Raw genomic sequence first — 453,026 nt, 5'->3', positions numbered from 1 at the left:
GGCCATCGAGGGTGTGCTGGTACTCGCGCACAGGTTGCAGCGCGACGATGCTGAACGCCGCACTCTTGCCGCCGAGCAGCTTGACCTCGACGTCATAGACGAAGAACTCGTCGCCGTCGTCCTGGCGGATCCGCGCGAATTCGTTGCCACGCCCGTCATAGCGGGGTTGATAGTTGATGTGCTTGTCGGCGGTGGCGCGTGAACGCCAGACCAACCGGCCGTCACGGTCGAAGATGTAGCCGAGCAACCCCATGCTGGGCAGGTTGTAGCGCTCGTCGGGCAGCAGCTCGGGCATCTGCAGATGCCCATGCTCGATGCGCGCCGCCGAGATCATGGTGGTGACATCCGAGGCCAGGCGCTGCTCGATCGACTCCTGCAGGGCCAGGCTGAAGGCCTTCTGCAGCGCCGGCAACAGCGCCAGCATGAACAGCAGGGCCAGCAGCGCTGCGGCCAGCATCAGGCGCAGGCGCAGCGAGCGGATCATCGGCAGCGCTCGGTGAACAGGTAGCCCAGGCCGCGCACGGTGTCGATGGGTTTGAAGCCGTTGTCGCCCTCGAGCTTGCGGCGCAGGCGGCCGACCAATACTTCGATGACGTTGGGATCGCGCTCCTCGTCGTCCGGGTAGAGCTGCTCCATCAGACGGTCCTTGGCCACCACCTGCTGGTGATGACGCATGAGGTATTCGAGAATCCGGTATTCATAGGCGGTGAGCGCCAGGGGCTGCTCGTCCAGCGTTGCCTGTTTGCGATTGAGGTCCAGCACCAGCGGGCCTGCAGCGATGGTCGACTGGGTAAAGCCGCTGGAACGACGCAGCAACGCGTTCAGGCGCGCCTCCAGCTCTTCGAACTGGAAAGGCTTGACAACATAGTCGTCGGCACCGGCGGCCAGGCCTTCGACCTTATCCTGCCAGTTGCCGCGGGCGGTGAGAATCAGAATGGGGAAGGTCTTGTCCTGGCTGCGCAGCTGGCGGATCAGGTCCAGCCCGCTCATGCCCGGCAAGCCCAGGTCGATCACGGCGAGGTCATGGTTGTACTGCTCGGCCTGGTAAAGCGCCTCTTCGGCATCGCCCACCGCCTGCACCACATGCCCGGTCTCGCCAAGACGCGTATACAGGTGATGGCGCAGCAGCGCCTCGTCCTCGACCACCAGCAATTTCATGCTGCATCTCCTTTGTCTATATCTCCCGGACCGCCGAGCGATCAGGGCCGGCACAGCATAACAGCGAACCGGCACGGGAACCCCCTGCCGGTTCGATGAGCCTCGACCTTAGAACTTGTAGCTGGCGGCGAGGTAGGTCTGGGCGCTGCTCTTCAGGCGCAGGGTGCCATCCTTCGGGCCACCGTGCGAAGACAGTTCGGTGGCGGCATTGCTGGTCAGGTAACGGTAGCCCAGTTCCACCGAGGTATTGTCGGTGACCTGTTGCAGAACACCGGCCTGCAGGCCGAGTGCGTAGCCATAGTCGGTGTCGCGGCTATAACCGGAGGAAGTCTGGGTCAGCTTGGTGACGCCCACGCTGCCACCGCCGAACAGCTTGGTGGTGTCGGTGATCGGCAGGAACACATCGTAGCTGCCAAGCAGATTTTCCTGACGCAGCTTGACGCCGCTGTGATCGCCGGAAACGTTGTCGTAGGTCAGGTAGTAGCGGCCTTGATCGTTGATCTGGCCGACACGCAGGCCCCAGGTGCTGTCCTTGCCGATGATGCCGTCGGCGTTGAAGTTGTCGGTGTTGCGTTGCAGCAGGCCGGACTTGCGGACCTTGTCGCTGGTCTGGCCGTAGGTCAGGCTGGCGAAGGTGTCGTCGGCCTGGGCGGTGGCGGTAACGCCAGCTGCGCAAACAGCCATGGCAACCATCAGGGTGTTGAGTGCTTTCATGCTTTGTTACTCCAGTAGGTGCGCTGTTTCGGTCTGGGGGCTAGAGTAAGCAGGGCGCCCTGAACCGCTCCTGAACCCCGGCTGAACCTTGGCTGAACGAACCCGATACGGCTGCATCTTTCCTGGAGACCCCCTCATGCGTTCACTGCTTGCCCTGGCCCTGATGTGCAGCGCCGCCTTCGCCCAGGCGGCGGTACAGACCCGCGAGATCCGCTACCAGGACGCCGACGGCACTGCGCTGATCGGCTACTACGCCTACGACGACGCCATCGAGGGCAAGCGCCCCGGTGTGGTCGTGGTGCATGAATGGTGGGGGCTGAACGACTACGCCAAGCGCCGCGCCCGCGACCTCGCGGCGCTGGGCTACAACGCGCTGGCCATCGACATGTATGGCGACGGCAAGCACACCGAGCACCCGCAGGACGCCCAGGCGTTCATGGCGGCAGCGCTCAAGGATCCAGCAGCAGCGGCGCGACGCTTCGACGCCGGGCTCGAACTGCTCAAGCTGCAACCCAACACCAACAAGCACCAGCTGGGCGCCATCGGCTACTGCTTCGGCGGCAAGGTAGTGCTCGACGCTGCACGCCGGGGCGAGAAGCTCGATGGCGTGGTGAGTTTCCACGGCGCGCTGGTCACCCAGACACCGGCCAAACCGGACGTGGTCAGGGCGAAGATCCTGGTCGAGCATGGCGAGGCCGACAGCATGGTCACGGCCGAACAGGTCGAAGCCTTCAAGAAAGAAATGAAGGATGCCGGAGCAGACATGCAGTTCGTTGGCATTCCCGGGGCCAAGCATGGCTTTACCAACCCGGATGCGGACCGCTTGAGCCATGGCGCGCATGGCGGGCCGGACATCGGCTATGACAAGGCGGCAGATGAAAGCTCCTGGAAGGACATGCAGGCGTTCTTCAAGCAGGCGTTCAAGTAGGGGCCCAAGCCCCTACGAATTCTTTGCGCACCTGCAGGAGCGGGCTTGCCCGCGAAAGGGCCGGAACTGGCACAATACCGCCCATGGACAGACTCCCCACCTGCTGCACCCCACTCCAGCACCACTGGCCTCTACCCCAGCCCCTCCCCGGCGCGGTGCTGGTCAGTTGCGCCTTCGACCCCAAGCGCCTGGCCGCCGACGACTTCCAGCGCGCCGGCATCGCGCAGAGCCCCAGCCTGCAGCGCTCGGTGGCCAAGCGTCAGGCCGAGTACCTGGCCGGCCGAGTCTGTGCCCGCGCGGCACTGCAACGCCTGGATGGCCGCGACTATGTTCCGGACAGCCACGAAGACCGCTCACCGGTCTGGCCCGCCGGCATCCGAGGTTCGATCACCCATGGCCAGGGCTGGGCCGCTGCCGTGGTCGCCCATGAAGGCGCCTGCCAGGGCATCGGCCTGGATCAGGAAAGCCTGCTCGACGACGAGCGCGCCGAGCGCCTGGCGGGCGAGATTCTCACCGCCGACGAGTTGCAGCGCCTGGACCGTTCAAGGATTGGCCTCGGTGTGACGCTGACCTTCTCGCTCAAGGAAAGCCTGTTCAAGGCCCTCTACCCCCTGACCCTCAAGCGCTTCTACTTCGAACACGCTGAAGTGCTGGAGTGGGACGCCGCGGGCCACGCACGCCTGCGCCTGCTCACCGACCTGTCGAGCGAGTGGCACCACGGCCGCGAACTGGATGGCCAGTTCTGCCTGCAGGACGGCCACCTGCTCAGCCTGATCAGCGCCTGAGCCTCACCCCGGCGCCTGCTGTCGTGGCCAGTTCAGACTGAAGCAGGCGCCACCCAGCGCCTCGCTGCGCCCCACCTGCGCCCGTCCACCGTGCCAATAGATGATCCGCCGCACGATCGACAGGCCCAGGCCATGCCCTCCCGAGGCGCGGGTACGGCTGTCGTCCAGGCGCGTGAAGGGCGTGAAGATGCGGTCCCAGACGCCTTCGGGAATCCCCGGACCGTCGTCCTCGACCTCGATGCGGCAACGTTGCTGGCCGAGCTGAAAGCTCAGGCGCACCTCGGACTCGGCGTGGCGCATGGCATTGCTCACCAGGTTCTGCAGTGCTCGATGCAGGTAGCGCGGTTCGGCCTCGACCCAGGCCAACTGGTCTTCGCCCAGCTCACACGCCCCGCGAGTCACCCGCACATCCGCGCGTAGCGGCGCCAGTTCATCGATCACCCGATCGAGCAGGCTGTCCAGGTCGATCCGCTGGAACTTCAGGGCCGGCGCGCCCTGCTCCAGGCGCGCGTAGGTGAGCATCTCGTCGACCAGCCGGTCCAGGTCCTGGATATCGCTGTCCATGCCCGCCAGGTGTTTGCTCCGCGCCTGCTCGGTGCTGGCGCTCTCGATCATCTCCAGGCCGAAGCGCAGGCGCGCCACCGGCGTGCGCAATTCGTGGGACACCGCCCGCACCAGCTCACGCTGCATGCTCAGCGAACGCTGCAAATGCTCGGCCATGCCATTGAACGCCGCCGCCAGACGCCCGACCGAGTCTGCATCGCCCGCCGGCACGCGGGTTTCCAGGCTGCCCTGGGCGATGCGCGAGGCCGCCATCTCCAACCCCGAGACACGGCGCTCGAGCTGGCGCACCAGCAGGTACACCACCAACCCGATCAGGCACAGGCCGAGAAAGGCGATCAGGATCAACAATTGCGGTGGATAAGGGTTGAGCTGGTACAGCGGGCCGATTTCCAGCACCCATGGCGAGCCGGACAAACCGGCGAATACGCGGATCGAATCACCATCGCGCCCCAGCGCCATCACCGTGTCGCCTTCCTCTACCCGGCGCCGCTGATCGTCGTCCAGCCCTACCCGCTCGATCCGCTGCAGGGCGATGTCGAAACCAAAGCCCTTGCTCTGCCTGATCTGTGCCAACCGCTGCTGCTGCTCGGTCACCGGGTAGCGCACCAGTTCGTCAGCCAACAGATAAAGCGTGGCACGGGCCAACTGCTCGCTGACCTGCTTGACCTGCGCGACCAGCACAACATCCTCGTGCGCCACCTGGCGCAAGACCTTGGCCGCATGCGGGCCGGTCTTCTCCACCACCACCAGGCCACGCGCCAGGCGGCTGCGCTGCCCGGCATCGAGGGTCTGCATCGACAGCGGCGCCAGGTCCAGCGGCACCCCGAGCAAGCGTTCCCAGATCACCAGCGACCGCTTGCGCTCCACCTCGTTCTGCATCGCCAGGTTGTCTGCCATCAGGCTGAAGGTGCCTTGCGCCAGGCCCTCGCGGTGCTGGCCTGCGCGCACCTCGTTGACCAGGTGCAGGCTCAGCACGCCAAGCACCGCGACCAGCACCAGCACCGCGAGCATGCCGCCATAGACGCGCAGGAAGATCGAATTCATGGGGTAGCATCGCCGACGAACAGGTAACCCTTGCTGCGAAGGGTCTTGATCAGGCGCGGGTGGATGGGATCGTCACCGATCTTGGGGCGAATCTTGGAGATGCGCACATCGATGGAGCGATCCTGGCCGTCATAGCCCACCCCGCGCAGCGAGGTGGAGATCTGCTCGCGCGACAGCACCCGCCCGGCGTTGCTGGCCAGCAGCCAGAGCAGGTCGAACTCGGCACCGGTCAGGTCGATCGGCTGCTCGCCCAGCCAGGCCTCACGCAGGCGGTTGTCGATGCGCAGCCCTCCAAAACTGAGGTCGTGCCCCTTGCCCTGCGGCGCATCGCTGCGACGTAACAGCGCATTGATGCGTGCCAGCAGCAGGCGCGGGCGCACCGGTTTGCAGATATAGTCGTCAGCCCCCAGGTCCAGCCCCTGGATCTGGTCGAGTTCATCGCTGCGCGCGGTGAGCATGAGGATGGGGTTGGGGAACTGCCCGCGCACCCGCCGGCAGATGCTCAGGCCATCCTCTCCGGGGAGCATCAGGTCGAGGATCACCAGATCAGGCTGGCTGTCGATGATGCGCCGCACCGCCCGCCCGCCATCGCCCTCCACCGCCACCTCGAAGCCATTGGCCTGCAGGTATTCGGCTGTGAGTTCGGCCAGGCGCTGGTCATCCTCGACGATCAGGATGCGGTTGTTGGGCTGGTCCATCGCCGGTCACCTCTTGTTCATGATTTTGGTGTCGGTGCGCTACGGTGGGTGCAGGCTTGCCCCACGATGGGGCTGCTGCCGCCCTTCACCAAAGGGCAACATATCCCCCGGATACTACGTCCCGCCCCAGGCACTGCCAACCACGCGAAAAATTCTGTCACAGGCCTGAAACCGGCAAAAACCTCTTGCGACAAGGCCTACAGCGAATACCCACCTTTCACACACAAAGTACTCACAAGTTATCCACAGCGGCTCGCCTTGCAAAGACCCCAATACCGCATTATCTTGTATCCCCATTGCAGCGAACCACTACATGTTGTGGCTTCGCCCCAAATCACAAACACAAGTCCAGGCAGAAACTCAAGCGTTTTTTCAGCCGGAACTTACGGTGATTTCAGCAGCCAAACCGCTCCTGCGGAGGCGCGACCGAGGCAAGCCCGTCAGGGCCTTGTTCGGGTATGGGTGTTGCAGGCATCGCCTGGCACCCGACAGCAACAGTTTTTGGGCGTGACCCAGAATCTTTGACTTCGGCCAGGGAGCGGCAAGTGATTGCCCCTTATTCCTGAGTCTGTCCCGAAGTCGGTGAGCCCGAGCGGGCGGATGCACGTGCGCGTGGCATCCCCCGCCTGGGCCGGTCGAACTGATGGATGGAACGGTGGGCGCCCACAAGGCGCCTGAACAATATAGAAACTGTGGAGACACCCATGCAAACCGACACAACTCGCGAGAACCCGCAGGCCAAGGCGCCGCAGGCCGCTGATTCGAACCAGGATCTGGCTGCGACCGCTCCGGGCCAACTGCGTGTGATCAAGCGCAACGGCACTGTCGTCCCCTACACCGACGACAAGATCACCGTTGCCATCACCAAGGCGTTCCTTGCAGTTGAAGGTGGCACCGCCGCCGCCTCGTCGCGCATCCACGACACCGTCGCGCGCCTGACCGAGCAGGTCACTGCCACGTTCAAGCGCCGCATGCCATCGGGTGGCACCATCCACATCGAAGAAATCCAGGACCAGGTCGAACTGGCCCTGATGCGCGCCGGCGAGCAGAAAGTCGCCCGTGACTACGTGATCTACCGCGACCAGCGCGCAAAAGAGCGCGCCACCCGCGCCCACACCGACGCCGTGGTCGAGCCGCACCCAAGCATCCGCATCACCCTGGCCGACGGCAGCCTGGCGCCGCTGGACATGGCACGCCTGAACACCATCATCAGCGAAGCCTGCGAAGGCCTGGCCGAAGTCGATGGCGACCTGATCCAGCGCGACACCCTGAAGAACCTCTACGACGGCGTGGCCATCAAGGACGTCAACACCGCCCTGGTGATGACCGCCCGTACCCTGGTCGAGCGCGAGCCGAACTACTCGTTCGTCACCGCCCGCCTGCTGATGGACACCCTGCGCGCCGAAGGCCTGGGCTTCCTGGGCGTGGCCGACAGCGCCACCCACCACGAAATGGCCGAGCTGTACGCCAAGGCCCTGCCGGCCTACGTCGAGAAAGGCGTCGAGTTCGAGCTGCTCGACCCAGCACTGAAGGGCTACGACCTGGAGCGCCTGGGCAAGGCCATCAATCACGAGCGTGACCAGCAGTTCACCTACCTGGGCCTGCAGACCCTCTACGACCGCTACTTCATCCACAAGGATGGCGTGCGCTTCGAGCTGCCGCAGGTGTTCTTCATGCGCGTCGCCATGGGCCTGGCGCTGCAGGAGAAAGACCGCGAAGCCCGTGCGATCGAGTTCTACAACCTGTTGTCGTCGTTCGACTACATGGCCTCGACCCCGACCCTGTTCAACGCCGGCACCCTGCGTCCGCAGTTGTCCAGCTGCTACCTGACCACCGTTCCGGACGACCTGTCGGGCATCTACAAGGCCATCCACGACAACGCCATGCTGTCCAAATTCGCTGGCGGCCTGGGCAACGACTGGACCCCGGTACGCGCCCTGGGCTCGTACATCAAGGGCACCAACGGCAAGTCGCAAGGCGTCGTGCCGTTCCTGAAAGTGGTCAACGACACCGCCGTTGCGGTCAACCAGGGCGGCAAGCGCAAGGGCGCGGTCTGTGCCTACCTGGAAACCTGGCACCTGGACATCGAGGAATTCCTCGAGCTGCGCAAGAACACCGGTGACGACCGTCGCCGTACCCACGACATGAACACCGCCAACTGGATCCCGGACCTGTTCATGAAGCGCGTCTTCGACGATGGCAAGTGGACCCTGTTCTCGCCAAGCGAAGTTCCTGATCTGCACGACCTGACCGGCAAGGCCTTCGAAGAGCGCTACGAGTACTACGAAGCCCTGACCGAGTACAACAAGATCAAGGTGTTCAAGACCATCCAGGCCAAAGACCTGTGGCGCAAGATGCTGTCGATGCTGTTCGAGACCGGCCACCCATGGCTGACCTTCAAGGACCCGTGCAACCTGCGTTCGCCGCAGCAGCACGTGGGCGTGGTCCACAGCTCGAACCTGTGCACCGAGATCACCCTGAACACCAACGCCGATGAAATCGCCGTGTGCAACCTGGGTTCGATCAACCTGCCGAACCACATCGTCGATGGCAAGCTGGACACCGCGAAACTGGCGCGTACCGTCAAGACCGCCGTGCGCATGCTCGACAACGTGATCGACATCAACTACTACTCGGTGCCGCAGGCACAGAACTCGAACTTCAAGCACCGCCCGGTCGGCCTGGGGATCATGGGCTTCCAGGACGCGCTGTACCTGCAGCACATCCCGTACGGCTCGGACGCTGCCGTCGAGTTCGCCGACAAGTCGATGGAAGCGGTCAGCTACTACGCCATCCAGGCCTCGTGCGACCTGGCCGATGAGCGCGGCTCCTACGAGACCTTCCAGGGTTCGCTGTGGTCCAAGGGCATCCTGCCGCTGGACTCGCAACAGATCCTGATCGAAGCCCGTGGCGCCAAGTACATCGACGTCAACCTGGAAGAGTCGCTGGACTGGGCTCCGGTCCGTGAGCGCGTACAGAAAGGCATCCGCAACTCGAACATCATGGCCATCGCGCCGACCGCAACCATCGCCAACATCACCGGCGTGTCGCAGTCGATCGAGCCGACGTACCAGAACCTGTACGTCAAATCGAACCTGTCGGGCGAGTTCACCGTGATCAACCCGTACCTGGTCCGCGACCTGAAGGCCCGTGGCCTGTGGGACTCGGTCATGATCAACGACCTGAAGTACTACGACGGTTCGGTACAGCAGATCGAGCGTATCCCGCAAGAGCTGAAGGACCTGTACGCCACCGCGTTCGAAGTCGACACCAAGTGGATCGTCGATGCCGCCTCGCGTCGCCAGAAGTGGATCGACCAGGCCCAGTCGCTGAACCTGTACATCGCCGGCGCTTCGGGCAAGAAGCTGGACGTCACCTACCGCATGGCCTGGTACCGTGGTCTGAAGACCACCTACTACCTCCGTGCCCTGGCCGCGACCAGCACCGAGAAGTCGACCATCAACACCGGCAAGCTCAACGCCGTTTCCAGCGGCGGCGACAGCGCCCCGGTCCAGGCCGCGGGCCCAGCCCCGGTACCGAAGGCCTGCGCCATCGACGAGCCGGATTGCGAAGCCTGCCAGTAAGGCTTGGCTGAGGCTTCCCCCGGGAAGCCTCAACTTTCTGTGCCATAGCACAGCACCCTGCAGGAGCGGGTTTACCCGCGAAGAGGCCACCACCTCTCCTGCAGACAGACATAAAAAGCCGCTGCCCAGTTCAGCGGCCAGCCCTCAAAGGGCGCTTCCGATTTGCGTGCACCGCACCGCAACCAAGATCCACCGGCCATACTCCATAGATGGCCCTCAAGCAGGAGAACCTCACCATGCTGAGCTGGGACGAATTCGATAAGGAAGACGGCGAAGTCGCCGCCAAAGGCAACACCCCTGCGCAGGCCAATGCCAGCGCCACCCTCGACAAGCTCGACAGCGCCGGCGGTGCCGCCGCCCTGGAAGCCCGCGCCGCCACCGCGACCGACTCCGACGCGGTCAAGCGCGCCAAGGCTGCCCTCGACGCTCTCGACGTCGCCGAAGGCCTGGCCGAGCTCGAAGGCTCCTCGGCCCGCGTCGCGGTCGACGAGAAGCGCATGATCAACTGCCGCGCCGACCTCAACCAGCTCGTGCCTTTCAAGTACGACTGGGCCTGGCAGAAGTACCTCGACGGCTGCGCCAACCACTGGATGCCGCAAGAGGTCAACATGACCGCCGACATCGCCCTGTGGAAGAGCATGGACGGCCTGACCGAAGACGAGCGCCGCATCGTGATGCGCAACCTCGGCTTCTTCTCCACCGCCGACTCGCTGGTTGCCAACAACCTGGCCCTGGCCGTGTACCGCCTGATCACCAACCCCGAGTGCCGCCAGTACATCCTGCGCCAGGCCTTCGAAGAGGCGATCCACACCCACGCCTACCAGTACTGCATCGAGTCGCTGGGCATGGATGAAGGCGAGATCTTCAACATGTACCACGAGATCCCATCGGTCGCGAAGAAAGCCGCCTGGGGCCTGAAGTACACCCGCGCCATCTCGGATCCGGAGTTCAACACCGGCACTGTCGAAACCGACAAAGAGCTGCTGCGCAACCTGATCGCCTACTACTGCGTACTGGAAGGCATCTTCTTCTACTGCGGCTTCACCCAGATCCTGTCGATGGGCCGCCGCAACAAGATGACCGGCGTTGCCGAGCAGTTCCAGTACATCCTGCGCGACGAGTCGATGCACCTGAACTTCGGTATCGACGTGATCAACCAGATCAAGATCGAGAACCCGCACCTGTGGGATGCGGCGATGAAGGAAGAAGCGACCCAGATGATCCTGCAAGGGACCCAGCTGGAGATCGAATACGCCCGCGACACCATGCCTCGCGGCGTGCTGGGGATGAACGCGGCGATGATGGAGGATTACCTCAAGTTCATCGCTAACCGTCGCCTGACCCAGATTGGTCTGAAGGAAGAGTATCCAGGGACGACCAACCCGTTCCCTTGGATGAGCGAGATCATGGACTTGAAGAAAGAGAAGAACTTCTTTGAGACGCGCGTGATCGAGTATCAGACTGGTGGGGCGTTGAGCTGGGATTGATCGCCTGGCGATTCGGAAAGGCTGCCTTCGGGCAGCCTTTTTTATTGCCCGAATTTCAGGTCAGGACATCTCCTACACGCATCTCGCTAATTGCCCAACGGCAATCCAAGTAGTTTGTCGGAGCGCTAAGAACGCTCACATGGCGGAATCCCGTTCCCGTTAGAAACGGCTTTTCCTGGTCTGGATAGCCCATCATGACTTACTGCTCCCCCACCCTCTTCACCCGCCACAACCGTCACCTCCACACCCTCTGGCTCGAATCCCAAGCCTGGTTCTGCGCCCACGAACTCGGTCGGATGACCGGGCGTTTCTTCGACGAACACGGCATCCGCAAGCTCGACCCGGACCAGCATCGCACCGTGCAACTGCTGCGCTACGGCAAGTATCAGAAGACCGCCATGGTCAGCGAGTCCGGGGCCTACACCCTGCTGGCCCATCATCACATTCCGGAGAACCGTCACCTGCGGCGCTGGCTGACCCACGAGGTAGTGGCAGTGCTGCGTGACGGGCAGATGAATGGGGATGAAGCGCCGCGACTGGGTCAGATGTGCTGGCCTGGAGGGCGGACGGCGACATTGCTCTATTGGCAGAGCGAGCCCTGGATGAAGATGCGGGATATGCCGGTGATGCTGGCTGGGGATGAGGCTGAGGTGAGGGTGAAGCGCAGGATGAGCTGGATGGAATGCGCCCAGCGGGCTTTGCGACTGCATGGGGTTTAGCTGAGCTTGCAGTATTTCGCAGATGCCGGAAAGTTCGCAGTCCCCCCTGCTGGAGCGGTTTTATACGGGCTCGGAACTACCGCGAACACCGGCCAACCCGGTGTCATCCTGAGCAGCACGGATACGCTGTCAACCACGCCTTCACCTTGTCGGTATTGTGTGTCGCGTAGTTGTCCATTACCAGGTTACCAGGCATGTCCTCTGGTACGTTGGCGTCTACCTCTTTTGAGGAAAGCGAGAAACTCCCTACTTCTATGGCGACGCTTCAGTCAACTACCACAGCGCCGACAATGGAACGTTCAAAGCCAACTACAGCTAGCCAGCGCGCTGCATCACAAACCGCACGAAGGCGTCGAGTTTGGACAACGCGCTGCGCTGGCGCAGGTAGACCAGATTGACCGGGCGAGTCGCCGGCAGGAAGGGTTCGAGCAACGAGACCAACCGCCCCTCGCGCAGGTCATCGGCCACCAGGAATTCCGGCTGCATGAGGATGCCGTTGCCACTGATCGCAGCCAGGCGCAGCGCCTGGCCGTCGTTGCTCTTGAGCGTCCAGTGTTCCGGCCAGGAGTATTCACGCCCAGCGTCCTGCAGCGGCCAGCTAAAGCGATGGGTCCAACTGGAATGGACAAGCAAGCGGTGCTTGCCGAGATCGGCCGGCACCGTGGGCCAACCCTGTTCGTCCAGATAGGCCGGGGCCGCACAGATCACCATGCGATAGGGGCGCAGCGGCTTGGCGACCAGATCGACATCTCCCAGCTCGCCGATACGAAACGCCAGGTCGAAACCCTCGGCCATGAGGTCGACTACACTGTTGCTCAGGACCAGATCGACGCGCATCTGCGGATGCTCACGCAGAAACTGCGCCACGATCGGCGCCACCAGCGCCGAGCCCAAGGTCATCGGTGCACTGATTCGCAGCAGGCCGCTGGGTGCCTTCTGCAAGCTCTCGACTTGCTCGTAGGCCCGGCGCACCTGCTCCAGCGTCTGGCGAGACTCTTCATGGAACACCCTTCCCGCCTCGGTGACACGCATGCGCCGGGTACTGCGCTGGATCAACTCCACCTGCAGCGCTTCTTCCAACCCCCGGATGTATTTGCTGACCATCACGGTCGACAGCCGCAGGTGCTCGGCAGCCGCGCTGAAGCTGCCTTGCTCCACCACGGTGACGAAGACTTCCATTGCGCGCAGACGATCCATATTTAACTCTCAGTTAAAATTAATTGAACAAAACCTTTATTTATTAACAAATAATTTTCCAATAACGTGTCGTCGTCAACTCACAACCACGGTGCTTCATCATGAGGACGCTCATCTCACAGCTCGAACAGTTCCCACGCACGTGCTTGATTGAACAGGCCACGCCCATTCAACGCCTCGTCGCGCTAGAACAGATCTTGGGGCTCGAGGTGCGTGGTATCCGTCTGTTCGCCAAGCGGGACGACTTCATGGCGCTCGGTGGCGGTGGCAACAAGCTGAGGAAACTCGAGTTTCTGCTGGGCGCAGCCCTGCATGACGGCATCGAGCATGTCATCACCGTCGGAGGCCTGCAGTCCAACCACGCGAGGTTGACCGCGGCGGCCTGCGCATCACTGGGCCTGCCCTGCGAACTGGTGTTGTCGCGGGCAGTCGCCAAGGAGGGTGAAGAATACGAGCAAAGCGGCAACGTGCTGCTGGACGAGCTCTTTGGCGCCAAGGTGCATATCAGCCCCGACGGGATCAGCGCGCTGCATTCGGCCGAACTGCGGGCAGCGCAGTTGGAGAAGGCGGGCCACAAGGTCAAGGTGATCCCTACCGGCGGCTCTACCGCCCTGGGCTGCCTGGGGTATGTCAGGGCCGCACAGGAAATCGCCGAGCAGGAGCAGGCCCTGGCCCTGAAGTTCACGCGGGTGCTCACGGCCAACGGAAGCTCCGGCACCCATGCCGGCCTCAGTGCAGGATTCGCCGCCCTCGGACGTGGCGCCAACCTGGTGAAATCCTACGCGGTACTTGCGGACGCGAGCACTGCACAACGCCAGACCTTGGATTTGTCACACCATGTCCAAACCCTGCTCGGCCTGCCAGCCGACATCGAAGCGCACGACATCGAGGTGGATGGCAATTACCTTGGCAAAGGCTATGGGTTACCGACTCCCGAGATGCTCAATGCTCTGCGCCTGATGGCCCGCCATCAGGGCCTGCTGCTGGACCCTGTGTATTCCGGCAAGGCATTCGCCGGCCTGATCGCCGACCTGCAGAGCGACCGCTATGTGCGCGGCGACAACCTGCTGTTCGTCATGACCGGCGGAACACCTGGGTTGTTCGCCTATCGCGATGCCCTGCAAGACGCCTGATCGACTCGCTGACTACCTAACCGCACGTCCCCCATTCCAACAAGACATCTCACGCCCCGGCATCGCCGGGGGCGTGCTGATACCTCCCTCTGCACGCAACACGACGCCCGGCGATGATGCGCGTCAGTCGCTGGCAAAACGGCGCCTGCGCCCCACCTCGCGCACGGCATCGACCAGCGCGCGGGTCATCGGTGTGGGCTTGCCGGTGAAGGCGTGGAAACGTGCCGTCGCCAGCGGCGGCAAGCCTTCGCTTTCGTCCACCGCACGCAGCCCGTGGCGCAACTGGCTCTGCGCCACGGGGCTGACGGCGAAGCCAGCCTGCGCCGCAGCCAGGCAACCGGCCATGCTGCGGCTCTCGAACGCCAGGCGCCAGTCAACATCCGCCGCCGCCAGGGCATTGATCGCCGACTCGCGGTACACGCACGGCTCGGGAAACACCGACAGCGGCACGGGCTCATCGGACGGCAAGGCGGTGTGTTCGGCGAAGGCCCACACCAGAGGCTCTTCCCACAGCAGTTCACTGTCGTCTTCGATGCGTGCGCAGCGCTTGCCGAACACCACATCCAGTTCACCCTCCGCCTGTTGGCGCAGCAGTTCGGTAGTGATGCCCACCCGCAGCTCGATGGCGATGCCCGGATGCCCCCGGCGAAACACCTGCAGCACCTGCGCAAGCCAGGTGCCGGCGAAGTCTTCGGAAGCACCGATCACCAAACGCCCGGCGGACGACTCACCTCGCAGGCGCGCCCGCACCTCCTGCTCCAGGTCGAGGATATTGCGGGCGTAGGTGTAGAGCGTCTCTCCGGCTGGCGTCATGTCCAGCTGGCGGGTGGTGCGCTGCAACAGGCGCGTCCCCAGGCTCTCCTCCAGGCGCTTGATGTGGCCGCTGACCGCTGACGGCGTCAGCGCCAGACGATCGGCCGCAGCGGCGAAACCGCGCAGGTCGACCACCGCAAGGAAGGTACGCAACAGCACGATATCCAGCGCAAGTGCCGACGACGAAGGATGCGAAGACATGGGGATCTCAACTCATCACGAAATATGATCAGTAAATATTAATTACTCACGAATCACAACGATCGACAGCCGTAGCATTGAACGGTCATCAATACATTGGCCAGGACACATCATGAACACCCCATCCAGATCTTTGATAAAGACCGCGGTATCGGCTGTCCGTCGACTGGCGATCGCACTGTCGCTGGTGTGCGTCGGGATGCTTCGAAGCGGCACAGGCGCGGGGTTGACGCAGAGTATGCGCACAACGAGTACCCGAGGCTGAGCCGTTCGAAGTGATTGGGCCGCGCCGTGAGCGGCCACGGCGTGAAGTTCGAATTTCACGCCGTTTTTTTTACCTAGGCACTTGGCACCCGGACCAACGGCCTTGTAGCGTGACAGCACCGTTACGCGTCCCGGAGCCGACAAGCACCCATGGAAATCCGCCATTTCCGCTACTTCCTGAGCGTTGCCCAGCACGGTCACTTCACCCGTGCCGCAGAGCAGTTGGGCATCGCTCCGCCAACGCTGAGCCGGCAGATCCAGGACATGGAAAACGAACTGGGTGTGCGCCTGTTCCAGCGCAACCAGCGGGCCGTGCGTCTCACCGCGGCGGGTGAAGCGCTGCGGGTCGAAGCATTGCAGGCGGTGCGCCAGTTCGATGCTGCGCGACTTGGCGCGCAGCGGGCCGGGCGGGGTGATGTGGGGCGTATCGAGCTGGGTTATGTGGCTTCTGCGGCGTACTCGGGGCTTTTGCAGCAGCAGGTGACGCACTTCAGTCAATCCTGCCCCGGCGTCCAGCTCAATATTCGCGAGGTGGGCATGATGGCCTCGCCCGAGCTGGTTCGTGACGGGCTGCTTGACCTCGCCTATGTACGAATGCCCATGGAGCTGCCAGAAGAACTGAACGCCATCACGCTGCTGGAAGAAGGCTTCGTCCTCGCCCTGCCCTCCAGCTCCCGCCTCAACGAACTGCCGCAGATCAACGCCGCACGGCTGGCCGGGGAAACCTTCATCCTGCCCGAGCAGATCTCCGGCACCTTGGCGGTAGCCGCACAGGGCGGCTTCACCCCCCACCTGGGGCCGCAGCCCGGCAGCCTGGTGGCGGTGGTCGCCCTGGTGTCGCTGGGCCAGGGCATCGCGGTGGTGCCGGAGTCGATGGTGCGCCGGGTCAGCCTGCCGCAGGTCAACTACCGGCCGATCGAAGATTGCCAACCGCGCTCGTGCCTGGCCCTGCTGCATCGCCGCTTCGAAAAGGCGCCGGCGGTGCAGCGCTACATCGAGATGCTGCGGGCGGACCAGTATCGAGCCCTGGATCAGATCCCGCTGAACCAGTTGTACCCCTGATCTTCCCAATACCCGCCAGGATTATCGTTGCTGACGTAGATCTCGACGATGTGCTTGGGGTTCTTGAACCCCAGCTTGGTCGGCACCCGCAGCCGCAGCGGATAGCCATACTCCGGCGGCAGTGCGACCTCACCATAATCCAGCGCCAGCAGGGTCTGGGGATGCAGCGCGGTGGCCATGTCCAGGCTGGAGTAATAGCGATCGGCACATTTGAAGCCGACGTACTTGGCCGTGGTGTCTGCCCCGATATGTTCGAGAAAAATCCGCAGCGGCACGCCGCCCCACTGCCCGATCGCGCTCCAGCCCTCCACGCAGACCAGCCGGGTGATGTCGGTGCGTTGGGGCAGCTTGCGCAGGCCGTCGAGGGTCCAGGGCGACTTGTCGCGCACGCGGCCCGAAACGCTCAGGGCGTAGTCGGACAGGTCCACTTCGGGAATGTCGTCCTGTCCGTAATAGGCGTTGAAAGGGAAAGGCTGGGTCATCTGCGCCTTGCTGAACGTCGGGGCGAGCCGCTGGCCGCTGAACAGCCAGGCCTGGACTCGATCGTTCCAGCGCGACATGGCCCACAGCACACGGTCGACCTGATCGCCATCCTGCAGATTGCAGCCACTAAGCATCGCCATCGCGCCGACCGTGAGCCCGCCACGCAGGAAGTTGCGACGCTGGATGTTCTCCAGTTGCAGGCGTTGGGCGGGCTCGAGCTGGATGCGCGGGCCTTTTTTCGAAGCGCTCATGCCTGGCGGTCTCCTATTCGAATCGGCCGCGTGCCGCCAGTGATCATCGGCAACAGGGTCTTGGGCACCAGCAACACCAGCACCAGATGCACCACGACGAAGGCACCGATGGCCGCCATCGCGGCGAAGTGAACGTAGCGCGCGGCATCGTAACCGCCGAACAAGGCGGTCAATTGCTGGAGCTGAATCGGCTTCCAGATCGCCAGCCCCGACAGCACGATCAGCACACCGGCCGCCAGCACCAACCAGTACATCAGGCGCTGCACCGCGTTGTAGACGCCCTTTTCGTGTACCAACTTCAGGCGCAACGCAGCACTCATGTCACGTGCAACGGCACGGGGCGAAACCGGTAGCAGGTCGCGCTGGAAGTGTCGGCTGAGCAGGCCATGGAGCACATAGGCCAGGCCGTTGATCGCCAGCAGCCACATGAATGCGAAATGCCAGGCGAGCGAGCCGCCGAGCCAGCCGCCGACGGTCAGTTCGGCGGGAAACCTGAAACCGAACAGCGGCGAGGCGTTGTAGATCGCCCAGCCGCTCATGAACATGCACACCATGCACAGGGCATTGAGCCAGTGCATCAGGCGGATCGGCCAGGAATGAATACGGGTATTCTTCATACTGCCCCCTTCGCGAAGGCCACGGCAGCCGCCCAGCGACAGCGGTCGTGGCGCTGCCTCTGGGTGGCCGAGGTGGTTACATCGGCGGCTGGAAGCCGTCCTTGCCGACGGCGATGCCGCGTGCGTTCTTGCCGTCTTCAGCCGGGAACACCACGACCTTGGCGCCCTTGACCAGCTCGGCAGCGCTGCCTGGCTCGACGAAGGCGATCGGCACGTCATCCGGCACCACCAACTGTTTCTCGCCGCCCTTGTAATTGACGGTCAACGTGCGGCCATTGGCGCTGGAGAGCTTGCCCACGGTGCCGTTGGTCATGGTGCCGGTGCTGCCGTCGGCGTTCTCCCAGCCGTAATGGCCTTCGCCGCTGCCCTTGAGCCTGGCGTCGAAGACGGTCACTTCCAGGGCCTTGAGGGTGCCGTTGGCCTGGGGAATGGCGGCAGAACCGACAAAGCTGTCGGTCTTGATCGAGGCGAGGTCGGCCTTGGAGGCACGGACTACGCCGGTCTTGTCGGTCAGGCCGATGGTTTGCTGCGCGCCGGTGCGGGTCTTGAAAGTCAGGGCGTTGCTGCTGACATCTTCGATCACGCCACGCAGTGGCTTGATCACAGGCATGTCGGCGGCGCTGGCAAGCACGGTGGCGCCGGCCATCAACAGGCCGAACGCGGTGGACAGGGCAGTCTTGGTCTTCATTGCGACACATCCTCAGCGGTTTGAAGTGCCGCTATCTTTGGTGTCGCCTCGGGACCTCAGAATGACCGGCCGATTACATTTCTGTCATTCGTCCTCGGCACCGCCAAATGACAGAAATGTAACCGACAGCAGCTTGCCGTGCTGGTTACACTGCCTCTTCGCCTGCCCGCCACCCGAGGCCCGAGCCCTGCCCCCATGCATATCCTGTTGATCGAAGACGACACCAAGACCGGCGAGTACCTGAAAAAGGGCCTCGGCGAATCCGGCTTCAACGTCGACTGGACCCAGCACGGCGCCGATGGCCTGCACCAGGCGCTGGAGACGCCCTACGACCTGATCGTGCTGGATGTGATGCTGCCGGGCATCGACGGCTTCCAGATCATCGAGCTGCTGCGCGCAAGGCAGGACGTGCCGGTGCTGTTTCTCACTGCGCGCGACCAGTTGCAGGACCGCATCCGTGGCCTGGAGCTCGGTGCCGACGACTACCTGGTCAAGCCGTTCTCCTTCACCGAACTGCTGCTGCGCATCCGCACCATCCTGCGCCGGGGCGTGGTGCGCGAGGCCGATCATTTCCACCTCGCCGACCTGGAACTGGATCTGATCCGCCGACGGGTCACGCGCCAGCAGCAGGTGATCGCGCTGACCAACAAGGAATTCGCCCTGCTGCACCTGTTCCTGCGTCGCGAAGGCGATGTGCTGTCGCGGGCGCAGATCGCCTCGGAGGTCTGGGACATGAATTTCGACAGCGACACCAATGTGGTCGACGTGGCGGTGAAGCGGCTGCGCAACAAGATCGACCTGCCCTATCCGCTGAAGCTGATCCATACCGTGCGCGGCATCGGCTATGTCTGCGAGGTACGGCCATGCGCCGACGACGCGCCCCGTCCCTGACCCTGCGCTCGACCCTGGCGTTTGCGCTGGTGGCAATGCTGGTAGTGGCCGGGGCCGGCCTGTACCTGTACGACTCGATGCGCGTCTCGGTGATGAAGAGCACCGACTACTCGGTGCTCGGGCGCCTGGATCATTTTCGCAAGCTGCTGCGCTATGACCTGGAGCTGGACCGGTTGCGGGTCAACCCGCAGATCCTGGAGAACATGCTCAACAATGAAGAGGACATCTTCATCATCGAAGAGCCCGGGCAGGCACCGCTGATCAAGGTCAATCCGCTGAAGGCCGTGCTGCCGCAACTGGACGAGGTGGGCCCCGACACGCCGTTGAAGGTGAACGACCTGCGCGACGGCACCACCGCCGCTGGCGTGCCGTTGCGTGCAGCCAGCGTGATGACGATCTCCGGCGGTCGTGAGGTAAAGCTTACGGCGGCGCACATCATGACCAAGGAAATGGCCATGCTCGAAGCCTTCCGCCAGCGCATCTACCTGGCCGCAGGCCTGGCGTTCCTGTTGACGGCAGTGCTGGGCTACCTGTCGCTGTACCGTGGCCTGCGCCCGTTGCGCAAGATGGCCGCGCACGCGGCAAGGATCACCCCGCAGCGGCTGGACAGCCGCATGGACAGCGACGACACGCCGGTCGAACTGCTGCGCCTGAGCCACGCGTACAACGCCATGCTCGACCGCCTCGCCGCCGGCTACCAGCGCCTGAACCAGTTCTCCGCCGACCTTGCCCACGAGATTCGCACCCCCGTGGGCTCGCTGATGGGGCATTGCCAGGTGGCCTTGCGCCAATCACGCAGTGAAGATGAATACCAGGCCCTGCTGGCGTCCAACCTCGAGGAGCTGGAGCGTATCTCGCGGATGGTCGAGAGCATCCTGTTCCTCGCCCGCGCCGACGAAGCGCAGGCCGTGCTGGAGCGCCAGCAGCTGTCGCTGCACGATGAACTGCAGCGGGTGGCGGGGTATTTCGAAGGGCTCGCCGAAGAGCGGCAACTGTCGATGCAGACCTCGGGCAACGGTACGGTGCTGGCCGACCCTCTGCTGCTGCGCCGGGCGTTGAGCAACCTGGTGGCCAACGCGATCCGCTATGCCGATGAGGGCAGCACCGTCCTGATGCAGGTGCGTGCCGTCGAGAACGGTATGCGCATCGAGGTGCAGAACCAGGGCCCGACGCTGGGCGAAGCCACCTTGGGCAACCTGTTCGACCGTTTCTACCGCGGCGATGCCTCGCGCCATGAGCGTTCCGACTCCAATGGGCTGGGGCTGGCGATCGTCACCGCGATCATGCAGTTGCACGGAGGAACGGCTAGCGTGGAGCAGCCACAGCCGGACACCATCCGCTTCATATTGTTTTTCCCGACGCGCTGAGCGCACCTGTGCTTTAGGCTCGCTATGGATTGACCAGCCTACCATCTGGAAGGTAGGCTTTTTGCGCTGTCGCAATCTCTCTGTCCAAGACAAGGTGAACACATGCAAGAAAAGATCTGGCCAGACCTGCACGAGCTGCCCGAGAACACCGTCACCCCGGCGCAATACAGCTACCGTCAATTGGCGCGCAGCGATGTCGAGCGGCTGAGCCAATTGGTCAGGCGCTGGCACCCGGATGTGGGCGTGGGGATCGGTCGGGTCTTCAGCGACCCGCAGTACTACTTGCAGAACGTGTCGCTCGCCGGCGAAGCCGACAAGGACACCATCGTCTACGTCGGGGTCTACGAGGGCGAGATGATCTGCGTCATGTGCCTGGAGATCAATCTGCTCAACCGCACCCTGTTCAACAAGTTCGGTGCGTGTGCACCGCAACACAGGGGCACCGGCGCCACGCTGTTCGCAGGCTACGCCATCGATGCGCTGGCAGCGAAACTGGACATCGCAATGGCCTGGGGTTACGTCACCACGAAGACCCGCGGTATGCAGCAGATGGTCGAGCGGGCCGGATTCAATCCGGTTGGCGTGGTGAAATTCTCGGATATCGAGCTCAACGCCGAGGGTGAGCAGAGACCTGTGACTGAAGCCATCTACGCCAAGTACTACAAACAGCACGACGCTCTCGAGCCGATCCGGGAAGCCAACCTGACCCCAAAGTTACGTGCCCTGTGCCAGGCACTGGATGTTCAAGTGCTCGAATGATCACGACGCGGTGCTTTGCACACCCGTCGTGGAAAGATCCCACAGCCGCATCACCTGAGTGATCGCGCGCTCCATCGCTTCGATGCCGATGTTGTCCCGCGCCAGGGTCGAAAGCCCGACCAGAAAGCTGTCGAACATCACGCTGAGCCCCTGGACATCGACGTCCTGGTGCAGCTCACCCGTTTCGAGCGCACGGCTGACGCAGCCGGCGATACCGGCGCGGGTGCGTGCCCGGGAGCGGTTCAAGGGTGCGGTGACCTGCGCCAGTTCCGCAGAGGGTGCGCTCATCACTGCCAGGCCGACCATGCAGCCCTTCGGGTGACCGTCCTCACACTGCATGCGGGCGGATTGGCGCAGTGCCTGCTCCAGCGCCTGACGCGGAGGCAGGTCCAGGTTCCACAGGCATTCGGTGACTTGCGCATAGGTTGCCAGGTAGCGCTGGGCACATTCCTGGAACAGCGCCTCCTTCGAACCAAAGGCTGCGTAGAAGCTGGGCGCGGAAATGCCTGGGCCAATCGCCGCCTTCAATTGCGCCAGCGATGTGGATTCGTAGCCGTGCTCCCAGAACAGGTGCATGGCCTGGTCGATCGCGTTATCGCGGTCGAAGGTTCTGGGTCTGCCCATCCGCGCCATCAACTGCTCCTCCAAATGACATAGATACTATTCGATACATAAGTCATTGACAACGACACGCGAGCGCTCCTAATTTATATACCGATCGATATTTAAGTCTGGGGCGGCTCGATGCCGTCGGGTGAGTGCTGCCTCACTTATGTATCGATCGATATATTTTAACCAGCAATCACAGGAGCTCTCGTGACCTCTTCTACCGCCACCACGCTCGACACGGCTGAGCCCTTGCCGGTCTCTGCCTTGCTGGCCCTGGCGATGACAGGCTTCATCTGCATCGTCACCGAAACCCTGCCCGCAGGCCTGCTGCCACAGATCAGCGACGGCCTGTCGATCACCTCGGCAATGGCTGGCCAGACCGTCACCGCCTATGCAGTGGGCTCGCTGGTCGCCGCCATCCCGCTGACCATCCTGACCCGAAGCTGGAAGCGTCGCAGCGTGCTGCTGTCCACGATCATCGGCTTCCTGGTGTTCAATTCGCTCACCGCCCTTTCACCCGACATCTGGTTGACGCTGATCGCCCGATTCTTTGCCGGAGCTTCGGCGGGGTTGGCCTGGAGCCTGCTGGCGGGCTATGCCCGGCGGATGGTTCTGCCGCACCAGCAGGGCAAGGCCATGGCGATTGCCATGGTCGGCACGCCGATTGCGCTCTCGCTGGGCGTGCCGCTGGGCACCTGGCTCGGCAGTGCAGTGGGTTGGCGCAGCGCCTTTGCCATCATGTCGGCCCTCACCCTGGTGCTGATCGTCTGGGTGCTGGCGAAAGTGCCGGACTACCCAGGCCAGACCGACCGCCAGGCCATGCCGCTGCGTCGCGTGCTGAGCACGCCGGGCGTACGACCGGTCCTGGCCACGGTAATCACTTGGATGTTGGCGCATAACATCCTCTACACCTACGTCGCGCCATTCGCCGCCCAAGCCGGCCTGCTCGAGCGCGTCGACCTGGTGCTGCTGGTGTTCGGGGTTGCGGCGCTTGTCGGCATCGCCATCACCGGGCGCCTGGTCGATCGGCACCTGCGCAGCGCCGTGCTGGGCAGCCTTGGCGCATTTGCGCTGGTCGCACTGATGTTCGTCTGGCTGTCGAGCGCGCCCCTCGCCGTGCTCGTCGGCATTGCGGTCTGGGGCGTGTCGTTCGGCGGCGCCGCGACGCTGCTGCAGACCGCCCTTGCCGATAGCGCAGGCGACGGCGCGGATGTGGCGCTGTCGATGAACGTCGTCGCCTGGAATGGCGCGATCGCCGGCGCCGGGCTGCTGGGCGGCGCGCTGCTCGACGGCTGGGGCGCACGCGCCTTCGCACCTGCCGTACTCATCCTGCTGCTGATCGCCTTCGCCATTGCCTGGACTGCCCGCTCACACGGATTTCGCCCCGGCGCGCGCGCTGCCGGCGCCAGCGCGGCCAGCGGCCACTGAACGATCAAGCCACGATTTCCAACCACCCCAGAGGTTCATCACCATGCTTCGCCAATTACTGCGCTCCCTGGCCTTGACTGCCGCCACCACGCTTGCCGTCGGCGCCCACGCCGCCGACGAGTTCCCAGTCCCCAAAGGCTTCACCAGCCACTACCAGACCGTCGATGGCGTGAAGCTGCACTACGTCAAGGGCGGCTCGGGGCCCCTGGTGTACCTGGTCCACGGCTTCGGCCAGACCTGGTACGAATGGCACCAACTGATGCCGGAACTCGCCAGGCATTTCACCGTTGTCGCGCCAGACCTGCCTGGCCTTGGCCAGTCGCAGACACCGCCGTCGTATCGCGCAACGGATGTGGCGCCGCTGCTGTACAAGCTCGCCGCACAGATGAGCAATGGCCAGAAGTTCGACCTGGTGGCCCACGACATCGGTATCTGGAACACCTTCCCCATGCTGGTACAGAACCAGGCGAACATCCGTCGAGTGATCTACATGGAAGCGCCGATTCCCGACGACAGCCTCTACCAGTTCCCCGCCTTCACGCCGCAGGGTGAGTCGCTGGTCTGGCATTTCAGCTTCTTCGCCGCCGAGCCCAACCTGGCCGAGACGCTGATCGCTGGCAAGGAGCGGGTGTTCTTCGAGCATTTCATCAAGCAGCACGCAACCAATACGTCGGTGTTCACACCGCAATTGCTCGATCTCTATGCCAAGTCATATGCCAAGCCGCATAGCCTCAACGCAGCGTTCGAGTACTACCGCGTGCTCAACCAGAATGCCCGCGACAACAAGCAACTGAGCAAGACCCGCATCATCATTCCGGCGTTGGCCATCGGTGGTGGCGGCAACGGTGGCCTGGGTGAGTTCCAGGCCGAGCAGATGCGCCGCTACGGCACCGATGTGACCGGCAAAGTGCTGGAAGGCTGCGGGCACTGGCTGCCGGAGGAATGCAGCGGCGCCCTCAATGCCGAGGTGACAGGCTTCCTGTTGGCGCCATGACAGGGATTGATCAGCAGTAGGGCAATTGTGCTTTTCGCGGGTAAACCCGCCCACAGGGATGGGGCCAGCTTGTACCGGGGTGCAGGTGTTTACCCGCGAAAAAGCAATGGGACTTCGGAAGACAAATCATAGTTATAGGATCTCTTTGCCGTAACCGATCTAGAGCCCTTCCTTTGCAATTTGGCAAAAAAAACCTCTGAAACACTCGGTATAGCCCATCAATTCCTTTGCGCAAAAGCGTTGACAGCGTTTTCATCGGTTGTTAATAATCGCCGCAGTTGTACGACAACACACAACAAAAACAACAATCAGTGAAGCCCATCATGTCGACATCCTACCCACGCTATTCGCCTCCCCCTCTTTCCAACATTCGCCGCCGCGCCACATCGCTGGCAGCGACGGGTACCTGAGCGCCCGATCCGCGCGCTGCACCTTGGCCCACGACGGGCCATCAACCCCACCGCCCCTGTCATCGGTCGCTTGCGCGCGCCTGGCAGGCGGCTGCCTCACTGCTGGGAGCACAACAATAATGAAAATCCGCCAGACCCTGCCCTTCGCCCTGTTCGGCGCCACCGCCCTGGGATCACTGTCCGACGCTGCACTGGCCGCCGGCTTCATCGAAGATTCCAAGGCGACCCTGAACCTGCGCAACTTCTACATCAACCGCAACTTCGTCGACCCGAGCAACCCGCAAAACAAGGCCGAGGAATGGACCCAAAGCTTCATCCTCGACGCCCGCTCGGGATTCACCGAGGGGCCGATCGGCTTCGGCGTGGATGTGCTGGGGTTGTGGTCGGTCAAGCTCGACGGTGGTGGCGGCACTTATGGCACGGCCCTGCTGCCACGCCATGACGACGGCCGCCCGGCAGACGATTTCGGACGCCTGGCCGTGGCAGGTAAAGCGCGCATCTCCAAGACCGAGCTGAAGATCGGCGAGTGGATGCCGGTACTGCCGATCCTGCGCTCCGACGATGGCCGCTCGCTGCCGCAGACCTTCCGTGGGGGTCAGGTGACGTCCAGCGAGATCGCCGGTCTGACGCTCTACGGCGGGCAGTTCCGCGGCAACAGCCCACGCAACGATGCGAGCATGGAAGACATGAGTTTCGGCGGTGGGGTGTCCGACCGCTTCAACTTCGTCGGCGGCGAGTACAGCTTCAACGACAAGCGCACCCTGGTCGGGCTGTGGAATGCCCAACTCAAGGATGTCTACCAGCAGCAGTACCTGCAACTGAGCCACAGCCAGCCACTGGGCGACTGGACCCTGGGCGCCAACCTCGGCTACTTCCAGGGCGAGGACGACGGCGCCGAACGCGCCGGCAAACTGGACAACAAGACCTACTCGGGCATGTTCTCGGCGCGCTATGCCGGCCATACCTTCTGGGTCGGCCTGCAGAAGGTCAGCGGCGATACCTGGATGCGGGTCAACGGCACCAGCGGCGGCACCCTGGCCAACGACAGCTACAACGCCAGCTTCGACAACGCCAACGAACGCTCCTGGCAGGTGCGCCATGACTTCAACTTCGTCACTGTCGGCATCCCCGGCCTGAGCATGATGAACCGCTACATCAGTGGCCGCGACGTGCACAGCGGCGCTGTCAGCGATGGCAAGGAGTGGGTGCGTGAATCGGAACTGGCCTACGTGATCCAGAGCGGGCCGTTCAAGGATCTCAGCGTGAAGTGGCGCAACTCCAACATTCGCCGCAGCTTCAGCAACAACGAGTTCGACGAGAACCGGCTGATCTTCAACTATCCGCTGTCGATCCTGTAAACCGATGCCATCCATGCATTGACAAGCCGCGAATTCGCTGTCGATAATCGACCCATGTCGTACGACAACCTACAACAATCAACGACAAGAGCTGGCCATGACCACTACTCCCTTCAAACGCCTGCTGCTCACCGGAGCGGCAGGCGGCCTGGGCAAGGTGCTTCGCGAACGCCTCAAAGGCAGCGCCGAAGTCCTGCGCCTTTCCGATATCGCCCCGATGGCACCTGCTGCCGGTCCGCATGAAGAAGTGATCACCTGCGACCTGGCCGACAAGGCTGCGGTACACGCGCTGGTCGAAGGCGTCGATGCCATCCTGCATTTTGGCGGAGTGTCTACCGAGCACAGTTTCGAGGATATCCTCGGCCCCAATATCTGCGGGGTGTTCCACATCTACGAAGCGGCGCGCAAGCACGGTGTAAAACGCGTCGTCTTCGCCAGTTCCAACCATGTGATCGGCTTCTACCGCCAGGACGAGCGGCTCGATGCCCACTCCCCTCGCCGCCCCGATGGCTACTACGGCTTGTCCAAGAGCTACGGCGAGGACCTGGCCAGCTTCTACTTCGACCGCTACGGCATCGAGACCGTCAGCATCCGTATCGGCTCGTCCTTCCCGCAACCGCAGAACCCACGAATGCTCTGCACCTGGCTGAGCTACGACGACCTGCTGCAACTCATCGAGCGCAGCCTGCGCACCCCTGACGTCGGCCACACCGTGGTCTATGGCGCCTCCGACAACCGCACCGTCTGGTGGGACAACCGCCACGCCGAACACCTGGGCTACCAGCCCAAGGACAGTTCGGAGGTGTTCCGCGCCGACGTCGAATCAAGGCCCGCGCCTCCCGCCGACGATCCCAGCATGGTCTACCAGGGCGGCGCCTTTGTCGCTGCCGGCCCCTTCGACTGACCGCCACTGCGTGCAAGGAGCAGCACCATGCAGCACTGTGAACTGATCGTCGACGCGCGCAACGCCACCGGGGAAAGCCCGGTGTGGCATGCCGGCGAGCAGGCCCTGTACTGGGTCGATATTCCCGCCCGCCAACTGCACCGCTGGCGCCTGGCCGATGGCAATCAAAACGTCTGGCAGGGCGATGAAATGCTGGCCTGCATCGCCCATGGCGCACAGGGCTGGATCGGGGCGATGGAGAGCGGCCTGTTCACCCTCGACCCGACCGAGGATGGGCGCCTGCTCGGCACCCGCCTGGCCAGCGTCGAGCACGCTCGCGAAGGGATGCGCTTCAACGACGGGCGCTGCGACCGCCAGGGCCGTTTCTGGGCCGGCACCATGCTGATGGACATGCAGCAGGGCGCCCAGGTCGGCGCGCTGTACCGATACGACGGCCAGCGTCTGCACCGCCAGCTCGAGGGCATGATCGTGCCCAACGGCCTGGCCTTCAGCCCGGACGGCACGCGCATGTACCTGTCCGACTCGCACCCGACGGTGCAGACGATCTGGTCGTTCGACTACGACATCGACAGTGGTACGCCCCATAACCGGCAGCTGTTCGTCGACATGCGCGAGCATCCCGGCCGCCCCGATGGTGCGGCTGTCGATCAGGACGGCTGCTACTGGATCTGCGGCAACGACGAGGGGGTGATCCACCGCTTTACCCCCGATGGCCGCCTGGACCGCTCGCTGCGCGTGCCGGTGAAGAAGCCGGCGATGTGCGCCTTCGGTGGCACCCACCTCGATACCTTGTTCGTCACCTCGATCCGCCCCGGCGGCATCGACCTCGCCGACCAGCCCCTGGCCGGCGGCGTGTTCGCCCTGAACCCCGGCGTCAAAGGCCTGGAGGAAACACCCTGGCAGGGCTGAGCGCCCACCTCACCAACACCTGCACGACCGAAACCAGATAATAAAAACCACGGAGTTTCATCATGACCTTCAAACGCACGTTGCTTCTTGCCGCCCTCCCCTTGGCCCTCGGTCTGTCCAGTGCCGCCAGCGCACTGGACATCAAGTTCGCCGAGATCCACCCAGCCGGCTACCCGACCGTGGTCGCCGAGCAGAACATGGGCAAGAAACTCGAACAGGCCAGCAATGGCGATATCACCTTCAAGATGTTCGCCGGCGGGGTGCTCGGCTCGGAAAAGGAAGTCATCGAGCAGGCGCAGATCGGCGCGGTGCAGATGACCCGCGTGAGCCTGGGCATCGTCGGCCCGGTGGTGCCGGATGTGAACGTGTTCAACATGCCATTCGTGTTCCGCGACCAGGCGCACATGCGCAAGATCATCGATGGCGAGATCGGCCAGGAGATCCTCGACAAGATCACCAACTCCGAATTCAACCTGGTGGCCCTGGCCTGGATGGATGGCGGCTCACGTAGCATCTACACCAAGAAGCCGGTGCGCAGCATCGATGACCTCAAGGGCATGAAGATCCGCGTGCAGGGCAACCCGCTGTTCATCGACATGATCAACGCCATGGGCGGCAACGGCATCGCCATGGACACCGGCGAGATCTTCAGCGCCCTGCAGACCGGGGTGATCGACGGCGCCGAAAACAACCCGCCGACCCTGCTCGAGCACAACCACTACCAGAGCGCCAAGTACTTCACCCTGACCAACCACCTGATCCTGCCGGAGCCGGTGGTGATGTCCAAGACCACCTGGAACAAGCTCACGGCCGACCAGCAGGCGCTGGTGAAGAAAGTCGCACGTGAAGCTCAGATGGAAGAGCGCGAACTGTGGGACGCCAAGTCTGCCGCCAGCGAACAGAAGCTCAAGGCCGCGGGTGTCGAGTTCATCGCAGTGGACACCAAGCCGTTCTATGACGCCACCGCCCCGGTACGCGAAAAATACGGTGCGCAGTACGCCGACCTGATGAAGCGTATCGACGCGGTCGAGTAAGCCACTTCTTCCAGACGACCCCGGCAGCACGGTGCCCGCCGTGCCGCCGCCTTGGTGATGCCCATGAAAACGTTTTTCCTGCGCCTGAACGACAGGCTCTACAGCAGCTGCATCTGGATCGCTGGCCTGTCGATCCTGACCATGTCGCTGATCATTCCCTGGGGCATCTTCGCCCGTTACGTACTCGGCACCGGCTCCAGTTGGCCGGAGCCGGTCGCAATCCTGCTGATGGTGGTGTTCACCTTCGTCGGCGCCGCCGCCAGCTACCGCGCCGGCGCACACATGGCGGTGGCGATGCTCACCGATCGCATGCCCGCCCCAATGCGCCAGCTGGTTGCCGTGCTGGTGCAGGTGCTGATGATCGTGGTGTGCCTGTTCATGACCTGGTACGGCACCAAGCTGTGCATCACGACGTGGAACCAGTTTCTGGCCTCGCTGCCGGGTGTGCGGGTGGGCATGACCTATGCGCCGATCCCGGTGGGCGGCGTGCTGACCTTGATCTTCGTGCTGGAAAAACTCGTGCTGGGCGATCAGAGCAACCGCAAGGCGGTGCGCTTCGACCTGGTGGAAGAAAGCGAAGGAGCGGCATAAATGGATGCGTTCATTCTGTTGGGCAGTTTCATCGCGCTCATCCTGCTGGGCATGCCGGTGGCTTATGCCCTGGGGCTCTCTGCACTGATCGGTGCCTGGTGGATCGACATTCCGCTGCAGGCGATGATGATCCAGGTGGCAAGCGGGGTTAACAAGTTCTCGCTGCTGGCCATTCCGTTCTTCGTGCTGGCCGGTGCGATCATGGCCGAGGGCGGCATGTCGCGGCGCCTGGTGGCCTTCGCCGGGGTGCTGGTGGGCTTCGTGCGTGGCGGGCTGTCGCTGGTCAATATCATGGCCTCGACCTTCTTCGGCGCGATTTCCGGCTCCTCGGTGGCCGACACGGCCTCGGTCGGTTCGGTGCTGATCCCGGAGATGGAGCGCAAGGGCTATCCGCGTGAATTCTCCACGGCGGTGACCGTCAGCGGCTCTGTGCAGGCATTGCTCACCCCGCCAAGCCACAACTCGGTGCTCTATTCGCTGGCCGCAGGCGGCACGGTATCGATCGCCTCGCTGTTCATGGCCGGGGTGATGCCTGGCCTGCTGCTCAGTGCGGTGATGATGGGCCTGTGCCTGTTGTTCGCCAAGAAGCGCAACTACCCCAAGGGCGAAGTGATCCCGATGCGCCAGGCGCTGAAGATCGCCGGTGAAGCGCTTTGGGGCCTGATGGCCATGGTGATCATCCTCGGCGGCATTCTCTCGGGCGTGTTCACCGCCACCGAGTCGGCGGCCGTGGCGGTGGTGTGGTCGTTCTTCGTGACCATGTTCATCTACCGCGACTACAAGTGGCGCGACCTGCCCAAGCTGATGCATCGCACGGTGCGGACCATCTCCATCGTGATGATCCTGATCGGCTTCGCAGCCAGCTTCGGCTATGTGATGACGCTGATGCAGATCCCGTCGAAGATCACCACCGCGTTCCTGACCCTGTCGGACAACCGCTACGTGATCCTGATGTGCATCAACTTCATGCTCCTGCTGCTGGGCACGGTGATGGACATGGCGCCGCTGATTCTGATCCTCACCCCGATCCTGCTGCCGGTGATCACCGGCATCGGCGTGGACCCTGTGCACTTCGGCATGATCATGCTGGTCAACCTCGGTATCGGCCTGATCACCCCGCCGGTGGGGGCGGTACTGTTCGTCGGCTCGGCGATCGGCAAGGTCAGTATCGAGTCGACGGTCAAGGCGCTGCTGCCGTTCTACCTGGCGCTGTTCCTGGTACTGATGGCGGTGACCTACATCCCTGCCATCTCGCTGTGGCTGCCAAGCGTGGTGCTGTAAGTTCGCGGACAGCCGCTCTATCCCGGTGTGAGCGGCGGTTCGGCGCCCCGACTTGTCCCGCGATCACCGGCAGAGCGGGTGGCCATGCAGTGCGGTGTCCTTGGCGTAGGCCCCCGCTTCTGCAAGCCCTCACTGTCGACCACTTTTGCAAATGGACCCTGCACATGGCTGTTCCCGCGTCACCTTCCCTCTTCCCACGCAAGCTGGCCATCGCCCTCCTGGCGCTGCTGGCCTGCTCGTTCGCCGGCAACCACATCGCCGCACGCATCGCTTTCGATGACGGCACCGGCGTGCTGCTGGCGATTCTCTGCCGCTCGGGCATCACCTTCCTGGCCCTGGCCAGCCTGGTGCTGTGGCAACGCCAGGCCGTCGGGCTGCCCAGCGGCACCCGGCGCTGGCAATTGCTGCTGGGGTTGCTGATCGCCACTCAGAGCCTGTGCCTGTACTCGGCGGTGGCGCGCATCCCGGTGGCGTTGGCACTGCTGGTGGGCAACACCTTCCCGATTCTGCTGGCACTGCTCAACTGGGCGCTCAACGGCGTACGTCCAACCGGGCGCACAGTGATGTTCATGGCCCTGATCCTCTGCGGCCTGGTGCTGGCCCTGGATGTGCCGGGACGCCTGGTCGACAGTGGCACGAGCAATCCGCACTGGACCCTCGGGGTCAGCCTGGCCTTCTGCGCCGCCTGCGTGTTCGCCTGTGCGTTGTGGATCACCGACAACAAGCTGGCCGCTGTGCATGGCCCGGTCCGCAGCCTGCTGACCTTGCTGATCGTGTTCACCAGCATGCTGGTGGCAGGCGCTGGTGGTTGGGTGCCGGCGGGCCTGTCGTTGCCGGGCAGCGCAGGTGGATGGATGGCCCTGGCCAGCCTGGTGGTGCTGTACGGGGTGGCATTCACCCTGCTGTTCGTTTGCGTGCCACGGCTGAACATGGCGCAGAACGCGCCAGTGATGAACATCGAACCGATCGCCACCCTGCTGCTGGGATGGGCCCTGCTCGACCAACAGTTGAGCGGCCTGCAACTGCTCGGGGGGGCGGTGGTGGTCAGTGGCATCGTGCTGCTGACGTACCGCCGTCAGCCCGCGGCGAAATGATCACGGCCCTGCCGGAGAACAGCGCAATGACCGAACTGCACCTGCAGGACCGCCTGACCCGCCTCACCCTGGCCCCCGCGCTGGGCGCCAGCCTGGTCAACTGGCAGGTCAAGGCCACCGGCCAGGCGTTGTTGCGCCACAGCGACGCCGCAGCACGCGCCAGCGGCTCACCCCGGCGCCTGGCCTGCTATCCGCTGGTGCCCTGGTCCAATCGCATCGCCGCAGGCGGCTTCGCCCGCCCGGACGGCTGGCAGGCCCTGGCCGCGAACACCGACCACGATCCCTACCCGATCCACGGCAGCGCCTGGCAGCAGCCGTGGCGCGTGGAGCACCACAGCCAGCGGCGAGCACGGCTGGTCCTCGACAGCCAGCAGCCCTTCGCCTACCAGGCAATGCTGGATGTGCACCTGCACGAGGGGCGTCTTGACCTGGAGCTGCACGTCACTCACCTTGCCGCTCAGGCGACCTGGCACGGGCTGGGCCTGCATCCGTACTTTCCGCGGTATCCGGACACCCGCCTGCAGGCGTCCGCCAGCCAGGTGTGGCTTGGCGAGACCGGCGAGTTGCCATCACGGCTGGCGCCCATTCCGCAGGCCTGGCGCTTCGACAGCCCCAGCCACCTGCCACCGACCCAGATCGATCACGCCTTCGCAGGCTGGACAGGCACGTGCACCATCGAACAACCCGACGCGGGTTATCGCCTGGAATGCCAGGCCAGCGGCGCCGAGCACTTTCTGTTGTTTTGTCCGCAGGATCGCGACTTCTTCTGCTTCGAGCCGGTCAGCCACCCGATCAACGCCCATCACCTGCCCGGGCGCCCGGGGCTGCGCTTGCTGCAACAAGGTGAGCAGACCAGCCTGGGGTTGCGCCTGCGTTATCTGCCAGGCTGACGGACAGTCAGTCCAGGCCCTTGGCGCGCACGTCGGCGGCGAGCATGTCGATGAACGCGCGCACCTTGGCCGAGCCGTACTTGCTCTCGCGGTGCAGGATATGGATAGGCCAGGGCGCCTCCTCGAAATCGGCGAGCACCACCTGCAGGCGACCGCTGGCGATCTCCTCGACCACTTGGTACGACAGCAGCCGGGCGATACCCAGGCCTGCGCATGCTGCGGCAATGGCACCGTCGTTGCTGGTCACGGTCAGGCGCGGCTTCATGCGCACCATGGTCGGCTCGTCGGTCACCCCGAAGCGCCAGCCTGCACGTGGCGACAGGTTGGTGGTGGCGATCACCACATGCTCATGCAGTTCGGAGGGGTGAGTCGGTACGCCGTGCCTGGCAAGGTAATCAGGCGAGGCGCAGAGCATGCGCCTGACCTTGCCCACACGCAGGGCCTTGAGCCCGGAGTCGGGCAACTGGCCGATGCGCACTGCCACATCCATGCCCTCCTCGACCATGTTCACCACCCGATCGAGGAAGTAGGCCGACACGTCAACCTCAGGGTACTGCTGCAGGTAACGCACGATGCTCGGCATGACGAACTTCTTGCCGAACAGGATCGGCGCGGTCACCGCCAGTTCGCCCTTGGGGGTGGCATTGACCCCAGCGGCCGCCTCGTTGGCCTCGGCGATGCTGGCGAGGATGCTGCGGCAGTCTTCCAGATAACGGCCACCGGCCTCGGTAAGGCGCACGCTGCGGGTGGTGCGCAGCAGCAGCTTGACCCCCAGGCGTTCTTCGAGGGCGCTGACCGCGCGGGTCACCGCAGCGGGCGACATGTCCAGCCGCCGTGCCGCGCCAGCGAAGCTTTCCAGCTCGCCGACGGCGACGAATACCTTCATCAGGTGGATGTGGTCCATGCCCTGCCCTTCTGCCTGGAAACGATGTGCGATTATTTCAGCAGCCGGGGCGAATGAGTAGGTCGGGATGAGTGATGACCTGCGGCAGCAGGTAACTGGCCTCACACTCTGCAGCACAGGGCAGCGCCGGGACATCGAGCGTGTCGATATCAGGGCAGCTGTCCCCAGGCCACGCGGCATACCTCTCGAGCGGTTCGACGACGTTCATCACTCATCTCCTGTCGCGTGGATCACGCCTCGGCCTGCAGCCCTACCGCAGTGCGCGGCATCGCCACGAAACCGTCCAGCGCCTCGATCCGCGCCAGCCATGCTCGCACATTCGGGTAGGCCTCCAGCGACACGTTGCCTTCCGGCGCATGGGCGATATAGGAGTAGTTGGCGACGTCGGCGATGCTCGGCTCGCTGCCGGTGAGGAACGGCGTCTTGCTGAGCTCAGCGTCCAGCACCTTGAGCAGGTTGTGGGCACGACCGATGACTTCGTCGGCATTGAAGCCTGCACCGAACACGGTGATCAGCCGGGCAGCGGCAGGTCCGAAGGCGACGGGGCCGGCGGCGATGGACAGCCAGCGTTGTACACGGGCTTCACCGGCAGCGTCCTGGGGCAACCAGCGGCCCTGCCCATAGGTCTTGGCCAGGTAGACGAGGATTGCGTTGGAGTCGCCGATGACGGTGCCGTTGTCGTCGATCACAGGCACCTGCCCGAACGGGTTGAGGGCCAGGAACTCAGGCTTTTTCTGCTCGCCCTTGGCCAGGTCGACGAAGATGACTTCCGGCTGCAGCTTGAGCAGCGACAGCATCAGCAGGGCGCGATGAGCGTGGCCGGACTTGGGGAAGTGATAGAGCTTGATAGGGTTGGACATGGTCTGGACTCCGGTTCAAAGGGTTGAGGTCTGAGCGCCGGTATCCAAGAGTGGCGCTGCTGGAGTGAATCCTGCACCTGTTCGCCGTTCAACAGAATCCGTGTGGCCAGCAATCCATAATTTCGCTGACCGGAATAATACAAGCTCTGCGCTGCCTAAAACTCGGTGAGAGCGAGCTTGCCCGCGAAGCAGCCGCGGCAATACATGTCAGCGGTAGCAGGTCGATGGCCACCGGTTGCTCTGAGTCTCGACTTCGCCATGAAGCGCCAGTGATCAGTTGCGTACCAGCTTCTGATAGCGATACAGACCGCGGGCCGCCTCGATCACGCCTGGCACGCAGGCCTGATGTTCGTCGAAGCTCATCGCATCGAGCAGCTCGAAATTGTCTTCCAGGCCATGCAGGGAAATAGCCTTGAGCAGGGCGTCCTGCTGCGCTGGCAACTCGCTCCACTCGGCAACCTGGGTGCCGCGCATGTAGCCGAAACACCACTCTTCGAGAATGATCGCTGGCCCTTCCTCGCCCTCGCTTTCCTCGAACAGCGGCTCGAAGCCGTCGAGGTTCTCGGCCAACTGCTCGGCGACCTGGTCGGCGTAGCGCAGCATCAGCGCAGTGTAGGCTTCCTCGTGGGCGGGCTTCTTGAACTTGGGCACCTTGCCGCCGGCAACGGCTGGCAGCCATTGCTCGGGATTTACGCTGACAGGGGAGCTGGCCAGCGCAGTGAAGAAACCGTTGAGCTCGGCGAGATTGAGTACCGAGTAATCGTTGCCGTAGGTGATCAGGAGGTCTTCGAGGCGGTCGAGTTCTTTTTCGCTGAGCGGCGGGAGCATGGTGCGGGTGTCCTGAAAAGCGGAGATGCGTGCACCCTAGCACAGGGAAAAATAAGGTGAAGGGTTTGTTGCCCACCACAATGCAATCGCGGGCAAGCCCGCTTCCCCAACCTGCTGGGAAGCCGACTTGCCCGCGAAGACACCTCAGGCCTTACACCGCCAGCGCGCGCTCACGCAGCTCGCTGTTGAGGATGCGGTCGTTCTCGCTGTAGTCGACCGGGCAGTCGATCACGTGCACGCCGGGGGTCTTGATGCAGTGCTCGAGCAGCGGCAGCAGGCCTTCGGCGCTTTCCACGCGGTGGCCATTGGCGCCGTAGGCTTCGGCATACTTGACGAAGTCCGGGTTGCCGTAGTCCAGGCCGAAATCGGTGAAGCCCATGTTGGCCTGTTTCCAGCGGATCATGCCGTAGCCGTCGTCACGCAGGATCACCACGGTGATGTGCATGCCCAAACGCACGGCAGTTTCCAGCTCTTGGCTGTTCATCATGAAGCCGCCGTCGCCGCACACCGAGATCACCGGACGGTCCGGGTACACCAGGTGCGAGGCCATGGCCGATGGCAAACCGGCGCCCATGGTCGCCAGGGCGTTGTCCAGCAGCACGGTGTTGGGCTTGTGCGCCTTGTAGTTGCGGGCGAACCAGATCTTGTAGATGCCGTTGTCCAGAGCGACGATGCCTTCGGATGGCAGCACGCGACGGATGTCGGCAACCAGGCGCTGCGGGTACACCGGGAAGCGGTCGTCGTCGGCACCTTCGGCGATCTGCGCCTCGTTGGCTTCACGGATCGCCATCAGGCGGGTGAAGTCCCAGTGCGAGGTGTCGGTCAGCGCTTCACTGATCTGCCACACGGCGTTGGCGATGTCGCCGATCACTTCGACCTGTGGGAAGTACACGGCATCGACTTCGGCGGAGCGGAAGCTGATGTGAATGACCTCGGTGCCGCCACGGACCATGAAGAATGGCGGCTTCTCGATCACGTCGTGGCCGATGTTGATGATCAGGTCAGCGGCTTCGACAGCGCGGTGTACGAAGTCACCGGACGACAGCGCCGCGTTGCCCAGGAAGCGCGGGTGGCGCTCGTCGACCACGCCTTTACCCATCTGCGTGGTGATGAACGGGATGCCGGTCTTGTCGATCAGTTGCTTGAGGACCTTGGCGGTCATCTTGCGGTTGGCACCGGCACCGATCACCAGGATCGGGTTGCGGGCGTTCTGCAGTTTCTGCACGGCGGCTTCGATGGCCACGTGCTCGGCCAACGGGCGGCGGTGCAGGCTGCGCGGGATCGGCAGCGCGTCGGTCTGCTCGGCAGCGATGTCTTCAGGCAGTTCCAGGTGCACGGCGCCGGGCTTTTCTTCCTCAGCCAGGCGGAAGGCCTCGCGCATGCGCGCCGGGATGTTGTCGGCCGAGGCGAACTGGTGGGTGTACTTGGTGATGGGGTCCATCATGCCGCACACGTCGATGATCTGGAAACGGCCCTGCTTGGACTTCTTGATCGGCTTCTGGCCGGTGATCATCATCATCGGCATGCCGCCCAGGTAGGCGTAGGCACTGGCGGTCACCAGGTTGGTCGCACCAGGGCCGAGGGTCGACAGGCTGACGCCGGTCTTGCCGGTCAGGCGGCCATAGGTGGCGGCCATGAAGCCTGCGGATTGCTCGTGGCGGGTCAGTACCAGCTTGATCTTCGACTTGCGCAGGGATTCGAGCAGGTCGAGGTTCTCCTCGCCGGGAATGCCGAACACATACTCGACACCTTCGTTTTCCAGGCATTGCACAACGACATCGGCGGCCTTGGCCATCTTGCTTGTTACCTCAATTGATTGGACGTGGGTGGAGTCCAGGGACGGTCAGCGCGGTGCGCTGACATCGGTCTGTCCGGTGGCCAGCAAAGCCCCCCGAACAAAGCCTTGACGCAGGCAACGCTCGACAAAGTCACGTACGAATGCTGCCGAATTGTCGCAGCCCCTCGGAACAGCCATGGCCTGGCGGATCGCGGTGAACGCACCGTCGAGCACACGGTAGCGTGGATCGGCGTCGGCGACCTTCTGCAAAGGCTGGCGCACACCCGCGGCGGCGTCGAGGTTTTCTTCGACAAACAGATCGACGGCAGCGGCGGAGGTGTCGGCGCGGCACAGTTCGGCATGCTGCAGGGTGCGGCTGAGGTAGAGGTCGTAGGCCGCGCCCTTGCCGACGGCCAGGCGCAGGCCGGATTGGTCGAGCTCGTCGACGCGCTGGAAGGGGGCGTCTTTCCTGACCAGGTAGGTGCCCTCGATCAGCACGTAGGGCTCGCTGAAGGCGATCTGCGTCTCGCGCACCGGTTCGATGGCGAGGAAAGCCAAGGTCCAGGCGCCCTCCTCCAGCGCGGCGAATACCTTGCCCGCGGCGTCGAAGGTGCGCATCTCAAGGCGCACGCCCAGTTCTTCAGCCAACTGCCTGGCCAGGGCGACCGAGACGCCCTGGGGCTCGCCATCAGGGCCGCGTTGGGCGAGGACCGGGTTGCCGTAGTTGATGGCAGCACGCAGGACGCCATCGGGGGCGAGTTCTTCGAGGACGGCCTTGGGGATAGTGAGAGTCATTGGAACTCCGCTGGGCTATGAGTGGGACTGATGATTACAGCGACTGGCTGTGGGACCGGGCTTGCCCGCGAAAAGGCCCTCACCGATCCAGGAATCAGCTCAGGCAGAAAAGACCATGCACACCGGGCTGCCGGTGGACACCGGGAAACCGGTCTGGCGCAACCTCCCCTGCTCGGGATCGACGGCGAAAGCCACGATGCTGTCACTGTCTTCGTTGAGCGCGAAGAGGAACCGCTGATTGGGAGTGAGGGCGAAGAAGCGTGGGGTCTTGCCGCCACTGGGCTGCACTTCGATCAGGCTCAGCAGGCCGCTGGCGACATCGACCGCATACACGGCAAGGCTGTCATAGCCGCGGTTGGAGGCGTAGACGAAGCGACCGCTGCGGTCGATCTCGATCTCCGAGGCACGGCTGTTGCCGGTGTAGCTCGACGGAAGCGACGGGAGTATCTGCAACGGCTGCAGTGCCCCGCTGTGGGGGTCGAAGCGGTAGGTGGTGACGGTCGAATCCAATTCATTGATCACATAGGCGAACGGCGCCTTCGGGTGCAGTGCGACATGACGCGGTCCGGCACCTTCTCGGGTAGTGACGAAAGGCTGCTCGGCGGGATGCAGCCGGCCGTTGTCGAAGCGAAAACTGAATATCCGATCCAGCCCCTTGTCCGGCACCAGGACGAACCGGCCCGAGGCATCGAAGAGGTTGAAGTGCGGCTTGGCAAAGGGCTGCTCGATACGATGCGGGCCGATCCGGCCCTCGAGCTCGAGCAACTGGTTGAGGGTGCCGAGGCGGCCGTCCTGTTCGACATTGAGCACGGCAAGCGTGCCGGTGATGTGGTTCGAGACCAACAGGAAGCGCTCGCTCGGGTCCAGTGCCAGGTGCACCGGATTCTTGCCTTCGCAGCGCTGCCGGTTGAGGAACGTGAGCCGACCAGTGGCCTTGTCGACGGTGAAGGCGCTGACCTCGTCGAGGTCGCCATGCACCGTATAGAGCCGGTCCCCGGCTCGATTCAGCGCCAGGAAGGACGGGTTGACCAGGTCGCCGACGACCTGGACCTGCTCCAGGCTGCCGTTGGCCTGATCGAGGCGGTAGACGGTGATGCCATCGCCGCGGGCGTTGCGCTCCCGGGTGGTGCGCGAACCGACATAGGCGTACATAAGGGTCGTTCTCCCAGTTGCGGATAGGTGGATCACCTGGCTGGCTGCCCATGGTCAGGGACGCGGAGCTGCCAGGCAAGTCCGCGCCCTGTTCAACCGTTCGTGCCGGGGCCTCAGCCGCGGGTGCGTTGCACCACCTTGCGAATGACGTAGGGCAGTACACCGCCATTGCTGAGGTAGCGGATCTCCTGCTGCGAGTCGAACCGTGCGATGAGCTCGGCCTCATCGACACCACCATCGATGCGGCGCACCTGCAGGCGGATACGGTTGTCACCGACCCTCAGTTCGTCGAGGCCGATGAAGTCGAACTGCTCGCTGCCGTCGAGCTGCAGGTCTTCGACGCCCTGCCCTGTCGGGAACAGCAACGGCAGCACACCCATGCCGATCAGGTTGCTGCGGTGGATACGCTCGATGCTGCGCGCCACCACGGCTCGCACGCCGAGCAATGCCTGGGCCTTGGCCGCCCAATCGCGACTGGAGCCCGCACCGTAGTTGATACCGGCGAACACCACCATGGGGGTACCGGCATAGCTCTGCGCGGCTTCGTAAAGCGGCAGGCACTGACTGTGGTCGGCATTCCAGGCCCAGGCGCCGACGCCTGGGTGGGTGTCACTGAGCAGACGGTTTTTCACCGACTTGTTGGTGAAGGCACCGCGCAGCATGACTTCGTGGTTGCTGCGCCGGGTCGAATACTGATTGAGGTCCTGTGGTTGTTCGCCGCGAGCCAGCAGCCACTGGCCAGCCAGGCTACTGGCGGGAATCGCGCCGGCCGGAGAGATATGGTCGGTGGTGACATTGTCCCCCAGCACCATCAACGTGCGGGCGTTCTCGATGGCCAGGCTCGCCTTGGGTTCGGCCTGGATATCGGCCAGGTACTGCGGGCGGCGCAGGTAGGTCGAGCGCGCATCCCAGGGGAACAGCACGCTGCCCTCGGCCGAGAGGGCCTGCCAATGATGGGTGCCGTCCCACACCGTGGCCAGGCGCTGCTGGAAGAACTCGGGCTTGACCACCTGGGCCACCAGCGCCTGCACTTCGTCATCCGCGGGCATCAGGTCGTGCAGGTGAATCGGGTTACCGCCGCTATCCTGACCGAGCGGTTCGCGGGTCAGGTCGATATCGATGCGCCCGGCAATGGCGAAGGCGACGCACAGTGCAGGCGACGCCAGGTAGCCTGCAGGTACCTTGGGGTTTACCCTACCTTCGAAGTTGCGGTTGCCCGAAAGCACCACCACCCCCTTCAGGCCTTGATCGGCAAAGGCCTCGACATGCGTCTCGAGCTTGCCGGAGTTGCCGATGCAGGTCATGCAACCGAACCCGGCCAGGTCGAAACCCAGGGCGGAGAAGTCCTGCAGCAAGTCGGCTTCGCTCAGGTAATCAGCCACCACCTGCGAACCGGGCGACAGCGAGGTCTTCACCCAAGGCTTGCGCTTGAGCCCCAAGTGCCGCGCGCGACGGGCCAGCAGACCGGCCTGGATCATCTGCGCGGGATTGGCGGTGTTGGTGCAACTGGTGATGGCCGAAAGCACCACCGCGCCATGGTCGATGGCCTCGCCGAAGCTGGGCTCGAGGTAGCGATTACCGATCAGCTCGCTTCCGCCCAGCACCTGTTCACGGAACGACTCACCGGCGCGCGACAGCGGCTGACGCTGGTGCGGCTGGTAGGGGCCTGCGACGCTGGGCTCGATGCTGGCAAGGTCGAGCTCGATCAGTTCGTCGAACTCAGGCTCCGGCAGGTCGTCGTGGCGATAGAGCCCCTGAACCTGCAGGTAGGTGGCGGCCTGCAGGCACAGCTCGGCGGAGCGACCGCTGAGCTTGAGGTAATCGAGGGTCTGGTCATCGAAGGGGAAGAACACCACGGTGGCGCCATACTCGGGCGCCATGTTCGATACCGTGCCACGCGCAGCCCAGCCGAGGTTCGATAAACCCGGGCCTGTGAACTCGACGAACTTACCCACCACCGAACGCTGGCGCAGGATCTCGGCCACGTGCAGCGACAGGTCGGTGGCGGTCACCCCAGGGCGCAGGGCGTTGCTGACGCGAAAACCGATAACCTGAGGGAAGTTGATCGGCACCGGCTCCCCCACCATCGCCGCCTGCCCTTCCAGGCCACCGACACCCCAGCCAAGCACGCCGATGGCGTTGATCATCGGCGTGTGGCTGTCGGTGGCAACCATGTCGTCAGGGTGCAGCAAACGCTGACCCTCGGCGGTGCGGGTTTCCCACACCACCTTGGCCAGGGCCTCCATGTTCATCTGGTGGATGATGCCTGTACCCGGTGGAATGACAGCAAAATTGTCCAGGCTCTTCTGCGCCCATTTGATGAAGCGATAGCGCTCGCTGTTGCGACGAAAATCGATCTCGAGGTTCTGCTCCACCGCATCGGCTTCTGCGTAGTGTTCGACGATCACCGAATGGTCGATGGTCAGCACCGCAGGAATAAGCGGGTTCATCGCCGCCGGGTCGCCGCCGAGCTCGGCGACCACATCACGCATTCCAGCAAAATCGGCCAAGGCCGGCAGGCACGTGGTGTCGTGGAACATCAGGCGGTTGGGCTGGAATGGCACCTCGCAGTCCGGTCCATCGCCGACGGCGCGGGCAAGCACGGCATCCAGCGCCTCGGGAGCGCAGCGCGCCACGTTCTCCAGAAGGATGCGGATGGCGTAAGGCAGGCGTTGCAGTTGGGTGGGAGCCAGCAGTTTCTTGAGATCGAGGTAGGTGAAGCGATCCTGGTCGATCTGCAGGGGGCTCATCAGGTGGGCATTGTCGATCATGCGCGTGTCGCTCGGCTTCTTGTCGTTGTCATGTCGTCGTCCAGGCGACGACGCTGCAGGTCGGCCAATTCTAGGCGCTGGAGCGCGGAGTGAAAATTGATCGATTACCACGTCAGCGTTCTCCATCGGAGAACGCTCGAAGGGATGTTATGGCTGGGAGGGTGCGCGCAGGTGATCGATGAAGGTCTTGAGCGTCGGCGAGGCGACCTCGTACTTCTTGAATACCAGCAGCAATGAACGATGGGCCCAGGGCTCCGACAAGGTCACACGCTTGAGGCGATGGCTGCGCACGTAGGGCTCAACCGCGCTACGCGGCAGAACGGTAATACCTAGGCCATTGGCGACCATGCGACACATGCAGTCGAAGCTGCTGATACGGATGCGTAGCTTGAGCGGTTGCCCCATTGTTTTGGCCTGTTCGGTGAGCAGGCCGTACAGGGTACTGTCCAGGTGCGGGCCAACGAACTCATACGCCAGCACCTCGCTGAACTGCACGGTGCGGCGCTTGGCCAGATCGTGCTGTGTTGGCACCACCAACACCAATTCATCGTGCCGGTAAGGCAGGGTTTCAAGCCCCAACGGGGCTGTGTGCGAGGAGATGATACCGAGGTCGGCGTGATCGTCGGCCACAGCCCGGACGACCGCCGAGCCAATACCTTCCTCGATATCGAACTTGATCTGTGGGTAAAGCTGGGCGAAGCCAGCCATGTCCTGGGGCAGGAACTGCGACAGCGCCGAAGTGATGGCGTGGATGCGGATATGACCCTTGACCCCTGCGGCGAACTCGCTGAGTTCGTTGTCCAGCTGTGCCATGGTCTGTTTGAGCTGACGGGCGTAATAGAGCAGGGACTGGCCGGCAGGCGTCAACTCGACACCGCGCGCGTTGCGAATCAGAAGCGGCGACCCGATCTGCGCCTCGAGTTCGCTGATGCGCTTGCTGATCGCCGAGACTGCCAGGTGCTTGATACCGGCAGCGCGCGTTAGATTGCGCTCCTGGGCGACAGTGATGAACAGGTCCAGGCTGGTGAGGTCGTAGCGCATGCGAGCCGGGTCAGGGAGGAATAGAGGTGCACCATACCCTGTAGAGGCAGGCTTGTCCCGTGGCGTGCATGGTGTCGGCGTGGGGGAGCGATGCGACCTGGCGAACGCCAGAAAGACAAAACCCCTACCTGCTCGCGCAGATAGGGGTTTTGCGAAATGAATCTTGACGATGACCTACTCTCACATGGGGAAGCCCCACACTACCATCGGCGATGCATCGTTTCACTGCTGAGTTCGGGATGGGATCAGGTGGTTCCAATGCTCTATGGTCGTCAAGAAATTCGGTTGCCAGTGCGTCTTTGCAGACACGCCAGCCAATTCGGATATGTGATCTTTGTGGGTCGCTTCGAACTTTCGGTTCGTTTCGTCTTCACCACCACAATCTGCAAGGCAAATTGCTTGGGTGTTATATGGTCAAGCCTCACGGGCAATTAGTATTGGTTAGCTCAACGCCTCACAGCGCTTACACACCCAACCTATCAACGTCGTAGTCTTCGACGGCCCTTCAGGGGATTCAAGATCCCAGTGAGATCTCATCTTGAGGCAAGTTTCCCGCTTAGATGCTTTCAGCGGTTATCTCTTCCGAACATAGCTACCCGGCAATGCCACTGGCGTGACAACCGGAACACCAGAGGTTCGTCCACTCCGGTCCTCTCGTACTAGGAGCAGCCCCTCTCAAATCTCAAACGTCCACGGCAGATAGGGACCGAACTGTCTCACGACGTTCTAAACCCAGCTCGCGTACCACTTTAAATGGCGAACAGCCATACCCTTGGGACCGGCTTCAGCCCCAGGATGTGATGAGCCGACATCGAGGTGCCAAACACCGCCGTCGATATGAACTCTTGGGCGGTATCAGCCTGTTATCCCCGGAGTACCTTTTATCCGTTGAGCGATGGCCCTTCCATACAGAACCACCGGATCACTAAGACCTACTTTCGTACCTGCTCGACGTGTGTGTCTCGCAGTCAAGCGCGCTTTTGCCTTTATACTCTACGACCGATTTCCGACCGGTCTGAGCGCACCTTCGTACTCCTCCGTTACTCTTTGGGAGGAGACCGCCCCAGTCAAACTACCCACCATACACTGTCCTCGATCCGGATCACGGACCTGAGTTAGAACCTCAAGGTTGCTAGGGTGGTATTTCAAGGATGGCTCCATGAGAACTGGCGTCCCCACTTCAAAGCCTCCCACCTATCCTACACAAGCAAGCTCAAAGTCCAGTGCAAAGCTATAGTAAAGGTTCACGGGGTCTTTCCGTCTAGCCGCGGATACACTGCATCTTCACAGCGATTTCAATTTCACTGAGTCTCGGGTGGAGACAGCGCCGCCATCGTTACGCCATTCGTGCAGGTCGGAACTTACCCGACAAGGAATTTCGCTACCTTAGGACCGTTATAGTTACGGCCGCCGTTTACCGGGGCTTCGATCAAGAGCTTCGCTTGCGCTAACCCCATCAATTAACCTTCCGGCACCGGGCAGGCGTCACACCCTATACGTCCACTTTCGTGTTTGCAGAGTGCTGTGTTTTTAATAAACAGTCGCAGCGGCCTGGTATCTTCGACCGGCATGGGCTTACGGAGCAAGTCCTTCACCCTCGCCGGCGCACCTTCTCCCGAAGTTACGGTGCCATTTTGCCTAGTTCCTTCACCCGAGTTCTCTCAAGCGCCTTGGTATTCTCTACCTAACCACCTGTGTCGGTTTGGGGTACGGTTCCCAGTTATCTGAAGCTTAGGAGCTTTTCTTGGAAGCATGGTATCAACCACTTCGCACTCTAAAGAGCGCTCGTCATCAGCTCTCGGCCTTGAAATCCCGGATTTGCCTAAGATTTCAGCCTACCACCTTAAACCTGGACAACCAACGCCAGGCTGGCCTAACCTTCTCCGTCCCTCCATCGCAATAACTGGAAGTACAGGAATATTAACCTGTTTTCCATCGACTACGCTTTTCAGCCTCGCCTTAGGGACCGACTAACCCTGCGTCGATTAACGTTGCGCAGGAAACCTTGGTCTTTCGGCGTGCGAGTTTTTCACTCGCATTGTCGTTACTCATGTCAGCATTCGCACTTCTGATACCTCCAGCAAGCTTCTCAACTCACCTTCACAGGCTTACAGAACGCTCCTCTACCGCATCACCAAAGGTGATACCCGTAGCTTCGGTGCATGGTTTGAGCCCCGTTACATCTTCCGCGCAGGCCGACTCGACTAGTGAGCTATTACGCTTTCTTTAAAGGGTGGCTGCTTCTAAGCCAACCTCCTAGCTGTCTAAGCCTTCCCACATCGTTTCCCACTTAACCATGACTTTGGGACCTTAGCTGACGGTCTGGGTTGTTTCCCTTTTCACGACGGACGTTAGCACCCGCCGTGTGTCTCCCATGCTCGGCACTTGCTGGTATTCGGAGTTTGCATCGGTTTGGTAAGTCGGGATGACCCCCTAGCCGAAACAGTGCTCTACCCCCAGCAGTGATACATGAGGCGCTACCTAAATAGCTTTCGAGGAGAACCAGCTATCTCCGAGCTTGATTAGCCTTTCACTCCGATCCACAGGTCATCCGCTAACTTTTCAACGGTAGTCGGTTCGGTCCTCCAGTCAGTGTTACCTAACCTTCAACCTGCCCATGGATAGATCGCCCGGTTTCGGGTCTATACCCAGCGACTAAAGCGCCCTATTAAGACTCGCTTTCGCTACGCCTCCCCTATTCGGTTAAGCTCGCCACTGAATATAAGTCGCTGACCCATTATACAAAAGGTACGCAGTCACCTAACAAAGTAGGCTCCCACTGCTTGTACGCATACGGTTTCAGGTTCTATTTCACTCCCCTCTCCGGGGTTCTTTTCGCCTTTCCCTCACGGTACTGGTTCACTATCGGTCAGTCAGTAGTATTTAGCCTTGGAGGATGGTCCCCCCATGTTCAGACAAAGTTTCTCGTGCTCCGTCCTACTCGATTTCATTGAAAAGAGACTTTCGTGTACGGGGCTATCACCCACTATGGCCGCACTTTCCAGAGCGTTCCACTAATCTCAAATCAACTTAAGGGCTGGTCCCCGTTCGCTCGCCACTACTAAGGGAATCTCGGTTGATTTCTTTTCCTCAGGGTACTTAGATGTTTCAGTTCCCCTGGTTCGCCTCTTGCACCTATGGATTCAGTACAAGATACTCAGCTTATGCTGAGTGGGTTCCCCCATTCAGAGATCTCTGGATCACAGTCTGTTTGCCGACTCCCCAAAGCTTATCGCAGGCTACCACGTCTTTCATCGCCTCTGACTGCCAAGGCATCCACCGTATGCGCTTCTTCACTTGACCATATAACCCCAAGCAATCTGGTTATACTGTGAAGACGACATTCGCCGAAAATTCGTGAGAACTCACAAATTTTACCTTAGCCTGAACTACCAGCAGTGAAACTGGCATTCAGTCTATTTCTATCACATATCCGAATTTTTAAAGAACGATCTGACAAAAGCCAGAAATCAACATTCATCAACGAATGTTCATTTCTAGGTTCTGATCAAGGTACAGCGTAAGTGGTGGAGCCAAGCGGGATCGAACCGCTGACCTCCTGCGTGCAAGGCAGGCGCTCTCCCAGCTGAGCTATGGCCCCGCATATTGGTAGGTCTGGGCAGATTTGAACTGCCGACCTCACCCTTATCAGGGGTGCGCTCTAACCAACTGAGCTACAGACCTATATAGGGTCTTGATCGTCTTCACAATGAATCAAGCAATTCGTGTGGGAGCTCATCAGCAGGCTGATGTCTTCGATTAAGGAGGTGATCCAGCCGCAGGTTCCCCTACGGCTACCTTGTTACGACTTCACCCCAGTCATGAATCACACCGTGGTAACCGTCCTCCCGAAGGTTAGACTAGCTACTTCTGGTGCAACCCACTCCCATGGTGTGACGGGCGGTGTGTACAAGGCCCGGGAACGTATTCACCGCGACATTCTGATTCGCGATTACTAGCGATTCCGACTTCACGCAGTCGAGTTGCAGACTGCGATCCGGACTACGATCGGTTTTGTGAGATTAGCTCCACCTCGCGGCTTGGCAACCCTCTGTACCGACCATTGTAGCACGTGTGTAGCCCAGGCCGTAAGGGCCATGATGACTTGACGTCATCCCCACCTTCCTCCGGTTTGTCACCGGCAGTCTCCTTAGAGTGCCCACCATAACGCGCTGGTAACTAAGGACAAGGGTTGCGCTCGTTACGGGACTTAACCCAACATCTCACGACACGAGCTGACGACAGCCATGCAGCACCTGTGTCAGAGTTCCCGAAGGCACCAATCCATCTCTGGAAAGTTCTCTGCATGTCAAGGCCTGGTAAGGTTCTTCGCGTTGCTTCGAATTAAACCACATGCTCCACCGCTTGTGCGGGCCCCCGTCAATTCATTTGAGTTTTAACCTTGCGGCCGTACTCCCCAGGCGGTCAACTTAATGCGTTAGCTGCGCCACTAAAATCTCAAGGATTCCAACGGCTAGTTGACATCGTTTACGGCGTGGACTACCAGGGTATCTAATCCTGTTTGCTCCCCACGCTTTCGCACCTCAGTGTCAGTATCAGTCCAGGTGGTCGCCTTCGCCACTGGTGTTCCTTCCTATATCTACGCATTTCACCGCTACACAGGAAATTCCACCACCCTCTACCATACTCTAGCTCGCCAGTTTTGGATGCAGTTCCCAGGTTGAGCCCGGGGCTTTCACATCCAACTTAACGAACCACCTACGCGCGCTTTACGCCCAGTAATTCCGATTAACGCTTGCACCCTCTGTATTACCGCGGCTGCTGGCACAGAGTTAGCCGGTGCTTATTCTGTCGGTAACGTCAAAACAGCAAGGTATTAGCTTACTGCCCTTCCTCCCAACTTAAAGTGCTTTACAATCCGAAGACCTTCTTCACACACGCGGCATGGCTGGATCAGGCTTTCGCCCATTGTCCAATATTCCCCACTGCTGCCTCCCGTAGGAGTCTGGACCGTGTCTCAGTTCCAGTGTGACTGATCATCCTCTCAGACCAGTTACGGATCGTCGCCTTGGTGAGCCATTACCTCACCAACTAGCTAATCCGACCTAGGCTCATCTGATAGCGCAAGGCCCGAAGGTCCCCTGCTTTCTCCCGTAGGACGTATGCGGTATTAGCGTTCCTTTCGAAACGTTGTCCCCCACTACCAGGCAGATTCCTAGGCATTACTCACCCGTCCGCCGCTGAATCAAGGAGCAAGCTCCCGTCATCCGCTCGACTTGCATGTGTTAGGCCTGCCGCCAGCGTTCAATCTGAGCCATGATCAAACTCTTCAGTTCAATACTGCTTGGGTTTTTAAGAAACCCTAAACTTGGCTCAGCAATCTCAAATGACTATGTGATTTCTCGCATGGCCACTTGTGATGCTGATAATCTTGGCGACTATCAGTCCGTACTCACAAGCACCCACACGAATTGCTTGATTCGATTTGTTAAAGAGCGTTTGGTTAAGAGCCTTTCGTCTCAACCGAGGCGCACATTCTACGCTTTCCTCACTTGCTGTCAAGCGTTTATTTTGAAGTTTTTTCAAACTGCTTTCTTTCAAAAGCCTTCAACGTCAACGACTTACCGACTGCCGCGCTGCGTTCATCGCTGCGAGGAGGCGAATAATACGTGGTTTGAAATCAGAGTCAACACTTTGATCCAAAAAAACTTTTATCCGCCTCCATGAGCTCACCGGCAACTAATTCGAGCGCAATCGATCTGTAGAGAAACATCCCAGGAGCGCGACACGATGAGCCAAGCGCAGAACGAGAAAACCCCGGGCCTGTCGGCAGATGAAGAGCAGGAAGTCAGTCATAACCAGCCACCCCGCGCAGCAGTACTGCACGAGATCATCCGCGCCCAGGGCGATCAGGAACTGGAACGCACCCTGGCAGCCCTGTGGTGGTCGGCACTGGCCGCCGGCCTGACCATGGGCCTGTCGCTGATGGCGATGGGACTGTTCTATGCACGCCTGCCAGACAACGACAGCAGCCAGGTGATTGCCAGCCTCGGCTACGCCGCCGGTTTTCTTGCCGTGATCCTCGCTCGCCAACAGTTGTTCACCGAAAACACCCTGACTGCCGTGCTGCCGGTAATGACCGCCCCTACCCTCGCCAACCTCGGCCGCCTTATACGCCTGTGGACAGTGGTCCTGATGGGCAATCTTGCCGGCACCTTGCTGGTGGCCTGGGTGATGCTCGAGCTGCCGATCTTCGACAGCAAGACCGATGTGGCCTTTCTCGAAATCGGGCGCAAGGTGATGCACAAAGATCCGAGCCAGATGTTCGCCAAGGGCATCATCTCGGGCTGGATGATCGCGACCATGGTCTGGATGATCCCATCCATGGAGAACGCCAAGATCTGGATCATCCTGATGATCACCTACCTGATGGCCCTGGGCGACTTCACCCATATCGTCGTCGGCTCGGTAGAAGTGTCTTATCTGGTCTGGGCCGGAGAGCAGACCTGGCCCAGCTTCTGGCTGGAGTTCGCCCTGCCGACCCTGGCCGGCAACATCATCGGTGGCAGCTTCATCTTCGCCCTCATCAGCCACGCCCAGGTACGCAGCGACAGCGGCAAGCCGCCGTCGAAGCTGCTGGATGATGAACAAGAGTCGCCAATAAAGAAGGGCCGTGAAAGCTGATACTCAGCGCACCGCCACTGCACGCTCGGTGCTGTCGCCTCGCTGACGCAAAGGCCTGGGCTGCCACCAGTTCTGCCCTGCATGGGGCGAATCCAGACTGACGCGCTCGCCCATCTGTGGCGTGCTCAACGGTACCTGGGCCTGCGCCGCCAGCGCGACGATGCGCTCGAAAGGCTCCTGCCAGCTGTGCAGGGAGAGATCGAACGTTCCGTTGTGGATCGGCAGCATCCAGCGTCCGCGCAGATCCAGGTGCGCTTGCAGGCTCTGCTCAGGCTGCATATGCACATTGGGCCAGGCCAGGTTGTAGGCACCGGTCTCCATCAATGTCAGATCGAAGGGTCCGAAGCGCTCGCCGATTTCGCGAAAGCCTTCGAAATATCCGGTATCACCACTGAAGAACAGGCGCAGCCCTTCATCGATCACCACCCACGACGCCCACAAGGTGCTGTTACTGTCGAACAGGCCGCGCCCAGAAAAGTGCTGCGCCGGTGTGGCGACGAAACGCACGCCTGCGACTTCGGTTTCCTGCCACCAGTCCAGTTGACGCACCTTGTCGCTCGGCACACCCCACTCGACCAAACGATCGCCCACGCCCAGCGGTGCAAGAAACTGGCCGGTGCTTGGCGCCAGCTGGCGTATGGCCGACTCATCGAGATGATCGAAATGGTCGTGGGACAGAATCACCGCTGCCAGCGGCGGAAGCTGGTCGATTGCCAGCGGCGAAGCGTGGAAGCGCAGCGGGCCGGCCCATTGCACGGGCGAGGCGCGTTCGGCAAATACCGGGTCTGTAATGAAGAAGTGCCCACGCAGTTTTAGCAGTACCGTGGAATGGCCCAGACGCCAGAGGCTGTGGTCCGGGGCATCGAGTACCTGCTGGCGGGTCATCGGCTGCAGGCTCGGGGGAGTGGCAGGACGTGTCTCGGGAGGTTTGCGCAGCAGCAGATACTTGAGGCCGATACGCAATTTCTTGAGCACGCCATCCTTGGGCAGCTCGGCCTGGTTGTAAAAACGCCCATCCCTGTAAGGTGCCGGCTCGCCGGCGGGGGAAGCCATGGGGGCCATGAGCAGGAGCACTCCGAGGAGAAACAAAGGCTTCATGCTACCTCACAATGATCGGATCAACCGTGAATTGGCTTGTAAGGTCATTTTTCCGCCATGAATCATTGTTCAACAATATTCATGCAACTTATGCGATAAACGGCTTCTGCAGAAAAAGAACGATAGACATGATCGACAACAGAAGCGGCAAGGGGCTCTCCTTCGTCAGGCGCATCTATCTGCCGCGGACCATCGGCATGGGCATCGGCCTGTTCAGCGTCATGGCGGCACTTGCCCCGCTGCAACCACCCACCTGGGTGTGGCTGCTGATGCTATTCAACGGCCTGGCCTGGCCGCACCTGGCTTATCAATGGGCGATCCGCTCCCCTGCCCCCTACCGCGCCGAACAGCGCAACCTGTTGCTCGATTCGCTGAGCGGCGGTTTCTGGGCTGCAGCCATTCATTTCAATCCGTTGCCGACCGTGACCATCCTGTCGATGATGACCATGAACAACGTCGCTGCAGGCGGCAAGCGCATGGTACTGCGCGGGTTGGTCGCGCAACTGACAGGCATGCTGCTGGCCATGGCGCTGTTCGGCCCCGGGCTGCAACTGCAAGCCACGGCATTGCAGGTCTATGCCTGCCTGCCAATGTTGACGCTCTACCCGCTGGCGCTCGGTTGGGTCTGCTATCAATTGGCGATCAAACTGGCCGACCACAAGCGTCGACTGAGCGCCCTGAGCCGCACCGACAGCCTCACCGGGCTGCTCAACCATGGCTCATGGAAAGACTTGCTGCTGCTGAGGTTCCAGATCTGCCACCAACAGCAGGCCCCAGCAGTCATCGCCCTGATCGACATCGATCATTTCAAGACCATCAACGACACCTTCGGCCACGTGGTCGGCGATTGCGTGCTGCGCCAGCTGAGCCACGAGCTCAAGCGCGTCCTGCGCGACGATGACCTGGCCGGGCGCTACGGCGGTGACGAGTTCTGTCTGATCCTGCCTGCCACCGATCAAGACCAGGCCGGCGTTGCGATGGAGCGCCTGCGTGAGCAGGTCAGCGCCTATCGCAACCCGCAACTGCCGGAATTGCGCATCAGCCTGAGCATAGGCCTCTCGGCCTATCACCCCGGACTGAAAACGCCCGAGCAGTGGCTTGAAGACGCCGACAAGGCCCTCTACACCGCCAAGCATCAAGGCCGCAACCAGGTCAACGTCGCCCGCAGCGAGGCTGGTCCTCTCAAGCTGGCCTACCCCGACTGAACCTGCTCGCTCAGCGCAGGCTACGCTCGGCGACGATCTCCGGCAGGTCGGTGCGGCGCAGATAGATCCGCAGCGGCTCGCCAATGTTCAGGCGATCGTCCACATGCTGTCGCAGCAACAGTGCCAGACGCTCACGGCAGAGCGCCATACGCCGCCCCGACTCGGGACGCCAGACGAACTCGCTGCAGGGCGTGATGCTCGCATCCGCGACATCCATACCGAATGCGTCCTCGGAAAAGCGCACGATATGCGTGCCACGCTTGCCGTGAAAACCGACGAAGCCGTTGAGCTGCTCGGCAGCTGTGCAGATATCCTGGGATGTAATGGCCATGACGTTACCTCGCAAAGAAATCGGAAGGAACGCACGCCAGGCGGGAACGGTTGCCTCTGTCGGGCAACGCGCAGATCGTTTGTTGCGCAGACTAACGCAACCTGCGCCGCCTTCGCCAAGGTTTTTCAGCGAGCGCCGGACACCGCCGGATCGAGCTGATCGGTCAACAGCGCCTCCATCCATCCCATGAACGCCTGTACCCGGCGCGGAACATGCCGCTGGCGCAGGTACAGCATCGTCACCGGCATGGCCCGGGCCTGCCAAGGTTCGAGCACCCGTACCAGATCACCGCGCCGCACGTCCTCGGCAACCCCCGCCGCTGGAACCTGGATCAGCCCCAGGCCGGCCAGGCCCGCGGCCGAATACGCCACGGCATTGTTCACCGTGAGCACACCCCTCATGGGCAGAAAACGCGATTGCCCGTCGACTTCGTACTCGAACCCCGGACTCTGCGCACCGAGCCTGGAGACGTAGTGCACGAGCTGATGCGTCGCCAGATCGTCCAGCGTGTGCGGCACGCCATGCCGGGCAAGGTATTCGGGGCTGGCGCAGTTGCACATGGTCATGCGCCCCAGTGGCCGGGCGGCCACATCCGGGTCACCCAGTTCGCCCACCCGCAGTACGCAGTCAAAGCCACCTTGCAGCAGGTCGACACGCTGGTCGGTGCAACTGAGCTCCACTTCCAGGCGCGGATAGCGCAACAGAAAGCCTGAAAGGGCCGGCATCACCACCTTGCGCGCCATCATGGTCGGCATGTCGATACGCAGACGCCCGGCCAGCTCGGCCTCGTCGCTGCGAAACAGGCTCTCGATCTCGTCCATGCCTGACAGCAAATCCTTGCTGCGCTCGTAGAGCAGCAGGCCGTCCTGCGTCGCCTGCACGCGGCGCGTGGTGCGGTTGAGCAGGCGCGTGCCAAGCAAGCGCTCCAGTGCCCGGACCTGCTCCGAGACAGTCGAACGTGGCAAGCCAAGACTCTCACCCGCCAGGGTGAAACTGGACAGTTCACTGACCCTGACAAAGGTACGCAACAATTCCAGCTTGTTCATCGAGCCGCCTTGATAGTTCGAATATGGCGAACAGTATTTCCAAAACAGCAGGATTTAACAGCCTTTTGTCGACCAATAACCTGTGAGCACAGACTCCATCGACGAGGTAATCCACATGACCCGTAAAATCGCTCTGCTCACTGGCGCCAGCCGCGGCCTTGGCCGCAACACCGCCGAACATCTCGCGGCCCGCGGCATCGATGTCATCGGCACCTATCACAGCCGGGCCGACGAAGCCCAGGCCCTGGTCGAGCGCCTGGAACAGGCTGGGGTGCGTGCCGCCATGCTGCAACTGGATGTCGGCGACAGCCAAAGCTTCGCCGACTTCGCCGAACGCCTGGCGCACACCCTTGATCAACGCTTTGCCCGCCGACAGTTCGACTTTTTGGTGAACAACGCCGGTGTCGGCATACATGCACTGTTCAGCCAAACCACCGAGGCGCAGTTCGAGCAATTGCTGAACATCCACCTCAAGGGCCCGTTCTTCCTCACCCAACGCCTGCTTCCGCTACTGGCCGACGGGGGGCGCATCGTCAACATTTCAAGTGGCCTGGCACGCTTCTCGCTGCCCGGTTACTCCGCCTACGCGGCAATGAAGGGCGCCATGGAGGTGCTCACCCGCTACCAGGCCAAGGAGTTGGGTGAGCGCGGCATCCGGGTGAACATCCTGGCGCCGGGCGCCATCGAGACCGATTTCGGGGGTGGCACCGTGCGTGACAATCAGCAGGTCAACGCCTTCGTGGCCAGCAATACTGCCCTGGGCCGCGCCGGCCTGCCCGACGATATCGGCGCAGCCATCTCCCTGTTGCTTGAGGACGGTAATGGCTGGATTACCGGGCAGCGTCTGGAAGTCTCCGGCGGCATGTTCCTCTAACCCAGGCTGCTGCCGCTCAGCGCCTGCTGCAAGCTCGCCAAGGCAGGAATGTCCAGCGCCTGGGCGGCGTAGCACAACCCGACCCGACGCCTCAGCGCCGGGCCGGGCCCTGGTTGCCAGTAGACCCCTGGGTGGCGCTCGGCCAGCGACTGCGGCAACCAGGCCGCGCCCAGTCCGGCGGCGACCAGCGCCAACGCCAGTTGCAATGATCCGGCCTGTGCCACCTGCTCACCCTCGCCATATAGCCCCATCAGGCGCTGGTGCGAAGGATGCTGCGGGCAGGTGATCCAGCGACCGTCGGCCTGGCTGCCGGTGGCCATGACCAGGACAAACGACTCTTCCCACAGCGCCAGGAAGAGCTCATCCTCACAGCGCTCAGCTTCATCGGCCAACCGCGCATCGCCCTCGCAACCGTCCAGCAACGTCAATTGCAACCCAGGCACGGCCTGAGCCGCAAGACACACGCATGCTTCGACCTGGGCCGGGGCGATATCGGCCTCGATACCCAGCACGAGCGGGACACGCTCCTGCTCCTGGCGAAAGCGCAGGCGCAGCGCCTCGGCTTCAGCAACCATGCGGCACGCCTGCGGATACAGCGCCCGCGCCTGCTCGCTGACGTCCACACCGCGGGCCTGGCGCAGGAACAGGATGACGCCGAGGTCCTCCTCGAGTTGCCGGATGGTCACTGACAATGTCGGCTGAGCCACGCACAGGCGCTGCGCGGCCAAGGTGATGTTGCGCTCTTCGAACACGGCGATGAACGCCTTGAGATGACGAATATCCATAGATAAAACCGATGCCAGCCAGAGGAATAAGCCGTTTTTCATGGCCTGGATCGATGCTTACAATTCTGGCCATCGAAAACGATTATGCCTTGGAGGCGCTCATGAACAAACCTCTGATCATCATCACCGGCGCCAGCTCCGGTATCGGGGCCGCCACGGCCCAGCAATTCTCGGCCGCAGGTCACCCGCTGCTGCTGATCGCTCGTCGCCTGGAACGTCTCGAAGCATTGGCCCTGCCCAATTGCCTGTGTCGCGCCGTGGACATTCGCGACCGTGCCGCACTGGTGGCGGCGGTGAACGAAGCCGAAGCCGTGTACGGCCCGGCCGATGCGCTGGTGAACAATGCCGGCGTGATGCTGCTGGGCCAGGTGCACGAGCAGGATCCAGAGCAGTGGGACCGGATGATCGACATCAACGTCAAAGGCCTGCTCAACGGTGTGCATGTACTGGCCAGCGGCATGGTCGCACGACGCGCCGGCACCCTGATCAACGTCAGCTCCGTCGCCGGGCGCAAGACCTTCCCCAACCATGTCGCCTACGTCGGTACCAAGTTCGCCGTGCATGGCCTGTCGGAAAACCTGCGCGAAGAGCTGGCGCCACACAACGTGCGTGTCGTCACCATCGCGCCGGGCGCGGTCGAGACCGAGCTGCTCGGCCACACCACCGACGAGGGCATCAAGCGCGACTACGAGTCGTGGAAAGCCAATGACATGGGCGGCGTAGTGCTCAAGGCCGAGGATGTGGCCGGGGCGATCGTCTGGGCGTACCAGCAGCCGCAACATGTGTGCATCCGCGAGATCGTCCTGGCAGCCACTGCCCAGCAACCCTGATGGCAAGCGCTCCCACGGGCACGCCGGGCGTCCGTGGGAGCTGGCTCAGCGCTGCACCTCATCCTCCCGCACCTGCACACTCGCGGTCATCCCGGCGCTGAGATTCACCCCCGCGGGGATATCGTCCAGCCTGATCCTCACCGGTATCCGCTGCGCCAACCTGACCCAGTTGAAGGTCGGCTCCACCTCCGGCAACAACTGTCCGTCCGGGGTCGAGTTGCGGTCAGTGATGCCCCGGCTGATGCTCTCCACATGCCCATGCATGGCCTCCCCCGCCCCCATCAGCCAGACCTTCACCGGATCCCCGACACGAATGCGCGGCAGCTTGGTTTCCTCGAAATAGGCCTGGATATAGAAGGTCGAGTCGTCCACCAGCGCCATCATCGATTGCCCGGTATTGACGTAGTTGCCTTGGGCCAGTCGCAGGTTGGTGATGTGACCGTCGCGCGGTGCGCGCACTTCGCTACGGGCCAGGTTGATCTTGGCCACCTGCAGTTGCGCTTGCGCCTCGTGCAGTTCGCCACGGGCGATGGCAGCATTGATCTGGGCGTTCTCGCGCAGCTCGGCGCTGATCGCCTCCGGCCCAAGGGCCGTGCGCCGAGCCGCTTCGCGCTCACGCAGGCGCAACTGCTGGGTGCGGGTTTCAGCCACGGCACTGGCCTGGTCGAAAGCCGCCTGGAAGCGCTCGTGATCGATGATCATCAATACATCGCCGGCCTTCACCGGCTGGTTGTCGTGTACCCGCAGTTCGCGCACCCAGCCGGACACGTCCGGGGCGATCACCACCACATCGGCCCGCACCCGCGCATCGCGCGTCCAGGGGGTAAGCATGTAGTACTGCCAGAGGTGATATCCGGCAAACACGGCAATGGCCACCACGCACAGGGTGACCAGGGTACGTACCGCTGTACGCATGGACTGACTCCTTACAAAGGTCCCAACAGATGTACCACCAACGACAGCACACAGACGAACAACGCCGCATCGAACAGCGCTTCATGCCAGATCCAGCGACCGAGTGGCGTCGCCTGCACCACCCAGCGCAACAGCCCGGTAAGCACCAACGCCATCAACACGTAGATCAGAAACGGGCTGAGCAATACGCCGCCCAGCGCCCACTCACGCAACCCCATGGACTTCCTCCTGCCAACGGCACCACTTGCCCCAGCTCTTCTGCAATTGCAGGACCGCGCCGATAGCCAGGCGCAGCGGGTCGCTCGACGGCTGGCGGCGCAGGGCCTCGATGAACTGCTCGCTGGCGGCATCCAGACGCTGGCCGCGCCCAGGCGCAGGGCCACTGGCCAGAACCGCCTCCAGTTGCTGCAGGTACTGGCGCTCGGCACCGGCCAACGGTACCTGGGCCACCGCCAGGCACATGCGCAGGTGCACCAGTTCGTCACCGATGTCCAAGCCATGCAGGCCATCGTCCCAACGCTTGCGCTCGGCCTCGGGCAACTCGCTGGCATGACGGGCCAACTGCATCAGGCGATCGGCCATGCGTCCACCAAACCAACTGTCGGCGCCCCGCAGGTCGCGATGGGTCAGGCGAACCAGGTCGCTCTGGGTGGCGGCCCTCAGGCGCCGACCCAGCCACTTCGGATGACGCAGCACGACCAACCGAAACGCCAGTACCGCCGCCCCCACACCGATGAGCATGGCCTGGGCGCTGTTGAGCATGCTGGCCACGTCGAAGTGCATGGCGTTCAGAGGCGCCACCAGCACGATGAAATGCAGGCAGTACGAAGTCGCCGTCGGCCCCGTGCGCGGATGAGCCATGCCCAGCGCACCGAAGAACAGCGGTACGCCCATGCCAAGACACAGCAAGGCGAAACTGCTCCATTGTGGCAACAGGATCTGCCCAACGAAAAACGCCACCGGAATCGCCAGCAAGATGCCACGCAGAAAGCTCAAGCCGATCTGCGCGCCGTTCTCGCGGCTGGCGAACAGGCTGCAGACCACGCAGGTCAGCACCAGGCCTCCGGGGGCCGAGGGCCAGGCCGTGGCCAGCCAGAAACTGCTCATGACCAGAAACGCCAACGCACTGCGCGAACCGAACAGCAGCGCCAGCGGCAGGTCGCGATGCGCCGCCAGGCCCAGCGATACATCCTTGGGCGTTCGCCCCTCCTCTACATCCAGCAGCGCCTGGGTGGCGGCCATGGCGAAGTCCAGCAGCAGGGCCAGGCGCGCCAGGCAGAAATGCTCGGCGGGGCTGATCTGTTCGTCGTGGGCTGCGTCCCAGATACGTTGGCGCAATAACAGAAGGCTGGGCTGATCGGGGTTGGCCAACTGGGTCCGGACCTCCTCCAGCCAGGGCGCCAGGTGCGCCGCTTGCTGTTCGTCGAGCTGACGCCACTGACGACGCACCGAACGCGAAATGCGCAGCAGCACCATCAGCTTCTGGCTCAGGCCACGGATTGCGCGGGCCCGCTGGCGGCCACGACTGCCTTCGAACCAGGCATGTTCACGCTGAACGTCGATGGCGACGATGCGCCCAAGGATGTCCAGCAGCCCCTGGCGCGCCTCGTCTTCACCGCCGAGCATGGCGCTGGCGGTCTGCATGCCGTTCTGCCAGGCCTGCCGCGCCTGGCCGCCGAGTTGCTGCTCGACGCGCATCGGCCAGATCAGCGCGCTGGTGGCTGTGGCGCAGACGATGCCCAGGCAGATTTCGGTGCAGCGCGCCACCGCCTGGTCGAACACCTGTAAAGGGTGGTCGATCGCTGGCAATGCGATGATCGCTGCGGTATAGCCAGCCAGCACAAAGGCGTACGCCCAGGCACTGCGCAACTGGGTTGAAGCAGCGGTACAGAGCGCCAGCCACAAGGCAAGGGTCAGCAGGAACAACCACGGGGTCTGGGCGAACAGGCCGATGAACACCACCGACATGAACGTACCGACCAGGGTGCCGGCCAGTCGCGCCAGCCCCTTCTGCACCACCATGCCCGACAGCGGCTGGGCCACGATGAACGCCGTCATCAAGGCCCAGGCCGGTTGTTCCAACCCCCAGCGCAGCGCCAGCCACAGCGCCAGTCCACCGCCCAGCAGGGTCTTGATGGCGAACTTCAGAGCAGGGCTGGTGGGTGCGAACAGGGCCTGGAGGGTGATGGGCACGAAGCGGACCTTGCGGGGGGATATTGAATAGAACGATAGACAACGAACGGAAGAATAAAATGCAATCAACTAATTAGCTAGCTAATCATCTTTTAAAAAGATAAAAAAATAGGCGACCGAAGTCGCCCTAAATGCCTTGCGTGCTCATACCCGGAAGGATCAACGCGATTTGCGCTTGTTCGCATCCTTCCAGATGAAAAGTCCCAGACCGGCAAAGAACGTCAACATCAACCCGACTGTCACCACACCGGCGATCACCACGTTGTCGAAGAACATGTCGGCCTCCCGATTCGTTGCCGTTGTCCGATGTGTGCAAGGTAACGAATGTGCGGGGAGGAGAAATTGACCAGGGTCAATAGGGCCCGGGACCGGGCACAGGAGGGGGCGCAGGTTTGACCTACATCAGTTTTCAGCGCTTCTTGGGCTTGCTTTTGCCTTTCTTCTTCTTGCTTTTGCTCAACGGCATGGCCTGTTCGAAGGCCTGGCGCATTTCATCCAGGCGCTTGTCCTTGATGTCGTGGATGCGTTTGGCGCGCTCGGCGCCGAAGTCGATCAGGTTGTCTTGGCTCATGGGCGGGCTCGACTGACAGCGGATGCGCTCATGATGAAGCCTGATGGCGACGCTGAACAGCCCCGCCTCAGACTTCGATGTCCACCAGCAACCCCTGGCGTGGCCGCTCACCGAGCGGCGCAACCGGCACGGTATTGTCGGCATTGAGTTCATCGCCGGGCATTGCGCTGTAGAGCTCTTCCTGCTCGTCCTGGCGGCGTTGCTGACGGCGCTGCTGCTGGCGGCGTTGTTCCTCGCGCAGCCGATAGGCTTCATCCTGCGGGTCGCGCTGCTGCTTGAGGTCGATGGTGCCATCGCTGGAGGCAGGCTGGGCCGGAACCACCGGAGGAATATTGGGGCTCTGCTTGACGGGGTCTTGTTGCGAGGTCACGGGCACGGCACTGAGCGGAATGATCGGCGGCAGCATGAGTCGGTTCTCCTGTAGCCACTGTGTCGGCCAGCCACGGTACGCCTTGAGCACATGGGCAAGGGATTGTGCGGCCGGTCACAATACCGTTTGCAAAGTATAGACCGCGATCATTCGCCTTCGTCGTCGGGATCGTCGTCAGCGGGCTGGCTGGTTTCGCTCCAGGGCCGCTTGTAGACCTGTTGCCAGACCGCGTCCATGTGTTCGCGCAACACCTGCGGCGCACTCTTGAGCGACGCACTGTCCTCGCGCTCGCCACCGATGGGCTCCTCGCCCGCCGGGCTGATCTGCGACTGACCACTGATGCTGTAGATCGCCTCGCCTTCGCGCATTTCGATGCTGATGTCGTGCGGGTCGATGCCGCCGCCACAGAAGGCGTGGCTGGCCACGGTGACTTCGGCGACACCATCCTTGTTCAGGTCGGTGACGTCGCTGACATCGGTATAGAAGTCGACATCCAGGTCCAGCCCCGGGCACGTTGTCTCCTGATCGATCTGCCAGCGTGGCTTGAACGCCTCGCTTTCGCTCGCACGCCCATAGAGCGTGGCCTTGAGCACGACCTTGTCGACTTCCTGTTCGCTGTCGGCATCGGTCGCCTGGCCGTCCACACGGCTGAGCACCAGCAGACCTTCGCCTTCGCGGTCGTGGAAATGCACGCTCTTGAGCGGCGTCTGAACGCCCAGGGCTTCCAGTTGCTCGACCGGAATCGGCGCGAGGATCTCGAACTTCTTCTGGTCACAGGCTGCGAGCAGCGCCAGGCTGCCCACGGCCAGGGAGAGGTTCAACCAGCGGTGCGTGACAGGCATGTTGGCGCAAGGCCCTCGTTGACTAAAGGGTATTCGTCGATGAAGTGGCTGAACGCTTTGGTCCGCCGGGCCTATCCGTTAAGATAGTGCGCTTTTTCATCGCGGGAGTTCAGGCAGTATGGCGCAGCAGTATCAACCGGGGCAACGCTGGATCAGCGACAGCGAAGCCGAGCTCGGCCTGGGAACCATCCTGGCGCAGGATGGCCGCCTGCTGACCGTGCTCTATCCGGCCACTGGCGATACCCGCCAGTACTCGCTACGCAACGCGCCGCTGACCCGCGTGCGCTTCTCGCCGGGTGACCAGATCACTCACTTCGATGGCTGGAAGCTGACCGTGCGCGAGGTCGAGGATGTCGATGGCCTGCTGGTCTACCATGGCCTGGACGGGCAGAACCAGGCGCGTACCCTGCCTGAGACGCAACTGTCGAACTTCATCCAGTTCCGCCTGGCCAGCGACCGTCTGTTCGCCGGGCAGATCGACCCGCTGTCGTGGTTCTCGCTGCGCTACAACACCCTGCAGCACAGCAGCAAGCAGATGCTCTCCTCGCTCTGGGGCCTGGGTGGCTGCCGCGCCCAGCCGATCGCCCACCAGTTGCACATTGCCCGTGAAGTCGCCGACCGTATCGCCCCGCGGGTATTGCTGGCCGACGAAGTAGGCTTGGGCAAGACCATCGAGGCGGGCCTGGTCATCCACCGCCAATTGCTGACGGGCCGTGCCAGCCGCGTGCTGATCCTGGTTCCGGAAAACCTTCAGCACCAGTGGCTGGTCGAAATGCGCCGGCGCTTCAACCTGCAGGTGGCACTGTTCGACGCCGAGCGTTTCATCGAGAGCGATGCCAGCAACCCGTTCGAAGATGCCCAACTGGCGCTGGTGGCGCTGGAGTGGCTGGTCGACGATGAAAAGGCCCAGGACGCCCTGTTCGCCGCCGGCTGGGACCTGATGGTGGTCGACGAAGCCCACCACCTGGTATGGCACGAGGAGCAGGCCAGTGCCGAATACGCGCTGGTCGAGCAGTTGGCCCAGGTCATTGCTGGCGTGCTGCTGCTCACTGCCACCCCCGAACAGCTTGGCCAGGACAGCCATTTCGCCCGCCTGCGCCTGCTCGACCCCAACCGTTTCCACGACCTGGCCGCCTTCCGCGCCGAGAGCGAGCACTATCGCCCAGTAGCCGAAGCCGTCCAGGAGTTGCTCGACGAAGGGCGCCTGTCGCCCAAGGCCCACGCCACCATTCACAGTTTCCTTGGCGCCGAAGGCGAGGCCCTGCTGGCCGCAGTCAGCGATGGCGACAGCCAGGCCAGCGCACGCCTGATTCGCGAATTGCTCGACCGCCATGGCACCGGCCGCGTGCTGTTCCGCAACACCCGCGCCGCGATCCAGGGCTTCCCCGAGCGTCAACTGCACCCCTACCCGCTCGCCAACCCCGAACCTTACAGCGCGCTGCCCGCCGGTGAGCGTGCCGAGCTGTACCCGGAAGTGGCCTTCCAGGCCCAGGGCGAAGGCAGCGACGACGAACGCTGGTGGCGCTTCGACCCACGGGTCGATTGGCTGATCGACACCCTGAAGATGCTCAAACGCACCAAGGTTCTGGTGATCTGCGCCCATGCCGAGACCGCCATGGACCTGGAAGACGCCCTGCGTGTGCGCTCCGGCATCCCCGCGACGGTATTCCATGAAGGCATGAGCATCCTTGAGCGTGACCGCGCCGCCGCGTACTTTGCCGACGAAGAATTTGGCGCGCAGGTGCTGATCTGCTCGGAAATCGGCAGTGAAGGCCGCAACTTCCAGTTCGCCCACCACCTGGTGATGTTCGACCTGCCGGCGCACCCGGACCTGCTCGAGCAACGCATCGGTCGCCTCGACCGGATCGGTCAGAAACACACCATCCAGCTGCACATCCCGTACCTGCAGGACAGCCCGCAAGAGCGCCTGTTCCAGTGGTACCACGAAGGCCTGAATGCCTTCCTCAACACCTGCCCGACCGGCAGCGCCCTGCAGCACCAGTTCGGCACGCGCCTGCTGGCGCAACTGGTCGGCGGCGACAATGCCGCCTGGAGCGCCTTGGTCGCTGAAGCCCGCGGCGAGCGCGAGCGCCTGGAGGCCGAGCTGCACAGCGGCCGCGACCGCCTGCTGGAGCTCAACTCCGGCGGCGCTGGCGAAGGCGAGGCACTGGTCGAGGCGATTCTCGAGCAAGATGACCAGTTCGCCCTGCCTATCTATATGGAAACCCTGTTCGACGCCTTCGGCATCGACAGCGAAGACCATTCGGAAAATGCGCTGGTGCTCAAACCCAGCGAGAAGATGCTCGACGCGAGCTTCCCGCTGGGCGACGACGAAGGCGTGACCATCACCTACGACCGTGGCCAGGCCCTGTCGCGCGAGGACATGCAGTTCCTGACCTGGGAACACCCGATGGTGCAGGGCGGCATGGACCTGGTGCTGTCCGGCTCGATGGGCAACACCGCCGTGGCGCTGATCAAGAACAAGGCGCTCAAGCCTGGCACCGTGCTGCTCGAACTGCTCTATGTCAGCGAGGTGGTGGCACCGCGTAGCCTGCAACTGGGTCGCTACCTGCCCTCGGCCGCCTTGCGCTGCCTGCTCGATACCAATGGCAACGACCTGGCGCCGCGGGTTGCCTTCGAAACCCTCAACGACCAGCTCGAAAGCGTACCCAAGGCCAGCGCCAACAAGTTCATCCAGGCCCAGCGCGATGTCTTGGCCAAGCGCATCGCCGCTGGCGAGGCGAAGGTACTGCCGGTGCATGACGAGCGTGTCGCCGAGGCGCAGCGTCGCCTGGCCGCTGAAGCCGACGAGGAGCTGGCTCGCCTGACGGCGCTCAAGGCAGTCAACCCGAGCGTGCGTGACAGCGAGATCGATGCCCTGCGCAAGCAGCGCGAACAGGGCCTGGCGATGCTCGAAAAGGCCGCGCTGCGCCTGGAAGCGATTCGCGTGCTGGTGGCCGGCTGACAAAACGGCGAGCCCGCTCCCGCAGCGTTGTACATGCAGGAGCGGGCTTGCCCGCGAAGCACGCGCCGCCTCATCTGTTTTTATAACCTTCCGCTATTGACCTCATGTCCAAATGGTAGAGATCAAACTGCCATTAATCAGGAAGGCCTAGCTCCCCTTTCCTATACTCCGGTTTCAACGGTCTCCACCACGCTGTTTGGGGACGAGTGCAAACTCGACGAAGAGACAGGCAATGGAGTGGCTGGGACTTCAATTGTTCGCCGAGCTTCCGGCGAGCGGACAAATCATCCTCGACTGCCGTCATAACCCTTTCCTGGTCATGCTCGCCTACCTGGTGGCCTGCGCTGCATGCTTCGCCACCCTGGACATGGCCGAGCGGCAAAGTCACAGCGAGGGGCTCAACGCCCGCCGCCAATGGCGGATTCTGGGTGCCTGCTGCCTGGCCAGCGGTATCTGGGCCATGCACTTCATCAGCCTGCTGGCGTTCCAGGCGCCGCTTGAAGTGCATTACGACATGCCGCTGACCGCCCTCTCGCTGATCATCGCCCTGCTCGCCGCGTGGCTGGCAATGAACAGCCTCGATCGCACTGTGATGCAGTGGCGTCATTACCTGCAGGCTGCGCTGGCGATCGGCCTCGGCATCACCGTGATGCATTACGTCGGCATGGCCGCCCTGCAGACCAGCGCCCTGCAGTACTACCAGACCCCACTGCTGGTCGCCTCGCTGGGCATCGCTGTAGTCACCAGCCTGGTGGCGCTGCTGATGGCCCGACACTTTCGCAGTGGCAGCGGCACCCTGCATCTGGTGATGAAGTACGGCGCCAGCCTGATGATGGCGGCAGGCATCGTCCTCACCCACTTCACGGGCATGGCGGCACTGTCGCTGGTCATTCCAGACAACCTGCCCCTGCAACTGCCCTCGGCCAACAACAGCCTGCAGTTGGGGCTGACCATCGCGTTCATCACCCTGCTGATCAGTGGCAGCAGCATCAGCGCTGCACTGGCCGACAAGAAGCTGCAAAGCAAGGAACATGACCTGCGGCGGGTCAATGTGCTGCTCAGCCAGCTCGACCAGGCCCGTGCCTCGCTGCAACAGGCCGCCCACTACGATGCCTTGACCAACCTGATCAATCGCCGCGGCTTCAACCAGGTCTTTGCCGAACGCCTGGCCGAGCAGACCGCAAGCGAAGGCATGCTGGCCGTGATGTTCCTCGACATCGACCACTTCAAGCGCATCAACGACAGCCTCGGGCACGCCGCTGGCGACGAACTGCTCAAGGTGATCGCCGGACACATCAAGGCGGCGACCCGCTCCCAGGACGTGGTGGCGCGTTTTGGCGGCGATGAGTTCTGCATCGTCACCAGCCTGCACAACCGCGACGAAGCCCGTCACCTCGCGCAACGCATCATGCAGCGCATGAAGGAGCCCATCGATCTCGGTGGGCGACGCATGGTCATGACCACCAGTATCGGTATCAGCATCTTTCCCGACGATGGACGCAGCGCCGAGGAGCTGCTGAAGAATGCCGACCTGGCGCTGTACCAGTCCAAGGGTGGCGGGCGCAACAACCTGAACTTCTTCAACAGCAGCCTGAAGACCCGCGCCACGCTCGAGTTGCAACTGGAAGAGGAACTGCGCGTGGCGCTGCTCGATGAGCGCGGATTGTGCGTGCATTACCAGCCGATCTTCGACCTGCACAGCGCACGGGTCGCCAAGCTGGAAGCCCTGGTACGCTGGCAGCACCCGCAGCATGGCCTGCTCGGCCCCGACCGCTTCATCGGTATTGCCGAAGCCAATGGCCTGATCGCCGAACTCGATCTCTGGGTACTGCGCCGCGCCTGCGAAGACGTGGCAGAACTCAACCGCCTGGGCTACGGACACCTCAAGGTCACGGTCAATTGCTCCGCCGTGACACTGGGGCGCGAGGAACTGGCCAGCGAAGTGGAGATGGCCTTGTTCCAGGCCGGTGTGGCTGCTCGCCAACTGGAACTGGAAGTCACCGAAAACGCCCTGATGGGCGATATCCACCGCACCATCAACCTGCTCAAACGCATCCGCGCCCAGGGCGTGGCCCTGTCGATCGACGACTTCGGCACCGGCTATTCATCGCTGGCCTACCTCAAGCGCCTTCCCCTGGACGTGCTGAAGATCGACCGCTCGTTCATCCAGGATGTGCCAGGCAGCCAGCAAGACCGAGAGATCGTCCAGGCCATCATCATCATGGCCCACACCCTGCACCTGCAGGTCGTCACCGAGGGCGTGGAAACCGACGAGCAACGCGCATTTCTCGCCGCCCAGGGCTGCGATTTCCTTCAAGGCTACCTGCTCAGCCGTCCGGTACCGTTGACCGACCTGCCGCCGGTGCTGGAGCGGCTCGACAATCTGGACAGCGACTTCATTCCCGAGCGCGGAACAGCTCTACCAGGGTCGCCGGATCGTTTTGCAGATGCCCCTGGCTGCCGTGCAGGCGCATCAGTTGCGCGGCGAGGCCACTGATGGGTGTTGCCGAACCTTGCTCGCGGGAAAACTTCACTGCAGTGTCGAGGTCCTTGAGCAAGGTGCGCACATGCCATTTGACCGGGGTGTAGCGACTTTGCGCCATCTGTGGCGCGAGGATCTGCAGCGGCCGGGAGTCGGCGAATCCGCCGCAAAGCGCTTCGGCGATCAGGCTGGCATCCACCCCTGAACGTTCGGCCAGGGCCACCACCTCGGCAATCACCAAGGCATTGCAGGCAACGATCATCTGGTTGCAGGCCTTGGTCACCTGGCCGGCACCAACCGCCCCCATGTGCGTCACGCGCTGGCCGAGGGTCAGCAACACCGGGCGCACGCGCGCCAGGTCCGCAGCGTCACCGCCCACCATGATCGCCAGGGTACCCGCCTCTGCGCCTGGCGTACCGCCGGACACTGGCGCATCCAGCCAGGCCATGCCGCACAGGGCCGCAAGCTCCGCGGCCATGTCGCGGGTGGCGGTTGGCTCGAGGCTGGAGAAATCCACCAGCAACTGGCCGCTGCGCCCGCCCTCGGCGATGCCTTGCTCGCCGAACACCACCTCGCGGACCACGCCCGTGTCGGCCAGGCACAGCAGCACGATGTCAGTGTCACGGCACAACGCCGCCGGGCTCTCGGCCAGGCGTGCGCCAGCGGCGACCAGCTCGGCGCACTTCTGCGGGCTGCGGTTCCACACGGTCAGCGGGTAGCCGGCAGCCAGCAGACGACGGCACATCGGCAGGCCCATCAGGCCGATCCCGGCGAATCCCAGGGAAGGCAATGCAGTACTCATGAACGACTCCAGGCAAGGATTAAAGAAGCGCGACCTTCGGACGATGCAGTGCAGATGCCAGCGCGAACCCCTAACGACCATAGGGTAAACCCCTATCGCATAGGCAAAAGGCGCACTGCTACAGTCGCCGGATTTACGTAATGGCCAGATGACATATCTTCCGACCGTCCACCACTCCAGGCAAATGGCGCACTATGACCTCCAATAATACTTCTGCCAATGCAGTGCCCGAGCCCTCCACCAACAGCACCTCGTTGACCCTCGGTGGCGGCCAGGCCACCCGCAACGTCCCCGCGCAATACCTGTACTTCACCGAGAGCGATATCCAGCGCATCCTCGACAACCTCGACGGCCTGCGTGACCTGGTATTCCCGCAGGGCCTGCACGCGGAAGACGAAAGCCAATTGCGTCTGGACCAGCAGTTCCCCTCGGTATGCCTGATCGGCCTGGGGCGCTGTGGTTCGAACATTGCCCTGGACGTGGCGGAACTGGTGTACAACGCGCGCACCTTCTTCCTCAACGAGTTCAACAACGAAGACCGCAACAGGAACGAAGGCGGCTACAGCCCTGCACGCTGGATCCGACAGAACCTGCGCCTGGTACAGAACAAGGGCGCCAAACCGGTATTTCTGGTCGAGCCACTGGTGATGCTCGGCGATCTGGACAAGGACATCGCCGGGCGCATCCGCTTCTCGCGCAAGGGTGAGCGCGGCGGGTTCCTGCGCGACTACAGCAAGATGAAGATCATGGACCTGTCCGAGGTGCACGCCGGCGGCGCCGGCAATGCGCCGATCCTCGGCCAGTACCTGGCCAAGATCATCCTCAACAAGGATACCCAGCGCTTCTCGAGCGCCGACTGGAAACTGATCCACTCCTACCTGATCGATTCCTGCGGCATCAAGGCCAACCAATCGCGCCTGTACTTCTACATCTTCAGCGCCGGCGGCGGCACCGGCTCAGGGATGGCCTCGGAGTTCGGCCTGGCCCAGCAGTACTCGTACATGAACAAGACTTTCGACACCAAGCCGGCTGACGAGAACGACGGCAAGGGCGGGCATTCTTTCGTTTTCGAGCCGATCTTCACCAGCGGCATCTGTGTGCTGCCCAATGCCTCCGACCACCGCAGTGAAATGTCCGAGGCCTTGCACATCAATGCCGGGCGCCTGTTGTGCAAATACTTGTCCGAAGAATGGGATTTCTCGTACAACTTCGATAACGAAGACAGCAGCGAAGCCAGCGTCATGGGGCGCATCCGCCCGTGGAACGCCATGATGCTGATCTCCAACGACATCATGCGCTACGCCGAAGAGAGCGATGACGGAACGATCCAGAACATCGACGTCAATGCCATGGAGAAGCACGCCAACCAGTACATCTCCCAGCAGATCTTCAACATCCTCACCGCGCAGGCCGTGACCACCGACTACGACCAGAACTACTTCCGCCGCGCCGGCATCGACATTGGCGAAACCATCCGCCTGGACGCCAACGACCTCTTCATGAGCCTCGCGGGCCCGGTAGCCATCGCCTATGCCGAATCGGTAGTGCCGGAGGCGCCCGCGCAGGCCTCGGACAAGTTCAAGGTGTTCGAACGCGAATCGCCGCGCCTGGACATCGACGACCTGTTCTTGCGCTCCATCGACCTGCCCCACTTCAACAAACAGACCCAGGCCATCGAGGGCATCAGCCTGCTGCCCATCGAGTCGCGCCGCTATCGCGCGGCACTGGAGCAGTACCAGGCCTCGGGCTTCGACGCGGCGGCCCTGCACGACCTGCATTTCTTCAAGAACTGCTCGTCAGTGGTATCGATCGTGTCGCTGCCCAAGGACTACAAGCTGTCGTACATGGACCTGAACCGGCTCAAGACCCACCTCAACAGCCTGTTCCCCAACACCACGCTCAAGCGCTACGCGTTGGTGATCGGCGCCTCGGCCAACCTGTCGCTGACCACCCTGATCGCCAAGAGCCCATGCCTGTCGGACGACTTCCTGACGCTGATCGTGGCCTTCATCAAGCGCTGCTTCGCGCGCACACCCTACCGTTTCGACGACACGCTGGACAACGCCATCCTGGAATTCATCACCAGCGAACATTTCGATGAAGACCGTATCGATGACCTGCTAAACGAGTTCGAGAATCCGGCGAAAATACTCGATACCAACTGGTATGCGATCAAACCGATGTACGAGAAGAAGTACCGCGAGCTGATCAACGACAAGAGCCGCTTCGTCTCGATCAACGACATCCGCCTGTCGCGCGAATGCGTGAAGAAAGCGGTGAAGTACCTGCGCGAGATCTTCAGGCATCGGATCGGCAAGACCCGGGTGATTTCGCTCAACAGCCATACCGGGCGGGTGGATTACTGAGGGCTGGCACGTCACTGCTGCAGGAGTGGCGGTTCGCCACTCCTGCAGGGGGTATTACGCATCCCGTAAACTGTTACCGCACTGGCGAACGCCCCGGCGACTTGTTACTTACTTCCACCTTACGTCAGCGTCAACGCGCACCAACAAGGTGCGATCAACTCCTTTTTCGCACTAAAAACGCCCGCGATTATTCCGCTTTCTTCATCTGGATCACGATGAACGGCGAAACCACCACCGCCCAGATCTCAGGATCACGGGTTTGCAGGTCTAGCGCCTGCTCTGCAGTGAGCGGTCCGACAACGCCATCATTACGCCACTTGGCGAAGATTTCGCTGCGATTCTCGGCCATCGCCTCGGCAACAGCGATCAGGTCAAGGCTGGGGTCGACCCAAATCAGGTCACCCTTGGCCCAGAAACGCTCCAAGGCTTTCCACTCGATAATCGCGGTCTCGCCGAGCAATTTGGCATAGAGGGTGCTTGTGTGATCAGTCATGGGGGTTCCTGCCGACAGAATGGCCGTTTGTAAAAGGCCGGCATTTTTGCAGAAAAACCCGGTTTCAAATACGTAATTTGATCGACGGGCCCCGGTTGTATGGGGTTGGGCCCAGGATAGAGGCAAAGTGATGGCGCTTTTCTGTATCTTTATGTCGATCATGCGACACCCCGGGAAACAGGCGCTTTTTGCCCGCTTTTCAAGCGCTCGAACAGCGCTCTACACTGTACCGGTACAGTTCCGGGACATGTTCCGGGGGAAGGTGGGCTTGCGACATGGCACGAGCGTGCCGCAAATCCCGCCCGGTCTGTAGCCCTGGCCGCCAGGACTATAAGAATTACAACAGAATGAGTGGAGCACTATGATCAAGATTTCCAAGCTGTTCGCCGCAATGGTCCTGGCCGGGGTAGCCAGCCATTCGTTTGCCGCCGACACCATCAAGATCGGCATCGCCGGTCCCAAGACCGGTCCGGTAACCCAGTACGGCGACATGCAGTTCATCGGCGCCAAACAGGCCATCAAAGACATCAACGCCAAGGGTGGCGTCGACGGCAAGATGCTCGAGGCCAAGGAATATGACGACGCGTGCGACCCGAAACAGGCCGTTGCAGTCGCCAACAAAGTGGTCAACGACGGCGTCAAGTTTGTCATCGGCCACCTGTGCTCCAGCTCCACCCAGCCTGCGTCCGACATCTACGAAGACGAAGGCGTGATCATGATCACCCCCGCCGCCACCTCCCCGGAAATCACCGCCCGTGGCTACAAGCTGATCTTCCGCACCATCGGTCTGGACAGCGCCCAGGGCCCGGCAGCCGGCAACTACATTGCCGACCACGTCAAGCCCAAGGTCGTTGCCGTCCTGCACGACAAGCAGCAGTACGGTGAAGGCATCGCCACCGCGGTCAAGCAGACCCTCGAGAAGAAAGGCACCAAGGTCGCCGTCTTCGAAGGCCTGAACGCCGGTGACAAGGACTTCTCCTCGATCATCCAGAAGCTCAAGCAGAACAACGTCGACTTCGTCTACTACGGTGGCTACCACCCAGAGCTGGGCCTGATCCTGCGCCAGGCGCAAGAGAAGGGCCTGAAAGCCAAGTTCATGGGTCCGGAAGGTGTCGGCAACGACTCCATCTCGCAGATCGCCCAGGGCGCTTCGGAAGGCCTGCTGGTCACCCTGCCGAAGTCGTTCGACGCTGATCCTGAGAACAAGGCAATCGTCGACGCCATCAAGGCTGACGGCAAGGATCCTAGCGGTCCGTTCGTGTTCCCGGCCTACTCCGCTGTCGAGCTGATCGCCAAGGGTATCGAAGCCGCCAAGTCCGAAGACACCGACAAGGTGGCAGCCGCCATCCACGCCGGCAAGTTCAAGACCCCGACCGGCGAGCTGTCCTACGACGAGAAAGGTGACCTGAAAGACTTCAAGTTCGTGGTCTACGAATGGCACTTCGGCAAGCCGAAGACCGAAGTCTCCCCTCAGTAACTGCGTGACTAATAGCTGACCGAGAAGCCCACTGTGCGAGCAGTGGGCTTTGTTTTACGAGGTTCATGGACCTGATTCCCGCGATCCGGGAGCCGGTTCACCTGAAAATCTTAAAACCGTCACCCGCGGTTTCCTGGCTGTGCCCACTGACTTGGCGAAGACCACGAAACGGGCCGGGCCCATCGCCCGCCAGCGAAATGCAAATCAGGTTTTTAGGAGCGCTGTAATGCCTGAGATCTACCATTTCTTCCAACAACTGGTTAATGGATTGACCATCGGCAGCACCTATGCCTTGATCGCCATCGGTTACACGATGGTGTACGGCATCATCGGGATGATCAACTTCGCCCACGGCGAGGTGTACATGATCGGATCCTATGTGGCCTTCATCGCCCTCGCGGGCCTGGCCATGATGGGTATCCACTCGCTGCCGATCCTCATGACCGTGGCCTTCGTCGCAACCATCTGCGTGACCAGTGCCTACGGCTACAGCATCGAACGGGTCGCCTACCGGCCGCTGCGTAACAGCAACCGCCTGATCCCGCTGATTTCCGCCATCGGCATGTCGATCTTCCTGCAGAACACCGTGCTCCTGTCGCAGGACTCCAAGGACAAATCCATCCCCAACCTGATTCCGGGCGCCTTCTCGTTCGGCCCGGGCGGTGCGGAGGAAGTGCTGGTGTCCTACATGCAGGTGCTGGTATTCGTCGTCACGCTGGTGGCCATGACCTGCCTGACCCTGTTCATCTCCCGTTCCCGTCTGGGCCGCGCCTGCCGCGCCTGCGCCGAGGACATCAAGATGGCCAACCTGCTGGGCATCAACACCAACAACATCATTGCCCTGACCTTCGTCATCGGCGCCGCCCTGGCAGCCGTGGCGGCCGTGCTGCTGAGCATGCAGTACGGGGTGATCAACCCCAACGCCGGCTTCCTGGTAGGCCTTAAAGCCTTCACCGCAGCGGTTCTGGGCGGCATCGGCAGCATCCCGGGCGCCATGCTCGGCGGGCTGGTGCTGGGTGTGGCCGAAGCCTTCGGCGCCGACATCTTCGGCGACCAGTACAAGGATGTGGTGGCGTTTGGCTTGTTGGTTCTCGTCTTGCTGTTCCGGCCGACCGGCATCCTGGGCCGTCCGGAGGTTGAAAAAGTATGAACAGAAATCTCAAACAGGCGTTCTTCAGCGCCTTGCTGGTCTGGGCCGTCGCCTTCCCGGTGCTGGGCCTGAAGCTGAGCATCGATGGCATCAGCCTGATCGTGCACAGCCAGGGCAGCTTCACCATCAGCATCATTGCCGTGTGTTCGATACTGATGTTCCTGCGTGTGCTGTTCGACAAGCAGTGGAGCTCAGTGATGGGCGGGCGTTCCGATCGCAAACTGATCCCGCCTTCGGTAAGCAACTTCCTGACCCTGCCCAAGACCCAGCGCTGGATCATCCTGGGCCTGATCGTGGCCGCCCTGATCTGGCCGTTCTTCGGCTCGCGCGGCGCGGTCGACATCGCCACCCTGATCCTGATCTACGTGTTGCTGGGCCTGGGCCTGAACATCGTGGTCGGCCTGGCCGGCCTGCTCGACCTGGGTTACGTCGGTTTCTACGCCGTCGGTGCCTACAGCTACGCCATGCTCTCGCACTACCTGGGCTGGAGCTTCTGGGTCTGCCTGCCGATCGCGGGCCTCATGGCCGCAACCTTCGGTTTCCTGCTCGGCTTCCCGGTACTGCGCCTGCGCGGCGACTACCTGGCGATCGTCACGCTCGGCTTCGGCGAAATCATTCGCCTGTTCCTGCGTAACCTCACCGACTGGACCGGCGGCCCCAACGGCATCAGCAACATCCCCAAACCCGAGTTCTTCGGGCTCACCTTCGAACGCCGTGCGGCAGAGGGCATGCAGACCTTCCATGAGTTCTTCGGGCTGGAATACAACTCGATCAACAAGGTCATCTTCCTCTACCTGGTCGCCCTGCTGCTGGCATTGCTCGCGCTGTTCGTGATCAACCGCCTGCTGCGCATGCCGATCGGGCGTGCCTGGGAAGCGCTGCGCGAAGACGAGATCGCCTGCCGCGCGCTGGGCCTGAACCCTACCGTGATCAAGCTCTCGGCCTTCACCCTGGGCGCCTGCTTCGCAGGTTTCGCCGGCAGCTTCTTCGCTGCGCGCCAGGGCCTGGTGACGCCGGAGTCGTTCACCTTCATCGAGTCGGCGATCATCCTCGCCATCGTCGTGCTTGGCGGCATGGGCTCTCAGTTGGGCGTGATTCTCGCGGCCATCGTGATGATCCTGCTGCCTGAGCTGATGCGTGAGTTCAGCGAATACCGGATGCTGATGTTCGGTGCGCTGATGGTGTTGATGATGATCTGGCGTCCGCAAGGCCTGCTGCCTATGCAACGTCCACACATGGAGCTGCGTCGATGAGCCGCGAAATTCTGCAAGTCAGCGGCCTGAGCATGCGCTTCGGCGGCTTGTTGGCGGTCAATGGCGTGGGCCTGACCGTCAAGGAAAAACAGGTGGTCGCCCTGATCGGCCCGAACGGTGCCGGCAAGACCACGGTGTTCAACTGCCTGACCGGCTTCTACAAGCCAAGTGGCGGCACCATCCTGCTCGACGGTCAGCCGATCCAGGGCCTGGCCGGCCACCAGATCGCCCGCAAGGGCGTGGTGCGGACCTTCCAGAACGTACGTCTGTTCAAGGAAATGACCGCGCTGGAAAACCTGCTGATTGCCCAGCACCGCCACCTGAACACCAACTTCTTCGCAGGCCTGTTCAAGACCCCGGCGTTCCGCCGCAGCGAGAAGGAAGCCATGGAGCGGGCCCAGTACTGGCTGGAGAAGGTCAACCTGACCGAGTTCGCCAACCGTACCGCCGGCACCCTCGCCTACGGCCAGCAGCGCCGCCTGGAAATCGCTCGCTGCATGATGACCCAGCCACGGATCATCATGCTCGACGAACCGGCAGCAGGCCTGAACCCCAAGGAAACCGAAGACCTCAAGGCCCTCATCGGCTACCTGCGCGAATCCCACAACGTGACCGTGCTGCTGATCGAGCACGACATGAAACTGGTGATGAGCATTTCCGACCACATCGTGGTGATCAACCAGGGCACGCCCCTGGCCGATGGCACGCCGGAGGAAATCCGCGGCAACCCTGATGTGATCAAGGCCTACCTGGGGGAAGCGTAAATGCTGAAGTTCGAGAACGTTTCCACTTTCTACGGCAAGATCCAGGCGCTGCACAGCGTCAACGTGGAAATCAACCAGGGCGAGATCGTCACGCTGATCGGCGCCAACGGCGCCGGCAAGTCGACCCTGCTGATGACCCTGTGCGGCTCGCCACAGGCACACAGCGGCAGCATCAAGTACCTGGGCGAAGAGCTGGTCGGCCAGCCCTCCTCGCACATCATGCGCAAGAGCATCGCGGTGGTGCCGGAAGGCCGCCGCGTGTTCGCCCGCCTGACCGTCGAGGAAAACCTGGCCATGGGCGGTTTCTTCACCGACAAGGGCGATTACCAGGAGCAGATGGACAAGGTCCTGCAACTGTTCCCGCGCCTGAAGGAGCGCTTCACCCAGCGCGGCGGCACCATGTCCGGCGGCGAGCAGCAGATGCTGGCCATCGGCCGGGCGCTGATGAGCAAACCCAAGCTGCTGCTGCTCGACGAGCCGTCGCTGGGCCTGGCGCCGATCATCATCCAGCAGATCTTCGACATCATCGAACAACTGCGCCGTGATGGCGTGACGGTATTCCTGGTAGAGCAGAACGCCAACCAGGCACTGAAGATCGCCGACCGCGCCTATGTGCTGGAGAACGGCAAGGTGGTGATGCAAGGGACTGGTGAGGCATTGCTGACCGATCCGAAGGTGCGTGACGCGTACCTGGGTGGTTGAATGATCAAAGGGCCTGCGGGCCCTTTTTTCATGATCCCGCGAAATACGACACTGGGTGATGACCCTTGTGAAGCCAACGCTCGCTGGGTAACGTGACTCCCCTCGATACCCGCGACCCCGGAGTCTGCACGATGCGTCTCACCCCTCCCCTGCTGCTCGCCGCCCTGCTGCCCCTGTTCGCCGGCTGCCAGATGCTCGCCGAACAACCGAGCGACCCGAACGTCGGCACTACCCGCATGCAAGGCGAACTCAGTGCAGCCAATGGTCAGTTGCTGTTCAAGCCCTGCAGCGAGGCACGTCGCTTCGTGGTCAAGGATGCCGCTGGAACCGGCATCCTGCAGGAAGCCGCCAACCTCGCCAGTGGCCCCAAGACAACGCTGTTCGCCGATATCCGTGGGCGCCTGGCCGGCAGTCGCGAGGCCAACAGTGACGGCCAGCTGGACGTTACCCGGCTGTACCGAGTCGAAGCCTCGGCCAGTGCCTGCGAAGACCCCAACTTCAAGCAACTGACCCTGCGTGCTGGCGGGCACGCACCCGACTGGGACATCAAGGCCAGCGGCAAGGGCATGGTGATCAACCGTGAAGGCAAGGATCCGCTGCCGCTGCCGTTCCTCGAAGAGCAGATGCCCGGCGGCGGCCTGAGCCTGTCCAGCGAAGCCAACGGCCAGCGCGTCGAGCTGTGGGTCGCGCCGCAGCGCTGCGTGGAGCCTGGCACTGGCGCCGTACGTCACCTGCGCGCCGAACTGCGCATCGATGGCCAGGCCCTGCAAGGCTGTGCTTACTACGGCGGTGCGCGCGACAACTGATCATCGGGTACTTTTATCCTGCCAGTCGGGGCGGCGAACAGCTTATACTTGGCGGTTTGAGTAAAGCCGCCGGCCGCCCCATGGCCGGGATACTGGACCCTGCCATGCTACGAATCACCGAACTGAAGCTGCCCCTGGACCATCCCGACGAAGCCTTGCGCGAGGCTATCGTCCAGCGCCTGGGGATCCGCGACGAGCAACTGCTCGGCTTCAACCTGTTCAAGCGCAGCTACGACGCACGCAAGAAGAACAGCGAACTGCTGTTCATCTACACCATCGACCTTGAAGCCAGCAACGAAGCCGAGCTTCTGCACAGGTTCGCCGATGATCGCAATATCAGCGTGGCGCCGGACGTCAGCTACAAGTTCGTCGGGCATGCCCCGGCCGATCTTCAGCAACGTCCGATCGTGGTCGGCTTCGGCCCGTGCGGCATCTTTGCAGGCCTGCTGCTGGCGCAGATGGGCTTCAAGCCGATCGTGCTCGAGCGCGGCAAGGAAGTACGCCAGCGCACCAAGGATACCTGGGGCCTGTGGCGCAAGAGCGTGCTCAACCCTGAATCCAACGTGCAGTTCGGCGAAGGCGGCGCCGGCACCTTCTCCGACGGCAAGCTGTACAGCCAGATCAAGGACCCGCAGCACCATGGCCGCAAGGTGCTCGAAGAATTCGTCAAGGCAGGCGCACCGGAGGAGATCCTCTACATCAACAAGCCGCACATCGGCACCTTCCGCCTGACCAGCATGGTCGAGAAGATGCGCGAGGAGATCATTGCCCTGGGCGGTGAAATCCGCTTCCAGGAGAAGGTCACCGACCTGCTGGTCGATGGCGAACAGCTCACCGGCGTCGTTCTGGAAAGCGGCGAACAGCTGCACTCGCGCCATGTGGTGCTGGCCCTGGGGCACAGTGCCCGCGACACCTTCCGTATGCTCCACGCCAGGGGCGTGTTCATGGAGGCCAAGCCCTTCTCGGTGGGCTTCCGTATCGAGCACCCGCAATCGCTGATCGACAAGGCGCGCCTGGGCAAGTATGCCGGGCACCCGAAACTCGGCGCCGCCGACTACAAGCTGGTCTACCACGCCAAGAATGGCCGCTCGGTCTACAGCTTCTGCATGTGCCCGGGCGGTACCGTGGTCGCCGCCACCAGCGAGCCGGGGCGCGTAGTCACCAACGGCATGAGCCAGTATTCGCGCAATGAGCGCAATGCCAACTCTGGCATCGTCGTGGGCATCGACCCTGAGCGTGACTATCCGGGCGGCCCGCTGGCCGGCATCGAGTTGCAGGAGCGCCTGGAAGCCCACGCCTATGTCATGGGCGGCAGCAACTACCAGGCGCCGGCGCAACTGGTCGGCGATTTCGTCGCAGGTCGTGCGTCCACGGCGCTGGGCAGCGTCGAACCTTCCTACAAACCAGGCGTCACTCTCGGTGACCTGGCTCCCAGCCTGCCAGACTTCGCCATCGAGGCGATTCGCGAAGCGCTACCGGCCTTCGATCGCCAGATCAAGGGCTACAACCTGCACGATGCAGTGCTGACCGGCATCGAGACACGTACCTCGTCGCCACTGCGCATTACCCGTGGCGAGGACTACCAGAGCCTGAACCTCAAAGGGCTGTTCCCGGCCGGTGAAGGGGCAGGCTATGCCGGCGGCATCCTGTCGGCGGGCGTCGATGGCATTCGGATCGCCGAAGCGGTCGCGCGCGACATACTGGGAATCAAGGCCTGACGCCCCGAGCCAGGCCAGTTGCACGGGCTATTGCCGAGTACTGCGGTTCTTGCGGTACTCGGCCACATAGCCCAGCTTGCGGCTCGCAGTCTTGTCCAGTTCCTTGCGGTCAACGCTGTGATAACCACCCAGTTGGCGCGCAGTGAAGCCGCTGTCGCCAACAACCTCGTCCGGGGCCAGCGTCACCATCAACCTGGCGGCTGCGGCAACCGCCTGCCGATAACCGCTGCGCTCATCAAGATCGAAAGCTGCCAGGGGCAACGTTCCCCGCAGCCAGTTGCCCCAGTAAAACTCGAGAAACTCAGGCGCCACGTCACCGGAGCGCGGCTTGTCGTAGCCAACCTTGCGGGCGAAGTACACCAGGGACCGATACGGGTCATCGGCCATATCACTCAAGCCAACATGGGCGGGTAGCTGGGCAGGTGTGATCGGCTTGCCGTCAGCATCGCGCAGCCAGGTCTTGCGGGCCTGCTGCATGCGCTGCCAGAACTGCGCAAGGTCGGTGCTGTCGCTGAAATCGTCGGTAACTCTCACCCAGACCTTCAAGTCACGACCGGCCCACTCGGCGAGGCTGGTGAAACCATGGTGACCATCGGTGAGATAAAGGCGCCCGCCCGGGCCGACGACGACCGTCTTCATGTCGGCCTTGCGAGTACCTATGGCGGCCTCACAGACAAAGCTGTCAAGATTGCTCAACTCGGCGCCTTTGCCCACCGCACGAGCCTCGCCCTGCCCGTTGACTTCACAATAGTCATCGAAGGCTCTTTTCGGCTCGGCGGCATAACGACCCAGCTTGTAATAGATCTGGTCGAATCCGATGACAGCCTGGGTTGGGTGCACCTGCTCGATGCTGACCTCCAGCAGCTGTCCGATGCGGACAGGCTCGCCATCGGCTCGGGCCTGGGCACAGAGCAGAAACAGCGCCAAAACGGTAGTGCAGAAGCGGATCATGGTATTCCTCGCGGTCAGGCAAGCCCCGGAGCACCGGGGCTGCTACATGTCTGGTCCAGGCCTCAGAAAACATACTGCAGGCGCATCGCCACGGCGTCGCCAGAGTCATCACCGGCCTGGTTGCTGATGCCATCGACGTTTGTTTTCACATAATTGGCCGAAACCTTGACCTGATCATTTACATACCAGTTGACGCCCAAGGTGTGCAGCTTCGCCCGGTTACCCAGGTAACCGCGCTCTTCGACTCGCGCGGCATCGAAGCGGTAGAAGACCTCCCATGCCCCCAGTTGCTTGTCGGACGGCTTGACCTTGTCGAACTTGCCACCGTTGAGTTTGTAACCCCGAGGCTCGCCAGTGAGGGTGTAGGCCAACTGGCCGTAGTACCCCTCAGCTTTTCGATCATTGCGCCTGGTATCCGATACTGCATCAAGATCCCGGCGCAGGTACTCGCCCTGCACCGAAAAAGCCCCCCGCGCCCAGGCGGCTTCCAGCCCCCAGACCGCATCACCGTCGTAGGCTCCGGCAACACCGGGAGCAAGGTCCACGCGGTTGCCGTTGACAGCGTCCTCGGAGGTTGCGCGCGCGCCCAGGCGTGAACGGATACGGCCGTTGCTGGCAACCTTGTCCATATCACTCATGGCGTAATCGACACCAAAATGCAGCACATTGCCAGGCTCGGCCCAGGGCGCGACGACGGCGCGGAGGTTATAGATGTTGGTGTTCTTGCCGTTCTTGTCTTCCTGCCCCTTGGGGCGATTGACACTGGCGACGCCATAGAACAGATCGGTGCTGGCGCTCAATTGCACGCCCATGCCGTCTGCATGGTCGGCTACCCACGGGGCCAGATCGCCGAGCAGGCTACGCTCCATGGCGGTTGTCCATTTGGAACTGGTAGCTTGCTCCAGCCCGAAGTCGGGATCAAAACGCCCCAACTTGATCGTCACCGGCTCCAGCGCCAGGTAGCTGACAGAGGCTTCCTTCCAGGACGTCGCACCGTCGTCGGCGAAATCGATGGAGAACTCATAGGACCAATCACCATAGGCCTTGCCATTGAGCTCCAATCTGGCACGACGCAGGAAAGCCTCGTTCGCGCGCTTGCCATTCTTGCTATAGATACCGTCGAACTCACTGTAGTCAGCCTGCAACAGGCCACCTATCTGGAAAGCGAATTGCTTGTCGGTCGTGGCAACTTCAAGCCCCCCCTTGGTCTTGATGACGATATCAGCCCCATCGGTTGTAACGGTACCGGCTGCTGCCTGGGTGCTGACCATCAATCCCAGAGCGCCCGCAGCAAAGCCGAAACGACAGCTTGCCAGGCGGTGAATAGCGTTCATGCAACTTCTCCCAAAGTAATGGTTTTCTACCGCCGGACCACAGCCGATCGGTGGCCGCAGAGCCTGTTGGGAGCGCATTACAGTTAGGTTTCCTTGAAATAATTAGCCAATAAAATCAGAGAATTAGTGAGTTTTTTTGAAATTTCACCAGCCATGTTCTTGGAAGGCAGACACCCAATTCTGTAGAGAGCGGGGGAACGATCCGAGCAGGATGTAGGCCAATGCGCAGTCCCCAACTCCCCCTCCGTGACGCCTGTTTCGAAGAAAAGCGTTGCAGCACAGATTTCAACGGTAAAACGGCTCGGCAGTTGGCTGAATATTCCTGGAATCCAGAGGGATACCTCCGCCCAGGAGTCAGATAGCCAAAGCGCAATCATTTATAACAAAAAAGAATATAGTTTTTGTTTTAAAGAATATCGCCGCACGTTAGGGTGTACGCCCGTTCCGTTCAAATACGTACTGGAGACGCTCGCCCGTGCGCAGCCTTATCAATCGTTTCCTGCAGCTGGAGTCTGCCAGCGGCCTGCTGCTCATCATCGCGGCGGTCATTGCCCTGATCGTCAACAACTCACCCCTGTCGCACCTGTACATGGGCTTTCTCGACGTTCCTGTCGCGGTGCAGATCGGCGCCCTGCAGATCGCCAAGCCGCTGCTGTTGTGGATCAACGATGGCCTGATGGCACTGTTCTTCCTGCTGATCGGCCTGGAGGTCAAGCGCGAGGTACTCGAAGGCCAGTTGTCCAAGCCCTCGCAGATCATTCTCCCTGCCACTGCGGCGGTCGGCGGCATGCTGGTACCGGCGCTGATCTACTGGTTCATCAACCGTGACAACCCCGCCACACTGGCTGGCTGGGCCATCCCTACCGCCACCGACATCGCGTTCGCCCTTGGCGTGCTGGCGCTGCTCGGCAAGCGTGTGCCGGTATCGCTCAAACTGTTCCTGATGACCCTGGCGATCATCGACGACCTCGGCGCGATCATCATCATCGCCCTGTTCTATTCCGGCGAGCTTTCGAACATGGCATTGATGCTTGCCGGAGCTTGTCTGCTGGCGCTGCTGGGCATGAACCGCCTCGGGGTGAAGAAGCTTGCGCCGTACCTGATCGTCGGGCTGGTCCTTTGGGTCTGCGTGCTGAAGAGCGGCGTCCATGCCACCCTCGCCGGCGTGGCGCTGGCAATGTTCATTCCCCTGGGCACCGGCGACAAGAAAAATGCCTCTCCACTGCTCACCCTGGAGCACGCGCTACACCCCTGGGTGGCCTACGCGATCCTGCCGCTGTTCGCGTTCGCCAATGCTGGAGTATCGCTGACCAATGCCAGCGCGGAGAGCTTCACGCATTCGGTGCCCATGGGCATCGCCATCGGATTGCTGCTGGGTAAGACGGTTGGTGTGTTCGGCCTGACCTGGATGGCCATCAAGCTGCGCCTGGCCGCCCTGCCCGCGGGCGCCAACTGGGGCCAGGTGTTTGGCGTCGCGATTCTGTGCGGTATCGGTTTCACCATGAGCCTGTTCGTTGGCTCCCTGGCCTTCCCATCCGGTGTCAGCGAGTATGCCGGGGAGGACCGCATGGGCATCCTCACCGGCTCGCTCTTCGCGGCGTTGATCGGCTATGCCGTGACTGCGGCGGCCAGCCGCAAGCGACAAGTATCGGTTGCAACCAGCTGATAGCATCAGGCACAAAAAAACCCCGACCGGCCTCGCCGGATCGGGGTTTTCTTTGCGCTGCGAAATCAGTGAGTGACGCGGCTGGTGCCATCGACGGTCATGATGCGCACACGTTCACCAACGCGGAAGATCTCGTTCTGCTGCACTTGCTGCACATAGGCGCGCATGCTGCCGTCGTCTTCACGAACGGTAATTTCAACGCCTTGGGTGCGGGTCAGGCCTTCTTCAGCGGCCGAGCCTGCCAGGCCACCGGCCACGGCACCGATCACCGCAGCAACGATACTGCCGCGACCACCCCCTACGGCGCTGCCCGCGACGCCACCGACAATGGCACCGGCGCCACCGCCGATCGGAGTCTTGGTACCCTCGATCTTGACCGGGCGCAGGGATTCGATCGTGCCCATGCGCACAGTCTGCACGCGACGGGCTTCATCTCGAGAGTAACTGTCACCGGTCAGGCTGGACTGGCAGCCACCGAGCAACAGCGCCATGGTGGTGAAGCTTGCCACCATCAAAACGGATTTACGCATGGGGAATCTCCATAAGTCAGGTGTCTATTAGACTCCCCGTGTGGATGGGTGTCACGACACAAACGTTATTAAATTGTTTTCATTCAGCTCGAGTACAGGCGCCAAGCAGCTTGCCGCCCACTTCACCAATGAGACCAAGAATAGTCGTGGATTACTTCATCGTCGCAATGACAGGGGGCGCTGGACTGTGTTTTCGCCGCTGAAGACGGGATGAAGATCAAGCCGTACCGGGTAATGGCGAGGGCCGCAAGCGGCCCCCTGGCAATCACGGAGCCAACCGCTCTCGCTGCCACTGACCATCGACCAGCCGGTAATTGAGGCGATCGTGCAAGCGGCTGGAGCGCCCCTGCCAGAACTCGATCCGCTCAGGTAGCAAGCGGTAACCACCCCAATGGTCCGGGCAATGCGGCTGAGTGTCGGAGAACCGCGCCTCGGTAGCCTTGACCAAACCTTCGAGCGCTGCGCGATCGGCGATCACTCGGCTCTGTGGCGAGGCCCAGGCCCCCAGCCGACTGCCCAGAGGACGTACCTGGTAGTAGTCGTCCGACTCTTTTGCGCTGACTTTTTCCACTCGCCCTTCGATGCGCACCTGGCGCTCGAGCGCCGGCCAGAAGAACGTCATCGCAGCGAACGGATTGACCAGCAATTGCTGGCCTTTGGCGCTTTCATAGTTGGTGAAGAACGTGAATCCGCGCTCATCGAGCCCCTTGAGCAACAGCACCCGACAATGCGGACGCCCTTCACCGTCAACCGTGGCAAGGGTCATGGCATTGGCCTCGACAGGCGGCTGTTCGGTCTTCACCGCGTCGCCGAACCAATGGTGAAACAGCGCGAACGGCTCACCCGGTGCCTGGGCCTCGGCCAGGCCATCACGGGTGTAGTCGCGCCGCATGTCGGCCAGGGATTGAGTCATGGCTGCGTTTCCTTAGACGATCAATTGGTCTTCGCAGGGCTGTTGGCGGCGACTTTCTTGTCGGCAGCAGGCGCCGCTTTCTTGGCTGCGGGCTTGGTTGCTGGCTTTTTCGCGGCCGGCTTGGCTGCAGCCTTGGCGACAGGCTTTTTCGCAGCGGGCTTGGCTGCAGCCTTGGCAACAGTCTTCTTCGCGGCGGGCTTGGCATCAGCGGCCTTGGCGGGTGCCTTGGCATCCTGGGTGGCAACCATCGCCGCAGGTACCGGTGCCGGGGCTGCCTGCTGGTACTTGGCCAGCAAGGCGACCATGGTGTTCTGCGGGGTCAGCAGCATTTCCACACGGCGGTTCAGGGCTCGCCCCTCGACGCTGTCATTGGCCGCGCGTGGCATCACGGCGCCCATGCCCTTGAGGGTCAGGCGGTCACGCTGCAAGCCGCTCAAGCGGAAGATCGCCGAGACCGACGCGGCACGCTCGAGGCTGAGCTTCTGGTTGGCGACGGCGACACCGCTGGTATCGGCATGGCCAAGTACGAGCACGGCAGTCTTCGGGTCGCCTTCGACGATCTTGGCCACACGGGTGATCGGGCCCAGAGAAGACGGCAGCAGCATGTTCGGGCGGTCCGGGTTGTAGGAGCCGTCGACCGGCAGGGTCACCGCAAGCACGTTGTCACGACGCTCGATTTCAAGCTTGCTGTCTTTGGCGGCCTCGCGCAGCTTCGGTTCGTACTCGTCCAGCCAGGCCTGGGTAGCCTTCTGGTCGATCTTGGGCACTGCCGGCGCCTCGGCCTGCTTGTCGCTCGAGCCGAACGGCCACCACCAGCGGCTGCTGCTTTCAGACTTCGCATCGGCTTGGACGACCTTTTCGGTCACCGCGTCCTTCACGTCCTGTTCGGCAACCTTGTCCGAACCGAAGGGCCACCAGCTGAGGCCGCCGTCCTTCGAAGCGTCCTGGGAGTGGCTGGCGCAGCCGGTCATGGCCAGGCACAGGGCAAGTGCTAAGGTTTTTTGTGAAGACATCAGCGATACACCATGAATTAGAAAGAAATTTTGCCCACACACACGAGGCGTTGGCATTGAGGATAGTCAAAGGAATCGGGCATTACCCGCATTACCCGATCAAAGGCAACTACCCAGTACCCGCACCAGTTTCTGCGCACGGGGGTCCATCAATACGTAGGGGCCAAGGGTATTGGTGACGAAACCGAAGGCCACGTCGTGCTCGGGGTCGGCGAAACCGACCGATCCACCCGCCCCCGGATGACCGAAAGCCCGAGCACCCAGGCCGAAGGTGGCGTTGGCGACATCCGGCTGGTCGAGCATGCAGCCCAGGCCAAAACGGGTCTGGGTCAACAGGGTGCGATCCTGCCCAAGGCTATGCTCGCGGGTCAGTTCATCGAGCAGTTCGGATTCCAGCAGGCTGCCATCGAGCAGGCCGGCATAGAAGCCCGCCAGGCTGCGGGCATTGCCGTGGCCATTGGCAGCCGGTTGCTGCATGCGGCGCCACTCGGGTTTGTTGGTGCTGGTGAGGATCGCTGGCGGATTGGTGAAAGCACGGGTCGACAACGCCTCAGGCTCGCGCATGGTCACCTGCAGCAAACGCTGGGCTGCGGCATCACCAGGATTACCCTTGCCACGGGCGATATGCGCCACGCGGTGGAACTCCTCATCGGCCAGCCCCACATGAAAATCCAGCCCCAACGGGCGCGCAGTGCGGGCGACGATCGAGTCACCAGGGCCACGGCCATCGGCGCGGCGGATCAGTTCGCCGATCAGCCAGCCATAGGTGATGGCGGCATAGCCATGCTCGCTGCCAGGGGTCCACCACGGCGTTTCGGCCGCCAGGGCGTCGACCATGACCTGCCAGTCGTAGAGGGCCTCGGCCGGCAACAACTCACGGATTGCCGGCAGGCCGGCGCGGTGGCTCAGCAACTGGCGCAGGGTAATGCCGTCCTTGCCCGCCTGGCCAAACTCCGGCCAGTAACGGGTCACCGGCACGTCCAGGGCCAGCTTGCCCTCACCCACCAATTGCAGCGCAGTCACAGCAGTGAAGGTCTTGGTGCAGGAAAACAGGTTGGCGATGGTATCGCTGTGCCACGCCTGCTGGCCGTCCTTGTCGGCGCTGCCGGCCCACAGATCGATGACGGTTTCGCCACCAACCTGGATGCACAGCGCCGCGCCACGCTCCTGGGGATCATCGAACAATGCGGCAAACGCGTCGCGCACCGCTTCGAACTTCAGCTCATAGTGGCCCTGGATCTGCACCCGCCTACTCTCCGTACGACCTGTCTCACAAAGTCGTGCATTGTTTCAGTAGTTGGCGGGTTTGCCTACTGAATGTGGCTGGAAGGTTGTAAGCAAAACCCCAGAGGTTAGGCGGCCAGTACTGGCCGGAACCCAACTGCTGTGCTCAGGGCGCCATGACCTCAAGCCCCCTGCGCAATTGCTCCAACGCCTGCTGGTTGCTCCGCCTTACCGCCTCGACAAACCCCGGATAGGCCACGTCGGTAATACCGACCAGGCCCAGATGCCCATTTTCCCCGTCGAGCAGACGCCCGCTGGCTGGCTGGTCGAGGTATTGGAACCAGTGAGCACCCACGATCATCGGTTGAGCGAGCGCTGCCTTGAGGAAATTGCCGTAGGCAGGCCCACGGTCCTCTTCACGCGCGACCTCGAGCGGCCCTGGCCAGAACGGGCCACGGTCACGGGAGCCGAACTGGAACTCCGAGACCAGCACCGGCTTGTCCAGCTCGGCCAACCGGGCGAAGTCGTAGCCGTCCTCGGGCTTGAGGGTATAGAAGTTGAAACTGAGCACATCGCAGAACTCGGCACAGGCCTTCACTGCCTCAGGTGTACTGACCGCGTAGCGTCCACCCAGCAACAAATGGTTGGGCGCATGCCATTTCAGCGCATCGGAGATGGTCTTGAAGTAAGTCTGTGCAAACACCTGTTGGAAGTACTGATAGTCACGCTCGATTTCCGGGTGCTCAGGGTTGGGCAGTGGCGCCTCGAAACCGGGGTCCTCCATGAGCTCCCAGGCTTTCAGTTCGATACCCCACGCCTTCGACAGCCCCTCCTGGTTTCGGTACTTGTCACGCAACTGCTTGAGGAAGGCGCGTTTGGCCGGCACATCGGTGGTCAGGCGCAAGGTGCCGTAAGCCAGGCCATACCGTGCCTTGGGATCATCGCCCGGCGCCGCCCAGGCCAGCTCGTTGTCCGCGAAATAACCGATCAGCCACGGGTCGTCGCGATGATCCCGCGCGGCAATGGCCACCGCACGTTCTGTAGCCATGGCAAATCGCGGGTCGAACGGGTCGGGCATGCGCCCCCACCAGTCCATGCCGGTGCTGATACTGGCATAGTCACCGACGATCGACAGCGGCAGGGTGTACGGCATGCGCCTGGCCTGGCTCAGGGCCGGATCGCTCCAGTTCCCCAGGGTGTTGAACCCCCAGGCCTGCAAACGATCGAGGCTGTGCACCTGCCAGCGTTCGGCATCGACACCGGCGGCCGGGCAGTCCACCGGAGGCTGCCCCTCGGGCGCCGGGGCGCAGGGCTTGGCATAGGTGCGCTGCAGATTGGCAGCATAGAAGTCATACCAACGCCCTTGCTTGAAGCCACGCCCTTGGGAAGACGCATTACCGTCGTCATTGTTGCCTTGGCCATAGAACGCCGCGAGCGGATCGCCCTCCCCAGGCAACCCTTTGAACATCGATTCTCGGCCCTCGACGTAGGTGCGCCCGCCATCGGCGGCCACCGCGTTGACGCCCAGTGAGTAGAACGGGTGCCCCTGCGGGGTCACCAGGAACCAGCGGCCGTCGCGCTTTTCAGTGCGGAAGAAGCCGGTGGCTTCGAAGGTCGGTCCGGCCACCAGGCCGCCGTACGTGTCCAGTTTCTGCTTCTCGCGCTCGGCCAGCCAGGCCTTGAGTTGCTGGCGCTCACGGGCATCGGCGGCCTTGAGTTGCTCATCGTTGACGATTTTTTCCGGCCAGCGACCTCGGGTGGACTGGCCATAGGCATCGATCAAATCGCCGTAGGCCGCCCGGTATGCCTGGTCATCATCCTGTATCCCGACCTTTTCGATCAGCAGGTTCTGCGCGACCTTGGGTCGGGGAATGCTCAGGCTGATCGAAACCACCTGTTTGAGATCTACTTCGCCCGTACTGCTGGTCAACAGCACGCGTTGCCCTTCGTACGTCCAAGGCATCGGCGGACCGGCACGCATGCCCTGACTCAACGGAGAACTGGCCTTTAGCGGCACCACCACCGTTTGCGCCGGGCCCGCTGGCAGGTCGATGCGGCTGGTGAGCGTACGCCCATCGCTGCCCAGCAGCGTGACATCCACGGTCAAGGCCCAGTCCATCGCACTTTGCAGGCGTAGCGTCAGAAACTGCCCTGTCGACCAGTCCCAGGTCCCTGACTGCGGGCTGAGGCGCAAGGTCGGGCGCTCCACCGGGTTGAATACCACGCGCCGCAGCACTTCGCCTTCGGCTGTTTGCTCCGCGTTGTACTGCGGCATCCCCGTGTCTTCGGTGGTCACGGTGACGACCGAAGTCGGGCGCACGAAGCTGAACAACGTCTGCTGGGCTGCCAGCAACGGGGTACTGAACAACAAGGTGAAAACGACGGGCAAGGTACGGCGGATCATGTGGACGTGGCTCTCCTTCAAGGCCCTCATGGACCTGGTCGAGTCATGGACAACGGGCCGGGCATCATGCTCCGGCCGTTACTGGATCTCCCGCCGGAAGGGCGGCAGCGCATTGAGAATAGCCTTGCCGTAGCGCTGGGTGACCAGGCGTCGATCGAGCAAGGTGATGACACCACGGTCCTGCTCGGTACGCAGCAGACGACCGCAGGCCTGGATCAGGCGCAGGGAGGCGTCGGGCACGGCGATTTCCATGAACGGGTTACCGCCACGCGCCTCGATCCACTCCGCCAGGGCCGCCTCGACAGGGTCGTCCGGCACGGCGAACGGAATCTTGGCGATGACCACGTGCTCGCAATAAGCACCTGGCAGGTCGACGCCTTCGGCAAAACTGGCCAAGCCAAACAACACGCTGTGCTGACCGTCATCGACCCGGGCCTTGTGCTTGTTCAGCGTCTCCTGCTTGGACAGGTTGCCCTGGATCAGCACCAGCTTGCGCCAGTCGCGGTCCAGGCCATCGAACACGTCCTGCATCTGCTTGCGCGAAGAGAACAGCACCAGCGCGCCACGGGCGTCTTCGACGATGTTCGGCAATTCGCGGATGATCGCCGCAGTATGGCCCGCCGCATCGCGCGGGTCGGCGCCCAGGTCGGGCACCCGCAGCAAGCCGGCATCGCCATGGACGAATGGGCTGGGCACGACGCAGGTCACCGCATCACGCGGCAGCCCGGAGCGCATGCGGAAGCGGTCGAACTTGCCCAGAGCCGTCAAGGTCGCCGAAGTGACCAGTGCACCATGGGCAACGCTCCACAGGCTGCGGCGCAGCATTTCGGCGGCGAGAATCGGGCTGGCGTTGACCTCGATGTCGAACAGCGCCCCACTCTCGGCCAGGGTCAGCCAACGCGCCATGGGCGGGCTGTCTTCCGGGTCTTCGGCGGTGAAGGCGGTCCACAGCTCCCAGTTGCCCTGGGCACGGGTGACCAGGCTGCCGAACAGCGGGTACCACTCTTCGGCCTGGTGGCTGGCGATGCCGATGTTGACCTCACCGTCCATGCCTTCCTTTAACAGGTCGGCAAGCCGGGTGAACAGATCGTTGAGGCGGGAGAAGCCCTTTTTCAGCTCGATGCCGACCTCGCGGATCTGCTCCGGCACCACGCCCCCCTCGAAGCGGTAGCGCGGGCGATCGCGCCCCTCCATGTCTTCACCGGGCCGGAAATCGGCAACCTGTTCGCACAGGGTGAACATGAACTGCTGCTGGGTGCGGATTTCCCGCGCCAGCTCCGGCACCTGCTCGATCAGCTTGCCCAGGTCGCCTGGCAACGGGTGCTGGGCCAACAGCTTGGTGAGGTTCTTGGCCGTCTGCTCCAGCCAGTCGGCTGTGGAGCGCAGCCGCGAATAATGGGCGAAATGGCCGATGGCCTTGTCTGGCAGGTGATGGCCTTCGTCGAACACGTACATCGTGTCGCGCGGGTCGGGCAGTACCGCGCCACCGCCCAGGGCCAGGTCGGCCAGGACCATGTCGTGGTTGGTGACGATCACATCGACCTTGCCCATGCCTTCGCGCGCCTTGTAGAACACGCACTGCTGGAAGTTCGGGCAATGTCGGCCGGTGCACTGGCTGTGGTCGGTGGTCAGGCGCGCCCAGTCCTGGTCCTCGAGGGTTTCCGACCAACTGTCCCGGTCGCCGTCCCAGCGGTTGCCGGCAAGTTTCTCGATCATGCTGTTGAACAGCTTCTGGCTGCGCTCGTCGACTTCGATGTGGAAGCCTTCTTCTTCGAACAGCTGGGCGGTCGCCGACTGGGCGTGGCCCTCCTGCAGCAGCACGTCGAGTTTGGACAGGCACAAGTAGCGCCCACGCCCCTTGGCCAGGGCGAAGCTGAAGTTCAGGCCGCTGTTGCGCATCAGGTCGGGCAGGTCCTTGAAGACGATCTGCTCCTGCAGGGCGACGGTGGCGGTGGCGATCACCAGGCGCTTGCCGGCGGCCTTGGCGGCGGGAATCGCGGCGAGGCTGTAGGCGACCGTCTTGCCGGTACCGGTGCCGGCCTCGACCGCGACCACGGCAGGTTCGCCGGCCCGGCGACCTTCATCATCGCAGGCGATGTCGCCGAGTACCTTGGCCACTTCGGCGATCATCAGGCGCTGGCCGTAACGCGGCTTGAGGCTCTTGGCTTCGAGAAAACGCGAATAGGCGCCCTGGATGGTGGCTTTGAGTTCGTTGCTGATCATGGTCTGCGGGCGCCCGAAGGGCTGGATATATTTTCAGTGTTTCGCATGGGGCGGCTATCATACCCCGCTATTGCCCTTTGTGCCGCATGGAGATCCGGATGCTTGCCTTTGCCCTGCCCTACACACTGCATGTCCTGGCCGCCCTTGTCTGGGTTGGCGGGATGTTCTTCGCCTGGCTGGTACTGCGCCCGGCAACGGTCGCAGCGCTGGAAGGGCCCGCGCGGCTGCGGCTGTGGGTGGAAGTATTCCGACGCTTCTTCGGATGGGTCTGGCTGGCCATAGGGGTGCTGGCGATAAGTGGTATCGGCATGTTGCACCTGCGATTTTCCGGCTTCGAGACCGCGCCCCGCTATGTACAACTGATGATGGGCGGCGGGATCGTGATGTTTGCCTTGTTCCTGCGCGTGCAGGCGCTGCTGCTGCCGGAACTGCGCGCTGCGGTGCAGGCCGAGGACTGGCCGGCGGGTGCCGGAGTGCTGGGCAGGATCCGACGGATGGTGGGGATCAACCTGCTGCTGGGCATCGCCGTGGTGGCAGTGGCCAGCGCTCGCGTCATGTTCTGAAGTCGTTGACTGGGGGCCGCAACGCGGCCCCTGGGAACGCAAACGCTTGAGAGCGCAACGCGCTCCCCGTCAAAGCCGCTGCAGAATCAACTCCCCCGCGGTACCGGCAAGCCCCGGTTGCCCTGGCAGGCCCGGACGACCGTTGGCACCGGCCTCGGTGCGATACACCAGACACCCTTTGCTCGCACCACCCTGCCCGGCCTTGCCGGCAGCGCCCGGCTTGCCCGGCGCACCACCATCGAGGCGTACCTGGATACGCTCCTGCGGGAAGTCTGCCGGCAGGGCCAGGCGAATCCGGCCTCCGGCCGCGCCGTCATGCCCATTTCCTCCGTTGTCACCGTTCGCGCCACGGCTGGCGGTGCCCCAGGTACACCCTCCGGCCGTGCCATTGCCGCCATCGAGGCCGGCATAGCCCGGTGCCCCGGCGCCGCCACGGGCGTCGATCGACAGCTGCTCGGCCTCCAGCGTTTGCAGGCGCAAGTCGAGGTCACGACCGGGACGCGCCGCACGCTCGTAGCTGCCCGGTGCCCCCGGCGCGCTGATTTCACTACCGACACCCAGCACGGCACTGCTCGCTTCGATGCTCAAGGCGCTTTGCGCCGGAGCGATGGCGATGCGCGCGTCACGGCCCAGTTCGAGGTGGTCGATCTTCAATGCGGTGAGCGTGGCGGGCAACAGCAAGGTCGCCGAATCAGCCACCTGCACGCGCTCCAGGTGCACGCTGGACGCCTTGTTCGGCAGGCGCAGCATCGAATGGGCAGCGACTTCGAGACTCTCGGCCTGGGCCAGCGGGGTGGCCAGCGCGGCCAGCAACATCAACTTACGCATGGCGCGAAGCCTCCTGCGGACGGGGAATGGACATGACATGGAAGATGCCGGTCAGCAGGATCTGCAAGCGATCGAACCAGCGATGGCTGCGCCCGCGCAGGCTGGCGTTGAAGAACAACACCTCCAGCACATGCAAGCCCAGCAGCGTGATGCCTGCCGCATTGATCAGCAGATTGAACGGCAGGGGTTGCGGCATCAACAGATTGACCAGCACCACCCACCAGAAAACCACCGTCAGGGCCTTGCCCAGGCCCAGGATGAACTTCATACCCCGCCCCCCGACTGTCTTGTACTGTCTTTGTTATGTGCGCGCGGCCCGTTCGAGCGGGCCGTGCGCACAACAGTACCGCCGCGCCAGGGCGCGCGCCAGAGGCGATTCAGTTCAGATGCAGTTCCACCCGTCGGTTCTGCGCTCGCCCTTCGTCGGTGTCGTTGTCGGCCACCGGCTCGCTTTCACCGCGACCTTGACTGGTCACCTTGGCCGGCGACAGTCCTTGCCCGATCAGGTACTGCGCAACACTGGCGGCGCGGCGTTCGGACAGGCCCTGGTTATAGTGGTCGGCGCCTACGCTATCGGTATGTCCGATCACCCTGATGGCCGTCACGCTGGGGTCGCCAAGTTTCGGCAACAGCGCTTGCAGGCGCTGTTGGGCTGGGGCCGACAGCTGTGCGGAGTCGAACGCAAACAGCACCTGGCCCTGATCGTCGAGGGTGATCACCTCAGGCGCAGGTGCTGGGGCCTCAGGTTTGGGCGTCGAAGGCGGATACTGCGGGAGCGGGCAGCCCATGTGGTCGACTGCCGTACCTTTGGGGGTGTCCGGGCAGCGATCACGACGGTCGAACACACCATCGCCATCTTCGTCACCATCCTGGGCGTAACAGATCAGGCCACCGGCGATGGCTCCGGCAACACCGGCACCGGTCGCCCAGCTGGAGCTTTCGATCGCGCCCAGACCGCCACCGACCAGCCCGCCGAGCAGGCTGCAGACCGGCCAGGTCCGTTGATTCAGGGGGGCGCTGCCATCACTGTGGGTGGCGCACCCGTTCAGCAGGCTGGAGGCCAGCAGCAGCGACACAGCCGTCTTCGACAAGGTATTCATGGGTCAGGTCCCCGGTGAATGCGCCCACGCCACGGCTAAAGACGTGGGCGCGGGCGGTCAGCGCTGGATCTTGATCTCGGTGCGGCGGTTCATGGCGCGGCCATCGGCCGTGGCGTTGTCGGCCACAGGCTGGGTCTCGCCAGCTCCCACTACCGAAACGAAGCTGCTGCGCGGTACGCCGCTGGTCACCAGATAGTCGGTCACTGAATGGGCACGACGCTCGGAGAGCTTCTGGTTGTAGCTGTCGGAGCCGACGCTGTCGGTATGGCCGGTCACGCTCAGGCGAGCGCTGGGTGCCTCCTGCTTCAGGCGCGTGGCGATGGTGTTCAGGCGCTCCTTGTCGGTTGCGGTCAGGCGCGCGGAATCGAACTCGAAGTGCACGTCACGGATGACGATGACTTCCTCCTTCTCGACCACGACGACTTCCTCGACCACGGCGACCGGCTCGGGTGGGCAGCCGTTGGCATCGACCTGCACGCCACGCGGGGTGCCTGGGCACTTGTCGCGGCTGTCGGGCACGCCATCGCCATCTTCGTCGCCATCGCCATGGGCCCAGCAGTAGCCCGCCGCCAGGCCACCGCCGAGCAACGCGCCCCAGCCGGCCCAGCTGGAGCTTTCGATGGCGCCCAGGGCTGCGCCACCCACGCCCCCGACGGCAGCACACTTCGGCCAGTCGGTTTTTTGCAAACCTGCACAACCAGTCAACACACTGGTGAGCAGAACCAGGGGTATCGCTGTGCGTACTATGCTCATTTTCGTTGCTTCTCCTAGGGGGATCGGTGCAGAACCGATGCTCTGGGAGTAAAGACCGCCTATTCCCTCTCTGCCAGCAATTAGCCACGACGCGATGCTGCGCCTCTTTGCCGTCGGAGCTGGGACCGCTAGTCTTGAGCGACCTGAACGAGGATTGGCAATGACCGACGGTTTTTCCCAGCGTACCCCCCAACAGGCCCTGGCGGCCCTTCTCGAGCGCTTCGCACCCGCGCGCCTGCTGTTGGTCGGCACACGTTTCCCGGCCCTGGAGGCCTTCGCGGCAGCTCACCCGACGGTACAACTTTCGGTGGCTGCGCCTGGTCCATTGCCTGCCGACCTGGCGGCGCAACGCTTCGACCTCGCGGTGCTGGTCGATTGCCTCGAGCACTTGCCCAAGCGCAGCGGGCTGGAACTGCTCGGCGGCATCCGCAATCTGAATGCCAGCAAGGTCGCGGTGCTGGCCGACCTGGCCGCCTGTGGCTGGCAGGACACCGATTTCTTCGCCCTGGCGCTGTCAGCCAGCGAGAAATTCCGTCGCGACGAGCAGGTACTGAGCCTGTTCACCTATGATCTACATGACTACAAGCAGGTCCCGGACTGGCTCAATGCCAAGTTCTGGGCGAATCCGCAAAACTTTGGCAAGTACTGGTGGTGATTTCATGAGTCTCTCGGTCTGCCCCTGTGGCAGCGGCAATCTTCTCGACGCATGCTGCGGGCACTACCATGCCGGCACCCCGGCACCGGATGCCCAGACGCTGATGCGCTCGCGCTACAGCGCCTATGTGCTGGGGCTGGTGGATTACCTGGTAGCCACCACGCTTCCCGCCCAGCAGGCCGGGCTGGACCGCGCCGGCATTGCCGCCTGGAGTGCACAGAGCACCTGGTTGGGGTTGGAGGTGGAAAGTGCGCAGGTCCTGGGGGGGCAACCGGAACATGCGTTCGTCACCTTCACGGCACGCTGGCACGACCAGCAGGGTGACCACCAGCACCGCGAGCGCTCGGCTTTCGTGCAGAACGCCGGGCGCTGGTACTTCATCGACCCGACCGTCGAGCTCAAGGCGGGGCGCAACGACCCCTGCCCCTGCGCCAGCGGGCAGAAGTTCAAGAAATGCTGCGCCAGCTACCTCGGTAACCGATGATGAATGCCCTGGCCCGCCTGCTCCTGCTTGGTCTCACCCTGGCCCTGCTGGGGGGCTGTGCGGGATGGGGCGGCCACGACTGGCGCGAGCCGGAGGTGCACCTGGTCAGGGTGGAAACCGTCAAGGCGCGTCTGCACCAGCAGGAGTTCATCCTGCACCTGCGTATCGACAACCCCAACGACAGCCGCCTGTTCATCCGCAGCCTGTCGTACGCAATCCGGCTCAATGACCTGCTGCTGGTGCAGGACGAGACCAGTGTCTGGCGCAGTGTCGGCGGACATGCCCGGCGTACCTTCAAGATCACCGCGCGCACCAACCTGTGGCAGCACCTCAAGCCCCTCGCCAAACTGCTGAAAAGCGGCAATCCGCTGCACTACACCCTGCAAGGCGAACTCAATACCGGCCTGATCAGTCGACGGGACCTGCACTCGTCGCGCAGTGGTGAGATAATCCCCGGCGATCTTCAACCGGAGTAACCCGCAATGACCCAGCAACCCCATGTCCATGGCCCCGACTGCAACCACGGTCACGATCATCACCATGATCATGACCACGGCCATGTGCACGGCCCCCACTGCAACCACGGCCACCAGGAACCGGTGCGCAACGCCCTGAAGGACGTCGGACGCAACGATCCATGCCCGTGCGGCAGCGAGAAGAAATTCAAGAAGTGCCACGGCGCGTAACACGGCTCCGGGTGGCGCTGCGTTTGCCGCTTGCAGCCCGACGCGCGCCGCCCTACCTTTAGCGCCTTTCCGACCCCGCCACGCCCCCCAGGAGCCTTCGTCATGGCCGCCCCCGTGTTTCCTCCCTTCCGCCCTCGGTTCGGCACCAGCGCAGTGCTGCTCGGCATGCTCGGGCTCGCCGGCTGCCAGATGGGCGGCTACCAGGACAGCGTGCCACCGACCACCGGCGTCCAGCCACTCAAAGGCCTGGCGCAGAACGTCTCGGTCCGACGCAACGCCATGGGCGCACCGTTGATCGAGAGCAGCAGTTTCCACGATGCGCTGTTCAGCCTCGGCTACGTCCATGCTGGCGACCGCATCGAACAGATGGTCGCCATGCGCCTGCTCGCCCAGGGGCGACTGGCCGAGATCGCTGGCTCCGAAGCCCTGGACATCGACCGCCTGATGCGCGCCGCCAACCTCAAGCAGAGCGCCGGCCAGCTGTACGCCGACGCCTCGCCGCGCCTGAAGCGCTTCTTCGAGGTCTATGCCCGCGGGGTCAACGCCTATCTGTTCCGCTACCGCGACAAGCTGCCGGCCGAACTCGCCCGCAGCGGCTATCGCCCCGAATACTGGAAGCCCGAAGACTCGGCGCTGATCTTCAGCCTCTACGCCTTCAGCCAATCGGTGAACCTGCAGGAGGAACTCTCGGCCCTGACCCTGGCGCAGAAGGTCGGCAGCGACAAGCTCGCCTGGCTGCTGCCAGGTGCACCCGACGAGCCTCTGGCCGAGGCCGAGACCGACAAGCTCAAGGGCATCAACCTGGCCAGCCAGATCCCCGGCCTGAACGACGTCGCCGCCGCCAGCCAGAAGCTCGCCGACCTCGACTTGCTGGGCAGCCCCGGTTCCTCGAACCTGGCCCTGGGCCCCCTGCGCAGCCGCAGCGGCAAGAGCCTGCTGGCCAGCGACAGCCGCGCCGCCTTGGCGCTGAGTCCGGTACAGATCCACACCGGCAAGTACCAGGTCGCCGGCCTGTCGCTACCCGGCCTGCCGATCGTGCTGGCCGGCTACAACGGCAAGCTGGCCTGGAGCAGCAGCGCCGTGATGGCCGACAACCAGGACCTGTTCCTTGAGCAACTGCGCCGCCAGGGCAGTCAACTCACCTACCTGGCCGACGGCAAGTGGCAGCCGGCCCGCGCGCGTAACGAAACCTTCTTCGTGCGCGGCCAGCGCCCGGTGCGCGAAGTGCTGTACGACACCCGCCATGGCACCCTGCTCGGCCAGCCCGGCAACGGCTATGGCCTGGCCCTGCACCTGCCGCAGCTCAAGGACGACAAGAGCCTCGATGCGCTGTTCGACCTGACCCGCGCCAGCAACCTCGAACGCGCCTTCGACAGCACCCGCGAAATCGGCGCCGCTGCGCTGAACTTCGTCTTCGCCGAGCCCGAGCACATTGGCTGGCAGGTCAGTGGCCGTTACCCCAATCGCCGCGAAGGCCAGGGCCTGCTGCCTTCGCCGGGCTGGGACGGACGCTTCGACTGGGATGGTTTCGCCGATGCGATGCTCCACCCCTACGACCAGGACCCGCCCAGCGGCTGGATCGGCCATGCCAACCAGCGCAGCCTGCCCAAGGGCTACGGCATGCAGCTGTCCAGCACCTGGTACTACCCCGAACGCGCGGAGCGCCTGGGCCAGTTGGCCGGTAACGGGCGTCATGACAGCCGTAGCCTGATGGCCTTGCAGAACGACCAGGTCACCCTGCTGGCCGACAAGCTCAAGCGCATGTTCGACGCCCCGGGCATGGCCCAGCCGCTCAAACAGGCCATCGATGCCCTGCCCGCCGAGCAGCGCGACAAGGCCCGTGAAGCCCTGACCCGGCTCAAGGCTTTCGATGGCCGCCTGAGCCCAGTCTCGGCCGATGCGGCGCTGTACGAACTGTTCCTCCAGGCCGTCACCCGCCAGACCTTCCTCGACGAGCTTGGCCCCGAGTCCAGCCCGGCCTGGCAAGCGTTTGTCAGCAACGCCCGGCTGTCGTACTCGGCCCAGGCCGACCACCTGCTTGGTCGCGAAGACAGTCCGTTCTGGGATGACCGCAACACGCCGCAGAAAGAAGACAAACCGACCATCCTCGCCCGCAGCCTGGCCGGCGCGGTGGATGCCGGTGTCGCGCAGATGGGCGCCGACCGGCGTGCCTGGCAATGGGGCAAGCTGCACCAGTACCGCTGGCCAGCAGCGAATTACCACGGGCTCGGCGATACCGTCAGCCGCGCGCCGATGGCCACCGGCGGTGACTTCAGCACCCTGGTCCTGACCCCTTACGCCTGGGGCAACGGTTTCGAAACCAGCCTGCCAGCCTCCGCACGCATGGTCGTCGACTTCGGCCAGGCCGAACCGCTGCAGATCCTGACCAGCAGCGGCCAGTCCGGCAACCCGGCCAGCCCTCACTACAGTGACGGCCTGGACGCCTGGTTCAAAGGGCGCTTCATGAGCCTGCCCGTGCAACCGCAGAACTTTGCCCGCGCCTATGGCAGCCAGCGCCTGACGCTGGTGCCGGGCAAGTAGGCGGCAACCCCGAGCGGCTCGTCCGGGCCGCTCGTCAGCACCACGTCATCCGAACTTCCTGGCCAGCGCTGCGCTCCTAACTTGTAACCTCAGCCAGCGCGAACGCCATGGACCTCGTCATTGCCCGCCCCGAAGGGCTGTACTGCCCGCCCGGGGACTTCTACATCGACCCCTGGCGCCCGGTGGACCGTGCGGTGATCACCCATGGCCACGGCGATCATGCGCGCACCGGCAACGGCCACTACCTGTGTGCCGAACCCGGCGCCGGTATCCTGCGCAGCCGTCTTGGCCAGGACATCGACTTGCAAACCCTCCCTTATGGAGAACGCCTCCAGCATCACGGCATCACCTTGAGCTTCCACCCTGCCGGCCACGTGCTCGGCTCGGCCCAGGTGCGCCTTGAACACCAGGGCCAGGTGTGGGTCGCCTCGGGCGACTACAAGGTTGAGCCAGACGGAACCTGCGCGCCGTTCGAGCCGGTGCGCTGCCACACCTTCATCACCGAATCCACCTTCGGCCTGCCGATCTATCGCTGGCCCTCGCAGGCCGAGGTGTTCGAAGGCATCAATGCCTGGTGGCGTGCCAATCGTGACCTGGGCAAGGCCAGCGTGCTGTTCTGCTACGCCTTCGGCAAAGCCCAGCGCATTCTCCACGGGCTGGACGCAGATATAGGGCCGATCGTGGTGCACGGCGCGGTCGAGCCGCTCAACCGCGTGTATCGCGAAGCCGGGATCGCCCTGCCGGAGACCCTGTACGCTGGAGATCTGCCACGCAACGATCCACGCCTGCGCCAAGCCCTGGTGCTGGCACCACCCTCTGCAGGTGGCAGTAGCTGGATGCGCCGTTTCGGCGACTACAGCGATGCCTTCGCCAGTGGCTGGATGCTGCTGCGTGGCACCCGGCGCCGGCGTGGCGTCGATCGCGGCTTCGTACTTTCCGACCATGCCGACTGGCCTGGGCTGCTGTGGGCGATCGGCGAAACCGGTGCGGAACGGGTCATGGTCACCCATGGCTCGGTCAACGTGCTGGTGCGCTACCTGTGCGAACAGGGCCTGGACGCCCGAGCCTTCGCCACCGAGTACGGCGAGGAAGACGACACGCCCGCGCCGGAGAGCGCCACATGAAGGCCTTCGCCGAACTCTACCTGCGCCTGGACGCCACCACTTCGAGCAACGCCAAGCTGCAGGCCCTGCGCGACTATTTCGCCGAGGCTCCCGCCGCCGATGCGGCCTGGGCGGTGTACTTCCTGGCCGGAGGCCGCCCGCGCCAACTGGTGCCGACCCGTCTGCTACGTGAGCTGGCCACGCAGTTGGCAGACCTGCCCGACTGGCTGTTCGAAGAGAGCTACCAGGCTGTCGGCGACCTGGCCGAGACCATTTCCCTGCTGTTGCCCCAGCACCGACACGATACCGACGAGGGCCTGGCCGTGTGGGTCGAGCAGCACCTGCTGCCCTTGCGCGGGCAACCGGCGGATGAGGTGCGCCAGCGCTTGCCGACACTCTGGGAGAGGCTGGACCGCCCCAGCCTGATGCTATGCCTGAAGTTGATCACCGGCAGCTTCCGTGTCGGCGTCTCCAAGCTGCTGGTCACCCGTGCGTTGGCGCAGTTGTCGGGGCTGGATGCCAAGCGTGTGGCCCAGCGCCTGGTCGGCTACACCGACCTGGCTCATCGCCCCGTTGCTGAAAGCTACCTGAAGCTGATTGCCCCCGAGTCCGACGACGAACACGCCCAGCGCGGCGGCCAGCCCTATCCGTTCTTTCTCGCCCACGCCCTGCAGGCGCCACTGGAACAGTTCGAGACACTGCTCGGCCCGGTCGATGACTGGCAGGCAGAATGGAAGTGGGATGGCATCCGCGCCCAGGTGGTCAAGCGCGAGGGCCAGCTGTGGATCTGGTCACGGGGCGAGGAACTGGTCACCGAGCGTTTTCCCGAGTTGCACAGCCTGACAGAGACATTGCCTGATGGCACCGTGCTCGATGGCGAGATTCTGGTATGGAAGCCCGGCGCCTGCGACGACAGTCTGGCAGTGCAGCCCTTTGCCCTGCTCCAGCAGCGGCTGGGCCGCAAGACCCTGGGCCGCAAACTGCTGGCCGATGCACCGGTGGTGCTGCAAGCCTACGATCTGCTGGAATGGCACGGCGAGGACTGGCGCAACCGCCCACAGCACGAGCGCCGGGGGCAACTGGAACGCGTGCTGGTCGAGTACCCCTTGGCCCCCGTGCTGCTTTCACCCCTGGTGCAGGCACCGAACTGGATAGCCCTGGCCGAGCAACGTGAGCAGTCGCGCAACCTGGGGGTGGAAGGGCTCATGCTGAAGCGGCGCGATGCCCTGTACGGCGTCGGCCGCACCAAGGACCTGGGCCTGTGGTGGAAATGGAAGGTCGACCCGTTCAGCGTCGACGCCGTGCTGATCTACGCCCAGCGCGGCCATGGCCGACGCGCCAGCCTCTATAGCGACTACACCTTCGCCGTCTGGGATGCGCCTCCAGGAACAGCGCAACGCAACCTGGTGCCCTTCGCCAAAGCCTATTCAGGCTTGAGCGACGAAGAGATGCGCAAGGTCGATGCGATCATCCGCAAGACCACTGTGGAAACCTTCGGCCCGGTACGCAGCGTCACCCCGACGCTGGTCTTCGAGTTGGGTTTCGAAGGCATCGCCCTGTCCAAGCGTCACAAGAGCGGCATCGCCGTACGCTTCCCGCGCATGCTGCGCTGGAGGCTGGACAAGCCGGTCGAGGAGGCCGACGACCTGGCAACCCTGCAGAGCTTGCTGGGCCCTGTATAGCTGCATCTACGCACACCAGCATGCACAAAGCCCTGGTTTGTGCTTCTATTTCCAGTCGCCCATGTTCAACGCCCAGCGCAGACCAGGACCCCCATGCACCACTCGACCCACGAACTGCTGTCCCCCGTACCCGGCATCTGCCGCCAGTTGCACAGCTTTCACTTCGGCCCACGCGGTGGCGGCAAGGTGTACATCCAGGCCTCGCTGCACGCCGACGAATTGCCCGGCATGCTGGTGGCCTGGCACCTCAAGCGGCGCCTGAACGAACTGCACCAGCAAGGTCTGCTGCGCCGCGAAGTGGTGCTGGTGCCGGTGGCCAACCCGGTGGGTCTGGAACAGGTGCTGCTGGACGCACCGCTGGGGCGCTTCGAACTGCAGAGCGGGGAAAACTTCAATCGCAACTTCGTCGACCTGTCCGACAGCATCGGCGACCAGATCGAAAGCCACCTCACGCAAGACCCGGCACACAACCTCGCGCTGATCCGGGAATACCTGCGCCGCGGGCTCGACAGCCACCCCGCCGTCACCCCCCTGCAATCCCAGCGCCTGGCTTTGCAGCGCCTGGCCTGCGACGCCGACATGGTGCTGGACCTGCACTGCGACTTCGAAGCCGTCGAACACCTCTACACCACGCCCGAAGCCTGGCCCCAAGTCGAGCCGCTGGCGCGCTATCTCGGCGCCCAGGCCAGCCTGCTGGCCACCGACTCCGGCGGGCAGTCGTTCGACGAGTGCTTCAGCCTGGTGTGGTGGCAACTGCAGCAGCGTTTTGCCAAGCGTTTCCCGATCCCCATGGGCAGCTTCTCGGTGACCGTCGAGCTGCGTGGCCAGGCCGATGTCAATCACGAGCTGGCAAGCCAGGACTGCCAGGCAATCCTCGACTTCCTCACCCACTGCGGGGTGATCGAAGGCCAGCCCGCAGCATTGCCGCCGCTGCGCCACCCCGCCACCCCGCTGGCTGCCGTGGAGCCATTGATCGCACCGCTGGGTGGCCTGCTGGTGTTCCACGCAAAACCGGGGCAGTACCTGGAGCCTGGGCAACTGATCGCCGAGGTCATCGATCCGCTCAGCGACCGGGTGACGCCGATCCGCAACGTCCAGGGCGGGCTGCTCTACGCCCGCAGCGTCCGGCGCATGGCCACCACCGGTATGGTGATCGCCCATGTAGCAGGGGAAAAGGTCTGCCGCAGCGGCTATCTGCTGGCCAACTGATCCCGATCAAACCAAAGCACCTTGCGGCCGGTCTGTAGAAGCACAGCCTTCGACGAGACCGGCCGCCGATGCCATCCCCTTCCGACCTCGCCAGCACCTGGTTCGCCTCCCGCAACTGGAAGCCGTTCGCCTTCCAGCGCAGCGTCTGGGCGGCGATCCAGCGCGGCGAGTCGGGCCTGCTGCACGCCAGCACCGGCAGCGGCAAGACCTACGCCGTCTGGCTCGGCGCCCTGCGCGCTTTCGCACAGTTGCACGACGCACGCCGACCGGCGCCACTCCAGGTGATGTGGATCACACCGATGCGCGCCCTGGCCAGCGATACCGCGCGCGCGCTGCAAGCACCGCTGGATGAATTGGGGCTGAACTGGACCATCGGCGTACGCAGCGGTGACACCACCAGTGCCGAACGTGCACGCCAGGCCCGGCGCCTGCCCAGCACGCTGGTCACCACTCCCGAAAGCCTCACCCTGCTGCTGACCCGCGAACAGGCTGCCGCCGACTTCGCCAGCCTGCGCCTGGTGGTGGTCGATGAATGGCACGAACTGCTCGGCAACAAGCGCGGCGTGCAGTTGCAACTGGCCCTGGCCCGGCTGCGGCGCTGGCAGCCGCAACTGGTGGTGTGGGGGCTTTCGGCCACCCTGGGCAACCTGCCGCACGCCCTTGAAGTCTTGCTGCCTGCCGGCGGGCGACTGGTTCAGGGCCGTCAGGACAAGCGCATCCTGGTCGACACCCTGGTGCCGAGCGCGATCGAACGCTTCCCCTGGGCCGGGCACATGGGGCTGAAGATGCTCCCTCAGGTCAGCGCCGAGATCGAGGCCAGCGCCAGCAGCCTGGTGTTCACCAACACCCGCGCCCAGGCCGAGCTCTGGTACCAGGCCCTGCTCGAGGCGCATCCCGAGTGGGCGGGATTGATCGCTCTGCACCATGCCTCGCTTGCCCGGCACGCCCGTGACTGGGTCGAGCGCAGCCTCAAGCAGGGCACGCTGAAGGCAGTGATCTGCACCTCAAGCCTCGACCTGGGTGTGGATTTCCTGCCCGTCGAACGCGTCCTGCAGATCGGCTCGGCCAAAGGCATCGCCCGCTTGCTGCAACGTGCAGGCCGCTCTGGGCACGCACCTGGGCGTACCTCACGGGTGACCCTGGTACCGACCCACAGCCTTGAACTGGTGGAAGCGGCGGCGGCACGCCAGGCGCTGGCTTCCGGGCATATCGAGGCACGCTATTCGCCGCGCCTGAGCATGGACGTGCTGGTCCAGCACCTGGTCAGCATGGCGCTGGGCAGTGGTTTCCGACCGGCCGAACTGTTCGAGGAGGTTCGCAGCACCTGGGCCTTTCGCGATCTCGAAGAGAGCCAGTGGCAATGGGCATTGTCATTTGTGCGCAATGGCGGCAGCTCGCTCACCGCCTACCCGGACTACCAGCGCGTCGCAGCGCACCCCGACGGCATCTGGCGCGTGGCCAGCGAGCGCCTCGCCCGGCGTCATCGTCTGGGTATCGGCACCATCGTCAGCGACGCCAGCCTGCAGTTGAAGTACTGGAGCAAAGGGGGCGGTGGCAAGTCGCTGGGCAGCGTGGAGGAATCTTTCATTGCCCGTCTCAAGCCCGGTGACGCGCTGTTGTTCGGCGGACGTATCCTGGAGTTGGTAAGGGTCGAGAACATGACCGCCTACGTGCGCCGCAGCACCGCGCGCAAGGCGGCGGTAGCACGCTGGAATGGCGGACGCATGCCGCTGTCGAGCGAGCTGGCGCAAGCGCTGGTCGAGCGTCTGGATGCAGCAGCCCACGGCCGCTACGAAGGCGCAGAAATGCACGCCGTTCGCCCTCTGCTGACACTTCAGGCGAGCTGGTCGGCCCTGCCCACACAGCGCACATTGCTGGCCGAAACCCTGCACTCGCGCCAGGGCTGGCACCTGTTTCTCTATCCCTTCGCCGGGCGCATGGCCAATCTGGGCCTTGCCAACCTGATCGCCTGGCGGGTCAGCCGCGTGCAGCCGCTGTCGGTATCGATCGCGGTCAATGACTACGGCTTCGAACTGCTCGCAGCGAGCCCTGTGGACTGGGCCGCGCACTTGCCCGCTGCACTGGCTGCGGACAATTTGCTGGAAGATGTGCTGGCCAGCCTGAATGCTGGCGAGATGGCGCTGCGGCGCTTTCGTGAAATTGCCCAGATCGCCGGGCTGGTATTCGGCGGCTATCCCGCCGCGCAGAAAAGCACTCGCCAGCTCCAGGCCTCCAGTGGTCTGTTCTACGAGGTGTTTCGCAAGCATGACGCTGGCAATCTGCTGCTCGGCCAGGCGCGCGACGAGGTGCTGCGTGAGGAGCTGGAGATCGAGCGCCTGCATCAGCAGTTGCAGAAAATGTCAGGATTGCGCCTCGATCTGCACGCATTGCGCCGGCCCGGGCCGCTGGCCTTCGCCCTATTGGTCGAGGGCATGCGCGAAACCCTGAGCACGGAAAAACTGGCAGACCGCATCGCCCGGATGGTGGCGGATCTCGAAAAGGCGGCGAGCCGAACCATGAGCGACCTTGCGGGAACTGAACGGAGGAAATCCTGAACGTGCACCACCTGGTGATCGAACATTGCGGCGAAACGCTGTGGCTGTTACCTGAAAAAGCGCTCTACTGGCCAGCCCGGCGCGCGCTTCTGGTTGCCGACCTGCACATTGGCAAGGCCGCCAGCTACCGCGCCCTGCACCAACCGGTGCCACGCGGCACTACCCAGGCGACCCTGGATCGCCTGGACACGCTCTTGCAGCATTACGCTTGCCAGCAGTTGATCGTGCTCGGCGACTTTCTCCACGCACGTACTGCGCGAGCACCTGCCACCCTGGCCCGTGTAGCTGCATGGCGCGAACGGCACCCAGGGTTACGGGTGGTCCTGGTGCGAGGCAATCACGACCGTCATGCTGGCGATCCGCCGCAGGAGCTCGCCATTGAAGTTGTCGACGAGCCTTTGCTACTGCCGCCATTCGCGCTACAGCACGAGACCGGCGCTCACCCTGAGCATCCGGTGATCGCAGGCCATGTCCATCCGGCGTGCGTCCTGCGCGGTCGTGGCCGCCAACGCCTGCGCCTGGCGTGCTTCATGTTCCACGCAAAGGTCAGCCTGCTGCCGGCGTTCGGCGAATTCACCGGCGGTTGGACGGTACAACCAGAGCCCGGCGCCCGCCTGTTCGTCGTGGGCGATCAACGGGTCTGGGCAGTGCCGGCCTGATCAGGCGACTGGCGCTGGAGGCGGCTCGTCGGGCAAGGTCGGCTCGCCCGGCTCCATCGGCGGGTGCTCGCCAGGCTCGGGGGGTTGCGGGGTATCGGGATCAGGCTGGTGCGGGACGCCACCGGCGTGCAGATCCGTCGGCGGATGCGGGTGCGCGAGCAGAGTCCAGGCCATCATGCCGATCTGGTTCGGCTGCAGGACGGCCAGCTTCGCGCTGATTGCAGGATCGAGTTTCATGGGCTGCTCCTGACGAGGGCCGGCGTACGTCATGCACGCCGGGGACTTACCTCGTTGGAGTGGCAAAAGGGGAACTAATTCCCCCAGCTCGTCGGCTCAGGTACGTGGCAGCGTGACGCCGCGCTGGCCCTGGTATTTGCCGCCGCGATCCTTGTACGACACCTCGCACTCTTCATCGGATTGCAGGAACAACATCTGGGCCACGCCTTCGTTGGCGTAGATCTTGGCCGGGAGAGTGGTGGTGTTGGAGAACTCGAGGGTGACGTGCCCCTCCCACTCCGGCTCCAGGGGGGTGACGTTGACGATGATGCCGCAGCGGGCATAAGTGCTCTTGCCCAGGCAGATGGTCAGGACATCGCGCGGAATGCGGAAGTACTCGACAGTACGGGCCAGGGCGAAGGAGTTCGGCGGGATGATGCAGACGTCGCTCTTGATGTCGACGAAGCTGCCGGCATCGAAGTTCTTCGGATCGACGGTGGCCGAATTGATGTTGGTGAACACCTTGAATTCATCGGCGCAACGTACGTCGTAGCCGTAGCTGGAGACACCGAAGGAGATCACCCGGCTGTCCTGTTCGCCACGCACCTGGCGCTCGACGAACGGCTCGATCATGCCGTGTTCCTGCGCCATGCGGCGAATCCACTTGTCCGATTTGATGCTCATGGCGGGATGTCCTGAAAGTACGAGGTGAAAAAACGAGATGCGCATCTTACCGGTCCTGGCCCGCGCGTTAAAGTTCCCTGCCCTTATCCCGCGCCGGACGGGGGCTGGCCACCCGCCGATCCGAATTTCATCAAAGCCGCTGTTGGCCATTGGCAGCTTGCGGAAAGTGGGGTAAGGTGGCGCCACTGTGCTGCACGTGACACCGAGAATCTGTTTGATGCACGATCCTGATCGGCCCATCGCTGAATTTTCCGCTCTCTTTGCACTCAGTCCCGGCCAGGGCAATTCCTGAGCCGAAATCTACTTTGTCCAAGGAGACAGACACATGTCCAATCGCCAATCCGGTGTTGTTAAGTGGTTCAACGATGAGAAGGGCTACGGCTTCATCACTCCTCAGTCGGGTGACGACCTGTTCGTACACTTCAAAGCCATCCAGGCTGACGGCTTCAAAACCCTGAAAGAAGGCCAGGCTGTTACTTTCGTCGCTACCCGCGGCCAGAAAGGCATGCAGGCTGAAGAAGTTCAAATCGCCTAAGTCGATTTAGCTTCCTCGCTTTCAAAAAAACCCGCCTTCCGGCGGGTTTTTTTGTGCCCCAGTGTAGGAGCGGTGCCTGTAAGAGCGGGCTTGCCCGCGAAAAAGACACCGCGTTGCCTGGCACGGGCTACGCCCGTGTTCGCGGGACCAGTCGCAGCGGCGAACCGCCGCCCCCACAGGGATTTGGGCTGGTCTTTAGATTTTGAGCAAGACAGTTGCTGCTACACGGGGTTGGCCAGCAGCGGATCAGTCCTCGCTGATAGTGATGCTCGGCATTGCCGGCGCCGCCGCTTCCTGTAGCACGATCCGAGCCCCCACCTGACGGGCCAGCTCCTGGTAGACCATGGCAATCTGGCTTTCCGGCTCGGCGATCGCTGTCGGCTTGCCGCTGTCTGCCTGCTCGCGAATCAGCATCGACAGCGGCAACGACGCCAGCAACTCGACGCCATACTGCGCCGCCAGCTTCTCACCGCCACCTTCACCGAACAGGTGCTCGGCATGACCGCAGTTCGAGCAGATGTGCACCGCCATGTTCTCCACCACACCGAGGACCGGGATGTTGACCTTGCGGAACATCTCGACACCCTTCTTCGCATCCAGCAGTGCCAGGTCCTGCGGGGTGGTGACGATCACGGAACCGGCTACCGGCACTTTCTGCGCCAGGGTCAGTTGAATGTCGCCAGTGCCCGGCGGCATGTCGATCACCAGGTAGTCCAGGTCGTCCCAGGCGGTCTGGGTCACCAGTTGCAGCAAGGCGCCGGAAACCATCGGGCCACGCCAGACCATCGGTGTGTTGTCGTCGGTCAGGAACGCCATCGACATCACCTCGACGCCATGGGCCTTGATCGGCACGAACCACTTCTGCTCGCGAATCTGCGGGCGGGTACCTTCGGGGATCCCGAATATCACACCCTGGCTTGGGCCGTAGATGTCCGCATCGAGAATACCGACCCTCGCGCCCTCGCGAGCCAGGGCCAAGGCCAGGTTGGCAGCTGTGGTCGACTTGCCGACGCCGCCCTTGCCCGAAGCCACGGCAATGACATTCTTCACATTGGCCAGCGCAGGCACCTGGGCCTGGGCCTTGTGTGTGGCGATCAGCGTATCGATGCTCACCTGCGCCGACGTCACGCCTTCGAGGTTCTCGATCGCCGTTTGCAATACCTGAGCCCAGCCGTTGCGAAACAGTGCAGCGGCATAGCCCAGCTGCAACTGCACACTGACCTGCCCACCTTGAATGTCGATCGCCCGCACGCAACCGGCGCTGACCGGGTCCTGGTTCAGGTAGGGGTCGGTGTACTGGCGAAGCACGCCTTCAATGGCGGCACGTGTGACGGCACTCATGGAGACTCCCGTGGCATTCCGAAAAAAGTGAATCAGGCGCCTATGCTAACCCGTCAACCGTCAGCAGATGCGTGTGCGGGGTGAAATATATTTCCCAGCCCTTTATAGTGGCCGATCATCCTCAATTTTTACCCGTCGCCAGATAAGTAGCCGAGCCACCATGTCCGAGCCACGCCAGATTCTCGTCACCAGCGCCCTGCCCTATGCCAATGGATCCATCCATCTTGGCCATATGCTTGAGTACATCCAGACGGACATGTGGGTACGCTTCCAGAAACTGCGTGGCAACCAGTGCATCTATGTCTGCGCCGACGACGCCCACGGTTCGGCGATCATGCTGCGCGCAGAGAAAGAAGGCATCACGCCCGAGCAGTTGATCGCCAACGTCCAGGCCGAGCACAGCAGTGACTTCGCCGACTTCCTGGTCGAGTTCGATAACTTCCACTCCACCCACAGCGAAGAGAACCGCGAGCTGTCGAGCCTGATCTACACGCGCCTGCGTGAAGCCGGGCACATCGCCAATCGCTCCGTGACCCAGTACTACGACCCCGAGAAGGGCATGTTCCTGGCCGACCGCTTCATCAAGGGCACCTGCCCCAAGTGCGGGACCGAGGACCAGTACGGCGACAACTGCGAGAAGTGCGGTGCCACCTACGCCCCCACCGAGCTGAAGAACCCCAAGTCGGCGATTTCCGGTGCCACGCCAGTACTGCGCGACTCCCAGCACTTCTTCTTCAAGCTGCCCGACTTCCAGGCCATGCTGCAGCAGTGGACACGCAGTGGCACCTTGCAGGACGCGGTCGCCAACAAACTCGCCGAGTGGCTGGATTCCGGTCTGCAGGAGTGGGACATTTCCCGTGACGCGCCGTACTTCGGCTTCGAGATTCCGGGCGAGCCGGGCAAGTACTTCTATGTCTGGCTGGATGCGCCGATCGGCTACATGGCGAGCTTCAAGAACCTCTGTGATCGCCGCCCGGAGCTGGACTTCGACGCGTTCTGGAACGCAGACTCCAAAGCCGAGCTGTATCACTTCATCGGCAAGGACATCGTCAACTTCCACGCTCTCTTCTGGCCCGCCATGCTCGAAGGTGCAGGTTTCCGCAAGCCGACTGCCGTCAACGTGCACGGCTACCTGACCGTCAACGGCGCGAAGATGTCCAAGTCTCGCGGCACCTTTATCAAGGCGCGCACCTACCTCGACCACCTGCAGCCCGAGTACCTGCGTTACTACTACGCAGCCAAGCTGGGCCGTGGGGTCGACGATCTCGACTTGAACCTCGAGGACTTCGTGCAGAAGGTCAACTCCGACCTGGTCGGCAAGGTAGTCAACATTGCCAGCCGCTGCGCAGGCTTCATCCACAAGGGCAATGAAGGCGTAATGGTTGCTGGCGACGCCGCACCGGAGCTGACCGAAGCCTTCCTGGCCGCCGCACCCTCGATCGCCGAAGCCTACGAGGCCCGTGACTTTGGCCGTGCCATGCGCGAAATCATGGCCCTGGCCGACCGCGCCAACGCCTGGATCGCCGACAAGGCACCGTGGTCGCTGGCCAAGCAGGAAGGCAAGCAGGATGAAGTCCAGGCCATCTGCGCCCAGGGCATCAACCTGTTCCGCCAACTGGTGATCTTCCTCAAGCCGGTGCTTCCAGTGCTGGCCGCCGACGCCGAGGCCTTCCTCAACGTCGCACCGCTTGAGTGGAACGACCTGCAGTCGCGCCTGGAAAACCACAAGCTGAACCCGTTCAAGGCCCTGATGAGCCGCATCGAGCCGGCCAAAGTCGAAGCCATGGTCGCCGCCAGCAAGGAAGACCTGCTGGCCGCCGAAGGCAAGGCGCCTGCCGGCAACGGCGAGCTGGACAAGGACCCGCTGTCGGCCGAGATCGAGTTCGACACCTTCGCCGCCGTCGACCTGCGCGTGGCGCTGATCGTCAAGGCCGAGGCCGTGGCCGGTGCCGACAAGCTGCTGCAACTCACACTCGACATCGGCGACGAGCGTCGCAACGTGTTCTCCGGCATCAAGTCGGCCTACCCGGACCCATCGAAGCTCGAAGGCCGACTGACCATGATGGTAGCCAACCTCAAACCTCGGAAAATGCGCTTTGGTGTTTCCGAAGGCATGGTCATGGCCGCCGGCCCTGGCGGTGAAGAGATCTACCTGCTGAGCCCGGACAGCGGCGCCAAGCCAGGTCAGCGTATCAAGTAAGACCCTCTTGCCCAGGGGGTCGTCCTGCGATCCCCTGGCTTGCCTCCTCTTTGGGCATTTCCAATGCCTGCTCCCTGCCGGATAATCGTTCCATCCCCGGCCCTCGGCACCTCCATGAGCGATTTCGTCCTGGTTCTGGTCAGCGCCGCGCTGGTCAATCACCTGATCCTGCACAGCGGCACGCCCGACCGTGCACGCCTGCACCTGCTCGGCCTGTGCAGCGCACTGTCGATGCTGTTGATGGTGCCCGCAGCCCTGTTGCTGCGCCAGCCGCAGCTGGCAGGGCTGCAAATGTTGCTGGCGTTGCCATTGCTGGCGCTGCTGGCGTGGGGCATCCCGACGGCACTGGCGCGCCTGCGCCCTCATTGGCCGGTACAGAACCTGGCGCCGCTGCTGCTGGGCAATGTCGCGGTGCTAGGCTTGCTGTTGCACTTGGCCACATCGCAATCCAGCCCAGCCGCTACTGGCGCCTGGGCGCTGGCCCTGGGAATGGGGTTCTGGCTGGCACTGGCATTGTTCGACGACCTGCGCCAACGTCTCGATCATCCTGACATGCCCCGCGCTTTTCGCGGCCTGCCGATCGAGCTGATCAGTGCTGGAGTCATGGCCATGGCCTTTTCTGGCCTCAACGGACTGTTCACACAATGAACCTGATTCACCGCATCGACGCCCTGCTACCGCAGACCCAGTGTGGCAAATGCGATCACGCAGGCTGTCGACCTTACGCAGAAGGCCTGGCGGCGGGCGAAGCGATCAACAAATGCCCGCCTGGCGGCAGCGAAACCATCGCCGCCCTGGCCCAGCTGCTGCAGGTGCCAGTGATCGCCCCGGACCCCGAGCGCCGTGCGGCGCCAGCGCAGGTCGCCTTCATCCGCGAAGCCGAGTGCATCGGCTGCACCAAGTGCATCCAGGTCTGCCCGGTAGATGCCATCGTTGGTGCCAGCAAGCTGATGCATACCGTGATCGCCAGCGAATGCACCGGCTGCGACCTGTGCCTGGCGCCCTGCCCGGTCGACTGCATCGAGCTGCAGCCACTGCCGGACAACCTGGTGCCGATCGTCGGTGGACTGGCGCAGACCGCCGAGCATCTGGTCGCTCGCAGCCATCGTCGCAATCAGGCGCGATTGCGCCACGAACAACGAACCGTACGCCTGCAGCGCGAAGAAGCGCGCCGCCAGGCCGAGCGCCAAGCCCGAGTTCAGCGCATCACCGGCACGCAAGGGGCTGATCAGGAGAGCGCGCTGAAACGGGCCAAGATCGCTGCGGCCATGAGCCGTGCTCAGCTGAACGCCGCGCGTGGCGCCCTGGGCGCGACAGTGGACCAGGCACAGCATGCGCAGGTCCAGCGACTGGAGGCGGCAGCGCAGAAGGCGCAGCAACAGCTCGATGCGCTACTGGTCGGACCGGGCCATGCAGACGCCTGACAGCCGCCAGCGCAATGCCATGGGCCAGGTGCTGCTGGCCTGTGTCCCTGGCCTGCTATGCCTGCTCTGGTTGCAGGGTTGGGGCGTGCTGTTCAACCTGCTGTTGTGCAGCGCAACGGCACTGACCTGCGAGGCGGTATCGCTGTATCTGCGTGGCCAGCCAATACGCCCGTTCCTCAGCGACGGCAGCGCGCTGGTCAGCGCCGTGCTGCTGGCGATCGCCCTGCCCACCCTGGCTCCCTGGTGGCTGCCGGTGACCGCGGTGCTGGTGGCGATCCCCCTGGGCAAGCACGCATTCGGCGGCGTCGGGCGCAATCCCTTCAACCCGGCCATGCTGGGATACGCCTTCGTGCTGCTGAGCTTCCCGCTGCAAATGACCCACTGGCCGACGGGCAACCTCCAACTGGCAGACAGCGTGAGCCTGGTATTCGGCGACGGCACGCAGATCGATGCCTGGGCCAGTCCCACGGTACTCGACGTGCTGCGCCACAACCGCAGCCTGACCCTCGACGAGCTGTTCGCCAGCAACCCCGGCTTCGGTAACCTCGGTGGGCGCACCAGCGAATGGCTGAACCTGGCATTCTTGCTGGGCGGCATCTTTCTCCTGCAGCGCCGCGTGTTCAGCTGGCATGCCCCAGCGGGGCTACTGGGTGCGCTGCTGGTCGTCAGCCTGCTGTTCTGGAACGGCTCGGGGTCGGACTCTCACGGCTCACCGTTGCTGCACCTGTTCAGCGGATCGACCATGCTGGCGGCCTTCTTCATCGCCACCGAACCGGTGTCCGGCCCTCGCCTGCCGCTAGCCCGCCTGTTGTTCGGCATCGGCTGCGGGCTGCTGATCTACTTGATACGCACCTGGGGCAGCTACCCCGACGGCACGGCCTTCGCGGTAGTGCTGATGAACCTGGGAGCGCCGGCGCTCGATCGCCTTGCAGCCCGGCGCCAGGCCCTCACATCATGAACGCGAGGCTGCGCGACCTGCTCTACCTTGCCTTGGTCGCCGTCCTGGCCGTCGCTGCCACCCTGGTCTGGCGGCAGTGGACATCTGCGCCCATTGCCGATGCCGCACGAGAGCTGCAAGAACAACAATGGCTGGCGGTGCTGCCCCCACAGCGGTACGACAACGATCCACTGCAAGCGCCTCTACCTATTACCAACACTGAACTGCAGCACAGCCGGCTACTGGGCGGCTACCGCGCAACCCTGGTCGGCACTACCAGTGCCATCGTGCTACGCAGCCAGACCCAGGGATATGCTGGCCCCATCATGCTGTCGATCGCCATCGATCCCAATGGCCGCCTGATCGCGACACGGGTGCTGACACAGGAAGAAAGCCCGGGGCTCGGCGGGCAACTAGGCGACCCTGCGAGCCACTGGATTGAGCAATTCGACCGGCAAGGCGCAGAGGCCAACTGGGCGGTGAAACGCGATCAAGGCGACTTCGACCAGTTGGCCGGCGCCACCGTCACCTCACGCGCAGTGATGGCGGCCTTGCAGGATGCCCTGCGCTACTTCGATGCACATCGCAGCAGTCTGTTGGAGCACACCACCGATGAATAGGTTCTGGCTGCTGGGCAGTGCCCTGGCCCCTTTGCTCGGCGCCACCCAGACGCTGGCGAACGCGCTGGCAATCGGATTGTCGACCCTGTTGCTGGTACTCGGCCACCAAGCGCTGATGCGACCTCTGCGCCGCATGATCGGTGCCCCGCGGATTATCGCGAGCCTGATACTCGCCGCCGCCCTGGCGAGCTGCCTGCAATTGGGCCTGAACGCCTGGGCGCTCCCGCTGGCGCTGAGCCTGGGCCATTACCCTGCCCTGCTGAGCCTGCACTGCGTCGCTGTGGATGTCCTGGCACCGCACACTGGGCGGTGGCCGGCACTCATCCGGTATCTGCTGGGCCTGATGGGCCTGTACCTGATATTGGGTGCCTGCCGCCAATGGCTGGGACAGAGTGCCGGCATCCACCTGGCGGTACTGACACCCGGCGCATTGATACTGCTCGGCCTGCTCCTGGCCTTGTACAATCGCCTGCGTCCGGCCCCTGCCACCTCAAGCCGTCAAGGAACGCTTTGACCCCATGAATGCCGCCAAACGCCTGGAGATCTTCCGCAGGCTGCACGAAGACAATCCTGAACCAAAAACCGAATTGGCCTATACCACGCCCTTCGAACTGCTGATTGCCGTCATCCTTTCCGCGCAGGCGACGGATGTCGGCGTCAACAAGGCGACCGCGCGGCTCTTCCCTATCGCCAATACGCCCGAGGCTATTTATACCCTGGGGGTCGAGGGTTTGAGCGAATACATCAAGACCATCGGCCTTTACAACAGCAAGGCGAAGAACGTCATCGAGACCTGCCGCTTGCTGATAGAGCAACACGGCAGCGAAGTCCCGCAAACGCGCGAAGCACTAGAGGCATTGCCCGGCGTCGGTCGCAAGACTGCGAACGTGGTGCTCAATACCGCCTTTGGCCAACTGGCCATGGCGGTCGATACGCACATCTTCCGCGTCAGCAATCGCACCGGCATCGCGCCGGGCAAGACGGTACTGGACGTCGAGAAGAAGCTGATGAAATTCGTACCAAAGGATTACCTGCTCGACGCTCACCACTGGCTCATTCTCCACGGGCGCTACGTCTGCCAGGCACGCAAGCCACGCTGCGGCAGCTGCAGGATCGAAGACTTGTGCGAGTACAGGGACAAGACCTCTGACGATTGAGGCAATAGCGAAAAACCAACCAATTCGATTGAAAAAATCTTTTTTACCGACTCCGTGATTCTCGCTATAAGGACGGCCAATGGCCCTTTGGCTTGGAGTGACACATGAGCACCGATAAAGACGAGCTGATCGAAGATGATTTCCCTGCGCAGGACGAAGACGAACCCCAGGTAGAAACCGCGAAGACCAACCTCAGCAAACGCCGCACCATCGACAATCTGTTGGAAGAACGGCGCCTGCAAAGGCAGCTGGCTGATTTCGATTACGATCTGTAGCGCCGCGAAAAAGCCTCCCGCAAAGGAGGCTTTTCTGTTTCAGGCCAAGCCATGACGCTGGGCCAGCTCGATCAGATCGACCAATGACCGGGCATTGAGCTTGAGTAGCAGTCGGGTCTTGTAGGTGCTGACAGTTTTGTTGCTGAGAAACATGCTGTCAGCGATTTCCTTGTTCGTGCGCCCCCTTGCCAACTGTTGCAATACCATCATTTCACGCCCCGAGAGGCGTTCGACCATCTCCGTCTCACTGCCGCCAGTGACACCGCTGCGGGTCTTGTGCAACGCCTGGTTGGGGAAGTAGCTGTAACCCGACAGCACGGCCTTGATTGCACTGAGCAGCTCGGTCAATTCCTGCTGTTTGCACACATAACCTGCAGCCCCGGCCTGCATGCAACGCATGGAGAAATGCCCCGGTGCCTGCGATGTCAGTACCAATACCTTGCTGCCCGGACTTGCAGCGGTCATCCGCGCGATCACTTCGAGGCCGTCGAGTTTGGGTATACCGATATCGAGCACGACGATATCCGGCAGACACTCTCGGGTCAGTTGCAGCGCATCCACCCCATTGTCCGTTTCCGCCACCACTTCATATCCATGCCGCTCCATCAACATACGTACGGCCAAGCGAATGACCGGATGATCATCCACGATAAGTACTTTATTCATGGGATATCCATTGATCCATTATTCTAGTTTTGACACGCCAAGATAACCGAGCCAATAGCGTAATGGCGCAGCCATTCCCTGATAGAGAGCACTCAAAGATGAAACTTACATCGTTAATAGAAACTTCCTACACCCATTGCGCAGCACGAATCGATGTCTATCCATTCGGCAACATGCTCGTGAAAACTAGCATGAACAGGAAAAGCGACAGGTGGGGATAACGCCTCAAAGCGGTGGGACATTTCGATCTTCTGATAAAGAAACATTTATTGCCCTGCCAGCAAACCGGTGTTCTTTCCTGATGAGGAAAGAGCAGACGTTTTCACAGGGAGCCAGAAGCGATACAGATGCGCTGACACCAGGAGATCGAATGCCATGAATAATCCCGCAAAGATCACCCCCTTGGGAATTATCGCCATCTTCGCCAGCGTCATCGAAGCATCGGCGATCGCCTCGCTACCGTTTCTGAACCCAGAGAGCCAGATGATGTACACCTGGTTTCTAATAGGGTTTCCGTTCTTTCTGACAGTACTGTTCTTCCTGACCCTCAACTTCAACTACGAATCGCTCTACACGCCGGAACACAGAGCCGTACACCGGTCAGCCGACGATCATGGCGAGGGTGAAGCAGCCACGCTGTTCGGGTCGGATGTGCGCCAGACCATCGAAACCGAGATCCTGCCCGAGCTGATTAAACCCCCACAGCACGAACGGCGCTGGACGCTCTATAACCTGAGCGCCCACTCCTGCATCCAACTGTCGGTGCGTGCCATCAAGAAAGGAGAAAAGATTGCGCTTTAGATACAGAAGGGCAAAAAAAACCCGGCCAACAAGGGCCGGGTTTTTACAACCTGCCAAAACTCAGAGCAACGAACGGCCCTTGTTGGCGGCAATGCGCATGCGCAGTGCGTTGAGCTTGATGAAGCCGGCAGCATCGGCCTGGTTGTAGGCGCCGCCGTCTTCCTCGAAGGTCGCGATGTTGGCGTCGAACAGCGAGTCATCCGACTTGCGACCCACCACGGTGACATTGCCCTTGTACAGCTTCAGGCGCACGACACCGTTCACATTGGTCTGCGAAGCGTCGATCATCTGCTGCAGCATCAGACGCTCGGGGCTCCACCAGTAGCCGGTGTAGATCAGGCTGGCGTACTTGGGCATCAGCTCATCTTTGAGGTGAGCGACTTCGCGGTCCAGGGTGATCGACTCGATGGCGCGGTGAGCACGCAGCATGATGGTGCCACCAGGCGTCTCGTAGCAGCCGCGCGACTTCATGCCGACGTAGCGGTTCTCGACGATGTCCAGGCGACCGATGCCGTTGGCGCCGCCGATGCGGTTGAGGTCTGCGAGCACGGTGGCCGGGGTCTTCTCGACGCCGTCGATGGCGACGATGTCACCATTGCGGTAGGTCAGCTCGATGTAGGTGGCCTGGTCAGGGGCGTTCTCCGGAGAGACGCTCCAACGCCACATGTCTTCCTCGTGCTCGGTCCAGGTATCTTCCAGGACACCGCCTTCGTAGGAGATGTGCAGCAGGTTGGCGTCCATCGAGTACGGCGACTTCTTCTTGCCGTGACGCTCGATCGGGATGCCGTGCTTCTCGGCGTAGTCCATGAGTTTTTCGCGGGACAGCAGGTCCCACTCACGCCATGGTGCGATGACCTTGACACCTGGCTTGAGCGCGTAGGCACCCAGCTCGAAACGCACTTGGTCGTTACCCTTGCCGGTGGCGCCGTGGGAAATGGCGTCAGCGCCGGTTTCGTTGGCGATTTCGATCAGGCGCTTGGCGATCAGCGGACGGGCGATGGAGGTACCCAGCAGGTACTCGCCTTCATACACGGTGTTGGCGCGGAACATCGGGAAGACGAAATCTCGCACGAACTCTTCGCGCAGGTCGTCGATGTAGATTTCCTTGACGCCCATTGCCTGTGCCTTGGCACGGGCCGGCTCGACCTCTTCACCCTGGCCAAGATCTGCGGTGAAGGTCACCACTTCACAGTTGTAGGTGTCTTGCAGCCACTTGAGAATCACCGAAGTATCAAGGCCGCCGGAATACGCCAGTACGACCTTTTTTACGTCCGCCATGCCATCACTCCACGGGGTTGTACGGAAAGCCGTCGATTCTACCGATCTCGCGGGGGAATTTACAGTGGCGCGACAGCTTGTGATGACAAAGCGACAGGAAATGTCGTGAGCGCGACCCGTGGTCGCAGTCAGACTTTCTTCGCACCCGCCGGCAATGCCGCAGGCACGCTGGCCGGCGTAGCGGCCGCCGGCTGCGCCGGTGCGGCAGGTGTTGCATCGCGAGGCTTTTCTGTAGGTTTCTCGATCGGCGTTACACGGTCGAGCTGGATGTTGACCCGGCGGTTGCGGGCGCGGTTGGCGGCTGTATTGTTTTTGGCCAGCGGGTAGCGCTCGCCATGGAAACGTACGGTGATCTGCTCTTCCGGCACACCGTGGGCCTTGAGGTATTCAGCCACCGCCAGCGCGCGACGGCGCGAAGCGTCGCGATTGGTCAGGCGGTTACCGCTGTTGTCGGAGTGCCCGTCAAGCTCGATGTGATTGACCGATGGGTCGGCCTTCAGATAATCGAGTATCACGTCCAGGCGCGCGCGCGCCGCACTGTCCAGATCGAAGCCGGTGCCGGGGAACGGCACCTGCGTCTGGCGAATCTGGTCATAGTTCATCGGCAGGAGTTTGGCGGCACACAATTGGTAGTCGCTATAGGCCTTGGCGAAACTCACCGGCAGCACATGCACCTCCATCGGCCGACCGCCCTCGCCGGCGTAGTTGCGCACCACGGTGCTGCGACCGTCCAGCAGACCATTGATCAAGCGGCTGGCCTGGCCCTGCGAAGTGCTGAACAGCACGCCATTGCGGCCCATGCGCACCGCCCCCAAGTTGATGTCGCCACGCCCGGGCTGCCAAGGGGCAGCGGCGGCCAGCAGCGTTGCCGATCCTGCGCCCAGTGCATTGCTGTCCGAACGCAGCTGGAAGACCGGCTGCTCACCTGCACGACGCACGAACTCACCGCTGCCAAAACCGTCGATCGGCTGGATCAGCCGGCACTCGAACTGGTCGCCCTCGACCTTCCAGGCAATGTTCTCCATGCGGGTCTGGAAGGTAAGTGCTCCGGCCGGCAGGCTGGCACACAGGCTGAACAGGAGTAGGTAACGCTGGCGCACGGGCGGCTCCACAGATTCTGACGGCTTACCTGCAGGCTATCGGACGCTCGTCGGAAAACTTGATAGCCGTGCTGCCCACTGGGTTTTCCGGTAGCATTGACGCCTGAGTTCGAACCGCCTGGAAACCCCAATGTCCGATCGCCTGACCCTCCTGCGTCCCGACGACTGGCACATCCATCTGCGCGATGGTACTGTGCTGCAACATACCGTCGGCGACGTGGCGCGCACCTTTGCCCGCGCCATCATCATGCCCAACCTGGTTCCGCCGGTACGCAACGCCACCGAAGCCGACGCCTACCGCCAGCGCATCCTCGCCGCCCGTCCGACGGGCAGCCGCTTCGAGCCGCTGATGGTGCTGTACCTGACCGACCGTACCAGCCCCGAGGACATTCGTGCAGCCAAGGCCAGCGGCATCGTCTACGCCGCCAAGCTCTACCCGGCCGGTGCCACGACCAACTCCGACTCGGGCGTGACCAGCATCGACAATATTTTCCCGGCGATCGAAGCAATGGCCGAGGTCGGCCTGCCGCTGCTGGTCCACGGTGAAGTGACGCGCTCGGAGATCGACGTGTTCGATCGCGAAAAGCGCTTCATCGACGAGCACATGCATCGTTTGGTCGAACGTTTCCCGACGCTCAGGGTGGTGTTCGAGCACATCACCACCAGCGATGCCGCGCAGTTCGTCGCCGAGGCGCCCGCCAACGTCGGCGCCACCATCACCGCCCAGCATTTGCTGTACAACCGCAACCACATGCTGGTCGGCGGTATCCGCCCACACTTCTATTGCCTGCCGATCCTCAAGCGCAACACCCACCAGGTGGCATTGCTTGACGCGGCCACCAGCGGCAACCCGAAATTCTTCCTCGGCACCGATTCGGCGCCACACGCCAAGCACGCCAAGGAAGCTGCCTGCGGCTGCGCCGGCTGCTACACCGCCTACGCGGCCATCGAGCTGTACGCCGAAGCCTTCGAACAGCGTAATGCCCTGGACAAACTGGAAGGTTTCGCCAGCCTGCACGGCCCGGCGTTCTATGGCCTGCCGGCAAACACCGACACCATCACCCTGGTGCGCGAGGACTGGACCGCCCCGGCGAGCCTGCCGTTCGGCGACACCACCGTGGTTCCGCTGCGCGCTGGCGAAACGCTGCGCTGGCGCCTGCTGGAGGACAACGCGTGAGCGAAGACCTTTACGATGACGACCAGGACGGTCAGGTAAGCAGCAGCTCGCGCCACCCGATGGCCGAGCGTTTCCGCGGCTACCTGCCCGTGGTAGTGGACGTCGAGACCGGCGGCTTCAACAGTGCCACCGACGCGCTGCTGGAAATCGCCGCCGTCACCATCGGTATGGACGAGAAGGGCTTCCTGTTCCCGGAACACACCTACTTCTACCGTGTCGAGCCTTTCGAAGGCGCGAATATCGAAGCGGCGGCGCTGGAGTTCACCGGCATCAAGCTGGACCACCCTCTACGCATGGCCGTGAGCGAAGAAAGCGCGCTCACCGATATCTTCCGCGGCGTGCGCAAAGCACTGAAAGCCAATGGTTGCAAGCGGGCGATCCTGGTTGGCCACAACAGCAGCTTCGACCTGGGCTTCCTCAACGCGGCGGTGGCGCGCAACGATCTCAAGCGCAACCCCTTCCACCCGTTCTCCAGCTTCGACACCGCGACGCTGGCCGGCCTGGCCTATGGCCAGACCGTACTGGCCCGGGCCTGCCAGAGTGCCGACATCGACTTCGATGGGCGCGAGGCGCATTCGGCACGTTACGACACCGAGAAGACCGCCGAGCTGTTCTGCGGGATCGTCAACCGCTGGAAAGAGATGGGCGGCTGGCGCGACTTCAACGACTGAGTCGAAATCCGGGAGTGCACAGCGCTCCTTGGATACCAGACACAAAAAAACCGGCCACATGGGCCGGTTTTTTTTGCGCGTGGCGATTACAGCTTGCCAGCGTTCTCGCTCAGGTACGCCGCAACACCTTCTGGCGAAGCGTTCATGCCCTTGTCGCCTTTCTTCCAGTTGGCCGGGCAGACTTCGCCGTGCTCTTCGTGGAATTGCAGGGCGTCGACCAGACGCAGCAGCTCGTCCATGTTGCGGCCCAGTGGCAGGTCGTTGACGATCTGCGAACGGACAACGCCGTTCTTGTCGATCAGGAAGGCGCCACGGAAAGCTACGCCGCCTTCGGACTCGACGTCGTAGGCCTTGCAGATTTCGTGGGTGATGTCGGCAGCCAGGGTGTACTTGACCTGACCGATACCGCCGTTGTTGACCGGGGTGTTACGCCAGGCGTTGTGGGTGAAGTGCGAGTCGATCGAAACGCCGATCACTTCCACGCCACGGGCTTCGAAGTCAGGAATGCGGTTGTCCAGGGCGATCAGCTCGGACGGGCAGACGAAGGTGAAGTCCAGCGGGTAGAAGAACACCAGGCCGTACTTGCCCTTGATGGCCGAAGCCAGGTTGAAGCTGTCGACGATCTCGCCGTTGCCCAGCACGGCTGGAACGGTGAAGTCCGGGGCTTGTTTACCAACGAGCACGCTCATTCGTTATCTCCTGATGATGGTGAAAAACCGTTGCCCGGGCGAGGCTTGCACGCCCGGCATCCAACAAAGGCCGACCATCATACACGGCTTATCGTGACAGACCGAATCGAACCATCGGTCGCGGGAAGATGAAGCTTTCTTCAAGTGCTTTGACAAGCATTCTCATTACCATTAAGCTCCACTCCATCGACTCAACCAGCGATGGTCTGACCTTATGTATGTATGTCTCTGCGTCGGCGTGACCGATGGACAGATCCGTGATGCGATCTACGAAGGATGCTGCAGCTACAAGGAAGTCCGTGCCGCCACCAACGTCGCCAGCCAGTGCGGCAAGTGTGCATGTCTCGCCAAGCAGGTGGTCCGCGAAACATTGACCGATCTCCAGCTCAGCCAACAGGCCGCCCTGCCTTACCCGGTAGAATTTAACGCCGCCTGAAACACCCGATCTCGAAGAACCGGACCTCGCGTCCGGTTTTTTTATGCCTGTAATTCAATAAGTTAGCCTTCGAACGCGGTTCACAAACATTCTTATTCCTATTAATTTTCACTTATTATTCAAGAACTTAGGTTTGACACGCGAAGTTGTCGGGCTCAAACTTCCTGCATTGGCACACTTCTACAGGGCAGGAACCCGATCATGAAAGGCGACGTAAGCGTCATCCAGCATCTCAACAAGATCCTCGGAAACGAGCTGGTCGCGATCAACCAGTACTTCCTGCACGCACGCATGTACGAAGATTGGGGCCTGAACAAGCTCGGCAAGCACGAGTACAAGGAATCCATCGACGAGATGAAGCACGCTGACAAGCTGATCAAGCGTATTCTCTTCCTCGAAGGCATTCCCAACGTGCAGGACCTGGGCAAGCTGCTGATCGGCGAGCACACCAAGGAAATGCTCGAGTGCGACCTGAAGATCGAGCAGAAAGGCCTGGTTGACCTGAAAGCCGCCATCGCGCACTGCGAAACGGTCGGCGACTTCGGCTCGCGCGAATTGCTCGAAGACATCCTGGAGTCCGAGGAAGAGCACATCGACTGGCTGGAAACCCAGTTGGGCCTGATCGACAAGATCGGCATCGAGAACTACCTGCAGTCGCAGATGGGCGAAGAATAAGCCTCCCTGGATAGCACCCATGAAAAAGCCCCGCCTAGGCGGGGCTTTTTCATGCCGGCGAAAAACCTGGATCAGGCTTCGGAAGCCTTGGCCTTGGCGGCTGCGTCCTTGATCAGGGTCTGCAGCTCACCCTTCTCGAACATCTCCAGCACGATGTCGCTGCCACCAACCAGCTCACCACCCACCCACAGCTGAGGGAAGGTTGGCCAGTTGGCATACTTGGGCAGGTTGGCGCGAATTTCCGGGTTCTGCAGAATGTCGACGTAGGCGAATTTCTCGCCACAACCCATCACAGCCTGCGAAGCACGGGCCGAGAAGCCGCACTGCGGGGCATTCGGCGAGCCTTTCATGTAAAGCAGAATGGTGTTGTTGGCAATCTGCTCTTTGATTGTTTCGATGATATCCATGGAGCACCTCGGCTGAACTTTCCGACACGGTCGTCGGCACGGTGAGGCATTGTATCGGAAAGCCGAGTGTCGTGCTTGGTAATGGACCTGGAGCGTTGAGCAGGTCCATTACGCAATCAAGCCGCCTCCACCTGCACCGGCACACCATTGAGCGCGGCATTGCCCGACAACGCGTCGCGCAGCAATTCATCGGTCAGGTCATTGGCGCTCACTCCCGGTTGGGCGTGGGCGATCTGCAAACGTACCCCCTGGCGACCGTGCCCGTAGCCATGTGGCAGGCTGACCACTCCCGGCATTACCTCCTCACTGGCAAGCACCTGCACCTCCAGACTACCGGTACGCGAGCGAACCCTCACCCACTGCCCGTCCTCCAGCTGGCGCTGCTGCAAGTCCTGCGGATGCATCAGCAACTGGTGGCGGGGCTTGCCTTTGACCAGGCGATGGTAGTTGTGCATCCAGGAATTGTTGCTGCGCACATGCCGGCGCCCGATCAGCAGCAACTGGTCGGGCTCCATCGGCACCTGCCGGGCCAGGCGCTGCAGATCGTCGAGCAGCACCTGCGGTGCGGCCTCCACCGCCTGGGCCGGAGTGCGCAAGCGGGTTGCGAGGTTCGGCTGCAACGGCCCCAGATCAAGGCCATGGGGATGCTCGTCCAACACCTGCAGTGACAGCCTCCAGGACGACGCCTCGCCACGCGGCCCCTTGCGCAGCGCCAGATCGATCATCTGCGCTGGAGGCAGGGTCGGCTTGAGGTCGAGCGCCGCACGCTCGGCGAACGCCCGGGCCAGCCCGACAAAGATCTCCCAATCATGCAGCGCCCCCTCAGGCTTGGCCAGGATAGCCCGATTGAAGCGGGTGACGTTACGCACTGCCAGCAGGTTGAAGGTGCTGTCGTAGTGATCGTTTTCCAGTGCGGACGTGGAGGGCAGGATCAGGTCGGCGTGGCGAGTGGTTTCATTGATGTACAGGTCGATGCTGAGCATGAACTCAAGGCCCGCAAGAGCCCCATCGAGCTGGCGACCATTGGGAGTGGACAACACCGGGTTGCCGGCGACGGTCACCAGCGCCCTCACCTGCCCTTCGCCGGGTGTCAGCACTTCCTCGGCCAACGCTGCAACCGGCAGCTCCCCGCCGTACTCCGGGAGGCCCGAAACCCGACTCTGCCACTGGTTGAAATGACCGCCCGAGGTGCTGGCGACCAGGTCAACCGCAGGCTCGGTGCACAGTGCACCACCTTGGCGGTCGAGGTTGCCGGTGACCAGGTTGATCAGTTGCACCAACCAATGGCAAAGCGTGCCGAAGGTCTGGGTGGAGACGCCCATGCGCCCGTAGCACACGGCACTGCCGGCCGCGGCGAAATCTCGCGCCAACTGGCGAATCTGACCCGCCTCGATGCCGCAAAGCGGACTCATGGCCTGCGCCGTGAAGGGCGCGATCGCCTCGCGCACCTGCTCAAGCCCATTGACCGGCAGGTGCGAGCCACGCGCCAGGTTTTCGCTGAACAAGGTATTGAGCAGACCACACAGCAGCGCGGCATCACCGCCAGGACGGATGAACAGGTGCTGGTCGGCCATCGCCGCCGTTTCACTGCGTCGGGGGTCGATCACCACGAGTCGTCCGCCGCGCGCACGCAGCGCCTTCAAGCGCTTTTCCACGTCCGGCACGGTCATGATGCTGCCATTGGACGCCAATGGATTGCCGCCAAGGATGAGCATGAAATCGGTGTGGTCGATATCCGGGATCGGCAGTAGCAGGCCATGGCCATACATCAGGTGGCTGGTCAGGTGCTGGGGCAACTGGTCGACGGATGTGGCGGAAAACCGGTTGCGCGTCTTGAGCAGCCCCAGAAAGTAGTTGCTGTGAGTCATCAGGCCGTAATTATGCACGCTGGGATTGCCCTGGTAGACCGCCACGGCATTGCGCCCATGCGCCTGCTGGATACTCCACAAGCGTTCCGCAGCCAGCGCGAAGGCCTCTTCCCAGGTGATCGGCTCCCAGCGCTCCCCCACGCGCCGATGAGGCTGGCGCAAGCGGTCAGGGTCTTCCTGGATGTCCTGCAGCGCCACCGCCTTCGGACAGATGTGCCCACGGCTGAACGGGTCCTGCGGATCGCCCTTGATCGCGCTGATCGACGCCCGCCCGTCGGGCGCATGGCTGACTTCGATATTGAGCCCGCAGATTGCCTCGCACAGGTGACAAGCACGGTGATGCAGGGTCTTGGTCATGGCCGCCTCTGCCTTGTTGTTCTGGAAGCGCTGACTATGCCCCCGACCGCCCACCGATGCCACGCCGCTCAGTCACGTGAATCGGGCGTCATCAGGCACACGATTCGCGACACGGCGTTTGCCAAAGCCCCGCCAAGCCGTGTACAAACCCCTGTAGAAAATAAAAAACAGACCTTCCACAAGGGTTTACGACACCCTTTGAAACAGCCCCGCTGTTTCCCCTCTTGGTTTCAGGCGACATTTAATTATAGTATTGCGCCTTTCCCTATTCCGTCCGCCCCGTGCGGCTTACGCCGCAGGTCACTCCCGTTGTCAAAAAAAACCATACGGTCGACCTGCAAACCGTTGCAGATAAGGTAGTCAATCATGAGCACCAGGCACTTTCTCTCCCTGCTGGATTTCACCGCTGACGAATTGCTCGGCGTGATCCGTCGAGGCATCGAGCTGAAGGACCTGCGCAAGCGAGGCGTGCTCTTCGAACCCCTGAAGAACCGCGTGCTGGGGATGATCTTCGAGAAGTCCTCGACCCGCACCCGCGTATCGTTCGAAGCGGGCATGATCCAGCTCGGCGGCCAGGCGATCTTCCTGTCCCCGCGCGACACCCAGCTGGGTCGCGGCGAGCCGATCAGCGACAGCGCCATCGTGCTCTCGAGCATGGTCGACGCGGTAATGATCCGCACCCATGCCCACAGCACGCTGACCGAATTCGCTGCGCACTCGAAGGTGCCCTTGATCAACGGTCTGTCCGACGAATCGCACCCCTGCCAACTGCTGGCGGACATGCAGACCTTCGTCGAACACCGCGGCTCGATCCAGGGTAAGACCGTGGCCTGGATCGGTGATGGCTTCAATATGTGCAACTCCTACATCGAGGCTGCCCGCCAGTTCGATTTCCAGCTGCACATCGCTTGCCCGGAGGGCTACGAGCCCGATCCACGCTTCCTCGAGCTCGGTGGCGAGCACGTACGGATCATCCGTGATCCGAAGGAAGCGGTACGCGGCGCGCACTTGGTGACCACGGATGTCTGGACTTCCATGGGCCAGGAAGAGGAAACTGCACGGCGCCTGGCGCATTTCGCGCCTTACCAGGTCACCCGCGAGCTGCTCGACCTGGCGGCACCCGACGCCCTGTTCATGCACTGCCTGCCCGCTCACCGCGGTGAGGAGATCAGCCAGGACCTGCTGGACGACCCACGTTCGGTCGCCTGGGACCAGGCCGAGAACCGCCTGCATGCACAGAAGGCTCTTCTTGAATTTCTTGTAGAACCGGCTTACCACCACGCATGAGTCAACCCCTGCTGCTCAACCTGCGCAACCTCGCCTGCGGCTATGGCGAGCAGCGCATCGTCCAGAACCTCAATCTGCACCTGAACGCAGGCGACATCGGTTGCCTGCTGGGTTCATCGGGTTGCGGCAAAACCACCACCCTGCGCGCCATCGCCGGCTTCGAGCCGGTGCATGACGGCGAGATCCAGCTGGCCGGAGACGTCATCTCCCGTGCAGGCTTCACCCTCGCCCCGGAAAAACGCCGGATCGGCATGGTGTTCCAGGACTACGCGCTGTTCCCGCACCTGACCGTGGCACAGAACATCGCTTTCGGGATTGGCAAGCATCCACGCCAAGGCGAAGTGGTCAATGAAATGCTCGAGCTGGTCAAGCTCGGCGGCCTGGGCGCACGCTACCCCCATGAACTTTCCGGCGGCCAGCAGCAGCGTGTCGCCCTGGCCCGCGCGCTGGCGCCAGAGCCGCAGTTGCTGCTGCTCGACGAGCCGTTCTCCAACCTCGACGTGGAGCTGCGCCGACGCCTGAGCCACGAGGTCCGCGACATTCTCAAGAGCCGTGGCACCAGCGCAATCCTGGTCACCCACGACCAGGAAGAAGCCTTCGCCGTCAGCGATCATGTCGGCGTGTTCAAGGAAGGCCGCCTGGAACAATGGGATACGCCCTACAACCTCTATCACGAGCCCCAGACGCCGTTCGTGGCCAGTTTCATCGGCCAGGGCTACTTCATACGCGGCCAGATGAGCAGCCCGGAAGCAGTGAACACCGAGCTCGGGGAACTGCGCGGCAATCGCGCCTACTTGATGCCAGTAGGCAGTTCAGTGGACGTCCTCCTGCGCCCGGACGACATCGTGCACGCACCGGACAGCACGCTGCGCGCGCGCATCAATGGCAAGAGCTTCCTGGGCGCCTCGACGCTCTATCGTCTGGAACTGCCCACCGGTAGCCAACTGGAGGCGATTTTCCCCAGTCATGTCGATCACCAGATCGGCCAGGACGTAGGCATCGCCGTCGCGGCTGACCATCTGGTGCTGTTCGCCGTACCGGGCAGTGTCGCGGCGCAATTGCAGGCCCAGGAGAACGGCGTACGCCGCTACAGTTCGGCGACCTGAAGGCGCTCTGCTGCGCGCCCTCAGCCTCTGCCGATCCCGGCAAACCTGCCCTGGGTATGCTCGGCCAGCACTGCTGCTGCCAGCTCCACTTCCAGCCCGCGCCGTCCGGCGCTGACATGAATGCTGTCGAACTGCTGCGCCGACTCATCGATGAAGGTGCGCAGGCGCTTCTTCTGCCCCAAAGGGCTGATACCCCCGACCAGATATCCCGTGGCCCGCTGGGCCGCGGCAGGGTCGGCCATCTCGCACTTCTTGACCCCGGCAGCCTGGGCGAGCGCCTTGAGGTCCAGCGTGCCGATCACCGGCACCACCGCCACCAGCAACTCACCTTTCTCGCTGCTGGCCAGCAGTGTCTTGAATACCCGCTGCGGATCGAGCCCTAGCTTCTCGGCGGCTTCCAGGCCATAGGAGGCGGATTTGGGATCGTGTTCGTAGCTGAGCACGCGATGTTCGGCGCGCGCCTTCTTCAGCAGGTCGAGTGCGGGGGTCATGTACAGCTCCAGTCGATGACGGCGTGCCGGCTACTTTAGGGGAAATCCCGGAGGCCAGCCAGCGCACGTCGGGGCGTGCACCGGACCTGTGCAGGCAGGAGCATGTTCGCGGGTCAGAATGTGGCCGATGGTTCACTTTCGACCTTTGACATCAGCGTTTCTTGTCTATATTTTTTCGTTTCTGAAGAAAACACGCACATAAACAGTGCACATTCGTACACTCGCCGGTCGTTCATGGGGATGGACAACTGGCGTCGACAGCCGGGCGTCCTGCGCCTCACAACAAAAAGAACCGAAGGTCCTACATGACGACAGCTCTACGACAACCAACGCTTTCCGGCCAGTGCATGGCCGAGTTCCTGGGGACTGCGTTGCTCATCTTCTTCGGTACCGGTTGCGTGGCCGCGCTCAAGGTCGCGGGTGCCAGCTTCGGACTCTGGGAAATCAGCATCATCTGGGGCGTCGGCGTCAGCATGGCGATCTACCTCAGCGCCGGCGTTTCCGGCGCACACCTGAACCCGGCAGTCAGCATTGCGCTCACCCTGTTCGCCGGTTTCGACAGGCGCAAGCTGCCTTTCTATATGCTCGCCCAGGTCTGTGGCGCCTTCTGCGGTGCGGCCCTGGTCTACACCCTGTACAGCACGCTTTTCTTCGATTTCGAACAGGCGCACGGCATGGTCAGGGGCAGCCAGGCCAGCCTCGAGCTGGCGTCGGTGTTCTCCACCTATGCGCATCCATCGCTGTCCATCGGCCAGGCATTTCTGGTCGAAGTGGTGATCACAGCAATCCTCATGGCCGTGATCATGGCCCTGACCGATGACAATAACGGCCTGCCGCGTGGCGCCACCGCACCGCTGCTGATCGGCCTGCTGATTGCGGTGATCGGTAGCGCCATGGGGCCGCTCACCGGCTTTGCGATGAACCCCGCCCGGGATTTCGGGCCCAAACTCATGACATTCCTGGCGGGTTGGGGCGAAATTGCCTTCACTGGTGGACGGGACATTCCCTACTTCCTGGTTCCGGTGTTCGCACCGATCCTTGGCGCGTGCCTAGGGGCCGCGGGCTATCGCGTCCTGATCGCCCGCAACCTGCCGACGGCCGACGCCGCGAATCCAAAGACAGATGCTGCTACCCAGGGCGATACTCAAACTTCCTGAGACTGGCGCTGCGGGATCTCGCCCGCGCGCGCTGACTCACTCCCTTTTCGTGCAAGGCAACGACCATGACAGACACCCAGGATAAGAACTACATCATCGCCCTGGACCAGGGCACCACCAGTTCGCGGGCGATCATCTTCGACCGCGACGCCAATGTGGTCGGCACCTCCCAGCGCGAGTTCGCCCAACACTATCCGCAGGCCGGCTGGGTCGAACACGATCCGATGGAGATCTTCGCCACGCAGAGCGCGACCATGGTCGAGGCCCTGGCGCAGGCAGGTCTGAGCCACGCCCAGGTGGCGGCGATCGGCATCACCAACCAGCGTGAAACCACCGTGGTGTGGGACAAGGAAACCGGTCGCCCGGTATACAACGCCATCGTCTGGCAGTGCCGTCGCAGCACCGAGATCTGCGCCCAGCTCAAGCGTGACGGCCACGAACAGTACATCCGCGAAACCACCGGCCTGGTCACCGACCCGTACTTCTCCGGCACCAAGCTCAAGTGGATCCTCGACAACGTCGAAGGTGCCCGCGAGCGCGCCGAACGTGGCGAACTGTTGTTCGGCACCGTCGACAGCTGGCTGATCTGGAAATTCTCTGGCGGCAAGGTGCACGTCACCGACTACACCAATGCCTCACGCACGCTAATGTTCAACATTCACACCCTGCAATGGGATGACAAGCTGCTGGACATTCTCGGCATCCCGCGGCAGATGCTGCCCCAGGTGCGCCCGTCCTCGGAGGTCTACGGCCACACCAAGAGCGGTATCGCCATCGCCGGTATCGCCGGCGACCAGCAGTCGGCGCTGTTCGGCCAGATGTGCGTGGAGCCGGGCCAGGCCAAGAACACCTATGGGACCGGCTGCTTCCTGCTGATGAACACCGGCGACAAGGCCGTCACCTCGTCTCACGGCCTGCTTACCACCATCGCCTGCGGCCCTCGCGGCGAAGTGGCCTACGCCCTTGAAGGCGCAGTGTTCAACGGTGGTTCAACGGTCCAGTGGCTGCGCGACGAGCTGAAGATCGTCAACGACGCGCTCGATACCGAGTACTTCGCCAGCAAGGTGAAGGACAGCAATGGCGTCTACCTGGTACCGGCTTTCACCGGCCTCGGCGCACCCTACTGGGACCCGTACGCCCGCGGCGCCCTGTTCGGCCTCACCCGAGGCGTCAAGGTCGACCACATCATCCGTGCCGCACTGGAATCGATCGCCTACCAGACCCGCGATGTGCTCGACGCCATGCAGCACGACTGCGGCCAGCGACTCTCGGAGCTGCGGGTTGATGGCGGTGCGGTGGCCAACAACTTCCTCATGCAGTTCCAGGCCGACATTCTTGGCACCTGCGTGGAGCGTCCGAAAATGCGCGAAACCACGGCCCTCGGCGCCGCCTACCTGGCAGGCCTGGCCTGTGGTTTCTGGAGCAGCCTCGACGAGTTGCGTGACAAGGCGATCATCGAACGCGAGTTCAGCCCGCAACTGGATGACACGCAGAAAGAAAAGCTGTACGCGGGCTGGAAGAAAGCCATCGAGCGCACCCGCGATTGGGAAGATCACGAAGGCTGACCTCATCAGCCCACCCAATCCCGTTCAGCAACGGCCTTGCGCGCCCGATCACGGCGCAAGGCCGCTTCCACAGAAGCACCGGTCTCAGGCTAGCGACGACAGTCTACTGGTCGTCATCCCCTTCCTACGGCATCATTGCAGCATTTGTCCGGCAGCCCCAAAGGACCGCCCATGAATCTGCCCCCTCGCCAACAACAAATCCTCGAACTGGTGCGCGAACGCGGCTACGTCAGTATCGAGGAAATGGCGCAGTTGTTCGTCGTCACGCCCCAGACCATCCGTCGTGACATCAACCAGCTCGCCGAGGTCAACCTGCTGCGCCGCTATCATGGTGGTGCCGCCTATGACTCGAGCGTCGAGAACACCGCCTACGCCATGCGCGCCGACCAGATGCGCGACGAGAAACAACGCATCGCCGAGGCCGTCGCACGGCAGATCCCCGATCACGCCTCGCTGTTCATCAATATCGGTACCACCACCGAATCCATCGCCCGGGCCCTGCTCAACCACAGCCACCTGAAGGTCATCACCAACAACCTGCACGTGGCGTCGATCCTCAGTGCCAAGGATGACTTCGAAGTCCTGGTGGCAGGCGGTACGGTTCGCCGCGATGGCGGTGTCGTGGGGCAGGCCAGCGTCGACTTCATCAGCCAGTTCAAGGTCGATTTCGCCCTGGTCGGCATCAGTGGCATCGATGAAGACGGCAGCCTGTTGGACTTCGACTATCAGGAAGTACGGGTATCCCAGGCCATCATCGCCAATGCCAGGCAGGTCATCCTCGCCGCAGACTCCAGCAAGTTCGGGCGCAACGCCATGGTGCGCCTGGGCTCGATCAACCTGATCGACTGCCTGGTGACCGACCAGCATCCCACCCCCACGCTCACGCAACTGCTGAACCAGTACAAGATCCGCCTGGAAGTGGTCTGAGCGCGCAGCGCTGAACCTCACCGGTGGCGAGCCACCGGTGAAACAGCGCCATAAAATGTTCAATAATGTTCACTTTATTGCCATCTGATCAGTATTTTCTATGATCAGCGACTGGCGATGGCCTTTTTGTTGCGCTACTATTTTCGGAAACGAACATAGATGTTCACATTCGCTGTGAACCGCCCTCAGGAGGCCTTGCCCGTGTCCCAGCCTGTCCAGCCCCAGCCGCCCCTCGCCGACTGCTATGACCTCGCCGTGATCGGCGGTGGCATCAATGGCGTCGGTATCGCCGCCGATGCTGCCGGGCGTGGCCTGAAGGTCTTCCTGTGCGAGAAGGACGACCTTGCCCAGCACACCTCCTCGGCGAGCAGCAAGCTCATCCATGGTGGCCTGCGCTACCTGGAACACTACGAATTCCGCCTGGTACGTGAAGCCCTGGCGGAGCGCGAAGTGCTGCTGGCCAAGGCGCCGCACATCGTCAAGCCCATGCGCTTCGTGTTGCCACATCGTCCCCACCTGCGTCCGGCCTGGATGATTCGCGCTGGCCTGTTCCTCTACGATCATCTGGGCAAGCGCAAGCGCCTGGGCGGCTCGCGCAGCCTGCGTTTCGGTGCGGGCTATCCGCTCAAGCCGACGATCACCCGCGGCTTCGAATACGCCGATTGCGCAGTCGATGACGCTCGCCTGGTAGTGCTCAATGCCATGGCCGCACGTGAAAAAGGCGCCCACCTGCACACCCGTACCCGCTGCCTGCGCGCCGAGCGCGTCGATGGCCTGTGGCAGGTCGAGCTGCAGCATGCCGACGGCAGCCTGCAGACCATTCGCGCCCGCGCCCTGGTCAATGCCGCCGGTCCTTGGGTGGCAAGCTTCATCAAGGACGACCTCAAGCTCGATGCGCCCTACGGCATCCGCCTGATCCAGGGCAGCCATCTCATCGTGCCGCGGCTGTACGAAGGCGAACATGCCTACATCCTGCAGAACGAAGACCAGCGCATCGTCTTCTGCATCCCTTATCTGGACCGCTTCACCCTGATCGGCACCACCGACCGTGAATACAGCGGCGACCCGGCCAAGGTGGCGATCACCGACGCGGAAACCGACTACCTGCTCAAGGTGGTCAACGAACATTTCAATCATCAATTGTCACGCGCCGACATCCAGCACACCTACTCCGGCGTACGCCCGCTGTGCAACGACGAGTCGGACAACCCTTCTGCCGTCACCCGCGACTACACCCTGGCGTTGTCCGCCAGCGAGGGGCAGGCGCCCCTGCTTTCGGTGTTCGGCGGCAAGCTGACAACCTACCGCAAGCTTGCAGAATCAGCGATGACCGAACTCAAGCCTTTCTTCTCCCAGATGCGCGGCAGCTGGACTGCCAGCGCGCCATTGCCAGGGGGCGAAGGCATGACCAGCGTGCAGGCCCTGGTCGATGCCGTTCTGGCGCGCCACGGCTGGCTGCCGGTGGACATCGCCAAGCGCTGGGTGCTGACTTACGGCAGTCGTGTCTGGCGCCTGCTTGAAGGTGTACAAGGGCCGGATGACCTTGGTCAGTCGATCGGCGGTGGTTTGTTCAGCCGCGAGGTGGATTACCTGTGCGCTGCAGAATGGGCTGTCAGCGTGGACGATATTCTCTGGCGCCGCACCAAACTGGGCCTGTTCACCAATGCTGTCGAGCAACAGGCTCTGGCCGACTACCTGCAGCAGGCCGCCTCGAACCGGGCGCGAGTCCGCGCGGCCTGAGTCATTGACGGGCTGGCGCAACACCAGCCCGTCCCTTGCCTTGCAGGCGCGCAAACCCTTCAGGGCCCTGATGCGCAGGTCGAGCGTCCACTCGTCGATCACCTCGTATCCTTCTTCAATCTCCAGCCAAGCGCGTATGACGCGCGCTCTTATTTCGCTGAACCTGTAGTGACGTGCCCTTTTCACCCTGACCACTATGGTCATGACACCCGGCACCCACCCATTCGGATTTCCGAACGCTTTCATAACAGTCATTCGGAAACCCGCACGCCCACCCTTGGAAATAATTCGTCAGAAAAGATTAATTCCCAGGAAATTCGCGGCGTTATGATGAATGTCGGAGCTTGGCACGAGTCATGCTCTACACTTGGTAGCCGAACGCACACCGCTTCTTGTTGTGTTCGTTGAACGAAGAGTCCGCCAACGGCTCCATAAAAAAAACAAACGTCGAGGAAAATTTGATGCGTATCGTTCGTCAATTGCTGGGCGCTGCAATCGCCGCCGCCGTCATCGCTTCGCCGGTCATGGCCGAAGAGCTGACCGGCACCCTGAAGAAGATCAAGGATTCCGGCACCATCACCCTGGGCCACCGTGACTCCTCCATTCCGTTTTCCTACCTGGCAGGCAGCACTACACCCGTGGGCTACTCCCACGACGTCCAGCTGGCTGTGGTCGAAGCCCTGAAGAAGCAACTGGGCACCGACATCAAGGTCAAGTACAACCTCGTCACCTCCCAGACCCGCATCCCGCTGGTGCAGAACGGCACCGTCGACCTGGAGTGCGGCTCCACCACCAACAACGTCGAGCGCCAGCAGCAAGTCGGCTTCTCGGTTGGCATCTTCGAAGTCGGCACCCGTCTGCTGACCAAGGTCAAGGACGGTCAACCCTCCTACAAAGACTTCCCGGACCTGGCCGGCAAGAACGTCGTGACCACCGCTGGCACCACCTCCGAGCGCCTGCTCAAGGCCATGAACGCTGACAAGCAGATGAAGATGAACGTGATTTCCGCCAAGGACCACGGTGAAGCCTTCAACATGCTCGAAAGCGGCCGCGCCGTAGCCTTCATGATGGACGACGCCCTGCTGGCCGGTGAAATGGCCAAGGCCAAGAAACCGACCGACTGGGTCATCACCGGCACCCCGCAATCGTACGAAATCTACGGCTGCATGGTGCGCAAGGACGATGCGCAGTTCAAGAAAGCGGTCGATGACGCCATCGTCGCCTACTACAAGTCGGGCGCCGTGCAGAAGAGCTACGACAAGTGGTTCCAGCAGCCAATCCCACCGAAAGGCCTGAACCTGCAGTTCCCGATGAGCGAAGAGCTGAAGAAGCTGATCGCAGAGCCTACCGACAAGGCTGCGGACGAAACCAAGTCCTGATCCCCTGCTGAAATGGCCCGTGTGCTCCACCAAGCACGAATCCAACCGACGGGCCACGCATAAGTGTCTAACCTTTACTTCCGAGGGCGCCCAGCGCTCTTGGAAGTTCAAAGGTGCCCGTGAAACAACCGTCTGAGGGGAAATCCCGATGAATTACAACTGGGACTGGGGCGTGTTCTTCAAGTCCACTGGCGTGGGCAGCGAAATCTATCTGGACTGGTACGTCACCGGTCTGGGCTGGACCATCGCCATCGCCATCTGCGCCTGGATCATCGCCTTGCTGCTGGGATCGCTGCTTGGCGTCATGCGCACCGTGCCGAACCGTCTGGTATCGGGCATCGCCACCGCCTACGTGGAACTGTTCCGCAACGTACCGCTGCTGGTGCAGCTGTTCATCTGGTACTTCCTGGTACCGGACCTGCTTCCGGAGGGCCTGCAGGAGTGGTTCAAGCAGGACCTCAACCCGACCACCTCGGCACTGATCAGCGTGATCATCTGCCTTGGCCTGTTCACCGCCGCGCGTGTCTGCGAACAAGTGCGCACCGGTATCCAGGCCCTGCCCCGCGGACAGGAGTCTGCCGGGCGCGCGATGGGCTTCAGCCTGCCACAGATCTACATGAACGTGCTGCTGCCACAGGCCTACCGGATCATCATTCCGCCGCTCACCTCCGAATTCCTGAACGTGTTCAAGAACTCCTCGGTGGCGTCGCTGATCGGCTTGATGGAGCTGCTGGCCCAGACCAAGCAGACCGCCGAGTTCTCCGCCAACCTGTTCGAGGCCTTCACCCTGGCCACGCTGATCTACTTCACCCTGAACATGGGCCTGATGCTGCTGATGCGCATGGTCGAGAAGAAAGTTGCCGTGCCTGGCCTGATTTCCGTGGGAGGTAAGTAATGGACATGGATTTCAGCGAAATCATCCCTGCCCTGCCCGCCCTGTGGGACGGCATGGTCATGACCTTGCAACTGATGGTCATGGGTGTGGTCGGTGGTATCGCGCTGGGGACCGTCCTGGCGCTGATGCGGTTGTCGTCGAGCAAGCTGCTGGCCAATATCGCCGGCGCCTACGTCAACTACTTCCGCTCCATCCCGCTGCTGCTGGTGATCACCTGGTTCTACCTGGCCGTGCCCTTCGTCCTGCGCTGGATTACCGGCGAAGACACCCCGATCGGCGCGTTCACCTCCTGCGTCGTGGCCTTCATGATGTTCGAGGCGGCCTACTTCTGCGAAATCGTGCGTGCCGGCGTGCAGTCGATCTCCAAGGGCCAGATGGGCGCCGCGCAGGCACTGGGCATGACCTACGGCCAGTGCATGCGCCTGATCATCCTGCCCCAGGCGTTCCGCAAGATGACCCCGCTGCTGCTGCAGCAGAGCATCATCCTGTTCCAGGACACCTCGCTGGTCTACACCGTGGGCCTGGTGGACTTCCTCAACTCGGCACGCTCCAACGGCGACATCATCGGGCGCTCCCACGAGTTCCTGATCTTTGCCGGCGTCGTGTACTTCCTCATCAGTTTCTCCGCTTCCTGGTTGGTCAAGCGTCTGCAAAAAAGGATCGCCGTATGATTTCCATCAAGAACGTCAACAAGTGGTACGGGGACTTCCAGGTGCTGACCGATTGCACCACCGAGGTCAAGAAAGGTGAAGTGGTGGTGGTCTGCGGCCCATCCGGCTCGGGCAAGTCCACCCTGATCAAGTGCGTCAACGCGCTGGAGCCGTTCCAGAAGGGCGACATCGTGGTCGACGGCACTTCGATCGCCGATCCGAAGACCAACCTGCCCAAACTGCGTTCGCGGGTGGGCATGGTATTCCAGCACTTCGAGCTGTTCCCGCACCTGTCGATCACCGAAAACCTGACCATCGCCCAGCGCAAGGTGCTCGGCCGCAGCGAGGCGGAAGCCACCAAGAAAGGCCTGGCCTTGCTCGAGCGCGTAGGCCTCGGCGCCCATGCCAAGAAACACCCCGGCCAGCTCTCCGGCGGCCAGCAGCAGCGCGTGGCGATCGCCCGCGCCCTGTCGATGGACCCGATCGTCATGCTGTTCGACGAACCGACCTCGGCACTGGACCCGGAAATGGTCAACGAAGTACTGGACGTGATGGTCGAGCTCGCCCATGAGGGCATGACCATGATGTGCGTGACCCACGAAATGGGCTTCGCCCGCAAGGTCGCCAACCGGGTGATCTTCATGGACAAGGGCAACATCATCGAGGACTGCCAGAAGGAAGACTTCTTCGGCAACCCCGAAGGTCGCCACGAACGCACCCAGCACTTCCTCAGCAAGATCCTGCAGCACTGATGATCCCGGTGTCCGCTGCCTGCCAGGGCAGCGGACGCTGGTCGTGACAAGGCCACTGTGATGAAATGCGATCCTTCGCTACTTCGCCCTGCCAAGCCTGCCGTGAAATCCCGCCTGATCCGCCAACTGTTCCTCCCACCACTGATCGTCCTGCTGATGGTCGGTCTGGGCCTGGTCGGCTACATGATCAGCGAAAACAACGGCATCCGCGCCCTGAGCGAGAACGGCGAGCGCCAGCTCGAGCTGCACGCGCGCACGGTCGAAAGCGAAATCAGCAAGTACACCTACCTGCCGAGTCTGCTGGAGCTCGAAGACAGCGTCTCGCAACTGCTCGCCGAACCTGACGGCGGCTCGCGGCAGGTCGTCAACGAATACCTCGAAGGCCTGAACCGCCGCAGCCGCAGCCGGGCGATCTACGTCCTGGACACCAGCGGCCGGGTGCAGGCCACCAGCAACTGGCGCGACGCCGACTCCTTCCTGGGGGAAGACCTGGCCTTCCGCGCCTATTTCCAGGACGCCGTGCGCGGTCAGCCTGGGCGTTTCTACGGCATCGGCAGCACCACCGGGGAAGCCGGCTACTATCTGGCCCATGGCCTGGAAGAGCACGGCAAGATCATCGGCGTCGCGGTGATCAAGGTCCGCCTGGACACCCTGGAAGAGCGCTGGCAACGCGCCCGCCTCGAAGCATTCGTCAGCGACGAGAACGGCATCATCATCCTTTCCAGCGACCCCGCCCGGCGGTTGAAGTCGGTGCGCCCGCTTACCCCGCAGATCAAGGAAGAGCTGGCGCGCAGCCTGCAATACTACTGGTGGCCACTCAACGAACTGCAACCGCTGGCCCGCGAGACGCTGGGCGATGGTGTAGAAAAACTGACCTTCCCGGCCAACAGCGAAACCGCCCAGGGCAAAGTGCGTGAAGTCGCCTACCTGGCCCAGACCCGGCGCCTGGCTGACACCCCCTGGCACTTCACCCTGCTCACCCCGCTGCAGGATCTGCATCGCGAGTCGATGGTCCAGGGCATCCTGGTCGGCGTTGCCTTCGCCCTTCTGGCAATCCTCGGCATCGCCTGGAACGAGCGGCGCAAGGTGATCGCCACGCGCCTGGCCGCCCGCGAAGCCTTGGAAGAAGCCAATAGCCTGCTGGAGCGGCGGATCACCGAACGTACCGCCGACCTGCGTGCCAGCAACGAACGACTCAAGGGGCAGATCCGCGAACGACGTCACGCCGAGCAGACCCTGCGCCATGCCCAGGACGAGTTGGTCCAGGCCGGCAAGCTGGCAGCCATCGGGCAGATGTCGACCAGCATCGCCCATGAGCTGAACCAGCCGCTGGCGGCACTGCGTACCCTGTCGGGCAATACCGTGCGCTTCCTCGAACGCGGAGCCTTCGAGACCGCCAGCACCAACCTGCGCACCATGAACGACCTGATCGACCGCATGGGGCGCATCACCGCCAGCCTGCGCTCCTTCGCCCGGCGTGGCGAGGACAGCGGCCGCGCCTCGCTGGGCAAGGCGGTGGAAGCGTCCCTGCAGGTACTCGGCAACCGCATCGGCGCGTGCAACCTGCAATTGCATCGCCAATTCGATGACCAGCCGCTGGCGATCGACCAGACGCGCCTGGAACAGATCCTGGTCAACCTGCTTGGCAACGCCCTCGACGCCATGACCGCCCAACCCCAGCCGCAGCTGTGGCTGGAAGGCGAACTGGCAGGCGACAGATACCGCCTGCGGGTTCGCGACAACGGCCACGGCATTGACATCGAAGCCCGCAAGCACCTGTTCGAACCGTTCTTCACCACCAAACCGGGCGAGCATGGCCTGGGCCTGGGCCTGACCTTGTCGGCCAGCCTCGCCACAGCCGCCAAGGGCACCTTGAGCGTCGAGCACCCCGCTGGCGGCGGCACAGCCTTCATCCTCACCCTGCCCCTGGTCACCTCCCCCACAGACTCGGCCGATGCCCCATGAACGAAGGGTCCCCATGAACCAAGCACCCTTGACTGTCCTGATCGTCGAAGACGACCCCCACGTGCTGCTCGGTTGCCAGCAGGCGCTGGCGCTCGAGGATATCGCTTGCGAAGGCGTCGGCAGCGCCGAACAGGCCCTGGAGCGGATCGGTGACGATTTCGCCGGGATCGTCGTCAGCGACATTCGCCTGCCGGGCATCGACGGCCTGGAGCTGCTCAATCGCCTCAAGGCCCGCGACCGCAGCCTGCCGGTGGTGCTGATCACCGGCCACGGCGACATCGACATGGCCGTCGGCGCCATGCGCAACGGCGCCTACGACTTCATGGAGAAGCCGTTCTCGCCAGAGCGACTGGTGGATGTGGTACGCCGGGCGCTGGAGCAACGCGGCCTGTCGCGTGAAGTGGTCGCCCTGCGCCGGCAACTGGCCGGTCACAGCTCGCTGGAAGGACGGATCATCGGCCGCTCGCCTGCCATGCAGAACCTGCGCGAACTGATCGCCAACGTCGCCGACACCTCGGCCAACGTACTGATCGAAGGCGAGACCGGCACAGGCAAGGAACTGGTCGCCCGTTGCCTGCACGATTTCAGCCGGCGCCAGACAGCCCCCTTCGTGGCCTTGAACTGCGGCGGCCTGCCGGAAAACCTGTTCGAGAGCGAAATCTTCGGCCATGAAGCCAACGCGTTCACCGGCGCGGGCAAACGGCGGATCGGCAAGATCGAGCATGCCAATGGCGGGACACTGTTCCTCGATGAAGTCGAGAGCATGCCGATCAACCTGCAGATCAAGCTGCTGCGCGTCTTGCAGGAGCGCACTCTCGAGCGCCTGGGCTCGAACCAGAGCATCCCGGTGGACTGCCGGGTGATCGCTGCCACCAAGTCGGACCTGGACGCCATGGGCCAGGCCGGGCAGTTCCGCAGCGACCTGTACTATCGCCTCAACGTGGTTACGCTCGAGTTGCCGCCGTTGCGCGAACGCCGCGAGGACGTACTGCAGTTGTTCGAGCATTTCCTGCAGCAATCGGCGCTACGCTTCGACCGCGAAGTTCCCGAGCTGGACAGCCAGACATTGTCGCGGCTCATGGCTCATGACTGGCCGGGCAATGTGCGCGAGCTGCGCAACGTCGCCGAGCGCTATGCGCTGGGCTTGCCGGCGTTCAAGAAGGCCGGTGGCAGTGCGAGCCAGGGGCTGGGCTTTGCCGAGGCGGTGGAAGCGTTCGAACGCAACCTGCTCAGTGATGCCTTGCAGCGCACTGGCGGCAACCTCAGCCAGGCCAGCCAGGAGCTGGGCATGGCCAAGACGACGTTGTTCGACAAGGTGAAGAAGTACGGGTTGGGCTGACGGGGCTCAGCGCCACCCGACTCAAAGCCCAGCCAGGTGCGTCGCATCCTGACGATGCGCCTTCAGGTAGGGCAGCACCGCCGCGAGCAACGGCGCCTTGAACGGCTCCTGGAAGCGGTGCGCCAACCCCGGAATCAAGCGTAACTGGCTGCCCTGGATGTGCGCCGCCAGGTGCACCCCATGCATCACCGGGAGCAGCGGGTCGGCCGTGCCATGCACGACCAGCGTAGGCACACGCAACTGGTTGAGCAGCGCCACCCGGCTCGGCTCCGCCAGGATCGCCATGATCTGGCGCTTGACCCCCTCCGGATTGAACGCCCGGTCATAGGCCAACGCCGCCTGCTGCAACAGCACCGCGCGATCATCGTGCACCGTCGGGCTGCCCAGAGCCGCCAGCAGGTCGGCCTGCTGCTCCAGCGCCACTTCACGGCTCGGTGCACTACGCCGCGCCAGCAACTGCACCAACGCAGGATTCGGCGCCGGCAAGCCTTCGGCACCGGAGCTGGACATGACCAGCGTCAGGCTGCGCACACGCTGCGGCGCCATGGCAGCAAGGTGCTGGGCGATCATCCCGCCCATGCTGACCCCCAATACATGGAACTGCTCGATCCCGAGCTCATCCATCAGGTGCAGACCGTCACCGGCCATGTCAGTCAGGCTGTAGGGCGCCGCCACTGGCAGGCCAAGCTTGTAGCGCAGCAACTCGACGGTGAGGTTGGCCGAAGCCGGTGCCTGGTTCCAGCGCGACAGGCCAACATCGCGGTTGTCATACCGGATGACCCGAAAACCTTGGCGACACAAGGCCTCGACCACATCATCCGGCCAGTGGATCAATTGCCCGCCCAGGCCCATGACCAGCAGCAGTGCCGGATCCCCCGGCGCACCAACGCTCTGGTAGACCAGGCTCAACTCACCCAGCTCGGCTCGCTGCACCGGCACATGGGCATCGCACCGGCCGGCGGCGAAACCTGTCGGTGCCCCGCACAACAAAAGAAAGAAGATCAGAAAAACCCGCATGGAAGGAAACACCAGAATGCAAATCCCCAGTAGAGCGCGAGTCTGATGAAATCCCTTCGGTGGCGCTGCCACAGTTGCGTGACAGTTTGATTAATGTCGCCGAACGGTCATCTGCAGGGTGCTGTCGACAGACACAGCAACATGAGAGAAACTCAACCCAATCGATCTTTTACCAAGTGTTTCTCCCGGAGTTGCAAGTGCTGGAAATCCGTCACCTGAAAACCCTTCATGCCCTGCGCGAAGCCGACAGCCTGGTGGAGGCCGCCGAGCGCCTGCACCTGACCCAGTCGGCGCTGTCGCACCAGTTCAAGGAGCTGGAAGAGCGCCTGGGGATGCAACTGTTCGTGCGCAAGACCAAGCCGATCCGCTTCACCAGTGCCGGCCTGCGCCTGCTGCAACTGGCCGACGCCACCCTGCCGCTGCTGCGTGGCGCCGAACGCGACATCGCCCGCCTCGCCGGCGGCACCGCGGGCCGCCTGCACATGGCCATCGAGTGCCACAGCTGCTTCCAGTGGCTGATGCCAACCATCGACCAGTTCCGCGATGCCTGGCCGGAGGTCGAGCTGGACCTGGCCTCGGGCTTTGCCTTCGCCCCCTTGCCTGCGCTGGCCCGGGGCGATCTCGACCTGGTGGTGACCTCCGACCCGCTGGACCTGGCTGGCATCACCTACGTGCCGCTGTTCACCTACGAAGCCATGCTTGCGGTGGCCAACCAGCACGCGCTGGCGAGCAAGCCCTACATCGTTCCGGACGACCTGGCCGACCAGACCCTCATCACCTACCCGGTGGAGCGTGATCGCCTGGACATCTTCACCCGCTTCCTCGAGCCGGCCGATATCGAACCGGCTGCGGTGCGCACCTCGGAGCTGACAGTGATGATGATGCAGCTGGTCGCCAGCGGTCGCGGGGTGTGCGGCATGCCGCACTGGGCATTGCACGAGTACAGCTCGCGCGGCTACGTGAAGGGCAAGCGCCTGGGCGAGAAAGGCCTGTTCGCCACGCTCTATGCCGCAGTGCGCACCGACATGCTCGATGCGCCGTACATGCGTGATTTCCTGCTGACCGCCAAGGATACCTCGTTCGCCACCCTCGACGGTGTCAGCGCGGTGCGCTGAGGCCCTCACGCCACAGCGGCAGGATCAGGTCACGGGTCAAGGGTGCCAGTGCCAGGGTTGGCGCCTGATCGGCCGCCAGCCAGTGAACTTCGTCGATTTCCGCGGCCGGGATCACCGCCTCGGCGCATTCGACGCGAAACAGCTCGGCCTGTACTTCAAAACCCGGCTCATTGGCCGCCGGAGCGCTGAAACGGCCAAGGTGCACGGCCTGCTCGGGGTCGATGCGCACGCCCAGCTCTTCGTGCAGCTCGCGCACCAGCGCCTGGACCGGCGTTTCACCGGCATCGATCTTGCCACCCGGTTGCATGAAGGCCTGGGTGCCGCGCTTGCGTACCAGCAAGGTACGGCCCGCCGGGTCGATGAGCAGGGCGGCGGCGATATGGATAGTCTTGGTCATGGGGGCATTCCTGGACAGAGGCTGGCGAGGATACCTGATGCAGCGCGCTCTGAGCGGGTTTACCGGGGCAAACGCCAGCTCCGCCCTAAGCCGGACGAACGGCCCCTTGCCAACCACCTCGCCAAACGCCATAAACACTGCATGAACCTGCCCGCACAGCAGCACCCAGTGCTCGACCTGTTTCACCCCGCCGTCGGCACCTGGTTCCGGCAACGCTTCGCCACCGTCACCGACGCCCAGGCCCGCGCCTGGCCGCTGATCCACGCCGGCCAGTCGATGCTGCTGGCCGCTCCGACCGGCTCGGGCAAGACCCTCAGCGCCTTTCTCGCAGTGCTGGACGAACTGTTTCGCCAAGGTCTGGAGCACGACGGCGAGCTGCCCGCGCAAACCCAGGTGATCTACGTTTCACCGCTCAAGGCGTTGTCCAACGACATTCGCCTCAATCTCCAGGCGCCTCTCGAAGGCATCGCCCAGGCACTCGCCGAGCAAGACCTGAAAGCACCACACATCACCACCGCCGTGCGCACCGGCGATACACCGCAAAAAGACCGCGCAGCCATGCGCAAACGCGCACCGCACATCCTGGTGACAACCCCTGAATCGCTGTACGTACTGCTCGGTTCGGCCTCGGGTCGTGCCGGGCTGAATCAGGTGCACACGGTGATCGTCGACGAGATCCACGCCCTGGCCGGCAACAAGCGCGGCTGCCACCTGGCACTGACCCTGGAGCGCCTGCAAGCCCTGTGCGGCCGACCGTTGCGCCGCATCGGCCTGTCGGCCACGCAGCGCCCGGTCGAGCGGGTGGCGCAGTTCCTGGTCGGGTATCAGCGGCCCTGCGCCATCGTCGATGTCGGCCACAGCCGCGAGCGCGACCTGGCCATCGAGGTGCCGCCCGTGCCGCTGGGTGCGGTGATGGCCACGGATGTCTGGGAACTGCTCTACGACCGACTCGCTGCCCTGGCCCGCGAACACCGCACCACGCTGGTGTTCGTCAACACCCGGCGCCTGGCCGAACGCCTGACCCGGCACCTGAGCGAGCGCCTGGGCCAGGACGCAGTCGCCGCCCACCATGGCAGCCTGGCCAAGGAGCATCGCCTGTCAGCCGAACAGCGCCTGAAGGCTGGTGGTCTGCGGATGCTGGTAGCTACCGCGTCGTTGGAGCTGGGCATCGATATCGGCGACGTCGACCTGGTGTGCCAGATAGCCTCGCCCGGCTCCATTGCCGCCTTCCTGCAACGCGTCGGCCGCTCGGGGCACCAGGTCGATGGCATTCCCAAGGGCCGACTGTTCCCTACCTCGCGTGACGACCTGATCGAATGCGTGGCCCTGCTCGACTGCGTGCGCCGGGGCGAGCTGGACCTGCTGCACATCCCCAACGCGCCACTGGATGTACTGGCCCAGCAGATCATCGCCGAAGTCAGCAACCAGCCTTGGCCAGAGCAGGCGTTGTTCGACTGCCTGCGCGCCGCGATGCCCTATGCAGGGCTTGACCAGGCGCATTACCAGGCCCTGCTGCAGATGCTCGCCGAGGGTTACAACGGCCGCCAGGGTGTACGCAGCGCCTACCTGCATCGCGACGCAGTGAATGGCACCCTGCGTGGACGTCGCGGCAGCCAGCTCACTGCCCTGACCAGCGGCGGTACCATCCCCGAGACTGCCGACTACAGCGTGCTGCTCGAACCCCAGGCACTGAACATCGGCAGCGTCAATGAAGACTTCGCGGTGGAAAGCATCGCCGGCGATATCTTCCAGCTGGGCAATGCTTCCTATCGCATCCTGCGCGTGGAGCCCGGGCGGGTACGGGTCGAGGATGCCCATGGCCTGCCGCCGACCATCCCCTTCTGGCTCGGTGAAGCGCCGGGGCGCAGTGACGAATTGTCCACCGCAGTCGCGCGCCTGCAGGCACGTCTCGATGAGCAGCTGCAGCAGCATGCAGGCGACCAGTCCCACGTGCTGCAGTGGCTGAAAGCCGACTATGTGCTGGACGACGACAGCGCCAGCCAGTTGCTCGACTACCTGGGCCGTACCCAGCAAGTGCTGGGCGCCCTGCCGTCGCAGCAGACACTGGTGATGGAGCGCTTTTTCGACGAGTCCGGCGGCACCCAACTGATCATCCACTCCCCCTACGGCAGCCGCATCAACCGCGCCTGGGGCCTGGCCCTGCGCAAACGCTTCTGCCGCACCTTCAATTTCGAATTGCAGGCGGCGGCCAGCGAAGATGCGATCGTGCTGTCGCTGTCCACCAGCCACAGCTTCGACCTCGATGAAGTGTGGCGCTACCTGTCGAGCCGCACCGCCGAGCAGGTGCTGGTCCAGGCACTGCTCGACGCGCCGCTGTTTGGTGTGCGTTGGCGCTGGAACGCGGCCGTGGCGATGGCCCTGCCGCGCTTCATCGGAGGGCGCAAGGTAGCGCCGCAGATCCAGCGGATGAAGAGCGAAGACCTGGTCGCCACAGTGTTCCCCGACCAGATCGCCTGCCTTGAAAACATCGTCGGCGAGCGCCAGATTCCCGACCATCCGCTGGTGCAACAGACCCTCGACGATTGTCTGCACGACGCCATGGACAGCGAGGGCTGGCTGGCACTGCTGCGGCGCATGGAAAGCGGCGAGGTGCGCCTGCTCAGCCGCGACCTGCCCGCCCCCTCACCGCTGGCCGCGGCCATCCTCAATGCTCGTCCCTATGCATTTCTCGACGATGCACCGCTGGAGGAGCGCCGTACCCAAGCGGTGCTCAACCGACGCTGGAACGAAGTGCGCAGCGGCGACGACCTCGGCGCGCTGGATGCCGATGCGATCAGTGCGGTCGCGGATGAAGCCTGGCCAAGACCGCTCAACCTCGACGAAATGCACGAGGCGCTGATGAGCCTGGGCACGATCACGCAAGCCGAGGTGCAAGCCAACGATGGCTGGGCAGCCCTGCTCGGGCAGTTGGCAGACGCTGGCCGTGCCTGCCGTCTGGACACCTGCGGCCAGCCGCTGTGGCTGGCTCGCGAGCGCCTGAAGTCGATGACCACGCTGTACCCCGACGCTTCGCTCGCCCCTGCCCTGCAGCCCTTGCCCGGGTTCGACCAGGTCGTCGATGCGGATAGCGCCTTGAGCGATCTGCTGCGTGGCCGCCTGAGCGCCTTCGGCCCACTCACCCTGGCGCAGATCGCCACGCCATTGAGCCGCAGCGAGAGCGACGTCGAACAGGCGTTGGCGCGGCTGGAGCGCGAAGGCTATGTCTTGCGCGGGCACTTCAGCCCAGGTCAGCCGCCGCTGCAATGGTGCGAGCGTCACCTGCTGGCACGCATTCACCGCTATACCGTCAAGCGCCTGCGCCGGGAGATCGAACCGGTCAGCCTGCAGGATTTCATGCGTTTTCAGTTCGACTGGCAGCACCTGAGCCAGGAGGAACGCCTGCGCGGGCCGCAGGCGGTAGCGCAGGTGCTCGGACAGCTCGAGGGCCTCCCCTGCGCCGCCGGGGCCTGGGAGGCGGAGCTGTTGCCTGCGCGGATCAAGGACTACAGCCCGCACTGGCTTGACGACGCCTGTCGCAGTGGCCAGTGGGCCTGGACGCGGCTGGCCGCCAGTGTGTCGAGCAGTACCCTGTCGAGTACGCCGCTGGTGCTTCTGCCGCGCGAACGCCTCGCCCTGTGGCGCAGCCTGGCCAGCATTCCGTCGCCCGAGGCGCTCGGCGCACGGGCACAGCGCGTGCACCAGGCTTTGCAGGCCCATGGCGCGCTGTTCTTCGACGAGCTGGCCGAGCAAGCCCGCCTGCTGCCCAGCGAGCTGGAAAACGCCCTGCAGGAACTGGTCGGCTCGGGGCTGGCGGGCGCCGACAGCTTCAGCGGTGTGCGCAGCCTGATAACGCCGGCGGCCAAACGTTCGTCACGCAATAGCCGCCGCGGTCATCCACCGCTGTCCAGCAGCATGGTGCAGGCCGGTCGCTGGGCGCTGCTGCGGCGCAGCACTGGCGAACAGGACAGCGACCAGCGCCTGGAACATATAGCCCGCAGCCTGTTGCGTCGTTATGGGGTGATCTGCTGGCGCCTGCTGGAGCGCGAAAGCGCAGCACTACCACCATGGCGCGAACTCCTGCGCTGCTATCACCGGCTGGAGGCACGCGGGGAAATCCGTGGCGGGCGGTTCATTGCCGGGCTAGCCGGCGAACAGTTCGCCCTGCCCGAAGCCGTGGGGTTATTGCGCCAGGTGCGGCGGCGGGAAGTGGACGGGGCGCTGGTGGTGGTCAGCGCCAGCGATCCATTGAACCTGGTCGGCACTCTGCTGCCAGGTAGCAAGCTACCGGCTGCGGGGGGCAACCGCCTGCTGTATCGCGACGGCGTGCCGGTGGCAGTGCGGATCGCGGGCAACTACCGGTTTCTGATCGAGGGACCGGCCGAGGAACAGCAAACCTGGCGCCAGCGCCTGTTGCGCGACAACTGAGCGCACCTAAACCTTCGCGGCAAACCCTGCAAAACGCTTGTTGAACCCGGCCACTCGCCCCTCGACAGTCGTTTTGCGCTGCTGACCGGTGTAAACCGGGTGCGATGCACTGGACACATCCAGCGCCACGTAGGGGTAGGTCTGGCCGTCGCTGTGAACCTGGGTGCGATCCGTTTCCACGGTCGATCCGATCAGAAAGAACACATCCGCCGCCGTGTCGTGGAACAGCACGGGACGATATTCGGGATGGATACCTGCTTTCATGAAAATCACCTCGGTCATTAATTAATACTTTATAACATACTACATTGAGAATGATTTTCGATACCCGAAATTTCATTTTCCCTCGCCTTTCGTCCGCTGGCCATTTGTCACCCTACCGGGCTATGGTCGGGGTTTGCCCAGGCCCCTGAGCCTGATTGACCGAAGCATTCGCAAGGATTTTCGCATGAGTCTGTCACTCCTCAGCCGTTACGCCGTGTTCGCCGCCTGCGTGCTGTTCACCTTGGCCAGCCTTCCCTTCCTGCACCACGAATGGCTGTGGCCCTTTACCCTGACCACCGCCGTGCTCAGCCTGATCGGCCTGTTCGACCTGCTGCAGAAACGCCATGCGGTACGCCGCAACTACCCGATTCTGGGCAACATTCGCTACCTGGTCGAAGGCATTCGCCCGGAGATCCGCCAGTACCTGCTCGAATCCGACAGCGATGCCCTGCCCTTCTCCCGCGCCCAGCGCTCGCTGGTGTACGCCCGCGCCAAGAACGAAGCCTCCGACAAACCCTTCGGCACCCTGATCGATGTGTATGAGTCGGGTTTCGAGTTCATCGGCCACTCCATGCGCCCCGCGCCACTGGCCGACCCAACAGGTTTCCGCATCACCGTCGGTGGCCCGCAGTGCAGCCAGCCTTACTCGGCATCGATCTTCAACATCTCGGCCATGAGCTTCGGTTCGCTCAGTGCCAATGCCATCCGTGCCCTCAACGAAGGTGCCCGGCTCGGCAACTTCGCCCATGACACCGGCGAAGGCAGCATCAGCCCCTACCACCGCGAGCACGGTGGCGACCTGGTCTGGGAACTGGGCAGCGGCTACTTCGGCTGCCGTACCGCGGACGGACGCTTCGACCCCGCGCGCTTCGCCGAGCAGGCCGCCAACCCACAGGTGCGGATGATCGAAATCAAGATGAGCCAGGGCGCCAAGCCCGGCCACGGCGGCATTCTGCCCAAGCACAAGGTGACCCAGGAAATCGCCGACACCCGCGGCATCGTCATGGGCGAGGACTGCATCTCGCCGTCCCGCCACAGCGCGTTCTCCACGCCCATCGAAATGATGCAGTTCATCGCCCAGTTGCGTGAGCTGTCCGGCGGCAAGCCGGTAGGCTTCAAGTTCTGCCTGGGTCATCCGTGGGAATTCATGGGCATCGCCAAGGCCATGCTGGAAACCGGCATCCTGCCCGACTTCATCGTCGTCGACGGCAAAGAGGGCGGTACCGGCGCCGCGCCCGTGGAGTTCACCGACCACATCGGCGTCCCCCTGCGCGAGGGCTTGCTGTTCGTGCACAACACCCTGGTTGGCCTGAACCTGCGCGACAAGATCAAGCTCGGCGCCAGTGGCAAGATCGTCAGTGCCTTCGACATCGCCAGCGTGCTGGCTATCGGCGCCGACTGGGCCAACTCTGCACGCGGCTTCATGTTCGCCATCGGCTGCATCCAGTCGCAGAGCTGCCACACCAACAAGTGCCCGACCGGCGTTGCCACCCAGGACGCCCTGCGCCAGCGCGCACTGGTGGTGCCCGACAAGGCCCAGCGGGTGCTCAACTTCCACCACAACACCCTGCGCGCCCTGGCCGAAATGCTGGCCGCTGCAGGCCTCGAGCACCCCGCGCAACTGGAGGCCAAGCACCTGGTGCGGCGTATTTCCGCCACCGAGATCAAGCTGTTCTCGCAGATGCACGTGTTCCTCAAGCCCGGCGAACTACTGACCGGCGAGGTGGACGGGCAGTTCTACTCGCGGATGTGGCAGTTGGCGCGCGCCGACAGTTTCGAGCCGCACAGCGAAGCCGCAGCCTGATCCGAATACACCGATCATCGCCCTCACAATTTTTTCACCAAGTCCGGCCAGCGTCTAAGCTTCAGACAAGCAAGACGAAAATACTTGGCCGGACTGAACTCTATGGGCGCACTGTGGCAATCGGAACAGACCAGAACGGAAGCACCCGAAGCACCTCTGGCCGAGCCACCACAGCCGAAGCCACCTCGTCAGCGTCGGTTGTGGTGGCGACTGATCATCCTGATCGTGCTGGTGGCCATGGTGGCGGTGGGCTTTGCCGTCTATGAGGAGGTGCAGAGCTCGGACCTGCAATCGCGTGAATTCAGCCGCCTGGCCAGCACCCTCACCTACTCGCTGGAGCGCGGGCCGAGCGACGCGATCGTCTACCCAGGCGACGGCCCCTTCGACAAGCGCCTGGGCTACAGCGCCCTGGGTCAGTTCCTGCCGCGCCTGCTCAAGCGCGACTACCTGATCAGCGAGCAGGTGCGTTTCTCCCCGGCACTGATGCGCTATGTCGACCACGGCCTGTTCGTGCCCTACGTCGAGAAGATCCAGGCCGGCCTGTCGATCACCGACTGCCGCGGCGACACCCTCTACCAGTACCACTACCCCCAGCACCTGTACGACGACTTCGCCTCGATCCCGCCGGTGATCGTCAACAGCCTGCTGTTCATCGAGAACCGCGACCTGCTCGACAGCAAGGACCCGCAGAACAACCCAGCGGTAGACTGGCCACGCTTCGCCAAGGCGGCCTACAGCCAGGTCGCCAAGTACCTGGCCCTGCCCGGCCAGTCAGCGGGCGGCAGCACCCTGGCGACACAGTTGGAAAAATACCGGCACTCGCCGGACGGCCTGACGGTCAACGGCGCCGAGAAGATCCGCCAGATGATTTCTGCCAGCGTGCGCGCCTATCAGGGCGGGCCGGACACCACCGAGGCGCGCCAGCGCATCGTGCGCGACTACCTGAACAGCGTGCCGCTCTCGGCGGTACCCGGGCACGGTGAAGTGCATGGCATGGCCGAAGGGCTACGGGTCTGGTACGGCGCAGACTTCGCCGAGGTGAACAAGGCGCTCACCGCGACCGAAACCGACGCCCAGAGCATGGCCGCTCGTGGCCTGGCCCTGCGTGAAGTGCTGTCATTGATGATTGCCCAGCGCCGACCTTCGCACTACCTGTCCAAAGGCCGCGTCGAGCTGGCCGAGCTCACCGACTCGCATATCCGCGTGCTCGCCGCCAACGGCATCATCGATCGCCCGCTGGCCGACGCCGCGCTGGCCAGCAAGGCGGTGTACCGCGACTGGGTGGCTCAGCCGACCATCGTGCCGATCATCACCAACAAGGGCATCAGCCTGGCCCGTAACCGCCTGGCAGCCATGCTCAACCGCCCGCTGTACGACCTCGATCGCCTCGACCTCTCCGCCACAAGCACCCTGCAAGCCGACTTGCAGACCCAGGTCAGCCAGTACCTGAAGAACCTCGCCGACCCCGAGTTCGCCGCGCAGATGGGCCTGATCGGCGAGCGCCTGCTGACCAGCAAGACCACCGACCAGGTCAGCTACAGCTTCACCCTGTTCGAGCGCACCGCCGACGGCTCGCGGGTTCGGGTGCAGACCGACAGCACCAACCAGCCGTTCGACATCAACGAGGGCAGCAAGCTGGAACTGGGTTCGACCGCCAAGCTGCGGGTGCTGACCACCTACCTTGAAATCGTCGCCGAGCTGCACGACAAGTACGCCGGCAAGCCGGTAGCCGAGCTCAAGAAAGTGGAGGTAGCCGACCTGGACCGCATCACCCAGTGGTCACTGGAATGGCTGATGCTGAACAGCAAGAACCAGAACCTCGACGCCATGCTCGACGCCGCGCTGGAGCGCAAGTACTCGGCCAATACCGGCGAGGCATTTTTCACCGGTGGTGGCATGCACGTGTTCAACAACTTCCGCAAGGAGGACAACGGCCGCAACCCAACCCTCAAGGACGCATTGCGCGAGTCGATCAACCTGCCGTTCATCCGCCTGATGCGCGACCTGGTGCGCTACGTCACCTACCAGCAACCCTACAACCGCGAACCACTGCTCAAGGATGACGCCGACCCGCGCCGCCAGGAGTACCTGGCGCGCTTCGCCGACCGCGAGGGCACCAATTACCTGATGCGCTTCTGGCGCAAGTACCAGCGCAAGACCTCCCAGCAACGCCTGGACACCTTCCTCGACAGCATGCGCGTCACCCCCCAGCGCCTGGCGGCGGTGCACCGCTACCTGTTCCCCGAGGCCGGCCAGGAAACCTTCAACGCCTTCGTCCGCGCGCACAGCGCCAAGGACAAGGCCGCCATGGCCAAGCTCAACGACGGCCGCCTTTCTGAAATGTACGCCGCCTACGGTCCAGGCAAGTACGACTTGCCCGATCAGGGTTTCATCGCCAAGGTCCACCCTCTGGACTTGTGGCTGCTCGGCTACCTGCTGAAAAACCCTGGCGCCACCCCCACCGAGATGGTCAACGCCAGCCGCTTCGAGCGTCAGGAGGTGTACAGCTGGTTGTTCAAGAGCCGTCACCAGGGCGCCCGTGACAGCCGCATCCGCACCATGGTCGAAATCGAGGCGTTTCTCGACATCCACCAGCGCTGGAAGCGCGTCGGCTACCCCTTCGATCACCTGGTACCGTCACTGGCCACGGCCATTGGCAGCTCGGGCGACCGCCCTGCGGCGCTGTCCGAACTGGTAGGCATCATCCAGAACGATGGCGTACGCCTGCCGACCCTGCGCATCGACACCTTGCACTTTGCGGCCGGCACCCCCTATGAAACCAAACTGATCAGCGACCCCGACCGCGGCCAACGAATCCTCAAGGTGGAAGTGGCGCGGGCCCTGAAAGGCGCGATGTCGCAGGTGGTCGATGCCGGTACGGCGCGGCGTATTTCCGGCAGCTTCAAGCTGCACGACGGTACCTCGCTGGTGATGGGTGGCAAGACCGGGACGGGTGACAACCGCCTGCAGAGCTACGGCGCCGGCGGACGGCTGATCGGCTCACGCTCGCTGAACCGCACTGCCACCTTCGTGTTCTTCCTCGGCGACAACCACTTCGGCACGCTCACCGCCTTCGTGCCGGGACGCACGGCGGAGTCGTTCAAGTTCACCTCGGCACTGCCCGTGCAGGTACTCAAGGGTATGGCGCCGATTCTCATGCCATACCTGGAGCCGGGAAACCCCAATGAATGCAAGGCGCCGCAACTGGCGATGCACTGACAGGCAAGGCACCCATCAAAAAACCAGATGATAATCATCTGCATTTGAAGCCTTGTGTTTAGATATATCTTGAGTAATATCTTGCGATATATCGAAACACAAGGAGTCTGCACCTCATGCGTGACCACGCCCCCCATGATCCTTTCGAGCGCCGCCCCGGTCGCGGTGAGCGCGGCCCGCGGGTGTTCGCCCCTGGCGATCTGAAACTGCTGATGCTGTCGATGCTCGCCGAGCAACCCGGCCACGGCTACGACCTGATTCGTCAGATCGAAGGGCTATTCGATGGCAGCTACAGCCCCAGCCCCGGGGTGATCTACCCGACCCTCAACTTTCTTGAGGAAGCCGAGCTGATCAGTGGCCAGATTCAGGGCAGCAAGCGCCTCTATGTCATCACCGAAGTCGGTCGCCAATCACTCGCCGAACAAGCCGTCGCCCTCGACGGCGTACGCATGCGCATCGAGTTGAGCAAGCGTGCCCTGCGCGGACATGACCGGCCGCCAGAGATCAACGAGGCGGTCGGCAATCTGCGCCATGCCCTGCACATGCACAGCGGCCGCTGGACACCCGAGGAAATCGAGCGGGTACGCGGCCTGCTCAACGACACGGCCAGGGCCATCGCAGGCGGGCCGACCGATTCCGTTCAGGAGAAAACCCCATGAGCGACACCATTCATCGCGTCAACCACGAGATCCGCCAACGCCGTCTGCAGGTGCTGCGGGTCACCGACCTGACCCCGCGCATGCGCCGTATCACCCTGGGCGGTGCGGAACTGGCAGGCTTCACCAGCCTGGGCACGGACGACCACGTCAAGGTGCTGTTCGGCTGCACGCCCGAGGAGCAACAAGCGATCGAGGCCCGCAACCTGGGCCGCGACGGCGGCGTACGACCGACCATGCGCGAGTACACACCGCGGCGCATCGACCTGGACGCCCTGGAGCTGGACATCGACTTCGTCCTGCATGGCGACGGCCCTGCCTCGACCTGGGCTGCCCAGGCCGCGCCGGGCCAGCACCTCGATATCGCCGGCCCACGCGCGTCGATGGTGGTGCCGGACATCTTCGACAGCTACCTGCTGATCGGCGACGAAACCGCCATCCCCGCGATTGCCCGACGGCTCGAGGAGCTGCCGGCCGGACGCCAGGTGCTGGCGGTCATCCAGATCGAGGATGAACAGGAGCGCCAGCCGCTGCCGAGCAAGGCGCAGGTGGAGGTCATCTGGGTACGTCGGCAGGCAGAGGACCTGCTCGGCCTGGTGAAAAACCTGGCGTTGCCGCAGGGCCGGCTGTATGGCTGGGTAGCGCTGGAGAAGGGCCTGACCCGGCAGGCCAAGGCTTTGCTGCTGGAAAAGGGCGTGGCCGAGGATGCGCTCAAGGCAGCTGCTTACTGGCGCGCAGAGGGCACTGCGGATGATGAGTAGCCAGTAAGACCGATGCGGCCCTGTCGCGGGACGAGTCGCAGCGACTCGTCCCGACTCATCCCTTCACCCGCCCCCACCACCGATCCATCCCGATCACCAGCAACCCGATCCCCCAGAACCCCGCCAACACCGCCAGTGCATTGATCAGCACCCGCCCATACCCCAGGCTCGCCACATCGACGAAGGGATAGGGGTAGACCCCGATCTCATGCCCCCGCCACAAGGTAAACAGGAAATACACCAGCGGGTACAGGCTCCAGGCGCCCAGGTGCCATAGCCGCAAGCGCCCCTTGGGCACCGCCAGACACCAGTACAGCACGAACACCAGCGGCATCACGTCGTGCAACAGTTCGTCGGCCAGCCACTGCCAACCCTCGGGTTGCCACAGGTGCCGAAGCAGCAGGCTGTAGGCCACTGCCACCAGCACGATACTGACCAGCACACCGGAACTCACCGCCGGCGTCAGGAACCAGCGCCGCGCCGCCGTCTCACGGCCGAACGCCGCATGGCTCAGTACCGTGGCCACCAGGGTGTTGCTCAGCACGGTGAAATAGCCGAACAGATTGACCATGCCACCGATCAAGCTGGCCTGCTCCTGCCAGCGCGCCAGCAGCACCAGATACAACTGCACCGCCAACCCCGTCCAGCCGAGCAGCGCGGCCAGGGTCAGCCAGGGACGCGGCACCCTCAAGCCTTGCGTGACAGCTTGATGTACAGCTGCTCGACCTTTTCCCGCGCCCAAGGCGTCTTGCGCAGGAAGGTCAGGCTCGACTTGATGCTCGGGTCGCTCTTGAAGCAGCGGATGTCGATGCGCTCGGCCAGCCCCTGCCATTGGTAGTGGGCCACCAGCTCGGTGAGGATCTGCTCCAGCGTCTTGCCGTGCAGTGCGTTGTGTTGGGCCGTGCTCATGCAGTGCTCCCGCGTTGAAAGATGCGCACCTTACACGAGTGTAGTGGGCCGGTGTGCAAGGATGCGGACCGCCTGCGCTCCCAGCCCAGGCCAGAGCCTTCCACAGCACAAACCCCTGGCCAGACAGGAAACCTCTGTGATGAAATAGAAATGTTATATTGTATCTATTCGTATCTTCACTATAACTATCTGCCAAGGAACGTCACACGCTCATGTTGTCCAAGTCCCTGCGCCTCTCTCCCCTCGCTGTCGCCTTGTGGCTGGCGTCATCGCCCAGCCAGGCGGTGGAGCTCGAACCCCAGGTGATCACCGCCAACCCGCTCGGCAACCGTCAGCTCGCCGCCCCAAGCACCGTGCTCGAAGGCGATGACCTGCTGCAACAGCAGCACGGCAGCCTCGGTGAAACCCTCAACAAACAGCCCGGTGTCGCCTCCACCTGGTTCGGTCCAGGCGCCAGTCGCCCGGTGATCCGCGGCCTGGATGGCGACCGCATCCGCATCCTGCGCAACGGCGTCGGTGCCCTGGATGCCTCGTCATTGTCCTATGACCACGCCGTGCCGCTGGACCCGGTCACCGTCGAACGCGTCGAGATCGTCCGTGGCCCGGCTGCGCTGCTTTACGGCGGCAACGCCATCGGTGGTGTAGTCAACACCTTCGACAACCGCATTCCCGACTCGCCGATCGATGGCATCCATGGTGCAGGCGAGCTGCGCTATGGCGGCGCCGACACCACACGCAGCAGCGCTGGGAAGCTCGAAGCCGGTGACGGCAATTTCGCCCTGCACCTGGACGCCAACAGCCGTCAGTTCAACGACCTGCGCATCCCCGGCTATGCACGCAGCGCGAAGGTGCGCGACGCCGACGAACCCGCCAGCAAGCATCGCCTGGAAAACAGCGACGGCCGCCAGGACGGCGGCGCCATCGGTGGTTCCTACCATTGGGACCATGGCTATGCAGGCCTGTCCTATAGCCGCTACGACAGCAACTACGGCTCGGTGGCCGAGCCCGGCGTGCGCCTGGACATGCAACAGGACCACTACGCCTTCGCCTCGGAACTGCGCGACCTCGAAGGGCCGTTCAGTTCGGTCAAGGTCGACGCCGGCTACACCGACTACCAACACCGCGAGATCGAAGAGGGCGAGGTCCACACCACCTTCAAGAACAAAGGCTATGAGGCGCGCATCGAAGCCCGCCACCAGCCCATCGGCCCCGTCGAAGGGGTGATCGGCGCCCAGGTCAGTCGCAACGAGTTCTCGGCGCTGGGCGAAGAAGCCTTCGTGCCGCACACCGACACCGACAGCCTGGCGCTGTTCATGCTCGAGCAATGGCAGGCCACCGAACGCCTGAACCTGAGCCTCGGCGCCCGCCTGGAGCACACCCGCATCGACCCGGATGCCAAGGGCAACGAGAACTTCGTTGGTGCCGACAAATCGACCAGCTTCAATGCCGCAAGCCTGTCATCGGGCGCGGTGTACCAGCTCGATCCGGTCTGGGCACTGGCGGCGAGCCTGGCCTACACCGAGCGCGCACCGACCTTCTACGAGCTGTATGCCAACGGCGCACACGTCGCCACCGGCGCCTATGAAGTCGGCGATCCGAACCTGAACAAGGAGAAGGCAATTTCCGGCGACCTGGCACTGCGCTTCGACAACGGCACGCACAAGGGCAGTGTCGGCGTGTTCTACAGCCACTTTCGCAACTACATCGGCCTGATCGGCAGCGGTAATCTGCGTGAAGGGCATGACCATGGTGACGACGACCATGACCATGACCATGATCATGACGACGGCGGGATTCCTGAGTACCTGTATCAGGGCGTGCGTGCGCGCTTCTATGGTATCGAGGCCCAGGATCGCTGGAAGCTGGTGGAGAACCGCTACGGCAGCTTCGCCCTGGAGCTGTCCGGCGACTATACCCGCGCCAAGAACCTCGACACCGGCGAGCCACTGCCACGCATCGCCCCGCTGCGGGTGGGCACCGGCCTGCTGTGGGAGCTGGATCGCTGGCAGGCGCGCGTGGACGTGCAACACGCCGCCTCGCAGCACCGCAAGCCGGACAACGAACACGGCACCGACGGCTACACCACCCTCGGCGCCAGCGTCGGCTATCGCTTCGACATTGGCCAGAGCCAGTGGCTGGCCTTCGTGCGTGGCGAGAACCTGACCGACCAGACCGTGCGCTACGCCAGTTCCATCCTGCGCGATATCGCGCCGGCACCGGGGCGTAGCGTCGAAGTCGGGCTGCGCACCAGCTTCTGACCTGCTTGCAGGGACAACTGTCTTGTTCAAAATCTAAAGGCCAGCCCAATCCGAGTAGGAGCGGGCTTGCCCGCGAACACGGGCGTAGCCCGTGCCAGACAGCGTGGTGTTTTTTTCGCGGGCCAGCCCGCTCCTACAGGAACTGCACCCACTATTACGTCTGCGACAACAATCCCCTGCGACATTTTGTCTTTTTTTCTTACAACTTCCCCTATATCCTCCGCACCGCAAGCTGAAACGCTTCACTAATAAACCCTCCAGCCGTTTCCATCGAAGCGTTCGCTCCTCGATGCGCTTGCGTTTTTCTCAATAATCAAAAGACAGCGCTATCTCATGTTTCAACTGCCGAAGAATCCATACCCGGGCCTCGCCCTCACCGCCCTGCTCAGCGGCTTTTCGCCCAGCGCCAGCGCAGACGCGCCCTTCGCCAAAGACTCACCCTGGATGTTCGGTGACTGGGACGGTACCCGCACCGCACTCCAGGCGCAGGGCTACGACTTCACCTTCGGCTACACCGGCGAAATGGGCAGTAACCTGCACGGCGGCTTCGATCACGATCGCACCGCACGCTACAGCGACCAGTTCACCTTGGGCGCCCATCTGGACCTGCAAAAGATCCTCGGCTGGCACGACAGCGAATTCCAGCTGACGGTCACCGAACGCCACGGCCAGAACATCAGCAACGACCGGATCAACGACCCGCGCGTGGGAGGTTTCACCTCCGCCCAGGAAGTCTGGGGCCGCGGCGAAACCTGGCGTCTGACACAAATGTGGATCAAGCAGAAATACTTCGATGGCGCACTGGACGTGAAGGTCGGCCGCTTCGGTGAAGGCGAGGACTTCAACAGCTTCCCCTGCGACTTCCAGAACCTGGCGTTCTGCGGTTCCCAGGTGGGTAACTGGGTGGGTGGCATCTGGTACAACTGGCCGGTCAGCCAATGGGCGCTGCGGGTGAAGTACAACCTCGCTGACGACCTCTACGCGCAGGTCGGCGTCTTCGAACAGAATCCCTCCAACCTTGAATCCGGCAATGGTTTCAAGCTCAGTGGCAGCGGTACGCAAGGTGCGCTGATGCCGATCGAACTGGTGTGGACCCCAAGGGTCAATGGTCTGAAAGGGGAATATCGCGCCGGCTACTACTACAGTAATGCCAAGGCACAGGATGTTTACAAGGACGGCAACGGCCAACCGGCGGCCTTGAGCGGCCAGGCTTACCGCAGCAGCGCCAGCAAGCATGGTTTCTGGCTCGGCGCCCAGCAGCAGGTGACCTCGCGCGCCTCGGACGCCTCCCGCGGGCTAAGCCTGTTCGCCAATGCAACGATGCATGACAAGAAGACCAATGCCATCGACAACTACGTTCAGGCAGGTGTGGTGTACAAGGGGCCCTTCGATGCCCGCGCCAAGGACGACATCGGTTTCGCCCTCGCCCGCGTGCACGTCAACCCCGCCTACCGCAAGAACGCGCGCCTGGCCAACCAGGCCAACGCCGTCGTCGACTACGACAATCCCGGCTTCCTGCCCGTCCAGGACACCGAATACAGCGCCGAACTCTACTACGGCGTTCACCTGGCGGACTGGCTCACCGTGCGTCCTAACCTGCAGTACATCCGCCATCCGGGCGGGGTGTCGCAGGTCGATGACGCGCTGATCGGCGGCCTGAAGATCCAGAGCAGTTTCTGAACCCAACCTCGAACGAACGGAGAACATGCGATGAGCACTGACGGTGCCAAGAATGGAACCCGCTGGCTACCGCGCCTCGTAGGCGTGCTGCTGTTGCTGATGGGCCTGGCCCTGATCGCAGGCGGTATCAAGCTGAGCCAGCTGGGGGGATCCCTTTACTACCTGATCGGCGGGATCGGCTTTGCCCTTTCGGGCATCCTGCTGATCGCCCTGCGCCGCATCGGCCTTGGCCTGTATGGCGTGGTGCTGCTGGCCAGCACCGCCTGGGCGCTATGGGAAGTGGGTCTGGACTGGTGGCAACTGGTGCCACGCCTGGCCATCTGGTTCGCCCTCGGCGTGGTCCTGCTGCTGCCCTGGGCGCGCCGCCCGCTGCTTGGGCCTGCCTCTAAGGTCAACGGCGCCCTGCTAGCCGCCGCCGTGGTCGCTTCCGGCGCAACCGCAGTTGGTAGCCAGTTCACCCATCCCGGGGAGATCTTCGGCGAATTGGGGCGTGACAGCAGCGAAATGGCCAGTGCAGCCCCTTCCATGCCGGACGGCGAATGGCAGGCCTACGGGCGTACCGAACACGGCGACCGCTACTCGCCCCTGCGCCAGATCACCCCGCAGAACGCTTATCGCCTGGAAGAAGCCTGGCGCATTCGCACCGGCGACCTGCCGACCGAAAACGACCCGGTCGAATTGACCAACGAGAACACCCCACTCAAGGCCAACGGCATGCTCTATGCCTGCACCGCGCACAGCAAGGTGCTGGCCCTGGACCCGGACACCGGTGCCGAAATCTGGCGCTTCGACCCGCAGGTCAAGAGCCCGGTCAAGACCTTCAAGGGCTTCGCCCACATGACCTGCCGCGGCGTTTCGTACTATGACGAAAACCGCTACGTCAGCCGTGACGGCAGCCCTGCGCCGAAGATCTCCGATGCCGGCCAGGTCGTTGCCCAGACCTGCCCACGACGCCTGTACCTGCCCACTGCCGATGCCCGCCTGATCGCGATCAACGCCGACAACGGCAAGGTCTGCGAAGGCTTCGCCAACCAGGGTGCGATCGACCTGACCACCGGCATCGGCCCATTCACCGCCGGCGGCTACTACTCCACCTCGCCAGCGGCGATCACCCGTGATCTGGTGATCATCGGCGGGCATGTCACCGACAACGAGTCGACCAACGAACCGTCCGGCGTGATCCGCGCCTACGACGTGCACGACGGCCGCCTGGTGTGGAACTGGGACAGCGATAACCCCGACGACACCAAGCCCCTGGCGCCGGGCAAGACCTACAGCCGCAACTCGGCGAACATGTGGTCGCTGGCCAGCGTCGATGAAGACCTGGGCATGATCTACCTGCCGTTGGGCAACCAGACCCCTGACCAGTGGGGCGCCAACCGCACCCCAGGCGCCGAGAAGTACAGCGCTGGCGTGGTCGCCCTGGACCTGGCCACCGGCAAGGCACGCTGGAACTACCAGTTCACCCACCACGATCTGTGGGACATGGACGTGGGCAGCCAGCCCACCCTGGTGCACCTGAAGACCGACGACGGCGTGAAGCCTGCGGTCATCGTGCCGACCAAGCAGGGCAGCCTGTACGTGCTCGACCGTCGTGACGGCACCCCGATCGTGCCGATCCGCGAGATCCCGGTACCGCAAGGCGCGGTCAAGGGCGATCACACGGCGCCGACCCAAGCCCGCTCCGACCTCAACCTGCTCGGCCCCGAGCTGACCGAACAGGCCATGTGGGGCGCCACGCCATTCGACCAGATGCTGTGCCGCATCCAGTTCCGCGAGCTGCGCTACGAAGGCCAGTACACCCCGCCGTCCGAACAGGGCTCGCTGGTGTATCCCGGCAACGTCGGCGTGTTCAACTGGGGCAGCGTGTCGGTCGACCCGGTGCGTCAGTTGCTGTTCACCTCGCCGAACTACATGGCGTTCGTGTCGAAGATGATCCCGCGCGAGCAGGTAGCCGAAGGCAGCAAGCGCGAAAGCGAGACCAGCGGCGTGCAGCCGAACACCGGCGCCCCGTATGCCGTGACCATGCACCCGTTCATGTCGCCACTGGGCGTGCCGTGCCAGGCACCGGCCTGGGGTTATGTGGCCGCTATCGACCTGTTCACCAACAAGGTGGTGTGGAAACGCAAGAACGGCACCACTCGTGACAGCACCCCTGTACCGATCGGCTTGCCGGTGGGTGTACCAAGCATGGGTGGCTCGATCGTCACCGCCGGTGGCGTGGGCTTCCTCAGCGGCACCCTGGACCAGTACCTGCGCGCCTATGACGTGCACAACGGCAAGGAACTGTGGAGCGCTCGCCTGCCAGCCGGTGGCCAGGCCACGCCAATGACCTACACGGGCAAGGACGGCAAGCAGTATGTGCTGATCGTGGCCGGAGGACATGGCTCGCTAGGCACCAAGATGGGCGACTACATCATCGCTTACAAACTGGCTGAATAAGCCTCGACTGCGGCGGTGGCCACACCGCCGCCTTCGCGGGCAGGCCCGCGAGCGGCCCGGCACCGGCCGGCAAAGATGAAAGCCTCCCCCTCCAGCCTTCGTCTACCATTGAAACCCATCCCTCCCCGCCCCATCTAAGCACCATAGTCATTCACGCAGGTGCCCCATGAGCGACCAGCAGGATTTCCCGGAACACCCCGACGCACAGAGCGAAATCGAACACCTCGAGGCCAAGGCCGAGACCAGCCGCGCCCTTGCCCTGCCCGGCCAGCAACTGCCGGACAAGGTCTACGTGATCCCGATCCACAACCGCCCGTTCTTCCCCGCGCAAGTGCTGCCGGTGATTGTCAACGAGGAACCCTGGGCCGAAACCCTCGACCTGGTCGCCAAGACCGATCATCATTCCCTGGCCCTGTTCTTCATGGACACGCCGCCCGAAGACCACCGCCACTTCGACACCAAGGCGTTGCCGGAATACGGCACCCTGGTCAAGGTGCACCATGCCAGCCGCGAGAACGGCAAGCTGCAGTTCGTCGCCCAGGGCCTGACCCGCGTACGCATCCGCACCTGGCTCAAGCACCATCGACCACCCTACCTGGTCGAAGTCGAGTACCCGCACCAGCCCGCGCAGCCCACCGACGAGGTCAAGGCCTACGGCATGGCCCTGATCAATGCGATCAAGGAACTGCTGCCGCTCAATCCGCTGTACAGCGAAGAGCTGAAGAACTATCTCAACCGCTTCAGCCCCAACGACCCCTCGCCCCTCACCGACTTCGCCGCTGCCCTGACCTCTGCCACCGGCAACCAGTTGCAGGAAGTGCTCGACTGCGTCCCCATGCTCAAGCGCATGGAGAAGGTCCTGCCGATGCTGCGCAAGGAAGTCGAGGTTGCGCGGTTGCAGAACGAGATTTCCGCCGAAGTGAACCGGCAGATCGGCGAGCATCAGCGTGAGTTCTTTCTCAAGGAACAGCTCAAGGTCATCCAGCAGGAGCTGGGCCTGACCAAGGACGACCGCAGCGCCGACCTCGAACAGTTCGAACAGCGCCTGCAAGGCAAGACCCTGCCCGAGCAGGCTAAAAAGCGCATCGACGAGGAAATGGGCAAGCTGGCGATCCTCGAAACAGGCTCGCCGGAATACGCTGTGACCCGCAACTACCTCGAATGGGCCACCGCGTTGCCTTGGGGGGTATACGGCCAGGACAAGCTCGACCTCAAGCACGCACGCAAAGTGCTCGATCAGCACCACGCCGGGCTTGACGATATCAAGGAGCGCATCCTCGAGTTCCTCGCCGTCGGTGCCTGGAAAGGCGAGATCAGCGGCTCGATCGTACTGCTGGTCGGCCCGCCGGGCGTTGGCAAGACCAGCATCGGCAAATCCATCGCCGAATCCCTGGGGCGCCCCTTCTACCGCTTCAGTGTCGGCGGCATGCGCGACGAAGCCGAGATCAAGGGTCACCGCCGTACCTACATCGGCGCCCAACCCGGCAAACTGGTACAGGCACTGAAGGATGTCGAGGTGATGAACCCGGTGATCATGCTCGACGAGATCGACAAGATGGGCCAGAGCTACCAGGGCGACCCCGCCTCGGCACTGCTCGAAACCCTGGATCCGGAGCAGAACGTCGACTTCCTCGACCACTACCTGGACCTGCGTCTGGACCTGTCAAAGGTGCTGTTCGTCTGCACTGCCAACACCTTGGATTCGATCCCCGGCCCGCTGCTCGACCGCATGGAAGTGATTCGCCTGTCCGGCTATATCACCGAAGAGAAGCTGGCCATTGCCAAACGCCACCTGTGGCCCAAGCAGCTGGACAAGGCTGGCGTTGCCAAGACCAGCCTGAGCATCAGCGACAGCGCCCTGCGCCTGGTGATCGAAGGCTACGCCCGCGAGGCTGGCGTGCGTCAACTGGAGAAACAGCTCGGCAAGCTGGTGCGCAAGGCAGTGGTCAAGCTACTGGAGAACCCGGATGCCAAGCTCAAGATCGGCACCAAGGACCTCGAGGCAGCACTGGGCATGCCGGTGTTCCGCAGCGAGCAAGTACTGGCGGGCAAGGGCGTGATCACAGGCCTTGCCTGGACCAGCATGGGCGGCGCCACCCTGCCGATCGAGGCAACACGCATTCATACGCTCAACCGCGGCTTCAAGCTCACCGGCAAGCTGGGTGAGGTGATGAAGGAGTCCGCAGAAATCGCCTACAGCTACGTCAGCGCGAACCTCAAGCAATATGGCGGCGACCCAGGCTTCTTCAACGAAGCGTTCATCCACCTGCACGTACCCGAAGGCGCCACGCCCAAGGACGGTCCCAGCGCTGGCGTGACCATGGCCAGCGCCCTGCTGTCACTGGCGCGCGACCAGGTACCGAAAAAAGGCGTGGCGATGACGGGTGAACTGACGCTGACCGGGCAGGTGCTACCGATTGGCGGGGTACGCGAGAAGGTGATCGCCGCCAAGCGGCAGAAGATCTTCGAACTGATCCTGCCGGAGGCGAACCGTGGGGACTTCGAGGAACTGCCCGACTACCTGCGCGAAGGGCTGACGGTGCATTTCGCCAAGCGCTTTGCCGACGTGGCGAAAGTGTTGTTCTGATAAACACAGGGCTCTGAGGGGCCATCGCAGGGCAAGCCCGCGATGGCCCCTCAGAGCCCCACATACACAAGCGCATCGGTTATCCTCAGGCCATCGTCCGCCTCAGGAGCCACCATGACCCTCTCCCGCCTGCTGCTCCCCTTGAGTCTCAGCTTGCTCGCCGCCTGCGCGCAGCAACCGCGGCAAACCGTCGAGCTGGATGCCGACAGCGAATGTCCCAAGCGCCTGCAGGTCGGTCAGACTCTATCGCTGTCGCTGGCCAGCAACCCTTCCACCGGCTATCGCTGGACGCTCAAGGACCCAGCCTCAAGCGTGCTACGCAGCCTGGGCCCAGAGGTATACAGCACTCCGGAAGAGGCCGGTATCGTTGGCAGTGCAGGTCTTTCAAACTGGCGCTTCCAGGCCAAGGCCGAGGGTACTGCCACGCTTGCCCTGATCTACCAACAACCCTGGGCCCCTGAGGTCGCGCCCGTACAAACCTTCGAGTGCCAGATAACCGTGCGTTGAAACCTGGAGCGATGCGTGCGCTCAGACGGTCTCGAAGTTGCGGCGTACCTCCGCCAGGTAGACGGACAACGCCATGAGGGCATTGCCAAGCGTGCCCAATTCAGTCGCCTGTTGTGCAGCAGCCTGATGGCTCTGCCAAGTCGTCGTCAGCTTTTGGGCTTCCAGTACCCAGCGATCACGCCAACTGTCGACATTGCCAGCAGTGACCAGTTCGTCATGTTCTTGAACAGCCTGTTGCAACAAACTCTGCAACGACGACAATGCCTGTCGCTGTTCGGCAATCTGCCCTACACACGTCGCCCGGGCTGACACAAGATCCGAGAACTTGCGTCCTTCGCCTATGACATCCAGATTGGCCTCGAACTTCTTGACGGCTGCCTTCACCAGTTCAGGGCTCACCGTGGGGTTCTTGATGCTGCTCATCAACAGGTCCACTTCCTCCTCTGTCGGAATCATGCCCTTGATAGTACTGAACAGCGTTGGCACTTCGAACGTCTTGATGATCTGGTCCAGCTCGTTCTTTTGACGCTCCATGCCTGCAACCACTTCCAGCAGGTGGTCGACACTGGCTTGCATACGTTCCTTGGTCCCTGCCAGCTGTGAACGGCGCTCCTCCAATTCCGACAGGCGATAAACCTGTATTGCGCTGACTCGCTGGCCCAACACCTGCAACGACGCCTTCAATCGACCCCGCAGACGCACCAGCTCGTCTTCGATATCTTTCTTGATGCCTTGGTTCTGGCCATTTTGCGAACTCACGGCTGCGGCATTTATCTCCGACCAATTCTGGTGCGCAAGATTGAGCGTGGCACTCAATACCTGGTCTTTCATTTGAGCGTCGCACTCCCTGAGCAGCCTCAGCAAATCCGAGACGTTCTCCCGGATAGACGAGCTCAGATGTTTTGCCTGCATATTCACAAACTTGGAAATTTCACCTTGCATCAATCGCATTGCAGACACATCGGGGTACTTCACAAGCATCGGGCTGCTAATATCCATATCAATTCTCCTGATTAAAACTTTTCATGACGTCGTTAAAAATCAATGCCAACTCGTGCGAAATATTGCCAATCTTGTGCCACGGGCGGACCACACGATCGATCCGACGCGCAAATCGTTCCACGCTGACATTGGTATCGAGCAGGTCAAGTTCCTCACTCGAGACTTTTGTATGGTCACTCAAGGTGCGGATAACGTAACGCAGGTTCCAGGCGGCCGTATTGACCTCTTTGAGTCGGCTCTTGATGTCATTGAGCAGACCCGACAGTGTGGCCAGGTTCGCCAACTGCGGGGTAAACGATTGCATCTCCATCACCAGCGCTTCGCGACGTTCCAGCAGCTTCTGCTTATCTTGTTTCGCAGACTTTGCCTGATCACCGAACAGCGAATAGGTTAGCCCAACCCCCAGGGGCGAAAATGTCAGCCCAAACAGGGTATAGCCCGTGAAGCCGAGAATGATCGAAGACTGATACTCGATTTCCTGGTCCAATACTCGCAAGTTGTCTGCAAGCGCTGCTGCCCTCTCGCCGGCACCGGCAATGTCAAGCGTCGAATCCAGCCCTGCCAACTTTGGCAGCAAAATATCTTCGACATCCTTATAGAAGCGATCTGCACGCGTTTGAACCTGATCAATATCCCTCGACATCCTGTCGATCAGCTCTTTGATATCCTCGATCGCGCCGAGGATGGATTCAGCCTTAAGCGTACGTTCGTTTTCATCAAGCGGTACTGTCTCCAGTTGCTCCAACACCGCATCCTCGATATCGGAGAGACTATTGCCGTGCATACTGCGGATTTCACTCACGAGCAGCGCGCCTTCGGTGGCGAACGTCTGCGCGAAATTTTCCAGTTTCACGCTAAGGGCTTGAGTTTCGCGCTCTAATGGCTCCCACCCTTCGGCATGCTGGTTCAAGTCGGAGATAAAACTACTAACCCCCTCGCCATCCAGGCCCAGCTTCACGAAGTCGATCCACTCGCTGATTGGCTCCGATGCGCCCGGAAACGAATCCACGGCCTTGACGTAGCGTTTGATCACCAGCAGGTTTTCGCGGCTGAAGATCAACCCAGGTTGCTGGTCAGTCTTTATCGGATCGCTGATCGTCTCGATGTATTGCAGAGGTATCAGCTCTGCTTTCAGCTGCGGGTCGAGAGTTGCTAACGACTCATTCTCTAGCACTTCCATAGTGATCGTCCTTTGAGGGTCGGATGAGGTGCTCCGCCAGTACAGCGCAGAGCAAGCCTCACCATACGTCGCGCCCCACTCGTCTTCCGTGGCTCTAGACTTGGCTTGGTGACATCCAATTCGCTTCCACTTGGCAGAAATACAGCTCTTTCGAGTCACCACTTTCTTCCCAGACCCACCGATCACTGGCCGCACTCCCGGTATGCAGCACCGCATGGCTTGGCTAGAATGTCGCCTTTGTCTGTTCCCGAGCCCACTGTGAGCCAAGACCCCGACCGCCTTTTCGCCCAACCCCTGGAGCAGGTGCCCGACTTCGTCTTCAACGAGGACGTGGTGCGTGTGTTCCCGGACATGATCAAGCGCTCGGTACCCGGCTACCCGACCATTGTCGAGAACCTCGGCGTGCTCGCCGCACGCTTCGCTCAACCCCACACCGCGCTGTACGATCTTGGCGCCTCGCTGGGCGCCGTGACCCAGTCGCTGCGCCGCCATGTGCGCCACGACGGTTGCCGGGTGATCGCGGTGGACAACTCAGCAGCCATGGTCGAACGCTGCCGCCAGTACCTCACCGCACAGGACTCGATGTTCCAGGAACTGCTGCCAGTGCAGGTAATCGAAGCCGACATCCTTGCCCTGCCCTTCGAGCCCGCCTCGGTGGTGGCGATGAACTTCACCCTGCAATTCATTGCCCCTGAGCAGCGCCTGGCTCTGCTCGCACGCATTCACCAAGCCCTGCTGCCGGGTGGCGCGCTGATCCTGTCCGAGAAACTGCGCTTCGACGACGTACAGGAACAGGACCTGCTCAACGACCTGCACCTGGACTTCAAGCGTGCCAATGGCTACAGCGATCTGGAAATCGCCCAGAAGCGCAGCGCCATCGAGCACGTGATGAAGCCCGACACCCTGCAAGCCCACCAGGAGCGCCTCCACGCCGCCGGCTTCTCGAAAGTCGTACCCTGGTTCCAATGCCTCAATTTCGCCTCGCTGATAGCCCTGCCATGATCGATCTGTCTCCCCTCGTCCGCCGTCTGACGGGCACGCCACTGGCTTCCTGGTCCCTGGGGCTGCAAGCACAACTCGACACCAAGCTGGAGAAGGGCCATGGCGACCTCGAGCGCTGGCGCGGCGCCCTGGATGCGCTGCCTGACCTGACGCCCGAGAAAATCGACCTGGTCGACGGATTGCGTCTGGACAGCAATTGCGATGACGCCACCCGTGCTCAGGTGTACCAGGCGCTGATGGGGCTCTCGCCGTGGCGCAAGGGGCCGTTCGACCTGTTCGGTGTGCACGTGGACACCGAATGGCGCTCGGACTGGAAGTGGTCGCGTGTCGGTCCGCACCTGAACCTCAAGGGCAAACGCGTGCTTGATGTCGGCTGCGGCAACGGCTACTACCAGTGGCGCATGCTCGGCGCTGGTGCCGACATGGTGGTCGGTGTCGACCCGAACTGGCTGTTCTTCTGCCAGTTCCAGGCGGTGCAAAAATACCTGCCAGACCTGCCCGCCTGGCACCTGCCCTTCGCCCTGGAAGAACTGCCCGCCAACCTCGAAGGCTTCGACACCGTGTTCTCGATGGGCGTGTTCTATCACCGTCGATCCCCCATCGAGCATTTGCTGGCGCTCAAGGACTGCCTGGTCAAAGGCGGGGAGCTGGTGCTGGAAACCTTGGTGGTCGAGGGCGATGAGCAGCACGTGCTGGTGCCCGAGGACCGCTACGCACAGATGCGCAACGTCTGGTTCCTGCCGTCGGTACCCGCGCTGGAGCGCTGGCTGCGCCGCGCCGGCTTCAGCGATGTACGCTGCGTGGATGTAAGCGTCACCAGCGTCGAGGAGCAGCGCAGCACCGACTGGATGCGTTATCAGTCGCTGGCCGATTTCCTCGACCCGAACGACCACAGCAAGACCATCGAAGGCCTCCCGGCCCCCCGCCGCGCCACGCTCCTGGCGCGTAAATAAAAAAAGCGCCCCGAAGGGCGCCCAAGTTCACCAGCAGCGAGGAGCTGTCGCAGCGCCGGTGCCTGACTACCGCTAGTCCTTGGCTACCTCACGGGCCGTCTCCTGCGCCTGGCGCTCACGTTTGACCAGCACTTGCTGCCGGTCGCCGAACAGCCGCTCCTGCTCCTTGAGAAAGGTATCCACGAACTGCTGTGAACGCTCCGCGCCACCTTCGGCGAAAACGCTGGTGCTGCCCATCGCGAGGGTCGCCAGCAGCAGATATTTGATCAGGTTCATCGTGCTTGCCTCATGATCACCGTTCAGACAGCGCCATCCTAGCCAGCGGCAGCTAACGCCAAGGTGAGCCCGGCATTACAGTCTTGCAATGTGGTCCTGCGGGCGGTGTTTCCAAGCGAAGGGCCCCAAACAGGCAGCCAGATGACGCCCGCATTACAAATCGGTTATCTGCGCCGACAACGCATTCTCATGCCGTAACATCCTGCAGCTTGACCCTAAAGCCCCTACAGGCTTGAGAATCGCGCCCTTTCAACTCCACAGAGCCCACCATGCGCCTATTGATCATCGAGGACGAACCCCGTACCGCCGACTACCTGCAGCAGGGCCTACGCGAAAACGGCTACGTGGTCGATTGCGCATACACGGGCACCGACGGCCTGCACCTGGCGCGCCAGCACAGCTACGATCTGGTGATCCTCGACGTCAATCTGCCCGAGCTCGATGGCTGGGGCGTGCTACAGCGCCTGCGCGCCGAATCGTCGACTCGGATCATGATGCTCACCGCCCATGGTCGCCTGGCCGACCGGGTCAAGGGCCTGGACCTGGGCGCCGACGACTATCTGCTCAAGCCTTTCGAGTTTCCGGAACTGCTGGCGCGAATCCGCAGCCTGCTGCGGCGCAACGATCAGCATCTGCAACCAGACACCCTGAAGGTCGCCGATCTCGAACTCGATCCCGGCCGTCATCGCGCCTGGCGCGGCGGCCAGCGCATCGACCTGACCGCCAAGGAGTTCACCCTGCTGCATCTGCTGATGCGCCAGAGCGGCGAGGTGCTCTCACGCACGCAAATCATCTCGCTGGTGTGGGACATGAACTTCGACTGCGACACCAATGTGGTCGAGGTGTCGATCCGCCGTCTGCGGGCGAAGATCGACGACCCCTTCGAGCACAAGCTCATACACACCTTGCGCGGCGTGGGGTACGTGCTCGAGGCACGCGCGTGAAGGGCCGTACCCTGTCGCTGCGCCTCGGGCTTTCGGTCACCCTGATGGGCGCCGCGCTGGTACTGCTGCTGGCCTGCCTGGCAGTGTTTGCCCTCGACCACGAACTGGACAGCCGCGCCCGTCGCGACCTGGCGCGCAAGATGCTGCAAGTCGAGCACAACCTGCGGGTGGATCTGCGCAGCGACGACCTCGGCGCCCGCGCTCATCCCCTGCTCGACCTGGTGATGGGGCACGACAACCTCAGTCTCAATGTGCTGGCGATCAATGGACGGCACCCGTCGCTGCTGAGCCTGGGCCCGGCACTGGAGGCGCAGGCGTTGCGCCAGCTACCCGCGGGGCAGCAGCCAAGCTTCACGCAATGGCGTGACAGCGACGGGCGGCAGATCCTCACCGTCACCCAGTTGATGCGCCTGCGCGACGACCAGCCGGTGCGAGTCATGATGTCGCTGGACCGCGCCGACGACAATGCGCTGCTCCAGGCCTACCTGAACTCGACCTTGCTGGCGCTGCCGATACTCTTGCTGCTGATCGGCATCGGTGCCTGGAAACTGGTGCAGCGTGGGCTCGCCCCCCTGCGCCGATTCCGCCGTATCGCCGGGCAGATCTGCGCGCACGACCTGGCGCATCGACTGCCGACCAGTGGCCTGCCCCAGGAACTCGCGGAGCTGGCCGGCAGCATCAACATCATGCTCGATCGCCTCGACCAGGGTGTTCGCCAGCTGTCGCAGTTCTCCGACGACCTGGCCCACGAACTGCGCACCCCCATCGGCAACCTGATGGGCAAGGCCCAGGTCACCTTGTCCCGCGAGCGCGACGGCAACCGCTACCGCGAGGCGCTGGAGGACAGCGTCGAGGAGCTCACCCGCCTGAACCGCATCATCAATGACATGCTGTTCCTGGCCCAGGTCAGCCAACCCCAGGCACTGGCCATGCTCAAGCCACTGTCCCTGGCCGATGAAACCGCACGGGTGATGGAGCTGTTCGACTTCAGCGCCGAACTGAAAGGAATCGAGCTACGGGCACACGGCTGGGGCACGGCCTTGGCCGACCGATTGATGTTCCAGCGAGCGCTGTCGAATCTGCTGAGCAATGCCATCCGCCATAGCCCACAGGGCCAGGTGATCGAACTGGGGATCGAGCGGCGCCAGGACCAGGTCTGGTTGTGGGTGCAGAACCAGGGCGCGGGGATTGACGAGGCGCACCTGGCGCATCTGTTCGAGCGCTTCTACCGGGCCGGCTGTGGTCGCTCGCGTCTGGAGGGTGGTACAGGGCTGGGGCTGGCGATCGTGAAATCGATCATGCAACTGCATGGAGGCCGGGTCGAGGTCAGCAGCGCAGCGCAAGGACCGACTCGGTTCAGCCTGGTGTTTCAGGCCGAGTGATGGCGGCGGCTTCGCGAGCAAGCCCGCGAGACCGCCCCAATATCAACGCGAAGCCGCCACGATCAAGGCCTTCATTTCTGCCACCGCCGCCTTGAAGCCGACGAACAGTGCATGGGCCACCAGGGCATGGCCGATGTTCAGCTCATTGATCCCCTTGATCGCCGCCACTGCTTCGACGTTATGGTAGTGCAGGCCATGCCCGGCATTGACGATCAGCCCCTGCCCCACGCCAAAGGCCACGCCGTCGACGATACGCTTGAGCTCCTCGGCTACCTCGGTCGGGGTCTGTGCATCGGCATAGCGACCAGTATGCAACTCGATGGCCGGCGCGCCCACGCGACGCGACGCGTCGATCTGCCGTTCGTCGGCATCGATGAACAGCGACACCTCGGCGCCGGTGCGCGCCAGGCGCTCCACTGCAGCCTTGATCCGCGCCTCCTGGCCTGCCACGTCCAGGCCACCTTCGGTGGTCAGCTCCTGGCGGGTCTCGGGCACCAGGCAGATGTGTGCCGGACGGATCTTCTCGGCGAAAAGCATCATCTCTTCGGTGACGCCCATCTCGAAGTTCATGCGCGTTTGCAGCACGTCCTTGAGCAGCAGCACATCACGCTCCTGGATGTGCCGGCGGTCTTCGCGCAAATGCACGGTAATACCGTCGGCACCCGCTTCCTCGGCGTCCAGCGCGGCCTTGACCGGGTCCGGATAGCGGGTGCCCCGGGCCTGGCGCAGAGTGGCCACGTGATCGATGTTGACGCCGAGAAGCATGCGGTTGCTGTGAGTCACGAAAGGCTCTCCTGAAGATTGAGCCCCACAGCATACGACGTGCTCAACGCTTGCGAAACAGTTCCCGGCTGACCAGTGGCTTGGGCCCCAGGTGGACGGCCAGCGCCTGACGCATCAGGCGCTTGGCCGCAAGCAGCGCGCCCGGGGCATCCCAGTCGGCATCGGCCAGGGCCAACAGCTCCGTACCACTGAACAGCCCAGGCTGAAACAGCTCGACCCGCTCCAGCCCCGCGTCCACCTGGAGCCGATAGCGCCCCTCAGCGACGACCGCATCATCGTTCACGTCGTGGGTCAGCGAGAAGGCATAGCCCAGCTCGTCCAGCAGACGCCATTCGAAGGCCCGCAGCAGCGGCTCCAGCGGGCGGCCGGCAGCCAGCGCCTCGAGGGTCAGGGTGTAATGCTCGAACAGAGCAGGAAACGGCGCTTCGGCAGGGAGCAGGCGCATCAGCAACTCGTTGAGATACAGACCGCTGAACAGCGCGTCGCCGTGCAGCCACCCGGCAAGGCCGACCGTATCCAACCGACCGACGTTCTTCAACTCGCCCCGCCCGCGTAACTCGACTTCCAGCGGCACGAAAGGGCGCACCGGGCTACCGCCCTTGCCCCGCGCGCGCCGCAACACCGCCCGCACACGGCCTTGGGCGGTAAAGAAGTCCACCAACGCGCTGGTTTCCTTGTAGGCGCGGCTGTGCAGGACGTAGGCGGGTTGCGGGGTGGGTTGGTCCATGGATATCTCAGGTGGCAAACATGACTGTGGGAGCGGGTTTACCTGCGAATGCATCAGTGAATCCACTATCGCATTCGCGGGTAAACCCGCTCCCACAGGTTGGGGCAGATTCGCGGTTGACGCTACAGGTCGCCGTAACCCAGCGAACGCAGGGCGCGTTCGTCATCGGACCAGCCGCCCTTGACCTTGACCCAGAGGTTGAGCATGACCTTGGAGTCGAACAACACCTCCATGTCCTTGCGGGCCTCGGAACCAATGCGTTTGATACGCTCGCCCTTGTCGCCGATGATGATCTTCTTCTGGCCGTCACGCTCGACCAGGATCAGGGCGTGGATGTGCAGGACATGCCCCTGCTGTTTGAATTCTTCGATCTCGACGGTGATCTGGTACGGCAGCTCGGCGCCGAGCTGGCGCATGATTTTCTCGCGTACCAGTTCGGCTGCCAGGAAGCGGCTGCTGCGGTCGGTGATCTGGTCTTCCGGGAAGAAGTGGTCGTTTTCCGGCAGGTGCTTGGCGATCTGGGCTTCCAGGGCGTCCAGATTGTGCCCCTGCTGAGCCGAGATCGGCATCACTTCGGCGTTCGGCAGTTGCTCCTGCAACCACTGCAGATGCGGGATCAACTCGGCCTTCTCTTCCATGCGGTCGGTCTTGTTGACCGCGATGATGAGCGGGCCGGTGACGTACTGCACACGCTCGAGCACCAACTGGTCCTCGTCGGTCCAGCGAGTGCGGTCGACCACGAAGATCACCACGTCGACATCCTTGAGCGCTGCCGAGGCGTTGCGGTTCATGTAGCGGTTCAAGGCCTTGTCGTTGGCCTTGTGCATACCGGGGGTGTCGACGTAGATCGCCTGCACATCACCTTCGGTCTTGATGCCGAGCATGTTGTGACGGGTGGTCTGCGGCTTGCGCGAAGTGATCGCCAGCTTCTGCCCGAGGATGTGGTTGAGCAGCGTGGACTTGCCCACGTTGGGGCGGCCGACGATGGCCACGTAACCGCAGCGGGTCGGATTGTTCTCAGTCATTGCCATTCTCCACGCCCAAGGCGATCAGTGCAGCGGCAGCGGCGACCTGCTCGGCGATACGCCGGCTCACGCCCTGACCACGGCTCTTGTTGTTCAGCAGCACCACTTCGCATTCGACGAAGAAGGTGCGGCAATGAGGTTCGCCCTGGATATCCACCACTTCGTAGCGCGGCAGTTCGCAGGCACGCGACTGCAGATACTCCTGCAGACGGGTCTTGGGGTCTTTGTTGGTGTCGACCAGCGTCAACCCATCGAACTCGCCGGCCAGCCAGGCGAGAATGCGCTCGCGGGCGGTCTGCATGTCGGCGTCCAGATAGATCGCCCCGATCAGCGCTTCGAGTGCATCGGCAAGAATGGATTCACGGCGAAAACCACCGCTCTTGAGTTCGCCCGAGCCCAGGCGCAGATAGTCGCCCAGGTCGAAGCCGCGGGCCAGGCGGGCCAGGGTCTCACCCTTGACCAGCCGTGCGCGCAGGCGCGACAACTGGCCTTCGCGAGCCTGGGGGAAGCGCTCGAACAGCGCCTCGCCCGCCACGAAGTTGAGAATCGCATCACCGAGAAATTCCAGGCGCTCGTTGTTGCGCCCGGCATAACTGCGATGCGTGAGTGCCAGGAGCATCTGATCCTGGTTCTTGAAGGTATAGCCGAGCTTGCGCTCCAGGCGTTCGAGGGAAGCGCTCATGCAGCCACCCCTTCGTTGTTAAACGCGTTCAAATCAACATCCTGAAAGACTGTTTGGCTGTGTCACGCCGTCGTGCAGCGGCGAATTTACCCATCCCTGAGAACACAGCCTATGTCAGAAATGCATTCGGCGCTGTCTGTTGACAGCGCCGAAGGGTATCAATGGATCAGGCCGACCCGCGACAGGTTGGGGAGGTGGCTGAGCTTGGGCTCGGGCCAGCTCATCCAGACTGCGAAGGCCTTGCCGACGATGTTGCGGTCCGGGACCATGCCCTGCAGCTCGCGCGGGATGCTCGGATCGTCCCAGTAGCGGCTGTCGTTGGAGTTGTCGCGGTTGTCGCCCATCATGAAGTAATGCCCGGCAGGCACGGTCCACTGCTGGTCCGGCGGCATGCGGTAGCGGCTCATCTCCTTGCGGATCAGGTGCTCGGCTTCGCCCAGCTTCTCCTTGTACAGCTCGGCACTGCCCAACGATCCGGCTTCGGTGCCCACCAGTTGCTCGGCGACCAGTTGGTCGTTGACGTACAGGTGCTTCTCGTTGGTGTAGCGGATCCGGTCGCCCGGCAGGCCAACCACACGCTTGATGTAGTTGACGTTCGGGTCACTCGGGTAGCGGAACACCATGACGTCCCCGCGCTGCGGGTCACCGACCTCGATGACCTTCTTGTCGATCACCGGCAGGCGGATGCCGTAGGAGAACTTGTTCACCAGGATGAAGTCGCCCACTTCCAGGGTCGGCTTCATGGATCCCGACGGGATCTGGAAGGGTTCGACCAGGAACGAGCGCAGCACCAGCACGATGAACAACACCGGGAAGAACGACTTGCCGTACTCGACCAGCAACGGCTCCTTGTTCAGGCGTTCGACCACCGCAACTTCGGGCTGGCTGACGCTACCCTGGTAGTTGGCGATCGCCGCTCGCCGGCGCGGAGCCAGGAACAGCAGATCGATCAGACCCAACAGACCGCAGACAGCAACGGCGATGACTAGCAACAGCGGGAAATTTAGCGACATAGGACCTAGCTATCCAACCTGAGCACAGCGAGGAAGGCTTCCTGTGGGATCTCCACGTTGCCCACCTGCTTCATGCGTTTCTTACCGGCCTTCTGCTTCTCCAGCAGTTTCTTCTTACGGCTGACGTCACCGCCATAGCACTTAGCCAGTACGTTCTTTCTGAGCGCCTTGACAGTGGTCCGCGCAATGATCTGGCCGCCGATAGCTGCCTGGATCGCCACGTCGAACATCTGCCGAGGAATCAGTTCCTTCATCTTCTCGGTCAACGCACGACCTTTGTAGGCCGCGTTGTCACGATGCACGATCAATGCCAGGGCATCGACCTTGTCGCCGTTGATCAGCACGTCCAGCTTGACCAGGTTGGCCGACTGGTAGCGATCGAAATGATAGTCCAGCGAGGCGTAGCCGCGGCTGGTGGATTTGAGACGGTCGAAGAAGTCCAGCACCACTTCGTTCATCGGCATGTCGTAGCGCACCTGCACCTGGCTGCCGAGGAACTGCATGTCACGCTGAACGCCACGCTTCTCGATGCACAGGGTGATGACGTTGCCCAGGTGCTCCTGCGGCACGAGGATGGTCGCGGTGACGATCGGCTCGCGGAAATCGGCGACCGCCGAGACATCCGGCAGCTTCGACGGGTTGTCGACGACGATGGTTTCGCCGGTCTTGAGCTCCAGCTCGTAGATCACGCTTGGTGCCGTGGTGATCAGGTCCAGGTCGTATTCGCGCTCCAGGCGCTCCTGGATGATCTCCATGTGCAGCATGCCGAGGAAGCCGCAACGGAAGCCGAAGCCCAGTGCATCGGAGCTTTCCGGCATGTACTGCAGCGACGAGTCGTTGAGCGTCAGCTTCTGCAGGGCGTCGCGGAAGTCCTCGAAATCGTCGGAACTGACCGGGAACAGGCCGGCGTACACCTGCGGCTGGATCTTCTTGAAGCCTGGCAGCACTTCGACCTCAGGGGTCGAGGACAGCGTCAGGGTGTCGCCGACCGGCGCGCCATGAATGTCCTTGATGCTGGCGATGATGAAGCCCACTTCACCGGCCTTGAGATCGGCGGTGGCGGTGTGTTTCGGGGTGAAGACGCCGACGCTGTCGACCAGGTGCACCTTGCCGGTGGACTTGACCAGGATCTTGTCGCCCTTCTTGACCCGGCCCTGACGCACGCGTACCAGCGACACGACGCCCAGGTAGTTGTCGAACCAGGAGTCGATGATCAGCGCCTGCAAGGGTGCGTCGATCTCGCCTTCCGGCGCGGGGATAGTCTGTACCAGGCGCTCGAGCACCTCGTCCACGCCCATGCCGCTCTTGGCACTGCAGGCCACGGCGTCGGTGGCGTCGATGCCGATGATCTTCTCGATCTCGTCCTTGACGCGGTCCGGATCGGCCTGGGGCAGGTCCATCTTGTTCAGTACCGGCATGACCTCGAGGCCCTGCTCGATGGCGGTGTAGCAGTTGGCGACCGATTGCGCCTCGACGCCCTGGCCGGCATCGACCACCAGCAGCGCGCCCTCGCACGCCGCCAGCGAACGCGAGACTTCATAGGTGAAGTCGACGTGGCCTGGGGTATCGATGAAGTTCAACTGGTAGGTTTTGCCGTCCTGCGCCTTGTAATGCAGGGTGACACTGTGGGCCTTGATGGTGATACCGCGTTCACGCTCGAGGTCCATGGAGTCGAGGACCTGGGCTTCCATTTCGCGCGCCGTCAGGCCACCGCACATCTGGATGAAACGGTCGGCCAGCGTCGACTTGCCATGGTCGATGTGGGCGATGATGGAGAAATTGCGGATATGACTCAAATCACTCACGGGTCAACACTCGAAAAGGCTGCGAGCCGGACGCCCGCGGAAAAATAGCCGGGAATTGTACCTCAAGCCGGAGGGATATGGGAGATTCCTCTATCGCCACGCACACCTGCAAATGCGACATGAATTTGCTCGGCTCGCTGATGTTCCCACAGAAAATCATGACACGCTCATGAAAAAGGGCAGCCGAAGCTGCCCTTTCCTACCCTTCACTCAGCCTATTCAGCCAACTTGAAGGTGATGAAGCTGGCGCGCCCTTGTCGCAGCACACGCATCGATACCGAACGATTCTTCGGCAGGTCCTTGGCGATCTCGGTAAATTGCTTGGCCGAGCTGATCGCCTGGTTGTTCAGATGGCTGATAACGTCGCCCGGACGCAGGCCAATAAGGGCAGCCGGGCCATCCTGAACCTCCTTGATGACCACGCCGCCCTTGAGCTCGAGCGACTTCTTCTGCTCGTCGCTGAGGTCGGCGACGGAGACGCCCAGGCGGTTGCTGTTGCGCTCCACGCCGGCCTGACCACCGGTGCCAATGTCGGCATCGTCTTCAGGGAGTGCGCCGACAGTGATGTCCAGGGTCTGGCGCTTGCCTTCGCGAATGATTTCGAGCTTGGCTTTCTGGCCATCCTTGAGACCGCCGACCAGGTGTGGCAGGTCTGCGGACATGATGATCGGCTGGCCGTTCATGCTCAGGATCACGTCACCGACCTGCAGGCCGCCCTTGGCCGCAGGACCGTTTTCCAGCACCTGGGCCACCAGGGCGCCGGCAGGCTTGTCGAGCCCGAAGGATTCAGCCAGGTCCTTGTTCACTTCCTGGATCACCACGCCGAGCCAGCCGCGACTGACCTTGCCGTCTTTCTTCAACTGGTTCGAGACATCGATCGCCACGTCGATCGGGATGGCGAACGACAGACCCATGAAACCGCCGGAGCGGGTGAAGATCTGCGAGTTGATACCTACGACCTCGCCCTTCATGTTGAACAGCGGGCCGCCGGAGTTACCCGGGTTGATCGCGACGTCGGTCTGGATGAACGGCACATAGGTGTCGTTGGGCAAGGTGCGCCCCTTGGCGCTGACGATACCTTTGGTCACCGAATGATCGAAGCCGAACGGCGAGCCAATGGCCAGCACCCACTCACCGACCTTCAGCTTCTCGGAATCGCCCAGTTTGACGGTCGGCAGATTCTTGCCATCGACCTTGAGCAGCGCCACGTCGGTGCGCGGGTCGGTGCCGACCAGCTTGGCCTGCAACTCGCTGCGGTCGGACAGGCGGACGATGATTTCGTCGGCGTCGGCAACTACATGGTTGTTGGTCAGGACATAGCCATCACTGGAGATGATGAAGCCCGAGCCCAAGGACTGCGCTTCACGCTGGCGGTCGCCGCCACGCGGGGAACGCGGCTGCTGCGGCATGTTGCGCTCGAAAAACTCGCGGAACATCGGCGGCAGGCCTTCCAGATCGGGCATCTGCCCAGCGGCCACGCGACGGTCCGGCAGCTTTTGCTTGGTACTGATGTTGACCACTGCCGGCGAGGCCTGCTCGACCAGGGTGGTGAAATCCGGCAGGGCTTCTTCGGCCTGGGCGGTGAGCACCTGGCCGAGCATCAGCACGGCGGCGAACATCGATAGGTAGGTTTTCAAGCGTGGTATTGACATACGGCTCCCGTCACAACGAGCGTAGTTAGCAGAAGGGCCCCTGCAGATGCAGGAAAGGCCAGACTCCAGGGAGTCTGACCTATAGGAAATTTACCAGTTGATTGCAAATGACAATGCTTTAATTTCATGTCAGCTGCATGCCTGGCAGCTTGTAGGAAGGGTCTGCGACGGTCATTGCCGTGCCTGGACATCCTGGGCGCGCATCGACAGCGCCACGCGCTCGGCAGTGCCCAGCGGAATCTCTCCGACCACGGTCACCATGACCTTGCCCTTGGGCGTGTTCAGATGCCGCGAAACAGCGACAGTCGGCCCCAGTTGCGCACGGGTGTCGGTACCGGCGTCTTCCTTGATCGGCTCGAGAAAGACCGAAAAACGTGCCAGCCCATCGTCGTACATCAGACTGCTGACGGTACTGTTGCGTTCCGGATCACGGCGAATAGCACTGTTGACCAACTCGAACCCCGGCGGCAGCCAGTCGGAACGCCAGCCAGCGACTGTTTCGGATTTGGTCGCCGCAAGACGTTCCACCGGCTTGCACGCGGCACTGGCCTGCAGGTCGCGATCGGTCGGCACATCATCGGTGTCCAGGCGGGTCATCTGGAAGCGCTCGAGCAACTGCCCCTTGTCGTTGAGCATCAACGAACGCAGCGGCAGGCCGGTCTGGCGATCCAGGTGAAGCTCAAAGGCGTAGCGGTGCTGGTCGCGTGGCGTGAGCGTGACGATCACCGCGTCGCGCCCGGCGATTCGGGCCTTGCCAGCCACACCCAGGTCGTACCAGCTCATCAGCTTCAAAGGATCTAGTAAACGCGGGGCGGAATCGGGCGGTGTACCGACCCCGCTGACCAGGGAACCACTGACGCACTGCACCTTGCCATTGACCCGCACGATTTCCTGGGCGGTGCCATCAAGCTGCAACAGCCGCTCGCTGACCTTGCCGTCCTGGACTCGATGCCAGATATCGTGGGAAGAAAAACTGCCGTTACGTTCGTAGACGAAAGAACCCTGGTAACTCTGCCCTTGCTCGGCCTGTGCCAGCTTGTTAAGCCACTCGCTCGCCTCGGGCGAAGAGTTGGCCGCCAATACCGGCACCGTCATGCAACTGCCGAGCAGCAGCGACAGAAGAGGTAGCGCGCGCATGAGCCTCCTTACTTAGCGATTTTCCAGGCTGGCGGCGCGGGCATAAGGCAGAGCGGTTTCGGTGCCCTTCAGCGCAGACTCCTGAGCGTGCTGGCGCAGATAACCTGGCAGACGCTGATCCCAGCCAGCCTGATTCTGCAGCACACCGTTGGCCATCGGACCGGTCGGTTGCTCACTGCTTTCACTATAGCCTGCCAGAACGGCTGGGCCCTGAGCCTGTGGCACGGTGATGCCCTGCTGCACAGGCTGCTGCGAAGCGAGTTGCGCACCGTTGATCTCGTCCTGGTTGTACAGGCGTACGCCTGCCAGCACAGCGACGGTCACCGAGGCGGCAACGGCCAGGCGGCCAATGCTGCGCCACGGGCCACGCTTGGCCTTGACCGGTACAGCTTCATCGGCCAGCGCAGCCGAAACGGCCGAGGCGATGTCGAGCTTGGGCAGCAGCAGTTCCTTGTGCATGGCTGCGCGAGCGACCTGGTAACGCGACCAGGTGGCACGGGTCTCGGCATCATCGACCGCGTTCAGCACGCGACGTAATTCCAGTTCGTCCGCTTCGTTATCCATTACCGCGGACAGCGATTCCTGCAAAGCTTCACGACTCATGGCGGTTCCTCTCTTGGCTGTCGCCGCTGTCTCAGGTTTCCTGCAACAGGGGTTGCAGGGCTTTGTCTATGGCCTCCCGAGCGCGGAAGATTCGAGAGCGCACGGTACCCACTGGACATTGCATGACACTCGCAATGTCTTCGTAACTCAGTCCGTCGAACTCGCGCAGGGTCAGTGCCGTGCGCAGGTCTTCGGGCAGTTGCTGGATGGTGCGATGGACAGTGCCTTCGATTTCATCCCGCAACAACGAGCGCTCTGGGGACTCGAGATCCTTGAGACCATGATCGCCGTCGTAGAACTCCGCATCCTCGGAGCTCACATCGCTGTCTGGCGGCCGTCTTCCACGGGACACCAGGTAATTCTTCGCCGTGTTGATGGCGATGCGGTACAGCCACGTGTAGAACGCACTGTCACCGCGGAAGTTGCCAAGCGCACGATAGGCCTTGATGAACGCTTCCTGTGCCACGTCCTGCGCTTCATGGGTGTCGTGTACAAAACGCACGATCAACCCGAGAATCTTGTGCTGATACTTCAGCACCAACAGATCGAACGCTCGCCTGTCACCGCGCTGCACGCGCTCGACAAGCTGCTGATCCTCTTCCTGGGTTAGCATGAACACTCCTCAGTGAACTCAAAGGAGCGTTGCGACAGCCATCGTTCAGGCTTGCAACCATAGACTCGGGCTTTGCGCAAAAGTTCTCCCCTCCAAGCAAGTTTCCTGCGGCCTCTGGTCGGCTCGCACGAAAAAGACACAGCGCGGTCGCAGCCGGCTGCGTCGATAATCGGTGTTTCGAATACACAGGTTTCAGCCCGGGTAGAGCTGCTGTCCTGCGTCGCCTCGGCAATCGTGGCAGACGGGCAGCCTTCTTGAGATTTGCAGGGGTGCTGGAAAGTTCCCACAAAGTCGCCGCGCCCGCGCAACCGCCATTGGAAATCCGACGCCGGGGGCTGCTATAAAGGCAGCCCGGCACTTTTCCAATAGTTTCACAATGCCATATACGCATGCCTATTGTGCCGCTCCCCTTCCCTAGTTACTAGTGTCCCGACATGAGCCAACAATTCCAACATGATGTCCTGGTGATCGGCAGTGGCGCCGCCGGTCTCAGCCTGGCACTGAACCTTCCCAGCCACCTGCGCGTTGCCGTGCTGAGCAAGGGCGACCTCGCCAATGGCTCTACCTTCTGGGCCCAGGGCGGTGTCGCCGCAGTACTGGACGACACCGACACGGTGCAGTCGCACGTCGAGGACACGCTCAATGCAGGCGCAGGCCTGTGCCATGAAGACGCCGTGCGCTTCACCGTCGAGCACAGCCGCGAAGCCATCGAGTGGCTGATCGAGCAGGGCGTGCCTTTCACGCGCGACGAACACCACGGCGTCGACGACGGAGGCTTCGAGTTCCACCTAACCCGTGAAGGCGGTCACAGCCACCGCCGCATCATCCATGCCGCCGATGCCACGGGCGCCGCGATATTCACCACCCTTCTGGAACAGGCACGCCAGCGCCCGAACATCGACCTGCTCGAACAGCGTGTGGCCGTGGACCTGATCACCGAGCGGCGCCTGGGCCTGCCCGGCGACCGCTGCCTGGGCGCCTACGTGCTCGACCGCAACAGCGGCGAGGTAGACACCTTCGGCGCGCGCTTCACGGTATTGGCGACTGGCGGTGCAGCCAAGGTCTATCTCTACACCAGCAACCCCGACGGCGCCTGCGGTGATGGCATTGCCATGGCCTGGCGCGCTGGCTGTCGGGTGGCGAATCTTGAGTTCAACCAGTTCCACCCCACCTGCCTGTACCACCCGCAAGCCAAGAGCTTCCTGATCACCGAGGCCCTGCGCGGCGAAGGCGCACTGCTGCGCCTGCCCAACGGCGAGCGTTTCATGCCGCGCTTCGACCCACGTGAAGAGTTGGCGCCACGGGATATCGTCGCCCGCGCCATCGACCATGAAATGAAGCGCCTGGGCGTGGACTGCGTGTACCTGGATATCACCCACAAACCTGTCGAGTTCATCAAGAGCCACTTCCCCACGGTCTACGAACGATGCCTGACCTTCGGCATCGACATCACGCGCCAGCCAATCCCCGTGGTACCGGCGGCCCACTACACGTGCGGCGGCGTGATGGTCGATGAGCGCGGGCACACCGACGTGCCGGGCCTGTATGCCATCGGCGAAACCAGTTTCACCGGCCTGCACGGGGCCAACCGCATGGCCAGCAACTCGCTATTGGAGTGCTTCGTCTACGGACGTGCGGCGGCAGCGGACATCGAGGCGCACCTGGACGAAGTCAGCAGACCGCAGGCCCTGCCTTGTTGGGATGCCAGCCAGGTCACCGATTCGGATGAGGACGTGATCATCGCGCACAACTGGGACGAACTGCGGCGATTCATGTGGGACTACGTGGGCATCGTGCGCACCAGCAAGCGCCTGCAGCGCGCCGAGCACCGGGTGCGTCTGCTGCTCGACGAAATCGACGAGTTCTACAGCAACTACAAGGTCAGCCGCGACCTGATCGAGCTGCGCAACCTGGCGCAGGTGGCCGAGCTGATGATTCGCTCGGCGATGCAGCGCAAGGAAAGCCGTGGGCTGCACTACACCCTGGATTATCCGGGGATGCTGGATGAGGCCAGGGATACGGTACTCAGCCCGACCTGAGCCTGGCGCCGACCTTTTCGCCTTTGGCGACTTGCCCGCGAGGAGGTCGGCAACTCTCACCTCACTCTGGCGCCATCACCCACCGGCGCCGGCTGAACTTCAAGCGCACACGAAGCCGCCGGTGTTCATCCGCCGTCAGCGTATCCCTTGGAATGCACTGACTCTGGGCAACCCGCCGCCCGTCGCGCACGAAGCGCAACACCACTATCCGCGGCAGAGCGACGCTGTCACGACACAACCTTATCCGCTCCCAGCCACAGGCACGGCTGAACGCCTGCCAGCCACGCGCATCACGGCGCAAGCCAGTCACGGCATCGGGATGAGTCAGAAGGATACGGCGGGGAATCACCCAACAGGCATGGGCGAGGCAGCCAATCAGTGCACAAGCTGCCAACCACCAGGGCAACTCGACTGACCACAGGGTGGCGAGCGCCAGCGCCTGCCCGCAAAGATAGGCCGTCAGCAGCAGGCGCGAGCCTTGCCAACGGCACTCGAAGCACTCACTTGGGCTGGACACGGTCCAGGATGATGCGGACCATGCGCTGCAGCTCAGGGTCTTCGGATTCGTTACGCTCCATGAACCAGCCGAACATGTCCTGGTCCTCGCAGGTCAACAGGCGGCGGTACAGTTCGCGATCCGCTTCGCTCAGGTTCGGGTAGACCTCTTGAGTGAAGGGGACGAGCAGCACGTCCAGCTCCAGCATGCCGCGGCGGCTGTGCCAGAAAAGCCGGTTGAGTTCAGTTTGTTCGACCATGGGGCCCTCCTCGAATGGTCGCGCAGTATACCGCGCTGCAACCGCAGCGGCACGAGGCATTGGTCTAGTCACCTACCTATTTTGTTACTGGCGTTCTATGATGGCCGCCAGTCTTTATAGCTACCGCGATGACCCATGGCCGACTCCGCTTTCTTCTGTCCCCTGTCCCACGAGGGCATCCTCGCTGTCCGCGGCTCCGACGCCGGAAAATTCCTGCAAGGCCAGCTGACCTGCAACCTCGACTACCTGAATCTGCAGCACGCCAGTCTCGGCGCGCGCTGCATGGTCAAAGGCCGCATGCAATCCAGCTTCCGCATCCTGCCCGAGGGCAATGGCTACCTCCTTGCCATGGCCAGCGAACTGCTCGAGGCGCAACTGGCGGACCTGAAGAAGTACGCGGTCTTTTCCAAGGCCACGCTGACCGACGAAAGTACCGCCTGGGTGCGCTTCGGCTTGCAGCAGGGCGATGCCGCGCTGCAGGCGCTGGGGCTTGAAACACCGCAGGCAGCCGGCGCCACGGTGCGTCATGAAGGGCTTTTGGCCATCGCCGTCTCGCCCGCTCGCGTCGAATTGTGGGTGCCCGCCGAACAGGCCGCCAACGTGCGCGAAACCCTCGCCGCCGCGCTGCCCGAAGGCACCCTGGATGCCTGGCTGCTGGGCCAGATCCGCGCCGGCATCGGCCAGGTCATGGGCCCGACCCGTGAACTGTTCATCCCGCAGATGATCAACCTGCAGGCCGTCGACGGCGTGAGCTTCAAGAAGGGCTGCTATACCGGCCAGGAAATCGTCGCGCGCATGCAGTACCTGGGCAAGCTCAAGCGTCGCCAGTATCGCCTCTCGCTGCCCGTGGACGAAGCGCCCGCACCAGGCGCAGAAATCTTCTCGCCCACCCACGGCTCGTCTGTCGGCGAGGTAGTCATCTCGGCACCCGCCGAGCAAGGTGTCGAACTGCTGGCAGTGCTCAGCGCCGACTCGGTGGAAGATGACAACCTGCACCTGGGCAGCCTCGAAGGGCCGCGCCTGACCCTGCTCGACCTGCCTTACGAACTGGACCGCGACCGGGAAATCCAGCGCTGACCAGCCCGCCCCGCCGCTGCGGCGGGGCAGCCCCACCACTGCGGTAGAGAAGTCCATGAACAAGCTGGCCGAGATGGTTCAAGCGCAGTTGCTCGCTGCCATCGACAACGACGACCTGGTCCTGCCCACGCTGCCAGAGGTTGCCCTGAGCATCCGCGAAGCCGCCGAAGACAGCGAAATCAGCGTGGCCGCCTTGAGCCGCGTGATCGGTCGCGATGCCGCGCTCTCGGCGCGCCTGATCAAGGTGGTCAACAGCCCGCTGCTGCGCGCACTGGTGGAGGTCACCGACCTGCACACCGCGATCACGCGCCTGGGCGTCAACTACAGCTGCAACCTGGCCATCGGCCTGGTGATCGAACAGATCTTCCATGCCCGCTCGGCGGCGGTGGAGCACAAGTTGCGCGATATCTGGGAAAACAGCCTGGAAGTAGCGGGCATCAGTTACGAAATATGCAGGCGCTACACCCACCTCAAACCCGATCAGGCCACCCTGGGTGGGCTCGTGCACCAGATCGGCGCCCTGCCGGTGCTGATCTACGCCGAAGAGCACAACGAGCTGCTGTCCGACCCCGTGTGCCTGCACTATGTCATCGAGCAGATTCAACCGGTGCTGGGCGACAAGATCCTCAGCGCCTGGGAGTTTCCAGAGCAACTGGTCAACCTGCCCAGCCAGGTCCAGAACCTGGAGCGCGAGACCGACAAGATCGACTACATCGGCATCGTCCAGATCGCTCGCTCGCTCAGCCTGCGCGGGCGCGGCCAGCCCTTGACCAGCCTCCCCGCCTACAAGCTGCTGCGCCTGCCGGAGGGCAAGGAGCTGGACCTGATGGAACTGGTCGAGGCGCGGGACATGTTGCGCTGAATGCCGCGGGTGCGGCGGTCAATCCGCGATGAAACTCACCCGCACCTTCAAACCGCCGTTGTCGCCATCATGCAGGCTGATCTGCGCCAGATGCGCACGACAAATTTCGCCGACGATCGCCAACCCCAGCCCACTGCCCTGGGCACTGCGCCGGTAGAAGCGCTCGAACACACGCTCGCGATCATCCAGTGGAATCCCCGGGCCATCGTCCTCGACCTCCAGTACGGCGGGGGCCAGCACCCGCAGAATCACGTTGCCGCCCATCGGCGTATGGGCCAGTGCATTGTCCACCAGGTTGCTGAGCAGCTCGTTGAGCAAGGTCGGTTCTCCCTTGAGCCACACCGGCGCCTCGGCTTCCAGCGCCAGGGCAACACCACGGGCATGGGCCAGCGGTGCCATCGCCATGCCCAGTTCGCGGGCCAGCTGGCTGAGGTCCAGGCGCTTTGCACCGCCTTCGGCGATCGCCCGCGCGCCATTTTCCACCCGGGCCAGCGACAGCAGCTGGTTGGCCAGGTGGGTAAGGCGATCAGTACCCTGGGCCGCGGACTCCAAGGTCTGGCGCCACTCCTCGGGCTCCCGCGAGCGCAAGCCCAACTCCACCCGCGCCTTGAGCGCCGCCAGCGGTGTGCGCAACTCGTGGGCGGCATCGGCGATGAACTGCGCCTGGCGCTCGAACTGCCCACGCAGCCGCTCGGTGAAATGGTTCAAGGCCCGCACCAGCGGCCCCAGCTCATGCTGTACCTGCACCACCGGCAGGGCCCTCAGGTCGTCGGGCTGACGGGCTTCCACCGCCGTGCGCAGGCGCTCCAGCGGACGCAGCGCAGCACTGACTGCAAACCACACCATCACCAGCGCACCCAGCGCAAGCATGCCCAGGCGCAGCAAGGTATCGGCCATCAGCCCACGCGCCATGCTCACCCGCGCCTCTTCGGTCTCGGCCACGCGGATCTCGGCCATGCCGTTCATGTTCGGCTCGCTGACAGCCTTGAGCAGGCTCACCACGCGCACGTCCTGCCCCAGGTAGGTGGCGTTGTAGAAGCGCGCCAGTGCCGGATAGTCGTCGGTGCGCGGCGTGCCAGGCGGCGGCGGCGGCAGCTTCTCGTAACCGGAAATCAACTTCTGGTGGATATCCAGCACCTGGTAGTAGATGCGTCCGGCGCTGTCGTAGGCAAAGGTGTCCAGCGCGACGTAGGGCACATCGGCGCTGAGCGTGCCATCACGCTGGGAAAGGCCGGCGGCAATGGTCCGCGCCGAGGCCAGCAGCGTGCGGTCATAGGCGGTGTCGGCGGCCTCGCGGCCATTCCAGTATGCGCTCAGGCCACTGGCCAACATCAGCACCACGAGCAACAGCGCCAGGTTGCCGAGCAGGCGCGCGCGCAGGCTGCCGTTGTCACGCATCACGATGCTCGAGCAGGTAGCCCAGACCGCGGAAGGTGACGATGGCCACCGGATGGCCATCGAGCTTCTTGCGCAGACGATGGATGTAGATCTCGATGGCATCGGGGCTGGCTTCTTCGTCCAGGCCAAACACCTGGGCGGCCAATTGCTCCTTGCTCATCACCCGCCCGGGACGGGCGATCAGCGCCTCGAGCACGCTCTGTTCCCGCGAGGTCAAGGTCAGCGGCTCGTCACCCAGCGCAAAGCGCCGCGTGTCCAGGTCGTACACCAGGGGCCCGCAACGCTGCTGACGTTCGCCACCGAGCACGCTACGGCGCAGCAGGGCCTTGACCCGCGCCTCAAGCTCGGTGAGCTCGAAAGGCTTGGCCAGGTAGTCGTCGGCCCCAAGGTTCAGGCCGTGCACGCGGTCCTTGACGTCGCTGCGCGCGGTGAGCATCAGCACCGGCAGGGTCTTGCCCCGCGAGCGCAGGCGCGCCAGCACCTCGAAGCCGTCCATGCGCGGCAGGCCGACATCCAGCACGGCGACAGCATAGTCCTCGCTGGCCAGGGCCAGGTCGGCGGCGACGCCGTCATGCAGCACATCCACGGTCAAGCCCTGGCTCTTGAGGGCCTGGGCCACGCTTTCAGCCAACGGCAGATGGTCTTCGACCAGCAGCACACGCATCGGATTCTCCCTGCTCGGGTTGGGCGGTGGCGCGGAGTGTAACGCCGTCGTGGGGACTGTGAAGCCCTTGTGACAAACCTTTCGCGCTGAAAGGTTAGCGAAAGGTTCGCCACCTAGCATCGCACCACGGTCGCTCCACGCGCCGAAAAAAGCACCAGCAAGGTGCAACGAATAAGAACAATAAAACGGAGTCAGACGACGATGCTGTCAATGCAGCCCAGCCGGTCCCTTTGCGCCCGCCCCTCCACGCTCGCCAGCGCCATTGCCCTTGCCGGCATCGCCCCGATGAGCCAGGCCGCCTTCTTCGAAGACAGTACGGCCACCTTCGAAACCCGCAACATGTACTTCAATCGCGACTTCCGCGATGGCACCAGCTCGCAGCAATCCAAGCGCGACGAATGGGCCCAGGGCTTCATGCTCAACTTCGAATCCGGCTATACCGACGGCACCGTGGGCTTCGGCCTCGACGCCCTGGGCATGCTCGGCATCAAGCTCGACTCCAGCAAGGACCGTACAGGCACCGGCCTGCTGCCGACCCACGACGACGGCAAGGCGGCCAACGAGTACTCCAAGCTCGGCCTGACCGGCAAGGTCAAGATCTCCCAGACCGAACTCAAGGTCGGCACCCTGATCCCGGAACTGCCGACGCTGCAACCCAACGACGGGCGCATCCTGCCGCAGACCTTCGAAGGCGGCCTGCTCACCTCCCGCGAGATCAAGAACTTGACCTTCACCGGCGGGCGCCTGGAAAAGGCCAAGGACCGTGACGACACCAACTGGGAAGACCTGGCGCTGAACAACAAGAACGGCCGCTTCGGTGGTACGTTCCGCGCCGATCACTTCGACCTGGGCGGCCTGGACTACAAGTTCACCGACCGCATCACCGGCAGCTACCACTTCGCCCAGCTCGACGACATCTACCGCCAGCATTTCGTCGGCATGGTCGCCACCCAGCCCTGGGGCCCCGGCACCTTCGGCGCCGACCTGCGCCTCTCGAAGAGCGACGAACAGGGCAAGGCCCTGGCCGGCAAGATCGACAACACCACGGTCAACGGCATGCTCAGCTACGCGCTCAGCGGCCACAAGTTCAGCGCCGCCTACCAGCACCTGTCTGGCGACAGCGCCTTCCCCTATGTCGACGGCGCCGACCCGTACCTGGTCAACTTCGTCCAGATCAACGACTTCGCCGGCGCCGACGAGCGCTCCTGGCAGGTCCGCTACGACTACAACTTTGCCTCCCTGGGCATCCCCGGCCTGACCTTCATGACCCGCTACATCAACGGCGACAACGTCAGCCGCGCCGATGGCAGCGAAGGCAAGGAATGGGAACGCAACACCGAGTTCAAGTATGTGGTGCAGAGCGGTCCGCTGAAGAACGTCGCAGTGCGCCTGCGCAACGCCACCTTCCGTTCCAACTTCGCCCGCGACGCCGATGAAGTACGCCTGCTGGTCAGCTACAGCGTGGCCCTGTGGTAACCCATAACAACAACGCTCACGGAGATAGACGATGAACCTTTCACTACGCCGACTCGTCCTTGCCACTGGCTGCCTGCTGCTGGCAGGCAACGCCCTGGCCGCCGAACCGAAACGCCCGGAATGCATCGCCCCGGCCTCGCCCGGCGGCGGTTTCGACCTGACCTGCAAACTGGTACAGAGCGCACTGGTCGAGGAGAAGATCCTCAGCAAGCCCATGCGCGTCACCTACATGCCAGGCGGTGTTGGCGCCGTGGCCTATAACGCCGTGGTGGCCCAGCGTCCGGCCGATGGTGGCACGCTGGTCGCCTGGTCCAGTGGCTCGCTGCTGAACCTGGCCCAGGGCAAGTTCGGCCGTTTCGACGAGAACGCGGTGAAATGGCTGGCCGCCGTCGGCACCAGCTATGGCGCCATCGCAGTGAAAAGCGACTCGCCCTACAAGACCCTCGATGACCTGGTTGCGGCATTGAAAAAGGACCCGAGCAAGGTGGTGATCGGTTCCGGCGGCACCGTGGGTAGCCAGGACTGGATGCAGACCGCGCTGATCGCCAAGGCTGCCGGCATCAACCCGCGCGACCTGCGTTACGTGGCCCTGGAAGGCGGCGGCGAAATCGCCACCGCGCTGCTCGGCGGCCATATCCAGGTGGGTTCGACCGACATTTCCGACTCCATGCCACACATCCAGAGCGGCAGCATGCGCATCCTCGCGGTGTTCTCGGAAAATCGCCTGGACGAACCTGAAATGAAGAACATCCCGACCGCCAAGGAGCAGGGCTACGACATCGTCTGGCCGGTGGTGCGCGGCTTCTACCTCGGCCCGAAGGTGAGCGACGAAGACTACGCCTGGTGGAAGGAGTCGTTCGACAAGCTGCTGGCCTCGGAAGACTTCGCCAAGCTGCGTGACCAGCGCGAGCTGTTCCCGTTCGCCATGACCGGTGAAGAGCTCGATGGCTACGTGAAGAAGCAGGTCGCCGACTACAAGACCCTGGCCAAGGAATTCGGCCTGATTCAGTAAGCCCCTGCGATCTCTGTGGGAGCGGGCTTGCCCGCGAATTCGCCAGTCGCAGCAGCATCGTTGCCTGGTCTGTTCCATTCGCGGGCAAGCCCGCTCCCACAGGGAAGCATGAAAGCCGCTTCTATCGAGGATTCCTTCATGATCCTGCAACGCATCTTCGCCCTGGTCCTGCTGGCAGTCTGCGCCGCCCTGGCCGTCATGGCCTGGCCGTACCAGGCGGCGTTTTCCTATGAGCCGGTAGGGCCGCGGGCCTACCCGCTGCTGATGCTCGGCCTGATGAGCCTGGGCCTTTTGTATCTGGCGATTCGTCCGACGCCCATCGTGCACAAGGACGATGAAATTCCCCTGGACCGCGAGACCCTCACCAAGATCGCCGCCTGCATCGGCCTGCTGATCGTCTTCGCCGCCACCTTCGAGTCGCTGGGCTTCATCCTCAGCGCCGTCCTCACCGGCCTGCCCATGGCCCGCCTGTATGGCGGCCGCTGGCTGCACAGCGCCATGGTGGTGGTGGGCATGAGCATCTTCCTCTACTGGCTGTTCGACCGGGTGATGGATGTCCCCCTGCCCCTCGGCCTGCTCGACGTACTGGAGAACTGACACATGGATACCTTGAGCTACCTCGGCCAGGGCTTCGGCGTCGCCCTGAGCCCCTACAACCTCGTCACTGCCCTGAGCGGCACCTTGATCGGCACCGTCGTCGGCCTGTTGCCAGGCCTGGGCCCGATCAACGGTGTGGCGCTGCTGATCCCCATCGCCTTCGCCCTCGGCCTGCCGCCGGAGTCGGCGCTGATCCTGCTGGCCGCGGTGTATCTGGGCTGCGAGTACGGCGGCCGGATCAGTTCGATCCTGCTGAACATCCCGGGCGAAGCCTCGACCGTGATGACCACCCTCGATGGCTACCCGATGGCCCGCCAGGGCCTGGCCGGTGTCGCCCTGTCACTGTCGGCCTGGAGCTCGTTCATCGGTGCCTTCATCGCTACCTGCGGCATGGTGCTGTTTGCCCCGCTGCTGGCGAAATGGGCGATCGCCTTCGGACCGGCGGAGTACTTCGTGTTGATGGTGTTCGCCATCGTCGCCCTCGGCGGCATGGCCGGCGACAAGCCACTGAAGACCTTCATCGCCGCGCTGATCGGCCTGTTCCTGTCCGCCGTCGGCATCGACGCCAACAGCGGCGTGTACCGCTTCACCGGTGACAGCGTGCACCTGGCCGACGGTATCCAGTTCGTCGTGCTGGTACTGGGCCTGTTCTCCATCAGCGAGATTCTCCTGCTGCTGGAAAAGACCCACCATGGCCACCAGGCCGTCAAGGCCACCGGGCGCATGTTGTTCAACCTCAAGGAAGCGGCCTCGGTCTTCGTCGTCAACATTCGCTGCGGCCTGCTCGGCTTCTTCATGGGCGTGCTGCCCGGTGCCGGTGCCACCCTGGCCAGCGCCGTGGCGTACATGACCGAGAAGCGTATCGCCGGGACCAGCGGCAAGTTCGGCAAGGGCGATGCCCGTGGCCTCGCCGCCCCGGAAACCGCCATCGGTGCATCCTGCTGCGGCGCCCTGGTGCCAATGCTGACCCTGGGCGTACCAGGTTCGGGCACCACCGCCGTGATGATCGGTGCACTGACCCTGTACAACATCACCCCCGGCCCACTGCTGTTCGAACAGCAGCCTGACATCGTGTGGGGCCTGATCGCCTCGCTGTTCATCGCCAACATCATGCTGGTGATCCTGAACATCCCGATGATCCGCATCTTCACCCGCATCCTTGCCGTGCCGAACTGGGCGCTGGTGCCGGTGATCGCGATCATCACCGCGATCGGCGTCTATGCCGTGCACGCCACCACCTTCGACCTGTTCCTGATGGTTGGCATCGGCATCATGGGCTACATCCTGCGCAAGCTCGACTTCCCGCTGTCGCCGATCCTGCTGGGCTTCATCCTCGGCGGGCTGATGGAGCAGAACCTGCGCCGTGCGCTGTCGATCTCCAACGGCGAGCTGGGCATCCTCTGGTCGAGCCCGATCAGCATGAGCGTGTGGGCACTGGTGTTCTGCATGCTGGCCCTCCCGCTGCTGCGCATCTGGCGCCGCCGCAGCCTGCAGCGCCGGGCCATGGCTGATGCCTGATCGGTCGTTGCCGCTGTTCTGGGCCACCGGGCTGGTCGGACTTGCTGGCGGTTTCATCGCCAGCAAGGTCGGCTGGCCTTTGCCGTGGATGGTCGGCTCGCTGCTGGCGATCATCGCAGTACGCTGCCTCACCCCCTGGCAGCTGTCGGAGATCCCCAACGGCCGCAAATGCGGGCAGTGGGTCATCGGTATCGGTATCGGCCTGCACTTCACCCCGGAAGTGATCGAACAGGTTGCCAGCCATTTCGGCTTGATCTTCTTCGGCGCGCTGCTGACCACGGTCTCCAGCGGCGTCGGCGTGTGGCTGCTGCGCCGCTCCGGTGAGGACCGTGCCACGGCATTCTTTGCCAGCATGCCTGGCGGCTCGGGGGAAATGGTCAACCTGGGCGCGCGCAACGGTGCGGTACTCAGCCAGGTAGCGGCAGCGCAGAGCCTGCGCGTGCTGGCGGTGGTGCTGTGCGTACCGGCGCTGTTCAAGCTGCTGCTGGGCGATGGCGTGGCGCTGAACCATGCCGGCAGCGTCAGTTGGGGCTGGCTGGCGCTGATCGCGCCGCTGAGCATCGGCATGGCGCTGCTCTGGCAACGCCTGCGCCAGCCCAACCCCTGGTTGTTCGGGCCACTGTTGGTGGCCGCCAGCATCAGCCTGGCAAACAACCTGCAGATCGGCCTGCCCAACGGCGCCAGCCAGATCGGCCAGTGGCTGATCGGCAGTGGCCTGGCCTGTCACTTCAACCGCGCGTTCTTCCGCCGTGCGCCGGCATTCCTGGGGCGCACCCTGGTGGCGACGGCCCTGTGCATGCTGATCGCAGGCGGAGCGGCCTGGGTGCTGAGCCTGTTCAGCCACCTGGACCTGCGTTCGCTGACATTGGGGATGATGCCGGGGGGGATTGCCGAGATGAGCCTGACGGCGGAGACCCTGCAACTGTCGGTGCCGCTGGTGACGGCATTGCAGGTGATGCGGCTGCTGTTCGTGCTGTTTCTGGCAGAGCCGATGTTCAGGTATTGGGTGCGCCAGGGCGATTGAGCGGTCGGTCTCTTCGCGGGCAAGCCCGCTCCCACTGGCTGAGGGCAGGCTTGCCCGCGAAGAGACCAACCCGACCGCAAGCCCTTACAACGGCGGCACCGCCCAGTTGATGGGCTCCAATCCGCGCTGCTGCAGGAAGCCGTTGGTCCGGCTGAAATGCCCGCAACCCAAAAATCCGCGATACGCCGACAAGGGCGACGGATGCACCGACTTGAGCACCAGATGCTTGGTCCCGTCGATCAGCTTCTGCTTGCTCTGCGCATGGGAACCCCACAGCAGGAACACCACGTTCTCGCACTGCTCGCTGACCAGCTCGATGATGCGGTCGGTGAAGAACTCCCAGCCCTTCTTGGCATGCGACGCAGCATTGGCACGCTCGACCGTCATGGTGGTGTTGAGCAGCAACACCCCCTGCTCGGCCCAGCTCTGCAGGTAGCCGTGATTGGGGATCGGCAGGTTCAGGTCGCGCTGCAGCTCCTTGTAGATGTTCACCAGCGAAGGCGGCGTCGGCACGCCCGGCTGCACCGAGAAGCACAGACCATGGGCCTGGCCGGGGCCGTGGTAAGGGTCCTGGCCGAGGATCACCACCTTCACCTTGTCCAGCGGCGTGGTGTTGAGGGCGTTGAAGATCAGCGGCCCAGGTGGATAGATCTCCTTGCCCGCGGCATATTCCTGGCGCAGGAATTCGCGCAGCTGCTGCATGTAGGGCTTGTCGAACTCGGCACGCAATGCGGCCTTCCAGCTAGGTTCGAGCTTGATGCGATCGTCGTCGGTCATGGCGCCATCCTGAATCAGAGTGGGCGCGACACTAGGAAAGCCGCCCCGGCTTGTCAATCGCTCCGACCGGTGACAAGCACGATCGGCCAGGCAAGCCATACTTGTGCGACGACTTGCGCGAGGTTGTCCATGTCCATTCATTGCGAGGTACTCACCGGCGCCGATGGCGCCCGTATCGGCATCGCCACCCTGGATGCCGCCAAGACCCTGAACGCCCTGACCCTGCCGATGATCGAGATGCTCGATTCGCACCTGCGCGAATGGGCGCGCGATCCGGGCGTCGTCTGCGTGCTGCTGCGCGGCGATGGCGAAAAGGCCTTCTGCGCAGGCGGCGATGTCCGGGCGCTGGTACAGGCCTGTCGCGAGCATCCCGGCAGCGTGCCGCCGCTGGCGGCAACCTTCTTCGCCGCCGAATACCGCCTCGACTATCTGCTGCACACCTACCCCAAGCCGCTATTGTGCTGGGGCCACGGTCATGTGCTGGGCGGCGGCATGGGCCTGTTGCAGGGTGCCAATGTACGCATCGTCACCCCCAGCAGCCGCCTGGCGATGCCGGAGGTGAGCATCGGTCTGTATCCGGATGTCGGTGCCAGTTGGTTCCTCAGCCGCCTGCCGGGCAAGCTTGGCCTGTTTCTGGCGCTGACAGGTGCGCCGATCAATGCCCGTGACGCCCTTGACCTGGGGTTGGCGGACCGCTTCCTCGGCGAGCAGCAGCAGGCGGCGCTGATTGAGGAACTGCTGCAACTGAACTGGCAGGAACAGACCGACTTGCAACTGAACAGCCTGCTCAGGGCCGAGCAGCATCGCGCCTGGGGCGAACTTCCCGAGGCGCAGTGGCTGCCCCGCCGCGCCGTGATCGATGCGCTGCTCGATATCGCTGACCCGGTAGCCGCCTGGCGGGCCGTGTGCGGCTTGAGACAACACGCCGATCCACTGCTGGCCAAGGCGGGCGAGCGCTTGCATGAAGGCTGCCCGCTCACGGGTCATCTGGTCTGGGAACAGCTTCACCGCGCCCGTCACCTGTCGCTGGCCCAGGTGTTCCAGATGGAATACGCCATGAGCCTGAACTGCTGTCGGCATCCGGAATTCAGCGAAGGGGTGCGTGCTCGCTTGCTCGATAAAGACAACCAACCGCGCTGGCACTGGCCGGATATCGGCAAGGTGCCAGCGGCGGTGGTCGACGCGCATTTCGCTAAAGTCTGGGAGGGGCGACACCCGCTGGCAGATCTGGGCTGATCCTATCGCTGCCAGTTGCGATCCCCGCGCCCCCGGTCCCTTTGCCCATTGGAATGCCAGCGATCATCCCGCCCACCACCACGATAGTCCTGGCGATCGCGGTCACGCCCATAGTCATAGCGCTGGCGGTTGCCGTAGTCATAACGCGGATTGCCATGCCACTGGTTCACCACCGGTGGCGTGTAGGGCCGGTAGTAAGGCGCCGGCGCTGGACGGTAGTAACGCGGTGCCGTCTGGTAGTAATACCGAGGCTGGGGCGCGACGTAGTAACGGTCCTGACGATAGTAGTAACCCGGGTAGGCGTAGCGGTCAGCGGTGTAGTACTCGCTGCGGTAATAGCCCCCGCCCCCGTAGTATGGGGCGCAGGCACTGGTCATCAGGCCAAGCAGAACGACCAACAGGATTCGAGGGTACATGGCGGCCTCCTGGACCGCTGGATTGCCCGGCACAGCGGCGCTGGCGGGCGTCGATCGCAACACGTTGATCGACACTGAGTAAGACAGTGCGCCCGAGGTCCGGTGCCATTTGCGCAACAAATTGAAACAGACAGAACGATCTGGAAATACAAATGGACAGAGGCGCGACAAGAGCTGTGAGCGGATATACTGCGCGCCTCCGTGCAGATCTACCTCGAATACCCGGAAGCCCCCATGAACGACAGCCAGCGCTGCCCCGCCTGCGGCGCCGCCAACCAGTGCGCCCTGGCCGACCCGCGCAGTGCCACCCAGGCCTGCTGGTGTTTCAGCGTCAGCATCGACTCCGCTGTGCTCGAAGCGCTTCCCGACGAACTGCGTAACAAAGCCTGTCTGTGCCCTCGCTGTGCAGCAGTCGACGAACAGCTCAAGGCAGCCGACCAGCGGCAGCCTCTCTAAGACTTGTACGATGCGCCTCGATCGATTTCTCGCCAACTTCCCCCAGTACAATCGCCAGCAGGTGCGCGTGCTGCTGGTGCAGCGCCGTGTGCGGGTCGACGCGCAGCCGGTGATCGATCCGCGCCACGAGGTGCGTGAATTCAGCCGAGTCGAGGTCGATGAGCAGTTGCTGCAGGCAGGGCGCCCAGCACGCTACCTGATGCTGCACAAGCCCGCCGGTTGCGTCAGCGCCACCCGCGACCCGCAGCACCCCACCGTACTCGACCTGCTGCCGCCCGAACTGCGTGACGACCTGCACATTGCCGGGCGCCTGGACTACAACACCACCGGCCTGATGATCCTGACCAATGACGGCCAATGGTCACGCCGCCTGACCCAACCACGCACCAAGCAGGCGAAGATCTATCTGGTCGAGACCGAGGACGAAATCGGCGCGCACTACATCGACAAATTCCGCCAAGGCTTCTACTTCGCCTTCGAAGACCTCACCACCCTGCCCGCCCAACTCGACATTCTGGGCCCACGCAGCGCGCGGCTGGCGATCGTCGAAGGGCGCTATCACCAGGTCAAGCGCATGTTCGGCCACTTCGACAACAAGGTGATCGGCCTGCACCGCGAAAGCATGGGGCCGATCCATCTGGACCCGGCCCTGGCGCCAGGTGCGTTCAGGACGCTGACCGCCGAGGAAATCGCGGCGGTCTGAAGATCGGCCTCAGGCGTTCTTCCTCACCCTGAACCACGCCGCATACAGCGCCGGCAGGAACAACAGCGTCAGCGCCGTGGCCACGATCAGACCACCCATGATCGCCACCGCCATCGGCCCGTAGAACACGCTGCGCGACAGCGGGATCATCGCCAGAACCGCCGCCAGGGCGGTCAGCACGATGGGCCGGAAGCGCCGCACCGTGGCCTCGATGATCGCCTGCCAACGGTCCAGCCCAGCGGCGATGTCCTGCTCGATCTGGTCCACCAGGATCACCGAGTTACGCATGATCATCCCTGCCAGCGCGATGGTGCCAAGCATCGCCACGAAGCCGAACGGCTGGCGGAACACCAGCAGGAACAGGGTCACACCAATCAGCCCCAACGGCGCGGTGAGGAACACCATCACCGTGCGCGAGAAACTGCGCAGCTGGATCATCAGCAGGCTCAGTACCACCACGATGAACAGCGGCATGCCCGCGTTCACCGAGCGTTGACCGCGCTGGGCATCCTCCACCGTGCCGCCGACTTCCAGCAGGTAGCCGTCGGGCAACTGCTCGCGCACCTGCTGCAGAGTCGGCAGGATCTGCTTGACCAGGCTGTCCGGCTGTTCCTTGTCGTAGATGTCGGCACGCACGGTCACCGTCGGCAGGCGATTGCGGTGCCAGATCACGCCCTCTTCGAAGCCGTACTCCAGCGTCGCCACCTGCGACAACGCCACGCTCTGGCCGTTGTCGGTCGGCAGCGCCAGGCTGCCCAGGCTACCCATGTCGCTGCGCTCCTCGCGGGTACCGCGCAGGAGGATCTCGATCAGTTCGTTGTCCTCGCGGTACTGGCTGACCGTAGTACCTGTCAACGAGCTCTGCAGGAAACTGGACAGGTGCGAGGTACTCACCCCCAACGCGCGGGCACGGTCCTGGTCGATCGCCAGGAACACCGCCTTGCTCGGCTCCTCCCAGTCCAGGTGCACGTTGACCACATGCGGGTTCTCGCGCACCTTGGCCGCCACCTCGCGGGCCAGGGCGCGTACTTTCTCGATGTGCTCACCAGTGACCCGGAACTGCACCGGGTAACCCACGGGCGGACCGTTCTCAAGGCGCGTGACCCGCGAGCGCAATTGCGGGAATTCCTGCTCAAGGGTGGTAATGGCCCAGCTGCGCAGGGCTTCGCGGTCTTTGAGCGACTTGGCCAGCACCACGAACTGGGCGAAGCTCGCCGCCGGCAGTTGCTGATCCAGCGGCAGGTAATAACGCGGTGAGCCGGTGCCGACGTAGGCCACGTAGTTGTCGATACCGTCCTGCTGCTTGAGTAGGGCCTCCAGGCGCTTGACCTGCTCGGCGGTATTGGCCAGCGAAGCCCCTTCGGCGAGCTTCAGGTCGATCATCAGCTCAGGCCGCGCCGACGCAGGGAAGAACTGCTGGGGCACGAAGCGGAACAGCACGATGCTGCCGATGAAAGCGGCAATGGTCAGCACGATCACGGTCTTGCGACGGCGCACGCACCACTCCACCACCTTGCGCACACGCTGGTAGAACGGCGTGGCATAAGGGTCGGGCGTATGCTCGCCATTGCCGTGACGCGCCGCGTGGCGCTTGGCCAGGTCCGGCAGCAGGCGGTCGCCCAGGTAGGGGACGAACAATACCGCCGCGACCCACGAGGTCAGCAAGGCGATGGTCACCACCTGGAAGATCGACCGGGTGTACTCGCCGGTGCTCGACGCGGCCGTGGCGATCGGCAGAAAGCCCGCAGCGGTGATCAGCGTGCCGGTCAGCATCGGGAAGGCGGTACTCGACCAGGCATAGCTCGCCGCCTTGAGCCGGTCGTAGCCCTGCTCCATCTTGATCGCCATCATCTCGACCGCAATGATCGCATCGTCCACAAGCAACCCCAGGGCCAGTACCAGCGCCCCCAGCGAAATCTTGTGCAAGCCGATGCCGAAGTAGTGCATCGCGGCGAAGGTCATCGCCAGCACCAGCGGGATCGCCAGCGCCACCACCAACCCCGTGCGCACCCCCAGCGAGAAGAAGCTCACCAGCAACACGATGACCAGTGCCTCGACCAGCACCTGGATGAACTCGCCGACCCCAGCCTTGACCGCTGCCGGCTGATCGGACACCTTGCGCAGCTCCATGCCCGCCGGCAGGTTGTGCGCCAGGCGGGCGAACTCGGCTTCCAGCGCCTTGCCCAGTACCAGAATGTCACCGCCGTCCTTCATCGACACGGCAAGGCCGATGGCATCCTCGCCCATGAAGCGCATACGTGGCGCAGGTGGGTCGTTGAAGCCGCGATGGACTTCGGCGACATCGCCGATGCGGAAGGTTCGGTCGCCTACACGGATGGGGAACTGGCGAATCTGCTCGACGCTGTCGAAGCGCCCGCTGACCCGCAGCTGCAAGCGCTCACTGGGCGTTTCGAAGAAGCCCGCGGTGCTCACCGCATTCTGCTCGCGCAACGCCTGCTGCACCGCCGCCAGCGGCACCCCAAGGGTCGCCAGCTTGGTGTTGGACAGCTCGATCCAGATCTTCTCGTCCTGCAAGCCGATCAGCTCGACCTTGCCCACATCCTTGACCCGCTGCAGCTGGATCTGGATGCGGTCGGCATAATCCTTGAGCACCGCATAGTCGAAGCCTGCCCCGCTCAGGGCGTAGATATTGCCGAAGGTGGTGCCGAACTCGTCGTTGAAGAACGGCCCCTGCACCTCCGGTGGCAAGGTGTGACGAATGTCCGCGACCTTCTTGCGGATCTGGTACCACAGCTCGGGAATTTCGTTCGAATGCATCGAGTCGCGGGCCATGAACGTGACCTGGGACTCACCCGGACGGGAGAACGAGACGATCTTGTCGTACTCGCCGGTCTCCATCAGCTTCTTTTCGATGCGCTCGGTGACCTGTCGGGACACCTCTTCGGCGGTGGCACCAGGCCACAGCGTACGCACGACCATGGCCTTGAAGGTAAAGGGCGGATCTTCACTCTGCCCCAGCTTGGTGTAGGACATGGCGCCAATGGCCGCCAACAGGATCATCAGGAACAGTACGATCTGGCGATTGCGCAGCGCCCAGGCGGAAAGGTTGAAACCCATCGGGACTTACTCCTTGATCGCCAGGTTCACCACACGGTTGCTGCGATCGACCGGCCGTACCTCCTGGCCTTCGCGCAGCACGTGGCCACCCGCGGCGACCACCCAGTCGCTGGCGCCCAGCCCTTCGAGCACCGGCACGCTGTCTGCGCCATAAGGGCCGAGACGCACGGGCGCACGCTCCAGCCGATTGTCCTTGCCAACCCGCCAGACATAAGCCTGGCCCTGCTCGGCAGTCACCGCCGACAGCGGCACCGACAGCGGCGAGTGTTCGGCATGGGCGATGTACACCTTGGCGCTCTGGCCCAGCTCTGCCGGGGCTTGCGTCGATGTGAAAGCGATTCGCGCAGCGAAGGTGCGCGAGCGTGGATCGGCCGCCGGTGACAGCTCGCGGATGCGTCCCTCGAAGCGTTGCTCGGGGTGCGACCACAGTTCGACACTGACCGCCTGCCCTACCGAGAAACGCGCGAACTGTTGCTCGGGCAGGCCGATGGCCACCTCACGTTCGCCATCGGCGGCCAGGGTGAACACTGTCTGCCCCGCCGCAACCACCTGGCCGACTTCGACCTGGCGCTTGGCGATCACCCCGTTCTGCGGCGCCCGCAGCACCGCGTATTCGGCCTGGTTGCCGGCCACGTCGAATTCGGCCTTGGCCTGCTTGAGGCGGGCAAGACCTGCACGGTAGAGGTTCTCGGCATTGTCGAACTGGGAATGGCTGACCATCTGCCGGTCGAGCAGCTTCTGGTAACGGTCGCGTTCGGCCCGCACCAGCGACAGGTTCGCTTCGGCGGCCGCCATCTGCGCGCGGTTGGCCTCCAACTGCAGGCGCACATCCTGTGGATCGAGCTCGGCCAGTGGTTGGTCGGCCTTGACCCGCTGCCCTTCCTCGACCAGGCGCTTGCTGACCTTGCCACCAATACGGAACGCCAGTTCCGGCTCGAACCTGGCGCGTACTTCGCCCGGATAGCTGTCGGCCGAGGCGCCGGTGGGCTGGGGCTGGATCACCAGTGCCGGACGCGGGGCCGCAGGTGCAGCAGCCTCCTGGCCACAGGCAGTGAGCAGCAGAAGGCAGGCAAGGGGCAGGACGAGGGGCGACGCACGACGCAACATGATGGAAGACCTTTCGCAGAGGACGCATCGAATAATTATACTGGCGGGTATATTAAGTCAGCGAAACGACTCCGGGAAGCAGGTGCATGAGAGAAAAATGTATTTGCGCCGCGACGTGCGTAGCAGCCGCGAGCCGCGCGACCCGGTAATATGAGCGCTTCATCAGACAGACACGGATTCCAATGCCCATCGACGCACCCACAGGCCCTGGCCGGCCCAAGGATCTCGCCAAGCGCGAGGCCATCCTCGAAGCCGCCAAATCGCTGTTCCTCAGCCTTGGCTATGCCAACACCAGCATGGATGCGGTCGCTGCGGCGGCAGGTGTTTCAAAACTCACGGTCTATAGCCACTTCAACGACAAGCAGACCCTGTTCGGTTCGGCAGTCATGGCCACCTGCCAGACGCAGCTGCCCGACCTGATCTTCGAGCTGCCCGAGGGCGTGCCGATCGAAGACGTGCTGCTCAACATCGCCCGAGGCTTCCAGGCACTGATCAGCAGCGACGAGTCGGTCAAGCTCACGCGCCTGATCATGGCCCTGGGCAGCCAGGACCCGGGGCTTGGGCAGTTCTTCTACGAGGCGGGGCCCAAGCGGGTGCTGGCCGAGATGGAGGCGTTGCTGCGCTGTGTCGACGAGCGTGGGTTGCTGCGGATCGAGAATCCGTTGCGCGCCGCCGAGCATTTCTTCTGCCTGATCAAGGGCGCTGCCGATTACCGCCTGCTGCTGGGCTGCGCACCGCCGCTGGCCGGAGAGGAAGCCGAGCAGCATGTGCGCGAGGTGGTCGGGGTGTTCATGCGGGCGTATAGCAGCCCCCTGTAGGAGCGGGCTTGCCCGCGAAAAGTACATCGCGCTCATGCACCGGCTTTGCCGGTGTTCGCGGCGGTTCGGCGCCCCCCCTCGAGCTGGCTTCCCCTAAGCCTTCAACGCCTTCTTCGGATAGATATCGTAGCGGCTGGACTTACCTTCCAGGCTGTGACTCGGCTTCGGCCCGTCGATGATCGGCGCCTTGCGCGGGCGCTTGACCACCACCCGGTGGCTGGCCAGCGCCAGCGCCGCCTCCAGCAGTGCCGGAGCATCCAGGTCGTCGCCCACCAGCGGGCGGAACACGCGCATTTCCTTCTTCACCAGCGCGCTCTTGTCACGATGCGGGAACATCGGGTCAAGGTAGATCACCTGCGGCGCCTCGCCCTGCCAATCGCGCATGCGCTCGATGGCGTTACCGGTCAGCAGGCGCATGCGCTCGACGATCGGCGCCACTTCGGCATCCAGGCGCCCACGCGCCAGGCCATCCTCGAGCAACGCAGCAATCAACGGCTGACGTTCGATCAGGGTCATCTGGCAGCCCAGACTCGCCAGCACGAAGGCATCCTTGCCCAGGCCCGCAGTGGCATCGAGCACCTGGGGGCGAACGCCTTGGGCAATACCGACCGCCTTTGCGATCATCTGTCCATTGCCGCCGCCGAACAGGCGCCGATGCGCCGCCTGCCCTTCGACGAAATCCACCCGGACCGGGCCGGGAGCCTGCGGTCCCAATTGCTGGATCTGCAGACCATCAGCACCGATTTGCACAGCGAACTCCGCCGCGTCATCCACCTGCGGCAGGCCCAGACGCTGCGACCATTCCTGTGCCTGCGCCTGGAACGACGCCGACAGCGCCTCGATCCTGATACCTGTGCCCTGCTCTTGCTCTGCCATCCGATCCCGCACTCGAAAAAATTAATGAAACCCCGGCCACGGCCGATAAAAGCTCTATCCGCTATTCTGCCAGAGCACAACGCGCGCGACTGCCATGTCAGATACTCTTCCCATCGGTTTGACCTACCTGTCGCCAGTCGGCAACTACGGTCGCCAGAATACCCAGGCACTGGGCGGCGTCAGCCACCTGTGGCAGGACTTCTTCGCCCGCGCGATGGCCGAGCAGTCCGCAGAAGAGCAGGACAGCTTCAGCCAGGCATTGACTCGCCAGTACGACAAGGACAGCGGCGAGCCACTGGGTGGCGCCAAGGCGCTGGCATTGATCGAAATTCAGCGCGCGCTGCCGGTTCAGGATACCGAGGTGCGTCCGCCAGAGCCGCTGTTCCTGCCCAAGGCGGAACTGGAAGCCAACCTGCTGGAGCCGGCCCCCGAACCCTTCAGCGCCAGCGAACTGATCGAGCAGCAGCGCCAGCTCGACCTCAACGGCAGTTGGCTACGTCCGCTGGTGATGAACCAGGGCCATCCTTCGCCCGAGCCGGGCCCGGCGCCTTCGCCGCGTCCGCTGCACCTGCCAATCGCCGAACTGGAAAAGTACCTGCTAGAGCCCGCCCCGGAACCCTTCGACGACGCGACTCTCGCCAAGCAGCAGACCGACCTGGAGTTCGACACCCACTGGGCGCGCCCGGTGGTGCTGAACAACGTGCGCGTACACGCCTAAATCAGCGACAGACCTGCCACCGCCCCGCATCCAGATGAAAGTGATTGGCGTGGGCGGCGTTGTAGTCAGGCCCAAGCACCGTACTGAAGCTCTCGCAGGCCGCGTCGCGCACTTCGCGCAGGAATTGCCCCTTCGCCCCGCCCGCCTGCCAGTCTCGCGCCAGCACGATGCGCTGGCCATCCTTCAGACGAAAACCGCTGATGTCCAGGGCATTGGCCGTCGCGTGCTGGCTAAGCCGCCCCTGCTCGCGATGATAGACATTGCGACAGGCAAAGCTGCCCAGGTGATCCACCTGTGCCACCGACTGGCCGAACACACGCTGCGCCGCAGGCTGCAGGCCGTGAGTCTCGAACAGCGCATAGGCCACCGCCAGCGGACAACTGGCGAGAAAGCTGCTGCTCAACCGCGCCTCGCCAGCTTCGATACGCCATACGTTGCGTAACGGACAACGCGCCGTTTCCGGGCTGTCGGCCTGTTCCCGATAACGCAGCGCGGAGGTTTGCAGTGCCTGTCGACACAGATCCGGGTCGTCACGCAGGCGTGACAGCTTGTAGGCCGTCAGCAGGTTCGGCGGCTGACGCACATCGAGCGCCGCCCAGGGGTTCCACGCCGCCGGGGGGCGCCATCCGAGATACCAGGCAACAGCGCCTGCGACCATCAGCCCGCCCAACAGCGTCGCCAGCAAGCGCATGGCCGATCAGCGTCGGAACAGATCGTTGAGCTGGGCGAACGGCACCGCCTGCTCGCCGTAAGCGAAAGTGCCCTGGTCGCGGATCTCCAGCGCCGCACGCTGCAAAGCCCCCAGCGCCGCCCTGGCCATTGATGAACCCACACTGATGCGCCGCACACCCAGGTCCTGCAACTGGTTCACCCCCAGCGGCACGCCTGCCATGCCCATCAGCACATTGACCGGCCTGGGCGCAACTGCCTGCACCACTGCTCGTATCTCATCGACGCTGCGCAGGCCTGGGGCATAGAGCACATCGGCACCGGCCTCGGCGAACGCCTGCAGCCGCTTGATGGTGTCATCCAGGTCCAAGCGCCCGTGCAGCAGGTTTTCTGCACGGGCACAGAGAGTGAACGGGAAAGGCAGGCTGCGGGCCGCCTGCACTGCCGCGCGTACGCGCTCGACGGCCAGGTCGAAGTCATGGATGGGGGAATCGCGGCGACCGCTGGCGTCCTCGATCGAGCCGCCCACCAACCCGGCCTCGGCGGCACGCAGGATGGTCTGCGCGCAGTCTTCGGGCCGGTCGCCGAAACCGTTCTCCAGATCTGCGGCCACCGGCAGAGGTGTGGCATCGACGATGGCCTGGGCGTTGGCCAGGGTTTCATCGAGGCTCAGAGCGCCCTCAGCATCAGGACGGCCCAGACTGAAGGCCAATCCTGCGCTGGTCGTGGCCAGTGCCTCGAAGCCCAGCGCAGCCAGCAGCTTGGCGGACCCGGCGTCCCAAGGATTGGCGATGACGAAGGCGCCATCACGCTCATGCAACATCTTGAAGGCTTCGGCTCGCAGGGTTTGCACATCCATGATCAGGTCTCCGGCAAGGTCTGGGGGTCAGAGTAATCCCAGTTGTTCGACCTCAGGTGCGCGCGGCAATTCCGGCAAGGCCGCCAGGCCCGGCAACCGCACCATGAGGCGCTGGTGAAAGTGCTGGGCCAAGGCTGCGGCCAGGCGGTTGTCGGAGGTGTGCAGGAAAATGTACGGGCAACGCCCCTCCTCGATCCAGCCGGCGACCTTGTCTACCCAGGGTGTGAGAAAGCAGTCGTTGGCAGCCAACTCCGGATGACCGATGAAGCGCACCTGCGGGTGCTGGCTGAAGGCGGCCGGACGCGGCGGCACCTTGGGCTTCTTGGCCTGCGCGTGCAGCACCGCCGGGTCGCGCGACGTGCAACTGAATAGTGCCCGCGGATCCAGGCAGATCCGCTCCGCACCGCGCTTATGCAACAGTCGGTTGAGCAGGCGCTCTTCATCGCCACGGGCGAAGAAGGCATCGTTGCGCACCTCGACAGCCACTGGCACACCGATCTCGTCGAGAAAGTGACTCAGTTCCGCCAATCGGGCCGGCCCGAACAGCGCTGGCAGTTGCAACCAGTAGGGGGTTACTCGCTCGCCCAGCGGCGCCAACAGGCGGGTGAAGTCCAGCGCGGATTCAAGCTGATCACGCAGATCGCCCGCATGGCTGACGTCACCGGGAAACTTCGCAGTGAAGCGAAACCGCTGGGGCATGACCTGGGCCCAGCGCTCCACCGTGGCGGGCGCAGGACGGGCGTAGAAGGTGGTGTTGCCCTCGACCGCATTGAACACCTGGCTGTACAGGCCAAGGTATTCAGCAGGGCGGGCGTCGGCGGGATAGAGGTAGTCGCGCCAAGCGTTCTCGCTCCAGGACGGACAACCGAGGTGATAAGGCAGAGGCGATGGATTCATCCATCAAATGTACAGGTCCAACCCCAGCACTTCCATCTCCCAATCGGTGAAACCGGCGGTGCTGAGGTAGCTGGCCAGCGCGGTGGCGGTGCGACGGTCACGGGCGCGGGGGAATACCATGTCCTGCTGACGCGCAGGCAGGCCGGCGCTGCGGCGGTTGGCGCGGACAATCTGCTCGGCTTCGTCGTCTTCGGCGTCCTCGATTACCTGTGCATCGTCGATGCTCTCGTCGCGCACCAACGCCTTGCGCGGGGCACGCTTGACCGGGTAGGACTGTGAGGAGAAACCGTCGATGCGCATGATGGGTGCACTCGTGAGCAATGATGGCAATCTAGCAGCATCAGGCTTCCATCACCAATGCGCGTGTGATAACTGGACCACAGTTCGCGCAAAAGGTTTTATCTCGAACGGCAATAGCCGACGAACTGCACTCAGCGCGCCTTGGGCGTAGCGACGTTATCGCGCAGATAGACCGGTTGCGCCTGTTCGGCCGCAACCGCCTCGCCACGCGCCCAGGCATGACCGGCCAGGCTGAGGATATCCAGGGCATGCGGCAGGGCCTGGGCATCGCAACGCTCGACCTGCACCGCCAGACGCTCGCCGTAACCCCAGCCAGTGCCGGCACCGAACCACTGGCCGGCCTGGGGCAGCGCCGCCCGCTCAGGTGCGATCACCCGCTCCTGGTCGAGCAGGCGCATTTCGCCATCATGCGCCTGGTAGCAGCCCCAATACACTTCGTCCATACGCGCATCGATGGCCGCGGCCACCTGCTGCACGCCCTGTTGGCGCAACGCTCCCTGGGCCAGGGCGGCGAGGTTCGACACCGGCAGCACCGGGCGTTCGAGGGCGAACGCCAGGCCCTGGACCACACCGATGGCGATGCGCACACCCGTGAAGGCCCCAGGCCCACGGCCAAAGGCGATGGCATCCACTGCACTCAGGGCGATACCGGAGTCGGCGAGCAACTGCTTGATCATCGGCAGCAGCTTCTGCGCATGCTGGCGCGGGATCACCTCGTAATGGCTGGTCACCTTGCCGTCATGCAGCAGGGCGACGGAACAGGCTTCGGTGGCGGTATCCAGGGCCAGCAGGGTGGTCATCGAACGTGTATCCAGGCGAGAGGGAAAAGAGCGGCAGTATAAACGACAACGGCCCGCAAGCGGGCCGTTGTAAAACGCAGAGGGCGATCAGCTCAGGGCTGCCAGCACCTTGGCGGTGATCGACTCGACCGAGCCGACGCCTTCGATGTGGGCGTACTTGGGCTTGCCGGCGTTAGCGGCGGACAGCTTCTGGTAGAAGTCCACCAGCGGCTTGGTCTGGCTGTGGTAGACCGACAGGCGGTGACGCACGGTTTCTTCCTTGTCGTCGTCGCGCTGGATCAGGTCTTCGCCGGTGACATCGTCCTTGCCTGCCACTTTCGGCGGGTTGTACTGGATGTGGTAGGTGCGGCCCGAGGCCAGGTGCACGCGGCGACCGGCCATGCGACCGACGATCTCTTCGTCGTCCACGGCGATTTCGACTACGGCATCAATGTCGACACCGGCAGCGACCATGGCTTCGGCCTGCGGGATGGTGCGTGGGAAACCGTCGAACAGGCAGCCCTTGGCGCAGTCTGGCTGAGCGATGCGCTCCTTCACCAGGCTGATGATCAGATCGTCGGAAACCAGCTGGCCGGCGTCCATGACTTTCTTCAGTTCCAGACCCAGCGGGGTGCCGGCCTTGACAGCGGAACGCAGCATGTCGCCGGTGGAGATCTGTGGAATACCGAACTTCTCGGTGATGAACTTTGCCTGAGTACCTTTACCGGCCCCGGGAGCTCCCAGCAGAATTACGCGCATCTTGTGCTCCTCATATTTTTTTATTGCAAATCAATGGATTCGGCGTTCAGGGCCAAGTCCGGAAAATCGGATCAGACCGGAAAATCGGTCAAAAGGCTGCTCAAGATACACAGCGCCCGGCAGCCAGACAAGCGTTCCAAAGTTGCACGAAAACCCATCTGGCGCCGTTTTGCCGAGCAGGTTGCACCCATCGCAACCTACCCCGATACACCCCGTGCCTGCACCACCATGCAGCCTGCTGCTGCGCTGCCGAACGGCCTCAGCCGGTGTTGCGCAAACCGGCGGCAATACCGGCCACGGTCACCAGCAGGGCCTGCTCCAGCGGGCTGTCCAGAGCGGCTTCGCGCACCCGCGACCGGGCCAGCAGCTCGGCCTGCAGGCGGTGCAGCGGGTCCAGGTAGGTGTTGCGCAGGCTGATGAATTCCAGGGTCTCCGGGCTGTGTGCCAGTAGCACCGGCTGGCCGGTGAGGCCCAACACCACCTGGCACGACTGCGACAATAGGTCGCGCAGATGCGCACCCAATGGCAGCAGCGCCGGTTGCACTAGACGTTCGTCGTAGGCCCTGGCGATTTCCGCATCGGCCTTGGCCAGCACCATCTCCAGCATGTCGATGCGGGTGCGGAAGAACGGCCACTGCTCACGCATCTGCCCCAGCAGCTCACCCTGGCCGCGCGCCAGGGCATTGCCCAGCGCCGTTTCCCACCCAAGCCAGGCCGGCAGCATCAGGCGCGTCTGGGTCCAGCCGAAGATCCACGGGATGGCCCGCAGGCTTTCGATGCCGCCCGCCCGGCGCTTGGCCGGCCGACTGCCTAACGGCAGGCGCCCAAGTTCCTGCTCCGGGGTGGACTGACGGAAGTACTCGACGAAATCGGGGTTCTCGCGAACCACCGCGCGATAAGCCTTCACCCCATCGGCGGCGAGCTGGTCCATGAGTTCGCGCCAGGCAGGCTCGGGCGGTGGCGGCGGCAGCAAGGTCGCCTCGAGCACCGCCGCCAGGTAGAGATTGAGGTTCTGCTCGGCGATCCCCGGCAGGCCGAACTTGAAACGGATCATCTCGCCCTGTTCGGTCGTGCGGAAACGCCCCGCCACCGAACCTGGCGGTTGGGAAAGGATCGCCGCATGGGCCGGGCCACCGCCACGGCCGACGGTGCCGCCACGGCCGTGGAACAACAGCAGTTCGACTTGGTGTTCGCGGCAGATGCGCACCAGGTTTTCCTGCGCCCGGTACTGCGCCCAGGCGGCTGCAGTGGTACCGGCATCCTTGGCCGAGTCCGAGTAACCGATCATCACCTCCTGCGGCCCGTGCAGGCCGGCACGGTAGCCCGGCAGGCCGAGCAGTCGTTCCATCACTGGGCCTGCGTTGTCCAGGTCGGCGAGCGTTTCGAACAGCGGCACCACGCGCATCGGCCGGGTCAGGCCGGCCTCCTTGAGCAGCAGTTGCACGGCCAGCACATCCGATGCTGCGCCAGCCATGGAGATGACATAGGAGCCAAGCGATGCCGCTGGCGCTGCAGCAATCTCGCGGCAGGTGGCAAGCACCTCGGCAGTCTCGGCCTCGGGCTGGAAATGCGCGGGCAACAGCGGCCGACGATTCTTCAGCTCGGCCTGGAGGAAGCTCATGCGCTGTTCTTCGTCCCACTCGGCATAACGCCCGAGCCCCAGGTACTCGGTGATCTCCGACAGCGCGTCGCGGTGCCGGGCCGCATCCTGACGCACGTCCAGGCGCACCAGGAACAGGCCGAAGGTCACCGCCCGGCGCAGGCAGTCGAGCAACGGGCCGTCGGCGATCACACCCATGCCGCAGTCGTGCAGCGACTGATAGCACAGTTGCAGTGGTTCGATCAGTTCACGGTTGTCGGCGAGCACGTCCGCACCGGCAGGCTGCGGACCGGCCAGCGAGGCATGCGCCCAAGCCCGGGTGGCACGCAGGCGATCACGCAGTTGCTTGAGGAAGGCGCGGTAGGGCTCGGCGCTGTCACCCACCTTGGCGCGCAGGGCGTCACTGGCCTGTTGCATGGACAGTTCGGCGGCGAGGTAGTCGATATCGCGCAGGAACAGGTCGGCCGCCATCCAGCGTGCCAACAACAGCACCTCGCGGGTGACCGGGGCGGTGACGTTGGGGTTGCCATCGCGGTCGCCGCCCATCCACGAGGCGAAACGCACCGGCGCCGCTTCCAGCGGCAGGTGCAGGCCCGTGGCCTCGAACAGCGCCTTGTCGACCTTGCGCAGGTGGCTGGGAATCGCCTGCCACAGGGAATGCTCGATCACCGCAAAGCCCCATTTGGCCTCATCGACCGGCGTTGGCCGGGTGCGTCGAATCTCCTCGGTGTGCCAGGCCTCGGCGATCAAACGGCGCAGGCGCTCGCGCACCTGCTGGCGCTCGGCCGGCGTGAGGTCGCGATGGTCCTGCGCGGCAAGCTGCGCGGCGATGGCATCGTATTTCTGGATCAGCGTACGCCGCGCCACTTCGGTGGGGTGGGCAGTGAGTACCAGCTGGATGTCCAGCTTGGCCAGTTGCCGGGCCAAGGCATCGTTGCCATGCCCTGCCTGCTTGAGGCGCGCCAGCAACTCGGGCAGAGCACGGTCCTCGAACGGCGCCGGTTGGTCGGCGCCACGGCGATGGATCAACTGGTACTGCTCGGCAATGTTGGCCAGGTTGAGGAACTGATTGAAGGCCCGGGCAACCGGCAACAGGTCATCGTCTGCAAGATCGCCGAGGGTGGAGCTCAACTGCTCGGCCGCGCCACGGCGATCGGCCTTGGCGCTGTGACGGATATCCTCGATCTTCTGCAGGAATGCCTCGCCATGCTGCTGGCGGATGGTCTCGCCCAGCAGTTCACCCAACAGATGGACATCCTCACGCAAGCGCACATCGATATCGGTCATTGGCTCTCCTCATCGCGCGGTCCACCCGCGCCGCCGCCCAGGTCATTGCCCAAGAGTGCCCACAGGCGCCCCCGCAAGGCAAGCCGGGATCGGCCAATGCAACTAAAGTGAAGAGACGGCCCTCACAGCTCATGCCATGGTTTTACAGAGGTCATCATGAAAATCCGCGAGCTCGCACAACATTGGGAACAGAACGCCGCCGGCACCCTCAGCCCCACCGGGCACCACCTGCACTTGGACCTGGAGTCCGAAGCGCGCCTGGCAGCCTTGGTCGAGATGTACCCCAAGCGCACCACCGAAGAATTGCTCGGCGAACTGGTTGCCGCCGCGCTCGAAGAACTCGAAGCCAGCTTCCCCTACGTGAAGGGCCAGCAGGTGATCGCCACCGATGAAGAGGGTGATCCCCTGTACGAAGATATCGGCCCCACGCCACGCTTCCTCAGCCTGTCGCGGCGGCATCTGCACGACCTCAGCCACTCGCTCCCCAAGCGCGACGCCTGAGCCGAAAGGCCCAGCAATACTGCCGCGCATGGCAATAGTTCCGTAGGAAAAGCACTGACTGACCAGTCAGAAATAATTACGAAGCCTACGCAACTTTTTCTGAACTATTCTGAAAATGCTCAAGTCGGAGCCAATAGCCATCACGCAAAAACCCTGCACGCATGGTGTTTGGCTTTGGACTCGAGCACATGCGTATGTCAGGGAGCGATGGACTGCCACGGACATCGTTATCAGGAGTGATCCAATGGAGTTGACCACCATGAAGACCCGCACCGAAAAATTCCCGTCCAACTCTCTGCGCGGGCTCAAGCTGGCCGCGCTGGCGCTTGGCAGCAGCCTGGTACTGGCTGGCTGTGCTGGCAACCCGCCGACCGAGCAGTATGCGGTGACCCAGTCTGCCGTGAACTCTGCCGTCAGCGCAGGCGGCACCGAGTTTGCCGCCGTGGAGATGAAAGCGGCGCAGGACAAGTTCAAGCAGGCGGAAATCGCCATGCATGACAAGAAGTACGACGAAGCCAAGCGACTGGCCGAACAGGCCGAATGGGACGCCCGCGTTGCCGAGCGCAAGGCACAGGCAGCCAAGGCCCAGAAAGCCGTGCAGGATGCCCGCCAGGGCGTTCAGGACGTACGTGAGGAAGGCCTGCGCAGCGCCCAGTGAGGCCTGTCCGGTATTCCCCTGCCTTCGTTATCGATCAAAGGATGAACACAATGCGCAATTACGTAATGATCCCTGCCCTGTTGGCTCTGAGCGTCGGTCTGGCTGCGTGCTCGCACGACCCGAACGCCAACCTGGAATCGGCCCGCACCAACTTCTCGGCGCTGCAGAGCGATCCGCAGGCGAGCAAGCTGGCAGCCCTCGAGACCAAGGATGCCCAGGACTGGCTGAACAAGGCTGACAAGGCCTACATGGACCGCGAAGACGAGAAGAAGGTCGATCAACTGGCCTACCTGACCAACCAGCGTGTCGAAGTCGCCAAACAGACCATCGCCCTGCGTACCGCAGAAGCCGATATCAAAAATGCGGCGGCGCAACGCGCCCAGGCCAAGCTGGACGCCCGCGACGCGCAGATCAAGAAGCTGCAGGACAGCCTCAACGCCAAGCAGACCGACCGCGGTACGCTGGTGACCTTCGGCGACGTGCTGTTCGACTTCAACAAGGCTGACCTGAAGAGCAGCGCCCTGCCGAACATCACCACCCTGGCCAACTTCCTCCAGGAAAACCCGGAGCGCAAGGTGATCGTCGAGGGCTATACCGACAGCGTCGGTTCGGCCAGCTACAACCAGGGCCTGTCGGAGCGTCGCGCCGAAAGCGTGCGCCGTGCGCTGCTGCGTGCTGGCATCGACCCATCCCGCGTGGTCGCCCAAGGCTATGGCAAGGAGTATCCGGTCGCGGACAACTCCAGCAACTCGGGCCGTGCGCAGAACCGTCGCGTGGAGGTGACCATCTCCAACGACAACCAGCCAGTTCAGCCGCGTTCCACCATGCGCTGATACAGGTTGCGTGAGTGATATGAAAAACCCGCCTTGATGGCGGGTTTTTCATGTCTGGGGAACAGCGATGGATCACTGCACCTGCTGCGGCGTGTCCTGGCCCATGCAGCGGATCGCCCGCTTGCGGTTGTCGACCAGCACGCCCGTCAGGCCCTTCTGCTGGGTATCGAACAGCACCAGGACACCCTCGACACACTGCGCCACCTGCGGCGATGGATCGAGAGAAACCCGATAGTCTTCGCCCGGGATCGTCTTGAGCATGGTGTAGTCCTGCAGCAGCAGGGCGTCCTCGGGCTTGGCGAAATGCAGGTAGCCGTAGTACCACAAGGCACCCACCGTCACGATGATGCTGCCGACACCGGTCAGGATCAGCGGGATGGCGTTGCGTTCTTCACTCATTGCTCATTCTTCTCGTCAGGGTAATTCGGGACTTCCGCCAGTCGGCGCAGGCCGTTGAAGTGGCTGGGGTCGTCGAGGAAGCGCAGCATCACCTGACGCCAGGTCGGGTCGGCGAAGGTCTGCACATGGTCGCCGCGGGTCAACTGCAACACGCGGGGCGGCGGGGCATGCTGGTACAGGCGGATACCGTTGGCCATGGGCACCAATTTGTCATCGATGCTGTGGAAGAACAGCTTGGGCGGGCTGTCCAGGCGTTCGATGGAGTGGATCGCGCTGTCAGCGTCAGGCACCAGCCACGACAGCGGCACCTGAAGCGGCCAGGTCATCCACGACGTGCTCAGGGCGAAACGCCCGACGTCGCGGTAACTCGCCGGTACGCCATCGAAGACCAGCGCACTGAAACGCTGGCGCTGCTCGGGATGGCCGGCCAGGTAATGGATGGCCATCGCACCACCCAGGCTCTGGCCGAGCAGCACCAGCGGCTTGCCCTGCGTCTCGGGCGCCTTGCCCAGCCAGTCCAGCGCAGCGTCGATATCCTCGTAGACCGCTGGCAGTGTCGGCGTGCCCTGGGACAGGCCATAGCCGCGGTAATCGATCATCAGAACCTGATAACCCTGCTCGGGCAGCCAGTAACTGCCACCCAGATGCCAGGCCAGGTTGCCACCATTACCGTGCAGATGCAGCACCGTGCCCTTGACCTCGACGCCCGACTTGGCCGGCAGCCACCAGCCATGCAGGCGAGTGCCATCCTCGGTGGTCAGCGTGACATCGCGGTATTGCAGGTGCGCTCGCTCGGGGGTGAACGGCTGGCCCGGCTCTGGATAGAACAGCAGGCTGCTGCAACCGGCCAGGCAGGTCAGTCCGAGCCCGAGCAACAGGGTGCGGCAACGCTTAGAGAATGTTCGCGTAGTCGGCTTCAATGCGATCCAGGCTCAGGTGATTGAGGAAGTTGGAGAAACACATCCAGGCCGACAGCGCGTTGAGGTCGCGGAACTGTTCGGGCAGGTACTTCGGCGGTTCCACCAGGCCCTCCTCGACCAGTTGGCGCAAGGTGCGCATGTCTTCCAGCGTGGTCTTGCCGCAGAACAGCAGCGGAATCTGCTCCAGCTTGCCCTTTCTCACGGCCAACTGAATGTAGTTGTAAACCATGATGAAGCCCTTGAGATAGGACAAGTCCTTGGTAAACGGCAGGCCATTGGGTACCGAACCGCGGAATACCCGGCTGGCATTGCCATAGCTTTCGGCCATCTCGAAGCCCTGGCCACGGAAGAACTCGTATACCTGCAAAAAATCGGCGCCCTGCTCCACCATGTGGATGGCGCGGGTGCGGTTGGTCAGCTTGCGCAAGCGGCTGGGGTAGGAGGCGAAGGCGATCACCTCCATGAGGATGGCCAGGCCCTCCTGGGTCACGGTCGACGAGGGCGGCCCCTTGGCCAGGAAGGTGCAGATGGGCTGGTTCAGGCCGTTGAGCGTGGTGCCCACGTGCACCAGCCCTTCGTGGACTTCCAGCGCGCGTACGTCGCGGCTGTTGAACATGGCATCGGCGCGCACCTTGATGTAGTCGGCACCGGCCGCCGCATCGGCGACGATGCCATCGGACTCGAACACGCGGATGGTTTCTTCTGCCTCGCCGAAGACCTTGTTCAGGCGGCGCTGGAGGATTTCCACCGCCTCCTTGGCCGTGAGGTTTTTCGGCTCGTCCTTCAGGTCACCACGGCCATCGATGTTGTTCAGGTAGTCCGAGAGCATCAGCCCCAGGTCGGCCAGGGTCGGGTCACCCGCGTGGAACGCGTCGGAGGCGGCGCCGTAGAGCTCCTGGGAAATCAGGCCGAAGTCCTCGGTGCCGCGCGCTTCGAGCATGCGCACCACCATGCGGTATTCGCGGCACATGCGCTTCATGATCTGCCCGACCGGGTTGAACTGGCCGAGCTGGCGGATGATGTCGCGCTCGATGGCCTGGAACTCGGCCTTCACCGCGCTCGAGTCGAACGACAGCGGACGGTTCTGGTAGTAGGCACGGTCCACCGCAGGCGGCTCCTTGCCCTTGGCCTTGAAAAAGCCCTGGCGAATGCCGTCGTCCCATTTCACCGCGTCCAGGACCCGGATCGGGGTCTGGGCCGCGACGATACGGTCGGACAATGCGCGTATGGTTTGCTGGTATTCGTCCACCGGGGACTCCTTGTAAGGCCCTATTCGCGGGCAAGCCCGCTCCCACAGGTACGAGGTATCCGCTATTTGCCGGCCCGCTGGAACCGCGCCACCTCGACGAACAGGTCGGAGTTGGCCGGATCGTCGAGGTAGGCCAGCACCCGCTCGGGGGGGCTGTCGATCAGCACGCCTGGGCCATTATCCTCGGGCACCTCGGTGCTGCGTCCGCTCAACTCCTTGTTGTTTACAGCCTGCTGGACCTGCTCGACGTCAAGGTTGTAGACCACCAGCTGCTTGCCGTCGACGACCTCGAAACCGCCAATCAGGAACTTGCCCCCCAGACGCTTGGGCACGCCGGCCGACAGGTACCAGCGGTTGCCATGGCGCGACACACTGAAAGTGTATTCCTCGGCGGCCTTGCCCTGCGTACGGGCCATGGCCTTGTAGGTGTTACCGCCAACGCGGCTGATGGTCAGCTTCAGTGGCTGGCCCCAGGCATCCTTGCTGCTCCATTGGCCCAGCAAGGCCTTGGGGGCCGGCTCATTACTGGCCAGCGGTTCGTCGAAGGTCACCAGACACCCGCCCAGCAGCAGGAACGACAAGGTCAACAACAGCACACGCCAGGCTTTCATCAGGTTCTCCTTGAAAAGATCGGCTGCGCCTCAAACCGCGGCCAGCACCAAGTGCAGGTAACGGGTAAGGATAGCGAGCATCTGCCCATCGGCCTGGGCGTTCGCTTCTTTGAGCAGCCCTTGATATTCCATCTGCTCGATGATGGCCGTCAACACCAGGGCGTCCTGCTCGGGCTGGCGCGAGCCCACCACCTGAAGCATCTGCCGCGCGCCATGCAGCAGGATCTGCTCATGGGCCCGCACCAGTTCGGCCAGCCGGGGGCACAGCAGCGCCTCCTGGCGGAAGGCCTGCTCGGCCATCAGGAAGTCGCGGCGGTTGTACAGCTGGCGGGTCACATAGTCGGCGGTCATGCGCGCCACTTCGTCGGCAAGGCGTGCACGGGACTGCGGGCTGCAGTCGCCCTGGGCCAGCAACTGGCGCAGCACCACTTCGGTGTTGGCCCACAGCTTGGCCATGTAGGCGGCGCTGCGTTCGACGTACTGGGCGAAGGTATCGGTGAGCAGGTCTTCGATATCCTTGAAGTAATAGGTGGTGGCCGACAGCGGCACCTCGGCCTCGGCCGCCACTGCGCGGTGGCGCACACCGCGCACACCGTCGCGCACGACGATGCGCATGGCCGCGTCGAGGATCTGCTGGCGGCGTTGCTCGCTGCCCTGGCGGCTGGTCTTGCGACCCTGGTACTGCACGCTCTCGGCGACGGCGTTGGCTACGCCGGCGGCGCCTTGCTGGGCGTTTGCGGGGGGCACGGTAGGGACCTCGGTGTCTGTCTGGGGGATGTTCATTGTCTGTACCGGCCCTATCGCGGGGCAAGTCGGATCGCCGCACCGCCGCTCCTACAGGTACAGCGCCGCACCTGCAGGAGCGGCGGTGCGGCGATCCGACTTGCCCCGCGATAGGGCCGGTACAGAGACTACACAGCCAGGCAAGAAAAAGCCGCCCCGAGAGGCGGCTTTTTCAAATCACTCAAGCCTGCGGACGCATGTGCGGGAACAGGATCACGTCGCGAATCGACGGCGAGTTGGTCAGCAGCATCACCAGGCGGTCGATACCGATGCCTTCACCGGCGGTCGGCGGCATGCCGTATTCCAGGGCCCGAACGAAGTCGGCATCGTAGTGCATGGCTTCGTCGTCACCGGCGTCCTTCTCGGCGACCTGTGCCAGGAAGCGCTCGGCCTGGTCTTCGGCATCGTTGAGCTCGGAGTAAGCGTTGGCGATTTCGCGGCCACCGATGAACAGCTCGAAGCGGTCGGTCACGGCCGGATTGTCATCGTTGCGACGGGCCAGCGGCGACACTTCGAACGGATACTCGGTAATGAAGTGCGGCTGCTCCAGCTTGTGCTCGACCAGCTCTTCGAAAATCATCACCTGCAGCTTGCCCAGACCTTCGTGGCCCAGCACCTTGGCGCCAGCCTTCTTGGCGATGGCGCGGGCCTTGTCGACGTCCTGCAGGTCGGCGGCGGTCAGCTCCGGGTTGTACTTGAGGATCGAGTCGAACACCGACAGGCGCGCGAACGGCTCGCCGAAGTGGAATACCTTGTCGCCGTACGGCACGTCGGTAGTACCCAGTACCAGCTGCGCCAGCTCGCGGAACAGCTCTTCGGTGAGGTCCATGTTGTCACGGTAGTCGGCGTAGGCCTGGTAGAACTCGAGCATGGTGAACTCGGGGTTGTGCCGGGTCGAAACGCCTTCGTTACGGAAGTTGCGGTTGATCTCGAACACTTTCTCGAACCCGCCGACCACCAGGCGCTTGAGGTACAGCTCCGGCGCGATACGCAGGAACATGGCCATGTCCAGGGCGTTGTGGTGGGTTTCGAACGGCTTGGCCGCAGCGCCACCCGGGATGGTCTGCAGCATTGGCGTCTCGACTTCGAGGAAGTCGCGTTCGATGAGGAACTTGCGAATGTGCGAGATCACCTGCGAACGCACACGGAAGGTGTGGCGGGTTTCCTCGTTGACCATCAGGTCGACGTAGCGCTGGCGGTAGCGCTGCTCGGTGTCGGTCAGGCCATGGTGCTTGTCCGGCAGCGGACGCAGCGACTTGGTCAGCAGGCGCACGTCGGTCATCTCGACGTACAGGTCGCCCTTGCCCGAGCGAGCCAGGGTACCTTCGGCGCTGATGATGTCGCCCAGGTCCCAGGTCTTGACCGCGGCGAGGGTTTCTTCAGGCAGGGTCTTGCGGTTGACGTAGACCTGGATGCGCCCGGTCATGTCCTGGATCACCATGAACGAGCCACGGTTGAGCATGATGCGACCGGCAACCTTGACCGGGATCGCGGCTGCTTCCAGCTCTTCCTTGGTCTTGTCCGCGTATTGCTTCTGCAGGTCGTTGCAGTAGCTGTCGCGACGGAAGTCGTTGGGGAAGGCGTTGCCCTTGGCACGCTCGGCGGCAAGTTTTTCCTTGCGCAGGGCGATCAGGGTGTTTTCTTCCTGTTGCAGGTCTTGCGATTCGGTCTTGAGGTCGCTCATGTCGTCATTGTTTCCATCAGGTATTCGGTGCCCCTGTCGGGCAGGGCACGCGATACGGGCCCATGGCCTCGTATCGCGGCAGTGGTGTGCGGTTTACAGCCCCTGCTTGAGGCTGGCTTCCAGGTACTGGTCGAGGTCGCCGTCAAGGACCTTCTGGCAGTCGCTGCGCTCGACACCGGTACGCAGGTCCTTGATGCGCGAGTCATCGAGCACGTAGGAGCGGATCTGGTGACCCCAGCCGATATCCGACTTGCTGTCTTCCAGCGCCTGCGAGGCGGCGTTGCGCTTCTGCATCTCCAGCTCGTACAACTTGGCCCGCAGCATTTTCATGGCGGTATCCTTGTTGGCGTGCTGGGAGCGTTCGTTCTGGCACGCCACCACGGTGTTGGTCGGCACGTGGGTGATACGCACCGCCGAGTCGGTGGTGTTGACGTGCTGGCCGCCGGCGCCGGAGGAGCGGTAGGTGTCGATGCGCAGGTCGGACGGGTTGATCTCGATCTCGACCTTGTCATCGATCTCGGGCGAGACGAACACCGCCGAGAACGAGGTATGGCGACGGGCACCGGAGTCGAACGGGCTCTTGCGCACCAGGCGGTGCACGCCGATTTCGGTACGCAGCCAGCCGAAGGCGTACTCGCCCTTGATGTGCACGGTGGCGCCCTTGATACCGGCGACTTCACCTTCGGACAGCTCGATGATGGTGGCGTCGAAGCCGCGCTTGTCGGCCCAGCGCAGGTACATGCGCAGCAGGATGTTGGCCCAGTCCTGCGCTTCAGTGCCACCGGAGCCGGCCTGGATGTCCAGGTAGGCGTTGTTCATGTCCATCTCGCCGCTGAACATGCGACGGAACTCGAGCTGGGCAAGGTTTTCTTCCAGGCCTTCCAGTTCGGTCACGACGTCGCCGACGGCACCTTCGTCACCCTCCTCGACCGCCATGTCGAGCAGGTCCTGGCAGTCAGCCAGGCCGTTGGACAGCTTGTCGAGGGTCTCGACCACCTGCGCCAGCATGGCACGTTCGCGGCCCAGGGCCTGAGCGTACTCGGGCTTGTTCCAGACGTTGGGGTCTTCCAGCTCGCGGTTGACTTCGATCAGACGATCAGCTTTGTGATCGTAGTCAAAGATACCCCCGAATGGACTGGGAGCGTTCGGTGAGGTCCTTGATGGTGTTCAGGATCGGTTGGATTTCCATGGCTCTGGCTACTCGCACGAATTCGGTGAAAAGCCTGCGAGTATAACGCCATTCATGCCAGGGCGGCAGCCCCGCCGGGCAGCCACTGCACTTGCCCATTGCAGGGGCGACCCGGCTGCACAGCTCCCAGGGTTTCGCGCAATGCGCGCTGGTTTCAGGCAACCCCGACCTGGTTACGCCCGCTGTTCTTGGCCAGGTACAGCCCCTTGTCCGCCGCCGAAATCAACTGCCGGCAATGACTGCCGACACTCGGCGTCTGCGTCGCCAGGCCAATGCTCACGGTCAGGCGCGATTCCGGTTGCGGGGCACTGTGCGGAATATTCAGACCCAGCACGGTCTGGCGCAGCTTTTCCGCAATCAGCCGTGCACCACCTGGCGAGGTGTTGGGCAGCACCAGGGCGAACTCCTCGCCGCCATAGCGCGCCGGCAGGTCGCTTGGGCGCGAGCAGGAGCCGCGGATCGCTTCGGCCACCTGGCGCAACGCTTCGTCACCGGCCAGATGGCCGAAGCTGTCGTTGTAGGCCTTGAAGTAGTCGACATCGATCATCAACAGCGACAGTTGCTGCTGCTCGCGCATGGCGCGGCGCCACTCCAGTTCCAGGTACTCGTCGAAGTGGCGGCGGTTGGACAGCCCGGTCAGGCCATCGGAGTTCATCAACCGCTGCAGCATCAGGTTGGTGTCGAGCAGCTGCTGCTGGCTGACACGCAAGGCGCGATAAGCCTCGTCACGCTGCAGCAGGGTGAGGTAGGAGCGCGAGTGATAGCGGATACGCGCCACCAGCTCGATGGTGTCCGGCAGCTTGACCAGATAGTCGTTGGCCCCGGCGGCGAAGGCCGCACTCTTGACCAGCGGGTCCTCCTTGGTCGACAGGACGATGATCGGGATATCCTGGGTCGCCGGGTTGTTGCGGTACTCGCGCACCAGCGTCAGACCATCCAGGCCCGGCATGATCAGATCCTGGAGGATCACCGTCGGCTTGATGCGCATGGCCTGGGCTACCGCCTGGTGTGGATCGGCACAGAAGTGGAAGTCGATGTTTTCCTCGTGGGACAGCCCACGACGCACCGCCTCGCCGATCATCGCCTGGTCGTCGACCAGCAGGACCATCGCGGCGCTTTCGTTGATCGTCGTGAAACCATCGATCGGTAGGTCATTCATCCCTATTCACCAGGTCACTACCGGCCAGGCGGCGTGACTCAATACATATCGTCATTTCGGAAAGATTTCCACAAGTCGCCCGGCAATTCGCTCCAGCGGCCGTATCTCGACCGCCGCCTGGATCGCTGCGGCGGCCTTGGGCATGCCATACACCGCACTGCTTTGCTGGTCCTGGGCGATGGTCAGGAAGCCCTGCTCGCGCATCCACTTCAGGCCCTGCGCGCCATCGCGGCCCATGCCGGTGAGCAGCACGCCCACCGCATCGCTGCGCCAGAAGCGCGCCACGCTCTCGAAGAACACGTCGATCGAGGGGCGGTAGATTTCGTTGACCGGCTCGGCGGTATACGCCAGCTGGCCATTCTGCAACAGCCGGATGTGGTGGTTGGTACCTGCCAGCAACACCTGCCCCGGCTGCGGTGGTTCACCCTCGCGGGCCAGGCGTACCGGTAGCCCGGACACACCGCTCAGCCATTCGGCCATACCGGCGGCGAACACCTGATCGACATGCTGGACCAGCACGATGGCCGCCGGAAAATCCCGTGGCAGTCCCTTGAGCAACACTTCCAGCGCAGCCGGGCCGCCCGCCGACGAACCAATGGCCACCAGGCCGCAGCGAAGCACTGGGTTGCGCACCGGCACCGCCTCGGTGCGCGCCGCGCTGGAGCGCTGCTGGCCGATCAGCCAGCTGATGTTGAGAATCTTGCGCAGCAACGGTGCCGCCGCCTCCCGGGCATCGCCCGCGCCCAGTGCCGGCGTGTCGACCACATCGAGGGCGCCGTGGCCCATGGCCTCGAACACCCGGTGCACATTCTGCTTGCGATCCACGGTGACGATGACGATGGCGCAAGGGGTTTCGGCCATGATCCGGCGAGTCGCCTCCACGCCATCCATCACCGGCATGATCAGGTCCATGAGGATCAGGTCCGGCGTCTGCTCGGCACACTTGTGCACGGCCTCGGCACCATTGCCGGCCACCCAGATCACTTCGTGCGCAGGCTCGAAGGCCAGCGCACGGCGCAAGGCTTCGACAGCCATGGGCATATCATTGACGATGGCGATCCTCATCCCTGGGCTCCTCCAATCAACTCCTCCACCGCATCCAGCAACGCATCGTCATGGAAGCTGGCCTTGGCCAAATAATAGTCGGCGCCTGCATCCAGTCCACGTCGGCGGTCCTCTTCCCGGTCCTTGTAAGACACCACCATCACCGGCAACGTTTGCAGGCGATTGTCGCGACGCACCAGGGTGACCAGCTCGATACCGTCCATGCGCGGCATGTCGATGTCGGTGATCAGCAGGTCGAAGTCTTCGCTGCGCAGGGCGTTCCAGCCATCCATGCCATCGACCGCCACCGCTACGTCGTAGCCCCGCGTACCCAGCAGCTTGCGCTGGAGCTCGCGTACCGTCAGCGAGTCGTCGACCACAAGGATGCGCTTGCGCGCCACTCCCCGGCCCGCCCGTGCCCCGCGATCGATACGCTCCAGGCGCCCGGTGCTCAGCAGCTTGTCCACCGAGCGCAAGAGGTCTTCGACATCGATGATCAGCACCACCGAGCCATCGTCGAGCAAGGCGCCGGAGGAAATGTCCTGGACCTTGCCCAGACGCGGGTCGAGCGGCATCACCACCAGCACGCGCTCGCCGATCAGGCGCTCCACGGCCACACCGTACAGTTGCTCGCGCTCACGGATGACCACCACGCGCAGATTGTCCGCCTCCTCCTGCGCCGCCGGACGGTTGAGCAACTGGCTTGCGGCGACCAGGCCGATATGGCGGTCTTCGTGCCAGAAGTGCTGGCGACCTTCGATCTGGACGATGGCCTCGGCCGGTACATCGAGAGTGCGTTCGATGTGCGCCAACGGGAAGGCGTAGGCTTCGCCACCGACCTCGACCACCAGGCTGCGCACCACCGACAGGGTCAGCGGTACCTCCAGGTGGAAGCAGCAGCCCTGCCCCGCCACCTGAGTGAGCTCGATGGACCCGCGCAGTTCGCGCACCATGTGCTGCACCGCGTCCAGGCCGACGCCTCGTCCAGACACCTCGGTGACCTGGTCACGCAGGCTGAAACCGGGCAGGAACAGGAAGGTCAGCAGCTCGGCCTCGCTCATCTGCGCCACGGTCTCGGCGGGCGACAGTGCCCGATCGACGATGCTGCGGCGCAGGCGCTCAAGGTCGATGCCCGCACCGTCGTCGCTCAGTTCGAGAATCAGCAACCCGGCCTGGTGCGATGCGCGCAGGCGCAGCGTGCCGTCACTGGGCTTGCCCGCCAACAGGCGTCGCTCGGGCTGCTCGATGCCATGGTCGACAGCATTGCGCAGCAAGTGCGTGAGCGGCGCCTCGAGTTTTTCCAGCACATCACGGTCGACCTGGGTCTTCTCGCCCTCGATCAGCAGCCGCACCTGCTTGCCCAGGGAGCGCCCAAGGTCGCGCACCATGCGGCTCTGCCCGGTCAGCACATCGGCGAAGGGACGCATCCGGCAGGCCAGCGCAGTGTCGTACAGCAACTGCGCGCGCTGGCTCGCCTGCCAGCCGAACTCGTCGAGGTCGGCAGCCTGCTGCTGGAGGATCTGTTGGGTTTCGGCGAGCAAGCGCTGGGTCTGGGCCAGGGCGTCGAGCACCTCGGCGCTCTGCCCGCTGCCCTCGAGCTGGCTCTTGAGCCCGTCGAGGGCGCGCATGCCTTGGCCATGCATGCGCTTGAGGCGCTGCAGGCTGGCGAGATAGGGCTTGAGCCGCTGGGTTTCCACCAGCGACTTGCTCGACAGGTCAAGCAGGCTGTTCAGGCGGTCGGCGGTGACCCGCAGCACGCGCTCCGCGCCCTCGCCTGCGCGCTTGCCGCCCCTGGCTGCGGGCGCAGGCTCCACTTCCGCCTCGGGCTCGACAGGCGTCGTCGGCACCTCGGGCGGCATCGCCAGCGGCGAAGGCGTGGCCGCACCGCCGGCAGCATCCGGCGCGGGTGCCGAAGAAGGGTCGAGCAACATGGCCATCTGCACCAGGAACGCCGGCACCGCCGTTTCGGCCTGGGTATCCCCGGGTGTTGCAATGCGCATCAGCAGGTCAGTGCCCTGCAACAAGGCATCGATGTGCTCAGGGCGCAGCAACAGGCGGCGCTCCTGGGCCGCGACCAGGCAATCCTCCATGACATGAGCGACGCTGACGCCGGCATCGATGCCGACGATACGCGCGGCGCCCTTGAGGGAGTGCGCTGCGCGCATGCAGGCTTCCAGCTGGTCGACCTGGGCCGGATTGCGCTCGAGGGCCAACAGCCCGGCACTGAGCACCTGGGTCTGGGCCTCGGCCTCAAGGCTGAACAGTTCGAGCAACGATGCGTCGCGCATTTGCTCCGGGGTCATGACAGGCTCCGCTTCACGGCAGACAGGAGGTGTTGGTCATCGAGTACGCGCACACTGCGGCCACGCCATTGCAATACCGCCAGCGTGAAGTGGGCCGCGTCGTGCTCCTCGTGCAGGCGCGCAGTGTCCAGCCGATGGATGCCGTCGATCTCGTCGACCGGCAATACCACCGGGCCACCTTCGGCAGCCAGGATCAACATCCGTGGCATCACCCGGCCGCTACGCTCCTGTGTCGGCGCCAGCTCCATGCCCAACAGGTCGGCGAAGGACAGGCACGGCACCAGCGCACCTCGCACGTTGGCGACCCCCTGCAACATCCGCGAACGCTGGTGCGGCAGCGAGTGAACGGCCTGCAGCGGCGCGATCTCCGCCAGGCAGGCCGTGGCCAGCGCCAGCCATTCCTCCCCCAGCCTGAACAGCAGCATGGAACGGCCGACAGTGCCCTGTTCCACCTGCACGGTCTCGACATGCTCGTCCTGCAACAAGGTGTAGCGGTCGAGCAGGCGGGTAGCCGCCGCGGCATACACTTCGCAATTGCGGCAGTGGATGTGCCGGTCCAGCAGGGGACATTGCTTGTCGCCATGGACACCGATGCGATTCCAGCAGTCGTCGATATCTTCATGGTCCCGGGCGATCAGGTCCATCGAGTAGGCACCGCTCATCGTTCAGACTCCCTGCCCGCCCGCGCCGCCCGCTCCTGCAGGCGCCGAGCCCCTGTGACATCCCCCTGGGATGCCAACAGCGTGGCCAGGTGCAGCAGCGCCTCGGTGTGCTGGGGCTCGAGGTACAGGGCCTTGCGGTAATGCTTGAGTGCTTCGCCGGCATCGCCCTGGGTATCGCTGAGCAGCCCCAGCCAGTAGTAGACCTGCGCCGCGGGTTCGAACAGACGCAAGTAGCGCTCGCAACTGGCGCGGGCCTGCTCGCTGGCACCGGCATTGGCCTGGCGGGCGATGGCTGCCAGCAACTCGCTTTCGTTCTCGTTCACGGTCGCCAACGCAACCGGCCTGGCGGGCGGACGGGGAGCACGGGCAAAGGGTGGTGCCGCCACGGGCATGGCGACTGGACGCGGCGAAGCCACCGGCGCGATGGCGGGCCGTGCCGACGGCACCGGGTTGACCGGCGGCTGTACGCCAAGCTGATCCTGACGCACGTAGGCGAACGACTGCGCGATGCCGATCGGCCGCATGCCCAGGCGCGCCAGCAAACTGCCCTCGGCCGGGCCGATGAACAGCACGCCATCGTCGTGGAGCAGCTGTTTCAGCACCTCGAAAACCCGCTGCTGGGTAGGTACGTCGAAATAGATCAGCAGGTTGCGGCAAAAGACAAAGTCATAGACTCCCTTGCGGCTGCGCAAGGCGGGATCGAGCACATTGCCAGGCTCCAGGCTGACCTGCTGGCGCACGCGCTCATGCAACCGGTAACTGTCATCGGTGCAGTCGAAGTGCCGCTCACGGAATGCCAGTTCACTGCCCCGGAACGAGTTGCGGCCATACACGGCCTGCTCGGCACGGGCGAGGGAGCTGGGGCTGATGTCCATGGCATCGATGCGCACGGCCGATGGAGACAGACCGGCATCGAGCAGCGCCATGGAAATCGAATAGGGCTCCTCGCCGGTCGAGCACGGCAGGCTGAGGATACGCAGCGGTCGTGATCCGGCCAGCTCGACCAGGCGTTTTTGCGCCAGCCCGGCCAATGCCGTGAACGATTCGGGATAACGGAAGAACCAGGTCTCGGGGACGATCACTGCCTCGATCAACGCCTGCTGCTCGCCGGGCGATTGCTGCAGGCGCAGCCAGTAGTCGTCGAGGTCACGCGCGGCAAGTACCACGCACCGCTGGCGCAGGGCCCGCTCGACCATCGGCGCGCCCACCGAGTCCACATCCAGGCCGATGCGCTCCTGCAGGAAGCGGAAGAAGCGTTGTTCGATCATCCTGCCACCTGCGCGGATTGATCCGGGAACAACAGCAGGCGTACGGCATCGCTCAACAGGTCGTCAACCTGGATGCGCTGCAACAGCCCCTGTGCATCCTGTCGCACAGGGCCCAGGTAACGCGCCTCGCTGTTGTCCAGCCCATAGGGCTGGAACTCGTCGGGTTGGCAACGCACGGTGTTGGTCGCCTGTTCGAGCACCAGCCCCAGTTGCAGGCCATTGCCATAACGCACCAGTACCAGGCGCGTGCTGGTGCGCTGCGGTGCAGGCGCGCCGAAGGTAAGGGACGACAGGTCGATGACCGGTACCAGCGCGCCGCGATGCCCGAGGATCCCGGCGACCCAGACGGGCGCCTGGGCGATGGGTTTGAGCGGGCGCAGCGGCAGCACCTCTATCACTTCGCGCACATCCAGGGCAAAGCGCTGTTCGCCAATATGGAACAGCAGGTACAACACGCCCTTGGCTTCGGCCGGCCGCTGATCATGCGGTTGCAGATCGTTCATCGCCGTCAGACTTTGAAGCGCGAGACACCGCCACGCAGCCCGGCAGCCACCTGGCTCAGTTCGTCGATGGCGAAACTGGCCTGGCGCAACGACTCGACCGTCTGCGTGCTGGCATCACTGAGCTGGGCCAGCGCCTGGTTGATCTGCTCGGCGCCGGTGGCCTGGGCCTGCATGCCCTCGTTGACCATCAGGACCCGTGGCGCCAGCGCCTGCACCTGATGAATGATCTGACTGAGCTGCTCGCCTACCTGCTGCACCTCGAACATGCCGCGGCGCACTTCCTCGGAGAACTTGTCCATGCCCATGACCCCAGCCGACACCGCGGACTGGATCTCGCGCACCATCTGCTCGATGTCGTAGGTGGCCACTGCGGTCTGGTCGGCCAGGCGGCGCACTTCGGTGGCCACCACGGCAAAACCGCGGCCGTACTCACCGGCTTTTTCCGCCTCGATGGCCGCGTTGAGCGACAGCAGGTTGGTCTGGTCGGCGACCTTGACGATGGTCACCACCACCTGGTTGATGTTGCTGGCCTTCTCGTTGAGGATGCCCAGCTTGGCGTTGACCAGGTCGGCGGCGCCCATCACCTGATGCATGGTTTCCTCCATGCGCGCCAGGCCTTGCTGGCCGGACCCGGCAAGGCTCGAAGCCTGGTCGGCGGCACTGGTCACCTCGGTCATGGTACGCACCAGGTCACGCGAGGTCGCGGCGATCTCGCGCGAGGTGGCGCCAATTTCCGTGGTGGTTGCAGCGGTTTCGGTGGCCGTGGCCTGCTGCTGCTTGGAGGTGGCGGCGATCTCGGTGACGGAGGTGGTCACCTGCACCGATGAACGCTGGGCCTGGGCCACCAGGTTGGCAAGCGCCTCGCCCATTTCATTGAAACCATTCTCGATGGCGCCGAACTCATCCTTGCGGTCCAGGTTCAGGCGCGCGCTGAGGTCACCCGAGCGCAGCTTGTCGAGGGCATGCACGATGCGCTGCATGGGAGCACTGATGGCGCGCATCAGCAGCAGGCCGCAGATACCAGCAGCGACAATCGCCAGGATCAGCGAAACGATCATGCTGCCCTTGGCGGTGGCCACGGCGCTGACGATCTCGCGGGTGGCGGCATTGGCGGATTCGGTATTGCGGTCGATCACCGAGTTCAGGTGCTTGCGCCCGTCGGTCCAGGCCGGTGTCAGTACTTCGGCGATCAGGCGCTCGGCTTCGGGGTAGTTCTTCTCGCGGTAGGCTGCCAGGACCTGGTCGACCACCTTGACGTAGGCCTCCTCGAGACGCACGAAGGTGTCGAAGGATGCCTGGTCCTCCGCATCCTGGATCGTGCCCTGGTAGTTGGCCATCTGCGCCCTGAGGCGGTCGTGGAACCCCTTGAACAGCTCGAGGTCGGCCGAGGTCAGCTCGCGATGGTTGGACAAGCCGACCAACTGCTGGCTGGCGACGTAACTGTCGACCCAGGCGCTGCGGATCATCGAGCTGTAGTAGATCCCCGGAATGCTGTCCGTGCCCACTGCCTGCTCGCTGGCTTCGATGGTCACCAGGCGTGAATACGCCGCTACGATCATCAACAGCATGATGGCGATGATCACGGCGAAACTTGCCAGGATCCGTTGGCGCAAGGTCCAGTTCTTCACAATCAGCCCTCAGGAATTCTTCACGAGCGGGAAAATCGTCGAAGTATAGCCTAGGCGCCAGGCGCGTTATCGGTTGAATTGCGGAGTATTCCGGCATCCCTGCCGATTAAATAGCCAATCGCCACATCACTGCGCTGCAGCGTCCCGTACCTGGCGTTCCAGTTCCTCACGCAAGTTCGGGTCCAGGCGCAATTGGCGGGCCAGTTCGTCAAGGTAGGCGCGCTCCATGAAGTGTTCCTGATCGACCATCATCACACTGGCCAGGTACATCTCTGCGGCCATTTCAGGGGTCTGTGCGGCACGGGCCACTTCGGCAGGATCGAGCGGCTTGTTCAGCTCGGCATGCAGCCAGGCCTGCAGCTCGCGATCGCTGTCCAGGCGCACGAACTCGCCCTCGATCAGTTCACGCTCGCGCTCATCGATATGACCGTCGGACTTGGCCGCCGCCACCAGCGCCTTGAGCACCGCCTGGCTGTGTTGCTCGGCTTGGGCCGGCGGCAGGCGATCGAGGGTCTGTGGCTCCTGCGCAGGGGCCTGGCCCTGGCGCGCCTGCCAGTTGCCATAGGCTTTGTAGGCCAGCACGCCAAGGGCGGCGAGGCCACCGTAGGTGAGTGCCTTGCCACCGTACTTGCGCGCCTTCTTGCTGCCCAGCAGCAGGCCCATGGCCCCGGCCGCCAGCGCCCCGCCTCCGGCACCGGAAAGCAGGCCGCCAAGGCCAGAGCCCTTGCCTTGGCCACCCCCGAGCAGATCACCAAGACCGGGCACCTTGCCCGCCCCGCCCTTGCCCTGCTGGTTCTGCAGCAGTGACTGGCCGGACTTGAGCAGTTGATCGAGCAGACCACGGGTGTTCATCTGGATGACTCCTGGACGGATAGGAAAGCTCCAGAGTAGGCCCGCAGCCTGAATTCTCCCTTAACGCATTTGCTTCGGGATGTTGCATCCGGCCAGTCGAACGGGACGCGGATCCATCACTCCCGCAGATCCGACTCATGAATCGGATTGGCCCGGCTGGTCGCACGTTGGTACTGCGCAGGCCAGGTTGCCTTGTTGCCACCCAGGTCATCGTCGGCATGCAGCGGCCAGTAAGGATCGCGCAGCAGTTCGCGGGCGAGGAAGATCAGGTCGGCCTGACCGGTACGCAGGATGTGTTCGGCCTGGGCGGGTTCGGTGATCATGCCCACGGTGCCGGTGGCGACTTCCGACTCCTTGCGCACCCGCTCGGCGAAGCGGGTCTGGTAACCCGGGCCGGTGGGGATCTCGGCATTGACCGAGGTGCCGCCCGAGGACACGTCGATCAGGTCGACCCCCAGCGCCCTCAGACGACGCGCCAGCTCGACCGTCTCGTCTGGGTTCCAGCCATCCTCGACCCAATCGGTGGCCGATACCCGCACGAACAGCGGCAGCTCCTGCGGCCATACCTCACGCACGGCCTCGGTCACCTGAAGCGTCAGACGAATACGGTTCTCGAAGCAGCTGCCGTACTCGTCACGCCGCTGGTTGCTCAGGGGCGAAAGAAACTGATGCAGCAGGTAGCCGTGCGCCGCATGGATTTCGACGACCTTGAACCCGGCTGCCTTGGCACGCTCGGCGGCCTGGACGAAGGCCTGGACAACACCCTGGATCTCATCGTGGCTCAGCTCGCGCGGCGGCGTATGCTCCGGATCGAAGGCGATCTTCGAAGGCCCGACCGGCTGCCAGCCGCCGTCCTCGACCTTGACGCTGCCGTGCTTGCCGAGCCAGGGACGATGGGTGCTCGCCTTGCGCCCGGCATGCGCCAGCTGAATGCCCGGAATGGCGCCCTGGGAAGTGATGAAGCGGGTGATACGTTGCAGTGGGACGATCTGGTCGTCGTTCCACAACCCGAGGTCTTCGGCGGTGATTCTTCCGTCGGCAGTGACAGCCACCGCCTCGGTGATCACCAGCCCGGCGCCACCGACGGCGCGACTGCCCAGGTGGACAAGGTGCCAGTCGTTGGCCAGGCCATCGACGCTCGAGTACTGGCACATTGGCGAAACCGCAATGCGATTGGGCAGGGTCAGCTGACGCAGGGTATACGGCTCAAGCAGCAGGCTCATGAGGGGACCTCCCAAGGACTCCAATGGTGATCCGGCCCGGACACTCGTGTGCGGCCGTGGCCCGGTACCGGTCTTCTCTGAGACTAGACCAGATTACCCTGGGGGGAGGTTCCGCCGGATGGACGCCCCGCGCTGAGGGCTGCCCTCTGTCAGCGCGGCTCCATGTGCGCAATCATCAGTTGCACGCTTTCATTGCCGCGAAACTCGTTCACATCGAGCTTGTAGGCCACCTCCACCCAACGCACCGTCGGGTTGGGCCACACGTCGCGGTCGATACCGAAGGCGATCCCATCGAGTTTCACCGAGCCGCACTCGCTCTTGAGCACCACTTTCAGATGCCGCTCCCCCACCACGCGCTGTTCGACCATCTGGAACACGCCATGGAACAGCGGCTCGGGAAAATGCTGCCCCCAAGGGCCAGCATTGCGCAGGGCGCGGGCCAGGTCCAGATGAAACTCCTCGACCGCCAGGGTGCCGTCGGACAGCAGGCGCCCGGTCAGGTCGTCCTCGCACAACTGGCGCCGCACCTCTTCGTCGAACGCATCGGCAAAGGCCTGGAAATTGGCCTCAGGCAGCGACAAGCCTGCGGCCATGGCGTGGCCGCCGAACTTGCTGATCAGGTGCGGCTGGCGTGCGGCCACGGCATCCAGCGCATCGCGGATATGGAAGCCCGGCACCGAACGGGCAGAGCCCTTGAGCATGCCCTCGCCCGCATCGGCAAAGGCGATGGTCGGTCGGTGGTAGCGCTCCTTCAGGCGCGAGGCGAGGATGCCGATCACACCTTGGTGCCAGTCGGGGTCGAACAGGCACAGGCCATAGGGCATGGACTCGATCGGCAGGTCCTTGAGCTGGGCCAGGGCTTCGCGCTGCATGCCCTGCTCGATGGACTTGCGATCCTGGTTGAGCCCGTCCAGTTGCCCGGCCATGTCCAGCGCAACGGCGGCGTCTTCGCACAGCAGGCATTCGATGCCCAGGCTCATGTCGTCCAGCCGACCGGCGGCGTTGAGCCGTGGCCCGAGGATGAAACCCAGGTCGGTCGAGGTGATGCGCCGATGATCGCGCCGCGCCACTTCGAGAATTGCCTTCAACCCAGGACGAGCACGCCCGGCACGGATGCGCTCGAGCCCCTGGTGCACGAGGATACGGTTGTTGGCGTCCAGCGGCACCACGTCGGCGACACTGCCCAACGCCACCAGGTCGAGCAGTTCGCCAATGTTCGGTTGGGCCTGCGTCTCATAGCGTCCAAGGCTGCGCAGACGGGCACGCAGGGCCATCAGCACGTAGAAGATCACCCCCACCCCGGCCAGCGACTTGCTGGGGAAGGTGCAGCCTGGCTGGTTCGGGTTGACGATCGCATCGGCGTCGGGCAACTGCTCGCCAGGCAGGTGGTGGTCGGTGACCAGGACCTTGAGCCCGGCAGCCTTGGCCGCCGCCACGCCATCGACACTGGAGATACCGTTATCGACAGTGATCAGCAGTTGCGGCTGACGCTGCAACGCCACCTGCACGATCTCCGGGGTCAGGCCATAGCCGTACTCGAAGCGATTGGGCACCAGGTAATCCACATGGGCCGCACCCAGCAGTCGCAGCCCCAGCACACCTACGGTGCTGGCGGTGGCGCCATCGGCGTCGAAGTCGCCAACGATCAGGATGCGCTGACGCAGGTCCAGGGCCTCGACCAACAGGTCGACGGCCGCCTCGATTCCTTTAAGTTGCTGGTACGGCAACAGGCGCGCCAGGCTCTTGTCCAGTTCGGACTCGCTCTGCACGCCGCGGGCGGCATACAGCCGGGTCAACAGGGGCGGCAGGTTGCCAAGGAAGGGCAGTGCCGATGGCAGGGGGCGGGGTTCGATACGCATGGGGTCTTCGGCTGTCAGATCGGATCAGGTCAGCCGCGCTCACCGAGCAGCCACTGCAATTGGACTTCGTGCTGGCCACGGTCGTCGGTGACGAATACCGTGCCTTCACTGATCATCACATCCCATTTGATGGTACGCGGCATGTCGGTGGCCAGAACCTCCAGGACTTCCTGCGGGACAGCAGCGATGCTCAGGTTTTTCAGGCCCTTGACCGCGCCGACCACCTTGTTCTCCCACACCCGCAAGCTGCCATAGGCCAGCAGGCTGGTGCGCTCGGTACGGCGCGAGCACCAGGTGAGACGATCGGCGTCGGGCTGGCCGACTTCGATCCAGTGCAGGATGCGATCATCCAGGCTTTTTTCCCACAGGGCGGCCTCATCGACATCCGACAGACCGCGGCCGAACGACAGGTTCTCGTTGTACCAAAGGGCGTAGGCCAGCAGACGGACGGCCATGCGTTCCTCGGTCTCCGACGGGTGACGAGCGATCGTCTGACGCACGTTTTCGTACACGCCGCGGTCGAGGTCGGTCAGATTCAGTTCGAACTTGTAGGTGGTGGAAGGCTGGGCCATGGGAAAGGGGCTTCTTTGGAGAAAGTCGCAGAGTTTAACCGATCCGAGTTTGTTGGGGTGGGTGGTCGCGCATCTGCGTGCACTGGACTCTGCCTTGCAACAGTATCTGCCATTGACCAGCTGTGATAAAACCAAGCCTCTTTTCTGTCGCCACGGACGCACCATGCCCACCCCCGCCAAACCCCTCGCCGGTCTGAAGGTCATCGAGCTCGGCACCTTGATCGCCGGCCCCTTCGCTTCGCGTATCTGCGCCGAATTCGGCGCCGAGGTGATCAAGGTCGAATCACCTGATGGCGGCGATCCGCTGCGCAAGTGGCGCAAACTGTATGAAGGGACTTCGCTGTGGTGGTTCGTCCAGGCACGCAACAAGCAATCGCTCACGCTCAACCTCAAGCACCCCGAAGGACGCGAGATCCTCAAGCAATTGCTGGCCGATGCTGACATCCTGATCGAGAACTTCCGCCCTGGCGTGCTGGAGAAACTCGGCCTTGGCTGGGAGGTACTGCATGCCCTCAACCCACGCCTGGTAATGGTACGCCTGTCAGGCTTCGGCCAGACCGGGCCGATGAAGGACCAGCCAGGCTTCGGTGCCGTCGGCGAGTCCATGGGGGGCCTGCGTTACATCACCGGTTTCGAGGATCGTCCGCCCGTGCGCACGGGCATTTCCATCGGCGACTCGATCGCCGCCCTCTGGGGCGTGATTGGTGCGCTGATGGCCCTGCGCCACCGCGAAGTCAATGGCGGTGAAGGACAGGTGGTGGATGTGGCGCTGTACGAGGCAATCTTCGCGATGATGGAAAGCATGGTGCCGGAGTTCGATGTGTTCGGTTTCATTCGCGAGCGCACCGGCAACATCATGCCGGGCATCACCCCCTCCTCCATCCACACCAGCGCCGACGGCCGGCACGTGCAGATCGGCGCCAACGGCGATGCGATCTTCAAACGCTTCATGCAGGCCATCGGCCGCGACGACCTCGCCGAGGATGCAACCCTGGCCAGCAACGATGGCCGTGACCTGCGTCGCGACGAGCTGTACGGGGTGATCGACCGCTGGGTCAACAGCCTGCCGCTGGAACAGGTGATGCAGGCGCTGAACGACGCAGGCGTGCCTGCCAGCCGCATCTATTCGGCCGAGGACATGTTCAGCGACCCGCAATTCCTCGCCCGGGAAATGTTCCTTCAGGCGAAGCTCCCAGACGGCAAGCCCTTCAAGATGCCGGGTATCGTGCCCAAGCTGTCGCAGACACCCGGCTCCACGGAGTGGGTCGGGCCTGCGCTGGGAGAGCACACGGCGACACTGCTCGCCGGGCTGGGCTATAGCACTGCCGAGGTGGCACGCCTGCGCGAGCAGGGGGCGGTCTGATCGGGCGTCGAGCAAGCATGATGCGCATGTTTGTGCTGCTCTGCGTCCTGCTGCTGCCCTGGCAGCAGGGCCAGGCCCGCGAGCGCCTGACCTGGCTGGTACGCGACCTGCCACCGTTCACCATTTTCGAAGGCCAGGAAAAGGGCCAGGGCGTGGTCGATCGCATGCTGCCTCTGCTCATCGAGCAGATGCCCGAGTACGATCACACAATCCTTCGGGTAAATCGCGCGCGCGGCATCCAGATGCTCCAGGAACGCAACTTCACCTGCGACCCGACCCTGCTATGGACACCGGAACGCGCCCATTTCGTGCATTTCTCCCAACCCTCCCTGCCCATCCTCAGTGGCGGGCTGATCATCCGCAAGGCAGACCTGGGACTACTGGAAGAGTCCGAGGAAGGCACGCCTGTGGACCTGAAGCAGATGCTGGTACGACCAGGCCTGAAGCTGGGAATAGTGGCCCAGCGCAGCTACGGGGTCGTGGTCGACGAGATCCTGAGCCAGTTGCCAGAAACCACCCTGAGCCGCCACTACGGCAACGATGCCACCGCCAACCTCCTGCAGATGCAGCAACTGGGGCGCCTGCAACTGGTCCTGGGCTACTGGCCGGAGGTGCGCTACCTGATCCAGCAGCAGGGCGGCTCGCTGGACAGCTACCAGTTCCACCCGATCAAGGGGGCGAATCGCTACCAGTTTCTGCATGTGGGCTGCTCCGACACGCCACTGGGACGCGAAGCCATCGCCCATATCGACAAGCTGTTGCCGCACCTGCGCCAGGAAGTACTCCCCGAGTTCTACGCCAGCTGGCTCGACCCCGAACTGCGCACAGAGTACCTGGAGCAGACACGGCACCTGGTCGAGGAGCTTCCCTCTGCAGCCAACGTCCAGCCATGACGCAGACAAAAGAAACCCCGGATGCTGGGGAAGACATCCGGGGTCAACTCAAAGCCCTTTAGCGGACTCTGTACGGCGATCCAACGCTACCGGAGCAAAGCAGCGTTCGAACACCCTATAAAGTCTGACGAGACACTCAGGCAAAGGTTCCCTGAGGTTGATGTCGGTGTTGCAAGGCCGCGATCACACAAGGCTGCAGACGCCCCTCGACGATCTGCAGGTCGCGGTGCAGACCGTCGACCAGATCGACCAGCAAGCGTTGCTCCTGTAGCTGGCGCACACTCACGGCGCGGCGCAACACCTCGTTGCCCTGCGCATCGAGCAAGGTGAGTTGGCGATTGCCGCGCGCATCTACTTCGTCGAGGCGGGTGTGATAAGGGGACAGGGCATCGTTGAGCAGGGAGCAGATTCTTTCCATCCGGCGTACTCGCTTTGTCGGGGACCTATCGGAACTGACCGCCAGGCACTTCGGAAAGTTCGCCCGCACGCGCCTGTATCAGCGAGCATGCGTGGGCAACATGACCGTTTCGATATCCCGCCCGGAGTTCCTGCGCGGCGGCCGACGCAGCCGCTGCAATGCCGCCTGCAACCCCCTCACCGACAACGGCCAGGGCAATTGGGCAACCACCCACTGCCCCTGACGCTGGGCCTCGACAGCGAGATCAGGGCCGCGCACAGGGGGATGTCCGACGAACAGCAGCGCACGCGCATGGCCTTGCCGGGTCACGTGCTTCAACAGTGCCTGGGCGCTCAGCGCCGGCATGCCATGGTCGATGATGAGCATGTCCAAGGCTTGCATCTGCGCCATGCTTGCCTTGGCGCTGGCCAGATCGCAGGCAATGCGCACGTTGAAAACCCCCAGGGCATTGCAGGCCTGGTGCAAAGCGATCTGCTGGGCGGGATGAGACTGGACGATAAGAATGTTGAGCCGGTGCATGAGCCGCTCCTGAGGGCTGCGAGCCCTGATGGACAGGGCGCCCACTCTAGAAAAGCAGCATAGGGACTCAAATAGGAAAAACCTGAAAATAAGAAGGATGATTCTGTAATTAATAGAACCGCTCAAACGCAAACGGGGCAAGCCGATGTTCCGACTTGCCCCGCCCAATGCTCTCGAGTGCCGCGTATTACAGCGGCTTGCCGCGGTTGCCGTGCTGGCTGACGAAGGCCTGGACCACCTTCAGGTCATTGGCCAGGACCGTGCAACGCTCCTCGCGGCTGAACAGGTCGCTCAAGTGCGCCGGCAACTCGAGGGCCTTGCCGACACCGGCCTTCTCCACCGCTTCGGGGAATTTGACCGGATGCGCGGTGCCCAGCACCACCATCGGCGTGTCCAGGCTGCGACGGCACTCGCGAGCGGCCTTGACGCCGATTGCGGTGTGCGGATCAAGCACTTCGCCGGTGGCCTTGAACACCTCGGCGATGGTCTCGCAGGTCTGCTCGTCGCTCACCGCGAGGGAGTCGAACAGCTTGCGCGCCTCGGTCCAGCGATCCTGCTCCACGCTGAAACCGCCACCTTGCTTGAAGTTGGCCATCAACTCGGCGATCGCTGCGCCGTTGCGACCGTGCAGGTCGAACAGCAGGCGCTCGAAGTTGGACGAGACCATGATGTCCATCGACGGCGACAGCGTTGGGTGCAGGGCACCCTTGACGTACTGGTTGCCGCTCATGAAGCGGTGCAGGATATCGTTGCGGTTGGTGGCCACCACCAGTTGGCTGATCGGCAGGCCCATGTTGCGTGCCAGGTAACCGGCAAAGATGTCGCCAAAGTTGCCGGTCGGGACCGAGAACGCGATCGAGCGCGCCGGGCCGCCCAACTGCAGTGCTGCATGGAAGTAGTAGACGATCTGGGCCATGATCCGCGCCCAGTTGATCGAGTTGACCGCCACCAGGCGAGTGCCCTTGAGGAAGGACTGATCGGCGAAGCTGGCCTTGACCATTTCCTGGCAGTCGTCGAAGTTGCCTTCGATGGCGATGTTGTGGATGTTGTCACCGAGGATGGTGGTCATCTGCCGGCGCTGAACTTCCGACACACGCTGGTGCGGGTGCAGGATGAAGATGTCGACGTTGTCGCAACGGCGGCAGCCTTCGATGGCGGCAGAACCGGTATCACCGCTGGTAGCGCCGACAATCACCACGCGCTCGCCACGCTTGACCAGCACGTGGTCGAGCAGACGGCCGAGCAGTTGCAGGGCGAAGTCCTTGAACGCCAGCGTTGGGCCGTGGAACAGTTCCATCACCCACTCGTTGCCATTCAACTGGCGCAGCGGCGCCACCGCGGCATGGGCGAAGGCACCGTAGGTTTCCTCCAGGATCTTCTTGAAGTCGGCGTCGGCGATGCTGCCGGTGACGAACGGGCGCATCACCCGGAAGGCCAGTTCGTGGTACGGCAGGCCGGCCCAGGACGCGATCTCTTCCTGGGTGAAGCGTGGCAGGTTCTCCGGCACGTACAGGCCGCCATCACTGGCAAGGCCAGCCAGCAGGACGTCTTCGAAATTCAGGGCCGGCGCCTGGCCGCGAGTACTGATATAGCGCATTGTGCAAACCTTCGGTTCTGGGCGCGGGCCGCCGTCGCGGCCCGCCGCTGAATTAATTGAGCTGTTCGACGCGGATGCGCACGACGTTGCCGACCACATCCTGCAGGGCTTCAAGGGCGACGATAGCATCGTTGATACGCTGCTCGACCACGCCGTGCGTCAGCAGGATCATCGGCACCAGGCCGTCCTGCTCCTCGGCTTCCTTCTGCATGATCGACTCTATGTTGATGCCACGCTCGGACAGGATGCTGGCGACCTGGGCCAGCACGCCTGGGTGATCCTTGGCCTGGATACGCAGGTAGTAGGCACTTTCGCAAGCCTCGATCGGCAGGATCGGGTGCGCCGACAGCGAATCCGGCTGGAAGGCCAGGTGCGGAACGCGGTTTTCCGGGTCGGAGGTCATGGCACGCACCACGTCGACCAGGTCGGCGACCACCGACGAAGCGGTCGGCTCCATGCCGGCACCGGCACCGTAATAAAGCGTAGACCCTGCAGCATCACCGTTGACCATCACCGCGTTCATCACGCCGTTGACGTTGGCGATCAGGCGGTCGCTCGGGATCAGCGTCGGGTGCACGCGCAGCTCGATGCCGTCGGCGGTACGGCGGGCCACGCCCAGGTGCTTGATGCGATAGCCCAGGGCTTCGGCGTAGTTGACATCGGCAGTGGTCAGGCGGGTGATGCCCTCGGTGTAGGCCTTGTCGAACTGCAGCGGAATACCAAAGGCGATGGAGGCCAGGATGGTCAGCTTGTGCGCAGCATCGATGCCCTCGACGTCGAAGGTCGGATCGGCTTCGGCGTAACCCAGCGCCTGGGCTTCGGCCAGCACGTCAGGGAAGGCACGGCCCTTTTCACGCATTTCGGTGAGGATGAAGTTGCCGGTGCCGTTGATGATCCCGGCCAACCAGTTGATGCGGTTGGCCGAGAGGCCTTCGCGGATCGCCTTGATCACCGGGATACCGCCGGCAACTGCCGCCTCGAAGGCCACGATCACGCCCTTTTCACGGGCCTTGGCAAAAATTTCGTTGCCGTGCACGGCAATCAGCGCCTTGTTGGCGGTGACCACGTGCTTGCCGTTCTCGATGGCCTTGAGCACCAGATCGCGGGCAATGGTGTAGCCACCGATCAGCTCGATGACGATGTCGATTTCGGGGTTGGTCGCGACTTCGAACACATCAGCGGTAATGGGGGTACCGGTAATCTGGCAGTTCGGGTTCTGCGAGCGCATGGCAATCTGAGCCACTTCAATACCGCGCCCGGCACGGCGGGCAATCTCCTCGGCGTTGCGCTGAAGTACATTGAAGGTACCGCCACCGACGGTCCCCAACCCACAGATGCCTACTTTGACCGGTTTCACTGTGAACTCCCCATTGAACGGCCGGCACCTGCGCCGACCGTGAAACATGCCGTCACCCCATGACGACGGCGTATTGAATGAATTACTTGGCGGCTTGCGCCTGGCCGGCCAGGGCCAGCTTGGCCACCTGCGGTGCCGGCTGGTAGCCCGGGATCACCTGGCCGCTTTCGAGCACGATCGCTGGCGTGCCGTTGACACCGATCGACTGGCCGAGCTGGAACTGCTTGCTGACCGGGTTGGCGCACTTGGCCGCCTTGATTTCCTTGCCGTCGACCATCTTGTCCATCGCCGCACGGCGATCGCTGGAGCACCAGACGGCCTGCAGTTGCTCGTCACCCGGCGAGCCCAGGCCCTGGCGCGGGAAGGCGACATAGCGCACTTCGATACCGCGCTTGTTCAGCTCTGGCACTTCAGCGTGCAGCTTGTGGCAGTACGGGCAGGTCGTGTCGGTGAACACGGTGATGTGCGATTTGGTTTCGCCCTTGGCCGGGTAAACCACCATCTCAGCCGCAGGAATGCCGTTGATCAGCTTGGCGATACCCTGGCGTTCGGTTTTCTCGGTCAGGTTGACCGGCTTGCCATCCTGGATCTGGTACAGGTAGCCCTGCATGACGAACTGGCCGTCTGCGCTGGCATAGAGCACGCGACCGCCCTGCAGCTTGACTTCGTACAAGCCGCCGACCGGGCTGCTGGCGACGCTTTCGATCGGTACTTCCAATTCCAGGGTCTTGAGTGTGTTGCGAATGGCCTGCTCGGCACCGGCAGTGACGTCGGTGGCCGCAGCAACGGCAAAGGTACTGGCCAGCGCCAGGGCGGCGGCGGCAAAAATCTGGGTCACGCGCATGGGGTACTCCTGAAGGCGGACGGGGACCGGAGGACGTCGCCTGCGGAAAAATCGCGGCGACCGGGCGGTCCCTGGTGCAAACCGCTCAAGCCTACCACATCAGGCCGCAGCGAAATCACTGTCTGATGGCCGCCGGGCGGAACATGAAAATCATTCATCCACGCGGATGGTGCTGGGCGTGCAACTGCTGCAAACGTGCCTTGGCGACGTGGGTGTAGATCTGCGTGGTGGAAAGGTCGCTGTGCCCCAACAGCATCTGCACCACCCTCAGGTCGGCCCCGTGATTGAGCAGATGCGTAGCGAAAGCATGGCGCAGGGTGTGCGGTGACAGCGGCTTGTCGATCCCGGCCACGCGGGCGTGATGCTTGATGCGGTGCCAGAAGGTCTGGCGGGTCATTTCCTCGCCCCGCAGGCTGGGGAACAGCACATCGCTGGGGCGCCCGTTGAGCAGCTCGGCCCGGCCGTCACGCAGGTAGCGCTCGATCCACAGCACCGCCTCCTCGCCCATCGGCACCAGGCGCTCCTTGCTGCCTTTGCCCATCACCCGCAGCACGCCCTGGCGCAGGTTGACCTGATCGAGGGTCAGGCTCACCAGCTCGGTGACCCGCAGGCCGCAGGCGTAGAGCACCTCGAGCATGGCGCGGTCGCGCTGGCCGATGGCTTCGGCCAGGTCCGGCGCCTTGAGCAACGCTTCGACATCCGCTTCAGACAGGGACTTGGGCAAAGGCCTACCCAGTTGCGGCATATCGACCTGCAAGGTCGGGTCGACACCTATGAGCTTTTCCCGCAGCAGATAACGATAAAAACCACGCACTCCAGAGAGAAAACGTGCAGTGGAACGCGGCTTGTAACCCTGATCGAAGCGCCAGGCAAGGTGGTCGAGGATCGAATCGCGACCTGCATCGGGCAACGTCACGCCACGCTCCTGCAACCAGCCATTGAACAGGGCCAGGTCGCTGCGGTAGGAAACGCGGGTGTTGTCGGACAGGCCTTTTTCCAGCCAGAGGGCATCGAGAAACTGATCGATCAGGGGGTGGTCCAGGGCGGGCATTCGGAGGGCTGCTGGGTGTTGAAAGTGGGCTAGTGTTTCACAGACGCATAATTGTTGTCTGTATCGGCCTCTTCGCGGGTAAACCCGCTCCTACAGGGATCGCGTAGCACCTGTGGGTTTCCCCGCGAAAGGGCCCGCACTGGAGAACTCAGGCCTGGGCCAGTACTGGCACCGGCCGCTTGTCCTCGTCGATGGCGACGAAGCTGAAAACCCCATGAATCGCACGCTCGCGGCCGTCGAGGTACATGTTCTCGACGAACACATCGACCTGTACCTGCAAGCTGGTATTGCCCACCTTGATCACGCTGCCAACCAGCTCGACGATCGAGCCCGCCGGGATCGGGTGCTTGAAGTCGATGCGGTCAGTGGACACGGTCACCAGCGGCAGGCGGCAGAAACGCGTAGCGGCGATGAACGACACCTCGTCCATCCAGGCCAGCGCGGTGCCGCCGAACAAGGTGTTGTGGTGGTTGGTGGTGTTGGGGAAAACGGCCTTGGTCACGCGAGTGATCGACAGCTCGGTACGCCGCTGGATTTCCTGATCTCTTGGGGTGGTGGTCATGGGGTACTCACATTGCAAGGGAATGGCAGCGGAGCGACCCGCGAAGCAGGCAACACCAATACCACAGAATGCAAAAAAGCAGCCCGAAGGCTGCTTTTTCTCTCGCAAGGTGGCCGAAGCCACCGGTCAAACTGCACTCAGGACAGTTTTTCCTTGATGCGAGCGGCTTTGCCGGACAGGTCGCGCAGGTAGTACAGCTTGGCTTTACGCACGTCACCACGACGTTTCACGGCCAGGCTGTCGATCTGTGGGCTGTAGGTCTGGAAGGTACGCTCTACGCCAACGCCGCTGGAGATCTTGCGCACGGTGAAAGCGCTGTTCAGACCGCGGTTACGCTTGGCGATAACAACGCCTTCGAACGCCTGCAGACGCGAGCGATCGCCTTCCTTCACTTTAACCTGAACGACAATGGTGTCGCCTGGTGCGAAGGTCGGGATTTCCTTGCTCATCTGCTCGGCTTCGAGCTGCTGGATGATCTTGTTGGTCATGCTGTGCTCCTAAGATGGATAACTCGATCCACCATCGATACGTTAACTATCGTCCCGCTCGCGGAGGTATTCCTCGAGCAGCTTCTTCTCTTCTCCAGAAAGCGAGCGACTTTCCAGAAGATCGGCGCGTCGTTCGAAGGTCCTACCAAGGGACTGCTTCATTCTCCAACGCCGGATGTGTGCATGGTTGCCACTTAGCAACACGTCGGGTACACGCTGATCCGCATACACCTCAGGTCGGGTGTAGTGCGGGCAATCCAGCAGACCATCGGTGAAGGAGTCTTCCTCCGCCGAGTCCACATGCCCTAAAGCTCCGGGCAGCAGCCGCGTAACCGCATCGATCAGTACCATGGCCGGCAGCTCGCCACCGGAAAGTACATAGTCACCAATCGACCACTCCTCATCGACATGAGCTTCGATAAAACGCTCGTCGATGCCTTCATAACGACCGGCGATCAGGATCAACGATTCCTGTTCGGCCAGGCCTTTGACCGCCTGCTGAGTCAGCTTGCAGCCTTGTGGCGAGAGGTAGATCACCTTCGCCGATGCTCCGGTTGCCTGCCTGGCACTGGCCAGGGCGTCTTCCAGAGGCTTGATCTTCATCACCATGCCCGGACCACCGCCAAACGGCCGATCATCCACCGTGTGGTGGCGATCAGTGGTGTAGTCCCGTGGGTTCCAGCAGGTCACTTGCAGCAACCCCTGTTTCACCGCACGACTGGTAATGCCGTACTCCGTGATGGCCGAGAACATCTCGGGGAACAACGTGACGACTTCTACTCGAAGGTTACCCATCGTCTAGAAATCCGCGTCCCATTCGACTCGCATCACACCTGCTTCCAGGTCGATTGCCAGCACACATTGCTCCGTATAGGGCAACAGACGCTCGCGATCATCCAGGCTGCCTGCGCAAGGCTTGACCACCATTACATCGTTCGCACCGGTCTCCAACAGGTGATCGACCTTGCCGAACAGTTGTTCGTCCTGGTTGATGACCTTCAGGCCCTGCAACTGGTACCAGTAGTACTCGTCGGCGGCCAGGTTGGGCAAAAGGCTCCGCGCAATGCAGATTTCGTAACCGCTCAGAAGACGGGCTTCATCGCGATCGTCGAGGCCTTTCAGTTTCACGACCAGGCCCTTCTGGGAGCCACGACCGCTGACCAGCTCGACCTGCTTTACCTTGCCTTCGTGCCGAAGCGTCCAGCGCGGATAATCCAACAGGTTTTCAATCGGATCGGTAAAGGAATACACCTTCACCTCGCCGCGAACGCCGTGAACCGAAAAAATCTTGCCAACGACGATGAGGTCGTCAGCCTTTTCTGGCGTCGCGTTCATACTGCTCAGGCAGCAGCCTTGGCAGCGTCCTTCAGCAGCTGAGCAACACGCTCAGACGGCTGCGCGCCCTGGCTCAGCCAGTAGGTGACGCGTTCCTGGTTGACCGACAGCTTGACTTCGGCGCCCGAGGCGATCGGGTTGAAGAAGCCAACGCGCTCAACGAAACGGCCGTCACGGGCGTTACGCGAGTTGGTCACGGTCAGGTGGTAGAAAGGGCGCTTTTTCGAGCCGCCACGGGCCAGACGAATGGTTACCATGTGAACATCGTTCCTATAGTCGGTACTGCAGTCAGTGCTGCAAATCTGAATGCCAAATAGGCACACGGGTGCCCAAAAGGCCGCATATTCTCAGGGAATACACGGACATTTGCAAATGGCTTTTTCGCAAGAGCCATGCAAAGCAATCCAGACCTGCCGCTTAAGCCGCTGTTTTGCGGCGCTTTCCCGCCAAGGCGGGGTCTGCCTGGCCGCCTATCAAGGCGACCAAGCGGATTCGGTTACAGCTTCGGCATGCCGCCGCCCGGCAGCATCCCGCCCAGGCCACGCATCATCTTGGCCATGCCGCCCTTGGCGGAGAATTTCTTCATCATCTTCTGCATCTGCTTGTGCTGCTTGATCAGCCGGCCGATATCCTGCACCTGCGTGCCGGAACCCAGGGCGATACGGCGCTTGCGCGAACCGCTGATCAGGTCGGGGTCACGGCGCTCGGCAGGGGTCATGGAGTTGATGATCGCTTCCATCTGCTTGAATTGCTTCTCGGCCGCACCCTGCGCGTTGCCCATCTGCGACAGGTTGACGCCACCGATGCTGGGCAGCTTGTCCATCAGGCCACCCAGGCCGCCCATGTTCTTCATCTGCTGCAGTTGGTCGCGGAAGTCTTCGAGGTCGAAGCCCTTGCCCTTCTTCAGCTTCTTGGCCAGCTTGTCGGCCTTGGCCTTGTCGATGTTCTGCTCGGCCTGCTCGATCAGGCTGAGCACGTCGCCCATGCCGAGGATGCGCGAGGCGATGCGGTCGGGGTGGAAAGGCTCGAGGGCTTCGGTCTTCTCGCCCATACCGATGAACTTGATCGGCTTGCCGGTAATGGCGCGCACCGACAGCGCGGCACCGCCACGGGCATCACCATCGACCTTGGTCAGCACCACGCCGGTCAGCGGCAGCGCCTCACCGAAGGCCTTGGCGGTGTTGGCGGCGTCCTGGCCGGTCATGGCATCGACCACGAACAGCGTCTCGACCGGCTTGACCGCTGCGTGCAGGGCCTTGATCTCGTCCATCATGTCGGCGTCGATGTGCAGACGGCCGGCGGTATCGAGGATGACCACGTCGATGAACTTGATCTTGGCTTCGCGAATCGCCGCCTCGGCGATATCGACCGGCTTCTGGCTGATGTCGGACGGGAAGAAGGTCACGCCGATGTCGTTGGCCAGGGTTTCGAGCTGCTTGATCGCCGCCGGGCGGTAGACGTCGGCGGACACCACCATGACGGTCTTTTTCTTGCGGTCTTTCAGGAAGCGCGCCAGCTTGCCGGCAGTGGTGGTCTTGCCCGCGCCCTGCAGGCCTGCCATCAGTACCACGGCTGGCGGAGCGGCATTGAGTGCGAGGTCTTCGTTGGCCGCGCCCATCAGGCTTTCCAGCTCGGCCTGGACGATCTTCACGAACGCCTGGCCCGGCGTCAGGCTGCGCGACACCTCGGTGCCGACCGCACGCTCCTTGATGCTGTTGACGAAGTCCTTGACCACCGGCAGGGCGACGTCGGCCTCGAGCAGGGCCATGCGCACTTCACGCAACGTGTCCTTGATGTTCTCTTCGGTCAGCTTGGCCTTGCCGGTGACATGGCGCAGCGTCTGTGACAGGCGGTCGGTCAGGTTTTCGAACATGGTGATCCTTTCAGGCCCAATAAAGCCGAGGTTGTTCAGGTGCCCTGGCGGATATCCACACGCGAAGGGCACAGCAAGCCGCGCATTATAACGGAGAGCGGCGGTGGCGCACACCTTGGTGCCGAGCGGTGATCGGGGGGCCGTTCGCGGGCAGCCCGCGCCCAAGAAACTCAGGGGCTGCAGGAGCAGGCTTGGCCGCGAAAAGGCCGAGGCGGTCTGCAGTCTTCCTAGGCAACCGCGTTCTATGCCAAACTCCCCTCCTTTAAGGGCTCGCCTACCAGGACCTATGCTCTCCTCACCCAGCCTCATCCCCAACCTGATCGCAGCCATCCTTTATATTGCCGCGACGGCCTATCAAGGTTTGCGCCTGGCACAGGGTGCCAAAGTCGACAAACGCCTGCTCGGCCTGCTGGGCGTGATTGCCGTTGTCGCACAGACCTGCGCCCTGTTCTTCCAGTTGCTCACCCCGCTGGGCCTGAGCCTCGACTTCTTCAGCGCCGCCAGCCTGATCGCCACCGCAGTGATCGCCCTGACGTTGCTCGCCTGCCTGAGCATTCCGGTGGAGAACCTGCTGGTGCTGCTGTTCCCGCTGGGTGCAGTGACGGCGCTGCTGGCACAGTTCGCACCGGCGGGCACCGTGCCGCTGGTCAATGAAGAACCCGGCATCCTGGCGCACATCCTGCTGTCGATCCTCGCCTATGGCCTGTTCACCATCGCCGTGGTCCAGGCGTTGCTCCTGTTGCTCCAGGACCACCAGCTCAAGCACAAGCACCCCTCGGGGCTGATCCGCAACTTCCCTCCACTGCAAACAATGGAAAGCCTGCTGTTCGGCTTTCTCTGGGCGGGCTGGATCTTCCTGTCGCTTTCGCTGATCTCCGGCTGGCTGTTCTTCGAGAACCTGTTCGCCCAGCACCTGGTACACAAGACCTCGCTGTCGTGCCTGGCCTGGATCGTGTTCAGCGTCCTGCTGTGGGGGCGCAATCGCCTGGGATGGCGCGGGCACAAGGCGATCCGCTGGACCCTGGCGGGCTTCTGCCTGCTGATGCTGGCCTATTTTGGCAGCAAGCTGGTTCGCGAATTCATCCTGCACATCTGACGGGCAATCATGGACACTTTGCCGTACGCCCCGCTGCTCGGCACCCTGATACTGGCGCTGCTGTGGTCGGCGCTGTTCAGCGCGGTCGAGGCCGCCCGCCAGCAGCTCAACGGCCACGCCCGCGCCGGTGAAGCCGAACAGCACACCCTGCCCGCCCAGGCCTTGGTGCTCTGTGCCAGCCTGGGCAGATTGCTGGTGCTGGGCCTGGCCTGCCTGATCGGCCAGCGCTACAGCGGCGAGCACGGTTTCTGGCTGGCCGGGCTGTGCGCCACGCTGGCACTGCTGGTGCTGACCGAATACCTGCCAAGGCGCCTGGCCCGGCGCAACCCACAGGCCTATGTCAGCCTTGGCGCCAGCCTGCTCAAGCTGCCACTGGCGGCGCTGCAGCCTGTGGCCTGCCTGCTCGACGGCACGGCCAAGCTGATCCTGCGCCCATTGCGCGTACAGCCCAACGCCGTCGCCCTGCACCCACAGGATGAAGACGCCCAGGATGACGACGAGCCCCACGAACCACCACGCCAGGGCCTGCTCGAGGGCCTGCAAGCGCTGGACAAGATTACCGTCAACGACATTCTGGTCCCGCGCAACGAAGTCGACGGCATCAACCTCGACGACCCGATCGAACAGGTCATCGAACAGTTGATCCTCAGCCGCCACACCCGCCTGCCCGTCTACCACAACGACATCAACCAGGTCGAAGCGATCCTCAACACCAAGCTCATCAGCCACCTGCTGCCACGCGCCGAACTGACCCTGGAGAAGCTGCAGGCCGCCTGCTACGAGCCCTACTTCGTCCCGGAAAGCACCCCGCTGCAAATGCAACTGCTGAACTTCCACAAGCAGCAGCGGCGAATGGGCGTGGTCGTGGACGAGTACGGCGAAGTGCTGGGGATCGTGACGCTCGAAGACATCCTTGAAGAGATCGTCGGCGAGTTCGAGGACGAACAGAGCCTGGACAACCCCCATATCCATCCCCAGCCCGATGGCCGCTTCATCATCGAAGGCACCGCCTCGCTGCGCGAGCTCAACCGCAGCCTGGGATGGCACCTGCCCTGCGACGGCGGCCCGAAAACCCTCAATGGCCTGGTCACCGAAGCACTGGAAAGCATCCCGGCAAGCGCGGTATGCCTGAAAGTCGGACGCTACCGCCTGGAAATCCTCGAAACCGAGGACAATTGCGCCAGTAAGGTACTGGTCTGGACCGTAACCCGATAGCTATACTCGGGCCACGCTTACCCAGCCCTGCCGTCCCGCCTGCTACCCGCACCCGGCGCCCCACGGCCAGTCCGCCTCACTGACGTGCCAGCAGCCCTGCGTCCTACCCCGAGCAGCGCCCGCTCCCTGCCACCCCTTGGGCCCTCGTCAGCCTGGCGAACCACAACAATACGCTGCGGCCCGCCTGCTCGGCCGCGCGAACGACTGTTCAGGGACCTACGCATGACAACCAGCAGCACCTACGCCGAGCCTGACTCGGCGACCCCGGTCAATTCGCCCGCCCGGGTCGCCACCGCCAGCTTCATCGGCACCGCCATCGAGTTCTACGATTTCTACGTGTACGCCACGGCCGCTGCGCTGGTGATCGGGCCGGTATTCTTCCCGTCCGGCTCAGGCACCGCGCAGATGCTGGCAGCCTTTCTCACCTTCGGTATCGCCTTCCTTGCCCGACCGCTGGGCTCGGCCTTGTTCGGCCACTTCGGTGATCGCATCGGGCGCAAGTCGACCCTGGTCGCTTCATTGCTGCTGATGGGCGTATCCACCACGCTGATCGGTGTACTGCCAGGCTATGACAGCATCGGCGTGTGGGCACCAATCATCCTTTGCGTGCTGCGCTTCGGCCAGGGGCTGGGGTTGGGCGGCGAATGGGGCGGCGCGGCCCTGCTCGCCACCGAGAACGCACCACCCGGCAAGCGCGCCTGGTTCGGCATGTTCCCGCAGTTGGGCCCATCGATTGGTTTTCTCGCCGCCAACGGTCTTTTCCTGACCCTGGCACTGGTGCTCAGCGACGAGCAGTTCCGTGAGTGGGGCTGGCGCATTCCGTTCCTGCTCAGCGCTGCCCTGGTGCTGGTGGGGCTGTACGTACGCCTGAAGCTCGAGGAAAGCCCGGTGTTCGCCAAGGCCGTAGCCCGTCAAGAGCGGGTGAAAATGCCGGTTGTCGACCTGTTCGCCAAATACTGGATGCCCACCTTGCTGGGCGCTGCGGCGATGGTGGTGTGCTACGCACTGTTCTACATCTCCACGGTATTCTCGCTGAGCTACGGCGTGTCGACGCTGGGCTACAGCCGCGAAACCTTCCTCGGCCTGCTGTGCTTCGCCGTGGTGTTCATGGCCCTGGCTACGCCGCTGTCGGCCTGGCTGAGCGACCGCTATGGGCGCAAGCCGGTGCTGATCGTCGGCGGCCTGCTGGCCATTGCCTCAGGCTTCACCATGGAACCCCTGCTGACCTCGGGCTCCACTGCCGGCGTGGCGCTGTTCCTGGCGATCGAACTGTTCCTGATGGGCGTGACCTTCGCACCGATGGGCGCGCTGCTGCCTGAGCTGTTTCCGACCCACGTGCGTTACACCGGGGCCTCGGCGGCCTACAACCTGGGCGGCATCGTCGGCGCCTCGGCGGCACCGTTCTTCGCCCAGCAACTGGTGAACATGGGCGGTTTGAGCTGGGTGGGGGGATATGTGTCGGTGGCGGCGGTGATCAGCCTGATTGCCGTGCTGTGCCTGAAGGAAACCCGCCATACCGAGCTTTGAGCAGTTGAAGCAAGCCCGCTCCTGCAGGAGTCTGCAGGAGCGGGCTTGCCCGCGAATGGGCTGCTCGGCAGCCCCGTGCGATCTCAGATCAGAACTCGACCTTGACCGCCTGCGAAGCACGGGTCGCCTTGGCCCGTGCCGCTTCGACCGACTCGTCGCGGGCCAGGCACACGCCCATGCGGCGGGTGCCATTGATTTCCGGCTTGCCGAACAGGCGAATGGCGGTGTCTGGCTCGCTCAGCGCTGCGCCCAGGTTGGCGAAACTGGTCTGCTGCGACTGACCCTCGGGCAGGATCACCGCCGAGGCCGACGGGCCGAACTGACGCACCACCGGGATCGGCAGGCCGAGAATCGCACGGGCATGCAGGGCGAACTGCGACAGGTCCTGGGAAATCAAGGTGACCAGACCAGTGTCATGTGGACGTGGCGACACTTCGCTGAACCACACCTGGTCGCCCTTGACGAACAGCTCGACGCCGAACAGGCCACGGCCGCCCAGCGCATCGGTGACGGCCTGGGCCACACGCTGCGACTCGGCCAGCGCCTTCGGACTCATCGCCTGAGGCTGCCAGGACTCCTGATAGTCGCCCTTCTCCTGGCGGTGACCGACCGGCGCGAGGAAGGTGGTGCCGCCCACGTGACGCACGGTCAGCAAGGTGATTTCGTACTCGAAATCGATGAAACCTTCGACGATCACCCGGCCCTTGCCGGCACGCCCGCCTTCCTGGGCATAGTCCCAGGCTTTCTGCAGGTCGGCATCGCTGCGCAGCAGGCTCTGACCCTTGCCCGACGAGCTCATTACCGGCTTGACCACGCACGGGTAGCCAACATCAGCCACGCCCTTGGCGAAGTCTTCATAGGTGTCGGCGAAGTGGTAGGGCGAGGTCGGCAGCTGCAGCTCTTCAGCCGCCAGGCGACGGATGCCTTCGCGGTTCATGGTCAGCTGGGTGGCGCGGGCGGTCGGCACCACGTTGAAACCTTCGTTTTCCAGCTCGACCAACGTGGCGGTGGCGATGGCCTCGATTTCCGGCACGATGTAGTGCGGTTTTTCAGCTTCGATCACCGCACGCAGGGCGACGCCGTCGAGCATGTTGATCACATGGCTGCGGTGCGCGACCTGCATGGCAGGCGCGTTGGCGTAACGGTCCACGGCGATCACCTCGACACCCAGGCGCTGCAGCTCGATCACCACTTCCTTGCCCAGTTCGCCGCAGCCACACAGCAGTACGCGGGTCGCAGTCGGCGACAATGGGGTTCCGATACGGGTCATTTCAGGTCCTCGAAGGCGTCCGGGGCGCGCCGGCTGGTGCTGCCCGCTGAAAAAGGACCGGTATTCTACATCAATCGGGCGCGGATCAACCCACCGCCAGCGCGCGTCGCGCCCGCCATGCCATGATCAGCCAGACCGCCGTTACACCGGCGAACTTCGAGGCCATCGCCGTGCCGATCACGGCAGACGTCAGCGCACCGATCATGCCGAAGAAGATGAAGGTGTCCACCGGGATACTCAGCGCCGAGCTCAGCCACAAACGGTCACGCAGGGGCCTGCGGGTGATGCTGAACACCAGCCAGTCGATCAGTTCGGACACGAAGAACGCCGTAGCACTGGCCAGGGCGATGGCCGGCTCCGAAGTCGCGTAGGACAGCACCAGCGCCGCCAGCATCGCAATCAGCGCGCCATGCCCGTAACGGGTCTGCACCATGTCGCGCAGGATGAACACCAGACCGCCCCAGGCGGACCAGATCACGTCCAGGTGCGGGGCACTGGAGAAGGCGTAGTTGATCAGCACTACGCTGCTTATGTAGGCAATGAGATAGAACATGGCGGGTAGTCTGTGGGCAAGCCGCACAGATTACCTTTGGGCAGTTCGCGGGTAAACCCGCTCCCACAGGTACAACATCAGCTTCAAGGGCGGCGTGATCCCTGTGGGAGCGGGTTCACCCGCGAAGAATCCAACGCGGTGGATGGCACCGGCTGTGCCGGTGTTCGCGGACATGCCCGCTCCCACAGGTACAACATCAGCTTCAAGGGCGGCGTGATCCCTGTGGGAGCGGGTTCACCCGCGAAGAATCCAACGCGGTGGATGGCACCGGCTGTGCCGGTGTTCGCGGGCATGCCCGCTCCCACAGGTACAACATCAGCTTCAAGGGCGGCGTGATCCCTGTGGGAGCGGGTTCACCCGCGAAGAATCCAACGCGGTGGATGGCACCGGCTGTGCCGGTGTTCGCGGGCATGCCCGCTCCCACAGGTACAACATCAGCTTCAAGGGCGGCGTGATCCCTGTGGGAGCAGGTTCACCCGCGAAGAATCCAACGCGGTGGATGGCACCGGCTGTGCCGGTGTTCGCGGGCATGCCCGCTACCACAGGGTTCTGCATCAGACTAGAGGATGAGGCCAGCCTCTAGTGCCCTTTCGTGGCAAAGCTTGATCACCGCCCGGCGCTCGTCATTGTCCATCCGCGCCCACTGGGTGATCTCCTGCACCGTACGCTGGCAACCGATGCAGATGTCCTGCTCATCCAGCGCACAGACGTTAACGCACGGCGAAGCGACCGGCCGCTCGTCAGTCTTCATCGACCACCAGCTCCCGCGCATAGCGCTCGGCGTTGTGCACATAGTGCGCGGCGCTGGCTTCGAGCATGCGCATCTGCTGCTCGGTCAGCTCGCGCACCACCTTGCCTGGCGAGCCCATCACCAGCGAACCGTCGGGAATCTCCTTGCCCTCGGGGATCAGCGCATTGGCGCCGATGATGCAGTGCTTGCCGATCCGCGCGCCGTTGAGGATGACCGCATTGATGCCGACCAGGCTGTAGTCGCCGACGCTGCAGCCATGCAGCATGGCATTGTGACCGATGGTCACGCCCTTGCCCAAGGTCAGCGGCGAACCCATGTCGGTGTGCATCACCGTACCGTCCTGGACATTGCTGTCCTCGCCGATGTCGATCAGCTCGTTGTCGCCGCGCAGCACGGCGCCGAACCACACACTGGCCCGGGCCTGCAGGCGCACCTTGCCGATCAAGGTGGCAGTGGGCGCGGCCCAACTGCTGGGATGGGCTTCGACCCGCAGGTCGCCCAGGCGGTATTTCATGTCATGTTCCTCACGGTTGGACGCGGTCGGCGGGTGAGCCCCGCTCAGTTCTGGATAAAGCGCTCTGGCGGCTGGTGCAGGCTGATACCGGCATCGAACAGCACGTTGACCAACTCGACGATCATGATCGCCGACAGCCCCCAGATCTTGTAGTCGCCATAACGGTAGCTGGGCACGTACCAGCTGCGCCCCTGGTAGTCGATGCGATGGGTGTGGTCGCGTGGGTCCTGGCGAAAGAACGACAGCGGGACGTTGAACACCGCTGCGATTTCGGCATCGTTGGGCTGGTACTCGACGTAATCCGGAATCAACCCGACGAACGGCGTAACCTTCAGTCCGTGCAACGAAATCAGCGGGCTCAGCGGGCCGATCACCTCGACCAACCCCGGCGGCAGGCCGATTTCCTCCTCGGCTTCGCGCAGGGCGGTGAACACCAGGTCCGGGTCTTCCGGATCGCGGCGCCCTCCCGGAAAGGCCACCTCGCCACCATGGGTGGAAAGCCCCTTGGCACGCAAGGTGAGCACCAGCTCGGGCTCTTCGCTACGGGTAATGGGCAGCAGCACCGCCGCCTCGGGAAAACGGCGATCCGCCTCCAGTGACGCGGGGGTATGGTTGCTCATTCGGCGAAGAAGCTCGTCCAGCATTACGCACTCTCGATTCCAAGGCCTGCCTTGCATGATGCACCAAAGCCGCGAGGCACCCAAGCCCCGACGGCTTGCGGCAACCCCGCCGGCCGCGCCAAGATAGCGGCTCACACAGGAATAAAAGCATGAAATTCTGCAGCGCGTGCGGCCAACCGGTCATTCAGCAGATTCCCGAGGGCGACAGCCGCCTGCGGTACGTCTGCCCCTCCTGCCAGACCATCCACTACCAGAACCCCAACATCGTCGCAGGCGTCTTGCCCGTCTGGGGCAGCCAGGTGTTGCTGTGCCGCCGCGCCATCGAGCCGCGCCGCGGCTTCTGGACGCTGCCGGCTGGTTTCATGGAGAACGGCGAAACCCTCGACCAGGCCGCGCGCCGCGAGACCGTCGAGGAAGCCTGCGCCCGCGTCGGCCCGACCACCCTCTACCAGTTGTTCGACCTGCCGCACATCAACCAGGTGCATGTGTTCTTCCGCGCAGAACTGGCCGACCTGGACTTCGACGTGGGTGTCGAGAGCCTGGAGGTGCGCTTGTTCGAGGAGCATGAAATACCCTGGAACGAACTGGCTTTCCGCACCGTCACGCGGACACTAGAATGCTATTATCGCGACCGCATCGGGCAGCAGTACCCCATAGGCCATGAATACCTGCCGCCGATGAACGTTTCGTCGTCCACCTAGCTACTTCAGGATACGTTTCATGCGCTGGTTGCTTGCCCTCTTCTGCTTGTGCGTTGCATCGGTGTCCCAGGCGGCGTTCACCGAGACCATCATTCGCAAGCCCCTGCCCGCGACCACGTCGCAGGGCACGCAGCCCCAGGCCAGGCCTGCGCAAAGCAGCAGCCAGCCGCAGATCGACAAGGTGCTGGTGCTCAAGTCAGAGCGGCGCCTGCAACTGATCAGCCGCGGCGAGCCATTCAAGACCTACCGCATCTCCCTGGGCAAGCAACCCAAGGGCGCCAAGGAGCGCGAAGGCGACAAGCGCACCCCTGAAGGCTTCTACTGGCTCGACTGGCGCAAGGTCAGCGACCGCTACAACCTGGCCATGCACATCTCCTACCCGAACATCAGCGACGCCGCCAAGGCGCGCCGCGAAGGGGTCAATGCCGGCAGCATGATCATGATCCACGGCACACCGATCAACGAAGAATACCCGGAGTGGTATTTCCACACCCTCGACTGGACCGAAGGCTGCATCGCCATGCGCAACGACGACATGCGTGAAGTGTGGAGCATGGTCAAGGACGGCACCATGATCGAGATTCGCCCCTGAGCCTGCGGGCTCCCTGCACCTTCCACTGCTGCGCTGCAGGGCGCCCACCTGAGGAAGGCGGCGTAGCCTGACGGGGCGGCGTCCTACATCTACAGCAAATCCTCAGAATATCCCGACTCAAAAACGTTATTTGCCTGATACCCAAGCAGGCAACGTACCGCATCCAAACGACTGTTCGAATTTTTAGAATCCACGCAAACGAGTACGCGAACCGTACGACCTCTGCGGAATTCTTCCATGGCGAACACCCCGTTTCCGGCTATTTGTCGCTCTATCACCCATGCATTGCTCGCGCTGCTGACCAGCTCGGTTGCCCTTGCAGCCGATCCCGCCAGCGAGCAACTGCGCGACCAGCAACGCGAGCTTCAGCACCTGCAGCAACAGCAGCGACTGGAGCAATGGCAGCGCCGCTCTGCCCCGCAAACACTGGAGCGCCAGGCGCCATCGGCAGCGCCTGCAGAGCAATGTTGGCCGGTCAGCGGCCTGCGCCTGAGCGGTAACAGGCGCGTCACCAACACCGCCCTCGAACAGAGCCTGCGGCCCCTGCTGCACGGTTGCATGGGGCCGGCGGACATCAACCGCCTGCTGCTGGCCATCACTGAACGCTACGTCCAAGCCGGATATCCCGCAAGCCGCCCTTACCTGGCGCGCCAACCAGGTGCTGGCATGCCCCTCGATATCGTGATTATCGAAGGATTCGTCGAAAGCATCGCACTCGACAACGCGCTGCCGCTGTCACTGGCCAGCGCCTTCCCCGGCATGCTCGGCCAGCCCTTGCACCTGCCTGACCTGGAACAAGGGCTGGACCAGTTGAATCGCCTCAGAGCCTATGATCTTGGCGCCAACGTGCGACCCGGCGACCTGCCTGGCGGCACCCACATCCAGATCGAACCACGCCACGTCAGCTCGCGCTGGCACCTGGACAGCCGTCTGGACAATCGCGGCAGTGCACTCACCGGCCGCCACCGGCTGAGCCTGACGCTGGGCCTGGACAGCCCCTTGAGCCTGAACGACGACCTGCGCGTTTCGCTGCTATCGACGGTATTCGACGCGCCAGGTCGCAGCCAGGGCGCCAGCCTCTACTACAGCCTCCCCTATGGTCCCTGGACCTTCGCCCTCAACGCGAGCCAACTGCAATACCGCGCGCCGCTGCCCGGCAGCCAGCTCGGCAGCCACGGCAACAGCAGCCTGCAAGGCCTGAGCGTCGAGCGCATGCTCTGGCGCAATCAACAAGGCATGCTCAACGCCAGCCTGCGTCTGGATCACAAGCGCGTGGCCACCTGGTTCGGCCCGCTCAAGGTCGCCCAGCAAAGCCCGGTGCTGACCACCCTGGAAGCCGGCATCAACCTGTTCTGGCTCGAAGCCGGCCTGTGGAACGCGTACCTCGGCATCGCCCAGGGCGTCGACTGGCTGGGTGCCGACCGCGAGCCGCTTGGACGCAAGAGCGCCGAGCCCGGGTTTCGCAAGTACCGCGCCACGCTTCTGTACCTGAACCAGGGCAAGTGGCGCTGGCAGAGCGAGCTGAACTTGCAGTACAGCCCCGACCGCCTGCCCGCCATCGAACAGCTTGCCCTCTCCGACGACCTGGCCGTGCGCGGTTTTCGCCAGCACAGCGTCTCCGGCGCGAGCGGCGCCGTGTGGCGCAACACGCTGAGCCGCCCCCTGTCCGTCGCCCTCCCCCTGGAAATCCGCCCGCACCTCGGCCTGGACCTGGGCTGGACCCGTTTCGACCACGGCAGCAGCCCGCAGCGGATGGTCGGCGCCACCCTGGGCGTGATGCTGAGCACCCCGAGCCAGCGCCTGCGCCTGGACTACCAGCGCGCGCTGAGCTCCAGCGACCTGCCGCGCGGCAGCCTGGAGCCCGGTGTCTGGGTGCTCGAATGGAACCTGAGTATCTGATTCACCCACAACAAGAGAGACAAGCCCGTGAACGACACCAAAAAACTGCATGTCCCGACGTCGCCCAATGCCTTGCGCTGGAGCATCTTCCTGACGCTGATGGCCACATCCCCGACCCTGCTCGCCCAGGGCGGGCTGCAACCGACGCCCGGCCCGGCGGGAACACCACTGATCAACAACGCCCATGGCGTACCGGTAATCGAGATCGTCGCCCCCAACGCCAGCGGCCTGTCGCACAACCAGTTTCTCGACTACAACGTCGGCCAGGCGGGTGCGGTGCTCAACAACGCCCTGCAATCGGGCCAGTCGCAACTGGCTGGCGCCCTGGCCGCCAACCCCCAGTTCCAGGGCCAGGCCGCCTCGACCATCCTCAACGAAGTGGTCAGCCGCAACGCCTCGCTGATCGAAGGCCCCCAGGAAATCTTCGGCCGCCCCGCCGACTACATCCTCGCCAACAGCAACGGCATCACCCTCAATGGCGGCAGCTTCATCAACACCACCCGCGCAGGTTTTCTGGTCGGTGATGTCCAGCTCGAGGACGGTCGCGTGCGCCTGCTTGACTCGATGAGCGCCAGCGGCGCGCTGAACGTGCTCGGCGGGGGCCAGAGCAACGACGGCGGCGCACTCGAACTGATTGCTCCGCGCATCGATAGCAAAGGTACGCTCAACGCCCGCGACGACCTGCAATTGACTGCCGGGCGCAACCGCATCGACGCCACCAATGGCCAGGTCGTCGAGCACCTGCCAGGCACCCCGGCAAGCATCGACGCCAGCCTGTTCGGCGCCATGCACGCCGGCCGCATCCGCGTGGTCAGCACTGCCGAGGGCGCTGGCGTGCGGGTCGGGGCGATTGCCATGCACGGTCGCGACGGCATCGACATCCAGTCCGCCGGCAGCCTGCATATCGGTGACAACGGCCCGCATGGCGCCGTACTGCGCAGCAGCCAAAGTGACCTCAACCTCAATGCCAGCGGCGACCTGAGGCTGCAGGCCGTCACGGGCCAGGGCAAATCGATCGACGTCAATGCAGGGCAGAAACTCACGCTGGACACCGCAGCCCAGGAGAACATCGAGCGTGAGCGCAAGGCCTGGGACAAAAAATGGTTGTTCGTCACCACCGAAACCTATGAAAGCAACACCACCACAACCCAGCACGCACTGCAGGGCACGCAACTGAAAGCCGATGACCGCCTGGCGCTCAAGTCCGGCGGCGACATGCAACTGCAAGCGGCCAGCCTGCAAGCCGGTGGCGCACTCGCCCTCGACAGCGCGGCCAACCTGAACATCGAAGCAGGCAAGGAGAGCGGGCGTGTCGAGGAGCAGGTTCGCCATCGCAAGCATCTGTGGCGGGGTGACAGCGACAGTGACCACTATCAGGAAACCGCCAAAGCCAGCGATCTGCGAGGCGCCGAGCTGACCGCCAAGGCCGGTGGCACGCTCAAGGTGCAAGGCAGCCACCTGCACAGCGAGGGCGATATGACCCTGGCCGCTCAGCAGGTCGAGATCACCACCACGGCCCTGGACAAGCGCGGCACGCAACGCGACTACCGCGGCGACCTGGTGTCCGGCAGCTTCTTCGGCGACCGCCAGGGCAAGGACGACACCGCGCGGCAGGTCGCCGGCAGCACCATCACCTCGGGCGCCAACCTGAACGTCACCGCCGGGCAGGTCAGGGTCAAGGGCAGCACCATCGCCAGCGAAGGTGAATCGGTGCTCTACAGCAACAACGGCAACCTGGCGATCGAAGCCGACCACAACCGCTCCAGCACCACCGAAAAACAGAGCGACAGCAAGCTGTTCGGCCTGATCGGCCACGACCGCAGCCACAGCAGCCAGCAGGAAAAAGTGCTGGCAAGCGACGTCAGCTCGAAAAGCGACCTGCGCCTGGCCAGTGCCGAGGAACTGCGCATTGAAGGTGCCAAAGTCGAGGCTGGCAAGCAGCTCAAGATCGAGGCCAAGGGCGATCTGATCGTCGAAAGCGCTCAAGCGCGCAGCGACAGCAAGACCGACGAACAGCAGCGCACCCTCACCGCCCACGCCCGCCAGACCACCGAGGCCAACGGCGACAAGCCCGGTTCACGCCAGTATGAAGCCGGGGTCGGCTACGCAGTGGTCAACCGGCACAGCGAGCAACGCGCCACCGAGCAGGTCGCCAGCGAACTCAAGGGCGCGACGGTCGAGCTGCACAGTGACGCGCACTTGCAGGTCAACGGCTCGAAGGTCAAGGCCGATACCGGCGACCTCAACCTGCAAGGGCAACAGATAACGCTTGGCGCCACCCGCAACGACCAGCAGACAGACACCCAGACCACCCACAGCGGCGGCAGCCTGGCCGTGACCGGCGGCATCGACCGGATCGGCAGCCACTTCGAAGGGCATCATCGGAAGGAGAACGTGCGTGAGCGCGACAGCAAGATACAACGCAGCGAATTGCAGGCAGGAGGCGATGTGAAGATCGGCACAGCAAAGCTGGTTACCGAGGCCGCCCGCGTCGAAGCCGGCAAGGCCCTGGTGGTCGAGGCCAACGAGATCGAAAATCGTGCCGTACAGGATGTGCACGAACGCACTCAGCGCAACGACAACTGGCGCGGCACCCTCGGTGCCAGCCTCGAGTACCGCGACCTGACCCGACCGATCGAGCGCCTGGTACTTGGCGAGGAAGCTGCGCGCTTCCAGCAGGCATCGCCCGAGGACGCGATGGTCGCGCCCAGCGTCGGCGGTGACATGACCGTGGAGCATCTCAAACGCCTGGAGAACCAGCGCCGCGGGATCGCCCAGGTCAGCGAGTTGTCGGGTGCCAGTGTCAAGGTCCAGGCCGAGCGTATCGACGACCAGGGCACCGCCTGGCGTGCCAATCAAGGGCTGCTGGCGATCAGCGCTAACCAGCATCACCAGCGCGCGGCAGTCGACGAGCAATCCCATGGCGTCGAGCAACTGGCCTTTGGTGGCGATGCCAGGGTCGACACCAGTACCGGCCAGGACCTCAATGTACGGGCCAGCGGCAAGGGCGGCTCGTCGAGCAGCGTGCAAGACGTACGCACTGCGCGCGTCGGCAGCCTTTATGGGCAAACGGGCATCCAGGTCCAGTTGGGCGCCGACGGCCTGTACGAAGGCAGCCACCTCAACGCCGGCAACGGCGACCTCAGCATCACCAGCAACGGCAAGCTGCTGCTGACTCAGGCCAACGACCAACACAACGAGCACACACGCCAGACCGACGGCAACGCCTGGGCCAAGGTCGGCAACCGCCCCGGCAGCACTGGCATCGAAACCCGCGGCTATCTCGACCAAGCCGAGCGCCAGAAACAGCAAAGCAAGGCTCAAGTGGCGCAGATCGACGCCAAGGGCAAGGTCGTGCTCGCCAGCGGCGGCGACCTCATCCTCGAAGGCACCCGCATCGGCAGCCGTGAAGCGCCTGTTGCCAGTATCGAACTGGACAGCGCCGGCCTGCTGCAGGTCAAGGCGGGCCACGACAGCCAACAGGCCACGGGGCGCAACCTGGGTGGCGGTCTGGAAGTCGCTGCCAAGCTCGGCACCGGCAAGGGCGGCGCCCTCGGCGGCCACTTCGCCAACGGCAAGCTCGACGAGCAGGCCAGCCAGGCCGTCGATGCCCACTTCAACACTCAAGGCAAACTGCTGATCAGCAGCCGCGCCCGTGAAGATATCGCCCTGCATGTGCAGGGTCTGCACGCCTCGGCCAGCGAGATCAAGCTGCACGCCGGCAACGGCGGCATGCTGGTCGAAGCTTCGGGCAACACTGAAAAACGCGACAATCTCGACATCACCGCCGGTGCCGGCTTCAGGCTCAATGGCGGCGAGACGCCGGACAAGGATATCCGTGGTCTGCACGGCCGGGTGCAGGTCAACCTCGACAAGCGCGACAACCAGACCTGGAATGCCAGCACCCTGCGCGCCGAGCGCATCGAGCTGGCGAGCCAGGGCGACACCCGGATCGAGGGTGCAAGCCTGGATGCACAGAAGGTTCGCGGCGACATCGGTGGCGACCTGTTGCTGGCCAGCCGCAAGGACAGCGTCGACACCCTCACCGTCAAGGCCGATGGCCGCCTGAGCCACGAGAAGAATCCCCAGGGTTATCTCGATGCTGCCGGCGCCCTCTCCGGCCCTGCGGCGGGCAAGGTCACCGAGAAGGTTGGCCCAACGCTGAGCAAGGTGGACCCTAAGCTGTCGCCGACCGTAAAAGTGGAGGTGTCCCACACCCAGCGCGACACCGTCGCCCACCAGGCCAGGATCAAGGGCAGTGAAGGCGTCGAGTTGAACGTTGGCGGCCAGGCACGCCTGGTCGGGGCACGGATACAGTCCGGCGCAGGAGATGTCGATCTGCAAGCCCAATCGGTCAGCCGCGAAACCCTCACGGGCCGCGACTATCAACGCAATGTGTCGGTGGACTTTTCCAACTCACCGGTCGACATAGGGACGGCCATTGCCGAACTGTCCAAGAGCAAAGGCGCGGCGGACGGCGAAAATGCGCTGGACCTGGGGCTGCTGCGCACCAGTGGGCATAGCCGCAGTGAAGAGTGGGTATCGAGTGTCGGGAGCAAGGGCGGGCGCTGATACCTGGAAGATAAGCGCTGGACCAGCCCGCGTTGACCGCTGATAAAAACGCGGAACAATGCTCTGTGGGAGCGGACCCAACCGTACAGGTGCATAGTCGGGCGCCCCACAGAGCGTTCTGTAAAATTCAAAAAAGCTATTGCGAAATACACACTGACTTGACGTGAATGATCGCAGAGCTACTCACTAGATAATTCACCCCCAGGTAGAAACCTATGCAACCAGCCAGTCCCTGAAATGAGACATGCATTGCACCCGCGGGAATAGTAATTGCAATTGTCCCAGCCTCCGATGATGCCTCGACCTTCGGATATTGCCCCACCCCTCCAATTGCATAGCCAGCGACCAAATATACACGGGTAGCATTCGTCTGAGTGAGGTAAAACTCAAGCGTTATTGTCAGTGGGCGTTCAAGTGGATAGTTCAAACTGTTGAGACCTAGGGATAAATCAGACTCGGTATAGTTACTAATATATTGATATTTCCACTGAAGTTCACGATTATTGCCCACTTGGACAATTTGAGCCTGGGGATTACTTCCTCCTCTGCCCATCCGAGGATAACAGTCCAACATAGAAGTCATGCGGCTCTGCCGAGTTACAGGGTACACCCCCAGTTGTGCCTGGGAGAAATCGTCACAGACACCATTCTGTACCGTCAGCCCCCAAACCTCAGATTCCGGATTAGCGCCATACAGCCCTCTGGCCTTGAGGGCATAAGCCTTCACAGCCAGCCCAGTGAGCGTACTCGTCCATTCCCCAGTGGCCCCTACAGTTTCAGTTTTCAATACTGTATCGCCATCAAGAATCTCCACCCTCTGCCCCGCTGACGCCTGCCCGCGCAACGTCAGCGTCGTCGATACAGTCGAGCCGCCTCGCGGCACAGCTTTTCCTTTATCGTCCATCACCGAATCAATGGTCGGTGTCACCGCAATCAGCTTCTCGAGCGTGTAAGCCGCAACCGGGAACGCCTTTGCCGAGGCCTCGTTACTCGCCCCGTCGAACGCCACCGATACCGTGACTGAAACCTCCGACTCGTGCTTGAGCTTCTCCAGCTCCGTACGCAGCAACGCAACATCCAGCCCTTGCCCCGCCTGGGCCTCGGTTACCGCCTGAGCCGAGGCCGCATAGAACCGATGCGTCGAACCATTCTCCAACGTACCGTCGATCCGAACCCAGAACCGCTGCCCCGTCGCAATCAACGGCCATGCCGCAACTGTGGCCGAGGCGTTGCCGACGAAGCTGTTCAGGTCCAGCCTGCGGGTGCTCGGGTTGGCCTGGGTAATGGCCGGCGTGGGCAGATCTGCCTGCGCCAATTCACCCACGGTCAGAGCAAGAGGTAACGACGGCACAGCCGCCTTGCCGGCCTGTAATACGGCATAGAGCACCTCGACGACCGTGCCTTGGCTCGCGGCGACTACGCTCGCAGGTACGCTGAAGTCGACACTACCAAAGACGCTGCCAGGCTTCTGCGCGCTCTCCCAACGTCCTGCTTGATTGCTCCCAAGCCAAGCCACCGCCAGGGTATCGCTGGCAGCCATTCCTGAGTATGCAACCCGCACCGTAGCGCCGTTGCGGGCATTGATGGGTTCGAGGGTGTTGTTCACAGCCTCGAGTACCGAGGGCGCGGGGTACTCGGTTTGTGCAGATCGCACTACCTTGAAAGTGAGGGGCGCAGAGGTGGACAACAGAGTGGGCACATCAAGAGGGGTAGACATCGTTGGCTCCTGGGGCATGCCAAGGGGATGCCTGGAGTGTGAACCCACGGATACGCTGGCGAAACTGACAAAAATGATAGGGGCCGCGAGGTTGGTCTCTAAGCGTGACAATGCCGGGTATCTCTGGCGTGTCCTATGCGCGCCGCATTGGTCGAAAAATCAGAAAAGATGCCTTTCCTGTAGTCCATTTCCCAAAGATACTCCTACCGCCTTTTTTCCGTTGCGGCCCCTGGGGCAGCGCTCTAGTCTCGGCGCGTCGTTGCACATCAACGACACAGCTTTGACAGGCTGTGACGGTATTAAGCATATGGCTGCTTTCCATGGCAGCTGTACGTGCGGGCACGCTTGCGTGCGCCGGAACTTTGCTTATTCCGCCGGTCTGTCAACCCACGTACAGCTGCCACCCTCTGTTTGACAGCAGTTGGGAGGTAGCCCCGCAAGGAATAACGCGATGTTAAAGATCGTTCCCGACCCACCCCACAACAACCACTCCCTCGAAGACACCATCATCCAAGCCACCGAGTACGCACTCTGCGCACAAACCGTGGCCCATCAAGCGGTCCTCCTCCAACCCAAGTCTCCCGTCTCGCTCCTGATAATGGCTGCCATCCATGAAATGGAAGCGCTGAGGATTTTGCTGGAGTCGGCGTTGATACAGGTTCAGATGCCGGCAGAGCCGCAGACGGCTCACTAAGCGGTTTTCAGGGAGATGAAAGGATGGATACAAGCGACACCACACCGAACACCACCGTCGGCAAAACACGGTTCTACCAAGGCAAGGGGCTGACCCAGCCGCTGTTCTGTATCGAGCCGGGCATCCCGTGCGAGCGGGCACGTGAGCAGGCTTCGGAGTTGATGGGGTATGTGCGCGACATGACCTTGAGCGGGGTGATGGAGGAGAACCCGCAACTGGTCTGGGCTTCGTATTACCTGAGCGCATTGGCCAAAGCATTGATGGACGATGCGGAGCTGGGGATGCGCCGGTAAAGGCGGGTTTATCGGACCTGGAGTTGAGTGGGTTGTGGGAGCGGCGGTTCGCCGCTGCGACTGGTCCCGCGATGGCAGCACCGCGGTGCATGGCACCGGCTATGCCGGTGATCGCGGGACAAGCCCGCTCCCACAAGGATTGGGCAGGCCTTTAGATTTTGATCAAGACAGTTACTCCCACAGGGATTGAGCTGGTCTTTAGATTTTGATCAAGACAGTTGCCCTCACAGGGATTGAGCTGGTCTTTAGATTTTGATCAAGACAGTTACTCCACAGGGACTGGGCTGGCTTTCAGATTTTTGGATAAGGCCGTTGCTCCGGCAAGCAACAGGCAAGCTGGGATCTCAAGCTCTGCAACTACCACCTGAGCTGCCGCGCGCCCTTGGCCGCTTCCAGCCCCAGCCACTGCGCGCCGCGCAGCAAGGGCGTCAGCGCAGCATCAGGCTGGACCTCGAATCCGACCCGAGCACGTCGGGCCAGCAGGTCGGCGTCAAGGTCGAGTTGGTGTTGGCCTTGCAGGCGCAACGTGCCCTGCAAACGCCAGTCACTGGGACAACGCATTTCGAGCCAGCCCTGTCCCAGATCCAACGACCACGGCGAGACCAGCGCCAGGTCGTTCACCTGCAAACGCCCCTCGGCACCGGCGCACCGCTGCCACACACCCTTCACCGCAACACGCCCCTGCCAGTGCCCCGCCAGACGATAAGCCAGCGGTACACTCGGCGCGGCTTCGAGCGCCTCGACATCCGCGCGCCAGCGCCAGGGCCAACCACTCAGCCGCGCCAACCAATCCTGCCCCTGATAACCCAAGCGGATTTGCGCCTGCTGCTGCCAGGGTTGCCACTGCCAACTCAGCGGCCCGACATCCCCCACCTGTTCAGCCTGCCCTTGCCAGAGGCTGCCGCTGACCGCCCGGCCTGGCACCAGCCAGCTCGCCGGCAACTCGACCAGCAGCGTGACCACGCACACCAGCACCGGCCACAACAGCACGCGCACACTCATGGCCGAACCTGCAGGTCGAAGCGCAGGCGCTTGCCCTGCTGCTCCATGCCCCACTGCAGCGGCTGCGCGCCCTCGCTCTGCAAAGCCTGCAACCACGCCAGCAGCACATGCTCGTCCGCGACCGAGCCGCGCACCTGCCAGCCCTCATCCTGCGGCTCGATCTCCGTCAGCTCGATATGCCGGGCCTGGGCGGACTGGCGCAGGTGCTCCAGGCTCAACGCAGGCCCGCCCTCAAGGCCGGCCGCCACTTCGGCCAGCTCGCGCCACTGGCTCATCTCGGCCCAGCGTGCACCCACCTCACGCACCAGGATGACGATCAGCAACAGCGCGATCAGCCCCCAGGCCACGCGCATGCGCTGGCGCTGCGAAAATGCGCGGATCATGAACTGCTCCCCAGATCGAACACCGCGCCCTGAGCCTGCACCTGCACCGCAGCGCCGACTGCAGCGGCCATTTCATGCCACGGCGCCAACGTGCCTTCGCCATCCAGTTGCAGATGCCAGCGCTGCCCATCGAAGCGCACAGCGCGCAAGCGCCACTGCGGATGCGCGCGCAACCAGGCCTGCAACTGCTCCTGCAAGCCGTCGAGCCGACGCAGACGCAAAGCCCGCTCGCCGTCGGTGTCACGCAGCCGTTTGAGCGCCTGCGCGGCCTGGCGCGGCGTAGCCTGCGGGCCGGTGACCGCCATCACCTGCTCGCGATACAGCTGGGCCTGACGCCATTGCTGGCTGCTCCACAGACCGCCCCAGACAGCAGCGAGTACCAGGCAAGCGGCGATCAAGCGCTTTTGCCGGCCCGTGACCTTCAATGATCGGCGCGGGCGACGCGTTTCCCGTAGCGTCGGCAAGGTATCGAGATCGGCAATTCGCTGAGGCCAGCGTCCATCGACCTGCTCAAGCACCTGGTTATCCCACGGCGCAGGTGCAGGGCCCAACACCTCTGGCCAGGCCAGCCAGTGCTCTGCGCCATCCTCGTCGATCCGCGCATACAGGCTCGATTGCTCCTGCCGCCATTGCCATCCACAACCGCGGTCGAGCACCGGCAAGAGCTGGAACTGCGCCCAGCAACGCTCCACCTCCAGGCCCCATTCCACGCACTGGGCCAACCAGCCGTCGAGCCGCTCACGCGCCACCACCACCAACCGCAGTTGCCCTGCCGCACGGCCGATGCATGCGCAGTGAACTTCATCGCTGCCTTGCAGCAGACGATCTTCCAGTAGCAGCGGCCATTCCTCCCGCTTGAGCCCGGGCGGGGCAGGCAACTGGAAAAGGCTGCACGCCTCGCCCGGCATCACCACGGCAACCCTGGCGCTCAGGTTCTGCGGCGGGCGGCCCTGCCCTTCGTCACGCAGCACGCCGCTGTCCAGCAGGCACCAGTGCCAACCGCCGTCAGCCAGCGGACGCAACAGCAACCAGGGCCGCGCTGGCGAGCGCCGTCGCCATTCAAACTTCATGAGCGCCCCCAGGGCAGGACGAATGTGCAGACATAAGGTGCTCCGTCACGCTGCAGATGCAGGCGCACGCCACGACCAGGGTGCGCCGGTTGATCGGAAGGCCAGGCCAGCCAACTGCCGCTCTGGAAATACAGGATGCTCATCTCGCTGACCCGCTCCAGGCGCTCGCGGACCACCCAGCGCGGCTTGTCGGCGGCGTAGAGATCGGCGGAGGTTTCCAGCAGCACGCGCTGCTCCCTGGGCTCGAAACGCAGGCGCTGACGCTGCAAGCGCGAACCCCCTTCGGCCTGGGGCCAGGCCGCAGCAGCGACCCACAGCAACTGCTGGTTTTGCGCCTGCCAATCGAGCCAGCGCGTGGCCAGCGGCAGGCGCTGCTCGTACACCTGGCGCAGTACCGGGCTGTCGAACCGGCGCTCCAGCGCCAGGCAGAACTCCAACACGCCGGGCTCGTTCTGCTGGTCGGCGAGACGCTCGCGCACCGTGAGCCAGCCATGCACCAAGGCCGCCAGCAGGATGCCCAGCACGGCGGTGAGCGCCAGCGCGACCATCAACTCGATCAGGGTCAGCCCCGCCTGGCGACGCTTCATGGGCGCTCCAGAAACAGGGTGTACAAGCCCAGCGGCACGCGCTGATCGCGGTCGGCGAACAGGCGCAGCTCGCCACGGCGCAGATCGCGCACGCCGGTGTTGCGCAGTTGCAGGTCCCAATGGCACACCTGCCCACCCTGCTGCAGCTCCCCGGCAGTGCGATTGCTGCCCGGCCAATACTGCTCGACGGCAAATCGTGCCTGCAGCTCGCGTGCGCACAGGGCGCCAAGGCGGTGCTGTTGTACGCCGTCCTGCACCGCCAGGCGCTGGCGCAGTACCTGGCTGGTGATCACCGCCAGCACCGCGGCGATACCGAGCGCCACACTGACTTCGAGCAAGGTGAAACCACGCTGACGACGCTTCATGGCAGCACCGCGACTTGCAGCCGCCCTTCGCGGCCCCAGCTCCAGCGCTGGCCACCGTCGGCACTGCGCCAGTTCACCTTGCCGGGCCTTGCCCAGCCTTCGGGGGTGAACACCAGTTGCGGCGCTGCTGCGCCTTGCCAGTCTGGGCGCAGGTCCTGCGGCCAGTCACCCAGCGTGACCGGTTCCACCACCCAGCCGGTGCCGTCATGGCGAACGAACTCAGGACGCTTGCCGTTCCAGCGCAGGCCACGCAACTGGCCGGTGTGGCGCGCCACGGCAGACTGCTCGCGGGTCGCGGCAAGCAGCCGCTGCATGGCCTGGTCCACCCGCGTACGTCCGTTGTCGAGCCAGGCCACGCTCAAGCCGGTCATCAGCCCGGCGATGGCCAGCACCACCAGCAGTTCGAGCAGGCTGAAGCCGCGCTGGGAGGGCAAGTCAGAGCTCCCAGTTGCCCAGGTCGGCATCCAGCCCTTCGCCACCGGCCACGCCATCGGCGCCGAGCGAATAGACATCGACACGACCATGCTCGCCCGGCATGCGGTACTGGTACGGCGTGCCCCACGGGTCTTCCGGCAGGCGACGGATGTAGCCATCGCTGCGCCAGGCACGCGGCACCGGCTCCTGGGCCGGTTTCTTCACCAATGCAGCGAGGCCTTGCTCGCTGCTGGGAAAGCGCAGGTTGTCGAGCCGGTACATATCCAGTGCCTGCTCGAGGGTGGCCAGGTCAGCCATCACTTTCTGGCGCATGGCCTTGTCCTGGTTGCCCAGCACGCTGGGCGCGACCACCGCGATGAGCAGGCCGATGATGAAGATCACCACCATGATCTCCATGAGGGTGAAGCCGCGCTGACGCTTGGCGCGATACTGCATGCAAAGACTCCTTTTCACAGTTGCAGACCCTGGTTGAGCTGCATGATCGGCAACAGCACCGCCAGCACGATGAACAGCACCACGCCGCCCATCACCAGGATCATCAGAGGTTCGAAGAGCGCCATGGCGGTGTCGACCTGGCGGGCGAAGCCGCGCTCCTGGTCGTCGGCCACGCGCTCGAGCATGTCGGCCAGGGTGCCGCTGGCCTCGCCACTGCCGACCATGTTCACCAGCAGCGGTGGAAACTGGCCGCTGGCATCCAGCGCCCGATGCAGGCTGGTGCCGCCCTGGACCTGCAGGCGGACCTGCTCCAGGGCCAGGCGGATACGCTGGTTGGCAACCGTTTCGCTGGCCACCTGCAGGGCTTCGAGCAGGGCCACGCCACTGCCGCAGAGAATCGCCAGGCTGCGCGCCAGACGTGCGCTCTCCAGCACTTGCAGCAGGCTGCCGATACGCGGCAGGCGCAGCAGCAGGTCGTCGCGGCGCAGGCGCCAGTGCGGCTTGCGCAACAGCCAACCGCTCAACAGCGTCAGCGGGATCGCTGCACCCAACAGCCAGGGGCCGGCACTGGCCAGGCCCTGGCTGATGGCGATCAGCAGCGAGGTGATCAGCGGCAGCGCCTGCCCGGAATGGGCGAACTGCTCGGTCAGCTTGGGCACCACGAAGGTCATCAGCCCCACCACCACCGCCAGCGACACACCCATCAGCACGCAGGGATAGATCAGCGCAGTGCGCGCCTTGTGCTGTTGGCGCTGGACCTGCTCCAGGTGATCCGCCAGGCGCGTCAACACCTGCGCCAGGCGCCCGGAGCGCTCGCCCGCTTCGACCAGTGCGCAGTACAGCCCGGTGAACGGCGCGCCTTGCCGGGCAAGGCTGCGGGCCAGCCCCAGGCCTTCGGCAAGCGCGCCGCGCACCGACACCAGCACGGCCTGCAAGGCAGGCGCGCGCAGTTGCCGTTCGAGCGTGGCCAGGGCATCGACCAAGGGGATGCCAGCCGCGGTCAGCGTGGCCAATTGGCGGGTCAGCTCGCACAGCTGGGCACGGCTCAGGCGCTGACGGCGCGGTTGCCGCAGGCTGCCTTCGTGGCGTTGCAGCTTGCGCGCGAACAGCCCCTGCTCACGCAGCAACTGGCGGGCATGGCGCTCGCTGTCGGCCTGCACGCTGGCCTTGTGCGGTTTACCTGCCAGGTCCAGGGCCTGGTAGCGATAGGTCGGCATATTCAGCCCTGCACCACGCGCAACACCTCGGCCAGGCTGGTCTCGCCACGGGCCAGGCAATCGCTGGCCATGGCCACCAGGCTCTGCCGACGCGTGGCCAGGTGCGCCTGCATCGTCACTTCGCTGGCGCCCTCGTAAAGCAGGGCGACCAATCCTGTATCCAGCTCGATGAATTCATACAACCCCAGGCGCCCGACATAACCGCTGCCCTGGCAACTGTCGCAGCCCACCGGGTGGTGGGTGGCGTGCAACGCTGCCAGCTCCGGCCACAGGCGCCGCTCGGCGGCGAGCAACGGGCGCGGCTCGGCACAACTGCACAGGCGCCGGACCAGGCGCTGGGCCAGCACCCCGCGCAGGCTGGAAGCGATCAGGAAGGGCTCGATGCCCATGTCACGCAGGCGCGTCACTGCGCCGACAGCGCTGTTGGTGTGCAGGGTCGAGAGCACCAGGTGACCGGTCAAGCTGGCCTGCACGGCGATCTGCGCAGTCTCCTGGTCGCGGATCTCACCGAGCATGATCACGTCCGGGTCCTGGCGCAGGATCGCGCGCAGGCCGGTGGCGAAGGTCAGCCCGGCCCGCGGGTTGATCGCGGTCTGGCCGATACCGGCGATGGCGTATTCCACCGGGTCTTCGACGGTGAGGATATTGCGGCTGCCGTCGTTGAGGCTGTTGAGGCTGGCGTACAGCGTGGTGGTCTTGCCGGAGCCGGTGGGGCCGGTGGACAGCACGATGCCGTTGGGCCGCGCCAGGCACGCGCGCAGGCCCTGCAGCGCCGCTGCCGGCATGCCGAGGTTGTCCAGCGCCAGCAGGCTGGCCTGCTTGTCGAGCACGCGCATCACCACGCGCTCGCCGTGGATGCCGGGCAGCGTCGAGACCCGCACGTCCACCTCACGCCCGGCGGCGCGCAGGGTGATGCGCCCGTCCTGGGGCTGGCGTTTCTCGGCGATGTCCAGGCGCGCCATGACTTTGATTCGCGACACCAGCATGGCCGACAGCGCACGCGGCGGGCGCAGCACTTCGCGCAGATGCCCGTCGACGCGCAGGCGCACCACCAGGCTCTGCTCGAAGGTTTCGATGTGGATGTCCGAGGCACGCAGGCGCAGGGCCTGGCCAAACAGGCCGTTGATCAGGCGGATCACCGGGGCTTCGTCGTCGCTTTCGAGCAGGTCTTCGATGCGCGGCATTTCGCTCATCAGGCTGTCGAGGTCAACCTGCTCGCCGATGCCTTCGATCAGCGCGGCGGTGGCCGAGTCGGCGGCCTGGTAGAGCTGGCCAAGACGCTCGTCGAAAGCGGCGCGATCGAGGCGCTCCAGGCGCCGTGGCTGGCCATGCACGCGCAGCAGCTCCTGCACCTGGTCGCTGTCGGCATCCTCGCGCAACCATAGCTGCCAGCCCTGCTCGTCCGGGGCCATGGCCACGCCGGCCTGACGCGCCAGGCGGTAGCCGAGCATCACCAGTCACCGCCTTCAAGTCGCGCGCGACTGGCTGGAAACGCCTTGAGCAAGGCGCCACCTTCGGCGAGTTCCGGCATCTGCAAGGGGGTGTCCTGCTGCAGGCTGCGGTACTTTTCCTGGCTCAGCCCGGCAAGGCTCGGGCCGTCGCGCATGATGCGCGGGCGGATGAATACCATCAGGTTCTGCTTCACGTTGCGGTTGCTGTCGGAGCGGAACAAGCGACCCAGCACGGGGATGTCGCCGAGCAACGGCACGCGCTGGTTGCTGGTGGTGGATTCGTCGCTGATCAGGCCACCGAGAATCACCAGGCCATTGTCATCGACCATGACCTTGGTCTTGATCTCGCGCTTGTTGGTGATCACATCGCTGGCGGCGCGCGAATCGGCGATCGAGGACACTTCCTGGACGATGTCCAGGCGTACGCTGTTGTCGCTGTTGACCTGCGGCTTGATGCGCAGCTTCACCCCCACCTCCTTGCGTTCGATGGTCTGGTAGGGGTTGGCGTTGTTCTGGGTCACGGAGCCGGTGACGAAGGGCACCTCCTGGCCGACCAGGATCGACGCCTCGGCGTTGTCCAGGGTCAGCAGGGTCGGGGTCGACAGCAGGTTGAAACCACTCTTGCCCTTGAGCGCGTTGATCAGCATGGCGAAGTTGAAACCGCCGCCGAAATGGCCGATGCCGGCGGTGGCGCCGGTGGTGGCCGAGAGCAGTTTGCCCAGTTCCTTGTTGTCGCCGCTGGCGGCAGCGCCAGCAATATTGGCGATGTTCACGCCGTTGCTGCCGAAGTTGACGATGCCGGCGCCGAACTTCTCGTCGGCGAACAGCCACTGCACGCCGAGCTCCTGGGCGCTGCTGTCGGACACCTCGGCGATGATCGCCTCGACCACCACCTGCGCGCGGCGGATATCGAGTTGCTCGACGATGTTGCGATAGGCCGCAAGCTCGCTGTCAGGGCCAACCATGACCACCGCGTTGGCGCCTTCTTCATACTCCAGGCGCACGCCCGAATCGCTGGCCGTGCGTACCGGCACCTCCTTGCCTTCGCCTGCGGGCGCATCGGGCACCCCGCCCTCCTGGCCGAGACCGCGCAGCACCTTGACCACTTCCGCAGCATTGGCGTGACGCAGGTAGATCACCTGGGTGTTGCTGCTGTGCAGGTTGTCGCTGGGCCGGTCGAGCTGGCCAAGCAGCGCACGGACGCGCTCGCGGCTGTCGGCGCTGCCGCGCACCAGCAGCGCATTGCTGCGCGGGTCGGCCACCACCTGGGCACTGTCGGCGCCCTGTTCGCGGGCCAGCAGCCGCGTGACCAGGGGCGCGGTGTCGGCGGCGCTGGCATGCTTGAGCGGCATCACCTGCAAGGGCTCGTCGCTGACCTGGTCGAGCTGGCGCAGCAGCTTGTCGATACGCTCCAGGTTGCTCCGCCAGTCGGTGACCACCAGCAGGTTGGCGGCAGGGTATGGGGTGATCACCCCGACACGCGGGTCGATCAGCGGCTTGAGGATGCCGAGCATCTGTTCGCTGGCAGCGTTGCGCACATTGAATACCCGGGTCGCCACGCCGTCGCTGCCCTTGCTCTGCTTGCCGGCGTTCTCCACCGGCACCGGCTCCAGGCGCGCGGCCTGGTCGGGGACGATCTTCACGCTGCCGTTGGGCAGGTCGACGGCGGCAAAGCCCTGGGCACGCAACTGGGCGAGGAAGATGTCGTAGATGGCTTCGGCGTCATGGCGATCGACGGTGCGTACCGTGACCTTGCCGGTGACCCGCGGATCGACGATGAACGTGGTGCCGGTGATGCGCGAGACGCTGTCGATGAACTCGCCCATGTCGGTGTCGACGAAGTTCACCTCGTATTGGGGCACGCCCTCTTCGTCGACTTCAGGGTCTTCGGCCCACGCCTGCGCAAAGCACAGGCCAAGGCTCAGCACGCAGGCCACAGCGTATCTTGCGATCATTGCTCATCCTTGCCGCTTGAAGCCGGTCACGGCGGGCCGTGGCGGCCAGGGCAGGCGCTCGCGCCGCCCCTGGTTGTCGAAAATCAGGCCATCGGCGTCGATGTCCTGCAGCACGATCCCTGGCGCCAGGCGCTGGCCGCGGCCCAGGGTGCGAACCTGCTGGCCGAAGCGCAGCACCACCACGGTGGCGGACAGCGGCTCGGCCTTGAGCCCGCCGAGGTATTGCAGGGGCAGGCGCGTCAGGGGAATGCCGCCCTCTTCGGGTGGCGCCTGCCAGTGACCGGCCATCAGGCCTGGCAAGGTGGGTGTCTGTTCGCGCGGGACGCTGAGCGGTTGCGGCTGGCGACTCAGTTGCAGGATGCACTGGGCAGCGAGCCAGCCGGCCAAGGTCAGCAGCAGCACGTTGGGCAGGCGCGACAGCGCGGTCACGAGGCCACCTGGCGCGGATGCCACCCCGGATGCCCCTGCACATAGCGCACCTGGGGCAGTTGCAGCGGCGCCAGTTGCCAGTTCGGTTCCTGGCGCGCCAGCCAGGCCTCGACCTTCTGCCACAGCGGCTCGCCGGCCTGGGCATCGAAGTGCAGGCCGAAGGTGCGGCACAGGCCCTGCACCGTCGGCAACCCGGCGACGCGCTTGCCCATCGGGCTGTAGCTGACCTGCCAGGCATGGCCTTGCCAGCGCGGCAGGTCCTGGCTGTTGTCGAGCAGCAGCGGGTCGCCGAACAACTGCTCGGCGGCATTCTCCAGCACCTGTTCCACCTGGCGCGCAGGCGCCTCGACCACCGGCGCCGGGTAGCCGCCGGTGAGGCTGATCAGGTGCTCGCGGGTGATCGCCTGGCCTGCTGGCAGCGGATGGTCGTAACGCAGGCCCGGCAATAGCACCGGCATGCTCGAGTCGTCGGCCAGGGCCTGGTGCAGGAGACGGTCCCAGCTGCCGCCACGGGTGTCGCGGCGCCACAGGGGCTGCGGCGCACGGGCCAGCGGCTGGTCGAGCCAGGCGGCATGACCGGCGCGTTGCTGGCGCAGCGTGCTGCGTAACTGGCTGGCACGCGCCTGGGCAGTGGGCGAAAGTTGATCGTCGAAAGCGGGTACGAAGCGCGCCTCGAATCGCCACTGCCCTGCGGTTTGCTGACAACGCAGGCGATAGACGCCACTGGCGCGACACCCGGCGAACAGCACCGGCACCTGGCGCCCCGACGCTTGCGTGACAGGTACCGGAGTCGGCCACAGATCCTGGCCACGGGCACACAGCAGCACATCGATTTCGTCGATCCGCTCGGCAAGCCACAGGCCGGGGCCAGTGCCGACATCCGCCAGGGCGACCACCAGATCGGCCTCGCGCCGGGCTTGTTGGAAGCTTGGCAGCAATGATTGGTACCACTGCTTGAGCGAGGCTTTCTGATCCTGGGCGTAAGGGTCAGTCACACCGACCACCGCAATGCGCACGCCGCCGCGCTCGAACACGCGCAGGGGCTCGACGCCCAGGCCCTTGGCCTGTTCAGCGCCAAGACCAGCGCCGAGCGTGATCGCAGGGGACTGGCGATAGAGGGCGGCGCAGCGTTGTGGCCACAGCACGCGCTCATCACTGCTCACGCGCACGTCGCTGGCCAGCATGCGGCTGCCTTGCACGCCGCTATCGCCTTGGGTCAGGTAGGCCAGGCCACTGCCATTCCAGTTCTGGCCGTTCTCCAGGGTCAGGCAGCGCTCGGCGCCGGCCTCGTTGCGCATCTGCTCCATCAGTGCGGCCAATACGGCATAACCGCCGAGGCGCGCCTGGCTGGCCTGGCCGGCATCGAGCAATGGCGCGAGCTCGGCATGGCCGCTACTGGCATGGCTGCCGGTCATCCACGGAGCGCGCCCCAGATGGCTGACCGGCCCCAGGCGCGTAGCAGGCACCACTGGCAGGCCAGGCTCGCGGGCATCGAGGGTGTCGGCGACATAGAGCAGTTCGAGCGAGGCATCGCCGCCGCGCTGACCGGGGATCGCGGAGCAGGCGCCCAACAAAGGTGCCAAGGCCCCGACGCCCATCCAGCCAATCACTTCGCGTCTGCACACACTGCTCGCCATCGACCCTGCCATCCTTAACCTGAGTTCACGTTCGGCCCCGGATATTGGGGTGGCTGCGTGACAGTTTGATGGCAGAAATCCGACAGCCGATGCGGCAAAGTTCTGACAAATCTTGTTACTAATAGCGCTAGGTTTTAAAACCCCGTTAATATTTTTGCCAATCAATCATCACACTTGCCCCCTACAGTCGCGGTTCCTCTTACTCAGCCATTACAAGGACACCCTGATGAGTCGAGAAACCGGCGATAACCTGGACCGGAACCAGAGCGGCAACCTGCCGATGGCCAGCGTGATGGACACCTACCTGAGCCGTCGTACCGTGATGCGCGGCAGTCTCGGCGCGGCCATCGCGATGATCGCAGGCACCGGCCTGACCGCCTGTTTCGACGGTGGTGGCGGCAGCTCCCATCACGATGATCCGGTCACCGAGCCGCCTGTGACCGAACCGCCAGCCAAGCTCAAGCTGGGCTTCCAGTCCATCGCCGGCTCGCGCACCGACGCTTGCGTCATTGCCGCCGGTTACAGCGCCTACGTGATCGCGCCGTGGGGCACGCCGCTGAACAGCAACGGCAATCCGTGGAAGTCCGACGGCAGCAATACCTCGACCGACCAGGCCAACGCGATGGGCATGAACCATGACGGCATGCACTTCTTCCCCATCAACGGCAGCTCCGACGATGGTTTGCTGGCGATCAACTTCGAATACATCGAAGCCGACGCGCTGCACCCGAACGGCCCGACCACCGATGGCACTGGCAAGCGCCCGGTCGAGGAAGTGCGCAAGGAGATCAACGCCCACGGCGCCGGCGTGGTGCGCCTGAGCAAGGTCAACGGCCGCTGGCAGGTAATGCAGAACGACCCGCTCAACCGCCGCTTCACCACCGCTTCGCTGATGGACATCGCCGGGCCCCTGCGCGGCACCGATCACGTCAAGACCAAGTTCTCGCCGACCGGCACCCAGGCACGCGGCACCAACAACAACTGCGGTAACGGCTATACGCCGTGGGGCACGTACCTGACGTGCGAAGAAAACTGGCCTGGCATCTTCGTCAACAAGGGCGTGCGCCCGGCAGACCAGGTGCGCATCGGCGTCAGTGCCAGCAGCGGCCAGTACAAGTGGGAGACGGTTGCCGGTGATGCCAGCGAGGTCAACGGTGAGTTCACCCGCTTCAACGTGACCCCGACCGGCGCCAGCGCCACCGACGACTACCGCAACGAAGCCAGCACTTATGGCTACATCGTCGAGATCGACCCGTACAACAGCGCCACCCTGGCGGTGAAACGCACCGCCCTTGGTCGCTTCCGCCACGAGGGCTGCTGCCCGGGCCTGGCGGTCGCTGGCAAGCCGCTGGTGTGGTACACCGGCGACGACTCGAACAACGAGTACCTGTACAAGTTCGTCTCCGACGCCGTCTGGGATCCGCCCGACGCCACCCCGGCCGACCGCCTGGCCACCGGTGCCAAATACATGGACAAGGGCAAGCTCTACGTGGCCCGCTTCAATGCCGACGGCAAGGGTGTGTGGCTGCTGCTGGACGTTGCCACCCCCACCACCGCCGGCAGCACGCTGGGTGCACTGTACGGCGACCTGCCGGGCATCATCCTCAACACCCGCGGTGCGGCTGACGCGGTCGGCGCCACGCCGATGGACCGCCCTGAGTGGACCGCCGTCAACCCGCTCAACGGCGATGTCTACCTGACGCTGACCAACAACAGCGCGCGTACCGCCGCCAAGGTGGATGCGGCCAACCCGCGCGGCCCGAACCGTCACGGCCACATCATCCGTTGGCACGACAGCGACGATCACAAGAGCTTCACCTGGGATATCTTCGTGTTCGGCGCCAACGCGGCCGGTGCACCGGATATCAACCGCTCGGGCCTGACCGAACTGAACCAGTTCGCCAGCCCCGACGGGATGAGCTTCGATAGCCGCGGGGTGCTGTGGTTCGAGACCGACAACGGTGAGACCACCTTGACCAGCTACACCAATGACCAGTTGCTGGCGGTGATCCCGACCGACCTGGTCGATGCCACCGGCAAGCAGATTCCGGTCAACGCGCAGAACCAGGTGGACCTGCGGCGCTTCTTCGTCGGCCCTAACGGCTGCGAGGTGACGGGGATCAGCTTCACGCCGGACAACAAGACGCTGTTCATCAACATCCAGCACCCGGGCAACTGGCCCTATACCGACAAGGCGACGGATGTGACACCTGCGGGGAGCCGAGTGCGGCCACGGGCGTCTACCGTGGTGATTCAGCGCAATGATGGCGGTGAGATCGGAACGGCCTGATCCGGAGCCTGTCGTCCGCGGTGCTCAAAGCCCGCGGATTGCCTGCCCAGCTCACCATCGCCGGGGCCGCCTTGCGGCCCCATCTGGCTTCGGCGCTTGAACGCTAGAACACTGGCTCGCGCCCGCGAATCCGAACCTGTTGCGCCGGCACCCGCGCATGCCACTGCACCACCCCCAACGCCTCGACCTGAAACTGGCTGCGCACCACTCGCCCGTCTTCCTCGAACGAAAGCTGCAACAGGAAGAACCCGCTGTTGAGTAACAATCCCTCGCTCAACCGAGCAAAGTTCTCGTCATCCAAAGCGCCCAGTGCCTGGCGTAACCCTCCCGCATCGACATAACCCGACGCCGGCCGATTGGTGATGATCCGGCTGAGCAGCGAGCGGGAAAAATGCCCCTCGTAGAGTGCCTCCAGCAACGGCAGGTGCTCCAGGTTCAAGGCATTGGCATTGAGCCGCCAACCGCTGGTCTGCGGCAATGCGCACAGCATCGGATAGCGCCCCTGGCGCCCGGCATCGGGTTCCAGCAGCAGGTTCAACTCGCTCGGGTCGAGCATCGCCTGGTTGGCTGCCAGACGTGGTGGCTGCTGGCGCAGGTACTGGCCGCTCTCGGCACCTTGCAGGCGGGTGTCGCTGTCAGCGTCCAGCCAATCGGCCAGGGCGTCGACCAATCGCTCGGCAGCCATGTCGTCGCCGAGCAATCGACGCAACTGGCGCTCGGCACGCTCGGCGTCTTCCCCCAGCAAGGCATTGACGTTGAAGCAGGTGTGCTGGTCGCGCACCTGCAGGCGCGCCTTGCCTGCACCAAAGTCATACTCCAGCGCCTGGCCGCGCAGGGCCTGCCAGAACAGGGGGCTGGCGCGCCAGGTCGGATCGCGCAGGGCCTGGCTGGCATAGGCAAGGCCAGCCTGCTCCATCGCCCGCACCTGCACGCGCTGGCGCAGCAAGCGCGTTTCATCGACCTGCCGACGCCCCTCCTCCACCAGCCAGGCCAGGCCCGCCGCAAGCATCGCCAGCGCCACCATCACCATCAGCAACGCTGCACCCTGTTGTCGCCCACCACCCATTGCACCGCGCCTCGTCATCCGTGGAGGCGCCAGTCAACACGGTGCGTGTTGCAAGCACATGGCAACGTTTCCCGACAGTCACGTTGGCGTCATCTGAAGCAGGCAGGATTGGCCTTCCTTTTCATGACCTTACAGGAGTTCTCGCACATGGGCGGTATAGGCATCTGGCAACTGGTGATCGTGCTGCTGATCGTTTTCCTGCTGTTCGGCACCAAGCGCCTCAAAGGCCTGGGCAGCGATGTCGGCGAAGCGATCCAGGGTTTTCGCAAGTCGATGGGCGGTGACGACAACAGCAGCGCATCACCCAACGCACAGGTTCAACAGCAGCAGCCAACGGATCGCCAAGGCTGATGTTCGAGATCGGTTTCAGCGAACTGCTACTGGTTGGCGTCGTCGCTCTGCTGGTCCTGGGGCCCGAGCGCCTGCCGGTGGCGATGCGCACCGTCGGGCGCGGTCTTGGGCAGGCGCGGCGGGCCATGAACATGCTGCGCGCCCAGGTCGAGCGGGAAATCGACATGCCAGCCCTGGACGATGCGGCGCTGCGCAAACTGGAGCAGGACATCCGCCAGGGTGTCAGCCTCGATGAAGCACCCGCCAGGGAACGTACATCATGAGCTTCGCTGTCCACGGAAGGTCGGCAATGCCGCTGACCGAACACCTGCGTGACGCGCGCAAGCGGCTGGTGCGTTGCCTGCTGGCCATCGCCCTGGCGTTCGCTGTGTTGTTCCCCTTCGCCCAGACCCTCTACACCCTGGTCTCCGAGCCGCTGCGCCGCTTCCTGCCCGAGGGCGCGAGCATGATCGCAACCAGCGTCACCTCGCCGTTTCTCACGCCCTTCAAGCTGACGGCCATGTGCGCGCTGTTCATCAGCATGCCAGTGCTGCTGCATCAGGCTTGGGGCTTCATCGCGCCGGGGCTGTATCGGCGGGAGAAACGCATAGCCCTGCCGCTGCTGGTGTCGAGCATCCTGCTGTTCTACGGCGGCATGGCGTTCGCGTTCTTCCTGGTGTTTCCGATGATGTTCGGCTTCTTCGCCAGCGTGACCCCCGAAGGCGTGGCAATGATGACCGACATCAGCCAGTACCTGGACTTCATTCTCGCCCTGTTCCTGGCGTTCGGCCTGGCATTCGAAATTCCGGTGGCAACCTTCATCGTGGTCTGGGCAGGCCTGACCGATGTCGCCAGCTTGCGCCGTAGCCGGCCCTACGTGATCGTCGGCTGTTTCGTGGCCGGTATGATCCTCACGCCTCCTGACGTGTTCTCCCAGACCATGCTCGCCATCCCGATGTGGTTGCTGTTCGAGATCGGCCTGCTGGCCTGCGGGGCCCTTCAGACGCGCACCCGCCTTTCGTAGCGCCTACAGCGGGAGGCGTTGCCTGCTCCCTCTCGCACCACGCGGCTCACATGCTGGGGACTCCGTCAATTGATGAGTCCCCAGCATGATCCCACTAAGCCTGCACACCCGCTTCGCTCTTGATCGACTCACCGAAATCAGCCGGCCACTCTCAGCACAGGCCTTCCGCGAAATGCTCATCCCTGTGTTCGGTGACGACGTGCCAGACAGTTGCTATCAGCAGCTGCAGGACGCACTACGCGACGGCACGCTGAGCAACCCTTTACACCAGGTGAACCCACAGGTGGCAGGCAAAGCCTGCTACGACAATGCCACGCGTATCATCCACCTGCACCCCGAGGTGATCGCTACCGCGCTGCTGCAGCCACAGGCGGCCTGTGAACTGGCGACCATCCTGCTGCACGAGTTCGGTCATCACCTGGACAACCTTCTGCGCCAAGACTTCGCGAAAGGCCTGGACGATGGCTTTGCCTCGGTGGCCGAGGATGCAGAGCTCGAGGAAGGTGCGCGCTTCGCCTACCTGATCGGCTGCATGGAGTCAGGCCCAAGCGGTGAGCTGCAGATCGCCCAACTGACCGAAGCAGGCCGAACCATCACCCTGCGAGCCGATGACCAGGCCATGCGTCTGTTCATCCGCCAGAGCCAGGATGAACATGCGCAACGCGCCAACACCAATGAAGGCAGCACCGAGGGCTTTTCTGCGGGCAAGGGCGACAAGAAAAACCCTGAAATGTCCTGGGGGCATGAGTCGATCGAGGAAGACCTCAAGTACGCCGGGTTCAATGAGCAGCAACGCAAGGCGATCTATTTCGGCAACTGGTTGCGCGACTACTCGCAGTTGCTCGATCCCAAGCTGGTCCGCGCCGAGGACGCGCCCAAAGAGTTCCCGCGCAAGCTCTCCCGGAAAGTCCTGACCCAACTCGTAGACCTGCTGGCGCTCAAGGCATTTCCCAGCCTGCAATCCACGCCGCAAGAGCGCGCGCACTACGTGGTCACACCGCAGATGCTCGGGGTGTATCGTCCTACCGAGCACATCGACAATCCCTACAACCCCAACCCGTCAGCGACTGACCCAAGCACCATCGATGCAGACTTCGAGCCGCCTGTCGCACAGGACGATCCGCGGTTGCAGGTCGATCCGGATACGTCCATGAAACGCCACATCTTCAGTTCGGTCGATTACATGTGCGAACGACTGCGCGAGGCAATGGCGGCGGGCCCGACCCCTGAGGGCCTGCGCGAATTCGGTGCAGCACTGCACGTGCTGGAAGATTACTTCGCCCACTCCAACTACGCCGAATTGAGCCTGCACAAGCAGGGTCACAACACGGTACTGACCTGGACCGCCCAAACCGACTGCAAGCACGGCTGGCCCATCGTCACCGGCATGTTCGCCGGCAGCGATGTGATAGCCAGCCTGGCCGAGCCGATGGCCAATGCACTCTTCGCCCCCTCCGGCGACTTCGAGAACATCACGCCAGGGCAGCGCTCGGACACTGAACTGGCGCTGTTGATCCTGCTTCAGGACCACCCCGATCCGCAGTGGCAGGAATACCTGAACAACGCACTCGAAGTTCGCGACACGTTGGCGGACCTGCCAGGGTTCAATATGGCGAGGCGCATTTCCTGGATCACGGGCTCACCGCTGCGCCTTGCAACCGACCTGCCCAAGGTTGGCTACCGGGCCATCCTCAACCTGATCGGCAACTCGGTCGACGATATCCAGACGTACAGAATGGGCAATCCCATGCTCACCGGCTCGACCAATCCGACCCACTCCCAGCTTGCCAAGGACCATGACGTGCATCCGCTGCATACCCTGGCCACCCTGATGGCCCGGGTTGCAGTGCGCGAAGTCGGTTTCGCCATGTTCAAATACTGGGAGGGGGGGCGGTTGCGCGATCCGATCAAGATAGCGCGCAGCTACTTTACCCACCCCAACGACAGCGAATGGCAGGACGAACTGGTCAGCAAACGGGCAAGCGAGCACCCCAAGGAAATTCAGAAATCCAGCGACCCTGCTGTCTTCGAAGCGCTCAACCACGATCATGAGGCGCCAGCGGTGGATGAAAGCGCCTGGGAACGTCTGAAAGGGCTGTTCAGTTAAAACCTGTAGAAACGACAAGCCCCGGCAGAAGACTGCCGGGGCTTGTCGATGTGCAGCAGCAAAATTTCAGCGCACTCAGATGTCCAGCAAAGGCCAGACCTCATACGCCGGCGTTTCATAAGGGTGGCTCTGTTTCAATGCGGCGACCACCTGGCGAACCCGCTCATCGGCCACCACCAGCTCCACCTTCCACTCCTCCACCACCTCGACCTGGCCCACCTGCCCGAGGAATGGCTGGCTGCCATCCAACGGGCGGAACTGACCCTGGCCAAGTGTCTGCCAGGCACAGTGATCGTAGTCACCGATACGCCCGCCTCCGGCGGCGAACACGGCGGCCTTGACCACCTCGACGTGGCTGGCGGGGACGAAGAAGGCGAGCTTGTGCACCGCTTAGTTCACCCACACCCGCGCGTTGCGGAACATGCGCATCAGCGCGGCGTCTTCCTGCCAGTCATCCGGACGCCAGGAGTTCTGCACGGCGCGGAACACACGCTCAGGGTGCGGCATCATGATGGTGACGCGACCGTCGCGGCTGGTGAGGCCGGTGATGCCCCGTGGCGAACCGTTCGGGTTGGCCGGATACTGCTCGGTGACCTTGCCGTGGTTGTCGACGAAACGCAGGGCCACGCAACCGGACAGGTCGGCTTCCAGCAGTGCCTCTTCGCTGGCGAACTCGGCATGGCCTTCGCCGTGGGCGATGGCGATCGGCATGCGCGAACCGGCCATGCCCTGCAGGAAGATCGAGTTGGACTTCTGCACCTCGACCATGGCTACACGCGCTTCGAACTGCTCCGAGCGGTTGCGCACAAAGTGCGGCCAGTACTCGGTGCCCGGGATCAGCTCGTGCAGGTTGGACATCATCTGGCAACCGTTGCACACGCCCAGGGCGAAGCTGTCGGTACGCTCGAAGAAGGCCTGGAAAGCATCGCGGGCACGACTGTTGAACAGCGCCGACTTGGCCCAGCCTTCACCGGCGCCCAGTACGTCGCCGTAGGAGAAGCCACCGCAGGCGACCAGGCCCTTGAAGGCTTCGAAGTCGACGCGACCGGCGAGGATGTCGCTCATGTGCACGTCGATCGCGGCAAAGCCTGCACGGTCGAAGGCTGCAGCCATCTCGACCTGGCCGTTGACGCCCTGCTCACGCAGGATCGCCACTTGCGGACGCACACCCTTCTTGATGTAGGGCGCGGCAACGTCTTCGTTGACGTCGTAGCCGAGCTTGACCGACAGGCCTGGATTGTCCTCTTCGAGCAGGACGTCGAATTCCTGGTCGGCGCAGTCGGCGTTGTCGCGCAGGCGCTGGATCTGATAGCTGGTCTCGGCCCACTGGCGCTGCAGCATGCGACGGTCATCGTCGAACAGCACTTCGCCGTTCAGGCTGATGGACACCTCGCCGTTGTTGACCGGCTTGCCGATCACCGCGACGCACTCCTCGCCCAGGCCGGCAGCGCTGAACTGGGCCAGTACGTCCGGCGTGGCGTCCTGGCGAACCTGGATGACCGCGCCCAGCTCTTCGTTGAAGAGGATGGCCGGCACGTCACCCTTGCTGTCGGTCAGCGGATCGAGTTGCAGATCGAGGCCGCAATGGCCGGCGAAGGCCATTTCCAGCACGGTGGTGACCAGGCCGCCGTCGGAACGGTCGTGGTAGGCCAGCAGGTGACCGTCGGCGTTCAGACCCTGGATCACGGCGAAGAACGCCTTGAGGTCTTCTGCGTCGTCGACGTCCGGCGCCTGGGCTGCGATCTTGCCGTAGGTCTGGGCCAGGATCGAGGCGCCCATGCGGTTCTTGCCGCGGCCCAGGTCGATCAGGATGAGGTCGGTCTCGCCCTTGTCCATGCGCAGTTGCGGGGTCAGGGTCTTGCGGATGTCAGTGACCGGGGCGAAGCCTGTGATGATCAGCGACATCGGCGAGGTAACGCTCTTCTCGACGCCCTCTTCGCTCCACTTGGTCTTCATCGACATCGAGTCTTTGCCGACCGGGATGGTGATGCCCAGCTCGGGGCACAGCTCCATGCCGACAGCCTTGACGGTGTCGTACAGGCGCGCGTCTTCGCCTGGGTGGCCGGCAGCGGACATCCAGTTGGCCGACAGCTTGATGTCGGACAGCTTGTCGATGCGCGAGGCGGCCAGGTTGGTGATGGTTTCGCCGATGGCCATGCGCCCGGATGCCGGGGCATCCAGCAGTGCCAGCGGAGTCCGCTCGCCCATGGCCATGGCTTCGCCGGTGTAGACATCGAAACTGGTGGCTGTGACGGCGCAGTCGGCCACCGGTACCTGCCACGGGCCGACCATCTGGTCGCGGGCGACCAGGCCGGTGATGGTGCGGTCACCGATGGTGATCAGGAAGCTCTTGCTGGCCACGGCCGGGTGGCTCAGCACGCGCTGTACGGCGGTGTCCAGGTCCAGCTCGCTCGGGTCGAAATCATCGCCCAGCTCGGCTTCGCGGGTGACCGAGCGGTGCATGCGTGGCGGTTTGCCCAGCAGCACGTCGAGCGGCATGTCGACCGGGGTGTTGTCGAAGTGGCTGTCGGTGACGGTCAGGTGCTGTTCTTCGGTGGCTTCGCCGACCACGGCGAACGGGCAGCGCTCACGCTCGCAGATGGCCTTGAAGCGCTCGAAGTCGACAGCGCTGACGGCCAGCACGTAACGCTCCTGCGATTCGTTGCTCCAGATTTCGTGCGGGGCCATGCCCGGCTCGTCGTTGGGCACGTTGCGCAGCTCGAAGCGACCACCGCGGCCACCGTCGTTGACCAGTTCCGGGAAGGCGTTGGAGATGCCGCCGGCGCCGACGTCGTGGATGAAGGCGATCGGGTTGTCGTCGCCCAGCTGCCAGCAGCGGTCGATAACTTCCTGGCAACGGCGCTCCATTTCCGGGTTTTCGCGCTGGACCGAGGCGAAGTCCAGGTCAGCCGAGCTGGCACCGGTGGCCACCGACGAGGCAGCGCCGCCGCCCAGGCCGATCAGCATGGCCGGGCCGCCGAGCACGATCAGCTTGGCGCCGACGGTGATCTCGCCCTTCTGCACGTGGTCTTCACGGATGTTGCCCATGCCGCCGGCGAGCATGATCGGCTTGTGGTAGCCGCGCACTTCTTCACCGTGCGGGGTGTTGATGCTCTGCTCGAAGGTACGGAAGTAGCCGGTCAGGGCCGGACGACCGAATTCGTTGTTGAACGCGGCGCCGCCCAGCGGGCCTTCGATCATGATGTCGAGGGCGTCGACGATGCGCTCAGGCTTGCCGTAGGCCTGCTCCCATGGCTGTTCGAAGCCCGGGATGCGCAGGTTGGATACGGTGAAGCCGGTCAGGCCGGCCTTGGGCTTGGCGCCACGGCCGGTGGCGCCTTCGTCGCGGATTTCGCCGCCGGAGCCGGTGGAGGCGCCGGAGAACGGGGCGATGGCGGTCGGGTGGTTGTGCGTCTCGACCTTCATCAGGATGTGCACCGGCTCCTGCACCGCACCGTACTGGCGGGTTTCAGGATTCGGGAAGAAGCGGCCGGCGACGTTGCCGACGATCACCGAGGCGTTGTCCTTGTAGGCCGACAGCACGCCTTCGTTGTGCATCTGGTAGGTGTTCTTGATCATGCCGAACAGGCTCTTTTCCTGAGCCTGGCCGTCGATGTCCCAACTGGCGTTGAAGATCTTGTGGCGGCAGTGCTCGGAGTTGGCCTGGGCGAACATCATCAGCTCGATGTCGTTCGGGTTGCGCTTGAGCCCCTGGAAGGCGTTGACCAGGTAGTCGATCTCGTCTTCGGCCAGGGCCAGGCCCAGGTCGACGTTGGCCTGGGCCAGGGCGGCGCGGCCACCTGCGAGAATGTCGACCGAGGTCATCGGCTTGGGCTGGGCGTGGCTGAACAGGTCTGCAGCCTGCTCCAGCTGAGTCAGCACGCGCTGGGTCATGCGATCGTGCAGTTCGGCGGACACCTGCGCGACGTCGGCGTCGCTGAGCGAGCCGGCCACGTAGTAGGCGATGCCGCGCTCCAGGCGCTGGATCGACTGCAGGCCGCAGTTATGGGCGATGTCGCTGGCCTTGGAGGCCCAGGGCGAAATGGTGCCCAGGCGCGGCACGACCAGGAACAGGCGGCCGCTCGGCTCCTGTACCGGCACGCTCGGGCCGTACTTGAGCAGACGGCCCAGCACCTGCTGCTGGTCGGCGGTCAGCTCGCCGTCGACGTCGGCGAAGTGGGCGAATTCGGCATACAAACCAGTAACAGCGGGGACTTTCTGGCTCAGTTGCTCGAGTAATTTACCGTGGCGAAAGGCAGAAAGGGCAGGAGCGCCGCGCAGGATCAACATCGTCGGGACAGCCTCAGGAAGGGGTGTGCTTAGAGGCCGTGCATTCTAGCCTAATTCGACGGCTTTCGGCACCCGCCAGAGGGCAATGCTGCCGGGCGGTGGAACCGGACCTGGGGGTCAGAATTCTGCAGGCTGGCCGGAGGGGTTTTCACTGGGCGATCCTCCGAAGGCAAGCCCCCGCAAACACACGACCCGCTACCAGACAAGCTAACGGTTGTCGAGATATGGCGCGGGCGGTCCTTTGCGTATACTGCAACCTATGTTCGCCCACACTGCTTTGCGCCAGCGCTGCGCCAGATGGCTCTTCGCAACCGGACTCTTGCTGATGCTCGGTGCCTGTGTTGAAAAACCCAGCACCCTCGAGCGCGTGAAGGAGGACGGCGTGCTGCGCGTCATAACCCGCAACAGCCCGGCCACCTACTTCCAGGACCGCAACGGCGAAACCGGCTTCGAATACGAGCTGGTCAAACGTTTCGCCGACGATCTGGGCGTCAAGCTGGAGATCGAGACCGCCGACAACCTCGACGACCTGTTCGACCAGTTGGGCAAGCCTTCCGGTCCGGTGCTGGCAGCCGCCGGCCTGGTCAGCAGCGAGCAACGCACCACCCAGGCGAAGTTCTCCCACCCGTATCTCGAAGTCACCCCCCAGGTCATCTACCGCAATGGCCGTTCCCGCCCCACCGAACCCAAGGATTTGATCGGCAAGAAGATCATGGTGCTCAAGGGCAGCAGCCATGCCGAACAGCTGGCCGAACTGAAAAAGCAGTATCCGACGCTTGAATACGAAGAGTCCGACGCTGTTGAGGTGGTCGACCTATTGCGCATGGTCGACGAAGGCCAGATCGACCTGACCCTGGTCGACTCCAACGAACTGGCGATGAACCAGGTGTACTTCTCCAACGTGCGCGTGGCCTTCGACCTGGGCGATGCCCGCGACCAGCGCTGGGCCGTGGCGGCCGGCGAAGACAACAGCCTGCTCAACGAGATCAACGAGTTTCTCGACAAGGCGCAGAAGAACGGCACGCTTCAGCGCCTGAAAGACCGTTATTACGGCCATGTCGACGTGCTTGGCTACGTCGGCGCCTACACCTTCGCCCAGCACCTGCAGCAGCGCCTGCCCAAGTATGAAAAGCACTTCAAGAGCTACGCCAAGGTCGAGCAGGTCGACTGGCGGCTGCTGGCGGCGATCGGTTACCAGGAATCGATGTGGCAGCCCGAGGTGACATCGAAGACCGGCGTACGCGGCCTGATGATGCTGACCCAGCGCACCGCCCAGGCCATGGGCGTGTCCAACCGGCTGGACCCCAGGCAAAGCATCATGGGTGGGGCGAAATACTTCATGCTCATCAAGGAGCAGCTCGACGACAGCATCCAGGAGCCGGACCGCACCTGGTTCGCCCTGGCCGCCTACAACGTCGGCAGCGGCCATCTGGAAGACGCCCGTACCCTCGCCAAGCGCGAAGGCCTGAACCCGAACAAGTGGCTGGACGTGAAGAAGATGCTGCCACGCCTGTCGCAGAAGCAGTGGTACAGCAAGACCAAGTACGGCTACGCCCGCGGCGGCGAGCCTGTGCACTTCGTGGCCAACATCCGCCGCTACTACGACATCCTCACCTGGGTGACCCAGCCGCAGCTCGAGGGACAGGTGGCCGAGGGCAACCTGCATGTGCCTGCGGTCAACAAAGACAAGCCGGCGGAGCAATCACCGCCGATGTAACCCTGCAGCGGCCTCTTGGCGGGCAAGTCAGGACTTGGCCCGACGCGCCTTGAAGAAGTCGCTGAGAATCTGCCCGCACTCCTGCGCCAGCACGCCCCCCTCTACCAACACCCGATGATTCAAAAAACCCTGGGTGAAGAACTGTCCCTGGCTCTGCACCACCCCCGCCTTGGGCTCCAGCGCCCCATACACCACCCGCTCTATCCGCGAATGGACGATCAGGCCCGCACACATGCTGCAGGGCTCGAGGGTCACATACAGGGTGCTGCCCGGCAGCCGATAGTTGCAGACAGCCTTGGCTGCATCGCGAATGGCGACCATTTCGGCGTGGGCGCTGGGGTCATTGTCGGTGATCGGTCGGTTGAAGCCACGGCCGATCACCTGCCCCTGCTGCACCAGCACCGCACCTACCGGCACCTCCCCCAGCAAGGCGCCTTCAGCCGCCAGTTCCAGGGCCAACTGCATGAATGCCTGATCGCCGCTGCGATCGATGATCCGCGGACGCATCAGACCACCGCGATCGCGGCCATCAGGCCGGTTTCCATGTGGTCGATCACATGGCAGTGGAACATCCAGGTGCCCGGGTTATCCGCTACCAGGGCCACCTGGGCACGCTCGTTCTTGCCCAACAGGTAAGTGTCGGTGAACCAAGGCTCGGTGATCTTGCGGCGATTGGAGGCGATCACCTTGAAACTCATGCCGTGCAGGTGGATAGGGTGCTGGTACTGGGTCATGTTCTTCAGCTCGAAGATATAGCTGTTGCCCTTTTTCAGCGTGGCAATCGGCCGGTCGGCACAGGTCTTGTCGGTGATGTCCCAGGCCTGGCCGTTGATCTGCCACAGACTCGGTGGCTTGCCGTTTTCGGTGTTCACCGAAACCTGGCCCGCCCATTCGAAATTGAAGTTCAGCTTCTCGGCCTTCTCCAGGTCCGGCTCGGCGACCGGGTTCGGCGGCAGCGCCTTGGGCCAGTCGCTCGGCGCCTCGCTGCTGGCGACCGAACGCAGGGTGCCCAGGCGCACGAAGCCGTCGCGCAGGGAAATTTCCTCGCCGGCCTCGGGAATTCGGATGGCCAGGCAGATGCGCATGCCGGGGCCAAGCCAGTAGTCGTCCTCGAGCGGCCTCGGGGTCACCGGGTTGCCGTCGAGCGCATAGATCATCGCCTCGCAGTTGCCCTTGAGGTTGATGCGGTAGGTCCAGGTGTTGTCCAGGTTGAGCAGCCGCACACGCACCACTTGGCCGGCGGGCAACTCGGTGACCGCCTCGGCCTGGCCATTGATGGTGATCAAGCGCCCAGCGGTGCCATTGCGCGCGGCCTCGCGAGGCACGCTGAACGGCATGAACTCGCCCTGCTCGTCCACGTGCCAGGTCTTCAGGCTCAGGGTGCGCTCGTGCAGGAAACCGGTCGGCTCGCGCTCCTCGACGATCAGCGGCCCGACCAGGCCCCGCCCCAACTCCTCGGAGCTGCTGACATGTGGGTGGTACCAGTAACTGCCGGCATCGGGCACGCGGAACTTGTAGTCGAAGAACTCACCCGGCTTGACCGGCAATTGCGACACGTAGGGTACACCGTCCATTTCCAGCGGCAGGCGGATGCCATGCCAGTGGATGGTGGTTTCAACCGGCAGGTGATTGATGAAGCGTACCCGCAACCAGGTGCCCTGGCGCACCCGCAACTCGGTGCCGGGTGCCGAGGGCCCGAAAGCCCAGGCTTCGGTCTTGAAACCGGGAACCAGCTCGACATCCAGGGGCGCCGCGATCAGCTCGTAGTCGTGCCCGGCATTGTCGTCCTCGACCTTGCCCAGCCAGTAGCGAGCCGCGCCTCCGGCGCCCAGGCCAACCACGACGAGGCCGGTCAGGCCCTTGAGCATTTGTCGACGGGTAAAGGACATACGTGCAGGTACCTCGTTTTGCGCAATCAAGCTGCCAGCACCGCTGGCAATGAAGGGCGAATACGATACACCTGCAATTGAGAAAGATTAAGTGAACTGTTGTCGCGCTGCTGCACGAGGCCGGCTTCAGCGGGACCTTCAAGGGCTGGGTGGCCTATCGTGGCTGACGCGCGGGAACGCGAGGGTGAAACAGGTCGCCCCCTCGCTGCTGTCGGCCCAGCAGCGTCCCTGGTGCAATTGCATGATCGAGCGCACGATCGACAGGCCCAGCCCGCTGGACTGTGACGAATGCTGGCGCGAGGCATCGACCCTGTAGAAACGTTCGAACACGCTTTCCAGGTGCTCAGGGGCGATTGCCTGCCCACGGTTGCGCACCCGGATCAACACCTCATCGCCCTGCTCACCGGCGGTCACCTCGATGACACTGCCCGGCTCGGCAAAGCGCACCGCATTGGCCAACAGGTTGGCCAGCGCCCGGCGCAGCAACGCGGCGTCGGCCCACACCGAGCCTTCGCCATGCCACGCCAGCCGTACGTCGCGCTCGCAGGCGAGGTCTTCGAAGTAGTCGCACAGACGCCCCAACTCCTGGGCCAACTCCAGCCCGGTGCGATCGATAGGGTGGTCGGCATGCTCGGCGCGGGCCAGGAACAGCATGTTGTCGATCATCCGCGACAGCCGTTGCAACTCCTCGAAGTGCGAGCCCAGCAGGCGCTGGTAGTAATGCGGCTCACGCACCTGACCGAGGCCGACTTCAGTCTGGCCAAGCAGATTGTTGATGGGTGTGCGCAAATCATGGGCCATGTCGGCACTGACCTGCTTGAGTTGCTCGAAACCGCGTTCGAGCCGCTCCAGCATGGCATTGAACTGCTCGATCAGGGCATCCAGCTCGGCGGGTGCATCGTCGCGCTGCAGTCGCTGCGACAAGGTGCCGACGCCAATGGTTGCCGTCTGGCGCGCCAACCGGCGCAGTGGCGACATGCCGCGGCGGGCGAGCAGATAGGCCAGGGCTGCCGCCAGCACGGCCATCACCGACGAGAACAGGATGATGTTGTCGCGGTACTCGCGCAGGATGCGGGTGCGCTCGGTCAGCAAGCGCCCCGACAGAATTTCCAGTGCCGCACCGCCACCCGGTGGCTCGCTGAGTACTGCGGTATAGATGAAGGGCGTGCCATCGGCGGTGGTGCTGCGCTGCACCGCATCCAGCCCCAGTGCTTCCCCCGCAGGCAGAGGCGTGACCTGCGGCACCTCGCGGCGCCCTGGATTGACCTCCAGCAGCGGCGCCCCGGCGACCGGCCGGATGACCAGCAAGGATTCGGTATTGCCCAGCATGTTGGCGAACAGCTGCGGCTTGTCACGCACCAACGCGCGGGCGTCCATGTCACGCAGCAGGGTACGGATCTGCTCGACGCGGGTCAGCAGCGCGCCGTCGTCACGCAGCGCCAGTTGCTGCCCGAGTGCGACATACAGCGCGCCGCCCAGCAGAGCCAGGGCGACGAACGAAAAGGTTGCCAGCAACACCGCCAGGCGCACGGTCAGCGACAGGCGCCTCATGCCTCGAGCTCGCAGCGATAGCCGACGCCGTGCACGGTATGGATCAGGCGCACCGCGAAGGGTTCGTCGACTTTCTGCCGCAGGCGCCGCACCGCGACATCCACCACGTTGGTGTCGCTGTCGAAATTCATGTCCCACACTCGTGATGCGAGGAAGGTGCGCGACAGCACCTGCTCGGGATGCTGGAGAAAACACGCCAGCAACTTGAACTCCTTGCTGGTCAGGTCGATGCGCATACCTGCGCGTTCGCAGCGGTGCTTGCCCAGGTCCAGGCGCAGATCACCCAGGCTGAGGATCTCTTCATCCGGCTGCGCATGGCCGCGGCGCAGGATGATGCGGATGCGCGCCAGCAGTTCGGCGAAGGAGAATGGCTTGACCAGGTATTCGTCGGCGCCCAGCTCAAGGCCACGCAGTCGATCTTCGAGCGTGCCACGGGCGCTGAGGAACAACACGGGGGTACGGGTCTGTGCGCGCAGTTTTTGCATCACGGCCCAGCCATCGAGCCCGGGCAGCATCACGTCGAGCAGGATCAGGTCGTAGGGTGTCTCGCGGGCCATGTGCAGGCCGTCGATACCATTGTCGGCATGATCGACACTGTAGCCGGCCTCGCCCAGGCCACCGGCCAGGTAGTCGGCGGTCTTGGCTTCGTCTTCGATGATGAGGATTTTCACTGACCCGCGTCTCCAACCCGCCTGCCGGCACCGACGCAGTATAGCGTGGTGCCAGGCCGGGCTGGCTCAGTTGCCTGGAACATGCGCGGCTTGCAGGATCAGCTTGGCCACCGCTTGCGGCTGGGAAATCAGCGAGACGTGGCTGGCATCGAGCTCGACGGTGTGGGCGTTCATGCGCTTGGCCATGAAACGCTGCTGCTCGGTGTTGATGGTACGGTCCTGGGTCGAGACGGCGTACCAGGTGGGCTTGTCTTTCCATGCCGCGACGGTGGTCTTGGCGGTCTTGATGCCAACACCGATGGGCTGCTGGACGGCGTAGTAGGTTTCGGCCTCGGCCTTGGGCAGGTCGCCGGCGAAATCGTTGACGAAGGCATTTTCGCTGAGCATGCCGTAACCGTCGGCGGACCACTGCAGGCCAGCCCCCGCCGGCGCTGCCGGGAAGCGCTTGGTCAGCGCCGGGTAGTCTTCGCCCGCTTCCGGAGCACGGGCGGCGATGTAGACCAGACCTTTGACCTTTTCCGAATCACCGGCCTGGCTGATGACCATGCCGCCGTAGGAGTGACCGACCAGGATCACCGGGCCGTCCTGCTGGGCCAACGCCCGGTTGACAGCTGCGACGTCGTCGTCGAGCGAGGTGGTCGGGTTCTGGACTGCGGTCACGTGCAGGCCTTTGGCTTGCAGCAACGGAATCACCTTGGCCCAGCTGGACGCATCGGCGAACAGGCCGTGAACCAGCACGATGTTCTTCACTTCCTGCGGCGCGCTATCGGCGGCCCAGGTGGAGGTGGCGGCGAAGGCCGCGCCGGTGAGTGACAGGGCAAGGACGAGCGAGCGGAGTTTCATGGCGGTTTCCTCTGGATGCGTACGGGAGTGAGCTCACTGTACGAAGCCAGGGGAAACCGGGGCATGACCCGGTCATTACAAAAGAATGACGGAGCTGGGCACGCCTGTGCCGGCCTCATCGCGGGACCAGCCCGCTCCCACAGAATGGACTGCCCCCAAGAAGTTGGACACCAATCCAACCTTTGGGGGCAGCTCAGAGGCACCATGATCTTGCGCCTGTGGGAGCGGCGGTTCGCCGCTGCGACTGGTCCCGCGATAGGGCCGGAACAGGCTACATAACCCCCACCAGCAGGTGCACGACCCCACCCACCAGCACCATGACCCCGGGGACCCCGGTCGCCTTCAGCGCGCCCTCGTCCAGCCGCGCCGGATCCAGCAACTGCACGCGCACGCGGGTCAATGCGACGCGCTGCTGCGACTGGAGATTTCCTGCCCACCCAATGCCGCCGACACCTCTTCAAGTTCTACCTTTCGGATATAGCGCGGCGGTAGGCCTTGGCCTCCTGTGGCCCATCAGCGCACAAGCTGAAATAGATACCGCGGGGCACCACCTGCGCTCGGCCACGCTTGCAACCCCATTCAGCCACGAGTCGACACCCATGGGTTTGCAACTGTTGATGCCCCACGCCGAGCAGGAACTGCGCGATCTCGCCGAGTCCCTGGTCGCAGCCTGCCCCGACATGCGCCAGATGGCCCGCGATACTGCGGCATCAATCCTGCGCAAGCACGGCCACCCCGATCTGGACCCCGATCACGTGCACCTCAACCGCTTCGAGGCCGCCCAGAGCAGCCCGAGAACCTTCAGCGGCTGGGAGCACCATGATGCGCCATACCAGTCGTTCACCCTGCCGCAATTGGTGATGCACCGTTTCGATGTCCATGACCAGGACAACAGTGACCTGCTCGGCTACCTGAGCGGCTTCTACTGCGACGGTCCGGGACAGGCGGTCTATGACGAGCACAACGAGATCGCGCTGCAGCCACAGGATGTACTGGAGGATTTCTGGGACATCGACTTCAGCACCCTGTTCCAGGAAAAATTGGCGACTTTCTGGCGCGACCATGCAGATGACTACCGTCTACTGGCGAAGGTCAACTTCCTGAGCAAGGTGATTGAAACCTGTGCGGCCGACCCCACCAGCGAACTGGCGGTTCGTGCCCGACGCGTGGCCAAGGCCATCACCGGGCTGGGCGTGCAGACTCCGACACTCATCCAGTTACGCCAATCCAACGTTGCCGAAAGCGGCTATCGCGTCTGTACGTTCGATATCGCAGGCTACATCGCGAGCGACTGGCTGCGCATCGAAATGGAAGATGGCCAGCAACTGCTCTATACCCCAGGTGACGAGGAGGCGCTGCACCTGTTTGCCACCCGCAAGGACTTGTACTGGTGGGTACTGAACAACACCAATCACGCCGACAACCGCACGCGTTTCATGAGCCACTTCCCGCTATCGGCCAATGACCAGTCCGGTGATTCGGTCGGTCTCAACCACATGATCGACCTGCTGTTCTACAACTGGGGTGGGGATGATCATCACTGCCTCAACCAGGTCGATCGCACCATCGCCGGTGATGCGTTCAGCCATCTGCGTGACAGTGCACGGCAACGCATGAACGACGACGCGCACTTTGCCCTGCGCTCCAATGGCGACCTGCGCAAGCAGATGTGGATCGGCTACCTGGCGGCATTCGCCAAGGTGTTCGGGCCCATAGCAGCGATTGACTGGCCGATCGCGTTGGCCGCAGTGGGGGCGGGTATCGCCGACATGGGGCTGAATATCGATCAAGCGGTCAACGGCCATACCACAGGGGAACGTCAGGCTGGGGTCAAAGGGGCAATATTTGCGGCCATCGATACACTCTTCAACGCCACCATGCTGCACAGTGCCGCCGGCAAAATCGAGTCTGTGAGCGAGTTGGCGGGTGAGGCCGAGGCAGCAAGCGGAACGGAGCCGGCAGTACAGCCGGAGCCGTCTGCTGAAACAGAACCGGTTGAAGAACTCGAAACTGCAACGGCCGAGGATGTCCAGGCCTGGGTGCCGGAATCCTTCAGGCCAGCCGAGAAGCGGGTGATGCTCGAGCCCTATGAAACCAACATCATACTGAGCGCCCCTGAAGGCAGCGGTGGTCAACCCGGCATCTATCTTCAACATGGCAATTTCTATGTACTGATCGACGACGAGCCGTATCAGGTCCGCTATGTGAACGAGATGCGCGGCTGGGTCGTGATCGATCCGCAAAACCCCTACTCCTTCTACCGCAACATCCCCATCGCCATGGATGACCAGGGGCTATGGCAGCCATTGGAGCGACCGGGCCTGAAGGGCGGGATGATGCCGCGCAAACTTCTCAAGCTCTGGGGAAGGGTGACATCCCCATCGATGCCCGAACCCCTTCCAACCTCCGCCTACGACATACCAGCCGACATGCGTCCCAGGCTCGAGAGCTCGGCGAACAGCCCCGGTGACGAGCGCGTCCTGAACGGTACGATGTTCAACCCTGACCCGGAAATCGAACGGGCGAACGGTGTATTTCGGGAAACCAGGGATCGCCTGGCCGCCGATGCAAAGGGATACCTCGCCTCGGTGCAGACCCCACCGCGTCCCAAACTGCCCGAACTGGCACGCGAGGCGACGCCCAAGCAAATCATCCGTGGTGTTTTCGAGAACAGCCAAGGCATGGTCATCGGTGAAGCCCACTCACAGGTCGGCAGCAAGAAATTCCTGATCGACAACATGGCGTTGCTGAAGCGGGAAAAGGTGAAGGTGCTTTACCTGGAACACTTCATGACCGACTTCCAGCAGACCGACCTCGACCTGTTCAACCGCAGCGGCGAGATGCCCGCGACGTTGAAAACCTATGTGCGCAGCCTGGACCTGGGTTTTCGCCTGCACGGGTTTGAGCGATATACCTTCGAGAACCTGCTGCTCGAAGCCCAGAGAAATGGCATTCGCCTGCAGTCCATCGATTGCATGGCGAGCTACCGGCAAGCATGGGCTCAAGCACCTTCACCGGTGATCCGCCAGCAGATGATGAACTTCTATGCCCACGAGGTGATCGCCGCGGATCAAGGGCGCGCAGCCAGCAAATGGGTCGCACTGGTCGGCAATTCGCACGCCAATACTTTCGAGCAGGTGCCGGGGATGAGCGAACTCGAGGGCGTGACGGGCATGCGTGTGGAAGACATTGCCCTTGACCAGCCAGGTGGGATCGGCAATGACCCAGGGCTCACCGTGGTGCAGGATGATCTTTCGGTTCGGCGGGTAAAAAGCGACCTGCGCCTGCAGGTACCTGTTCGCCAACCCGAGCCTGCGGGCAGGAACTTCGAGCGGACATTGCGCAACATCGGCAGCTTTACCATCGATAGCCAGGACAACGTGTTGCAACTGATCCATCGCAGCAACAGCGGACAATTGCAATACACGCCGATCCTGGAGGAAGGATCCCGTTTCTACATCGACAAGCCGAACTGGCCCTGGATCAGCGGCCGTCGTCTGCGCGACCTGCAGGAACTGCGTACCGCCCTGACCAACAGAGGGCTGCGCTACGTCTGGATCTGATGCGAGGCCGTTACGGTCAGAGGCCTTAAGTACAGAAGCCCGCTATTACGCGGGCTTCTGTGCATTTAACGCGGGTTGTATTCGCGCGGGATCATTCCCACTCGATCGTCGCCGGCGGCTTGCTCGACACGTCGTAGGTCACCCGCGAGATGCCTTCGATCTCGTTGATGATACGACCGCTCACAGTCTCCAGCAGCTCGTACGGCAGGTGCGCCCAGCGTGCGGTCATGAAGTCCACCGTCTCGACGGCGCGCAGCGCGACGACCCAGGCGTAGCGACGGCCATCGCCGACCACGCCGACCGATTTGACCGGCTGGAACACCACGAACGCCTGGCTGGTCTTGTGGTACCAGTCGGCCTTGCGCAGTTCTTCGATGAAGATGTGGTCGGCGCGACGCAGGAGGTCGGCGTACTCTTTCTTCACTTCACCGAGGATGCGCACGCCCAGGCCTGGGCCCGGGAATGGGTGGCGGTAGACCATGTCGTACGGCAGGCCCAGTTCCAGGCCGATCTTGCGCACTTCGTCCTTGAACAGTTCACGCAGCGGCTCGACCAGCTTGAGGTTCATTTCCTCCGGCAGGCCACCGACGTTGTGGTGCGACTTGATCACGTGGGCCTTGCCGCTCTTGGCGCCAGCCGACTCGATCACGTCCGGGTAGATGGTGCCTTGGGCGAGGAACTGGATGTTCTCGAGCTTGCTGGCTTCGGCATCGAATACGTCGATGAAGGTGCGGCCGATGATCTTGCGCTTCTTCTCCGGATCGGCTTCGCCTTCCAGGTTGCCGAGGAACTGTGCTTCGGCATCGGCACGGATCACCTTGACGCCCATGTTCTCCTTGAACATGGCCATCACCTGGTCGCCTTCGTGCAGACGCAGCAGGCCGTTGTCGACGAATACGCAGGTCAGCTGATCGCCGATGGCGCGGTGCAGCAGCGCGGCAACCACCGAGCTGTCGACGCCGCCAGACAGGCCCAGCAGGACGTTGGCCGAACCGACTTGCTCACGCACCTGGGCGATGGCGTCTTCGACGATGTTCGATGGGGTCCACAGGGCTTCGCAGCCGCAGATGTCCTGGATGAAGCGCGAGAGGATGCGACCGCCCTGCTTGGTGTGGGTCACTTCCGGGTGGAACTGCACGCCGTAGTAGCCGCGGGCATCGTCGAACATACCGGCGATCGGGCAGCTCGGGGTGCTGGCCAGCACGTGGAAGTCGCCCGGCATCTGGGTGACCTTGTCGCCGTGGCTCATCCACACGTCCAGGCCCAGCACGCCGTCAGCGTCGATATGATCTTCAATGCCGTCGAGCAGGCGGCTCTTGCCGACCACGTCGACGCGGGCGTAGCCGAACTCGCGCAGCTCGGAACCTTCGACCTTGCCGCCCAGTTGCTCGGCCATGGTCTGCATGCCGTAGCAGATGCCCAGCAGCGGTACGTTCAGGTCGAACACGGCCTGCGGCGCACGCGGGCTGTTGGCTTCGTGGACCGACTCGGGGCCACCGGCCAGGATGATGCCGCGCGGGTTGAAGGCGCGGATCGCTTCATCGTCCATGTCGAACGGGTGCAGTTCGCAGTAGACACCGATCTCGCGCACGCGGCGGGCGATCAGCTGGGTGTACTGGGAACCGAAATCGAGGATCAGGATTCGGTGAGCGTGAATGTCGAGGGCCATGACTCAATCTCGTCAGTGGAAATCGGAAACGACGCGGGGCTGTTCGTGACAGCCCCGCTCTCGGTTGTTGCTGAAGCCTCAGCCTACGCGGTAGTTAGGGGCTTCCTTGGTGATCTGCACGTCGTGCACGTGGGACTCGGCCATGCCGGCACCGGTGATGCGCACGAACTCCGGCTTGGTGCGCATCTCTTCGATGGTCGCGCTGCCGGTGTAGCCCATGGAGGAGCGCAGCCCGCCCATCAGCTGGTGGATGATCGCGGCCAGGGCACCCTTGTAAGGGACGCGGCCTTCGATACCTTCCGGAACCAGCTTCTCGGCACCGGCCGAGGAGTCCTGGAAGTAGCGGTCCGAAGAACCCTGCGCCTGTGCCATGGCACCCAGCGAACCCATGCCGCGGTAAGCCTTGTACGAACGGCCCTGGAACAGCTCGACTTCACCCGGGGCTTCTTCGGTACCGGCGAACATCGAGCCCATCATCACGCACGAAGCGCCGGCAACGATGGCCTTGGACAGGTCACCGGAGAAACGGATACCGCCGTCGGCGATCAGTGGCACACCCGTGCCTTCCAATGCTGCGGCGACGTTGGCGATGGCGCTGATCTGCGGCACGCCGACACCGGCGACGATACGGGTGGTGCAGATCGAGCCTGGGCCGATGCCGACCTTGACAGCATCGGCGCCGGCCTCGGCCAGGGCCTTGGCGGCGGCACCGGTAGCGATGTTGCCGCCGATCACCTGCACCTGCGGGTAGTTCTCCTTGACCCAGCGAACGCGGTCGATCACGCCTTTGGAGTGGCCGTGGGCGGTGTCGACCACCACCACGTCAACACCAGCGGCAACCAGGGCGGCTACGCGCTCGCCGGTGTCCTTGCCGGTGCCGACTGCAGCGCCGACGCGCAGGCGACCCTGGTCGTCCTTGCTGGCCAGTGGGTAGGCCTTGGCTTTTTCGATGTCCTTGACGGTCATCATGCCCTTGAGCGCGAACTTGTCGTCGACGATCAGGACTTTTTCCAGGCGGTGCTTGTGCAGCAGCTCGCGGACTTCGTTCTTGTCGGCGCCTTCACGGACGGTGACCAGACGCTCCTTGGGAGTCATCACGTCGCGTACCTTGGCTTCCAGACGCGTCTCGAAACGCACGTCGCGGGAAGTGACGATACCGACCAGGTCACCGTTTTCCAGCACCGGAACACCCGAGATGTTGTTCAGGCGGGTCAGGTCGAACAGGTCGCGCACGGTGGCGTCGGCATCGATGGTGATCGGATCCTTGACCACGCCAGCCTCGAACTTCTTGACCTTGCGTACTTCGCCGGCCTGCTGTTCGATGGTCATGTTCTTGTGGATGATGCCGATGCCGCCTTCCTGAGCCATGGCGATGGCCAGGCGCGCTTCGGTCACGGTATCCATGGCGGCGGAGACCAGTGGAATGTTCAGCTCGATGCCACGGGTCAAACGGGTCTTGAGACTGACTTCATTGGGCAGTACCTCGGAGTAACCAGGTACAAGGAGGATATCGTCGAAGGTCAGGGCTTCTTGGCTGATACGCAGCATCGCGGGGGCTCCCGGGCGGGAAAAATGGAAGCGCGCCATTATACTCATCCATGGCGCGCCGCTCAATGCAAAAAAGGGGCCTTCGGTCCAGTTCCTGCCGCTCAGGCCACCTTCACCTGCACCACGGCGACCGGCTGATCCAGCCAGTCGGCGAAACTGTCGAGAAACGCCTGGGTAAACCCGGCCTCGCCCCAGTTGTTGAAGATGAACCCCAGGTTGGAAAAGGCACAGGGTTGCAGATAAAGAAAGCCGTTGATGTCGTCCTCGAAGCCGCACAGGGGGCAGGTGAAGTTGTCACTGACGCCGGGCATCCACTCTTCCAGGCTTTCGAACAGCGGCTCGCCGACCTCACGCCGACACTCAGGGCACCCCGCTTCCTCGCGAAAACCGTCGGTGGGGGTATAGATGCAGCGCTTGAGCATCACCTCCAGGCCGTTGACCGGCTCGCCGAAGGGCAGTTTTTCGGGATGCAGCGCCACCTTGCGCGCGCCTTGGGCCAGGGCGTGGCCCATGCGGTTGCCGGTGCGCCCGCAGGTGCTCAGTTGCTCCTCGACGATCTTCTCGCGCACCAGCCAGCGCAGGATCGCCCGTGCGCGGGCCTCGTGAACCGGAACGGTGGACTGCTTGGGGACGATGATGCTCTGGGTGTTCATGAACGGGGCGGGCCTGAAAACTGCGGTAATCGCGTAATTCTACGCCCTGCTCAGCCGCTCAGGTAGCGACCGATCAGCGCCATCCCGCTGGCCAGCACCAGCCAGGTGACCAGCCGCACGAAGGCTTCGCGGGACAGTTTCAGGCTCAGGCGCCTGCCGACCCAGAGCCCTGCGAACATCACCGGCAGCAGGCAGGCTGCCAGCATCAACAGGCTGGCGTCGGCATAGACCCCGGCGATCAGGAACAGCGACAGGCGCACCAGGGTGCTGCAACTGATCAGCGCGCTCTGGGTAGCGCGTACCTGCTCCTTCACCTCCAGCCGGGCGCTCAAGTAGATCGCATAGAGGAAGCCACCGCTGCCGAACAGTGCCCCGAACAGCCCGCCAATCGTGCCCATCGGCACCGCCCACAGCCCGGACAGCTTCGCCGGCCGCACCTTCACCGCCAGGCTGTAGATAGCATAGGCGGTAACGAACAGGCCCATCAGCAACAACAGCAGGTCGGATTTCAGGTGCAGCAGGAACACCACGCCCAAGGTACAACCCACTGCCATGCACGGCAGCAAACGCAGCAGTTCGCCGCGAACCACATCGCGGCGCGAGGGCAGCAGGTTGCCGAAGGCGGCGACGAAGTCCAGCAGCACCAGCAGGGGGATGATCCGCGACAACGGCATGAAGTGGATCAGTACCGGGCCGGCCACCAAGGCGGTACCGAAGCCGGCGATGCCGAAGACGATGTAGGCGGCGGCGATGGCCAGCAGGATGGGGAGCCATTCCAATGGGGTGGCGGGGAGAAGTTCGAGCATCGTGCCGAGTCCTGAGGTAGTCCTTTGGGGGTGGGCGGGAAATACACTGGAGCTTACAGGATTTGACCTTGATAACCCCCCCACCCTGCCCCTTATCATGCCCGGCATGATCAGAGACCCTTTCGAACGACTCGGCCTGGACCGCGAGGTCCTCACCGTCAGCCAGCTCAACGGCCGCGCCCGTGTGCTGCTCGAAGACGTGTTCCGCAGTGTCTGGGTGGAAGGCGAGATATCCAACCTCGCCCGCCCGGCCTCCGGCCACCTGTACTTCACCCTCAAGGACAGCGGCGCCCAGATCCGCTGCGCATTGTTCCGGCAGAACGCTGTCAGGGTCCGCCAGGCCCTGCGTGACGGCCTGGCGGTCAAGGTGCGCGGCAAGGTCTCGCTGTTCGAGGGGCGCGGTGATTACCAGTTGATCGTCGATACCGTCGAGCCCGCCGGTGACGGCGCCTTGCGCCTGGCTTTCGAAGCCTTGAAGGAAAAGCTCGGTAACGAAGGGCTGTTCAGTGCCGAACGCAAGCAGCCGCTGCCGGCTCACCCGCGACGCATCGGCATCGTCACCTCGCCCACCGGCGCGGTGATCCGCGACATCATCAGTGTATTCCGCCGCCGTGCACCGCAAGTCGAACTCAACCTGATCCCCACGGCAGTGCAGGGGCGCGAAGCCATTGGCCAGATCGTGCGGGCCTTGCAGCGGGCCGACAGCCTCGGCTTCGATGCACTGATCCTGGCCCGTGGCGGCGGCTCGCTGGAAGACCTCTGGTGCTTCAACGAAGAAGCCGTCGCACGTGCCATCGCCGCCTGCGTGACACCCGTCGTCAGTGCGGTGGGCCATGAGACCGACGTGTCGATCAGCGACTTCGTGGCCGACGTGCGCGCACCGACGCCTTCGGCGGCCGCCGAACTGCTCGCGCCTGACAACAGCGGCCTGCAGCAGCGTCTCGACAGCGTGCAACGCCGCCTGCTGCTGCGCATGCAGCACCGCCTGAGCCACGATCGCCTGCGCCTGGAAGGCCTGGCCCGTCGCCTGCGTCACCCCGGTGAACGCCTGCGCCAGCAGGCCCAACGCCTGGATGACCTGGACATGCGCTTGCGCCGCGCCTTCATGCTCGACATGAACCAGCGCCAGCAACGCCTGAGCCGCCTCGACATGCGCCTGGCCGCGCAGCATCCCGGGCGCGCCCTCAAGCTGCTCGGACAGCGCCTGGACAGCCTCGCCGAGCGCTTGCCGCGGGCCATGCGCGAAACGCTCAAGGACCGTCGCCAGCGCTTCCAGGCGCAATTGCAGACGCTGCAAGTGGTCAGCCCGCTGGCCACCCTGGCCCGCGGCTACAGCATCCTGCTCGACGAGCGCGGCCAAGCCATCCGCAGCGCCGCCCAGACCCGCAACGGCCAGCGCCTGACCGCACGCCTGAACGAAGGCGAACTGCAGGTCCGGGTCGAAGACAACCACCAGACTCCGGTCACCCTCTCCCTACTGGACTGACACATGCCCCGCCTGCTTGCCCCCCTGCTCGCACTCTGCGCCCTGCTGCTGGCCGCCACGGCCCAGGCCAGCTACATCACCCGCACCCTCAACAAGCCAGTCCCCGGCGGCGTGGCGGTGGTCGACCTCGGCCCCGCCACCAGCGCACCGAGCGCGCGCTTCGACGGCAAGCCGGTGCTGGTGGTCAAGGAACAGGACACCTGGCTGGCCATCGTCGGTATCCCGCTGACGCAGAAACCCGGCACAGCCACCCTCAGCCAAGGCGCACGCACCCTGTCCTTCAACGTGGGCAGCAAGAAATACCCCGAGCAGCACATCACCCTGAAGAACAAGCGCCAGGTCAATCCCGAGCCGGATGACCTCAAGCGCATCGACCGTGAACTGGCCGAACAGGTCAAGGCCTACCGCAGCTTCAGCCCGGGCGTGCCGAGCAACCTGATCCTCGACAAGCCGGTCAACGGCCCACTGTCGAGCAAGTTCGGCGTGCGCCGCTTCTTCAATGGCGAAGAGCGCAACCCCCACGCCGGGCTGGACTTCGCCGTACCCGCCGGCACCCCGATCAAGACACCGGCCAACGGCAAGGTGATCCTGGTTGGCGACTACTTCTTCAATGGCCGCACGGTGTTCGTCGACCATGGCCAGGGTTTCATCAGCATGTTCTGCCACATGTCCAAGGTCGATGTGCGACCGGAACAGGTGCTGCGCCGCGGCGACGTGGTCGGCAAGGTTGGCTCCACGGGCCGGGCCACCGGGCCGCACATGCACTGGAACGTCAGCCTGAACGATGCACGGGTGGACCCGGCGATCTTCATCGGGGCGTTCCAGCCCTGAGATCGGTGACAAGCCCGCTCACACCGGGGATTTCCTGTGGGAGCGGGCTTGTCCCGCGATGGCCGCGCCGCAGACGCACCACCTTGCGCGGCAGCAAACCTCGGCACAATAAAAAATCAATAAAAACCAAGCTGCAGCCATAAAATCTCACCCAAATGCTTTTTTTAAGCATTCCTCTCAATTTTTCTTGAACACTTGCCATCTCCCACTCCCACTGGTTAGGGTTGAGGGCATGAAAACCTCGATCACCCTCATTCTGCTCCGCCAACACCGCAGCCTTTGCCTGGTCAGTGCACGACTACCTGGGTGAACCGCGTCGCCTCGCCTCTTCATCTCGTTATCGCTTGGCAGGCCCGATCAGGCCGCACATTAAAGGATTGCTCCAAATGACCATGCTCAAAGACCCGTCGAAGAAATACCGCGCCTTCCCGACCATCGACCTGCCAGACCGTACCTGGCCATCGAAGGCCATCACCCAGGCGCCAATCTGGTGCAGCTCCGACCTGCGTGACGGGAACCAGTCGCTGATCGAGCCGATGGACGCGGAGAAGAAGCTGCGTTTCTGGAAAACCCTGGTGCAGGTTGGCGTGAAAGAGATCGAGGCGTCGTTCCCGTCTGCCTCGCAGACTGACTTCGACTTCGTACGCACCCTGATCGAAGATGGCCACATCCCCGACGACACCACCATCCAGGTACTGACCCAGGCCCGTGAAGACCTGATCGCCCGGACCTTCGAGTCCCTGCGCGGCGCGAAGAAAGCCATCGTGCACCTGTACAACGCCACCTGCCCGGCGTTCCGCCGCATCGTCTTCAACCAGGACAAGCAAGGCGTGAAGGACATCGCGGTGAACGCCGCCAAGCTGTTCGTCAAGTACGCCGCCCAGCAGCCCGAAACGCACTGGACCTTCCAGTACTCGCCAGAAACCTTCAGCGCCACCGAGCTTGAGTTCGCCAAGGAAGTGTGTGACGCGGTGATCGAGGTGTGGAACCCGACCCCTGAGCACAAGATCATCCTCAACCTGCCGGCCACCGTGGAAGTCGCCACGCCAAATGTCTACGCCGACCAGATCGAATGGTTCTGCCGCAACGTCAACCGCCGCGACAGCGTGATCATCAGCCTGCACACCCACAACGACCGTGGCACCGGCATCGCCGCCACCGAGCTGGGCCTGATGGCGGGTGCCGACCGCGCCGAAGGCTGCCTGTTCGGCAACGGTGAGCGTACCGGCAACGTCGACCTGGTCACGCTCGCGCTGAACCTCTACACCCAGGGTATCGACCCGCAACTGGACTTCTCCGACATCGACGGCGTGCGCAAGGTCGTCGAAGAGTGCAACCAGCTGCCGGTGCACCCACGCCATCCGTACGTTGGTGACCTGGTGCATACCGCTTTCTCGGGCTCGCACCAGGACGCCATCCGCAAAGGCTTCGCCAAGCAGCAGGACGGCGAGCTGTGGGAAGTTCCGTACCTGCCGATCGACCCGGCCGACATCGGCCGCAGCTACGAGGCGGTCATCCGCGTCAACAGCCAGTCCGGCAAGGGCGGTATCACCTACCTGCTCGAACAGGAATACGGCATCAGCCTGCCGCGCCGCATGCAGATCGAGTTCAGCCAGGTGGTTCAGGGCGAGACCGACCGTCTCGGCCTGGAAATGACTGCCCAGCAGATCTACAGCCTGTTGCACAAAGAGTATCTGCAGGCCAACGCCCCTTACGCCCTGGTCAGCCATCGTCTGCAGGAAGAGAACGGCAGCAGTGCCGTGGAAGTGGAAGTCGCCGGCGAAGGCGAGACCACCCTGCACTGGCGCGGCAAGGGCAACGGTGCCCTCGAAGCCCTGGTAGCTGGCCTGCCGATCGCGGTCGAGATCATGGACTACAACGAGCACGCCATCGGTGCAGGTACCAATGCCAAGGCCGCAGCCTACATCGAACTGCGTGTGGCCGGCGGTCGTCCGGTGCATGGCGTGGGTATCGATGAGAACATCACCACCGCAAGCTTCAAGGCACTGTTCAGTGCGTTGAACCGCTCGCTGAGCCAGCAGGCCGCCAAGGCGGCGTAACCGCACGCGCAGCACACGGAGCCCGCATCGGTCGATGCGGGCTTTTTCATTTCATGGTGGGCCATGATGGAGGCAAAACCTGCACATAAAAAAAGGGGCGCCGACCAAGCGCCCCACAAGCCGTACAGCACACAACGAAATTCGTATCAGTCCAGCAGTGCCATCGCCTCGGCGCTGCAGGCTTCGATCCGCGCCCAGTCACCGTTCTTGATCCAGCTGCTGTCCAGCATCCAGGTCCCGCCCACGCACATTACATTCGGCAACGCCATGTAGTTGCGCGCGTTGGCCGGATTCACACCGCCGGTGGGGCAGAAGCGGATATCGCCGAACGGGCCGCCGTAGGCCTTGATCGCTGCCACGCCGCCAACGATCTCGGCGGGGAACAGCTTGAAGCGACGATAGCCAAGTGCGTAGCCCGCCATGATTTCCGACGGCGTGCTGATTCCCGGCAGCAGCGGAATATCACTCTGCACACCGGCTTCGAGCACCTCGCGGGTAATTCCCGGAGTCACCACGAATTGCGCACCCGCCGCTTCCACGGCCGCGAACATCGCAGGATCGAGCACGGTACCGGCACCGATGCACAGCTCTGGACGCTGCTCACGCAGCACCTGGATGGCCTTGAGGCCGTGCTGCGAACGCAGGGTCACCTCCAGGGTACGGATACCACCGGCTGCCAGGGCGTCGGCCAGCGGCAGAATGTCTTCCTCGCGGGCGATGGTGATCACCGGCAGGATGCGCGCCTTGCCGCAGATCTCATCGATCCGGGCGGCTTTCTCGGCCATCGAGAGCAAAGGTTGTGGGCGTTCAAGCGTGGTCATGACAGTGGATCCTTGGCTCATGGGCACCAGTAGATGTCCAGGGGGTCGTGAAGAAAGGCGCGAATGGGCATTTGCTTGAGGTCGTCGCCAGCCAGAGCGGCGCGCAGGGTAGCGAGTTTGCCTGGCCCCTGCACGGACAGTGCGACGAAAGCAGCGCTCGACAGCAGCGCACGGGTCATCGACAAGCGCTGGTGTGGCACGCTCGGTGCCAGCAATGGCAGGCAGCGGCGCTTGCTGTCCGGATCGAGGCCCTCGGCCAGGTTCGGGCTGTCCGGGAACAGCGATGCGGTATGGCCATCGTCGCCCATGCCGAGCACCAGCACGTCGATCGGCGGCAGGTCGGCAAGCACCTGGTCGGCCTGTTGGGCCGCTGCGTCGAGGTTGTCGGCGCGCTGGTACAGGCCCATGAACCGCGCCTTGGCCGCCTCACCCTTGAGCAAGTGCCGGGCCAGCAGCCCGGCATTGCTGTCGGCATGCTCGACCGGCACCCAGCGCTCGTCGGCCAGCGACACGGTCACCTTCGACCAGTCGAGTTTTTCCAGGGCCAGTTGCTCGAGAAACGGTACCGGGCTACGCCCGCCAGACAGCACCACGCAGGCCTGGCCCTTGCTGGCGATGGCGGCGCGCAGGCGCTCGGCCACGTCACTGGCCAGCGTCGCGGCCAGGCGCTTGGCGTCTGTCAGCGCGTGAACCTTCACGGTCGCTGGCAGTTGCAGTTCAGATATCGCCATACCAGGCTCTCCCATCGCGTGTGATCAGTGCAATCGAGCTCATCGGGCCCCAGGACCCGGCCGCATACGGCTTGGGCGCGTCACCGGCGTTCTTCCAGCCCGCGATCAACTGGTCGCACCAGGTCCAGGCGTACTCGATCTCGTCCTTGCGCACGAACAGGTTCTGGTTGCCACGCATCACTTCGAGCAGCAAACGCTCGTAGGCATCCGGAATCCGCGCGCTGCGCCAGGTGTCGGAAAAATTCAGTTGCAGCGGGCCGCTGCGCAGTTGCATGCCCTTGTCCAGCCCCTGCTCCTTGGTCATCACCCGCAGCGAGATACCTTCGTCGGGTTGCAGACGGATGATCAGCTTGTTGCCAATCTGCAAACGCTGCTCCGGCGCGAAGATGTAGTGCGGCGTCTCCTTGAAGTGGATGACGATCTGCGACAGCTTCTGCGGCATGCGCTTGCCGGTACGCAGATAGAACGGCACGCCCGACCAACGCCAGTTGCGAATGTCGGCGCGCAGGGCGACGAAGGTTTCGGTGTCGCTCTGGGCGTTGGCGTTCTCTTCTTCCAGGTAGCCCGGCACCGGCGTGCCGTCGCTGTAGCCGGCGATGTACTGGCCGCGCACGACACGGGTGCTCAGCCCCTCGCCGGTGATCGGTGCCAGCGCCTTGAGCACCTTGACCTTCTCGTCGCGGATGCTGTCGGCCGACAGATCGCTGGGCGGGTCCATGGCGATCAGGCACAGCAGCTGAAGCAAGTGGTTCTGGATCATGTCGCGCAGTTGGCCGGCCTTGTCGAAGTAGCCCCAGCGGCCTTCGATACCGACTTTCTCGGCAACGGTGATCTCCACGTGGGAGATGGAGTTCTGGTTCCACTGGGTTTCGAACAGGCTGTTGGCAAAGCGCAAGGCGATGAGGTTCTGTACCGTTTCCTTGCCCAGGTAGTGGTCGATGCGATAGACCCGGCTTTCGGGGAAGAAGCGCGCCACGGCGTCATTGACCCGACGCGACGACTCCAGGTCGTGCCCGATGGGTTTTTCCAGCACGACGCGAGTGCGCGATGCCAGGCCGGCCTTGTCGAGGTTTTCGCAGATGGCCCCGTAGACCGCCGCCGCAGTCGCGAAATAGGCGATCAGTGGCTGCCCTTCACCGGCCTGCTCGGCCAGGGCCTGGTAGCCTTCGGGCTGGACGAAGTCCAGGTGCAGGTAGTTCAGGCGGTCGAGAAACCGTTGCAGGGCCTGGGGTTCGATATCGGCCGCCGGCACGAAGCGGCGCAGCTGGGCTTCGATGTTCGCCAGGTGCTGCTCGGGAGTACCGGCTTCGCGGGCCAGGGCCAGCAGCCGGGTATCCGAATGCAGCAGGCCGGCGCGGTCCAGTTCGTAGAGGGCAGGAAACAGCTTGCGCAACGCCAGGTCGCCAAGGGCGCCAAAGAGGGCGAATGTGCAAGGTTCTACACTGATAGCAACCATGATGTTGGTTCTTTTATTAAAGTTGGCCTAGAAATACCGTTTTCGATGACAATTTTCAAGCGCGATGTAGTAAAAATAACAACATCTCGTACAGCGATTACAGACAAGTGGTATGACAATCCCACCATCAGTACGATAGACAACCGTGCAAAAAGCCGACTGTTCCCTCAGCCGGCCGTCTTTCCGACCCAAGGACATCCCATGGACCGTGTGCGAAACCTCCTGGAACAGATCCAGGGACGCCTCGACGAGCTGAACAAGGCCGAACGCAAAGTCGCCGAAGTCATCCTCCTCAACCCGCAGCAAGCCACCCGTTTCAGCATTGCCGCCCTGGCCCAGGCGGCCAAGGTCAGCGAACCGACCGTCAACCGCTTCTGCCGCTCGTTCGGCGTCAGCGGCTACCCCGAACTCAAGCTGCAACTGGCACAGAGCCTGGCCAGTGGCGCCGCCTACGTGAGCCGCGCAGTGGAAGCCGACGACGATCCGGCGGCCTACACCCAGAAGATCTTCGCCAGCGCCATCGCCTCGCTCGACAGCGCCTGCCAGCAGATCGACCCGCAGCAGGTCAGCCGCGCCGTGGACATGATGATCCAGGCCCGGCAGATCCACTTCTTCGGCCTGGGCGCCTCGGCCCCGGTGGCCATGGACGCCCAGCACAAGTTCTTCCGCTTCAACCTGGCGGTGTCGGCGCATCCCGACGTGCTGATGCAGCGCATGCTGGCGTCGGTCGCACACACCGGTGATCTGTTCGTGATCATTTCCTACACCGGGCGCACCCGCGAACTGGTGGAAGTGGCCAAGCAGGCCAGGGAAAACGGCGCCTCGGTGCTGGGTATCACGGCCGCCGGCTCGCCACTGGCCAAGGCTTGCAGCATGAGCCTGCACCTGCCGTTGCCGGAGGACACCGACATCTACATGCCGATGACCTCGCGCATCATCCAGTTGACGGTGCTCGATGTACTGGCGACCGGCATGACCCTGCGCCGCGGCTCGGATTTCCAGCCACACCTGCGCAAGATCAAGGAAAGCCTCAACGCCAGCCGCTACCCTGCCGAAGACAGCTGACTCAGCTGAGCCGATGCGCCTGCAGCCGCAATTGCGCGCGCTGCCCAGGCGCCAGGCTCAGGCCCTCGCCGCTGCCACTGGCAGCCTCGACGCAGACGAAGCCCTGGCTCTCGCGCCCGCTCACTCCCATCAATGGGCGATTACCCGGGTGCCAGACCACCGTGTCGTCGCTGTCGCTGGTGTCGATGCACAGGTCACGCCCCCAGGCCGAGTCATGCAACTGCACTTGCGGTGTACCGGGGTAGACCTTCTGGCACCCCCCGTTGAGCGTGAGCACGCCGTCTTCACGGCAGGCCTGGCGGTTGAGGCGGTCGTAGCCGTCGATATCCTCAAGGCCTGACAAGGCAATCTGCGACACGTCGCTGATGCGCCAGAACGCCAACAATGCGTGGCTCAGCTGGCAGGGTTCGCTGTCCTGGTGCTCGGTGCACAGGCGCAGTTCCATGCTCGAGCCCAGCCGGGCGTGCAAGTCGACCTGCCAGTCGCACAGGTCCAGGCGCCACTTGAGCGTGACGCCCTCCTCGTCCTCGCGGCTGTCGAGCAGCTTCCAGTCCAGCAAACGCCCCCAGCCGTGGGCCGGCCACAGGTCCTCGCTGGGATGACGGCCATACCAGGGCCAGCACACCGGCACGCCGCCACGGATCGCACCGACTTGTGGCCATTGCTCGGCGCACCACAACCAGGGTTTCTCGCCGTTCGGCTGAAAGTGCAGCAACTGTGCGCCCTGGCGGCTGAACACCGCCTGGCAGCGCGGGTGATCGATGATCAGGACATCGCGCTGCTGGTAACGCTCCCACTCGAAAACCGGCCGGGGCCGCTGCGAAGTGAAAAAGCGATGGAGCGGATGTTCAGACATGTTCAGAAAGCTCTTGTTGTTTGAGATAGCGCTGTCTTTACCCAAGCCCGAGATCCACTGAAAAACAGTGGATCTCGGGGTGTGGGGATGGATGGCGTAAATTTACAACAATTTTTCTCAGAATGACGACTGAATCTTCAAGCCTGCGACCAACGCGTTGTCGACATCGTCAACACCGCCAGGGCTCTTGATGTACTGCAGGTTCGGCCGCACGGTCAGCCAGTTGGTGACGTGGAAGCCGTAGTACAGCTCGGCGTTGTACTCGGTGCGCTGCAGCGGTACGAAGCCAGGGTTGTCGTAGTCATTGATACCGCTCTGGGCGTTGAGCAGTTCGGCGCGCTTCTTCACGTCGTCATTGACGTGAATGCGGGCGATGCCGAAGCCGATATCATCCTTGGGCCGTGCATCGAAGGCGCCCTTGTAGACCATCCCCACCTGCTGGTAGTTGTCGACCACGTTGGTCGCCTTGTCGTGCACGGTGAAGTTGGCGAACAGGCTCAGGCCGCGGTTGGCATCGCCGTTGTGCGCGGTGACCTGCTGCTGGGCCACGACCCACCAGCCATGTTTGCTCGAGTGCGACTTGAAGGCTTGGCCAGTCAACGCCTGCGGGTTGCCGTTGATGTCGTCGTAGACGTCGTCGGCCTTGGCGGTGCTGTAGTAATAGCCCAGGCGGTATTCGCCCGGCAGGCCGTTGACCTTCGGCGACCAGACCATCTCCACCGGCAGGATCGCGCCCTTGGTCCCGCTGCCACTGAGCTTGAAGCCGTTGCCGGTCTCGAGGTTGGACGGGTTCTGCTCGTAGGCACCGACCTGGACGAAGAACTCCGGCGTGATGTTGTACTTCACCCGCAGTGCCCACTGGCTGACCGGCCAGTTGTACCAGATGCCACCCACCCAGTTACCCACCTGCGAACCGCAGAACGCCAGGTTCTGGAAGTCGCAAGGGAAGCTGTTGAAGTCCTCGCCTTCCCCGAAGCGGCCGACCTTCACGTCCAGCGCGCCGTCGAAGTACTTCTGCTTGACCCACATCTGCGTCAGGCGCCAGGTCTGGCCACGGCCCCAGACTTCCTGCACCGAGCTGAACTGCCCGGCGCGCGGATCGCTGATGCGGTCGTTGGACAGGTTGCGACCGCTACGCTCGGTGATCGCCAGCTTGAACTCCGCATCGTGCCAGCCGAGGATCTTCTGCAGGTCCAGGTGCGCGCCGAGGGCGAACTGGTCGCTGTAGCGCGCGGTTTTGTCGTTGTTGTAGCCACCGTGCAGGTTACCGGCCACTTCACCGACATAGTCGACGGTGAAGTCATAGCCTTTTTCCAACAGCTCGGTGCGAGCCCCACCCCAGTCGCCAGTCATCCATTTCGACTCGCTGGAGAAAGCCTCGGCAGCATGCGCGCCATTGCTGCCAACGAGGGCGAGCAGGGTCAGCGAGCCTAGTGCCTTGATACGCTTGCGATGGTCCATCCCTTGTTTCCTCTTTTCTTGTTATCGATGGTTTGCTTGCTTCAACGTCCCTTGATACGTGTCACGTTGTCCTTGGCTGGAGCGTCCGCTGCCGGCAGGTCCAGGCGTTCGCCGCTGCTCGCGTCGAACAGCAGGACCCGCGCCGGATCGAACTGCAGGTTGAGGCTGTCGCCGACATTGCAGGCGACGTCCGGCGCCAACCGGCAGCAGACCTTGGTCTGGTTGAGGGTGACGAACACCAGCAGGTCCGGCCCGGTAGGTTCCAGGACCTGCACTTCTGCACGCACCGCCGGCAAGCCGTTGCCTTCGGCGCTACCAAGTGCGATCTGTTCAGGGCGCACGCCGAGGATCACTTCGCGGCCGTCCAGCGCTTCGCTGGCAGCGCCCAGGGGCAGTTCGCAGCGGGCCTGGCCGCTGTCGAGCAGGGCGAACAGGCGCCCGTCCTGCTTGCTGATGCGCACCGGGATGAAGTTCATCGGTGGCGAACCGATGAAGCTGGCGACGAACAGGTTCGCCGGATCGTTGTAGATCTGCTGGGGCGTACCGAACTGCTGGATGATGCCGTCCTTCATCACCGCAACCTTGTCACCCAGGGTCATGGCCTCGATCTGGTCGTGGGTCACGTACACCGTGGTGGTTTTCAGACGCTGGTGCATCAGTTTCATTTCGGTGCGCATCTCGACCCGCAGCTTGGCGTCGAGGTTCGACAACGGCTCGTCGAACAGGTAGATCTTCGGCCTGCGCGCCAGCGCCCGGCCCATGGCCACGCGCTGTTGCTGGCCACCGGAGAGCTGGCCAGGCTTGCGATTGAGCAGGTGCTCGATCTGCAGCAGCTTGGCCACCCGCGCGACCTCTTCGTCGATCGCCGACTGCGGCATCTTGCGGATCTTCAGGCCGAACTCGATGTTCTCGCGCACGCTCATGGTCGGGTACAGCGCGTAGGACTGGAACACCATGGCGATGTCACGATCCTTCGGGCTCATGCCGGAGACGTCCTGGTCATCGATCAGGATCGCCCCCCCTGTGATGTTCTCGAGGCCAGCGATGCAGTTCATCAAGGTGGACTTGCCGCAGCCGGAAGGGCCGACCAGGATCAGGAACTCGCCATCCTTGATGGCCAGCTGGATATCCTTGAGGGTGTCCGGCAAGCCGGTGCCGTAGGTCTTGTTTACATTGCGAAGTTCGAGCGTTGCCATGACTTACCCCTTGACTGCGCCGGCGGTCAGCCCACGCACGAAATACTTGCCTGCGACCACATAGACCAGCAGGGTTGGCAGTGCGGCGATCATTGCCGCGGCCATGTCGACGTTGTATTCCTTGGCACCGGTGCTGGTGTTGACCAGGTTGTTCAGGGCCACGGTGATCGGTTGCGAATCGCCGCTGGAGAACACCACGCCGAACAGGAAGTCGTTCCAGATCTGGGTGAACTGCCAGATCAGGCAGACCATGATGATCGGCGTCGACATCGGCAGGATGATGCGGCGGAAGATGGTGAAGAACCCGGCACCATCCAGGCGTGCAGCCTTGACCAGTGCCTCGGGAATGCTCACGTAGTAGTTGCGGAAGAACAGCGTGGTGAAGGCCAGGCCATAGACCACGTGCACCAGCACCAGCCCCGAGGTGGTGCTGGCAAGTCCCAGCTTGCCGAGGGTGAACGAGGCCGGCAGCAGCACGGTCTGGAATGGCAGGAAGCAGCCGAACAGCAGCAGACCGAAGAACAGTTGCGAGCCACGGAAGCGCCACATCGACAGCACGTAGCCGTTCAGCGCGCCGATGGCCGTGGAGATCAGCACCGCCGGCACGGTGATCAGGATCGAGTTCCAGAAGTAGCCGCTGACCGTGGCCCAGGCCTTGACCCAGCCAATCGTGGTGAACAGCTCGGGCCAGCTCAACAGGTTGCCGGTGCTGATGTCTTCCGGGGTCTTGAAGCTGGTCAGCAGCATCACTACCAGCGGCACCAGGTAGAGCAGCACCGCCAGCAGCAGCACCGCGTGGATGGCGATGCGGCCCAGGCTGAGGGCCGGTTTGTCGAGGTTAGTGGTCATTGCGTTTGGTCCTCAGCTCGGAATACAGGTAAGGCACGAGGATCGCGAGGATCGCACCGAGCATCAGGATCGCGCTGGCAGAACCCATGCCCATCTGCCCGCGGCTGAAGGTGAACGAATACATGAACATCGCTGGCAGGTCCGAGGAATAGCCAGGGCCACCGGCGGTCATCGCGGCCACCAGGTCGAAGCTCTTGATGGCGATGTGCGAGAGGATCATCAGCGAGCTGAAGAACACCGGGCGCAGGCTTGGCAGCACCACGGTCCAGTAGATGCGCGGCATGCTCGCGCCGTCGATTTGCGCAGCACGGATGATCGACTGGTCGACACCGCGCAGCCCGGCAAGGAACATCGCCATGATGAAGCCCGAGGCCTGCCATACCGCGGCGATCACCAGGCAGTAGACGACCCGGTCCGGATCGATCAGCCAGTCGAGGCGAAAACCCTCCCAGCCCCAGTCGCGCAGCAGCTTGTCCAGGCCCATGCCGGGGTTGAGCAGCCACTTCCAGGCGGTACCGGTCACGATCATCGACAGTGCCATGGGGTACAGGTAGATGGTGCGGATTACCCCTTCGCGGCGGATGCGCTGGTCGAGGAACACCGCCAGCAGCACGCCGATCACCAGGGTGATGCCGATGAACATCCCGCCGAACACCAGCAGGTTCTTGCTCGCTACCCACCAGCGGTCGTTGTCGAACAGCCGCGCGTACTGGGCCAGGCCCGCCCATTTGTAGGTGGGCAGGAAGGTCGAGGTGGTGAACGACAGGACGAAGGTCCAGAGGATGTAGCCGTAGAAGCCCACCAGCACGATGAACATGCTCGGCGCCAGCACCAGTTTCGGTAGCCAGCGCTGGAGCGCGTCCAGGGGTGAGGCCCGCAGTTGGGCGGTGGTCGTAGTCATGATTTCAGATACCGGAACGAGGGCGGTGCTGCGCACCGCATCGCGGGACAAGCCCGCTCCCACAAAGACCTGGCCCACCCACAGGTTCAGCGCATGGCGCCAAACCTGTGGGAGCGGGCTTGTCCCGCGATTGGGCCGTTATTGGGCAGCCTTGACCGCTGCGTTGAGCTTCTTCGCCGCATCGGCCGGATCGGCCTTCGGATCGTTGATGTAGTTGGTCACCACATCGAAGAACGCCCCCTGCACGGCGAGCGTGGTCGCCATGTTGTGCGCCATGCTCGGTTGCAGGCCACCCGACTTGGCGTCTGCCAGGAAGTCCTTGGCAGCGGTCTGGGCGCAACTGTCGAAGCCATACTTGCTCATGTCGGCCAGCATGTCGTTGCGCACCGGGATCGAGCCCTTGTTGATGCTGAAGGTCTTCTGGAAGTCTTCACCCAGTACACGCTTGGCGATGTCCTGCTGACCTGCGGTGGTGCCTTCGTTCTTCTGCTTGAACACCGCCAGCGAGTCGATGTTGTACAGGAAGCCCTTTTCGGTGCCGGGGAAGGGTACGCATTGGTAGTCCTTGCCCGCGGTCTTCTTGGCCAGGGTCCACTCGCTCTTGGCCCAGTCGCCCATGATCTGCATGCCGGCCTTGCCGTTGATGACCTTCGCAGCCTCGAGGTTCCAGTCCTGGCCCTTGCCGTCAGGGTCCATGTAGGTGGCGACCTTCTTGAGCTCGGTCAGCGCCTTGACCATCTCCGGGCCGGTCAGGGCTTTTTCGTCGAGGTCGACCAGGGCCTTCTTGTAGCCCTCCACCCCCATCACTGCGAGCACCACGTTCTCGAACACGGTGCTGTCCTGCCATGGCTGGCCACCGTGGGCCAGGGGAATGAAGCCTGCGGCCTTGAGCTTGTCGGCTGCGGCGTAGAATTCGTCGAGGGTGGTCGGCGCCTTGTCGATGCCGGCCTTCTTGAACACCTCGGGGTTGATCCACAGCCAGTTGATGCGGTGGATGTTCACCGGCACGGCGACGTAGTCACCTTCGTACTTGACGGTGTCGGCGACTTTCTTGTCGAGCAGGCTGTCCCACTTCTCCTGCTTGGCGACGTCCTTGAGCACATCGCTGTCGAGCAGGCCGGTGGCGGCCCAGTCCTGGATATCGGGGCCCTTGATCTGGGCGACGCCTGGCGGGTTGCCGGCGACGGCGCGGCTCTTGAGCACGGTCATCGCGGTGGAACCACCGCCACCGGCCACAGCGCCGTCCTTCCAGGTGAAGCCGTCTTTCTCGACCTGGGCCTTGAGGACGTCGACAGCAGCTTTCTCGCCGCCGGAGGTCCACCAGTGCACCACCTCGACGCTGCCTTTGGATTCGGCGGCGAAGGCGCTGAGGGGCATGAGCGAGGCGAGGGAAATAGCGGCGGCGAGACGCAGAGTGGAATTCATCGGTATACCTTTCTTGTTGTTATGCGGTGCAAGTCGTTCGCTTGCGTTGCATGGAGTCTAATGAGCGCGCAGACCAGGGCAGGTAACGAAGCGATGCGCGAATGTCATCACTTGGTTACATTGCCCAGGGCCAGCGCAGTGGCCAGGCTGGGTGCCAACGGCAGGCGCGGCAGGAGCACCGCCTGGTAGGCGTGGTAAAGATCGGGCTTGCCGCCCCAGATGCTTGCGCCAGGGCGGTTCTGCGGGTCCAGCTCATGGTGCCAGCTGCCGTGGACGCGATCGATGAAATGGCTGTCGATGAAGTCCCAGAAACGCCGGTACCACTGCTCGTATTCACCTTCCCTGGTACGACGCAACAACGCTGCAGCCGTCGCACAGGCTTCGGCGTGGGTCCAGTGCAAGCGCGCCCGCACTACTGGCCGGTTCTGCCAATCGAGGGTGTAGACGATGCCCGGCGCACCATCGGCGTGCCAGGCGTGACGACAGGCATTGGCGAACAGCCCGCGTGCGTCGCTCAGCAACCACTGCGGGACAGGCAGGCCGGCACGCTGGCGCGCGGCCTCCAGGTGCAGGACCAAGCGCGCCCACTCGAAGGCATGGCCGGGCGTGGTGCCGTAGGGGCGAAAGCCGTCGGTGGGATTGTCGTGGTTGTAGTCGGGCAGCGCCTGCCAGTGCACGTCGAAATGCTCGATGACACCGAAGCCGTTAGCCGCGGCATGGGCATGGATGATCCGCTCGACGATGCGCAGGGCGCGGTCGAGCCAGTGCGTGTGGCCGGTGACATCGGCCAGGGCGAGGAAGGCCTCGGTGGCGTGCATGTTGCTGTTGGCGCCACGGTAGGCTTCCGGCTGCGTCCAGTCATGGGCGAAGGACTCGCGCAGGGCGCCCTCTTCCTCGCTCCAGAAGCGCGTCTCGATGACCGCGACGGCCGCCCCGAGCAACTGCTCGGCGCCAGGTGCGCCGGCGACCACCGCGGAACTGGCAGCCAAGGCGACGAAGGCATGCAGGTAGGCGGTCTTGCCGGTATCGCCCTCGCCATCGGCGCGGGCGAACCAGCCATCATCCCGCGCATCGCGCAGCGGCCCTGCGAGCAGTGCCGCGACACCGTGCTCCACCAGCGGCAGGGAGCCAGGGATGCCCTGCACATGCGCCATGGCAAAGCAGTGGGTCATGCGCGCAGTGTGCAGGGTTTCGGCGATTGCGCCGTCGGGCAGTCGGCCCTGGGCATCGAGGCTGCCAAAACCGCCAGGCAGGCCCGAGGCCTTGGCGAAGGTCACCAGGCGCTGGCCCTCGGCGACCAGCCAGGCGTTGTGAACCGGGGAGTCGAGCCAACTGCAGAAAGGGAAATCGACGCTGTCCATCACCTGCTCAATCCTTGCCAGGGACAGGCCGGGTGCCTGTCGTCAGCGAATTCTAGCCAGCCGTCCCGGCGGGCATGTCACGAAGGCCTGTGTGAATGTCACCGTCCCGTGACAATTTCAGTGGCCTCATCGCGGGACAAGCCCGCTCCTACAGATACCTGTGGGAGCGGGCTTGTCCCGCGATAGGGCTGGCCCAATCAATCGATATTCCGGGGCAGGAACAAGGTCACCCTCAACCCACCCTCACGCAGGTTCAACAAACTCACCTCCCCACCATGGCTGTGGGCGATGTTACGCGCAATCCCCAGCCCCAGCCCATACCCCTGCTGCTGCCCCGCCAGGCGGAAATGCGGCTCGAACACCTGCTCCAGGCGCTGCTCCGGCACGCCGGGGCCCTGGTCGTCGACTTGCAGCACGAAGGCCTCTGCGTTGTCGATGATGCGCAGGTGCGCACGCTCGCCGTACTTGATGGCGTTGTCGATCAGGTTGCCGATGCAGCGCCGCAACGCCAGCGGCTTGCCCGGATAAGGCGCCAGCACACGCCCTTCGACCGTGATTCGACCATCACGCAGGTAGGGTTCGGCGAGGATTTCCAGCACCTGGTTGAGGTCGATCGGTTCGATGTTCTCGTGGATGTCGGTATCTTTCACGCACTGCAAAGCGCCCTTGACCAGCAGCTCCAGCTCGTCGAGATCGCGGCTGAACTTGGCTTGCAGGTGCTCGTCTTCGAGCAGTTCCACCCGTAGGCGCAGGCGGGTGATCGGCGTGCGCAGGTCGTGGGAGATGGCGCTGAACAGCTGCGAGCGTTCGGTCAGGTAGCGGCTGATACGCTCACGCATGGCATTGAACGCGCGCCCTACCTCGACCACCTCGCTGCCGCCACCTTCGGCCACCGGCGGCACGTCGGCCCCCAGTGACATCTCCCGCGCTGCCCGCGCCAGGCGCTTGAGCGGCCAGCTCTGCCAGTGCACCAGCAAGCCGATGAACAACAGCAGCAACAGGGTGGTCAGGGCGATGAAGCCGATCTGCTGGCGCGGCAGACGCTCGGGTTCAAGACCGGTATAGGGCTCGGGCAGCAGCGAGGCGATGTACAGCCACTCGCCTTCGTCCAGGCGGATCTGGGTGACCAGCACCGGCGGATTGAGCGGTTCGAGGGTCAACGCGTAGTGGGCCCAGGAGCGCGGCAGCTCGTCGAGCTTCAGGCCGCTGTTGAAGATGCGCAGGTCGTCGGGGCTGACGAACTCGACGGAGATTTCCATCTGCTGGCCCAGGCGTTCGTGCAGCACCTGCTGGAACACCTCGATCACCGCTTGCTTGCGCGGGGTGATGGGCAGCACCGGCATGTCCAGAGGCTTTTCGTTGAGCGAGACGAAAAAGCGCGTACCGCCCATGCTGCGCAGCTGGTCGAGCACCATCGGCCGGTAGGCCACCGGCAGGGAGCGGAAGTAGCTGACGCTGGCGCTCATCGAGTGCGCAAGGCTGCTGGCGCTGGCGCGCAGGCCCTGCAACTGGCTGGCCCGCAGCTGGGCGACCCAGATCACGCTCGACAGCCCCTGGGCGATCAGCACCACCAGCAAGGTGAGCAGCAGCATGCGCCCGAGCAACGAGCGCGGCAGCAGGCGCCAGCGGCGCTCGACAGCCTGCTCAGCCGGCACAGCTGACATTCGCGGCAAGCAGGTAGCCGCTGCCGCGCACGGTGCGGATCAGCCGCGGCGGCTTGTCGGTGTCCCGCAGGCGCTGGCGCAGGCGGCTCACCGCCATGTCGACGATGCGGTCCAGCGGCATCGGCTCACGCCCGCGGGTGGCATTGCCAATGGTGTCGCGGTCGAGGATCTGCTGGGGATGGTCGAGAAACAGCTTGAGCAGGGCGAAGTCGGCACCGGAGAGAATCACTTCTTCGCCATCGCGGTGGAACAGACGATGGCTGACCGTATCCAGGCGCCAGTCTTCGAAGGTAAGCACCGCGCTGGCAGGGGTGGCCGTGGTGAAGTCGCAGCGACGCAGCTGGGCCTTGATTCGCGCCTGCAGTTCGCGCGGGCTGAAAGGTTTGCCCAGGTAATCGTCGGCGCCCAGTTCCAGGCCGATGACACGGTCGGCTTCATCGGAGCTGGCGGTGAGCATGATGATCGGCACCCGCGACTGACGCGGATGCTGACGCACCCAGCGACACAGGCTGAAGCCGTCCTCGTCGGGCAGCATCACGTCGAGGATCACCAGGTCGTAGTTGCCGGCATCCAGCGCGCGGCGAAAGCCCTGGCCGTCGGGTTCGGCATGGACCTGGAGGCCGGAGCGGCTGAGGTAGGTCTGCAGCAACTCGCGAATGTCCTGATCGTCGTCGACCATCAGGATGGTTTTACCGGCAGTGCTCACAATGAATTCCCTTTGGTCGTTACAGGTCTTGATGCCTGTTGTGGCGACATTCTATCGGTGTCGAGGCCATTCGCGGGCAAGCCCGCTCCCACAGTGCCTTGTGGAAACGGGCTTGTCCGCGAATGGCAGCACAACCGACCTTCAGTGGTCCAGCATCTGCTGCAAGGCCACACCGGCTCCAAGCAACCCGGAAAACTCCGCCGTCACCAGCCACACCGGCACACCCGGGAAGTAGCCGCTCATGCAGCCCTTGTCGGCAAAGCTTGCCGCGAACCCGCTGCGCAGGAACAGCTCGGCGAAGCGCGGCACCACACCGCCAACAATATAGACCCCGCCGCGCGCGCCCAGGGTCAGCACATTGTTACCCGCTACACGCCCGAGAAAGCGTGAAAACTGTTCGATCACCGCCAGGGCCTGCGGTTCGCCGCCCAGCGCAGCATCGGTGATCTGCGCAGGGGTCTTGTGACGGGGTGTAGCGCCATCCAGCGCACAGATCGCCTGGTACAGCCGCACCAGCCCACCACCACTGAGCACGGTCTCGGCGCTGACATGGCCGATCTGGCTGTGGATCTGCTGGTGGATCGCCGCCTCACGGGCATTGCCCACCGGCAGGTCGACGTGCCCGCCCTCGCCCGGCAGCGCCATCCAGTGCTGCTCACCGAGGCTCAGCAAGGTGCCGACGCCAAGGCCGGTACCCGCACCGATGACCAGCGCCGGGCGCGCGGCGTCCGCCTGGCCGGGGCACACCTCGACGAACTCGCCAGGCTTGAGGCGGGTCATGCCCAGCGCCATGGCGGAAAAGTCATTGATCAGCGCCAGGCGCTCGACCTGCAGCACCTTGCAGAAGGTCGAGCGGCTCAGGCGCCAATGATTGTTGGTGAAGCGAAATTCGTCGCCATCGACAGGGCCTGCCACCGACAGGCACACGTCCGAGACGTCGCCACGTTCGAGGCCCTGGTCCTTGAGATAGGCCTCGATAGCCTGCTCGGGGCTGGAATAGTCCGCCGTCGCCAGCACCTGCACCGCGTGCAGGTCATTGTCACGCCACAGGGCAAAGCGGGCGTTGGTACCGCCGATGTCACCGACCAGCGAGGCCTTCATTTGAAACGCTCCAGGGCAGAGGTAAAGGCGCTGGCGCCCTGCTCTGCCGGGCTGAACGCGACGCGCATGAAGCCGAACAGCTCGCGCCCGCACCCCAGGTCATTACCCTGGGGTGCATCAGGCTGATCGCGACTGGCCAGTTCCTCGGCCGACACCATCAGTTGCAGCGTGCCTTCGACACCGTCGACGCGCACGATATCACCATCGCGCACCCGTGCCAGCGGGCCGCCGTCATAGGCTTCGGGGCACACGTGGATCGCCGCCGGGATCTTGCCCGAAGCACCGGACATGCGTCCGTCGGTGACCAGCGCGACCTTGTAGCCGCGGTCCTGCAGCACACCGAGGAACGGCGTGAGCTTGTGCAGCTCGGGCATGCCGTTGCAGCGCGGGCCCTGGAAGCGCACCACGGCGACGAAATCGCGCTCCAACTCGCCAGCCTTGAAGGCATCGGCCAGCGACTGCTGATCGTGGAAGACTCGCGCCGGAGCCTCGACCACCTGATGTTCCGGCGCCACGGCAGAGACTTTCATCACCCCGCGCCCCAGGTTGCCTTCCATCACCCGCAACCCGCCCTCGGCCGAGAATGGCCGGGCGACCGGGCGCAGGATGCTTTCGTCCAGGCTGTGCTGCGGCCCTTCGCGCCACACCAGCTTGCCGTCGTCGAGGAACGGTTCCTGGGTGTAGCGGCGCAGACCTTGGCCGGCCACGGTATTGACGTCCTCGTGCAGCAGCCCGGCGTCGAGCAGTTCGCGGATCAGGAAGCTCATGCCGCCTGCGGCCTGGAAGTGGTTGATGTCGGCCTTGCCGTTGGGATAGACGTGAGACAGCGTCGGCACCACCTCGGAGAGGTCGGCCATGTCCTGCCAGGTCAGCTGGATCCCGGCAGCCTGGGCAATCGCCGGGATATGCAGGGTGTGGTTGGTCGAGCCGCCGGTGGCGTGCAGAGCGACGATGGAGTTGACCAGCGCCTTCTCGTCGACGATCTCGCCCAACGGCATGAAGCTGCCGCTGGCCTTGGTCATGCGCGTGACCTGCTGCGCCGCCTCGGCGGTCAGCGCATCGCGCAATGGGGTGTAGGGGTTGACGAACGAGGCGCCCGGCAGGTGCAGGCCCATGACTTCCATCACCAGCTGGTTGGTGTTGGCGGTGCCGTAGAAGGTGCAGGTGCCGGGGCTGTGGTAGGACTTCATCTCCGACTCCAGCAACTCCTCGCGGCTGGCCTTGCCCTCGGCGTAGCGCTGGCGCACGTCGGCCTTTTCCTTGTTGGAGATGCCCGAAGGCATCGGCCCGCCAGGCACGAAGATGGTCGGCAGGTGGCCGAAGCGCAACGCACCCATCATCAGGCCGGGCACGATCTTGTCGCAGATGCCCAGCATCAGCGCGGCATCGAACATGTTGTGCGACAGGGCGATGGCCGTGGACATGGCGATCACTTCGCGGCTGGCGATCGCCAGCTCCATGCCAGGTTCACCCTGGGTCACGCCATCGCACATGGCCGGTACGCCACCGGCGAACTGGCCGACCGAGCCGATATCGCGCAGCGCCTGTTTGATCTGTTCGGGGAAGTGCTGGTACGGCTGGTGCGCCGAGAGCATGTCGTTGTAGGCAGAGACGATGGCCACGTTGGCAGCGTTCATCATCCGCAGGCTGTGCTTGTCCTGGCTGCCGCAACCGGCCACGCCGTGGGCGAAGTTGGCGCACTGCAGGCTGGCGCGCATCGGGCCGTCGCTGGCCGCGCCGCGAATGAGCTCAAGGTAGCGTTCACGGGTGGCACGGCTGCGTTCGGTCAGCCTTGCGGTGACCTCAAGGATGCGCGGATGCATGTACTGGACTCCAGGCTATGTGTAAGGGCGACCTGAACCGGCATTTCCACTCCAAAAGATTGCGACCTAGGCTCAAGGCAGGGGCCGGAAAGGTCGTTGGCGTGGAAGGCTCGATCACTCGTTGTAGGTTTACCAAAATATTGCCACTAAAAATGCTTGTTTTCTATCTTGGAGTGAATAATCTTGTAATTCCAATAACAAAACCGTTTCAGTGAAGCCTCATCCCATTTTGTGCCACAGGCTTCACCCGAACTGCCAGAGGTAATGCCAATGACCCTTCGCATCGCGATCAACGGATTCGGCCGCATCGGACGCAACGTCCTGCGCGCACTCTATACCCAAGGCTACCGCCAGGACCTGCAGGTCGTCGCCATCAACGACCTGGGCGACAGCGCGATGAATGCCCACCTGCTCAAGTACGACAGCGTACATGGCACCTTCGATGCCACCGTCGAGGCCGATCATGAAAGCCTGACGGTCAACGGCGATCGCATCGCCGTCAGCGCCATCCGCAACCCCGCCGAACTGCCCTGGAAAGCCGAAGCCATCGATGTGGTGTTCGAATGCACCGGGCTGTTCACCGACCGCGCCAAGGCGGCGGCCCATATCACCGCTGGCGCCGGCAAGGTGATCATCTCGGCGCCGGCCAAGGGCGCCGATGCTACCGTGGTGTATGGCGTCAACCACGACGTGCTGCGCGCCTCGCACCAAGTCATCTCCAACGCCTCGTGCACCACCAATTGCCTGGCGCCGATCGCCCAGGTGCTGCAGCGTGAGTTCGGCATCGAGCAGGGGCTGATGACCACCATCCACGCCTACACCAACGACCAGGTGCTGACCGACGTCTACCACAGCGACCCCTACCGGGCCCGCTCGGCCACCCAATCGATGATCCCGAGCAAGACTGGCGCCGCCGAAGCCGTGGGCCTGGTGCTGCCGGAACTGGCCGGCAAGCTCACCGGCATGGCGGTACGGGTGCCGGTGATCAACGTGTCGCTGGTCGACCTGACCGTCAACCTCAAGCGCGAAGCCAGTGCCGACGAGGTCAACCGCTTGTTCCTCGAAGCCAGCCGCCATTCGCGCGTGCTCGGCTACAACAGCCTGCCGCTGGTCTCGTGCGACTTCAACCACAACCCGCTGTCGTCGATCTTCGATGCCAACCACACCCGCGCCAACGGCCGCATGCTCAAGGTGCTGGCCTGGTACGACAACGAGTGGGGCTTCTCCAACCGCATGCTGGACAACTGCCTGGCGCTGTCCCGGGCACAATGAAAAGGCCTTGGGGCTGCCTGGCGGCCCCACCTTTACCCCTTCATGACATTTCTCTGCTTGACCTGACGCATGGATGATAAGCATTATCATTCACCCCTCATCGGCCAGGTTTCCCCGTGAGTCAGTCCCGGTTCAACTCTGTCTTCCTCACCCAGCGCCTCACCCTGCTGCGCACCTTGCAGCGCATGGTCGGCAACCCCAGCACGGCGGAAGACCTGCTGCAGGAAACCTACCTGCGGGTTACCCGTGCGCTGGGCGAGCGACCTATCGAACACCTCGAACCCTTCGTGTTCCAGACCGCCCGCAACCTTGCCCTCGACCACTTGCGCGCGCGCCGCGTGCAGTCACGCACACTGGTCGACGACGTGCCCGAGCAAGTGCTGCACAATGTCGCCGCACCGCTGGGCAACAGCGAGGATGCGGTGCATGCCGAGCAACTGCTCAAGCGCCTGAGCGTCAGCCTCGGCCAGCTCACCGCACGCCAGCAGCGCATCTTCATCCTCAGCCGCCTGCACGGTGCCAGCTACCTGGAAATCGCCGAGCAATTGCAAGTCTCGGCCAGCACCGTACAGAAAGAACTGAAGCTGATCATGGCGATCTGCATGGGTGTAGCCGATCGCCTCAAGTGAGCGACCGCTCGCCACCTGGGCAGGTGCTGGCTCTTGCCATGCCTGTCCACAGCGCCGATCATCTGCAAAAAACGCCATGCAAGGATCCTCCGTGAGCAACCCTGCCCCTCGCCCATCGCCCGCCGAGCCAGATGCCCGCGCCCGTGCCATGGACGAAGCGCAGGACTGGTTGATCCGCCTGCAATGCCCCACCGAGCAGGACACCCAGGACTTCGAAGCCTGGCTGGGCGCTGCCGAACAGAACGCCGAAGCCTATGTCGAAGCCGAGGCGCTGTGGAATGGCGCCGCCCTGCGCCATCTGGCGGGCGATCTGCACCAACAGCGCCGCACCTCGCTGCGCGGACGCCTGCGCCGCCACTGGAAACCACTGGCCACCGCAGCCGTGCTGCTGGTCGGGCTGTTCACCTTCGGCAACCTGCCGGTGCGCCTGCAGGCCGATCACTTGACGGTGGTCGGCGAACGCCAGCGCCTGCAGCTGGACGATGGCGCCAAGGTGCTGCTCAACACCAACTCGGCCTTTGCCAGCGACCAGCGCGACGGGCGCCAGGTTGCACGGCTGTTGCAGGGCGAGGCCTATTTCGAAGTGCCCGGCGGCAACCAGCCACCGCTTGAAGTCCAGGCCGGCCCCTTGCGTGCACAGGTGCGCGACACCAACTTCGCCGTACGCTACCTCGATGGCCAGGCGCAGGTACGTGTGCAGCGCGGCGACGTCGACCTGCAGGCCGCCAGCGACCAGCGCATCCGCCTGAGCGCCGGAGACAGCATCAGCGTCGGGCCAGACGGTTTCGGTCAGCGCCAGCGCGCCGACCTGCACAAGGAACTGGCCTGGATCGATGGCCGCCTGGTGTTCGAGAACTGCCCGTTGAGCCAGGTGCTCGCCGAACTGCGCCGCTACTACCCGGGCTGGATCATCAACCGCAACGACCATCTGGAACAGGTGGCCGTTACCGGCAACTACCGCCTGGACCAGCCTCTGGAGACCCTGCGAGCCCTGGCCCATATCACCTCGGCGCAGTTGCACGAATACCCGGCGGTGGTGATTCTCAACTGAGTGGCGCCGCTCCCACAGGGAGTGGGCAGACCTGAGATTTTTGAGCAAGACAGTTGCTCCCACCAATTATTTTTACGCGACTCCCATCCCACGCCCGTCTCGTTATAGCCAATGCAATTGATTCTTGTTCGAAAACAAGAACTGCACTCACCTATAACAGTTCGCGCGACAGGGAGCGCTTCCGATGTCCTCAGGTCCAACCCGCCCTTCCCCCTCTTCCCGACGCATGGGACAACTGTCCCTGCTGACCCTGGCCCTGCTGGCCAGCGGCGCCTGCAGCCTGCCGGCGCTGGCCGCAGAGCCGGCGCAGGCCGCCAGCCCGCGGATGGGCGACTATCGCTTCGCCATCGCCCAGCAGCCACTGGTCTCGGCGATCAACGCGTTCAGTGAAGTCACCGGCTGGCAGGTCGGCTTCTCCGCCGATTTGGCCGAGGGCGTGGCTTCGCCGGGCGTGCAAGGGGCACTGGCACCGGAAGCGGCACTGCAGAAACTGCTGCACGGCACAGGCCTGGGCTTTCGCAAGATCGGCAACGGCAACGTCGTGCTCGAGCGCCAGACCGCAGGCAACGCCATTGCCCTGCAACAGCTGACCGTCAGCGCCACCCGCAGCGCCCAGGACGTGAGCCAGGTACCGAGCACCGTCAGTGTGCAGACCCGCGAGCAACTGGACCGCCAGAACGTCAACGACATCAAGCAACTGGTGCGCTACGAGCCGGGTGTCTCGGTTGGCGGTGTCGGCCAGCGCAGCGGCCTGAACGGCTACAACATCCGCGGCATCGACGGTGAACGAATCCTCACCCAGGTCGATGGCGTGTCGATCCCCGACAGCTTCTTCTACGGCCCCTACGCCCAGACCCAGCGCAATTACGTCGACCCCGAGATCGTCAAGCGCGTCGAGATCCTGCGTGGTCCGGCCTCGGTGCTGTACGGCAGCAACGCCATCGGCGGCGCGGTGAGCTACTACACCCTCGACCCGGACGACATCATCAAGCCTGGCAAGGACGTTGGCGCGCGCTTGAAGACCGGCTACAGCTCGGCCGACGAAAGCTGGCTGACCTCCGCCACCGTCGCTGGCCGCCAGGGCGACTTCGACGGCCTGCTGCACCTGAGCCAGCGCAACGGCCACGAGACCGAATCCTACGGTGGCCACGGCGGCACCGGCCTTGGCCGCACCGAAGCCAACCCGGAAGACGTGCGCACCACCAACGTACTGGCCAAGCTGGGCTGGAACTACGCAGACGACGCGCGCCTGGGCTTCACCTACGAGCACTACAAGGACGACCGCGACCAGAACATCCTCAGCGCGGTGGGCGGCCCGTTCATCCCTGGCCGTGGTGCGTCGAACATGTATCGGATGCGTGAAGGCAATGACACCGTCACCCGCGAGCGCTTCGGCATCAACCACGAATTCGGCCTCGACAGCCTGGTCGCAGACCACGTGAAGTGGAGCCTCAACTACCAGATCGCCAAGACCGACCAGCGCACCGACGAACTCTATTTCGCCTCCGGTCGCCAGGTGTTCCGTGATCGCCAGACCACCTACAAGGATCGCCAATGGGTGTTCGATGGTCAGTTCGACAAGGCCTTCAGCATCGGTGAGACCGATCACCTGCTCACCTACGGCACCACCCTCAAGCACGAAAAGGTCACCGGCTCGCGCAGCGGCACCGGCACCTGCCTGAACATCGGTGGCACCTGCCGCGCCATCGGCCAGAACAGCGTGAGCGATAGCCAGGCGCTGGTCAGCGACTTCCCGGACCCGACCATCAACACCTACAGCCTGTTCGCCCAGGACGAGATCCGCTGGAACAACTGGACCTTCCTGCCGGGTGCGCGTTACGACTACACCCGCATGGAACCGAAGATGACCGCAGAATTCCTGCGTGGCATCCAGGGCACCGGCGCAGCGCCGTCCAGCGTCGATGACGGCGACAAGAAATGGCACCGCGTCTCGCCCAAGTTCGGCGTCACCTATGCCTTCAACGACAACTACACCTGGTACGGCCAGTACGCCGAGGGTTTCCGTACCCCGACCGCAAAGGCCATGTACGGGCGCTTCGACAACCCGACCCTGGGCTACAGCGTCGAACCCAACCCCAACCTCGAGCCTGAAAAGAGCAAGAGCTACGAGACGGGCGTGCGCGGCAACTTCGAGGCCGGCAACTTCGACGTGGCGGTGTTCTACAACAAGTACCGCGACTTCATCAACGAAGACGCCGTGCAGTCGGCCAACCTGGGCTCGACCTTCCAGGCCAACAACATCAAGCACGCGACCATCAAGGGTGCCGAGTTCAAGGGCCGCCTGAACCTCGATCACTTCGGCGCGCCGCAAGGCCTCTACACCCAAGGCTCGCTGGCCTATGCCCATGGCCGCAACGACGACAATGGCCAGCCGCTGAACAGCGTCAACCCGCTGACCGCGGTGATGGGCCTGGGCTACGAGCAGCAGAACTACGGCGGCCTGCTCAGCTGGACACTGGTCAAGCGCAAGACCCGCGTCGACGACAGCACCTTCTTCGCCCCGGATGGCGCCAGCTCGCAGTTCCGCACGCCGGGCTACGGCGTGCTCAACCTGACCGGTTTCTACAAGGTGACCGAGGATGTGACCGTCAACGCAGGCCTCTACAACCTCACCGACAAGAAGTACTGGCAGTGGGATGACGTGCGCGGCTACGACGGCCTTGGCGAGGCGGCGGTGACCCAGCCGGCCAACCTCGACCGCCTGACCATGCCGGGACGCAACTTCGCCATCAATGTGGTCTGGGATATCTGATCCCGGTACCCGCGGGGGCGGCCTTGTGCCGCTCCCGCAACCTCCTCCCGAACACAAATGCCTCCCACTCCCAGGTGAGGTTTTTTTACTGTCCTGCGTCTTCTCTTTCGTCTTGTACCTAGACAGCCCCATTTCCCAAGGATGCCCCCATGACCAGCCACACCTCCGAGCGCGCCGCCCTGCGCTCGCAACGCCTGAACCAGGTCACTCACGCACCGCACACCGAGCTGGACGCTCTGGTCAAGTCGCACGCGCCGTTCGACAGCCGCGAGAGCTTCGCCCGCTTCGTCGTCGCCCAGTACCTGTTCCAGTCCGAACTGCAGGCGCTGTACACCGACCCGGCACTGATCGCCATCGTCCCTGACCTGGCCGAGCGTTGCCGGGCCGAACAGGCGCGCCTGGACCTGGCCGACCTGAACACCGAAGTACCGGCCCCGGTCGCAGGCGCCCTGGTCAAACCAAGCCTGGGCGAAGCCCTGGGCTGGATCTTCGTCTCCGAAGGCTCCAAACTGGGCGCCGCGTTCCTGATCAAGCGTGCCGTGGCCCTGGACCTGTCCGACAGCTTCGGCGCCCGTCACCTGGGCGAGCCCGCCGGTGGTCGTGCAGAGGGCTGGAAACAGTTCACGCGCATCCTCGACAGCCTGGAACTGTCGGCCGAAGAGGACGCTGCCGCCGAGCGTGGCGCAGTCGCGGCCTTCGAGCGCTTCACCGAGCTGCTCAAGCACGCCTACGCCACGGATGCGGCGCTGGCCTGAGACGCACCTGCCGGCCACCATTCGGGTGGCCGGACCGCTTTGCAGTGAGACCATGACCCGACTTGCCCGCTCCCGACTGTCCCGCCTGCTGTATGCGATCCTGGCTTATGTCAGCCTCGGGATAGGTCTGGTCGCCATCGTCATTCCCGGCCTGCCCACCACCGAGTTCATCCTCCTGGCCGCCTGGGCCGCAACCCGCAGCTCTCCGCGCCTGTCCGCCTGGCTGGAAAACCACCGGCTGTTCGGACCGATCCTGTGGAACTGGCGCAACGGCAAGGTGATCCAGCGCCGCGCCAAGGTCAGCGCGACCATCAGCATGCTGCTGTGCGCAGGGTTGATGCTCACCATGCTCGAGCACCACTGGCCAGTGTTTCTTGCCATCGCCGGCATGACCCTGGGCAACCTGTGGATCTGGTCGCGCCCCGAACAACCCACCGCGCCACTGCCCGCCCAACTGCAACGCTGAGCATTTGCATCCCAGCGCGGGATGTACTGCAATGGGATCCACCAAGGAGGATCCTGCATGCCCCAGTTGCTCGACACCATCGTCCGTGAACTTAACCTCGACCACGCCGCCCTGCGCTGGCACGGCGTTGGTGGGCTGCCCTCGACGTTTGCCGTCACCGACCTGGCCGCCGCGAGCATGGCCGCTGCCGGGCTGGCACTGGCCAGCCTGCTGCAGCGCCAGACCGACAACTGCCCGCTGGTCAGCATCGATCGGCGCCTGGCCTCGTTCTGGTTCGCCACCAGCCTGCGCCCACATGGCTGGCAGCCCCCTCCCCTGTGGGACGCCGTCGCCGGTGACTATCCCACCCGCGATGGCTGGATTCGCCTGCACACCAACGCCCCCCATCATCGTCAGGCCGCACTCGGCGTGCTGGGTAGCCCCGCCGATCGCCAGGCGGTCGCGGCCCAGGTCCTGCGCTGGGACGGTGAGGCGCTGGAAAGCGCCGTGGTCGAAGCCGGAGGCTGTGCGGCGAAGATGCGCAGTTGGGCGCAATGGTGCGAACACCCGCAGGGGCAGGCAGTGAACAAGGAGCCCTTGGTGCTGCGCGAGCAGTTCGACGCGGCAGCGCCATTGGCCTGGCAAGGCTGTGAAACACGTCCGCTGGCCGGTATCAAGGTGCTGGATCTGACGCGTATCCTCGCTGGCCCCACCGCCAGCCGCTTGCTGGCCGCCTTCGGCGCCGAAGTGCTGCGCATCGACCCATTCGGTTGGGATGAGCCGGCGGTGGTCGCCGAAGTCACCCTGGGCAAGCGCTGTGCGCGCCTGGATTTGCGTGCGACGCCTGACCGCGAGGTGTTCGAACGGCTGCTGGGGGAGGCCGACATTCTCCTGCATGGCTATCGCGCCGATGCACTGGAGCATCTGGGTTTTGGCGCGCAGCACAGGCGCCAGCTCAACCCAGGCCTGATCGATGTAAGCCTCAACGCCTACGGCTGGAGCGGCCCCTGGCAAGCACGCCGCGGCTTCGACAGCCTGGTGCAGATGAGCAGCGGCATCGCCCGCGAAGGCATGCGCTGGCAACAAACGGACAGACCTGTACCTTTGCCAGTGCAGGCGCTCGACCATGCAACCGGGTACCTGATGGCAGCCGAAGCGATCCGCGGGCTGGAGCAGCGCCTGGCTCATGGCGCCGGTTACCGGGCACGGCTGTCCTTGGCTCGCACCGCCAAGCTGTTGGTGGAGCATGGAACGATGGCGGATGACTTGCCCCTGGCAGCAGAAACGCCGGAGGATCTCGACCCGCATCTGGAGCAGACGCCCTGGGGGCCCGCGCAAAGGATCAAGGGGCCGTTGAAGGTGGGGCAGGCGTCGATGCACTGGGCACGTGGGGCTTGCGAGCTGGGTTCGGCTCAAGCGCGTTGGTGACGGTTGTGGCCTCATCGCTGCGACTTGTCGCGCGATGAGGTCGCAACAACCGCCACCCACTTACAAACTCAGCGCCCCCGAGTACAGCGCATAAGCCGCTACCCCTGCGCCCACGAGTACCGCCGCGAATATCAGCTTCTCCCAATGGCTGAACAATGCCTGCCCCTGCTCGTGCCTGGCCCGGGCGAACAGGATCACTCCCGGGGCATAGAGCAGGGCCGACAGCAACAGGTACTTGAGCCCCCCGGCATACAGCAGCCACACCGCATACAACAGCGCCAGCAGCGCCACGGCCAGATCCTTGCGCCGCAGCCCCGCCTGCCCGGCATAGCTATCGCCCCGCCAGGCCAGCAGCACGGCATAGGCCGCCGACCAGAAGTACGGCACCAGGATCATCGACGACGCCAGGTAGATCAGGCTGGTATAGGTGCCAGCCGAGAACAGGGTGATCAGCAGGAACCCCTGGATCATGCTGTTGGTCAGCCACAGTGCATTGGCCGGTACATGATTGGCATTTTCCCTGGCCAGAAAACGCGGCATGGTCTTGTCGCGAGCGGTGGCGAAGAGAATCTCGGCACACAGCAAGGCCCATGACAGCAGCGCCCCAAGCAACGAAACCGCCAACCCGATGCTGATCAGCATCGCCCCCCAGGGCCCGACGATATGTTCCAGCACCGACGCCAGCGACGGGTTCTGCAACCCCGCCAGTTCAGGCTGGGTCATCACCCCCAGCGACAGCACGTTGACCAGCACCAGTAACGCCAGCACCCCGAGAAAGCCGATCACCGTGGCCTTGCCGACATCCGAACGGTGCAGCGCACGCCCGGAATAGACACTGGCGCCCTCGATGCCGATGAACACGAACACCGTCACCAGCATCATGTTGCGCACCTGCTCCAGGACGCTGCCGAACTTAGGGTTGCCCAGCCCCCAGATATCGCGGGTGAAGATATCCGCGCGGAAGGCGAAGGCCGCGATGACGATGAAGATCAGCAGCGGTACGACCTTGGCCACCGTGGTGACCTGGTTGATGAAGGTCGCTTCCTTGATGCCACGCAGCACCAGAAAATGCACTGCCCACAGCAACAGCGAAGCGCAGCCGATGGCTATCGGCGTATTGCCCTCACCGAATACGGGAAAGTAGAAACCCAGGGTGCTGAACAACAGCACGAAATAGCCGACGTTGCCCAGCCAGGCACTGATCCAGTAGCCCCAGGCCGACGAGAAGCCCATGTAGTCGCCAAAGCCGGCCTTGGCGTAGGCGTAGACGCCCGAATCCAGGTCGGGCTTGCGGTTGGCCAGGGTCTGGAACACGAAGGCCAGCGCCAGCATGCCGACCGCAGTGATGCTCCAGCCGATCAGTACTGCGCCAACATCGGCACGGGCGGCCATGTTCTGCGGCAATGAAAAGATCCCGCCGCCGATCATCGAACCGACCACCAGGGCGATCAGCGCCCCCAGGCGAAGCTTATGTACCGGTTCGCCCATCTGCAGCTCCCTTACGCCTGTCGCCTGTATGAAACATAACGGCCATTACATATAAATGTTACAGCTTGTTTATTAATCAACGCCATTAAAGCTATAGCACTCATAACGCATTTGTCTATATGACAACGGCCGTCAATACGGACATTGTCGAGCAACTCGCAAATTCGCGACGCCCTGTCGAATGACACGTGAAAAATTTGCGAAACCGCTAAAAACGACTAGCTTCAGATTTCGCGAGCCAAACAGAGCGTTTGCTCTAGAAGTACATGGAGGTGCCAGCGCACAAGGCTTGCAGCAAAGCCGTCGGCACTCTCCAGGAGACCCGAGCAAGAATTTTCTCACGCTGTCGCGCCATGAACTGATCCACATCAGCGAATGACTACAGCGCGGGATTTATTCTGTCGTCAACTTTCTCCTGGCATGGAGTTGTTAAATGTCTGATTCTCCCGGAAAACTTAAACTCGGCGCATTAGTTGCACTTGTCGTGGGCTCGATGATTGGTGGCGGGATCTTCTCCCTGCCGCAAAACATGGCCGCCAGCGCAGGCGTCGGTGCCGTGCTGATCGGCTGGGCCATCACCGCCGTCGGCATGCTCACCCTGGCCTTCGTATTCCAGACCCTGGCCAACCGCAAACCCGACCTCGATGGTGGCGTGTACGCCTATGCCAAGGCCGGCTTTGGCGACTACATGGGCTTCTCGTCAGCCTGGGGCTACTGGATCAGTGCCTGGCTGGGCAACGTCGGCTACTTCGTCCTGCTGTTCAGCACCCTGGGGTACTTCTTCCCGGTCTTCGGTGAAGGCAATACCCCGGCGGCAGTGATCGGCGCATCGCTGCTGCTGTGGGGTGTGCACTTCCTGGTCCTGCGCGGCATCAAGGAGGCGGCGTTCATCAACCTGGTCACCACCGTGGCCAAAGTCGTGCCACTGGCGCTGTTCGCACTGATCTGCCTGTTCGCCTTCAAACTCGATGTGTTCACCGCCGACATCTGGGGCCTGGGCTCGCCCGACCTCGGCAGCGTGATGGATCAGGTGCGCAACATGATGCTGGTCACCGTGTGGGTGTTCATCGGCATCGAGGGCGCAAGCATCTTCTCCTCGCGGGCGGAAAAACGCTCCGACGTGGGCAAGGCCACGGTCATCGGTTTCATCACCGTGCTGCTGTTCCTGGTGCTGGTCAACGTGCTGTCGATGGGCGTGATGACCCAGCCGGAGCTGGCCAAGCTGCAGAACCCGTCGATGGCCGCGGTGCTGGAGCATGTGGTCGGTCACTGGGGCGCGGTGCTGATCAGCGTCGGCCTGATCATCTCGCTGCTGGGGGCACTGCTGTCATGGGTGCTGCTGTGCGCAGAGATCATGTTCGCCGCCGCCAAGGACCACACCATGCCCGAGTTCCTGCGCCGCGAGAACGCCAACCAGGTGCCGGCCAACGCCCTGTGGCTGACCAATGCCATGGTGCAGATCTTCCTGGTCATCACCCTGTTCTCCAACAGCACCTACCTGTCGCTGATCTACCTCGCCACCTCGATGATCCTGGTGCCCTACCTGTGGTCGGCGGCCTACGCAGTACTGCTGGCGGTGCGCAGCGAAACCTACGAACAGGCCCTCGCCGAGCGCAAGAAGGACCTGATCATCGGCGGTATCGCCCTGTTGTACGCGATCTGGCTGCTGTATGCCGGAGGCGTGAAGTACCTGCTGCTGTCGGCCCTGCTCTACGCCCCTGGCGCGATCCTGTTCGCCAAGGCCAAGCGCGAGGTCGGCCAACCGATTTTCACCAACGTGGAAAAACTGATCTTCGCCGCTGTGATCGTCGGCGCCCTGGTGGCGGCCTACGGGCTGTACGACGGCTTCCTGACCCTTTGACCACGTCTTCGTATGATTGGAGGAATCATCATGTCCACGGAAAAACAGAAATACGGCGTGCACTCCGAAGCCGGCAAGCTACGCAAGGTGATGGTCTGCGCCCCGGGACTGGCGCACAAGCGACTGACCCCCAGCAACTGCGATGAACTGCTCTTCGACGATGTGATCTGGGTCGACCAGGCCAAGCGTGACCATTTCGACTTCGTCACCAAGATGCGCGAGCGCGGCGTCGATGTGCTGGAAATGCACAACCTGCTGACCGACATCGTGCAGAACAAGGAGGCTCTGGCCTGGATCCTCGATCGCAAGATCACCCCCAATACCGTCGGCGTTGGCCTGACCAATGAAGTGCGCAGCTGGCTCGAAGGCCTCGATCCGCGCCACCTGGCCGAGTTCCTGATCGGCGGCGTGGCCGGCCAGGACCTGCCGCAGAGCGAAGGCGCCGATGTGGTGAAGATGTACAACGACTACCTCGGCCACTCCAGCTTCATCCTGCCGCCCCTGCCCAACACCCAGTTCACCCGCGACACCACCTGCTGGATCTACGGCGGCGTCACGCTGAACCCGATGTACTGGCCGGCACGACGCCAGGAAACCTTGCTGACCACTGCCGTGTACAAGTTCCACAAGGAATTCACCGGCGCCGACTTCCAGGTCTGGTACGGCGACCCTGACAAGGAGCACGGCAGCGCCACCCTGGAAGGCGGCGACGTCATGCCGATCGGCAAGGGCATCGTGCTCATCGGCATGGGCGAGCGCACCTCGCGCCAGGCCATTGGCCAATTGGCGCAGAACCTGTTCGCCAAGGGCGCAGTGGAAAAAGTCATCGTCGCCGGCCTGCCCAAGTCGCGTGCCGCGATGCACCTGGACACCGTGTTCAGCTTCTGCGACCGCGACCTGGTCACGGTCTTCCCGGAAGTGGTGCGCGAGATCGTGCCCTTCATCATCCGCCCCGACGAAAGCAAACCCTACGGCATGGATGTACGCCGTGAGAACAAGTCGTTCATCGAGGTGGTCGGCGAGCAGCTCGGGGTGAAGCTGCGCGTGGTCGAGACCGGCGGCAACAGCTTCGCCGCCGAACGCGAGCAATGGGATGACGGCAACAACGTGGTGGCCCTGGAGCCAGGCGTGGTCATCGGCTACGACCGCAACACCTACACCAACACATTGCTGCGCAAGGCCGGGATCGAGGTCATCACCATCAGCGCCGGTGAACTGGGCCGAGGCCGCGGCGGCGGCCACTGCATGACGTGCCCGATCGTGCGCGACCCTATCGACTACTAACGCCCTCGATCCGGCCCACGCTTACGAGGCGTGGGCCGGGCACTCACCGCATTCAAGGAGACACTGTCATGGCGTTCAACATCCACAATCGCAACCTGCTCAGCCTCGAGCACCACACGACCCGTGAGCTGCGCTACCTGCTGGACCTCTCCCGCGATCTCAAGCGCGCCAAGTACACCGGCACCGAGCAGCAGCACCTGAAGGGCAACAACATTGCGCTGATCTTCGAGAAGACCTCGACCCGCACCCGCTGCGCCTTCGAAGTCGCCGCCTACGACCAGGGCGCCAACGTCACCTACATCGACCCCAACTCCTCGCAGATCGGCCACAAGGAGAGCATGAAGGACACCGCCCGCGTGCTCGGGCGCATGTACGACGCCATCGAGTACCGCGGCTTCAAGCAGGAGATCGTCGAAGAACTGGCCAAGTTCGCCGGCGTGCCGGTGTTCAACGGCCTGACCGACGAATACCACCCAACCCAGATGATCGCCGACGTGCTGACCATGCGCGAACACAGCGACAAGCCGCTGCACGACATCAGCTACGCCTACCTGGGCGATGCGCGCAACAACATGGGCAACTCGCTGCTGCTGATCGGTGCCAAGCTCGGCATGGACGTGCGTATCGCCGCGCCCAAGGCGCTGTGGCCGCATGACGACCTGGTGCAGCGCTGCAAGCAGTACGCCGAGGAAAGCGGCGCGCGCATCACCCTGACCGAAGACCCGAAGGCGGCGGTCAAAGGCGTCGATTTCGTCCATACCGACGTCTGGGTGTCGATGGGAGAACCTGTGGATGCCTGGGGCGAGCGCATCGAACAACTGCTGCCCTATCAGGTGAACAAGGAACTGATGAAAGCCACCGGTAACCCGCGCAGCAAGTTCATGCACTGCCTGCCGGCGTTCCACAACTCCGAGACCAAGGTCGGCAAGCAGATCGCCGAGAAATACCCGCACCTGGCCAACGGCATCGAAGTGACCGATGACGTGTTCGAGTCGCCAGCGTGCATCGCCTTCGAGCAAGCGGAGAACCGCATGCACACGATCAAGGCGATCCTGGTATCGACCCTGGCTGATCTCTGACGGCAACCCCTGCAGGGGCGGGCTTTTGTGGGAGCGGGTTTACCCGCGAACACCGGCATAGCCGGTGCCATGCACCGCGTCGCTGGCTTCGCGGGTAAACCCGCTCCCACAGGCCTTGCCCGACCCTTGAACATTTTCTGAAGGACATTTCCCCATGCGTATCGTTGTTGCACTGGGCGGCAACGCCCTCCTGCGCCGCGGCGAGCCAATGACTGCCGACAACCAGCGCACCAATATCCGCACTGCCACCGAGCAGATCGCCAAGATCCACCCCGGCAACGAACTGGTCATCGCCCACGGCAATGGCCCGCAGGTCGGCCTGCTGTCGCTCCAGGGCCAGGCCTACAAGCCCGACGAAGCCTACCCGCTGGACGTGCTCGGTGCCGAGACCGAAGGCATGATCGGGTACATGATCGAACAGGAGCTGGGCAACCTGCTCGACTTCGAGGTGCCCTTCGCCACCCTGCTGACGCAAGTCGAGGTCGACGCCAACGACCCGGCTTTCAAGGATCCGACCAAGTTCATCGGCCCGGTCTACGCCAAGGACGAGGCCGAGCGCCTGGCCAAGGAGAAAGGCTGGGTGGTCAAGGCCGACGGCGACAAGTACCGCCGCGTGGTCGCCAGCCCCAAACCCAAGCGCATCTTCGAGATCCGCCCGATCAAGTGGCTGCTGGAAAAAAGCAGCATCGTCATCTGCGCCGGCGGCGGCGGCATCCCCACGATGTACGACGAAAACCGCAAGCTCAAAGGCATCGAGGCGGTGATCGACAAGGACCTGTGCTCGGCGCTGCTGGCCGAGCAACTGGACGCCGACCTGCTGATCATCGCCACCGATGTCGATGCCGCCTACATCGATTTCGGCAAGCCGACGCAAAAAGCCATTGCCCAGGCGCATCCTGACGAGCTGGAAAAACTCGGCTTCGCAGCGGGTTCGATGGGGCCGAAGGTGCAGGCCGCCTGCGATTTCGCCCGCAACACGGGCAAGGTCGCGGTGATCAGCTCGCTGGAAAACATCGAAGAGATCGTCAAGGGCACTGCCGGTACGCGGGTGTCGACCGCCAAGCCAGGTATCAGCTACCGTTGAGTGCAGTTGGCCGGTGCACGGCGCCGGCCATTTTCAACCTTCCGGAGGACGCCATCATGGCCCAGTACCATCCTGGTCATGTTCATATCGAGCGCACGGCGCTGAACAAGAATGACCACAGCTACGACCTCAACATCGAGTACGAAGCCACCCAGGATCCCACGGAAGGCCGCGGTATCCAGTTCCGCATGCATGGCAGCATCGAAGGCAAGTCTGTCGACGAGAAGTTCTTCCTGGCCAAGGACCAGGTACTGCCGAGCTTTCTCATGCAGTTGAGCCGCAAGGCCCAGTCGTACCTGCCGGCGCCGAAGAAATTCGAAAACCTGGGCTCGCCGCACAAGCTCTACGACCATATGTTCGACGACATCCGCCAGAAGCTGGACGTGAAGTCCGGGGATCCGATCAAGCCTGAACACCTGGGTAATACCTGATACCGCCACCGCCGAGCAGGCCCGCTCGCACAGGCACGCTGGAATACCTGTGCAAGCGGCGGTTCGGCGCACCGACTTGCGCCGCGATTGGGCCTTCCCCCTGGCCAATGGCATACTGCGCCCTTTCCCCCACGCCCGTTGCCCCCATGCGCATCCACGTCAGCTTCATCGACCGCGTCGGCATCACCCAGGAAGTCCTGGCCCTGCTCGGTGCCCGCAACCTCAACCTCGATGCCGTGGAGATGGTGCCACCGAACGTCTACATCGACGCTCCCACGCTCAGCCCCGCCGTGCTCGAAGAGTTGCACGACGCGCTGTTCGAGGTGCGCGGCGTGCAGTCGGTGGAAGTGGTCGATATCCTCCCCGGCCAGCGCCGCCACCTGCAACTCGACGCCCTGCTCGCGGCCATGAGCGACCCGGTACTGGCGGTGGACAGCGCTGGCAAGGTGCTGCTGGCCAACCCGGCGCTGATCGCCCTGTGCGGACGCGAATCGGCCGGTCGCTCGGTGGGCGAGCTGTTTGGCGACAGCGGGCTGCTCCAGGCCTTGCTCGACAACAACTTCCACTTGCCGATGCGCGAGATGCAGCTCAATGGCCAGAGCCTGCTGCTGGATGCAACGCCGATCACCAACGCCGGCGGCCTGCTCACCCTGTATCCGCCCAATCGCATGGGCGAACGTCTCTCGGCGCTGCACCATGATCACGCCGAAGGCTTCGATGCCCTGCTCGGCGACTCCCCGGCGATCCGCACCCTCAAGGCCCGCGCCCTACGCGTCGCCACACTCGATGCGCCCTTGCTGGTGCACGGCGAGACCGGCACCGGCAAGGAGCTGGTGGCCCGCGCCTGCCACACCATCAGCAGTCGTCACGCAGCACCTTTCCTCGCACTGAACTGCGCCGCGCTACCCGAAAGCCTGGCCGAGAGCGAACTGTTCGGCTATGCCCCGGGCGCCTTCACCGGCGCACAACGTGGCGGCAAGCCAGGGCTGATGGAACTGGCCAACCAGGGCACGGTGTTTCTCGACGAGATCGGCGAGATGTCGCCCTACCTGCAGGCCAAGCTGCTGCGCTTTCTCAGCGACGGCAGCTTTCGCCGGGTCGGTGGCGACCGTGAGGTGAAGGTGGACGTGCGTATCATCAGCGCGACCCACCGCGACCTCGAACGCATGGTCGCCGAAGGCACCTTCCGCGAAGACCTGTTCTACCGCCTGAACGTGCTCAACCTGCAGGTCCCGCCGCTGCGCGAACGCGGCCAGGACATCCTGTCGCTGGCGCACTTCTTCATGCAGCAGGCCTGCACGCAGATCCAGCGCCCTCCGTGCCGCCTGACCCCAGCCACCCATCCGGCACTGCTGGCCAACCCCTGGCCAGGCAACGTGCGCCAGTTGCAGAACGTGATCTTCCGCGCGGCGGCAATCTGCGAGAGCAACCTGGTGGATATCGGTGACCTGGATATCGCCGGTACCTCGGTGGCACGTGGCCAGGATGGCGAGGTGAGCAGCCTGGAGCAGGCAGTGGGCGACTTCGAGCGCGAGCTGCTGCAGCGCCTGTATGCGAGCTACCCTTCGACTCGGCAGCTGGCGGGAAGGCTGCAGACGTCGCATACCGCGATTGCGCAGCGGCTGCGCAAATACGGGATTCCAGGCAGAAACTAAGGCCCATCAGCGCCCGAGCAGCTCGGCATCTTCAGAATTTCCCTACGCCTCGCCCCAGGCGCGTGCCACTTAGAATGTCGGCCGTTTGACCGCACGCGTGCTCCGGGTGCCTCTTCGAAAGGCCCTGCGCACGCTCGAAAGAGTGCCCAGGAGCACCTCTTTCAAAGTGACAATGAGTAGGTTTTCAATGCTCGAGCTCGACTTCTACGGCACTCTCGTGGCCGCTTCACTGGTACTTCTACTTGGACGTTGTCTTGTCGCCCGCGTCGGATTTCTACGCACCTACAACATTCCCGAACCGGTAGCTGGCGGCCTGGTGGTCGCGCTGGTGCTACTGGCGTTGCGCGCGGTTGGCGTGCACATCCAGTTCGATACCACCCTGCAAGCGCCATTGATGCTGGCGTTCTTCGCCACAATCGGGCTGAGCGCCGATATCAGCAGCCTGAAACGAGGTGGGCGCAGCGTCGGCTTGTTCCTGCTGGTCGTCACCGGATTCCTGCTGGTGCAGAACGCCATCGGCATCAGCCTCGCCCAGCTACTGGGCCTCGATCCGCTCATGGGGCTACTGGCGGGCTCGATTTCTCTATCCGGTGGTCATGGCACCGGCGCTGCCTGGGGCTCGACCTTCAGCACTCAGTACGGACTGGCTTCGGCCAGCGAACTGGCCCTGGCCTCTGCCACCTTCGGCCTGGTGCTGGGCGGGCTGATCGGTGGCCCTGTAGCACGGTTGCTGGTCAGCCGCGTCCAGCCCCCAGGGCTGGAACCGGAAACGCCGCGCGTGCCGAAAGGCTTCGAACAGCCCAACAAGGAACGCCTGATAACCCCGTTTTCGATGATCGAAAGCCTGGCGCTGATCTCGATCAGCCTATTGACAGGCACTCTGTTGAACAGCCTGTTGCGCGGCACACCGTTCGAACTTCCGACGTTCGTCTGCGTGCTGTTCGTAGGTGTCGTGCTGAGGAACGGGCTGTCCGCCGGGGGCTTGTACCAGGTGTTCGAGCGCGAAGTTCTGGTGTTGGGCAACGTCGCGCTATCGCTGTTCCTGGCCTTGGCGCTGATGTCCCTGAAACTGTGGGACCTGGCCGCCCTGGCGCTGCCCTTCCTCATCCTGCTGGGTGTACAGACGCTGGTCATGGCACTGTTCGCGATCTTCGTCACCTTCAGGGTCATGGGGCGCAATTATGATGCAGCAGTATTGGCAGCCGGGCATTGCGGGTTCGGACTCGGCGCCACGCCCACTGCCATCGCCAACATGCAAGCCGTGACCCAGCGCTACGGCGCTTCGCAGATCGCCTTTCTCGTCGTGCCCATGGTGGGGGCGTTCTTCATTGATATCGTCAACGTCATCGTGATCAAACTGTACCTGGCGCTGCCGTTTTTCACTGGCGCATGACCTTGAACGCTCCGTATCGATATTAATACATCGTATTGATATCGATACGGAGCGTTCTGCGTCCACATCCACAAGGGTTTGATCAGACAATCCTTTTCCCGGCATCCCAGCCTGTATTGATTTCATTCCATTGCCAGGGAAAATCTTTCTGGATAAGCAGTCAAGCCATTGAATTTCAATGCTTTTACTCACATGGCCACATTCTTGCTAAGGAAAACCCAACCTCAAGAGCGCGGACCAACCGCGCCCAACGCCCTGCTTCCCGAGGATTTCCCATGAGCGAGTTGCGTTTCACCGAAGATCACGAATGGCTGCGCGTCGAAGCTGACGGCAGCGTCACCGTAGGTATCACCGCCTATGCCCAGAACGCCCTTGGCGATGTGGTCTTCGTGCAACTGCCGGACCTGCAGCAGTATGAAAAAGGCGCCGAAGCCTCCACCGTCGAATCGGTCAAGGCTGCCAGCGGCGTGTACATGCCGCTGACCGGTGAAGTGGTCGCGGTCAACGAAGGTCTCAACGACAAACCTGAGCAGGTCAACGAAGACCCGCTGGGCGAAGGCTGGTTCTTCCGCTTCGTTCCTGCAGACATGAGCGAGGTGACCGCCCTGCTCGACCAGGATGCCTACGACCGCCTGCTCAAAGCCAACGACGACGCCTGAGGACCATGACCATGACCATCAACCTCGGCACCGCCAACGAATTCATCGCCCGTCACATCGGCCCACGCAGCACCGACGAACAGGCCATGCTGACCACCCTGGGCTTCGACTCTCTCGACGCCATGACCGCCGCCGTCATTCCCGACAGCATCAAGGGCACCAGCGTGCTCGGTGACGCCGACGGCCAGAGCGAGGCCGTTGCCCTCGCCGCCCTCAAGGCGATCGCCGGCAAGAACCAACTGTTCAAGAGCTTCATCGGCCAGGGCTACTACAACACCCACACGCCAGCGCCGATCCTGCGCAACCTTCTGGAAAACCCGGCGTGGTACACCGCCTATACCCCTTACCAGCCGGAAATCTCCCAGGGTCGCCTGGAAGCGCTGCTGAACTTCCAGACCCTGATCAGCGACCTCACCGGCCTGCCGATCGCCAACGCCTCGCTGCTCGACGAAGCCACCGCCGCTGCCGAGGCCATGACCTTCTGCAAACGCCTGTCGAAGAACAAGGGCAGCCATGCCTTCTTCGCCTCCGTGCATTGCCACCCGCAGACCCTCGATGTGCTGCGTACCCGTGCAGAGCCGCTGGGCATCGAGGTCGTGGTCGGTGACGAGCGTGAACTGGGCGATGTCAGCGCCTTCTTCGGCGCCCTGCTGCAATACCCGGCTAGCAACGGTGATGTGTTCGACTACCGCGAGCTGGTACAGCGTCTGCACGGCGCCGGTGCCCTGGTGGCCGTGGCCGCCGACCTGCTGGCCCTGACCCTGCTGACCCCTCCGGGCGAATTCGACGCCGATGTGGCCATCGGCAGTGCCCAGCGCTTCGGCGTACCGCTGGGCTTCGGCGGCCCGCACGCGGCCTACTTCGCCACCCGGGATGCGTTCAAGCGTGACATGCCGGGCCGCCTGGTCGGCGTTTCGATCGACCGCTTCGGCAAGACCGCACTGCGCCTGGCCATGCAAACCCGCGAGCAACACATCCGCCGCGAAAAGGCCACCAGCAACATCTGCACCGCGCAGGTCCTGCTGGCGAACATCGCCAGCATGTACGCCGTCTACCATGGCCCGGCGGGCCTCAAGCGCATCGCTGAACGTACCCACGCCCTCACCGCGATTCTCGCTGTGGGTCTGGCCAAGCTCGGCGCCAAGGTCGTTACCGGTGAATTCTTCGACACCCTGACGCTGGCCACCGGTGCCGCCACCGCCAACCTGCACGAGCAAGCGCGCGCCAAGGGCTTGAACCTGCGCCAGGTCGACACCGCACACCTGGGGCTGTCGCTGGACGAAACCAGCACCCAGGCAGATGTCGAGGCGCTCTGGGCATTGTTCGCCAATGGCCAGGCGCTGCCGGACTTCGCTACCCTCGCCGCCAACCACAGCCCGCGCCTGCCAGCTGCACTGATGCGCCAATCGGCGATCCTCGAGCACCCGGTGTTCAACCGCTACCACAGCGAAACCGAACTGATGCGCTACCTGCGCCGCCTGGCCGACAAGGACTTGGCGCTGGATCGCAGCATGATCCCGCTGGGCTCGTGCACCATGAAGCTCAATGCTGCCAGCGAAATGATTCCGGTCACCTGGGCCGAGTTCGGCAACCTGCACCCCTTCGCCCCGGCCGAGCAGAGCCAGGGCTACCTGCAGATGACCACCGAGCTTGAAGCCATGCTCTGCGCCGCCACCGGCTACGATGCCGTGTCGCTGCAGCCCAACGCCGGTTCCCAGGGCGAATACGCGGGCCTGCTGGCGATCCGCGCCTACCACCGCAGCCGCGGCGAAAGCCACCGCGACATCTGCCTGATCCCGTCGTCGGCACACGGTACCAACCCGGCCACCGCACACATGGCCGGGATGCGCGTGGTGGTCACCGCCTGCGACGCCCGGGGCAACGTCGACATCGACGACCTGCGCGCCAAGGCCCTCGAACACCGCGAGCGCCTGGCCGCGATCATGATCACCTACCCCTCGACCCACGGCGTGTTCGAGGAAGCGATCGGCGAGATCTGCGCGATCATTCACGACAACGGCGGCCAGGTGTACATCGATGGCGCCAACATGAACGCCATGGTCGGCCTGTGCGCTCCGGGCAAGTTCGGTGGCGACGTGTCGCACCTCAACCTGCACAAGACCTTCTGCATCCCCCACGGTGGTGGCGGCCCGGGCGTCGGCCCGATCGGCGTCAAGTCGCACCTGGCGCCGTTCCTGCCCGGCCATGCCGCGCTGGAAAACACTGCCGGTGCGGTCTGCGCTGCACCGTTCGGCAGCGCCAGCATCCTGCCGATCACCTGGATGTACATTCGCATGATGGGTGGCGCAGGCCTCAAGCGTGCGTCGCAGATGGCGATCCTCAACGCCAACTACATCGCCCGTCGCCTGGAAGAGCACTATCCTGTGCTGTACACCGGTGGCAACGGCCTGGTCGCCCACGAATGCATCCTCGACCTGCGTCCGCTCAAGGACACCAGCGGCATCAGCGTCGATGACGTGGCCAAGCGTTTGATCGACTTCGGCTTCCATGCTCCGACCATGTCGTTCCCGGTGGCGGGCACGCTGATGATCGAACCGACCGAAAGCGAGTCCAAGGAAGAACTGGACCGTTTCTGCGATGCGATGATCCAGATCCGCGAAGAGATTCGCGCCGTGGAGAACGGCAGCCTGGACAAGGACGACAACCCGCTCAAGAACGCCCCGCACACCGCGGCGGAACTGGTCGGCGAATGGTCCCACGGCTATAGCCGCGAGCAGGCGGTTTATCCGCTGCCGAGCCTGGTCGAGAGCAAGTACTGGCCACCGGTCGGCCGGGTCGACAACGTGTACGGCGACCGCAACCTGGTCTGCGCCTGCCCGTCGATCGAGAGCTATCAGGACGTCTGATAGCTTCTTGGCCTTGTGGGAGCGGGTTTACCCGCGAATGCAATGTTGGACTCACCGCCGCATTCGCGGGTAAACCCGCTCCCACAGGCTCTCCTCATCAACCCGCCGAACTTGGCAGGAGGTCAGCATGTCACTCAGCGTCTTCGACCTGTTCAAGATCGGCATCGGCCCCTCCAGTTCGCACACGGTCGGCCCGATGCGTGCCGCCGCGCGCTTCGCCGAGGGCTTGCGCCGCGATGGCCTGCTGGCCAGCACGGCCAGCGTCAAGGCCGAGCTCTACGGCTCGCTCGGTGCGACCGGCAAGGGTCACGGCAGCGACAAGGCTGTGCTCCTGGGGCTCGAGGGGGAACACCCCGACACCGTCGACACCGAATCCATCCCCGAACGCCTGCAGGCAATCCGCGCCAGCGGCCACCTGCACCTGCTTGGCGAACACCGGATCGACTTCGTCGAGAAACAGCACCTGGCGATGATCCGCAAGCCACTTGACTACCACCCCAATGGCATGATTTTTCGTGCCTTCGATGCTGCCGGGCTGCAGATTCGCAGCCGCGAGTACTACTCGGTAGGCGGCGGCTTCGTCGTCGACCAGGACGCAGCCGGCCAGGACCGCATCGTCGAAGACAACACCGCCCTGCCCTACCCCTTCACGACGGCCAGGCAACTGCTCGGCCATTGCGTCGAGCAGCACCTGTCGTTCAGCCAGGTGATGCTCGCCAACGAAGCCGCCTGGCGCCCCGAACAGGAAACCCGAGCCGGCCTGCTGCGCATCTGGCAGGTCATGCAGGATTGCGTCGAAGCGGGCTGTCGCCATGAGGGCATCCTGCCGGGCGGCCTCAAGGTCAAGCGCCGCGCCCCTGCCTTGCACCGCCAGCTCAGCCGACACCCGGAAGCCAGCCTGCGCGATGCGCTGTCGGTACTCGATTGGGTCAACCTCTACGCCTTGGCGGTCAACGAGGAAAACGCCTATGGCGGACGCGTCGTCACCGCACCGACCAACGGCGCGGCGGGTATCGTCCCGGCGGTGCTGCACTACTACATGCGTTTCGTTCCCGGCGCCAGCGAAGACGGCGTGGTGCGTTTTCTGCTCACCGCGGCCGCCATCGGCATCCTCTACAAGGAGAACGCCTCGATTTCCGGCGCCGAGGTCGGCTGCCAGGGCGAAGTGGGGGTGGCCTGCTCGATGGCGGCGGGCGCCCTCTGCGAAGTCATGGGCGGCACCCCGCAACAGGTGGAGAACGCCGCCGAGATCGGCATGGAACACAACCTGGGCCTGACCTGCGACCCGATCGGTGGGCTGGTCCAGGTGCCCTGCATCGAGCGCAACGCCATGGGCTCGGTCAAGGCGATCAACGCCGTGCGCATGGCCCTGCGCGGCGACGGGCAGCACTTCGTCTCGCTCGACAAGGTCATCCGCACCATGCGCCAGACCGGCGCCGACATGAAAAGCAAGTACAAGGAGACCGCCCGCGGCGGTCTGGCCGTCAACATCATCGAATGTTGACCCGAACAAAAACCAAGGAGTTACCGATGTCCGATACGTTGCTCAAGACCCCGCTGCACGCCCTTCACCTGGAGCTGGGCGCGCGCATGGTGCCGTTCGCAGGCTTCGACATGCCCGTGCAGTATCCGTTGGGGGTGCTCAAGGAACACCTGCATACCCGCGAGCAGGCCGGTCTGTTCGATGTATCGCACATGGGCCAGATCGTGCTGCGTGGCAGCGACGCGGCCAAGGCTTTGGAAAGCCTGGTGCCAGTAGACATCATCGACCTGCCGGTGGGCATGCAGCGCTACGCCATGTTCACCAATGAGCAAGGAGGCATCCTCGACGACCTGATGGTGGCCAACCTGGGCGACGACACACTGTTCCTGGTGGTCAATGCCGCCTGCAAGGATCAGGACCTGGCTCACCTGCAAAAGCACATCGGCCAGCGCTGCGAGATCCAGCCTTTGTTCGAGGAGCGCGCCCTGCTCGCCTTGCAGGGCCCGGCTGCGGTCAAGGTGCTGGAGCGCCTGGCGCCGGAAGTGGCCGGCATGACCTTCATGCAGTTCCGCCCACTGCAGTTGCTGGGGGAGGACTGCTTCGTCAGCCGCTCGGGCTACACCGGCGAGGACGGCTACGAAATCTCGGTACCGGCCACTGCTGCCGAAGCCTTGGCTCGACGCCTGCTGGCCGAGCCTGAGGTGCAGCCGATCGGCCTGGGTGCCCGCGACTCGCTGCGCCTGGAAGCCGGCCTGTGCCTGTACGGCCACGACATGGACACCGAGACTACGCCGATCGAGGCCAGCCTGTTGTGGGCGATCTCCAAGGTTCGTCGCGCCGACGGAGCACGGGCCGGTGGTTTCCCAGGCGCCACCCGCGTATTTGCCCAACAGCAGCAGGGCGTGAGCCGCAAACGTGTGGGCCTGCTGCCACAGGAGCGCACGCCGGTTCGTGAGGGCGCCGAGATTGTCGATGCGCACGGCACGCCGGTCGGCAAGGTGTGCAGCGGTGGTTTCGGCCCGACCCTCGGCGCACCCGTGGCAATGGGGTATGTCGATAACGAACATGCCGCGCTGGAAACGCCGTTGTTTGCGGTCGTGCGCGGCAAACAAGTTGCCCTGAAAGTCAGCAAAATGCCTTTCGTGGCGCAACGTTACTACCGAGGTTGAAAGCAATCTCACAACAGCGCGCTTATTCGATTACGAACCTGCGCAATAACTTTTGAACATGGCGCCAGGCCAGGCGCCATGCCGTTTCCGACAATTTTGTCGGTAATCGGCAAAAGCCTTGATCCCTGCACCGTGCGGGGCTTGTTTTTGTCGCTGGAGTTGGCGTAGAGTCTTCTCACTGTGTTTGCATGGGTCGCAACAGTTCGTGACCTGGGCCAGTAGCCGCAATTTGCTACAACCCGTTCGACGTCTCTTACTTTCCTGCAACCCAGCCCAGTACTCTTTCGCCTGTGATGCGAAAGAAACTGAAATCACTATCTAAAGATTCATAGGAAATAAGAAAATGGCTGAGCGTCAGAACGGTACCGTCAAGTGGTTCAATGACGAGAAAGGTTACGGCTTCATCACCCCAGAGAGCGGTCCGGATCTGTTCGTTCACTTCCGTGCCATCCAAGGCAACGGCTTCAAGAGCCTGAAAGAAGGCCAGAAAGTCACCTTCGTTGCAGTGCAGGGCCAGAAAGGCATGCAGGCTGACGAAGTACAAGCAGAAGGCTGATTTCTGTGAAAAAGCCCCTGCGTTGACGCGCAGGGGCTTTTTTGTGCCTGCAATTTCATAGAATGAGGACTTTCCACCCGGAGCCCTCCTGCATGTCCAAGCGTTCTCTCACCCCCCAGGGCGATTTCCCGCCCGCAGGCCTGGGGCGCCGTCTGGCGGCAATGTTCTATGACTTCCTCCTGTGCACCGCCCTGCTGATCGTCACGGCAGGTCTCTACAAGTTGGTGCAGATGTCGATCATCGGCGAGGCTCGCATGCGTGAGCTGACCGACGCCGGCGCGCTCGATGGCGATCCGCTGTTGTCCACCGTCCTGTTGTTTGCCCTGTTCGGCTTCTTTGCCAAGTTCTGGACCCACGGCGGCCAGACCCTGGGCATGCAGGTGTGGGGCGTGCGTGTACAGAATGCCGACGGCAGCGCGATCAGTTTGTGGCAGGCGCTGTTGCGCTTCGTGGTGTCTATTGCTTCGTGGTTGTGCCTGGGGCTGGGGTTCATCTGGTCGTTGATCGACAAGCGCAAGCGCAGCTGGCATGACATCTACTCGGAAACCCAGTTGGTGCGGATTCCGAAGCAGAAGAAATGACCCTGGGCTGCGATAAAGCCAACTTCGAGCCACAAAAAAGCCGACCCTGGGGTCGGCTTTCTCATTCACGCCTGGCTCATCACCCTGCCCGACGCAACAACCACACACCGGCCAGTGCGCAGATCCCGGCTGGAATCACCACCGCCAACAGCGGCGGGAAGCCGAACACCTGGCTTGACGGCCCCAGCAGGTCCTGGGCGATGCGGAACACGAAGCCCACCAGCACGCCGGTAAACACGCGCTGCCCCAGGGTCACCGAGCGCAGCGGACCGAAGATGAAGGAAATCGCCATCAGGACCAGTGCAGCGGTCACCGCGGGTTGCAGGATCTTGGTCCAGAACGCCAGCCAGTAACGGGCGTTGTTCAGGCCCTGGTCGGCCAGGTAGTGGATGTATTCCCACAACCCGGTGATCGACAACGACTCGGGAGGCAGCACCACGGTATTGAGCAATTCCGGCGTCACCGACACGTCCCAGATTTCTTCCGGTGCCTGCACCACTTCGGTGTGGTCGCCACGGAAGAACGTGGTGCTGACGTCGTGCAGCACCCAGCGCTGATCCTGGTACAGCGCGCGACGGGCGAAGCTGGAAGCGACGATCTTGCGTTGTTCGTCGAAACGGTAGCGGGTCACACCGAGCAGCAAGCCGTTGGGCTGTACCGAGTTGATGTGCACGAACTCTTCGCCCTGGCGGTGCCACATGCCGCGCTTGGAGCTTTGCGCCTCACCACCGCCCTGCGCCAGCGAGCGCTCGGCCTGGGCCTTGTTCTCGGTGACCGGTGCGACGTATTCGCCAATCAGCAGACCGACCAGCATCAGCACCAGCATCGGCTTCATCACCGCCCAGACGATACGACCGATGGACACGCCCGCAGCACGCATGATGGTCAGCTCGCTGCTGCTGGCCAGGCTGCCCAGGCCGATCAGGCAGCCGATCAGCGCAGCCATCGGCAGCATGTCATACAGCCGACGCGGCGCGGTGAGCAGCACGTAGCTGCCGGCGTCGAGCAGGGTATAGGTATCGCTCAAATCGCCCATCTCGTCGATGAAGGCGAACAGCGAGGCCAGGCCGAGGATGATTCCCAGCACGGCCAGGATGGCCAGCAGTACGCTCTGGCCGATATAGCGGTCGATCTTAACCATGGGCCACCCCCGCACGGCGCGCGGCCATCTTCAGGCGCAGCGGCTCCCAGTACATCAGCGCCAGGCCGATGAGCAGGAACAACGCGTGCACCCACCAGATGCCCAGGGAGATCGGCAACTTGCCCTTCTCGAGGGCGCCGCGAACTGAAATCAGCATCGTCAGGTAGGCCATGTACAGGAGGATCGCCGGCAGCAACTTGAGGAAGCGGCCCTGGCGCGGGTTGACCTTGGCCAGCGGCACGGCCAGCAGGGTCACGATGAATACCAGCAGCGGCAGCGACAGGCGCCATTGCAGTTCGGCGCGCTCACGCAGGCCGTCATGCCCGAACAGGTCGGTGGTCGGGATGGCTTCACGCTCGGTGACTTCCTCGCTGACCTCAGGCTTGGGCAGCAGCACACCGTAGGTGTCGTACTTGATCGCCCGATAGTCGGCCTGGCCGGGGTTGCCGTCGTAACGGTAACCGTTTTCCAGGATCAGGTAGCGGTTGCCATCAGGCTGCACCTCCTGATGGCCTTTTTCCGCCACCAGCACCGACGGTGCGCGGTCCTTGGTCTTGTCCTGGTTGAAGCGCTTCTCGGAAATGAACACCCCGCCCAGATTGACGCGGTCGTCGGACATCTGCTCGGTGTAGGTGACGCGCGTGCCGTCACGCAGGGTCTGGAAACGACCCGGCACGAGCGTATCGAACTCGGTCAGGGCATCCTGCTGGGCGATGATCTTCTGCACCTGGGCCACACCTTGGGGGGCCAGGCTCAAGCTCAGCCAGGCAACCACCAGCGCAACCAGCGCAGCCGGCGCCAGCGTCAGCGTCAGCAGACGCTGCTGACTCATGCCGGTGGCCGAGAGCACGGTCATCTCGCTTTCGAGATACAGGCGCCCGTAGGCCAGCAGGATACCGAGGAACAGGCCCAGCGGCAGGATCAGTTGCAGGAAGCCCGGCAGGCGGAAGCCCATGATCAGGAACAGCACGCCCGGGTCGAGCGCACCCTGGGCCGCCTGGGCCAGGTATTTGATGAAGCGCCCGCTCATGATGATCACCAACAGCACTGCGCTGACGGCGCTCAAGGTCACCAGGACCTCGCGGGACAGATAACGAAAGACGATCAAACCAGACACTCCTGGGTTGTCAGGGGCGGATTGCCAGACAATGACTGAGTAAAGCCAAGACCTATGCCGGTTCGCCTCAAGCGAACCTCCATGTAAAAGTGCGCGCATTATCCTGTGATTGGGCGCGCCTGTCACTTGGCGGCGCATGACAGCGGACGTCATGACCGTAAAAGTGCGACAAAGCCCCGCCATTGAAGCAGGCGCTGCCCTGCAAAAGCATAGACCGGGGTTGTCAGCAAGGCGGCGGCAGGCTCAAACTGGCCGCTTTTCAACTGGCACGCAAGCACGCGGCCAGGCCTGTCGCACTCACCCTGCGGCAGTGGCCAACAACAGAGATCATTCGGGGACCCTGACATGGAACTGGTTGTAAAGACCGTAGCCGCAGCATCCGTGAAAACCGCCACCCTGGTCGTGCCGGTCGGCGAAGGCCGCAAGCTTGGCACCGTGGCCAAGGCCGTTGATCAGGCGACCGATGGCGCCATCAGCGCTATCCTCAAGCGCGGCGACCTGGCCGGCAAGCCGGGCCAGACCCTGCTGCTGCAGAGCCTGCCAGGCCTCAAGGCCGAGCGCGTGCTGCTGGTTGGCAGCGGCAAGGATGAAGCCCTGGGCGATCGCGCCTGGCGCAAGCTGATCGCCAGCGTTGCCGGGGTGCTGCGCAACCTGGCAGGCGGTGACGCCGTGCTGGCCTTGGACGACATCGCCGTGGCCAACCGCGACGGTCATTACGGCAAATATCGCCTGCTGGCCGAAACCCTGCTCGACGGCAGCTACGTGTTCGACCGTTTCAAGAGCCAGAAGGCCGAACCGCGCGCCCTGAAGAAAGTCACCCTGCTCGCCGACAAAGCCGGCCAGGCTGACGTCGAGCGTGCGGTCAAGCATGCCACCGCCCTCACCACCGGCATGAGCCTGACCCGCGACCTGGGCAACCTGCCGCCAAACGTCTGCCACCCGAGCTTCCTCGCCGAGCAGGCCAAGGAACTGGGCAAGGCGCACAAGGGCCTCAAGGTCGAAGTGCTCGACGAGAAGAAGATCAAGGACCTGGGCATGGGCGCGTTCTACGCCGTAGGCCAGGGCAGCGATCAGCCGCCACGCCTGATCGTCATGCAATACCAAGGTGCCAAGAAGACCGACAAGCCGTTCGTGCTGGTCGGCAAGGGCATCACCTTCGATACCGGCGGCATCAGCCTCAAACCCGGTGCCGGCATGGATGAAATGAAGTACGACATGGGCGGCGCCGCCAGCGTGTTCGGCACCCTGCGTGCGGTGCTCGAGCTGCAGTTGCCGATCAACCTGGTGTGCCTGCTGGCCTGCGCCGAGAACATGCCCAGCGGCGGCGCAACCCGCCCGGGCGACATCGTCACCACCATGAGCGGGCAGACCGTCGAGATCCTCAACACCGACGCCGAAGGCCGCCTGGTGCTGTGCGACACGCTGACCTATGCCGAGCGCTTCAAACCGCAGGCGGTGATCGACATCGCCACCCTCACCGGCGCCTGCATCGTCGCCCTGGGCAGCCACACGTCGGGCCTGATGGGCAACAGCGACGATCTGGTCGGCCAGTTGCTCGACGCTGGCAAGCGTGCCGACGACCGCGCCTGGCAACTGCCGCTGTTCGACGAGTACCAGGAACAACTGGACAGCCCGTTCGCCGACATCGCCAACATCGGCGGCCCTAAAGCCGGCACCATCACCGCGGGCTGCTTCCTGTCGCGCTTCACCAAGAACTACAGCTGGGCCCACCTGGACATCGCCGGTACCGCATGGGTCAGCGGTGGCAAGGACAAGGGTGCCACCGGCCGTCCTGTTCCGCTGCTGACCCAGTACCTGCTGGATCGCGCGGGCGTCTGATGGCGTAAGTCCATGGCGGCCCTGTCGCGGGCAATCCCGCTCCCACAGATCAGCACTGCAGCGAACCTGTGGGAGCGGGCTCGCCCCTCGACAGGGCCGTCACGGCCCCTCCACCTCCAAGCTCAACGTACCTGACCATGAGCAAAGTCGATTTCTACATCCTGCCCACCGACTCGCTGTCGGCGCGGCTGGATTTCGCCTGCAAGCTGTGCGAAAAGGCCTGGCGCCTCGGCCACCGGGTCTACCTGCATTGCCAGGACGACGAACAGCGAAACGCCCTGGATGAACGCCTGTGGCACTTCAAGGGCGAGGCTTTCGTGCCCCATGACCTGGCCGAGCAACACGCCGATGCCAGGGTCGCATTGGGCCTGGGCGACACTGCTGGCGAGCACCGCGACCTGCTGATCAACCTGGGCGGTGATGTGCCAGGGTTCGTCGGCCAGTTCGAGCGGGTCGCAGAGATCGTTGTCGAAGAGGCGTCCATTCGCCAGTTGGCCCGCGAGCGATTCCGTTTCTACCGCGAACAGGGCTATGCTCTGCAAGACCACCGCTTACAGCGACTTTGACGACGATGGACAAACCCTCCTCACTGACACAATCCGCCCACCTGCTCGACGATCTCGAGTCGATCCGCCAGTTGCTTGGCGACGCCGACCTGCAGCCGCCGCTACTAACCGAAACGGTCGAGCAGATTCCCCTGCTGCTCGATGAGCCGGCCGACAACGCGACAACCGCCGTCGAACCTGCCCAGGCCAGCGCGCCGGAAGAAGATGCCCAGACTCGCCGCCAGGACACCCTGCTGCACCTGGACACCGAACTGCGCGCTGCGGCGCAATCGATCATGCAGGACGTGATCAACGACTTCGTTCCGCACATCGAGACCGAGGTCAAACGTCGCCTCGAAGCGCGGATGGAGCGGTTGATCAAGCGTTCCGAGTAAGCACGAACATTCACGGTGCGGCCTTCGCGGGTAAATCGCAGCAGCGAACCGCCGCTCCCACAGGCACGGCGCCGCTCGCGGGGCAGTGGAAAACCTGTGGGAGCGGGTTTACCCGCGAAGGCCGCACCTCGTCCGCAAGGCATGCACAACGCTCGCAGCTTGTCGCCTGAAACTCCCGGCTCCGTTATACTCTTCGGCTTTTCCGTATTTATGCCTAAGGGTCCCGCCGCGCATGGATAAGACCTACCAGCCGCACGCCATCGAAACTTCCTGGTACAACACCTGGGAGTCCGAGAACTATTTCGCCCCGCAAGGTGCAGGCGAGTCCTACACCATCATGATCCCACCGCCGAACGTGACCGGCAGCCTGCACATGGGTCATGGGTTCAACAACGCGATCATGGACGCCCTGATCCGCTTCCGCCGCATGCAGGGGCGCGACACCCTGTGGCAGCCGGGCACCGACCACGCCGGCATCGCCACGCAGATGCTGGTGGAGCGCCAGCTCGAGGCGAAAGGCCAGAACCGCCACGACCTGGGCCGCGAAAAGTTCCTGGAGAAGGTCTGGGAGTGGAAGGATCAGTCCGGTGGCAACATCAGCCGCCAGATCCGTCGCCTGGGTTCGTCGGTCGACTGGAGCCGCGAACGCTTCACCATGGATGACGGCCTGTCCGAAGCCGTCAAGGAAGCCTTCGTGCGCCTGCATGAGGACGGCCTGATCTACCGCGGCAAGCGTCTGGTCAACTGGGACACCAAGCTGCACACCGCGATTTCCGACCTCGAAGTGGAAAACCACGACGAGAAAGGCCACCTGTGGAACCTGCGCTACCCGCTGGCCGATGGGGCCACCACGGCCGAAGGCAAGGACCACCTGGTCGTTGCCACCACCCGCCCGGAAACCCTGCTCGGTGACGTCGCCGTTGCCGTCAACCCGACCGACGAACGCTACCAGGCGCTGATCGGCAAGTTCGTCGAACTGCCGCTGGTCGGACGCCGCATCCCGATCATCGCCGACGACTACTGCGATCCCGAGTTCGGTACCGGCTGCGTGAAAATCACCCCGGCCCACGACTTCAACGACTATGAAGTCGGCAAGCGCCACAACCTGCCGCTGCTGAACATCTTCGACAAGAACGCCACCGTGCTCGCCGCGGTCCAGGCCTTCAACCTCGATGGCAGCGTCAACGAAAACCTCGACACCTCGCTGCCTGCGCAGTACGCCGGCCTCGACCGCTTCGTGGCGCGCAAGCAAATGGTTGCCGACCTGGATGCGCAGGGGCTGCTGGTCAGCGTCGATGACCACGCCCTGAAAGTGCCGAAAGGCGACCGCTCGGGTACCGTCATCGAGCCGTGGCTGACCGACCAGTGGTACGTCTCCACCAAGCCGCTGGCCGAGCCAGCCATCGCCGCCGTGGAAGACGGTCGCATCCAGTTCGTGCCGAAACAGTACGAGAACATGTACTTCTCCTGGATGCGCGACATCCAGGACTGGTGCATCAGCCGCCAGCTGTGGTGGGGCCACCGCATCCCGGCGTGGTACGACGAGGCCGGCCAGGTCTATGTCGGCCGCAACGAGGAAGAAGTGCGGACCAAGCACGGCCTGGGCAGCGATGTGGTCCTGCGCCAGGACGACGACGTGCTCGACACCTGGTTCAGCTCGGGCCTGTGGACCTTCTCCACGCTCGGCTGGCCGGAGCAGACCGAGTTCCTGAAGAAATTCCACTCCACCGACGTACTGGTCACGGGCTTCGACATCATCTTCTTCTGGGTCGCCCGGATGATCATGCTGACCATGCACCTGATCAAGAACGAGGATGGCACCCCGCAGGTCCCGTTCAAGACCGTGTACGTGCATGGCCTGGTGCGCGATGGCCAAGGCCAGAAGATGTCCAAGTCCAAGGGCAACGTGCTCGACCCGCTGGACATCGTCGACGGCATCACGCTCGAAGCGCTACTGGAAAAACGTACCAGCGGCCTGATGCAGCCCAAGCTCGCCGAGAAGATCGCCAAGCAGACCAAGGCCGAATTCCCCGAGGGTATCGCCAGCTACGGCACCGATGCCCTGCGCTTCACCTTCTGCTCGCTGGCCTCCACCGGCCGTGACATCAAGTTCGACATGGGCCGCGTCGAAGGCTACCGCAACTTCTGCAACAAGATCTGGAACGCTGCTCGCTACGTGCTGGACAAAGGCGAGGACTGCGGCCAGAACGGCGAGGCCTACGAGCTGTCGCTGGCCGATCGCTGGATCATCTCGCAACTGCAACGCACCGAAGCGGAAGTGACCCGCCAGCTCGAGCAGTTCCGCTTTGACCTGGCCAGCCAGGCGCTGTACGAGTTCGTCTGGAACCAGTACTGCGACTGGTACCTGGAGCTGTCCAAGCCGGTACTGTGGGATGAGAATGCGCCCATCGAGCGCGCCCGCGGTACTCGCCGTACCCTGGTCCGCGTGCTGGAAGTGGTACTGCGCCTGGCGCATCCGTTCATGCCGTTCATCACCGAAGAAATCTGGCAGCGCATCGCGCCGCTGGCGGGCGTCCAGGGCAAAACCATCATGCTGCAGCCTTGGCCGGTGGCCAATGAGAGCCGCATCGATGCCAGCGCCGAAGGCGACATCGAATGGCTCAAGGAGCTGATGGTCGGCCTGCGCAACATCCGCGCCGAGATGAACATCGGCCCGGGCAAGCCGCTGCCGCTGTTCCTGAAGAACGCCAATGCCGACGACCAGCGTCGCCTGCAGGAAAACGAAGCGCTGCTCAAGAAGCTGGCCAAGGTCGAGACCTTCACCGTACTCGGCGAGCAGGACGAAGCGCCGCTGTCGGCCACCGCACTGGTGGGCGATCTGCAGGTACTGGTACCGATGGCCGGCCTGATCGACAAGGACGCCGAGCTTGCACGCCTGAACAAGGAAATCCAGCGCCTGCAGGGTGAGGTCCAGCGTGTCGGCGGCAAGCTGTCCAACGCCGCCTTCGTCGACAAGGCACCGCCTGCGGTGATCGAGAAGGAACGCGCCAAGCTGGCCGAGTCCGAACAGGCCCTGGCCAACTTCACCGAGCAGCATGCGCGGATTGCAGCGCTGTAACCTGACATTGCTGAACTGACCGGCGAGGGCTTCGCCCTCGTTCGCGGCCAAGGCCGCTCCCACAGGAATGGGCTGTCTTCAAAGAGCCCCACTATCCTGTGGGAGCGGCCTTGGCCGCGAATGGGCCGCCGTGCGGCCTTTGGCCAGTGCAAGCGACACCGGACACGAGCATGACCCAGAACAAACCCACCCTGCATCCGCGCAATCGCCACCAGGGCCGCTACGACTTCCCCAGCCTGATCAAGGCCCATCCTGACCTGGCCCGGTTCACCATCACCAACCCCCACGGCAAACCCAGCATCGACTTCGCCAACCCCGAGGCCGTGCGCGTGTTCAACCGTGCCTTGCTAAAGGCCCAGTACGGCATCCAGCACTGGGACATCCCCGCGGACTACCTGTGCCCGCCGATCCCAGGACGCGCCGACTACATCCACGTGCTGGCCGACCTGCTGGCCGAAGACAACGGCGGGCAGGTCCCACGCGGCGCCCAGGTGCGCGCGCTGGACATCGGCGTCGGCGCCAACTGCATCTACCCGCTGCTCGGCCATAGCGACTACCGCTGGCGCTTTCTCGGCTCGGATATCGACGCCACGGCGCTGGCCTCGGCCAAGGCGATCGTCCAGGCCAATGGCCTGAACAAGGCCATCACCCTGCGTCAGCAGGCCAACCGCAGGCACATCCTCAGCGGCCTGCTGCAGGACGACGAGCGCTTCGACCTGACCCTGTGCAACCCACCCTTCCACGGCTCGCGCGAGGAGGCCACCCGTGGCAGCCAGCGCAAATGGAAGAATCTGGGCAAGCAGGATCCCACCCGCAAGCTGCCAGTGCTGAACTTCGGCGGGCAGAACAACGAGCTGTGGTGCGAGGGCGGCGAGATCCGCTTCGTCACCCAACTGGTGAACGAAAGCGTGCAGCACGGCGAGCGGGTGCTGTGGTTCACCAGCCTGGTGTCCAAGGTCAGCAACCTGCCGGGTATCGAAGCGGCGCTCAAGAAAGCGGGCGTGAAAGCCCAGCGCGTCGTCGAGATGGGCCAGGGCCAGAAACAGAGCCGCATGGTGGCCTGGAGCTTCCAGGACGACGCCATGCGCAGCGCCTGGCATGCCGCGCGAGGCAAGGCGCAGGCATGAAAAAACCGCGCCCGGACAAGCCGGGCGCGGTTTCAATGAAGCATCGACAATTACTTGTTGATGGCGTCGTTCAGGACCTTGGCTGGTACGAACTTGACGACTTTCTTGGCAGCGATTTCGATGGCAGCGCCAGTCGAAGGGTTGCGGCCAGTGCGGGCAGGACGCTCGGAGACTTTCAGCTTGCCGATGCCTGGCAGGGTGATTTCAGCGCCGTTTTCCAGTTGGTCAGCGACGATCTGGCCCAGTTGCTCCAGAGCGTTGCGCGCGGTGGTTTTCGGCGCGTCGATGGCTTCGGCGATGTCGGCAATCAGTTGGTCTTTGGTCAATGCCATGGTGGTGTTCCTTCCCTATCAAATCAGAGGTATGCAGCGTGCTTCATCGTTATCGGGCCTGCACGGAAGGTCCGGCGAGCCTCGCCAATCGCGTATGTAGATACGAAAATCAGCGTTTGGTTCGACACGACGCAAGCGAGCTGCCAGCAATGCGCCACCCCAAGGGGCGCAAGACGGCGCAAAGCTAACACAGGAACCAGGAAATATCCGCTGTCGGCCGTGATTTTATTGAGGTTTTTCGGGGGTTTGCCCGAAAAGCGCAGGTTTTTGAACAAAAAACGAACAACTGGCATTTCCGCCAACATCTGGCCACTGCATCACCCCTGCCCTGCGGTAAACTGAGCCACTTTGCAGCGCGGTATCGCACCGCCCATCCTTTCAGAGAATTCCATGCCAATCCGTCATTGCATCGTTCACCTGATCGACAAGAAGCCCGACGGCAGCCCCGCCGTGCTCCATGCGCGAGACACCGAACTGGCGGCGTCGGACGCCATCGAGAACCTCCTGGCCGACCTCAACGACAGCTATAACGCCAAACAGGGCAAGGCCTGGGGCTTCTTCCACGGAGAATCCGGCGCCTACCCGCTCAGTGGCTGGCTCAAGCAGTATCAGGAAGAGGAAAAGGACTTCACCACCTTCAGCCGCATCGCAGTCGAGCACCTGCAGAAGCTGATGGAAGAGTCGAACCTGTCCACAGGCGGTCATGTGCTGTTCGCCCATTATCAGCAAGGCATGACCGAGTATCTGGTCATCGCCCTGCTGCACCACAGCGAAGGCGTGGCGGTGAACGCCGAACTCGACGTCACCCCGTCGCGCCACCTGGACTTGGGGCAACTGCACCTGGCCGCGCGAATCAACCTGTCCGAGTGGAAGAACAATCAGCACTCGAAGCAGTACATTTCCTTCATCAAGGGCAAGAACGGCAAGAAGGTGTCGGACTACTTCCGCGATTTCATCGGCTGTCAGGAAGGTGTCGATGGCCCTGGTGAAACCCGAACCCTGCTCAAGGCGTTCAGCGACTTCGTCGAAAGCGAGGATCTGCCCGAGGAAGCGGCGCGCGAGAAGACCCAGACCCTGGTTGACTATGCCACCAGCCAGACCAAGCAGGGCGAGCCGATCACCCTGGAGGAACTGTCGAGCCTGATCGACGAAGACCGCCCCAAGGCGTTCTTCGACCACATCCGCAACAAGGACTACGGCCTGTCGCCGGAAATTCCTGCGGACAAACGCACCCTGAACCAGTTCCGCCGTTTCACTGGACGTGCCGAGGGTCTGTCGATCAGCTTCGAGGCCCACCTGCTGGGCTCGAAGATCGAGTATGACGAAGAAGCCGGAACCCTGGTGATCAAGGGCCTTCCGACACAACTGATCGATCAGCTCAAGCGCCGCAAGGACTGAGTTCGACCGTCGCCCCACCCTGCGCGAAGGAGGCGACCAGCGCCTCCTTCGCCGATTTGCGCAGCTTTTTCACCAGCCGCTCCTGACGCAGGGCTTCGCCTTTGTCCGGCCACTGCTCGACATAGACCAATGCCTGCGCCGGGCTGGTCTTGAAATAACGCGCGCCCTGCCCTTTCTGATGCTTCTGGAAGCGTCGCTGCGGATCGTCACTGATGCCGCAATACAGCGAGCCATTGGCCGCCCGCACGAGGTACACGTACCAGGGCTTGGCCTCCCGTTCGGGAATATCTTCACTCGCCACAGGGATCCTGAGTGTCATTAGTTTGGAGAGCCCATCCATATCCAGGGCTCTACCATGTTGAAAAAATGTTTCCGGCTGCTAGCCACAGCTGCGCTGCTAACGCCATTCCTGGCCCAGGCGTCCCTCGGCGAGCGAACCGCTGCGCAGATGCAGGAAAACTATGATGCTGCACCGGTTGACTGTGGGGGTTCGGCCATTCCGGCCCACGGTTGTTCGGGCGTACTGATCCGCGCGACCAAACCATCCCCCAAGTATCACACCTGGCATCATAGCCCGAACAACAAGGAAAAAGGCGGCGTCTCGTTCTCCTACCTGCGCACCGACCTGCCGATCACAAGCCTGGCTGCCGACGCCCGCAGCGGCTTTACCCTGTACCCGCGCATGCAGCGCCCGGCAGGGTCGATCACCTATCAGGTGCTGTGCGCCTGGCCAACCGATGGCGATACCTGGACTCGCGAACAACAAGGCTGTGGCAACAACAGCCAAACCACCTCGACCGAGCGCCTGTGCCATGAGCAAGGCATCACGACCGCGCAGGCCTGGATCGACGAGTTCCGCCGCTCCGGGGACTACAAGCGCCAATGCGCATTCGATGTCCGTGACGTCCGCAAGAGCGAGCGGGCCGACGCCTTCTACCAGAGCCTGACGGCACAGCGAATGTTCGCCTCCGAACTACCATTCCCTTGGAATGAAGTCATCGTTCAAGCCTGGGAAGAGGACCAATCCCACAGACTGCCGATCCAGTCGTTCTTCCACATCGAAGGCATGTGGGGGGCGCTCGAGCAAGCACATGCGGACCAGAAGGACTGGTACGAGACCTACGGCGCCTACATCCCGATCATCCGCATCCGCATGCCGCAGCAGGCCCATGACAAGGCCACGTTCAGCTATCACAGTAACGAACAGGCGGTTCCCACGTCCTGAAAAGGCGATCAGCGCGCCTGGAATGCCCGCAGGCCCTTGGTGGCCTGCTGGCGGACCTTGTTTCTTACCAGAGGGCTCCACCCCAGTAACAGGCCGGGCGTACCAAGGGCTTGGCGCGACCAACGCCACAGGTCGAAACTGTCGTCATGCTGACAGATCAAACCGTCACGGAACACGAAACGAGCCTGGATATCATTGACCACGGTACGGCCGGTCTGGCTGAACAGGTAAGTGGCGACCCAATGGGCACTACCACCCTGTGCATCCGCGTGCACGCTGTCGAAGGTCAGGGAGAAGTCCTTGGCGCGGGTGGTCAGCATCCGCCACATGTCACCCACGTCCTGGCCGCGCAAGGTACCGAAGGCCGGATCGCTGAAAACGATGTCATCGCTGTAGCAGGCCACCATGGCCTCGGCGTCCAGGCGCTGGAAGGCCTGATAAAAACGGGTGATCAGGGCGCTGTTGGCGTCACTCATGGGGCAGGTCCGTCCAGTGAATCGAAAGCTGCACGATAATCCGCGCCCCGCCTTCGCGCCATGGTCATTTGCGCCATGAATGCATCCAGCGTCGCACCGGTTTCACACCCGCTCGCTGACGACCTGCACATGCAGCGCCCGCCCGGCCCCCAGACCGAAGACGATCGCCCCCAGCCCCAGCACCGCGAAGATCCAGCCAACCGCTGCCCAGCCATCGGTGAGGTCATGTACCAATCCGACCGCGAACGGGCCCATCGAAGCCAGCGTGTAGCCGACGCCCTGGGCCATGCTCGACAAGTTCGCAGCCACGTGCGAATCCTTCGAACGCAGCACGATCAGGGTCAAGGCCAGGGCGAAAGTACCGCCTTGCCCCAGCCCCAGCAGCACCGCCCAGCCCCACAGCCCCGAGATTGGCGCATACAGGCATCCGAACAAGCCGCCGAGGGTGACCAGCATCACCACCACGATCGCCAGCCGCTGATCCTTGCCGCGGGTCGCCAGCCAGGGCGCACTGAGCGAGCTGATCAGCTGCACCAGCACCGACCCCGAAAGCACCAGACCGGCTTGCGTGGGGCTCAGGCCACGACCGATGAGAATCGACGGCAGCCAGCCGAACACGATGTAGGCCAGCGAGGACTGCAGCCCCATGTACAACGTTACCTGCCAGGCCAACCGATCGCGCCACAGCCCACGCACCCGATAGGCCACCTGGTGCGCGCCATGCCCTTGGCGCGCCTGGGGCGCCCACACCAGCATCGCCAGCAGCGCGGGCAACAGCCAGAAGCCCAGCCCCATGGCCCAACTGTCGCCGAAGTACTGGCTCAAGGGCACGGTGCTGCCCGCGGCCATCGCTGCGCCAAGGCACAGGGCCATGGTGTAGACGCCCGTCAGGGTGCCGGCATGAGCGGGGAAATCACGCTTGACGATGCCCGGTAGCAGCACGCCGATGATGCCGATGCTGGCACCGGCGATCAGGCTGCCGACGAATACCCCGGTCGCACCGAGTGCACTGCGCAGCAGGATCCCCAGCGCCAGGGTCAGGAGGATGCCCAGAATCACCCGCTCGCTGCCAAAACGACGCGCCAGGATCGGCGCCAGTGGCGCGAACAGGCCCAAGCACAGGACAGGCAAGGTCGTCAGTAAACCTGCCGCGGAAGCATTGAGCCCCAGCCCCTCGGACACCTGGCCCAGCACCGGCGCCATGCTCGACAGCGCCGGGCGCAGGTTCAACGCGACCAGCACCAACCCCAGCAACAGCAACCAAGGTCGGCGCAGCATCACCGGCTGCTGCTGGACCTGTTCGTCGTCAGCCTCGGCATCGATCAGCAGCTCATCGAGTTCAGGGTCGTGCTTGGAGTGGTTGGACGTCAGTTGTTCAGGCATGGGGCACTCGGGCTCAAGATTCGATGAGGGCCCGGCTCAGGCGCTTGGCCGCGTCCGGGTCGCGTTGTTCGATGGCGTCGAGGATCTGCACATGCAGGTCGAACACTCGTTGACTGCGGGGAAGCGCACTCATGTTGTGCTGCACCGCTGCAGCGACGACGCTGGAAAAGTAGCGGTACAACTCGCTCAGTGCGGGGTTGTGCGCTGCGTCCACCAGGCGCTGGTGGAACACCAGGTCACAGGCCACATAGGTGTCCAGATCGCCGTGGAAGTGCCCACAGCTGCGCTCCAGGGCCTCGCGCAAGTCGCGCAGATCATCGTCGGTGCGCCGCAGGGCGGCGAGGCCGATGGCCTCGGCTTCGAGGATGCAACGGGTCTCGCGGGCCTGCTCGACCGTGCAGCGCGAGATGGCCTGCACTGCCTGCAAGGGGTCTTGGGCGGTGCGCAGATAGCTGCCGTCGCCCTGGCGCACTTCTACCAGACCACTGAAGGCCAGCACACGCATGGCCTCACGCACGGTATTGCGGCTGATGCCCAGTTCCAGGGCCAGTTCCGGCTCGGTGGGCAGGCGCTGCCCCACAGCCCAGGCGCCCTGGGCAATGCGCTCGCGCAATTGGTCCACGGCTTGCTCCACCAGGGAGCGCTTGATCAACAGGGACATACTAACGTCCAGTCATCGGATGAATTTACAAGTGGCAACAATAGCGCTGAAAAGCATCGCGGGGCAAGTCGGAGCGGCGATGCAGCGATCCGACTTGCCCCGCGACAGGAACGACGCGAACTACCCGTTCAACGCATCGATCAACGCCTGGTTCATCTCCGGCGTGCCTACGGTGATCCTCAGGAACTGCGCGATCCGTGCCTGCTTGAAGTGCCGCACGATCACCCCCTGCTCACGCAGGCGCGCCGCCAGTTCTGCCGCATCCTGTTGCGGGTGCCGGGCGAAGATGAAGTTGGCCGCCGATGGCAGCACCTCGAAGCCCCGCGCCGTCAACTGCTCGACCAACGCATCGCGGCTGTCGATGACCTTGCGGCAGGTCTCGTCGAAGTATGCGCGGTCTTCGAACGCTGCCGCCGCCCCGACGATCGCCATGCGATCGAGCGGATAGGAGTTGAAACTGTTCTTGATCCGCTCCAGTGCCTCGATCAGGTCCGGATGCCCCACGGCCAGCCCCACCCGCAGACCCGCCAGCGAGCGCGACTTGGACAGGGTCTGGGTCACCAGCAAATTGTCGTAGCGGTCCACCAGTGCGATCGCGGTTTCGCCGCCAAAGTCGATGTAGGCTTCGTCCACGACCACCACCGAGTCGCGATTGGCCTGGAGCAAGCGCTCGATGGCCTCGAGCGGCAGCAGGCAGCCAGTCGGAGCGTTAGGGTTGGGGAAGATGATCCCGGCATTGGGCTTGTTGTAGTCCTCGATGCGGATCTGGAACTGCTCGTCCAGCGCCACCTGCTCGAAGTCGATACCGTACAAGCCGCAGTACACCGGATAGAAGCTGTAGCTGATATCCGGGAACAGCAGCGGCGCGCCGTGCTGGAACAGGCCGTGGAAGATGTGCGCCAGCACCTCGTCCGAACCGTTGCCGACGAAGACCTGCTGCGGGGTGACCTTGTAGTAATCAGCCACAGCCTGCTTGAGCCGGTCGCTGTTCGGATCCGGGTACAGGCGCAGGTTGTCGCTCAACTCGCCACGCATGGCCTCCAACGCCTTGGGCGAAGGCCCATAGGGGTTTTCGTTGGTATTGAGCTTGACCAGGCGAGCCAGCTTGGGCTGCTCACCCGGCACGTAAGGCACCAGGTCCTTGACGAAGGGGCTCCAGAATCGACTCATGTTCAGTTCCCCTTCTCGTTGAGGATGCGGTATTCGGCGCTACGGGCGTGGGCGGTCAGCGACTCGCCACGGGCCAGTACGGATGCAGTGTGACCGAGCTCGGATGCGCCCTGCTCGGAGCAGAAGATGATCGACGAACGCTTCTGGAAGTCATACACCCCCAGCGGTGAAGAGAACCGTGCGGTGCCGGATGTGGGCAACACGTGGTTAGGGCCTGCACAGTAGTCACCCAGGGCCTCGCTGGTGTGGCGGCCCATGAAGATCGCGCCGGCATGGCGGATCTGCGGCAACCAGGCCTGCGGGTCGGCGACCGACAATTCGAGGTGTTCCGGGGCGATGCGGTTGGCGACCTCGATGGCCTGCTGCATGTCACGCACCTGGATCAGGGCGCCTCGACCGTTGATCGACTTCTCGATGATCTCGGCGCGCTCCATGGTGGGCAGCAGCTTGTCGATGCTGGCCGCCACGCGGTCGAGGAAGGCCGCATCAGGGCTGACCAGGATCGCCTGCGCATCTTCGTCGTGCTCGGCCTGGGAGAACAGGTCCATGGCGATCCAGTCCGGGTCGGTCTGGCCATCGCATACCACGAGGATTTCCGATGGCCCGGCGATCATGTCGATGCCGACCTGGCCGAACACATGGCGTTTGGCGGTGGCTACGTAGATATTGCCGGGACCGACGATCTTGTCGACCTGCGGCACGCTCTCGGTGCCGTAGGCCAACGCCGCGACTGCCTGCGCGCCACCGACGGTGAACACGCGATCGACGCCGGCGATACAGGCCGCAGCCAGCACCAGCTCGTTGATCTCTCCACGCGGGGTCGGCACCACCATGACCACCTCACCGACACCGGCCACCTTGGCGGGGATGGCATTCATCAGTACCGATGACGGGTACGACGCCTTGCCGCCAGGCACGTACAGCCCTGCGCGATCGAGCGGGGTGACTTTCTGGCCGAGCACGGTGCCATCAGCCTCGGTGTACTGCCAGGAATCCTGCTTCTGTCGTTCGTGGTAGCTGCGCACGCGGTTGGCGGCAGTTTCCAGCGCCTCGCGCTGGGCTGCGGAGATCCGAGTCAGGGCCAGCTCCAGGCGCTCGCGACCCAGGATCAGGTCATCGATAGACTTGGCATCAACGCCATCGAAACGCTGGGTGAACTCCACCAGCGCCGCATCGCCACGCTCGCGCACGGACTTGATGATGTCGAGCACCCGCTGGTTGACCGCGTCATCGGACACGCTTTCCCAGCTCAGCAGATGATCCAGATGTCGCGCGAAATCCGGATCAGCAGCGTTGAGACGGGCAATTGCAGTGGACACGGTCATGACGAGGGCCTCGTTTTATTGGCGAATGCTCAGGCGCCCTAGGCTACCAGTCCATCCGCGCGGGCACCCGAGAAAAGTGGCTATGACGCGGATAGACGGGCGCGACAGCGAAGGTCGCGCGCAGAAGTCAGCCGCGGTGTCGCGATTCGACAGCCTTGCGCAGGGTGTCGATGAGATTCTGGATACGGGCGTGCTGCATCTTCATGGAGGCCTTGTTCACCACCAGGCGCGAACTGATCGTGGCGATCAGTTCCTGTGGCTCGAGGCCATTGGCGCGCAGGGTGTTGCCGGTGTCCACCACGTCGATGATCTTGTCGGCGAGGTTGATCAGCGGGGCCAGCTCCATGGAGCCATAGAGTTTGATGATGTCGACCTGGCGGCCTTGTTCGGCGTAATAGCGCTTGGCTACGTTGACGAACTTGGTGGCCACACGCAGACGCCCCTTGGGCTCGGGTGCACCAACGACGCCAGCGGTCATCAACTTGCACTTGGCGATCTGCAGGTCGAGCGGCTCGTACAGACCTTGGCCGCCGTATTCCATCAACACGTCCTTGCCGGCCACACCCAGGTCGGCGGCACCATGCTCGACGTAGGTCGGCACGTCGGTGGCACGCACGATGAGCAGGCGCACGTCGTCCTGCGTGGTGGGGATGATCAGCTTGCGGCTCTTGTCCGGGTTCTCGGTCGGCACGATACCGGCCTCGGCCAGCAGCGGCAGGGTATCGTCGAGAATACGGCCTTTGGAAAGCGCGATGGTCAACATTGCAACGTCGGTCCTTAAGCGGCTACAGCCGGCCAGGTCATCGACCTGGCCGTGTTCGATTCGGCTGGCACGTCCGTGTGCCGATCACAGGCAGAGAGCGCGACTAGCCCGGTACGCGACGGATCTTCGCGCCCAGCATCTGCAGTTTTTCCTCGATGCACTCGTAACCACGGTCGATGTGGTAGATGCGGTCGATCAGGGTATCACCTTCGGCGACCAGCGCAGACAGCACCAGGCTCGCCGAAGCGCGCAGGTCGGTAGCCATCACGGGCGCACCCTTGAGCGCCTTGACCCCGGTGACGATGGCGGTATTGCCTTCGACCTGGATCTGCGCGCCCATGCGGTGCATCTCGTACACGTGCATGAAGCGGTTTTCGAAGATCGTCTCGATCACGGCGCCCGTGCCTTCGGCAATGGCGTTGAGGGAGATGAACTGTGCCTGCATGTCGGTCGGGAATGCCGGATACGGCGCGGTACGCAGGTTGACGGCCTTAGGCCGCTTGCCGTGCATGTCCAGCTCGATCCAGTCTTCACCGGTCGTGATGTCGGCGCCAGCTTCCTTGAGCTTCTCGAGGACGGCTTCGAGGATGGTCGGATCGGTGTCCTTGACCTTGACGCGACCGCCGGTAACAGCAGCAGCGACGAGGTAGGTACCGGTCTCGATACGGTCGGGCATCACACGGTAGCTGGCCGAGTGCAGGCGCTCGACACCATCGATGGTGATGGTGTCGGTACCGGCGCCCTGGATTTTCGCACCCATGGCGATCAGGAAGTTGGCCAGGTCGACCACTTCAGGCTCGCGCGCGGCGTTCTGCAGCACGCTGCGGCCCTTGGCGAGCGCAGCAGCCATCATGATGTTCTCGGTACCGGTCACGCTGACCGTGTCGAAGAAGAAGTGCGCACCACGCAGGCCGCCTTCAGGGGCCTTGGCCTTGATGTAACCACCTTCGACTTCGATCTTCGCGCCCATTGCTTCAAGGCCACGGATGTGCAGGTCGACCGGACGCGAACCGATGGCGCAGCCACCTGGCAAGGCGACTTCGGCCTCGCCGAAGCGGGCGACCATCGGGCCGAGTACCAGGATCGAGGCGCGCATGGTCTTGACCAGCTCGTAGGGCGCAACCAACGTCTTGATGGTGCGCGGATCGATCTCCACCGCCAGCTTCTCGTCGATCACAGGCTCGATGCCCATGCGCCCGAACAGCTCGATCATGGTGGTGATGTCGTGCAGGTGCGGCAGGTTGCCGACGGTGACCGGGCCATCGGCCAGGAGCGTGGCCGACAGAATCGGCAGGGCCGCGTTCTTCGCGCCGGAAATGCGGATCTCGCCGTCGAGGCGCGCGCCGCCAGTAATAATCAGTTTGTCCATTTCAATCTCGCCGCCAACGTTGGCTCAGGTGCGCTCAGCCCAGGCTGCGCTGCTGAAAAATTTCATCGTTACCGCATGGATGCTGCCGTTGGCGATCCACGGATTCAGGTGAGCATAGATCGCCTGCTGACGCTTGACCGGGCTCTGGCCGGCCAGCTCGTCGCTGATCACGTTCAACTGGAAGTTGCAGCCTTCGCCTTCAACTTCGACCCGGGTTCCCGGCAGTTTTTCTTCAAGGAAGCTCTTAACTTCTAAGGCCTGCATGCTCAACCTCAATCGGCGCCCAGTGCGCGCGGGTCGGCCATGATACAAAAAAGCCCCTCGCCTGCGAAGCCCATACGAGGACGCGCTGACCGAGGGGCCTTCCCTTGATGACGGGCCATCAGCCCGCCAGCACTTCATCGAGGTCGTAGACCTCGGCGATTTCTCGCATGTCTGCAGGCATGCCGCGTACTTCCCAGGCCTTGCCAGCAGCCTGGGCATCCCGCATGAACGCCAGCAACAATGACAACCCCACGCTGCTGGACTTGCTCACGGCCGAGCAGTCGAGCACCAGCCGCTGCTCGCGGCTGGCGGCGATCAAGGCCTTGCCCTGCTTGCGCAGGGCCGGCCCGCTGCGATAGTCCAGCACCCCGGCCAGGCGCAAGACACCTGGCTCGGTCATAGTCATGTCGGCTTCACTCATTTGACCGTCTTCTCGGGAGAGCTGTCGGCAGCTTCCTTGGCCTTGGCCACTTCGCCAGCCCAGCCGTCAATGGTCTTGTCGAGGTTGTTGCCATTACGGGTCATCGCGTCGGCGAACTGGTCGCGGAACAGCTTGCCGATATTGATGCCATTGACGATGACATTACGCACCTTCCACTCACCACCGATGTTTTCCAGGGTGTACTGGACCGGGTATACCGCGCCATTGTTGCCAGACACCTTCATGCCCACCGAAGCACGCTGGCCATCATCCGGCTTGGCTGGATCGACGGTGATGCCCTGGTTGTCGTATTCAAGCAGTGCGTTGCCGTAGAACTGGAACAGGCTGCGGCGGAAATTCTCCTGGAAGCGCTGCATCTGCTCGGGCGTGGCCTTGCGCGAGTACTTGACGGTCATGATGCTCCGGGAGATGCCGTCAGCGTCGACCACCGGGCCAAGGATGCGATTGAGCGCATCATAGAAAGCGGTCGGGTTGGACTTGTACTGCGCCTTGTTCGCCTTGAGGTCGGACAGCAGTTCAGTGGTGGTGCCCTGAACCACGTCGCGCGGAGACTGGCCCGGCGCCGCCAGGGCCATCAGGGGGAAGGCCGCCAGCAGGACCAGCAGGCCACGTCGCAGGATCGAAATCATGGAAACTCCTCAATTAGCTGGTTGGGCTTCTTTCGGTTCCTTGCCAACGGAGTTGAGCAGGAACTTGCCAATCAGATCTTCCAGCACCAGGGCCGACTGGGTGTCGTGGATGGTGCTGCCATCCTTGAGCACCTGCTCTTCACCGCCCACGCTGATGCCGATGTACTTCTCGCCGAGCAACCCGGCGGTCAGGATCGAAGCAGTGGAATCGGTCGGCAGATTGTCGACCGACTTGTCCAGCTGCAAAGTGACCCGACCGGTATAGGAATCGCGATCCAGATCGATGGCCGTGACCTTGCCGATGGTCACACCGGCCATGGTCACTTTAGCTCTGACAGTCAAACCGGCGATATTGTCGAAGTACGCATAAACTTTATAGGTGTCGCTGGTCGGACTGGCCGACAGGCCGCTGACACGCAGGGCCAGCAGCAGCAGCGCCAGGATCCCGGCCAGGAGGAACAGGCCGACACCGATTTCCAGGGTGCGGTTTTGCATCAGAAATCTCCAAACATCAAGGCGGTCAGAATAAAGTCCAGACCCAGGACTGCCAACGAGGCATAGACCACGGTCCTGGTGGTGGCACGGCTGATCCCCTCTGAAGTGGGTTCGCAGTCATACCCCTGGAATACGGCGATCCAGGTGACGACGAAGGCAAACACCAGGCTTTTGATCAGCCCGTTGATCACGTCATCGCTGAAAGAAACACTGTTCTGCATGTTGGCCCAGAACGAGCCCTCGTAGACCCCCAGCCAGTCCACGGCCACCCACGATCCACCCCAGATGCCGACCACGCTGAAGATCAGCGCCAGCAGCGGCAGCGAGATGAAGCCGGCCCAGAGGCGCGGGGCGACGATGTACTTGAGCGGGTCGACACCGATCATCTCCAGGCTGGAGAGCTGCTCGGTGGACTTCATGTTGCCGATCTCGGCCGTCAGCGCCGAACCCGCACGCCCGGCGAACAGCAGCGCTGTGACGACCGGTCCCAGCTCGCGCAGCAGCGTCAAGGCGACCATCTGGCCGACGGCCTGCTCGGAGCCGTACTTGGTGAGGATGCTATAGCCCTGCAGGGCCAGCACCATGCCGATGAACATGCCGGATACCACGATGATCGCCAGCGACAGCACACCCACCGAATAGAGCTGCTTGGTCAACAGCTGGAAGCCGCCACCGATGCCGCCGCGTCCGGCCAGGGCATGGAAGAGGAACAGGCACGAGCGCCCGAGCACGGCCAGCACGTCGATGGCGGCGCGCCCGAACAGGCGAATGCGTTCGAGTATGGATTTTCTGCGCATCAACGCGTCCCCAGCAGATCGGCGCGGTAGTCTGGCGCAGGAAAGTGGAATGGCACCGGACCGTCCGGATCGCCCTTCATGAACTGGCGGATACGCGGGTTGTCCGACCCCATCAGTTCGTCCGGCGTGCCCTGCCCCAGTACCTGGCCATCACCGACCACATAGATGTAGTCGGCAATGCTCGCGGTCTCGGCCAGGTCGTGCGAGACGACGATACTGGTGATGCCCAGGGCGTCGTTGAGCAGGCGGATCAGGCGCACAAGAACGCCCATGGCGATAGGGTCCTGGCCGACGAAAGGCTCGTCGTACATGAGAATCTGCGGATCCAGCGCAATCGCCCGGGCCAGCGCCACACGGCGCTTCATGCCGCCTGACAGCTCGTCCGGCATCAGATCGATGGCACCGCGCAGGCCCACGGCCTGCAGTTTCATCAGGACGATGTCGCGAATCATCTCGTCGGACAACTGGGTGTGCACACGCAGCGGGAAGGCCACGTTCTCGAAGACATCCAGGTCGGTAAACAGCGCACCGCTCTGAAACAGCACCCCCATCTGCTTGCGCGCATCGAACAGGTCGCTGCGCGACAGGGCCGGCAGGTTCTGCCCGCCTACCCAGACTTCGCCACTGGAGGGGCGCAATTGCGCGCCCATCAGGCGCAGCAGAGTTGTCTTGCCGCACCCGGAAGGCCCCATGATGCCAGTGACCTTGCCGCGGGGGATACGGATGTCGACATTGCTGAAAATGCTGCGCGAACCGCGTTTGAAGGTGACGCCCTTCAACTCGACCGCGTAGGCGCTATCCGAACTCATCTAGACTCCTTGCAATGCAGCCTCGTCTACATGGACGCCTGCCTTCATCATGAAGGCACACGCATCCCTGGCGGGCCGAATAGCGGCGAACTATAGCACCGCGCAAAGTTGTCCCCAAGGCCATTTCCCCGAGTCGTTCAGGCACCGTACAGCAATTTTGCAACTGCCTACGACAACTCGAAGGTGAGCGTTTCAAACATTGCCGCTATAATCGGCGCCTTTTCATCAGGCATTGCTTTTTCGACATGAGCCAATCCAGCGAGCTGATCCAATCCGCCCAGCGCACCCTGCGCCTGGAACTCGAGGCCGTAGAAGGCCTGCGGGCCCGTATCGACGGCAATTTCGTCAAGGCCTGCGAGCTGATCCTGGCCAGCAAGGGGCGGGTTGTCGTGGTCGGCATGGGCAAGTCCGGCCATATCGGCAACAAGATCGCCGCCACCCTCGCCAGCACCGGCACCCCGTCGTTCTTCGTGCACCCGGCCGAAGCCAGCCACGGCGACATGGGCATGATCACCCGCGACGATGTCATCCTCGCCCTGTCCAACTCCGGCAGCACCGCAGAGATCGTCACGCTGCTGCCGCTGATCAAGCGCCTGGGCATCCAGATGATCAGCCTGACCGGCAAGCCCGACTCACCACTGGCACAGGCTGCAGAAGTCAACCTCGACGCCAGCGTCGCCCAGGAAGCCTGCCCGCTGAACCTGGCACCCACCTCGTCCACCACCGCCGCTCTGGTCCTGGGCGATGCCCTGGCCATCGCCCTGCTCGAGGCACGAGGCTTCACCGCCGAGGACTTCGCGTTCTCCCATCCGGGTGGCGCCCTGGGCCGCCGCCTGCTGTTGAAAGTCGAGAACGTCATGCACGCGGGCGACGAATTGCCCCAGGTGCAGCGCGGCACACTGCTCAAGGACGCCTTGCTGGAAATGTCGCGCAAGGGCCTGGGCATGACCGTGGTCATGGAGCACGACGGCCGCCTGGCCGGCGTCTTCACCGACGGCGACCTGCGTCGTAGCCTGGATCGCAACATCGACGTGCACAAGACGCTCATCGACGAAGTCATGACCGTTCACGGCAAGACCGCCCGCGCCGAAATGCTCGCCGCCGAAGCCTTGAAGATCATGGAAGACCACAAGATCAGCGCGCTGGTAGTGGTCGATCACCAGGATCGTCCGACCGGCGCCCTGAACATGCACGACCTGCTGCGCGCCGGAGTGATGTAAATGACCCAGGACCTGATGCAACGTGCCCAAGCCATCAAGCTGGCCGTCTTCGACGTGGACGGCGTGCTGACCGACGGCCGCCTGTACTTCCTCGAGGACGGCAGCGAATTCAAGACCTTCAACACCCTCGATGGCCACGGCATCAAGATGCTCATGGCCTCGGGCGTAACCACCGCGATCATCAGTGGACGCAAGACCCCCGTGGTCGAGCGCAGGGCAAAGAACCTGGGCATTCCACACCTGTTCCAGGGCCGCGAAGACAAGCTGGTGGTGCTGGACGGCCTGCTCGCCGAGCTGGGCCTGAGCTACGAGCAGGTCGCCTACCTGGGCGACGACCTTCCCGACCTCCCGGTAATCCGCCGGGTGGGCCTGGGCATGGCCGTGGCCAATGCCGCGACCTTCGTCCGCGAGCACGCCCACGGCGTCACCCAGGCACGCGGCGGCGAAGGCGCAGCCCGCGAGTTCTGTGAACTGATCATGCAGGCCCAGGGTACCCTGGACGCTGCCAACGCCCATTACCTGTAGGCCACGCCATGCTCAGCAAGAAACTTCGAAATGCCGTGCTGCTGGCAGCCATCGCTGCGCTGCTGGTGGCGGTCGGCTACTGGAACATCAGCCCCGAGAGCTTCCTCGACAAGCCCACGGCCCAGGTCGACGAAAGCGCCATCGACTACTATGCGATCAACGCCCACAGCGTACAGTACCTGCCCGACGGCAGGCTGCAATACGAGATGACCGCGGACAAGGTCGAGCACCTGAAGGCCAGCGAAGTCACCCTGGTGACCACGCCAGACATGCACATCTACCGTGGGACAGCTTTCCCATGGCACGTGCAGAGCGTGCGCGCCGAGGTCAACCCGGACGGTACCGAGGTCGAACTGATCGACAACGTGCGGATCGCCCGCACCGACGAAAAACAACGCGACACCCTGATCACCAGTAGCCGCATGACGGTGTTCCCGCAGAAGCAATATGCGCAGACCGCCCAAGCCGTTAGAATCGACGGCGCCGGTGGCACGACTACGGGTGTAGGAATGAAAGCATATTTGGAAGACGGCAGGATGGACCTGCTGTCCAACGTAAGAGGACAGTATGAGGCTCGTTAAAACCCTCCCCCTTTTGCTCAGCCTGAGCGCAGCACTGGGAAGCGCGAGCGCCTTGGCCCTGCCGAACGACCGTGACCAGCCAATCCGCATCCAGGCGGACAACGCGCATCTGGACGACAAACAGGGCGTTGCCACCTACACCGGCGATGTGATCATCACCCAGGGCTCGATGATGATCAAAGGCAACACCGTGACCATGACTCGCGCCGCCTCGGGCGACATCGACGTCGTGACCTCGGTGGGCAACCTGGCCTACTTCGAGCAACAGCAGAGCGCTGCAAAACCCGACAAGATGAAGGGCTGGGCCGTCACCATCCAGTACCAGGCGCAGAAGGATATCGTCATCCTCACCGACCGCGCCAAGGTCGAGAACGAAGGCAACACCACCGAAGGCGAGAAGATCGTCTACAACACCAAGACCCAGGTGGCGACCGCTGGCCGTGGTGGTAACGTGACCGCACCTCGTCAGCGTATCGACATGGTGATCCAACCGAAGAAAAAGGCCGAGTAAATGGCAACCCTCAAAGCCCAGCACCTGGCCAAGAGCTACAAGGGCCGCCAGGTCGTCCGCGACGTCAGCCTGTCGATCGACAGCGGCCAGATCGTCGGCCTGCTCGGCCCCAACGGCGCCGGCAAGACCACCTGCTTCTACATGATCGTAGGGCTGGTCCAGGCCGACCAGGGCCGCGTGCTCATCGACAGCAACGATGTCAGCCATCAGCCCATGCATGGCCGGGCCCAGGCAGGCATCGGCTATCTGCCGCAGGAAGCCTCGATCTTCCGCAAGCTGTCGGTCGCCGACAACATCATGGCCATCCTCGAGACACGCAAGGACCTGGACCGCGAGGGACGGCGCAAGGAGCTGGAAAGCCTGCTGCAGGAGTTCCATATCAGCCACATCCGCGACAACCTCGGCATGAGCCTGTCCGGTGGCGAACGCCGTCGCGTCGAAATTGCCCGCGCCCTGGCGACTGCGCCGAAATTCATCCTGCTGGACGAACCCTTCGCCGGCGTCGACCCGATTTCCGTGGGTGATATCAAACAGATCATCCACCATCTGAAGGCCAAGGGCATCGGCGTACTGATCACCGACCACAACGTGCGCGAAACCCTCGACATCTGCGAGACCGCCTATATCGTCAACGATGGTCAACTGATCGCCGAAGGCGACGCCGAGACCATCCTGGCCAACCAGTTGGTCAAGGAAGTCTACCTGGGCCACGAGTTCCGACTCTGACGCCCGGGAGCTGCCTGGAGCATTGGAAATGCCTGGTGAAACGGGCTTAAGTGTTACAGTGCTCTAGGCAAACGCTACAATTTCAGGCATATAACTTGCTTAAGATTTGGCGCTCCGGCGCCCTGTAGTGGATGGCGCATGCGCGCCGGCGAACAAGGTATTAAGCCCCAGCCATGAAACCATCGCTCGTCCTAAAAATGGGCCAGCAACTGACGATGACCCCGCAGTTGCAACAGGCCATCCGTCTGCTCCAGCTCTCCACCCTGGACCTCCAGCAGGAAATCCAGGAAGCGCTGGAGTCCAATCCGATGCTCGAACGTCAGGAAGACGGCGACGACTTCGACAACAGCGATCCAATGGCGGAAAACGGCGAAAGCAAACCTGCCGCCGAAGCCCAGGACAACAGCTTCCAGGAAACTACCGTCAGCACGGAAAACCTCGAAGAAGGCGAGTGGAACGAGCGCATCCCCAACGAATTGCCGGTCGACACGGCCTGGGAAGACATCTACCAGACCAGCGCCAGCAGCCTGCCCAGCAACGATGAAGACGAGTGGGACTTCACCACCCGCACCTCTGCCGGCGAAAGCCTGCAGAGCCACCTGCTGTGGCAGCTCAACCTGGCACCGATGTCCGACACCGACCGCCTGATCGCGGTCACCCTCATCGACAGCATCAACGACCAGGGCTACCTGGAAGACAGCCTCGAGGAAATCTGCGCCGGATTCGATCCCGAGCTGGACATCGAGCTGGATGAAGTCGAAGCGGTGCTGCACCGCATTCAGCAATTCGAGCCGGCCGGCGTCGGCGCCCGCAACCTGGGCGAATGCCTGCTGCTGCAACTGCGCCAGCTGCCGGCGAGCGTGCCGTGGATGGCCGAGGCCCAGCGCCTGGTTACCGACTACATCGACCTGCTCGGCAGCCGCGACTACAGCCAGCTGATGCGTCGCATGAAGCTCAAGGAAGACGAGCTGCGCCAGGTCATCGAGCTGGTGCAAAGCCTCAATCCGCGCCCAGGTTCGCAGATCGAATCCAGCGAGCCGGAGTACGTGATCCCGGACGTCATCGTACGCAAGGACAGCGACCGCTGGCTGGTCGAATTGAACCAGGAGGCCGTGCCTCGCCTGCGAGTCAATCCGCAGTATGCAGGCTTCGTCCGCCGCGCCGACACCAGCGCCGACAACACCTTCATGCGCAACCAGCTGCAGGAAGCGCGCTGGTTCATCAAGAGCCTGCAAAGCCGCAACGAGACGCTGATGAAAGTGGCCACGCAAATCGTCGAACATCAGCGCGGCTTCCTCGATCATGGCGACGAAGCCATGAAACCGCTGGTGCTGCACGACATCGCCGAAGCGGTAGGCATGCACGAATCGACCATTTCGCGGGTCACCACACAGAAGTACATGCACACCCCCCGTGGCATCTACGAATTGAAATACTTTTTCTCGAGCCATGTGAGCACCGCCGAAGGCGGCGAATGCTCGTCTACGGCGATCCGCGCGATCATCAAGAAACTGGTGGCCGCGGAAAATCAGAAAAAGCCATTGAGTGACAGCAAGATCGCTGGTTTACTGGAGGCACAAGGCATCCAGGTAGCCCGCCGCACCGTCGCCAAGTACCGCGAATCGCTGGGGATTGCCCCGTCGAGCGAGCGCAAGCGATTGATGTAGCGCCGGGATGTGCCACAGCGTTTCAGTGGCAGGTGCAATACCTGCCTCTTTATGCACGGGCAACAAAGGAGAAGCTGTATGCAAGTCAACATCAGTGGCCAGCATGTAGAAGTCACCCAACCACTGCGCGAATACGTGCTCGAGAAGCTCGCCCGCGTGGAAGGACATTTCGACAAGATCACCAATGCAACGGTGATCATGAAAGTCGAAAAGCTGCAGCAGAAGGTTGAAGCGACACTCCAGATTCCCGGCGGCGAAGTGGTCGCCAACGCTGAACACCAAGACATGTATGCCGCGATCGACGCACTGGCTGACAAGCTCGACCGCCAACTGAAAAAACACAAGGAAAAACAGCAAAGCCTGCTGCAAGGTGCAGCTGCCCGCTGATCCCCCTCATCCATGATCCGACTTGAAACCATCCTGACCCCCGGCCGTTCCCTCGTGAACGTGCCGGGCGGCAGCAAGAAGCGCGCCCTGGAAAAGGTCGCCAACCTGATTGCCGAGCAAGTACCTGAGCTTGCGATGCAAGACGTCTTCGAAAAGCTCATCGCTCGCGAAAAACTGGGCTCCACCGGTTTCGGTAATGGCATCGCCATTCCTCATTGCCGCCTGGAAGGTTGTACTGCCCCCGTCAGCGCCCTGCTGCATCTGGACGCTCCCATCGACTACGACGCCATCGACGGCGCCCCCGTGGACCTGCTGTTCGTGCTGCTGGTCCCGGAAGCGGCCACCGATGCCCACCTCGAACTGCTGCGCCAGATCGCCAGCATGCTCGATCGCAAGGAAGTCCGTGATCGCCTGCGTGCCGCCGACAGCAGCGAAGCCCTCTACCAGGTAGTCCTGGACGCACAGAACGAGCACTGAACATGCGCCTGATCATCGTCAGCGGCCGGTCCGGCTCCGGCAAGAGCACCGCGCTCGATGTGCTGGAAGACAACGGCTACTACTGCATCGACAACCTGCCCGCCGGGTTGCTGCCGCAGTTGGCGGAAAACGCGCTGATCAATACCGAACTGATGCAACCCAAGGTCGCCGTGTCCATCGATGCGCGCAACCTGCCGAGCCATCTGTCGCGCTTCCCCGAATTGCTCGAGGACGCTCGCGCACGTCACATCCAGTGTGACGTGCTGTACCTGGACGCCGACGAGGACACGCTGCTCAAGCGGTTCTCCGAAACCCGCCGTCGCCACCCGCTGACCAACGCGGACCGTTCGCTCGCCGAAGCGATCCGCGTAGAAAGCGAACTGCTCGGCCCCATCGCCGACCTCGCCGACCTCAAGATCGATACCACCAGCCTTAATCTTTACCAGCTGCGTGACTCGATCAAGCTGCGCCTGCTCAACCAGCCTGAACCCGGCACCGCTTTTCTCGTCGAATCCTTCGGTTTCAAACGCGGCATGCCGGTGGACGCCGATCTGGTGTTCGACGTGCGCTGCCTGCCAAACCCTTACTGGAAACCCGAGTTGCGCGAGCACTCTGGCCTTGAAGCGCCAGTGATCGAGTACCTGGCAGCACAACCGGACGTCGAGGAAATGTTCCAGGACATCTCCAGCTACCTGTTGAAGTGGCTACCGCGCTTTGCCGCCAGCAACCGCGCCTACGTCACCATCGCCATCGGCTGCACCGGCGGACACCACCGCTCTGTCTATATCACCGAGCGCCTCGGACAACTGCTGCAGCAAACCCTGAAAAACGTCCAGGTCCGTCACCGCGACCTCTAACCCACAGGATCCACCCCACGATGCCCGCCCGCGAAATCACCATCATCAACAAGCTGGGCCTGCACGCCCGGGCGGCAGCCAAGTTCGTCGGCGTGGCCGGGAAGTTCCCCTGCCAGGTTCGGGTCGGGCGAGCCCCCGACAAGCTGGTGGACGGCAAGAGCATCATGGCAGTGATGATGCTGGCCGCGGGCAAAGGCACCCAAGTGCACCTGCATACCGAAGGCGAGCAGGACAACGACGCACTGGATGCACTGGTGGCGCTGATCAACAATTATTTTGACGAAGGCGAGTAAGCTCCCGCCCCGTCCCTTGCCTGACAGCCTCAGGACATCGCAGTGTCCATCACCATCATCAGGCAGAAGCCGATGCATAACCCCAGGCTTGCCAGGCGATGATTGCCATTGCTGCGTGACTCGGGAATGATTTCCTGGGTCACCACCAGCAACATCGCTCCTGCCGCACACGCAAGCCCAAGCGGTAGCAGCAGCTCGGCAACATTCACCAGCCAGGCACAGATCACCGCCGCTACCGGCTCCACCAGCCCGGATGCAGCACCGATGAGGAAGGCCTTGAACCGCGACATCCCAGCCCCTGCCAACACCAACGCGATCACCAGCCCCTCCGGCACGTCCTGCAGGGCAATGCCCATGGCGAGGCTGTCGGCGTCTGGCATGCCGCCGCCAGCGGAAACACCAATGGCCATGCCTTCCGGGATGTTGTGCGCGATGATCGCGGCTACGAACAGCCAGATCCGCGCAGCGATCACCGGCTGATTGCCTTGCCCGACCATGGACTCCGGCGAAACCCCGGAGATTCTCAAGTCGACCAGGAACAGGCACAGCGCCCCGAACAACAACCCGGCACTGACCAGGCCACCGGCGCCCCAAGGGCTGAAGCCAATGGACTGAGCCGCATCAAGGCCCGGGATGATCAGAGAGAACGCGGTGGCTGCCAACATCACCCCGGCACCGAAGCCAAGCAAGGTGTCAGCCACCGCCACCGGCATGTTGCGGATCACCAGCACCGGGACCGCGCCCAGCGCCGTGCCCAGTGCGCACAATGCACCGCCTTCAAGCGCACGTAACATGCGCGGCTCCAGGTCCAACCAGGCGATGCCCCGCGCCACCAACAGCGCGGTGCCAACAAGCAACAGCAAAGTCCCAAGCGCCAGTCGGAACAGGCGCACACTGCTGACAGACATCACCTCGGAGCGCATGACAGATCGACTCACTTCAGGGCTTCAAGGTAGCGACGCTCAACTTCCGTCCAATCGACGACGTTGTAGAAGGCACCGATGTATTCCGGACGACGGTTCTGGTACTTCAGGTAGTAAGCGTGCTCCCACACGTCCAACCCCAGGATCGGTGTGTTGCCGTGCATCAGCGGGCTGTCCTGGTTGCCGCTGCTCTCCACCACCAGCGTCTTGGCCGGGGTCACGCTGAGCCAGGCCCAACCACTGCCGAAACGGGTCAGCGCGGCCTTGGTGAACGCCTCCTTGAACGCCTCGAAGCCGCCGAGCTGCGTATCGATGGCCTGGGCGACCTGCCCCTGGGGTTGACCACCGCCCTTGGGTGACATCACGGTCCAGAACAACGCATGGTTGGCGTGGCCGCCGCCCTGGTTGATCACCGCTCCTTGCAGCTTTTCGGGCAACTGCTTGACCGCGCCGACCAGCTTGTCGATCGGCCATTCGGCCCACTCGGTCCCTTCGATGGCGGCGTTGAGGTTGTTCACATAGGTCTGGTGGTGCTTGCTGTGGTGAATCTCCATGGTCTGGGTATCGATGTGCGGCTCCAGCGCATCGTAGGCGTAAGGCAGTGCAGGCAAGGTGTGGGGCATGTCAGTGAATTCCGTATGCAGGTGAACGGTGGGTGGCATCCGGCCGGGCAGCCAGTTCGCTCGCTTCAGGTGCATGGCGATTGAGCAACCGCTCGGTGCGTGGGTACTGGCCGTATTCGGCGATAAAGCTCAACAGCTCGGTGTAGGTACGCCCGCTGTGGCGCAACGCGGCATCACGCAGGGCCTGGGGCAGGCGCGACTCCTGACTGGCCTGGAGCAGCCGCTGATGGGCCGCACACAGGTAATCGGCGCTTTCGTGGGGCTGATTCAGGCGCAGGTGCAGGTCAGCCAGGTTGTGGTGGGCGATGACAAAGGCCGCTACCGCCTCGTCAACGTCATGCCAGCGCTCGAACAGCACCTGCGCCAGGGCCAGGGCTTGCAGGTAGTGCTCCCGGGCGTCTACCAGTTCGCCTTGGTCGAACAGGCGATTAGCGGTTTCCGTAGTGCGTTTCCAATGCTGCATGACGTGTCTCCTGGGCGAGGACCGTGGATCAGATACCGCCAGCGGTGAGTTTTTCCGGATCCAGCAGGGCCTCGAGCTGATCACGCGACAAGTCGGTATGCTCCAGCGCCACCTCCACGATCGGGCGACCTTGCTTGTAGGCGGTCTTGGCAATCTCGGCGGCCTTGAGGTAGCCGATGATCGGGTTCAGTGCCGTGACCAGGATCGGATTGCGCGACAGCGCCTCCTTGAGCTTCGGCTCATTGACCTTGAAGCTGGCGATCGCCTTGTCTGCCAGCAGGCGACTGGCGTTGGCCATCAGCTCGATGCTCTCCAGCAGGTTGCGGGCGATCACCGGCAGCATGACATTGAGTTCGAAATTACCCGACTGGCCGGCGACGGCGATGGTCGCGTCGTTGCCGATAACCTGCGCGGCAACCATCGCAGTGGCCTCGGGGATCACCGGGTTGACCTTGCCCGGCATGATCGAGGAGCCCGGTTGCAGCCCCTCGAGCTCGATTTCGCCAAGTCCGGCCAGGGGGCCTGAGTTCATCCAGCGCAGGTCGTTGGCGATCTTCATCAGCGCGACAGCGGTGGTCTTGAGCTGGCCGGACAACGCCACGGCCGTGTCCTGGGAGCCGATCAGGGCGAACAGGTTTTCCCCAGGGGTGAACGGGATACGGGTCAGGTCGCTCAGTTCACGGGCAAAGCCCACGGCGAATTGCGGGTGGGCATTGATCCCGGTGCCGACCGCTGTGCCGCCTTGGGCCAACGCCTGCAGGGCGGGCAAGGTGGCTTCCAGATGCGCTTGAGCACCCTTGATCTGTGCCGCCCAGCCCCCCAAGACCTGGCTCATGCGCACCGGCATGGCATCCATCAGGTGGGTGCGGCCGGTCTTGACGTAACGGTGAACCTCGACAGCCTTGGCCTCGATCACCTGAACCAGATGCCCCAGCGCCGGCAGCAGTTGCTCGTGCAAGGCCAGCGCCGCGCTGACATGAATGGTGGTCGGAATGATGTCGTTGCTGCTCTGACCGCAATTGACATGGTCGTTGGCGTTGATCTTGTCACCTAGCACCCGGCTGGCCAGGGTAGCGATCACCTCGTTGGCGTTCATGTTGGAGCTGGTGCCGGAGCCGGTCTGGAACACGTCCACCGGGAAATGCTGGATGAAGTCCTCGGCCAGCAGTTGCTCGACCGCCTTGACGATGGCACCGCCCTGCTCCGCGCTCAGTTGCTCCAGCGCGATGTTGGCCTTGGCTGCTGCGGCCTTGGCCAACAGCAGTGCCCGAATGAACTGCAGCGGCATGCGCTGGCCGCTGACCGGGAAGTTGTCGACCGCGCGCTGGGTCTGGGCACCATACAGCGCCTGGGCAGGCACCTGCAGTTCGCCCATGCTGTCACGCTCGATACGGGTATTACTCATCATCGGATCCTTGCATCAGTTCATCGGGGGAAATCGAAGGCAGCAACACGCAACTGGCCAGTTGCATCGCATAGGGCTGCCAGCGCTCGTTCTGCTCGCAACGGTCGAGGTTGCGCAGGTCAAGCAGCGGGCGCCAGGCCTGATCAAGGCACTGGCAGCGCCAATGCCAGGGCAACATGCGGTCGCAGGCGGTATCCAGCAGCAGACGGAAGGAGGTCAACGCCACGGTCCAGGGCGAGGTCTCGGTGCAACAGACCAGATAGCGCCCCTCGGCCAGATAGTGTTCGATCAGCCGCGGTTCGTCCGGCTCGAGGGCACAGCGGATGCGCCGACTCAACCAGCGCCAGTTTTCCAGGTAGGGCAATTCGTGGAGGACGGTTTTCATGAACATCATCGCCGGGGTTGCTGGATAATGATATTCATTATTAATTGATAATTAGAATCACTTCAAGGGCGGAGCCACAAACAAAAAACCCGGCGCGATGGCCGGGTCTGTCGTCAAGCGTGGGTCAGCGGTGCGCCGTCAGCTACCGGCGACGGTCATCCGTTCGATCAGCACCGAACCGCTGTGAATATTGCTGCGCGTTTCAATATCGCTGCCAATCGCCACAATCTGCTGGAACATGTCTTTCATATTGCCGGCGATGGTCACTTCCTGGACCGGGAACTGGATTTCACCGTTTTCCACCCAGAAACCCGCAGCGCCCCGGGAGTAGTCGCCCGTTACCATGTTAAGGCCATGCCCCATCAGTTCAGTCACCAGCAAGCCGCGCCCCATGCGACGGATCAGTGCAGCCTGGTCTTCGACGCCATGGGTGACGAACAGGTTATGCACCCCGCCTGCGTTGGCGGTGCTGGGCAGTTTGAGCTTGCGACCGGCATAGGTACCCAGGATGTAGGAGACCAGTTCGCCCTTGTCGATGAACGGTTTGGCATAGGTGGCCAGGCCATCGCCGTCGAACGCGGCACTGCCCAGCGCACGTGGAATGTGCGGACGCTCGTCGAGGGTCAGCCAGGTCGGGAACAGACGCTGGCCCAGGGTGCCTTCAAGGAACGACGACTTGCGGTAAAGGTTGCCGCCAGAGATCGCCGACAGGAAGCTACCGAACAACCCGCCAGCCAGTTCCGCAGCGAACAGCACCGGCACCTCGCAGGTCGGCACTGGACGTGCGCCCAGACGGCTGGCGGCACGCTGGGCAGCGCGCTGGCCAATACTGCGCGGGTCGGCCAGCAATTGGCCCTGGCGATTGACGTCGTACCAGTAGTCGCGCTGCATCTGCCCTTCGCCTTCGGCGATCATCACACAGCTCAGGCTGTGGCGCGTCGAGGCGTAGCCACCGATGAAGCCGTGACTGTTGCCATACACCCGCACGCCCTGGTGCGTGTTGAGGGTGGTGCCGTCGGCATTGAGAATACGCTTGTCGGCATCGAAGGCGGCCGCCTCGCACTCCAGGGCCATCTCGATGGCACGCTCGGGCTCGATGTCCCAGTCGTGGTAGAGGTCGAGGTCGGGCATTTCACGCGCCATCAGTGCCGCGTCGGCCAAGCCCGAGCACTCATCCTCTGAGGTGTGCTTGGCAATTGCCAATGCAGCAGCCACTGTTTCGCGAATGGCCTCCGGACCGCTTGCCGAAGTACTGGCCGAGCCCTTGCGCTGGCCCACGTAGAGGGTGATGCCAAAGCCCTGGTCGCGGTTGAACTCGACCGTTTCGACCTCGCGCTGGCGCACGCTGGTGGACAGGCCCTGCTCCAGCGAAACCGCCACCTCGCAGGCACTGGCGCCCTGGCGGCGTGCTTCGGCAACGATCGCCTCGACCTGCTCCTGCAACGCTGGCAGGTCCTTCGGACCTATGCTCTGGACTGCACTCATGGTTTTCTCCACTCAAATTCTGCGTTCGGCGAGGGCCATTCTTCGACCGGGCCGGACAAAGCGGCCCCCGACTGGTTATCATGGCGGCGATTTCCTGCGGACTGCCACCATGGTTGATTCATACGACGACGCCTTCGACGGCGAAAAAAGCAAGACCCAGATCAAGCGCGAGCTGCATGCGCTGGTCGAACTCGGCGAGCGCCTCACCACGCTCAAGCCCGATATCCTCGCGCGCCTGCCACTCACCGACGAGTTGCGCAAAGCACTGGAGGAAGCGTCCAAACACACCGCCCACGGTGCCCGCAAACGCCACATGTCGTTCGTCGGCAAGCTGATGCGCGTACAGGACCTGGAGGCCATCCATGCGCTGCTCGAGCAGATAGACAGCTCCACGCGCCAGTACAACGAACGTTTCCACGGCCTTGAGCGCTGGCGCGACCGGTTGATCGACGGCAACGACGAAGACCTCGAGCGCTTCGTCCAGGAGTTCCCCGATACCGATCGCCAGCAACTGCGCTCGCTGATCCGCCATGCCCAGCACGAAAAGGCGCGGAACAAGCCGCCTGCCGCTGCGCGCAAGGTGTTCAAGTACATCCGTGACCTCGACGAGCTGCAACGCGGCCTGCGCTGAGCACCGCCACCGACCGCTTGTAGGCGCGGCATCGCGTCGCGAAAGGGCTGCACGGCAGCCCCGTCTGTGTCGCCGAGATCTCGAGGCCGCCTGGCGGCCTTTGCGCGACACAAGGCCACTCCTGCAGGCAGGGCTTGTCATCAAGCCCCGGTACCGCCCACGGTGATCGCGTCCAGCTTCAGGGTCGGCTGACCAACGCCAACCGGCACCGACTGCCCATCCTTGCCACAGGTACCGACTCCGCTGTCCAGGGCCAGGTCGTTACCGACCATCGACACCCGGCTCATCGCCTCCGGCCCATTGCCGATCAGGGTCGCACCCTTGACCGGCGCGGTGATCTTGCCGTCTTCGATCAGGTACGCCTCACTGGTGGAGAACACGAACTTGCCACTGGTAATGTCCACCTGACCGCCGCCGAGATTGGCGCAGTAGATGCCCTTCTTCACCGAGGCGATGATCTCCTGCGGGTCACTCTCGCCGGCGCGCATGTAGGTGTTGGTCATGCGCGGCATCGGCAGGTGCGCGTAGGATTCGCGTCGACCATTGCCGGTCACCGCCATACCCATCAGGCGGGCATTGAGCTTGTCCTGCATGTAGCCCTTGAGGATGCCGTTCTCGATCAGCGTGGTGCATTCGGTCGGCGTGCCTTCGTCATCGACGCTCAGCGAACCGCGACGGCCTTCCAGCGTGCCGTCGTCGACGATGGTGCACAGCTTCGACGCCACCGCCTCACCGATCCGCCCGCTGTAGGCCGAGCTGCCTTTGCGGTTGAAATCACCTTCCAGACCGTGGCCGACCGCTTCATGCAGCAGTACGCCCGACCAACCCGGACCGAGCACTACCGGCAGCGTGCCGGCCGGTGCAGGTTGCGCCTCGAGGTTGACCAGCGCTTGGCGCAGCGCCTCGCGGGCATAGCCCATCACCCGCTCTTCCGTGAAGTAGCGGTAGTCGGTACGCCCGCCCCCGCCCTGGCCGCCCCGCTCGCGGCGACCGTTGTGTTCGACGATGACGCTGACGTTGAAACGCACCAGCGGCCGCACATCCGCGGCCAGGCTGCCATCGGCCGCCGCCACCAGGATCCGCTCCCACACGCCCGCCATGCTCACGCTGACCTGCTGGATACGCGGGTCGAGGGCACGAGTGGCAGCATCGACGCGCTTGAGCAGTTCGACTTTCTCGGCGCGGCTCAGGACATCGAGCGGGTTGCCCGGTGCGTACAGGGCGGTCACGTCCTGGCTGCGGAAGGCCTGCACCTTGCCGTTCTGGCCGGCGCGGGAGATCGAGCGGGCGGCGCGCGCCGCTGACGTCAGGGCTTCAAGGTTGATTGCGTTGCTGTAGGCGAAGCCGGTTTTCTCGCCAGACAATGCACGCACGCCGACACCCTGGTCGAGGTTGAAACTGCCTTCCTTGACGATACCGTCTTCCAGTGCCCAGGTTTCCGAGATCTGCCCCTGGAAATACAGGTCGGCAGCGTCGATGCCGGGCCCTGCCAACTCACCCAGCACAGCCTGCAGGCTGTCCAGGGTCAGTCCGCCCGGGGCCAGGAGCTGCTCGCTGACGGTGGATAACATCTGGCTCATAGTCACTCCGAGGTGTGCGCAGGCCGCAAGGCGTCCTGCGAGAAAAAGCGCCGGTGCGAAACGACCGGCATGCGCGCCCGTATGGACGCTTGTTCTTCAGCGTCGCGCTCGGCGAGCAATATCGCTTCGCCATGCGCATGTTCGGCGACGATCCGCCCCCAAGGGTCGACGATCGCCGCATGGCCATGGGTTTCCCGCGGGCCTGGATGGATACCGCCCTGCGCGGCGGCCAGCATGTAGCACTGGGTTTCGATGGCGCGGGCACGGATCAACACTTCCCAATGTGCCGCGCCGGTCACCGCAGTGAACGCCGACGGCGCGCTGATCAGCTCGGCCCCGGCAGCGCGCAGGGCGCTGTAGAGCTCGGGAAAGCGCAAGTCGTAGCACACCGACAAGCCCAGGCGTCCAACCGGCGTATCGGCCACCACTACCTGCGCGCCATGGGCGTAATCATCCGATTCGCGGTAGCGCCCGCGGTTGTCGGCCACGTCCACATCGAACAGGTGCAGCTTGTCGTAACGCGCGGCGATCTCGCCGTGCTCGTCAACCAGCAGCGAGCAGGCATGGGCCTTGGCCTCGGGCTCATCGACCGGCGGCAACGGCAAGGTGCCGGCAACAATCCATAACCTGAGGTCGCGTGCGGCACGTTTCAACCATGGCAGGATCGGGCCTTCGCCAAGCGCCTCGGCGCGACCGATCGCGGCCGCATCGCGCCGCCCCATGGCCGCGAAATTCTCCGGCAGCACCGCCAGCCGTGCACCGCTGTCAGCGGCCTGCTCCAGCAGCACGTGAGCCCGCTGCAGGTTGGCCAGTACGCCGTCCTGGCTGACCATCTGGATCACTGCTGACTTCATGACCACTCCTAGCGCGATTTATCGAAAGGTTTCACAAAGGTGATTTTAGGCTCTTTGACCGGACCTTCGACCCGATAGTGCACGCTGGCGAAGCGCGCGACCCGATCGCCGATCAGCCGATCGACAAGGAACAACGCGCCGCCGACCGCAGGTGCCCCGACGATCAGCGCCGCCAACGGCAGGTTGTTGGTGACCGGCAGGGTCACCTGCAGGTTGGCATCGATACGGTCGCGCACAAAGTCGAGGGTGCCATCGAGCTCGAAATTGCTGGAGGGGCCGGTGACAGCGATCGGTTCACGGGTGACATAAACGCCCTCGCTGGCCACCAGCAGGCCCTTGACCCGATCATAGGCCAGCCCCTCGCCGAACAGGTCGGAGAAGTCCAGGCGCAGACGACGACCAATGGAGTTGAAGTTGAGCAGGCCGAACACCCGCAACGCCTGGGCGCTACCCTCGACCTCGACGAACTGGCCGGTGCGCAGCGAGGCATCGAGGCTGCCGGAGAATCGCTTGAGGTTGACCCAGGCCGGCGAACCCGGCCAACGACCATCGACATCCATGCGGAAATCGCGGCTGGTGACCGTGGGCGCGAAGCCCCAGGCCTTGAGCACGTCACCCAGGTCCTTGCCGTCCAGGCGCCCCTTGTACCAACTGTTGGTGCTGCCAGGAACACCTTCCCAGCCGCCGCTGCCGTCGATGTGCAGGCCCTTGAGATTGAGGTCGATGTCGTCCAGCGACACACCACGGGCATTCGGCCGCAGCTTGACCGAGGCGCTGCCGAACAGGTCGTCACCGCGATACAACTTGTCGATGCTCAGGTCCAGGACCGGCGCCTTGCGCGGGTCGAAGGTGGCCAGCGGATCAGGCGCATCTTCGGCCTGGGCTTCCTGCGGATCGGCCGGCGGCAGGCGCAAGGTCTGCAGTTTCACCACCATGGGCGCGGCCTTGGCATCCGGGATCCGCGCATTGCCGATCACTTCCTTGCTGTCCAGGCGCAGGTCCCAGGCGCTGGCAACACGAGCCAGACGCACCACTGCCTGGTTGAGGTCGGTGCCGAATGCCTTCAACTGGCCAATGCTCACATCCACGCTCTGCAGGCCCTGTCGTGCGCTGCCACCTGGGTCTTGACCTGCGTATTTGTCCAACTGCTGCTGCCAGGGCTCAAGGTCCAGCGATTCGAGGCGCCCACGCACCCGCAGGCCCTGGCCGCCCGGCACGCTCGCCTCGCCACCGCCGAGCACCAACTCGCCGCGTCCCTGGGCCAGCTTGTCGAGCGAAGCCGCATAGGCCAACCGTGCCACATCAGCGTAGCTCGCATCAAAGCGCCGCTCGGCACCTTGCAGGTTCATGCTGAAGCTGCTGTCGCGTGACTCGCCCGCCGTTTTGCCGAAGGGCGCTGGCAGGTCGATGGTCAGCCCCTTGAGCGACGAGTTGACGCTCAGGCGATTGTCGCGGCTCCCCAGGCTGACCTGAAGTTGATAGGGGATATCGCCCGAGGCCGGGAGTGCCTGCTTGAACTGCAGCCAGTCGGTCAACGACTTGAGCGGCACCTGGCCGGTGGCGTTGATCCGGGTCTGAATCTGGCCACCCTGCCCTTCGGCGAGAATCTGCGCAGTCACCGGCCTGTCGAAGGCCTGGAGGCTGATGCCCTTGCCGCTCAATCCCTTGTCGAGGTCGAAGGTGAAGTCACCCTTCAGGCGGCTCAGATCGAGTGCCGGCGGCTCCACCTTGAGGCGAGCATCCGAAGTCGAGAAATCCACCAGCACCTTGGGACGCAGACCGTGCTCCAGCGGGATGTCCAGCTTGACCTTGCCCTGCAGCGGGCCCTCGCCTTCCCAGCCGGCGAAGATCTCGCCAGTGCCGATCGGTGCCTCTTTCAGAATCTTCAGGCCGTCGCCCAGGCTGCCGTCGAACTCGCCGTCCAGGTACAGGCGGCTATGCTGGTCGCCCTCGACATGGGGGATGTTGACGCTGACATCACTGACCCGGGTGTCGAGCAGCAGACCCTTGCTGGCCTGGATGCGCACACCGGTATCCTCGATGTACACATTGCCGTCCACCTGCTGCACCTGCGGCCAGCCCGGCTGGAAATCGAGCGCTGCGTCATGCACCTTGAAGAACAGGCTGATACTGCGCGAATGCGCCGGGGCGTTGTGGTTCAGCGATCCCTGGTACTGGAAATAGCCCTCGTCGACCGCACCCTTGACGATGGCACTGCGAAGCCACTCATCCAGCGCCGGGCTGAGCACTTCCGGCAGGTACTTGGCCGTGTAGCGGCCATCGCCCTCGGTGAGGCCGACACGCAGGTCCATATAATCGGCCTGCTCTTCGTGGAACCTGAAGCGAATGAGAAAATCGGCGGCGATCTTGCCCTCGTCGCCCAGCACCTTGATGTAGGGCGCGATGAGGGTGAAGCCGTCCTTGTCGAGCGCCCAGGTCAGGCGGGCATTGGCTTTCTGGTAGTGCCAGGGTTTGCCGAAAATGGGGTACAGATGCAGCATGAAGGCATCGGTATCCAGGCGTAGTTCGCCGTGCCCGAGATCGCCGCTGATGCTGCCGCTGACATTGCCGGCTGCGGGCGCTCCGTGATAAGCATCGAAACCGATCTTGTCGAGATTGGCGGCGAACTGCAGGCGCTGGTCACCTTCGGCATGGGGACGGATGTCGAGCTGGACGTTACGCAGCGTGCCGGTCACGTTAAGGGCGTCGACGACGGTCATCAGGTTGTCCGGCAGCGGTGCCAGGCCATCGATCAGCGGCGTCAGCGGCGTCAGGTCGAGACGATCGGCCTGGACATGCCACACATCCTCGGTAGCCTCCTGCCCAGGACGCTGGCGCGCTTGCAAATGTGTTTCCCAGCGGGTTTCACCGATACTCGCAGCCAACGAATCGACCACGATCTCGTAGCCCTCCTTGCCCCGGCGCACCCAACTGGACAGCGCCAGGTTGTCGAGAGTCACGGTCTTGCGCCCGGCATAGGCGCCGCGCAGCTGTGGCGCGTTCAGGCGGGCGACGGCGCGCTGCAAATGACCTTTGTTCCAGTCGATCCAGAATTCGCCCCCCGCACGCAGGGTCTTGGCTCGCCACTGCCCGAGCAGGCTTGGCGGTACCCAGCGCGCCCAATCGCTCTGCGGCAGGCTGACATAGGCCTCCAGGTGTCCGTCGCGCCAGGCGTCGAGGGTGGCGCGGCTGCGCAGGTTCACCGCCAGGGGCTGACCGTCGGGCAGGGTCGCGCGCATCTCCAGGCGCTGGCGCGACGGACCGGCTTGCAAGCCAAGGCTGACATAGGTGAGCGTGACCGAATCACGGCGCCACGGCTGGAAGGTAACCTGGCTGTCGAACACATCGACCCGGCCCAGTTGCTGGAGGCGTTGCAGCAATTGGGCAGGGTCGAGGGGCGCATCGTCTTTCTTCGGCAGGCCTTCAAGGGTCCAGGCACCTTGCTGGTCTTCATGCAGGATCAGTTGCAGGCCGCCGAGCTGGACATGCGCCAACCGCACTTCGCGAGCCTTCAAGCTGGCCCACAGGTCGGGCACCAGCTTGACGTCATCCAGGCGCAAGGCTGCAGAGCCTTCGCCCAATTGCAGGTCGCGCAGCCTGAGCACCGGGGCCAGACCACTCCATCGCCCTTCGAGCGCCCCCACATGCACAGGCAAGCCCAAGGCTTGCTGGGCCTTGTCTTCGAGGTCGGCCCGGTATTCGGCCACCAACGGCACCAGTTGCCGACCGAGGCTGACATACAGTGCCACCAGCACCGCGAGCAAGGCGCACAGCCCCAGCCCCCAACGGGTCAACGCGCCTAGAACGCGGGTCAGACGTTCCATGGCCATTGCCCTCCGAGTCGTCCATTAACTATGGCCGCAAGCGGTGTTTTCGCCACTGGGCGAACGGTTTCAGAACGCGTCAGAGCAGCACCACATCATATTGTTCCTGGGAATACATGGACTCGACCTGGAAGCGAATGGTTCGCCCGATGAAGGCCTCCAGTTCGGCGACGTTGCCTGACTCTTCGTCCAGCAGCCGATCGACTACCTTCTGGTTGGCCAGCACGCGGTAGCCTTCTGCCTGGTAAGCCCGCGCCTCACGAAGAATTTCGCGGAAGATTTCGTAACAAATAGTCTCTGGCGTCTTCAGCTTGCCGCGCCCCTGGCAGGCCAGGCAGGGCTCGCACAGCACCTGCTCGAGGCTTTCACGGGTACGCTTGCGGGTCATCTGTACCAGGCCCAACTCGGTAATGCCGATGATATTGGTCTTGGCATGGTCGCGCTCGAGCTGTTTTTCCAGCGTGCGCAGGACCTGGCGGCGGTGCTCTTCGTCTTCCATATCGATGAAGTCGATGATGATGATGCCGCCGATGTTGCGCAGGCGAAGCTGTCGCGCAATGGCGGTGGCCGCTTCGAGATTGGTCTTGAAAATGGTCTCTTCGAGGTTGCGATGGCCGACGAAGGCGCCGGTATTGACGTCGATGGTCGTCATCGCCTCGGCAGGATCGACCACCAAGTAGCCCCCGGACTTGAGCGGCACCTTGCGCTCCAGGGCGCGCTGGATCTCGTCCTCGACCCCATAGAGGTCGAAGATCGGCCGCTCGCCGGGATAATGCTCGAGGCGGTCGGCGATTTCGGGCATCAGCTCACCCACGAATTGCGTGGTCTTCTGGAAGGTTTCCCGCGAGTCGATGCGGATCTTCTCGATCTTCGGATTGACCAGGTCGCGCAAGGTGCGCAACGCCAGGCCGAGGTCTTCGTAGATCACGGTCGGCGCACCGCAGGCCTGGATCTGGCTGCCGATCTGCTCCCACAGGCGACGCAGGTAGCGGATGTCCTGGAGGATGTCTTCAGCACGCGCGCCCTCGGCGGCGGTGCGCAGGATGAAGCCGCCGGCGTCCTTGATCTTCTCTTGCGCCATCGAGTCGCTGACCACCTGTTTAAGACGGTCACGCTCGGCTTCGTCCTCGATTTTCAGCGAAATGCCGACATGGCTGCTGCGCGGCATGTACACCAGGTAGCGCGACGGGATCGACAACTGGGTGGTCAGGCGCGCGCCCTTGGTGCCGATGGGGTCCTTCGTCACCTGCACCACCAGGGCCTGGCCTTCGTGGACCAGTGCGGTGATGGTCTCGACCGCCGAGCCTTCACGCTGGGAGATCTCCGAGGCGTGGATGAACGCCGCACGCTCCAGACCGATATCGATGAAGGCGGCCTGCATGCCGGGCAGCACACGCACCACCTTGCCCTTGTAGATATTGCCGACGATGCCACGGCGCTGGGTGCGCTCGACATGCACCTCCTGCAGCACTCCGTTCTCCACCACTGCCACGCGTGACTCCATCGGCGTGATGTTGATCAGGATCTCTTCACTCATGGCAGGCTCTCGTCAAAGGTCTTCGGTAATGATGGATCGCTGTCGGGCGGCTGGCTAGCGCTGGACGGTATCCTCATGCTGCCAGCAGGGAATGCCGAACTGCTCCAGCAACTCGGCGGTTTCGCTCAGGGGCAGGCCGACCACGGCCGAATAACTGCCTTCGATGGCGCTGACGAACACCGCGCCCAGGCCCTGGATCGCATAGCCACCGGCCTTGTCCAACGGTTCACCGCTGTCCCAGTAGCGACATGCTTCATCGAAAGAGATAGTACGGAAACGAACCTTGGTCGCCACGCACAGGCTCAGGGAGCGCGTGCCGTCGGTCACGGCCACGGCAGTGAGCACCTGGTGCTCGCGCTTGGACAGGTCGCCCAGCATCGCCAGGGCGTGCTCGCGGTTTTCCGGCTTGCCAAGGATCTGGCCGTCGAGCACCACGGCAGTATCGGCGCCGAGCACCACGCCCGGGGCATCGAGCAGGTTGAAACCAGCCACCGCCTTGGCTTGCGCCAGGCGCTCGACGTAGGCCTGGGCGGCTTCGCCGACCTGCGGGGTTTCGTCGATGGGGGCGCTGACCACGGTGAATGGCACGCCAATCTGCGCCAGCAGCTCACGTCGACGTGGGGAGCCGGAGGCCAGGTGCAGTCGAGTCATGGGGACATCTCCGTGTCAGTGGCGACGCGTCAGTGGATATGCAGGCGTCGGCGCATGCCGCGCAGGGCGAAGCTGATCCAGGGCCAGAGCAAGGCGCTGATCACCGCCGACCACACCAGTGCAAGCGTCGGCAGGCGATTGCCGGTCAGGGCGCTGAGCCACAGCTGGATCAACTGGGCGATGCCGAACACCACCAGGATCACCAGGCTCTGCTGCCACATGGGGAACATGCGCAGGCGTTGCTGCAGGGACAGCACCAGGAAGGTGATCAAGGTGAGGATCAACGCGTTCTGCCCCAGCAGGGTGCCGTAGAGCACGTCCTCGGCCAGGCCGAGCACGAAGGCCGTGGTCATGCCGACCTTGCTGGGTACGGCCAGGGTCCAGAACGCCAGCAACAAGGCCAGCCACATGGGGCGGAACACCTCCATGAACTGCGGCATCGGCGTGACGCTGAGCAGCAGGCCGATGACGAAGGTCAGCCAGATGGCCCAGCCGTTTCTGCTACGGGTACTGGCCATCATTCTCTCCGGGGCTGTGCAGGCGACGCGGGTGCGGCTGGTGGGTGTGAGGTGGAAGAGCCGTGGGCTGGCGCGGTGGCGGCAGGTGCTGGCGCATGGGCCGGTGCGCCGCTCGCAGGCGCAGTTGCCGGTGCTGGCACGGCTGCCGGCTTGGCACTCGCACCGTCCTGACGGTCGGCCTCTTCCTGGGCGATCGCTGCATCAGTGGCACGCTGCTCAGGCGTACGTCGATCGCTGAACACCAGCAACATGTACCGGCTGCGATTGAGGGCGGCGGTAGGAATGGCGCGAACGATGGCGAACGGCTGACCGGAGTCGTGAATTACCTCGTTGACCGTGGCCACCGGATAACCGGCCGGGAAACGCTGCCCCATGCCGGAGCTCACCAGCAGATCGCCTTCCTTGATGTCGGCGGTATCGGCCACGTGACGCAGTTCCAGGCGCTCCGGGTTGCCGGTGCCGCTGGCAATGGCGCGCAGGCCGTTGCGGTTGACCTGCACGGGAATGCTGTGGGTGGTGTCGGTCAGCAGCAGCACGCGCGAGGTGTAGGGCATCAGCTCGACCACCTGGCCCATCAGGCCGCGGGCATCGAGCACCGGCTGGCCGAGGAACACACCGTCGCGCTCGCCCTTGTTGATCAGGATGCGATGAGTGAAGGGATTGGGATCGACCCCGATCAACTCGGCGACTTCGACCTTTTCGTTGACCAGTGCCGAAGAATTGAGCAATTCGCGCAGGCGCACGTTCTGCTCGGTGAGCGCGGCCAGCTTCTGCAGACGCCCCTGCAACAGCAGGGCTTCGGTCTTGAGCTTCTCGTTTTCGGCGATCAGCTCGGTGCGGCTGCCGAACTGCCCGGCCACGCCCTGCCACAGACGCTGCGGCAAGTCGGTGACCCAATAGGATTCCATCAGCACCAGCCCCATCTGGCTGCGTACCGGCTTGAGCACGTCAAAGCGCGAGTCGACCACCATCAGCGCGACCGACATCACCACCAGCACGAGCAGACGAACGCCCAGCGAAGGGCCCTTGGAGAAAAGCGGTTTAATGGGCCGTTCCTCGTGGACGACGATTCAAGCGGTCATTGCACGAGGTCAATGCAACCACCAGCCTGCGGATTGACGGAAACGACGCCCGACGGACGTCAACAGCGCATACAGGTAGCACTGTGCGTGCCACCTGTAAACCAGGCGATCTTCAGCGACGGCTGGACAGCGCCAGGACTCACTCGCTGGAGAGCAGGTCCATGGCGTGCTTGTCCATCATCTCCAGCGCACGACCACCGCCACGGGCGACGCAGGTCAGCGGGTCTTCGGCAACGATCACCGGCAGGCCGGTTTCCTGGGCCAGCAGCTTGTCGAGGTCACGCAGCAGCGCGCCACCGCCGGTCAGCACCAGGCCACGCTCGGCGATGTCGGACGCCAACTCCGGCGGCGACTGCTCCAGGGCACTCTTGACCGCCTGGACGATGGTCGCCAGCGATTCCTGCAGCGCCTCGAGCACTTCGTTGGAATTCAGGGTGAAGGCACGTGGTACGCCCTCGGCCAGGTTGCGGCCGCGCACGTCGACCTCGCGGACTTCGCCGCCCGGGTAGGCGGTACCGATTTCCTGCTTGATGCGCTCGGCGGTGGATTCACCGATCAGGCTGCCGTAGTTGCGGCGCACGTAGGTGACGATGGCTTCGTCGAAACGGTCGCCGCCCACACGTACGGATTCGGCGTAGACCACACCGTTGAGCGAGATCAGGGCGATTTCGGTGGTACCGCCACCGATGTCGACGACCATCGAACCGCGGGCTTCCTCGACCGGCAGGCCGGCACCGATGGCGGCAGCCATGGGCTCTTCGATCAGGAACACTTCACGGGCACCGGCGCCCAGCGCCGATTCACGGATGGCACGGCGCTCGACCTGAGTCGACTTGCACGGTACGCAGATCAGCACGCGTGGGCTGGGCTGCAGGAAGCTGTTTTCGTGCACTTTGTTGATGAAGTACTGCAGCATCTTCTCGCAGACGCTGAAGTCGGCGATCACGCCATCCTTCATCGGACGAATGGCAGCGATGTTGCCGGGAGTGCGGCCGAGCATGCGCTTGGCTTCGGTACCGACGGCCACGACGCTTTTCTGGTTGCCGTGGGTACGGATGGCAACAACCGAGGGCTCATTCAGGACGATACCGCGCTCACGCACGTAAATAAGGGTGTTGGCAGTACCCAGGTCGATGGACAGATCGCTGGAAAACATGCCACGCAGTTTCTTGAACATGGGAAAGTGACCCTGGGGAAAGCGTGGGTAAAAAAGTGCGGCAAACTCTAACAATGGCAGGGATTTTGGGCAAGGAGCCAATATGTTAAATTGGCAGTTTTTCCGAGCACGCCAGCCGATGATCGCGGCCGTATGACCGCCAGAATCCCGGCATGTTCCTCATTACGGAAGCATTCTGTTTCTGTTTTTCCTGGAGATCCCCATGGCGCTTCAACGCTGTGACGTGGAAAAGATCGCCCATCTGGCCCGTCTGGGCCTCAATGAAGGCGAACTGCCACGCATTACCGATGCCTTGAACAGTATTCTCGGGCTGGTCGACCAGATGCAAGCCGTCGACACCACCGGCATCGAGCCCCTCGCCCACCCGCTCGAAGCCACCCAGCGCCTGCGTCCCGACCAGGTGACCGAAAGCAACCAGCGCGATCGCTACCAGGCGGTGGCACCCTCGACCGAGAACGGTCTGTACCTGGTTCCGAAAGTCATCGAGTAAGGGATAGAGCCTGCCATGCATCAACTCACTCTGGCCGAGATCGCCCGCGGACTCGCCGACAAGTCGTTTTCCTCCGAAGAGCTGACCGGCGCGTTGCTGTCGCGCATCAAGCAGCTCGACCCACAGATCAACAGCTTCATCAGCGTCACCGAAGCGCAGGCGCTGGAACAGGCCCGCGCCGCCGACGCCCGTCGCGCCAATGGCGAAACCGGCGCACTGCTGGGCGCACCGATTGCCCACAAGGACCTGTTCTGCACCCAGGGCGTACGCACCAGCTGCGGCTCGAAGATGCTCGACAGCTTCACCGCCCCCTATGACGCCACCGTGGTCGCCAAGCTCGCCGAAGCCGGCATGGTCACTCTCGGCAAGACCAACATGGACGAATTCGCCATGGGTTCGGCCAACGAATCCAGCCACTACGGCGCGGTGAAGAACCCGTGGAACCTCGAGCACGTGCCAGGCGGCTCGTCGGGTGGCTCCGCCGCAGCCGTGGCCGCGCGCCTGCTGCCGGTCGCCACCGGCACCGACACCGGCGGCTCGATCCGCCAGCCAGCCGCACTGACCAACCTCACCGGCCTCAAGCCCACCTACGGCCGCGTCTCGCGCTGGGGCATGATCGCCTACGCCTCGAGCCTCGACCAGGGCGGCCCGATGGCCCGCACTGCCGAAGACTGCGCCCTGCTGCTGCAAGGCATGGCCGGTTTCGACCCCAAGGACTCGACCAGCGTCGACGAATCGGTACCCGACTACAGCGCCAACCTCAACGCCTCGCTGCAGGGCCTGCGCATCGGCCTGCCGAAGGAGTACTTCGGCGCCGGCCTCGATCCGCGCATCGCCGAACTGGTCCAGGCCAGCGTCAAGGAACTGGAGAAGCTCGGCGCGGTGGTCAAGGAAATCAGCCTGCCGAACATGCAGCACGCCATCCCGGCGTACTATGTGATCGCCCCGGCCGAAGCCTCCTCCAACCTCTCGCGCTTCGACGGCGTGCGCTTCGGCTACCGCTGCGAAGACCCGAAAGACCTCACCGACCTGTACAAGCGCTCGCGTGGCGAAGGCTTCGGCGTTGAAGTACAGCGCCGGATCATGGTCGGCACCTACGCCCTGTCGGCCGGCTACTACGACGCCTACTACGTCAAGGCTCAGCAGATCCGTCGCCTGATCAAGAACGACTTCATGGCAGCCTTCGAACAGGTCGACGTCATCCTCGGCCCGACCACGCCGAACCCGGCCTGGAAACTCGGCTCGAAGAACGCCGACCCGGTCGCCGCCTACCTCGAGGACGTCTACACCATCACCGCCAACCTCGCGGGCCTGCCCGGCCTGTCGATGCCGGCCGGCTTCGTCGATGGCCTGCCGGTGGGCGTGCAACTGCTGGCCCCGTACTTCCAGGAAGGCCGCCTGCTCAACGTCGCGCACCGCTACCAGCAAGTCACCGACTGGCACACCCGCGCCCCCAACGGCTTCTGAGGAATTCACACATGCAATGGGAAGTTGTGATCGGGCTGGAGATTCATACCCAGCTCGCCACCCAGTCGAAGATCTTCTCCGGCAGCGCCACCACCTTCGGCTCCGAGCCGAACACCCAGGCCAGCCTGGTCGACCTGGGCATGCCCGGCGTACTGCCGGTGCTGAACCAGGAGGCCGTACGCATGGCCTGCATGTTCGGCCTGGCCATCGATGCCGAGATCGGGCCGCGCAACGTGTTCGCGCGCAAGAACTACTTCTACCCCGACCTGCCCAAGGGCTATCAGATCAGCCAGATGGACCTGCCGATCGTTGGCAAGGGCCACCTGGACATCGCCCTGGAAGACGGCACCCTCAAGCGCATCGGCGTCACCCGCGCACACCTTGAGGAAGATGCCGGCAAGAGCCTGCACGAAGATTTCAACGGCGCCACCGGGATCGACCTGAACCGCGCTGGCACACCGCTGCTGGAAATCGTTTCCGAGCCGGACATGCGCAGCGCAAAAGAGGCCGTGGCCTACGTCAAGGCCATCCACGCCCTGGTGCGCTACCTGGGCATCTGCGACGGCAACATGGCCGAAGGCTCGCTGCGTTGCGACTGCAACGTCTCGGTTCGCCCGAAAGGCCAGGTCGAGTTCGGTACCCGCTGCGAGATCAAGAACGTCAACTCGTTCCGCTTCATCGAACGGGCGATCAACAGCGAGATCCAGCGCCAGATCGACCTGATCGAGGACGGCGGCAAGGTGGTCCAGGAAACCCGCCTGTACGACCCGAACAAGGACGAGACCCGTTCCATGCGCAGCAAGGAGGAAGCCAACGACTACCGCTACTTCCCCGATCCGGACCTGCTGCCGGTGGTCATCGAGCCAAGCTTCCTCGAGACCGTCCGCGCCTCGCTGCCCGAACTGCCAACGCAGAAGGTCGAACGCTTCCAGAGCCAGTACGGCCTGTCGGCCTACGACGCCAACGTGCTGGCCAGCAGCCGCGAACAGGCCGACTACTTCGAGCAGGTGGCCAGCATCGGCGGCGACGCCAAGCTGGCGGCCAACTGGGTCATGGTCGAGCTGGGCAGCCTGCTGAACAAGCTGGGTGTCGAAATCGACCAGTCGCCGGTCAGTGCCGAGCTGCTCGGCGGCATGCTGCAGCGTATTCGCGACAACACCATCAGCGGCAAGATTGCCAAGACCGTGTTCGAGGCCATGGCTGCCGGTGAAGGCGATGCCGACAGCATCATCGAGAGCAAGGGCCTCAAGCAGGTGACCGACACCGGCGCGATCGACAAGATGCTCGATGAAGTGCTGGCCGCCAACGCCGAGCAGGTCGAACAGTACCGCGCCGCCGATGAAGCCAAGCGCGGCAAGATGTTCGGTTTCTTCGTCGGCCAGGCGATGAAGGCTTCCAAGGGCAAGGCCAACCCGGGGCAGGTGAACCAATTGCTCAAGGCCAAGCTCGAAGGGTGACCTGAACGCCCTCGTTCGCGGGCAAGTCGGAGCGGCGGTTCGGCGCTCCGCCTTGCCCGCGAATGGAAGCACCGGAGAGCACCTGCCTTGCTGAAAAAAAACCTCACCGCCCTGGCTCTTTTCTCTGCCTTGGCCGGCTGTGCCAGCCATGACATCGACCCACGCGGCTACGACGAAACCGGCACCGCCTCCTACTACGGCTCCCGCCACCACGGTAAACGCACCGCCAGCGGCGAAGCCTTCAACCAGCACGGCCTCACCGCCGCCCATCGCACCCTGCCGTTCGGCAGCCAAGTACTGGTGACCAACCTGTCCAACCAGCGCAGCGTGGTGGTGCGTATCAACGACCGCGGCCCCCATACCCGTGGCCGACTGATCGACCTGTCACGCGCTGCCGCAGAAAAAATCGGCATGCTCCGTAGCGGAACGGCGCGAGTCCGGGTACAAGGTCTGAGCGACTGACCTGACTGGAGCCCTGCCATTTTCGACCTCGCCACCCTCCCCACCTTCAGCCTCCTGCAACTGGGCCTGGGCCTGGTGCTGTTGGTCATCGGCGCCGAACTGCTGGTACGCGCCGCCCTGCGCCTGGCCACGCGCCTGCACGTGCGGCCGCTGATCATCGGCCTGAGCCTGGTGGCCTTCGGCAGTACCGCGCCACAACTGACAGTCAGCCTGCAGGCGGCCTACCAGGGCGCGCCGGACGTGGCGGTGGGCAGTGTGATCGGCAGCAATATCTTCAATGTGCTGGTGATCCTCGGGCTTGCTGCGCTGATCATCCCGCTGCGCGTTTCGCGGCAACTGGTACGCCTGGACATCCCGTTGATGATCGCGGCCAGTGCAGTGGTCTACCTGCTGGCGGCCAACGGCGAACTGGGCAGGCTCGAGGGCGCGCTGTTGCTGCTGGGCCTGCTGGGCTACCTGGGCATGCTCTGGCATCAGTCCCGCCACTATTCCCGCACCTATCCTGCGCCCGACGCCGCTCGCCGCAGCCCGGGCCGCTTCTGGAGTACCGTGGTGCTGCAGACCCTGTTCGGGCTGGTGCTACTCAGCCTCGGCGGGCACTTGCTGCTGGAGGCGGCGGTCGAGGTCGCCACCGACCTGGGCCTGTCCGAGCGGATCATCGGCCTGACCGTGGTCGCGGTCTGCACTTCGCTACCGGAACTGGCCGCCGCGCTGATCGCCGCCCTGCGTGGCGAGCGCGAGATCGCCGTGGGTACGGTGATCGGCAGCAACCTGTTCAACCTCCTGGCAGTGCTGGGGCTGACTGCCTTGACCACGCCCGAACCGCTGACCATCTCACCCAACGCCCTGGCGTTCGACCTGCCGGTGATGCTCGGGGTCGCCGTCCTTAGCCTGCCCGTGTTTTATTCCGGCTACCGGATCACCCGCGCCGAAGGGCTGGTGTTCCTCGCGCTCTACCTGGCTTACGGTCTGCACGTGGTGGCCTTCACCACCGGCATGCCACTGGCCGGGCGCCTGGAGCGCCTCATGCTGTTCTACGTCATGCCGGTGCTGGCGGTGGTACTGCTATACACCACGCTTCGCGCCTGGCGCCGCCAACACTGAGGAAAACGCAATGACCGACAACAAGAACGCCGGTGAGCAGGTTCGGCGCCAGGTGATGGGGGACGCTTTCGTGGATCGCGCCCTGGGCAATGCCACCGAATTCACCCAGCCCCTGCAGGACTTCGTCAACGAGCATGCCTGGGGCAGCGTCTGGTCCCGCGAGGGGCTGCCATTGAAGACTCGCAGCCTGATCACCCTGGCGGCGCTGACCGCACTGAAGTGCCCACAGGAGCTCAAGGGCCATGTGCGCGGGGCACTGAACAACGGCTGCACGGTGGAGGAGATTCGGGAGGCGCTGCTGCATTGCGCAGTGTACGCAGGGATCCCGGCGGCGATCGATGCGTTCCGCGCGGCACAGGAAGTGATCGACAGTTACCAGGCCTGAGGTCGCACCGGCCTCTTCGCGGGTAAACCCGCCCTCACAGGCACGCCGCTGCACGGACCCTGTGGGAGCGGGTTTACCCGCGAAAAGAGCGACGCATCAGCGCAGATTCATCCCTTGGCCTGACGCGCCTTCTTCACCCGGAATGCCACCCACAGCGCAGCGATCCACAGCGGAATCAGCATCACCGAGATGCGCACTGGTGGGGTGAGGTACATCACCACCAGGATCAGTGCAATGAACGCCAGGCACAGATAGTTGGTCAGCGGATGCCCCCAACTGCGGTAGAACGGCGTGATGCCCGCCGCCAGCTTGGCCTTGCGGAACTTCAGGTGGGTGATGCTGATGCTCGCCCAGTTGATCACCAGCGCCGATACCGCCAGAGCCATCAGCAAACCGAACGCCTCACCCGGCATCAGGTAGTTGATCACCACGCACAAACCGGTCGCCAGCGCCGAAACGCCCAGCGCCACCAACGGCACACCGCTGCGGCTGACCTTGAGCAACTGGCGCGGCGCATCGCCCTGGCTGGCCAGGCCGAACAGCATGCGGCTGTTGGCGTAGACGCAGCTGTTGTAGACCGACAGTGCGGCGGTCAGCACGACGACGTTGAGCACGGTGGCGACCACGTCGCTGTCCAGCTCATGGAAGATCATCACGAACGGGCTGCCGCCCTGCACCACCTTCTGCCACGGGTACAGCGCCAGCAGCACGGCAAGCGCGCCGATATAGAAGATCAGGATGCGGTAGACCACCTGGTTGGTGGCCTTGGGGATGCTCTGGCGCGGATTGTCCGCCTCGGCAGCGGTGATACCCACCAACTCCAGGCCGCCAAAGGAGAACATGATCACCGCCAGCGCCATGATCAGCCCGGTGATGCCATTGGGGAAGAAGCCACCGTACTGCCACAGGTTGGCCACGCTGGCATCCGGGCCACCATGACCGCTGCCCAGCAGCCAGGCGCCGAAGCCGATCATGCTGACGATCGCCACTACCTTGACCAGGGCGAACCAGAACTCCATCTCACCGTAGACCTTCACCTGGGTCAGGTTGATGGCGTTGATCACCACGAAGAAGATCGCCGCCGTGGCCCAGGTCGGAAACTCCGGCCACCAGTACTGCACGTAGATACCCACGGCCGTCAGTTCGGCCATGCCAACCAATACGTAGACGACCCAGTAGTTCCACCCCGAGACGAAGCCGGCGAACTCGCTCCAGTATTGATGGGCGAAGTGGCTGAAGCTGCCGGCAACCGGCTCTTCGACCACCATTTCACCCAGCTGGCGCATGATCAGGAAAGCCATCAGGCCAGCGATCGCATAGCCCAGCAGTACCGAAGGGCCGGCCAACTGGATGGTTTGGGCGATCCCCAGGAACAGGCCGGTGCCGATGGCACCGCCCAGCGCAATCAACTGGATATGGCGATTCTTCAGCCCGCGTTGCAACCCCGCGGGCGTGCTCTGGTCTTGCATGAAGTGTCCTTTAGTTCAGGAGGCAGTGTTGTTGTGTTGTGGCGGCCAGCATCTAGATCCACCCGCCCCATTGCAAGATGAATATGCCGATATTGGTGGTGATCGCCGCCATTAGCGTCGTGATCACGATGATAGACGCAGCCAGCTCGTGATTGCCATTGGCCGCGCGGGCCATGACATAACTGGCTGCCGCCGTCGGGCTGCCAATGTAGAGAAACAGGATCCCCAGCTCCGCGCCGCGAAACCCGCACAGCCAGGCGCCCAAGGTGGCCACCAGCGGCAGCCAGACCATCTTCACCAGGCTGGCATCCACCGCGAGCTTGCCGCTGTCGCGCAGGGCCGCCAGCGACAGGGTGCCGCCGATGCAAATCAGCGCCAGTGGCAGGGTCATCTGCGCCAGGTAGTCGCCCGAGGTCAGCAACCAGTTGGGCAGGGGCACCTGCCCATACGCCATGGGCGTCGCTGCCAGCACGCTGATGATCAGCGGGTTGCTGAAGATGCTCTTGCACAGGCTCCACGGGTCGGATTTCAAGCTCGGGCTGTACACCGCCAACACCACCGTCGACAGCGAGTTGTAGAGCAGGATCACCAGCCCGGCGAGTACCGCACCGAGGGAAATCCCGTAGTCGCCATAGAGGCTGGCCGCCAGCGCCAGGCCGATCACTCCGTTGTTGCCGCGAAACGCACCTTGCGTGTAGATGCCGCGGTCCTCTGGCGGGCTGCGCCAGATCGCCAGCCCCCAGGAGAGCGCAAAGCACACCAGAGTCGCGAGGATGAAGTAGAGGATGACCCCGGGCTTGACCGCCGTCGACAGGTCGGCGTGATAGATACCCAGGAACAGCAGCGCCGGCATGCAGGTGTTGAACACCAGCGAGGACGCGACCTTGATGAAGTTGTCGTCGATCAAGCGGATGCGCTTGAGGAGCACGCCCATGAACAGCATGGCGAAAACCGGAGCCGTGATGTTCAACGTCTGGATAAGAAGGGCGAGCATTGCGCGCGATCCTGGAGAAGGTTGCCGATAGGGGCTAATCATACGTCAGTGCCAGGTGATTGCGTCCGCCATGGATGAAGGATCTGTCCACAAACAGATCTTGACGTAGGAAATTTCCACCCTATTATCAAAACAACTGTATATACGTACAGTTAATTGGAATTTTTCAGACATCGCATGGAGCAAACAATGTCAGAAATGCAATCACTGCCGGCAACCGGCCAGGCCCATCTGTCGGTCGCGGATCTCGACCGCTTGTTCGACCCTGAGGGCGTTCCTCTGGAGGGGGCGCACACGCATCTGGTGCTGGTAGTGGACGGCCATCACACCGTCAAATATCACCGCCTGCCGCCACTCCAAGCACCTAAGCTCACCGGGCCCGAATTGCGCTTCGAAGGCGGCGAGCACACCGCCATCGGCGACAACGTCCTGCTGCGTTTTGCCGCCAACCAACCGCCGGTCGTGGCGCACCAGTCACCTCTGCCGTTGCCCAATGGCCTGAGCCTGACCTACGGCCAGGTGGTGGCTCTGGGCGGTGACTTCTATGGTGTGCCCGAACGCCCCATCGCCGATGGAGCAACACCCGCCGAACGCATCGAACGTTTCCTCCAGGCTTTCGACTCCTTGGCCCGCCTGCCCGCCTCCCGTGCCGAAGCCCAGGACATTCTGGCGGTCATGCAGGAAGAGATCTCGGCGGCCAATCGCGCCATCAACGACGGACGTCAACCCCATGAAGCCTATGACGCACTGGGCGACAGCCTGTCGGCGCGCTGGAATCGCATCACCGGAGGCGGCAGCGTGGCTTCGGATCTACTGCCACTGGGCCGCTACCTGAAACTGGCCGCCAGCAACTGGGACCATTTCGGCCGGTCGGCCCTGCTGGCTTACCAGGCCGGCCACGGCGCTGCACTGCAGCAGGCACTGCGCGCCCGTGACAGCGGCGACGAACGCGACCTGCAACTGGCCTATGCCATGAACGCCTTCGCCGACCACTTCCTTACCGACCTGTTCTCCGCCGGCCATTTGCGCGTACCGCGCAAGGCCCTGGCCGACACGGTCACGCCGAGCGATATCGGCTCGCTGGTGTCGCGCTTCATGCACGACGAGGACAGCAAGTATGGTCTGCGTGTACGCAATGCCGAAGGCGAGCAATGGCGGGCCTATGGCGACAAGCGTTATTTCGACAGCGTCGATGTGGCCAACCGACGCCAGGTCGGCCGCGCGGTACAGCGTTCGGCCGACGAAGTGTTCCAGGCCTTCGACAAGGGACGGGCCACGTCGCCGGAGCAGTACGCCGCCCTGCGCTTGACGCCAGACCTGCAGGCAGCCGAACAGGACCTGGTGCCCGGCAATTTCGCTCCGCTCTACCGCCAGCAAGGCTCGACGGTGCTGCGGCGCAAGAATGTGGCCGACCTCAACGACGGCCAGTACACCCGTGATTGGTGGGGCTGGAGCACTTACCTGCTGCTCAAGGACTACAAGCCCAACCGCCCGACGGGCTTCATTGATGCCCCGACAGCCTCGCCAGCCATCGTTGCCAACGGTTGGCAACGCCGCGAGCCGGATGGCCTGAACTGGCGTCGGGGTAACGCCGTGCGCTATGCATTCAGTGTTGACGATGGCATCAACGAATCCTATATCGGCCCTTGGAATCCCTATAGCGAGCTGGGCGAGCAGTTCCACCCGACCGTGCAACTACCGCTCGATGCCCAACGCCGTGGGCGCAACCTGTTCCGCCAGTTTCGCGATGGCGCACCAGAGCTGATCGCTCGCCTCGACGGGCAGGCCACCACCTATATCGACCGTAACGCGTGACAAGGAGGTCACCGATGAACATCAGGATCAAACTGGAACTGGCTTCAGGCCAGTCGCTGCAAGGGATGCCGCTGGAGTTGCTGCGCGATGGGCAAGTGGTCGGGCGGGCGCAGGTGGGGCGGGATGGAGAGGTGTCGTTCGCGGTCGAGCCAGGCACAGGTGCGCTGGCGGTGCGAATGGATCGGGCAGTGATCGGGGGCTGATCTTCGCGGCGCCTTCTTCACGGGCAAGTCGGAGCAGACGCCGCGGTCTACCGATCGATCAGCGCCGCACCGGGCGCTTCTGCAGCTTGCGCTGCAAGGTGCGCCGGTGCATGCCCAGCGCCCGCGCCGTGGCGGAGATATTGCCCTCGTGCTCGGTCAACACGCGCTGGATGTGTTCCCACTGCAGGCGGTCCACCGACATCGGGTTTTCCGGCACCAGGGTATCGAGGTCGGCATGTTCGGACAGCAGCGCCGCCAGCACATCGTCGGCGTCGGCCGGCTTGCACAGGTAGTTGCAAGCACCGCGCTTGATCGCCTCAACCGCAGTGGCGATGCTCGAATAGCCGGTCAGGATCAGCACGCGCATCTCCGGGTCCAGTTCCAGCAGCTTGGGCAACAGGACCAGGCCCGAGTCGCCCTCCATCTTCAAGTCCAGCGTGGCGTAGTCCGGCAAGTCCTGCTGGGCCAGGATCAATCCCTCTTCGGCGCTGGCGGCGGTGCTCACCCGAAAACCGCGGCGGCTCATGGCACGGGCCATCACCCGGGTAAAGGTGGCGTCATCATCCACCAGCAGCAGGTGCGGCAGCTCTTCGCCTTCGATCTGGTTCTCGTCGCTCATCGTTCATCTCCTCGCTTGCCATAGGGCAGGCGCAGCTCGGTCAGGGTGCCGCCCTCTTCATGACTATAGAGTTTCACCGAGCCCCCCGCGCGGGTCACGCTGGCCTTGCTCAGGAACAGGCCCAGGCCGAAGCCTTTGCCCTTGGTGGTAAAGAAAGGTTTGCCGATCGCCTCGGCGATGGCCACCGGTACGCCGGCGCCATGGTCGCGGATGCTGATCAGGATATCCTGTGCATCCCAGTCCAGACGCACTTCGAGGTCGTTCGGACAGGCATCGGCGGCGTTGTTCAGCAGGTTGAGCAGCGCCTGGGTGAGGTCGGGTGGCGGAATCAGCCGCGGCACCTCGCCATCGCGCAGGCGCTGGAAGCGGTAACTGGCTTCAGGGCGCATCAGGTGCCAGCGGTTGAGCGCCTCGTCGAGCCAGGCGGTGACCTCCTGCTCCTGCACATTCATGCGTCGGTTGGCTTCGGCGGCACGCACCAGTTGCTGCAGCGTCTGCTTGCACAGCTTGACCTGGTCCTGCAGTACCGCAAGGTCTTCCTGCAACTGCGGATCGGTATGGTCCTGGCGCATCTCGTTGATCAGCACGCTCATGGTCGCCAACGGCGTGCCCAGCTCGTGGGCGGCCCCAGCGGCCTGGGTGGCCACGGCCAGCAACTGTTCATCGCGCAGGCTTTCCTCGCGCCGCTCGGCACGCATCTGCTCCTGGCGGCGCAGCTCTTCGGCCATGCGCGCGGCGAAGAAGGTAATGACAGCAGCGGCCAGGGCGATGCTCAGCCACATGCCATACACCTGCATGGTGTCGCGCGCCAGCGGCAGCGTCTCCAGCGGGTAGAACTGCACCAGCAGCAGGCTGTAGGCGACCAGCGCAATGCCCGACAACACCAGTGAATAGATCCACGGCAGGGTCACGGCAGCAATCGCCAGCGGCACCAGGTAATAGGACACGAAGGGGTTGGTCGAGCCCCCCGAGTAGTACAGCAAGGCACTGTGGATCAGCAGGTCACAGGCCAGTTGCAGGGCGTACTCCATCTCCGTGACCGGCAAGGTCAGGCGCAGCCGCAAGGCGGTGAAGGCACACAGCAGCGACGATAGCGCCAGGGTTGCCACCAGCGACAGCCATGGCAGCGGCAGCAGCTCGGTCCAGTAGGCCACGCCCACGGAGCCGGCCTGGGCGGCCAGGACCAGGATGCGAATGATGGTCAGGCGCCAGAGGTTCTGGCGAGTGGCGGACATTGGGTGTGCGGGGGCGAGCATGAGCTCTCCTGATGAGTGCTCCAGGACAATCGGCTGGAGTATACCGAAGCCATGGCCCCCGCTGCAGCAATGCGGCAAAGCGCCACACTCTGTCACAAAGTCATGATGGCATTGTTGAACCCACTACACTGTTTTCGGTCTGATTGGCCATGCGTGGAATGGACATCATCCCCACGCTTTCTATTTGAAGGAGTCATACATGCACATTTCCCGTCGCAGCGCCGCGTTCGTCCTGTCTTGTGGCATGCTCGCCAGCCTGCCGGCCCTGGCCGCAGACGAGCCACGCTACAACCAGGTTTCGCTGCGCGCCGAGGTCAGCAAGGAAGTGGCCCGCGACCTGATGGTCGTCACCCTTTACAGCGAAGCGCAGAACACCGACCCGGGCAAGCTCGCCAAGCAGATCACCGAGACCATGAACAAGGCGGTCCAGCAGGCCCGCGAAGTCAAGGACGTGAAGATCAGCCAAGGCAGCCGTAACAGCTATCCGGTCTACGACACCAAGGGCCAGAAGATCACCGGCTGGCGCGAGCGCGCCGAACTGCGCCTGGAAAGCGCCGACTTCCCAGCCCTGTCCAAGCTCACCGGTGAACTGCTGCAGGAGCTGAAGATGGGCGGCATGGATTTCTCCATCGCCCCGGCCACCCGCAAGGCCAGTGAAGACGAGCTGCTCAAGGATGCAGTCAACGCCTTCAAGGCCCGCGCCCAACTGGCCACCGAGGCCCTCGGCGGCAAAGGCTACAAAGTGGTCAGCCTGAACCTCAACAGCAGCGGCTACCCGCGACCTTACATGCGCAGCGCACCGATGGCGATGAAAGCCATGGCTGCGGATGAAGCGGCCTCGCCGGATATCGAAGCGGGCACCAGCGAAGTCAGCATGAATGCCGACGGGCTGATCGAAGTACAGATGCCGTGATCGCGGCTGCGCTCGATTGAGCGACCGGGGCCGCCGCCAGGACGGCCCCTTCCCTCCCCATCTCGCCGCACCTGTCGCAATGACAGCGGCGAAGCCCTTACCGCAGCTCTTCAGATGAATATTCCCACGCACCCTTAAAGTGCATCCTACATCCCTCAACGCTTCGAAACATGTCGCAAAATGCCAGCTTTTTTCTTGCGCAAACGTTCAACCTACGCAAAATTTACATGAATGCGACATCCATGTACGACCGTGCCACATTTCTGGCGCCGACTATCCTGTTGAGTGTTGCAATGGGTACACCCCCTGCATAAGTATCCGCAGGTCGGCTCACGAGGCCACCTCAAATCAAAAATGACAACAATGAGGCCACCATGCTCAAACACGCAGTCATTCCGTTCCTGGTAGGCGCAGGCCTGCTGGCTGGCGCCCCTGCCGCCCTCGCCGCGTCCAACCTGGTGTTCTGCTCCGAAGGCAGCCCCGCCGGTTTCGACCCGGGCCAATACACCACCGGAACCGACTTCGACGCCTCGGCCGAAACGATCTTCAACCGCCTGACCCAGTTCGAGCGTGGCGGCACCGCCGTCGTCCCCGGCCTGGCCACCAAATGGGACGTTTCCGACGACGGCAAGACCTACACCTTCCACCTGCGTGAAGGGGTCAAGTTCCACACCACCGACTACTTCAAGCCAAGCCGCGAATTCAACGCCGACGACGTGCTGTTCACCTTCAACCGCATGCTCGACAAGGACATGCCGTTCCGCAAGGCCTACCCCACCGAATTCCCGTACTTCACCGACATGGGCATGGACAAGAACATCGCCAAGCTCGAGAAGGTCGACGAACACACCGTACGCTTCACCCTCAACGAAGTGGACGCCGCGTTCATCCAGAACCTGGCGATGAGCTTCGCCTCGATCCAGTCCGCCGAGTACGCCGACCAGCTGCTCAAGCAGGGCAAGGCCGCCGACATCAACCAGAAGCCGATCGGCACCGGCCCGTTCGTGTTCAACAGGTACCAGAAGGACGCGCTGATCCGCTACAAGGGCAACAAGGACTACTGGAAACCGGACGACGTGAAGATCGACAACCTGGTCTTCGCCATCAGCACCGACGCCTCGGTGCGCATGCAGAAGCTCAAGCGCGACGAGTGCCAGGTCACCCTGTTCCCGCGTCCGGCCGACATCGAGCCGCTGAAGAAGGATCCGAAGCTGCAGATGCCTGAGCAGGCCGGCTTCAACCTCGGCTACATCGCCTACAACGTGATGGACAAGATCAAGGGGAGCAACGAGCCCAACCCCATGGCCCAGCTCAAGGTGCGCGAGGCGCTGGACATGGCGGTGAACAAGCAGCAGATCATCGATTCGGTGTACCAGGGCGCCGGCCAGCTGGCGGTCAATGCCATGCCGCCGACCCAGTGGTCCTACGACACCACCATCAAGGACGCCAAGTACGATCCGGAAAAAGCCAGGCAGTTGCTCAAGGAAGCCGGCGTCAAGGAAGGTACCGAGATCACCCTATGGGCCATGCCGGTGCAACGCCCCTACAACCCGAACGCCAAGCTGATGGCCGAGATGCTGCAGTCGGACTGGTCCAAGATCGGCATCAAGGCCAAGATCGTCAGCTACGAATGGGGCGAGTACATCAAGCGCTCCAAGGGCGGCGAAAACGGCGCCATGCTGATCGGCTGGAGCGGCGACAACGGTGACCCGGACAACTGGCTCGGCACCCTGTTCGGTTGCGACGCACTGGAGGGCAACAACTTCTCCAAGTGGTGCTACAAGCCGTACGACGACATCATCAAGCAGGCCAAGGCCACCTCCGACCAGGCCAAGCGCACCGAGCTGTACAAGCAGGCGCAGCACATCATCAAGGAGCAGGTGCCGATGACCCCTATCGCCCACTCAACTGTCTATCAGCCGATGAGTGCGAAAGTGAAGGACTTCAAGATCAGCCCGTTCGGACTGAACTCCTTCTATGGCGTAAGCGTGGAGAAATAGCGCCCAGCCAGCCCCGTCATCTGTCGGGGCTGGCGTGAGCACGGCGGGGCGCCGAAATTTCTCGGCAAACTTCCGAAATTTCTTACGCCACTAGACATATTCATTACCTGTCTCGCCCTTCCTGATGCCGCTAACGTCAGGAACGGGCTTCTGTTGCCGCCCGTTCAGTGTGCGGCAGCGCAAACAGATGAGGAAAGGATCGCCATGCGCCATACCACACTGCTCGGCACCGTGCTGGGTCTGGGACTGCTCAGCCAGGCCCTCCCTGCCCAGGCCAATAACCTGGTGTTCTGCTCCGAAGGCAGCCCGGCGGGCTTCGACACCGCTCAATACACCTCGGCCACCGACAATGATGCCGCCGAACCGATCTACAACCGCCTGGTCGAGTTCGAGCGTGGGGGCACCGCTGTGCAGCCAGGCCTGGCCACCGACTGGCAGGTCTCCGAAGACGGCCTGCGCTACACCTTCCACCTGCGGCCCGGGGTGAAGTTCCACCACAACAAGGACTTCAAGCCCACCCGCGACTTCAACGCCGACGACGTGCTGTTCACCTTCAACCGCATGCTCGACAAGGACCATCCGTTCCGCAAGGCCTACCCGACCGAGTTCCCCTACTTCATCAGCATGGGCCTGGACAAGAACATCGCCAAGGTCGAGAAAACCGACCCGCTCACGGTGGTCTTCACCCTCAACACGGTCGATGCCGCGTTCATCCAGAACATCGCCATGGCCTTCGCCTCCATACTCTCCGCCGAATACGCCGAGCACCTGCTGGCCAGCGGCAGGCCCAGCGACATCAACCAGAAGCCGATCGGCACCGGCCCGTTCGTGTTCCAGCGCTACCAGAAGGACTCGCAGATCCGCTTCAAGGGCAACAAGGACTACTGGGCGCCTGACCGGGTGAAGATCGACAACCTGGTGTTCTCGATCAACATCGACCCTTCGGTGCGCATCCAGAAGCTGCGCCGCAACGAGTGCCAGGTCACCCTTCACCCACGCCCGGCCGATCTGCCTGCGCTCAAGCAGGACAGCAAGCTGCAGGTCATGACGCAGCCCGGCTTCAACCTCGGCTACATCGCCTACAACACCCAGCACCCACCGTTCGATCGACTTGAAGTGCGCCAGGCGATGGACATGGCGGTCAACAAGCAGGCGATCATCCAGGCGGTCTACCAGGACGCCGGGCAAACGGCAGTCAACGCCATGCCGCCCACCCAATGGTCCTACGACGATACGCTCAAGGACGCGCCGTTCGATCCGCAAAAGGCCAAGCAGGTGCTGGAGCAGGCCGGGGTCAAGCCAGGCACGGAAATCACCCTCTGGGCCATGCCGGTGCAACGCCCTTACAACCCCAATGCCAAGCTCATGGCCGAAATGCTCCAGGCCGACTGGAGCAAGCTCGGCTTCAAGGTCCGTATCGTCAGCTACGAATGGGGCGAATACCTCAAGCGCATGAAAAATGGCGAACACGACATCGCCCTGATCGGTTGGACCGGCGACAACGGCGACCCGGACAACTGGCTTGGAACCCTGTTCAGCTGCGATGCCATTGGCAGCAACAACTACTCGCAGTGGTGCGACAGCCAGTACGACGAACTGGTCAAGAAGGCCAAGCAGGTCACCGACCGCGAACAGCGCACCCATCTCTACCAGCAGGCCCAGCAACGCCTCAAGCAGCAGGTACCGATTACCCCGGTGGCCCATTCGACGGTCAACCAACCTCTCAGCATCAGTGTGAAAGACTTCAAGGTCAGCCCCTTCGGACGCAACGTTTTCTCCGGCGTCAGCATCGATTGACCCTGTATCGCCAGACCGGGAGTGCCCCACTCCCGCGACCGCGTGCAGCCCGGATTTGCCTGGCAATCCCAGGTGAACACCCGCAGTACCGCGTCACCGAGCCAAGCCCGACCCACAAGATCGGGCCACAGATATAAGAATAGAAAGGGAGCTTTAACCTTGAAACGAACCACCAAAACCGCGCTGGCCCTGTCCATCGGCGCCTTCTGCGCCGCCGCCCAGGCAGAACCTGTCAGCCAGGACTTCTACCCGCTGAGCCTCAAGTCGGGCAGCGAGCAGGCCGACGCCTCGGGCTTCTTCGAAGGCCAGAGCCTTTCCGGCAGCACCCGCAACTGGTACGCCCGCGAACGCGCCACCCGTGCGCCGCTGTGGAAGTACTACAAGAGCGACGGCACCCGCCACGACACCCACAGCCGTGACAACTGGGTACAGGGCACCATCCTCAACTACAGCTCGGGCTTTACTCAGGGCACCGTGGGCTTCGCCACCGAAGTCGCCGCCTACAACGCCATCGCCCTCGAGCGTGGTCGCGCAGCGATTGCCGGGCCGAACAACCGCACCCTGACCCATAGCGATGGCGACCCTGTCGGCCAGTGGAGCAAGGCGGGCCTGGCCAACGTCAAGGCGCGCATCTCCAACACCACCCTCACCGTCGGCCGCCAGTCCCTGGACACGCCGATGATCGCCTACATCGGCAACCGTGCCCTGCCTTCGAGCTTCCAGGGCGTGGCGTTGCACAGCGCCGAGTTCGACAACCTGTCGTTCGACATCGGCACCTTCGACCGCGTCTCGCCGCGTACCGAGCAGAGCCTGAGCAAGTTCCGCACCGAGTACAGCGCCACCGGCGTGGAAACCGACCGTGCCAGCACCGCCGGTATCAACTACCAGCCGTTCAAGAGCCTGACCACCAGCCTGTACGCCACCAAGGTCGACGACTTCTGGAACCAGTACTACTTCGGCGCCAACCACGTGTTGGGCGACAGCGCGGTGCTGAGCCTGACCACCGGCCTGAACTACTACAAGACGGTCGATGCCGGCAGCAAGAAGATGGGCGATATCGACAACGATACCTACAGCCTGTCGTTCGGCCTCACCCACCAGGCGCACACGCTCACCGCCTCCTGGCAGCAGGTCAACGGCAACGAGTACTTCGACTACCTGCACGAAACCAACGGTATCTACCTGGCCAACTCCCTGCTGTCGGACTTCAACGGCCCGAACGAGAAATCCCTGCAGATTTCCTACGTGCTGAACATGGCCCAGTACGGCGTACCAGGCCTGAAGTTCAACCTGTACAACGCCCGCGGCTGGGGCATCGACGGTACCCACTATCGCGGTACCGCCTACGACGTGCGTGGCATGGATGGCGAGACCCACTACGAGTGGGGCATCGGCACCAGCTATGCGGTGCAGAGCGGCATGCTGAAGGACACCAGCATCCGCGCCACCTATACCGCTCACCGCGCCAGCAAGGCCCAGGCCGATGGCAGCCTGGACGAGCTGCGCATCGTCACCACCATTCCGTTCAACATTCTCTGACCGCCAACGTCACGGCCCGGGCTATCCGGGCCGTGACGTCTACGCTGGAGTCATTCGCAGGGAGGTTCCATGAAATCGCTACCGCTACGCGCTGCCCTGGCAGCGATCATCCTGGGCGCTGCCGGCAACCTCGCGGCCAAGCCCCTGGTGGTGTGCACCGAAGCCAGCCCCGAAGGTTTCGATATCGTCCAGTACACCACCGCGGTCACCGCCGACGCCTCGGCCGAAACCGTGTTCAACCGCCTGGTCGACTTCAAGCCCGGCACCACCGATATCCAGCCGGCCCTGGCCGACAGCTGGGAAATCAGCGCCGACGGCCTGACCTACACCTTCCACCTGCGCCAGGGTGTGAAGTTCCACACCACCGACTACTTCACCCCCACCCGCGACTTCAATGCCGATGACGTGCTGTGGAGCCTGAACCGTCAGTTCGATGCCAAGCATCCGTGGCACGACAAGACCAGCGTCGGTTACCCCTATTTCGAGAGCATGGCCTTCGGGCAACTGCTCAAGTCGGTGAGCAAGACCGACGACCACACCGTGGTGATCACCCTTACCCGCCCGGAAGCGCCGTTCCTGCGCGACCTGGCCATGGCCTTCACCTCGATCTACTCCGCCGAATACGGCGACCAGTTGCTCAAGGCCGGCAAGACCGGCGACCTGAACAGCAAGCCGATCGGCACCGGGCCATTCGTGTTCCAGCGCTACAACAAGGACGCCCAGGTCCGCTTCAAGGCCAACCCCGACTACTTCCGCGGCAAGCCGCCCAGCGACACGCTGGTGTTCGCCATCGCCACCGACAACAACGTGCGCCTGCAGAAACTGCGGGCCAACGAATGCCAGATCGCCCTGTACCCCAAACCCGACGACGTCCCGGCGATCAAGACCGATCCCAAGCTCAAGGTCGCCGAGATCGAGGCCCTGGTCACCGGCTACATCGCCATGAATACCGAGCACAAGTACCTGAGCGACGTGCGCGTGCGAAAGGCGATCAACATCGCCTTCGACCGCCAGACCCACGTCGACCAGTTGTTCGGCAAGGGCAATGCGCTGGTCGGGGTCAACCCCTACCCGCCGACCATGATCGGCTACAACACCGCCAACAAGAACCCGCCGCGCGACCTCGACAAGGCCCGCGCCCTGCTCAAGGAAGCCGGCGTCCCCGAGGGCACCGCCATCACCCTGTTCACCCGCAACGGTGGCGGCCCGACCAACCCCAATCCGCGTTTGTCGGCCGAGATGCTGCAGGCCGACCTCGCCAGGATCGGGCTCAAGCTCGACATTCGCGTGATGGAGTGGGCCGAGATGCTACGCCGCGCCAAGAAGGGCGAGGCGGACCTGGTCTCCGCCGGCTGGGCCGGCGACAACGGTGACCCGGACAACTTCCTGACACCGATGCTCAGCTGTGACGCCGCCAAGACCGGCGAGAACTATGCGCGCTGGTGCAACCCTAAGTTCCAGGAACTGATCACCCGTGCCCGCGAGATCATCGACAACGATGAGCGTGCCAAGCTCTATAGCGAGGCGCTGGCGGTGTACGATGAGGATCAACCGTGGATCAGCATGGCCCATCCGAAGATGTTCACGGCCATGCGCGACAACGTAGAGGGATATGTCATCAACCCTCTGACCAATAACAACTTCGCCACCACCAAGGTGAAGTAGAAGAAAAACATGACCGCCGGCCTCTGCAAGGGCCGGCGGCTGCCTTGACCGGCCGATGAGGTACCTCCGACGATGTTGAGTTTTATTGCCCGGCGCCTGGGCCTGCTGATACCGACCTTCTTCGGTATCACCCTGCTGACCTTCGCGCTCATACGCCTGATCCCCGGCGACCCGGTGGAAGTGATGATGGGCGAGCGCAGGGTCGACCCTGAAATGCACGCCCAGGCCATGGAACGCCTTGGCCTGAACAAACCCCTGCCAGCCCAGTACATGGATTACATCGGCAAGCTCGCCCAGGGCGATCTCGGCGAATCGCTGCGCTCGCGCGAGAGCGTGTGGAACGAGTTCACCACGCTGTTCCCCGCGACGCTGGAGTTGGCGTTCTGCGCATTGATCTTCGCCGGCGTCTTCGGCCTGTTGGCCGGGGTGATCGCGGCGCTCAAGCGCGGATCGTTGTTCGACCATGGGGTGATGGGCGTCTCGCTCGCCGGCTATTCCATGCCCATTTTCTGGTGGGGCCTGATTCTCATCATGTTCTCGTCGGTGAGCATGGGCTGGACGCCCGTGTCCGGGCGCATCGACCCGTTGTACGACGTCGAGCCGGTGACCGGCTTCATGCTGATCGACACGCTGCTGGTGGGCGATGAAGGCTCGTTCAAGGATGCGTTCATGCACCTGATCCTGCCGACCATCGTGCTCGGGACCATTCCTCTGGCGGTGATCGCCCGCATGACCCGCTCCTCGATGCTCGAGGTGCTGCGCGAAGACTACATCCGTACCGCCCGCGCCAAGGGCCTATCGCCGGCCCGCGTGGTGTTCGTGCACGGCTTGCGCAATGCGCTGATCCCGGTCCTGACGGTGTTCGGCCTGCAGGTCGGCACCTTGCTCGCCGGTGCCGTGCTCACCGAAACCATCTTCTCCTGGCCGGGCATTGGCAAATGGCTGATCGAAGCCATCGGCGCCCGTGACTACCCCGTGGTCCAGAACGGCATCCTGTTGATCGCCTGCCTGGTGATCCTGGTCAACTTCGTAGTGGATATCCTCTACGGCCTGGCCAACCCACGCATCCGTCATCAGCGCTGAGGGCCCCGCCATGACTAACCCGACTTCCCACGCTGTGACCCAGGCCCCAACCGCCGACCACAGCCAGCTCTACCCCTCCCCGTACAAGGAATTCTGGCAGGCCTTCTCGCGCAACAAGGGCGCAGTGGCAGGCCTGGTCTTCATGTGCCTGATCGTGTTCTGTGCGCTGTTCGCCCCCTGGGTCGCGCCACACAACCCCAGCGAGCAATACCGCGACTTCCTGCTGACCCCACCGGTCTGGCTCGAGGGCGGCACCTGGCAGTTCATCCTCGGCACCGACGAACTGGGCCGCGACCTGCTCTCGCGCCTGATCCAGGGCGCGCGCCTGTCGCTGCTGATCGGCCTGTCATCGGTGGTGATGTCGCTGATCCCCGGCATCCTGCTGGGCTTGTTCGCCGGTTTCTTCCCGCGTCTGCTCGGCCCGTCGATCATGCGCCTGATGGACGTGATGCTGGCCCTGCCTTCGCTGCTGCTGGCCGTGGCCATCGTCGCCATCCTCGGCCCTGGTCTGATCAACACGGTGATCGCCATTGCCGTGGTGTCGCTGCCCTCCTATGTACGCCTGACCCGTGCCGCGGTGATGGGCGAGCTGAACCGTGACTACGTCACCGCCGCACGTCTGGCCGGTGCCAGCCTGCCACGCCTGATGTTCGTCACCGTGCTGCCCAACTGCATGGCACCGCTGATCGTGCAGGCTACCTTGAGCTTCTCCTCGGCGATCCTCGACGCCGCTGCCCTGGGCTTCCTCGGCCTCGGCGTCCAGCCGCCCACGCCTGAGTGGGGCACCATGCTGGCCTCTGCCCGCGACTACATCGAGCGCGCCTGGTGGGTGGTGAGCCTGCCTGGCCTGACGATCCTGCTCAGCGTGCTGGCAATCAACCTGATGGGCGACGGCCTGCGCGATGCGCTGGACCCGAAACTCAAGAACGCCGCCTGAGGAGAGCGCCATGTCACTGTTGCAGATCAACAACCTGAACGTGCGCTTCGGCGACACCAACGCAGTACCCGTGGTAGACGGCCTCGACCTGTCGGTGGACGCCGGCGAGATCCTCGCCATCGTCGGCGAGTCCGGCTCCGGCAAGTCGGTGACCATGATGGCCCTGATGGGCCTGATCGACGCCCCCGGCCGCATCACCGCCGACAGCCTCACCTTCGACGGCACCGACATGCTCAAGCTCAGCGGTCGTCAACGGCGCAAGGTGGTAGGCAAGGACATCGCCATGGTCTTCCAGGACCCGATGACCGCACTCAATCCCAGCTACACCGTGGGCTACCAGATCGAGGAAGTGCTGCGCCAACACCTCGGTCTGAAGGGCAAGGCAGCACGCCAGCGCGCGTTGGAGCTGCTCAAGAAAGTCGAGATCCCGGCCGCCGAAAGCCGCCTGGACGCTTACCCGCACCAGCTCTCCGGCGGCATGAGCCAGCGCGTCGCAATCGCCATGGCGATTGCTGGCGAACCCAAGCTGCTGATCGCCGACGAACCGACCACCGCCCTCGATGTGACCATTCAGGCGCAGATCATGGAACTGCTGGTCAACCTGCAGAAGGAGCGCAACATGGCGCTCATCCTGATCACCCACGACCTGGCAGTGGTCGCGGAAACCGCCAGGCGGGTGTGCGTGATGTATGCAGGACAGGCAGTGGAAGTGGGCCAGGTGCCGGAACTGTTCGACATCCCCGCACACCCTTACAGCGAAGCGCTGCTGGCGGCGATCCCCGAGCACAGCATCGGCGCCGAACGGCTGGCCACACTGCCCGGCATCGTGCCTGGGCGCTATGACCGCCCCCAGGGTTGCCTGCTGTCGCCGCGTTGCCCTTATGTCCGTGACAACTGCCGGGCACAGCGTCCGGCCCTCGATCCCCAGGCCCACAGCCTGGTGCGCTGCTTCTACCCGTTGAACCAGGAGGTGGCGTGATGACTGTCGTTCTGTCCGCCCGTGAACTGACCCGTCACTACGAAGTCTCCCGCGGCCTGTTCAAGGGCCATGCACTGGTGCGCGCGCTCAATGGCGTGTCGTTCGAACTGGAGGCCGGCAAGACCCTGGCCGTGGTCGGCGAGTCCGGCTGCGGCAAGTCCACCCTCGCCCGTGCCCTGACCCTGATCGAAGAGCCGTCCTCGGGCTCGCTGCAAATTGCCGGCACCGAGGTCAACGGCGCCGACAAGGCCCAGCGCAAGCAACTGCGCCGTGATGTGCAGATGGTCTTCCAGAGCCCCTATGCGTCACTCAATCCGCGGCAGAAGATCGGCGACCAACTGGCCGAGCCGCTGCTGATCAATACCTCGCTGAGCAAGACCGAGCGCCGCGACAAGGTGCAGAAGATGATGCAGCAGGTCGGTCTGCGCCCCGAGCACTACCAGCGCTATCCGCACATGTTCTCAGGCGGTCAACGCCAGCGTATCGCCCTGGCTCGGGCGATGATGCTGCAGCCCAAGGTACTGGTCGCGGACGAACCCACCTCGGCGCTCGATGTATCGATCCAGGCCCAGGTGCTGAACCTGTTCATGGACCTGCAGAAAGAGTTCAACACCGCCTATGTGTTCATCTCGCACAACCTCGCGGTGGTGCGGCATGTCGCTGACCAGGTGCTGGTGATGTACCTGGGGCGCCCGGCGGAAATGGGGCCGAAGGAAGATATCTACGACAAGCCCCTGCATCCCTACACCCAGGCACTGCTCTCGGCGACCCCGGCCATTCACCCCGACCCGCTGAAGCCGAAGATCCGCATCGCCGGTGAGCTCCCCAACCCGCTGAACCCGCCTGATGGCTGCGCCTTCCACAAGCGCTGCCCCTATGCCACCGAGCGTTGTGGCAAGGAGATTCCGGCGTTCAGGCAGGTCGGGACGCGGCAGGTGGCGTGTCACTATGCTGAGCAGTTCCTGTAAAGCGGCATAAAGCCGCTTCTGCGGGTTGTACAGTTGCGAGAAGGGCCGCATTAGCGGCCCTTTTCTATTAGTGCATGAAGATCGCGATCAGAATGATCACCGGGATTGGCACCCCAAGCATCCAGAGCAGAATCGAGCGCATGATGGTTCCTCCAGTCGTGAATTCGAATTAACGGACAACAGTGGTCGAAGCATGCAGCGCACGCGGGTCTTCTTCGACCCAACGAGCACGGTCACGCAGGCGACCACCAAACAAGGCTGCGAAGCTTGCGAAGAACGCACCGCACAGCAGGGCGATGAAGGTCCAGATAGCGGTCCAGGCCGCAACCTTCGCTGCGGTCTCGGCAGCTTCCTGCGCAGCCTGCTTGGCCTGCGCGGCATCCTGACGCGCCTCTTCATAAACTTGCTCGACGCGGGCCTGGGCCTCGGCCTGGGTCAGGCGAGTACGCTGGGCCACCAGCTGCGCCAGGTAGGTGCGATCCTCGGCAGCCATCCCGCCATCGGCAGCCAGGCCGCGGATCAGGATCCGGCTGGCCACGCCATTGGCCGCATCCTCGCTCACCGCGACCGGGCCGTCGCCACGGAATAGACGATCCACGTAGTAGCCCATAGGGTCGGCGGCGCCTGAAGGCTTGCTCTTGTCATCGTTCATGGAAACGCTGGCCACGGCACCCGAGGCGGCAGCAGCACCCGCCGAAGCACCAGCACTGGCAAGCCCCCCTGCCGAAGACACGACCATCAACACCGTGACCAGGGTCGCAATAGCCCAGGACAGGAAGCCATGGGCGGTATCGCGGAAATACACCTCGTCACCATGCAGGTTGGCCCACTTCACTCGCAAGCGGCCAGCCATGTACCCGCCCAGCCCGGAGGCGAGGATCTGGGTAATCAGCAGCCAGACGATGGTGGATATCCCCAGCGCCTTTGCGCTGGCACCTTCGTTGGCCCAAGGCGAGGAGGCGGCAAAGCCCAGGCCCGCGCCCAGTATCACGAGGATCAACGACAACGCAGCCGCAGCAGCGGCACCGGCGAAGATGGCAGCCCAGGAAACGCCCGAGCGGTTCGGGGCCTCGGAGACAGCAGTTGGCAGATCGGCAGTGGTAATCATGATTCGGCGCCTTATGAGGGTGAGCAAAACTTCCTTTTTGTTTGCCACTCGATTGGTGCAGCGCGCGTGCCAGTTGTGACAAAAAATGACTCCCAACTAAATCAAGCACTTAGGCAAAAACCACTTCCTAGGATCGTGCGAATCGCCCGAACCCACCCAGTTGAACAGGGCGTTATGCAGTATCCACAGCCCTGGGGCCTCAACGGTCAGACTGCACGCCCTTGTCGGCTGAAGCAGCCCGATGCATTATCGGCCCATGACCGCCACCCTCCTTCCAGACGGCCCCGCCCAGACCCCGCTCACTGCGGAAGTCGTCATGCGCTACCACTTGTGCTGGAAGCATCGTGACCTGGATGGGGTCATGGCGCTGTATCACCCGGAAATCCAATACCACGACTTTTTCCAGAACCGCGTGCTCGGCTTCGATGAGCTGCGCGAGTACGTGCGCGTCTCGTTGCCGCACGAAGCCGGGGAGGACATCGTCCACAGCGACCGCATCCGGGTCGACGGTTGCACAGCCTTCATCCAGTACCAGGTGACGGTCCAGGGCGGTGAAGGCCTGGTGGCTTTCCAGTCCAGCGAGGCGATCACGGTCAAGGACAACCTGATCTGGCGGGTCAATGAATACGGCACGCTGATCCGCCGCGACGGCAAGGGCGCCAGCGCGTCCGGGCCACGTCCCGCCACCAGCCGCCTGGGTCTTTCGCCCCGCCAGTTGAGCACCATGGCCCAGGACCTCGAACACTATTTCCAGGCCCAACGTCCCTACCTGGACCCTGAGCTGGACCTGCAGCAGGTGGCAGAAGAAAGCGGCTATAGCCGCAACCAGATTTCCTACCTGCTCAACCAGGTGCTCGGCCAGAGCTTCTACCGCTACGTCAACCAGGCCCGCCTGCAGCATCTTCTGGCCGGGCTCGAAGGCGCAGGCTGCCGAGCCCCCATCGACGAACTGGCTTTCGATGCCGGCTTCAATTCGCTGTCGGCGTTCTACAAGTGCTTCCGCGAACACACCGGGCTCTCGCCCAAGGCCTACGTGAAGCAGATTTCTCTGCGTGCACGCACGTAAGACAGCGAAGCGCCCGCACTACTAGCATCGCTCCCAGAACCTTGAACGGAAGTGGGAGCAGTACCTGATGCAAGCCTGGCGCACGATCAGCCTCTGGATGGACCAGCTCGACGAGCCGCTCGACGCTCGCCCGTCGCTGCAACAGGACCTGGATGTCGACGTGTGCATCATCGGCGCCGGCTATACCGGCCTGTGGACAGCCTACTACCTCAAGCGCCAGGCCCCGCACCTGCGCATCGCCATCCTCGAGGCCAACACCGCAGGCTTCGGCGCCTCCGGGCGCAACGGCGGCTGGCTGATGGGCAACCTGCTGGGCGAAGACCGCCTGCTGGCCACCCTTTCCCCACAACAGCGCCGCGCCAGCGTCGACCTGCTGCATGCCATCCCTGACGAAGTGCACGGCGTGCTGCAACGCGAAGGCATCGACTGCGACTACCGCAAGGGTGGGGTCATCTACTGCGCCGCCCGCTACCCGGAGCAGGAGCGCAGCCTGCGCGCCTACCTCGACGACCTGTACCGCCAGGGCATGAACGAAGACGACTACCGCTGGCTCAAGCCCGAACAACTGGCCGGCCAACTGCGCGTCAGCAATGCCTACGGCGCGATCTTCAGCCCCCACGTCGCGACCATACAGCCCGCCAAGCTGGTGCGCGGCCTGGCACGCGTGGTCGAGGGCATGGGCGTGCCCATCTACGAAAACACCCCGGCCAGCGACTGGCAGACCGGTGAGGTGCGCACCGCCCAGGCCGAGGTCCGTTGCCAATGGGTCGTGCCGGCGGTCGAAGGCTACGCCGCCAGCCTGCCGCCGCTGGGTCGCCATCAACTGCCCGTGCAAAGCCTGCTGGTGGCCACCGAGCCGCTGCCGGAATCGGCCTGGGAGCAGATCGGCCTGAGCCAGGGCCAGGCCTTCAGCGAAGGCAGCCGCCAGGTCACCTACGGTCAGCGCACCACCGACAACCGCCTGGTGTTCGGCGCCCGCGGCGGGTATCGCTTCGGTGGCCGCCTGCGCGAGGACTTCAGCCTCAGCGACGCCGAGATCGAGCTGCGCCGCTATCTGTTCGGCGAGCTGTTCCCGCACCTCAAGAACGTGCGCATCACCCACTCCTGGGGCGGCAACCTGGGGATGGCGCGGCGCTTCCGTCCGCACATGCTGTGCGACCGTCAACGCGGCCTGGCGCTATCGGGTGGCTATGGCGGCGAAGGTGTCGGCGCCACCAACCTGGGCGGGCGCACGCTCGCGGCACTGATTCTCGGCCAGCACAACGAACTGACAGCCCAGCCCTGGGTCCACGACAACCGCCCGCTGTCGAGCCTGGCCAGTTGGCCGCCCGAGCCCTGCCGCTGGCTAGGCTACAACGCGATCATCCAGAGTTTCGTCCACGAGGACCGCACCCTCGCCAACCCGGCCAGCCCGGCCTGGCGGCGGCGCCTGGCCAGCGGCCTGGCCGGATTCATGGAAGGTTTCATGCACTGAGTTGCACCCACTACCACAAGAGATCCTGCAGTCATGAGCATCACCCAGTTCAAGCACACCGACAGCGCCGCGCTGGAAACCTCCAACCCGGTCGCCGTCCCCCTCGGAGAACCCGTCGCAGTGACCTCGGTCACCTGCGTCGAACGCAACGATGGCGTCGAAACCGGTATCTGGGAATGTACCCCCGGGCGCTGGCGCCGGCAGATCGTGCAACAGGAGTTCTGCCATTTCATCAAGGGCCGCTGCACCTTCACCCCCGACGGTGGCGAGCCGCTGGTCATAGAAGCCGGAGACGCACTGATGCTACCGGCCAACAGCACCGGGATCTGGGATATCCAGGAAACGGTGCGCAAGACCTACGTACTGATTTTCTGATCCGCTGATCGCCTGCCGTTCTTCGATAACAACAGACAAAGCAAGGTAAACCGGACATGCGCAAACTCCTCCTCGCCCCCCTGATGCTGGCTGCTGGCGTCGCCAGTGCCGCCGACTCGGTGAAGATCTACAACTGGTCCAGCTACATCGCACCCGACACGCTGCAGAACTTCCAGAAAGCCACCGGCATCGTGCCCACCTACGATGTCTACGACAGCAACGAAACCCTCGACGGCAAGCTGATGACCGGCAACTCCGGTTACGACGTGGTCTTCCCCTCCAACCACTTCATGGCCCGGCAGATCCAGGGCAAGGCCTTGAAGAAGCTCGACAAGAGCCAGCTGCCGAACTGGCAGAACCTCAATCCGGTGCTGCTCAAGGCGTTGGAGGTGAACGACCCCGGCAACCAGTACGGCTTCCCGTACCTGTGGGGCAGCACCGGCATCGGCTACAACATCGACAAGGTCAAGGCCGTGCTCGGCGACAAGGCACCGGTCGATTCGTGGGACCTGGTGTTCAAGCCCGAGAACATGGAAAAGCTCAAGAGCTGTGGCGTGGCCATGCTCGACAACGGCCCGGAGTTGCTGCCGATCGCCCTGAACTACCTGGGCCTGCCGCCGCACAGTCAGAATCCCGATGACTACAAAAAGGCCCAGGCACTGCTGATGAAAGTACGTCCGTACATCAGCTACTTCCACTCCTCGAAGTACACCGGCGACCTGGCCAACGGCAACATCTGCGTGGTGGTCGGTTTCTCCGGCGACGTGCTGCAGGCCAAGAACAGCGCCGACGATGCGAAGAACGGGGTGAAGGTGGGTTACTCGATTCCCAAGGAGGGTGCGCCGCTGTGGTTCGACATGGTCGCCATGCCGGCCGACGCTCCGGACGAGAAGGCAGGCTACGCCTACATGAACTACCTGCTGCAGCCTGAGGTGATGGCCGGCATCAGTAACTCGGTGCAGTACGCCAACGGCAACGCCAAGGCCGATGCTCTGGTCGATCCGGCGCTCAAGCAGAACACCATGATCTACCCAAGCGCGGATGTGATGGGCAAGCTGTTCGCCCTGGAAGCGATGCCGGCGAAGATCGACCGCATTCGCACGCGGCTCTGGACCAGCATCAAAGCGGGTAACTGAAGCTCCGCCTCTCCCCCCGCAGACACCAGGGTGTCTGTGGGGGTACAGGTGATTTCAGCGCACCACCGTCACCCGCCCGAACAGTGTCTGCGGCACGAAGCCCATCACCTTGCCCAGCGACGCCAGCGCCAGCATGGGCTCCTCCACCGGGAAACTGCCGCTGACCTTGCGTTGCGCCAAGGCCTCGTCGAGCAACAGGATACGCCCCGGGTAATACCGTCCCAGGTCCTCGACCACCTGCGCCAGCGGCACCTGGTAATAGTTCAGCCATCCCTGGCGCCAGGCCAGGCGACTGTCACTGTCCACGGCACTGATCGCCCCCGCCACGCCCTGGGCATAGTCCAGTTGCTGATTGGCGGTCAGCTCACGCGCCACGGCGCCGGTAATCGGTGTCACCGCTACCCGTCCACTGCGCACGGTAACCTGGGCGCCGTCGCCCTGCCCGCGTACCTCGAACTGAGTGCCCAGCACTCGCACTTCGCCGCCCGCCGCATCGACCAGGAACGGCGCACCGGTGTGGGTCACCTCGAAGAACGCCGCGCCGCGCAGCAGGCGCACGCGCCGCTCGCCATGGTCGAAATCCACAACCACGGCGCTGTTGGCATCCAGGGTCAGGCGTGACTGGTCGGCCAGGGTGACCTGGCGCACATGCTCATCACTGCGATAGTCGGCGCGCAGGTCCTGCAACCAGTATTGCGGCTGCCAACCGGCCAGGCTGCCCAGCGCCAGCACCAGGCAGGCCGCTGCCGCCAGTGCTCCGCCACGCCGCCCCCAGCGGGCTTTCGGTCGACGCATGGCCTGCAGGTAGTACTCGAGGCCCTCGCGTTCCTCCGCGGCCAGACGCGCGGCGGGCGCTTCGCTTTGTTGCCACAGGGCCTGGGCCTCGGCATAGGCGGCGCGGTGCGCCGGATCGGCCAACAACCAGCGCTTGAACTCAGCGCCTTCGGCTGCCGGAGGATGCTCGTTGATGCGGCTCAGCCAGCCCAGAGCCATGCGCGACTGCTCGGCGGTGATCGGATAGGGCTGGCTCATCGACGGTCGCTCCCTGGCCTGCGCAATGGGGTAGCGGGCTCGGCGACACTCGCCTTGCACGCTTCGAGGGCGCGCATCATATGCTTTTCCACCGCACTCTGGGACACCTGCATGGCCTTGGCGATCTCGCCGTACTTGCAGCCGTGGATGCGGTTGAGCAGGAAGATCTGTCGCGTACGTTCCGGCAAGGCGCGCAGGGCCTGCTCGATGCGGCGCAGATCGTGATCGACCTCCAGCGCCTGCTCTGGCGCCTGGGCCGAGAGCGCCTCGTCGCTGATCGACAGCCCTTCGGCGACCCGACCGCGACTGCCTTCGCTGCGCAGGTGGTCGATCGCCAGGTTGCCGGCGCAGCGCAAGAGGTAGGTGTCGAGCGCTTCGACCTTGACCGCAGGCCGACGCCAGAAGCGCAGGAACAGTTCCTGGACCAGGTCCGAGGCCGTGGCACGACAGCCAACGCGCCGGCTGACCAGCGCCTCCATGCGCCCGCGCTGGGCCAGGAACACCTGCAGGAAGCGCGCCCGGCCACCGGCCTCGTCGAGGTCGGGCTCGCTCACGCGCCAAACACCGCCACGACCGGCGCCAACACCAGGCTCGCCGCCGCCAGGCTCAGCAGCAGGCGGGGTTGGTACGGCAGGCCGAATACCCAGAGGGTCAGCCCGGCCATCAACACGGCCGTCCACTCCACCAGCCCCAGCGCCCAGCCAAGCAAGTGCACGGCCAGTACCGCCGACAGCACCAGCAGCAGCCAGCCGGCGATGCGCAAGACACGCAACTGGGCCTGCCGCGGCTTGCGACCCAGCAGGTCGGTGAAGTGTTTTTCCATGGCCAGGCACAAGGCAGCCAGGCCGGCAAAGGTAGACAGGGCCAGGCTCAGCATCAACTCGCCTCCACGGTTTCGGTGCGGGCCTTGACCTTGGCCGAGCGCTTGGCGACTGGCTTGGGCGCGCGCAGCATCTTGCCGGCCGCCCAGCCGAGGAACAGCCCGGTGGCCAGGGCCGTGAGATCGAAGCCGGCCATCGCCCAGTCACCGGCGATCAGCGAATGGTCCAGGCCTTGGCCTGTGGTCACAGCATTGAGCAGCGGCAACGCAGCGAACAACACGGCACCCAGCGCCAACTGCTCGCCCCAGGCGCGACGACCGGGGCGCAGCATGGCGTGAAGCAGCGACAGTGCCCAGACCATGAAGAACGCATTGACCTCCCAGTCGGCGCGCCCTTGCAGCCCGATCGGCAGCAGGCGATTGGCCCAGAAGAACGCCGCCACGCCCAGCAGCAGGCCGCTCATGCTGGCGATGTTGAGGACCTCGACCAGGCGCAGCTCCGCAGGCATGCGCTCGCTCTTGGCATGCTTGAGCTGACGCTTGCCCAGCCACATCACAAGGCCAGTGCCGATCACCGCCGTGCCGGCGACACCGAAGACGAAGTACAACCAGCGCAGCCAAGGCCCGGCGAAGTTGCCCATGTGCAGGCCGACAAAGGTGAAGGAAGTCATCATCGCCGCGCTTTCCGGCGCGCCTTGGGTAAGCAGTGCACCGGTAGCACCGTCGAAGGTCCAGTTGGCGCTGCGCTTGTACGCGACACTGTCAGCCGAGGCGCGGCTCAAGGTGACACGGGCATTCTGGTCGCCAGGGTTCTGCACCTGGATGAAGCCCATGCGTGCGCCTGGCGCTTGCTCCTGGACCTTGGCGTACAGGCTCGACAGCGGGACCAGCGGCGTGGCCACCCCGGCCACCTTCGGCACCTCGTCGCGGCCGAACAGGTCGTTGAAATAACCGTTGGGGCTGCCATAGCTGGCCATGATTCCGGCCGGCATGACCATGTACATGAAGATCACCAGGCTGCTGTAGCTGATCATCAGGTGGAAGGGCAGCACCAGCACGCCAATGGCGTTGTGGCCATCGAGCCATGAGCGCTGGCCCTTGCCGGGACGGAAGGTGAAGAACTCCTTGAAGATCTTCTTGTGGGTGATGATCCCGGTCACCAGCCCCAGCAGCATGATGAAGGCACAGAAGGTCGACAGCCAGCGCCCCCAGGGGTGGGGCATCTCCAACTGGAAATGGAAACGGTAGAAAAACTCGCCGCCACGGCTGTCGCGGCCCTCGACCACCTCGCCGCTGGCCGCGTCCAGCTCCTTGCTGGTGAAGCCGCGTCGGCCACCGGCGTTGGGATCGCGATAGCCGACACTCAGCGCCGCCTCGCGCTCGCTGGGCAGGCGGATGAACCAGGTGCTGGCATCGGCGGCGTTGGCTTGCAGGTAGCGCTGCGCCATCTCCAGGCTGGCCGCCGGATTCAGCGGATGGCTGTGGATTTCCGGTTTGGTCCAGTGGTTGATCTCTTCCTTGAAGTAGGCGAGCGTGCCGGTGAGGAAGATGGCGAACAACAGCCAGCCGAAGATCAGGCCGGTCCAGGTATGCAGCCAGGCCATGGCCTGGCGGAAGCCCTCTTTCATGGGTTCTTCATCCAGTAAGCCAGCCCGCCGATCGCGCCCAGCACCAGGCTCGGCAGCAATACGCCCAGCCAGGCGCGCAATGCGCTGCGGCAGGCGAAGCACCAGATGAAGGCGAGCAGGTAGAACACGAACGACAGCATCATCCCGGTCAGTGCCGCATCGACCTGGGCGCCGGGCATCAGCAGGCTGACACAGACGCTGGCCGCCGAGGCCAGCAGGTAGCCGCCCAACAACGCAGCCAGGCTGCGCGAGGTCACAGCCAGGCGGTAGCTCAGGGGCAGGCCGGCGGCTTTGCTTTTCATGGGGCGACGGTCCGGGGCAAGGTCAAGAGGGTGCAATAGTAATGATTTCAATTCTCATAAGCAAAGATTGGAGATGAGCTGCTGCGATCCCTGCGTAGCCGGGTTTGCCCCCGAATACCCCGCAGGCCGAACAGGATTGCTACACCCTGCCGCCCGGAATACAATGCGAACAATTCTTACTCCCAATCGCGTCATCGGACGCCGGAGTCACCTCGGTGTCCAGTGCCCTCTCCTCCACCGTCGAAGGCCTCTACCACGCTCACCACAACTGGCTGACCGGTTGGCTGCGCCGTCGCCTGGGCTGCCCGCAGAGCGCCGCCGACCTGGCCCAGGACACCTACGTGCGCTTGCTCCAGGCCCGCGAAGCGCCACAGTTGATCGAACCTCGGGCCTTTCTCGCCACCGTCGCCAAGCGCGTGCTGTGCAACCATTTTCGCCGTCAGGAGCTGGAGCGCGCCTACCTCGAAGCCCTGGCCCAGGTGCCGGAACGCCTGGCACCAAGCGAGGAAGACAAGGCGCTGATCTTCGAAACCCTGCTCGAACTCGACCGCCTGCTCGATGACCTGCCACCGCTGGTCAAGCGCGCCTTCCTGCTGGCCCAGGTCGATGGCCTGGGCCAAGCCGAGATCGGCCGTGAACTGGGTATCTCCCTGGCGACGGTCAAACGCTACCTGCACAAGGCAGCCCTGCGCTGCTATTTCGCCCTGTGAGCACAGGCATCTCACCCCAGGTTGCCGAGCAGGCGGTGCACTGGCTGATCGAATCACAGGGGGCCGATTTCGACCCGGCCCAGCAGCAGGCACTCGAACACTGGTTGCAGGCTGACGGCGAACACCAGCGCGCCTGGGCGCACATCCAGCAGGTCAACCAGCGGCTGCGTGGCGCGACCTCGCCCGTGGTGCACGCCACCTTGCAGGCACCGCCCTCCCCGGCCCGGCGTCGCGCGCTCAAGGCGTTACTGCTGGCGGGCGTGGCCAGTGCCACCGGGCTCGGATTGCAATCACACAATCCGTTGCCAGGGCTGATGGCCGATTACCGCAGCCCCGTGGGCCAGCGCCGACGCCTGCCGCTGGACGACGGCAGCCTGTTGCGACTGAACACCCGCAGCGCCGCCGATGTGCGGTTCGATGGGCAGCAACGTTACGTGCGCCTGCTCGAGGGTGAGTTGTCGCTGGACGTCGCCCGCGATACCCGCCCGCTGGTGTTGCGCAGCGACGATGGCAGCCTGCACCTCGACAGCGGCCGCTTCAACGTGCGTCAGTTCGAGGGCTACAGCCTGGTCTCGGTGTTCAGCGGCATGGCTCGGCTACAGGGCCAGGTGTTGCTCGCCGGTCAGCAAGCCCGCCTGGCAGCGGGCCATTGGCAAGGTATCGGCGCGCTGGATCGCAACATCGGCGCCTGGGTCGATGGAATGCTGGTGGTCTCGCAGATGCGCCTGGGCGAGTTTCTCGCCGAGCTTTCACGCTATCGCCACGGACAGCTGGGTTGCAGCGAGCAGGTCGCCGGGCTGCGGATTTCCGGGTCGTACCCACTGGATGACAGTGAGCGGATCCTGGAGATGCTGGAAGTCGCCTTGCCGGTACGGGTGCGGCGATTCACCCGGTACTGGGTCAAGGTCGAGGCGGTTTGAGCCAGTGCCGACAACTATTTTTCTTCCAACCTGAGCCATTTCGCTTCACTCGCGTGACAGAGCAGGCAGAACCCTCCTTACAGGACCCGACCCCATGCCCCTGCGCCCCACGCCGCTCGCCATCGCCCTGCTGTTCGCCACCAGCCTGAACTTCGCCCAGGCTGGCGAACCGCGCGCCTACCACATCGCCCCCGGCACCCTGGAAGACGCTCTCAACCAATTTGGCCGTGAAAGCGGGGCGCTGATTTCGTTCGGTTCCACCGTCACCCAAGGCTTGCGCAGCCCCGGGCTGGAAGGCCAGTACGACGTACAGCAAGGGCTGCAGGCATTGCTGCGTGGCAGCGGTCTGCAGGCACGCCAGGAGGCCGACAACGCCTATAGCCTGCAGCCGCTTGCCGCCTCCAGCAGCGATGCGGCGATCGAGCTGGGTGCCTCTACCGTGGTGGGCGACTGGCTGGCCGAGGCGCGCCAGGACAACGTCTTCGAGCATCCCGGCGCACGTGACGTGATCCGCCGCGAGGAGTTCGAGCGTAGCGGTGCCAACAGCGCCCGTGAGGTGCTCAACCGCATCCCCGGCGTCAATGCCCCGGAAAACAACGGTACCGGCAGCCACGACCTGGCACTGAACTTCGGCATTCGCGGCCTCAACCCGCGCCTGGCCTCGCGCTCCACGGTGCTGATGGACGGCATCCCGGTGCCCTTCGCCCCCTATGGCCAGCCACAGCTGTCACTGGCCCCGCTGAGCCTGGGCAACATGGATGCGGTGGATGTGGTACGCGGCGGCGGCGCAGTGCGCTACGGCCCGCAGAACGTCGGCGGCATCGTCAACTTCGTCACCCGCGCCATCCCCGAGGAAGCGACCTTCAAGGCCGCCATGCAGAACCAGATCAGCCCCTCGTCCAGCCACGACGGTTTCAAGAACAGCGCCAACCTGCTGGTCGGCGGCACCAACGACAACGGTCTGGGCGGCGCCCTGCTCTACTCCGGCACCCGCGGCGGCGACTGGCGAGAACACAGCGACACGCAGATCGACGACCTGATCCTCAAGGGCAAGCTGCAACTGGACGAAGCCAACAGCCTGCACGCCATGGCCCAGTACTACGAGGGCGAGGCCGACATGCCCGGCGGCCTGAGCAAGGCGGCGTTCGATGAAGACCCTTACCAGTCGACCCGCCTGAAGGACAAGTTCTGGGGCCGTCGCACCCTGGTCAACGTCGGCTACGACTACAAGCAGGACGATCGCCAGTTCAGCGTCAACAGCTTCTTCACCAAGACCCTGCGCAGCGGCTACCTCGACCAGGGCAGCTTCGTCTCGCTGTCGCCACGCGAATACTGGGTACGTGGCATCGAGACCCGCTTCTCGCAAGGTGTGGCACTGGGCGACAGCTGGCACGAACTGGGCGTGGGCTACCGCTACATCAACGAGGCCGGCCACGAACTGCGCTTCCGTGAACCGGTGACCGGCAACCTGCCGACCACCGCCAGCCGCAACGACCGCGACACCCGTGGCGCCACCGAAGCCCACGCGATCTACCTGGACGACCGCATCGACATCGGCCGCTGGACCATCACCCCCGGCATCCGCTACGAGATGATCGACTCCGAGCAAAGCAACAAGCTCACCAACCAGCGTTACCAGGGCAGCTACAACACCGCATTGCCGGCACTGAATGTCATGTACCACCTGACCGACACCTGGAACCTCTATGCCAACACCGAGGGCTCGTTCGGCAGCGTGCAGTACAGCCAGATGCCCAACCGCGTCAGCAGCGGTGAAGTGAAACCGGAAAAGGCGCGCACCTGGGAAGTCGGTACCCGCTACGACAGCGGCGACCTGCAGGCAGAGATCGGCGCCTTCCTGATCAACTTCGACAACCAGTACGAAAGCAACCAGACCAACGACTCGGTGATCGCCCGCGGCGAAACCCGCCACCAGGGTATCGAGACCAGCGTGCGCTACGCCCTCGACGGCCTGAGCCCGACGCTGGCCGGTTTCGATGTGCACGCCAGCTACGCCTTCGTCGACGCCACCATCCGCGAAGACGGCCCGAACAAGGGCAACCAGGTGCCGTTCTCCTCGCGCCACAAGGGCACGCTGGGGCTTGGTTACACCGAAGGACCATGGCAGTTGAACCTGGATGGCAGCTTCCAGAGCAGCCAGTACGCCGACAACGCCAACACCGCCAGCGAAAGCGCCGATGGCAGCACCGGACGGATTCCGGGCTACATGCTGGTCAGCACTCGCGCCGGGTATGACTTCGGGCCGCAGCTGTCGAACCTGAAGGTGGCGGTGGGGGTGAAGAACCTGTTCAACCGCGAGTACTACACCCGTTCGTTCGACGACAACAACAAGGGCAAGTACGTGGGCGAGCCGCGCACGCTGTATGTGCAGACTTCCGTCGCATTCTGAGGACAGGCGCTTGTGTCGCGACCGGTCGCGGCACAAGGCAGCTCCTCCGGCAACAGCTTCAACCCTGCGAATTGCTACAAAAAATTTATCGAAAAAGGGGCTTGAATTCGGCGCGCCAATCCCTGACCTTAGAGTCAAGAGGCGAAGCTTTCCCCAAGGGCCTCAAGGGCCTAGGCACGCCTCCACGCGAGCAAGCTGAATAAGGATTGAATCATGCAAATCCAGGTCAACAGCAGCAACCATATCGACAGCAGCAGCCGTCTGAACGAATGGGTCCGCAGTACGCTGGAAAGCACGCTGCAGCGCTACGAGGACGACCTCACCCGCATCGAGGTCCACTTGCGTGACGAGAACGGCGACAAGCCCGGCCCGCATGACAAACGCTGCCAGATGGAGGCTCGCCCCAAAGGTCATCAACCGATTTCCGTCAGCCATACCGCCACCTCGCTGGACCATGCGATCGACGGTGCGGCCAGCAAGCTGAACAACGCGCTGGAACATTTCTACGGCAAGCTGCGCAGCAAGCGCAGCGTGGTGCAGCACACTGAAGAAGAGTGATCGGTGACACACAGACGCCCGGTGCCTGGCACCGGGCGTTTTCGTTTCCAGGGTTTCGGGCCGGGGCAGGCCACAGAACTCATCATTTGATCAACGTCGCTGAACCATCTCCACGGTCTCCCGGTCAATCGGTGAACATTCTTTGCAGATGCCAGCCCATGACCAATCCCTTCGACCTCATCAGCGACGCCTTCGCCCCGTACTACCGGGTCAACCTGAGCATCGAGCGGCTCGACGGCAGCATCATGCTGACCCTCTCCAACGATACCGGCGTGGTCGCCAAGAGACTGATCAGCGCCGCCCAACGCAACGACCCTGTACGCCTGCGCCGAGTGGTGGACAGCATTCGCCTGGGGCTGGCCATCGAACAAGGGGAAGATGCCCTGCAGGTGCTGGCGGCGATGACCGACAGCGCCGGACGCGATCGGGTCTGGCGGGGGGCCGGGATCGCTCGATAGACCAGTGTCGATCTCTTCGCTCCCACAGGAAAGGAGCGAAGAGGTCTACACACGCCTCATCACTGCGGAAAGACAACCTCCCGCACTTGCACCGCACGCGGGATCAAGCGGTTTGCAAAGAACAGATCGGCAATCCGCTGCTGGGTTTCGATCGCCGCGGCATCCAGCGGGCGGATCGGCGCGTTGTAGCGATGCTCGAAATACAGCTCCACCACTTCACGCTTGAGCCCTAGCACCCTGGTCATGCCGTCGATGCTTTGCTCACGCTGCTCGACCGAAATCTTCTGCGCCTGGCGCAACACCTCCAGCACCTTGTCGATGGTCGCACCGTACTGCTCGGTGAACGGCCGACTGGCAATGTAGTAGGTGCCGCTGGGGCGCACCTCCTCACCGGTGCTCAGGGTGCGGGCGCTACCATCGAGCAAGGCGGCTGCGTAGTAAGGATCCCAGATCACCCAGGCATCCAGCTTGCCCTGCTCGAAGGCCGGGCGGGCATCGGCGGCCGGCAGGTAGACCAGCTCGACATCGCTCAACTGCAAGCCCGCCTTGATCAGGCTCTTGAGCAGCAGACTGTGGGCACTGGAGCCTTTCTGCAAAGCGATACGCTTGCCCTTGAGATCCGCCAGTGTCTTGGCCGGGCTGCTGCTCGGCACGATGATCGCCTCGCTGCGACCGTCGCTGGGCTCGATACCGATGTAGCGCAACGGAATACCCGCCGCCTGGGCGAAAATCGGCGGAATGTCACCAATGTTGCCCACGTCCAGGCTGCCACCGTTGAGCGCCTCGATCAGTTGCGGCCCTCCTGGAAACTCGATCCACTGCACCTGGGTGCCAGGCAACGCCTGTTCGAGCAGGCGATGCTCGCGGGCCAGGACCATGTTCACCGAACTCTTCTGGTAGCCGATACGCAGCACCTGCGGATCGGCCGCGAGGGCCAGGGTGCTGCCCAGCGCCAGCAACAGGGTGACAAGCATACGCACGATCATTTCAGGTTCTCCTTGACCTTGGCGGCAACATCGGCCGGTAACCAGGCGCTCCACACCTGGGGCTGCTCACGCAGGAACGCTTCGGCGACCACACGCGGATCCAGGCGCTTCTCGGCCATGTGGGCGAGGGTCTGGTTGAGCAACGCCAGTGGCAGATCGACCTTGTCGAAGAACTGCACCAGTTCCGGGTAACGCGCATGGAACGGCGCCGAGACGCCGATCGACAGACGCGCCGGCAGCGAGCGCGTACCTCTGGGGTGCGCCTCGTTCGGGTTGGACAGGGTCTTCCAGGCCTCGGCATCGAAGGCCGGCTCCTCCAGTTGGACCAGTTTATAGCGGCCCAGCAGCGGAGTCGGCGACCAGTAGTAGAACAGCACCGGCTTGCCGCGACGGATCTGTGCGGACACTTCGGCATCCAGTGCAGCACTGGAGCCGGAGCGGAAGTTGACGAAGCTGTCGGCCAGGCCATAGGCCTTGAGCTTCTGGCTGTTGACGATCTCCGAGGTCCAGCCGGTCGGGCTGTTCAGGAAGCGCCCCTGTTGCGGCGACTCGGGGTCACGGAACACATCTTTGTAGCGGGCAAGGTCGGTCACCGACTTCAGCCCCGGCGCCACGGCCTCGATACCGCGCTCAGGATCGCCCTTGATCACGTATTCCGGCACCCACCAGCCTTCGCTGGCGCCCTTGACCGTGTCGCCGAGGGCGATCACCTTGCCTTCGGCTTCGGCCTTGATCCACAGCGGACTGCGCCCGGCCCACTCTTCGCCGATCACCTGGATGTCATCCTTGGCCAGGGCCGCCTCCAGGCTGACCGTGCTGCCCGGCAGGGTGTCGGTCGGATAACCGTAGCCCTTCTCGACCAGCGTACGCAGGATCTCGGTGATCAGGCTGCCGCTTTCCCAGGTGAGCGCGCCGAAATGGATCGGGGCTGGTGGGCTGGCCGCCAGCAACGGCTGGCTGGCCAGGCCCAGGGCGAGCAGCGCGCCGCCCAGGAGTTTCTTCATCGCAGTCATGTGCAGTCTCGTTGTCGATCAAAAGTCGTAGCTGAGCCGGGTGTAGTAGAACGCCCCTTCCGGTGCCGACGGCGCCAGGTAGCTGTACTGCTGGCCCGGGGTCTGGCGCAGGCGGGTGTTGAAGTCATCCGGCTTGCTGTCGAACAGGTTGTTGGCGCCTACCGAAACGCGCAGTTGCTTGGTGAACGCGTAATTGACGTCCAGGTCGGTGATCCACTGGGCCGAGAAGGTCTGGTCATACTGTGCGTTGGTCGCCGAGGCTGCGTACTTGCGGTACTCGCCGTAGCGGGTCTGGGTCAGGCTGACGGTCCATGGGCCGTAGGTGTGCGTGGCGCCAAGGATCAGCTTGTCCTCGGGATAGCCATGTTCGAGGAAGCCCTGGGCCTCGCGGGTCAGCACGTCGAAACCGAAGGGGTTGCCATGGATCTTCTCGATGGTGGTGCGCGCCTTGGTGTAGCCGGCGGTCAGCGCCAGGTCGCCATAGCGGTCCAGGCCCAGGTTGTACTTGCCGACGATGTCCACGCCACGGGTACGGGTGTTCGCGGCGTTGGTCATGAACTGCGCCCAGCTGTACTGGCCGAAGCCTGCAGCGGTGAGGATGCGTTCGGCGTCCGGGCCGGAAATGCCGCCGCTGTAGAGCAGGCGGTCGCGGATATCGATCTGGTAGGCATCGATGGTCAGCGACGCCTGCTCGGTCGGGCGCAGCACCAGGCCCAGCGAGTAGTTGGTGGATTTTTCCGGTTTGAGCGACTGCGCGCCCAGGGCCTGGGCCGCCGGATGGTCGACCGGCAGGATGCGGGTCAGCACCGGATTGCCATTGACGTCGACGTTGGTGGTGGTGGTCCAGGAGGTACCGATCTGGCCCAGGGTCGGCGCACGGTAGGCGCTGTTGAGGGTGCCGCGCAGGCCGACCTGCGGAGTGAACTCGTAACGCGCCGAAAGCTTGCCGGTGGTGGCCGAACCGAAGTCTGAGTAATGCTCGCTGCGCCCGGCCAGGCCTACCTGGAATTTGTCGGTGACCTGGTTTTCCAAGCCGAAATACACCCCGCCCACCTCACGTTTGTAGGTGCCGGCATCGTCCGGCGTCAGGCCCGAAGCCTGCACCCCACCCACCTGCACGCCGTCGATGCCGCCGAACGAGTAGGAGCTGAAATCGCCCGGTTGCAGTTCGTACTGCTCGCGACGGTAGGCCACGCCCGCCGACACGGTCAGCGGATGGGTCGACCAGGCCACGCCCACGTCACGGGCGTAGTCGACGGCCAGGTTGGTCTGGCTGTTGATCAGCGTGGCAATGTCGAACTTGGTCGGGCTATTCGCGCCATAGCTGGGGTTGAGGGTGTCGAACGCCACTTCGTCATGCTTGTCGCGGCCATAGGTGGCGCTGATGTCCAGGCGTCCGATGGCATCGTCCTCGAAGCGCGAGCCGACGGTGACCGAGGCGTCCTCGTAGCGGAAGCGGTACTTGGGGATGGTGCCCTCGGGGTACAGCGCCTGCACGTTGTTGGGGTTGTCGCGCAACAGCGGCGGGGTGTTGTTGATCGACTTGTCCTGGCCATAGGTGGCGAAGCTGTACAGCCGCCACTGGTCGTTCAGGCCGACCTCGGCGTTGGCTGCCAGGTTGAACTTGTCGCGGCTGGCTCCGCCCCAACGGTGCTCCTGCAACTGGCCGTCGGCGACGTACTTGTCGCCAATGTCGGTGGGCTTGGCGTTGACGCCATTGAAGCTCAGGGTCAGGAAGCCGTCGCCCGGCAGACCCAGGCCATACCAGCCATCGACGTTCTTGCGAAAGCCGTCGCCCTGCCCGTACTTGCCCAGTTGCGTGTTGATCTGCCCGCCGCTGTCGCGCTCCTTGAGCACGATGTTGATCACCCCGGCCACTGCGTCCGAGCCGTACTGCGCCGAAGCGCCATCGCGCAGCACCTCGACATGGTCGATGGCGCTGATCGGGATCATGTCCAGGTCGACCGGCTGGGCACCAATGAACGGCACGCCACCGGAGATGTTCACCACCGCCGAGGCATGCCGGCGCTTGCCATTGACCAGCACCAGGGTCTGGTCCGGCGACAGGCCGCGCAGCGAGGCGCCCTTGGGGTTCTGGCCACGGGTGGCGCTCTGGTTCTGCGGGAAGTTGAACGAGGGCAGCAACTGGAACAGCGCCTGGTTCAAGGTGGTGGCGCCAGTCTTGACCAGCTCCTGGCTGTCGATCACATCGACCGGCGCGGCGCTGGTCAGCGCGGTGGCGTCGCTGCGCCGGGTGCCAAGGGCAATCACGCGGTCAAGGGTGGGCGCCGCAGCAGCGCTGGCTTGCCCGGCCGGTCTGCTGGGCGTGCTCCGGGCGCTGGCGGCGGCGGTCTCGTCCTTGATGATGAAGGCGCCGCCCGGGCTGACCTGAAGCTGCAAGCCGGTGCCGCGCAGCGCGGCGTCGATGGCTTGCTGGGTGGTCAGGTCGCCCTCCACCGCCGAGGACGAGAAGCGCTCGACCTCCGGGGTGAAGGAGATCACCTGGCCACTCTGGCGGCTGATGTCGAGCAGCACCTGGTCGAGCGGGCCGGACTTGATGTGGTAGGCCTGCACCGGCTCGGCGGCCTGGGCGGTGCTGATCAGCAGGCCAAGCAACGGGCCGAGGGCCAGGGCATTGCGCTTGAAGCGCGAGTGAGTAGCAGTGGTCTTCTTCTGGATACGGCGCACAACGATTCCCCCCAAGGAATCCATGACGCTGCCCCCCTCGGCAGCGTTTACAGCAGTGGTGTGGCGCGGGCGCGCAGAATCTTGCAGATCGATTGGTTATGTCGTTAGAACCTGGAAAAGGCCGCCCGCGATCCTGGTTCACACCGCCCCGATACTCAGCCAATACTCCCCATGCCGGCTCACACGAATCGGCAAGGTCCGCGCCAGCGCCTCGAACACCAGCTCGCTCTGGTCGAGCCTAAACAGCCCGCTCACGCGCAATCCAGCCACCGCAGGATCCAGGCGCAGCACGCCGCGTCGATAGGGCCGCAATGCATCGACCACCTCGCTCAACGGGCTGTCGCGCACTTCCAGCAGACCATCGACCCACGCCCCTTCGCCTGGCCGCAACAGCTCAACCGAGGCAATGCTCACCCGGTCGAAATTCACCGCGTGCCCCTTGCGCAACTGCACCCGATCACCACCCTGGCTGCTGATCTCCAGCACCCCGGCCAGTGCGCAGACCCGGCACTGCCCGGCACGCTCTGCCACCAGCAAGCGCGCCGATCGCGCACTGACCGTACTGCCCTCGATACGCACCAGAAACGGCCGCGACTCATCGACCACGGTCAGCAACCCCTCGCCACCGCGCCATTCGAGCACACGCAGTTGGCTGTCGAAGCGCACGTCGGCCTGGCTCTGGGCGTTGAGCACCAACTGGCTGCCATCGGGCAGGCTCAAGGTCTGACGTTCACCCGTACTGGTGCTCAAATCGGCCCCCAGGTGCAGGCCAGACATTGGGTTGCCGATCAAGCCCGCACCCACCACCACACCGGCCCCGAGCAAGGCACGCTGGAGGAAACGCCGACGCCCCGAAGGCGCTGCCAGGGCGCGCTGCACCACACGGCCGTCGACGCCCTGGCTACGCGGCACGTGGAACACCCCGAGGGTGTTCTCCAGGCGCTGGCACAGTTGCTCATGCCGCGGGTCGGCGCGACGCCAGGCCTGGAAAGCCAGGTGATCACGCGCCTCGGCCTGGCCCGAACGCAGCAGCACCAGCCACTGGGTCGCCTGTTCGATCAGGTGTTGCTGCTCATCGGGGTCGCGCATGTCAGTCCAGGGAAAGTTTCAGGCAACGGTTGAAAGCCTTGGCCATGTAGTCGCTCACCGAGCGCTGGGAGATCCCCAGTTCAAGGGCGATCTGCGGATAGGTCAGGCCGTTGAGCTGCGACAGCAGGAAGGTCGCCTTGACCTTGGCCGGCAGGCCGTCGAGCAAGGTGTCGATGGCTTGCAACGCCTCGATCATCTGCGCATGGGCTTCGGGCGAAGGCGCCAGATGTTCGTCATCCTCGAGCAAGGCATCGAGGTAGGCGCGCTCCAGGTCGCGGCGGCGCCACAACTGGTACATCAGACGCTGGGCAATGGTGGTCAGCAGGGCGCGCGGCTGGCGGATCGGCTCCGGGACCGGCGCACTGAGCAGTTGCACGAAGGTGTCGGCGGCGATGTCCTCGGCGGCACCGTCGCCCAGGTGTCGGCGCAGGCGTCCGCACAGCCAGGGGTAGTGGCTGCGGAACAGACTGCCGACATATTCGCCATGAGGGTTTTCGCGACCGGACATGAGGCTTCCATCCAGGAGTGGATACAAAGAGGTCCGGTCGTCCGGTGAGCGCATCCTAGTCTGGCCGCTTATGCTTTAAAAATACTTAAAAGTGATTTTTATATTCCTTTTTCATTATTCGAGCGTGACTAAACCAAGCCGCTTCGCTTCGTGCTCGTAATCCAGCAGCACTTGGTAATCGTTCGTCGCGGCCGGTAGCACCTGGTCGATGGCCAGGGCCTCGGCCACCGCCGGCAACTCGGCCAGGGCCTGGTTCATCGCGCGGCGAATCCACTCGGCCTCTTCGGCACTGCGCCAACCGGCAGTGATGTACGGCAGGCTCGGCCCCCAGGCGGTCTGGCCGAGGATGCGCAGGCCCTCGACCTCTTCACTGTGATCGCGTGCCAGGTAGCCGTAGGTGACGCTGTCGATGGCCGCCAGGTCGCCTTGGCCCTCGCGCAGGGCGCGCATGCTGTTGCGGTGCCCACCGGTATGGCTGACCTGCGAGAAAAACCGCCCTTCACGCTGCAAGGGTGCCAGCGCGTGGCGCAGCAGATTCATGCCGGAGTTGGAGTCCGGGCCGTTGACCAGCCCGTGGCTGTCGAAGAATGCCGCCAGGTCCTGGCGCGGATCATCCTCGCGCACCAGCAGCAGGCTGCAGTGCTGACCTTCGCGCACATATGGCAGGCGATAGCGTGGCTGCCCGACCACTCGTACCTGCCCACGCAGCGCGGTCATCAACGGGTAGCCGCAGGTCTGGCTGAGCAGCAATTGCGGCGAGCGCCAGACCTGCAGCAACGGCTGCGCACCCGCCGCTTCACCCTGGGCATCGAGCAACAGAAGAATGCGCTGCAGCCAGGCAGCGCTGGCCTGGTTGATGCGCTCGGGGGCGACGTACATCGACAGGTCGACGAATCCCTGGGTCATGGCATGGCTCCTGTTCAGGCGAAGGGGTGACGTGGGCTGTCGATCGGCGCCAGGCCGTGGCGGCGAAGCAGCGCCCCATAGCCCGGCACCAGAAAGTGCCCGCTGCGCAGCAGCCATTGCGCGCGGTGACGCTGGTAGACACGCGGGATGAAGTACCAGGGCAGCCCCGGAAGATCGTGGTGCACCAGGTGCAGGTTGTTGTTCAGGAACAGCAGCGACCAGAGGCGCCCGGCCTCGTTGATCACCGTGCGCTGCTCAGGCAGCGGGTGCGGCCGATGCTCGTAGAACGAACGCAGCATCGCCAGGCCAACGGCCGGCACGCTGACCAGGAACACGTAGTGCAGCACCGACAGTGCGCTGAACCGCGCAATCAACACCATCAGCAATACGCTGCACAGGCCGTGGGTCAGCCACATCAGCCAGGCCTGGCGATCACCGCGCCCCAGCCGCGCCAGCTCCTCGCGGGCCAGCCCGAACAGGCCCAGCGGCGCGCCGACCAGCACACGTCCGGGGACCGTCTTGCCCAGCCACAGCACCCCTCTGTGCCACCGGGTGCTGCGTTGCCAGTGCCGGTCGCTCAGGTAGCGGCTTTCAGGATCCAGGCCCGGCAAGGTGAGGTCGTGATCGCGGTGATGAATAAGGTGGCTGTCGCGATACAGGGTGTAGGGATACCAGAGGGCAAAGGGCGCGTAGCCGAGCAACTTGTTCAGCCAGGGAAAACGGGTCGGGTGCTCGTGCAGCAACTCGTGCTGCAACGACAGCCACAGCACCAGCAGCGGGATCAGCAACAGGGTGGTCGGCCACACGCCCAGCGCATGGCTGAGCGGCAGCAGCGCCGTCCAGCCACCATAGACCACCGCCAGCAACAGCCAGGTCGGCCATTCGGTACGGCCGGTGAAAGTGCACTGAAGATGCTGCACGTCTTCGCGCTGGGCATCGTCGAGGTAATGGGGCATTGCGGCGTCCTGCGTGATCTCCGGTATAGGCTTGTGGCGTAACGCGGAGAAATCTTGCAGAACGATTGGTTATCAAAACCCCTTTCAACGAAATATTTGCCTATAAGGCAGGGCAAGCCGACACCGCTTGCCCAAGTCGCTGCCGGATGGGTCAGACCTTGCCGTCGTCCATATCCTTGCCGTTGGCATCGATCGCCCGTGTCGACGGGTAGCGGTACGAGGCAAAGCGCACCACCAGGATCGCGAAGGCCAGCAGCAGGATGCCGCCACACACGTACAGCAAGCCAACGTCCGGCGCCTTGTGGTGCGAGACATCGCCGATCAGCAGGCGTGTCAACGCGGTGATCGCCACGTACAGCAGGAAGCGGATCGGCATGTGGTTGGTCTTGAAGTAGATCCCCACCATGGCTCCCAGCTCGAGGTAGATGAACAGCAGCAGGATGTCATCGACACTGATGCCACCCTTCTCCAGCATCTCGATGAAGGTCGCCACGGCGGCATAGGCCGTGATCGCACCGATGCCGAACAGGGCCAGGTAATGGAACGACTCGACGAACAGATTTCCCAGTGCGTCGGCGGGCGCATGCAGGCCCTTGCGCAGCTTTTCTGGCCATTTGGATTTCACGATGCAGGATTCCTCGATACGACATGAAGGATGATGCGCCACCGATGTGACGCTTGTGACATGCAGTTAAAGGGCCAGGCCCTGTACTTGGAAGGCGACCGATTGCCGCAAGGCACCTATGGACTAGGCTTCGGCGAGAGCATCGGGGCAAATCAGAACGCCACTATCCGATTGCCAAAGAATCCGCTATGCTCAATACTGTATAAAGATACAGTTGTCGTCCAACCCACATACACAAAAGGCACAGAGGTGATGAATGGCCGTCGAAGTGGTGTACCGCAGCAGCCGCGACCCGGAGCGCTTGTTCATGGATAAGGCCGAAGCAGACCGTCACGACAAGATGCTCGAGCTGGCCGAACGGCTGGCCGAAGTACTGCAAAAGGCCGTGCCGTCGCTGAGCGAGCAGCAAGTCGAAGAAGCGGGCATCTACATGGCCAAGAACCGCGACGTGTTCGCCCGGGCATTCAAGAGCCAGCCCGATGCGCTGGCCGAGCTGCTCGAAGGCGAGACAGCGGAATAAGGCACCTGCCGCAGCGTCTGCGGCTCCTGTACATCGGGGCGTGGATGCTGGAGCCAGCGCTCGCTCAACCGTACAACAGCCGCTCCGCCAGCATCTGCGCCACACGCGCAGGCGAGCGCTTCTCGGCCTGGGCATGGGCGAACACCTCGGTCAGACGCGTAGGGATACGCGCCAGATGCGCGGTGATGGTGCTCAGGTCAGCGCCTCGGTGGGTCAACGCCACGTAGATCAGCCCACCGGCATTGATCACGTAGTCCGGGGCATACAGAATCCCGCGGCTCTCTAGCTGATCGGCCACCTGCAAGGTGGTCAACTGATGATTGGCGGCGCCGGCCACCGCCGCGCAACGCAACTTCATCACGCTCTGGCCGTTGAGCACCGGCCCAACCCCACAGGGCGCGAAGATATCGCAGGGCGTGCTGATCAGCGCATCGTTGGTCACCGGATGTGCCCCGAACTGCTCCACCGCCAGCCTCACCCGCCCCGGGTCGAGGTCGCTGACCAGCAACTCCGCCCCTGCCGCATGCAACTGCTCGGCCAGTGCATAACCCACATTGCCCAGCCCTTGCACCGCCACGCGTAACCCTTCGAGATTGTCGCTACCCAGCCGTGCCATCGAGGTGGCGCGAATACCGGCGAACACGCCCATGGCCGCGTGCGGCGAGGGATCGCCCGAGGCGGTGGTGCTGGTGACATGAGGGGTGGACTGGGCGATGCAGTCCATGTCCAGCGTCGAGGTGCCGCTGTCCACGGCAGTGATGAAACGCCCTTGCAGGCTGTCGACGAAACGCCCGAACGCCTCGAACAGCGCCGCGCGGTTTTCCACATGGGGGTTGCGCACGATCACCGCCTTGCCACCGCCCAGCGCCAGCCCGGCCAGGGCAGCCTTGTAGCTCATGCCCTGGGCCAGGTGAATGGCATCGCTCATCGCACTTTCATCGTCGGCGTACGGCAGGTAGCGACAGCCCCCCATGGCTGGCCCCAGTTGCTCGCTATGAATCGCCACCACGGCTTTCAAGCCAGTGGCGGGGTCGTTCCACAGGTGCAGGGACTGGGTACGGGTGCTTTGCATGAGCGCGAACATCGACGGGCTCCCCACAAGGTGCTCACATCAGTATAGGCAGCCGGCGACTGTCCAGGGCCTGGGCGGACCACTGGACGAATCGGTGCGCCGGGGCTAAAAATCTAGTGTGTGTGGAGAAGTCCGATGAACCCACGTAAAGCCTGCCTGGCCTGTCTCGACCGCATTCCGGTCGCCCTGTTGGAAGCCACCCTCTGGATCGCCGCCGAGCATGATCGCGAGGTCGATCCCGCCGCCTGTCTTGCGCAACTGCACGACCTGCATCGGGAAATCAACGCGCGCCTGCCAATGCTGCCCGTCGGCGAGCTCGCCCAGCCATTGCTGCGCCAACTCAACGCCCTGGGTTTCCAGCAGGACGAATACTATCCGCTACGTCCGCAAGCGGCGCTGATGGACAAGGTGCTGCAGCGCCGTCGAGGCCAGCCGCTGCTGCTGGCGATCCTCGCACTGGAAATGGCCCAGCGCCTGTCGATCCCACTGGAGGGGGTGAACTTCCCTGGCCACTTCCTGTTGCGCGTACCCGGCGCCGATCACCTGCTCGACCCCTGCGGCGGTCGACGCCTGTACCCCGCAGATTGCCGCGAACTGCTCAACCGCCAATACGGCCCGCACATGACCCTGACTGCCGAGCACCTGCACAGCGCCAGCCCGATGCAGATGCTGCAGCGCCTGTCGCGCAACCTGCGCCAACTGCACAGCAGCAACGACAACGACCTGGCTGCGCTGATCGACGCAGAACGGGTGATGCAACTGGGACCAGTGCAGGTCGCCGACTACCTGGCCCGCGCCACCCTCTACCAGCACCTGGACTGCCCCCAGGCCGAGCGCTTCGACCTGGAGCACGCACTGCTGTTGAGCGACGATCCGGTGCAACGCCTCAAGCTGGGTGAGCGCCTCGCCCAACTGCCTTCGACAAACCGTTCAATCCACTAGGCTCTGTATGAAAAACCTTGATACTCGGTGATGCTGCGTTGAAAACAGCCTCGGAATGCTCATTTACAACCCGTAAAGTCGAGCGCGACTCCGACCGTTCCTCGGCTGTTTTCGCCTTGCCTGACCTTCGTCTCAAGGCTTTTCATGCAGACCCTAGCGCATCGACCTTGGCCGCCTGCGCATCGGCCTGCTTGCCCGGCGCACGCACCTGGCTGATCAGCAGGGCCGCGATCACTGCCGGAATCGCACAGAAGAAGAAAATCCACTCCACCGGCATGTGCATGGCCAGCAGCAGGCTGCCGAACAACGGCCCGAGGATCGAACCGAAGCGCCCGACGCCCAGCGCCCAGCCGGCGCCGGTCGCACGAACCTGAGCCGGGTAGAAGTTGCTGACGAAGGCATTGAGTGTCAGTTGTCCGCCGATGATGCAGAAACCTGCAGCGAACACGCTCGGCACCAGCCAGCGCGGATCGGCGTGGTTCAAGCCCACCAGCACGCTGAAGACCGCAGCGCCCACCAGGACCGCCGCCAGTAACCTGGCCTTGTTGGCCATGCGGTCGGCGCACCAGGCCAGGCAGATCGCGCCGAAGGTCCCGGCAAACAGGAACAGCGAAGTCACCAGGTTGGCTTGCTTGAGCGCCAGCCCGCTCTCCAGCAACAGCGACGGCAGCCAGCTGATCATGAAATACAGCAGGATCAGGCTGACGAAGAAGGTCCCCCAGATGAGCAGCGTCGGCCGGGCGAAGCCATCGCGGAACAAGCCCAATACGGTCAGTTTGTCTGCCGCCGGCTCATCCACCGCAAGCTGTGCCGCCGGCACTTGCCAGCCGGGTAGCACGCGCGCTGCCAGGCGTTGCAGACGGGCGTAGGGAGGTGCATCGCGCAACAGCCGGGGCAAGGACTCGGGCAGGAACATCACCAGGAAGGGGAACAACAGCAGCGGCGCCACGCCACCGGCCAGAAACACCGCCTCCCAACCGAACCTGTCGATGAAGCCTGCCGCGACGAAGCCACCCGCCGCGCCGCCGAGGGAGAAACCGCAGGCCGCGAGGGTCACCATCAAGGTGCGCAGGCGCGGCGGTGCATAATCGGCCATCAGCGCCATCGCGCTGGGCATCGCCCCGCCCATGCCGATACCGCATAAAAAGCGCGCCAGCATCAGGCTGTTCAACGAGGTGGAAAACACCATCAGCAGGGTCAGGCTCGCGTACAGCAGCACGCACCACAGCAGCACCCTGCGCACGCCGAAGCGATCGGCCAGTGGGGTGACGGCGAGCGAGCCCAGTGTCAGCCCCAGCAGGTTGGCGCTGAACACCGGTCCGAACGCCGCCTTCTCCAGGCCCCAGTCCTGGGCCAGGGCCGGAATCACGTAGCCCAGCACCTGGGCGTCATAGCCGTCGGTCACCAACAACAGGATCAACAGCGCCAGCAAGCGCCATTGGTAGGAGGACACAGGACGCCCATCGAGGGCCGCGCGAAAGCTGGCTATCTGGTTGTGCATCGCAAGGTACCGGGTTGTTTTTGTTGTGGGGTGCGAAGCAGCGTCGGCGCTGTGGGAACGGGATTGCCCGCACAAAGACCGACGCCGTGCTCAGGGCGTATCCGGCTGGTTCGCCGGGTGCGCCTTGACGAAGGCTGGATGCTGCCCAGCCAGGGCGGCGACCCGACGAATACGCGGGTAGCCCTCCAGATCCACATTGAACCGTTCGGCCGCGTACAACTGCGGCATCAGGTACACATCCGCCAGCCCCGGCGTATCGCCAAAGCAGAAACCCTGGTCGCCGATCAGTTGCTCGACTGCCGCCAGCCCCTGGCCAATCCAGTGGGCGATCCACTGGTTGACCTGGGTTTCATCGTGCCCGAGCTGACGCAACTGGTTGAGCACGCTGACGTTGTGCAGTGGATGCACGTCGCAACCGATGATCGCCGCGACCCCACGCACCTGTGCCCGAGCGTCCTCGCCCTGGGGCAAGAGCGGCGTATCGGGGAAGCGCTCTTCGAGGTACTCGATGATCGCCGGCGACTGCACCAGCAATTCGCCGCTGTCCGTGCGCAGCGCGGGCACCCGCCCCTGGGGGTTGAGCGCCAGGTAGTCCGCAGCACGGTGCTCGCCCTTGAGCAGGTTGACCGGCCGGGCCTGATAATCCAGGCCCTTGAGCGCCAAGGCGATGCGCACCCGGTAAGAGGAGGTGGAACGGAAGTAGGTGAACAGCTCCATCGCCCTGCCCTCTCAGTTGGCCCCGACCACCGTGCCACGGCATTCGCCGAAACCGATGCTGGCAACGCCATCGCGCACGCAACGCGCACGCAGGATGATTTCGTCGCCGTCCTCGAGGAACTTGCGCACCTCACCACTGGCCAGTTGTACCGGTTGCTTGCCGCCTTCGGTGATCTCCAACAGGCTGCCGAACGAACCCGGCACAGCCCCGGACAGCGTGCCCGAGCCGAACAGGTCACCGGCTTGCAACTGGCATCCGTTGACACTGTGGTGCGCCACCATCTGTGCCACGGTCCAGTACATGCTGCGGGTGTTGCTCAGGGTGAGGCGGTGCGCCGGCAGGCCCTCGTCACGCATGCGCTCGGTCAGCAACAGCACTTCCAGTTCGATGTCGAAGGCGCCGGCGGCCTGGTCACGTTTGTCGAGCAGGTAAGACAAGGGCTGCGGATCGCCTTCCGGGCGTGCGGGTTGCGCACAGCGGAACGGCTCCAGCGCCTCGGCGGTCACCACCCACGGCGAGACGCTGGTGATGAAGCTCTTGGACAGGAACGGCCCCAGCGGCTGGTACTCCCAGGCCTGGATATCACGCGCGGACCAGTCGTTGAGCAGGCAGAAGCCGGCCACGTGCTCGGCTGCATCACCGATTGCGATCGGCTGCCCCATGTCATTGCCCTGACCGATCCAGATACCCAGCTCCAGCTCGTAGTCCAGCCGCGCACACGGGCCGAAACTCGGCTCGGTCTGCCCGGCCGGGAGCGTCTGGCCCTTGGGACGGCGCACATCGGTGCCGGAGGGGCGCAAGGTCGAGGCGCGGCCGTGGTAGCCGATCGGCACGTGCTTGTAGTTGGGCAGCAGCGGATTGTCTGGGCGGAACAGCTTGCCGACGTTCTTGGCGTGCTCGATACCGACGTAGAAGTCCGTGTAGTCACCGACCCGGGCCGGCAAGTGCAGGGTGCATTCGCCAGCCGGATGCAACGCCGCTTGCAACACGGCCCGATGCTCGCTGTGCTCGCCGAGCAGAACCTGCAAGCGCTCGCGCAGGGCCACACGGGCTGGGCGGCCGAGGGCGAAGAAGGCGTTCAGGGCGCCGCCGCGAGTAGCCTCGACAGCAGCCTTGGCCGCCCCCTCGAACACACCGGCGGCGAGTGCGGCCTCCAGGTCGAGGATGGCGTCGCCGATGGCCACGCCGCAGCGTGGTGCCTGGCCCGAACGACTGAAGATGCCCAGCGGCAGGTTCTGCAGCGGGAAGTCGCGGTGCCCGTTGGCGTGTTCGACCCAGCTACGGGCAATGGCGGTCTGGTTCATCGGTCATCTCCGGTTCGGATTGAAGGTGCTCGGCAGCGTTGCCCAGCAACTGTCGTAGTCGGCCTGCAATTGCGGGCTCTCGAGGGCCTGCTGGCTCGGACGCAGCACCTGGCTGGTCTCGAACATGAAGGCCATGGTGTGGTCGATCTTGTGCGGCGCCAGCTCGGCGGCGATCGCCTTGTCGCAGGTTTCGGCGTCTGGCCCGTGGGCGCTCATCACCCCATGCAGCGACGCGCCACCCGGCAGGAAGCCCTCGGCCTTGGCATCGTAGGCGCCGTCGATCAGGCCCATGAACTCGTTCATCAAGTTGCGGTGGAACCACGGGGGACGGAAGGTGTTCTCGGCCACCATCCAGCGCGGCGGGAAGATCACGAAGTCCATGTTGGCCAGGCCGTGCACGCTGGTGGGCGAGGTCAGCACGGTGAAGATCGAGGGATCCGGATGGTCGAAGCTGACCGTGCCGAGGGTGTTGAAGCGGCGCAGGTCGTACTTGTACGGCACATTGCTGCCGTGCCAGGCCACCACGTCCAGCGGCGAATGCTGCAGTTGGCAGGCCCAGTGCTCGCCAAGGAACTTCTGCACCAGTTGCACCGGGCCTTGGGTTTCTTCGTAGTGCGCGACCGGGGTGAGGAAGTCGCGTGGGTTGGCCAGGCCATTGCTGCCGATCGGCCCGAGGTCAGGGAGGCGTAGCGGCGCGCCGTGGTTCTCGGCGATGTAGCCGCGTGCCTGGCCATCAGGCAGCTCGACGCGGAACTTCATGCCGCGCGGAATCACCGCGATCTCCAGCGGCCCGACCTGCAGCACGCCCAGTTCGGTGGCAATGCGCAGTCGCCCCTGCTGTGGCACCAGCAGCAACTCGCCGTCGGCATTGAAGAACACCCGCTCCATGGAGCGATTGGCGCCGTAGATATAGATGCTCACCCCGGCCGGTTTGTCAGCGGCCGCATTGGCCACCATGGGCAACCAGCCCTCGATGAAGTCGGTCGGTTCGGATGGGATTGGTTGCGGGTTCCAGCGCAGGCGATTGGGGTTCGCCGCAGCGAGCGGGCCGGCCAGGGGCTGACGCGCCAGGCGCTCGAAGCGCGGGTGCAGCGCAGAGGGGCGGATACGGTACAGCCAGGTGCGCCTCAGTTCGCTGCGCGCCATGGTGAAGGCGGTACCCGACAGCAACTCGGCGTACAGCCCATAGGGTGCTTTCTGTGGAGAGTTCTGCCCGACCGGCAGTGCACCGGGCAAGGCTTCACTGGCGAATTCGTTGCCGAAGCCGCTCAGGTAGCTGAGTTCGGGGGAGGTGTCGCGGGTCATCGGGGCCTCCAGGCTCGGTGGAGCCATTGACGGCAGAGAGCTGCAGCCCCGAATCGGCGGATGGACCGACCACTGCCAGGGGACACACAGCACATCTGAATTTATATTTATCGTAATCCGATTACGAATAACGTAATTTGCTCGGCAAGAGGCGTCAAGCTATAAAGTCGGCCAGAATGAATCCCGGAAGCGTCTTACGATGTCCAGAGACAAAACTGCAGCTGACAACAGCAAACAGAAGGTCCGTTCCGCTGAAGTCGGCACCGACATCCTCAAGGCGCTGGCCGAACTGTCGCCCTCCACCTCGCTGTCGCGCCTGGCCGAACATGTGCAGATGCCCGCCAGCAAGGTTCATCGCTACCTGCAGGCCTTGATCGCCAGTGGTTTCGCCGAGCAGGATGCGGCGACCAATCACTACGGGCTCGGGCGCGAAGCCTTGCGCGTGGGGATGGCGGCGCTGGGCAGCATCGATGTGCTGAAGGTCGCGGCCCTGCCGCTGTCGCACCTGCGCGACGCGCTCAACGAGAGCTGCTTCATCGCCGTGTGGGGTAACCAGGGCGCAACCGTGGTGAACATCGAGCCTGCGGTGCGCGCCGTGACGGTGGTGACCCAGATCGGCTCGGTGCTGCCACTGCTGAGTTCATCCACCGGACTGGTATTCGCCGCTCACCTGCCAGAGCGGGAAACCATCGAGTTGCGCGACCGCGAACTGGCCGCACGGGGGCAACAGGTCGAGCACTACGTGGACCTGTTCACGCAGATCCGCACACGCGGCCTGCACCATGTTCACGGTTTGCTGATGCCGGGGGTGGATGCGTTGTCGGCGCCGGTGTTCAACGCCATGGGCCAGATTGCAGCGGTGATGACGGTCGTTGGCCCGACGTCGATCTTCCATGCCGATGAAGATGGCCCGGCCGCCCGGCAATTGCTGAGCGCGGCGCGCACCGTCAGTTGGCGGATGGGCTACGAAGCCTGAGATGGACCGGGGATTCAAGGCCCTGCACTGTCGTGATGCGGCCTGACTGTTTTTGGCGCACTTTTACCCGAAACGTAAAGGTGAATGTCACCCAGGGCTATTTTTCCCGTGGGATCAGCGGCTTATTCTGTTTTCACTGGCTGGCGCGAAAGGCACTCCCCCGTCGTTCGGGCCGCCACGTGTGAACGACGTTGATTTTGAAGCTCCTTGATCTGACGTCTCGATTGGCCGCTGCCGGTGCAGCGGCTTTTTTTTGCGCTCGAAACCCACTATCCCAGCGGGTGCTTCTGCAGATTCGCCATCATCTGCTGCAAGGCCTGCAACGTATCCTGCGGATGAGTCGCCCCCTCGAAGTCGCCGATCTGCGCCCAATGCTCGGCCACCTGCTCCGGCGTGAACCCGCCATTGGGGTCGAATCCAACGCCAAGGCTTCGCTCCCATCGGACCTTGCCGACCCAGCCGCCGCCCACTTCATACAACTGCCCCGTGTCCTGGCACTGATCACTGCCCAGGTACACCACCACCGGGCTGATCAGCTCAGGCTTGAGACGTTCGAACACCTGCGGCGGGATCAGGCCTTCTGTCATGCGCGTGCCCCCTGTGGGCGCGATGGCGTTGACCAGAATCCCATGCTTGCGGCCTTCGATGGCCAGGGTGCGGGTCAGCCCATAGAGGCCAAGCTTGGCCATGCCATAGTTGGCCTGGCCGAAATTGCCGTAGATGCCGGACGTGGAGGCGGTGAAGATCACCCGTCCCCAGTTCTGCTCGCGCAGGTGCGACCAGGCGGCGCGGGTCACCTTGTAGGCCCCTTCGACATGGACCCGGTAGACCTGGTCCCAATCGGCGTCCTCCATCTTGTGGAAGGTCTTGTCGCGCAGGATGCCGGCGTTGTTCACCAGCACATCGACCCGCCCGAAACTGTCCAGCGCCTGCTCGACGATACGCGCACCCTCGGCCACCGAATCATGGTTGGCCACCGCGGTACCGCCTGCGGCGCGGATCTCCTCCACCACCCGGTCGGCTGCCGATGCGCTGGCGCCTTCGCCATGGGTCGAGCCGCCCAGGTCGTTGACCACCACACGTGCACCACGCGCCGCGAACAGCAGCGCGTGGGCCCGACCCAGGCCACCGCCGGCCCCCGTGACGATCACTACGCGGTCTTGCAGATTTACCGGCTCGCTCATGCTCAAGGCTCCAGGCAAGAATTGGGATACCTGGAGTGTCCGCCAGCCATGGGCAGCGAACAATCAAGCGCAGTGACGCTGAATGGCAGGCGATAACACAAGGCGATGATCGCTGCGCTCAGGACCAGGCAACCCGCTGCGGTATATAGCTCAGGGGCTGCTCGCGAAACGCCAGGTAATGACGCAGCACCTGCACCGGCGCTTCGGTGTGCGGATAGTGGCCGATCCCCTGCAACACCACGGTATCGGGGTCAGGCACCAGTTGCCGGTAGCGCTCGACCATGTGCGCCCCCGACAGCGGATCGACCGCGCCATTGATCAGGCGCAACGGCACGCCCTCCGCCTGCAGCGCACCGATCCAGCGTTGTCGCTGTGCCTGACGCTCCGGCACATAGGCCATCAACTTGTGCAGGATGCGCGTCCCGCGGTTTGACACCATCAGGCTCCAGCAATCGTCCAGCGCGCTTTCGCTGGGGTGGGTGCAAGGGCCGTAGACCTGGCTGACATTGCGCACCAGATCATCCCGCCCGAACGAACGCGCCACCAGCCAGCCCAGCGGGCTGAGCAACAGCTTCTGCACCAGCAGCAACGGACACAGCTCGGGGAACAGCGCGCTGTTGAGAAACGCACAACTGGCGATGTCGACACGCCCTTCGTGATGGCGCGCGAGCAACTCCTGGGCGACGCTGCCACCGTAGTCGTGGGCCAGCAGGTGCACCGGCTGTTCGATTCTCAGGTGGTCTAGCAGCGCCTGCTGCAGATCGGCCTGCTCCATCAGGCTGTACTCGTGATCCGCGGGCTTGGCCGAGTCGCCGAAGCCGAGCATGTCGCAGGCCACCACGCGAAAGCGCTGCGCCAAGGGTGCCCACAGGTAGTGCCAGTCCCAGCTGGCGGTAGGGAAGCCATGTAACAGGAGCAAGGGCTCTCCTTGCCCTGCTGTCCAGTAACGGATGCTCTGGCCCCGGAAGGAAAAACTCTGTCCCCGGGTACGCCAGACGCACAATGGAATTTCGGCCAAAGGCATCGGAATCGTCCCGCTGATCAGGTGTTGACGGTATAGGGCAAGGCTGCGCTCATTGCATGTCACCTCGGCACTTGCATGTGCTCTCTATGTCGAGGCTGAGTCTAGTCAGCGCCTTGAATGGCGGAACTTACCTTGGCAGCCAGCTTGATGACCGTGCAGGACACTGGCACGAACGGTCATAGCAGGCAGGCGAGCAATGGCGCGGCGAACAGGTTGAGCAGGCCGGTCAGCACCATCACCAGCCCCGCCACCGAGCCCTCCTCCCCGCCCACTTCATGGGCGCGGCTGACCCCGGCGCCATGGGCACCGACTCCAAACAGTGCGCCGCGCGCCAGCGACGTACGCAGCGGCAACACCCGCAACAGCAGGCCGCCGAACACAGCCCCCAGCACACCGGTGAACATCACGAACACCGCGGTCAGCTCGGGCACACCGCCCAGGTCGTGGGCCAGCGGCATGGCGAACGGCGTGGTGATCGAGCGCGGCACCAGTGACAGGCTGACCGACTCATCCAGCGCCAGCAGATGCGCCAACCCCCAGGAACTGGAGATCGACGCCAGGCTGCCCGCCAGCATCCCCAGCAACAGCGCCGGCCAATGTCGCGCCAGCATCGCCCGCTGTTGCCAGATCGGCACGGCGAAGGCCACGGTCACCGGCCCCAGCACACCGATCAGCCAATGGGTGTTGCGGGCATACTCGGCGTAGGCGGTGTGCAGCGGAACCGCCACCGCCAGCAGCAGCGCCGGGACCAGCACCAGCGGCGACAGCAGATAACGGCCAGTGCGCCCATACAGCCAGCGGCTGAACAGATAGGCCGCCACCGTCAGCGCAAGCCAGAACAGCGACATCGGTTCAAGCTTCATGGCGCAGGCTCCACCGGCAGACGAGTTCGACCGTGAGCGCCGTGACCACCATCACCACCAAGGTGCTCAAGGCGATTACCAGCAGGATGCGCCACCCCTCGCTGCGCATCAGGCTGCCGTAGTCGAGCAGGCTCATCAGCGCCGGGATGAAGAACAGCAGCATCTGCGCCATCAACCAACCGGCGCCCCGTTGCAAAGCGCCCGGCTTCACGGCCCCCACGGCAAACAGCACCAGCAACAGCACCATGCCCATGACCCCGGCCGGGATCGGCCAGCCAAGCCAGACGACAAGTTGGCCGCCAATCAGATACAGAACAAACAACACACACAACTCGGCAAGCAGGCGGGGCAACGCATTCGATACGATGGCTTTCATGATCGGTTTCCTCGGGATGGGCTCATTTTAAAAAGCCACTGCCAAGGCCAAAAGCGAATTGTTAGACTGCCATCCATTCCAATCTGGAATTCATGCAATGGAATTCAAGCAACTGCGCAGCTTCATCGAAGTGGTTCATCGAGGGGGATTCACCCAGGCCGCACACACGCTGCACATCAGCCAGTCGGCGGTGAGCAAGCAAGTGGCCCAGCTTGAGGAAGACCTCGGCCAACCCCTGCTCGAGCGCCAGGGCTCGCAACTGCATCTCACCGCCGCCGGACGCATCGTGCTCGAACGCGGCGAGGCCCTGCTGCGCCAGCGCCATGAGTTGCTGACCGAACTCGACGACCTGAGCCAGATGGCCCGCGGCGAACTGCGCCTGGGTTTGCCGGTGGTCGGCGGCGAGGCCCTGTTCGCCAGCCTGTTCGCCGAATACCGGCGGCGCTATCCGAACATCACCGTGCACCTGGTCGAAGGCGGCAGCCGGATCGTCGAACAGGGGGTCAGGAGTGGCGAACTCGAACTCGGGGGCAGCGTCACCCCGAGCGACCCGGCCTTCGACTATCAACCCTTCTGCAACGAACCGCTCGATGCATTGCTCCCAGACAACCATCCCTTGGCCGAACGCGACGGAG

At 63.5% G+C, this 453,026-nt stretch carries 415 protein-coding genes, 2 tRNA genes, 3 rRNA genes and 3 pseudogenes (2 of these 423 running past the window's edge); 193 read left to right on the top strand and 230 right to left on the bottom strand.

Features of this window, described 5'->3' with window-relative positions:
• From ACTYOL_RS06970 to ACTYOL_RS06960, 3 genes are all read right to left on the bottom strand, one after another.
• Positions 1-484, bottom strand: the beginning of a protein-coding gene (locus ACTYOL_RS06970; protein WP_153774379.1) for an ATP-binding protein. The gene continues 863 nt to the left of window position 1, outside the view; 484 of the gene's 1,347 nt are visible here — the first part of the coding sequence; the start codon lies at positions 482-484; its stop codon lies beyond the left edge, outside the window.
• Positions 481-1,158, bottom strand: coding sequence for a response regulator (locus ACTYOL_RS06965; protein ID WP_054892914.1), 678 nt, complete (start codon positions 1,156-1,158; stop codon positions 481-483). The genes ACTYOL_RS06970 and ACTYOL_RS06965 overlap by 4 nt, the downstream gene beginning before the upstream one ends.
• A 108-nt stretch (positions 1,159-1,266) precedes the next feature.
• The gene (locus tag ACTYOL_RS06960; protein WP_153774378.1) at positions 1,267-1,872 is read right to left on the bottom strand and encodes an outer membrane protein; all 606 of its coding nucleotides are present in this window, start codon (positions 1,870-1,872) and stop codon (positions 1,267-1,269) included.
• A gap of 136 nt (positions 1,873-2,008) precedes the next feature.
• On the opposite strand from ACTYOL_RS06960, the gene ACTYOL_RS06955 reads away from it, so the two are divergent.
• Both ACTYOL_RS06955 and ACTYOL_RS06950 read left to right on the top strand, forming a co-directional pair.
• Positions 2,009-2,800 carry a dienelactone hydrolase family protein gene (locus ACTYOL_RS06955; RefSeq protein WP_197893042.1) on the top strand — a complete coding sequence of 264 codons (792 nt, stop codon included), beginning with the start codon at positions 2,009-2,011 and terminating at the stop codon, positions 2,798-2,800.
• A gap of 83 nt (positions 2,801-2,883) precedes the next feature.
• Complete coding sequence (locus tag ACTYOL_RS06950) at positions 2,884-3,585, top strand: 4'-phosphopantetheinyl transferase family protein (RefSeq protein ID WP_153774376.1); 702 nt, start codon at positions 2,884-2,886, stop codon at positions 3,583-3,585.
• A 3-nt stretch (positions 3,586-3,588) separates the two neighbouring features.
• Here the strand turns inward: ACTYOL_RS06950 and ACTYOL_RS06945 are convergent, their stop codons facing one another.
• Positions 3,589-5,193 carry an ATP-binding protein gene (locus ACTYOL_RS06945; protein WP_444757707.1) on the bottom strand — a complete coding sequence of 535 codons (1,605 nt, stop codon included), beginning with the start codon at positions 5,191-5,193 and terminating at the stop codon, positions 3,589-3,591.
• Positions 5,190-5,891: a response regulator transcription factor gene (locus ACTYOL_RS06940; protein ID WP_054892919.1), complete on the bottom strand. Its 702-nt coding sequence runs from the start codon at positions 5,889-5,891 to the stop codon at positions 5,190-5,192. Before ACTYOL_RS06940 ends, ACTYOL_RS06945 begins: the two co-directional genes overlap by 4 nt.
• A 704-nt stretch (positions 5,892-6,595) precedes the next feature.
• Here ACTYOL_RS06940 and ACTYOL_RS06935 point away from each other — a divergent pair.
• The 3 genes from ACTYOL_RS06935 (at position 6,596) to ACTYOL_RS06925 (ending at position 11,681) form a co-directional block, all read left to right on the top strand.
• On the top strand, positions 6,596-9,475 hold the full coding sequence (locus ACTYOL_RS06935; RefSeq protein ID WP_054892920.1) for a ribonucleoside-diphosphate reductase subunit alpha: 2,880 nt from the start codon (positions 6,596-6,598) through the stop codon (positions 9,473-9,475).
• A gap of 236 nt (positions 9,476-9,711) precedes the next feature.
• On the top strand, positions 9,712-10,962 hold the full coding sequence (locus ACTYOL_RS06930) for a ribonucleotide-diphosphate reductase subunit beta (protein ID WP_054892954.1): 1,251 nt from the start codon (positions 9,712-9,714) through the stop codon (positions 10,960-10,962).
• 194 nt (positions 10,963-11,156) lie between these two features.
• A complete protein-coding gene (locus tag ACTYOL_RS06925) occupies positions 11,157-11,681 on the top strand; it encodes a BRO-N domain-containing protein (protein ID WP_197893036.1) in 525 nt (174 codons plus the stop codon).
• 118 nt (positions 11,682-11,799) lie between these two features.
• Here ACTYOL_RS06925 and ACTYOL_RS06920 read toward each other — a convergent pair.
• Both ACTYOL_RS06920 and ACTYOL_RS06915 read right to left on the bottom strand, forming a co-directional pair.
• A pseudogene (locus tag ACTYOL_RS06920) lies at positions 11,800-11,950 on the bottom strand (IS630 family transposase); the annotation flags it as partial.
• Positions 11,951-11,996: 46 nt separating this feature from the next.
• Positions 11,997-12,878 (bottom strand): LysR family transcriptional regulator, encoded by an 882-nt coding sequence (locus ACTYOL_RS06915; RefSeq protein ID WP_444757706.1) that lies wholly within the window; start codon positions 12,876-12,878, stop codon positions 11,997-11,999.
• 101 nt (positions 12,879-12,979) lie between these two features.
• Here ACTYOL_RS06915 and ACTYOL_RS06910 point away from each other — a divergent pair, with 101 nt between their 5' ends.
• Positions 12,980-14,011 (top strand): D-cysteine desulfhydrase family protein, encoded by a 1,032-nt coding sequence (locus ACTYOL_RS06910; RefSeq protein WP_444757705.1) that lies wholly within the window; start codon positions 12,980-12,982, stop codon positions 14,009-14,011.
• Positions 14,012-14,134: 123 nt separating this feature from the next.
• On the opposite strand, the gene ACTYOL_RS06905 is transcribed toward ACTYOL_RS06910, so the two are convergent.
• Positions 14,135-15,025, bottom strand: a complete 891-nt coding sequence (locus tag ACTYOL_RS06905) for a LysR substrate-binding domain-containing protein (protein ID WP_065861381.1) — start codon at positions 15,023-15,025, stop codon at positions 14,135-14,137.
• Between the two features lie 414 nt (positions 15,026-15,439).
• Between ACTYOL_RS06905 and ACTYOL_RS06900 the strand changes: the two genes are divergently transcribed.
• Positions 15,440-16,351, top strand: coding sequence for a LysR family transcriptional regulator (locus ACTYOL_RS06900; protein ID WP_444757704.1), 912 nt, complete (start codon positions 15,440-15,442; stop codon positions 16,349-16,351).
• Here the strand turns inward: ACTYOL_RS06900 and ACTYOL_RS06895 are convergent.
• From ACTYOL_RS06895 to ACTYOL_RS06885, 3 genes are all read right to left on the bottom strand, one after another.
• Positions 16,321-17,085, bottom strand: a complete 765-nt coding sequence (locus ACTYOL_RS06895) for a molybdopterin-dependent oxidoreductase (protein WP_063543553.1) — start codon at positions 17,083-17,085, stop codon at positions 16,321-16,323. The two genes, ACTYOL_RS06900 and ACTYOL_RS06895, sit on opposite strands and share 31 nt — an antisense overlap.
• A complete protein-coding gene (locus ACTYOL_RS06890) occupies positions 17,082-17,702 on the bottom strand; it encodes a cytochrome b/b6 domain-containing protein (RefSeq protein ID WP_065861378.1) in 621 nt (206 codons plus the stop codon). Before ACTYOL_RS06890 ends, ACTYOL_RS06895 begins: the two co-directional genes overlap by 4 nt.
• A gap of 76 nt (positions 17,703-17,778) precedes the next feature.
• Positions 17,779-18,390, bottom strand: coding sequence for a hypothetical protein (locus tag ACTYOL_RS06885; RefSeq protein ID WP_065861377.1), 612 nt, complete (start codon positions 18,388-18,390; stop codon positions 17,779-17,781).
• 195 nt (positions 18,391-18,585) lie between these two features.
• On the opposite strand from ACTYOL_RS06885, the gene ACTYOL_RS06880 reads away from it, so the two are divergent.
• The 3 genes from ACTYOL_RS06880 (at position 18,586) to ACTYOL_RS06870 (ending at position 21,407) form a co-directional block, all read left to right on the top strand.
• Entirely contained in the window at positions 18,586-19,281 is a 696-nt protein-coding gene (locus tag ACTYOL_RS06880; protein WP_054892930.1) for a heavy metal response regulator transcription factor, read from the top strand.
• Entirely contained in the window at positions 19,254-20,648 is a 1,395-nt protein-coding gene (locus tag ACTYOL_RS06875; protein ID WP_444757703.1) for a heavy metal sensor histidine kinase, read from the top strand. Before ACTYOL_RS06880 ends, ACTYOL_RS06875 begins: the two co-directional genes overlap by 28 nt.
• A gap of 102 nt (positions 20,649-20,750) precedes the next feature.
• On the top strand, positions 20,751-21,407 hold the full coding sequence (locus tag ACTYOL_RS06870) for a hypothetical protein (protein ID WP_444757702.1): 657 nt from the start codon (positions 20,751-20,753) through the stop codon (positions 21,405-21,407).
• Here ACTYOL_RS06870 and ACTYOL_RS06865 read toward each other — a convergent pair whose 3' ends face one another.
• Entirely contained in the window at positions 21,408-22,040 is a 633-nt protein-coding gene (locus tag ACTYOL_RS06865) for a TetR/AcrR family transcriptional regulator (RefSeq protein ID WP_197893024.1), read from the bottom strand.
• Between the two features lie 183 nt (positions 22,041-22,223).
• On the opposite strand from ACTYOL_RS06865, the gene ACTYOL_RS06860 reads away from it, so the two are divergent.
• The 10 genes from ACTYOL_RS06860 (at position 22,224) to ACTYOL_RS06815 (ending at position 32,909) form a co-directional block, all read left to right on the top strand.
• On the top strand, positions 22,224-23,444 hold the full coding sequence (locus ACTYOL_RS06860; protein ID WP_444757701.1) for an MFS transporter: 1,221 nt from the start codon (positions 22,224-22,226) through the stop codon (positions 23,442-23,444).
• A gap of 43 nt (positions 23,445-23,487) precedes the next feature.
• Positions 23,488-24,438 (top strand): alpha/beta fold hydrolase, encoded by a 951-nt coding sequence (locus ACTYOL_RS06855; RefSeq protein ID WP_444757700.1) that lies wholly within the window; start codon positions 23,488-23,490, stop codon positions 24,436-24,438.
• Positions 24,439-24,967: 529 nt separating this feature from the next.
• Positions 24,968-26,206 carry an OprD family porin gene (locus tag ACTYOL_RS06850; RefSeq protein ID WP_444757699.1) on the top strand — a complete coding sequence of 413 codons (1,239 nt, stop codon included), beginning with the start codon at positions 24,968-24,970 and terminating at the stop codon, positions 26,204-26,206.
• A 97-nt stretch (positions 26,207-26,303) separates the two neighbouring features.
• Entirely contained in the window at positions 26,304-27,110 is an 807-nt protein-coding gene (locus tag ACTYOL_RS06845; RefSeq protein ID WP_054892937.1) for an NAD-dependent epimerase/dehydratase family protein, read from the top strand.
• 27 nt (positions 27,111-27,137) lie between these two features.
• Positions 27,138-28,019 (top strand): glucurono-1,5-lactonase, encoded by an 882-nt coding sequence (locus ACTYOL_RS06840; RefSeq protein WP_444757698.1) that lies wholly within the window; start codon positions 27,138-27,140, stop codon positions 28,017-28,019.
• Positions 28,020-28,081: 62 nt separating this feature from the next.
• Positions 28,082-29,053 carry a TRAP transporter substrate-binding protein gene (locus ACTYOL_RS06835; RefSeq protein WP_054892939.1) on the top strand — a complete coding sequence of 324 codons (972 nt, stop codon included), beginning with the start codon at positions 28,082-28,084 and terminating at the stop codon, positions 29,051-29,053.
• 63 nt (positions 29,054-29,116) lie between these two features.
• Positions 29,117-29,644 (top strand): TRAP transporter small permease, encoded by a 528-nt coding sequence (locus ACTYOL_RS06830; RefSeq protein WP_444757697.1) that lies wholly within the window; start codon positions 29,117-29,119, stop codon positions 29,642-29,644.
• On the top strand, positions 29,645-30,925 hold the full coding sequence (locus ACTYOL_RS06825; RefSeq protein ID WP_054892941.1) for a TRAP transporter large permease: 1,281 nt from the start codon (positions 29,645-29,647) through the stop codon (positions 30,923-30,925).
• Between the two features lie 164 nt (positions 30,926-31,089).
• Positions 31,090-32,019 carry an EamA family transporter gene (locus tag ACTYOL_RS06820; protein WP_444757696.1) on the top strand — a complete coding sequence of 310 codons (930 nt, stop codon included), beginning with the start codon at positions 31,090-31,092 and terminating at the stop codon, positions 32,017-32,019.
• 26 nt (positions 32,020-32,045) lie between these two features.
• On the top strand, positions 32,046-32,909 hold the full coding sequence (locus tag ACTYOL_RS06815) for an aldose 1-epimerase (protein WP_444757695.1): 864 nt from the start codon (positions 32,046-32,048) through the stop codon (positions 32,907-32,909).
• Positions 32,910-32,916: 7 nt separating this feature from the next.
• Here ACTYOL_RS06815 and ACTYOL_RS06810 read toward each other — a convergent pair whose 3' ends face one another.
• From ACTYOL_RS06810 to ACTYOL_RS06745, 14 genes are all read right to left on the bottom strand, one after another.
• Positions 32,917-33,813, bottom strand: a complete 897-nt coding sequence (locus tag ACTYOL_RS06810) for a LysR family transcriptional regulator (RefSeq protein ID WP_054892944.1) — start codon at positions 33,811-33,813, stop codon at positions 32,917-32,919.
• Between the two features lie 37 nt (positions 33,814-33,850).
• Positions 33,851-34,021 (bottom strand): hypothetical protein, encoded by a 171-nt coding sequence (locus tag ACTYOL_RS06805; RefSeq protein WP_323454538.1) that lies wholly within the window; start codon positions 34,019-34,021, stop codon positions 33,851-33,853.
• Between the two features lie 22 nt (positions 34,022-34,043).
• Positions 34,044-34,673, bottom strand: coding sequence for a glutathione S-transferase family protein (locus tag ACTYOL_RS06800; protein ID WP_200603562.1), 630 nt, complete (start codon positions 34,671-34,673; stop codon positions 34,044-34,046).
• A 273-nt stretch (positions 34,674-34,946) separates the two neighbouring features.
• Positions 34,947-35,501, bottom strand: coding sequence for a UPF0149 family protein (locus ACTYOL_RS06795; RefSeq protein WP_197893005.1), 555 nt, complete (start codon positions 35,499-35,501; stop codon positions 34,947-34,949).
• A 151-nt stretch (positions 35,502-35,652) separates the two neighbouring features.
• Positions 35,653-37,296: an acetolactate synthase large subunit gene (locus ACTYOL_RS06790; RefSeq protein WP_065861364.1), complete on the bottom strand. Its 1,644-nt coding sequence runs from the start codon at positions 37,294-37,296 to the stop codon at positions 35,653-35,655.
• 48 nt (positions 37,297-37,344) lie between these two features.
• Positions 37,345-38,073, bottom strand: a complete 729-nt coding sequence (locus ACTYOL_RS06785; RefSeq protein ID WP_444757694.1) for a transporter substrate-binding domain-containing protein — start codon at positions 38,071-38,073, stop codon at positions 37,345-37,347.
• A 99-nt stretch (positions 38,074-38,172) separates the two neighbouring features.
• Positions 38,173-39,225 carry a lactonase family protein gene (locus ACTYOL_RS06780; protein ID WP_444757693.1) on the bottom strand — a complete coding sequence of 351 codons (1,053 nt, stop codon included), beginning with the start codon at positions 39,223-39,225 and terminating at the stop codon, positions 38,173-38,175.
• A gap of 113 nt (positions 39,226-39,338) precedes the next feature.
• Positions 39,339-41,996, bottom strand: coding sequence for an aconitate hydratase AcnA (gene acnA, locus ACTYOL_RS06775; protein WP_444757692.1), 2,658 nt, complete (start codon positions 41,994-41,996; stop codon positions 39,339-39,341).
• Between the two features lie 147 nt (positions 41,997-42,143).
• Positions 42,144-43,037, bottom strand: coding sequence for a LysR family transcriptional regulator (locus ACTYOL_RS06770; RefSeq protein ID WP_444757691.1), 894 nt, complete (start codon positions 43,035-43,037; stop codon positions 42,144-42,146).
• A gap of 161 nt (positions 43,038-43,198) precedes the next feature.
• Positions 43,199-43,314 (bottom strand): 5S ribosomal RNA (gene rrf / locus ACTYOL_RS06765).
• A 133-nt stretch (positions 43,315-43,447) separates the two neighbouring features.
• Positions 43,448-46,340, bottom strand: a 23S ribosomal RNA gene (locus tag ACTYOL_RS06760).
• Positions 46,341-46,562: 222 nt separating this feature from the next.
• Positions 46,563-46,638 (bottom strand) — tRNA-Ala (locus ACTYOL_RS06755).
• 6 nt (positions 46,639-46,644) lie between these two features.
• Positions 46,645-46,721: transfer RNA gene (locus tag ACTYOL_RS06750), tRNA-Ile, on the bottom strand.
• 76 nt (positions 46,722-46,797) lie between these two features.
• Positions 46,798-48,334, bottom strand: a 16S ribosomal RNA gene (locus ACTYOL_RS06745).
• Together the 16S, 23S and 5S rRNA genes with 2 tRNA genes alongside form the textbook arrangement of a ribosomal RNA operon.
• 454 nt (positions 48,335-48,788) lie before the next feature.
• On the opposite strand from ACTYOL_RS06745, the gene ACTYOL_RS06740 reads away from it, so the two are divergent.
• Positions 48,789-49,682, top strand: a complete 894-nt coding sequence (locus tag ACTYOL_RS06740; protein WP_444757690.1) for a formate/nitrite transporter family protein — start codon at positions 48,789-48,791, stop codon at positions 49,680-49,682.
• A gap of 3 nt (positions 49,683-49,685) precedes the next feature.
• On the opposite strand, the gene ACTYOL_RS06735 is transcribed toward ACTYOL_RS06740, so the two are convergent.
• Positions 49,686-50,780 (bottom strand): MBL fold metallo-hydrolase, encoded by a 1,095-nt coding sequence (locus ACTYOL_RS06735; protein ID WP_200603513.1) that lies wholly within the window; start codon positions 50,778-50,780, stop codon positions 49,686-49,688.
• 128 nt (positions 50,781-50,908) lie between these two features.
• On the opposite strand from ACTYOL_RS06735, the gene ACTYOL_RS06730 reads away from it, so the two are divergent.
• On the top strand, positions 50,909-51,985 hold the full coding sequence (locus tag ACTYOL_RS06730) for a diguanylate cyclase (protein WP_197892754.1): 1,077 nt from the start codon (positions 50,909-50,911) through the stop codon (positions 51,983-51,985).
• Positions 51,986-51,995: 10 nt separating this feature from the next.
• On the opposite strand, the gene ACTYOL_RS06725 is transcribed toward ACTYOL_RS06730, so the two are convergent.
• Together ACTYOL_RS06725 and ACTYOL_RS06720 are read right to left on the bottom strand one after the other, a co-directional pair.
• The gene (locus ACTYOL_RS06725) at positions 51,996-52,316 is read right to left on the bottom strand and encodes a DUF2025 family protein (RefSeq protein ID WP_054891734.1); all 321 of its coding nucleotides are present in this window, start codon (positions 52,314-52,316) and stop codon (positions 51,996-51,998) included.
• A 125-nt stretch (positions 52,317-52,441) separates the two neighbouring features.
• Entirely contained in the window at positions 52,442-53,362 is a 921-nt protein-coding gene (locus tag ACTYOL_RS06720) for a LysR family transcriptional regulator (protein ID WP_444757689.1), read from the bottom strand.
• 115 nt (positions 53,363-53,477) lie between these two features.
• On the opposite strand from ACTYOL_RS06720, the gene ACTYOL_RS06715 reads away from it, so the two are divergent.
• The gene (locus ACTYOL_RS06715; protein WP_200603515.1) at positions 53,478-54,236 is read left to right on the top strand and encodes an SDR family NAD(P)-dependent oxidoreductase; all 759 of its coding nucleotides are present in this window, start codon (positions 53,478-53,480) and stop codon (positions 54,234-54,236) included.
• On the opposite strand, the gene ACTYOL_RS06710 is transcribed toward ACTYOL_RS06715, so the two are convergent.
• The gene (locus tag ACTYOL_RS06710; protein WP_200603516.1) at positions 54,233-55,021 is read right to left on the bottom strand and encodes a LysR family transcriptional regulator; all 789 of its coding nucleotides are present in this window, start codon (positions 55,019-55,021) and stop codon (positions 54,233-54,235) included. The two genes, ACTYOL_RS06715 and ACTYOL_RS06710, sit on opposite strands and share 4 nt — an antisense overlap.
• A 101-nt stretch (positions 55,022-55,122) precedes the next feature.
• Between ACTYOL_RS06710 and ACTYOL_RS06705 the strand changes: the two genes are divergently transcribed.
• Entirely contained in the window at positions 55,123-55,851 is a 729-nt protein-coding gene (locus ACTYOL_RS06705; RefSeq protein WP_200603517.1) for an SDR family oxidoreductase, read from the top strand.
• 45 nt (positions 55,852-55,896) lie between these two features.
• Here ACTYOL_RS06705 and ACTYOL_RS06700 read toward each other — a convergent pair whose 3' ends face one another.
• From ACTYOL_RS06700 to ACTYOL_RS06670, 7 genes are all read right to left on the bottom strand, one after another.
• The gene (locus tag ACTYOL_RS06700; protein ID WP_200603518.1) at positions 55,897-56,766 is read right to left on the bottom strand and encodes an efflux RND transporter periplasmic adaptor subunit; all 870 of its coding nucleotides are present in this window, start codon (positions 56,764-56,766) and stop codon (positions 55,897-55,899) included.
• Between the two features lie 11 nt (positions 56,767-56,777).
• A complete protein-coding gene (locus ACTYOL_RS06695) occupies positions 56,778-56,984 on the bottom strand; it encodes a DUF1656 domain-containing protein (protein ID WP_054891739.1) in 207 nt (68 codons plus the stop codon).
• The gene (locus tag ACTYOL_RS06690; RefSeq protein ID WP_063543512.1) at positions 56,971-58,959 is read right to left on the bottom strand and encodes an FUSC family protein; all 1,989 of its coding nucleotides are present in this window, start codon (positions 58,957-58,959) and stop codon (positions 56,971-56,973) included. Before ACTYOL_RS06690 ends, ACTYOL_RS06695 begins: the two co-directional genes overlap by 14 nt.
• 159 nt (positions 58,960-59,118) lie before the next feature.
• Positions 59,119-59,235, bottom strand: coding sequence for a cytochrome c oxidase subunit CcoM (gene ccoM, locus ACTYOL_RS06685; RefSeq protein WP_054891741.1), 117 nt, complete (start codon positions 59,233-59,235; stop codon positions 59,119-59,121).
• 133 nt (positions 59,236-59,368) lie between these two features.
• Positions 59,369-59,530, bottom strand: coding sequence for a hypothetical protein (locus ACTYOL_RS06680; protein ID WP_172964788.1), 162 nt, complete (start codon positions 59,528-59,530; stop codon positions 59,369-59,371).
• Between the two features lie 67 nt (positions 59,531-59,597).
• Complete coding sequence (locus ACTYOL_RS06675) at positions 59,598-59,936, bottom strand: hypothetical protein (RefSeq protein ID WP_054891742.1); 339 nt, start codon at positions 59,934-59,936, stop codon at positions 59,598-59,600.
• A 110-nt stretch (positions 59,937-60,046) separates the two neighbouring features.
• On the bottom strand, positions 60,047-60,742 hold the full coding sequence (locus ACTYOL_RS06670) for a M949_RS01915 family surface polysaccharide biosynthesis protein (RefSeq protein ID WP_444757688.1): 696 nt from the start codon (positions 60,740-60,742) through the stop codon (positions 60,047-60,049).
• Positions 60,743-60,860: 118 nt separating this feature from the next.
• Between ACTYOL_RS06670 and rapA the strand changes: the two genes are divergently transcribed.
• Positions 60,861-63,707, top strand: coding sequence for an RNA polymerase-associated protein RapA (gene rapA / locus ACTYOL_RS06665; protein ID WP_112897635.1), 2,847 nt, complete (start codon positions 60,861-60,863; stop codon positions 63,705-63,707).
• 232 nt (positions 63,708-63,939) lie between these two features.
• A complete protein-coding gene (locus ACTYOL_RS06660) occupies positions 63,940-66,204 on the top strand; it encodes a putative bifunctional diguanylate cyclase/phosphodiesterase (protein WP_197892729.1) in 2,265 nt (754 codons plus the stop codon).
• Here ACTYOL_RS06660 and ACTYOL_RS06655 read toward each other — a convergent pair.
• On the bottom strand, positions 66,104-66,991 hold the full coding sequence (locus ACTYOL_RS06655; RefSeq protein ID WP_444757687.1) for an NAD(P)-dependent oxidoreductase: 888 nt from the start codon (positions 66,989-66,991) through the stop codon (positions 66,104-66,106). The genes ACTYOL_RS06660 and ACTYOL_RS06655 overlap by 101 nt on opposite strands.
• 194 nt (positions 66,992-67,185) lie before the next feature.
• Between ACTYOL_RS06655 and ACTYOL_RS06650 the strand changes: the two genes are divergently transcribed.
• Positions 67,186-69,357 carry a hypothetical protein gene (locus tag ACTYOL_RS06650; protein ID WP_153774033.1) on the top strand — a complete coding sequence of 724 codons (2,172 nt, stop codon included), beginning with the start codon at positions 67,186-67,188 and terminating at the stop codon, positions 69,355-69,357.
• 187 nt (positions 69,358-69,544) lie between these two features.
• Here ACTYOL_RS06650 and ACTYOL_RS06645 read toward each other — a convergent pair whose 3' ends face one another.
• Complete coding sequence (locus tag ACTYOL_RS06645; protein WP_153774032.1) at positions 69,545-69,850, bottom strand: DUF2288 domain-containing protein; 306 nt, start codon at positions 69,848-69,850, stop codon at positions 69,545-69,547.
• Positions 69,851-70,211: 361 nt separating this feature from the next.
• On the opposite strand from ACTYOL_RS06645, the gene ACTYOL_RS06640 reads away from it, so the two are divergent.
• From ACTYOL_RS06640 to ACTYOL_RS06610, 7 genes are all read left to right on the top strand, one after another.
• A complete protein-coding gene (locus ACTYOL_RS06640) occupies positions 70,212-71,327 on the top strand; it encodes a branched-chain amino acid ABC transporter substrate-binding protein (protein WP_054891749.1) in 1,116 nt (371 codons plus the stop codon).
• Positions 71,328-71,553: 226 nt separating this feature from the next.
• A complete protein-coding gene (gene livH, locus ACTYOL_RS06635; RefSeq protein ID WP_054891750.1) occupies positions 71,554-72,477 on the top strand; it encodes a high-affinity branched-chain amino acid ABC transporter permease LivH in 924 nt (307 codons plus the stop codon).
• Positions 72,474-73,730, top strand: a complete 1,257-nt coding sequence (locus tag ACTYOL_RS06630; protein ID WP_054891751.1) for a high-affinity branched-chain amino acid ABC transporter permease LivM — start codon at positions 72,474-72,476, stop codon at positions 73,728-73,730. Before livH ends, ACTYOL_RS06630 begins: the two co-directional genes overlap by 4 nt.
• Positions 73,727-74,494 (top strand): high-affinity branched-chain amino acid ABC transporter ATP-binding protein LivG, encoded by a 768-nt coding sequence (livG, locus tag ACTYOL_RS06625; RefSeq protein ID WP_054891752.1) that lies wholly within the window; start codon positions 73,727-73,729, stop codon positions 74,492-74,494. The genes ACTYOL_RS06630 and livG overlap by 4 nt, the downstream gene beginning before the upstream one ends.
• The gene (locus ACTYOL_RS06620) at positions 74,495-75,196 is read left to right on the top strand and encodes an ABC transporter ATP-binding protein (protein ID WP_054891753.1); all 702 of its coding nucleotides are present in this window, start codon (positions 74,495-74,497) and stop codon (positions 75,194-75,196) included.
• A 131-nt stretch (positions 75,197-75,327) separates the two neighbouring features.
• Positions 75,328-76,002, top strand: a complete 675-nt coding sequence (locus ACTYOL_RS06615; RefSeq protein ID WP_054891754.1) for a COG3650 family protein — start codon at positions 75,328-75,330, stop codon at positions 76,000-76,002.
• Between the two features lie 104 nt (positions 76,003-76,106).
• Positions 76,107-77,720: an NAD(P)/FAD-dependent oxidoreductase gene (locus ACTYOL_RS06610; protein ID WP_153774029.1), complete on the top strand. Its 1,614-nt coding sequence runs from the start codon at positions 76,107-76,109 to the stop codon at positions 77,718-77,720.
• A gap of 27 nt (positions 77,721-77,747) precedes the next feature.
• On the opposite strand, the gene ACTYOL_RS06605 is transcribed toward ACTYOL_RS06610, so the two are convergent.
• Positions 77,748-78,671, bottom strand: a complete 924-nt coding sequence (locus ACTYOL_RS06605) for a ParB/Srx family N-terminal domain-containing protein (RefSeq protein ID WP_444757686.1) — start codon at positions 78,669-78,671, stop codon at positions 77,748-77,750.
• Between the two features lie 62 nt (positions 78,672-78,733).
• Positions 78,734-80,005 (bottom strand): OprO/OprP family phosphate-selective porin, encoded by a 1,272-nt coding sequence (locus tag ACTYOL_RS06600; protein ID WP_444758131.1) that lies wholly within the window; start codon positions 80,003-80,005, stop codon positions 78,734-78,736.
• Between the two features lie 475 nt (positions 80,006-80,480).
• Between ACTYOL_RS06600 and nhaA the strand changes: the two genes are divergently transcribed.
• Positions 80,481-81,671, top strand: a complete 1,191-nt coding sequence (gene nhaA, locus ACTYOL_RS06595) for a Na+/H+ antiporter NhaA (protein ID WP_063543485.1) — start codon at positions 80,481-80,483, stop codon at positions 81,669-81,671.
• A 65-nt stretch (positions 81,672-81,736) separates the two neighbouring features.
• Here nhaA and ACTYOL_RS06590 read toward each other — a convergent pair whose 3' ends face one another.
• The 6 genes from ACTYOL_RS06590 to dinG all read right to left on the bottom strand — a co-directional run bounded on the left by ACTYOL_RS06590 (position 81,737) and on the right by dinG (position 89,978).
• Positions 81,737-82,201, bottom strand: coding sequence for a glycine zipper 2TM domain-containing protein (locus tag ACTYOL_RS06590; protein WP_054891758.1), 465 nt, complete (start codon positions 82,199-82,201; stop codon positions 81,737-81,739).
• A 265-nt stretch (positions 82,202-82,466) separates the two neighbouring features.
• Positions 82,467-83,114, bottom strand: a complete 648-nt coding sequence (gene pdxH, locus ACTYOL_RS06585; RefSeq protein WP_153774026.1) for a pyridoxamine 5'-phosphate oxidase — start codon at positions 83,112-83,114, stop codon at positions 82,467-82,469.
• Positions 83,115-83,134: 20 nt separating this feature from the next.
• A complete protein-coding gene (locus ACTYOL_RS06580) occupies positions 83,135-84,127 on the bottom strand; it encodes an OmpA family protein (RefSeq protein ID WP_153774025.1) in 993 nt (330 codons plus the stop codon).
• A 99-nt stretch (positions 84,128-84,226) separates the two neighbouring features.
• Entirely contained in the window at positions 84,227-85,372 is a 1,146-nt protein-coding gene (locus ACTYOL_RS06575) for a serine hydrolase domain-containing protein (RefSeq protein WP_054891761.1), read from the bottom strand.
• A 145-nt stretch (positions 85,373-85,517) separates the two neighbouring features.
• Positions 85,518-87,755, bottom strand: a complete 2,238-nt coding sequence (locus ACTYOL_RS06570) for a beta-galactosidase (protein WP_444757685.1) — start codon at positions 87,753-87,755, stop codon at positions 85,518-85,520.
• A 78-nt stretch (positions 87,756-87,833) separates the two neighbouring features.
• On the bottom strand, positions 87,834-89,978 hold the full coding sequence (dinG, locus tag ACTYOL_RS06565) for an ATP-dependent DNA helicase DinG (RefSeq protein WP_200603525.1): 2,145 nt from the start codon (positions 89,976-89,978) through the stop codon (positions 87,834-87,836).
• A 98-nt stretch (positions 89,979-90,076) separates the two neighbouring features.
• Here dinG and ACTYOL_RS06560 point away from each other — a divergent pair, with 98 nt between their 5' ends.
• Positions 90,077-90,541: a CopD family protein gene (locus tag ACTYOL_RS06560; protein WP_197892719.1), complete on the top strand. Its 465-nt coding sequence runs from the start codon at positions 90,077-90,079 to the stop codon at positions 90,539-90,541.
• 69 nt (positions 90,542-90,610) lie between these two features.
• Here ACTYOL_RS06560 and ACTYOL_RS06555 read toward each other — a convergent pair whose 3' ends face one another.
• From ACTYOL_RS06555 to ACTYOL_RS06540, 4 genes are all read right to left on the bottom strand, one after another.
• Positions 90,611-91,369 (bottom strand): collagen-like protein, encoded by a 759-nt coding sequence (locus ACTYOL_RS06555; RefSeq protein WP_153774022.1) that lies wholly within the window; start codon positions 91,367-91,369, stop codon positions 90,611-90,613.
• Positions 91,362-91,637: a DUF1145 domain-containing protein gene (locus tag ACTYOL_RS06550; protein WP_065863069.1), complete on the bottom strand. Its 276-nt coding sequence runs from the start codon at positions 91,635-91,637 to the stop codon at positions 91,362-91,364. Before ACTYOL_RS06550 ends, ACTYOL_RS06555 begins: the two co-directional genes overlap by 8 nt.
• A 109-nt stretch (positions 91,638-91,746) precedes the next feature.
• The gene (locus tag ACTYOL_RS06545; protein WP_054891767.1) at positions 91,747-92,469 is read right to left on the bottom strand and encodes an OmpA family protein; all 723 of its coding nucleotides are present in this window, start codon (positions 92,467-92,469) and stop codon (positions 91,747-91,749) included.
• Between the two features lie 57 nt (positions 92,470-92,526).
• Positions 92,527-93,222, bottom strand: a complete 696-nt coding sequence (locus ACTYOL_RS06540; RefSeq protein WP_054891768.1) for an OmpA family protein — start codon at positions 93,220-93,222, stop codon at positions 92,527-92,529.
• Positions 93,223-93,382: 160 nt separating this feature from the next.
• Between ACTYOL_RS06540 and ACTYOL_RS06535 the strand changes: the two genes are divergently transcribed.
• From ACTYOL_RS06535 to pdeM, 10 genes are all read left to right on the top strand, one after another.
• On the top strand, positions 93,383-93,877 hold the full coding sequence (locus ACTYOL_RS06535; RefSeq protein ID WP_065863070.1) for a DUF6231 family protein: 495 nt from the start codon (positions 93,383-93,385) through the stop codon (positions 93,875-93,877).
• 4 nt (positions 93,878-93,881) lie between these two features.
• Positions 93,882-94,361, top strand: a complete 480-nt coding sequence (locus ACTYOL_RS06530) for a YchJ family protein (RefSeq protein ID WP_197892715.1) — start codon at positions 93,882-93,884, stop codon at positions 94,359-94,361.
• A complete protein-coding gene (locus tag ACTYOL_RS06525; protein WP_444757684.1) occupies positions 94,361-94,837 on the top strand; it encodes an LEA type 2 family protein in 477 nt (158 codons plus the stop codon). The genes ACTYOL_RS06530 and ACTYOL_RS06525 overlap by 1 nt, the downstream gene beginning before the upstream one ends.
• 6 nt (positions 94,838-94,843) lie before the next feature.
• Positions 94,844-95,047, top strand: a complete 204-nt coding sequence (locus ACTYOL_RS06520; RefSeq protein WP_012313055.1) for an SEC-C metal-binding domain-containing protein — start codon at positions 94,844-94,846, stop codon at positions 95,045-95,047.
• Positions 95,048-95,149: 102 nt separating this feature from the next.
• Positions 95,150-97,588: a penicillin acylase family protein gene (locus ACTYOL_RS06515; protein WP_444757683.1), complete on the top strand. Its 2,439-nt coding sequence runs from the start codon at positions 95,150-95,152 to the stop codon at positions 97,586-97,588.
• A 107-nt stretch (positions 97,589-97,695) separates the two neighbouring features.
• Positions 97,696-98,712 (top strand): ligase-associated DNA damage response exonuclease, encoded by a 1,017-nt coding sequence (locus tag ACTYOL_RS06510; protein WP_153774020.1) that lies wholly within the window; start codon positions 97,696-97,698, stop codon positions 98,710-98,712.
• Positions 98,709-100,373, top strand: a complete 1,665-nt coding sequence (locus ACTYOL_RS06505; RefSeq protein WP_153774019.1) for an ATP-dependent DNA ligase — start codon at positions 98,709-98,711, stop codon at positions 100,371-100,373. The genes ACTYOL_RS06510 and ACTYOL_RS06505 overlap by 4 nt, the downstream gene beginning before the upstream one ends.
• A gap of 93 nt (positions 100,374-100,466) precedes the next feature.
• Positions 100,467-101,582, top strand: a complete 1,116-nt coding sequence (locus ACTYOL_RS06500) for a succinylglutamate desuccinylase/aspartoacylase family protein (RefSeq protein ID WP_197892711.1) — start codon at positions 100,467-100,469, stop codon at positions 101,580-101,582.
• Positions 101,583-101,650: 68 nt separating this feature from the next.
• The gene (locus ACTYOL_RS06495; protein WP_200603528.1) at positions 101,651-104,137 is read left to right on the top strand and encodes a ligase-associated DNA damage response DEXH box helicase; all 2,487 of its coding nucleotides are present in this window, start codon (positions 101,651-101,653) and stop codon (positions 104,135-104,137) included.
• A gap of 2 nt (positions 104,138-104,139) precedes the next feature.
• On the top strand, positions 104,140-104,796 hold the full coding sequence (gene pdeM, locus ACTYOL_RS06490) for a ligase-associated DNA damage response endonuclease PdeM (RefSeq protein WP_197892707.1): 657 nt from the start codon (positions 104,140-104,142) through the stop codon (positions 104,794-104,796).
• Here the strand turns inward: pdeM and ACTYOL_RS06485 are convergent, their stop codons facing one another.
• Both ACTYOL_RS06485 and dcd read right to left on the bottom strand, forming a co-directional pair.
• Positions 104,797-105,033, bottom strand: coding sequence for a hypothetical protein (locus ACTYOL_RS06485; protein WP_054891778.1), 237 nt, complete (start codon positions 105,031-105,033; stop codon positions 104,797-104,799). It lies immediately after the preceding gene.
• Positions 105,034-105,129: 96 nt separating this feature from the next.
• Positions 105,130-105,696, bottom strand: a complete 567-nt coding sequence (gene dcd / locus ACTYOL_RS06480; RefSeq protein WP_003258001.1) for a dCTP deaminase — start codon at positions 105,694-105,696, stop codon at positions 105,130-105,132.
• A 325-nt stretch (positions 105,697-106,021) separates the two neighbouring features.
• Here dcd and ACTYOL_RS06475 point away from each other — a divergent pair, with 325 nt between their 5' ends.
• Positions 106,022-106,231, top strand: coding sequence for a cold-shock protein (locus tag ACTYOL_RS06475; protein WP_003254922.1), 210 nt, complete (start codon positions 106,022-106,024; stop codon positions 106,229-106,231).
• A 246-nt stretch (positions 106,232-106,477) separates the two neighbouring features.
• On the opposite strand, the gene apbC is transcribed toward ACTYOL_RS06475, so the two are convergent.
• Positions 106,478-107,572 carry an iron-sulfur cluster carrier protein ApbC gene (gene apbC, locus ACTYOL_RS06470; protein WP_444757682.1) on the bottom strand — a complete coding sequence of 365 codons (1,095 nt, stop codon included), beginning with the start codon at positions 107,570-107,572 and terminating at the stop codon, positions 106,478-106,480.
• Positions 107,573-107,732: 160 nt separating this feature from the next.
• Between apbC and metG the strand changes: the two genes are divergently transcribed.
• The 8 genes from metG (at position 107,733) to ACTYOL_RS06430 (ending at position 114,185) form a co-directional block, all read left to right on the top strand.
• Entirely contained in the window at positions 107,733-109,772 is a 2,040-nt protein-coding gene (gene metG / locus ACTYOL_RS06465) for a methionine--tRNA ligase (protein WP_054891780.1), read from the top strand.
• A gap of 114 nt (positions 109,773-109,886) precedes the next feature.
• Positions 109,887-110,420 carry an Rnf-Nqr domain containing protein gene (locus ACTYOL_RS06460; protein WP_197892703.1) on the top strand — a complete coding sequence of 178 codons (534 nt, stop codon included), beginning with the start codon at positions 109,887-109,889 and terminating at the stop codon, positions 110,418-110,420.
• On the top strand, positions 110,417-111,196 hold the full coding sequence (locus ACTYOL_RS06455; protein WP_197892700.1) for an RnfABCDGE type electron transport complex subunit B: 780 nt from the start codon (positions 110,417-110,419) through the stop codon (positions 111,194-111,196). The genes ACTYOL_RS06460 and ACTYOL_RS06455 overlap by 4 nt, the downstream gene beginning before the upstream one ends.
• Positions 111,183-112,154, top strand: coding sequence for an RnfABCDGE type electron transport complex subunit D (locus tag ACTYOL_RS06450; RefSeq protein WP_444757681.1), 972 nt, complete (start codon positions 111,183-111,185; stop codon positions 112,152-112,154). Before ACTYOL_RS06455 ends, ACTYOL_RS06450 begins: the two co-directional genes overlap by 14 nt.
• Complete coding sequence (locus ACTYOL_RS06445; RefSeq protein ID WP_153774010.1) at positions 112,151-112,753, top strand: RnfABCDGE type electron transport complex subunit G; 603 nt, start codon at positions 112,151-112,153, stop codon at positions 112,751-112,753. Before ACTYOL_RS06450 ends, ACTYOL_RS06445 begins: the two co-directional genes overlap by 4 nt.
• Complete coding sequence (locus ACTYOL_RS06440; protein ID WP_200603530.1) at positions 112,746-113,267, top strand: Rnf-Nqr domain containing protein; 522 nt, start codon at positions 112,746-112,748, stop codon at positions 113,265-113,267. The genes ACTYOL_RS06445 and ACTYOL_RS06440 overlap by 8 nt, the downstream gene beginning before the upstream one ends.
• A 4-nt stretch (positions 113,268-113,271) precedes the next feature.
• Positions 113,272-113,910 (top strand): endonuclease III, encoded by a 639-nt coding sequence (nth, locus tag ACTYOL_RS06435; RefSeq protein ID WP_197892692.1) that lies wholly within the window; start codon positions 113,272-113,274, stop codon positions 113,908-113,910.
• Between the two features lie 104 nt (positions 113,911-114,014).
• Entirely contained in the window at positions 114,015-114,185 is a 171-nt protein-coding gene (locus tag ACTYOL_RS06430; protein WP_054891786.1) for a PA3496 family putative envelope integrity protein, read from the top strand.
• Positions 114,186-114,224: 39 nt separating this feature from the next.
• Here the strand turns inward: ACTYOL_RS06430 and ACTYOL_RS06425 are convergent, their stop codons facing one another.
• Positions 114,225-114,851 (bottom strand): response regulator transcription factor, encoded by a 627-nt coding sequence (locus ACTYOL_RS06425; protein ID WP_054925636.1) that lies wholly within the window; start codon positions 114,849-114,851, stop codon positions 114,225-114,227.
• Positions 114,852-115,226: 375 nt separating this feature from the next.
• Between ACTYOL_RS06425 and ACTYOL_RS06420 the strand changes: the two genes are divergently transcribed.
• A complete protein-coding gene (locus tag ACTYOL_RS06420) occupies positions 115,227-115,652 on the top strand; it encodes a hypothetical protein (protein WP_153774007.1) in 426 nt (141 codons plus the stop codon).
• A gap of 60 nt (positions 115,653-115,712) precedes the next feature.
• On the opposite strand, the gene ACTYOL_RS06415 is transcribed toward ACTYOL_RS06420, so the two are convergent.
• The gene (locus ACTYOL_RS06415; RefSeq protein WP_054891789.1) at positions 115,713-116,930 is read right to left on the bottom strand and encodes an argininosuccinate synthase; all 1,218 of its coding nucleotides are present in this window, start codon (positions 116,928-116,930) and stop codon (positions 115,713-115,715) included.
• 128 nt (positions 116,931-117,058) lie between these two features.
• The gene (locus ACTYOL_RS06410) at positions 117,059-118,030 is read right to left on the bottom strand and encodes a flagellar protein MotY (protein ID WP_153774006.1); all 972 of its coding nucleotides are present in this window, start codon (positions 118,028-118,030) and stop codon (positions 117,059-117,061) included.
• 130 nt (positions 118,031-118,160) lie between these two features.
• On the opposite strand from ACTYOL_RS06410, the gene pyrC reads away from it, so the two are divergent.
• A complete protein-coding gene (gene pyrC / locus ACTYOL_RS06405) occupies positions 118,161-119,207 on the top strand; it encodes a dihydroorotase (RefSeq protein ID WP_444757680.1) in 1,047 nt (348 codons plus the stop codon).
• A complete protein-coding gene (gene rnt / locus ACTYOL_RS06400) occupies positions 119,204-119,878 on the top strand; it encodes a ribonuclease T (protein WP_054891792.1) in 675 nt (224 codons plus the stop codon). The genes pyrC and rnt overlap by 4 nt, the downstream gene beginning before the upstream one ends.
• An 86-nt stretch (positions 119,879-119,964) precedes the next feature.
• Here the strand turns inward: rnt and ACTYOL_RS06395 are convergent, their stop codons facing one another.
• A complete protein-coding gene (locus ACTYOL_RS06395; RefSeq protein WP_054891793.1) occupies positions 119,965-120,567 on the bottom strand; it encodes a peroxiredoxin in 603 nt (200 codons plus the stop codon).
• Positions 120,568-120,781: 214 nt separating this feature from the next.
• On the opposite strand from ACTYOL_RS06395, the gene ACTYOL_RS06390 reads away from it, so the two are divergent.
• Positions 120,782-121,003: a bacterioferritin-associated ferredoxin gene (locus tag ACTYOL_RS06390; protein WP_063543432.1), complete on the top strand. Its 222-nt coding sequence runs from the start codon at positions 120,782-120,784 to the stop codon at positions 121,001-121,003.
• Positions 121,004-121,204: 201 nt separating this feature from the next.
• Complete coding sequence (bfr, locus tag ACTYOL_RS06385; RefSeq protein WP_054891795.1) at positions 121,205-121,678, top strand: bacterioferritin; 474 nt, start codon at positions 121,205-121,207, stop codon at positions 121,676-121,678.
• A 71-nt stretch (positions 121,679-121,749) separates the two neighbouring features.
• Here bfr and grxD read toward each other — a convergent pair whose 3' ends face one another.
• Positions 121,750-122,085, bottom strand: coding sequence for a Grx4 family monothiol glutaredoxin (gene grxD / locus ACTYOL_RS06380; RefSeq protein WP_039575941.1), 336 nt, complete (start codon positions 122,083-122,085; stop codon positions 121,750-121,752).
• Positions 122,086-122,201: 116 nt separating this feature from the next.
• A complete protein-coding gene (locus ACTYOL_RS06375; RefSeq protein ID WP_444757679.1) occupies positions 122,202-124,310 on the bottom strand; it encodes a molybdopterin oxidoreductase family protein in 2,109 nt (702 codons plus the stop codon).
• A 366-nt stretch (positions 124,311-124,676) separates the two neighbouring features.
• On the opposite strand from ACTYOL_RS06375, the gene argF reads away from it, so the two are divergent.
• Positions 124,677-125,597 (top strand): ornithine carbamoyltransferase, encoded by a 921-nt coding sequence (gene argF / locus ACTYOL_RS06370; RefSeq protein WP_054891797.1) that lies wholly within the window; start codon positions 124,677-124,679, stop codon positions 125,595-125,597.
• Positions 125,594-126,703, top strand: a complete 1,110-nt coding sequence (locus ACTYOL_RS06365) for an ABC transporter ATP-binding protein (RefSeq protein ID WP_054891798.1) — start codon at positions 125,594-125,596, stop codon at positions 126,701-126,703. The genes argF and ACTYOL_RS06365 overlap by 4 nt, the downstream gene beginning before the upstream one ends.
• A gap of 20 nt (positions 126,704-126,723) precedes the next feature.
• Here ACTYOL_RS06365 and ybaK read toward each other — a convergent pair whose 3' ends face one another.
• Positions 126,724-127,194, bottom strand: coding sequence for a Cys-tRNA(Pro) deacylase (gene ybaK / locus ACTYOL_RS06360; protein ID WP_063543428.1), 471 nt, complete (start codon positions 127,192-127,194; stop codon positions 126,724-126,726).
• A gap of 305 nt (positions 127,195-127,499) precedes the next feature.
• Between ybaK and ACTYOL_RS06355 the strand changes: the two genes are divergently transcribed.
• The 10 genes from ACTYOL_RS06355 (at position 127,500) to ACTYOL_RS06310 (ending at position 139,563) form a co-directional block, all read left to right on the top strand.
• Complete coding sequence (locus ACTYOL_RS06355) at positions 127,500-128,351, top strand: MIP/aquaporin family protein (RefSeq protein WP_112897605.1); 852 nt, start codon at positions 127,500-127,502, stop codon at positions 128,349-128,351.
• A 65-nt stretch (positions 128,352-128,416) separates the two neighbouring features.
• The gene (gene glpK, locus ACTYOL_RS06350; RefSeq protein ID WP_063543426.1) at positions 128,417-129,916 is read left to right on the top strand and encodes a glycerol kinase GlpK; all 1,500 of its coding nucleotides are present in this window, start codon (positions 128,417-128,419) and stop codon (positions 129,914-129,916) included.
• Between the two features lie 171 nt (positions 129,917-130,087).
• Positions 130,088-130,843, top strand: a complete 756-nt coding sequence (glpR, locus tag ACTYOL_RS06345; RefSeq protein ID WP_063543424.1) for a DNA-binding transcriptional repressor GlpR — start codon at positions 130,088-130,090, stop codon at positions 130,841-130,843.
• Between the two features lie 201 nt (positions 130,844-131,044).
• Positions 131,045-132,583 (top strand): glycerol-3-phosphate dehydrogenase, encoded by a 1,539-nt coding sequence (glpD, locus tag ACTYOL_RS06340; protein WP_153774003.1) that lies wholly within the window; start codon positions 131,045-131,047, stop codon positions 132,581-132,583.
• Between the two features lie 461 nt (positions 132,584-133,044).
• Complete coding sequence (locus ACTYOL_RS06335; protein WP_054891803.1) at positions 133,045-133,962, top strand: glutamate/aspartate ABC transporter substrate-binding protein; 918 nt, start codon at positions 133,045-133,047, stop codon at positions 133,960-133,962.
• A gap of 148 nt (positions 133,963-134,110) precedes the next feature.
• A complete protein-coding gene (locus tag ACTYOL_RS06330; protein ID WP_054891804.1) occupies positions 134,111-134,857 on the top strand; it encodes an amino acid ABC transporter permease in 747 nt (248 codons plus the stop codon).
• Positions 134,857-135,528 (top strand): amino acid ABC transporter permease, encoded by a 672-nt coding sequence (locus ACTYOL_RS06325; RefSeq protein WP_054891805.1) that lies wholly within the window; start codon positions 134,857-134,859, stop codon positions 135,526-135,528. The genes ACTYOL_RS06330 and ACTYOL_RS06325 overlap by 1 nt, the downstream gene beginning before the upstream one ends.
• Positions 135,525-136,259, top strand: a complete 735-nt coding sequence (locus ACTYOL_RS06320; RefSeq protein WP_065863099.1) for an amino acid ABC transporter ATP-binding protein — start codon at positions 135,525-135,527, stop codon at positions 136,257-136,259. Before ACTYOL_RS06325 ends, ACTYOL_RS06320 begins: the two co-directional genes overlap by 4 nt.
• A 60-nt stretch (positions 136,260-136,319) precedes the next feature.
• Positions 136,320-138,224 carry a sensor histidine kinase gene (locus tag ACTYOL_RS06315; RefSeq protein ID WP_063543422.1) on the top strand — a complete coding sequence of 635 codons (1,905 nt, stop codon included), beginning with the start codon at positions 136,320-136,322 and terminating at the stop codon, positions 138,222-138,224.
• 13 nt (positions 138,225-138,237) lie between these two features.
• Complete coding sequence (locus ACTYOL_RS06310; protein WP_054891808.1) at positions 138,238-139,563, top strand: sigma-54-dependent transcriptional regulator; 1,326 nt, start codon at positions 138,238-138,240, stop codon at positions 139,561-139,563.
• Between the two features lie 21 nt (positions 139,564-139,584).
• Here the strand turns inward: ACTYOL_RS06310 and ACTYOL_RS06305 are convergent, their stop codons facing one another.
• The gene (locus tag ACTYOL_RS06305) at positions 139,585-140,580 is read right to left on the bottom strand and encodes an alpha/beta fold hydrolase (protein WP_054891809.1); all 996 of its coding nucleotides are present in this window, start codon (positions 140,578-140,580) and stop codon (positions 139,585-139,587) included.
• Positions 140,581-140,777: 197 nt separating this feature from the next.
• Between ACTYOL_RS06305 and metR the strand changes: the two genes are divergently transcribed.
• Positions 140,778-141,695: a transcriptional regulator MetR gene (gene metR / locus ACTYOL_RS06300; protein WP_054891810.1), complete on the top strand. Its 918-nt coding sequence runs from the start codon at positions 140,778-140,780 to the stop codon at positions 141,693-141,695.
• On the opposite strand, the gene ACTYOL_RS06295 is transcribed toward metR, so the two are convergent.
• Positions 141,679-142,092 (bottom strand): NUDIX hydrolase, encoded by a 414-nt coding sequence (locus ACTYOL_RS06295; protein WP_125930577.1) that lies wholly within the window; start codon positions 142,090-142,092, stop codon positions 141,679-141,681. The two genes, metR and ACTYOL_RS06295, sit on opposite strands and share 17 nt — an antisense overlap.
• A gap of 141 nt (positions 142,093-142,233) precedes the next feature.
• Between ACTYOL_RS06295 and ACTYOL_RS06290 the strand changes: the two genes are divergently transcribed.
• The gene (locus ACTYOL_RS06290) at positions 142,234-146,517 is read left to right on the top strand and encodes a DEAD/DEAH box helicase (protein ID WP_444757678.1); all 4,284 of its coding nucleotides are present in this window, start codon (positions 142,234-142,236) and stop codon (positions 146,515-146,517) included.
• A gap of 6 nt (positions 146,518-146,523) precedes the next feature.
• Here ACTYOL_RS06290 and ACTYOL_RS06285 read toward each other — a convergent pair whose 3' ends face one another.
• On the bottom strand, positions 146,524-146,781 hold the full coding sequence (locus ACTYOL_RS06285; protein ID WP_054891864.1) for a type B 50S ribosomal protein L31: 258 nt from the start codon (positions 146,779-146,781) through the stop codon (positions 146,524-146,526).
• A 184-nt stretch (positions 146,782-146,965) separates the two neighbouring features.
• On the opposite strand from ACTYOL_RS06285, the gene ACTYOL_RS06280 reads away from it, so the two are divergent.
• The 4 genes from ACTYOL_RS06280 to ACTYOL_RS06265 all read left to right on the top strand — a co-directional run bounded on the left by ACTYOL_RS06280 (position 146,966) and on the right by ACTYOL_RS06265 (position 153,221).
• Entirely contained in the window at positions 146,966-148,585 is a 1,620-nt protein-coding gene (locus tag ACTYOL_RS06280; protein ID WP_125930579.1) for an FMN-binding glutamate synthase family protein, read from the top strand.
• Positions 148,586-148,687: 102 nt separating this feature from the next.
• Positions 148,688-151,804, top strand: coding sequence for a transglycosylase domain-containing protein (locus ACTYOL_RS06275; protein ID WP_200603534.1), 3,117 nt, complete (start codon positions 148,688-148,690; stop codon positions 151,802-151,804).
• A 116-nt stretch (positions 151,805-151,920) separates the two neighbouring features.
• Positions 151,921-152,463 (top strand): PadR family transcriptional regulator, encoded by a 543-nt coding sequence (locus ACTYOL_RS06270; protein WP_063543412.1) that lies wholly within the window; start codon positions 151,921-151,923, stop codon positions 152,461-152,463.
• Complete coding sequence (locus ACTYOL_RS06265) at positions 152,460-153,221, top strand: siderophore-interacting protein (RefSeq protein WP_197892666.1); 762 nt, start codon at positions 152,460-152,462, stop codon at positions 153,219-153,221. Before ACTYOL_RS06270 ends, ACTYOL_RS06265 begins: the two co-directional genes overlap by 4 nt.
• Positions 153,222-153,276: 55 nt before the next feature.
• Here the strand turns inward: ACTYOL_RS06265 and ACTYOL_RS06260 are convergent, their stop codons facing one another.
• Positions 153,277-153,906 carry a Pr6Pr family membrane protein gene (locus ACTYOL_RS06260; protein WP_197892664.1) on the bottom strand — a complete coding sequence of 210 codons (630 nt, stop codon included), beginning with the start codon at positions 153,904-153,906 and terminating at the stop codon, positions 153,277-153,279.
• A 2-nt stretch (positions 153,907-153,908) separates the two neighbouring features.
• Entirely contained in the window at positions 153,909-154,130 is a 222-nt protein-coding gene (locus ACTYOL_RS06255; protein WP_063543406.1) for a VF530 family protein, read from the bottom strand.
• A gap of 212 nt (positions 154,131-154,342) precedes the next feature.
• On the opposite strand from ACTYOL_RS06255, the gene ACTYOL_RS06250 reads away from it, so the two are divergent.
• The 5 genes from ACTYOL_RS06250 to ACTYOL_RS06230 all read left to right on the top strand — a co-directional run bounded on the left by ACTYOL_RS06250 (position 154,343) and on the right by ACTYOL_RS06230 (position 163,604).
• Positions 154,343-156,388 (top strand): TonB-dependent receptor, encoded by a 2,046-nt coding sequence (locus ACTYOL_RS06250; RefSeq protein WP_444757677.1) that lies wholly within the window; start codon positions 154,343-154,345, stop codon positions 156,386-156,388.
• A 333-nt stretch (positions 156,389-156,721) separates the two neighbouring features.
• The gene (locus ACTYOL_RS06245) at positions 156,722-158,068 is read left to right on the top strand and encodes a carbohydrate porin (RefSeq protein WP_200603535.1); all 1,347 of its coding nucleotides are present in this window, start codon (positions 156,722-156,724) and stop codon (positions 158,066-158,068) included.
• A 30-nt stretch (positions 158,069-158,098) separates the two neighbouring features.
• Entirely contained in the window at positions 158,099-160,510 is a 2,412-nt protein-coding gene (locus tag ACTYOL_RS06240; RefSeq protein ID WP_125930583.1) for a glucose/quinate/shikimate family membrane-bound PQQ-dependent dehydrogenase, read from the top strand.
• Positions 160,511-160,676: 166 nt separating this feature from the next.
• A complete protein-coding gene (gene lon / locus ACTYOL_RS06235; protein ID WP_444757676.1) occupies positions 160,677-163,097 on the top strand; it encodes an endopeptidase La in 2,421 nt (806 codons plus the stop codon).
• 114 nt (positions 163,098-163,211) lie between these two features.
• Complete coding sequence (locus ACTYOL_RS06230; protein ID WP_054891823.1) at positions 163,212-163,604, top strand: protease inhibitor I42 family protein; 393 nt, start codon at positions 163,212-163,214, stop codon at positions 163,602-163,604.
• A gap of 21 nt (positions 163,605-163,625) precedes the next feature.
• Here ACTYOL_RS06230 and ACTYOL_RS06225 read toward each other — a convergent pair whose 3' ends face one another.
• Positions 163,626-164,603, bottom strand: coding sequence for an alpha-xenorhabdolysin family binary toxin subunit B (locus tag ACTYOL_RS06225; RefSeq protein ID WP_444757675.1), 978 nt, complete (start codon positions 164,601-164,603; stop codon positions 163,626-163,628).
• Between the two features lies 1 nt (position 164,604).
• The gene (locus tag ACTYOL_RS06220) at positions 164,605-165,786 is read right to left on the bottom strand and encodes an alpha-xenorhabdolysin family binary toxin subunit A (protein ID WP_444757674.1); all 1,182 of its coding nucleotides are present in this window, start codon (positions 165,784-165,786) and stop codon (positions 164,605-164,607) included.
• A gap of 258 nt (positions 165,787-166,044) precedes the next feature.
• Here ACTYOL_RS06220 and cmoA point away from each other — a divergent pair, with 258 nt between their 5' ends.
• Complete coding sequence (cmoA, locus tag ACTYOL_RS06215) at positions 166,045-166,788, top strand: carboxy-S-adenosyl-L-methionine synthase CmoA (RefSeq protein ID WP_153773993.1); 744 nt, start codon at positions 166,045-166,047, stop codon at positions 166,786-166,788.
• Positions 166,785-167,741 carry a tRNA 5-methoxyuridine(34)/uridine 5-oxyacetic acid(34) synthase CmoB gene (gene cmoB, locus ACTYOL_RS06210; protein ID WP_197893211.1) on the top strand — a complete coding sequence of 319 codons (957 nt, stop codon included), beginning with the start codon at positions 166,785-166,787 and terminating at the stop codon, positions 167,739-167,741. The genes cmoA and cmoB overlap by 4 nt, the downstream gene beginning before the upstream one ends.
• Positions 167,742-167,813: 72 nt before the next feature.
• On the opposite strand, the gene ACTYOL_RS06205 is transcribed toward cmoB, so the two are convergent.
• A complete protein-coding gene (locus tag ACTYOL_RS06205) occupies positions 167,814-168,017 on the bottom strand; it encodes a hypothetical protein (RefSeq protein ID WP_054891828.1) in 204 nt (67 codons plus the stop codon).
• A gap of 269 nt (positions 168,018-168,286) precedes the next feature.
• Here ACTYOL_RS06205 and ACTYOL_RS06200 point away from each other — a divergent pair, with 269 nt between their 5' ends.
• Positions 168,287-168,961: a heavy metal response regulator transcription factor gene (locus tag ACTYOL_RS06200; protein WP_151925358.1), complete on the top strand. Its 675-nt coding sequence runs from the start codon at positions 168,287-168,289 to the stop codon at positions 168,959-168,961.
• Positions 168,958-170,343, top strand: a complete 1,386-nt coding sequence (locus ACTYOL_RS06195) for a heavy metal sensor histidine kinase (RefSeq protein ID WP_444757673.1) — start codon at positions 168,958-168,960, stop codon at positions 170,341-170,343. Before ACTYOL_RS06200 ends, ACTYOL_RS06195 begins: the two co-directional genes overlap by 4 nt.
• A 42-nt stretch (positions 170,344-170,385) precedes the next feature.
• On the opposite strand, the gene pdxJ is transcribed toward ACTYOL_RS06195, so the two are convergent.
• The 10 genes from pdxJ to rpoE form a co-directional block, all read right to left on the bottom strand.
• Positions 170,386-171,108 (bottom strand): pyridoxine 5'-phosphate synthase, encoded by a 723-nt coding sequence (pdxJ, locus tag ACTYOL_RS06190; protein WP_444758130.1) that lies wholly within the window; start codon positions 171,106-171,108, stop codon positions 170,386-170,388.
• Between the two features lie 61 nt (positions 171,109-171,169).
• Positions 171,170-171,853 carry a DNA repair protein RecO gene (recO, locus tag ACTYOL_RS06185; RefSeq protein WP_054891832.1) on the bottom strand — a complete coding sequence of 228 codons (684 nt, stop codon included), beginning with the start codon at positions 171,851-171,853 and terminating at the stop codon, positions 171,170-171,172.
• Positions 171,854-171,975: 122 nt separating this feature from the next.
• Positions 171,976-172,878 (bottom strand): GTPase Era, encoded by a 903-nt coding sequence (gene era / locus ACTYOL_RS06180; protein WP_054891833.1) that lies wholly within the window; start codon positions 172,876-172,878, stop codon positions 171,976-171,978.
• Entirely contained in the window at positions 172,871-173,560 is a 690-nt protein-coding gene (gene rnc / locus ACTYOL_RS06175; protein ID WP_054891834.1) for a ribonuclease III, read from the bottom strand. The genes era and rnc overlap by 8 nt, the downstream gene beginning before the upstream one ends.
• Positions 173,561-173,718: 158 nt before the next feature.
• Positions 173,719-174,573 carry a signal peptidase I gene (gene lepB / locus ACTYOL_RS06170; RefSeq protein ID WP_444757672.1) on the bottom strand — a complete coding sequence of 285 codons (855 nt, stop codon included), beginning with the start codon at positions 174,571-174,573 and terminating at the stop codon, positions 173,719-173,721.
• A 5-nt stretch (positions 174,574-174,578) separates the two neighbouring features.
• Entirely contained in the window at positions 174,579-176,378 is a 1,800-nt protein-coding gene (lepA, locus tag ACTYOL_RS06165) for a translation elongation factor 4 (protein ID WP_054891836.1), read from the bottom strand.
• Positions 176,379-176,593: 215 nt separating this feature from the next.
• Complete coding sequence (locus tag ACTYOL_RS06160) at positions 176,594-177,997, bottom strand: DegQ family serine endoprotease (protein WP_371264425.1); 1,404 nt, start codon at positions 177,995-177,997, stop codon at positions 176,594-176,596.
• Positions 177,998-178,201: 204 nt separating this feature from the next.
• On the bottom strand, positions 178,202-179,167 hold the full coding sequence (locus tag ACTYOL_RS06155) for a MucB/RseB C-terminal domain-containing protein (RefSeq protein ID WP_444757671.1): 966 nt from the start codon (positions 179,165-179,167) through the stop codon (positions 178,202-178,204).
• A 12-nt stretch (positions 179,168-179,179) separates the two neighbouring features.
• Positions 179,180-179,770: a sigma-E factor negative regulatory protein gene (locus ACTYOL_RS06150; RefSeq protein ID WP_125930590.1), complete on the bottom strand. Its 591-nt coding sequence runs from the start codon at positions 179,768-179,770 to the stop codon at positions 179,180-179,182.
• A gap of 31 nt (positions 179,771-179,801) precedes the next feature.
• The gene (rpoE, locus tag ACTYOL_RS06145) at positions 179,802-180,383 is read right to left on the bottom strand and encodes an RNA polymerase sigma factor RpoE (RefSeq protein ID WP_003252049.1); all 582 of its coding nucleotides are present in this window, start codon (positions 180,381-180,383) and stop codon (positions 179,802-179,804) included.
• Between the two features lie 434 nt (positions 180,384-180,817).
• On the opposite strand from rpoE, the gene nadB reads away from it, so the two are divergent.
• A complete protein-coding gene (nadB, locus tag ACTYOL_RS06140; RefSeq protein ID WP_197893204.1) occupies positions 180,818-182,422 on the top strand; it encodes an L-aspartate oxidase in 1,605 nt (534 codons plus the stop codon).
• Between the two features lie 61 nt (positions 182,423-182,483).
• Here nadB and ACTYOL_RS06135 read toward each other — a convergent pair whose 3' ends face one another.
• Together ACTYOL_RS06135 and ACTYOL_RS06130 are read right to left on the bottom strand one after the other, a co-directional pair.
• Positions 182,484-182,939, bottom strand: coding sequence for a protein YgfX (locus ACTYOL_RS06135; RefSeq protein ID WP_197893202.1), 456 nt, complete (start codon positions 182,937-182,939; stop codon positions 182,484-182,486).
• A complete protein-coding gene (locus ACTYOL_RS06130) occupies positions 182,923-183,177 on the bottom strand; it encodes an FAD assembly factor SdhE (RefSeq protein ID WP_054891841.1) in 255 nt (84 codons plus the stop codon). Before ACTYOL_RS06130 ends, ACTYOL_RS06135 begins: the two co-directional genes overlap by 17 nt.
• Before the next feature lie 135 nt (positions 183,178-183,312).
• On the opposite strand from ACTYOL_RS06130, the gene ygfZ reads away from it, so the two are divergent.
• Positions 183,313-184,254 (top strand): CAF17-like 4Fe-4S cluster assembly/insertion protein YgfZ, encoded by a 942-nt coding sequence (ygfZ, locus tag ACTYOL_RS06125; RefSeq protein ID WP_200603179.1) that lies wholly within the window; start codon positions 183,313-183,315, stop codon positions 184,252-184,254.
• Between the two features lie 55 nt (positions 184,255-184,309).
• Positions 184,310-185,116: an HDOD domain-containing protein gene (locus ACTYOL_RS06120; protein ID WP_054891843.1), complete on the top strand. Its 807-nt coding sequence runs from the start codon at positions 184,310-184,312 to the stop codon at positions 185,114-185,116.
• Between the two features lie 18 nt (positions 185,117-185,134).
• On the opposite strand, the gene ACTYOL_RS06115 is transcribed toward ACTYOL_RS06120, so the two are convergent.
• Positions 185,135-186,514 carry a sensor histidine kinase gene (locus tag ACTYOL_RS06115; RefSeq protein WP_054891844.1) on the bottom strand — a complete coding sequence of 460 codons (1,380 nt, stop codon included), beginning with the start codon at positions 186,512-186,514 and terminating at the stop codon, positions 185,135-185,137.
• On the bottom strand, positions 186,507-187,178 hold the full coding sequence (locus ACTYOL_RS06110; RefSeq protein WP_054891845.1) for a response regulator: 672 nt from the start codon (positions 187,176-187,178) through the stop codon (positions 186,507-186,509). The genes ACTYOL_RS06115 and ACTYOL_RS06110 overlap by 8 nt, the downstream gene beginning before the upstream one ends.
• 201 nt (positions 187,179-187,379) lie before the next feature.
• On the opposite strand from ACTYOL_RS06110, the gene ACTYOL_RS06105 reads away from it, so the two are divergent.
• The 5 genes from ACTYOL_RS06105 (at position 187,380) to ACTYOL_RS06085 (ending at position 192,805) form a co-directional block, all read left to right on the top strand.
• Positions 187,380-188,654: an OprD family porin gene (locus ACTYOL_RS06105; RefSeq protein ID WP_063543370.1), complete on the top strand. Its 1,275-nt coding sequence runs from the start codon at positions 187,380-187,382 to the stop codon at positions 188,652-188,654.
• A gap of 31 nt (positions 188,655-188,685) precedes the next feature.
• The gene (locus ACTYOL_RS06100) at positions 188,686-189,666 is read left to right on the top strand and encodes a Bug family tripartite tricarboxylate transporter substrate binding protein (RefSeq protein ID WP_153773987.1); all 981 of its coding nucleotides are present in this window, start codon (positions 188,686-188,688) and stop codon (positions 189,664-189,666) included.
• Positions 189,667-189,804: 138 nt separating this feature from the next.
• The gene (locus tag ACTYOL_RS06095; protein ID WP_153773986.1) at positions 189,805-190,263 is read left to right on the top strand and encodes a tripartite tricarboxylate transporter TctB family protein; all 459 of its coding nucleotides are present in this window, start codon (positions 189,805-189,807) and stop codon (positions 190,261-190,263) included.
• A 3-nt stretch (positions 190,264-190,266) separates the two neighbouring features.
• The gene (locus ACTYOL_RS06090) at positions 190,267-191,781 is read left to right on the top strand and encodes a tripartite tricarboxylate transporter permease (RefSeq protein WP_054891849.1); all 1,515 of its coding nucleotides are present in this window, start codon (positions 190,267-190,269) and stop codon (positions 191,779-191,781) included.
• A complete protein-coding gene (locus ACTYOL_RS06085; RefSeq protein WP_153773985.1) occupies positions 191,774-192,805 on the top strand; it encodes an AbrB family transcriptional regulator in 1,032 nt (343 codons plus the stop codon). The genes ACTYOL_RS06090 and ACTYOL_RS06085 overlap by 8 nt, the downstream gene beginning before the upstream one ends.
• An 84-nt stretch (positions 192,806-192,889) precedes the next feature.
• On the opposite strand, the gene ung is transcribed toward ACTYOL_RS06085, so the two are convergent.
• On the bottom strand, positions 192,890-193,582 hold the full coding sequence (ung, locus tag ACTYOL_RS06080) for a uracil-DNA glycosylase (protein WP_054891851.1): 693 nt from the start codon (positions 193,580-193,582) through the stop codon (positions 192,890-192,892).
• A gap of 129 nt (positions 193,583-193,711) precedes the next feature.
• On the opposite strand from ung, the gene ACTYOL_RS06075 reads away from it, so the two are divergent.
• The gene (locus ACTYOL_RS06075; RefSeq protein WP_153773984.1) at positions 193,712-194,818 is read left to right on the top strand and encodes an enoyl-CoA hydratase/isomerase family protein; all 1,107 of its coding nucleotides are present in this window, start codon (positions 193,712-193,714) and stop codon (positions 194,816-194,818) included.
• 2 nt (positions 194,819-194,820) lie between these two features.
• On the opposite strand, the gene ACTYOL_RS06070 is transcribed toward ACTYOL_RS06075, so the two are convergent.
• Positions 194,821-195,234, bottom strand: coding sequence for a hypothetical protein (locus ACTYOL_RS06070; protein ID WP_153773983.1), 414 nt, complete (start codon positions 195,232-195,234; stop codon positions 194,821-194,823).
• A 234-nt stretch (positions 195,235-195,468) separates the two neighbouring features.
• Here ACTYOL_RS06070 and ACTYOL_RS06065 point away from each other — a divergent pair, with 234 nt between their 5' ends.
• A complete protein-coding gene (locus ACTYOL_RS06065; RefSeq protein ID WP_153773982.1) occupies positions 195,469-195,690 on the top strand; it encodes a cysteine-rich CWC family protein in 222 nt (73 codons plus the stop codon).
• Between the two features lie 10 nt (positions 195,691-195,700).
• Positions 195,701-196,393 (top strand): pseudouridine synthase, encoded by a 693-nt coding sequence (locus tag ACTYOL_RS06060; protein ID WP_151925346.1) that lies wholly within the window; start codon positions 195,701-195,703, stop codon positions 196,391-196,393.
• A 9-nt stretch (positions 196,394-196,402) separates the two neighbouring features.
• Here the strand turns inward: ACTYOL_RS06060 and ACTYOL_RS06055 are convergent, their stop codons facing one another.
• The gene (locus ACTYOL_RS06055) at positions 196,403-199,471 is read right to left on the bottom strand and encodes an efflux RND transporter permease subunit (RefSeq protein ID WP_151925345.1); all 3,069 of its coding nucleotides are present in this window, start codon (positions 199,469-199,471) and stop codon (positions 196,403-196,405) included.
• A 6-nt stretch (positions 199,472-199,477) separates the two neighbouring features.
• Positions 199,478-200,578, bottom strand: coding sequence for an efflux RND transporter periplasmic adaptor subunit (locus ACTYOL_RS06050; protein WP_200603177.1), 1,101 nt, complete (start codon positions 200,576-200,578; stop codon positions 199,478-199,480).
• A gap of 182 nt (positions 200,579-200,760) precedes the next feature.
• Here ACTYOL_RS06050 and ACTYOL_RS06045 point away from each other — a divergent pair, with 182 nt between their 5' ends.
• Positions 200,761-201,396: a TetR/AcrR family transcriptional regulator gene (locus tag ACTYOL_RS06045; protein WP_444757670.1), complete on the top strand. Its 636-nt coding sequence runs from the start codon at positions 200,761-200,763 to the stop codon at positions 201,394-201,396.
• Positions 201,397-201,489: 93 nt separating this feature from the next.
• Here ACTYOL_RS06045 and ACTYOL_RS06040 read toward each other — a convergent pair whose 3' ends face one another.
• On the bottom strand, positions 201,490-202,272 hold the full coding sequence (locus tag ACTYOL_RS06040; protein WP_444757669.1) for a class I SAM-dependent methyltransferase: 783 nt from the start codon (positions 202,270-202,272) through the stop codon (positions 201,490-201,492).
• Positions 202,273-202,366: 94 nt separating this feature from the next.
• Here ACTYOL_RS06040 and ACTYOL_RS06035 point away from each other — a divergent pair, with 94 nt between their 5' ends.
• Entirely contained in the window at positions 202,367-202,990 is a 624-nt protein-coding gene (locus ACTYOL_RS06035; RefSeq protein WP_054895054.1) for a hypothetical protein, read from the top strand.
• Position 202,991: 1 nt separating this feature from the next.
• Here ACTYOL_RS06035 and ACTYOL_RS06030 read toward each other — a convergent pair whose 3' ends face one another.
• From ACTYOL_RS06030 to ppc, 7 genes are all read right to left on the bottom strand, one after another.
• A complete protein-coding gene (locus ACTYOL_RS06030) occupies positions 202,992-203,681 on the bottom strand; it encodes an extensin-like domain-containing protein (protein WP_200603174.1) in 690 nt (229 codons plus the stop codon).
• A 6-nt stretch (positions 203,682-203,687) separates the two neighbouring features.
• Positions 203,688-204,518: an isocitrate lyase/PEP mutase family protein gene (locus ACTYOL_RS06025; protein ID WP_153773978.1), complete on the bottom strand. Its 831-nt coding sequence runs from the start codon at positions 204,516-204,518 to the stop codon at positions 203,688-203,690.
• 27 nt (positions 204,519-204,545) lie between these two features.
• On the bottom strand, positions 204,546-205,415 hold the full coding sequence (locus tag ACTYOL_RS06020; RefSeq protein ID WP_444757668.1) for a DUF72 domain-containing protein: 870 nt from the start codon (positions 205,413-205,415) through the stop codon (positions 204,546-204,548).
• A 3-nt stretch (positions 205,416-205,418) separates the two neighbouring features.
• Positions 205,419-205,715 carry a hypothetical protein gene (locus ACTYOL_RS06015; protein ID WP_444757667.1) on the bottom strand — a complete coding sequence of 99 codons (297 nt, stop codon included), beginning with the start codon at positions 205,713-205,715 and terminating at the stop codon, positions 205,419-205,421.
• 131 nt (positions 205,716-205,846) lie between these two features.
• The gene (gene tsaB, locus ACTYOL_RS06010; RefSeq protein WP_444757666.1) at positions 205,847-206,515 is read right to left on the bottom strand and encodes a tRNA (adenosine(37)-N6)-threonylcarbamoyltransferase complex dimerization subunit type 1 TsaB; all 669 of its coding nucleotides are present in this window, start codon (positions 206,513-206,515) and stop codon (positions 205,847-205,849) included.
• Positions 206,516-206,602: 87 nt separating this feature from the next.
• A complete protein-coding gene (gene adk, locus ACTYOL_RS06005; RefSeq protein WP_444757665.1) occupies positions 206,603-207,253 on the bottom strand; it encodes an adenylate kinase in 651 nt (216 codons plus the stop codon).
• A gap of 259 nt (positions 207,254-207,512) precedes the next feature.
• Positions 207,513-210,140, bottom strand: coding sequence for a phosphoenolpyruvate carboxylase (gene ppc, locus ACTYOL_RS06000; RefSeq protein ID WP_444757664.1), 2,628 nt, complete (start codon positions 210,138-210,140; stop codon positions 207,513-207,515).
• A gap of 156 nt (positions 210,141-210,296) precedes the next feature.
• On the opposite strand from ppc, the gene ACTYOL_RS05995 reads away from it, so the two are divergent.
• The 3 genes from ACTYOL_RS05995 (at position 210,297) to ACTYOL_RS05985 (ending at position 212,132) form a co-directional block, all read left to right on the top strand.
• A complete protein-coding gene (locus ACTYOL_RS05995; RefSeq protein WP_197893188.1) occupies positions 210,297-210,641 on the top strand; it encodes a pilin assembly protein in 345 nt (114 codons plus the stop codon).
• Positions 210,642-210,885: 244 nt separating this feature from the next.
• Positions 210,886-211,299, top strand: a complete 414-nt coding sequence (locus ACTYOL_RS05990; RefSeq protein WP_054895063.1) for a DUF4398 domain-containing protein — start codon at positions 210,886-210,888, stop codon at positions 211,297-211,299.
• A 50-nt stretch (positions 211,300-211,349) separates the two neighbouring features.
• Entirely contained in the window at positions 211,350-212,132 is a 783-nt protein-coding gene (locus tag ACTYOL_RS05985; protein WP_054895064.1) for an OmpA family protein, read from the top strand.
• A gap of 72 nt (positions 212,133-212,204) precedes the next feature.
• On the opposite strand, the gene ACTYOL_RS05980 is transcribed toward ACTYOL_RS05985, so the two are convergent.
• From ACTYOL_RS05980 to ACTYOL_RS05895, 18 genes are all read right to left on the bottom strand, one after another.
• On the bottom strand, positions 212,205-212,531 hold the full coding sequence (locus ACTYOL_RS05980; protein WP_063543336.1) for a hypothetical protein: 327 nt from the start codon (positions 212,529-212,531) through the stop codon (positions 212,205-212,207).
• Entirely contained in the window at positions 212,528-213,451 is a 924-nt protein-coding gene (locus ACTYOL_RS05975) for an alpha/beta hydrolase (RefSeq protein ID WP_444757663.1), read from the bottom strand. The genes ACTYOL_RS05980 and ACTYOL_RS05975 overlap by 4 nt, the downstream gene beginning before the upstream one ends.
• Positions 213,423-214,700, bottom strand: coding sequence for a flavohemoglobin expression-modulating QEGLA motif protein (locus tag ACTYOL_RS05970; RefSeq protein WP_054895067.1), 1,278 nt, complete (start codon positions 214,698-214,700; stop codon positions 213,423-213,425). The genes ACTYOL_RS05975 and ACTYOL_RS05970 overlap by 29 nt, the downstream gene beginning before the upstream one ends.
• A 62-nt stretch (positions 214,701-214,762) precedes the next feature.
• Positions 214,763-215,311 carry a hypothetical protein gene (locus ACTYOL_RS05965; RefSeq protein WP_444757662.1) on the bottom strand — a complete coding sequence of 183 codons (549 nt, stop codon included), beginning with the start codon at positions 215,309-215,311 and terminating at the stop codon, positions 214,763-214,765.
• A 30-nt stretch (positions 215,312-215,341) separates the two neighbouring features.
• The gene (locus tag ACTYOL_RS05960) at positions 215,342-216,094 is read right to left on the bottom strand and encodes a TetR/AcrR family transcriptional regulator (RefSeq protein ID WP_063543332.1); all 753 of its coding nucleotides are present in this window, start codon (positions 216,092-216,094) and stop codon (positions 215,342-215,344) included.
• 181 nt (positions 216,095-216,275) lie between these two features.
• The gene (gene lysS, locus ACTYOL_RS05955; protein ID WP_054895070.1) at positions 216,276-217,778 is read right to left on the bottom strand and encodes a lysine--tRNA ligase; all 1,503 of its coding nucleotides are present in this window, start codon (positions 217,776-217,778) and stop codon (positions 216,276-216,278) included.
• 93 nt (positions 217,779-217,871) lie between these two features.
• A protein-coding gene (gene prfB / locus ACTYOL_RS05950) for a peptide chain release factor 2 (RefSeq protein ID WP_112897576.1) occupies positions 217,872-218,967 on the bottom strand; the annotation gives its coding sequence in 2 pieces (ribosomal slippage) (positions 217,872-218,894 and positions 218,896-218,967; 1,095 coding nt in all).
• Positions 218,968-219,121: 154 nt separating this feature from the next.
• Entirely contained in the window at positions 219,122-220,126 is a 1,005-nt protein-coding gene (locus tag ACTYOL_RS05945; RefSeq protein WP_054895071.1) for a response regulator, read from the bottom strand.
• 51 nt (positions 220,127-220,177) lie between these two features.
• A complete protein-coding gene (locus tag ACTYOL_RS05940; protein WP_153773971.1) occupies positions 220,178-221,191 on the bottom strand; it encodes a chemotaxis response regulator protein-glutamate methylesterase in 1,014 nt (337 codons plus the stop codon).
• Positions 221,188-223,473, bottom strand: a complete 2,286-nt coding sequence (locus ACTYOL_RS05935; RefSeq protein WP_197893185.1) for a hybrid sensor histidine kinase/response regulator — start codon at positions 223,471-223,473, stop codon at positions 221,188-221,190. The genes ACTYOL_RS05940 and ACTYOL_RS05935 overlap by 4 nt, the downstream gene beginning before the upstream one ends.
• On the bottom strand, positions 223,470-224,135 hold the full coding sequence (locus tag ACTYOL_RS05930; protein WP_444757661.1) for a chemotaxis protein CheW: 666 nt from the start codon (positions 224,133-224,135) through the stop codon (positions 223,470-223,472). The genes ACTYOL_RS05935 and ACTYOL_RS05930 overlap by 4 nt, the downstream gene beginning before the upstream one ends.
• On the bottom strand, positions 224,132-225,403 hold the full coding sequence (locus ACTYOL_RS05925; protein WP_197893181.1) for a CheR family methyltransferase: 1,272 nt from the start codon (positions 225,401-225,403) through the stop codon (positions 224,132-224,134). Before ACTYOL_RS05925 ends, ACTYOL_RS05930 begins: the two co-directional genes overlap by 4 nt.
• Entirely contained in the window at positions 225,400-225,906 is a 507-nt protein-coding gene (locus ACTYOL_RS05920; protein WP_153773967.1) for a chemotaxis protein CheW, read from the bottom strand. Before ACTYOL_RS05920 ends, ACTYOL_RS05925 begins: the two co-directional genes overlap by 4 nt.
• A 5-nt stretch (positions 225,907-225,911) precedes the next feature.
• The gene (locus ACTYOL_RS05915; protein ID WP_112897572.1) at positions 225,912-227,534 is read right to left on the bottom strand and encodes a methyl-accepting chemotaxis protein; all 1,623 of its coding nucleotides are present in this window, start codon (positions 227,532-227,534) and stop codon (positions 225,912-225,914) included.
• A 126-nt stretch (positions 227,535-227,660) separates the two neighbouring features.
• Complete coding sequence (locus ACTYOL_RS05910) at positions 227,661-228,386, bottom strand: tellurite resistance TerB family protein (RefSeq protein ID WP_063543314.1); 726 nt, start codon at positions 228,384-228,386, stop codon at positions 227,661-227,663.
• Between the two features lie 116 nt (positions 228,387-228,502).
• Complete coding sequence (locus tag ACTYOL_RS05905) at positions 228,503-229,609, bottom strand: NADH:flavin oxidoreductase/NADH oxidase (RefSeq protein WP_054895079.1); 1,107 nt, start codon at positions 229,607-229,609, stop codon at positions 228,503-228,505.
• Positions 229,610-229,758: 149 nt separating this feature from the next.
• Complete coding sequence (gene recJ, locus ACTYOL_RS05900; protein WP_112897571.1) at positions 229,759-231,468, bottom strand: single-stranded-DNA-specific exonuclease RecJ; 1,710 nt, start codon at positions 231,466-231,468, stop codon at positions 229,759-229,761.
• Between the two features lie 29 nt (positions 231,469-231,497).
• A complete protein-coding gene (locus ACTYOL_RS05895; protein WP_054895081.1) occupies positions 231,498-232,040 on the bottom strand; it encodes a YaeQ family protein in 543 nt (180 codons plus the stop codon).
• A gap of 163 nt (positions 232,041-232,203) precedes the next feature.
• Here ACTYOL_RS05895 and ACTYOL_RS05890 point away from each other — a divergent pair, with 163 nt between their 5' ends.
• Positions 232,204-233,403 (top strand): CaiB/BaiF CoA transferase family protein, encoded by a 1,200-nt coding sequence (locus ACTYOL_RS05890; RefSeq protein WP_153773966.1) that lies wholly within the window; start codon positions 232,204-232,206, stop codon positions 233,401-233,403.
• A gap of 20 nt (positions 233,404-233,423) precedes the next feature.
• Entirely contained in the window at positions 233,424-234,296 is an 873-nt protein-coding gene (locus ACTYOL_RS05885; protein ID WP_153774045.1) for a TIGR02285 family protein, read from the top strand.
• 136 nt (positions 234,297-234,432) lie between these two features.
• Here the strand turns inward: ACTYOL_RS05885 and ACTYOL_RS05880 are convergent, their stop codons facing one another.
• The 12 genes from ACTYOL_RS05880 to ffh form a co-directional block, all read right to left on the bottom strand.
• Positions 234,433-234,714, bottom strand: coding sequence for a DUF3509 domain-containing protein (locus tag ACTYOL_RS05880; protein WP_153773965.1), 282 nt, complete (start codon positions 234,712-234,714; stop codon positions 234,433-234,435).
• 78 nt (positions 234,715-234,792) lie between these two features.
• Complete coding sequence (locus ACTYOL_RS05875) at positions 234,793-235,233, bottom strand: histidine kinase (RefSeq protein WP_444757660.1); 441 nt, start codon at positions 235,231-235,233, stop codon at positions 234,793-234,795.
• A gap of 187 nt (positions 235,234-235,420) precedes the next feature.
• Positions 235,421-236,830, bottom strand: a complete 1,410-nt coding sequence (gene thrC, locus ACTYOL_RS05870) for a threonine synthase (RefSeq protein WP_444757659.1) — start codon at positions 236,828-236,830, stop codon at positions 235,421-235,423.
• Positions 236,831-236,882: 52 nt separating this feature from the next.
• Positions 236,883-238,187 (bottom strand): homoserine dehydrogenase, encoded by a 1,305-nt coding sequence (locus tag ACTYOL_RS05865; RefSeq protein WP_054895086.1) that lies wholly within the window; start codon positions 238,185-238,187, stop codon positions 236,883-236,885.
• 82 nt (positions 238,188-238,269) lie between these two features.
• The gene (locus ACTYOL_RS05860) at positions 238,270-239,031 is read right to left on the bottom strand and encodes a DsbC family protein (protein WP_054895087.1); all 762 of its coding nucleotides are present in this window, start codon (positions 239,029-239,031) and stop codon (positions 238,270-238,272) included.
• Between the two features lie 154 nt (positions 239,032-239,185).
• Positions 239,186-240,082, bottom strand: coding sequence for a site-specific tyrosine recombinase XerD (gene xerD, locus ACTYOL_RS05855; protein ID WP_054895088.1), 897 nt, complete (start codon positions 240,080-240,082; stop codon positions 239,186-239,188).
• A 148-nt stretch (positions 240,083-240,230) separates the two neighbouring features.
• Entirely contained in the window at positions 240,231-240,644 is a 414-nt protein-coding gene (locus ACTYOL_RS05850) for an acyl-CoA thioesterase (protein WP_063543306.1), read from the bottom strand.
• 137 nt (positions 240,645-240,781) lie between these two features.
• On the bottom strand, positions 240,782-241,132 hold the full coding sequence (rplS, locus tag ACTYOL_RS05845; protein ID WP_023629812.1) for a 50S ribosomal protein L19: 351 nt from the start codon (positions 241,130-241,132) through the stop codon (positions 240,782-240,784).
• Positions 241,133-241,174: 42 nt separating this feature from the next.
• Positions 241,175-241,927, bottom strand: coding sequence for a tRNA (guanosine(37)-N1)-methyltransferase TrmD (gene trmD / locus ACTYOL_RS05840; RefSeq protein WP_153773961.1), 753 nt, complete (start codon positions 241,925-241,927; stop codon positions 241,175-241,177).
• Positions 241,928-241,930: 3 nt separating this feature from the next.
• Positions 241,931-242,467, bottom strand: a complete 537-nt coding sequence (gene rimM, locus ACTYOL_RS05835; protein ID WP_054895624.1) for a ribosome maturation factor RimM — start codon at positions 242,465-242,467, stop codon at positions 241,931-241,933.
• Between the two features lie 5 nt (positions 242,468-242,472).
• Positions 242,473-242,724 (bottom strand): 30S ribosomal protein S16, encoded by a 252-nt coding sequence (gene rpsP / locus ACTYOL_RS05830; RefSeq protein ID WP_008094480.1) that lies wholly within the window; start codon positions 242,722-242,724, stop codon positions 242,473-242,475.
• A gap of 239 nt (positions 242,725-242,963) precedes the next feature.
• Positions 242,964-244,340 carry a signal recognition particle protein gene (gene ffh, locus ACTYOL_RS05825; protein WP_153773960.1) on the bottom strand — a complete coding sequence of 459 codons (1,377 nt, stop codon included), beginning with the start codon at positions 244,338-244,340 and terminating at the stop codon, positions 242,964-242,966.
• A gap of 286 nt (positions 244,341-244,626) precedes the next feature.
• Here ffh and ACTYOL_RS05820 point away from each other — a divergent pair, with 286 nt between their 5' ends.
• The 3 genes from ACTYOL_RS05820 to ACTYOL_RS05810 all read left to right on the top strand — a co-directional run bounded on the left by ACTYOL_RS05820 (position 244,627) and on the right by ACTYOL_RS05810 (position 248,178).
• Complete coding sequence (locus ACTYOL_RS05820; protein WP_197893170.1) at positions 244,627-245,436, top strand: cytochrome C assembly family protein; 810 nt, start codon at positions 244,627-244,629, stop codon at positions 245,434-245,436.
• Between the two features lie 9 nt (positions 245,437-245,445).
• A complete protein-coding gene (locus tag ACTYOL_RS05815) occupies positions 245,446-246,651 on the top strand; it encodes a transporter associated domain-containing protein (protein WP_197893161.1) in 1,206 nt (401 codons plus the stop codon).
• A gap of 222 nt (positions 246,652-246,873) precedes the next feature.
• The gene (locus ACTYOL_RS05810; RefSeq protein WP_197893150.1) at positions 246,874-248,178 is read left to right on the top strand and encodes an MFS transporter; all 1,305 of its coding nucleotides are present in this window, start codon (positions 246,874-246,876) and stop codon (positions 248,176-248,178) included.
• Positions 248,179-248,266: 88 nt separating this feature from the next.
• Here ACTYOL_RS05810 and purT read toward each other — a convergent pair whose 3' ends face one another.
• From purT to ACTYOL_RS05785, 5 genes are all read right to left on the bottom strand, one after another.
• Positions 248,267-249,448: a formate-dependent phosphoribosylglycinamide formyltransferase gene (gene purT / locus ACTYOL_RS05805; protein WP_054895619.1), complete on the bottom strand. Its 1,182-nt coding sequence runs from the start codon at positions 249,446-249,448 to the stop codon at positions 248,267-248,269.
• 85 nt (positions 249,449-249,533) lie between these two features.
• Positions 249,534-250,001 (bottom strand): preQ0 transporter, encoded by a 468-nt coding sequence (locus ACTYOL_RS05800; RefSeq protein ID WP_444757658.1) that lies wholly within the window; start codon positions 249,999-250,001, stop codon positions 249,534-249,536.
• Between the two features lie 559 nt (positions 250,002-250,560).
• Positions 250,561-250,752: a DUF1289 domain-containing protein gene (locus ACTYOL_RS05795; protein ID WP_197892266.1), complete on the bottom strand. Its 192-nt coding sequence runs from the start codon at positions 250,750-250,752 to the stop codon at positions 250,561-250,563.
• Positions 250,742-251,266, bottom strand: a complete 525-nt coding sequence (locus tag ACTYOL_RS05790; RefSeq protein WP_153773959.1) for a gamma carbonic anhydrase family protein — start codon at positions 251,264-251,266, stop codon at positions 250,742-250,744. Before ACTYOL_RS05790 ends, ACTYOL_RS05795 begins: the two co-directional genes overlap by 11 nt.
• Positions 251,267-251,310: 44 nt before the next feature.
• Positions 251,311-251,910 (bottom strand): CoA pyrophosphatase, encoded by a 600-nt coding sequence (locus tag ACTYOL_RS05785; RefSeq protein ID WP_054894676.1) that lies wholly within the window; start codon positions 251,908-251,910, stop codon positions 251,311-251,313.
• A gap of 125 nt (positions 251,911-252,035) precedes the next feature.
• On the opposite strand from ACTYOL_RS05785, the gene ACTYOL_RS05780 reads away from it, so the two are divergent.
• From ACTYOL_RS05780 to ACTYOL_RS05765, 4 genes and pseudogenes are all read left to right on the top strand, one after another.
• Positions 252,036-252,587, top strand: a complete 552-nt coding sequence (locus ACTYOL_RS05780; protein WP_063543294.1) for an NUDIX hydrolase — start codon at positions 252,036-252,038, stop codon at positions 252,585-252,587.
• 172 nt (positions 252,588-252,759) lie between these two features.
• Positions 252,760-253,179: pseudogene (locus ACTYOL_RS05775) on the top strand (L,D-transpeptidase family protein); the annotation flags it as partial.
• A gap of 237 nt (positions 253,180-253,416) precedes the next feature.
• Entirely contained in the window at positions 253,417-255,078 is a 1,662-nt protein-coding gene (locus tag ACTYOL_RS05770; RefSeq protein ID WP_444757657.1) for a ShlB/FhaC/HecB family hemolysin secretion/activation protein, read from the top strand.
• A gap of 27 nt (positions 255,079-255,105) precedes the next feature.
• Positions 255,106-259,650, top strand: a complete 4,545-nt coding sequence (locus ACTYOL_RS05765; protein ID WP_444757656.1) for a hemagglutinin repeat-containing protein — start codon at positions 255,106-255,108, stop codon at positions 259,648-259,650.
• A gap of 136 nt (positions 259,651-259,786) precedes the next feature.
• On the opposite strand, the gene ACTYOL_RS05760 is transcribed toward ACTYOL_RS05765, so the two are convergent.
• Positions 259,787-261,367: a hypothetical protein gene (locus ACTYOL_RS05760; RefSeq protein WP_444757655.1), complete on the bottom strand. Its 1,581-nt coding sequence runs from the start codon at positions 261,365-261,367 to the stop codon at positions 259,787-259,789.
• A 451-nt stretch (positions 261,368-261,818) separates the two neighbouring features.
• Here ACTYOL_RS05760 and ACTYOL_RS05755 point away from each other — a divergent pair, with 451 nt between their 5' ends.
• Entirely contained in the window at positions 261,819-262,061 is a 243-nt protein-coding gene (locus ACTYOL_RS05755; RefSeq protein WP_054894680.1) for a hypothetical protein, read from the top strand.
• 23 nt (positions 262,062-262,084) lie between these two features.
• The gene (locus ACTYOL_RS05750) at positions 262,085-262,354 is read left to right on the top strand and encodes a DUF3077 domain-containing protein (RefSeq protein WP_200603167.1); all 270 of its coding nucleotides are present in this window, start codon (positions 262,085-262,087) and stop codon (positions 262,352-262,354) included.
• 357 nt (positions 262,355-262,711) lie between these two features.
• Here ACTYOL_RS05750 and ACTYOL_RS05745 read toward each other — a convergent pair whose 3' ends face one another.
• Genes ACTYOL_RS05745 through ACTYOL_RS05690 form a run of 12 tightly spaced genes read right to left on the bottom strand, consistent with a single transcriptional unit; the run spans position 262,712 to position 273,320 of the window.
• On the bottom strand, positions 262,712-263,356 hold the full coding sequence (locus ACTYOL_RS05745; RefSeq protein WP_444757654.1) for a hypothetical protein: 645 nt from the start codon (positions 263,354-263,356) through the stop codon (positions 262,712-262,714).
• Positions 263,353-263,739: a type II secretion system protein GspM gene (gspM, locus tag ACTYOL_RS05740; RefSeq protein WP_153772621.1), complete on the bottom strand. Its 387-nt coding sequence runs from the start codon at positions 263,737-263,739 to the stop codon at positions 263,353-263,355. Before gspM ends, ACTYOL_RS05745 begins: the two co-directional genes overlap by 4 nt.
• Entirely contained in the window at positions 263,736-264,809 is a 1,074-nt protein-coding gene (locus tag ACTYOL_RS05735) for a type II secretion system protein GspL (RefSeq protein ID WP_200603165.1), read from the bottom strand. Before ACTYOL_RS05735 ends, gspM begins: the two co-directional genes overlap by 4 nt.
• Positions 264,806-265,396, bottom strand: a complete 591-nt coding sequence (locus ACTYOL_RS05730) for a type II secretion system protein (RefSeq protein ID WP_444757653.1) — start codon at positions 265,394-265,396, stop codon at positions 264,806-264,808. The genes ACTYOL_RS05735 and ACTYOL_RS05730 overlap by 4 nt, the downstream gene beginning before the upstream one ends.
• On the bottom strand, positions 265,393-265,761 hold the full coding sequence (locus tag ACTYOL_RS05725) for a type II secretion system protein (RefSeq protein ID WP_054894686.1): 369 nt from the start codon (positions 265,759-265,761) through the stop codon (positions 265,393-265,395). The genes ACTYOL_RS05730 and ACTYOL_RS05725 overlap by 4 nt, the downstream gene beginning before the upstream one ends.
• Positions 265,758-266,195: a type II secretion system minor pseudopilin GspH gene (gene gspH, locus ACTYOL_RS05720; RefSeq protein WP_200603164.1), complete on the bottom strand. Its 438-nt coding sequence runs from the start codon at positions 266,193-266,195 to the stop codon at positions 265,758-265,760. Before gspH ends, ACTYOL_RS05725 begins: the two co-directional genes overlap by 4 nt.
• Before the next feature lies 1 nt (position 266,196).
• Positions 266,197-266,631: a type II secretion system major pseudopilin GspG gene (gene gspG, locus ACTYOL_RS05715; protein ID WP_125930627.1), complete on the bottom strand. Its 435-nt coding sequence runs from the start codon at positions 266,629-266,631 to the stop codon at positions 266,197-266,199.
• A 14-nt stretch (positions 266,632-266,645) separates the two neighbouring features.
• The gene (gspF, locus tag ACTYOL_RS05710; RefSeq protein ID WP_200603163.1) at positions 266,646-267,848 is read right to left on the bottom strand and encodes a type II secretion system inner membrane protein GspF; all 1,203 of its coding nucleotides are present in this window, start codon (positions 267,846-267,848) and stop codon (positions 266,646-266,648) included.
• 2 nt (positions 267,849-267,850) lie between these two features.
• Positions 267,851-269,299, bottom strand: a complete 1,449-nt coding sequence (locus ACTYOL_RS05705) for a GspE/PulE family protein (RefSeq protein ID WP_200603162.1) — start codon at positions 269,297-269,299, stop codon at positions 267,851-267,853.
• On the bottom strand, positions 269,299-271,254 hold the full coding sequence (gspD, locus tag ACTYOL_RS05700) for a type II secretion system secretin GspD (RefSeq protein ID WP_444757652.1): 1,956 nt from the start codon (positions 271,252-271,254) through the stop codon (positions 269,299-269,301). The genes ACTYOL_RS05705 and gspD overlap by 1 nt, the downstream gene beginning before the upstream one ends.
• Positions 271,255-271,257: 3 nt before the next feature.
• Positions 271,258-271,683, bottom strand: coding sequence for a pilus assembly protein PilZ (locus ACTYOL_RS05695; RefSeq protein WP_197892234.1), 426 nt, complete (start codon positions 271,681-271,683; stop codon positions 271,258-271,260).
• Positions 271,680-273,320: a lipoprotein UxpA gene (locus tag ACTYOL_RS05690; RefSeq protein WP_444757651.1), complete on the bottom strand. Its 1,641-nt coding sequence runs from the start codon at positions 273,318-273,320 to the stop codon at positions 271,680-271,682. Before ACTYOL_RS05690 ends, ACTYOL_RS05695 begins: the two co-directional genes overlap by 4 nt.
• A 226-nt stretch (positions 273,321-273,546) precedes the next feature.
• Here ACTYOL_RS05690 and ACTYOL_RS05685 point away from each other — a divergent pair, with 226 nt between their 5' ends.
• A complete protein-coding gene (locus ACTYOL_RS05685) occupies positions 273,547-275,610 on the top strand; it encodes a PhoX family protein (RefSeq protein WP_444757650.1) in 2,064 nt (687 codons plus the stop codon).
• A gap of 103 nt (positions 275,611-275,713) precedes the next feature.
• On the opposite strand, the gene gspK is transcribed toward ACTYOL_RS05685, so the two are convergent.
• Complete coding sequence (gene gspK / locus ACTYOL_RS05680; RefSeq protein WP_444757649.1) at positions 275,714-276,676, bottom strand: type II secretion system minor pseudopilin GspK; 963 nt, start codon at positions 276,674-276,676, stop codon at positions 275,714-275,716.
• Positions 276,677-276,823: 147 nt separating this feature from the next.
• Here gspK and tatA point away from each other — a divergent pair, with 147 nt between their 5' ends.
• From tatA to ACTYOL_RS05660, 4 genes are all read left to right on the top strand, one after another.
• On the top strand, positions 276,824-277,027 hold the full coding sequence (gene tatA, locus ACTYOL_RS05675; protein ID WP_054894695.1) for a twin-arginine translocase TatA/TatE family subunit: 204 nt from the start codon (positions 276,824-276,826) through the stop codon (positions 277,025-277,027).
• The gene (tatB, locus tag ACTYOL_RS05670; RefSeq protein ID WP_197892229.1) at positions 277,027-277,290 is read left to right on the top strand and encodes a Sec-independent protein translocase protein TatB; all 264 of its coding nucleotides are present in this window, start codon (positions 277,027-277,029) and stop codon (positions 277,288-277,290) included. The genes tatA and tatB overlap by 1 nt, the downstream gene beginning before the upstream one ends.
• Positions 277,287-278,030: a twin-arginine translocase subunit TatC gene (gene tatC, locus ACTYOL_RS05665; protein WP_153772633.1), complete on the top strand. Its 744-nt coding sequence runs from the start codon at positions 277,287-277,289 to the stop codon at positions 278,028-278,030. The genes tatB and tatC overlap by 4 nt, the downstream gene beginning before the upstream one ends.
• A gap of 85 nt (positions 278,031-278,115) precedes the next feature.
• Positions 278,116-280,137, top strand: coding sequence for an HET-C-related protein (locus ACTYOL_RS05660; RefSeq protein ID WP_444757648.1), 2,022 nt, complete (start codon positions 278,116-278,118; stop codon positions 280,135-280,137).
• Positions 280,138-280,212: 75 nt separating this feature from the next.
• Here the strand turns inward: ACTYOL_RS05660 and ACTYOL_RS05655 are convergent, their stop codons facing one another.
• The gene (locus ACTYOL_RS05655; protein ID WP_151925310.1) at positions 280,213-280,524 is read right to left on the bottom strand and encodes an NGG1p interacting factor NIF3; all 312 of its coding nucleotides are present in this window, start codon (positions 280,522-280,524) and stop codon (positions 280,213-280,215) included.
• A 3-nt stretch (positions 280,525-280,527) separates the two neighbouring features.
• Positions 280,528-284,427 carry a phosphoribosylformylglycinamidine synthase gene (purL, locus tag ACTYOL_RS05650; protein ID WP_444757647.1) on the bottom strand — a complete coding sequence of 1,300 codons (3,900 nt, stop codon included), beginning with the start codon at positions 284,425-284,427 and terminating at the stop codon, positions 280,528-280,530.
• 259 nt (positions 284,428-284,686) lie between these two features.
• On the opposite strand from purL, the gene mltF reads away from it, so the two are divergent.
• Positions 284,687-286,144 (top strand): membrane-bound lytic murein transglycosylase MltF, encoded by a 1,458-nt coding sequence (gene mltF, locus ACTYOL_RS05645; RefSeq protein WP_065863195.1) that lies wholly within the window; start codon positions 284,687-284,689, stop codon positions 286,142-286,144.
• Between the two features lie 27 nt (positions 286,145-286,171).
• Here the strand turns inward: mltF and tadA are convergent, their stop codons facing one another.
• The 6 genes and pseudogenes from tadA to ACTYOL_RS05615 form a co-directional block, all read right to left on the bottom strand.
• On the bottom strand, positions 286,172-286,651 hold the full coding sequence (gene tadA, locus ACTYOL_RS05640; protein ID WP_197892220.1) for a tRNA adenosine(34) deaminase TadA: 480 nt from the start codon (positions 286,649-286,651) through the stop codon (positions 286,172-286,174).
• Positions 286,651-288,033 carry a multicopper oxidase family protein gene (locus tag ACTYOL_RS05635; RefSeq protein ID WP_444757646.1) on the bottom strand — a complete coding sequence of 461 codons (1,383 nt, stop codon included), beginning with the start codon at positions 288,031-288,033 and terminating at the stop codon, positions 286,651-286,653. Before ACTYOL_RS05635 ends, tadA begins: the two co-directional genes overlap by 1 nt.
• 138 nt (positions 288,034-288,171) lie before the next feature.
• A complete protein-coding gene (locus tag ACTYOL_RS05630) occupies positions 288,172-289,584 on the bottom strand; it encodes a heavy metal sensor histidine kinase (RefSeq protein WP_197892216.1) in 1,413 nt (470 codons plus the stop codon).
• On the bottom strand, positions 289,581-290,255 hold the full coding sequence (locus ACTYOL_RS05625; RefSeq protein ID WP_112897546.1) for a heavy metal response regulator transcription factor: 675 nt from the start codon (positions 290,253-290,255) through the stop codon (positions 289,581-289,583). The genes ACTYOL_RS05630 and ACTYOL_RS05625 overlap by 4 nt, the downstream gene beginning before the upstream one ends.
• A 66-nt stretch (positions 290,256-290,321) precedes the next feature.
• Positions 290,322-291,005: an alpha/beta fold hydrolase gene (locus tag ACTYOL_RS05620; protein WP_253781984.1), complete on the bottom strand. Its 684-nt coding sequence runs from the start codon at positions 291,003-291,005 to the stop codon at positions 290,322-290,324.
• Between the two features lie 364 nt (positions 291,006-291,369).
• Positions 291,370-291,537: pseudogene (locus ACTYOL_RS05615) on the bottom strand (PTS transporter subunit EIIB); the annotation flags it as partial.
• A 160-nt stretch (positions 291,538-291,697) separates the two neighbouring features.
• Between ACTYOL_RS05615 and ACTYOL_RS05610 the strand changes: the two are divergent.
• Positions 291,698-294,661, top strand: a complete 2,964-nt coding sequence (locus ACTYOL_RS05610) for a dermonecrotic toxin domain-containing protein (protein WP_444757645.1) — start codon at positions 291,698-291,700, stop codon at positions 294,659-294,661.
• Between the two features lie 91 nt (positions 294,662-294,752).
• On the opposite strand, the gene guaA is transcribed toward ACTYOL_RS05610, so the two are convergent.
• From guaA to ACTYOL_RS05590, 4 genes are all read right to left on the bottom strand, one after another.
• Positions 294,753-296,330 (bottom strand): glutamine-hydrolyzing GMP synthase, encoded by a 1,578-nt coding sequence (gene guaA, locus ACTYOL_RS05605; protein WP_063543246.1) that lies wholly within the window; start codon positions 296,328-296,330, stop codon positions 294,753-294,755.
• 78 nt (positions 296,331-296,408) lie between these two features.
• Positions 296,409-297,878, bottom strand: a complete 1,470-nt coding sequence (gene guaB, locus ACTYOL_RS05600; RefSeq protein ID WP_054895167.1) for an IMP dehydrogenase — start codon at positions 297,876-297,878, stop codon at positions 296,409-296,411.
• Between the two features lie 101 nt (positions 297,879-297,979).
• Positions 297,980-298,531, bottom strand: coding sequence for a hypothetical protein (locus ACTYOL_RS05595; protein WP_054895166.1), 552 nt, complete (start codon positions 298,529-298,531; stop codon positions 297,980-297,982).
• A gap of 50 nt (positions 298,532-298,581) precedes the next feature.
• On the bottom strand, positions 298,582-299,337 hold the full coding sequence (locus ACTYOL_RS05590; protein WP_444757644.1) for a sulfite exporter TauE/SafE family protein: 756 nt from the start codon (positions 299,335-299,337) through the stop codon (positions 298,582-298,584).
• A 106-nt stretch (positions 299,338-299,443) separates the two neighbouring features.
• Here ACTYOL_RS05590 and xseA point away from each other — a divergent pair, with 106 nt between their 5' ends.
• The 3 genes from xseA to leuA all read left to right on the top strand — a co-directional run bounded on the left by xseA (position 299,444) and on the right by leuA (position 303,714).
• A complete protein-coding gene (xseA, locus tag ACTYOL_RS05585) occupies positions 299,444-300,823 on the top strand; it encodes an exodeoxyribonuclease VII large subunit (RefSeq protein WP_444757643.1) in 1,380 nt (459 codons plus the stop codon).
• A gap of 3 nt (positions 300,824-300,826) precedes the next feature.
• Positions 300,827-301,654 carry a M23 family metallopeptidase gene (locus ACTYOL_RS05580; protein WP_153772640.1) on the top strand — a complete coding sequence of 276 codons (828 nt, stop codon included), beginning with the start codon at positions 300,827-300,829 and terminating at the stop codon, positions 301,652-301,654.
• A gap of 386 nt (positions 301,655-302,040) precedes the next feature.
• The gene (gene leuA / locus ACTYOL_RS05575; protein WP_125930649.1) at positions 302,041-303,714 is read left to right on the top strand and encodes a 2-isopropylmalate synthase; all 1,674 of its coding nucleotides are present in this window, start codon (positions 302,041-302,043) and stop codon (positions 303,712-303,714) included.
• 146 nt (positions 303,715-303,860) lie between these two features.
• Here leuA and ACTYOL_RS05570 read toward each other — a convergent pair whose 3' ends face one another.
• The 3 genes from ACTYOL_RS05570 to zwf are packed head-to-tail and all read right to left on the bottom strand — an operon-like array spanning position 303,861 to position 306,722.
• Positions 303,861-304,535, bottom strand: coding sequence for a bifunctional 4-hydroxy-2-oxoglutarate aldolase/2-dehydro-3-deoxy-phosphogluconate aldolase (locus ACTYOL_RS05570; protein ID WP_054895162.1), 675 nt, complete (start codon positions 304,533-304,535; stop codon positions 303,861-303,863).
• A 17-nt stretch (positions 304,536-304,552) separates the two neighbouring features.
• On the bottom strand, positions 304,553-305,266 hold the full coding sequence (pgl, locus tag ACTYOL_RS05565; protein ID WP_197892210.1) for a 6-phosphogluconolactonase: 714 nt from the start codon (positions 305,264-305,266) through the stop codon (positions 304,553-304,555).
• Positions 305,253-306,722 carry a glucose-6-phosphate dehydrogenase gene (zwf, locus tag ACTYOL_RS05560; protein ID WP_054895160.1) on the bottom strand — a complete coding sequence of 490 codons (1,470 nt, stop codon included), beginning with the start codon at positions 306,720-306,722 and terminating at the stop codon, positions 305,253-305,255. Before zwf ends, pgl begins: the two co-directional genes overlap by 14 nt.
• A 210-nt stretch (positions 306,723-306,932) precedes the next feature.
• On the opposite strand from zwf, the gene hexR reads away from it, so the two are divergent.
• Positions 306,933-307,787, top strand: a complete 855-nt coding sequence (gene hexR / locus ACTYOL_RS05555; RefSeq protein WP_200604055.1) for a DNA-binding transcriptional regulator HexR — start codon at positions 306,933-306,935, stop codon at positions 307,785-307,787.
• Position 307,788: 1 nt separating this feature from the next.
• Here hexR and ACTYOL_RS05550 read toward each other — a convergent pair whose 3' ends face one another.
• The 11 genes from ACTYOL_RS05550 to edd all read right to left on the bottom strand — a co-directional run bounded on the left by ACTYOL_RS05550 (position 307,789) and on the right by edd (position 321,130).
• A complete protein-coding gene (locus ACTYOL_RS05550) occupies positions 307,789-308,643 on the bottom strand; it encodes a D-hexose-6-phosphate mutarotase (protein WP_444757642.1) in 855 nt (284 codons plus the stop codon).
• A gap of 117 nt (positions 308,644-308,760) precedes the next feature.
• Positions 308,761-310,104, bottom strand: coding sequence for a carbohydrate porin (locus ACTYOL_RS05545; RefSeq protein ID WP_153772643.1), 1,344 nt, complete (start codon positions 310,102-310,104; stop codon positions 308,761-308,763).
• A gap of 41 nt (positions 310,105-310,145) precedes the next feature.
• The gene (locus ACTYOL_RS05540; RefSeq protein ID WP_063543235.1) at positions 310,146-311,300 is read right to left on the bottom strand and encodes an ABC transporter ATP-binding protein; all 1,155 of its coding nucleotides are present in this window, start codon (positions 311,298-311,300) and stop codon (positions 310,146-310,148) included.
• Positions 311,301-311,303: 3 nt separating this feature from the next.
• Positions 311,304-312,149, bottom strand: a complete 846-nt coding sequence (locus tag ACTYOL_RS05535; RefSeq protein WP_063543233.1) for a carbohydrate ABC transporter permease — start codon at positions 312,147-312,149, stop codon at positions 311,304-311,306.
• Positions 312,139-313,050: a carbohydrate ABC transporter permease gene (locus ACTYOL_RS05530; protein WP_054895154.1), complete on the bottom strand. Its 912-nt coding sequence runs from the start codon at positions 313,048-313,050 to the stop codon at positions 312,139-312,141. The genes ACTYOL_RS05535 and ACTYOL_RS05530 overlap by 11 nt, the downstream gene beginning before the upstream one ends.
• Before the next feature lie 138 nt (positions 313,051-313,188).
• Positions 313,189-314,475: an ABC transporter substrate-binding protein gene (locus tag ACTYOL_RS05525; protein WP_063543231.1), complete on the bottom strand. Its 1,287-nt coding sequence runs from the start codon at positions 314,473-314,475 to the stop codon at positions 313,189-313,191.
• A 107-nt stretch (positions 314,476-314,582) separates the two neighbouring features.
• A complete protein-coding gene (locus ACTYOL_RS05520) occupies positions 314,583-315,836 on the bottom strand; it encodes a D-mannose isomerase (protein ID WP_444757641.1) in 1,254 nt (417 codons plus the stop codon).
• A gap of 197 nt (positions 315,837-316,033) precedes the next feature.
• Positions 316,034-317,500, bottom strand: coding sequence for an ATP-binding protein (locus tag ACTYOL_RS05515; RefSeq protein ID WP_112897536.1), 1,467 nt, complete (start codon positions 317,498-317,500; stop codon positions 316,034-316,036).
• Entirely contained in the window at positions 317,481-318,179 is a 699-nt protein-coding gene (locus ACTYOL_RS05510; protein WP_444758129.1) for a response regulator, read from the bottom strand. Before ACTYOL_RS05510 ends, ACTYOL_RS05515 begins: the two co-directional genes overlap by 20 nt.
• A 168-nt stretch (positions 318,180-318,347) precedes the next feature.
• Positions 318,348-319,307, bottom strand: coding sequence for a glucokinase (locus ACTYOL_RS05505; protein ID WP_153772645.1), 960 nt, complete (start codon positions 319,305-319,307; stop codon positions 318,348-318,350).
• Entirely contained in the window at positions 319,304-321,130 is a 1,827-nt protein-coding gene (edd, locus tag ACTYOL_RS05500) for a phosphogluconate dehydratase (protein ID WP_153772646.1), read from the bottom strand. The genes ACTYOL_RS05505 and edd overlap by 4 nt, the downstream gene beginning before the upstream one ends.
• Positions 321,131-321,400: 270 nt before the next feature.
• Between edd and gap the strand changes: the two genes are divergently transcribed.
• From gap to ACTYOL_RS05465, 7 genes are all read left to right on the top strand, one after another.
• Complete coding sequence (gap, locus tag ACTYOL_RS05495) at positions 321,401-322,402, top strand: type I glyceraldehyde-3-phosphate dehydrogenase (RefSeq protein WP_153772647.1); 1,002 nt, start codon at positions 321,401-321,403, stop codon at positions 322,400-322,402.
• Positions 322,403-322,518: 116 nt separating this feature from the next.
• A complete protein-coding gene (locus tag ACTYOL_RS05490; RefSeq protein ID WP_054895146.1) occupies positions 322,519-323,031 on the top strand; it encodes an RNA polymerase sigma factor in 513 nt (170 codons plus the stop codon).
• Positions 323,032-323,179: 148 nt separating this feature from the next.
• A complete protein-coding gene (locus ACTYOL_RS05485; protein WP_231100319.1) occupies positions 323,180-324,082 on the top strand; it encodes a FecR family protein in 903 nt (300 codons plus the stop codon).
• Between the two features lie 184 nt (positions 324,083-324,266).
• The gene (locus tag ACTYOL_RS05480; RefSeq protein ID WP_444757640.1) at positions 324,267-326,855 is read left to right on the top strand and encodes a TonB-dependent receptor; all 2,589 of its coding nucleotides are present in this window, start codon (positions 324,267-324,269) and stop codon (positions 326,853-326,855) included.
• A gap of 149 nt (positions 326,856-327,004) precedes the next feature.
• Positions 327,005-327,610, top strand: a complete 606-nt coding sequence (locus tag ACTYOL_RS05475; protein ID WP_151925712.1) for a biliverdin-producing heme oxygenase — start codon at positions 327,005-327,007, stop codon at positions 327,608-327,610.
• A gap of 52 nt (positions 327,611-327,662) precedes the next feature.
• Entirely contained in the window at positions 327,663-328,076 is a 414-nt protein-coding gene (locus ACTYOL_RS05470; RefSeq protein ID WP_054895168.1) for a YbaN family protein, read from the top strand.
• A 57-nt stretch (positions 328,077-328,133) separates the two neighbouring features.
• A complete protein-coding gene (locus tag ACTYOL_RS05465) occupies positions 328,134-329,483 on the top strand; it encodes a CoA transferase (RefSeq protein WP_197892203.1) in 1,350 nt (449 codons plus the stop codon).
• Between the two features lie 60 nt (positions 329,484-329,543).
• Here the strand turns inward: ACTYOL_RS05465 and arcD (ACTYOL_RS05460) are convergent, their stop codons facing one another.
• On the bottom strand, positions 329,544-330,971 hold the full coding sequence (gene arcD / locus ACTYOL_RS05460; protein WP_153772650.1) for an arginine-ornithine antiporter: 1,428 nt from the start codon (positions 330,969-330,971) through the stop codon (positions 329,544-329,546).
• Between the two features lie 433 nt (positions 330,972-331,404).
• On the opposite strand from arcD (ACTYOL_RS05460), the gene arcD (ACTYOL_RS05455) reads away from it, so the two are divergent.
• The 13 genes from arcD (ACTYOL_RS05455) to ACTYOL_RS05395 all read left to right on the top strand — a co-directional run bounded on the left by arcD (ACTYOL_RS05455) (position 331,405) and on the right by ACTYOL_RS05395 (position 347,073).
• Complete coding sequence (arcD, locus tag ACTYOL_RS05455; protein ID WP_054925695.1) at positions 331,405-332,832, top strand: arginine-ornithine antiporter; 1,428 nt, start codon at positions 331,405-331,407, stop codon at positions 332,830-332,832.
• 30 nt (positions 332,833-332,862) lie between these two features.
• Complete coding sequence (gene arcA, locus ACTYOL_RS05450; protein WP_054895516.1) at positions 332,863-334,116, top strand: arginine deiminase; 1,254 nt, start codon at positions 332,863-332,865, stop codon at positions 334,114-334,116.
• Between the two features lie 68 nt (positions 334,117-334,184).
• Positions 334,185-335,195 carry an ornithine carbamoyltransferase gene (locus tag ACTYOL_RS05445; RefSeq protein WP_054895515.1) on the top strand — a complete coding sequence of 337 codons (1,011 nt, stop codon included), beginning with the start codon at positions 334,185-334,187 and terminating at the stop codon, positions 335,193-335,195.
• Between the two features lie 154 nt (positions 335,196-335,349).
• The gene (gene arcC, locus ACTYOL_RS05440) at positions 335,350-336,279 is read left to right on the top strand and encodes a carbamate kinase (RefSeq protein ID WP_054895514.1); all 930 of its coding nucleotides are present in this window, start codon (positions 335,350-335,352) and stop codon (positions 336,277-336,279) included.
• Between the two features lie 56 nt (positions 336,280-336,335).
• Positions 336,336-336,710, top strand: a complete 375-nt coding sequence (locus tag ACTYOL_RS05435) for a DUF5064 family protein (protein WP_444757639.1) — start codon at positions 336,336-336,338, stop codon at positions 336,708-336,710.
• 146 nt (positions 336,711-336,856) lie between these two features.
• On the top strand, positions 336,857-338,365 hold the full coding sequence (locus ACTYOL_RS05430) for a sigma-54-dependent transcriptional regulator (protein WP_065863229.1): 1,509 nt from the start codon (positions 336,857-336,859) through the stop codon (positions 338,363-338,365).
• A 187-nt stretch (positions 338,366-338,552) separates the two neighbouring features.
• On the top strand, positions 338,553-339,758 hold the full coding sequence (gltS, locus tag ACTYOL_RS05425; protein ID WP_200603925.1) for a sodium/glutamate symporter: 1,206 nt from the start codon (positions 338,553-338,555) through the stop codon (positions 339,756-339,758).
• A 275-nt stretch (positions 339,759-340,033) separates the two neighbouring features.
• Entirely contained in the window at positions 340,034-340,417 is a 384-nt protein-coding gene (gene gcvH / locus ACTYOL_RS05420; protein WP_200603924.1) for a glycine cleavage system protein GcvH, read from the top strand.
• 11 nt (positions 340,418-340,428) lie between these two features.
• Entirely contained in the window at positions 340,429-343,284 is a 2,856-nt protein-coding gene (gcvP, locus tag ACTYOL_RS05415; RefSeq protein ID WP_444757638.1) for an aminomethyl-transferring glycine dehydrogenase, read from the top strand.
• 127 nt (positions 343,285-343,411) lie between these two features.
• A complete protein-coding gene (locus ACTYOL_RS05410) occupies positions 343,412-344,788 on the top strand; it encodes an L-serine ammonia-lyase (RefSeq protein ID WP_054895509.1) in 1,377 nt (458 codons plus the stop codon).
• A 26-nt stretch (positions 344,789-344,814) separates the two neighbouring features.
• Positions 344,815-345,936, top strand: coding sequence for a glycine cleavage system aminomethyltransferase GcvT (gene gcvT / locus ACTYOL_RS05405; RefSeq protein ID WP_125930665.1), 1,122 nt, complete (start codon positions 344,815-344,817; stop codon positions 345,934-345,936).
• Positions 345,937-346,279: 343 nt separating this feature from the next.
• Entirely contained in the window at positions 346,280-346,492 is a 213-nt protein-coding gene (locus ACTYOL_RS05400) for a cold-shock protein (protein WP_046854299.1), read from the top strand.
• Positions 346,493-346,584: 92 nt separating this feature from the next.
• Positions 346,585-347,073 (top strand): RDD family protein, encoded by a 489-nt coding sequence (locus ACTYOL_RS05395; RefSeq protein WP_153772658.1) that lies wholly within the window; start codon positions 346,585-346,587, stop codon positions 347,071-347,073.
• Positions 347,074-347,152: 79 nt separating this feature from the next.
• Here the strand turns inward: ACTYOL_RS05395 and lptG are convergent, their stop codons facing one another.
• Both lptG and lptF read right to left on the bottom strand, forming a co-directional pair.
• Positions 347,153-348,214: an LPS export ABC transporter permease LptG gene (gene lptG, locus ACTYOL_RS05390; RefSeq protein WP_054895506.1), complete on the bottom strand. Its 1,062-nt coding sequence runs from the start codon at positions 348,212-348,214 to the stop codon at positions 347,153-347,155.
• Positions 348,207-349,322 (bottom strand): LPS export ABC transporter permease LptF, encoded by a 1,116-nt coding sequence (gene lptF, locus ACTYOL_RS05385; protein ID WP_153772659.1) that lies wholly within the window; start codon positions 349,320-349,322, stop codon positions 348,207-348,209. Before lptF ends, lptG begins: the two co-directional genes overlap by 8 nt.
• Before the next feature lie 354 nt (positions 349,323-349,676).
• Between lptF and ACTYOL_RS05380 the strand changes: the two genes are divergently transcribed.
• The 5 genes from ACTYOL_RS05380 to rlmF all read left to right on the top strand — a co-directional run bounded on the left by ACTYOL_RS05380 (position 349,677) and on the right by rlmF (position 356,316).
• Positions 349,677-351,170 (top strand): leucyl aminopeptidase, encoded by a 1,494-nt coding sequence (locus ACTYOL_RS05380; RefSeq protein ID WP_444757637.1) that lies wholly within the window; start codon positions 349,677-349,679, stop codon positions 351,168-351,170.
• A 137-nt stretch (positions 351,171-351,307) separates the two neighbouring features.
• Positions 351,308-351,736 carry a DNA polymerase III subunit chi gene (locus tag ACTYOL_RS05375; RefSeq protein ID WP_054895503.1) on the top strand — a complete coding sequence of 143 codons (429 nt, stop codon included), beginning with the start codon at positions 351,308-351,310 and terminating at the stop codon, positions 351,734-351,736.
• A gap of 5 nt (positions 351,737-351,741) precedes the next feature.
• Complete coding sequence (locus tag ACTYOL_RS05370) at positions 351,742-352,110, top strand: DNA polymerase III subunit chi (RefSeq protein WP_197892173.1); 369 nt, start codon at positions 351,742-351,744, stop codon at positions 352,108-352,110.
• A gap of 232 nt (positions 352,111-352,342) precedes the next feature.
• Positions 352,343-355,189, top strand: a complete 2,847-nt coding sequence (locus tag ACTYOL_RS05365) for a valine--tRNA ligase (protein ID WP_151925720.1) — start codon at positions 352,343-352,345, stop codon at positions 355,187-355,189.
• A 170-nt stretch (positions 355,190-355,359) separates the two neighbouring features.
• The gene (gene rlmF, locus ACTYOL_RS05360) at positions 355,360-356,316 is read left to right on the top strand and encodes a 23S rRNA (adenine(1618)-N(6))-methyltransferase RlmF (RefSeq protein WP_444757636.1); all 957 of its coding nucleotides are present in this window, start codon (positions 355,360-355,362) and stop codon (positions 356,314-356,316) included.
• A gap of 50 nt (positions 356,317-356,366) precedes the next feature.
• Here the strand turns inward: rlmF and ACTYOL_RS05355 are convergent, their stop codons facing one another.
• Positions 356,367-356,648, bottom strand: coding sequence for an HU family DNA-binding protein (locus ACTYOL_RS05355; protein WP_054894359.1), 282 nt, complete (start codon positions 356,646-356,648; stop codon positions 356,367-356,369).
• Positions 356,649-356,671: 23 nt separating this feature from the next.
• Positions 356,672-356,953: a hypothetical protein gene (locus ACTYOL_RS05350; protein ID WP_444757635.1), complete on the bottom strand. Its 282-nt coding sequence runs from the start codon at positions 356,951-356,953 to the stop codon at positions 356,672-356,674.
• An 85-nt stretch (positions 356,954-357,038) separates the two neighbouring features.
• On the opposite strand from ACTYOL_RS05350, the gene yejK reads away from it, so the two are divergent.
• Positions 357,039-358,046, top strand: a complete 1,008-nt coding sequence (yejK, locus tag ACTYOL_RS05345) for a nucleoid-associated protein YejK (RefSeq protein ID WP_063543191.1) — start codon at positions 357,039-357,041, stop codon at positions 358,044-358,046.
• Here yejK and ACTYOL_RS05340 read toward each other — a convergent pair.
• The gene (locus ACTYOL_RS05340) at positions 358,027-358,365 is read right to left on the bottom strand and encodes a GIY-YIG nuclease family protein (RefSeq protein ID WP_054894361.1); all 339 of its coding nucleotides are present in this window, start codon (positions 358,363-358,365) and stop codon (positions 358,027-358,029) included. The genes yejK and ACTYOL_RS05340 overlap by 20 nt on opposite strands.
• A gap of 36 nt (positions 358,366-358,401) precedes the next feature.
• Here ACTYOL_RS05340 and ACTYOL_RS05335 point away from each other — a divergent pair, with 36 nt between their 5' ends.
• The gene (locus ACTYOL_RS05335) at positions 358,402-359,271 is read left to right on the top strand and encodes a hypothetical protein (protein ID WP_444757634.1); all 870 of its coding nucleotides are present in this window, start codon (positions 358,402-358,404) and stop codon (positions 359,269-359,271) included.
• A gap of 8 nt (positions 359,272-359,279) precedes the next feature.
• On the opposite strand, the gene ACTYOL_RS05330 is transcribed toward ACTYOL_RS05335, so the two are convergent.
• From ACTYOL_RS05330 to ACTYOL_RS05270, 13 genes are all read right to left on the bottom strand, one after another.
• Positions 359,280-359,747, bottom strand: a complete 468-nt coding sequence (locus tag ACTYOL_RS05330; RefSeq protein WP_444757633.1) for a nuclear transport factor 2 family protein — start codon at positions 359,745-359,747, stop codon at positions 359,280-359,282.
• Positions 359,748-359,849: 102 nt separating this feature from the next.
• Positions 359,850-361,130 carry a CynX/NimT family MFS transporter gene (locus ACTYOL_RS05325; RefSeq protein ID WP_153772666.1) on the bottom strand — a complete coding sequence of 427 codons (1,281 nt, stop codon included), beginning with the start codon at positions 361,128-361,130 and terminating at the stop codon, positions 359,850-359,852.
• A gap of 13 nt (positions 361,131-361,143) precedes the next feature.
• The gene (locus ACTYOL_RS05320) at positions 361,144-361,791 is read right to left on the bottom strand and encodes a FadR/GntR family transcriptional regulator (RefSeq protein ID WP_054894365.1); all 648 of its coding nucleotides are present in this window, start codon (positions 361,789-361,791) and stop codon (positions 361,144-361,146) included.
• Positions 361,792-361,911: 120 nt separating this feature from the next.
• Positions 361,912-362,961 (bottom strand): histidinol-phosphate transaminase, encoded by a 1,050-nt coding sequence (hisC, locus tag ACTYOL_RS05315; protein WP_197892157.1) that lies wholly within the window; start codon positions 362,959-362,961, stop codon positions 361,912-361,914.
• 2 nt (positions 362,962-362,963) lie between these two features.
• Positions 362,964-364,286 (bottom strand): histidinol dehydrogenase, encoded by a 1,323-nt coding sequence (gene hisD / locus ACTYOL_RS05310; protein ID WP_197892155.1) that lies wholly within the window; start codon positions 364,284-364,286, stop codon positions 362,964-362,966.
• Between the two features lie 127 nt (positions 364,287-364,413).
• Entirely contained in the window at positions 364,414-365,049 is a 636-nt protein-coding gene (hisG, locus tag ACTYOL_RS05305; protein ID WP_063543179.1) for an ATP phosphoribosyltransferase, read from the bottom strand.
• A gap of 103 nt (positions 365,050-365,152) precedes the next feature.
• Positions 365,153-366,418 carry a UDP-N-acetylglucosamine 1-carboxyvinyltransferase gene (murA, locus tag ACTYOL_RS05300; protein WP_065863244.1) on the bottom strand — a complete coding sequence of 422 codons (1,266 nt, stop codon included), beginning with the start codon at positions 366,416-366,418 and terminating at the stop codon, positions 365,153-365,155.
• A gap of 24 nt (positions 366,419-366,442) precedes the next feature.
• Entirely contained in the window at positions 366,443-366,682 is a 240-nt protein-coding gene (locus tag ACTYOL_RS05295) for a BolA family protein (RefSeq protein WP_054894370.1), read from the bottom strand.
• 118 nt (positions 366,683-366,800) lie between these two features.
• Positions 366,801-367,103, bottom strand: a complete 303-nt coding sequence (locus tag ACTYOL_RS05290; RefSeq protein WP_054894371.1) for an STAS domain-containing protein — start codon at positions 367,101-367,103, stop codon at positions 366,801-366,803.
• Positions 367,100-367,753 (bottom strand): MlaC/ttg2D family ABC transporter substrate-binding protein, encoded by a 654-nt coding sequence (locus tag ACTYOL_RS05285; protein WP_197892153.1) that lies wholly within the window; start codon positions 367,751-367,753, stop codon positions 367,100-367,102. Before ACTYOL_RS05285 ends, ACTYOL_RS05290 begins: the two co-directional genes overlap by 4 nt.
• 9 nt (positions 367,754-367,762) lie before the next feature.
• On the bottom strand, positions 367,763-368,248 hold the full coding sequence (mlaD, locus tag ACTYOL_RS05280) for an outer membrane lipid asymmetry maintenance protein MlaD (RefSeq protein ID WP_054894373.1): 486 nt from the start codon (positions 368,246-368,248) through the stop codon (positions 367,763-367,765).
• Positions 368,248-369,045: a lipid asymmetry maintenance ABC transporter permease subunit MlaE gene (gene mlaE, locus ACTYOL_RS05275; RefSeq protein ID WP_063543173.1), complete on the bottom strand. Its 798-nt coding sequence runs from the start codon at positions 369,043-369,045 to the stop codon at positions 368,248-368,250. Before mlaE ends, mlaD begins: the two co-directional genes overlap by 1 nt.
• A complete protein-coding gene (locus tag ACTYOL_RS05270; protein ID WP_054894375.1) occupies positions 369,045-369,854 on the bottom strand; it encodes an ATP-binding cassette domain-containing protein in 810 nt (269 codons plus the stop codon). Before ACTYOL_RS05270 ends, mlaE begins: the two co-directional genes overlap by 1 nt.
• A gap of 245 nt (positions 369,855-370,099) precedes the next feature.
• On the opposite strand from ACTYOL_RS05270, the gene ACTYOL_RS05265 reads away from it, so the two are divergent.
• From ACTYOL_RS05265 to ACTYOL_RS05220, 10 genes are all read left to right on the top strand, one after another.
• On the top strand, positions 370,100-371,074 hold the full coding sequence (locus ACTYOL_RS05265) for a KpsF/GutQ family sugar-phosphate isomerase (RefSeq protein ID WP_153772669.1): 975 nt from the start codon (positions 370,100-370,102) through the stop codon (positions 371,072-371,074).
• Complete coding sequence (locus ACTYOL_RS05260; RefSeq protein WP_054894377.1) at positions 371,075-371,599, top strand: KdsC family phosphatase; 525 nt, start codon at positions 371,075-371,077, stop codon at positions 371,597-371,599.
• An 8-nt stretch (positions 371,600-371,607) separates the two neighbouring features.
• The gene (gene lptC, locus ACTYOL_RS05255) at positions 371,608-372,180 is read left to right on the top strand and encodes an LPS export ABC transporter periplasmic protein LptC (protein ID WP_054894378.1); all 573 of its coding nucleotides are present in this window, start codon (positions 371,608-371,610) and stop codon (positions 372,178-372,180) included.
• Positions 372,167-372,691, top strand: a complete 525-nt coding sequence (gene lptA, locus ACTYOL_RS05250; RefSeq protein WP_054894379.1) for a lipopolysaccharide transport periplasmic protein LptA — start codon at positions 372,167-372,169, stop codon at positions 372,689-372,691. Before lptC ends, lptA begins: the two co-directional genes overlap by 14 nt.
• Positions 372,692-373,417 (top strand): LPS export ABC transporter ATP-binding protein, encoded by a 726-nt coding sequence (gene lptB, locus ACTYOL_RS05245; protein ID WP_197892152.1) that lies wholly within the window; start codon positions 372,692-372,694, stop codon positions 373,415-373,417.
• A gap of 173 nt (positions 373,418-373,590) precedes the next feature.
• Entirely contained in the window at positions 373,591-375,084 is a 1,494-nt protein-coding gene (locus ACTYOL_RS05240) for an RNA polymerase factor sigma-54 (RefSeq protein WP_153772671.1), read from the top strand.
• 78 nt (positions 375,085-375,162) lie between these two features.
• The gene (gene hpf / locus ACTYOL_RS05235) at positions 375,163-375,471 is read left to right on the top strand and encodes a ribosome hibernation-promoting factor, HPF/YfiA family (RefSeq protein ID WP_054894382.1); all 309 of its coding nucleotides are present in this window, start codon (positions 375,163-375,165) and stop codon (positions 375,469-375,471) included.
• A gap of 12 nt (positions 375,472-375,483) precedes the next feature.
• A complete protein-coding gene (ptsN, locus tag ACTYOL_RS05230) occupies positions 375,484-375,948 on the top strand; it encodes a PTS IIA-like nitrogen regulatory protein PtsN (RefSeq protein WP_054894383.1) in 465 nt (154 codons plus the stop codon).
• Between the two features lie 2 nt (positions 375,949-375,950).
• Positions 375,951-376,805, top strand: coding sequence for an RNase adapter RapZ (gene rapZ, locus ACTYOL_RS05225; protein WP_063543167.1), 855 nt, complete (start codon positions 375,951-375,953; stop codon positions 376,803-376,805).
• A gap of 20 nt (positions 376,806-376,825) precedes the next feature.
• Complete coding sequence (locus ACTYOL_RS05220) at positions 376,826-377,098, top strand: HPr family phosphocarrier protein (RefSeq protein ID WP_054894385.1); 273 nt, start codon at positions 376,826-376,828, stop codon at positions 377,096-377,098.
• A gap of 29 nt (positions 377,099-377,127) precedes the next feature.
• Here the strand turns inward: ACTYOL_RS05220 and ACTYOL_RS05215 are convergent, their stop codons facing one another.
• From ACTYOL_RS05215 to pmbA, 6 genes are all read right to left on the bottom strand, one after another.
• The gene (locus ACTYOL_RS05215; protein WP_063543165.1) at positions 377,128-378,021 is read right to left on the bottom strand and encodes a ZIP family metal transporter; all 894 of its coding nucleotides are present in this window, start codon (positions 378,019-378,021) and stop codon (positions 377,128-377,130) included.
• An 11-nt stretch (positions 378,022-378,032) separates the two neighbouring features.
• Positions 378,033-378,644, bottom strand: coding sequence for a superoxide dismutase (locus tag ACTYOL_RS05210; protein ID WP_063543163.1), 612 nt, complete (start codon positions 378,642-378,644; stop codon positions 378,033-378,035).
• Between the two features lies 1 nt (position 378,645).
• Positions 378,646-379,107 (bottom strand): hypothetical protein, encoded by a 462-nt coding sequence (locus ACTYOL_RS05205; protein ID WP_153772672.1) that lies wholly within the window; start codon positions 379,105-379,107, stop codon positions 378,646-378,648.
• 28 nt (positions 379,108-379,135) lie between these two features.
• Entirely contained in the window at positions 379,136-380,512 is a 1,377-nt protein-coding gene (locus tag ACTYOL_RS05200; RefSeq protein ID WP_153772673.1) for a class II fumarate hydratase, read from the bottom strand.
• Positions 380,505-380,906, bottom strand: a complete 402-nt coding sequence (locus ACTYOL_RS05195; protein WP_082421003.1) for a FagA protein — start codon at positions 380,904-380,906, stop codon at positions 380,505-380,507. Before ACTYOL_RS05195 ends, ACTYOL_RS05200 begins: the two co-directional genes overlap by 8 nt.
• Before the next feature lie 129 nt (positions 380,907-381,035).
• The gene (gene pmbA, locus ACTYOL_RS05190) at positions 381,036-382,382 is read right to left on the bottom strand and encodes a metalloprotease PmbA (protein WP_125930677.1); all 1,347 of its coding nucleotides are present in this window, start codon (positions 382,380-382,382) and stop codon (positions 381,036-381,038) included.
• 109 nt (positions 382,383-382,491) lie between these two features.
• Here pmbA and yjgA point away from each other — a divergent pair, with 109 nt between their 5' ends.
• Positions 382,492-383,013 carry a ribosome biogenesis factor YjgA gene (gene yjgA / locus ACTYOL_RS05185; protein WP_063543154.1) on the top strand — a complete coding sequence of 174 codons (522 nt, stop codon included), beginning with the start codon at positions 382,492-382,494 and terminating at the stop codon, positions 383,011-383,013.
• Positions 383,014-383,153: 140 nt separating this feature from the next.
• Here the strand turns inward: yjgA and tldD are convergent, their stop codons facing one another.
• From tldD to mreB, 8 genes are all read right to left on the bottom strand, one after another.
• Complete coding sequence (tldD, locus tag ACTYOL_RS05180; RefSeq protein WP_054894392.1) at positions 383,154-384,593, bottom strand: metalloprotease TldD; 1,440 nt, start codon at positions 384,591-384,593, stop codon at positions 383,154-383,156.
• 2 nt (positions 384,594-384,595) lie between these two features.
• Positions 384,596-385,447, bottom strand: a complete 852-nt coding sequence (locus tag ACTYOL_RS05175; protein ID WP_054894393.1) for a carbon-nitrogen hydrolase family protein — start codon at positions 385,445-385,447, stop codon at positions 384,596-384,598.
• Between the two features lie 8 nt (positions 385,448-385,455).
• Positions 385,456-389,277 (bottom strand): YhdP family protein, encoded by a 3,822-nt coding sequence (locus tag ACTYOL_RS05170; protein WP_197892150.1) that lies wholly within the window; start codon positions 389,275-389,277, stop codon positions 385,456-385,458.
• 73 nt (positions 389,278-389,350) lie between these two features.
• On the bottom strand, positions 389,351-390,808 hold the full coding sequence (rng, locus tag ACTYOL_RS05165) for a ribonuclease G (protein ID WP_197892149.1): 1,458 nt from the start codon (positions 390,806-390,808) through the stop codon (positions 389,351-389,353).
• Between the two features lie 54 nt (positions 390,809-390,862).
• The gene (locus tag ACTYOL_RS05160) at positions 390,863-391,459 is read right to left on the bottom strand and encodes a Maf family protein (RefSeq protein WP_054894396.1); all 597 of its coding nucleotides are present in this window, start codon (positions 391,457-391,459) and stop codon (positions 390,863-390,865) included.
• 29 nt (positions 391,460-391,488) lie between these two features.
• A complete protein-coding gene (mreD, locus tag ACTYOL_RS05155) occupies positions 391,489-391,977 on the bottom strand; it encodes a rod shape-determining protein MreD (RefSeq protein ID WP_054894397.1) in 489 nt (162 codons plus the stop codon).
• Positions 391,977-393,023, bottom strand: coding sequence for a rod shape-determining protein MreC (mreC, locus tag ACTYOL_RS05150; protein ID WP_082420955.1), 1,047 nt, complete (start codon positions 393,021-393,023; stop codon positions 391,977-391,979). Before mreC ends, mreD begins: the two co-directional genes overlap by 1 nt.
• Positions 393,024-393,198: 175 nt before the next feature.
• Positions 393,199-394,236, bottom strand: coding sequence for a rod shape-determining protein MreB (mreB, locus tag ACTYOL_RS05145; protein WP_003255163.1), 1,038 nt, complete (start codon positions 394,234-394,236; stop codon positions 393,199-393,201).
• 202 nt (positions 394,237-394,438) lie between these two features.
• Between mreB and gatC the strand changes: the two genes are divergently transcribed.
• From gatC to ACTYOL_RS05115, 6 genes are all read left to right on the top strand, one after another.
• Positions 394,439-394,726 carry an Asp-tRNA(Asn)/Glu-tRNA(Gln) amidotransferase subunit GatC gene (gatC, locus tag ACTYOL_RS05140; RefSeq protein WP_054894398.1) on the top strand — a complete coding sequence of 96 codons (288 nt, stop codon included), beginning with the start codon at positions 394,439-394,441 and terminating at the stop codon, positions 394,724-394,726.
• Positions 394,727-394,741: 15 nt separating this feature from the next.
• Complete coding sequence (gene gatA / locus ACTYOL_RS05135; RefSeq protein ID WP_197892148.1) at positions 394,742-396,193, top strand: Asp-tRNA(Asn)/Glu-tRNA(Gln) amidotransferase subunit GatA; 1,452 nt, start codon at positions 394,742-394,744, stop codon at positions 396,191-396,193.
• A gap of 11 nt (positions 396,194-396,204) precedes the next feature.
• The gene (gatB, locus tag ACTYOL_RS05130; RefSeq protein ID WP_054894400.1) at positions 396,205-397,650 is read left to right on the top strand and encodes an Asp-tRNA(Asn)/Glu-tRNA(Gln) amidotransferase subunit GatB; all 1,446 of its coding nucleotides are present in this window, start codon (positions 396,205-396,207) and stop codon (positions 397,648-397,650) included.
• Positions 397,651-397,737: 87 nt separating this feature from the next.
• Positions 397,738-398,112, top strand: coding sequence for a septal ring lytic transglycosylase RlpA family protein (locus ACTYOL_RS05125; protein WP_176717867.1), 375 nt, complete (start codon positions 397,738-397,740; stop codon positions 398,110-398,112).
• 60 nt (positions 398,113-398,172) lie between these two features.
• The gene (locus tag ACTYOL_RS05120) at positions 398,173-399,216 is read left to right on the top strand and encodes a calcium/sodium antiporter (protein WP_153772676.1); all 1,044 of its coding nucleotides are present in this window, start codon (positions 398,173-398,175) and stop codon (positions 399,214-399,216) included.
• Positions 399,217-399,226: 10 nt separating this feature from the next.
• On the top strand, positions 399,227-399,601 hold the full coding sequence (locus ACTYOL_RS05115; RefSeq protein WP_444757632.1) for a carboxymuconolactone decarboxylase family protein: 375 nt from the start codon (positions 399,227-399,229) through the stop codon (positions 399,599-399,601).
• A 107-nt stretch (positions 399,602-399,708) separates the two neighbouring features.
• On the opposite strand, the gene ACTYOL_RS05110 is transcribed toward ACTYOL_RS05115, so the two are convergent.
• Together ACTYOL_RS05110 and ACTYOL_RS05105 are read right to left on the bottom strand one after the other, a co-directional pair.
• On the bottom strand, positions 399,709-401,070 hold the full coding sequence (locus ACTYOL_RS05110) for an amino acid permease (protein ID WP_063543144.1): 1,362 nt from the start codon (positions 401,068-401,070) through the stop codon (positions 399,709-399,711).
• Between the two features lie 52 nt (positions 401,071-401,122).
• Positions 401,123-402,064 carry an AEC family transporter gene (locus tag ACTYOL_RS05105; protein WP_054894405.1) on the bottom strand — a complete coding sequence of 314 codons (942 nt, stop codon included), beginning with the start codon at positions 402,062-402,064 and terminating at the stop codon, positions 401,123-401,125.
• A gap of 189 nt (positions 402,065-402,253) precedes the next feature.
• Between ACTYOL_RS05105 and ACTYOL_RS05100 the strand changes: the two genes are divergently transcribed.
• On the top strand, positions 402,254-403,879 hold the full coding sequence (locus ACTYOL_RS05100; protein WP_197893490.1) for a phospholipase: 1,626 nt from the start codon (positions 402,254-402,256) through the stop codon (positions 403,877-403,879).
• 14 nt (positions 403,880-403,893) lie between these two features.
• Complete coding sequence (locus tag ACTYOL_RS05095) at positions 403,894-404,082, top strand: hypothetical protein (protein ID WP_153772681.1); 189 nt, start codon at positions 403,894-403,896, stop codon at positions 404,080-404,082.
• Positions 404,083-404,140: 58 nt separating this feature from the next.
• On the opposite strand, the gene ACTYOL_RS05090 is transcribed toward ACTYOL_RS05095, so the two are convergent.
• Both ACTYOL_RS05090 and ACTYOL_RS05085 read right to left on the bottom strand, forming a co-directional pair.
• Complete coding sequence (locus tag ACTYOL_RS05090; RefSeq protein ID WP_054894408.1) at positions 404,141-404,701, bottom strand: response regulator transcription factor; 561 nt, start codon at positions 404,699-404,701, stop codon at positions 404,141-404,143.
• Entirely contained in the window at positions 404,698-405,957 is a 1,260-nt protein-coding gene (locus ACTYOL_RS05085) for an ATP-binding protein (protein WP_197893488.1), read from the bottom strand. The genes ACTYOL_RS05090 and ACTYOL_RS05085 overlap by 4 nt, the downstream gene beginning before the upstream one ends.
• Before the next feature lie 199 nt (positions 405,958-406,156).
• Between ACTYOL_RS05085 and ACTYOL_RS05080 the strand changes: the two genes are divergently transcribed.
• The 9 genes from ACTYOL_RS05080 (at position 406,157) to ACTYOL_RS05040 (ending at position 417,838) form a co-directional block, all read left to right on the top strand.
• Positions 406,157-406,870, top strand: a complete 714-nt coding sequence (locus ACTYOL_RS05080; RefSeq protein WP_063543138.1) for an SIMPL domain-containing protein — start codon at positions 406,157-406,159, stop codon at positions 406,868-406,870.
• Between the two features lie 374 nt (positions 406,871-407,244).
• A complete protein-coding gene (locus ACTYOL_RS05075; protein ID WP_125930684.1) occupies positions 407,245-408,870 on the top strand; it encodes an ABC transporter substrate-binding protein in 1,626 nt (541 codons plus the stop codon).
• Between the two features lie 204 nt (positions 408,871-409,074).
• A complete protein-coding gene (locus tag ACTYOL_RS05070; protein WP_112897516.1) occupies positions 409,075-410,667 on the top strand; it encodes an ABC transporter substrate-binding protein in 1,593 nt (530 codons plus the stop codon).
• A 159-nt stretch (positions 410,668-410,826) separates the two neighbouring features.
• The gene (locus tag ACTYOL_RS05065; protein ID WP_054893478.1) at positions 410,827-412,206 is read left to right on the top strand and encodes an OprD family porin; all 1,380 of its coding nucleotides are present in this window, start codon (positions 410,827-410,829) and stop codon (positions 412,204-412,206) included.
• A 69-nt stretch (positions 412,207-412,275) separates the two neighbouring features.
• Positions 412,276-413,871: an ABC transporter substrate-binding protein gene (locus tag ACTYOL_RS05060; RefSeq protein WP_153772684.1), complete on the top strand. Its 1,596-nt coding sequence runs from the start codon at positions 412,276-412,278 to the stop codon at positions 413,869-413,871.
• A gap of 72 nt (positions 413,872-413,943) precedes the next feature.
• Positions 413,944-414,954, top strand: coding sequence for an ABC transporter permease subunit (locus ACTYOL_RS05055; RefSeq protein WP_054893480.1), 1,011 nt, complete (start codon positions 413,944-413,946; stop codon positions 414,952-414,954).
• A gap of 10 nt (positions 414,955-414,964) precedes the next feature.
• Positions 414,965-415,891, top strand: a complete 927-nt coding sequence (locus tag ACTYOL_RS05050; protein ID WP_197892890.1) for an ABC transporter permease subunit — start codon at positions 414,965-414,967, stop codon at positions 415,889-415,891.
• 10 nt (positions 415,892-415,901) lie between these two features.
• Positions 415,902-416,870, top strand: a complete 969-nt coding sequence (locus ACTYOL_RS05045) for an ABC transporter ATP-binding protein (protein WP_063543131.1) — start codon at positions 415,902-415,904, stop codon at positions 416,868-416,870.
• A complete protein-coding gene (locus ACTYOL_RS05040; protein WP_054893483.1) occupies positions 416,870-417,838 on the top strand; it encodes a peptide ABC transporter ATP-binding protein in 969 nt (322 codons plus the stop codon). The genes ACTYOL_RS05045 and ACTYOL_RS05040 overlap by 1 nt, the downstream gene beginning before the upstream one ends.
• 169 nt (positions 417,839-418,007) lie before the next feature.
• Here the strand turns inward: ACTYOL_RS05040 and ACTYOL_RS05035 are convergent, their stop codons facing one another.
• Positions 418,008-418,946 (bottom strand): hypothetical protein, encoded by a 939-nt coding sequence (locus tag ACTYOL_RS05035; RefSeq protein ID WP_063543127.1) that lies wholly within the window; start codon positions 418,944-418,946, stop codon positions 418,008-418,010.
• A gap of 241 nt (positions 418,947-419,187) precedes the next feature.
• On the opposite strand from ACTYOL_RS05035, the gene ACTYOL_RS05030 reads away from it, so the two are divergent.
• The 4 genes from ACTYOL_RS05030 to ACTYOL_RS05015 all read left to right on the top strand — a co-directional run bounded on the left by ACTYOL_RS05030 (position 419,188) and on the right by ACTYOL_RS05015 (position 422,997).
• On the top strand, positions 419,188-420,012 hold the full coding sequence (locus ACTYOL_RS05030) for an AraC family transcriptional regulator (protein ID WP_176717866.1): 825 nt from the start codon (positions 419,188-419,190) through the stop codon (positions 420,010-420,012).
• 67 nt (positions 420,013-420,079) lie between these two features.
• Positions 420,080-421,486 carry an NAD(P)/FAD-dependent oxidoreductase gene (locus tag ACTYOL_RS05025; RefSeq protein WP_444757631.1) on the top strand — a complete coding sequence of 469 codons (1,407 nt, stop codon included), beginning with the start codon at positions 420,080-420,082 and terminating at the stop codon, positions 421,484-421,486.
• Positions 421,487-421,519: 33 nt separating this feature from the next.
• Positions 421,520-421,861, top strand: coding sequence for a cupin domain-containing protein (locus ACTYOL_RS05020; RefSeq protein ID WP_054893487.1), 342 nt, complete (start codon positions 421,520-421,522; stop codon positions 421,859-421,861).
• Between the two features lie 56 nt (positions 421,862-421,917).
• On the top strand, positions 421,918-422,997 hold the full coding sequence (locus tag ACTYOL_RS05015) for a polyamine ABC transporter substrate-binding protein (protein WP_054893488.1): 1,080 nt from the start codon (positions 421,918-421,920) through the stop codon (positions 422,995-422,997).
• A 54-nt stretch (positions 422,998-423,051) separates the two neighbouring features.
• Here the strand turns inward: ACTYOL_RS05015 and ACTYOL_RS05010 are convergent, their stop codons facing one another.
• The 5 genes from ACTYOL_RS05010 to ACTYOL_RS04990 are packed head-to-tail and all read right to left on the bottom strand — an operon-like array spanning position 423,052 to position 426,779.
• Positions 423,052-424,029: a FecR family protein gene (locus tag ACTYOL_RS05010; protein ID WP_153772687.1), complete on the bottom strand. Its 978-nt coding sequence runs from the start codon at positions 424,027-424,029 to the stop codon at positions 423,052-423,054.
• The gene (locus tag ACTYOL_RS05005; protein WP_153772688.1) at positions 424,026-424,583 is read right to left on the bottom strand and encodes an RNA polymerase sigma factor; all 558 of its coding nucleotides are present in this window, start codon (positions 424,581-424,583) and stop codon (positions 424,026-424,028) included. The genes ACTYOL_RS05010 and ACTYOL_RS05005 overlap by 4 nt, the downstream gene beginning before the upstream one ends.
• Entirely contained in the window at positions 424,580-424,906 is a 327-nt protein-coding gene (locus tag ACTYOL_RS05000; protein ID WP_444757630.1) for a DUF3325 domain-containing protein, read from the bottom strand. The genes ACTYOL_RS05005 and ACTYOL_RS05000 overlap by 4 nt, the downstream gene beginning before the upstream one ends.
• Positions 424,906-426,477: a PepSY-associated TM helix domain-containing protein gene (locus tag ACTYOL_RS04995; protein WP_444757629.1), complete on the bottom strand. Its 1,572-nt coding sequence runs from the start codon at positions 426,475-426,477 to the stop codon at positions 424,906-424,908. The genes ACTYOL_RS05000 and ACTYOL_RS04995 overlap by 1 nt, the downstream gene beginning before the upstream one ends.
• Positions 426,474-426,779 carry a DUF3649 domain-containing protein gene (locus tag ACTYOL_RS04990; RefSeq protein WP_054893493.1) on the bottom strand — a complete coding sequence of 102 codons (306 nt, stop codon included), beginning with the start codon at positions 426,777-426,779 and terminating at the stop codon, positions 426,474-426,476. Before ACTYOL_RS04990 ends, ACTYOL_RS04995 begins: the two co-directional genes overlap by 4 nt.
• Before the next feature lie 215 nt (positions 426,780-426,994).
• On the opposite strand from ACTYOL_RS04990, the gene ACTYOL_RS04985 reads away from it, so the two are divergent.
• The 5 genes from ACTYOL_RS04985 (at position 426,995) to ACTYOL_RS04965 (ending at position 431,835) form a co-directional block, all read left to right on the top strand.
• A complete protein-coding gene (locus ACTYOL_RS04985; protein ID WP_063543115.1) occupies positions 426,995-427,489 on the top strand; it encodes a sigma-70 family RNA polymerase sigma factor in 495 nt (164 codons plus the stop codon).
• A complete protein-coding gene (locus tag ACTYOL_RS04980; RefSeq protein ID WP_054893495.1) occupies positions 427,486-428,409 on the top strand; it encodes a FecR domain-containing protein in 924 nt (307 codons plus the stop codon). The genes ACTYOL_RS04985 and ACTYOL_RS04980 overlap by 4 nt, the downstream gene beginning before the upstream one ends.
• A 94-nt stretch (positions 428,410-428,503) precedes the next feature.
• Entirely contained in the window at positions 428,504-430,819 is a 2,316-nt protein-coding gene (gene fecA / locus ACTYOL_RS04975; RefSeq protein WP_444757628.1) for a TonB-dependent Fe(3+) dicitrate receptor FecA, read from the top strand.
• A 213-nt stretch (positions 430,820-431,032) separates the two neighbouring features.
• Complete coding sequence (locus ACTYOL_RS04970) at positions 431,033-431,377, top strand: HPF/RaiA family ribosome-associated protein (RefSeq protein WP_054893497.1); 345 nt, start codon at positions 431,033-431,035, stop codon at positions 431,375-431,377.
• Positions 431,378-431,535: 158 nt separating this feature from the next.
• A complete protein-coding gene (locus ACTYOL_RS04965; protein ID WP_063543109.1) occupies positions 431,536-431,835 on the top strand; it encodes a DUF3509 domain-containing protein in 300 nt (99 codons plus the stop codon).
• 59 nt (positions 431,836-431,894) lie between these two features.
• Here the strand turns inward: ACTYOL_RS04965 and ACTYOL_RS04960 are convergent, their stop codons facing one another.
• The 8 genes from ACTYOL_RS04960 to ACTYOL_RS04925 all read right to left on the bottom strand — a co-directional run bounded on the left by ACTYOL_RS04960 (position 431,895) and on the right by ACTYOL_RS04925 (position 440,606).
• On the bottom strand, positions 431,895-432,821 hold the full coding sequence (locus ACTYOL_RS04960) for an aliphatic sulfonate ABC transporter substrate-binding protein (RefSeq protein ID WP_444757627.1): 927 nt from the start codon (positions 432,819-432,821) through the stop codon (positions 431,895-431,897).
• Positions 432,818-433,834, bottom strand: a complete 1,017-nt coding sequence (locus ACTYOL_RS04955; protein ID WP_444757626.1) for an ABC transporter substrate-binding protein — start codon at positions 433,832-433,834, stop codon at positions 432,818-432,820. The genes ACTYOL_RS04960 and ACTYOL_RS04955 overlap by 4 nt, the downstream gene beginning before the upstream one ends.
• A gap of 18 nt (positions 433,835-433,852) precedes the next feature.
• Complete coding sequence (locus ACTYOL_RS04950; RefSeq protein ID WP_444757625.1) at positions 433,853-436,522, bottom strand: TonB-dependent receptor domain-containing protein; 2,670 nt, start codon at positions 436,520-436,522, stop codon at positions 433,853-433,855.
• Between the two features lie 138 nt (positions 436,523-436,660).
• Positions 436,661-437,611 (bottom strand): DUF4880 domain-containing protein, encoded by a 951-nt coding sequence (locus ACTYOL_RS04945; protein WP_200603821.1) that lies wholly within the window; start codon positions 437,609-437,611, stop codon positions 436,661-436,663.
• 1 nt (position 437,612) lies between these two features.
• Positions 437,613-438,119: a sigma-70 family RNA polymerase sigma factor gene (locus ACTYOL_RS04940; protein WP_444757624.1), complete on the bottom strand. Its 507-nt coding sequence runs from the start codon at positions 438,117-438,119 to the stop codon at positions 437,613-437,615.
• A gap of 114 nt (positions 438,120-438,233) precedes the next feature.
• Positions 438,234-439,025 (bottom strand): phosphate/phosphite/phosphonate ABC transporter substrate-binding protein, encoded by a 792-nt coding sequence (locus ACTYOL_RS04935; RefSeq protein WP_444757623.1) that lies wholly within the window; start codon positions 439,023-439,025, stop codon positions 438,234-438,236.
• Between the two features lie 14 nt (positions 439,026-439,039).
• A complete protein-coding gene (locus tag ACTYOL_RS04930) occupies positions 439,040-439,981 on the bottom strand; it encodes a fatty acid desaturase (protein WP_444757622.1) in 942 nt (313 codons plus the stop codon).
• Between the two features lie 151 nt (positions 439,982-440,132).
• The gene (locus ACTYOL_RS04925; protein WP_054893505.1) at positions 440,133-440,606 is read right to left on the bottom strand and encodes a phosphate-starvation-inducible protein PsiE; all 474 of its coding nucleotides are present in this window, start codon (positions 440,604-440,606) and stop codon (positions 440,133-440,135) included.
• Positions 440,607-440,862: 256 nt separating this feature from the next.
• Here ACTYOL_RS04925 and ACTYOL_RS04920 point away from each other — a divergent pair, with 256 nt between their 5' ends.
• Positions 440,863-441,126 carry a YebG family protein gene (locus ACTYOL_RS04920; RefSeq protein ID WP_416766885.1) on the top strand — a complete coding sequence of 88 codons (264 nt, stop codon included), beginning with the start codon at positions 440,863-440,865 and terminating at the stop codon, positions 441,124-441,126.
• A 64-nt stretch (positions 441,127-441,190) separates the two neighbouring features.
• Here the strand turns inward: ACTYOL_RS04920 and ACTYOL_RS04915 are convergent, their stop codons facing one another.
• On the bottom strand, positions 441,191-442,210 hold the full coding sequence (locus tag ACTYOL_RS04915; protein WP_054893507.1) for a Glu/Leu/Phe/Val dehydrogenase family protein: 1,020 nt from the start codon (positions 442,208-442,210) through the stop codon (positions 441,191-441,193).
• Positions 442,211-442,333: 123 nt separating this feature from the next.
• Between ACTYOL_RS04915 and ACTYOL_RS04910 the strand changes: the two genes are divergently transcribed.
• Complete coding sequence (locus tag ACTYOL_RS04910; RefSeq protein WP_444757621.1) at positions 442,334-443,140, top strand: SirB1 family protein; 807 nt, start codon at positions 442,334-442,336, stop codon at positions 443,138-443,140.
• Between the two features lie 142 nt (positions 443,141-443,282).
• Here ACTYOL_RS04910 and ACTYOL_RS04905 read toward each other — a convergent pair whose 3' ends face one another.
• The 4 genes from ACTYOL_RS04905 to hmgA form a co-directional block, all read right to left on the bottom strand.
• Entirely contained in the window at positions 443,283-444,641 is a 1,359-nt protein-coding gene (locus ACTYOL_RS04905; RefSeq protein WP_444757620.1) for an MFS transporter, read from the bottom strand.
• A gap of 90 nt (positions 444,642-444,731) precedes the next feature.
• Positions 444,732-445,358: a maleylacetoacetate isomerase gene (maiA, locus tag ACTYOL_RS04900; protein ID WP_125930704.1), complete on the bottom strand. Its 627-nt coding sequence runs from the start codon at positions 445,356-445,358 to the stop codon at positions 444,732-444,734.
• Positions 445,359-445,370: 12 nt separating this feature from the next.
• The gene (fahA, locus tag ACTYOL_RS04895; RefSeq protein WP_444757619.1) at positions 445,371-446,663 is read right to left on the bottom strand and encodes a fumarylacetoacetase; all 1,293 of its coding nucleotides are present in this window, start codon (positions 446,661-446,663) and stop codon (positions 445,371-445,373) included.
• A gap of 3 nt (positions 446,664-446,666) precedes the next feature.
• On the bottom strand, positions 446,667-447,968 hold the full coding sequence (gene hmgA, locus ACTYOL_RS04890; RefSeq protein WP_197892848.1) for a homogentisate 1,2-dioxygenase: 1,302 nt from the start codon (positions 447,966-447,968) through the stop codon (positions 446,667-446,669).
• 199 nt (positions 447,969-448,167) lie between these two features.
• On the opposite strand from hmgA, the gene ACTYOL_RS04885 reads away from it, so the two are divergent.
• Positions 448,168-448,944, top strand: coding sequence for an IclR family transcriptional regulator (locus tag ACTYOL_RS04885; RefSeq protein ID WP_153772518.1), 777 nt, complete (start codon positions 448,168-448,170; stop codon positions 448,942-448,944).
• 269 nt (positions 448,945-449,213) lie between these two features.
• Here the strand turns inward: ACTYOL_RS04885 and ACTYOL_RS04880 are convergent, their stop codons facing one another.
• The 4 genes from ACTYOL_RS04880 to ACTYOL_RS04865 all read right to left on the bottom strand — a co-directional run bounded on the left by ACTYOL_RS04880 (position 449,214) and on the right by ACTYOL_RS04865 (position 452,391).
• A complete protein-coding gene (locus ACTYOL_RS04880) occupies positions 449,214-450,128 on the bottom strand; it encodes an SDR family oxidoreductase (protein ID WP_444757618.1) in 915 nt (304 codons plus the stop codon).
• Positions 450,129-450,246: 118 nt separating this feature from the next.
• Positions 450,247-451,152, bottom strand: coding sequence for an alpha/beta fold hydrolase (locus tag ACTYOL_RS04875; RefSeq protein WP_197892844.1), 906 nt, complete (start codon positions 451,150-451,152; stop codon positions 450,247-450,249).
• A 176-nt stretch (positions 451,153-451,328) separates the two neighbouring features.
• Positions 451,329-452,015, bottom strand: coding sequence for an LrgB family protein (locus tag ACTYOL_RS04870; protein WP_054893516.1), 687 nt, complete (start codon positions 452,013-452,015; stop codon positions 451,329-451,331).
• Positions 452,005-452,391 carry a CidA/LrgA family protein gene (locus ACTYOL_RS04865; protein WP_153772521.1) on the bottom strand — a complete coding sequence of 129 codons (387 nt, stop codon included), beginning with the start codon at positions 452,389-452,391 and terminating at the stop codon, positions 452,005-452,007. The genes ACTYOL_RS04870 and ACTYOL_RS04865 overlap by 11 nt, the downstream gene beginning before the upstream one ends.
• 97 nt (positions 452,392-452,488) lie before the next feature.
• Between ACTYOL_RS04865 and ACTYOL_RS04860 the strand changes: the two genes are divergently transcribed.
• Positions 452,489-453,026: the 5' portion of a LysR family transcriptional regulator gene (locus ACTYOL_RS04860; protein WP_063543077.1), read on the top strand. 347 nt of this gene lie beyond the right edge of the window; 538 of the gene's 885 nt are visible here — the first part of the coding sequence; it begins with the start codon at positions 452,489-452,491; its stop codon lies beyond the right edge, outside the window.

The sequence above is a fragment of the Pseudomonas sp. A014 genome (genome assembly GCF_052378495.1).
In the GTDB taxonomy this organism is placed as follows: domain Bacteria; phylum Pseudomonadota; class Gammaproteobacteria; order Pseudomonadales; family Pseudomonadaceae; genus Aquipseudomonas; species Aquipseudomonas machongensis.
The sequence above is the reverse complement of the archived record's forward strand: the minus strand, read 5'-3'. Positions and strand labels throughout refer to the sequence as shown.

Excerpts from the sequence above, each read along its gene's own strand:
- ACTYOL_RS06965 (WP_054892914.1), bottom strand. The coding sequence starts at position 1,158 with ATGAAATTGCTGGTGGTCGAGGACGAGGCGCTGCTGCGCCATCACCTG.
- ACTYOL_RS06960 (WP_153774378.1), bottom strand. The coding sequence starts at position 1,872 with ATGAAAGCACTCAACACCCTGATGGTTGCCATGGCTGTTTGCGCAGCT.
- ACTYOL_RS06955 (WP_197893042.1), top strand. The coding sequence starts at position 2,009 with ATGCGTTCACTGCTTGCCCTGGCCCTGATGTGCAGCGCCGCCTTCGCC.
- ACTYOL_RS06950 (WP_153774376.1), top strand. The coding sequence starts at position 2,884 with ATGGACAGACTCCCCACCTGCTGCACCCCACTCCAGCACCACTGGCCT.
- ACTYOL_RS06945 (WP_444757707.1), bottom strand. The coding sequence starts at position 5,193 with ATGAATTCGATCTTCCTGCGCGTCTATGGCGGCATGCTCGCGGTGCTG.
- ACTYOL_RS06940 (WP_054892919.1), bottom strand. The coding sequence starts at position 5,891 with ATGGACCAGCCCAACAACCGCATCCTGATCGTCGAGGATGACCAGCGC.
- ACTYOL_RS06935 (WP_054892920.1), top strand. The coding sequence starts at position 6,596 with ATGCAAACCGACACAACTCGCGAGAACCCGCAGGCCAAGGCGCCGCAG.
- ACTYOL_RS06930 (WP_054892954.1), top strand. The coding sequence starts at position 9,712 with ATGCTGAGCTGGGACGAATTCGATAAGGAAGACGGCGAAGTCGCCGCC.
- ACTYOL_RS06925 (WP_197893036.1), top strand. The coding sequence starts at position 11,157 with ATGACTTACTGCTCCCCCACCCTCTTCACCCGCCACAACCGTCACCTC.
- ACTYOL_RS06915 (WP_444757706.1), bottom strand. The coding sequence starts at position 12,878 with ATGGATCGTCTGCGCGCAATGGAAGTCTTCGTCACCGTGGTGGAGCAA.
- ACTYOL_RS06910 (WP_444757705.1), top strand. The coding sequence starts at position 12,980 with ATGAGGACGCTCATCTCACAGCTCGAACAGTTCCCACGCACGTGCTTG.
- ACTYOL_RS06905 (WP_065861381.1), bottom strand. The coding sequence starts at position 15,025 with ATGTCTTCGCATCCTTCGTCGTCGGCACTTGCGCTGGATATCGTGCTG.
- ACTYOL_RS06900 (WP_444757704.1), top strand. The coding sequence starts at position 15,440 with ATGGAAATCCGCCATTTCCGCTACTTCCTGAGCGTTGCCCAGCACGGT.
- ACTYOL_RS06895 (WP_063543553.1), bottom strand. The coding sequence starts at position 17,085 with ATGAGCGCTTCGAAAAAAGGCCCGCGCATCCAGCTCGAGCCCGCCCAA.
- ACTYOL_RS06890 (WP_065861378.1), bottom strand. The coding sequence starts at position 17,702 with ATGAAGAATACCCGTATTCATTCCTGGCCGATCCGCCTGATGCACTGG.
- ACTYOL_RS06885 (WP_065861377.1), bottom strand. The coding sequence starts at position 18,390 with ATGAAGACCAAGACTGCCCTGTCCACCGCGTTCGGCCTGTTGATGGCC.
- ACTYOL_RS06880 (WP_054892930.1), top strand. The coding sequence starts at position 18,586 with ATGCATATCCTGTTGATCGAAGACGACACCAAGACCGGCGAGTACCTG.
- ACTYOL_RS06875 (WP_444757703.1), top strand. The coding sequence starts at position 19,254 with ATGCGCCGACGACGCGCCCCGTCCCTGACCCTGCGCTCGACCCTGGCG.
- ACTYOL_RS06870 (WP_444757702.1), top strand. The coding sequence starts at position 20,751 with ATGCAAGAAAAGATCTGGCCAGACCTGCACGAGCTGCCCGAGAACACC.
- ACTYOL_RS06865 (WP_197893024.1), bottom strand. The coding sequence starts at position 22,040 with ATGGCGCGGATGGGCAGACCCAGAACCTTCGACCGCGATAACGCGATC.
- ACTYOL_RS06855 (WP_444757700.1), top strand. The coding sequence starts at position 23,488 with ATGCTTCGCCAATTACTGCGCTCCCTGGCCTTGACTGCCGCCACCACG.
- ACTYOL_RS06850 (WP_444757699.1), top strand. The coding sequence starts at position 24,968 with ATGAAAATCCGCCAGACCCTGCCCTTCGCCCTGTTCGGCGCCACCGCC.
- ACTYOL_RS06845 (WP_054892937.1), top strand. The coding sequence starts at position 26,304 with ATGACCACTACTCCCTTCAAACGCCTGCTGCTCACCGGAGCGGCAGGC.
- ACTYOL_RS06840 (WP_444757698.1), top strand. The coding sequence starts at position 27,138 with ATGCAGCACTGTGAACTGATCGTCGACGCGCGCAACGCCACCGGGGAA.
- ACTYOL_RS06835 (WP_054892939.1), top strand. The coding sequence starts at position 28,082 with ATGACCTTCAAACGCACGTTGCTTCTTGCCGCCCTCCCCTTGGCCCTC.
- ACTYOL_RS06830 (WP_444757697.1), top strand. The coding sequence starts at position 29,117 with ATGAAAACGTTTTTCCTGCGCCTGAACGACAGGCTCTACAGCAGCTGC.
- ACTYOL_RS06825 (WP_054892941.1), top strand. The coding sequence starts at position 29,645 with ATGGATGCGTTCATTCTGTTGGGCAGTTTCATCGCGCTCATCCTGCTG.
- ACTYOL_RS06820 (WP_444757696.1), top strand. The coding sequence starts at position 31,090 with ATGGCTGTTCCCGCGTCACCTTCCCTCTTCCCACGCAAGCTGGCCATC.
- ACTYOL_RS06815 (WP_444757695.1), top strand. The coding sequence starts at position 32,046 with ATGACCGAACTGCACCTGCAGGACCGCCTGACCCGCCTCACCCTGGCC.
- ACTYOL_RS06810 (WP_054892944.1), bottom strand. The coding sequence starts at position 33,813 with ATGGACCACATCCACCTGATGAAGGTATTCGTCGCCGTCGGCGAGCTG.
- ACTYOL_RS06805 (WP_323454538.1), bottom strand. The coding sequence starts at position 34,021 with ATGAACGTCGTCGAACCGCTCGAGAGGTATGCCGCGTGGCCTGGGGAC.
- ACTYOL_RS06800 (WP_200603562.1), bottom strand. The coding sequence starts at position 34,673 with ATGTCCAACCCTATCAAGCTCTATCACTTCCCCAAGTCCGGCCACGCT.
- ACTYOL_RS06795 (WP_197893005.1), bottom strand. The coding sequence starts at position 35,501 with ATGCTCCCGCCGCTCAGCGAAAAAGAACTCGACCGCCTCGAAGACCTC.
- ACTYOL_RS06790 (WP_065861364.1), bottom strand. The coding sequence starts at position 37,296 with ATGGCCAAGGCCGCCGATGTCGTTGTGCAATGCCTGGAAAACGAAGGT.
- ACTYOL_RS06785 (WP_444757694.1), bottom strand. The coding sequence starts at position 38,073 with ATGACTCTCACTATCCCCAAGGCCGTCCTCGAAGAACTCGCCCCCGAT.
- ACTYOL_RS06780 (WP_444757693.1), bottom strand. The coding sequence starts at position 39,225 with ATGTACGCCTATGTCGGTTCGCGCACCACCCGGGAGCGCAACGCCCGC.
- acnA (WP_444757692.1), bottom strand. The coding sequence starts at position 41,996 with ATGATCGACAATGCCCACCTGATGAGCCCCCTGCAGATCGACCAGGAT.
- ACTYOL_RS06770 (WP_444757691.1), bottom strand. The coding sequence starts at position 43,037 with ATGCGCTACGACCTCACCAGCCTGGACCTGTTCATCACTGTCGCCCAG.
- ACTYOL_RS06740 (WP_444757690.1), top strand. The coding sequence starts at position 48,789 with ATGAGCCAAGCGCAGAACGAGAAAACCCCGGGCCTGTCGGCAGATGAA.
- ACTYOL_RS06735 (WP_200603513.1), bottom strand. The coding sequence starts at position 50,780 with ATGAAGCCTTTGTTTCTCCTCGGAGTGCTCCTGCTCATGGCCCCCATG.
- ACTYOL_RS06730 (WP_197892754.1), top strand. The coding sequence starts at position 50,909 with ATGATCGACAACAGAAGCGGCAAGGGGCTCTCCTTCGTCAGGCGCATC.
- ACTYOL_RS06725 (WP_054891734.1), bottom strand. The coding sequence starts at position 52,316 with ATGGCCATTACATCCCAGGATATCTGCACAGCTGCCGAGCAGCTCAAC.
- ACTYOL_RS06720 (WP_444757689.1), bottom strand. The coding sequence starts at position 53,362 with ATGAACAAGCTGGAATTGTTGCGTACCTTTGTCAGGGTCAGTGAACTG.
- ACTYOL_RS06715 (WP_200603515.1), top strand. The coding sequence starts at position 53,478 with ATGACCCGTAAAATCGCTCTGCTCACTGGCGCCAGCCGCGGCCTTGGC.
- ACTYOL_RS06710 (WP_200603516.1), bottom strand. The coding sequence starts at position 55,021 with ATGGATATTCGTCATCTCAAGGCGTTCATCGCCGTGTTCGAAGAGCGC.
- ACTYOL_RS06705 (WP_200603517.1), top strand. The coding sequence starts at position 55,123 with ATGAACAAACCTCTGATCATCATCACCGGCGCCAGCTCCGGTATCGGG.
- ACTYOL_RS06700 (WP_200603518.1), bottom strand. The coding sequence starts at position 56,766 with ATGCGTACAGCGGTACGTACCCTGGTCACCCTGTGCGTGGTGGCCATT.
- ACTYOL_RS06695 (WP_054891739.1), bottom strand. The coding sequence starts at position 56,984 with ATGGGGTTGCGTGAGTGGGCGCTGGGCGGCGTATTGCTCAGCCCGTTT.
- ccoM (WP_054891741.1), bottom strand. The coding sequence starts at position 59,235 with ATGTTCTTCGACAACGTGGTGATCGCCGGTGTGGTGACAGTCGGGTTG.
- ACTYOL_RS06680 (WP_172964788.1), bottom strand. The coding sequence starts at position 59,530 with ATGAGCCAAGACAACCTGATCGACTTCGGCGCCGAGCGCGCCAAACGC.
- ACTYOL_RS06675 (WP_054891742.1), bottom strand. The coding sequence starts at position 59,936 with ATGCTGCCGCCGATCATTCCGCTCAGTGCCGTGCCCGTGACCTCGCAA.
- ACTYOL_RS06670 (WP_444757688.1), bottom strand. The coding sequence starts at position 60,742 with ATGCCTGTCACGCACCGCTGGTTGAACCTCTCCCTGGCCGTGGGCAGC.
- rapA (WP_112897635.1), top strand. The coding sequence starts at position 60,861 with ATGGCGCAGCAGTATCAACCGGGGCAACGCTGGATCAGCGACAGCGAA.
- ACTYOL_RS06660 (WP_197892729.1), top strand. The coding sequence starts at position 63,940 with ATGGAGTGGCTGGGACTTCAATTGTTCGCCGAGCTTCCGGCGAGCGGA.
- ACTYOL_RS06655 (WP_444757687.1), bottom strand. The coding sequence starts at position 66,991 with ATGAGTACTGCATTGCCTTCCCTGGGATTCGCCGGGATCGGCCTGATG.
- ACTYOL_RS06650 (WP_153774033.1), top strand. The coding sequence starts at position 67,186 with ATGACCTCCAATAATACTTCTGCCAATGCAGTGCCCGAGCCCTCCACC.
- ACTYOL_RS06645 (WP_153774032.1), bottom strand. The coding sequence starts at position 69,850 with ATGACTGATCACACAAGCACCCTCTATGCCAAATTGCTCGGCGAGACC.
- ACTYOL_RS06640 (WP_054891749.1), top strand. The coding sequence starts at position 70,212 with ATGATCAAGATTTCCAAGCTGTTCGCCGCAATGGTCCTGGCCGGGGTA.
- livH (WP_054891750.1), top strand. The coding sequence starts at position 71,554 with ATGCCTGAGATCTACCATTTCTTCCAACAACTGGTTAATGGATTGACC.
- ACTYOL_RS06630 (WP_054891751.1), top strand. The coding sequence starts at position 72,474 with ATGAACAGAAATCTCAAACAGGCGTTCTTCAGCGCCTTGCTGGTCTGG.
- livG (WP_054891752.1), top strand. The coding sequence starts at position 73,727 with ATGAGCCGCGAAATTCTGCAAGTCAGCGGCCTGAGCATGCGCTTCGGC.
- ACTYOL_RS06620 (WP_054891753.1), top strand. The coding sequence starts at position 74,495 with ATGCTGAAGTTCGAGAACGTTTCCACTTTCTACGGCAAGATCCAGGCG.
- ACTYOL_RS06615 (WP_054891754.1), top strand. The coding sequence starts at position 75,328 with ATGCGTCTCACCCCTCCCCTGCTGCTCGCCGCCCTGCTGCCCCTGTTC.
- ACTYOL_RS06610 (WP_153774029.1), top strand. The coding sequence starts at position 76,107 with ATGCTACGAATCACCGAACTGAAGCTGCCCCTGGACCATCCCGACGAA.
- ACTYOL_RS06605 (WP_444757686.1), bottom strand. The coding sequence starts at position 78,671 with ATGATCCGCTTCTGCACTACCGTTTTGGCGCTGTTTCTGCTCTGTGCC.
- ACTYOL_RS06600 (WP_444758131.1), bottom strand. The coding sequence starts at position 80,005 with ATGAACGCTATTCACCGCCTGGCAAGCTGTCGTTTCGGCTTTGCTGCG.
- ACTYOL_RS06590 (WP_054891758.1), bottom strand. The coding sequence starts at position 82,201 with ATGCGTAAATCCGTTTTGATGGTGGCAAGCTTCACCACCATGGCGCTG.
- pdxH (WP_153774026.1), bottom strand. The coding sequence starts at position 83,114 with ATGACTCAATCCCTGGCCGACATGCGGCGCGACTACACCCGTGATGGC.
- ACTYOL_RS06580 (WP_153774025.1), bottom strand. The coding sequence starts at position 84,127 with ATGTCTTCACAAAAAACCTTAGCACTTGCCCTGTGCCTGGCCATGACC.
- ACTYOL_RS06570 (WP_444757685.1), bottom strand. The coding sequence starts at position 87,755 with ATGATCCGCCGTACCTTGCCCGTCGTTTTCACCTTGTTGTTCAGTACC.
- dinG (WP_200603525.1), bottom strand. The coding sequence starts at position 89,978 with ATGATCAGCAACGAACTCAAAGCCACCATCCAGGGCGCCTATTCGCGT.
- ACTYOL_RS06560 (WP_197892719.1), top strand. The coding sequence starts at position 90,077 with ATGCTTGCCTTTGCCCTGCCCTACACACTGCATGTCCTGGCCGCCCTT.
- ACTYOL_RS06555 (WP_153774022.1), bottom strand. The coding sequence starts at position 91,369 with ATGCGTAAGTTGATGTTGCTGGCCGCGCTGGCCACCCCGCTGGCCCAG.
- ACTYOL_RS06550 (WP_065863069.1), bottom strand. The coding sequence starts at position 91,637 with ATGAAGTTCATCCTGGGCCTGGGCAAGGCCCTGACGGTGGTTTTCTGG.
- ACTYOL_RS06545 (WP_054891767.1), bottom strand. The coding sequence starts at position 92,469 with ATGAATACCTTGTCGAAGACGGCTGTGTCGCTGCTGCTGGCCTCCAGC.
- ACTYOL_RS06540 (WP_054891768.1), bottom strand. The coding sequence starts at position 93,222 with ATGAGCATAGTACGCACAGCGATACCCCTGGTTCTGCTCACCAGTGTG.
- ACTYOL_RS06535 (WP_065863070.1), top strand. The coding sequence starts at position 93,383 with ATGACCGACGGTTTTTCCCAGCGTACCCCCCAACAGGCCCTGGCGGCC.
- ACTYOL_RS06530 (WP_197892715.1), top strand. The coding sequence starts at position 93,882 with ATGAGTCTCTCGGTCTGCCCCTGTGGCAGCGGCAATCTTCTCGACGCA.
- ACTYOL_RS06525 (WP_444757684.1), top strand. The coding sequence starts at position 94,361 with ATGAATGCCCTGGCCCGCCTGCTCCTGCTTGGTCTCACCCTGGCCCTG.
- ACTYOL_RS06520 (WP_012313055.1), top strand. The coding sequence starts at position 94,844 with ATGACCCAGCAACCCCATGTCCATGGCCCCGACTGCAACCACGGTCAC.
- ACTYOL_RS06515 (WP_444757683.1), top strand. The coding sequence starts at position 95,150 with ATGGCCGCCCCCGTGTTTCCTCCCTTCCGCCCTCGGTTCGGCACCAGC.
- ACTYOL_RS06510 (WP_153774020.1), top strand. The coding sequence starts at position 97,696 with ATGGACCTCGTCATTGCCCGCCCCGAAGGGCTGTACTGCCCGCCCGGG.
- ACTYOL_RS06505 (WP_153774019.1), top strand. The coding sequence starts at position 98,709 with ATGAAGGCCTTCGCCGAACTCTACCTGCGCCTGGACGCCACCACTTCG.
- ACTYOL_RS06500 (WP_197892711.1), top strand. The coding sequence starts at position 100,467 with ATGCACCACTCGACCCACGAACTGCTGTCCCCCGTACCCGGCATCTGC.
- ACTYOL_RS06495 (WP_200603528.1), top strand. The coding sequence starts at position 101,651 with ATGCCATCCCCTTCCGACCTCGCCAGCACCTGGTTCGCCTCCCGCAAC.
- ACTYOL_RS06485 (WP_054891778.1), bottom strand. The coding sequence starts at position 105,033 with ATGAAACTCGATCCTGCAATCAGCGCGAAGCTGGCCGTCCTGCAGCCG.
- dcd (WP_003258001.1), bottom strand. The coding sequence starts at position 105,696 with ATGAGCATCAAATCGGACAAGTGGATTCGCCGCATGGCGCAGGAACAC.
- ACTYOL_RS06475 (WP_003254922.1), top strand. The coding sequence starts at position 106,022 with ATGTCCAATCGCCAATCCGGTGTTGTTAAGTGGTTCAACGATGAGAAG.
- apbC (WP_444757682.1), bottom strand. The coding sequence starts at position 107,572 with ATGAGTGCCGTCACACGTGCCGCCATTGAAGGCGTGCTTCGCCAGTAC.
- metG (WP_054891780.1), top strand. The coding sequence starts at position 107,733 with ATGTCCGAGCCACGCCAGATTCTCGTCACCAGCGCCCTGCCCTATGCC.
- ACTYOL_RS06460 (WP_197892703.1), top strand. The coding sequence starts at position 109,887 with ATGAGCGATTTCGTCCTGGTTCTGGTCAGCGCCGCGCTGGTCAATCAC.
- ACTYOL_RS06455 (WP_197892700.1), top strand. The coding sequence starts at position 110,417 with ATGAACCTGATTCACCGCATCGACGCCCTGCTACCGCAGACCCAGTGT.
- ACTYOL_RS06450 (WP_444757681.1), top strand. The coding sequence starts at position 111,183 with ATGCAGACGCCTGACAGCCGCCAGCGCAATGCCATGGGCCAGGTGCTG.
- ACTYOL_RS06445 (WP_153774010.1), top strand. The coding sequence starts at position 112,151 with ATGAACGCGAGGCTGCGCGACCTGCTCTACCTTGCCTTGGTCGCCGTC.
- ACTYOL_RS06440 (WP_200603530.1), top strand. The coding sequence starts at position 112,746 with ATGAATAGGTTCTGGCTGCTGGGCAGTGCCCTGGCCCCTTTGCTCGGC.
- nth (WP_197892692.1), top strand. The coding sequence starts at position 113,272 with ATGAATGCCGCCAAACGCCTGGAGATCTTCCGCAGGCTGCACGAAGAC.
- ACTYOL_RS06430 (WP_054891786.1), top strand. The coding sequence starts at position 114,015 with ATGAGCACCGATAAAGACGAGCTGATCGAAGATGATTTCCCTGCGCAG.
- ACTYOL_RS06425 (WP_054925636.1), bottom strand. The coding sequence starts at position 114,851 with ATGAATAAAGTACTTATCGTGGATGATCATCCGGTCATTCGCTTGGCC.
- ACTYOL_RS06420 (WP_153774007.1), top strand. The coding sequence starts at position 115,227 with ATGAATAATCCCGCAAAGATCACCCCCTTGGGAATTATCGCCATCTTC.
- ACTYOL_RS06415 (WP_054891789.1), bottom strand. The coding sequence starts at position 116,930 with ATGGCGGACGTAAAAAAGGTCGTACTGGCGTATTCCGGCGGCCTTGAT.
- pyrC (WP_444757680.1), top strand. The coding sequence starts at position 118,161 with ATGTCCGATCGCCTGACCCTCCTGCGTCCCGACGACTGGCACATCCAT.
- ACTYOL_RS06395 (WP_054891793.1), bottom strand. The coding sequence starts at position 120,567 with ATGAGCGTGCTCGTTGGTAAACAAGCCCCGGACTTCACCGTTCCAGCC.
- ACTYOL_RS06390 (WP_063543432.1), top strand. The coding sequence starts at position 120,782 with ATGTATGTATGTCTCTGCGTCGGCGTGACCGATGGACAGATCCGTGAT.
- bfr (WP_054891795.1), top strand. The coding sequence starts at position 121,205 with ATGAAAGGCGACGTAAGCGTCATCCAGCATCTCAACAAGATCCTCGGA.
- grxD (WP_039575941.1), bottom strand. The coding sequence starts at position 122,085 with ATGGATATCATCGAAACAATCAAAGAGCAGATTGCCAACAACACCATT.
- ACTYOL_RS06375 (WP_444757679.1), bottom strand. The coding sequence starts at position 124,310 with ATGACCAAGACCCTGCATCACCGTGCTTGTCACCTGTGCGAGGCAATC.
- argF (WP_054891797.1), top strand. The coding sequence starts at position 124,677 with ATGAGCACCAGGCACTTTCTCTCCCTGCTGGATTTCACCGCTGACGAA.
- ACTYOL_RS06365 (WP_054891798.1), top strand. The coding sequence starts at position 125,594 with ATGAGTCAACCCCTGCTGCTCAACCTGCGCAACCTCGCCTGCGGCTAT.
- ybaK (WP_063543428.1), bottom strand. The coding sequence starts at position 127,194 with ATGACCCCCGCACTCGACCTGCTGAAGAAGGCGCGCGCCGAACATCGC.
- ACTYOL_RS06355 (WP_112897605.1), top strand. The coding sequence starts at position 127,500 with ATGACGACAGCTCTACGACAACCAACGCTTTCCGGCCAGTGCATGGCC.
- glpK (WP_063543426.1), top strand. The coding sequence starts at position 128,417 with ATGACAGACACCCAGGATAAGAACTACATCATCGCCCTGGACCAGGGC.
- glpR (WP_063543424.1), top strand. The coding sequence starts at position 130,088 with ATGAATCTGCCCCCTCGCCAACAACAAATCCTCGAACTGGTGCGCGAA.
- ACTYOL_RS06335 (WP_054891803.1), top strand. The coding sequence starts at position 133,045 with ATGCGTATCGTTCGTCAATTGCTGGGCGCTGCAATCGCCGCCGCCGTC.
- ACTYOL_RS06330 (WP_054891804.1), top strand. The coding sequence starts at position 134,111 with ATGAATTACAACTGGGACTGGGGCGTGTTCTTCAAGTCCACTGGCGTG.
- ACTYOL_RS06325 (WP_054891805.1), top strand. The coding sequence starts at position 134,857 with ATGGACATGGATTTCAGCGAAATCATCCCTGCCCTGCCCGCCCTGTGG.
- ACTYOL_RS06320 (WP_065863099.1), top strand. The coding sequence starts at position 135,525 with ATGATTTCCATCAAGAACGTCAACAAGTGGTACGGGGACTTCCAGGTG.
- ACTYOL_RS06315 (WP_063543422.1), top strand. The coding sequence starts at position 136,320 with ATGAAATGCGATCCTTCGCTACTTCGCCCTGCCAAGCCTGCCGTGAAA.
- ACTYOL_RS06310 (WP_054891808.1), top strand. The coding sequence starts at position 138,238 with ATGAACCAAGCACCCTTGACTGTCCTGATCGTCGAAGACGACCCCCAC.
- ACTYOL_RS06305 (WP_054891809.1), bottom strand. The coding sequence starts at position 140,580 with ATGCGGGTTTTTCTGATCTTCTTTCTTTTGTTGTGCGGGGCACCGACA.
- ACTYOL_RS06295 (WP_125930577.1), bottom strand. The coding sequence starts at position 142,092 with ATGACCAAGACTATCCATATCGCCGCCGCCCTGCTCATCGACCCGGCG.
- ACTYOL_RS06290 (WP_444757678.1), top strand. The coding sequence starts at position 142,234 with ATGAACCTGCCCGCACAGCAGCACCCAGTGCTCGACCTGTTTCACCCC.
- ACTYOL_RS06285 (WP_054891864.1), bottom strand. The coding sequence starts at position 146,781 with ATGAAAGCAGGTATCCATCCCGAATATCGTCCCGTGCTGTTCCACGAC.
- ACTYOL_RS06280 (WP_125930579.1), top strand. The coding sequence starts at position 146,966 with ATGAGTCTGTCACTCCTCAGCCGTTACGCCGTGTTCGCCGCCTGCGTG.
- ACTYOL_RS06275 (WP_200603534.1), top strand. The coding sequence starts at position 148,688 with ATGGGCGCACTGTGGCAATCGGAACAGACCAGAACGGAAGCACCCGAA.
- ACTYOL_RS06270 (WP_063543412.1), top strand. The coding sequence starts at position 151,921 with ATGCGTGACCACGCCCCCCATGATCCTTTCGAGCGCCGCCCCGGTCGC.
- ACTYOL_RS06265 (WP_197892666.1), top strand. The coding sequence starts at position 152,460 with ATGAGCGACACCATTCATCGCGTCAACCACGAGATCCGCCAACGCCGT.
- ACTYOL_RS06255 (WP_063543406.1), bottom strand. The coding sequence starts at position 154,130 with ATGAGCACGGCCCAACACAACGCACTGCACGGCAAGACGCTGGAGCAG.
- ACTYOL_RS06250 (WP_444757677.1), top strand. The coding sequence starts at position 154,343 with ATGTTGTCCAAGTCCCTGCGCCTCTCTCCCCTCGCTGTCGCCTTGTGG.
- ACTYOL_RS06245 (WP_200603535.1), top strand. The coding sequence starts at position 156,722 with ATGTTTCAACTGCCGAAGAATCCATACCCGGGCCTCGCCCTCACCGCC.
- ACTYOL_RS06240 (WP_125930583.1), top strand. The coding sequence starts at position 158,099 with ATGAGCACTGACGGTGCCAAGAATGGAACCCGCTGGCTACCGCGCCTC.
- lon (WP_444757676.1), top strand. The coding sequence starts at position 160,677 with ATGAGCGACCAGCAGGATTTCCCGGAACACCCCGACGCACAGAGCGAA.
- ACTYOL_RS06230 (WP_054891823.1), top strand. The coding sequence starts at position 163,212 with ATGACCCTCTCCCGCCTGCTGCTCCCCTTGAGTCTCAGCTTGCTCGCC.
- ACTYOL_RS06225 (WP_444757675.1), bottom strand. The coding sequence starts at position 164,603 with ATGGATATTAGCAGCCCGATGCTTGTGAAGTACCCCGATGTGTCTGCA.
- ACTYOL_RS06220 (WP_444757674.1), bottom strand. The coding sequence starts at position 165,786 with ATGGAAGTGCTAGAGAATGAGTCGTTAGCAACTCTCGACCCGCAGCTG.
- cmoB (WP_197893211.1), top strand. The coding sequence starts at position 166,785 with ATGATCGATCTGTCTCCCCTCGTCCGCCGTCTGACGGGCACGCCACTG.
- ACTYOL_RS06205 (WP_054891828.1), bottom strand. The coding sequence starts at position 168,017 with ATGAACCTGATCAAATATCTGCTGCTGGCGACCCTCGCGATGGGCAGC.
- ACTYOL_RS06200 (WP_151925358.1), top strand. The coding sequence starts at position 168,287 with ATGCGCCTATTGATCATCGAGGACGAACCCCGTACCGCCGACTACCTG.
- pdxJ (WP_444758130.1), bottom strand. The coding sequence starts at position 171,108 with ATGCTTCTCGGCGTCAACATCGATCACGTGGCCACTCTGCGCCAGGCC.
- recO (WP_054891832.1), bottom strand. The coding sequence starts at position 171,853 with ATGGACCAACCCACCCCGCAACCCGCCTACGTCCTGCACAGCCGCGCC.
- era (WP_054891833.1), bottom strand. The coding sequence starts at position 172,878 with ATGACTGAGAACAATCCGACCCGCTGCGGTTACGTGGCCATCGTCGGC.
- rnc (WP_054891834.1), bottom strand. The coding sequence starts at position 173,560 with ATGAGCGCTTCCCTCGAACGCCTGGAGCGCAAGCTCGGCTATACCTTC.
- lepB (WP_444757672.1), bottom strand. The coding sequence starts at position 174,573 with ATGTCGCTAAATTTCCCGCTGTTGCTAGTCATCGCCGTTGCTGTCTGC.
- ACTYOL_RS06160 (WP_371264425.1), bottom strand. The coding sequence starts at position 177,997 with ATGTTCGCCGCCGTGCTGATGCTCGGCCAGGTGCTCACCGCCCAGGCC.
- ACTYOL_RS06155 (WP_444757671.1), bottom strand. The coding sequence starts at position 179,167 with ATGCGCGCGCTACCTCTTCTGTCGCTGCTGCTCGGCAGTTGCATGACG.
- ACTYOL_RS06150 (WP_125930590.1), bottom strand. The coding sequence starts at position 179,770 with ATGAGTCGTGAAGCTTTGCAGGAATCGCTGTCCGCGGTAATGGATAAC.
- rpoE (WP_003252049.1), bottom strand. The coding sequence starts at position 180,383 with ATGCTAACCCAGGAAGAGGATCAGCAGCTTGTCGAGCGCGTGCAGCGC.
- nadB (WP_197893204.1), top strand. The coding sequence starts at position 180,818 with ATGAGCCAACAATTCCAACATGATGTCCTGGTGATCGGCAGTGGCGCC.
- ACTYOL_RS06130 (WP_054891841.1), bottom strand. The coding sequence starts at position 183,177 with ATGGTCGAACAAACTGAACTCAACCGGCTTTTCTGGCACAGCCGCCGC.
- ygfZ (WP_200603179.1), top strand. The coding sequence starts at position 183,313 with ATGGCCGACTCCGCTTTCTTCTGTCCCCTGTCCCACGAGGGCATCCTC.
- ACTYOL_RS06120 (WP_054891843.1), top strand. The coding sequence starts at position 184,310 with ATGAACAAGCTGGCCGAGATGGTTCAAGCGCAGTTGCTCGCTGCCATC.
- ACTYOL_RS06115 (WP_054891844.1), bottom strand. The coding sequence starts at position 186,514 with ATGCGTGACAACGGCAGCCTGCGCGCGCGCCTGCTCGGCAACCTGGCG.
- ACTYOL_RS06110 (WP_054891845.1), bottom strand. The coding sequence starts at position 187,178 with ATGCGTGTGCTGCTGGTCGAAGACCATCTGCCGTTGGCTGAAAGCGTG.
- ACTYOL_RS06105 (WP_063543370.1), top strand. The coding sequence starts at position 187,380 with ATGCTGTCAATGCAGCCCAGCCGGTCCCTTTGCGCCCGCCCCTCCACG.
- ACTYOL_RS06100 (WP_153773987.1), top strand. The coding sequence starts at position 188,686 with ATGAACCTTTCACTACGCCGACTCGTCCTTGCCACTGGCTGCCTGCTG.
- ACTYOL_RS06095 (WP_153773986.1), top strand. The coding sequence starts at position 189,805 with ATGATCCTGCAACGCATCTTCGCCCTGGTCCTGCTGGCAGTCTGCGCC.
- ACTYOL_RS06090 (WP_054891849.1), top strand. The coding sequence starts at position 190,267 with ATGGATACCTTGAGCTACCTCGGCCAGGGCTTCGGCGTCGCCCTGAGC.
- ACTYOL_RS06085 (WP_153773985.1), top strand. The coding sequence starts at position 191,774 with ATGCCTGATCGGTCGTTGCCGCTGTTCTGGGCCACCGGGCTGGTCGGA.
- ung (WP_054891851.1), bottom strand. The coding sequence starts at position 193,582 with ATGACCGACGACGATCGCATCAAGCTCGAACCTAGCTGGAAGGCCGCA.
- ACTYOL_RS06075 (WP_153773984.1), top strand. The coding sequence starts at position 193,712 with ATGTCCATTCATTGCGAGGTACTCACCGGCGCCGATGGCGCCCGTATC.
- ACTYOL_RS06070 (WP_153773983.1), bottom strand. The coding sequence starts at position 195,234 with ATGTACCCTCGAATCCTGTTGGTCGTTCTGCTTGGCCTGATGACCAGT.
- ACTYOL_RS06065 (WP_153773982.1), top strand. The coding sequence starts at position 195,469 with ATGAACGACAGCCAGCGCTGCCCCGCCTGCGGCGCCGCCAACCAGTGC.
- ACTYOL_RS06060 (WP_151925346.1), top strand. The coding sequence starts at position 195,701 with ATGCGCCTCGATCGATTTCTCGCCAACTTCCCCCAGTACAATCGCCAG.
- ACTYOL_RS06055 (WP_151925345.1), bottom strand. The coding sequence starts at position 199,471 with ATGGGTTTCAACCTTTCCGCCTGGGCGCTGCGCAATCGCCAGATCGTA.
- ACTYOL_RS06050 (WP_200603177.1), bottom strand. The coding sequence starts at position 200,578 with ATGTTGCGTCGTGCGTCGCCCCTCGTCCTGCCCCTTGCCTGCCTTCTG.
- ACTYOL_RS06045 (WP_444757670.1), top strand. The coding sequence starts at position 200,761 with ATGCCCATCGACGCACCCACAGGCCCTGGCCGGCCCAAGGATCTCGCC.
- ACTYOL_RS06040 (WP_444757669.1), bottom strand. The coding sequence starts at position 202,272 with ATGGCAGAGCAAGAGCAGGGCACAGGTATCAGGATCGAGGCGCTGTCG.
- ACTYOL_RS06035 (WP_054895054.1), top strand. The coding sequence starts at position 202,367 with ATGTCAGATACTCTTCCCATCGGTTTGACCTACCTGTCGCCAGTCGGC.
- ACTYOL_RS06030 (WP_200603174.1), bottom strand. The coding sequence starts at position 203,681 with ATGCGCTTGCTGGCGACGCTGTTGGGCGGGCTGATGGTCGCAGGCGCT.
- ACTYOL_RS06025 (WP_153773978.1), bottom strand. The coding sequence starts at position 204,518 with ATGGATGTGCAAACCCTGCGAGCCGAAGCCTTCAAGATGTTGCATGAG.
- ACTYOL_RS06020 (WP_444757668.1), bottom strand. The coding sequence starts at position 205,415 with ATGAATCCATCGCCTCTGCCTTATCACCTCGGTTGTCCGTCCTGGAGC.
- ACTYOL_RS06015 (WP_444757667.1), bottom strand. The coding sequence starts at position 205,715 with ATGCGCATCGACGGTTTCTCCTCACAGTCCTACCCGGTCAAGCGTGCC.
- tsaB (WP_444757666.1), bottom strand. The coding sequence starts at position 206,515 with ATGACCACCCTGCTGGCCCTGGATACCGCCACCGAAGCCTGTTCCGTC.
- adk (WP_444757665.1), bottom strand. The coding sequence starts at position 207,253 with ATGCGCGTAATTCTGCTGGGAGCTCCCGGGGCCGGTAAAGGTACTCAG.
- ppc (WP_444757664.1), bottom strand. The coding sequence starts at position 210,140 with ATGACCGATATCGATGTGCGCTTGCGTGAGGATGTCCATCTGTTGGGT.
- ACTYOL_RS05995 (WP_197893188.1), top strand. The coding sequence starts at position 210,297 with ATGAAAATCCGCGAGCTCGCACAACATTGGGAACAGAACGCCGCCGGC.
- ACTYOL_RS05990 (WP_054895063.1), top strand. The coding sequence starts at position 210,886 with ATGGAGTTGACCACCATGAAGACCCGCACCGAAAAATTCCCGTCCAAC.
- ACTYOL_RS05985 (WP_054895064.1), top strand. The coding sequence starts at position 211,350 with ATGCGCAATTACGTAATGATCCCTGCCCTGTTGGCTCTGAGCGTCGGT.
- ACTYOL_RS05980 (WP_063543336.1), bottom strand. The coding sequence starts at position 212,531 with ATGAGTGAAGAACGCAACGCCATCCCGCTGATCCTGACCGGTGTCGGC.
- ACTYOL_RS05965 (WP_444757662.1), bottom strand. The coding sequence starts at position 215,311 with ATGAAAGCCTGGCGTGTGCTGTTGTTGACCTTGTCGTTCCTGCTGCTG.
- ACTYOL_RS05960 (WP_063543332.1), bottom strand. The coding sequence starts at position 216,094 with ATGAACATCCCCCAGACAGACACCGAGGTCCCTACCGTGCCCCCCGCA.
- lysS (WP_054895070.1), bottom strand. The coding sequence starts at position 217,778 with ATGAGCGACCTCAAGACCGAATCGCAAGACCTGCAACAGGAAGAAAAC.
- ACTYOL_RS05945 (WP_054895071.1), bottom strand. The coding sequence starts at position 220,126 with ATGAATGACCTACCGATCGATGGTTTCACGACGATCAACGAAAGCGCC.
- ACTYOL_RS05940 (WP_153773971.1), bottom strand. The coding sequence starts at position 221,191 with ATGAGGATCGCCATCGTCAATGATATGCCCATGGCTGTCGAAGCCTTG.
- ACTYOL_RS05935 (WP_197893185.1), bottom strand. The coding sequence starts at position 223,473 with ATGACCCCGGAGCAAATGCGCGACGCATCGTTGCTCGAACTGTTCAGC.
- ACTYOL_RS05930 (WP_444757661.1), bottom strand. The coding sequence starts at position 224,135 with ATGAGCGGTGCCTACTCGATGGACCTGATCGCCCGGGACCATGAAGAT.
- ACTYOL_RS05925 (WP_197893181.1), bottom strand. The coding sequence starts at position 225,403 with ATGATCGAACAACGCTTCTTCCGCTTCCTGCAGGAGCGCATCGGCCTG.
- ACTYOL_RS05920 (WP_153773967.1), bottom strand. The coding sequence starts at position 225,906 with ATGAACGATCTGCAACCGCATGATCAGCGGCCGGCCGAAGCCAAGGGC.
- ACTYOL_RS05910 (WP_063543314.1), bottom strand. The coding sequence starts at position 228,386 with ATGAACACCCGTGGTCTGCTCGATCAACTGCTCAAGTCCGGCCAGTCA.
- ACTYOL_RS05905 (WP_054895079.1), bottom strand. The coding sequence starts at position 229,609 with ATGAGCCTGCTGCTTGAGCCGTATACCCTGCGTCAGCTGACCCTGCCC.
- recJ (WP_112897571.1), bottom strand. The coding sequence starts at position 231,468 with ATGCGTATCGAACCCCGCCCCCTGCCATCGGCACTGCCCTTCCTTGGC.
- ACTYOL_RS05895 (WP_054895081.1), bottom strand. The coding sequence starts at position 232,040 with ATGGCCCAGCCTTCCACCACCTACAAGTTCGAACTGAATCTGACCGAC.
- ACTYOL_RS05890 (WP_153773966.1), top strand. The coding sequence starts at position 232,204 with ATGCCCACCCCCGCCAAACCCCTCGCCGGTCTGAAGGTCATCGAGCTC.
- ACTYOL_RS05885 (WP_153774045.1), top strand. The coding sequence starts at position 233,424 with ATGCGCATGTTTGTGCTGCTCTGCGTCCTGCTGCTGCCCTGGCAGCAG.
- ACTYOL_RS05880 (WP_153773965.1), bottom strand. The coding sequence starts at position 234,714 with ATGGAAAGAATCTGCTCCCTGCTCAACGATGCCCTGTCCCCTTATCAC.
- ACTYOL_RS05875 (WP_444757660.1), bottom strand. The coding sequence starts at position 235,233 with ATGCACCGGCTCAACATTCTTATCGTCCAGTCTCATCCCGCCCAGCAG.
- thrC (WP_444757659.1), bottom strand. The coding sequence starts at position 236,830 with ATGCGCTATATCAGTACTCGCGGCCAGGCGCCGGCCCTGAATTTCGAA.
- ACTYOL_RS05860 (WP_054895087.1), bottom strand. The coding sequence starts at position 239,031 with ATGCGCGTGACCCAGATTTTTGCCGCCGCCGCCCTGGCGCTGGCCAGT.
- xerD (WP_054895088.1), bottom strand. The coding sequence starts at position 240,082 with ATGCCCGCCCTGGACCACCCCCTGATCGATCAGTTTCTCGATGCCCTC.
- ACTYOL_RS05850 (WP_063543306.1), bottom strand. The coding sequence starts at position 240,644 with ATGACCACCACCCCAAGAGATCAGGAAATCCAGCGGCGTACCGAGCTG.
- rplS (WP_023629812.1), bottom strand. The coding sequence starts at position 241,132 with ATGACCAACAAGATCATCCAGCAGCTCGAAGCCGAGCAGATGAGCAAG.
- trmD (WP_153773961.1), bottom strand. The coding sequence starts at position 241,927 with ATGGGTAACCTTCGAGTAGAAGTCGTCACGTTGTTCCCCGAGATGTTC.
- rimM (WP_054895624.1), bottom strand. The coding sequence starts at position 242,467 with ATGAACGCGACGCCAGAAAAGGCTGACGACCTCATCGTCGTTGGCAAG.
- rpsP (WP_008094480.1), bottom strand. The coding sequence starts at position 242,724 with ATGGTAACCATTCGTCTGGCCCGTGGCGGCTCGAAAAAGCGCCCTTTC.
- ffh (WP_153773960.1), bottom strand. The coding sequence starts at position 244,340 with ATGTTCGAAAACCTGACCGACCGCCTGTCACAGACGCTGCGCCATGTC.
- ACTYOL_RS05820 (WP_197893170.1), top strand. The coding sequence starts at position 244,627 with ATGCTCTCCTCACCCAGCCTCATCCCCAACCTGATCGCAGCCATCCTT.
- ACTYOL_RS05815 (WP_197893161.1), top strand. The coding sequence starts at position 245,446 with ATGGACACTTTGCCGTACGCCCCGCTGCTCGGCACCCTGATACTGGCG.
- ACTYOL_RS05810 (WP_197893150.1), top strand. The coding sequence starts at position 246,874 with ATGACAACCAGCAGCACCTACGCCGAGCCTGACTCGGCGACCCCGGTC.
- purT (WP_054895619.1), bottom strand. The coding sequence starts at position 249,448 with ATGACCCGTATCGGAACCCCATTGTCGCCGACTGCGACCCGCGTACTG.
- ACTYOL_RS05800 (WP_444757658.1), bottom strand. The coding sequence starts at position 250,001 with ATGTTCTATCTCATTGCCTACATAAGCAGCGTAGTGCTGATCAACTAC.
- ACTYOL_RS05795 (WP_197892266.1), bottom strand. The coding sequence starts at position 250,752 with ATGAAGACTGACGAGCGGCCGGTCGCTTCGCCGTGCGTTAACGTCTGT.
- ACTYOL_RS05790 (WP_153773959.1), bottom strand. The coding sequence starts at position 251,266 with ATGAAATACCGCCTGGGCGACCTGCGGGTCGAAGCCCATCCCAGCAGT.
- ACTYOL_RS05785 (WP_054894676.1), bottom strand. The coding sequence starts at position 251,910 with ATGCTGGACGAGCTTCTTCGCCGAATGAGCAACCATACCCCCGCGTCA.
- ACTYOL_RS05780 (WP_063543294.1), top strand. The coding sequence starts at position 252,036 with ATGAAATTCTGCAGCGCGTGCGGCCAACCGGTCATTCAGCAGATTCCC.
- ACTYOL_RS05770 (WP_444757657.1), top strand. The coding sequence starts at position 253,417 with ATGGCGAACACCCCGTTTCCGGCTATTTGTCGCTCTATCACCCATGCA.
- ACTYOL_RS05760 (WP_444757655.1), bottom strand. The coding sequence starts at position 261,367 with ATGTCTACCCCTCTTGATGTGCCCACTCTGTTGTCCACCTCTGCGCCC.
- ACTYOL_RS05755 (WP_054894680.1), top strand. The coding sequence starts at position 261,819 with ATGTTAAAGATCGTTCCCGACCCACCCCACAACAACCACTCCCTCGAA.
- ACTYOL_RS05750 (WP_200603167.1), top strand. The coding sequence starts at position 262,085 with ATGGATACAAGCGACACCACACCGAACACCACCGTCGGCAAAACACGG.
- ACTYOL_RS05745 (WP_444757654.1), bottom strand. The coding sequence starts at position 263,356 with ATGAGTGTGCGCGTGCTGTTGTGGCCGGTGCTGGTGTGCGTGGTCACG.
- gspM (WP_153772621.1), bottom strand. The coding sequence starts at position 263,739 with ATGATCCGCGCATTTTCGCAGCGCCAGCGCATGCGCGTGGCCTGGGGG.
- ACTYOL_RS05735 (WP_200603165.1), bottom strand. The coding sequence starts at position 264,809 with ATGAAGTTTGAATGGCGACGGCGCTCGCCAGCGCGGCCCTGGTTGCTG.
- ACTYOL_RS05730 (WP_444757653.1), bottom strand. The coding sequence starts at position 265,396 with ATGAAGCGTCGCCAGGCGGGGCTGACCCTGATCGAGTTGATGGTCGCG.
- ACTYOL_RS05725 (WP_054894686.1), bottom strand. The coding sequence starts at position 265,761 with ATGAAGCGTCGTCAGCGTGGTTTCACCTTGCTCGAAGTCAGTGTGGCG.
- gspG (WP_125930627.1), bottom strand. The coding sequence starts at position 266,631 with ATGCAGTATCGCGCCAAGCGTCAGCGCGGCTTCACCCTCATGGAGATC.
- gspF (WP_200603163.1), bottom strand. The coding sequence starts at position 267,848 with ATGCCGACCTATCGCTACCAGGCCCTGGACCTGGCAGGTAAACCGCAC.
- ACTYOL_RS05705 (WP_200603162.1), bottom strand. The coding sequence starts at position 269,299 with ATGCTCGGCTACCGCCTGGCGCGTCAGGCCGGCGTGGCCATGGCCCCG.
- gspD (WP_444757652.1), bottom strand. The coding sequence starts at position 271,254 with ATGATCGCAAGATACGCTGTGGCCTGCGTGCTGAGCCTTGGCCTGTGC.
- ACTYOL_RS05690 (WP_444757651.1), bottom strand. The coding sequence starts at position 273,320 with ATGGCGAGCAGTGTGTGCAGACGCGAAGTGATTGGCTGGATGGGCGTC.
- ACTYOL_RS05685 (WP_444757650.1), top strand. The coding sequence starts at position 273,547 with ATGAGTCGAGAAACCGGCGATAACCTGGACCGGAACCAGAGCGGCAAC.
- gspK (WP_444757649.1), bottom strand. The coding sequence starts at position 276,676 with ATGGGTGGTGGGCGACAACAGGGTGCAGCGTTGCTGATGGTGATGGTG.
- tatA (WP_054894695.1), top strand. The coding sequence starts at position 276,824 with ATGGGCGGTATAGGCATCTGGCAACTGGTGATCGTGCTGCTGATCGTT.
- tatB (WP_197892229.1), top strand. The coding sequence starts at position 277,027 with ATGTTCGAGATCGGTTTCAGCGAACTGCTACTGGTTGGCGTCGTCGCT.
- tatC (WP_153772633.1), top strand. The coding sequence starts at position 277,287 with ATGAGCTTCGCTGTCCACGGAAGGTCGGCAATGCCGCTGACCGAACAC.
- ACTYOL_RS05660 (WP_444757648.1), top strand. The coding sequence starts at position 278,116 with ATGATCCCACTAAGCCTGCACACCCGCTTCGCTCTTGATCGACTCACC.
- purL (WP_444757647.1), bottom strand. The coding sequence starts at position 284,427 with ATGTTGATCCTGCGCGGCGCTCCTGCCCTTTCTGCCTTTCGCCACGGT.
- mltF (WP_065863195.1), top strand. The coding sequence starts at position 284,687 with ATGTTCGCCCACACTGCTTTGCGCCAGCGCTGCGCCAGATGGCTCTTC.
- tadA (WP_197892220.1), bottom strand. The coding sequence starts at position 286,651 with ATGCGTCCGCGGATCATCGATCGCAGCGGCGATCAGGCATTCATGCAG.
- ACTYOL_RS05635 (WP_444757646.1), bottom strand. The coding sequence starts at position 288,033 with ATGTCCTTTACCCGTCGACAAATGCTCAAGGGCCTGACCGGCCTCGTC.
- ACTYOL_RS05630 (WP_197892216.1), bottom strand. The coding sequence starts at position 289,584 with ATGAGGCGCCTGTCGCTGACCGTGCGCCTGGCGGTGTTGCTGGCAACC.
- ACTYOL_RS05610 (WP_444757645.1), top strand. The coding sequence starts at position 291,698 with ATGGGTTTGCAACTGTTGATGCCCCACGCCGAGCAGGAACTGCGCGAT.
- guaA (WP_063543246.1), bottom strand. The coding sequence starts at position 296,330 with ATGGCCCTCGACATTCACGCTCACCGAATCCTGATCCTCGATTTCGGT.
- guaB (WP_054895167.1), bottom strand. The coding sequence starts at position 297,878 with ATGCTGCGTATCAGCCAAGAAGCCCTGACCTTCGACGATATCCTCCTT.
- ACTYOL_RS05595 (WP_054895166.1), bottom strand. The coding sequence starts at position 298,531 with ATGAACACCCAGAGCATCATCGTCCCCAAGCAGTCCACCGTTCCGGTT.
- ACTYOL_RS05590 (WP_444757644.1), bottom strand. The coding sequence starts at position 299,337 with ATGCTCGAACTTCTCCCCGCCACCCCATTGGAATGGCTCCCCATCCTG.
- xseA (WP_444757643.1), top strand. The coding sequence starts at position 299,444 with ATGATCAGAGACCCTTTCGAACGACTCGGCCTGGACCGCGAGGTCCTC.
- ACTYOL_RS05580 (WP_153772640.1), top strand. The coding sequence starts at position 300,827 with ATGCCCCGCCTGCTTGCCCCCCTGCTCGCACTCTGCGCCCTGCTGCTG.
- leuA (WP_125930649.1), top strand. The coding sequence starts at position 302,041 with ATGACCATGCTCAAAGACCCGTCGAAGAAATACCGCGCCTTCCCGACC.
- ACTYOL_RS05570 (WP_054895162.1), bottom strand. The coding sequence starts at position 304,535 with ATGACCACGCTTGAACGCCCACAACCTTTGCTCTCGATGGCCGAGAAA.
- pgl (WP_197892210.1), bottom strand. The coding sequence starts at position 305,266 with ATGGCGATATCTGAACTGCAACTGCCAGCGACCGTGAAGGTTCACGCG.
- zwf (WP_054895160.1), bottom strand. The coding sequence starts at position 306,722 with ATGGTTGCTATCAGTGTAGAACCTTGCACATTCGCCCTCTTTGGCGCC.
- ACTYOL_RS05550 (WP_444757642.1), bottom strand. The coding sequence starts at position 308,643 with ATGTCTGAACATCCGCTCCATCGCTTTTTCACTTCGCAGCGGCCCCGG.
- ACTYOL_RS05545 (WP_153772643.1), bottom strand. The coding sequence starts at position 310,104 with ATGGACCATCGCAAGCGTATCAAGGCACTAGGCTCGCTGACCCTGCTC.
- ACTYOL_RS05540 (WP_063543235.1), bottom strand. The coding sequence starts at position 311,300 with ATGGCAACGCTCGAACTTCGCAATGTAAACAAGACCTACGGCACCGGC.
- ACTYOL_RS05535 (WP_063543233.1), bottom strand. The coding sequence starts at position 312,149 with ATGACCACTAACCTCGACAAACCGGCCCTCAGCCTGGGCCGCATCGCC.
- ACTYOL_RS05530 (WP_054895154.1), bottom strand. The coding sequence starts at position 313,050 with ATGACTACGACCACCGCCCAACTGCGGGCCTCACCCCTGGACGCGCTC.
- ACTYOL_RS05525 (WP_063543231.1), bottom strand. The coding sequence starts at position 314,475 with ATGAATTCCACTCTGCGTCTCGCCGCCGCTATTTCCCTCGCCTCGCTC.
- ACTYOL_RS05520 (WP_444757641.1), bottom strand. The coding sequence starts at position 315,836 with ATGGACAGCGTCGATTTCCCTTTCTGCAGTTGGCTCGACTCCCCGGTT.
- ACTYOL_RS05515 (WP_112897536.1), bottom strand. The coding sequence starts at position 317,500 with ATGTCAGCTGTGCCGGCTGAGCAGGCTGTCGAGCGCCGCTGGCGCCTG.
- ACTYOL_RS05510 (WP_444758129.1), bottom strand. The coding sequence starts at position 318,179 with ATGGTCGACGACGATCAGGACATTCGCGAGTTGCTGCAGACCTACCTC.
- ACTYOL_RS05505 (WP_153772645.1), bottom strand. The coding sequence starts at position 319,307 with ATGAAGGCCTCGCTGGTCGGTGACATCGGCGGTACCAACGCCCGCTTT.
- edd (WP_153772646.1), bottom strand. The coding sequence starts at position 321,130 with ATGCATCCGCGCATCCTTGAGGTCACCGCAAGGCTGACCGAACGCAGC.
- gap (WP_153772647.1), top strand. The coding sequence starts at position 321,401 with ATGACCCTTCGCATCGCGATCAACGGATTCGGCCGCATCGGACGCAAC.
- ACTYOL_RS05485 (WP_231100319.1), top strand. The coding sequence starts at position 323,180 with ATGGACGAAGCGCAGGACTGGTTGATCCGCCTGCAATGCCCCACCGAG.
- ACTYOL_RS05480 (WP_444757640.1), top strand. The coding sequence starts at position 324,267 with ATGTCCTCAGGTCCAACCCGCCCTTCCCCCTCTTCCCGACGCATGGGA.
- ACTYOL_RS05475 (WP_151925712.1), top strand. The coding sequence starts at position 327,005 with ATGACCAGCCACACCTCCGAGCGCGCCGCCCTGCGCTCGCAACGCCTG.
- ACTYOL_RS05470 (WP_054895168.1), top strand. The coding sequence starts at position 327,663 with ATGACCCGACTTGCCCGCTCCCGACTGTCCCGCCTGCTGTATGCGATC.
- ACTYOL_RS05465 (WP_197892203.1), top strand. The coding sequence starts at position 328,134 with ATGCCCCAGTTGCTCGACACCATCGTCCGTGAACTTAACCTCGACCAC.
- arcD (WP_153772650.1), bottom strand. The coding sequence starts at position 330,971 with ATGGGCGAACCGGTACATAAGCTTCGCCTGGGGGCGCTGATCGCCCTG.
- arcD (WP_054925695.1), top strand. The coding sequence starts at position 331,405 with ATGTCTGATTCTCCCGGAAAACTTAAACTCGGCGCATTAGTTGCACTT.
- arcA (WP_054895516.1), top strand. The coding sequence starts at position 332,863 with ATGTCCACGGAAAAACAGAAATACGGCGTGCACTCCGAAGCCGGCAAG.
- ACTYOL_RS05445 (WP_054895515.1), top strand. The coding sequence starts at position 334,185 with ATGGCGTTCAACATCCACAATCGCAACCTGCTCAGCCTCGAGCACCAC.
- arcC (WP_054895514.1), top strand. The coding sequence starts at position 335,350 with ATGCGTATCGTTGTTGCACTGGGCGGCAACGCCCTCCTGCGCCGCGGC.
- ACTYOL_RS05435 (WP_444757639.1), top strand. The coding sequence starts at position 336,336 with ATGGCCCAGTACCATCCTGGTCATGTTCATATCGAGCGCACGGCGCTG.
- ACTYOL_RS05430 (WP_065863229.1), top strand. The coding sequence starts at position 336,857 with ATGCGCATCCACGTCAGCTTCATCGACCGCGTCGGCATCACCCAGGAA.
- gltS (WP_200603925.1), top strand. The coding sequence starts at position 338,553 with ATGCTCGAGCTCGACTTCTACGGCACTCTCGTGGCCGCTTCACTGGTA.
- gcvH (WP_200603924.1), top strand. The coding sequence starts at position 340,034 with ATGAGCGAGTTGCGTTTCACCGAAGATCACGAATGGCTGCGCGTCGAA.
- gcvP (WP_444757638.1), top strand. The coding sequence starts at position 340,429 with ATGACCATCAACCTCGGCACCGCCAACGAATTCATCGCCCGTCACATC.
- ACTYOL_RS05410 (WP_054895509.1), top strand. The coding sequence starts at position 343,412 with ATGTCACTCAGCGTCTTCGACCTGTTCAAGATCGGCATCGGCCCCTCC.
- gcvT (WP_125930665.1), top strand. The coding sequence starts at position 344,815 with ATGTCCGATACGTTGCTCAAGACCCCGCTGCACGCCCTTCACCTGGAG.
- ACTYOL_RS05400 (WP_046854299.1), top strand. The coding sequence starts at position 346,280 with ATGGCTGAGCGTCAGAACGGTACCGTCAAGTGGTTCAATGACGAGAAA.
- ACTYOL_RS05395 (WP_153772658.1), top strand. The coding sequence starts at position 346,585 with ATGTCCAAGCGTTCTCTCACCCCCCAGGGCGATTTCCCGCCCGCAGGC.
- lptG (WP_054895506.1), bottom strand. The coding sequence starts at position 348,214 with ATGGTTAAGATCGACCGCTATATCGGCCAGAGCGTACTGCTGGCCATC.
- ACTYOL_RS05380 (WP_444757637.1), top strand. The coding sequence starts at position 349,677 with ATGGAACTGGTTGTAAAGACCGTAGCCGCAGCATCCGTGAAAACCGCC.
- ACTYOL_RS05375 (WP_054895503.1), top strand. The coding sequence starts at position 351,308 with ATGAGCAAAGTCGATTTCTACATCCTGCCCACCGACTCGCTGTCGGCG.
- ACTYOL_RS05370 (WP_197892173.1), top strand. The coding sequence starts at position 351,742 with ATGGACAAACCCTCCTCACTGACACAATCCGCCCACCTGCTCGACGAT.
- ACTYOL_RS05365 (WP_151925720.1), top strand. The coding sequence starts at position 352,343 with ATGGATAAGACCTACCAGCCGCACGCCATCGAAACTTCCTGGTACAAC.
- rlmF (WP_444757636.1), top strand. The coding sequence starts at position 355,360 with ATGACCCAGAACAAACCCACCCTGCATCCGCGCAATCGCCACCAGGGC.
- ACTYOL_RS05355 (WP_054894359.1), bottom strand. The coding sequence starts at position 356,648 with ATGGCATTGACCAAAGACCAACTGATTGCCGACATCGCCGAAGCCATC.
- ACTYOL_RS05350 (WP_444757635.1), bottom strand. The coding sequence starts at position 356,953 with ATGTTGGCGGAAATGCCAGTTGTTCGTTTTTTGTTCAAAAACCTGCGC.
- yejK (WP_063543191.1), top strand. The coding sequence starts at position 357,039 with ATGCCAATCCGTCATTGCATCGTTCACCTGATCGACAAGAAGCCCGAC.
- ACTYOL_RS05340 (WP_054894361.1), bottom strand. The coding sequence starts at position 358,365 with ATGACACTCAGGATCCCTGTGGCGAGTGAAGATATTCCCGAACGGGAG.
- ACTYOL_RS05335 (WP_444757634.1), top strand. The coding sequence starts at position 358,402 with ATGTTGAAAAAATGTTTCCGGCTGCTAGCCACAGCTGCGCTGCTAACG.
- ACTYOL_RS05330 (WP_444757633.1), bottom strand. The coding sequence starts at position 359,747 with ATGAGTGACGCCAACAGCGCCCTGATCACCCGTTTTTATCAGGCCTTC.
- ACTYOL_RS05325 (WP_153772666.1), bottom strand. The coding sequence starts at position 361,130 with ATGCCTGAACAACTGACGTCCAACCACTCCAAGCACGACCCTGAACTC.
- ACTYOL_RS05320 (WP_054894365.1), bottom strand. The coding sequence starts at position 361,791 with ATGTCCCTGTTGATCAAGCGCTCCCTGGTGGAGCAAGCCGTGGACCAA.
- hisC (WP_197892157.1), bottom strand. The coding sequence starts at position 362,961 with ATGAGTCGATTCTGGAGCCCCTTCGTCAAGGACCTGGTGCCTTACGTG.
- hisD (WP_197892155.1), bottom strand. The coding sequence starts at position 364,286 with ATGACCGTGTCCACTGCAATTGCCCGTCTCAACGCTGCTGATCCGGAT.
- hisG (WP_063543179.1), bottom strand. The coding sequence starts at position 365,049 with ATGTTGACCATCGCGCTTTCCAAAGGCCGTATTCTCGACGATACCCTG.
- murA (WP_065863244.1), bottom strand. The coding sequence starts at position 366,418 with ATGGACAAACTGATTATTACTGGCGGCGCGCGCCTCGACGGCGAGATC.
- ACTYOL_RS05295 (WP_054894370.1), bottom strand. The coding sequence starts at position 366,682 with ATGCAGGCCTTAGAAGTTAAGAGCTTCCTTGAAGAAAAACTGCCGGGA.
- ACTYOL_RS05290 (WP_054894371.1), bottom strand. The coding sequence starts at position 367,103 with ATGAGTGAAGCCGACATGACTATGACCGAGCCAGGTGTCTTGCGCCTG.
- ACTYOL_RS05285 (WP_197892153.1), bottom strand. The coding sequence starts at position 367,753 with ATGATTTCGATCCTGCGACGTGGCCTGCTGGTCCTGCTGGCGGCCTTC.
- mlaD (WP_054894373.1), bottom strand. The coding sequence starts at position 368,248 with ATGCAAAACCGCACCCTGGAAATCGGTGTCGGCCTGTTCCTCCTGGCC.
- mlaE (WP_063543173.1), bottom strand. The coding sequence starts at position 369,045 with ATGCGCAGAAAATCCATACTCGAACGCATTCGCCTGTTCGGGCGCGCC.
- ACTYOL_RS05270 (WP_054894375.1), bottom strand. The coding sequence starts at position 369,854 with ATGAGTTCGGATAGCGCCTACGCGGTCGAGTTGAAGGGCGTCACCTTC.
- ACTYOL_RS05265 (WP_153772669.1), top strand. The coding sequence starts at position 370,100 with ATGAGCCAATCCAGCGAGCTGATCCAATCCGCCCAGCGCACCCTGCGC.
- ACTYOL_RS05260 (WP_054894377.1), top strand. The coding sequence starts at position 371,075 with ATGACCCAGGACCTGATGCAACGTGCCCAAGCCATCAAGCTGGCCGTC.
- lptC (WP_054894378.1), top strand. The coding sequence starts at position 371,608 with ATGCTCAGCAAGAAACTTCGAAATGCCGTGCTGCTGGCAGCCATCGCT.
- lptA (WP_054894379.1), top strand. The coding sequence starts at position 372,167 with ATGAGGCTCGTTAAAACCCTCCCCCTTTTGCTCAGCCTGAGCGCAGCA.
- lptB (WP_197892152.1), top strand. The coding sequence starts at position 372,692 with ATGGCAACCCTCAAAGCCCAGCACCTGGCCAAGAGCTACAAGGGCCGC.
- ACTYOL_RS05240 (WP_153772671.1), top strand. The coding sequence starts at position 373,591 with ATGAAACCATCGCTCGTCCTAAAAATGGGCCAGCAACTGACGATGACC.
- hpf (WP_054894382.1), top strand. The coding sequence starts at position 375,163 with ATGCAAGTCAACATCAGTGGCCAGCATGTAGAAGTCACCCAACCACTG.
- ptsN (WP_054894383.1), top strand. The coding sequence starts at position 375,484 with ATGATCCGACTTGAAACCATCCTGACCCCCGGCCGTTCCCTCGTGAAC.
- rapZ (WP_063543167.1), top strand. The coding sequence starts at position 375,951 with ATGCGCCTGATCATCGTCAGCGGCCGGTCCGGCTCCGGCAAGAGCACC.
- ACTYOL_RS05220 (WP_054894385.1), top strand. The coding sequence starts at position 376,826 with ATGCCCGCCCGCGAAATCACCATCATCAACAAGCTGGGCCTGCACGCC.
- ACTYOL_RS05215 (WP_063543165.1), bottom strand. The coding sequence starts at position 378,021 with ATGCGCTCCGAGGTGATGTCTGTCAGCAGTGTGCGCCTGTTCCGACTG.
- ACTYOL_RS05210 (WP_063543163.1), bottom strand. The coding sequence starts at position 378,644 with ATGCCCCACACCTTGCCTGCACTGCCTTACGCCTACGATGCGCTGGAG.
- ACTYOL_RS05205 (WP_153772672.1), bottom strand. The coding sequence starts at position 379,107 with ATGCAGCATTGGAAACGCACTACGGAAACCGCTAATCGCCTGTTCGAC.
- ACTYOL_RS05200 (WP_153772673.1), bottom strand. The coding sequence starts at position 380,512 with ATGAGTAATACCCGTATCGAGCGTGACAGCATGGGCGAACTGCAGGTG.
- ACTYOL_RS05195 (WP_082421003.1), bottom strand. The coding sequence starts at position 380,906 with ATGATGTTCATGAAAACCGTCCTCCACGAATTGCCCTACCTGGAAAAC.
- pmbA (WP_125930677.1), bottom strand. The coding sequence starts at position 382,382 with ATGAGTGCAGTCCAGAGCATAGGTCCGAAGGACCTGCCAGCGTTGCAG.
- yjgA (WP_063543154.1), top strand. The coding sequence starts at position 382,492 with ATGGTTGATTCATACGACGACGCCTTCGACGGCGAAAAAAGCAAGACC.
- tldD (WP_054894392.1), bottom strand. The coding sequence starts at position 384,593 with ATGAGCCAGATGTTATCCACCGTCAGCGAGCAGCTCCTGGCCCCGGGC.
- ACTYOL_RS05175 (WP_054894393.1), bottom strand. The coding sequence starts at position 385,447 with ATGAAGTCAGCAGTGATCCAGATGGTCAGCCAGGACGGCGTACTGGCC.
- ACTYOL_RS05170 (WP_197892150.1), bottom strand. The coding sequence starts at position 389,277 with ATGGCCATGGAACGTCTGACCCGCGTTCTAGGCGCGTTGACCCGTTGG.
- rng (WP_197892149.1), bottom strand. The coding sequence starts at position 390,808 with ATGAGTGAAGAGATCCTGATCAACATCACGCCGATGGAGTCACGCGTG.
- ACTYOL_RS05160 (WP_054894396.1), bottom strand. The coding sequence starts at position 391,459 with ATGACTCGACTGCACCTGGCCTCCGGCTCCCCACGTCGACGTGAGCTG.
- mreD (WP_054894397.1), bottom strand. The coding sequence starts at position 391,977 with ATGGCCAGTACCCGTAGCAGAAACGGCTGGGCCATCTGGCTGACCTTC.
- mreB (WP_003255163.1), bottom strand. The coding sequence starts at position 394,236 with ATGTTCAAGAAACTGCGTGGCATGTTTTCCAGCGATCTGTCCATCGAC.
- gatC (WP_054894398.1), top strand. The coding sequence starts at position 394,439 with ATGGCGCTTCAACGCTGTGACGTGGAAAAGATCGCCCATCTGGCCCGT.
- gatA (WP_197892148.1), top strand. The coding sequence starts at position 394,742 with ATGCATCAACTCACTCTGGCCGAGATCGCCCGCGGACTCGCCGACAAG.
- gatB (WP_054894400.1), top strand. The coding sequence starts at position 396,205 with ATGCAATGGGAAGTTGTGATCGGGCTGGAGATTCATACCCAGCTCGCC.
- ACTYOL_RS05115 (WP_444757632.1), top strand. The coding sequence starts at position 399,227 with ATGACCGACAACAAGAACGCCGGTGAGCAGGTTCGGCGCCAGGTGATG.
- ACTYOL_RS05110 (WP_063543144.1), bottom strand. The coding sequence starts at position 401,070 with ATGCAAGACCAGAGCACGCCCGCGGGGTTGCAACGCGGGCTGAAGAAT.
- ACTYOL_RS05105 (WP_054894405.1), bottom strand. The coding sequence starts at position 402,064 with ATGCTCGCCCTTCTTATCCAGACGTTGAACATCACGGCTCCGGTTTTC.
- ACTYOL_RS05100 (WP_197893490.1), top strand. The coding sequence starts at position 402,254 with ATGTCAGAAATGCAATCACTGCCGGCAACCGGCCAGGCCCATCTGTCG.
- ACTYOL_RS05095 (WP_153772681.1), top strand. The coding sequence starts at position 403,894 with ATGAACATCAGGATCAAACTGGAACTGGCTTCAGGCCAGTCGCTGCAA.
- ACTYOL_RS05090 (WP_054894408.1), bottom strand. The coding sequence starts at position 404,701 with ATGAGCGACGAGAACCAGATCGAAGGCGAAGAGCTGCCGCACCTGCTG.
- ACTYOL_RS05085 (WP_197893488.1), bottom strand. The coding sequence starts at position 405,957 with ATGCTCGCCCCCGCACACCCAATGTCCGCCACTCGCCAGAACCTCTGG.
- ACTYOL_RS05080 (WP_063543138.1), top strand. The coding sequence starts at position 406,157 with ATGCACATTTCCCGTCGCAGCGCCGCGTTCGTCCTGTCTTGTGGCATG.
- ACTYOL_RS05075 (WP_125930684.1), top strand. The coding sequence starts at position 407,245 with ATGCTCAAACACGCAGTCATTCCGTTCCTGGTAGGCGCAGGCCTGCTG.
- ACTYOL_RS05070 (WP_112897516.1), top strand. The coding sequence starts at position 409,075 with ATGCGCCATACCACACTGCTCGGCACCGTGCTGGGTCTGGGACTGCTC.
- ACTYOL_RS05060 (WP_153772684.1), top strand. The coding sequence starts at position 412,276 with ATGAAATCGCTACCGCTACGCGCTGCCCTGGCAGCGATCATCCTGGGC.
- ACTYOL_RS05055 (WP_054893480.1), top strand. The coding sequence starts at position 413,944 with ATGTTGAGTTTTATTGCCCGGCGCCTGGGCCTGCTGATACCGACCTTC.
- ACTYOL_RS05050 (WP_197892890.1), top strand. The coding sequence starts at position 414,965 with ATGACTAACCCGACTTCCCACGCTGTGACCCAGGCCCCAACCGCCGAC.
- ACTYOL_RS05045 (WP_063543131.1), top strand. The coding sequence starts at position 415,902 with ATGTCACTGTTGCAGATCAACAACCTGAACGTGCGCTTCGGCGACACC.
- ACTYOL_RS05040 (WP_054893483.1), top strand. The coding sequence starts at position 416,870 with ATGACTGTCGTTCTGTCCGCCCGTGAACTGACCCGTCACTACGAAGTC.
- ACTYOL_RS05035 (WP_063543127.1), bottom strand. The coding sequence starts at position 418,946 with ATGATTACCACTGCCGATCTGCCAACTGCTGTCTCCGAGGCCCCGAAC.
- ACTYOL_RS05030 (WP_176717866.1), top strand. The coding sequence starts at position 419,188 with ATGCATTATCGGCCCATGACCGCCACCCTCCTTCCAGACGGCCCCGCC.
- ACTYOL_RS05025 (WP_444757631.1), top strand. The coding sequence starts at position 420,080 with ATGCAAGCCTGGCGCACGATCAGCCTCTGGATGGACCAGCTCGACGAG.
- ACTYOL_RS05020 (WP_054893487.1), top strand. The coding sequence starts at position 421,520 with ATGAGCATCACCCAGTTCAAGCACACCGACAGCGCCGCGCTGGAAACC.
- ACTYOL_RS05015 (WP_054893488.1), top strand. The coding sequence starts at position 421,918 with ATGCGCAAACTCCTCCTCGCCCCCCTGATGCTGGCTGCTGGCGTCGCC.
- ACTYOL_RS05010 (WP_153772687.1), bottom strand. The coding sequence starts at position 424,029 with ATGAGCCAGCCCTATCCGATCACCGCCGAGCAGTCGCGCATGGCTCTG.
- ACTYOL_RS05000 (WP_444757630.1), bottom strand. The coding sequence starts at position 424,906 with ATGCTGAGCCTGGCCCTGTCTACCTTTGCCGGCCTGGCTGCCTTGTGC.
- ACTYOL_RS04995 (WP_444757629.1), bottom strand. The coding sequence starts at position 426,477 with ATGAAAGAGGGCTTCCGCCAGGCCATGGCCTGGCTGCATACCTGGACC.
- ACTYOL_RS04990 (WP_054893493.1), bottom strand. The coding sequence starts at position 426,779 with ATGAAAAGCAAAGCCGCCGGCCTGCCCCTGAGCTACCGCCTGGCTGTG.
- fecA (WP_444757628.1), top strand. The coding sequence starts at position 428,504 with ATGCCCCTGCGCCCCACGCCGCTCGCCATCGCCCTGCTGTTCGCCACC.
- ACTYOL_RS04970 (WP_054893497.1), top strand. The coding sequence starts at position 431,033 with ATGCAAATCCAGGTCAACAGCAGCAACCATATCGACAGCAGCAGCCGT.
- ACTYOL_RS04965 (WP_063543109.1), top strand. The coding sequence starts at position 431,536 with ATGACCAATCCCTTCGACCTCATCAGCGACGCCTTCGCCCCGTACTAC.
- ACTYOL_RS04960 (WP_444757627.1), bottom strand. The coding sequence starts at position 432,821 with ATGATCGTGCGTATGCTTGTCACCCTGTTGCTGGCGCTGGGCAGCACC.
- ACTYOL_RS04955 (WP_444757626.1), bottom strand. The coding sequence starts at position 433,834 with ATGACTGCGATGAAGAAACTCCTGGGCGGCGCGCTGCTCGCCCTGGGC.
- ACTYOL_RS04945 (WP_200603821.1), bottom strand. The coding sequence starts at position 437,611 with ATGCGCGACCCCGATGAGCAGCAACACCTGATCGAACAGGCGACCCAG.
- ACTYOL_RS04940 (WP_444757624.1), bottom strand. The coding sequence starts at position 438,119 with ATGTCCGGTCGCGAAAACCCTCATGGCGAATATGTCGGCAGTCTGTTC.
- ACTYOL_RS04935 (WP_444757623.1), bottom strand. The coding sequence starts at position 439,025 with ATGACCCAGGGATTCGTCGACCTGTCGATGTACGTCGCCCCCGAGCGC.
- ACTYOL_RS04930 (WP_444757622.1), bottom strand. The coding sequence starts at position 439,981 with ATGCCCCATTACCTCGACGATGCCCAGCGCGAAGACGTGCAGCATCTT.
- ACTYOL_RS04920 (WP_416766885.1), top strand. The coding sequence starts at position 440,863 with ATGGCCGTCGAAGTGGTGTACCGCAGCAGCCGCGACCCGGAGCGCTTG.
- ACTYOL_RS04915 (WP_054893507.1), bottom strand. The coding sequence starts at position 442,210 with ATGTTCGCGCTCATGCAAAGCACCCGTACCCAGTCCCTGCACCTGTGG.
- ACTYOL_RS04910 (WP_444757621.1), top strand. The coding sequence starts at position 442,334 with ATGAACCCACGTAAAGCCTGCCTGGCCTGTCTCGACCGCATTCCGGTC.
- ACTYOL_RS04905 (WP_444757620.1), bottom strand. The coding sequence starts at position 444,641 with ATGCACAACCAGATAGCCAGCTTTCGCGCGGCCCTCGATGGGCGTCCT.
- maiA (WP_125930704.1), bottom strand. The coding sequence starts at position 445,358 with ATGGAGCTGTTCACCTACTTCCGTTCCACCTCCTCTTACCGGGTGCGC.
- fahA (WP_444757619.1), bottom strand. The coding sequence starts at position 446,663 with ATGAACCAGACCGCCATTGCCCGTAGCTGGGTCGAACACGCCAACGGG.
- hmgA (WP_197892848.1), bottom strand. The coding sequence starts at position 447,968 with ATGACCCGCGACACCTCCCCCGAACTCAGCTACCTGAGCGGCTTCGGC.
- ACTYOL_RS04885 (WP_153772518.1), top strand. The coding sequence starts at position 448,168 with ATGTCCAGAGACAAAACTGCAGCTGACAACAGCAAACAGAAGGTCCGT.
- ACTYOL_RS04880 (WP_444757618.1), bottom strand. The coding sequence starts at position 450,128 with ATGAGCGAGCCGGTAAATCTGCAAGACCGCGTAGTGATCGTCACGGGG.
- ACTYOL_RS04875 (WP_197892844.1), bottom strand. The coding sequence starts at position 451,152 with ATGCCTTTGGCCGAAATTCCATTGTGCGTCTGGCGTACCCGGGGACAG.
- ACTYOL_RS04870 (WP_054893516.1), bottom strand. The coding sequence starts at position 452,015 with ATGAAGCTTGAACCGATGTCGCTGTTCTGGCTTGCGCTGACGGTGGCG.
- ACTYOL_RS04865 (WP_153772521.1), bottom strand. The coding sequence starts at position 452,391 with ATGAAAGCCATCGTATCGAATGCGTTGCCCCGCCTGCTTGCCGAGTTG.